The sequence below is a fragment of the Trichococcus shcherbakoviae genome, assembly GCF_963666195.1.
GTDB lineage: Bacteria > Bacillota > Bacilli > Lactobacillales > Aerococcaceae > Trichococcus > Trichococcus shcherbakoviae.
This window is the reverse complement of sequence record NZ_OY762653.1, coordinates 344,746-806,118: the sequence shown is the minus strand read 5'-3', so window position 1 is coordinate 806,118 and position 461,373 is coordinate 344,746. Positions and strand designations below refer to the sequence as shown.

The 461,373-nt window shown below is 47.0% G+C and carries 410 protein-coding genes, 22 tRNA genes, 3 rRNA genes, 1 other RNA gene, 3 pseudogenes, 4 riboswitches and 3 other annotated features (2 of these 446 cut by a window edge); of the genes and pseudogenes, 324 read left to right on the top strand and 115 right to left on the bottom strand.

The window, feature by feature from the left end; all coding sequences use genetic code 11:
* The 5 genes from ACKPBX_RS03745 to ACKPBX_RS03725 form a co-directional block, all read left to right on the top strand.
* Positions 1–537 carry the 3' portion of a YczE/YyaS/YitT family protein gene (locus ACKPBX_RS03745; RefSeq protein WP_319996034.1) on the top strand. It extends 120 nt beyond the left edge of the window, so the window shows 537 of its 657 coding nt (coding positions 121–657); its start codon lies off the left edge, out of view; its stop codon occupies positions 535–537.
* Positions 538–894: 357 nt separating this feature from the next.
* A complete protein-coding gene (gene licT, locus ACKPBX_RS03740) occupies positions 895–1,734 on the top strand; it encodes a BglG family transcription antiterminator LicT (RefSeq protein WP_086627010.1) in 840 nt (279 codons plus the stop codon).
* Between the two features lie 133 nt (positions 1,735–1,867).
* On the top strand, positions 1,868–3,826 hold the full coding sequence (locus ACKPBX_RS03735) for a beta-glucoside-specific PTS transporter subunit IIABC (protein WP_086627011.1): 1,959 nt from the start codon (positions 1,868–1,870) through the stop codon (positions 3,824–3,826).
* Between the two features lie 243 nt (positions 3,827–4,069).
* Complete coding sequence (locus ACKPBX_RS03730) at positions 4,070–5,488, top strand: glycoside hydrolase family 1 protein (protein ID WP_319996033.1); 1,419 nt, start codon at positions 4,070–4,072, stop codon at positions 5,486–5,488.
* An 11-nt stretch (positions 5,489–5,499) separates the two neighbouring features.
* Positions 5,500–6,909, top strand: a complete 1,410-nt coding sequence (locus ACKPBX_RS03725; protein WP_319996032.1) for a 6-phospho-beta-glucosidase — start codon at positions 5,500–5,502, stop codon at positions 6,907–6,909.
* 258 nt (positions 6,910–7,167) lie between these two features.
* Here ACKPBX_RS03725 and pdxT read toward each other — a convergent pair whose 3' ends face one another.
* Both pdxT and pdxS read right to left on the bottom strand, forming a co-directional pair.
* Positions 7,168–7,740, bottom strand: coding sequence for a pyridoxal 5'-phosphate synthase glutaminase subunit PdxT (gene pdxT / locus ACKPBX_RS03720; RefSeq protein WP_086627015.1), 573 nt, complete (start codon positions 7,738–7,740; stop codon positions 7,168–7,170).
* A gap of 2 nt (positions 7,741–7,742) precedes the next feature.
* Positions 7,743–8,633, bottom strand: a complete 891-nt coding sequence (pdxS, locus tag ACKPBX_RS03715; RefSeq protein WP_107994997.1) for a pyridoxal 5'-phosphate synthase lyase subunit PdxS — start codon at positions 8,631–8,633, stop codon at positions 7,743–7,745.
* 147 nt (positions 8,634–8,780) lie between these two features.
* Between pdxS and ACKPBX_RS03710 the strand changes: the two genes are divergently transcribed.
* From ACKPBX_RS03710 to ACKPBX_RS03680, 7 genes are all read left to right on the top strand, one after another.
* The gene (locus ACKPBX_RS03710; RefSeq protein ID WP_319996031.1) at positions 8,781–10,196 is read left to right on the top strand and encodes an aminotransferase-like domain-containing protein; all 1,416 of its coding nucleotides are present in this window, start codon (positions 8,781–8,783) and stop codon (positions 10,194–10,196) included.
* Positions 10,197–10,309: 113 nt separating this feature from the next.
* A complete protein-coding gene (locus ACKPBX_RS03705) occupies positions 10,310–11,323 on the top strand; it encodes a LacI family DNA-binding transcriptional regulator (protein ID WP_319996030.1) in 1,014 nt (337 codons plus the stop codon).
* A gap of 244 nt (positions 11,324–11,567) precedes the next feature.
* Positions 11,568–12,674, top strand: a complete 1,107-nt coding sequence (locus tag ACKPBX_RS03700) for a Gfo/Idh/MocA family protein (RefSeq protein ID WP_319996029.1) — start codon at positions 11,568–11,570, stop codon at positions 12,672–12,674.
* A gap of 15 nt (positions 12,675–12,689) precedes the next feature.
* Entirely contained in the window at positions 12,690–13,421 is a 732-nt protein-coding gene (locus tag ACKPBX_RS03695; protein ID WP_319996028.1) for a ThuA domain-containing protein, read from the top strand.
* Between the two features lie 51 nt (positions 13,422–13,472).
* Entirely contained in the window at positions 13,473–14,441 is a 969-nt protein-coding gene (locus tag ACKPBX_RS03690) for a sugar phosphate isomerase/epimerase family protein (RefSeq protein ID WP_086942314.1), read from the top strand.
* A 15-nt stretch (positions 14,442–14,456) separates the two neighbouring features.
* Entirely contained in the window at positions 14,457–15,524 is a 1,068-nt protein-coding gene (locus tag ACKPBX_RS03685; RefSeq protein ID WP_319996027.1) for a Gfo/Idh/MocA family protein, read from the top strand.
* A gap of 91 nt (positions 15,525–15,615) precedes the next feature.
* On the top strand, positions 15,616–16,590 hold the full coding sequence (locus ACKPBX_RS03680; RefSeq protein WP_319996026.1) for an ROK family glucokinase: 975 nt from the start codon (positions 15,616–15,618) through the stop codon (positions 16,588–16,590).
* A 93-nt stretch (positions 16,591–16,683) separates the two neighbouring features.
* Here the strand turns inward: ACKPBX_RS03680 and ACKPBX_RS03675 are convergent, their stop codons facing one another.
* The 6 genes from ACKPBX_RS03675 to ACKPBX_RS03650 form a co-directional block, all read right to left on the bottom strand.
* Positions 16,684–17,307: an HD domain-containing protein gene (locus ACKPBX_RS03675; protein WP_319996025.1), complete on the bottom strand. Its 624-nt coding sequence runs from the start codon at positions 17,305–17,307 to the stop codon at positions 16,684–16,686.
* A gap of 156 nt (positions 17,308–17,463) precedes the next feature.
* Entirely contained in the window at positions 17,464–18,561 is a 1,098-nt protein-coding gene (locus tag ACKPBX_RS03670; RefSeq protein ID WP_319996024.1) for an RNA-guided endonuclease InsQ/TnpB family protein, read from the bottom strand.
* Complete coding sequence (locus ACKPBX_RS03665; protein ID WP_407702570.1) at positions 18,548–19,159, bottom strand: IS607 family transposase; 612 nt, start codon at positions 19,157–19,159, stop codon at positions 18,548–18,550. Before ACKPBX_RS03665 ends, ACKPBX_RS03670 begins: the two co-directional genes overlap by 14 nt.
* A 114-nt stretch (positions 19,160–19,273) precedes the next feature.
* On the bottom strand, positions 19,274–19,717 hold the full coding sequence (locus ACKPBX_RS03660) for a YaiI/YqxD family protein (protein WP_319996022.1): 444 nt from the start codon (positions 19,715–19,717) through the stop codon (positions 19,274–19,276).
* A 381-nt stretch (positions 19,718–20,098) separates the two neighbouring features.
* Positions 20,099–21,586: a threonine synthase gene (gene thrC, locus ACKPBX_RS03655; protein WP_319996021.1), complete on the bottom strand. Its 1,488-nt coding sequence runs from the start codon at positions 21,584–21,586 to the stop codon at positions 20,099–20,101.
* A 185-nt stretch (positions 21,587–21,771) separates the two neighbouring features.
* A complete protein-coding gene (locus tag ACKPBX_RS03650; protein ID WP_319996020.1) occupies positions 21,772–22,953 on the bottom strand; it encodes an acetyl-CoA C-acetyltransferase in 1,182 nt (393 codons plus the stop codon).
* A 259-nt stretch (positions 22,954–23,212) separates the two neighbouring features.
* Here ACKPBX_RS03650 and ACKPBX_RS03645 point away from each other — a divergent pair, with 259 nt between their 5' ends.
* On the top strand, positions 23,213–24,385 hold the full coding sequence (locus tag ACKPBX_RS03645) for a hydroxymethylglutaryl-CoA synthase (protein WP_319996019.1): 1,173 nt from the start codon (positions 23,213–23,215) through the stop codon (positions 24,383–24,385).
* Positions 24,386–24,663: 278 nt separating this feature from the next.
* Here ACKPBX_RS03645 and ACKPBX_RS03640 read toward each other — a convergent pair whose 3' ends face one another.
* The gene (locus tag ACKPBX_RS03640; protein ID WP_319996018.1) at positions 24,664–25,968 is read right to left on the bottom strand and encodes a hydroxymethylglutaryl-CoA reductase, degradative; all 1,305 of its coding nucleotides are present in this window, start codon (positions 25,966–25,968) and stop codon (positions 24,664–24,666) included.
* Between the two features lie 371 nt (positions 25,969–26,339).
* On the opposite strand from ACKPBX_RS03640, the gene ACKPBX_RS03635 reads away from it, so the two are divergent.
* From ACKPBX_RS03635 to ACKPBX_RS03620, 4 genes are all read left to right on the top strand, one after another.
* Positions 26,340–26,876 carry an AI-2E family transporter gene (locus ACKPBX_RS03635; RefSeq protein ID WP_319996017.1) on the top strand — a complete coding sequence of 179 codons (537 nt, stop codon included), beginning with the start codon at positions 26,340–26,342 and terminating at the stop codon, positions 26,874–26,876.
* A 230-nt stretch (positions 26,877–27,106) separates the two neighbouring features.
* On the top strand, positions 27,107–27,343 hold the full coding sequence (locus ACKPBX_RS03630; RefSeq protein WP_319996016.1) for a FeoA family protein: 237 nt from the start codon (positions 27,107–27,109) through the stop codon (positions 27,341–27,343).
* Positions 27,343–29,472: a ferrous iron transport protein B gene (feoB, locus tag ACKPBX_RS03625; RefSeq protein WP_319996015.1), complete on the top strand. Its 2,130-nt coding sequence runs from the start codon at positions 27,343–27,345 to the stop codon at positions 29,470–29,472. Before ACKPBX_RS03630 ends, feoB begins: the two co-directional genes overlap by 1 nt.
* A gap of 18 nt (positions 29,473–29,490) precedes the next feature.
* On the top strand, positions 29,491–29,751 hold the full coding sequence (locus ACKPBX_RS03620; RefSeq protein ID WP_319996014.1) for a hypothetical protein: 261 nt from the start codon (positions 29,491–29,493) through the stop codon (positions 29,749–29,751).
* Positions 29,752–29,859: 108 nt separating this feature from the next.
* On the opposite strand, the gene ACKPBX_RS03615 is transcribed toward ACKPBX_RS03620, so the two are convergent.
* Entirely contained in the window at positions 29,860–31,092 is a 1,233-nt protein-coding gene (locus tag ACKPBX_RS03615; protein WP_319996013.1) for a DUF438 domain-containing protein, read from the bottom strand.
* A 308-nt stretch (positions 31,093–31,400) separates the two neighbouring features.
* On the opposite strand from ACKPBX_RS03615, the gene ACKPBX_RS03610 reads away from it, so the two are divergent.
* Positions 31,401–31,922, top strand: a complete 522-nt coding sequence (locus tag ACKPBX_RS03610; RefSeq protein WP_319996012.1) for an NAD(+) diphosphatase — start codon at positions 31,401–31,403, stop codon at positions 31,920–31,922.
* 151 nt (positions 31,923–32,073) lie between these two features.
* Here the strand turns inward: ACKPBX_RS03610 and ACKPBX_RS03605 are convergent, their stop codons facing one another.
* The 7 genes from ACKPBX_RS03605 to ACKPBX_RS03575 form a co-directional block, all read right to left on the bottom strand.
* Positions 32,074–32,670, bottom strand: coding sequence for a 50S ribosomal protein L25 (locus ACKPBX_RS03605; RefSeq protein WP_086627042.1), 597 nt, complete (start codon positions 32,668–32,670; stop codon positions 32,074–32,076).
* Positions 32,671–32,925: 255 nt separating this feature from the next.
* A complete protein-coding gene (locus ACKPBX_RS03600; RefSeq protein WP_319996011.1) occupies positions 32,926–33,894 on the bottom strand; it encodes a serine hydrolase in 969 nt (322 codons plus the stop codon).
* 107 nt (positions 33,895–34,001) lie between these two features.
* On the bottom strand, positions 34,002–35,876 hold the full coding sequence (locus ACKPBX_RS03595) for a carbohydrate-binding domain-containing protein (RefSeq protein ID WP_319996010.1): 1,875 nt from the start codon (positions 35,874–35,876) through the stop codon (positions 34,002–34,004).
* Between the two features lie 53 nt (positions 35,877–35,929).
* Positions 35,930–36,604 (bottom strand): DUF4956 domain-containing protein, encoded by a 675-nt coding sequence (locus tag ACKPBX_RS03590; protein WP_106448842.1) that lies wholly within the window; start codon positions 36,602–36,604, stop codon positions 35,930–35,932.
* Positions 36,605–36,629: 25 nt separating this feature from the next.
* On the bottom strand, positions 36,630–37,316 hold the full coding sequence (locus ACKPBX_RS03585; RefSeq protein ID WP_319996009.1) for a polyphosphate polymerase domain-containing protein: 687 nt from the start codon (positions 37,314–37,316) through the stop codon (positions 36,630–36,632).
* A gap of 216 nt (positions 37,317–37,532) precedes the next feature.
* A complete protein-coding gene (locus ACKPBX_RS03580) occupies positions 37,533–38,966 on the bottom strand; it encodes a sensor histidine kinase (RefSeq protein ID WP_319996008.1) in 1,434 nt (477 codons plus the stop codon).
* Positions 38,963–39,664 carry a response regulator transcription factor gene (locus ACKPBX_RS03575; protein ID WP_319996007.1) on the bottom strand — a complete coding sequence of 234 codons (702 nt, stop codon included), beginning with the start codon at positions 39,662–39,664 and terminating at the stop codon, positions 38,963–38,965. The genes ACKPBX_RS03580 and ACKPBX_RS03575 overlap by 4 nt, the downstream gene beginning before the upstream one ends.
* A 216-nt stretch (positions 39,665–39,880) precedes the next feature.
* On the opposite strand from ACKPBX_RS03575, the gene ACKPBX_RS03570 reads away from it, so the two are divergent.
* From ACKPBX_RS03570 to ACKPBX_RS03560, 3 genes are all read left to right on the top strand, one after another.
* Positions 39,881–40,381, top strand: coding sequence for a GNAT family N-acetyltransferase (locus tag ACKPBX_RS03570; protein ID WP_086942337.1), 501 nt, complete (start codon positions 39,881–39,883; stop codon positions 40,379–40,381).
* Positions 40,382–40,605: 224 nt separating this feature from the next.
* A complete protein-coding gene (locus ACKPBX_RS03565; protein ID WP_319996006.1) occupies positions 40,606–41,499 on the top strand; it encodes an EamA family transporter in 894 nt (297 codons plus the stop codon).
* Positions 41,500–41,637: 138 nt separating this feature from the next.
* Complete coding sequence (locus ACKPBX_RS03560; protein ID WP_319996005.1) at positions 41,638–42,546, top strand: patatin-like phospholipase family protein; 909 nt, start codon at positions 41,638–41,640, stop codon at positions 42,544–42,546.
* 67 nt (positions 42,547–42,613) lie between these two features.
* Here the strand turns inward: ACKPBX_RS03560 and ACKPBX_RS03555 are convergent, their stop codons facing one another.
* Positions 42,614–43,714, bottom strand: coding sequence for a 5-methyltetrahydropteroyltriglutamate--homocysteine S-methyltransferase (locus ACKPBX_RS03555; protein ID WP_319996004.1), 1,101 nt, complete (start codon positions 43,712–43,714; stop codon positions 42,614–42,616).
* A gap of 410 nt (positions 43,715–44,124) precedes the next feature.
* Positions 44,125–45,096, bottom strand: a complete 972-nt coding sequence (locus ACKPBX_RS03550) for an aromatic acid exporter family protein (protein WP_319996003.1) — start codon at positions 45,094–45,096, stop codon at positions 44,125–44,127.
* Between the two features lie 236 nt (positions 45,097–45,332).
* On the opposite strand from ACKPBX_RS03550, the gene ACKPBX_RS03545 reads away from it, so the two are divergent.
* The 8 genes from ACKPBX_RS03545 to ACKPBX_RS03510 all read left to right on the top strand — a co-directional run bounded on the left by ACKPBX_RS03545 (position 45,333) and on the right by ACKPBX_RS03510 (position 53,080).
* Entirely contained in the window at positions 45,333–46,007 is a 675-nt protein-coding gene (locus ACKPBX_RS03545) for a deoxynucleoside kinase (protein ID WP_319996401.1), read from the top strand.
* A 172-nt stretch (positions 46,008–46,179) separates the two neighbouring features.
* Positions 46,180–46,770 (top strand): Ada metal-binding domain-containing protein, encoded by a 591-nt coding sequence (locus tag ACKPBX_RS03540; protein WP_319996002.1) that lies wholly within the window; start codon positions 46,180–46,182, stop codon positions 46,768–46,770.
* Positions 46,771–46,935: 165 nt separating this feature from the next.
* Positions 46,936–47,412 carry a CopY/TcrY family copper transport repressor gene (locus ACKPBX_RS03535; RefSeq protein WP_319996001.1) on the top strand — a complete coding sequence of 159 codons (477 nt, stop codon included), beginning with the start codon at positions 46,936–46,938 and terminating at the stop codon, positions 47,410–47,412.
* Positions 47,402–49,867, top strand: a complete 2,466-nt coding sequence (locus ACKPBX_RS03530; protein ID WP_319996000.1) for a heavy metal translocating P-type ATPase — start codon at positions 47,402–47,404, stop codon at positions 49,865–49,867. The genes ACKPBX_RS03535 and ACKPBX_RS03530 overlap by 11 nt, the downstream gene beginning before the upstream one ends.
* Before the next feature lie 35 nt (positions 49,868–49,902).
* Entirely contained in the window at positions 49,903–50,112 is a 210-nt protein-coding gene (locus tag ACKPBX_RS03525; RefSeq protein ID WP_319995999.1) for a heavy-metal-associated domain-containing protein, read from the top strand.
* Between the two features lie 145 nt (positions 50,113–50,257).
* Positions 50,258–50,328: transfer RNA gene (locus tag ACKPBX_RS03520), tRNA-Gly, on the top strand.
* Positions 50,329–50,571: 243 nt separating this feature from the next.
* A complete protein-coding gene (tnpB, locus tag ACKPBX_RS03515; RefSeq protein WP_319995998.1) occupies positions 50,572–51,753 on the top strand; it encodes an IS200/IS605 family element RNA-guided endonuclease TnpB in 1,182 nt (393 codons plus the stop codon).
* A 502-nt stretch (positions 51,754–52,255) separates the two neighbouring features.
* Positions 52,256–53,080: a cell wall hydrolase gene (locus ACKPBX_RS03510; RefSeq protein ID WP_319995997.1), complete on the top strand. Its 825-nt coding sequence runs from the start codon at positions 52,256–52,258 to the stop codon at positions 53,078–53,080.
* A gap of 342 nt (positions 53,081–53,422) precedes the next feature.
* On the opposite strand, the gene ACKPBX_RS03505 is transcribed toward ACKPBX_RS03510, so the two are convergent.
* Positions 53,423–53,953 (bottom strand): HD domain-containing protein, encoded by a 531-nt coding sequence (locus ACKPBX_RS03505; RefSeq protein WP_407702585.1) that lies wholly within the window; start codon positions 53,951–53,953, stop codon positions 53,423–53,425.
* Between the two features lie 238 nt (positions 53,954–54,191).
* Between ACKPBX_RS03505 and ACKPBX_RS03500 the strand changes: the two genes are divergently transcribed.
* From ACKPBX_RS03500 to ACKPBX_RS03430, 15 genes are all read left to right on the top strand, one after another.
* Entirely contained in the window at positions 54,192–55,022 is an 831-nt protein-coding gene (locus ACKPBX_RS03500; RefSeq protein WP_086627060.1) for an aminotransferase class IV, read from the top strand.
* Positions 55,023–55,152: 130 nt separating this feature from the next.
* Entirely contained in the window at positions 55,153–56,145 is a 993-nt protein-coding gene (locus ACKPBX_RS03495; RefSeq protein WP_319995996.1) for a biotin--[acetyl-CoA-carboxylase] ligase, read from the top strand.
* Position 56,146: 1 nt separating this feature from the next.
* Positions 56,147–56,674, top strand: a complete 528-nt coding sequence (locus tag ACKPBX_RS03490; protein WP_160117108.1) for a biotin transporter BioY — start codon at positions 56,147–56,149, stop codon at positions 56,672–56,674.
* A gap of 305 nt (positions 56,675–56,979) precedes the next feature.
* Positions 56,980–57,537: an NADPH-dependent FMN reductase gene (locus tag ACKPBX_RS03485; protein WP_168173121.1), complete on the top strand. Its 558-nt coding sequence runs from the start codon at positions 56,980–56,982 to the stop codon at positions 57,535–57,537.
* Positions 57,538–57,743: 206 nt separating this feature from the next.
* A complete protein-coding gene (locus tag ACKPBX_RS03480; RefSeq protein WP_086627066.1) occupies positions 57,744–58,430 on the top strand; it encodes a DUF554 domain-containing protein in 687 nt (228 codons plus the stop codon).
* A 103-nt stretch (positions 58,431–58,533) separates the two neighbouring features.
* Positions 58,534–59,109, top strand: a complete 576-nt coding sequence (locus tag ACKPBX_RS03475; RefSeq protein WP_086627068.1) for an SOS response-associated peptidase — start codon at positions 58,534–58,536, stop codon at positions 59,107–59,109.
* Between the two features lie 270 nt (positions 59,110–59,379).
* Positions 59,380–60,378, top strand: a complete 999-nt coding sequence (locus ACKPBX_RS03470) for an ABC transporter substrate-binding protein (RefSeq protein ID WP_086627553.1) — start codon at positions 59,380–59,382, stop codon at positions 60,376–60,378.
* A gap of 651 nt (positions 60,379–61,029) precedes the next feature.
* Positions 61,030–62,586 carry a 2-isopropylmalate synthase gene (locus tag ACKPBX_RS03465; RefSeq protein ID WP_086627070.1) on the top strand — a complete coding sequence of 519 codons (1,557 nt, stop codon included), beginning with the start codon at positions 61,030–61,032 and terminating at the stop codon, positions 62,584–62,586.
* Between the two features lie 18 nt (positions 62,587–62,604).
* Positions 62,605–63,651, top strand: coding sequence for a 3-isopropylmalate dehydrogenase (gene leuB, locus ACKPBX_RS03460; protein WP_319995995.1), 1,047 nt, complete (start codon positions 62,605–62,607; stop codon positions 63,649–63,651).
* Between the two features lie 15 nt (positions 63,652–63,666).
* Positions 63,667–65,055 (top strand): 3-isopropylmalate dehydratase large subunit, encoded by a 1,389-nt coding sequence (gene leuC / locus ACKPBX_RS03455; protein ID WP_319995994.1) that lies wholly within the window; start codon positions 63,667–63,669, stop codon positions 65,053–65,055.
* Positions 65,042–65,629 carry a 3-isopropylmalate dehydratase small subunit gene (gene leuD, locus ACKPBX_RS03450; protein WP_086627076.1) on the top strand — a complete coding sequence of 196 codons (588 nt, stop codon included), beginning with the start codon at positions 65,042–65,044 and terminating at the stop codon, positions 65,627–65,629. The genes leuC and leuD overlap by 14 nt, the downstream gene beginning before the upstream one ends.
* Positions 65,630–66,083: 454 nt before the next feature.
* Positions 66,084–67,295, top strand: coding sequence for a saccharopine dehydrogenase family protein (locus ACKPBX_RS03445; RefSeq protein ID WP_086627078.1), 1,212 nt, complete (start codon positions 66,084–66,086; stop codon positions 67,293–67,295).
* Between the two features lie 21 nt (positions 67,296–67,316).
* On the top strand, positions 67,317–68,444 hold the full coding sequence (nspC, locus tag ACKPBX_RS03440; protein WP_319996400.1) for a carboxynorspermidine decarboxylase: 1,128 nt from the start codon (positions 67,317–67,319) through the stop codon (positions 68,442–68,444).
* A gap of 311 nt (positions 68,445–68,755) precedes the next feature.
* Positions 68,756–69,934: a CapA family protein gene (locus ACKPBX_RS03435; protein ID WP_319995993.1), complete on the top strand. Its 1,179-nt coding sequence runs from the start codon at positions 68,756–68,758 to the stop codon at positions 69,932–69,934.
* Positions 69,935–70,212: 278 nt separating this feature from the next.
* Complete coding sequence (locus tag ACKPBX_RS03430; RefSeq protein WP_119093375.1) at positions 70,213–70,872, top strand: hypothetical protein; 660 nt, start codon at positions 70,213–70,215, stop codon at positions 70,870–70,872.
* An 81-nt stretch (positions 70,873–70,953) separates the two neighbouring features.
* On the opposite strand, the gene ACKPBX_RS03425 is transcribed toward ACKPBX_RS03430, so the two are convergent.
* Positions 70,954–71,577 (bottom strand): HAD family hydrolase, encoded by a 624-nt coding sequence (locus ACKPBX_RS03425; protein WP_319995992.1) that lies wholly within the window; start codon positions 71,575–71,577, stop codon positions 70,954–70,956.
* 223 nt (positions 71,578–71,800) lie between these two features.
* Here ACKPBX_RS03425 and ACKPBX_RS03420 point away from each other — a divergent pair, with 223 nt between their 5' ends.
* Together ACKPBX_RS03420 and ACKPBX_RS03415 are read left to right on the top strand one after the other, a co-directional pair.
* The gene (locus ACKPBX_RS03420) at positions 71,801–72,925 is read left to right on the top strand and encodes a carbohydrate kinase (RefSeq protein ID WP_319995991.1); all 1,125 of its coding nucleotides are present in this window, start codon (positions 71,801–71,803) and stop codon (positions 72,923–72,925) included.
* Between the two features lie 220 nt (positions 72,926–73,145).
* Complete coding sequence (locus ACKPBX_RS03415) at positions 73,146–73,559, top strand: universal stress protein (RefSeq protein WP_086627100.1); 414 nt, start codon at positions 73,146–73,148, stop codon at positions 73,557–73,559.
* Positions 73,560–73,638: 79 nt separating this feature from the next.
* Here the strand turns inward: ACKPBX_RS03415 and ACKPBX_RS03410 are convergent, their stop codons facing one another.
* Together ACKPBX_RS03410 and ACKPBX_RS03405 are read right to left on the bottom strand one after the other, a co-directional pair.
* Entirely contained in the window at positions 73,639–76,698 is a 3,060-nt protein-coding gene (locus tag ACKPBX_RS03410) for an AAA family ATPase (protein ID WP_319995990.1), read from the bottom strand.
* The gene (locus ACKPBX_RS03405) at positions 76,699–77,829 is read right to left on the bottom strand and encodes an exonuclease SbcCD subunit D (protein WP_319995989.1); all 1,131 of its coding nucleotides are present in this window, start codon (positions 77,827–77,829) and stop codon (positions 76,699–76,701) included. It lies immediately after the preceding gene.
* A gap of 221 nt (positions 77,830–78,050) precedes the next feature.
* Here ACKPBX_RS03405 and ACKPBX_RS03400 point away from each other — a divergent pair, with 221 nt between their 5' ends.
* From ACKPBX_RS03400 to ACKPBX_RS03380, 5 genes are all read left to right on the top strand, one after another.
* Complete coding sequence (locus ACKPBX_RS03400; RefSeq protein WP_319995988.1) at positions 78,051–78,836, top strand: SDR family oxidoreductase; 786 nt, start codon at positions 78,051–78,053, stop codon at positions 78,834–78,836.
* A 38-nt stretch (positions 78,837–78,874) separates the two neighbouring features.
* Positions 78,875–79,642 (top strand): ChbG/HpnK family deacetylase, encoded by a 768-nt coding sequence (locus ACKPBX_RS03395; protein WP_086627110.1) that lies wholly within the window; start codon positions 78,875–78,877, stop codon positions 79,640–79,642.
* 197 nt (positions 79,643–79,839) lie between these two features.
* Positions 79,840–80,493 carry an ABC transporter ATP-binding protein gene (locus tag ACKPBX_RS03390; RefSeq protein ID WP_086627112.1) on the top strand — a complete coding sequence of 218 codons (654 nt, stop codon included), beginning with the start codon at positions 79,840–79,842 and terminating at the stop codon, positions 80,491–80,493.
* Position 80,494: 1 nt separating this feature from the next.
* A complete protein-coding gene (locus ACKPBX_RS03385) occupies positions 80,495–81,253 on the top strand; it encodes an ABC transporter permease (protein WP_140185259.1) in 759 nt (252 codons plus the stop codon).
* Positions 81,254–81,333: 80 nt separating this feature from the next.
* A complete protein-coding gene (locus ACKPBX_RS03380) occupies positions 81,334–82,083 on the top strand; it encodes an acyl-[acyl-carrier-protein] thioesterase (protein WP_160117071.1) in 750 nt (249 codons plus the stop codon).
* Between the two features lie 67 nt (positions 82,084–82,150).
* On the opposite strand, the gene ACKPBX_RS03375 is transcribed toward ACKPBX_RS03380, so the two are convergent.
* Positions 82,151–83,785, bottom strand: coding sequence for an ABC-F family ATP-binding cassette domain-containing protein (locus ACKPBX_RS03375; protein WP_086627118.1), 1,635 nt, complete (start codon positions 83,783–83,785; stop codon positions 82,151–82,153).
* Between the two features lie 300 nt (positions 83,786–84,085).
* On the opposite strand from ACKPBX_RS03375, the gene brnQ reads away from it, so the two are divergent.
* Entirely contained in the window at positions 84,086–85,432 is a 1,347-nt protein-coding gene (gene brnQ / locus ACKPBX_RS03370) for a branched-chain amino acid transport system II carrier protein (RefSeq protein WP_319995987.1), read from the top strand.
* Positions 85,433–85,654: 222 nt separating this feature from the next.
* Here brnQ and ACKPBX_RS03365 read toward each other — a convergent pair whose 3' ends face one another.
* Both ACKPBX_RS03365 and ACKPBX_RS03360 read right to left on the bottom strand, forming a co-directional pair.
* Positions 85,655–87,796 carry an RNA degradosome polyphosphate kinase gene (locus tag ACKPBX_RS03365; protein WP_319995986.1) on the bottom strand — a complete coding sequence of 714 codons (2,142 nt, stop codon included), beginning with the start codon at positions 87,794–87,796 and terminating at the stop codon, positions 85,655–85,657.
* Between the two features lie 51 nt (positions 87,797–87,847).
* Positions 87,848–89,386: a Ppx/GppA phosphatase family protein gene (locus tag ACKPBX_RS03360; protein WP_319995985.1), complete on the bottom strand. Its 1,539-nt coding sequence runs from the start codon at positions 89,384–89,386 to the stop codon at positions 87,848–87,850.
* 300 nt (positions 89,387–89,686) lie between these two features.
* On the opposite strand from ACKPBX_RS03360, the gene ACKPBX_RS03355 reads away from it, so the two are divergent.
* On the top strand, positions 89,687–90,871 hold the full coding sequence (locus tag ACKPBX_RS03355; protein ID WP_319995984.1) for a 3D domain-containing protein: 1,185 nt from the start codon (positions 89,687–89,689) through the stop codon (positions 90,869–90,871).
* Positions 90,872–91,211: 340 nt separating this feature from the next.
* On the opposite strand, the gene ACKPBX_RS03350 is transcribed toward ACKPBX_RS03355, so the two are convergent.
* The 4 genes from ACKPBX_RS03350 to ACKPBX_RS03335 all read right to left on the bottom strand — a co-directional run bounded on the left by ACKPBX_RS03350 (position 91,212) and on the right by ACKPBX_RS03335 (position 95,505).
* Positions 91,212–91,946, bottom strand: coding sequence for an amino acid ABC transporter ATP-binding protein (locus ACKPBX_RS03350; RefSeq protein WP_319995983.1), 735 nt, complete (start codon positions 91,944–91,946; stop codon positions 91,212–91,214).
* Positions 91,939–94,092, bottom strand: a complete 2,154-nt coding sequence (locus tag ACKPBX_RS03345) for an amino acid ABC transporter substrate-binding protein/permease (protein ID WP_319995982.1) — start codon at positions 94,090–94,092, stop codon at positions 91,939–91,941. The genes ACKPBX_RS03350 and ACKPBX_RS03345 overlap by 8 nt, the downstream gene beginning before the upstream one ends.
* Before the next feature lie 312 nt (positions 94,093–94,404).
* Positions 94,405–94,557, bottom strand: coding sequence for a YvrJ family protein (locus tag ACKPBX_RS03340; protein ID WP_072763691.1), 153 nt, complete (start codon positions 94,555–94,557; stop codon positions 94,405–94,407).
* A gap of 78 nt (positions 94,558–94,635) precedes the next feature.
* Entirely contained in the window at positions 94,636–95,505 is an 870-nt protein-coding gene (locus ACKPBX_RS03335) for a Cof-type HAD-IIB family hydrolase (RefSeq protein ID WP_319995981.1), read from the bottom strand.
* 197 nt (positions 95,506–95,702) lie between these two features.
* Between ACKPBX_RS03335 and ACKPBX_RS03330 the strand changes: the two genes are divergently transcribed.
* The 10 genes from ACKPBX_RS03330 (at position 95,703) to ACKPBX_RS03285 (ending at position 105,995) form a co-directional block, all read left to right on the top strand.
* A complete protein-coding gene (locus tag ACKPBX_RS03330) occupies positions 95,703–96,380 on the top strand; it encodes a uracil-DNA glycosylase (RefSeq protein ID WP_319995980.1) in 678 nt (225 codons plus the stop codon).
* Positions 96,381–96,403: 23 nt separating this feature from the next.
* Positions 96,404–97,114: an alpha/beta fold hydrolase gene (locus tag ACKPBX_RS03325; RefSeq protein ID WP_319995979.1), complete on the top strand. Its 711-nt coding sequence runs from the start codon at positions 96,404–96,406 to the stop codon at positions 97,112–97,114.
* Between the two features lie 241 nt (positions 97,115–97,355).
* A complete protein-coding gene (gene nrdI / locus ACKPBX_RS03320; protein ID WP_119093386.1) occupies positions 97,356–97,721 on the top strand; it encodes a class Ib ribonucleoside-diphosphate reductase assembly flavoprotein NrdI in 366 nt (121 codons plus the stop codon).
* Complete coding sequence (gene nrdE, locus ACKPBX_RS03315; protein ID WP_319995978.1) at positions 97,714–99,891, top strand: class 1b ribonucleoside-diphosphate reductase subunit alpha; 2,178 nt, start codon at positions 97,714–97,716, stop codon at positions 99,889–99,891. The genes nrdI and nrdE overlap by 8 nt, the downstream gene beginning before the upstream one ends.
* Positions 99,892–99,958: 67 nt before the next feature.
* Positions 99,959–100,924: a class 1b ribonucleoside-diphosphate reductase subunit beta gene (gene nrdF / locus ACKPBX_RS03310; protein ID WP_086627137.1), complete on the top strand. Its 966-nt coding sequence runs from the start codon at positions 99,959–99,961 to the stop codon at positions 100,922–100,924.
* A gap of 390 nt (positions 100,925–101,314) precedes the next feature.
* Positions 101,315–102,427: an ABC transporter substrate-binding protein gene (locus ACKPBX_RS03305; protein WP_119093388.1), complete on the top strand. Its 1,113-nt coding sequence runs from the start codon at positions 101,315–101,317 to the stop codon at positions 102,425–102,427.
* Between the two features lie 75 nt (positions 102,428–102,502).
* Complete coding sequence (locus ACKPBX_RS03300; protein ID WP_407702584.1) at positions 102,503–103,291, top strand: alkaline phosphatase family protein; 789 nt, start codon at positions 102,503–102,505, stop codon at positions 103,289–103,291.
* On the top strand, positions 103,278–104,123 hold the full coding sequence (locus tag ACKPBX_RS03295) for an ABC transporter permease (protein WP_319995977.1): 846 nt from the start codon (positions 103,278–103,280) through the stop codon (positions 104,121–104,123). Before ACKPBX_RS03300 ends, ACKPBX_RS03295 begins: the two co-directional genes overlap by 14 nt.
* A gap of 3 nt (positions 104,124–104,126) precedes the next feature.
* Entirely contained in the window at positions 104,127–104,924 is a 798-nt protein-coding gene (locus tag ACKPBX_RS03290) for an ABC transporter permease (RefSeq protein WP_086627145.1), read from the top strand.
* A gap of 54 nt (positions 104,925–104,978) precedes the next feature.
* Positions 104,979–105,995 carry an ABC transporter ATP-binding protein gene (locus tag ACKPBX_RS03285; RefSeq protein WP_119093392.1) on the top strand — a complete coding sequence of 339 codons (1,017 nt, stop codon included), beginning with the start codon at positions 104,979–104,981 and terminating at the stop codon, positions 105,993–105,995.
* A gap of 59 nt (positions 105,996–106,054) precedes the next feature.
* Here the strand turns inward: ACKPBX_RS03285 and ACKPBX_RS03280 are convergent, their stop codons facing one another.
* Positions 106,055–107,146, bottom strand: coding sequence for a chromate transporter (locus ACKPBX_RS03280; RefSeq protein ID WP_319995976.1), 1,092 nt, complete (start codon positions 107,144–107,146; stop codon positions 106,055–106,057).
* 42 nt (positions 107,147–107,188) lie between these two features.
* Positions 107,189–107,965, bottom strand: coding sequence for a PHP domain-containing protein (locus tag ACKPBX_RS03275; protein WP_086627148.1), 777 nt, complete (start codon positions 107,963–107,965; stop codon positions 107,189–107,191).
* Between the two features lie 203 nt (positions 107,966–108,168).
* On the opposite strand from ACKPBX_RS03275, the gene ACKPBX_RS03270 reads away from it, so the two are divergent.
* Positions 108,169–109,668 carry a gluconokinase gene (locus ACKPBX_RS03270; protein WP_319995975.1) on the top strand — a complete coding sequence of 500 codons (1,500 nt, stop codon included), beginning with the start codon at positions 108,169–108,171 and terminating at the stop codon, positions 109,666–109,668.
* A 62-nt stretch (positions 109,669–109,730) separates the two neighbouring features.
* Here ACKPBX_RS03270 and ACKPBX_RS03265 read toward each other — a convergent pair whose 3' ends face one another.
* Positions 109,731–110,216, bottom strand: a complete 486-nt coding sequence (locus ACKPBX_RS03265) for a glutathione peroxidase (RefSeq protein WP_086627152.1) — start codon at positions 110,214–110,216, stop codon at positions 109,731–109,733.
* Positions 110,217–110,440: 224 nt separating this feature from the next.
* Between ACKPBX_RS03265 and pta the strand changes: the two genes are divergently transcribed.
* The 6 genes from pta (at position 110,441) to ACKPBX_RS03235 (ending at position 115,650) form a co-directional block, all read left to right on the top strand.
* Positions 110,441–111,415 carry a phosphate acetyltransferase gene (pta, locus tag ACKPBX_RS03260; RefSeq protein ID WP_086627154.1) on the top strand — a complete coding sequence of 325 codons (975 nt, stop codon included), beginning with the start codon at positions 110,441–110,443 and terminating at the stop codon, positions 111,413–111,415.
* 153 nt (positions 111,416–111,568) lie between these two features.
* Positions 111,569–112,051, top strand: a complete 483-nt coding sequence (gene tsaE, locus ACKPBX_RS03255) for a tRNA (adenosine(37)-N6)-threonylcarbamoyltransferase complex ATPase subunit type 1 TsaE (protein WP_086627156.1) — start codon at positions 111,569–111,571, stop codon at positions 112,049–112,051.
* Position 112,052: 1 nt separating this feature from the next.
* Positions 112,053–112,583, top strand: coding sequence for a GNAT family N-acetyltransferase (locus ACKPBX_RS03250; protein ID WP_086627158.1), 531 nt, complete (start codon positions 112,053–112,055; stop codon positions 112,581–112,583).
* Between the two features lie 649 nt (positions 112,584–113,232).
* A complete protein-coding gene (locus tag ACKPBX_RS03245) occupies positions 113,233–114,201 on the top strand; it encodes a metal ABC transporter substrate-binding protein (RefSeq protein ID WP_119093396.1) in 969 nt (322 codons plus the stop codon).
* 158 nt (positions 114,202–114,359) lie between these two features.
* Positions 114,360–115,013, top strand: coding sequence for a phosphoribosyltransferase (locus ACKPBX_RS03240; RefSeq protein ID WP_119093397.1), 654 nt, complete (start codon positions 114,360–114,362; stop codon positions 115,011–115,013).
* Entirely contained in the window at positions 115,006–115,650 is a 645-nt protein-coding gene (locus ACKPBX_RS03235) for a dienelactone hydrolase family protein (RefSeq protein ID WP_086627164.1), read from the top strand. Before ACKPBX_RS03240 ends, ACKPBX_RS03235 begins: the two co-directional genes overlap by 8 nt.
* 135 nt (positions 115,651–115,785) lie before the next feature.
* On the opposite strand, the gene ACKPBX_RS03230 is transcribed toward ACKPBX_RS03235, so the two are convergent.
* Genes ACKPBX_RS03230 through ACKPBX_RS03220 form a run of 3 tightly spaced genes read right to left on the bottom strand, consistent with a single transcriptional unit; the run spans position 115,786 to position 117,631 of the window.
* Positions 115,786–116,562: an SDR family oxidoreductase gene (locus tag ACKPBX_RS03230; RefSeq protein WP_086627166.1), complete on the bottom strand. Its 777-nt coding sequence runs from the start codon at positions 116,560–116,562 to the stop codon at positions 115,786–115,788.
* A gap of 32 nt (positions 116,563–116,594) precedes the next feature.
* Complete coding sequence (locus tag ACKPBX_RS03225) at positions 116,595–117,362, bottom strand: exodeoxyribonuclease III (protein ID WP_319996399.1); 768 nt, start codon at positions 117,360–117,362, stop codon at positions 116,595–116,597.
* A gap of 20 nt (positions 117,363–117,382) precedes the next feature.
* Positions 117,383–117,631 carry a hypothetical protein gene (locus ACKPBX_RS03220; protein WP_086627168.1) on the bottom strand — a complete coding sequence of 83 codons (249 nt, stop codon included), beginning with the start codon at positions 117,629–117,631 and terminating at the stop codon, positions 117,383–117,385.
* Between the two features lie 336 nt (positions 117,632–117,967).
* Here ACKPBX_RS03220 and murB point away from each other — a divergent pair, with 336 nt between their 5' ends.
* The 8 genes from murB to ACKPBX_RS03180 all read left to right on the top strand — a co-directional run bounded on the left by murB (position 117,968) and on the right by ACKPBX_RS03180 (position 125,915).
* Positions 117,968–118,882, top strand: coding sequence for a UDP-N-acetylmuramate dehydrogenase (gene murB, locus ACKPBX_RS03215; protein ID WP_086627171.1), 915 nt, complete (start codon positions 117,968–117,970; stop codon positions 118,880–118,882).
* A gap of 99 nt (positions 118,883–118,981) precedes the next feature.
* Positions 118,982–120,685 carry an ABC transporter ATP-binding protein gene (locus ACKPBX_RS03210; RefSeq protein WP_319995974.1) on the top strand — a complete coding sequence of 568 codons (1,704 nt, stop codon included), beginning with the start codon at positions 118,982–118,984 and terminating at the stop codon, positions 120,683–120,685.
* 200 nt (positions 120,686–120,885) lie between these two features.
* On the top strand, positions 120,886–121,974 hold the full coding sequence (locus ACKPBX_RS03205; RefSeq protein ID WP_086627175.1) for an ABC transporter ATP-binding protein: 1,089 nt from the start codon (positions 120,886–120,888) through the stop codon (positions 121,972–121,974).
* Between the two features lie 12 nt (positions 121,975–121,986).
* A complete protein-coding gene (locus ACKPBX_RS03200) occupies positions 121,987–122,802 on the top strand; it encodes an ABC transporter permease (protein WP_319995973.1) in 816 nt (271 codons plus the stop codon).
* Positions 122,799–123,650: an ABC transporter permease gene (locus ACKPBX_RS03195; protein WP_086627179.1), complete on the top strand. Its 852-nt coding sequence runs from the start codon at positions 122,799–122,801 to the stop codon at positions 123,648–123,650. The genes ACKPBX_RS03200 and ACKPBX_RS03195 overlap by 4 nt, the downstream gene beginning before the upstream one ends.
* Positions 123,647–124,717: an ABC transporter substrate-binding protein gene (locus ACKPBX_RS03190; RefSeq protein ID WP_319995972.1), complete on the top strand. Its 1,071-nt coding sequence runs from the start codon at positions 123,647–123,649 to the stop codon at positions 124,715–124,717. Before ACKPBX_RS03195 ends, ACKPBX_RS03190 begins: the two co-directional genes overlap by 4 nt.
* Positions 124,718–124,898: 181 nt before the next feature.
* A complete protein-coding gene (locus tag ACKPBX_RS03185; RefSeq protein ID WP_233442712.1) occupies positions 124,899–125,402 on the top strand; it encodes a cyclophilin-like fold protein in 504 nt (167 codons plus the stop codon).
* A 135-nt stretch (positions 125,403–125,537) separates the two neighbouring features.
* Positions 125,538–125,915, top strand: coding sequence for a Rid family detoxifying hydrolase (locus ACKPBX_RS03180; RefSeq protein ID WP_140185236.1), 378 nt, complete (start codon positions 125,538–125,540; stop codon positions 125,913–125,915).
* Between the two features lie 478 nt (positions 125,916–126,393).
* Here ACKPBX_RS03180 and sdaAA read toward each other — a convergent pair whose 3' ends face one another.
* Both sdaAA and ACKPBX_RS03170 read right to left on the bottom strand, forming a co-directional pair.
* Entirely contained in the window at positions 126,394–127,332 is a 939-nt protein-coding gene (sdaAA, locus tag ACKPBX_RS03175; RefSeq protein ID WP_140185235.1) for an L-serine ammonia-lyase, iron-sulfur-dependent, subunit alpha, read from the bottom strand.
* Positions 127,333–127,350: 18 nt separating this feature from the next.
* Positions 127,351–128,031, bottom strand: a complete 681-nt coding sequence (locus tag ACKPBX_RS03170; RefSeq protein ID WP_119093406.1) for a serine dehydratase beta chain — start codon at positions 128,029–128,031, stop codon at positions 127,351–127,353.
* Positions 128,032–128,320: 289 nt separating this feature from the next.
* On the opposite strand from ACKPBX_RS03170, the gene rpiA reads away from it, so the two are divergent.
* Together rpiA and ACKPBX_RS03160 are read left to right on the top strand one after the other, a co-directional pair.
* Positions 128,321–128,998, top strand: coding sequence for a ribose-5-phosphate isomerase RpiA (rpiA, locus tag ACKPBX_RS03165; RefSeq protein ID WP_086627193.1), 678 nt, complete (start codon positions 128,321–128,323; stop codon positions 128,996–128,998).
* 78 nt (positions 128,999–129,076) lie between these two features.
* Positions 129,077–130,378, top strand: a complete 1,302-nt coding sequence (locus ACKPBX_RS03160) for a pyrimidine-nucleoside phosphorylase (RefSeq protein WP_319995971.1) — start codon at positions 129,077–129,079, stop codon at positions 130,376–130,378.
* A gap of 273 nt (positions 130,379–130,651) precedes the next feature.
* On the opposite strand, the gene ACKPBX_RS03155 is transcribed toward ACKPBX_RS03160, so the two are convergent.
* Positions 130,652–131,356 (bottom strand): MgtC/SapB family protein, encoded by a 705-nt coding sequence (locus ACKPBX_RS03155; protein WP_319995970.1) that lies wholly within the window; start codon positions 131,354–131,356, stop codon positions 130,652–130,654.
* Positions 131,357–131,524: 168 nt separating this feature from the next.
* Here ACKPBX_RS03155 and ACKPBX_RS03150 point away from each other — a divergent pair, with 168 nt between their 5' ends.
* The 3 genes from ACKPBX_RS03150 (at position 131,525) to ACKPBX_RS03140 (ending at position 133,949) form a co-directional block, all read left to right on the top strand.
* A complete protein-coding gene (locus ACKPBX_RS03150; RefSeq protein ID WP_319995969.1) occupies positions 131,525–132,229 on the top strand; it encodes an AzlC family ABC transporter permease in 705 nt (234 codons plus the stop codon).
* The gene (locus tag ACKPBX_RS03145) at positions 132,222–132,545 is read left to right on the top strand and encodes a branched-chain amino acid transport AzlD family protein (RefSeq protein WP_119093411.1); all 324 of its coding nucleotides are present in this window, start codon (positions 132,222–132,224) and stop codon (positions 132,543–132,545) included. The genes ACKPBX_RS03150 and ACKPBX_RS03145 overlap by 8 nt, the downstream gene beginning before the upstream one ends.
* A 378-nt stretch (positions 132,546–132,923) precedes the next feature.
* Positions 132,924–133,949: an ABC transporter substrate binding protein gene (locus tag ACKPBX_RS03140; RefSeq protein WP_319995968.1), complete on the top strand. Its 1,026-nt coding sequence runs from the start codon at positions 132,924–132,926 to the stop codon at positions 133,947–133,949.
* 186 nt (positions 133,950–134,135) lie between these two features.
* Here the strand turns inward: ACKPBX_RS03140 and fni are convergent, their stop codons facing one another.
* Genes fni through mvk form a run of 4 tightly spaced genes read right to left on the bottom strand, consistent with a single transcriptional unit; the run spans position 134,136 to position 138,293 of the window.
* Positions 134,136–135,203, bottom strand: coding sequence for a type 2 isopentenyl-diphosphate Delta-isomerase (gene fni / locus ACKPBX_RS03135; protein WP_319995967.1), 1,068 nt, complete (start codon positions 135,201–135,203; stop codon positions 134,136–134,138).
* A complete protein-coding gene (locus ACKPBX_RS03130; RefSeq protein WP_119093414.1) occupies positions 135,200–136,315 on the bottom strand; it encodes a phosphomevalonate kinase in 1,116 nt (371 codons plus the stop codon). The genes fni and ACKPBX_RS03130 overlap by 4 nt, the downstream gene beginning before the upstream one ends.
* A gap of 24 nt (positions 136,316–136,339) precedes the next feature.
* Entirely contained in the window at positions 136,340–137,347 is a 1,008-nt protein-coding gene (mvaD, locus tag ACKPBX_RS03125) for a diphosphomevalonate decarboxylase (RefSeq protein ID WP_319995966.1), read from the bottom strand.
* Entirely contained in the window at positions 137,340–138,293 is a 954-nt protein-coding gene (gene mvk / locus ACKPBX_RS03120) for a mevalonate kinase (RefSeq protein WP_319995965.1), read from the bottom strand. The genes mvaD and mvk overlap by 8 nt, the downstream gene beginning before the upstream one ends.
* A 392-nt stretch (positions 138,294–138,685) precedes the next feature.
* Here mvk and coaA point away from each other — a divergent pair, with 392 nt between their 5' ends.
* From coaA to ACKPBX_RS03035, 17 genes are all read left to right on the top strand, one after another.
* Positions 138,686–139,609, top strand: a complete 924-nt coding sequence (coaA, locus tag ACKPBX_RS03115) for a type I pantothenate kinase (protein WP_119093417.1) — start codon at positions 138,686–138,688, stop codon at positions 139,607–139,609.
* 21 nt (positions 139,610–139,630) lie between these two features.
* Positions 139,631–141,184, top strand: a complete 1,554-nt coding sequence (gene guaA / locus ACKPBX_RS03110) for a glutamine-hydrolyzing GMP synthase (protein ID WP_319995964.1) — start codon at positions 139,631–139,633, stop codon at positions 141,182–141,184.
* 325 nt (positions 141,185–141,509) lie between these two features.
* Positions 141,510–142,259 carry a metal ABC transporter ATP-binding protein gene (locus tag ACKPBX_RS03105; RefSeq protein ID WP_319995963.1) on the top strand — a complete coding sequence of 250 codons (750 nt, stop codon included), beginning with the start codon at positions 141,510–141,512 and terminating at the stop codon, positions 142,257–142,259.
* Positions 142,249–143,106, top strand: coding sequence for a metal ABC transporter permease (locus ACKPBX_RS03100; protein WP_319995962.1), 858 nt, complete (start codon positions 142,249–142,251; stop codon positions 143,104–143,106). Before ACKPBX_RS03105 ends, ACKPBX_RS03100 begins: the two co-directional genes overlap by 11 nt.
* Complete coding sequence (locus tag ACKPBX_RS03095) at positions 143,096–144,040, top strand: Mn/Fe ABC transporter substrate-binding lipoprotein EfaA (protein ID WP_319995961.1); 945 nt, start codon at positions 143,096–143,098, stop codon at positions 144,038–144,040. The genes ACKPBX_RS03100 and ACKPBX_RS03095 overlap by 11 nt, the downstream gene beginning before the upstream one ends.
* A gap of 130 nt (positions 144,041–144,170) precedes the next feature.
* On the top strand, positions 144,171–145,112 hold the full coding sequence (locus ACKPBX_RS03090; RefSeq protein ID WP_319995960.1) for an alpha/beta hydrolase: 942 nt from the start codon (positions 144,171–144,173) through the stop codon (positions 145,110–145,112).
* 162 nt (positions 145,113–145,274) lie between these two features.
* Positions 145,275–145,595, top strand: coding sequence for a PadR family transcriptional regulator (locus tag ACKPBX_RS03085; RefSeq protein WP_119093423.1), 321 nt, complete (start codon positions 145,275–145,277; stop codon positions 145,593–145,595).
* Positions 145,579–146,088: a DUF2812 domain-containing protein gene (locus ACKPBX_RS03080; protein WP_319995959.1), complete on the top strand. Its 510-nt coding sequence runs from the start codon at positions 145,579–145,581 to the stop codon at positions 146,086–146,088. The genes ACKPBX_RS03085 and ACKPBX_RS03080 overlap by 17 nt, the downstream gene beginning before the upstream one ends.
* Before the next feature lie 149 nt (positions 146,089–146,237).
* A complete protein-coding gene (gene putP / locus ACKPBX_RS03075; RefSeq protein ID WP_086627227.1) occupies positions 146,238–147,791 on the top strand; it encodes a sodium/proline symporter PutP in 1,554 nt (517 codons plus the stop codon).
* Between the two features lie 411 nt (positions 147,792–148,202).
* Positions 148,203–148,338: riboswitch (SAM riboswitch) on the top strand.
* Between the two features lie 86 nt (positions 148,339–148,424).
* On the top strand, positions 148,425–149,966 hold the full coding sequence (locus ACKPBX_RS03070) for an aminotransferase class I/II-fold pyridoxal phosphate-dependent enzyme (protein ID WP_200831762.1): 1,542 nt from the start codon (positions 148,425–148,427) through the stop codon (positions 149,964–149,966).
* A gap of 47 nt (positions 149,967–150,013) precedes the next feature.
* Complete coding sequence (gene speB, locus ACKPBX_RS03065; protein WP_319995958.1) at positions 150,014–150,871, top strand: agmatinase; 858 nt, start codon at positions 150,014–150,016, stop codon at positions 150,869–150,871.
* A gap of 341 nt (positions 150,872–151,212) precedes the next feature.
* A complete protein-coding gene (gene gltB, locus ACKPBX_RS03060; RefSeq protein WP_319995957.1) occupies positions 151,213–155,790 on the top strand; it encodes a glutamate synthase large subunit in 4,578 nt (1,525 codons plus the stop codon).
* A 14-nt stretch (positions 155,791–155,804) separates the two neighbouring features.
* A complete protein-coding gene (locus tag ACKPBX_RS03055; protein ID WP_319995956.1) occupies positions 155,805–157,286 on the top strand; it encodes a glutamate synthase subunit beta in 1,482 nt (493 codons plus the stop codon).
* Positions 157,287–157,701: 415 nt separating this feature from the next.
* Complete coding sequence (locus ACKPBX_RS03050) at positions 157,702–159,279, top strand: hypothetical protein (RefSeq protein WP_319995955.1); 1,578 nt, start codon at positions 157,702–157,704, stop codon at positions 159,277–159,279.
* Between the two features lie 71 nt (positions 159,280–159,350).
* The gene (locus tag ACKPBX_RS03045; RefSeq protein WP_319995954.1) at positions 159,351–160,625 is read left to right on the top strand and encodes a tocopherol cyclase family protein; all 1,275 of its coding nucleotides are present in this window, start codon (positions 159,351–159,353) and stop codon (positions 160,623–160,625) included.
* 31 nt (positions 160,626–160,656) lie between these two features.
* Positions 160,657–161,064: a secondary thiamine-phosphate synthase enzyme YjbQ gene (locus ACKPBX_RS03040; protein ID WP_319995953.1), complete on the top strand. Its 408-nt coding sequence runs from the start codon at positions 160,657–160,659 to the stop codon at positions 161,062–161,064.
* 88 nt (positions 161,065–161,152) lie between these two features.
* Positions 161,153–161,776, top strand: a complete 624-nt coding sequence (locus ACKPBX_RS03035) for an NUDIX hydrolase (RefSeq protein WP_319995952.1) — start codon at positions 161,153–161,155, stop codon at positions 161,774–161,776.
* Between the two features lie 193 nt (positions 161,777–161,969).
* On the opposite strand, the gene ACKPBX_RS03030 is transcribed toward ACKPBX_RS03035, so the two are convergent.
* Complete coding sequence (locus tag ACKPBX_RS03030; RefSeq protein ID WP_319995951.1) at positions 161,970–162,407, bottom strand: acyl-CoA thioesterase; 438 nt, start codon at positions 162,405–162,407, stop codon at positions 161,970–161,972.
* 482 nt (positions 162,408–162,889) lie between these two features.
* Positions 162,890–166,321, bottom strand: a complete 3,432-nt coding sequence (locus ACKPBX_RS03025) for a pyruvate carboxylase (RefSeq protein ID WP_319995950.1) — start codon at positions 166,319–166,321, stop codon at positions 162,890–162,892.
* Between the two features lie 454 nt (positions 166,322–166,775).
* Between ACKPBX_RS03025 and gcvT the strand changes: the two genes are divergently transcribed.
* The 4 genes from gcvT (at position 166,776) to gcvPB (ending at position 171,155) form a co-directional block, all read left to right on the top strand.
* The gene (gene gcvT / locus ACKPBX_RS03020; RefSeq protein ID WP_319995949.1) at positions 166,776–167,891 is read left to right on the top strand and encodes a glycine cleavage system aminomethyltransferase GcvT; all 1,116 of its coding nucleotides are present in this window, start codon (positions 166,776–166,778) and stop codon (positions 167,889–167,891) included.
* Positions 167,892–167,961: 70 nt separating this feature from the next.
* Positions 167,962–168,357: a glycine cleavage system protein GcvH gene (gcvH, locus tag ACKPBX_RS03015; RefSeq protein WP_086627245.1), complete on the top strand. Its 396-nt coding sequence runs from the start codon at positions 167,962–167,964 to the stop codon at positions 168,355–168,357.
* 1 nt (position 168,358) lies between these two features.
* Complete coding sequence (gene gcvPA, locus ACKPBX_RS03010; protein ID WP_319995948.1) at positions 168,359–169,714, top strand: aminomethyl-transferring glycine dehydrogenase subunit GcvPA; 1,356 nt, start codon at positions 168,359–168,361, stop codon at positions 169,712–169,714.
* Complete coding sequence (gene gcvPB / locus ACKPBX_RS03005; protein WP_119093436.1) at positions 169,707–171,155, top strand: aminomethyl-transferring glycine dehydrogenase subunit GcvPB; 1,449 nt, start codon at positions 169,707–169,709, stop codon at positions 171,153–171,155. Before gcvPA ends, gcvPB begins: the two co-directional genes overlap by 8 nt.
* 80 nt (positions 171,156–171,235) lie before the next feature.
* On the opposite strand, the gene ACKPBX_RS03000 is transcribed toward gcvPB, so the two are convergent.
* Positions 171,236–171,565, bottom strand: coding sequence for an iron-sulfur cluster biosynthesis family protein (locus tag ACKPBX_RS03000; RefSeq protein WP_160117076.1), 330 nt, complete (start codon positions 171,563–171,565; stop codon positions 171,236–171,238).
* Between the two features lie 147 nt (positions 171,566–171,712).
* Complete coding sequence (locus tag ACKPBX_RS02995) at positions 171,713–172,309, bottom strand: DedA family protein (protein WP_200831763.1); 597 nt, start codon at positions 172,307–172,309, stop codon at positions 171,713–171,715.
* A gap of 271 nt (positions 172,310–172,580) precedes the next feature.
* Here ACKPBX_RS02995 and ACKPBX_RS02990 point away from each other — a divergent pair, with 271 nt between their 5' ends.
* Genes ACKPBX_RS02990 through gorA form a run of 4 tightly spaced genes read left to right on the top strand, consistent with a single transcriptional unit; the run spans position 172,581 to position 175,729 of the window.
* Entirely contained in the window at positions 172,581–173,159 is a 579-nt protein-coding gene (locus ACKPBX_RS02990) for a chromate transporter (protein WP_119093437.1), read from the top strand.
* Positions 173,156–173,719, top strand: coding sequence for a chromate transporter (locus tag ACKPBX_RS02985; protein WP_319995947.1), 564 nt, complete (start codon positions 173,156–173,158; stop codon positions 173,717–173,719). The genes ACKPBX_RS02990 and ACKPBX_RS02985 overlap by 4 nt, the downstream gene beginning before the upstream one ends.
* A 54-nt stretch (positions 173,720–173,773) precedes the next feature.
* Positions 173,774–174,349, top strand: coding sequence for a dihydrolipoamide dehydrogenase (locus ACKPBX_RS02980; protein WP_319995946.1), 576 nt, complete (start codon positions 173,774–173,776; stop codon positions 174,347–174,349).
* Between the two features lie 30 nt (positions 174,350–174,379).
* Entirely contained in the window at positions 174,380–175,729 is a 1,350-nt protein-coding gene (gorA, locus tag ACKPBX_RS02975; protein WP_319995945.1) for a glutathione-disulfide reductase, read from the top strand.
* Positions 175,730–176,139: 410 nt separating this feature from the next.
* Here the strand turns inward: gorA and ACKPBX_RS02970 are convergent, their stop codons facing one another.
* A complete protein-coding gene (locus ACKPBX_RS02970) occupies positions 176,140–176,340 on the bottom strand; it encodes an SRPBCC domain-containing protein (RefSeq protein WP_319995944.1) in 201 nt (66 codons plus the stop codon).
* Between the two features lie 296 nt (positions 176,341–176,636).
* On the opposite strand from ACKPBX_RS02970, the gene ACKPBX_RS02965 reads away from it, so the two are divergent.
* Positions 176,637–176,822, top strand: coding sequence for a hypothetical protein (locus tag ACKPBX_RS02965; RefSeq protein WP_119093441.1), 186 nt, complete (start codon positions 176,637–176,639; stop codon positions 176,820–176,822).
* Positions 176,823–176,956: 134 nt separating this feature from the next.
* On the opposite strand, the gene ACKPBX_RS02960 is transcribed toward ACKPBX_RS02965, so the two are convergent.
* Positions 176,957–179,629, bottom strand: a complete 2,673-nt coding sequence (locus tag ACKPBX_RS02960; RefSeq protein ID WP_319995943.1) for a cation-translocating P-type ATPase — start codon at positions 179,627–179,629, stop codon at positions 176,957–176,959.
* 315 nt (positions 179,630–179,944) lie between these two features.
* Positions 179,945–181,408: an NCS2 family permease gene (locus ACKPBX_RS02955; RefSeq protein WP_119093443.1), complete on the bottom strand. Its 1,464-nt coding sequence runs from the start codon at positions 181,406–181,408 to the stop codon at positions 179,945–179,947.
* Between the two features lie 332 nt (positions 181,409–181,740).
* Here ACKPBX_RS02955 and ACKPBX_RS02950 point away from each other — a divergent pair, with 332 nt between their 5' ends.
* From ACKPBX_RS02950 to ACKPBX_RS02935, 4 genes are all read left to right on the top strand, one after another.
* On the top strand, positions 181,741–182,454 hold the full coding sequence (locus tag ACKPBX_RS02950) for a metallophosphoesterase family protein (protein ID WP_319996398.1): 714 nt from the start codon (positions 181,741–181,743) through the stop codon (positions 182,452–182,454).
* A gap of 52 nt (positions 182,455–182,506) precedes the next feature.
* A complete protein-coding gene (locus tag ACKPBX_RS02945) occupies positions 182,507–184,684 on the top strand; it encodes a Tex family protein (RefSeq protein WP_319995942.1) in 2,178 nt (725 codons plus the stop codon).
* Between the two features lie 14 nt (positions 184,685–184,698).
* Entirely contained in the window at positions 184,699–185,151 is a 453-nt protein-coding gene (locus tag ACKPBX_RS02940; RefSeq protein WP_119093446.1) for a SprT family protein, read from the top strand.
* A 338-nt stretch (positions 185,152–185,489) separates the two neighbouring features.
* Positions 185,490–186,668 (top strand): IS110 family RNA-guided transposase, encoded by a 1,179-nt coding sequence (locus ACKPBX_RS02935; protein WP_233436825.1) that lies wholly within the window; start codon positions 185,490–185,492, stop codon positions 186,666–186,668.
* Positions 186,669–186,918: 250 nt separating this feature from the next.
* Here the strand turns inward: ACKPBX_RS02935 and ACKPBX_RS02930 are convergent, their stop codons facing one another.
* The 4 genes from ACKPBX_RS02930 to ACKPBX_RS02915 form a co-directional block, all read right to left on the bottom strand.
* Positions 186,919–188,319: an ISLre2 family transposase gene (locus ACKPBX_RS02930; protein ID WP_319995042.1), complete on the bottom strand. Its 1,401-nt coding sequence runs from the start codon at positions 188,317–188,319 to the stop codon at positions 186,919–186,921.
* A gap of 824 nt (positions 188,320–189,143) precedes the next feature.
* Positions 189,144–190,658: a transposase gene (locus ACKPBX_RS02925; RefSeq protein WP_119093447.1), complete on the bottom strand. Its 1,515-nt coding sequence runs from the start codon at positions 190,656–190,658 to the stop codon at positions 189,144–189,146.
* A 34-nt stretch (positions 190,659–190,692) separates the two neighbouring features.
* Positions 190,693–191,103, bottom strand: coding sequence for an IS200/IS605 family transposase (tnpA, locus tag ACKPBX_RS02920; RefSeq protein WP_086990965.1), 411 nt, complete (start codon positions 191,101–191,103; stop codon positions 190,693–190,695).
* Positions 191,104–191,218: 115 nt separating this feature from the next.
* Entirely contained in the window at positions 191,219–191,392 is a 174-nt protein-coding gene (locus ACKPBX_RS02915; RefSeq protein WP_160117078.1) for a hypothetical protein, read from the bottom strand.
* Between the two features lie 108 nt (positions 191,393–191,500).
* Here ACKPBX_RS02915 and ACKPBX_RS02910 point away from each other — a divergent pair.
* Positions 191,501–191,584 (top strand) — tRNA-Leu (locus ACKPBX_RS02910).
* 65 nt (positions 191,585–191,649) lie between these two features.
* Here the strand turns inward: ACKPBX_RS02910 and ACKPBX_RS02905 are convergent.
* Complete coding sequence (locus ACKPBX_RS02905) at positions 191,650–191,856, bottom strand: Ltp family lipoprotein (RefSeq protein ID WP_319995941.1); 207 nt, start codon at positions 191,854–191,856, stop codon at positions 191,650–191,652.
* A gap of 276 nt (positions 191,857–192,132) precedes the next feature.
* Here ACKPBX_RS02905 and ACKPBX_RS02900 point away from each other — a divergent pair, with 276 nt between their 5' ends.
* Positions 192,133–192,999: a YitT family protein gene (locus ACKPBX_RS02900; RefSeq protein WP_147413857.1), complete on the top strand. Its 867-nt coding sequence runs from the start codon at positions 192,133–192,135 to the stop codon at positions 192,997–192,999.
* A 152-nt stretch (positions 193,000–193,151) separates the two neighbouring features.
* On the opposite strand, the gene thiT is transcribed toward ACKPBX_RS02900, so the two are convergent.
* The 7 genes from thiT to ACKPBX_RS02865 form a co-directional block, all read right to left on the bottom strand.
* A complete protein-coding gene (gene thiT / locus ACKPBX_RS02895) occupies positions 193,152–193,727 on the bottom strand; it encodes an energy-coupled thiamine transporter ThiT (RefSeq protein WP_119093451.1) in 576 nt (191 codons plus the stop codon).
* A 56-nt stretch (positions 193,728–193,783) separates the two neighbouring features.
* Positions 193,784–193,884: riboswitch (TPP riboswitch) on the bottom strand.
* Between the two features lie 114 nt (positions 193,885–193,998).
* Positions 193,999–194,316 carry a hypothetical protein gene (locus ACKPBX_RS02890; RefSeq protein WP_319995940.1) on the bottom strand — a complete coding sequence of 106 codons (318 nt, stop codon included), beginning with the start codon at positions 194,314–194,316 and terminating at the stop codon, positions 193,999–194,001.
* A gap of 144 nt (positions 194,317–194,460) precedes the next feature.
* Positions 194,461–195,246, bottom strand: coding sequence for an NAD-dependent epimerase/dehydratase family protein (locus tag ACKPBX_RS02885; protein ID WP_319995939.1), 786 nt, complete (start codon positions 195,244–195,246; stop codon positions 194,461–194,463).
* Between the two features lie 636 nt (positions 195,247–195,882).
* Entirely contained in the window at positions 195,883–196,221 is a 339-nt protein-coding gene (locus tag ACKPBX_RS02880) for a zinc ribbon domain-containing protein YjdM (protein ID WP_319996397.1), read from the bottom strand.
* A 350-nt stretch (positions 196,222–196,571) separates the two neighbouring features.
* On the bottom strand, positions 196,572–199,241 hold the full coding sequence (gene ppdK, locus ACKPBX_RS02875; RefSeq protein WP_319995938.1) for a pyruvate, phosphate dikinase: 2,670 nt from the start codon (positions 199,239–199,241) through the stop codon (positions 196,572–196,574).
* Positions 199,242–199,265: 24 nt separating this feature from the next.
* The gene (locus tag ACKPBX_RS02870) at positions 199,266–200,093 is read right to left on the bottom strand and encodes a pyruvate, water dikinase regulatory protein (RefSeq protein ID WP_319996396.1); all 828 of its coding nucleotides are present in this window, start codon (positions 200,091–200,093) and stop codon (positions 199,266–199,268) included.
* A gap of 15 nt (positions 200,094–200,108) precedes the next feature.
* Complete coding sequence (locus tag ACKPBX_RS02865; protein WP_068561740.1) at positions 200,109–200,744, bottom strand: CBS domain-containing protein; 636 nt, start codon at positions 200,742–200,744, stop codon at positions 200,109–200,111.
* Between the two features lie 204 nt (positions 200,745–200,948).
* Here ACKPBX_RS02865 and ACKPBX_RS02860 point away from each other — a divergent pair, with 204 nt between their 5' ends.
* The 6 genes from ACKPBX_RS02860 (at position 200,949) to ACKPBX_RS02835 (ending at position 208,689) form a co-directional block, all read left to right on the top strand.
* Positions 200,949–204,191: an SNF2-related protein gene (locus tag ACKPBX_RS02860; protein WP_319995937.1), complete on the top strand. Its 3,243-nt coding sequence runs from the start codon at positions 200,949–200,951 to the stop codon at positions 204,189–204,191.
* Between the two features lie 81 nt (positions 204,192–204,272).
* Positions 204,273–205,058: a threonine/serine exporter family protein gene (locus ACKPBX_RS02855; RefSeq protein WP_319995936.1), complete on the top strand. Its 786-nt coding sequence runs from the start codon at positions 204,273–204,275 to the stop codon at positions 205,056–205,058.
* Positions 205,055–205,519, top strand: coding sequence for a threonine/serine exporter family protein (locus tag ACKPBX_RS02850; protein WP_319995935.1), 465 nt, complete (start codon positions 205,055–205,057; stop codon positions 205,517–205,519). Before ACKPBX_RS02855 ends, ACKPBX_RS02850 begins: the two co-directional genes overlap by 4 nt.
* Positions 205,520–205,639: 120 nt before the next feature.
* Positions 205,640–206,293 carry a YrrS family protein gene (locus ACKPBX_RS02845; protein ID WP_319995934.1) on the top strand — a complete coding sequence of 218 codons (654 nt, stop codon included), beginning with the start codon at positions 205,640–205,642 and terminating at the stop codon, positions 206,291–206,293.
* Between the two features lie 134 nt (positions 206,294–206,427).
* Positions 206,428–207,204: an IclR family transcriptional regulator gene (locus tag ACKPBX_RS02840; protein WP_086627331.1), complete on the top strand. Its 777-nt coding sequence runs from the start codon at positions 206,428–206,430 to the stop codon at positions 207,202–207,204.
* Between the two features lie 480 nt (positions 207,205–207,684).
* Entirely contained in the window at positions 207,685–208,689 is a 1,005-nt protein-coding gene (locus ACKPBX_RS02835; protein ID WP_319995933.1) for a PfkB family carbohydrate kinase, read from the top strand.
* An 88-nt stretch (positions 208,690–208,777) separates the two neighbouring features.
* Here the strand turns inward: ACKPBX_RS02835 and ACKPBX_RS02830 are convergent, their stop codons facing one another.
* The 6 genes from ACKPBX_RS02830 to aroE form a co-directional block, all read right to left on the bottom strand.
* Positions 208,778–209,002 carry a hypothetical protein gene (locus ACKPBX_RS02830; RefSeq protein ID WP_086627335.1) on the bottom strand — a complete coding sequence of 75 codons (225 nt, stop codon included), beginning with the start codon at positions 209,000–209,002 and terminating at the stop codon, positions 208,778–208,780.
* 19 nt (positions 209,003–209,021) lie between these two features.
* Positions 209,022–209,465 (bottom strand): GNAT family N-acetyltransferase, encoded by a 444-nt coding sequence (locus ACKPBX_RS02825; RefSeq protein ID WP_086627338.1) that lies wholly within the window; start codon positions 209,463–209,465, stop codon positions 209,022–209,024.
* Positions 209,466–209,474: 9 nt separating this feature from the next.
* A complete protein-coding gene (locus ACKPBX_RS02820; RefSeq protein ID WP_086627340.1) occupies positions 209,475–210,185 on the bottom strand; it encodes a DUF2238 domain-containing protein in 711 nt (236 codons plus the stop codon).
* Between the two features lie 160 nt (positions 210,186–210,345).
* Entirely contained in the window at positions 210,346–211,206 is an 861-nt protein-coding gene (locus tag ACKPBX_RS02815; protein WP_233436826.1) for a prephenate dehydrogenase, read from the bottom strand.
* Positions 211,190–211,720 (bottom strand): shikimate kinase, encoded by a 531-nt coding sequence (locus tag ACKPBX_RS02810; protein WP_086627342.1) that lies wholly within the window; start codon positions 211,718–211,720, stop codon positions 211,190–211,192. The genes ACKPBX_RS02815 and ACKPBX_RS02810 overlap by 17 nt, the downstream gene beginning before the upstream one ends.
* Before the next feature lie 18 nt (positions 211,721–211,738).
* The gene (aroE, locus tag ACKPBX_RS02805; RefSeq protein ID WP_086627344.1) at positions 211,739–212,548 is read right to left on the bottom strand and encodes a shikimate dehydrogenase; all 810 of its coding nucleotides are present in this window, start codon (positions 212,546–212,548) and stop codon (positions 211,739–211,741) included.
* Between the two features lie 455 nt (positions 212,549–213,003).
* On the opposite strand from aroE, the gene aroF reads away from it, so the two are divergent.
* From aroF to ACKPBX_RS02770, 7 genes are all read left to right on the top strand, one after another.
* Positions 213,004–214,029: a 3-deoxy-7-phosphoheptulonate synthase gene (gene aroF, locus ACKPBX_RS02800; RefSeq protein WP_319995932.1), complete on the top strand. Its 1,026-nt coding sequence runs from the start codon at positions 213,004–213,006 to the stop codon at positions 214,027–214,029.
* Between the two features lie 61 nt (positions 214,030–214,090).
* The gene (aroB, locus tag ACKPBX_RS02795; protein WP_086627349.1) at positions 214,091–215,164 is read left to right on the top strand and encodes a 3-dehydroquinate synthase; all 1,074 of its coding nucleotides are present in this window, start codon (positions 214,091–214,093) and stop codon (positions 215,162–215,164) included.
* Between the two features lie 59 nt (positions 215,165–215,223).
* Entirely contained in the window at positions 215,224–216,519 is a 1,296-nt protein-coding gene (aroA, locus tag ACKPBX_RS02790) for a 3-phosphoshikimate 1-carboxyvinyltransferase (RefSeq protein WP_319995931.1), read from the top strand.
* Positions 216,516–217,613: a chorismate synthase gene (aroC, locus tag ACKPBX_RS02785; protein ID WP_319995930.1), complete on the top strand. Its 1,098-nt coding sequence runs from the start codon at positions 216,516–216,518 to the stop codon at positions 217,611–217,613. Before aroA ends, aroC begins: the two co-directional genes overlap by 4 nt.
* 20 nt (positions 217,614–217,633) lie before the next feature.
* Positions 217,634–218,779, top strand: a complete 1,146-nt coding sequence (gene pheA / locus ACKPBX_RS02780) for a prephenate dehydratase (RefSeq protein ID WP_319995929.1) — start codon at positions 217,634–217,636, stop codon at positions 218,777–218,779.
* A 122-nt stretch (positions 218,780–218,901) separates the two neighbouring features.
* On the top strand, positions 218,902–219,426 hold the full coding sequence (locus tag ACKPBX_RS02775; RefSeq protein WP_140185176.1) for a transcription repressor NadR: 525 nt from the start codon (positions 218,902–218,904) through the stop codon (positions 219,424–219,426).
* Positions 219,427–219,522: 96 nt separating this feature from the next.
* Complete coding sequence (locus tag ACKPBX_RS02770; RefSeq protein WP_160117082.1) at positions 219,523–220,080, top strand: hypothetical protein; 558 nt, start codon at positions 219,523–219,525, stop codon at positions 220,078–220,080.
* Between the two features lie 90 nt (positions 220,081–220,170).
* Here ACKPBX_RS02770 and ACKPBX_RS02765 read toward each other — a convergent pair whose 3' ends face one another.
* Entirely contained in the window at positions 220,171–220,797 is a 627-nt protein-coding gene (locus tag ACKPBX_RS02765; RefSeq protein WP_086627361.1) for a carbonic anhydrase, read from the bottom strand.
* Between the two features lie 24 nt (positions 220,798–220,821).
* A complete protein-coding gene (locus ACKPBX_RS02760) occupies positions 220,822–221,733 on the bottom strand; it encodes an AEC family transporter (protein ID WP_319995928.1) in 912 nt (303 codons plus the stop codon).
* Positions 221,734–221,911: 178 nt separating this feature from the next.
* Here ACKPBX_RS02760 and ACKPBX_RS02755 point away from each other — a divergent pair, with 178 nt between their 5' ends.
* The 4 genes from ACKPBX_RS02755 to ACKPBX_RS02740 all read left to right on the top strand — a co-directional run bounded on the left by ACKPBX_RS02755 (position 221,912) and on the right by ACKPBX_RS02740 (position 225,753).
* Positions 221,912–222,373, top strand: a complete 462-nt coding sequence (locus tag ACKPBX_RS02755; RefSeq protein WP_119093468.1) for an S-ribosylhomocysteine lyase — start codon at positions 221,912–221,914, stop codon at positions 222,371–222,373.
* A gap of 22 nt (positions 222,374–222,395) precedes the next feature.
* The gene (locus tag ACKPBX_RS02750) at positions 222,396–223,508 is read left to right on the top strand and encodes an iron-containing alcohol dehydrogenase family protein (protein ID WP_319995927.1); all 1,113 of its coding nucleotides are present in this window, start codon (positions 222,396–222,398) and stop codon (positions 223,506–223,508) included.
* 163 nt (positions 223,509–223,671) lie between these two features.
* Positions 223,672–225,072, top strand: coding sequence for an ISLre2 family transposase (locus ACKPBX_RS02745; RefSeq protein ID WP_319995042.1), 1,401 nt, complete (start codon positions 223,672–223,674; stop codon positions 225,070–225,072).
* A 282-nt stretch (positions 225,073–225,354) separates the two neighbouring features.
* The gene (locus ACKPBX_RS02740) at positions 225,355–225,753 is read left to right on the top strand and encodes a cytidine deaminase (protein WP_119093470.1); all 399 of its coding nucleotides are present in this window, start codon (positions 225,355–225,357) and stop codon (positions 225,751–225,753) included.
* Positions 225,754–225,833: 80 nt separating this feature from the next.
* Here the strand turns inward: ACKPBX_RS02740 and ACKPBX_RS02735 are convergent, their stop codons facing one another.
* Positions 225,834–226,682 (bottom strand): zinc ribbon domain-containing protein, encoded by an 849-nt coding sequence (locus ACKPBX_RS02735; protein ID WP_140185171.1) that lies wholly within the window; start codon positions 226,680–226,682, stop codon positions 225,834–225,836.
* 146 nt (positions 226,683–226,828) lie between these two features.
* Here ACKPBX_RS02735 and gloA point away from each other — a divergent pair, with 146 nt between their 5' ends.
* From gloA to ACKPBX_RS02715, 4 genes are all read left to right on the top strand, one after another.
* On the top strand, positions 226,829–227,203 hold the full coding sequence (gene gloA, locus ACKPBX_RS02730; protein ID WP_319995926.1) for a lactoylglutathione lyase: 375 nt from the start codon (positions 226,829–226,831) through the stop codon (positions 227,201–227,203).
* An 18-nt stretch (positions 227,204–227,221) separates the two neighbouring features.
* Positions 227,222–227,860 (top strand): SGNH/GDSL hydrolase family protein, encoded by a 639-nt coding sequence (locus ACKPBX_RS02725; RefSeq protein WP_319995925.1) that lies wholly within the window; start codon positions 227,222–227,224, stop codon positions 227,858–227,860.
* A gap of 468 nt (positions 227,861–228,328) precedes the next feature.
* A protein-coding gene (locus tag ACKPBX_RS02720; protein ID WP_319995477.1) for an IS3 family transposase occupies positions 228,329–229,455 on the top strand; the annotation gives its coding sequence in 2 pieces (ribosomal slippage) (positions 228,329–228,578 and positions 228,578–229,455; 1,128 coding nt in all).
* A 427-nt stretch (positions 229,456–229,882) separates the two neighbouring features.
* A complete protein-coding gene (locus ACKPBX_RS02715; RefSeq protein WP_319995924.1) occupies positions 229,883–231,013 on the top strand; it encodes a DUF4349 domain-containing protein in 1,131 nt (376 codons plus the stop codon).
* A gap of 107 nt (positions 231,014–231,120) precedes the next feature.
* Here ACKPBX_RS02715 and ACKPBX_RS02710 read toward each other — a convergent pair whose 3' ends face one another.
* Together ACKPBX_RS02710 and ACKPBX_RS02705 are read right to left on the bottom strand one after the other, a co-directional pair.
* Positions 231,121–231,753 carry a DUF47 domain-containing protein gene (locus ACKPBX_RS02710; protein WP_319995923.1) on the bottom strand — a complete coding sequence of 211 codons (633 nt, stop codon included), beginning with the start codon at positions 231,751–231,753 and terminating at the stop codon, positions 231,121–231,123.
* 13 nt (positions 231,754–231,766) lie between these two features.
* The gene (locus tag ACKPBX_RS02705) at positions 231,767–232,819 is read right to left on the bottom strand and encodes an inorganic phosphate transporter (RefSeq protein ID WP_086627586.1); all 1,053 of its coding nucleotides are present in this window, start codon (positions 232,817–232,819) and stop codon (positions 231,767–231,769) included.
* Between the two features lie 356 nt (positions 232,820–233,175).
* Between ACKPBX_RS02705 and ACKPBX_RS02700 the strand changes: the two genes are divergently transcribed.
* The 7 genes from ACKPBX_RS02700 to ACKPBX_RS02670 all read left to right on the top strand — a co-directional run bounded on the left by ACKPBX_RS02700 (position 233,176) and on the right by ACKPBX_RS02670 (position 243,502).
* Complete coding sequence (locus ACKPBX_RS02700) at positions 233,176–234,459, top strand: alkaline phosphatase family protein (RefSeq protein WP_319995922.1); 1,284 nt, start codon at positions 233,176–233,178, stop codon at positions 234,457–234,459.
* A gap of 21 nt (positions 234,460–234,480) precedes the next feature.
* The gene (locus ACKPBX_RS02695) at positions 234,481–234,864 is read left to right on the top strand and encodes a (deoxy)nucleoside triphosphate pyrophosphohydrolase (protein ID WP_319995921.1); all 384 of its coding nucleotides are present in this window, start codon (positions 234,481–234,483) and stop codon (positions 234,862–234,864) included.
* A gap of 516 nt (positions 234,865–235,380) precedes the next feature.
* Positions 235,381–237,291 carry a 1,4-alpha-glucan branching protein GlgB gene (gene glgB / locus ACKPBX_RS02690; RefSeq protein WP_233436828.1) on the top strand — a complete coding sequence of 637 codons (1,911 nt, stop codon included), beginning with the start codon at positions 235,381–235,383 and terminating at the stop codon, positions 237,289–237,291.
* Between the two features lie 58 nt (positions 237,292–237,349).
* Entirely contained in the window at positions 237,350–238,498 is a 1,149-nt protein-coding gene (locus ACKPBX_RS02685; protein ID WP_086627385.1) for a glucose-1-phosphate adenylyltransferase, read from the top strand.
* Positions 238,485–239,630 carry a glucose-1-phosphate adenylyltransferase subunit GlgD gene (glgD, locus tag ACKPBX_RS02680; RefSeq protein WP_319995920.1) on the top strand — a complete coding sequence of 382 codons (1,146 nt, stop codon included), beginning with the start codon at positions 238,485–238,487 and terminating at the stop codon, positions 239,628–239,630. Before ACKPBX_RS02685 ends, glgD begins: the two co-directional genes overlap by 14 nt.
* A gap of 17 nt (positions 239,631–239,647) precedes the next feature.
* Positions 239,648–241,087 carry a glycogen synthase GlgA gene (gene glgA, locus ACKPBX_RS02675; protein ID WP_319995919.1) on the top strand — a complete coding sequence of 480 codons (1,440 nt, stop codon included), beginning with the start codon at positions 239,648–239,650 and terminating at the stop codon, positions 241,085–241,087.
* A gap of 18 nt (positions 241,088–241,105) precedes the next feature.
* The gene (locus ACKPBX_RS02670; protein WP_319995918.1) at positions 241,106–243,502 is read left to right on the top strand and encodes a glycogen/starch/alpha-glucan phosphorylase; all 2,397 of its coding nucleotides are present in this window, start codon (positions 241,106–241,108) and stop codon (positions 243,500–243,502) included.
* Between the two features lie 169 nt (positions 243,503–243,671).
* Here ACKPBX_RS02670 and ACKPBX_RS02665 read toward each other — a convergent pair whose 3' ends face one another.
* A complete protein-coding gene (locus ACKPBX_RS02665; RefSeq protein WP_319995917.1) occupies positions 243,672–244,034 on the bottom strand; it encodes a DUF4828 domain-containing protein in 363 nt (120 codons plus the stop codon).
* 212 nt (positions 244,035–244,246) lie between these two features.
* Between ACKPBX_RS02665 and ACKPBX_RS02660 the strand changes: the two genes are divergently transcribed.
* On the top strand, positions 244,247–245,608 hold the full coding sequence (locus tag ACKPBX_RS02660; protein WP_319995916.1) for an aspartate kinase: 1,362 nt from the start codon (positions 244,247–244,249) through the stop codon (positions 245,606–245,608).
* A gap of 326 nt (positions 245,609–245,934) precedes the next feature.
* On the opposite strand, the gene ACKPBX_RS02655 is transcribed toward ACKPBX_RS02660, so the two are convergent.
* The gene (locus ACKPBX_RS02655; protein WP_319995915.1) at positions 245,935–247,878 is read right to left on the bottom strand and encodes a heavy metal translocating P-type ATPase; all 1,944 of its coding nucleotides are present in this window, start codon (positions 247,876–247,878) and stop codon (positions 245,935–245,937) included.
* A gap of 261 nt (positions 247,879–248,139) precedes the next feature.
* Positions 248,140–248,961: an undecaprenyl-diphosphate phosphatase gene (locus ACKPBX_RS02650; protein WP_319995914.1), complete on the bottom strand. Its 822-nt coding sequence runs from the start codon at positions 248,959–248,961 to the stop codon at positions 248,140–248,142.
* 218 nt (positions 248,962–249,179) lie between these two features.
* Here ACKPBX_RS02650 and ACKPBX_RS02645 point away from each other — a divergent pair, with 218 nt between their 5' ends.
* Complete coding sequence (locus ACKPBX_RS02645; protein WP_319995913.1) at positions 249,180–249,689, top strand: PTS sugar transporter subunit IIA; 510 nt, start codon at positions 249,180–249,182, stop codon at positions 249,687–249,689.
* Between the two features lie 103 nt (positions 249,690–249,792).
* Here ACKPBX_RS02645 and ACKPBX_RS02640 read toward each other — a convergent pair whose 3' ends face one another.
* From ACKPBX_RS02640 to ACKPBX_RS02630, 3 genes are all read right to left on the bottom strand, one after another.
* The gene (locus ACKPBX_RS02640; protein WP_319995912.1) at positions 249,793–250,410 is read right to left on the bottom strand and encodes a flavin reductase family protein; all 618 of its coding nucleotides are present in this window, start codon (positions 250,408–250,410) and stop codon (positions 249,793–249,795) included.
* A gap of 4 nt (positions 250,411–250,414) precedes the next feature.
* Entirely contained in the window at positions 250,415–251,317 is a 903-nt protein-coding gene (locus ACKPBX_RS02635; protein ID WP_319995911.1) for a VOC family protein, read from the bottom strand.
* Between the two features lie 183 nt (positions 251,318–251,500).
* Positions 251,501–252,532, bottom strand: coding sequence for a lactonase family protein (locus ACKPBX_RS02630; RefSeq protein ID WP_319995910.1), 1,032 nt, complete (start codon positions 252,530–252,532; stop codon positions 251,501–251,503).
* A 174-nt stretch (positions 252,533–252,706) separates the two neighbouring features.
* On the opposite strand from ACKPBX_RS02630, the gene ACKPBX_RS02625 reads away from it, so the two are divergent.
* From ACKPBX_RS02625 to ACKPBX_RS02600, 6 genes are all read left to right on the top strand, one after another.
* On the top strand, positions 252,707–253,066 hold the full coding sequence (locus tag ACKPBX_RS02625; RefSeq protein WP_160117086.1) for a PTS glucitol/sorbitol transporter subunit IIA: 360 nt from the start codon (positions 252,707–252,709) through the stop codon (positions 253,064–253,066).
* A gap of 11 nt (positions 253,067–253,077) precedes the next feature.
* Positions 253,078–254,277, top strand: a complete 1,200-nt coding sequence (locus ACKPBX_RS02620) for an AI-2E family transporter (protein ID WP_086627411.1) — start codon at positions 253,078–253,080, stop codon at positions 254,275–254,277.
* 25 nt (positions 254,278–254,302) lie between these two features.
* Complete coding sequence (gene sppA / locus ACKPBX_RS02615) at positions 254,303–255,343, top strand: signal peptide peptidase SppA (RefSeq protein ID WP_319995909.1); 1,041 nt, start codon at positions 254,303–254,305, stop codon at positions 255,341–255,343.
* On the top strand, positions 255,343–255,909 hold the full coding sequence (locus ACKPBX_RS02610) for an RDD family protein (RefSeq protein WP_319995908.1): 567 nt from the start codon (positions 255,343–255,345) through the stop codon (positions 255,907–255,909). The genes sppA and ACKPBX_RS02610 overlap by 1 nt, the downstream gene beginning before the upstream one ends.
* Before the next feature lie 363 nt (positions 255,910–256,272).
* Complete coding sequence (locus tag ACKPBX_RS02605) at positions 256,273–256,674, top strand: GntR family transcriptional regulator (protein ID WP_319995907.1); 402 nt, start codon at positions 256,273–256,275, stop codon at positions 256,672–256,674.
* Entirely contained in the window at positions 256,661–257,797 is a 1,137-nt protein-coding gene (locus ACKPBX_RS02600) for a DUF1648 domain-containing protein (RefSeq protein ID WP_319995906.1), read from the top strand. Before ACKPBX_RS02605 ends, ACKPBX_RS02600 begins: the two co-directional genes overlap by 14 nt.
* 442 nt (positions 257,798–258,239) lie before the next feature.
* Here the strand turns inward: ACKPBX_RS02600 and ACKPBX_RS02595 are convergent, their stop codons facing one another.
* Positions 258,240–258,902 carry a type 1 glutamine amidotransferase gene (locus ACKPBX_RS02595; RefSeq protein ID WP_174565805.1) on the bottom strand — a complete coding sequence of 221 codons (663 nt, stop codon included), beginning with the start codon at positions 258,900–258,902 and terminating at the stop codon, positions 258,240–258,242.
* Positions 258,903–260,255 carry a Mur ligase family protein gene (locus tag ACKPBX_RS02590; protein WP_200831766.1) on the bottom strand — a complete coding sequence of 451 codons (1,353 nt, stop codon included), beginning with the start codon at positions 260,253–260,255 and terminating at the stop codon, positions 258,903–258,905.
* Positions 260,256–260,630: 375 nt separating this feature from the next.
* Between ACKPBX_RS02590 and ACKPBX_RS02585 the strand changes: the two genes are divergently transcribed.
* The 18 genes and pseudogenes from ACKPBX_RS02585 (at position 260,631) to ACKPBX_RS02500 (ending at position 277,001) form a co-directional block, all read left to right on the top strand.
* The gene (locus ACKPBX_RS02585; protein ID WP_086627418.1) at positions 260,631–261,203 is read left to right on the top strand and encodes a thymidine kinase; all 573 of its coding nucleotides are present in this window, start codon (positions 260,631–260,633) and stop codon (positions 261,201–261,203) included.
* 42 nt (positions 261,204–261,245) lie between these two features.
* Positions 261,246–262,325 (top strand): peptide chain release factor 1, encoded by a 1,080-nt coding sequence (gene prfA / locus ACKPBX_RS02580; protein WP_119093488.1) that lies wholly within the window; start codon positions 261,246–261,248, stop codon positions 262,323–262,325.
* The gene (gene prmC / locus ACKPBX_RS02575) at positions 262,312–263,160 is read left to right on the top strand and encodes a peptide chain release factor N(5)-glutamine methyltransferase (protein ID WP_319995905.1); all 849 of its coding nucleotides are present in this window, start codon (positions 262,312–262,314) and stop codon (positions 263,158–263,160) included. The genes prfA and prmC overlap by 14 nt, the downstream gene beginning before the upstream one ends.
* 264 nt (positions 263,161–263,424) lie before the next feature.
* Positions 263,425–264,453: an L-threonylcarbamoyladenylate synthase gene (locus tag ACKPBX_RS02570; RefSeq protein ID WP_319995904.1), complete on the top strand. Its 1,029-nt coding sequence runs from the start codon at positions 263,425–263,427 to the stop codon at positions 264,451–264,453.
* 148 nt (positions 264,454–264,601) lie between these two features.
* Positions 264,602–265,840, top strand: a complete 1,239-nt coding sequence (gene glyA, locus ACKPBX_RS02565) for a serine hydroxymethyltransferase (RefSeq protein WP_086627425.1) — start codon at positions 264,602–264,604, stop codon at positions 265,838–265,840.
* Positions 265,841–266,090: 250 nt separating this feature from the next.
* Positions 266,091–266,726 carry a uracil phosphoribosyltransferase gene (gene upp, locus ACKPBX_RS02560; protein ID WP_086627427.1) on the top strand — a complete coding sequence of 212 codons (636 nt, stop codon included), beginning with the start codon at positions 266,091–266,093 and terminating at the stop codon, positions 266,724–266,726.
* A 599-nt stretch (positions 266,727–267,325) separates the two neighbouring features.
* A complete protein-coding gene (atpB, locus tag ACKPBX_RS02555) occupies positions 267,326–268,042 on the top strand; it encodes a F0F1 ATP synthase subunit A (RefSeq protein WP_086627431.1) in 717 nt (238 codons plus the stop codon).
* 61 nt (positions 268,043–268,103) lie between these two features.
* The gene (gene atpE, locus ACKPBX_RS02550) at positions 268,104–268,316 is read left to right on the top strand and encodes a F0F1 ATP synthase subunit C (protein WP_086627433.1); all 213 of its coding nucleotides are present in this window, start codon (positions 268,104–268,106) and stop codon (positions 268,314–268,316) included.
* Between the two features lie 39 nt (positions 268,317–268,355).
* A complete protein-coding gene (gene atpF, locus ACKPBX_RS02545) occupies positions 268,356–268,859 on the top strand; it encodes a F0F1 ATP synthase subunit B (protein ID WP_160117088.1) in 504 nt (167 codons plus the stop codon).
* Positions 268,852–269,379 (top strand): F0F1 ATP synthase subunit delta, encoded by a 528-nt coding sequence (locus tag ACKPBX_RS02540; protein ID WP_086627438.1) that lies wholly within the window; start codon positions 268,852–268,854, stop codon positions 269,377–269,379. The genes atpF and ACKPBX_RS02540 overlap by 8 nt, the downstream gene beginning before the upstream one ends.
* A gap of 22 nt (positions 269,380–269,401) precedes the next feature.
* The gene (gene atpA, locus ACKPBX_RS02535) at positions 269,402–270,913 is read left to right on the top strand and encodes a F0F1 ATP synthase subunit alpha (protein ID WP_086627440.1); all 1,512 of its coding nucleotides are present in this window, start codon (positions 269,402–269,404) and stop codon (positions 270,911–270,913) included.
* A 37-nt stretch (positions 270,914–270,950) separates the two neighbouring features.
* A complete protein-coding gene (locus ACKPBX_RS02530; RefSeq protein WP_086627442.1) occupies positions 270,951–271,871 on the top strand; it encodes a F0F1 ATP synthase subunit gamma in 921 nt (306 codons plus the stop codon).
* An 18-nt stretch (positions 271,872–271,889) separates the two neighbouring features.
* Positions 271,890–273,323 carry a F0F1 ATP synthase subunit beta gene (atpD, locus tag ACKPBX_RS02525; protein ID WP_086627592.1) on the top strand — a complete coding sequence of 478 codons (1,434 nt, stop codon included), beginning with the start codon at positions 271,890–271,892 and terminating at the stop codon, positions 273,321–273,323.
* Position 273,324: 1 nt separating this feature from the next.
* On the top strand, positions 273,325–273,750 hold the full coding sequence (locus ACKPBX_RS02520; protein ID WP_086627444.1) for a F0F1 ATP synthase subunit epsilon: 426 nt from the start codon (positions 273,325–273,327) through the stop codon (positions 273,748–273,750).
* 257 nt (positions 273,751–274,007) lie between these two features.
* Positions 274,008–274,262 (top strand): DUF1146 family protein, encoded by a 255-nt coding sequence (locus ACKPBX_RS02515; protein WP_319995903.1) that lies wholly within the window; start codon positions 274,008–274,010, stop codon positions 274,260–274,262.
* Between the two features lie 119 nt (positions 274,263–274,381).
* Positions 274,382–275,695 (top strand): UDP-N-acetylglucosamine 1-carboxyvinyltransferase, encoded by a 1,314-nt coding sequence (murA, locus tag ACKPBX_RS02510; RefSeq protein WP_119093492.1) that lies wholly within the window; start codon positions 274,382–274,384, stop codon positions 275,693–275,695.
* A 64-nt stretch (positions 275,696–275,759) separates the two neighbouring features.
* Positions 275,760–276,731, top strand: a pseudogene (gene mreB / locus ACKPBX_RS02505) (rod shape-determining protein MreB); the annotation flags it as partial.
* An 81-nt stretch (positions 276,732–276,812) separates the two neighbouring features.
* Positions 276,813–277,001, top strand: coding sequence for a DNA-directed RNA polymerase subunit beta (locus ACKPBX_RS02500; protein ID WP_233436832.1), 189 nt, complete (start codon positions 276,813–276,815; stop codon positions 276,999–277,001).
* Positions 277,002–277,270: 269 nt separating this feature from the next.
* On the opposite strand, the gene clpP is transcribed toward ACKPBX_RS02500, so the two are convergent.
* Positions 277,271–277,864, bottom strand: coding sequence for an ATP-dependent Clp endopeptidase proteolytic subunit ClpP (clpP, locus tag ACKPBX_RS02495; protein ID WP_086627450.1), 594 nt, complete (start codon positions 277,862–277,864; stop codon positions 277,271–277,273).
* Between the two features lie 307 nt (positions 277,865–278,171).
* Positions 278,172–278,243: transfer RNA gene (locus tag ACKPBX_RS02490), tRNA-Arg, on the bottom strand.
* Positions 278,244–278,468: 225 nt separating this feature from the next.
* On the opposite strand from ACKPBX_RS02490, the gene ACKPBX_RS02485 reads away from it, so the two are divergent.
* The 17 genes from ACKPBX_RS02485 to carB all read left to right on the top strand — a co-directional run bounded on the left by ACKPBX_RS02485 (position 278,469) and on the right by carB (position 301,821).
* A complete protein-coding gene (locus ACKPBX_RS02485; RefSeq protein ID WP_319995902.1) occupies positions 278,469–279,563 on the top strand; it encodes an RNA polymerase factor sigma-54 in 1,095 nt (364 codons plus the stop codon).
* Between the two features lie 367 nt (positions 279,564–279,930).
* On the top strand, positions 279,931–280,968 hold the full coding sequence (locus ACKPBX_RS02480; RefSeq protein ID WP_119093495.1) for a sugar-binding transcriptional regulator: 1,038 nt from the start codon (positions 279,931–279,933) through the stop codon (positions 280,966–280,968).
* 39 nt (positions 280,969–281,007) lie between these two features.
* A complete protein-coding gene (gap, locus tag ACKPBX_RS02475) occupies positions 281,008–282,009 on the top strand; it encodes a type I glyceraldehyde-3-phosphate dehydrogenase (RefSeq protein ID WP_106450746.1) in 1,002 nt (333 codons plus the stop codon).
* Positions 282,010–282,119: 110 nt separating this feature from the next.
* Positions 282,120–283,310 (top strand): phosphoglycerate kinase, encoded by a 1,191-nt coding sequence (locus ACKPBX_RS02470; protein WP_319995901.1) that lies wholly within the window; start codon positions 282,120–282,122, stop codon positions 283,308–283,310.
* Between the two features lie 26 nt (positions 283,311–283,336).
* Positions 283,337–284,092 carry a triose-phosphate isomerase gene (tpiA, locus tag ACKPBX_RS02465; RefSeq protein WP_140185149.1) on the top strand — a complete coding sequence of 252 codons (756 nt, stop codon included), beginning with the start codon at positions 283,337–283,339 and terminating at the stop codon, positions 284,090–284,092.
* On the top strand, positions 284,092–285,624 hold the full coding sequence (gene gpmI / locus ACKPBX_RS02460; RefSeq protein ID WP_319995900.1) for a 2,3-bisphosphoglycerate-independent phosphoglycerate mutase: 1,533 nt from the start codon (positions 284,092–284,094) through the stop codon (positions 285,622–285,624). The genes tpiA and gpmI overlap by 1 nt, the downstream gene beginning before the upstream one ends.
* Before the next feature lie 94 nt (positions 285,625–285,718).
* Entirely contained in the window at positions 285,719–287,020 is a 1,302-nt protein-coding gene (eno, locus tag ACKPBX_RS02455) for a phosphopyruvate hydratase (RefSeq protein ID WP_319995899.1), read from the top strand.
* A 324-nt stretch (positions 287,021–287,344) separates the two neighbouring features.
* Positions 287,345–288,430: a 3-phosphoserine/phosphohydroxythreonine transaminase gene (gene serC / locus ACKPBX_RS02450; protein ID WP_272162153.1), complete on the top strand. Its 1,086-nt coding sequence runs from the start codon at positions 287,345–287,347 to the stop codon at positions 288,428–288,430.
* The gene (locus ACKPBX_RS02445) at positions 288,430–289,599 is read left to right on the top strand and encodes a phosphoglycerate dehydrogenase (protein ID WP_319995898.1); all 1,170 of its coding nucleotides are present in this window, start codon (positions 288,430–288,432) and stop codon (positions 289,597–289,599) included. Before serC ends, ACKPBX_RS02445 begins: the two co-directional genes overlap by 1 nt.
* A gap of 262 nt (positions 289,600–289,861) precedes the next feature.
* Complete coding sequence (secG, locus tag ACKPBX_RS02440) at positions 289,862–290,101, top strand: preprotein translocase subunit SecG (protein WP_068561081.1); 240 nt, start codon at positions 289,862–289,864, stop codon at positions 290,099–290,101.
* A gap of 181 nt (positions 290,102–290,282) precedes the next feature.
* A complete protein-coding gene (locus ACKPBX_RS02435; protein ID WP_319995897.1) occupies positions 290,283–291,041 on the top strand; it encodes an alpha/beta hydrolase in 759 nt (252 codons plus the stop codon).
* Positions 291,042–291,043: 2 nt separating this feature from the next.
* Complete coding sequence (gene rnr, locus ACKPBX_RS02430; protein WP_319995896.1) at positions 291,044–293,410, top strand: ribonuclease R; 2,367 nt, start codon at positions 291,044–291,046, stop codon at positions 293,408–293,410.
* 25 nt (positions 293,411–293,435) lie between these two features.
* A complete protein-coding gene (gene smpB / locus ACKPBX_RS02425; RefSeq protein WP_086627473.1) occupies positions 293,436–293,894 on the top strand; it encodes an SsrA-binding protein SmpB in 459 nt (152 codons plus the stop codon).
* Between the two features lie 460 nt (positions 293,895–294,354).
* Entirely contained in the window at positions 294,355–296,340 is a 1,986-nt protein-coding gene (locus ACKPBX_RS02420; RefSeq protein ID WP_319995895.1) for a fructose-1,6-bisphosphatase, read from the top strand.
* 127 nt (positions 296,341–296,467) lie between these two features.
* Entirely contained in the window at positions 296,468–297,193 is a 726-nt protein-coding gene (locus ACKPBX_RS02415) for a histidine phosphatase family protein (RefSeq protein WP_319995894.1), read from the top strand.
* 343 nt (positions 297,194–297,536) lie between these two features.
* Positions 297,537–298,637, top strand: coding sequence for a glutamine-hydrolyzing carbamoyl-phosphate synthase small subunit (gene carA / locus ACKPBX_RS02410; protein ID WP_319995893.1), 1,101 nt, complete (start codon positions 297,537–297,539; stop codon positions 298,635–298,637).
* A complete protein-coding gene (gene carB / locus ACKPBX_RS02405) occupies positions 298,630–301,821 on the top strand; it encodes a carbamoyl-phosphate synthase large subunit (RefSeq protein ID WP_119093502.1) in 3,192 nt (1,063 codons plus the stop codon). The genes carA and carB overlap by 8 nt, the downstream gene beginning before the upstream one ends.
* Positions 301,822–302,055: 234 nt before the next feature.
* Here the strand turns inward: carB and ssrA are convergent.
* Positions 302,056–302,419: a transfer-messenger RNA gene (gene ssrA, locus ACKPBX_RS02400) on the bottom strand.
* Between the two features lie 265 nt (positions 302,420–302,684).
* Here ssrA and ACKPBX_RS02395 point away from each other — a divergent pair.
* Together ACKPBX_RS02395 and ACKPBX_RS02390 are read left to right on the top strand one after the other, a co-directional pair.
* On the top strand, positions 302,685–303,299 hold the full coding sequence (locus ACKPBX_RS02395; protein ID WP_319995892.1) for a YdhK family protein: 615 nt from the start codon (positions 302,685–302,687) through the stop codon (positions 303,297–303,299).
* Between the two features lie 53 nt (positions 303,300–303,352).
* Positions 303,353–303,562, top strand: a complete 210-nt coding sequence (locus tag ACKPBX_RS02390; RefSeq protein WP_086627485.1) for a hypothetical protein — start codon at positions 303,353–303,355, stop codon at positions 303,560–303,562.
* Between the two features lie 69 nt (positions 303,563–303,631).
* On the opposite strand, the gene ACKPBX_RS02385 is transcribed toward ACKPBX_RS02390, so the two are convergent.
* Positions 303,632–303,766, bottom strand: a complete 135-nt coding sequence (locus ACKPBX_RS02385; protein ID WP_407702583.1) for an AraC family transcriptional regulator — start codon at positions 303,764–303,766, stop codon at positions 303,632–303,634.
* A gap of 318 nt (positions 303,767–304,084) precedes the next feature.
* Here ACKPBX_RS02385 and ACKPBX_RS02380 point away from each other — a divergent pair, with 318 nt between their 5' ends.
* The 3 genes from ACKPBX_RS02380 to ACKPBX_RS02370 all read left to right on the top strand — a co-directional run bounded on the left by ACKPBX_RS02380 (position 304,085) and on the right by ACKPBX_RS02370 (position 305,179).
* Positions 304,085–304,285, top strand: coding sequence for a hypothetical protein (locus ACKPBX_RS02380; RefSeq protein ID WP_086627496.1), 201 nt, complete (start codon positions 304,085–304,087; stop codon positions 304,283–304,285).
* 217 nt (positions 304,286–304,502) lie between these two features.
* The gene (locus ACKPBX_RS02375; protein ID WP_086629031.1) at positions 304,503–304,703 is read left to right on the top strand and encodes a cold-shock protein; all 201 of its coding nucleotides are present in this window, start codon (positions 304,503–304,505) and stop codon (positions 304,701–304,703) included.
* 275 nt (positions 304,704–304,978) lie between these two features.
* A complete protein-coding gene (locus ACKPBX_RS02370; protein ID WP_086629034.1) occupies positions 304,979–305,179 on the top strand; it encodes a cold-shock protein in 201 nt (66 codons plus the stop codon).
* A gap of 260 nt (positions 305,180–305,439) precedes the next feature.
* Here the strand turns inward: ACKPBX_RS02370 and ACKPBX_RS02365 are convergent, their stop codons facing one another.
* Both ACKPBX_RS02365 and ACKPBX_RS02360 read right to left on the bottom strand, forming a co-directional pair.
* Positions 305,440–306,042 carry a hypothetical protein gene (locus ACKPBX_RS02365; protein WP_319995891.1) on the bottom strand — a complete coding sequence of 201 codons (603 nt, stop codon included), beginning with the start codon at positions 306,040–306,042 and terminating at the stop codon, positions 305,440–305,442.
* A gap of 27 nt (positions 306,043–306,069) precedes the next feature.
* Positions 306,070–307,074 (bottom strand): ornithine cyclodeaminase family protein, encoded by a 1,005-nt coding sequence (locus ACKPBX_RS02360; protein WP_319995890.1) that lies wholly within the window; start codon positions 307,072–307,074, stop codon positions 306,070–306,072.
* Between the two features lie 204 nt (positions 307,075–307,278).
* Here ACKPBX_RS02360 and ACKPBX_RS02355 point away from each other — a divergent pair, with 204 nt between their 5' ends.
* From ACKPBX_RS02355 to scfB, 4 genes are all read left to right on the top strand, one after another.
* Complete coding sequence (locus tag ACKPBX_RS02355; RefSeq protein WP_319995889.1) at positions 307,279–308,130, top strand: SMP-30/gluconolactonase/LRE family protein; 852 nt, start codon at positions 307,279–307,281, stop codon at positions 308,128–308,130.
* Between the two features lie 127 nt (positions 308,131–308,257).
* Positions 308,258–309,730 carry an aminotransferase class I/II-fold pyridoxal phosphate-dependent enzyme gene (locus ACKPBX_RS02350; protein WP_319995888.1) on the top strand — a complete coding sequence of 491 codons (1,473 nt, stop codon included), beginning with the start codon at positions 308,258–308,260 and terminating at the stop codon, positions 309,728–309,730.
* A gap of 170 nt (positions 309,731–309,900) precedes the next feature.
* Positions 309,901–310,056 (top strand): six-cysteine ranthipeptide SCIFF, encoded by a 156-nt coding sequence (scfA, locus tag ACKPBX_RS02345; RefSeq protein ID WP_086988169.1) that lies wholly within the window; start codon positions 309,901–309,903, stop codon positions 310,054–310,056.
* Positions 310,057–310,125: 69 nt separating this feature from the next.
* On the top strand, positions 310,126–311,529 hold the full coding sequence (gene scfB / locus ACKPBX_RS02340) for a thioether cross-link-forming SCIFF peptide maturase (RefSeq protein ID WP_319995887.1): 1,404 nt from the start codon (positions 310,126–310,128) through the stop codon (positions 311,527–311,529).
* Positions 311,530–311,864: 335 nt separating this feature from the next.
* Here the strand turns inward: scfB and ACKPBX_RS02335 are convergent, their stop codons facing one another.
* Positions 311,865–313,031: an aminotransferase class I/II-fold pyridoxal phosphate-dependent enzyme gene (locus ACKPBX_RS02335; protein WP_319995886.1), complete on the bottom strand. Its 1,167-nt coding sequence runs from the start codon at positions 313,029–313,031 to the stop codon at positions 311,865–311,867.
* 270 nt (positions 313,032–313,301) lie between these two features.
* Positions 313,302–313,447: riboswitch (Lysine riboswitch) on the top strand.
* Between the two features lie 160 nt (positions 313,448–313,607).
* On the opposite strand from ACKPBX_RS02335, the gene dapD reads away from it, so the two are divergent.
* From dapD to ACKPBX_RS02285, 10 genes are all read left to right on the top strand, one after another.
* The gene (gene dapD / locus ACKPBX_RS02330) at positions 313,608–314,321 is read left to right on the top strand and encodes a 2,3,4,5-tetrahydropyridine-2,6-dicarboxylate N-acetyltransferase (protein WP_319995885.1); all 714 of its coding nucleotides are present in this window, start codon (positions 313,608–313,610) and stop codon (positions 314,319–314,321) included.
* A 31-nt stretch (positions 314,322–314,352) separates the two neighbouring features.
* Complete coding sequence (locus ACKPBX_RS02325) at positions 314,353–315,495, top strand: M20 metallopeptidase family protein (protein ID WP_319996395.1); 1,143 nt, start codon at positions 314,353–314,355, stop codon at positions 315,493–315,495.
* A 425-nt stretch (positions 315,496–315,920) separates the two neighbouring features.
* A complete protein-coding gene (locus ACKPBX_RS02320) occupies positions 315,921–316,436 on the top strand; it encodes a hypothetical protein (protein ID WP_319995884.1) in 516 nt (171 codons plus the stop codon).
* Positions 316,437–316,472: 36 nt separating this feature from the next.
* Positions 316,473–317,003, top strand: coding sequence for a DUF2179 domain-containing protein (locus tag ACKPBX_RS02315; RefSeq protein WP_319996394.1), 531 nt, complete (start codon positions 316,473–316,475; stop codon positions 317,001–317,003).
* Between the two features lie 43 nt (positions 317,004–317,046).
* Positions 317,047–317,994: an aldo/keto reductase gene (locus ACKPBX_RS02310; RefSeq protein ID WP_319995883.1), complete on the top strand. Its 948-nt coding sequence runs from the start codon at positions 317,047–317,049 to the stop codon at positions 317,992–317,994.
* Between the two features lie 356 nt (positions 317,995–318,350).
* A complete protein-coding gene (locus tag ACKPBX_RS02305) occupies positions 318,351–319,391 on the top strand; it encodes a branched-chain amino acid aminotransferase (protein WP_119093605.1) in 1,041 nt (346 codons plus the stop codon).
* A gap of 380 nt (positions 319,392–319,771) precedes the next feature.
* Positions 319,772–320,761 carry a YihY/virulence factor BrkB family protein gene (locus ACKPBX_RS02300; RefSeq protein ID WP_086988164.1) on the top strand — a complete coding sequence of 330 codons (990 nt, stop codon included), beginning with the start codon at positions 319,772–319,774 and terminating at the stop codon, positions 320,759–320,761.
* A gap of 127 nt (positions 320,762–320,888) precedes the next feature.
* Positions 320,889–322,085 (top strand): FtsW/RodA/SpoVE family cell cycle protein, encoded by a 1,197-nt coding sequence (locus ACKPBX_RS02295; RefSeq protein ID WP_319995882.1) that lies wholly within the window; start codon positions 320,889–320,891, stop codon positions 322,083–322,085.
* Between the two features lie 24 nt (positions 322,086–322,109).
* A complete protein-coding gene (locus ACKPBX_RS02290) occupies positions 322,110–322,463 on the top strand; it encodes a Spx/MgsR family RNA polymerase-binding regulatory protein (RefSeq protein WP_319995881.1) in 354 nt (117 codons plus the stop codon).
* A gap of 17 nt (positions 322,464–322,480) precedes the next feature.
* Entirely contained in the window at positions 322,481–322,837 is a 357-nt protein-coding gene (locus ACKPBX_RS02285) for a glycine cleavage system H family protein (RefSeq protein WP_319995880.1), read from the top strand.
* A 298-nt stretch (positions 322,838–323,135) separates the two neighbouring features.
* Here the strand turns inward: ACKPBX_RS02285 and ACKPBX_RS02280 are convergent, their stop codons facing one another.
* Complete coding sequence (locus tag ACKPBX_RS02280; RefSeq protein WP_319995879.1) at positions 323,136–323,861, bottom strand: gamma-glutamyl-gamma-aminobutyrate hydrolase family protein; 726 nt, start codon at positions 323,859–323,861, stop codon at positions 323,136–323,138.
* A gap of 255 nt (positions 323,862–324,116) precedes the next feature.
* Here ACKPBX_RS02280 and sufC point away from each other — a divergent pair, with 255 nt between their 5' ends.
* The 31 genes from sufC (at position 324,117) to ACKPBX_RS02125 (ending at position 357,002) form a co-directional block, all read left to right on the top strand.
* Entirely contained in the window at positions 324,117–324,890 is a 774-nt protein-coding gene (sufC, locus tag ACKPBX_RS02275) for a Fe-S cluster assembly ATPase SufC (RefSeq protein WP_119093515.1), read from the top strand.
* 11 nt (positions 324,891–324,901) lie between these two features.
* Complete coding sequence (gene sufD, locus ACKPBX_RS02270) at positions 324,902–326,194, top strand: Fe-S cluster assembly protein SufD (RefSeq protein WP_319995878.1); 1,293 nt, start codon at positions 324,902–324,904, stop codon at positions 326,192–326,194.
* Positions 326,191–327,426 carry a cysteine desulfurase gene (locus ACKPBX_RS02265; protein WP_319995877.1) on the top strand — a complete coding sequence of 412 codons (1,236 nt, stop codon included), beginning with the start codon at positions 326,191–326,193 and terminating at the stop codon, positions 327,424–327,426. Before sufD ends, ACKPBX_RS02265 begins: the two co-directional genes overlap by 4 nt.
* Entirely contained in the window at positions 327,413–327,898 is a 486-nt protein-coding gene (gene sufU, locus ACKPBX_RS02260) for a Fe-S cluster assembly sulfur transfer protein SufU (RefSeq protein ID WP_319995876.1), read from the top strand. The genes ACKPBX_RS02265 and sufU overlap by 14 nt, the downstream gene beginning before the upstream one ends.
* Positions 327,895–329,289, top strand: a complete 1,395-nt coding sequence (sufB, locus tag ACKPBX_RS02255) for a Fe-S cluster assembly protein SufB (RefSeq protein WP_319995875.1) — start codon at positions 327,895–327,897, stop codon at positions 329,287–329,289. Before sufU ends, sufB begins: the two co-directional genes overlap by 4 nt.
* A gap of 456 nt (positions 329,290–329,745) precedes the next feature.
* Positions 329,746–331,770 carry an ATP-dependent nuclease gene (locus tag ACKPBX_RS02250; RefSeq protein WP_319995874.1) on the top strand — a complete coding sequence of 675 codons (2,025 nt, stop codon included), beginning with the start codon at positions 329,746–329,748 and terminating at the stop codon, positions 331,768–331,770.
* Positions 331,752–333,671 (top strand): UvrD-helicase domain-containing protein, encoded by a 1,920-nt coding sequence (locus ACKPBX_RS02245; protein ID WP_319995873.1) that lies wholly within the window; start codon positions 331,752–331,754, stop codon positions 333,669–333,671. The genes ACKPBX_RS02250 and ACKPBX_RS02245 overlap by 19 nt, the downstream gene beginning before the upstream one ends.
* Positions 333,672–334,523: 852 nt before the next feature.
* Positions 334,524–335,315 (top strand): amino acid ABC transporter permease, encoded by a 792-nt coding sequence (locus ACKPBX_RS02240; protein WP_319995872.1) that lies wholly within the window; start codon positions 334,524–334,526, stop codon positions 335,313–335,315.
* The gene (locus ACKPBX_RS02235; protein ID WP_319995871.1) at positions 335,312–336,130 is read left to right on the top strand and encodes a transporter substrate-binding domain-containing protein; all 819 of its coding nucleotides are present in this window, start codon (positions 335,312–335,314) and stop codon (positions 336,128–336,130) included. Before ACKPBX_RS02240 ends, ACKPBX_RS02235 begins: the two co-directional genes overlap by 4 nt.
* Positions 336,131–336,145: 15 nt before the next feature.
* On the top strand, positions 336,146–336,856 hold the full coding sequence (locus ACKPBX_RS02230; protein ID WP_319995870.1) for an amino acid ABC transporter permease: 711 nt from the start codon (positions 336,146–336,148) through the stop codon (positions 336,854–336,856).
* Complete coding sequence (locus ACKPBX_RS02225) at positions 336,853–337,599, top strand: amino acid ABC transporter ATP-binding protein (RefSeq protein ID WP_319995869.1); 747 nt, start codon at positions 336,853–336,855, stop codon at positions 337,597–337,599. Before ACKPBX_RS02230 ends, ACKPBX_RS02225 begins: the two co-directional genes overlap by 4 nt.
* 13 nt (positions 337,600–337,612) lie before the next feature.
* On the top strand, positions 337,613–338,833 hold the full coding sequence (locus ACKPBX_RS02220) for an aminotransferase-like domain-containing protein (protein WP_319995868.1): 1,221 nt from the start codon (positions 337,613–337,615) through the stop codon (positions 338,831–338,833).
* 10 nt (positions 338,834–338,843) lie between these two features.
* On the top strand, positions 338,844–339,815 hold the full coding sequence (locus ACKPBX_RS02215) for an NAD(P)-dependent oxidoreductase (RefSeq protein WP_319995867.1): 972 nt from the start codon (positions 338,844–338,846) through the stop codon (positions 339,813–339,815).
* 27 nt (positions 339,816–339,842) lie between these two features.
* Positions 339,843–340,595 carry an amino acid ABC transporter ATP-binding protein gene (locus ACKPBX_RS02210; protein ID WP_319995866.1) on the top strand — a complete coding sequence of 251 codons (753 nt, stop codon included), beginning with the start codon at positions 339,843–339,845 and terminating at the stop codon, positions 340,593–340,595.
* Positions 340,596–340,607: 12 nt separating this feature from the next.
* Positions 340,608–341,801: an MFS transporter gene (locus tag ACKPBX_RS02205; protein WP_319995865.1), complete on the top strand. Its 1,194-nt coding sequence runs from the start codon at positions 340,608–340,610 to the stop codon at positions 341,799–341,801.
* Between the two features lie 95 nt (positions 341,802–341,896).
* Positions 341,897–342,340 (top strand): Lrp/AsnC family transcriptional regulator, encoded by a 444-nt coding sequence (locus ACKPBX_RS02200; RefSeq protein WP_319995864.1) that lies wholly within the window; start codon positions 341,897–341,899, stop codon positions 342,338–342,340.
* A gap of 479 nt (positions 342,341–342,819) precedes the next feature.
* A complete protein-coding gene (gene fic / locus ACKPBX_RS02195; RefSeq protein ID WP_319995863.1) occupies positions 342,820–343,422 on the top strand; it encodes a protein adenylyltransferase Fic in 603 nt (200 codons plus the stop codon).
* A gap of 129 nt (positions 343,423–343,551) precedes the next feature.
* Positions 343,552–344,133 (top strand): sugar O-acetyltransferase, encoded by a 582-nt coding sequence (locus ACKPBX_RS02190; protein WP_319995862.1) that lies wholly within the window; start codon positions 343,552–343,554, stop codon positions 344,131–344,133.
* Positions 344,134–344,444: 311 nt separating this feature from the next.
* A complete protein-coding gene (locus tag ACKPBX_RS02185) occupies positions 344,445–344,810 on the top strand; it encodes a nuclear transport factor 2 family protein (protein WP_319995861.1) in 366 nt (121 codons plus the stop codon).
* Positions 344,811–344,867: 57 nt separating this feature from the next.
* Positions 344,868–345,581, top strand: a complete 714-nt coding sequence (locus tag ACKPBX_RS02180; protein WP_319995860.1) for a TMEM175 family protein — start codon at positions 344,868–344,870, stop codon at positions 345,579–345,581.
* 32 nt (positions 345,582–345,613) lie between these two features.
* Complete coding sequence (locus ACKPBX_RS02175; protein ID WP_319995859.1) at positions 345,614–346,252, top strand: NAD(P)H-binding protein; 639 nt, start codon at positions 345,614–345,616, stop codon at positions 346,250–346,252.
* Between the two features lie 283 nt (positions 346,253–346,535).
* Positions 346,536–348,041 carry a glucose-6-phosphate dehydrogenase gene (gene zwf, locus ACKPBX_RS02170; RefSeq protein ID WP_319995858.1) on the top strand — a complete coding sequence of 502 codons (1,506 nt, stop codon included), beginning with the start codon at positions 346,536–346,538 and terminating at the stop codon, positions 348,039–348,041.
* Between the two features lie 349 nt (positions 348,042–348,390).
* Complete coding sequence (locus ACKPBX_RS02165; RefSeq protein WP_319995857.1) at positions 348,391–348,975, top strand: TetR/AcrR family transcriptional regulator; 585 nt, start codon at positions 348,391–348,393, stop codon at positions 348,973–348,975.
* A gap of 151 nt (positions 348,976–349,126) precedes the next feature.
* Positions 349,127–350,134 (top strand): NADP-dependent oxidoreductase, encoded by a 1,008-nt coding sequence (locus ACKPBX_RS02160; RefSeq protein WP_319995856.1) that lies wholly within the window; start codon positions 349,127–349,129, stop codon positions 350,132–350,134.
* A 27-nt stretch (positions 350,135–350,161) separates the two neighbouring features.
* The gene (locus ACKPBX_RS02155) at positions 350,162–351,007 is read left to right on the top strand and encodes an alpha/beta fold hydrolase (protein ID WP_319995855.1); all 846 of its coding nucleotides are present in this window, start codon (positions 350,162–350,164) and stop codon (positions 351,005–351,007) included.
* Positions 351,008–351,354: 347 nt separating this feature from the next.
* On the top strand, positions 351,355–352,101 hold the full coding sequence (locus ACKPBX_RS02150; protein WP_319995854.1) for an SDR family oxidoreductase: 747 nt from the start codon (positions 351,355–351,357) through the stop codon (positions 352,099–352,101).
* Positions 352,102–352,461: 360 nt separating this feature from the next.
* Positions 352,462–352,689 (top strand) — a binding site (T-box leader).
* A gap of 54 nt (positions 352,690–352,743) precedes the next feature.
* Positions 352,744–354,153, top strand: coding sequence for an amino acid permease (locus ACKPBX_RS02145; RefSeq protein WP_086629120.1), 1,410 nt, complete (start codon positions 352,744–352,746; stop codon positions 354,151–354,153).
* Complete coding sequence (mmuM, locus tag ACKPBX_RS02140) at positions 354,143–355,063, top strand: homocysteine S-methyltransferase (RefSeq protein ID WP_086629122.1); 921 nt, start codon at positions 354,143–354,145, stop codon at positions 355,061–355,063. The genes ACKPBX_RS02145 and mmuM overlap by 11 nt, the downstream gene beginning before the upstream one ends.
* 182 nt (positions 355,064–355,245) lie before the next feature.
* Positions 355,246–355,854, top strand: a complete 609-nt coding sequence (locus tag ACKPBX_RS02135; protein ID WP_086629124.1) for a type IV toxin-antitoxin system AbiEi family antitoxin domain-containing protein — start codon at positions 355,246–355,248, stop codon at positions 355,852–355,854.
* Positions 355,851–356,699, top strand: coding sequence for a nucleotidyl transferase AbiEii/AbiGii toxin family protein (locus tag ACKPBX_RS02130; protein WP_086629125.1), 849 nt, complete (start codon positions 355,851–355,853; stop codon positions 356,697–356,699). The genes ACKPBX_RS02135 and ACKPBX_RS02130 overlap by 4 nt, the downstream gene beginning before the upstream one ends.
* Before the next feature lie 75 nt (positions 356,700–356,774).
* The gene (locus tag ACKPBX_RS02125) at positions 356,775–357,002 is read left to right on the top strand and encodes a homocysteine S-methyltransferase family protein (RefSeq protein WP_086629127.1); all 228 of its coding nucleotides are present in this window, start codon (positions 356,775–356,777) and stop codon (positions 357,000–357,002) included.
* Between the two features lie 260 nt (positions 357,003–357,262).
* Here ACKPBX_RS02125 and ACKPBX_RS02120 read toward each other — a convergent pair whose 3' ends face one another.
* The 4 genes from ACKPBX_RS02120 to ACKPBX_RS02105 all read right to left on the bottom strand — a co-directional run bounded on the left by ACKPBX_RS02120 (position 357,263) and on the right by ACKPBX_RS02105 (position 359,519).
* Positions 357,263–357,502 (bottom strand): type II toxin-antitoxin system HicB family antitoxin, encoded by a 240-nt coding sequence (locus tag ACKPBX_RS02120; protein WP_086629129.1) that lies wholly within the window; start codon positions 357,500–357,502, stop codon positions 357,263–357,265.
* A gap of 227 nt (positions 357,503–357,729) precedes the next feature.
* Positions 357,730–358,119 carry a type II toxin-antitoxin system HicB family antitoxin gene (locus ACKPBX_RS02115; protein WP_086629132.1) on the bottom strand — a complete coding sequence of 130 codons (390 nt, stop codon included), beginning with the start codon at positions 358,117–358,119 and terminating at the stop codon, positions 357,730–357,732.
* 46 nt (positions 358,120–358,165) lie between these two features.
* Positions 358,166–358,318, bottom strand: a complete 153-nt coding sequence (locus tag ACKPBX_RS02110) for a type II toxin-antitoxin system HicA family toxin (RefSeq protein ID WP_245734386.1) — start codon at positions 358,316–358,318, stop codon at positions 358,166–358,168.
* A 346-nt stretch (positions 358,319–358,664) separates the two neighbouring features.
* Positions 358,665–359,519, bottom strand: coding sequence for an aldo/keto reductase (locus tag ACKPBX_RS02105; RefSeq protein WP_319995853.1), 855 nt, complete (start codon positions 359,517–359,519; stop codon positions 358,665–358,667).
* 223 nt (positions 359,520–359,742) lie between these two features.
* Here ACKPBX_RS02105 and ACKPBX_RS02100 point away from each other — a divergent pair, with 223 nt between their 5' ends.
* The 5 genes from ACKPBX_RS02100 to ACKPBX_RS02080 all read left to right on the top strand — a co-directional run bounded on the left by ACKPBX_RS02100 (position 359,743) and on the right by ACKPBX_RS02080 (position 362,948).
* Positions 359,743–360,414: a zeta toxin family protein gene (locus ACKPBX_RS02100; RefSeq protein ID WP_245830671.1), complete on the top strand. Its 672-nt coding sequence runs from the start codon at positions 359,743–359,745 to the stop codon at positions 360,412–360,414.
* On the top strand, positions 360,407–360,568 hold the full coding sequence (locus tag ACKPBX_RS02095; RefSeq protein WP_086942648.1) for a hypothetical protein: 162 nt from the start codon (positions 360,407–360,409) through the stop codon (positions 360,566–360,568). Before ACKPBX_RS02100 ends, ACKPBX_RS02095 begins: the two co-directional genes overlap by 8 nt.
* 191 nt (positions 360,569–360,759) lie before the next feature.
* A complete protein-coding gene (locus ACKPBX_RS02090; RefSeq protein WP_319995852.1) occupies positions 360,760–361,251 on the top strand; it encodes a hypothetical protein in 492 nt (163 codons plus the stop codon).
* 126 nt (positions 361,252–361,377) lie between these two features.
* Entirely contained in the window at positions 361,378–362,139 is a 762-nt protein-coding gene (locus tag ACKPBX_RS02085; RefSeq protein ID WP_319995851.1) for a DeoR/GlpR family DNA-binding transcription regulator, read from the top strand.
* Positions 362,136–362,948: a Cof-type HAD-IIB family hydrolase gene (locus ACKPBX_RS02080; protein ID WP_319995850.1), complete on the top strand. Its 813-nt coding sequence runs from the start codon at positions 362,136–362,138 to the stop codon at positions 362,946–362,948. Before ACKPBX_RS02085 ends, ACKPBX_RS02080 begins: the two co-directional genes overlap by 4 nt.
* A 108-nt stretch (positions 362,949–363,056) precedes the next feature.
* Here ACKPBX_RS02080 and ACKPBX_RS02075 read toward each other — a convergent pair whose 3' ends face one another.
* Entirely contained in the window at positions 363,057–363,188 is a 132-nt protein-coding gene (locus ACKPBX_RS02075; RefSeq protein ID WP_319995849.1) for a hypothetical protein, read from the bottom strand.
* A gap of 325 nt (positions 363,189–363,513) precedes the next feature.
* On the opposite strand from ACKPBX_RS02075, the gene ACKPBX_RS02070 reads away from it, so the two are divergent.
* From ACKPBX_RS02070 to ACKPBX_RS02060, 3 genes are read left to right on the top strand one after another with little or no spacing between them, the layout of a single operon-like run.
* On the top strand, positions 363,514–365,325 hold the full coding sequence (locus ACKPBX_RS02070) for an AAA family ATPase (RefSeq protein WP_319995848.1): 1,812 nt from the start codon (positions 363,514–363,516) through the stop codon (positions 365,323–365,325).
* Between the two features lie 55 nt (positions 365,326–365,380).
* Complete coding sequence (locus ACKPBX_RS02065) at positions 365,381–366,967, top strand: type I restriction-modification system subunit M (protein WP_319995847.1); 1,587 nt, start codon at positions 365,381–365,383, stop codon at positions 366,965–366,967.
* Entirely contained in the window at positions 366,967–368,151 is a 1,185-nt protein-coding gene (locus ACKPBX_RS02060; protein WP_319995846.1) for a restriction endonuclease subunit S, read from the top strand. The genes ACKPBX_RS02065 and ACKPBX_RS02060 overlap by 1 nt, the downstream gene beginning before the upstream one ends.
* A gap of 28 nt (positions 368,152–368,179) precedes the next feature.
* On the opposite strand, the gene ACKPBX_RS02055 is transcribed toward ACKPBX_RS02060, so the two are convergent.
* On the bottom strand, positions 368,180–369,109 hold the full coding sequence (locus tag ACKPBX_RS02055) for a site-specific integrase (protein WP_319995845.1): 930 nt from the start codon (positions 369,107–369,109) through the stop codon (positions 368,180–368,182).
* A gap of 82 nt (positions 369,110–369,191) precedes the next feature.
* Positions 369,192–370,319: pseudogene (locus ACKPBX_RS02050) on the bottom strand (restriction endonuclease subunit S); the annotation flags it as partial.
* Between the two features lie 174 nt (positions 370,320–370,493).
* Between ACKPBX_RS02050 and ACKPBX_RS02045 the strand changes: the two are divergent.
* From ACKPBX_RS02045 to ACKPBX_RS01980, 14 genes are all read left to right on the top strand, one after another.
* Positions 370,494–373,655, top strand: a complete 3,162-nt coding sequence (locus tag ACKPBX_RS02045; protein WP_319995844.1) for a type I restriction endonuclease subunit R — start codon at positions 370,494–370,496, stop codon at positions 373,653–373,655.
* A 35-nt stretch (positions 373,656–373,690) separates the two neighbouring features.
* Positions 373,691–374,443, top strand: a complete 753-nt coding sequence (locus tag ACKPBX_RS02040) for a hypothetical protein (RefSeq protein WP_319995843.1) — start codon at positions 373,691–373,693, stop codon at positions 374,441–374,443.
* 102 nt (positions 374,444–374,545) lie between these two features.
* Entirely contained in the window at positions 374,546–376,699 is a 2,154-nt protein-coding gene (locus ACKPBX_RS02035) for a DEAD/DEAH box helicase (RefSeq protein ID WP_319995842.1), read from the top strand.
* A gap of 34 nt (positions 376,700–376,733) precedes the next feature.
* Positions 376,734–378,563 (top strand): McrB family protein, encoded by a 1,830-nt coding sequence (locus tag ACKPBX_RS02030; protein WP_319995841.1) that lies wholly within the window; start codon positions 376,734–376,736, stop codon positions 378,561–378,563.
* Positions 378,560–379,864, top strand: a complete 1,305-nt coding sequence (locus ACKPBX_RS02025; protein WP_319995840.1) for an McrC family protein — start codon at positions 378,560–378,562, stop codon at positions 379,862–379,864. Before ACKPBX_RS02030 ends, ACKPBX_RS02025 begins: the two co-directional genes overlap by 4 nt.
* A 784-nt stretch (positions 379,865–380,648) precedes the next feature.
* Positions 380,649–380,975, top strand: coding sequence for a nucleoside triphosphate pyrophosphohydrolase family protein (locus ACKPBX_RS02020; RefSeq protein ID WP_119092564.1), 327 nt, complete (start codon positions 380,649–380,651; stop codon positions 380,973–380,975).
* Positions 380,976–381,303: 328 nt separating this feature from the next.
* Entirely contained in the window at positions 381,304–381,441 is a 138-nt protein-coding gene (locus ACKPBX_RS02015; RefSeq protein ID WP_107995870.1) for a hypothetical protein, read from the top strand.
* A 268-nt stretch (positions 381,442–381,709) separates the two neighbouring features.
* The gene (locus ACKPBX_RS02010; protein WP_319995839.1) at positions 381,710–382,609 is read left to right on the top strand and encodes a LysR family transcriptional regulator; all 900 of its coding nucleotides are present in this window, start codon (positions 381,710–381,712) and stop codon (positions 382,607–382,609) included.
* Positions 382,610–382,703: 94 nt separating this feature from the next.
* Positions 382,704–383,669: an aldo/keto reductase gene (locus ACKPBX_RS02005; protein ID WP_319995838.1), complete on the top strand. Its 966-nt coding sequence runs from the start codon at positions 382,704–382,706 to the stop codon at positions 383,667–383,669.
* Positions 383,670–383,904: 235 nt separating this feature from the next.
* Positions 383,905–384,636: a YcjF family protein gene (locus ACKPBX_RS02000; RefSeq protein WP_319995837.1), complete on the top strand. Its 732-nt coding sequence runs from the start codon at positions 383,905–383,907 to the stop codon at positions 384,634–384,636.
* Between the two features lie 144 nt (positions 384,637–384,780).
* The gene (locus ACKPBX_RS01995) at positions 384,781–385,614 is read left to right on the top strand and encodes a dihydrodipicolinate synthase family protein (protein WP_319995836.1); all 834 of its coding nucleotides are present in this window, start codon (positions 384,781–384,783) and stop codon (positions 385,612–385,614) included.
* A gap of 296 nt (positions 385,615–385,910) precedes the next feature.
* A complete protein-coding gene (locus tag ACKPBX_RS01990; RefSeq protein WP_319995835.1) occupies positions 385,911–386,576 on the top strand; it encodes an NAD(P)H-dependent oxidoreductase in 666 nt (221 codons plus the stop codon).
* A gap of 285 nt (positions 386,577–386,861) precedes the next feature.
* The gene (locus ACKPBX_RS01985) at positions 386,862–387,029 is read left to right on the top strand and encodes a hypothetical protein (RefSeq protein ID WP_160116939.1); all 168 of its coding nucleotides are present in this window, start codon (positions 386,862–386,864) and stop codon (positions 387,027–387,029) included.
* A 93-nt stretch (positions 387,030–387,122) separates the two neighbouring features.
* Positions 387,123–387,275 carry a type I toxin-antitoxin system Fst family toxin gene (locus tag ACKPBX_RS01980; protein WP_370738845.1) on the top strand — a complete coding sequence of 51 codons (153 nt, stop codon included), beginning with the start codon at positions 387,123–387,125 and terminating at the stop codon, positions 387,273–387,275.
* Between the two features lie 180 nt (positions 387,276–387,455).
* Here ACKPBX_RS01980 and ACKPBX_RS01975 read toward each other — a convergent pair whose 3' ends face one another.
* A complete protein-coding gene (locus ACKPBX_RS01975; RefSeq protein ID WP_319995834.1) occupies positions 387,456–388,349 on the bottom strand; it encodes a MurR/RpiR family transcriptional regulator in 894 nt (297 codons plus the stop codon).
* Positions 388,350–388,785: 436 nt separating this feature from the next.
* Here ACKPBX_RS01975 and ACKPBX_RS01970 point away from each other — a divergent pair, with 436 nt between their 5' ends.
* The 8 genes from ACKPBX_RS01970 (at position 388,786) to ACKPBX_RS01935 (ending at position 396,788) form a co-directional block, all read left to right on the top strand.
* Positions 388,786–390,162 (top strand): 6-phospho-beta-glucosidase, encoded by a 1,377-nt coding sequence (locus ACKPBX_RS01970; protein ID WP_319995833.1) that lies wholly within the window; start codon positions 388,786–388,788, stop codon positions 390,160–390,162.
* Between the two features lie 87 nt (positions 390,163–390,249).
* Positions 390,250–390,492: a binding site (T-box leader), on the top strand.
* 59 nt (positions 390,493–390,551) lie between these two features.
* Positions 390,552–391,580: a 3-deoxy-7-phosphoheptulonate synthase gene (locus tag ACKPBX_RS01965; protein ID WP_119092556.1), complete on the top strand. Its 1,029-nt coding sequence runs from the start codon at positions 390,552–390,554 to the stop codon at positions 391,578–391,580.
* 464 nt (positions 391,581–392,044) lie between these two features.
* Positions 392,045–392,455, top strand: a complete 411-nt coding sequence (tnpA, locus tag ACKPBX_RS01960) for an IS200/IS605 family transposase (protein ID WP_119092554.1) — start codon at positions 392,045–392,047, stop codon at positions 392,453–392,455.
* Between the two features lie 34 nt (positions 392,456–392,489).
* Entirely contained in the window at positions 392,490–392,861 is a 372-nt protein-coding gene (locus ACKPBX_RS01955) for a hypothetical protein (RefSeq protein WP_319995832.1), read from the top strand.
* 6 nt (positions 392,862–392,867) lie between these two features.
* Positions 392,868–394,004, top strand: a complete 1,137-nt coding sequence (locus tag ACKPBX_RS01950; RefSeq protein WP_319995831.1) for a hypothetical protein — start codon at positions 392,868–392,870, stop codon at positions 394,002–394,004.
* A 277-nt stretch (positions 394,005–394,281) separates the two neighbouring features.
* Positions 394,282–395,202, top strand: coding sequence for an ROK family protein (locus ACKPBX_RS01945; RefSeq protein ID WP_319995830.1), 921 nt, complete (start codon positions 394,282–394,284; stop codon positions 395,200–395,202).
* A gap of 233 nt (positions 395,203–395,435) precedes the next feature.
* A complete protein-coding gene (locus ACKPBX_RS01940; protein ID WP_319995829.1) occupies positions 395,436–395,882 on the top strand; it encodes a MerR family transcriptional regulator in 447 nt (148 codons plus the stop codon).
* 54 nt (positions 395,883–395,936) lie between these two features.
* A complete protein-coding gene (locus ACKPBX_RS01935) occupies positions 395,937–396,788 on the top strand; it encodes an aldo/keto reductase (RefSeq protein WP_119092551.1) in 852 nt (283 codons plus the stop codon).
* A gap of 89 nt (positions 396,789–396,877) precedes the next feature.
* Here the strand turns inward: ACKPBX_RS01935 and ACKPBX_RS01930 are convergent, their stop codons facing one another.
* Positions 396,878–397,396: a CarD family transcriptional regulator gene (locus ACKPBX_RS01930; protein ID WP_160116938.1), complete on the bottom strand. Its 519-nt coding sequence runs from the start codon at positions 397,394–397,396 to the stop codon at positions 396,878–396,880.
* Positions 397,397–397,655: 259 nt separating this feature from the next.
* On the opposite strand from ACKPBX_RS01930, the gene ACKPBX_RS01925 reads away from it, so the two are divergent.
* Positions 397,656–399,080, top strand: coding sequence for a 6-phospho-beta-glucosidase (locus tag ACKPBX_RS01925; RefSeq protein WP_319995828.1), 1,425 nt, complete (start codon positions 397,656–397,658; stop codon positions 399,078–399,080).
* 35 nt (positions 399,081–399,115) lie between these two features.
* Here ACKPBX_RS01925 and ACKPBX_RS01920 read toward each other — a convergent pair whose 3' ends face one another.
* Positions 399,116–399,862 (bottom strand): MurR/RpiR family transcriptional regulator, encoded by a 747-nt coding sequence (locus tag ACKPBX_RS01920; protein WP_160116937.1) that lies wholly within the window; start codon positions 399,860–399,862, stop codon positions 399,116–399,118.
* 167 nt (positions 399,863–400,029) lie between these two features.
* Here ACKPBX_RS01920 and ACKPBX_RS01915 point away from each other — a divergent pair, with 167 nt between their 5' ends.
* Positions 400,030–400,932, top strand: a complete 903-nt coding sequence (locus ACKPBX_RS01915; RefSeq protein ID WP_319995827.1) for an EamA family transporter — start codon at positions 400,030–400,032, stop codon at positions 400,930–400,932.
* Between the two features lie 280 nt (positions 400,933–401,212).
* On the opposite strand, the gene ACKPBX_RS01910 is transcribed toward ACKPBX_RS01915, so the two are convergent.
* Positions 401,213–402,676: a glycoside hydrolase family 1 protein gene (locus ACKPBX_RS01910; protein WP_407702563.1), complete on the bottom strand. Its 1,464-nt coding sequence runs from the start codon at positions 402,674–402,676 to the stop codon at positions 401,213–401,215.
* A 214-nt stretch (positions 402,677–402,890) separates the two neighbouring features.
* Between ACKPBX_RS01910 and ACKPBX_RS01905 the strand changes: the two genes are divergently transcribed.
* Entirely contained in the window at positions 402,891–405,113 is a 2,223-nt protein-coding gene (locus ACKPBX_RS01905; protein WP_319995826.1) for an alpha-galactosidase, read from the top strand.
* A 16-nt stretch (positions 405,114–405,129) separates the two neighbouring features.
* Here ACKPBX_RS01905 and ACKPBX_RS01900 read toward each other — a convergent pair whose 3' ends face one another.
* On the bottom strand, positions 405,130–405,993 hold the full coding sequence (locus ACKPBX_RS01900) for an AraC family ligand binding domain-containing protein (RefSeq protein ID WP_180688015.1): 864 nt from the start codon (positions 405,991–405,993) through the stop codon (positions 405,130–405,132).
* A 116-nt stretch (positions 405,994–406,109) separates the two neighbouring features.
* On the opposite strand from ACKPBX_RS01900, the gene ACKPBX_RS01895 reads away from it, so the two are divergent.
* Entirely contained in the window at positions 406,110–406,760 is a 651-nt protein-coding gene (locus ACKPBX_RS01895; protein WP_319995825.1) for a YczE/YyaS/YitT family protein, read from the top strand.
* Between the two features lie 71 nt (positions 406,761–406,831).
* Here ACKPBX_RS01895 and ACKPBX_RS01890 read toward each other — a convergent pair whose 3' ends face one another.
* A complete protein-coding gene (locus ACKPBX_RS01890) occupies positions 406,832–407,695 on the bottom strand; it encodes a MurR/RpiR family transcriptional regulator (protein ID WP_319995824.1) in 864 nt (287 codons plus the stop codon).
* 223 nt (positions 407,696–407,918) lie between these two features.
* On the opposite strand from ACKPBX_RS01890, the gene ACKPBX_RS01885 reads away from it, so the two are divergent.
* The 5 genes and pseudogenes from ACKPBX_RS01885 (at position 407,919) to folE (ending at position 412,104) form a co-directional block, all read left to right on the top strand.
* Positions 407,919–409,439 (top strand): glycoside hydrolase family 1 protein, encoded by a 1,521-nt coding sequence (locus ACKPBX_RS01885; protein ID WP_319995823.1) that lies wholly within the window; start codon positions 407,919–407,921, stop codon positions 409,437–409,439.
* Between the two features lie 290 nt (positions 409,440–409,729).
* Positions 409,730–410,065: a DUF2500 domain-containing protein gene (locus tag ACKPBX_RS01880; RefSeq protein WP_319995822.1), complete on the top strand. Its 336-nt coding sequence runs from the start codon at positions 409,730–409,732 to the stop codon at positions 410,063–410,065.
* Between the two features lie 327 nt (positions 410,066–410,392).
* The gene (gene queD, locus ACKPBX_RS01875) at positions 410,393–410,824 is read left to right on the top strand and encodes a 6-carboxytetrahydropterin synthase QueD (RefSeq protein ID WP_319995821.1); all 432 of its coding nucleotides are present in this window, start codon (positions 410,393–410,395) and stop codon (positions 410,822–410,824) included.
* Positions 410,825–411,490 carry a putative 7-carboxy-7-deazaguanine synthase QueE gene (gene queE / locus ACKPBX_RS01870; RefSeq protein ID WP_319995820.1) on the top strand — a complete coding sequence of 222 codons (666 nt, stop codon included), beginning with the start codon at positions 410,825–410,827 and terminating at the stop codon, positions 411,488–411,490.
* A gap of 2 nt (positions 411,491–411,492) precedes the next feature.
* A pseudogene (gene folE / locus ACKPBX_RS01865) lies at positions 411,493–412,104 on the top strand (GTP cyclohydrolase I FolE).
* A gap of 275 nt (positions 412,105–412,379) precedes the next feature.
* Here folE and ACKPBX_RS01860 read toward each other — a convergent pair.
* On the bottom strand, positions 412,380–413,000 hold the full coding sequence (locus ACKPBX_RS01860; protein ID WP_119092538.1) for a metal-dependent hydrolase: 621 nt from the start codon (positions 412,998–413,000) through the stop codon (positions 412,380–412,382).
* A 228-nt stretch (positions 413,001–413,228) separates the two neighbouring features.
* Here ACKPBX_RS01860 and ACKPBX_RS01855 point away from each other — a divergent pair, with 228 nt between their 5' ends.
* Positions 413,229–413,669 (top strand): OsmC family protein, encoded by a 441-nt coding sequence (locus tag ACKPBX_RS01855; RefSeq protein ID WP_119092537.1) that lies wholly within the window; start codon positions 413,229–413,231, stop codon positions 413,667–413,669.
* Between the two features lie 93 nt (positions 413,670–413,762).
* Here ACKPBX_RS01855 and ACKPBX_RS01850 read toward each other — a convergent pair whose 3' ends face one another.
* Together ACKPBX_RS01850 and ACKPBX_RS01845 are read right to left on the bottom strand one after the other, a co-directional pair.
* On the bottom strand, positions 413,763–415,406 hold the full coding sequence (locus ACKPBX_RS01850) for an FMN-binding protein (RefSeq protein ID WP_319995819.1): 1,644 nt from the start codon (positions 415,404–415,406) through the stop codon (positions 413,763–413,765).
* 4 nt (positions 415,407–415,410) lie between these two features.
* On the bottom strand, positions 415,411–416,370 hold the full coding sequence (locus tag ACKPBX_RS01845; protein WP_319995818.1) for an FAD:protein FMN transferase: 960 nt from the start codon (positions 416,368–416,370) through the stop codon (positions 415,411–415,413).
* Positions 416,371–416,613: 243 nt separating this feature from the next.
* On the opposite strand from ACKPBX_RS01845, the gene mgtA reads away from it, so the two are divergent.
* Complete coding sequence (gene mgtA / locus ACKPBX_RS01840) at positions 416,614–419,163, top strand: magnesium-translocating P-type ATPase (RefSeq protein ID WP_319995817.1); 2,550 nt, start codon at positions 416,614–416,616, stop codon at positions 419,161–419,163.
* 93 nt (positions 419,164–419,256) lie between these two features.
* Here the strand turns inward: mgtA and ACKPBX_RS01835 are convergent, their stop codons facing one another.
* Positions 419,257–420,150 carry a LysR family transcriptional regulator gene (locus ACKPBX_RS01835; protein ID WP_119092533.1) on the bottom strand — a complete coding sequence of 298 codons (894 nt, stop codon included), beginning with the start codon at positions 420,148–420,150 and terminating at the stop codon, positions 419,257–419,259.
* 129 nt (positions 420,151–420,279) lie between these two features.
* Here ACKPBX_RS01835 and ACKPBX_RS01830 point away from each other — a divergent pair, with 129 nt between their 5' ends.
* From ACKPBX_RS01830 to ACKPBX_RS01820, 3 genes are all read left to right on the top strand, one after another.
* Positions 420,280–420,492 carry a MerR family transcriptional regulator gene (locus ACKPBX_RS01830; protein ID WP_200831698.1) on the top strand — a complete coding sequence of 71 codons (213 nt, stop codon included), beginning with the start codon at positions 420,280–420,282 and terminating at the stop codon, positions 420,490–420,492.
* 25 nt (positions 420,493–420,517) lie between these two features.
* Complete coding sequence (locus ACKPBX_RS01825; RefSeq protein WP_119092531.1) at positions 420,518–420,757, top strand: SWEET family sugar transporter; 240 nt, start codon at positions 420,518–420,520, stop codon at positions 420,755–420,757.
* 81 nt (positions 420,758–420,838) lie between these two features.
* Complete coding sequence (locus ACKPBX_RS01820; RefSeq protein ID WP_119092530.1) at positions 420,839–421,255, top strand: HD domain-containing protein; 417 nt, start codon at positions 420,839–420,841, stop codon at positions 421,253–421,255.
* Positions 421,256–421,335: 80 nt separating this feature from the next.
* Here the strand turns inward: ACKPBX_RS01820 and ACKPBX_RS01815 are convergent, their stop codons facing one another.
* Entirely contained in the window at positions 421,336–422,214 is an 879-nt protein-coding gene (locus ACKPBX_RS01815; RefSeq protein WP_119092529.1) for a LysR family transcriptional regulator, read from the bottom strand.
* Between the two features lie 318 nt (positions 422,215–422,532).
* On the opposite strand from ACKPBX_RS01815, the gene ACKPBX_RS01810 reads away from it, so the two are divergent.
* The gene (locus tag ACKPBX_RS01810; protein WP_119092528.1) at positions 422,533–423,378 is read left to right on the top strand and encodes a dimethylarginine dimethylaminohydrolase family protein; all 846 of its coding nucleotides are present in this window, start codon (positions 422,533–422,535) and stop codon (positions 423,376–423,378) included.
* Between the two features lie 11 nt (positions 423,379–423,389).
* Positions 423,390–425,081, top strand: a complete 1,692-nt coding sequence (locus tag ACKPBX_RS01805) for a peptidase M20 (protein ID WP_119092527.1) — start codon at positions 423,390–423,392, stop codon at positions 425,079–425,081.
* A gap of 29 nt (positions 425,082–425,110) precedes the next feature.
* Here the strand turns inward: ACKPBX_RS01805 and ACKPBX_RS01800 are convergent, their stop codons facing one another.
* Positions 425,111–425,473, bottom strand: coding sequence for a YbaN family protein (locus ACKPBX_RS01800; RefSeq protein ID WP_119092526.1), 363 nt, complete (start codon positions 425,471–425,473; stop codon positions 425,111–425,113).
* 169 nt (positions 425,474–425,642) lie between these two features.
* On the opposite strand from ACKPBX_RS01800, the gene ACKPBX_RS01795 reads away from it, so the two are divergent.
* The 7 genes from ACKPBX_RS01795 to ACKPBX_RS01765 all read left to right on the top strand — a co-directional run bounded on the left by ACKPBX_RS01795 (position 425,643) and on the right by ACKPBX_RS01765 (position 430,888).
* Complete coding sequence (locus ACKPBX_RS01795; protein ID WP_119092525.1) at positions 425,643–426,032, top strand: hypothetical protein; 390 nt, start codon at positions 425,643–425,645, stop codon at positions 426,030–426,032.
* A gap of 176 nt (positions 426,033–426,208) precedes the next feature.
* Positions 426,209–426,652 (top strand): MarR family winged helix-turn-helix transcriptional regulator, encoded by a 444-nt coding sequence (locus ACKPBX_RS01790; protein WP_068561182.1) that lies wholly within the window; start codon positions 426,209–426,211, stop codon positions 426,650–426,652.
* Between the two features lie 150 nt (positions 426,653–426,802).
* On the top strand, positions 426,803–427,306 hold the full coding sequence (gene ybaK / locus ACKPBX_RS01785; protein ID WP_119092591.1) for a Cys-tRNA(Pro) deacylase: 504 nt from the start codon (positions 426,803–426,805) through the stop codon (positions 427,304–427,306).
* A gap of 39 nt (positions 427,307–427,345) precedes the next feature.
* Entirely contained in the window at positions 427,346–428,734 is a 1,389-nt protein-coding gene (locus tag ACKPBX_RS01780) for a bifunctional metallophosphatase/5'-nucleotidase (RefSeq protein ID WP_319995816.1), read from the top strand.
* Positions 428,735–428,743: 9 nt separating this feature from the next.
* The gene (locus tag ACKPBX_RS01775; RefSeq protein ID WP_319995815.1) at positions 428,744–429,469 is read left to right on the top strand and encodes a YutD family protein; all 726 of its coding nucleotides are present in this window, start codon (positions 428,744–428,746) and stop codon (positions 429,467–429,469) included.
* A gap of 58 nt (positions 429,470–429,527) precedes the next feature.
* Complete coding sequence (locus ACKPBX_RS01770; RefSeq protein WP_233436746.1) at positions 429,528–430,253, top strand: TIGR01457 family HAD-type hydrolase; 726 nt, start codon at positions 429,528–429,530, stop codon at positions 430,251–430,253.
* A 2-nt stretch (positions 430,254–430,255) separates the two neighbouring features.
* Positions 430,256–430,888 carry a TIGR01906 family membrane protein gene (locus ACKPBX_RS01765; protein WP_319995814.1) on the top strand — a complete coding sequence of 211 codons (633 nt, stop codon included), beginning with the start codon at positions 430,256–430,258 and terminating at the stop codon, positions 430,886–430,888.
* 96 nt (positions 430,889–430,984) lie between these two features.
* Here the strand turns inward: ACKPBX_RS01765 and ACKPBX_RS01760 are convergent, their stop codons facing one another.
* The 3 genes from ACKPBX_RS01760 to ACKPBX_RS01750 all read right to left on the bottom strand — a co-directional run bounded on the left by ACKPBX_RS01760 (position 430,985) and on the right by ACKPBX_RS01750 (position 433,226).
* Positions 430,985–431,491, bottom strand: a complete 507-nt coding sequence (locus tag ACKPBX_RS01760) for a phosphatidylglycerophosphatase A family protein (protein ID WP_086629244.1) — start codon at positions 431,489–431,491, stop codon at positions 430,985–430,987.
* 183 nt (positions 431,492–431,674) lie between these two features.
* Positions 431,675–432,610, bottom strand: a complete 936-nt coding sequence (locus ACKPBX_RS01755; protein WP_233436755.1) for an NAD(P)/FAD-dependent oxidoreductase — start codon at positions 432,608–432,610, stop codon at positions 431,675–431,677.
* 106 nt (positions 432,611–432,716) lie between these two features.
* Positions 432,717–433,226, bottom strand: coding sequence for a divergent PAP2 family protein (locus ACKPBX_RS01750; RefSeq protein ID WP_086629248.1), 510 nt, complete (start codon positions 433,224–433,226; stop codon positions 432,717–432,719).
* A 166-nt stretch (positions 433,227–433,392) separates the two neighbouring features.
* On the opposite strand from ACKPBX_RS01750, the gene ACKPBX_RS01745 reads away from it, so the two are divergent.
* The 26 genes from ACKPBX_RS01745 (at position 433,393) to ACKPBX_RS01620 (ending at position 443,881) form a co-directional block, all read left to right on the top strand.
* On the top strand, positions 433,393–433,977 hold the full coding sequence (locus ACKPBX_RS01745; RefSeq protein WP_086629250.1) for a peptidylprolyl isomerase: 585 nt from the start codon (positions 433,393–433,395) through the stop codon (positions 433,975–433,977).
* Between the two features lie 207 nt (positions 433,978–434,184).
* Positions 434,185–434,616, top strand: a complete 432-nt coding sequence (locus ACKPBX_RS01740) for a CvfD/Ygs/GSP13 family RNA-binding post-transcriptional regulator (RefSeq protein ID WP_245830793.1) — start codon at positions 434,185–434,187, stop codon at positions 434,614–434,616.
* Positions 434,617–434,648: 32 nt separating this feature from the next.
* Positions 434,649–434,999, top strand: a complete 351-nt coding sequence (locus tag ACKPBX_RS01735; protein ID WP_143091159.1) for a hypothetical protein — start codon at positions 434,649–434,651, stop codon at positions 434,997–434,999.
* Between the two features lie 56 nt (positions 435,000–435,055).
* Positions 435,056–436,402 (top strand): glucose-6-phosphate isomerase, encoded by a 1,347-nt coding sequence (locus ACKPBX_RS01730; protein ID WP_086629254.1) that lies wholly within the window; start codon positions 435,056–435,058, stop codon positions 436,400–436,402.
* 679 nt (positions 436,403–437,081) lie between these two features.
* A 16S ribosomal RNA gene (locus tag ACKPBX_RS01725) occupies positions 437,082–438,640 on the top strand.
* 210 nt (positions 438,641–438,850) lie between these two features.
* Positions 438,851–441,764: ribosomal RNA gene (locus tag ACKPBX_RS01720) — 23S ribosomal RNA — on the top strand.
* Positions 441,765–441,856: 92 nt separating this feature from the next.
* A 5S ribosomal RNA gene (rrf, locus tag ACKPBX_RS01715) occupies positions 441,857–441,972 on the top strand.
* Together the 16S, 23S and 5S rRNA genes with 19 tRNA genes alongside form the textbook arrangement of a ribosomal RNA operon.
* Positions 441,973–441,983: 11 nt before the next feature.
* Positions 441,984–442,056 (top strand) — tRNA-Val (locus ACKPBX_RS01710).
* A 5-nt stretch (positions 442,057–442,061) separates the two neighbouring features.
* Positions 442,062–442,134, top strand: a tRNA-Lys gene (locus ACKPBX_RS01705).
* Between the two features lie 3 nt (positions 442,135–442,137).
* A tRNA-Leu gene (locus ACKPBX_RS01700) sits at positions 442,138–442,219 on the top strand.
* Between the two features lie 11 nt (positions 442,220–442,230).
* A tRNA-Thr gene (locus ACKPBX_RS01695) sits at positions 442,231–442,306 on the top strand.
* A 3-nt stretch (positions 442,307–442,309) separates the two neighbouring features.
* Positions 442,310–442,381, top strand: a tRNA-Gly gene (locus ACKPBX_RS01690).
* A 47-nt stretch (positions 442,382–442,428) separates the two neighbouring features.
* Positions 442,429–442,514 (top strand) — tRNA-Leu (locus ACKPBX_RS01685).
* A 5-nt stretch (positions 442,515–442,519) separates the two neighbouring features.
* Positions 442,520–442,593 (top strand) — tRNA-Arg (locus ACKPBX_RS01680).
* 14 nt (positions 442,594–442,607) lie between these two features.
* Positions 442,608–442,681 (top strand) — tRNA-Pro (locus tag ACKPBX_RS01675).
* Between the two features lie 13 nt (positions 442,682–442,694).
* Positions 442,695–442,767, top strand: a tRNA-Ala gene (locus tag ACKPBX_RS01670).
* 11 nt (positions 442,768–442,778) lie between these two features.
* A tRNA-Met gene (locus tag ACKPBX_RS01665) sits at positions 442,779–442,852 on the top strand.
* 14 nt (positions 442,853–442,866) lie between these two features.
* A tRNA-Ile gene (locus ACKPBX_RS01660) sits at positions 442,867–442,940 on the top strand.
* Positions 442,941–442,961: 21 nt separating this feature from the next.
* Positions 442,962–443,051 (top strand) — tRNA-Ser (locus ACKPBX_RS01655).
* Positions 443,052–443,132: 81 nt separating this feature from the next.
* Positions 443,133–443,205 (top strand) — tRNA-Met (locus ACKPBX_RS01650).
* A gap of 20 nt (positions 443,206–443,225) precedes the next feature.
* A tRNA-Asp gene (locus ACKPBX_RS01645) sits at positions 443,226–443,301 on the top strand.
* A 1-nt stretch (position 443,302) separates the two neighbouring features.
* A tRNA-Gly gene (locus ACKPBX_RS01640) sits at positions 443,303–443,373 on the top strand.
* A 110-nt stretch (positions 443,374–443,483) separates the two neighbouring features.
* Positions 443,484–443,544 (top strand) — tRNA-Glu (locus tag ACKPBX_RS01635).
* A 35-nt stretch (positions 443,545–443,579) separates the two neighbouring features.
* Positions 443,580–443,652: transfer RNA gene (locus ACKPBX_RS01630), tRNA-Met, on the top strand.
* 67 nt (positions 443,653–443,719) lie between these two features.
* Positions 443,720–443,793, top strand: a tRNA-Ile gene (locus ACKPBX_RS01625).
* A 16-nt stretch (positions 443,794–443,809) separates the two neighbouring features.
* Positions 443,810–443,881, top strand: a tRNA-Glu gene (locus ACKPBX_RS01620).
* A 91-nt stretch (positions 443,882–443,972) separates the two neighbouring features.
* Here the strand turns inward: ACKPBX_RS01620 and ACKPBX_RS01615 are convergent.
* Positions 443,973–444,779 (bottom strand): hypothetical protein, encoded by an 807-nt coding sequence (locus ACKPBX_RS01615; RefSeq protein WP_319995813.1) that lies wholly within the window; start codon positions 444,777–444,779, stop codon positions 443,973–443,975.
* A 236-nt stretch (positions 444,780–445,015) separates the two neighbouring features.
* Positions 445,016–445,091, top strand: a riboswitch (SMK box riboswitch).
* On the opposite strand from ACKPBX_RS01615, the gene metK reads away from it, so the two are divergent.
* Complete coding sequence (metK, locus tag ACKPBX_RS01610) at positions 445,089–446,285, top strand: methionine adenosyltransferase (protein ID WP_119093720.1); 1,197 nt, start codon at positions 445,089–445,091, stop codon at positions 446,283–446,285. Its footprint overlaps the riboswitch before it by 3 nt.
* Positions 446,286–446,376: 91 nt before the next feature.
* Here the strand turns inward: metK and mnmL are convergent, their stop codons facing one another.
* Positions 446,377–447,369, bottom strand: coding sequence for a tRNA modification radical SAM protein MnmL/YtqA (gene mnmL, locus ACKPBX_RS01605; protein WP_233436852.1), 993 nt, complete (start codon positions 447,367–447,369; stop codon positions 446,377–446,379).
* Between the two features lie 326 nt (positions 447,370–447,695).
* Here mnmL and ACKPBX_RS01600 point away from each other — a divergent pair, with 326 nt between their 5' ends.
* Together ACKPBX_RS01600 and leuS are read left to right on the top strand one after the other, a co-directional pair.
* Complete coding sequence (locus tag ACKPBX_RS01600) at positions 447,696–449,933, top strand: LysM peptidoglycan-binding domain-containing protein (protein WP_319996391.1); 2,238 nt, start codon at positions 447,696–447,698, stop codon at positions 449,931–449,933.
* Between the two features lie 88 nt (positions 449,934–450,021).
* Positions 450,022–450,228, top strand: a binding site (T-box leader).
* Positions 450,229–450,317: 89 nt separating this feature from the next.
* On the top strand, positions 450,318–452,732 hold the full coding sequence (gene leuS, locus ACKPBX_RS01595) for a leucine--tRNA ligase (protein WP_319995812.1): 2,415 nt from the start codon (positions 450,318–450,320) through the stop codon (positions 452,730–452,732).
* Positions 452,733–452,827: 95 nt separating this feature from the next.
* Here the strand turns inward: leuS and ACKPBX_RS01590 are convergent, their stop codons facing one another.
* Positions 452,828–454,249 carry a LysM peptidoglycan-binding domain-containing protein gene (locus ACKPBX_RS01590; protein WP_319995811.1) on the bottom strand — a complete coding sequence of 474 codons (1,422 nt, stop codon included), beginning with the start codon at positions 454,247–454,249 and terminating at the stop codon, positions 452,828–452,830.
* A 329-nt stretch (positions 454,250–454,578) separates the two neighbouring features.
* Between ACKPBX_RS01590 and ACKPBX_RS01585 the strand changes: the two genes are divergently transcribed.
* The 4 genes from ACKPBX_RS01585 to ACKPBX_RS01570 all read left to right on the top strand — a co-directional run bounded on the left by ACKPBX_RS01585 (position 454,579) and on the right by ACKPBX_RS01570 (position 459,315).
* Positions 454,579–456,237 (top strand): putative polysaccharide biosynthesis protein, encoded by a 1,659-nt coding sequence (locus ACKPBX_RS01585; RefSeq protein WP_319995810.1) that lies wholly within the window; start codon positions 454,579–454,581, stop codon positions 456,235–456,237.
* A 61-nt stretch (positions 456,238–456,298) separates the two neighbouring features.
* A complete protein-coding gene (locus tag ACKPBX_RS01580) occupies positions 456,299–457,042 on the top strand; it encodes a pseudouridine synthase (protein WP_319995809.1) in 744 nt (247 codons plus the stop codon).
* Between the two features lie 101 nt (positions 457,043–457,143).
* A complete protein-coding gene (pepV, locus tag ACKPBX_RS01575) occupies positions 457,144–458,547 on the top strand; it encodes a dipeptidase PepV (RefSeq protein WP_319995808.1) in 1,404 nt (467 codons plus the stop codon).
* A gap of 336 nt (positions 458,548–458,883) precedes the next feature.
* On the top strand, positions 458,884–459,315 hold the full coding sequence (locus ACKPBX_RS01570; RefSeq protein ID WP_086627714.1) for a GatB/YqeY domain-containing protein: 432 nt from the start codon (positions 458,884–458,886) through the stop codon (positions 459,313–459,315).
* 112 nt (positions 459,316–459,427) lie between these two features.
* Here the strand turns inward: ACKPBX_RS01570 and ACKPBX_RS01565 are convergent, their stop codons facing one another.
* Entirely contained in the window at positions 459,428–459,607 is a 180-nt protein-coding gene (locus ACKPBX_RS01565) for a YjzC family protein (protein ID WP_086941280.1), read from the bottom strand.
* A gap of 249 nt (positions 459,608–459,856) precedes the next feature.
* Between ACKPBX_RS01565 and ACKPBX_RS01560 the strand changes: the two genes are divergently transcribed.
* Both ACKPBX_RS01560 and ACKPBX_RS01555 read left to right on the top strand, forming a co-directional pair.
* Entirely contained in the window at positions 459,857–461,164 is a 1,308-nt protein-coding gene (locus ACKPBX_RS01560) for a murein hydrolase activator EnvC family protein (RefSeq protein ID WP_319995807.1), read from the top strand.
* A gap of 127 nt (positions 461,165–461,291) precedes the next feature.
* Positions 461,292–461,373, top strand: partial view of a TrmH family RNA methyltransferase gene (locus ACKPBX_RS01555; protein WP_086990232.1) — the 5' end (the start) only. Its footprint extends 677 nt past the window's final position; the window shows 82 of its 759 coding nt (coding positions 1–82); the start codon lies at positions 461,292–461,294; the stop codon falls past the right edge of the window.

Sequence of the window (461,373 nt, the reverse complement as noted above, 5' to 3'; positions counted from 1 at the left end):
GTGGTGTTGAACGAAATGTTTGCGCACGTGACAATCGGCAGCTGGAACTTTCTCTTCCAAGTGGTCCTTGTGCTGGTGATGGCTCTGATTACGCGGAAGTTTTTGGGATATGTCTTTTCGATTGCATTGGCATTGTTGTTCGGCTACCTGCTGGATTTCTTTGAATTGCTATTTTCGGGCATCGTCGCAAACATCCCGCTGCGGATTGTGTTCTTTTTCACCGGATTTTTCATGTTGTCGCTCGGGATCAGTCTGATGCTGAATTGCCGCTTGCCGGCTCTTCCATTCGACTTGTTTGTGCGCGAGATGTCCGAGCATTTCGGACTAACCGTCAAGCAGATGAAGACGGGATTTGACGCTACTTGTGTCGGGTTGAGCGTCGTCTTCTCGTTGTTGTTCCTGGAAGGAATCGCTGGAGTTGGACTCGGGACTGTGTTCGCTATGCTCTTCACCGGTACGGTGACGCAGAATTTCGTGAATCGATTGAACAACCGTTTCGTTTTCCAGAAGATGATGGTCACCAAAGAACGCGCGTAACGTAGAGGCAGCCTCCTAGCGAGGCTGCCTCTTTTGTCATCAGAAGTCAGAATGTCGATCGAAAAGATGAATAAAACCAAAAAATCCATCTTTTTACCGCAGAATGCTGCTCCGCAGCACACTAGTCATAAAGCGAATAACATCTGTTTTCAAAAAAATACTGACATAACAACGTGCTAAATGAAAATGATATTTTTTATGGAAAGGGCTTGCATCTTTTTCTTGGAAGTGCTAACATGTTGTTCATAGGATTGTTACTGGTTGTGCAGGCAAAACCTAAATTGATACGAGATGATGTGCACATCATTTGGTGTTAGTTTAGGTTTTTTTTAATGGAAGGGGGAATGGGGATAATCGATGAAGATTGAAAAAGTCTACAATAACAACGTGGTCCTGGCGAAAGCCGGCGATTCATCTGAAGTCATTGTGATGGGAAAAGGGATCGGTTTCCAGAAAAGATCAGGGGACGTTTTCGACAAGTCTTTGATCGAGAAAACCTTCGTCATCCAGGAAAATGATTCAGCAGATCAATTAAAGGCCATTTATCAGGATTTACCGCAAGAAGAATCAGATGCCATTTTTAAGATCATCCAAGAGGCCGAGACAAGGCTGAATCATATCTTCCAAGCAAACGTCTACCTGACGCTTGCCGACCACATCCATTACGCCATCCAGCGGACAAAGGAAGGGATCGTTTTGACCAACCCTTTGGCCTTCGAAGTGAAGAAGTTCTATCGACGGGAATACGAGCTCGGCAAAATCGGGCTGGAACTCATCGCGGAACACACCGGTGTCATGATGGCACCCGATGAAGCGACATCCATCGCTCTTCATTTCGTGAATGCGCAGAAGGAAGGGCAATTGATCGAAGAGACAATGAAAGTGACACGGATTGTTCAGGACATCCTGAACATCGTCCGCTTGCATTTCGGAGTCGCCTTCGATGAAGAATCGATTTCCTATAATCGTTTCTACACCCATCTGCAGTACTTTGCGCAGCGGGTCGTCATGGGGGAAGTTTTCCAGACGGCTCCAGACACCTTCTTGGTGGAGCAAGTGAAGGCAAACTATCCGGCTGCCTATACCTGTGCCAACAAAATATCGACCTATGTCGGAGCTGCCCATCAATTCCAAGTCGGGACCGACGAACTTGTTTACCTCACAATCCATATCCATCGGGTCGTGCAGCAAAAGTGAATACCTAAAATGCTCTCAAGAGGATTGTTACTGGTAAAGCAGGCAAAACCTAAGTAGACAGCAGCGGAAGAAATTCCCATGCTCTCTATTTAGGTTTTTTTTATAAAAAATAATAGAAAAAGAGGGATATAACATGAAATATGAAGAATTAGCAAAAGACATTTTGGCTCATGTGGGCGGCAAAGAAAACGTCCGCAGCCTGGCTCACTGCATCACGCGTCTGCGTTTCAAATTGGTTGACGAAAGCAAAGCGGACACGGAATACCTGAAAAAACTTGAAGGCATCGTTACAGTCATCCAAAGCGGTGGCCAGTATCAAGTCGTTATCGGCAACCACGTTCCTGACGTCTACGCAGCAGTCAACGCTGTCGGCGGATTGAACGGCGGCGGTGAGGTAGCTGCTGAAGACGAAGGTCCAAAAGGCAGTATCTTCAATCAATTCATCGATATGATTTCTAAAATTTTCCAACCAATCCTGGGACCTTTGGCAGCTACAGGGATGCTGAAAGGTGTGGCAGCGCTTTTGATTGCCGCGGGTATGTCGACTACTGATGGGGCGTATGTCCTGATTCAAGCAGCAGGTGACGGATTCTTCAACTTCTTGCCGATCTTCCTTGCATTCACTGCCAGCAAACATTTCAAAATGAACAGCTTTACTGCGATGGCAGTCGCAACCGCAATGGTCTATCCAGGCTTGGTCAATCCTGCAGGAATCGATCCATTGTACACTTTGTTTGCTGGTTCCATTTTTGAATCGCCAATCTACATGACATTCTTCGGCTTGCCGGTCATTATGATGAGCTACGCTTCATCGGTTGTGCCGATTCTTTTGGCAGTTTTCCTGGGTTCCAAAGTTGAAAATGTCTTGAAGAAAGTCATTCCGGATGTTGTGAAATTGTTCATGGTGCCTTTCACAACTTTGTTGATCGTCGTTCCCTTGACCATCTTGTTTGTCGGACCGCTCTCCACATGGGCTGCGACGTTGCTTGGGGCTGGTGTATCCTGGATCTATAACTTGAGCCCAATCGTCGCAGGCGCTGTATTGGGTGGAGGCTGGCAAGTATTCGTCATGTTCGGTTTGCATTGGGGCTTGGTGCCGATCGCAATCAATAACTTGGCGACACAAGGCTATGATCAATTGCTGGCTACTGTATTAGGCGTTTCATTTGCACAGACCGGTGCAGTATTGGCGATTATGTTGAAAACGAAAGAAGCAAAAGTAAAACAATTGAGTATTCCGGCTTTCATTTCCGGGTTGTTCGGGGTAACTGAGCCTGCTATCTACGGAATCACTTTACCGATGAAACGTCCGTTCCAATTGAGCTGTATTGCTGGTGCCATCTCCGGTATCGTGGCAGGTATCTTCAAATTGACGAGCTACCGTATGGGCGGCTTAGGCGTCTTCTCATTCCCTAGCTACTTGGATGCAAACGGAACAATGAGCTTCAATTTCTGGGCTTCCCTCATCGTTGCTGTGGTAGGACTTGCTGCTGGATTCCTGCTTGTCTTCTTATCAAAAATCCCAGTTCTTTACGGAGAAACTGAAGTTGCAGCAACTGCAACAAATACAGCAACAACTTTAAACACAAACTCTGTAGTCGTTGAAGCAATGAAAAAAGACTTGAGCGCAGCAGCTGAAAAAGACTTGGTCGCTAGCCCAATGATCGGCGAAATGGTTCTCTTGTCAGATGTTCCGGATGAAGCTTTTGCGACTGGTGCACTTGGTAAAGGGATCGCGATCCGTCCGACTGTCGGTGAAGTCTATGCTCCGGCAAACGCAACTGTAACACTCTTGTTCCCGACGCAACATGCAATCGGTTTGACGACTGAAAACGGAACGGAAATCCTGATCCACGTCGGAATGGATACGGTCCAATTGGATGGTAAAGGCTTCACGAGCCATGTGCAACAAGGCGATAAAGTAGTAGCCGGACAATTGCTGTTGGAATTCGACATCGACTTTATCCAAAAAGCAGGCTATGAAATCATCACACCGATCATCGTCACAAACAGCAATGACTACTTGGATGTCATCACGACGAAAGAAGCAACATTGGCTGACGGCGACTATTTGCTGACGGTCATCGCATAAACAAAAGATATTCGGGAAATCAATTCAACCGCAAGAAATATTTCCGGATAAAAACCAGATATCCGGGGAAAAAACCTAGACCGCAAGCCAGCTTCCCGAATAATAACCAGATATTCGGGAATTTGGTTTGTGGTCTCAGGCGCCCGAACCCATTTGGGATGATTTTTCATAATTCGGGACTGTCACGCAATGAGTCAGACCCGTGCATAAAATAGAACCAGAATAAAGAATAGGAGCGATCACATGCAAACTGTATTTCCAAAAGGATTTTTATGGGGTGGCGCAACAGCCGCCAACCAATACGAAGGTGCTTATAATGTTGACGGAAAGGGGCTTTCCGTTCAGGACGTAACCCCTCAAGGCGGATTTGGGCCGATCACGGATGGTCCTACACCGGACAACATGAAATTGGAAGGGATCGACTTCTACCACCGTTATAAAGAAGATATCGCCTTGTTCGCGGAAATGGGCTTCAAAACATACCGTACTTCCATCGCATGGACACGCATCTTCCCGAACGGCGACGAAACGGAGCCGAACGAAGCTGGCTTGCAGTTCTACGATGACCTGTTCGATGAATTGGCAAAATACGGCATCGAGCCGCTGATCACTTTGTCCCACTACGAAACACCGCTGCACCTTGCCCGCGAATACGATGGCTGGGTTAACCGCAAAATGATCGGTTTCTACGAAAATTATGTGCGCACGGTCTTCACGCGCTACAAAGACAAAGTCAAATACTGGTTGACGTTCAATGAAATCAACTCGATCATCCACGCGCCATTCATGAGCGGCGGAATCGCGACAGTTCCTGAAAAATTGTCGAAATCCGATCTGTACCAAGCTTGCCACCACGAATTGGTAGCCAGCGCTTTGGCGACAAAAATCGGCCACGAAATCAACCCGGACTTCAAAATCGGCTGCATGGTCATCGCAATGCCGACGTATCCGTTGACTTCCCATCCTGATGATATCATCGCGGTTATGGAAGCGGATCGCCAAAACTTCTTCTTCTCGGATGTGCATGTTCGCGGCACGTATCCTGGTTACATGAAGCGCTATTTCCGTGAGCACGGCATCGAGCTGAACATCACTCCTGAAGATGAAGAAATCCTGAAGAACACTGTCGATTTCGTTTCCTTCAGCTACTACATGAGTTCGACACAAACAGCAGACGAGTCCAAGAAAGTGAAAGGGGCAGGGAATATCCTCGGCGGGGTGATGAATCCTTATCTGGAGGCTTCCGAGTGGGGCTGGCAGATTGATCCCAAGGGCCTGCGCATCGTCTTGAACGACTTCTGGGATCGTTACCAAAAACCATTGTTCATCGTCGAAAACGGTTTGGGTGCAGTCGATCAGCTGGTGACCGGTGAGGATGGCCAACCGACCGTCAACGATGATTATCGCATCAACTATTTGAACGATCACTTGGTGCAAGTTGCCGAAGCCATTGCGGACGGTGTCGAAGTGATGGGCTACACGACGTGGGGATGCATCGACTTGGTCAGCGCATCGACTGCAGAATTGAAAAAACGCTATGGCTTCATTTATGTCGACCGCCACGATGACGGATCCGGTACTTTGAACCGTTACAAGAAAAAATCATTCAACTGGTACAAAGAAGTCATCGCAACAAACGGCGCATCTTTGGTACAGAAATAGGAGGAATTGTCATGTCAGCAGGTAAAGGATTTCCGGAAGGTTTCTTCTGGGGCGGCGCTACAGCCGCCAATCAATTTGAAGGAGGTTGGGACGCTGATGGGAAAGGTCCGTCGGTCATCGACCAACTGACCTGCTCGCGCGACTTCGCTGAGCGCTTCGCCGGAGTCGGCGACTACTACCCTTCGCACATCGGTATCGATTTCTACAACCGCTACAAGGAAGATATCGCCTTGTTCGCAGAAATGGGCTTCCGGATGTTCCGGATGTCGATCGCCTGGACGCGGATTTTTCCGAATGGTGATGAATTGGAACCGAACGAAGCCGGCTTGGCCTTTTACGATGACGTCTTCGATGAATTGGCGAAATATGGCATCGAACCATTGGTGACGATCTCGCATTTCGAAATGCCGCAATATCTGGTCGACCACTACGGCGGCTGGAAAAACCGCAAGCTGATCGGCTTCTTTGAAAGATATGCGACAACATTGTTTGAACGCTATCAAGGGAAAGTCAACTATTGGCTGACCTTCAACGAAATCAACATGGCGACGTTCCTGCCGCAGATTTCGATCGGTTCGAAAGCCGAAGCGGGCGAAAGCCAGGAAGAAATCATGTATCAAGCCTTGCATCACCAATTTGTCGCCAGCGCTTTGGCGACGAAGGCTGCGCGGGCAATCGATCCCGACAACCGCATCGGCTGCATGATCGCCTATGCGCCGGTCTATCCGTTGTCGGCAAAACCGGAAGACGTTTGGTCAGCGCAACGAAAAGAAGAAGAAAAACTGTTCTTCTCAGATGTCCATGCCCGCGGGTATTATCCGCCGAGCAAACTGGCTTACTTCGCCACTAAAGGCATCAACGTTACGTTCGAACAAGGCGACGAGGAAATCTTGGCTGCACATACGGTCGATTTCATTTCCTTCAGCTACTATGCTTCCAGCGCAGCCAGCTTTGCACAATCCGGCGTGCCGGGTGAAGGCAATGCTTTGATGGGCGAGAAGAACCCGTACTTGGCGGAATCGGAATGGGGCTGGCAAGTCGATCCGTTGGGTCTGCGCGTCGCTTTGAACACGTTCCACTCCCGTTACCAACTGCCGCTGATGGTTGTCGAAAACGGATTGGGTGCTGTGGATGAAATCGTCGATGGCCAAATCCATGATGATTACCGCATCTCCTACCTTCGTGACCACGTCAAAGCGATGCGTGATGCGATCGTGCTGGACGGCGTCGATCTTGTCGCCTACACCTCTTGGGGCTGTATCGACTTGGTTTCAGCCGGTACGGGCGAGATGGCGAAACGCTACGGCTACATCTACGTGGACCGCAACAACGACGGTTCAGGCAGCTTGGACCGTCTGAAGAAGGATTCCTTCTACTGGTACCAAAAAGCCATCGCCAGCAATGGCGAAGATTTGGAATAGTCAAATACAAAATCCCCTGTCTCACGCTCTTGCGTGTTTGGCAGGGGATTTTTATTTGCTAATATGCGTTTGGGCTTCAGCCGGAATGTCCGATATCGGAGAGAAATCGGACAAGTTGGAGCCTGCAAGAGTCGCGGATGTCCGATACCGGAAAGAAATCGGACAAGCAGCATGCGTTAGTGTCGCGGATGTCCGATACCGGAGAGAAATCGGACAAGCTGGAGCCAGCAAGGATGGTGGTTGTCCGATAACACTACTTTATCCGACTTTCTTCAAAAAATACTCGAACACCGACAGATCGTCCGTCAATTCCGGATGGAAAGCAGTAACCAAAATCTGGTCGTTTTCGGCCGCTACAATCTTTCCGTCGATGCTTGCAAGCACGCGGACTCCCTTTCCGACTGAGCGGATGTAAGGGGCGCGGATGAAGACGGATTCCACCGGTTCTGCGATGCCTTCAAATGGCAGCAGGGCTTCGAAACTGTCGACTTGGCGCCCGAAGCCGTTCCGTTCGACTGCGATGTCGATGAAGCCGAGCCGCAATTCATCGGGTGCATGGCTGCTGTCCGTGCTGCAAAGAATCAGTCCGGCGCAGGTGCCGAAAATCGCTTTGCCGGCTGCGAAGAATTTCCGCAAAGGTTCCTCCAGATGCTGTTCGCGGATCAAACGGCCGATGGCGGTCGATTCGCCGCCTGGGATGATCAGCCCGTCCAAGCCGTCCAGATCGGCGGGCAGTTTGACGGCAGAGGCGGTGACACCCAACTTAGTCAGAGCCTGCAGGTGCTCCGTGACCGCACCTTGCAAGGCCAATACGCCGATTTTATTTGTCATGCTTACCAGCCTCTTTCCTGCATGCGTTCGGAGGCGTGGAGCGTACTAATGTCGATCCCTTTCATCGGTTCACCCAAGCCTTTGGACAGTTCGGCCAACAAGGCATAGTCCTCGTAATTGGTTGTCGCGCGGACGATGGCGCGGGCGAATTTTTCGGGATTTTCGGCTTTGAAGATGCCGGATCCGACGAAGACGCCATCTGCGCCCAAGCTCATCATCAAGGCCGCGTCAGCAGGTGTTGCGACACCGCCGGCAGCGAAGTTCACGACCGGCAATTTCCCGAGCAATTTGATTTCCTTGACCAGTTCGTAAGGGGCTCCGATTTCCTTGGCGAATGTCATCAGCTCATCGTCCGATTTCGTGATCAACTGGCGGATTTGGCCGTTGACTTTGCGCATATGGCGGACGGCTTCCACGATATTGCCGGTCCCCGGCTCACCCTTTGTGCGCAGCATCGAAGCACCTTCACCGATGCGGCGCAAGGCTTCTCCCAGATCACGGCAGCCGCAGACGAAAGGAACGGTATAGTCCGATTTCAAAAGGTGGAATTCCTCATCGGCAGGGGTCAGCACTTCGCTTTCGTCGATATAGTCGACGCCCATAGCTTCCAGGATGCGCGCTTCGGTGATGTGGCCGATGCGGGCTTTCGCCATGACGGGAATGCTCACCGCGTTCATCACTGCCTCGACGATGGTAGGGTCCGCCATGCGGGCAACTCCGCCGGCTGCACGGATGTCCGATGGAACGCGCTCCAATGCCATGACCGCTACGGCACCAGCCGCCTCGGCGATCCTTGCCTGCTCCGCGTTCACGACATCCATGATGACGCCGCCTTTTTGCATTTGGGCCATCCCGCGTTTTACTTTTTCTGAACCGATGATTTTTGTTGTCATAAATAATCCTCCTGGTTTTAAATGATAAAATGATTAACGAATGGTTAAATCATAATCCCTTTTTACAGGAACGCCTACATCCAATTGGACTGTTTCCGAACCAACCAATTTGGTGTATAATGATTAAAAACCAAGGAGAGTGAAGGAATGGCGGAGTGGAGACTGGATCAGGATAGGGGCATGCCGCTCTATCAACAGCTTATGCAGCTGATCGAAGAGAAGATAAAAGCCGGCGATTTGGTCCCCGGCCGAGCCTTGCCGGCGGAACGCAAGCTGGCGGAGGAACTGAAGGTCAACCGGTCTACCGTCATTCGGGCACTGGAAGAGCTGACGACGCAGGGGATCCTCATCCGCAAAAGGGGCAGCGGGACATTCGTGAATCCGAATAAATGGGGGATGCAGACAAGGCCCACCATCAATTGGCGGACCTCCTTGACGCCGGATAATCTTTCAGTGGACACCCCTTATCAAAGGGACGTCAAACAGCTATTGGCGCAGCACCGATCGCGCGAAATACTGGATTTGGGGAATGGGGATTTGCCGAAGGACCTCTTGCCGGAACTGAAGATCCCGGATATTTCGCTTGGGGAAATGTTGCATGGGGAAGCCACTTTCATCAGGGAAAACCGCGGCATCAAAGCTACAAGGGAAAGCGTCCAAAAACACTTGAAGACTGCGTACGGGATGACTGTCCCGCTGGAGGAAATCTTCATCACTTCGGGAACCCAACAATCATTGTTTTTGATTACGCAAGGGCTGTTGAAGCCAGGTGATGCAATCGGCATCGAGGCTCCTTCCTATTTCTATTCTTTGCGGCTTTTTCAGGCTGCCGGTCTGCGGATTATTCCGATTCCGATGGATGGTGAGGGAATGACCGTCAATGGTCTTCAGGAAGCTTCCTTGCAGTATCCTCTGAAGATGATTTTTCTGAATCCGATTTTCCAGAATCCGACAGGAACGATCATGAGTCCGGAGCGGAAACAGGCCATACTTGATTATTGTTTACTGAAGCGCATCCCGATCGTGGAGGATGATGCATACGGCAGCTTTGTTTTTGATGAAACGGTTGATAACCGTCCGTTGAAAAGCCTGGATAAACGACAACAAGTGCTGTATCTCGGTTCCTTATCCAAATTTGCCGGTCAGCATATCCGGATCGGATGGATGGTTGGACCAGCCGCCATTGTCCGGGAATTGGCCGACATCCGCGATCAGATCGACTCCGGATTGAGTTTCTTGCCGCAGCTGTTGGCCGAACATTATTTGGCGAGCGAGATCACTGAACATCTTCCGATCATCGTTACGGCTTTGAAAGAGCGCGCCGACAAATTGCAGACGTGGCTCAGAACCAAATATGGGCAAGAGATAAGTTTTGAACCGGCAAAAGGCGGCTACCATCTTTATTGTCATTTCGCCAATAAAACCGATGCCGAGATGGATGAGCTGCTGCAGGAATTGTTGGAAGAAAAAGTGATCGTGAAGGAAGGTATCCAGTTCGGCGACAAAAAAAATGCGGTCCGTTTCAGTTTCGGTCATTTTTTAGAGCGGATTGCAAAGATATGAGTCAGGAAGCAAATCTGCTGACTAGTCTATTTGATAATAAAAAATACGTTTACAAAATAAATAACACATGATATATTATTCCACGTAAACGTTTACGAAATAGGGGATGCTTTGTGAGTACAATACTAGATGTTGCAAAAAAAGCAAAAGTTTCTATCGCCACAGTCTCCAGAGCCTTAAATAATCAGCCTGGATGTTCGGAAGAAACAAGAAAAAAAGTTATGAGAATAGCTCAAGAATTGGGTTATGAACCAAACGAAGTCGCCAGAAGCCTAATAAATAAAAAAACGAATACGATAGGTGTTATCATACCTGAGATTTCAAGTCTGTTAAGTTCAGAATTTATTAATGGAATTGATGCTATAGCCAAGCAAGAAAGTTCAAACTTAATTGTCACCTATACGAAATCGAATATTGTAAGCACAGAAGAGAATCTAAAGATGCTGCACGAGAAGCGAGTGGATGGCATTATATTCGTCAGTGAAATCCTGCGAAAGGAATATTATGACTATATAAAAAGAAATAATATCCCTTGTGTATTGCTGTCTACGAAATCAGCTGAATATGCGAGTATCCCATATGTAAAAGTTGATGATTACGATGCATCTTATGCAGCTACCAACTATTTGATCAAGATGGGGCATAAAAAAATTGGCTTAATCAGTGGAAGTTCTGCAGATCCAATTGCGGGGAATCCACGAATTGACGGTTACAAAAAAGCAATATTAGAAAATCTTAACAAGGTTGTTGAAGAGAGACAAATTGTATCAGGAAACGGGTTCGGATTCGATGATGGAAGAGATAACTTCATTCAATTAATGAAGCAATTTCCTGAATTGACAGCGATATTTTGTGCGAGCGATGAAATGGCTATCGGAGCGATTTCTGCTGCGTATAAATTAGGTATAAGCATACCGGAAGATGTCTCTATTATGGGCTATGATAATTTGAAAATATCTGAGATGTCAGTACCGCCGTTGACAACAACTGCTCAGCCATTAGTAAAAATGGCAGAGAAGGCAACTGAAATATTATTCAAAATTATAAATAAGAAGGCTGACGATGTGCATTCGATTATCATGCCATATCAAATCATTGAAAGAGACAGTGTGAAAAAAATAAAGTAACAAATTTCCCGATTGACGTAAAAGTTTACCTGGAACGACACGGGAAATTTAGTTTTTGACCGTAACGTAAACGTTTACGTAGCGAAGCGTGTTGTTTTTGTTTAGTATCAACGTAAACGTTTACGTTTCGAAGAAATGATGATGCGTGTGTGTATTGGATGACACGAATGTATTATCACCAATCCTATCAAAAAGGACGGGTCTATCCCGTTAAAATGAAAATAATAGAAGGAGAGTCAATAATATGATCAAAATTGGAATTATCGGTTGTGGAGGAATTGCAAACAACAAACATATGCCAGCTTTGGCTAAAGTGGAGGCTGCAGAAATGGTGGCGTTCTGTGACATTATCGAAGAACGTGCAAGCAAGGCGAGAGAGGCGTTTGGGACGGATGCTGCAAATGTCTATACGGACTATATGGAGCTTTTAAAAAATGATGAAATTGATGTCATTCATGTCTGCACACCAAATATTTCTCATGCTGAAATCTCAATTGCGGCAATGGAGTCCGGTAAACATGTGATGTGTGAAAAACCGATGGCTAAAACTTCGGAAGAAGCAGAAGCTATGATAGCCGCGATGAATCGGACCGGGAAAAAGCTGACGATCGGTTATCAAAATCGATTCAGAAAAGATTCTTCTTATTTGCATAAAATCTGTCAAAAGGGAGAATTGGGAGATATTTATAACGCTAAAGCGCATGCGATCAGGAGACGGGCGGTTCCTACTTGGGGCGTATTTCTTGATGAAGAAGCGCAAGGTGGTGGCCCTTTGATTGATATCGGAACGCACGCGCTTGATTTAACGTTGTGGATGATGAATAACTATAAACCAAAGTATGTTGTGGGGAATACGTATCATAAATTGGCACAGACGGAGAATGCCGCAAATGCTTTCGGACCTTGGAATCCAGCTGAATTTACCGTAGAGGATTCCGCTTTCGGATTTATCGTAATGGAGAATGGAGCAACCATTTATCTGGAATCCAGTTGGGCCTTGAATTCCTTGGATGTAGGGGAGGCTCAAACGACTCTGCACGGTACCAACGGAGGAGCAGACATGAAAGATGGTTTGCGTATCAATGGTGAAGCTGATGGCATGATGTACGACAAAACGATGGTGTTGGAGCCTGGTGGAGTAGACTTCTACGACGGATCGGGAGATGATCCGGCCTATCTGGAAGCGAAGCAATGGATTGAGAGCATCCAAAACGATACAGAACCGGTTGTGTCACCTGAACAGGCATTGGTCGTGACCCAAATACTGGAAGCTATTTATCAATCTGCCAAGACCGGAGCGCCGGTATACATCAATCAACATAAAGAAGAGTTGGGAAAAATACTGGTCTGAAGAGGGGATAATCGAATGAAAGTAACGGTATGGAACGAGTATCGGCATGAAAAAACGGATGAGGCTGTAGCAAAAGTCTATCCCAAGGGAATACACGGGCAAATCGAAAGTTTCTTGAAGGAAGCAGGTTTGGATGTAAAGACAGCTACACTGGACGAACCGGAGCACGGCTTGACGGAAGCGGTCTTAGCAGAAACCGATGTGCTTGTCTGGTGGGGACACATTGCCCATAACGAAGTAACGGATGAAATAGTCAACCGCGTCCATGATCATGTCCTGAAAGGGATGGGGCTGGTTGTTTTGCACTCGGCACATATGTCCAAAATTTTTATGAAATTGATGGGAACGAGTTGCGACCTGAAGTGGCGTGAAGCCGAAGAAAAGGAACGGATTTGGGTAGTGAATCCAAGCCATCCCATAGCTGACGGAATCGGCGAATATATTGAGCTGGAGAAAGAAGAGATGTACGGCGAGCACTTTGATGTGCCGACGCCGGATGAATTGATTTTTGTCGGATGGTATGAAGGCGGAAATGTTTTCCGCAGCGGGATGACTTATAGACGCGGCAACGGGAAGATTTTTTATTTTCAGCCTGGTCATGAGACATACCCGACTTACTACAATAAAGATATCCAAAAAGTCATCATAAACGGAATCGATTGGTGTAGACCGTCAAAGCGGGCGTATCCTGCTTACGGAAACAGCCAAGCGTTGGAAGAAATAAAAAATGGGCAGCAACCCGTATAAAAAGAGGGTCAATGCTGACAAATCATGAAATGAAGAGAGCGAGGAATCGGTATGAAACTAGGTGTATTTACCCCCTTATTTGCAAATTTAAGTTTTGAAGACATGCTGGATAAAGTTCAGCGCGCAGGTTTGAACGCAGTGGAGATCGGAACCGGTGGGAATCCCGGGAACCATCACTGTCCGACAGATGAACTATTGGAAAGCGAAGAGAAGCGAGCAGCGTACTTGGATGAACTGAAAAAAAGGAACTTAACAATCAGTGCATTCAGCTGCCACAGCAACCCGATTTCACCAGATCCTGTAGAGGCAAAGGCGAGCGATGAAATACTAAGAAAAACCATCAGATTGGCTGCGTTGATGGGGGTACCAGTCGTCAATACTTTTTCCGGAACGGCAGGCGACAGTGAAGAGGCAACAGCACCGAATTGGCCGGTCATTCCGTGGCCGGAAGTCTACACCGATATTTATAAATGGCAATGGGAAAATAAGCTTATTCCTTACTGGAAAGAAATCGGAGAAATGGCCAGCGAATATGGCGTCAAGATTGGCATCGAATTGCACGGCGGTTTCCTATGCCACACACCGTATACGCTTTTGAAATTGCGCGAAAATACCTGTGATGCAATCGGCGTGAACCTCGATCCCAGCCATTTATGGTGGCAAGGGATTGATCCGGTAGGCGCCATTAAGATTCTGGGCGAAGCCGGAGCGATCCATCATTTCCATGCGAAAGACACCTATCTCGATCAGGACAACATCAATATGTATGGTTTGTTGGATATGCAACCGTATGGAGAGGTCAAAACGAGAGCATGGACATTCCGATCGGTTGGCTGTGGTCACGATGTAAAAGTATGGTCAGATATGATGAGTGCGTTGCGGATGTATGGTTATGACTACGTGGTCAGCATTGAACATGAAGACCCTTTGATGTCCATCGATGAAGGATTGAACAGAGCTGTTACGAATCTGCAATCTGTATTGATTAAAGAGACCCCACACGCTATGTGGTGGGCGTAGAAAAGAGGATTAACGATGAAGAAATTAAAAGTCACGATCATTGGTTACGGAGGCATGGGCAGCTTTCACGCTAAGCTGATTCAGGCAAATCCGGAAGTAGAAGTGCATGGGATATTCGATATTTTGGAAAGTCGGCAACAGGCTGGTGAAGCGGATGGCTATAGTGCCTATGTCAGTCTTGAAGAGGCTTTGGATGATGAAACGGTGGATGCCATATTGATCGCAACTCCGAATGATGTACACAAAGAGATCGCTGTCCAGGCTTTGGAGGCAGGAAAACATGTCATTTGTGAAAAGCCCGTGACACTGAACAGCGAAGAGCTGTCGGAAATAATGCATACCGCAAAGGAACACGAGCGCGTGTTTATGGTCCATCAAAATCGCCGTTGGGACAGTGATTTTCAGATGGTCAAAGATTTGTACGAGAACCGAAAAATCGGAGAGGTCTTCCACATCGAATCCCGTGTTCAGGGAGCCAATGGTATACCGGGTGACTGGCGCCATCTGAAAGCGCACGGTGGCGGCATGCTCTTGGATTGGGGGGTTCATTTGTTGGATCAGCTTTTGTATATGATCGACAGCCCGTTGGCGAAAGTTGTTGCAGATTTGAGTTACATATTGGGCGATGAAGTGGACGACGGCTTCATCAGCTATCTGACTTTCGAAAATGGCGTAACCGCCCTTGTAGAAGTCGGGACGACCAATTATATCAAACTCCCGCGTTGGTACATAAAAGGGACAAAAGGATCAGCGGTGATAGAAGATTGGGATCTAAAAGGAAAAATCGTGAAGCAGAGTGGAATTGAACTTGTGGCAGCACCCAAACCGATAAAAGCTGGCCAAGGGCTGACCAAAACGATGGCTCCGCCTTCCGAAGAGGCGATCATAAAAGAAAAATTTGAAAAAGTGGCAACTCAAATGGATCCGTTCTATACGAATTTCGCTAAAGTCGTCAGAGGCGAGTCGGAACCTATCGTCAAAAATGAAGAAGTTCTTCAATTGATGAAAATCATTGAATCCATTTTTGAGGCAGCGGAGACAGGACAAGTTATTGACGTACGGGAACACAGCTACAGCCGTTAAAAACAGCTGGACCGTTGCATTCATATTTTGAAAATGTGAGCAATTAAGCATCGTAAACGGTGAAAAAGTTTTGATTTGGAGGCAATACGAGATGCAGAAAAAAGTATTGGGAATAGATTTGGGTGGAACTTCAGTGAAGTTGGCCATATTATCCAAAGAAGGGGACGTGCTCCAGAAATGGAGTATCCCGACAGACAACAGTGACGGCGGGGTTAAAATCGTGCCGGGAATTATCGAATCCATCAAACATCATTTGGACTTATACCGACTCACTTCTGAAGACTTTTTGGGCATAGGCATGGGTTCTCCTGGTGCAGTCAACAGAAGCGAAGGGACCGTTACGGGAGCATTTAACCTGAATTGGAGAGATGTGCAACCGGTAAGGGAGACAATGGAACAAGAAACGGGCATACCATTTATCATCGACAATGATGCCAATGTAGCTGCGCTGGGAGAAAAATGGCGTGGTGCGGGCGAGGACAATCAGGATGTCGTTTTTATCACCTTAGGGACAGGCGTCGGCGGAGGGATCATTGCTGAGGGCCAACTGATCCACGGAACAGCCGGCTCGGGCGGAGAAATCGGGCATATGACGGTTGATCCTGATGGTTTTGACTGCACTTGCGGGAAAAGGGGCTGTTTGGAGACCGTTGCCAGCGCTACCGGGGTCGTCAAGCTAGCGCGCAAACATGCAGAGGAATATGCCGGAGATTCAACCTTAAAAAATCTGATCGACGATGGCCAGGAAATCACTTCAAAAATGATTTTCGATTTCGCTAAAGATGACGATGGATTAGCGGCTATCGTTGTGGATCGCTTTGCTTATTTCTTAGGTCTGGCATGCAGCCATATCGGTAATCTGTTGAATCCGGCTTCCATCATCATCGGTGGCGGCGTTTCTGCTGCAGGGGAATTTTTGCTTGAAAAAGTCAATAAATACTATTTGGGATTTGCTTTCCCGAATGTACAGCAATCGACTAAATTGAAGCTTGCAGAATTGGGGAACGATGCTGGCGTTATCGGGGCCTGTTATTTAGCAGTGGCTCATGCGAGTAAGTATCAATAACTTGCTTTATTTTCAGATTACTAATGCCATTTTAATGGAAAAGAGTGGCTCCAAATCATTCGAACTGATTTGGAGCCACTCTTATTTGTGTTGTTACTGGAGGCCATCCCATTCGGAATGGAAGTCCTTGAGGAACTGTTCCATCCGAGTGTGGCGGGCGACCGCCTTTTGTTTGCCGGCTTCTGTGTGCATGCCGTCCTTCAGCAGGAGCAGTTTTTCGTGGAAGTGGCCAATCGTATCGCTGTCCGGATCCTCACTGTGCTCGGGATCATAGAGAGGCCGGTCTTTATGCCCGCCATATGCAAAAGCGCGTGCGATGCCGATTGCGCCGATCGCATCCAGGCGATCAGCATCCTGCACGATCCGGCCTTCGATCGTTTCCAGCACGTGCTTGTTTTTCCCTTGCTTGAAGGAAAGGTTGTTCACGATGTAGATGACCTGCTCGATGACGGAGTCGCTCAGCTCGAAAGGTGTGAGGATGTCGGTGATGATGGCTTCGCGGTCGGCGTCAGTATAGCCGAATTTATGGTCGGCGACGTCATGGAGAAGTGCCGCCAAGCCGATGATGAGCCGATCGCCTTTTCCCTCCGCTGCAGCGATGTCCATGGACGTGTTGTAAACCCGCAACGTATGCCACCAGTCATGCCCCGTTGCTTCGTTCCTCAGCTTGTCAGCGACGATGTGTTTCACATCTTCAATAATGATTTCATTGCGCATCTTGAAGCACCGTTGCCATAAATCTAACTAAATCTAGTTTATGTTTGCTTCCCTGTTCTTCGTGCCCGATTTGGTCCTGACGGACTACTTTCGTTTGTTGCAGCACTCCGAGGGCGTAAATTCCGACGCAACGAATCGTACATATCCGAGTTACCCTTAGACTGCTTGGTAATCCCTCAGATTGTAGCTTGCGTTCAGATCCCTATCGCAATGGTGACCGCACGCGCAGTGGTAAACCCTGTCACTGCGTTTCAGGTCCTTTTTGAGCGTTCCACAATTGTTGCACAACTTGGAGCTCGGGAACCATTGGTCCGCTTCCACAAATTCAATGCCATTCAGTTCGCATTTGTATTGCAGGCATTGCTTGAAGAAATAGAGTTTCTGATTTGCGACCGCCTTTGCCATATGCTTATCCTTCATCATACTGCTGATGTTCAACGTTTCCATCACAATGCGGGAGGGTTTGGTTTTCACGATCTCCGCCGTTGCTTGATGGACATGATTGGTTCGGATGTTGGCTAAGCGTCTGTGTTGCTTTCGGATTTCACCTTCTAGTTTTAGGAGATGTTTAGATTTAGGCGTTCCTTTCTTGTATTTTCTGCTTGCACGCCGCTGTAATCTCTTGAGGCGTTTCTCCGCTTTCCTCACGGAGGCTGTTTTGTTGATGTTGTTGTAGAAAATACCATCGGAGGTGACAGCCAACTCCTTGATGCCTACATCCACCCCTACAACCCGATCGTCCAATTCGACGATTTTCGGGGTCACCTCTACGCCGACCGTCAGATACCAATATTTGCCGTCGAACTTGATGCGCGGGTTGTAGTATTTGCAATCCACGGGCAACGGTTCGTTGGTTTTCACCCAACCGATTTTTTCCAACAGGATGCGGTTGCCTTTCACTTTCAGCTTGATGCAGTCATTGTAGAAACTCGGTGTGGAGCGGCGTTTGGTCTTGAATCGGGGATGCTGGGCTTGCCCTTTGAAGAAGACTTTATAGGCTTTGCAGGCATCCTTGACCGCCTGTTTGACGACATTATTGGAAACCTCGTTCAACCAAGCGTATTTTTTTCGCTTCTTCATCTTAGTGATATGCTTGCGCAACTCATTGTCGCTGATGAACGTCCCGCCGAAGCGATGGTTCATCTCTTGCATCCGGATCGTGTAGTTGTACGCCCAGCGGGCAACGCCAGCTGCTTGGTAGAGTTTGGAAGTTTCGTCTGTCACAATCAAACGGACCTTCTTAGTCAGCATCATCTTGGATCAGCTCCTGAATCATCTTTCTGGCTTTGTTTGCGGGTTTGCCTTGCAGACTGCCACTGAATACGGTGACAATCTGAACGAGGTCTTCGACAAGTTCCAGTTCTTCGGTTTTTTCAGTATGGTCGATGATTTCTATCATGGTGCCATACTTTCTGCAGAGGTTCTCGATCAGTTTAAAACCAAAACGAACCAGACGGTCCTTGTGTAGGATGACAATTTTGTCTACCTGATTGTCGGTGATCCTGTCGAGGAGTTCGTTCAACCCTTTGTTGTTGTAGTTGATGCCGCTGCCGATGTCGGTTACGATTTCGAATTGGTAGCCGTTAGCCAGCATATAGGTTCTTACGTCTTCCTCCTGTCGCCGCAGGTCGTCCTTTTGCTTGGGTGAACTCACCCGGCAATAGCCGATGGTCACCTTACTTTGACCTGTGGTCATAGTCTTGCCCAAAATTTTGTTCAGCTGTTCGTCCGAGTAATACCGGGTTCCGCCGTCGGACACGAACGCAGGCTTGAATTTGTCCTCTCTATCCCAGCGCCTCAACGTCGATGTGGATATCCCAGTTGCTTTGGAGAATTTTCCGATTGCATACATTAGCCACATTCCTTTCTATACGGCAAGTATAGCAACAAATGTGGCTAAAATCAAAAATTTAACGAGATTTAGATAAATTTATTTTGGCTGTTAAAACCCCCTTTCCTGATTCTGTTAATCTTCCTGCAGCTTGGAAATAAGCAGTTTCCGGAATTTGTGCCGATCCGCATCCGTGAATGGTTTCGGGCCTTTTGTGCGTTTGCCGCTTTTGCGGACCATGGCGCTCATGTAGCGGTCTTCAAGCAGCCGTTCCATATTGCTGTTATCGTAGGCGAAACCCTTGTGATGAAGAACGGTAAGTCCCTTCGGCAAAGTGAGTGAGGCCAAACCGTAGTCCTGCGTGACCAGCAGATCGCCTCTTTTTGCTAGCTGGATGATCTTGAAATCGGCCGCATCGGCACCGGAATCGACGTAGACCGTCTTCACTCCGGAGGGGTGGGGGGCGTTGGAGTAGTGGGCAAAGCTGGTGACGATCGTGACCGGTATGTCGCGTTTGATGGCTTCTTCGATGATGATGTCTTTTACGGGGCAAGCATCCCCGTCGATCAGTATATTCATATGGCGCCTCGATTCTGTTTCTTTCTGTCTTTATTCTACCAAAAATTGGCAAAAAAATCCTTGTTGGTTCAGGTGTCTCAAGCGAATCTCTGTGATTTGTTTTTGGTGTCGGCTGTTCGCAGCCAGCCGAACGCGGAACAGTCGAGAGAAATACAATCTGTCGGCTGTTTGCAGCCAGCCGAACACGGAATAGTCGAGAGAAATGCAATCTGTCGGCTGTTCGCAGACAGACGAATGCGGAACAGCCGAGAGGAATCTAATCTGTCGGCTGTTTGCAGACAGACGAATACGGAACAGCCGACAAGGCAGCCAGTACGCGCAAAAAAGCCGGCAGTCCGGAAACATTCCGGACCGCCGGCTAGGCTTTTAAACATTCTGGAATCAGTTCAAGCCCAGGATGGACTCGACGCTCTTCTGCATGTCGTCGGAAGCGACAACGGTGTTGTGGCGAACTTCCGCATGCAATAATTCTTCGATGGCTGCTGGGAAAGCAACGCCGCTCAATTCTCTCAGACGGTCCAACATTTCTTCCATGGAATCATCCGAAAACTCAGGGTCGATGGCAGTCAGGACGGCTTGCGGGAATTTATACGGGCTGGCAGTCGATGCGATGATGATCGGTGTGTGATCATCGGTTTCGGCTACATAAGTGTTTGCGACATGCGCCGCCACAGCTGTATGCGGGTCGATGACATAGCCATCAGCATGATAAAGTGCAGCAATCTGTGCCGCCACTTCTTCTTCAGTCGCGTAGTCCGCATAGAAATCTTTCGCTTTTTCTTTCATTGCTTCCGTCACTTCGTAGCGACCGATTTCCTTCAATTGATCCATGAAAGTTTGGACTGATTCCGTACTTTCGTCGGCCATCAGGTACAACAGACGCTCCAAGTTGCTGGAGACCAGGATATCCATGGATGGGGAAGTCGTCAAAATGAAGTCGCGGTTGCGATCATATGCGCCGGTATCGAAGAAATCGACCAAGACTTTGTTCTCGTTTGAAGCGATGATCAGTTTTTGGATCGGCAAGCCCATTTGCTTAGCGAAGTAGGCAGCCAAGATGTTCCCGAAGTTGCCGGTAGGAACTACGACGTTCATCGGCTCTCCGGCAGCGATGGCACCTTGTTTCACCATTTGGCCGTAAGCGTAGACGTAATAGACCACTTGCGGAATCAGACGGCCGATGTTGATGGAGTTCGCAGAAGAGAATTGGAATCCTGCTGCGTCCAAACGTGCCGCCAAGTCTGCGTTTCCGAACATGTTTTTGACGTTCGTCTGTGCGTCATCGAAGTTTCCTTCGATGGCCACAACAGAGGTGTTGTCGCCTTTTTGTGTCACCATCTGTTTTTCCTGGATGGCGCTGACGCCGTTCTTAGGATAGAACACGATGATGCGTGTGTTCGGCACATCAGCGAATCCGTCAAGTGCCGCTTTTCCGGTGTCACCAGAAGTCGCTGTCAGGATTACGATTTCTTTCGTGCTGCCGTTCTTTTTGGCGGAAGTCGTCATCAAGTAAGGCAGGATCGAAAGGGCCATGTCTTTGAAGGCGATGGTCGGTCCGTGGAACAATTCCAGATAGTGGTTTCCGCCGGCTTTCACTAACGGAACGATGCTGGAGTCATCAAATTTGTCGTCGTAGGCTGCATTGACGCAATGTTTCAATTCTTCCTCAGTGAAGTCGTCGAAGAATTTCTTCATCACATCGTAAGCTAATTCTTGATAAGTCATGTCGGGCAGGCGATCCAATGCGATGTCCAAAGCCGGAATGTGATCGGGCACGTACAATCCGCCGTCTGGCGCTATCCCTTGTAATATTGCTTGTGAAGCCGTCAGTGTTTTTTCTGAATTTCTTGTGCTATGATAGGTCGTCACGGATTCAGTCTCCTCTACATTATTCTCATTTTTAAATTAAAAATTTCTCATAAAGAGTATGCCACATTTTTGTTGAAAACTCAATAACATATCGAAATGCGCGTTTTTCTGACGCTCTTTTTTATGAAAAAACTCCCCTGTCAAAATCAAATGACGGGGAGTGATTGTGTGCGGTCAAAAACAGTTCAAGGGCGCTCAACGATCATGGCGATGCCCATTCCGCCACCGATGCAAAGGGAGGCGAGTCCGAGCTTCGTATCAGTCCGTTCCAACGCATGCAGCAGAGTCACCAGAATGCGAGATCCGGATGCGCCGATAGGATGTCCCAAGGCGATGGCGCCTCCGCTAATATTGATTTTTTCCTCAGGCAAGCCCAAATCCCTGATTACGGCGATGCTCTGGGATGCGAACGCTTCGTTCAATTCGAAAAGGTCGATGTCATCTGCAAGCAATCCGGTTTTGGACAATACTTGCTTGATGGCATAGTAAGGCGCGTATCCCATGATGGCAGGATCGATCCCTGTTTCGGCATAACCTTTGATTGTGGCCAGATAAGGGACGCCTTTCGCTTCGGCCTCCGACTTCGACATCAGCACCAAGGCTGCCGCTCCGTCATTGATTCCGGATGCGTTTCCGGCAGTCACCGTGCCGTTCTTTTGGAAGGCCGGCCTTAATTTGCCCAAGCTTTCGATAGTAGCGTCTTTGCGGATGTATTCATCCTCGGCTACGACCTTCTGCTGGTTCTTGCGGTCTATGAGGATGATAGGCGCAATCTCTTGATTGAAGTAGCCGGCTGCTTGAGCAGCGGCCGCTTTTTGTTGCGAATGCAGCGCGAAAGCGTCCTGCTCTTCACGGCTCACTTGGAATCTTTCTGCCACCGTTTCGGCCGTGATGCCCATATGCTGCTGATCAAAGGCATCCGTCAGGCCGTCGTGCACGAGGCTGTCGATGGTGTTGATGTCGCCGAGTTTGCTGCCCCAACGTTGGTTCGGTAAGAGATAAGGGGCCTGCGACATGCTTTCGGTTCCTCCGACGACCACTGTTCTGGCATCGCCGAGACGGATAGCTTGGCTCGCCAGGATGATTGCTTTCAATCCGGAGCCGCAGACTTCGTTTATCGTCATGGCTGTTTTTTCATAGGAGATCCCGGCAGCAACAGCGATTTGCCGTGCCGTGTTCTGGCCGATGCCTGCCTGCAGGACGTTCCCGAAAATGACGGAATCCACTTCATCGGGGGATAAGCCGGCGCGATTCAACGCAGCTTCTGTGGCCGTTTTCCCCAGCTCCACTGCGTTACAATTTTTGAGGCTGCCTCCGAATGAACCGATGGGGGTTCTGGCAGCACTGACAATTACGACTTCTTCCATTGAATGTCTCCTTTTTACGTTCATTGATGTGGAAAGCTGTTCCTCCACACGGTGTATCTCTTATTTTACGATAATCAGTGCACTTTAGCATATAAGAATTAGTAAAGAATTACAAACAGAACGCAATTTTTAAATATCAGATTTCTAAGATATCCTTAATTTGGATGGCCCGAGGTTGTTTTTTTGTGCGGTCTGGTCTATCATTTGGGATGAGAGGCATCAAAAATGTTATATATATGAACAATAAGGGGTAATTGATGTGAAGATTGGGATAGATAAGATTGGCTTTTATGCGCCGCACTTCTTTGTGGATATGGAAAAATTGGCGGAGGCTAGAGGAGTGGATCCGGCCAAATATACGATCGGCATCGGGCAAGAAAAGATGGCTGTCGCGCCCATCACGCAGGATGCCGTTACGTTAGCCGCTAATGCCGCATTGCGCATCATTGATAAAGAGGATCTGGAGAAAATCGACTTGGTCATTTTCGGAACGGAATCCGGCATCGACAATTCGAAATCAGGGGCTGTCTACGTGCATGATCTGCTTGGAATCCAGGAACATGCCCGTTGCATCGAATTGAAGCAGGCGTGCTATGGAGCGACTGCCGGCATCCAACTGGCGAAAGGGCATATCGCCTTGAATCCGGAAAGCCGTGTATTGGTGCTCGGTTCGGACATTTCCCGCTATGGAATCGGTACGGCTGGCGAAGTGACGCAGGGTGCTGGTGCAGTCGCCATGATCATCAGCAAGGAACCGCGCATCCTCGCGCTGGAGAACGAAAGCAGCTATCTGACCGCCGATGTGATGGATTTTTGGAGACCCATCTACTCGGAAACGGCTTTTGTCGACGGTAAATATTCAAATGAGCAGTACATTTCGTTCTTCGTGAACGTTTGGGAAGACTTCAAAGCGAAATACGGCGCCACATTGGCTGACTTCGGAGCCATCTGTTTCCATCTGCCTTACACGAAAATGGGCATGAAAGCTCTGCGCGAAGTGCTGAATGAAGGTTCCGAAGCAGACCGCGAACGTCTTGCAGCGCATTACCAAACCAGCACTGTCTACAACAAAATCGTCGGCAATATTTATACGGGATCCTTGTATCTGAGTCTGCTGTCCCTGCTGGAACTTTCCGATGACCTGAAGGCGGGCGATAAAATCGGACTCTTCAGTTACGGCTCCGGAGCGGTCGGTGAGTTCTTCTCGGTCACGCTTCAAGAAGGGTTCAAAGCGGTTTTGACCGCGGCTGAGCACGGGAAAATGTTCGCGGGACGGACAGAAGTGAGCGTCAAAGAATATGAAGAGATCTTTTCTCGTGTTTTGCCGATTGATGGTTCAAGCATCGAATTAGATGTGGATGCAGATCCTGCGACTATCTGTATTGAAGGAATGGAAAACAACAAACGCATCTATCTGAACAAAGCCAGATGATCGCATGAATGAAGACAGCACACCGTCAGGCAGACAACTGGTGGACGGTGTGCTGTTTTTGATTTTTAATGGTTCTGGCGGCCGGCACCTCCGGACAAGCCGGCCTTGGCCGGAGGTGAAACGAATTTCGGCCTTGTACTCCGGTGAGGCCGCCGTGACCGGAGAATAAAACAAAATCCGGTACCTCTACTCCGGCGAGGAGAGCCTCACCGGAGGAAAAACGGGAATCCAGCCCGGCAGCTCGCTCTGGAACCCTCCGCCATCGATCTTGTTGTGACTCAATCGACTGCATCCGCACCGCGGATTTGCGCCAAAAGTGTCTGTGCTGTCGCCAAATTCATATTTTTTTCGCCTTTAAGCCGCTCTGAAAGCTGTTCGATTTCTTTACCGACCGCGCCAGCGCTGATTGCCAAGGAACGCGAATGCAGACCCATATGTCCTTTTTGGATGCCTTCCGTCACCAGCGCTTTGATGGCGGAGAAATTTTGCGCCAGTCCGACCGATGCGATGATGGACTCTAGTTCGGATGCCGAACGGTAGCCGAGAATTTCTTTCGTCATTTTCGCGGCAGGGTGGAAGTTGATGGATCCGCCCACAGCTCCGATCGGCAACGGCAACGTCAGACTTCCGAGCAGATCTCCATTTTCCGCTTTTTTCCAGGTTGTCAGCGAACGGTACTGTCCGCTGCGGGAGGCGTAGGCATGCGCTCCAGCAGAAATGGCGCGCCAGTCGTTTCCGGATGCCAGCACGATGGCGTCGATGCCGTTCATGATGCCTTTGTTATTGGTGACGGCGCGATAAGGATCGACGTAGGCAAACTGATAGGCTTCAATCAATCGGTCGCGCACTTCATCACCGGAAAGACTTCCTCTGCCCAAGAGACTTGATGGTATCCGACATTCGGCGGTCGCCAAGCAGTCGGTCGCGTAATTGGTCAGGATTCCCATCAAAGCTTCGCCGCCGGTCAAACGCTCCAAGTAAGGGATGACGCCTTCCATCATTGTATTGATGATGTTAGCCCCCATCGCCTCCAACGTCTCGACATGGAGATGGACAACAAGAAACGCCGGAATTCCTTCATCGGGAACGGCGGCCAAGTACCTTACGCTGATGCGGCGAGCTCCACCGCCACGTTTCACGATGGAAGGGTGGGCAGCATTGGCCGCCTCCAGGATTTCATCCCGATGCGAAAGGATCAGTTGTTCAGCAGCATCGCTGTCAAGGATATTTTTTAAGGCAACCTGGCCGATCATGACCCGTTTCTGGATCGTCGTCCGGAATCCGCCCGCCTTGGCGATGATTTTCGCTCCCGCGCTGGCCGCAGCAATGACGGAAGGCTCTTCGATGGCCATCGGGACGATATAGTCTTTTCCGTCAATCAAAAAGTTTAAGGCGACACCGTAGGGCAAGTCGTACGTGCTCAATTGGTTTTCAATCATGTTGTCGGCGATTTCCTGCGGCAAGCTTAATCCTGAATGAAGCTTGGCTGTCGCTTCTTCATTCAGGAGGCCGGCCGCGTGCAAGGCAGAGATTCTTTCGGGTGGTGTTTTGTCGTAAAATTTCTGAAGATAGTTGGATTCCATTTTATGCTCCTTAATTATGGCTGAAATATATAACAATTGTTAATGTTAGAAGTGCATCACAATAGGCATCTCACATATTTACAGTATGCTCTGCGCCCCAAAAGATGTCTAGCGGTCCAAGCCTGCCTCTCGGAAATTAGATAAATCTGACCCATTGCGCTCTACGATGCTCATTCAGGGGCAGATTTCCTAAATTTCTTTCGAGGCAGAGCGGGCTTGGACCGCTTTTCCCAAGTGTTTTCGCGTGTAATCAGTGTCTGTTTCCTATATCATTTTATCATAGTACTATCCTGATGGCATCCGCCATCAGTTGCTTTGCGCAGAGGACGAAAGAATCCGACCAATGCCCGATGACGGGCAGGCGCACAGGCGTGTATACTGAATTCATAAAGAGAAAGCGAGGGGTCGCATTGGATACGATCAGCTATTATATCAAAGAAATCATCAACGCAACCGGAAAGGGCTTGAAGGGATACATCATATCGGCGATCAAGCTTGCTACAATCAGTTTTGTCCTGTTGTGTCTGGGATTCGTGTACTTCGGCATCGATTTTTGGTTCCTGAAGGCTTTGGGAATCGCGGTTTTCGATCTCATCCCGATTCTGGGGAGCGGGATGGTAATGATCCCTTGGGCGGTGATCCATCTGCTGCTCGGGAACACAACGTTGGCTTGGCAAATCGGACTGCTGTACATCATTCTTGTGGTTGTTCGTCAGATTGCGGAGCCGTTCATTACCGGCAAGGAACTCGGCATCCGGCCGCTGTACACGTTTCTAGCGACAGTTGTTTGTATCCTCTTGTTCGGACCAATCGGAGCCGTTCTGGGAGCAGTGGTCGCGGTCGTGATCAAGGCCGTTTTGGAAGTCTCGAGTGTCAGCCGAAACAATTATGACAAACATCGTCGCTGAAAAAAGACAACATTTCACAAGCACGGGAGAAGTTGACTTCTTCCGTGCTTTTTTTTTTTCAAACCCTTATGAGCCTGATGCATCCACGCATTACTGATGAAAAAAAATAAGTAAAAATGCACGAATTATCTTGACCCGAAGGCGTCTATGCCTTAAGCTATGACTTAATGAGAATGGTTCTCAATTAGTGTCGGGAAATTACTATTGCTGAAAGAATGGAGGGGACGATTTTGACGAATGTAAGGGACTTGCCGATCGGCGTAAGCGCGATTGTGAACAAGATAACAGGACAAGGCGCTACCCGCAGAAGATTGATGGATATGGGCATCACGAAAGGCACTGCCATTTATGTCAGAAAAGTCGCTCCATTGGGCGATCCGATCCAAGTGATGGTGCGCGGATATGAATTATCGATACGCAAAAAAGATGCTGAGATGATCGAAGTTACGTTCGAGGAGGGAAAATGATGGGGAAAACCATAGCGCTGGTCGGAAATCCCAACAGCGGGAAAACGACTCTATTCAACCATTTGACAGGTTCCACCCAACGCGTCGGCAACTGGCCAGGGGTTACCGTCGAACAGAAGGCCGGCACGCTACTGCATGACGGCAAAACGCAGGTCATCGATCTGCCGGGCATCTATTCGCTTTCCCCTTACACAATCGAGGAAATCGTCACGCGCGATTATCTTACGCTGGATGCACCGGATCTGATCATCAATATCGTCGATGCCTCCAATCTGGAGCGAAATCTCTACCTGACTACCCAATTGATGGAATTGCATCTGCCGATTGTCGTTGTTCTCAATATGATGGACATCGTCGAGAAAAGGGGCGATCAACTGGACGTCGCCGGTTTGTCGCGCGCATTCGGATTGCCGTTCGTAACGATTTCGGCACTGAAGGAAAGCGGATTGGAAGAGTTGTTCAAGGCCATCGCTGAACCTATATCAGTAGCAGAACCGATTACATACAGTATCGTTGTGGAAAGCATCCTTGATACGATCGAAGAAATTCTTGCGCCATTGGTTCCGAAAAAATTACGTTGCTACTACAGCATCAAGCTTTTCGAAAGGGACAGACAAACTGCCGGAAAACTTGCGATTCCCGAAGAAGGCCAAGCTGTCATGGAAGGTCTGCTCAGCCGTTATGAAAAGGAATTGGACGACGACTCCGAAGCAATCCTGATTAACGAACGCTATAAATTTGTGACGAAAATTACGCGCCAAGTGCTCGTGAAAAATAGCGAAAAAGCCTCCTTCTCAGTCGTGATTGATCATATCGTAACGAACCGCTGGCTTGGGTTGCCGGTTTTCGTCCTGATCATGTATGCGGTCTACTACTTCGCCATCACAACTGTGGGGACGTGGGGGACTGACTGGGTAAACGATGTGTTGTTCGGAAGCATCGTTCCTGAGGCTGTGCAAACGTTCTTCGACAGCATCGACATCCATCCAGCAGTCAGCAGTCTCGTAGTCGATGGTGCCATCGGAGGAGTAGGCGCAGTTCTTGGCTTCCTGCCGCAGATGGCCGCCTTGTTCCTCTGCTTGACATTGCTGGAGGACAGTGGCTATATGGCCCGCGTCGCTTTCGTGATGGATAGGGTATTCCGCGGCTTCGGTCTGTCGGGTAAATCGTTCATTCCCTTGCTGATCGGTTCCGGTTGCTCGGTTCCGGGCATCCAGGCTTCCCGCACGATCGAAAATCTACAGGACCGCCGTATGACGATTCTGACCACTTCCTTCATCCCATGCGGTGCGAAACTGCCGGTCATCGCCCTGATTGCGAATGCCATTTTCGGCGGCGCATCCTGGGTGGCCTTGTCGATGTACCTGTTGGGGATTGCGACTGTCATCTTTTCCGGTGTGCTGTTGCGTAAGACAGCCATCTTTTCCGGGGAAGCATCGCCATTCGTCATGGAGTTGCCGATGTATCACTGGCCGCAATGGAAAAGCATTTTCCGCGCGGTTGGAGCCCGCTGCATGGCATTCGTAAAAAATGCCGGGACCGTCATTTTTTTGAGTTCGAGTTTGATCTGGTTCCTTTCTTCCTTCAACTGGCAAATGCAGATGACGGTTGAAGGCGACCAAAGCATCCTGGCTCAGATCGGCGGTGCGGTTGCTGTTTTCTTCGCGCCATTGGGCTTCGGATCTTGGCAAGCGACAGTGGCGACCATCCAAGGTTTGATAGCGAAGGAAAATGTTGTCGGCACATTTGGTGTGCTGATGAACACAACAGGTTCGGAAGCGGAGGTAGCTGCCGCATTCAGCACACTGTTCAACCCGGTCAGCGCCGTATCGTTCCTTGTGTTCAATATGATTTGCATGCCGTGTTTCGCGGCTGTCGGAGCGATGCGCACCGAATTCGGCAGCGCTAAATGGACGCTTTTCGGCGTCTTGTATCAAACTACTTTGGCTTATGTCTTGGCCTTCATCATCAATCAGCTCGGAGCTGTCCTCGTGTTGGGCACGCCTTTCGGGGCGGGAGCCAGCATAGCGGCCGCAGCAGCGGCGATATTGGTGTTCTTGGTCGTCAGACCCGCGCCTAAAAAAGCTTCGCCGATCTGGGGAAGCTTGGCGAAACCGATGGTCAAATAGGAAGAGGAGGAATAACCTATGAATGTTCAATCTTGGATCGTTTTGTTGTTGTTTATGACCTTGATGGGGTACATCTTATTCCGTCAAATCCGTTTGATTGCGAGCGGCAGAAAAAAATGCAATGCTTGCACCGTAACAGTTTGCCCGATGAATGATCCTACTCCGGTAGAAGCTGAGGCCGACTGTATCGCTGGGACCGCACTGATGGTCCATCTCGGTGTTGTGCAAGAAAGCGCGTCGGCAGAAAAGCACTGCCCGACCTCCCAAATCATCAAATAATAAAAATGAACACCAAAAAAAGTCGGTGACTCAATCAAAAACGATTGAGTCACCGACTTTTTATCTGGAGAAAAGAGTGGAATCTCCGGTGAAAAGAACAAACAGACTTCACTCGGAAAGGTTGCGTTTTTCCCCTGTCAAATCGCGGATTGACTGAGCCTCCTGCACATATTCCAGAACACCCAGATAGGCGCCGTCTTCATCCCGGAGCGCGCAATAATTCACGACTATGAACTTTCCGCTTTCCTCATACCACATGGTTTCCTGGTCTTTCTTTCCGGATTTCAGATCCGAGACCAATTGCTTCATGAGCGCAACGCTTTTTGGCGGATGGCAGTTTTCGACTTGCCTTCCCAACGCGGATTTCGTGCGCATGAAAATCTTTTCTCCCGGCCCGTCATTGTAATATTTCACGATCCCATCCGCATCGATGAAGGTGAGCTCCAAGGGTAATCGGTTCAACATCTTTTCCAGCTCTTTCACCGTTAGGAAGCCGGTCCCGAAGGCGATGTTGCCTTCCGGAATGGAACCCATTGCTTCTCCAGTTTCAAAAGCGGCGCGTTCAGGCAGCCATTGCGATTCCGGGTGGACGATGCAATAGCCGATTTCATTTGATTCAGCCGCAATCTTCAGCCAATCATCTTCAGTGAAAGAATCGGATACCATCGGCAAGAGGATATCTTCCTCTTTAATGAACATTTCCTTCATTTCCTGCTGCAGTGTTTCGAAAGTCACTTTGAGGTTGTCAAGCTGCCCGCCTTCCACCATCTGTTTCAATTTCTTGTACAGTCCCCGGATTTCGTCGTCCACCCCCCACATAACTTTCGGTGGGGCAGTCATGCCGTAGCGCTCCATGATCGGGAAAATGGCGTACTCTTTGCGCGCATAATGCTTGTCGAAGCCCCAGAGGATATCCAGTTGCTTGAGCAGTCCGGTTTTCAGAGCTGAATCATGCTCAACCAGATAACTTTCCAAAAGGCGCGCAATCCGGTCGAGCGTCGCTTCGATGGCCACGTTTTCTTCCTTCAGCACCCGGATCGGATGCCCCGGTTTCTCGCTATCCGGAGAGGGGGCTTGTCCATAAGTCACTGCATCGGCAAATAAATCGGCGTGGATCGAGCAAAGACGCTGGATTTCCTCGACTGCGATGCCTTGTTCGATCAGTCTCCGTTCCATCATCGAAATTTCCAGAGCGCTGACCGTCGCGAAATGTTCCTTGAATTCCTTCTTGATCTGTTCGTAGTCATCACCTGCATGAAGGCGAAGAATCAGATCCTTCAAAATTGCTTGGCGGTGCTCCAATACTTCTTCGCGGGTGCTTTTTTTGACGTCTTCTTCCATTGTGATCCCCTCGCTTGATAATAATCTTCCCGAAGCAGAAGGCATTTGAACTGGGCGGCTAAAAACAGTGTGAATATACATAAGGAATTATTCCACTTGATAATCCTATTTTAGTGCGATTACTGACGGAGGACAAACGTTACGACCAATAAGTTAGGGATTTTTTTGAGAAATATATTTAAGGATAAAGGAAAGAAAGTCAAGGCCGGCGTGCTATAATATCCCATATTGTCCTATGAGTTTTGCAGTGGGGTAACGGTTTTAGAAGGAGCAAACGGAATCATAATCGGAAAGGGAGTACCAATTAGATGAATTATTGCATGGAATGCGGAACAGAACTGGAAGCGAAACATCTGGAAAATGAAGGGAATATCCCTTATTGCAACAGTTGCGAGGGATATCGATTCCCTGTGTTCAACACGGCTGTCAGCATGGTCATCTTGAACAAGGAACAGGATAAAATTTTGTTGATCAAGCAGTACGGTGGGGCAGATTATATTCTCTGTGCGGGATACGTCAATAAGGGCGAAGATGCGGAGCAAGCTGCAACCCGTGAAATCGCCGAGGAGCTTGGACTTAAAACGGTCGGCTTGCGCTACAACAAAAGCGAGTATTTTGAAAAAAATAACACCTTGATGCTGAATTTTTCCTGTATCGTCGCGAGCGAGGGCCTTAATGGCATGACGGATGAAGTGGATCAGGCGGAATGGTTTTCCATCGAAGCTGCGCGGGCCAACATCAAAAAAGGCAGTTTGGCTCAGCGCTTCCTGGAAAACTATTTGGGGAAAAGCCATGGGTTGGAGCCACTTATTGCTTTGAAGAATTCCTAAGCAGTATAGTTCAGGTATTAATTGGGTATGCACAAAAAAAGTTTCGGTTTTGAACTTCAAAACCGAAACTTTTTTGTTGTGCAGGTAAGCCTAAACTTGATGAGACCTGTAAGTGTGCCAATCAAGGTTTTAAGCTTATCTGATTTGAAAATTATTCAGTTACTTTTTCAGCTTCTTCGGTTGGAGCTTCTTCCTCTGCAACCTCTTCGGCTACTGGAGCAGAAAGGACAACAACTGCCTCTTCTGGATCCGTAAGGACTGTAATGTCGGCATCGACTTTGATATCAGCAACTGTTAAAGTATCACCGATGGTCATTTCATTCACAGCGATTTGGAATTCAGTAGGGACATTGGTAGCTTCCGTTTCGATTTCCAATTCGTTCAATGTTTGAGTCAAGACACCTTCTTTGACGTCCTCACTACCGACCAAGTGAATCGGAACAGTCATCGTCAATTTTTGACCTTTTGTGATTACTTGCAATTCGACGTTTTGGATCTCGTTCTTAAGGGCAGCCTGTTGGATGTCCTTAAGGATGACTTGCATCGTTTTTCCATCGGATATGCTGACTTCAAAGATTGCATTTTTACCTAATTGCTTAAGCACTTCGTCAAAATCTTTTGCATCAAGTAATACTGGAGTTGCTTCAACATCTTTACCATAGATGACTGCAGTGAGTTTCTTGTCCAATCGTGCACGCTTCGCTGCAGATGAGCCAACTTTTTCGCGTTTCTCTACTTGTAATTTCATATGTTCTCCTCCTGGAAGTATACCTGTACTGGCTTGGATTTGAGCTGGCTATAAAAAATATTAACGTCAGCAAATAGATAGTACCTCCATACCTTACCGCAACTCAGGGCAGATAGCTAATGATAAGCCTTTTGTTGGCTATGGTTTCGAGATTATAATGAGAGGTTTATCCGCTAAAATTCGTTGCTGTATAGCGAAAGCTTGGGGTCCGAAAAAATATTCCGAATGACCAAGCTTTCGGCATGTGGTTTTGTTTTATTGTGCATATAAGTAAGTCATCACTGCCGAGCCGATTCCCTCGAACACTGGGGTCGCGTCATCGGTCGCGTTCAGCCAACCATCCGTCAAGACGGCTACGATGTAATTCTGACCGTCCATCGACAGGATCCCAGCATCGTGGGATACGTCAGTCAACAAGCCGGTTTTATGCGCAAAGGTTACTTCATCGGTAAGGCCAATGTTCAATGCATAGACGAGCTGCTGATCGCCCAAGAGTCCTAGAAAGTATTCGGTGCTGGATTCTGAAAGCAATTCGCCATCCAACAAACGTTCCAACAAGAAAGCGACTTCTGCTGGCGTTGTTTCCAAGTCTCCGTTGTAATAGACACCGTCGGATTCCAGATAAGGGTTAAAACTCGTTGAAACGAAGCCCTGATCATGGATGAAGCTTTCGATGTTGTCCCATCCGATCAGATAGGCGAGTTCCTTAGCCGTTTCATTGTCTGAAACGGTGATGGTGCTGGTCAGGTAATCGTCAATGGTCGCGCCGTCAGCCATCTGGTCTTCCAACGAGAGTGTGCCGGCATCGACTTGGGTGAGGATGGCATACGTCAAAAACAGTTTGTAGAGGCTCGCGCTAGTGAAGACGCGGGATTCATTGGTCGTAATTGCTTCTCCGGTCTGCTCATTGATGAGGACAAAGCCAAGCTGGTCAGGGTAGGCAGCATTCAGTTCATCCAAATCCGCCGCCAAATCCTCTCCGGCTGTCGTCATGATCGTGCTGCTCTGGAGAAGCGCATTTGCTTCAGCCACACTGTTTTCATCCGCTTCCTGCATTTCATCAACCGCGTACGCGACATCCGTCGTCAAGGTCTGGGCTGATGCGGAACTTTCCCCTTCTTGGGATTTCGCTAAGTCCCACAATAGGAACTTGACGCAGCCCACAAGGAACAAAGTAGACAGGAAAAGTGCATATTTTTTCTTTAGTTTTTTTCTTTTTTTCATAGCAGTTACCTCTTCTGGGGCTAATTTTTGCCAATGGCCGGAAAGAGGGTATGGTTAGACTCTTTTCCGGGTTGCTCGGCTAGGAAAGATATTTTATTGATGTGCGTTTATTTCACGGACGCACCGGATACGGGCATTGAGTTGCCACCCATGCCGCCCATTTGGCCGCTGGTTGCTTCAGTTGTGGCGCTGACATCAACGGTGGATGAACCGCCGCTGAAGGACGTATCTTCGTAGATACCAGTTGCGGATTCGCCGGAAACTGTTCCGCCGGTTGTGATTGTGTAAGCAGATCCGTTGACCAGGCCAGGACTGGAGAATACAAGCGACTGAGCCGTTGTGGAAGCCTCGAAGGTCATGATCACTTCTCCGTCCGGTCCAGTGATTTGGATGGCTTCATCCGCAACCAATGGGATAGAGGATGTGAACAGGAAGCTTTGTGCTGAGGTCGAAGAAGGGCTCATCGCCATTCCGGAGCTGCCGACACCAATAAGCGTACCGCCGTTCATGTTGAACGTGCTGTCGTAATCCAACGTACCGTTCATGCTGTCGGTCGGGCCGTTGACGATTACGGTGCCATCGTTCATCTCGATGCTTCCGTTACTGTCGAGTCCATCGCCGCTCGCGTTTACCACAAGCGTTCCGCCGTTGATGGTCAAGAGTCCTGCTCCTTCTGCAGTAGAGGTGAACGTGTTTTCACCAGGGCGTCCGCTGACGGCTGACGCATCATTTCCGCCGGCTGTGTTTACACCGTCATCCGTTGATGTCAAAGTGATGTCTCCGCCATTCAGCGTGATTTCGGTTGCTTCGATACCTTCATAACTTTGATTGATGTTAATGGTTCCGTCATCGATTGTCAAGGTGTTATCGGCATGGATACCATCATCACCAGAAGCAATCGTGAAGTCTCCGCCCGTTATTTGGATCGCATCATTGGTATGGATGGAGTCATCGGATGTGTCCAATACGAAGGTGCCGCCGGAGATCGCTAATGAGCCTGTCGCTTTCAAACCTTTGGCGCTAGTTGTTTCCTCGGTGGTAGTTGTGGCTGCTGCTTCAGAAGGTGCTGCCCATGTTCCCCAAGCCTCGCTCGCTGTACTGCTGTTCGCGCTACCGCCGCCGGTTGTGATCGTAAAGTCGCCACCAAGTATCTGCAGATCGGTTGCGGCTTGGATGCCGTCAGAGGCTGCCGTGATCGCGAAAGTGCCTGATTCAATAGTCAAGGTTCCTTTGCTTTCTTCTTCCTCGTTTGTGGACTGCAGTCCGTCGCCGCCCGCATCGATCGTGAAGGTACCCGAGCTGATGAAGAGCGAATCGCTGCCTTTGATGGCGTCGCCGACAGAAGTGATCTCATAGGTTCCTTCTGCGATGGTCACGTCATCTTTACCTTTGATGGCATGAGCATAATTGGCATCGATGCCCAAAGTTCCCGTTCCGTTCAGGATAAGATCGGATTTGCTGAATAGGGTAGCATCCGGCTCATCCTCACTGTCTTCGAAGGTGTACGTTTCTCCGTCGCTTAAAGTATTGGTCGTTCCTTCAGCCAAAGTGATGGTCGCGGAGTTGGCGCTTTTCACGTAGATGGCGGCTCCGGTGGAATTCGTGATAGTAGCCCCGTCGAGAACGATCTGGACATCGGCTTCATCGACTGTTTCGACACGGACCTGGCCTTCGCTCAGGGTTCCGCTGAGGATATACGTGCCGGGTTGCGTGATGGTCAGGATCGAACCGTCAGCAGCAGCTCCGGATCCGTCGACTGTGATGGTTTGGTCGGAAAAAGTGATGGCTGTTGCGTTGCTTGCTGAATAACTGGAGTCTGATGCAAGAGTGGATTCAACGGTAGCCTCAGTGGTCGAACCGTCGCTTGATGCTGTTGTGGTGCTCGCTTCAGTGGAGCAAGCGGTCAATAAGGCAAGGGTGCCTGTCAGTGCGAGCATTTGAGTTAGAGGTTTATTCTTTAGATTCATTATAGTACTTTTCATGGGGTAGTTCTCCTGTCTGTTATGGTTTTTTAGTTAATGTTAGGTCGTGTTTCTTAGCCTGCTTGGTTGCCGTTATAGCTGACCAAAGTGGCGTTCTGGACGCCTTCGATAGCGCTCAATTCATTCATGAAGCTTGTTTCGTTGTTCTTGACTTTTACTTCATAGATCAATTCCGGTTGACCGTCCGTGATGCTCTTGGATTTTACGATGATTTTTCCAAAACGGTTTTTGATGATTTCGGTCGCCTGCAATTCAGCATTCTCATTCTCCAGCTGCAGCATCAAAATGTAAGGGGCCGAAGAATCGACCTTTCCTGTCAGAACGAGCAGGATGACCGTGATGAATGCAGATCCGAGGAAAGCCAGAGAATACAATCCAGCTCCCAGGATGATGCCGACGCTGATCGACCAGAAAAGGAAGACCAGGTCAAGCGGCTCCTTGATGGCGGTACGGAAGCGGACGATGGAAAGGGCACCGACCATCCCTAGGGAAAGGACAACGTTGGAGGTTACTGCCAGAATGACGAAAGTGGTCAGGACCGACAATAGGACCAACGACGTATTGAAGGGTTTCGAATACATGACGCCGGCGTAGGTTTTTTTATAGATGAAGAAGATGAACAGGCCGATGAAGAGCGCCGATAGCAGGGAAACTGAAGCCGCCGCGATGGAAAAATCGGCTGTTTCCTCCAAAAAACTGTTTTTAATGATATCTGTGAATGTTGTCATTTCAATATTCCTCCTGGATATTTTCTTATATTTGGTTTAGGTGTCTTCCAATTACGTATTTTGAATGCGAGGTGCTGTTTGTTTCTTCTGTCTGCACCAGACTTTGGATCCATCCAGGCAGATAATTGTCGAATTTGACTTCCAGTACGCAGTCGATCCCGGGCTCCCTTATTCCGATACGGCCTTCGTGGAAGAAAGAGGATACTTGTGTGCTGGCGTGCATATCAAAATCCAATGTGATGCGCGTGTTCCCGGGGCCATAGGCGAAAGCTTCCCGTTCATAAGTGATGATCACTTTTGGTTCCATGCATTGGCTTTTGCACTTTGCATAAAACTCTCGGAGCAATGGGTGACTGGCATCAGCAAGGCAGTCATATTTTTTTTGGATAAGTTGGTCGGCCATTTCTTTCGTGATGCAGGCGCTCTGTTTATAACCGACTGCTCCGTCCTTGACTTTTTTCTCCAGGCGGATAAAGGAAGCGTCATTGTTGTAATAACGGATCCGGAACTTCTCGCGGTAACTGCGGCCATCCTCTTTGTCCCAATAAGCATCATCATAAATCGTATCAAAATAGAGACTCCTGATGCTGTAACTGTTGCCTACTGAATTCTCATCATGTTTCAGGACCTTTCTCAGCCGACTTGTGAGGATGACTTTGTTCTTTTGGGAAATTTCGTGTTTGAATTCGTTTCGGTAGCATATTTCGCTCATAACGCTCGACCTCGTTTCTTGTTTCTCTTGATGTCCTTATTCTATGCCGATCTGGGAAACAATTCTCCGTAAACAGGGCAGAGAGTTGTTGCAAAAATGGAGCAAATTGAGCGGAAAGATGCGTAAAGTTGATAGAGCACCGCATCCCAATGCAAAAAAAGGACCGAAACGCTGGCCTATGGGGGCGGTCAGTGTTTCGGTCCTTATTCTCAGATTCTATTTATTAGATTTGTTTTGTTGCGGCAGGATGATTGTGAAAGTTGTTCCTTTTGCGGAAGACATGACTTCTATGCGTCCGCCGTAAGTCTGCACGATCGATTGCACGATGGAGAGCCCGATGCCGTGCACGCCTTTATTACCTTTGTAGAAGCGATCGAAAATATGCGGCAGGTCTGTCTTGGAAATCGGTTCGCCATCATTGTAGATGGTGATCATGATCCGGTTATCTATCTCCTTGCAGCCCAAACGGATGATGCCTTTTGCGTAACGCAGGGCGTTGGAGATGAGATTCTGGAAGGCCCGTTCAAAGTCTCGCTCATCGTAATGGAACAGGACAGGATCCTTCTGGAAGTCGAACAGCACTTGCAGATTTTTTTGATTGCTGACGCTGGCGTAGCGTTCAGCGGTATAGCCCAATGTTTCACGGATATCGTTGGTGGCGGTCAACCGATCCGATGAACGGGTCTCCAGTCGCGACAGATAGAGGATATCCTCAACAAGAGTGCCGAGTTTGTCGGTCTCGTTTTTGATCGCGATGGCGCCTTTTTTGTCATCGATGATGCCGATTTCGATGCCTTCCGCGTTTGTCTTGATGATCTGCAACGGTGTCCGCAATTCATGCGAAGCGTTCTGGAAGAACGTGCGCTGATCGGCGTCGTACAGCTTGAGTTTTTTGGTGGTCTCGTTCATGGTCGTCTTCAGCTCATGGAGCTCCAGATCGATGAATTCCTCATCGATCGTCTGATAGTTTCCTTCACCGATCTCTTTCGCGAACAAGGCCAGCGTCTGCAAAGGTTTCGTGATCCTTGAAACGAGCAGGTAGGTGATGGTTGCGATGGTCACCAGCCCAATCAGCATGATGATCAAAAGGATCTGATTCAGGTTCTGCTCGAAGACGAACAGATCGGACATGTTCAGGAAGAATACCGCATAGGTCCCGTCCTCCTCGGCGTTGGGAGCGATGGAATAGTAGTAGAGATTATCCTCCAATTCCAAATTCCCATCGGCTGTCAATGCCAGCGTGATGTCGGAACTTTCCAATCCGGAAACGAAATTCGTCAACGAATCATCTTCACTGAATCCGGTGTCCTGGATCTGTGGGAACAGTATTTCGAAATCTTCGGAAATGATCGTTTTTTGGACGCTGGATGAGAAGGCCGTATGCGGTTCAGGATTTTTTTCCCGGGGTTCATCCACAATGCTCCCATCTGATGAAGCGGGTTCCGGTTCCAACTTTTTGTCCTCATCGAAGGGACGCTCGATGTAATTTTGTCTCGCTTCGGCAAGCAATGAGTCAGCTGTCGTTTCGATGTACTGGGTAAAGAAAAAATTGAACACCAGATAAATGAAGGCAAAGACGGCCGCCAATAATAAAGTGATGGTCGTCAGAAGCCGGATCTTCAAACTTTTTTTTGATGTCTTCATCTTCATCCTGCAGACGACTCCTTCACGGTGAAGCCGAATCCCCAAACGGTCTCGATCTCGACTGTGGAACCGGCCAGTTTTTTGCGCAGCCTTCTGACTGTATCATCGCAGGCCCGCGTCTCGATGTCCTTGCCGTAGCCCCAGATCGAGTCCAAAAGTTCGTCCCTTGAAACGGCACGGTTTTTGTTTTCTATAAGATAAACGAACACATTGTATTCATTCGGTGTCAGGTTGAGGGAGACACCATTTTGTTTGACGGACATGGCGGCCAGATCGATTTCGATATCGCCGATCCGCAGCGTCGCTTCTTCCTGACGGGAAGGCATGCGTTCCTGATCCATCTTGATGCGGCGCAGCATCGCTTTCACGCGCATATTCAAGGCGATGGCACTGAAAGGCTTCGTGAAGTAATCATCACTGCCAAGGTTGATGCCCGTCGCATAATCCATATCGCTGTCTTTTGCAGTCAGAATGATGATCGGAACCGAACTGACGTCGCGGATTTTTTTTGTGATCTCGAAGCCGCTCGATCCCGGCATCATCACATCCAGGATGACCAGGTCCGGTTGTTTGTTCAGGAAAGCATCGTAGAGCAGATCGCCGTTCGGAAAGTCGGAGACCACATAGCCCTCGCTCTCCAAAAATGTCTTCACCGTCAAACGGATGCCATCTTCATCTTCTGCGATATATATTTCTTCATTCATAATTTAATCCACCCCATTCTTGTATCCAGTATAACCGATTTTCATTGGGAAGATTACGAAAAACTGTGGCAATCCTGCAGAAATTGGGGGCAGGCAAACACTATTTTTCCACCCCTCTGAAAATAGATAGCACATCACTGCGACAAACTGGTAAAATAGCGTATAGTCCTTCGAGAAGTCGGGCTGTGAATTTTTGATTTTTGGAGGAATAAACAAATGACCCTTACACATAGAAACGCAACTTTGGACGATGTAGAAGATATCGTCGCCATCTACAACCAGACGATTCCTAGCCGGATGGTGACGGCCGATTTGGAACCGGTGACCGTCAAACAAAAAATGGGCTGGTTCCTGGACCATTCGCCGAGCTACAGACCGATCTGGGTTTTTGAAGAGGATGGGAAAATCTGCGCTTGGGTGAGCTTTCAGGCTTTCCACGAGCGCGCCGCTTACGACAAGACAGCAGAATTGAGCATCTATATCCATGAAGACTACCGCGGTAAAAAAATGGGCACGCAGATCATGGAAACAGTGTTGGCTGCCTGCGACGAGTTGGACATCACCAATCTGGTCTGCCTCATCTTCGGCCACAATGCACCAAGCATCGGGCTGATGAAAAAATTTGGCTTCGAACAATGGGGATATTTACCGAGAGTAGCCGAGCTTGACGGCATCGAACGCGACCTCGTCTACATGGGCAAAAGAGTGCGCGACTGACCCTTGAAGCGGCATCGTAGGGGATGAATATCCGGTGCCGATTCCGTTTTGCAGGGTACAGAAACACGCATTAATTATCTATCGTAAGCGACAATGTTGACTGCCGCTTATGATAAGTCTGTTAATATATTGTTAACATTGCGTTATTTTTATTGCATTCTCCATCCTTCCAGTATAATTAGTAAGTAAGTTTTAGAAATTATTTTATAAGGGATGGATGGAGTATGTGGTTTTTATTTGCGATAGTTTCCGTTTTGGCCTGGGGCACCGCGGATTTGTTTTATAAAAAGGGGAGCGATCCGAAAGATAAATACAGTTATCTGAAGATCGTCATCATGGTCGGTGCGGTCATGGGGATCCATGCGGTCTACGTCATGCTGACTTCGGGAGTGGTCTACGATCCGAGCAACATGATCACGTACCTGCCGGTTTCGGCGTTGTACATCTTATCGATGGCGGTCGGCTACGCCGGTCTGCGGTTTCTGGAATTATCGATCTCTTCACCTGTACAGAACTCGTCCGGCGCGATATCGGGCTTGCTGACTTTTATTTTCTTGGGCCAATCCATGACGGGCCTCCAGTTTTTTGCGGTAGGCTTGATCACATTCGGCGTCATCTTGCTGTCGGTATTCGAGCAACGTTTTGCTGAGGCAGAAAAGAAAGAGAACAAGGAAATGGTGGATCGTAAATACAAATACGGCGCGATCGCTTTGTTGTTCCCTCTAGGATATGCATTGATCGATTCCCTAGGGACTTTCGCGGATGCGTGGGTCTTCGACAGAGGGATGGACGAAATGCAGGCGAACATTTCTTATGAAATGACTTGGCTGATTGTAGCGGTTGTGGCTTGGATTTATCTAGTCTTGATCAAGAAGGAAACCTTTGCTTTGCGCGATCAAAAAGACCGCGGCTTGGCAGCCATCTTTGAAACATTGGGGCAGTTCTTCTATGTTTTTGCGATCAGCGCAAATGCAGTTATCGTTGCGCCGCTGATTTCTTCCTATAGTATGGTGTCCGTCATCCTTTCGTGGATCTTCTTGAAGGAAAAACTGACTGCAAAACAATACGCAGTCATTGCGATGATCATGGTAGGGATCTTTATCTTAGGCTTCGAATAGTTTTATGCGGAAAAGCGGCTGAATGCCGCTTTTTTGCGTTGTGCCGGAGTTGGCGAGCCTTCAACATTGTTTCTTTTTGTGGATTCCGCTGAAATAGAGGATAATGACAGTGAAAGAACGCGAAGGAAGGGAATGCATATGGAAACGCCTGAACAAGCAGAAAAAGGCAAGGGACTGTTTGGACTCAGTCTGGCTGGAGGCGGCCTGAAGTCCTTTGCACAGCTTGCCGTCCTTCATGATCTGGAAAAGCATCACGTCAAAATCGATGCCGTCGCAGGCACTTCGATGGGGGCGGTCATAGCGGCTTTGGTGGCCAGCGGGCTTACGGCATCCGAGATCGAGGAAACCTTATTGGAAGAGGAACGGGAATTTGCGGATCGCGGCGTTTTCAGCCGGCCCGCCTATCTGCTCTTTCAGCATGTACGGGAACACAATAATGGCTTCGTTGAATTGCAGAATCTACAACAGATGGCCTGTCAATTATTTGAAAAAATCGGCTGCCGAATGCTTTCCGACTGCCGGTTGCCTATCGCGATCACAACTGTTGATATCCATACAAGCGAATTGATTGTTTTCACCAACAAACCCGAGTTTTTCACGAGCCCGACTGGAGATTGGCTCATCTACCCGCAGGATATCGAATTGGGAGTGGCCGTAGCTGCGTCCTGTGCGTTTCCGATGGTCTTTTCTACTGCGGAAATCGACGGGAGACAGTTGGTTGATGGCGGGGTGATGATGAATTTGCCCATCCCTCTTTTTGACCGTTCGCTCTTCAGTGTGCTGATGTCCGTGTCGATGATCTATGACGCGGTCGACCGGCAACTGGAATCCCCGTTCAATGTCGCGATCCAAAGTTTGGATATCCTGATCCGGCAGATGGATCGCCAATTGACGAAACAGGCGGATATACAAGTGAACTTCGCGATTGAACCGCAGTTGGTATTCAAAGTGGGTGCCGGTCCGGATGTCATCGCCATCGCCAATGAGATGCTGCAGAATAATCCAATCGACTACAGCATGTTGGAAAACACAACAGGGCAGGGATAAGCAAGGGTACCCAAACCACACCAAAAAAACGCACAATCAGCAGATTGTGCGTTTTCGAATATAACGATTAGTCTTCGGGCCAAACTTCTTTGGCGATTTCCACAACGTGGTGTACTTTAGCCCATTGTTCTTCTTCCGTCAGCAAGTTGCCTTCTTCGGTGGAGGCGAATCCGCATTGCGGGCTCAACGCTAATTGATCCAAAGGAACATATTTGCTGGCCTCTTTGATGCGGGCTTTGATTTCTTCTTTGTCTTCCAGCTCAGCTGTCTTCGAAGTAACCAGGCCTAATACGATGCGGCCTTTGCCTTTGAAGAAGGCAAGTGGTTCGAAACCGCCGGAACGATCGGTATCATACTCCAGGAAGTAACCGTCAAAACTTGTTTGTCCGAACAGTTCTTCTGCAATCGGATCATAAGCGCCTTCCAAAGAGTGATGGGATTTGTAGTTACCGCGACAGACATGCGTCGTCAAGACAAGATCAGCCGGTTTTGCTTCGATGATGGCTTGAACATTCTCAGCAGCAACGCGTTTGGAAGCTTTGTACTCTTCCGAATCATTCGCGAAGTTGCAAAGGAAGCCCCAGTGCACATCGTCCAATTGCAGGTAACGGCAGCCCAGGTCGTAGAAAGCTTGGACAGCGTCGATGTAGGCTTGTTGCACGTCGGCTTGGTACGCTTCAACTGAAGGATAGATTTCTTCGTTGCGGTAGCCTGGATAGAAAACTTCGTTCGGGCTAGGGATCGTGAATTTCGTCACGCCTTGATCACCGACGATTTCGTTCAATGATTTGAATGCAGCCAGAAAAGGGTGGTTCGGATTGAAGGAGATTTTGCCGACGTTGCGGAAAGCATACTTGCGGACTTCAACATCCCCGAAATCATAGCCGTGTTCCGGCACATAGCCTTCAAACCCGTTCAGGTTTTCGATGAAATCGATATGCCACCAAGAGCGACGGAATTCGCCATCAGTGAAACCTTTCAAACCATTTTCCTTTTGATCTTTGACCAATTTCGTGATTTCTTCTGTTTCCACTTGGTCCAAAGCGGCTGCGTCGATTTCGCCGGCTGCAAATTTCAAACGTGCTTCCTTCAATGGTTCCGTGCGTAAAAAGCTCCCTACGTGGTCGGCTCTGAATGGTAAAGTTGTTGTTTTTTGTGCTGTTGTCATGTTATTTTCCTTCTTTCAATTTTTATTTTTTGTCAAACGATATCGTACAGTAAAAAAAATACGCCCCTGCACATTGCTGTGCAAGGACGTATGATTGCTCATCGTGATACCACCTTGGTTCAGGGTATGCTCGCGCATGCCCCCTCAGTCAGTACGCAAGACGACCGTTCTGTCTTGTTATACTGCGGCATTGTAACGTATGCGGACGTGGTTTGCTGAGGCCATAAGGCGTTCGCAAACCAATCACTCTAAGACCATTTTCTGGATGACTTTCCTGTCCTCTTCTCAGCTGCCGAGGTTCTCTGTGCATTTCCGTTATCCGTACTCTTCTTTTCACCGTGAGGTTGTTTGAATTTATATACATAATAACAACACGATTAGTAAGTGTCAAATGTTTTCTCATGGAAAATTCATTTTTTAGTAATTATTTCCGCTGCGTACTCTTCGTAGAATATTTTTTTCGTCTGGATGAAGCGTCTGAAGTCGTTCAGCAACTGGAACAGGATGGCACGATTTTCGAACTCCGCACGGGTGGCCGGCAACTCGCTTTCGCGGAATGATTGCAGCAATGAATCGATGTCCTCCATCAGATAAATCCCGGTGTTCTGCTCATGCAGCTGGGCGGCAGTCAGGAAGAACAGGCCAGCCAAAATCTTGTTTTCGCTTGTCGGCAGCGCGCATAATCCAAGGTTGGTAGCCATATATTTCAGGATGGTGACCTGCTCGCTGCGCATATCGAAGTAGCGGATATTATAGGTCGATTGGTCCAGCAACTGATTGTCGAATTCGGCATAGACGACCTGCCTGTATTTTTCCAATTGATCATCCAATTCGTCCAATAACTTGCTTTGGTTGCGGTCATCCCCCTCGCGAAGGGCGACGCTGAAACTATGCAACACTTCCTTCATCTGCGTCTCCACTTGTTCCCGAAGCAAAATGATCTGGCTCGCTTTGGAGGGCATGTACAGATTGAACAAAATAGCCACGCCGGCGCCGATCATCATCAGGGCTAGTTCGTTCAGAAGCCAAGGAAAGCTTGTCTGCTTTTCCAGCAACAGATGCGTCACTAGCACCGAACACGGCGCTATGCCGGATTGCAGATTGAAGCGGTAGGCCAACGGTACGTAAAACAGCAGGTAGACGCCGAACACGACGATGTGGAAGCCGAAGAGGCGGAACAGGATCGTCGCGATCGTCAATGCCAGCACTGTGGAGGCAATCCGCTGCAGTGCCGTCAGGACGGAAGATTTTTTGGTGTCCAGCACACTGAGGATCGCGATGACCCCGGCTGCAACGGAATAATTCAACTGGAAAAATTGCGCAATCAGAATGGCGATGACTGTCGCAAAAGCGATTTTGATGGTGCGATGGTTCAAACTCATGGGCATCCTCCTTTTTTTCTAGCATAGTTTATTTCGGCTCGTTTGACCAGTGTTTTCGGGAGCAAGAAACACGGGTCATTTTTGGGCTGGAAGTGGATTTTCTAATCAAAAAAACACTATATCTCGATTTGAAGGCATGGTATGATACTAAATGTTGTTCCGCGAACTAGTGGATCGGAAGTAATATAAAATACGGAAATAATCAGATAACACCAAAGGAAGGGATATGATTGAGCGTGCTGGTAATGGCTGGAATGATAGGTGCTGGAAAGTCTACTTATACTGAAATGATTTCAAGAAGATTGGGGACGGAGGCCTTTTTCGAAAGCGTCGATTACAACCCGATCTTGGATAAATTTTATGATAATCCACAAAAATGGGCTTTCAGCCTTCAAATATATTTCTTGAATACGCGTTTCCGCAGCATCAAGGCTGCATTGACTGATGACAATAATGTCTTGGACCGTTCCATATATGAAGACGCGCTGTTCACGCGGGTCAACCACCTGCAAGGCAACATCTCCCAAGAAGAGATGGATATCTACAATGATCTGTTGGCGAACATGATGGAAGAACTGGAAGGCATGCCCAAAAAAGCGCCGGATTTGCTGATCTATCTGGATGGTTCATTCGAGACGATTTTGGATCATATCCGCAAGCGCGGCCGTGAATTTGAGCAGATCGAGGATGATTCCGAGTTGTTGGCCTACTATGAATTGCTATTCAAAAATTATGAGCAATGGTATCAGGAGTACGATCAAAGTCCAAAAATCAAGATCAACATCGATACGTTCGACATCGTCAATAACAGCGGTGATGAAGAGCAGGTCATGGCCATCATCGAAAAAGCGCTCTTGGAAGTCCGCAGCGAAGAGGCCGGATTGACTTATGCCGGAAGCAATATCGTATAAGTGACAGATCGTTCAGGTCGTCATCAAACAGCAGCAGTGCCATTCGGTGCGGCTGCTGTTTTTTTTGCGAGAAGGTATAAATTTTTCGCGAGGGACTGAAGCATATGATGGGTTTATGTAATATAATTAGGAAACAGACATAAATGACAGTTGAAGAGGACGGAACCAGACGATGGCGGCGGATAGGGCAGAACAAGCAGTGAATGTGGAGCAATGGCAAGCAATCAATGAACGGGATCAGCGTTTTGATGGACAATTCTTTTATGCGGACAGGAATACGCAATTGTACTGCAAGCCGTCCTGTCCTTCCCGGCTTCCGAAATTCAACTATGTCTGCGTCTTTACTTCAGCTGAGGCTGCCGAGGCGAGCGGCTACAGCCCTTGCCGCAGATGCAGTCCGAACGGGAAGACAGTTACGGATCTGGAATGGGCCGGCCAAGCCGAACGCTTTATCCATAACCATTATCAACACCCATTGAGCGTGAATAGCATTGCCGAAGCCTGTCATGGCCCCTCGTCGGAACTGCAGCAGATCTTCATCCGCATCTACGGGGTTTCGTTGATGGACTACTTGGATCGTGTCCGGATGGATCAAGCACGCTACTTGCTGATTCACTCGGGACGCTTCATAAAGCAAATAGCCGAACTGGTCGGGATGCCCTCCGCGGCGGAATTTTCCCGCAAATTCAAGGAAAAGGAAGGCATGGCGCCGACCTTATACCGCCGGCGCGTGCGCAAGCGCAAAAGAGAGCAACGGTACTGATGACCTACTATTAGTACAAACAAATTAATTGAGAGCAAAACAGCAGGCCAACCGATCGGCGGTAACTTGCTGTTTTTTGTTTTGGGTTAAAATCATTTGACATAAAACGTCTACAGATGTAAACTTACTTCAGAAGCAAGGAACAACAACGAAAGGATGAAAAAAATGACCGATTCGACACAGAAAAAGATAACCGATGCTGAATGGGAAGTGATGCGCGTTGTCTGGACAAACGGTGAGGCGACCAGCCGGGAAATCATTTCGGTTCTGCAGGAAAAAATGGATTGGAAACAAGCCACCGTCAAAACGTTGATCGGAAGACTCGTCGACAAAGGCTTATTGGCAACAGAACCGATCGGCAATAAATTCATCTACAGCGCAAACGTATCCGAACAGGAAAGCGTCGGCGGCGCTACCGAAGACCTTTTGGCGCACGTCTGTACGAAAAAAGTCGGCAGCACGATAGCGGAACTGATTGAAAGAGCGACGCTTAGCCACGCTGATGTTGCATTGTTGGAAAAAGTGATTGCCGCCAAAAAACGCACGGCAGTCGATGAAGTGAAGTGCATGTGCACGCCAGGACAATGCAACTGTAAACAAACCGGTTGCATACACAAGGAGGAATCGCCCGATGGAAAATAAAAGTTATGAAATAGAAGGCATGAGTTGTGCATCGTGCTCACAAGCCGTGGAAAAAGCGGCAGCTAAAGTCGCAGGCGTCAAGGAAGCCACAGTCAACTTGGCGACCGAGAAACTGACGGTTGCTGTCGATGAAAGCCATTTTTCCGAAGAAATTCTGAAGAATGCAGTCGATGCGGCTGGCTACGTTTTGGTGGCAAACAAGAAAGAAAAGACATTTCTGATCGAAGGCATGAGTTGCGCCTCGTGCTCCCAAACCGTGGAAAAAGTGACCCGGGCAGTTGCCGGCGTGTCTGATGCATCCGTGAACCTGACTACCGAAAAAATGGTCATCTCCTACGATCCGACCGTGCTTCATCCAGGGGATATCGAAAAAGTTGTGGCCGAAGCGGGCTACAAGGCTATCGAAGAGAACGCTACTATAGAAGAAAGCGACCAAAACCAAGCGAAGAAAGAGCAGCACATCAAAAATATGTGGAGACGCTTTTGGCTCTCGGCGGTATTCACGCTTCCGCTTCTGTATCTCGCGATGGGCCACATGTTGGGCTTACCGTTGCCGATGAGCCTCCATCCGAATATGTACCCGGTAACGTTCGCGCTCACGCAGCTAGTGTTGACGATTCCAGTGATGGTACTCGGGACGAAATTTTTTACGGTAGGATTCAAGTCCTTGTTCAAAGGCCACCCGAATATGGACTCGCTGGTGGCTTTAGGGACCAGTACTGCCTTTCTGTATAGCCTTTATGGCACCTTTGCAGCAATCGGAGGGAACAACGAACTTGTCATGAACTTGTACTATGAATCGGCGGCTGTCATATTGACGCTGATTACGCTCGGGAAGTACTTCGAGGCCGTTTCAAAAGGCAAGACGTCAGAAGCCATCAAAAAACTGATGGGCTTGGCTCCTAAGACAGCCCGCGTTATTCGTGACGGCAATGAGCAGGAAATCAAGCTGGATGCTGTCATGGTAGGGGACATTTTGGTTGTCCGTCCCGGCGAAAAAATGGCTGTCGATGGAAAAGTAACGGAAGGACTGACATCTGTTGATGAATCGATGCTGACAGGCGAAAGCATGCCCGTGGAGAAAAAAGCGGGCGATGCGATCATCGGCGGCAGCATCAACAAAAATGGTTCCATCCATTACCGGGCAGAAAAAGTCGGAAAAGATACAGCCCTTGCGCAGATCATCAAGTTGGTGGAAGATGCCCAAGGTTCAAAAGCACCGATCGCAAAACTAGCTGATACGATTTCGGGCTACTTCGTTCCGATCGTCATCGTGCTCGCTGTTCTGGCCGGTTTGTCTTGGTACTTCTTGGGACAAGAATCATGGATTTTCGCACTGACCATCACGATTTCGGTCTTGGTAATCGCTTGTCCTTGCGCTTTGGGTTTGGCGACACCTACCGCCATCATGGTGGGTACCGGCAAGGGTGCCGAGAACGGTGTGCTGATCAAAAGCGGGACGGCTCTGGAAGTGACGCATAAAATCCAGACAATCGTTTTCGACAAGACGGGGACAATCACGGAAGGCAAGCCGAAAGTTACTGATGTCTTGGTCCGTGAAGGACTCGATCCGGATGAACTGTTGCTGTTGGCGGCATCGGCCGAAAAAGGATCGGAGCATCCGCTTGGAGAAGCCATCGTTCGCGATGCTGAAGAGAAAGAGCTGTCTTTGTTGAAACCATCCGCTTTCAATGCGCTGCCTGGTTTCGGTATTGCCGTCACAATCGATGGGAAAGAGCTTCTGTTGGGAAATGAAAAGTTGATGCTGAACCATGCGATCGGACTAGGTTCATTTGCCGATACCTCCCACACGCTGGCTGAACAAGGAAAAACACCGATGTACATCGCAATGGATGGGGAATTGGCCGGCATCATCGCCGTTGCCGATACCGTGAAAGCAAGCAGTGCGGCGGCAATCAAAAAACTGCGTGGGATGGGCATCGAAATCGCGATGATCACCGGCGACAATAAACGTACGGCGCAAGCCATCGCCAATCAGGTGGGCATCGACCGTGTCCTGAGTGAGGTGTTGCCTGAAGACAAAGCGGAAGAAGTCAAGAAGCTGCAACAGGGAGGCCGAAAAGTCGCCATGGTTGGAGACGGCGTTAATGATGCACCGGCATTGGCCCAAGCAGATATCGGTATCGCCATCGGATCAGGGACGGACGTCGCCATCGAATCAGCGGATATCGTTCTGATGAAGAGCGACCTGATGGCAGTAGCCACAGCCGTCGAACTCAGCAAAGCAACAATCAAAAACATCAAGGAAAATCTGTTCTGGGCATTCGCCTATAATGTCCTGGGCATTCCTGTCGCGATGGGAATCCTGCACGTCTTCGGAGGGCCCTTGTTGAATCCGATGATCGCCGGAGCAGCGATGAGTTTCAGCTCGGTGTCGGTTGTGTTGAATGCGTTACGTCTGAAAGGATTCAAACCCTCCGTCTCAAAACGGTAAGGGAATATCATATATAGAGAAAAGAGGAAACGATTATGCAAAAAGAATTGATGCTTGAAGGAATGAAATGCGATGGCTGCGTAGCGACAGTCAAAGAGAAATTCTCTGCGATTGCAGGTGTGGAAGAGGTAACGGTTGATCTGGAAGGAAAGAAAGCAACAGTCAAGACGAACCAAGACATTTCCGAAGTGACTTTCAATGAAGCGTTGTCCGGTACGAAATTCAAAGTAACCGGCAGCAAATAAGCAAAAAATAATAGCACGGGCTTCCTCGGTAATTGCTGAGGGAGTTTTTTTCGCATAAATTTGCACATTTTTTCTATTTAGCTATTGTCGTGAGCACAATTTAGGGGTAGAATGAAACATGCAGTCCGGTCGAACAGACCAGCATGCGGGCGTAGTTTAGTGGTAAAATGCGACCTTCCCAAGGTCATGTCGCGGGTCCGATTCCCGTCGCCCGCTTATTGAAATTGAATGCATCTTAACCTTACCGATGAAGTCGGTAAGGTTTTTTTATCCTTTTCCGCCAGAAGACTCCCACCTCTAGGAATGAAAAGGGTACAGCCCAATGAGTAGGTGGGAGATGAATGGCGGTAGGCGTCAGCCTATTTTTTTCGAAAAATTCTTACCGTTAACGATGGACCTCCCGTTCGACAAAGAACGTACGTTCGCATATAATTATATGGTATAGGGAGGCGAATGATTGTGATGATCTACAAAAACTATAAGTTCCGAATCTACCCCAATCAGGAGCAACAAATCCTGATTGGGAAGACTATCGGCTGTTCTCGTTTCGTGTTCAATCGCTTCCTGTCCGAATGGAACAAAACCTATGAGGAGACGGGAGCGGGTTTGAATTACTCTGCCTGCTCGGCCAAGTTGACGGTGCTGAAAAAAGAATCGGAGACGCTTTGGCTGCAAGAAGTCGATAGCATCGCCCTGCAGTCAGCTCTGCGGAACCTCAGCGACTCTTTCAATCGTTTTTTCAAAAAGCAGAACAAGGCGCCGCGTTTCAAGAGCAAACGGAACCCGATCCAGTCCTACACGACCAAGCAGACAAATGGAAATATCGCTGTAGTGGGGAACAAACTGAAACTACCCAAGTTGGGACTGGTCAAATTCGCCAAGTCCAAAGAAGTGGACGGAAGAATTATGAGCGCGACCATCCGACGAAATCCTTCGGGCAACTATTATATTTCCATTTTAGTCGAAACCGATAGTGAACTATTGCCGAAAACGGGTTCCGCTTGCGGTGTCGATGTCGGATTGAAGGATTTTGCCGTCGTTTCAGACGAGTCAGTCTATGAGAACCCGCGGTTTTTCCAGAAACTGGAGCGAAAGCTCGCTAAGGAACAAAAAATTCTTTCCCGGCGGGCAAGGCAGGCCAAAAAGGATGGACGAAAACTGTCCGAATCGAAAAACTACCAGAAACAGCGCGTCAAAGTCGCCCGGATTCATGAACGAATCCGCAATACTCGAACGGATTACCTGCAAAAGATTTCGACTGAAATCGTCAAAAACCACGACGTCATCGGCATCGAAGATTTGCATGCATCCGGCATGATGAAAAACAAGAAGTTTTCCAAAGGAATATCGGAAGCATCATGGGCGCAGTTTCGGACGATGCTGGAATATAAGTCAAAGTGGTACGGCAAGCAAGTCGTTGTCGTTGCCCGGAACTTCCCTTCTAGCCAACTCTGTTCGTGCTGTGGCTACCAAAACAAAGACGTGAAGAATACTTCTGTCCGGGACTGGGATTGCCCGCAATGTAATACTCACCATGACAGAGATCTGAACGCAAGCATAAATCTAAAACATGAAGCCTTGAGGCTTTTAACCGTAGGAAGCTACGGGGATAGCTTAGTCAATAATCGCTCGATAGAGTGATGTTCCTAAGAATCCCCCACCTCTAAGCGATAGCGTAGGTGGGGGTAGTTCAATTATGTTTACAATAAGCAAATGTTTTGTAATAATTTTTAGTCATTAAAAGCGAATTGGGTCCTTCCCGCTTGAGAAATAACACGGATTGAAACATATGTTACAGATGTAACAACTGATAAATCAATATTTTGTCTATATTTTGACATGGAGTTTGTGAAAAAAGACAGCTATTATGCCAATTGTTACAAATTGATTTTCTATATTACGACAGCGTAATATTTGACTTATGTTTGTAAGATAAACAGATATTTGAGACAGTCACGTTAAGATGGAATAACAAAGAAGGGATATTTAACTTTAGCGATTTGATTCATGATAGGATTGTCTCTGTTGAAAGAACTCCGATCGAGACCTGGATAAATACTTCATTTATCAAATAAAAAAGGTCATGAAGAGTATAAATTGCAATACGAAAACATTGCGAAGAGAAGAAAGGGACAAAATAGACATGAAAAACTTCAAATCTAGATTATTCGTAACAAGCGCAACTTTAGCAGCCATCGGTTTTATGGCAACAGCGAATCCTACACAAGCAAATGCAACAGAATATACTTCATCCACTTGGACAGCACGTACAGCAGATCAAATCAAAGCGGATATCCAAAGCTTGGAGAGCGGCAGCAAATACACTTTCCAATGGGGCGATACTTTATCAGCAATCGCATTGGCAACTGATGTATCAGTGAATGCCTTAGTTGATGTGAACAGCATCGGAAATGCAGACATGATCATTGCCGGCAACGCAATCGTATTATCAGCCGACCACAACATCGTGACTGTTGAACAAGACTCAGAAGTGAAGAGCTACGATGTCAGCTCTGAAGAAGCAGTGGAAGTCGAAACACCAGTTGAAGCAGTTGAAGAAGTGCAGGCAGCTGCACCAGTAGCAGAACCAGTAGCAGCACCAGCACCAGCTGTAGAAACATATGTTGAGCCAGCTCCAGTAGCACAAACGGCAGCACCGACTTACCAAGCGAGCTACTTCTTGTATCAAGTAGTCCAAGCTGAAGCAGGCCCAAGCTACCAAGAAAAATTGAATGTTGCTTCTGTTATCATGAACCGCGTTGAATCAGGAATCTGGGGCGGAACGACAATTGATGCTGTATTGTATGCATCAGGTCAGTTCTCAGTAGTTTCCAACGGAGCTGCTGCAGCAGAAGTACCTTCTGCTGACACAATCCAAGCAGTTAACGAAGTATTGAACGGGTACCGTTCAACTTCAGCACAAAGCTTCCGTGCTTCAGGCGATGGCGTAACAAACGTATTCTTCTAATAAATATAAACAATACTGATAGTACAAATCTAAAAGCTGAATCCATTGCGGGTTCAGCTTTTTTTTGTTTGGATCGTCGGATAAAGCCGAAGGTTGTCCGATACCGGGAAAGAATTGGACAAGCAGCATGCGGAAGGGTTGCAGGTTGTCCGATATCGGGGGAGAATCGGACAAGCAGCATGCGGAAGGGTTGGAGGTTGTCCGATATCGTGGGAGAATCGGACAAGCAACATGTGGGAGAGTCGGAGGTTGTCCGATAACACCGAAGAATCGGACAAGCAGGCGAATATATAAAAAAAGACCGTCTCTTCTGAGACAGTCAATTCTTCATAAAATTTAGACTTAAATGTTGATGTTCAGATTTACCGGGCTCAATTTGGAAACCAGATTGCGGATGCGGGATCCTGCGATTTCTTTGATCGGTTCGACGACCTCTCTGATCGCGACATATTTGTCCACGTAGGTTACGACAAAACTTTCTTTGTAACGCGGCAGGCCGCAACGGCTCACCAGGAACATATGCTTGAGGATGATATCGCGCTCTAGAGAGCTGATTTCAGTGATGCGGCAAGCATTTTCGCAAGCTATTTTCGGATGGGCATCTGCATGGGCACCGATATTCAACTGGGCGACAGCATCACGATCTTCGTGGAAGAAGTCGTGCAACAAACCGGCACGTGCAGTGGATCGAGCATCCAGATTCCATTTTTTTGCAAGCTGGTAACTCTTATAGGATACGCGGATCGAATGCTCCAAACGATTGGTGAAGTGGTGATGGGTAATGGTCTCCATGTGCAATAATTCTTCGTGATAGATGAGATCTTCGACCAAAGCGACGTATTCAACATCATTTTTCCAATTGGATTGTGGCATCTGCATGCTTATTCTATCATCCTTTGTGTAAGTAGTTGTGTTCGTATTTTTCATGATGCCCATACTATACACCCGCAGCATAAAAAAAGGAAGGGACTCGTTGTGTTTTTCTTCACTTTTACTAATTTTTAAATAGTTTGTCATTTGGCTGTCATATCTGCTGTTTTACGAATTGGCATGTACTTTTCGGGATTCCGGAGTAGAATAGGGAATATAAGAACGGGAAGGGGCGTCGAATATGGAAAAAGTGGAAGGATCTTATTACTTATTGAACGATGAACTAGTAAAAAATGCTGACGGCGAAAGCTATCCGGAATTTGAAGGCCGGACGGTATACGAAGTCATCCGTGTCGAGGATGGGATTGCAATATTTCTGGAGGATCATCTGGATCGTTTTTTTCGGTCTGCTGCTTATCTGGATCTGCCGCTGCCAGCCACTGCGGAATCCATCGAGGACCGCGTCTATCGCCTGATAGCCGCCAATCAGGTGGGGAATCAGAACCTTAAGTTCATCCTTGGAAAAACGTCAAAAAGCGAAAGTGTTTTGTGGATCTTTTTCACCCAAAGCATCTACCCGCCAAAATGCTATTATGAAGAGGGCATCGCGACGAGCCTGTTCCGTATCGAAAGGCTGGATCCGAACATCAAGCTTGTCCGGTCGGATTACCAGAAAGCCGTGCTGCAGGAAAGGGCTGATAAAGGGGTCTACGAATTGTTGCTGGTGGATGGGAATGAGGAAATCACGGAAGGCAGCCGCACGAATGTCTTTTTTGTGAAAGGGAAAGAATTGTACACGCCCCCTGCAAACGCGGTACTTCTGGGAATCGTCCGCAAGAAAGTGTTCGAAATCTGTGGAAAAAGACAGATTCCGATCAACGAGACGGCCATCCCTGTCGAGTGGGTCAAGGATGCTGAAGGAGCCTTCGTTTCCGGAACCGGCAATAATGTACTGCCGATATCGAAAATCGGAGCTGTTGCGATTCCGACGATGAATAATCCGATTGTGCAGACGATCATGGCGGATTATGCCGAAATGGTCAGCGTATATAAGGAATCAAAGAAACACTAAAAAAACATTGTTACCCATTTTTCTCGGCGGGTTGACAAAGGGCCGGCGAGAGGTTAAACTGAATACAGCATTGAGACCATCACTTCGGTTCAAGTGGTGGTTTTTTTATAGAAGAGAATGGAGGGAAAGGATGTCAACAAAGGAGAAAGTTCTGCAGTTTCTGGAGCAGCACAAAGGCGAAAGTATTTCCGGCCAAGATTTGGCTGATCAGTTGGAAGTATCCAGAACATCCGTGTGGAAAGCAATCAATGGGCTGAAAAAAGAGGGTTATCAAATAGAAGCAACGACGAATAAAGGGTATCAGTTATCCATAGAAACCGATTTGTTGTCGGAGGCCGCAATCGTGCCGCTATTATCGGAAGCGCTGAAAAATCACCGGATCATTGCGCACAAAACAATCGATTCGACCAACTTGGAGGCCAAACGGATCGTCAATGAAGAAGCGACCTTCGAAGGCGTGATCCTATCGGAAGAACAGACAAAGGGCAGAGGGCGCTTGGGTAGAGTTTTCCACTCGCCGAGCGAATCGGGCCTGTACATGAGTTTGGTTTTGAAGCCGGTTGCTGATCTGGATAACGCCACTTTGATCACAACTGCCGCCGCTGTGGCCGTCTGTCAGGCGATCGAAACATTGACAGGAAAAGAACCCCAAATCAAATGGGTGAATGATATCTTCCTGGATGGCAGGAAAGTCTGCGGCATCCTGACGGAAGGGATAATGGATATGGAATCGCGGACGATCGGAACAATCATTTTAGGGATTGGCCTTAACTTCCGGGCGCCTGAAACGGATTTTCCTGATGAAATCCAATCGATTGCCGGTACGTTGTTCGATTCAAAAAATGCCATGGTGACACGGAACCAAATGGCTGCCGAAATACTCAACCGTTTTTATGTCCTTTACCCTGATTTGGCATCCCGTTCCTACTTGGACGAGTACCGCAAACGTTGCTTCGTCTTGGGTGAACAAGTCACTTTCCCGCAAGGAAGCGAAACGATCGAAGCCAAAGCGATCGCAATCGACGACGATGGCGGACTAGTTGTAGCATTGCCAAATGGGGAAACGAAAACCCTGACCTATGGCGAAATCAGCATCAAAATCAAAAAGAGAGAAGGAAAATAACATGAAATTATCAACAAGAGATTTGACCCAAATAAGCATATTCGCGGCTTTGACATTCGTCAGCGGCTTCCTGAGCATCCCCGTCGGCCCCGTTCCGATCACTTTGCAGACACTTATGGTGCTGCTGACCGGCTTCTTCTTGCGTCCAAAAGCGGCCTTTTTTGCGCAACTGCTGCCTTTATTACTGAAATTATTGCTTGGAGGATTCCAAGCCTTTTTGACTCCTAGCTTCGGGTTTGTGTTTGGATTTATTGCAGCGGCTACTTTGATTTCCTATCTCGTGCATAATAAAGAAGGAAGCTTCTTGAATTATGGGATCTCAGCTGTTGCCGGCACGATCGTCATGTACGCAATCGGTTTGCCTTACATGGCGATGATCCTGAATGTTGTCATGGGCAATCAATTCGACTTGGCTGCAATTTTCCAGATGGGCATGTTGTTATTCATTCCAGGGGACATCGCCAAAGCCGTGTTGGCCATCATCCTGGCTGATCGTTTAAAAGGTCGTGTGCGCGTATTCCAGCATTGATTTAGGTTTTTGCAAAAAAAATGAATGATTTAAAAGCATCCAAAACCGCTGTATGACGGGATGGATGTTTTTTTTTTAAAAAATATCTCGAATTCGTGAATATATAACTTGAAATACATTCCGGGATGTGGCATAATAATATCAAGCTTACGAAATGTAAGAGAGGTGAAGGTGAGTCCTTCATTGAAAAACAAGTGCATGGAGGAAAAAAATTGGGAAACACATCTATAATATCTCGAATTAGTAATGCTTTGTTTGGAAATAAAAATACAACAATAACAACAGACGAAAAGGGGAAAACAACTATGAAAATCGGAATTATCTCAGGAAGCGTACGTGAAGGAAGAAACTCAGCAGCAGTATCAGAATGGATCCATGAATTTGCCGAAAAACGCAATGACGGCGGCATCGAATACGAAATCGTAGCTTTAGCAGACTATGACTTGCCTTTGTTGGGCGCTAAATTGCCGGAAGACCGTCAAGCAGCAGCTGGCGCAGCGATCCAAGCTTGGTCAGAAAAAATGGCTTCATTCGACGGATACGTGTTTGTGACACCTGAATACAACCATGCAGTCGGTGGCGCTTTGAAGAATGCGTTGGATTTCCTGAAACCTGAAGTTGCCGATAAAGCAGCCGGATTTGTAGGATACGGAAGCTTGGGAGGGGCCCGCGCACACGAAAACATGCGCGTCATCCTAGGCGAATTGAGCGTAGCGACAGTGCACACAACCGTGAACTTCTCATTGATGACTGATTTCGAGAACATGAGCAATTTTGTGCCGAACGATTATCATGCGGGCAATGCGACAGCAATGTTCAATGAATTGATCAAATGGTCCGGAGCATTGAAAACAATCCGGTAACAGTATAGAAGAACATGAATGATGAGAGGAGGCCGCCATTGGTAACATGGTGGTCTTTTCGCATTCCCAGACAAATGCTTCCGTCACCTTTCGTCCATTGATTTTCTGAAAGCAAGCGGCTATACTGATACGTACTGAGCTTGCAGAAAAGCAAGTATTCGAATCACGTAATCAGGATACACGTAACAACAGTTGGAGGGGATTAAATGGTTTTGTTGGGAAGTTTGGTCAACAGTGCTGCCATTATTTTGGGAGGCAGTATCGGTCTGGCTTTGAAGAAAGGTTTATCGGATAGGATAGCCAGTGCAGTGATGAACGCTTTGGCTCTGTGTGTCCTTTACATAGGCGTGAGTGGCATGTTGAAGGGCGAAAATATTTTGATCACCATCCTATCGATGGTATTTGGGACTTTGGTTGGCGAATGGATCGATCTGGATAAAAAAATCAATCAGCTGGGCGATGAAATAGAAAGCCGGGTATCTTCTGATAATAAGGAACATTCTGTTTCTAATGGGTTCGTTACAGCAAGTCTATTGTTCTGTGTCGGCGCGATGGCGATTGTCGGGGCTCTGCAGAGCGGTTTGACAGGAAATCATGACACGTTATTTGCGAAGTCGCTGATCGACGGTATCGCAGCCATCGTGATGGCATCCAGTTTGGGCATCGGTGTGCTCCTTTCAGCCGGGCTGATCCTCGTTTATGAAGGAGGCATTTCGCTTTTTGCGAATGTCCTGGCGCCGCTTCTGACTGATTCTGTGATCAATGAAATGACCTGCGTGGGCTCTCTTTTGATTGTCGGCCTGGCACTCAACATGTTGAAGCTGACAGATCTGAAAATCATGAATTATGCGCCTGCAGTCTTTTTCCCGATCCTTTTCGGATTTTTTATGTGAATAATGAAAAAGACGTTCCCTGGCGGACGTCTTTTTTTGTATAACGCTTCTGTCTCCCTTATAATCGGTATCAAGGAAAGCCAAACGGAGAGGGGACGGGAGTATGTGCGGACGTTATGCGCTTGAAGCGACAAAGAGGGAATTGTGGGAAAGGTACTTGTTGGGGGAAATGGAAGAGGATGTCGAAGAGCGTGCGGAAATATTTCCGACCAACAGCACACCGCTGATAGTGTCGGGCAACAAGCTTTTTCACCACAAATGGGGATTTGTGGAGCCTTTCGCTAAGCGCCCTTTAATCAACGCCAGGGCGGAAACCATCCTTGAAAAGCCGACGTTCAGCCAGCCTTTCCGGACAGCACGCTGTCTGGTGCCGGCGACTGCATTCTTTGAATGGGAGAAAGTCGGCGAAGAGAAGTTGAAGCGAAAAATTGCCGTAGCGGATATCCCGATTTTTTCGATGGCCGGTATATTGAAGACGTATCAGGATGAAACTGGGAAACCTTTTACGGCTTTTTCCATCATCACCACTGCCGCCAATGAACAGATGCATGCCATCCATGATCGCATGCCGGTGATACTGGATCCTGAAGATGAAGCATTATATCTGGATCAGAAGGCCGATCCGAAATTGGTTTGGAAGTTACTGAAGCCTACAGAGCATCGCCTGCTGATCCAATAATCAATCGATATTCCGGAAAATGAGAATACGCTCATCTGAATTTAATTTTATCGTTGACATCCTTATTTAATTCTTATAAACTGAAAGCAAATAACTAATGTGCTAGGAGGATTTATGCAACCGCAAACAAAAGTGCCGCAGTCCCATCATCAGTAAAAGCCCATTTGGATAATTTTATCTGAATGGGCTTTTTCGTACTAGGGACTAGCGATTGATTGCCTAAGCAGTTCTCGCACAAATCAAAAAATAGGGGGAAATGAAATGATTGGAATGGATTGGAAAAAGAAAGTAGCGACAACATTGGCACTGACTTCTGCTTTGCTGCTCGGTGCATGCGCCGGCGGTACAGAAGAAGCGACGGATTCTTCCGCAGCAAGCTCAACAGTATCAGCGGATGCTGTGCGTATCGGAATCCTGCAGATCCTTGAACACGAATCCTTATCAGCAGCACGCGCAGGTTTCTTGGAAGTTTTGGAGGAAGCCGGTTATGTTGAAGGCGACAATCTGATTGTGGATTACCAAAATGCTCAGGGTGACCAAGCCAATCTGCAGAGTATGGCAGAGCGTTTAGCCGGCAGCAACGACCTCATTTTAGGGATCTCGACACCAGCTTCACAAGCAATAGCGAACGCTGAAAAAGAAAATGCAGTCCTGTTCACCGCCGTAACCGATCCGATCGATGCTGGGCTTGTAGCAAGTGCAGAAGAACCAGGCGCGAACATCACCGGAACAAGCGACCAAGCACCGATGGACAAACAGATCGAATTGTTGTTGTCGATCGTACCTAGTGCGGAAACAGTCGGTATCATCTTCAACTCCAGCGAGATGAATTCCATTGTACAGAGCGATCAAGCGAAAGCCTTGTTGGAAGCAGCAGGCGTGAATGTCGAAATCATGACTGTTACCTCTACCAATGACGTCCAACAAGTGATGGAGTCATTGGTCCAAAAAGTCGATGCGATCTACATCCCAACGGACAACACCTTATCCAGCACGATGGCCACTGTCGGCCAAATCGCTATGGAAGCAAAAATCCCGGTCATTCCTGGCGCAACAGAAATGGTTGAAGCTGGCGGTCTCGCGACTTACGGCATCGACTTCAAGGAATTAGGCCGCCAGACAGGCGAAATGGCTTTGCAGATTCTGGAAGAAGGCAAGCTTCCTTCCGAATTGCCTGTCCAATTCCCTGAGACACTGCAATTGGTCATAAATGAAGAGATGGCTGAAGCACTGGGAATCGATCCAGACAGCATCAAATTACCGGAATAAGTTATCCATCAAAAACGAGGCTGCCCCCACTAAAAGTGCGGCAACCTCGTTTTTAGTGTACTGCCTGAGATTATATCGCTCTGCTCCGGGGACGGAGGCCTCGCCGGAGTTGGACTAACATTTAGAGTTGCCTCCTCCGATGAGCGAGGCTTCGCCGGAGGAGAAGCCGAAAGTTACCGGTGAACTCCGATGAAAGGGGCCTAATCGGAGTTGGGGACCATAATCATCGACCACAGTCCACCGCGCTCCTCCGGTTCCACACACCGTCACATGATTTTGTAAGGAAACAGCAAAAGGGGTTGACAAAAGAAGCCACTTTGCATAAAATGAGAATACGATAATAAAACTTAACGAAAAATTAGAAGGCTACAAAAAAAGAGGAGGGGATCGTCATGGAAGATGCAAACGTATCAGCTAACGTAATCATGGGGACAACCCCTTCTTATAACGGCTTATTATTATAGCAGGGCTTGGACACTGGAATATCAGTCGTTTGAGCCCTGCTTGGCATTGACAAATAATGGGGCTGAAGCGATTATTTATTGACCTTCGAAATGCATCCATTATTTGTGGATGCATTTTTTTTCGAAATTTACTCTTATGATTCTTTAATGAAACCAATAAACGAAAAATGAACCGGAGGAAAAGACCATGACCGAAAAACAGTACATTCAATTCTTTGATACGACCCTGCGCGATGGGGAACAGACACCTGGTGTGAACTTCAATACGAAGGAAAAGGTGCAGATTGCCTTGCAGATGGAAAAATGGGGGATCGATGTTATTGAAGCAGGTTTCCCGATCTCTTCAGAAGGCGACTTCGAGGCCGTAAAAGCGATCGCCGGCGCTGTCAAAAACATGACAGTAGCAGGACTTGCCCGCTGTAACGAAAAGGACATCGATGCTGCCTACGATGCTTTGAGGGATGCAGTCGATCCGCAGATCCATATTTTCATCGCGACCAGCCCCATCCACATGGAATTCAAACTGAAAATGAGCAAAGAAGAAGTATTGGCGTCAGTGGCCCATCATATCGCTTATGCCAAATCAAAATTCGAGAAAGTCCAGTTCTCTCCGGAGGATGCTACCCGAAGCGATTGGGACTTCCTGGTTGAAGTCATCAACCTGGCCATCGAAAAGGGCGCAACAGTCATCAATATCCCTGACACGGTTGGCTACACCAATCCGACCGAGTTCGGTAACCTGTTCAAATACCTGAAGCAAAACGTAACCCGCTTTGATGACGTCATCTTCTCCTCCCATTGCCATGACGATCTGGGCATGGCAACGGCTAACGCTTTGGCCGCAGTCGAAAATGGCGCACTGCGGGTGGAAGGAACCATCAACGGCATCGGCGAACGTGCAGGGAATACGGCGTTGGAAGAAGTTGCGGTCGCTCTTCACATCCGCAAAAGCTATTATGAAAAAGAAACCGGTATGGTCCTGAAGGAAACGAAGCGCACAAGCGATTTGGTCAGCCGCCTTTCCGGCATGCCGATTCCGCGCAACAAAGCTGTCATCGGTGGCAACGCCTACGCTCACGAATCCGGTATCCATCAGGATGGCGTGCTGAAGAATCCGGAAACCTACGAAATCATCACGCCGCAATTGGTCGGTGTGGAGCACAATTCGTTGCCGTTGGGTAAACTTTCCGGCCGCCACGCCTTTGTGGATCGGATTGCGCAAATGGGCTATGAAATCAGCGACCCGGCAGAAATCAAAATATTGTTCGCCCGTTTCAAAGAACTGGCTGACAAGAAGAAGAACGTGACCGAAGAGGACATCCATGCATTGATGGTCGGAAAATCGATCGAGGACGAGTCGGTTTATGAGTTGAAACGCCTGCAAGTGCAGTTTGTCAAGGATGGCATCCAAGGAGCTATCGTCGGCATCCAGGACAAGCGCAATAAAGACGCGAAGATGCAGGATTCCGCAACTGGATCAGGAAGCATCGAAGCCATCTACAACACCATCAACCGCATCCTGGATCAAGAAATCATTTTGAAGGAATACAACATCGAAGCCATCACGGGCGGAAAAGATGCACAAGCAGAAGTGCACGTGGTCGTGGAGGATGAGGACGGCAAGAGCTATAACGGAACGGGCATCGACTTCGACGTCCTGACGGCATCAGCGAAAGCTTATATCCAAGCCAGCGGTAAAGCAAAAAATAAACAGACAATTGAAAAAGTATCAGCACATTTCTGATGAGGGGGAAAAAGTAAGATGAATTATACGATTGCAGCATTGCCCGGAGATGGCATTGGACCAGAGATAATGGAAAGTGGATTGACTTTGCTGGAAACAATCGGCAAAAAATTTCAACATGAATTCAACGTGACGGTATACCCATTCGGAGGAGCCGGCATCGATGAAACCGGCGATCCGATCCCGCCACAAACAATCAAAGGCTGTTCCGAAGCTGATGCGATCCTTTTGGCCGCAATCGGCGGACCGAAATGGGAAAAGGCCGAAACAACGCCGGAAGATGGCCTGTTGCAATTGCGTAAGACTTTGGGACTTTTCTCGAACATCCGCCCGATTTCAGTGAGCGACAGCATCGCCCACTTGTCCCCGTTGAAGACGGAACGCGTTAAAGGCACTGATTTCATCGTTGTCCGCGAATTGACGGGCGGTCTGTACTTCGGCCAGCCGAAGCATTGGAATGATGAGGAAGCGACAGATACGCTCTTCTATAAGAAGAGCGAAATCGATCGGATCGTCCGCCAAGCTTTTGACATCGCGATGACGCGCAGCAAAAAATTGACTTCCGTCGATAAAGCGAACGTATTGGCCAGCAGCAAACTGTGGCGCAAAACCGTGAATGAAATTGCAATGGAATACCCGGAAGTTACCGTCGATCATTTGTATGTCGATGCAGCTTCTATGAAAATCATCCAAGATCCGACTGCATTCGATGTCATTGTTACGGAAAACATGTTCGGCGACATCTTGAGCGACGAAGCTTCCGTCATCACGGGTTCATTGGGCATGTTGCCTTCCGGAAGCCACGCGGTATCCGGTCCTTCGTTATATGAACCGATCCATGGATCCGCACCGGACATTGCCGGAAAAAACATTGCCAACCCGATGTCGATGATCCTGTCCGTTGCCATGATGCTGCGCCAAAGCTTCCAGCTGCATGTAGAGGCGGATGCGCTTGAAAAAGCGGCAGCTGAAGTGATGGATGCTGGTTTCCTGACGGCTGACCTGGGCGGCACAACGACAACGACAGCATTTACTGAACAAGTGAAAGCCATTTTGGAAAAGTAAAGGGGAGTAGACAGTATGAGCAGAACGCTTTTTGATAAACTATGGGACAGACACGTTATTACAGGACCAGAAGGTGAACCACAATTGTTGTATGTGGATCTGCACCTGATCCATGAAGTCACTTCACCACAAGGCTTCGATGGCTTGCGCGAAACCAACCGCCCAGTCCGACGTCCTGACAAAACGATCGCAACTGTCGACCACAATGTGCCGACGGAAGATATCTTCAACATCAAGGATTTGATTTCGAAGAAACAGATTGAAGCGCTGCAGAAGAATTGCGAAGAATTCAACATCCCCTTGATGGACATCGGAACTGCCAACCAAGGGATCGTGCACATGGTCGGACCGGAATTGGGTGCAACCCAACCCGGCAAGATTGTTGTCTGCGGAGATTCGCATACGGCTACACATGGCGCTTTCGGAGCGATGGCATTCGGTATCGGCAGCTCGGAGGTGGAGCATGTTTTTGCAACGCAGTCCATCTGGCAGAAGAAACCGAAGTCGATGGGCGTCAAAATCACCGGCAAATTACCTGCAGGCGTCTATGCGAAAGATATCATCCTGCACCTGATTGCGACCTACGGGACAGCCTTCGGGAGTGGCTACGCGATTGAATTCTACGGGGATACTGTGGAAGCTTTGACGATGGAGGAACGGATGACGATCTGCAATATGTCCATCGAATTCGGGGCTAAAATCGGCATGATGGCACCGGATCAGACTACCTACGATTATCTGCGCGGCCGTCGCTATGCACCAGAAAACATGGAAAAAGCCATTGCCGATTGGGAGACGTTGAAGAGCGACCTTGATGCTGTCTATGATACTGACATCGCTATCGATGTTTCCGACTTGGCGCCTTATGTAACATGGGGAACGAACCCCGGTATGGGCGTGCAATTCGGCGAGAAATTCCCTGAAATTCAGGACAAGAATGACGAGCGCGCTTATAACTACATGGATCTGCAACCCGGTCAAACCGCGGAAGAGATTCCATTGGGCTTTGTCTTCATCGGCTCCTGTACAAATGCGCGTCTGTCCGATCTGATCGAAGCAGCGAAGTACGTCAAGGGCGGGAAAGTTCCTGCTCACATCCAGGCTATGGTCGTTCCGGGCAGCCGGACAGTCCGTGATGCTGCAGCGGAGTTGGGATTGGACAAAATCTTCATCGATGCAGGATTTGAATGGCGCGAACCAGGCTGCTCGGCTTGTTTGGGGATGAACCCGGATAAAGTGCCTGCCGGCGTACACTGTGCCTCGACTTCCAATCGTAACTTCGAAGGCCGTCAAGGTAAGGGTTCGCGGACGCACTTGGTCAGCCCGGCCATGGTAGGCGCTGCAGCAGTGAACGGTAAATTTGTGGACATCAGAAAGGAAGCAGTGACTTATGGAGCCAATTAAAGTACATAACGGTAAAACCGTTGCCTTGATGAACAACAACATCGACACCGACCAAATCATCCCGAAAGTATTTCTGAAACGGATCGAAAAAACGGGCTTCGGCGCTTTCGTTTTTGATGAATGGCGTTTCCTGAAAAACGGCGACCCGAATCCGGAGTTCCCTTTGAACGATGCCGACCGCCAAGAAGCAACGATCCTCGTAACAGGGGATAACTTCGGCTGCGGCTCTTCCCGTGAACATGCCGCTTGGGCATTGAAGGATTACCGTTTCCGCGTCATCATCGCCGGCAGTTACAGCGATATCTTCTACATGAATTCCTTGAAGAATGGCTTGTTGTTGATTGAGTTGCCGCAAGAGCAGCGTGACGCTTTGGCGCAGTTGTCTGCGGATGAAACCATCCAAATCGATTTGCCGAATCAAGTAGTAAGAACCAGCACTGCAGAGTATCCTTTCGCCATCGATCCGACTTGGAAGCACAAATTGGAAAACGGCATCGACGACATCACCGAAACGATGGCCTATAAAGATGAGATTGATGCGTATGAAGCAAAATGGGACAATATTTACGCATAGATAGAAAAGTGGAACGGATTCGTTCAGCCCTGAAAGAAATTTAGGAAATCGGACCGACTGAGCATCGTAGAGCGCAATAGGCCCGATTTATCTAATTTTCGAAGGGCTAATCCGTGGAACTAGCCATCATTATTGGTGCGGGGAACACTTTGGGAGTACTTCAAACACCGAGGGTGATGCATTTTAAATTTTTAAAAATTTTAATAGGATAGGCGAGAAATTTCCTTCAATTGGAGGGAAATTCTCGCTTGTTTTTTTGAATTAAGGTAAGATGGAGCTGTGTCAAGGTCTATGAAATATGACGATATGTTGTCGTTGTCGCTAAAAAAACATTATCCTATACTGCTTTATGTTATAATATCTTGTCTGTCGTTAAGCCCCGATTTGAGGATATCTGCAGAAAAAGGCCCGCAGGATGGATGAATGAATTTTCCCTACAGGAGGAATGAATAAGATGAGTAGAGCTTTAATTATTGGTGCCGGTGGCGTTTCCAACGTCGTATGCCATAAATGTGCCCAAAATTCAGAAGTGTTCGAAGAATTTATGATTGCTAGTCGTACAAAGTCAAAATGCGATGAAATCAAAGATCGGATCGAAAGCGGTATTTATGCTGGGCGTTCCAAAATCACGACTGCCCAAGTGGATGCGAACAATGTTCCTGAATTAGTGGCGCTAATCAATGAATACAAACCGGATATCGTGATTAATGTGGCTTTGCCATACCAAGACTTGACCATCATGGATGCCTGTCTTGAAACAAAAACAGATTATGTCGACACAGCGAACTATGAACCGGAAGATACAGCTAAATTTGAATACAAATGGCAATGGGATTACCGCGAACGCTTCGAAAAAGCCGGCATCACCGCTTTGTTGGGATCAGGCTTTGACCCGGGCGTAACGAGCGTATTCTCCGCCTATGCCCAAAAACACCATTTCGACGAAATCCACACAATCGATATCTTGGACTGCAATGGCGGCGACCATGGTTATCCTTTCGCAACCAACTTCAATCCGGAAATCAACATCCGCGAAGTTACCGCAAACGGCAGCTATTGGGAAAACGGTAAATGGATCGAAACGGAACCGATGGAAATCAAACGCGAGTATAACTTCGATCAGGTCGGCAAAAAAGACATGTACTTGCTGCACCACGAAGAAATCGAATCTTTGGCTTTGAACATCAAAGGCATCAAACGCATCCGTTTCTTCATGACTTTCGGCGAAAGCTATCTGACGCATTTGAAGGTGTTGGAGAATGTCGGTATGACTTCCATCGAGCCAATCGAATTCGATGGCAAACAGATCGTGCCGCTGCAATTCCTGAAAGCCGTATTGCCTGACCCAGCTTCATTGGGACCGCGCACTAAAGGCAAAACGAACATCGGAAACATCTTCACCGGCATCAAAGACGGTAAAGAGAAGACATACTACATCTACAACGTCTGCGATCATGAAGCATGTTACAAAGAAGTCGGTTCGCAAGCTGTTTCCTACACAACTGGTGTTCCAGCGATGATCGGGGCAGCTATGGTCTTGACCGGACAATGGAAAAAACCAGGTGTGTACAACATCGAAGAATTCAATCCGGATCCATTCATGGAAGCATTGAACGTCTATGGCTTGCCTTGGCAAGAGGACTTCAATCCTACCTTGGTCGATTAGGAGGTACGGATGGACACTACAATCGATTTTCAAGCCTTGCCGACACCCAGCTATGTGGTGGATGAAACCTTATTGCGCCGCAATCTGGAAATCCTGAAATCGGTCAAGGATCAGACGGGCTGCAAGATTTTATTGGCCCAGAAAGCTTTTTCGATGTATCACTTCTACCCTTTGGTCGCCGAGTACTTGGACGGCACGACCGCCAGCTCTGTCCACGAAGCACAATTGGGTCATGAGGAATTCGGTAAAGAGACGCACGTCTTTGCGCCGGCTTTCAAGAAGGAAGAAATGGAGGCGTTGCTCCCGATAGTGGATCACATCGTCTTCAATTCCCCTAACCAAGTGAAGTTGTATGCCGAAATGGTGAAAAATAGCGATCGCCCGATCGAAATCGGTCTGCGCGTCAATCCGGAGCTGTCCACTCAGGACCATGCACTCTATGACCCAGCCAGTCCATTTTCGCGTTTGGGTACGACTGCTGTCAACTTTGATGAAAGCCAAGTCGAACTGTTGGACGGTCTGCATTTCCACACCCTTTGCGAACAGGGTTCCGATGCTTTGGAAGCGACACTGGTCGCATTCGAGGAGAAATTCGGGAAATACTTGCATGGCATGAAATGGGTGAACTTCGGAGGCGGACATCATATCACCAAAGAAGGCTACGACATCGCTAAATTGGTGAAGATCGTCAACTACATCAAAGAGAAATATGCTGTGCAAGTCTATCTTGAGCCTGGCGAAGCGATTGCTTTGAATGCGGGCTTCCTTGTTGCGAGTGTGCTGGAAACGACCTACAACCAGATGAATCTGGCGATTCTGGATACATCAGCGACTTGCCACATGCCTGACGTATTGGAAATGCCTTACCGTCCGTTCATCATCGGTTCCGGTGAAGCGGATGAGAAGGCACATACATACCGTTTGGGCGGACAGACTTGCTTGGCAGGTGACGTTATCGGGGATTATTCTTTCGATGAACCTTTGAAGGCGGGCGACCGCCTGATTTTCACGGACATGGCTATCTATTCCATGGTGAAGAATACGACCTTCAACGGCATCCAACTGCCGGCCATCGCTGCCCATACGGTCAAAGACGGCACGAAAGTCATCAAGACCTTCGGATACGAAGATTTCAAATCAAGACTATAGTTTTTAAATTAGGGCTGTCTCTGAGGAGGCAGCTTTTTTGCTGTTCTCCGGCGAGGGGTGATTGTCCGGAGTTGAGGACCACATTCTGATGGTCTCCTCCTGTGGGCAGAAGCCCCCTCGGAGAAGAGACATAATATTACCGGTCTACTCCGGCGAAAGAAGCCTCGCCGGAGTTGCGAGGCAAAAAATACACAGCCATTGAAAATACAATATGGCTGCAAACGATTTGGTTCAAGTGACAAAACCGGACGTGTCCGGTATAATCAAATTGTCGAATATTGCGTAAAAGTCCTTTGGAGAAGGGGAATGACATGAGGAGAAAAATGGTAGTGACATCGATGGCGGTACTTTCTTTATTTGGGTGCGCGGATGAACCGGATACAGTTTCTGAAGTTGCATCCGCAAATGACTCTTCCGAACAAAAGGATGTTGCAGCAGTAGCTGAGGAGGAGAAAGTCATTTCCTTCATCGGAGTCGGGGACAACCTGATCCACGATTCTATTTTCCGGGATGCGGAACTGGCGGACGGCACTTATGATTTCAAATTTATCTACGAGAATGTGGCGAAGGATATCGAAGAAGCCGACATCGCTTTTCTGAACCAAGAAACAATCAGCGCTGGGGACGATTATGCCTATTCCGGCTATCCGGCATTCAATACACCACCCGAAATCGCCCAGGACATGAACGATCTGGGATTTGATTTGGTCAACGGCGCAACGAACCATGCACTGGATTTTGATTATCCCGGCGCCCTCAATTCCCTCGCAGTCTGGAATGAACAAGAGAATGTTATCTACACGGGCATCTATGAGAGCCAGTCGGATCGCGATGCAATCCGGACGATTGAAAGGGATGGCGTCACGTTCTCTTTCTTGACCTATACTTACGGGACGAACGGTATTCAGCCCGACACCTCCTATCGCGTTTCGTACTTTGATGAAGCGCTGATTCGTCAGGATGTGGCCAATGCCAAAAACGTCAGCGATGTTGTCATTGTTTCGGCGCATTGGGGTGACGAAAACACGCAGGAAGTCAATGAAATGCAACGCACGTATGCCCAACTGTTCGCCGACTTGGAGGTCGATGTCGTCATCGGGACCCATCCGCATATTCTACAGCCGATCGGGTGGGTCACCGGAGTAAATCAAAACAAAACACTCGTGGTCTATTCGTTGGGGAATTTCATCGCGCATTCAATGACTGATTACAATACGCTCGGCGGCATGGTGACTTTCGATTTTGTCGTTGCCGATGATGATACGGTGACCGTCGAAAATGTCCAATTCGAGCCTACCGTTTCGCATTATGTGGCGGATCCGGGGAATGTCGAGAACACAAGGCGTGATTTCAAAATCTACAAGTTGGAAGATTACTCTGAAGAGTTGGCCTCAGAGCATGGGTTGAACGGTTATGAAGGATTTCAAGTAACGCCGGATAACTATCTTTCCATGGTGAAGAACGTCATCCCGATAGAGATGTTGGATTGAGCAAAGGATTATAGTAAAAGGTACTTATTGATGTATGATATCTATGTTTTTTAAACAAAATTTTCGTCAAGAAGGTTTTTGCCGGGAATCATGCGGATGTTACAGTAACTCTCGTAGTACATTCATTGTGGGGTTAGGAAATTCATTTTTACTAGAAGGCGATTTAGCTTAAGGCGCCGGTTTTGCCGCTGACGTTATCCTTTGTGAAACCACCCAAATGGTGTTAAGATGAATTTGAAAGCGATAACAATTTCTTTGTGATGCAAGGGGGATGCGTTATGGATAAGGAAGTTCATCAACTGATCGAAATCGCTGAAATTGCGATGCAGGCGAACGACTATACTCATGCTGAGAAAAAATACATCGATGCTTTATATTTGCTGGATGACCCGAAATCGGAAGAATACCAAAAAGTCGTAAACTTGCTGGCGAAGTGCTATGCCGCGCAGAAAAATTTTGCTGGAGCCAAAGAATGTCTCGAGGAACTGTTGTTTTACGCAAAAAAAAATAAAGACTGGGAGAAGCAAGCTGAGTGTCTGCATGCCTTGGCGGTGAATACCCGCAACATGGAAGAATACGATTTGGCATCTCTGATGTGTGAGGAAGAAATCACTTTCCGGCTGACACATTTCCCTGATGATTATTGCGGATTAGCGCGAAGCTATCATGAAGCGGCCACGCTGTCATTGCTGCAACGGAATCCAATGAAGGGCAAAATTAATCTGGACAAGGCAAAACAATATGCCGATAAGTCGGGAGATGAAGAATGCCAAGCCGGCATCATGCGCGGCCTCGGCGATTATCACTTCACCCTCAATGAATTGCAAAGCGCCCGGGATTCCTATCTGGAAAGCCATGCCTTATACATGAGAAATAGAAATGAAGAAGCGGCAGATGAACTGCTGACAAGGCTGAAGCGCGTTGAGGACGTACGGTGAGAACCATAATATGATAATTTGGACCGTATCGATCCATTCTTAAACGAAAAAAGCAACCTGTTCCCAGGTTGCCTGCATTTTTTATAAAATCGATAAGATATCCGAAGGTGTCTTGAAGATGTGATCGGCATCGAATCCTTCTGACGTATGCGATCCCCATTCAGCCAAGCCGAAAGCGATTTCGGCATTGCGTGCGCATTGGTTGTCGTAAATGGAATCCCCGATGTAGATGGCTTCATTTTCGGAAACGCCTAATCTGCGCAAACATTCCGTCAAAGGTTGTCCGGAAGGCTTGTGTTCTTCTGTATCGCTGGATGTGATGATGACGTCAAAATAGTCATCCAAACCGTATGGTGTGATGTTCAGCTCGTAACTCTCTTTTGTCTTGGAGGTGACAATACCCAGCAGATGATTGTTTTCCTTCAAATAACGCAGTGTATCTTCCATTCCGGCAAAGATACTCACGCTGTCCGCATAAGTTTTCGATTGTGCACTCCACTTCGGATGCAGCTCGGCAGCCTCTGCAGGTGTGAAGCCCAAAGACTGCAAGCCTTCCATACCCGGTATGCCGAAAATCGTACGCATGTCTTCTTGTGTGGCAGGTCTGCCGGCATGTTCCCGAAGGATGTCATCCAGACCTCTGAAGATGGAATCCTCGGTATCAACGATTGTGCCATCGACGTCAAAAATAAATGTATGAATCATATGTGCAACTCCCTTGAAATATTTCTTGTTATTATAGCACAGTAATGATTAGTAATAAAACCGCCCTGAATGATGCAAAGGCATTAAAAAAAGGTTACAATGTGCCGTGTTCGTTTGGCAACGGCGGTCATTGGTTATATACTATACCTTTAGGAGCATAAAATGTTGCTAAAAGAATAAGTTCGGCATTGCCGAGTTTTCATAAAGTAAGGGGAATTGAAACATGGCTTTAAACGAAAAAGAATCAAAAATACTGAGCTACATAAAGGAAAATCCTTTCATTTCGCAGCAAGATTTAGCTACAAAGATTGGTCTGTCACGTCCCGCAGTGGCGAATATCATTTCCGGCTTAGTGAGACGGGGATACCTTTTGGGGAAAGCCTATGTCATCAATGACACGCGACCGATTGTCTGCATCGGCGCTGCCTGTATCGATCGCCGCTATTTCGTGGAAGGCGGTCTTGTTCATGGACAATCGAACAATGTCACCTCACAGACATCAATCGGCGGGGTTGCCCTCAGTATCGCTGAGAATCTGGGCAGGCTGCAGGAAGACGTCGTTATGCTGTCACTAGTCGGGGACGATGCGGAATGGCATACGATCGAAGAATCCATGCGACCATTGATGAAGACCTCCGAAGTGGAAATGGTCCCAGGCTTTTCGACAGGCACCTTTATGGAAGTCATCGATGAAAGCGGAAAAATGATTATTGGTTTAGCCGAAATGGATATCTATGAATACATGCAGCCGAAATGGTTGTTGAAACACCTGGCGACACTAAAGAGGGCGAAGATGATCATAATCGACTCGAACTGTCCGAAAGAAAGCGTGGAGCACTTGCTTGAAATCGGCGCGAAGTACAATATTCCGGTCACCCTAGTCAGCGCATCCTTGCTGAAACTGTATAATATCCCGGAAAATCTGAAGGGTTTGAAACTGCTGATTACGAAGCATGACGAAACCGAGAAACACTTCGGGATTGAAATCAAGGATGATGCCTCTTTGCGGGAAGCTTTGCAGCTTTGGTTGGATAAAGGGGTGCAGCATGTCATCATCACCAAAAACAGTCAGAGCGTCGGCTATGCCAGCGAAAAATACGGCATGCACGTCTATGACCTGAAGAACAGCAACAGCGACACCTACATATGGGGAACGAACGAAGCGCTCTGTGCCGGAATCGTGTATTCCTACTTGAGGACTGATGATATTTCGGAAATGATCCAGACTGGCTTAGTGAATGCCGTCATGTCATCGAAATCAGCCTACAAAGTCCGTCCGAACCTATCTCAAGCAGTATTGCGCAAGGATGTCAAAGAAATCGGTCAATTGGAAAGCAGAGAAATTTAGATGGACAAGAGCTTTCAGCTCAAGTGAAATGAAGCTATACCCCGATGGAATATTCATCGGAGTAACAAAATAACCAAAAAGAGCCTGCCACCCGGGCTCTTTTTTGGTTTGTAAATTTATCAACCGAAGCACCGCTAATCTTTTGTTTCTTCCGTAAGTATAGTAAAATAAGAGTAAGGAAAGCGTTTTCTGGTTGATTATTCCAAAGGAGTGAGTTTGAATGGTTCAGTATAAAAACATATTGATCCCAGTGGACGGATCGGAGGCTTCGATCAAGGCGTTCAAACAGGCGGTCCATATCGCTGAAAGGAACGATGCCGCGCTTTATCTTGTTGCGATACTTGATAAAAAAGATAATGCCGATGAAGCTGCACAGCTGCAGAAAGATAAGGACTCTTTATTCGATGAATTTGACAGATACGCGCGGGCAAACGGGGTCGCGGTGCACAAGGAAATGCGCACTGGCAGCCCTAAGGAAATGATTGCGAAGACGCTTGTGGAAGAATGGAATTGTGATTTGATTGTAATGGGTGCGACCGGTAAAGGCACCATCGCAAAATTGGTGGTCGGTTCAGTGACGAATCATGTCATCAAGCATGCACCGTGCGATGTATTAATTGTAAGGGAAGATTGATCAGACGCTTTTGAACCAAAGGATCAGGAGACGCAAAAAAAAGTCCAGTTACGTAAATGTAGCTGGACTTTCCTTTTTTCTACACAATAATTTTAGCGGTGCTGCCTTCCGCGGTGCGGTCGATTTCGATGTGGACTGGTATCCGCGTCTTTAGTTCCTCGACGTGTGAGATGATGCCGACCAGACGTCCGCTGCTGTTCAGGGAGAACAACGCTTCGATTGCGGAATCCAATGATTCGGGGTCCAGCGAACCGAAGCCTTCATCGATGAACAGCGTATCGATCTGGATGCCCCCACTGCGGCTCTGCATCACATCGCTGAGTCCAAGGGCGAGCGCAAGGGATGCCTTGAAGCTTTCGCCTCCCGATAACGTTTTGACGCTGCGGGTTTGGCCGGTGTAATGGTCGAATACATCCAGGTCCAGACCTTTGGCTCCGGCACCTTTTCCCTTGTCTTCCTTCCGCAATAACAGGTAACGGTTGTTGGTCATCTGTTGGAAGCGAAGGTTGGCGGCTTCGATGATTTCCTCGTAGTAGATCGCCAGCACATAGCGCTCGAAGGAAATATAGTCGGTTTCTTTGGTGCCGTTGGCGATGTCAGACAAGGTCCTGTATTTCTGGTAATCGGCAATGATCTGCTGCTGCTTTTTGTAGATTGCGGCGATTTCTTGGGCCGCTTTTCTGAGCATTTGGATGTCGCCTGCGAGCTGGTCTTTTTGCTCTTCCGACTCGCGGATGGCATTGTCGAGAAGCACTTTTTGCTCGGCGCAGGAGGCGATTGTCTGATCAGGATCCAATGCGGCTGCGGCTTTCCTTTGATCGCGCAAACGGGTCACTGTGACATTCAGGTCGTCTTCATGACTGCGGATCCGTTTCTGGATGTCCAGACACAGAGCCTTATCCAAAATCAGATGGTTGAAAGGTTCTTCCAGACCGGCAGCATCCAGTGCCGTTGTGTATATCGTCTCAGCATCCAGCAAAGCAGTTGTGGCTTCCTCTACCTGAGCTGAGTAGGTGGTCCGGTTGGCAAGGCAGACAGCTAGCTGTTTCTCGAGTTCCGTCAGCTCGCTTTTCAGTTTGTTGTAGCTGCCTGTGCAAGTATCAATCTTTTCGCTGAGCTGCAGTATCTCTTTTTGCACGGTTGCGATGTTCTTGTCGCCCAAAACTTTTTTATCCTGGTCGATTTCGGCCAACAGGTCCCGGGAAAGGGTTTCGTTCAAGAGCAGCGTTTGCTGAAGGGCAATACGGTTTTGGTCGATCGCCTGCAGTTTCGCTTCGATGTCGCTTTGCTCTCTGAAGAGGGCATCTTCTTCATCAAGCACCTTCTGTATATTTTTCATTTCCAAGAGGAATGCTTTTTCCGACGCAATCTCCGCATCGCGTTTTTCTTGCTGCTCCTGTTTGTAGCTTTCGAAAGTTTCAGCTTGGACGGCGAAATCATCGAAGAGATCAGCCAGCTGTTTTCGGATGCCGGAAAGTTCGGCAGTTGCTTGTTGGTACTCCGCATAGGCCTGATTCCGTTTTTTCTCCAGCAACTCCCGTTCCTGATCCGAAAGGGTGTCCGCCGTTTTTTTCGCGGGGGCGGGATGGTGTGTTGAACCGCAGACAAGGCAAGCCTCTCCGCCAACCAACTGTTCGGCTAAGATGCCGGCGATGTTGCGGTTGTAGAGGAGGGTTTCATCCTTGAACTGTTGATCGACAGTCACGTATGCTTTTTCGAGAATCAGGAATCGCTCGCCTTTTTCAAGTTGTTCAGCCAACAATTTTTCGGCCTGGACGATCCTTTTGTGGAGCTGATCGGATTGCTGCACGTTCATTCTGCAGGCACTCAATTGCTCTTGCATGATGGCAGCATCCTTTTGGGCTCGTTTCACCGTTACTAGCTTCTGCTGGCATTGTTCCTGTTTTATTTTTTGCGCTTGCAGGAGTTCCGCATGTTTCTGCAGTTCTTTCGTGGCATCTTCGCACGCTTTTTGGCAACTAGCCAGTTCTTTCTCTTTCTTAGCCAATGCGACAAGCTGTTTTTCCTGTTCCTTTGCGGCATCGACCTGTTCACGCAAGTCCGGAATCAGGGAAATCGCAACTTCAGCAGCTTCGAACGCCGGCTTTTTATCGCGAGAATCCTGATTCAATTGGTCGAAAAGATCGTCATTTTGTTTGGCTTGTTCCTGTTTTGCATCCTTGTTAGTGACTGCAGCGACGCACAGCAATCTTTTTTCCTCGGCTTTGACGGCTTGTTCATGGCGTTCCAACTGCCGTTTCCATCCGAGGACAGATGATTCCTCTTCCTCAAGAACTTTGAGCCGTGCCTCCAGCTGTGCGATGTCTTCCAGCAATTTGATGGTATCGCTAGTGGATTGGCTTTGTAGACGCAAAGCCGCGAGCTGCAGTTCTTTGGCGTTGCGTTCTTCTTCGAGGGCCGCCAACAGTTCCGCGATCCGAACGAAAATGCGTTCGGTGTCCTGTAAGATGAGCACTTCCTGCAAGGCGTCGTCATATATTCCGGAGGCAAACGAGTAGGCTGTCTGAAGCGAGTCCTGTGCGGAAGTCGCTTGGCTTTGCAGGGATTTGGCTTTCTCCTTCAGCTCCTCCTGGAAACTTTTCAGGATTTCGGTCCCAAAAATGTTCCGGAAGATCATCTCTTTTTCGTTGCTGTTCGATTCGAGCAGTTTCTTGAACTCTCCCTGGGGCAACATTACGATCTGTTTGAATTGCTCGTAGTTCAAGGAAAGCAGCTGTTCTATTTCCGCATTGGCATCGCGCGCTTTCGTCGTCACGGTGTCGTCATGGTAAAAGGCCACATCAGCCAGAAGGTTGATGATTTTACCGCTCTTTCCAGGACCCGTCTGGGCAGGGGAGCGTCTGACGCGATAGGTCTTCCCGTTGTATTCGAACGTCAGATCGACGTAGCAGATGGTTTCTTCCGCTGCAAACTGGGACTTGAACGTGTCTTTTTCCCGGCTGCTTCCGCTGGCGACATCATAAAGTGCATAGGCAATGGCGTCGAAAATCGTGGTCTTGCCGGCACCTGTTGGCCCGCTCACCAGGAACAGCGTTTGGTTCTGGAATTGTGTGAAGTCCAATACGATTTTTTCTTTGTATGGCCCGAAGGCACTCACTTCTAATCTTAAGGGTCTCATCTAATCTTTCCTTTCCAAAGCGGCAAAGACATCCGCAACGATTTTTTGACCGGATTCATCCAATTCGATGGCGCGGTATTGCTCATAAAAATCCTTGAAGAGATCCGGGTATGACAACTGTTGGAGATCTTCGCGGTTATGCTGCAGGGCCACCGATTCGGTTTCTCTCCGGCTGACGTATTCGAGGCCCATCGCGTGTGGATAGCGACGGCGCAATTGATTCATCGCATCCAGTACATATTCCGTATCCTCCAGTTCAAAAAACAGGTAATCGTCGGATTGGCCGTTCATCAACTCGGAAAACGTGCTTCTGATTGTTCGCATATCACGCAAAGGATTGATGCGGAGCGGTTCGATTTCCAATTTGCCTTTTTCTATCGTTACGATGCTCGTCTGCTTTTGATGCGGGGTTTCCGACTTGGAATACTTCAGGATCGAGCCGCTGTAGCGGACCTTGTCGTTTTTGACTTTCTGGGCCTTGTGCAGATGGCCCAATGCGACATAATCGAAATCTTCGAACAGCGACACATCCACGTATTCGGAAGTGCCGATGCTGAGCGGACGTTCGGAATCGGAAGGCTCGCTCGTGTCGTTTCCGGACTGGATCACATAGCCATGCGCAATCAGGATGTTCACTTCATCCGGGTTCATCGTTGCTTTGACGGTCGCCAACTGCGCACGCACGGCATCCTCCATATTTTTGATGCTGTCATCCTTAAGCGTTTCCCGGACAAAGACATGATCCGCAAATGGCAACAGATAGAAATTGGTTCCCTGAAAGGGAACTTTGCGGATGACCTCTTTCATCGTTCCTTCTATGTAAAGGCGACTCTCGGCCAGCAGATCGGCGGCATATTCGATCCGTTCGTTACTGTCGTGGTTGCCGGCGATGACGAACACAGGGACGCCCAATTCCTTCACCATCCGGGTCAGCGTCCGGTTGGCCAAGGCAACCGCTTCTTTCGGAGGCAACGCGCGGTCGTAAAGGTCCCCGGCCATGATGATTGCATCGATATTTTTTTCTTTGAGTGTCTCTATCAGGTCCATCAAGTAGTGGCGCTGGTCATCCAGCATGGAAAAATCATTGACGATTTTGCCGAGATGCCAATCAGCTGTATGCAGTATTCTCATGGGAAAGTCTCCTGTCCATCGGTTAGTATTTTGTAATAAAAAAGTTGCGCGTATCTTATCGGTAAGCCAAATAAGTTCGTCTTCCATTATAACAGATTATCCAGTCGGCAAGCAGGGACAAATGCAGTGGCGTGAGTGAAATGCTAGTGATGTTGGCGTTTTTGGGCTATAGTATGGGTATGAGGTCAGGATAATAAAGAGCAGTTGAAGGAGGAACGGAAATGGATCTGGGGCTTAAGAACAAAGTGGCGTTGGTCATCGCTTCGAGCCAAGGATTGGGCAAGGCGGTGGCGAAGGAACTCGTCAAAGAAGGCGCGCACGTCATGCTCACGAGCAGAAGCGAAGACAAATTGGCTGAGGTGAAAGAAGAACTGGAAGCCTTGCATGGCGGAAAGGTCGCTTATTTCCCTTGCGACATCACCAAAAATGAGGATATTCAGAAACTTGTGGTAAGGACGCATGAAGTGTTCGGGAAAATCGATATCTTGCTGAACAATGCAGGCGGCCCTCCAAGCGGAAAATTCGATTCCTTTTCCGATGAGGCGTGGCAACAGGCGTTCGAATTGAACCTGTTGAGCTATATCCGGATCATCCGCGAAGTGCTGCCTGATCTTCGCAAAGAAGGCGGACGCATCGTCAATATCGCTTCGATTTCGGTGAAGACGCCGTTGCCGAATCTGGTCCTTTCCAATACATTCCGGAATGGTATCGTCGGTTTGAGCAAGACGCTTGCCGATGAATTGGCGTCCGACAACATTCTTGTGAATGTCGTTGCGCCGGGAAAAATCGAAACCGATCGTCTGAAATATCTGAATGAAGCGAACGCCAAAGCGAGAAAATTGTCATTGGCGGAAGTCGACAAAGCTGCAATTGCAGGCATTCCTTTGGGACGCTACGGTACACCGGAAGAATTCGCGAAAGCCGTCGTTTTCCTTCTTTCCGATGCAAACACCTACATTACCGGTAGCACACTTTATGTGGATGGTGGGGCAGTCAAAGCGATTTGAAGGCGAACCGCCATCCGAAACAGACAGGAGAATGAAATATGGGACAAGTAATCATCAACGCAGACGATTTTGGTCTCACAAATGGCGTGAACTACGGCATCATCGATAGTTTTTTGTACGGCATCACCACCTCGACGACTCTTATTGCAAACGGATCGGCTTTCGACCATGCAGTGGAGTTGGCATCCGATCATCCGGATCTGGAAATCGGGGTCCATCTGAATTTGACGCTAGGCAAGCCTTTACTGCCTGATTCAGTCAGCATCAGTGCCAATGGGCGTTTCCACACCAGGGAATACGTGCAGCAGCATGCGGCTTCGCTGGATTTGGATGAAGTCTATGCGGAGTGGCATGCGCAGATCGAAAAGGTGCGCAAGGCTGGCATCAAACCAACGCATTTGGATTCGCACCACCATGTGCATATGCTGGAGCCGCTCAACAAGGTCATCCTGTCGTTGGCGATCCAGCACGATCTGCCGATTCGGGATCACTTTGAAGGCAGCCATGGGGTGTTGCACACGGACCGCCAATTTGACCTCGGCTTCGCTGCTGAAAAACCGCAGGCCGAATTGGGAATGAGTGTGATGGAAAAATTGGATGACATCATGGCTGTCCTGGAAAAAGCGGATACTTCGGTTGAATTGATCGTCCATCCCGGTTATGTCGATGCAAGTTTGGAACGCGTGAGCAGTCTTCAGAAGGATCGGGCCTACATGGCGGAATTTTTGATGCACTCCGATTTTGCGGATCGGATTCGCGAAGATGAGGCAATCCAGTTGATTTCGTATGCTGAATTGAAGGAATAATGATGTTTGTGATTAAAGGCAGTCCTGTTCAGGAATGCCTTTTTTGTATTTATTACTAATTTATAATAATTATCATTAACAAAAATGAAGGGAGTAGTGATAGAATAGAGAAATGAAGCATAGCCGACCTGTACGGCGATTTTTGGGTTCGCAACAGTTTCGGCTGCAATTTGAATGACAAAGGAGTAATTTGAAAAATGGCATTATTGGAAATGGAACATCTGAGTTTTGTGTCGGATGGCAAAGTCATTCTGGACGACATCACCTATTCACTTGAGGAGGGTGAGTTTCTCTCGATAACCGGCCCGTCCGGAAGCGGCAAGAGCACCCTGTTGAAGATCATCGCGACCATCCTTTCTCGTACCGAAGGGGAAATACGCTACCAAGGCAAATCGTTGGATGCGTATGAACCTACCGAATACCGCAAGGAGGTTTCCTATACGTTCCAGACACCTGTTTTGTTCGGAAAAACCGTCCGCGATAATTTGGCTTTTCCTTACGAAATCCGCAAAAAGGAATTTGATGAAAAAAAAGCTATTTCGTATCTGGAGTCGCTGGGGCTGCCGAAGGAATACTTGGATAAAGAAATCAATACCTTGTCAGGCGGGGAAAAACAGCGTGTCGCTTTGATCCGCAACGTCCTGTTTCAACCGAAAATCCTCCTGCTCGATGAAGTGACGAGCGCCTTGGATGAAGCGAATCGCCAAATCATCTGGAAATGGCTCCAGGAAATGCGGGAGCATGCCGATATGACGATCATCATGGTCAGCCATAATGAGGAAGAATCCAGCTTGGCTGATAAGAACATCCATATCGTTGCAGGGAAAATCGTAAAAGGGGAGGGGAACTAAGATGGATCTACAAGTCAGTCCAATCACGCTCATGTTGAGCTTTTCGTTGGTGATGGTGGGAGTCTACATCTCCTACAAAGAAAAATTAGGCACTGCCAAAGACATTTTGTACAGCATTGCCAGAGCCGTTGTTCAGCTGATTGCGGTCGGGTACGTGTTGACGTATCTGTTCAATGTGAACAACACGATCGTCACTTTGGTGATGGTTGCAGTCATCGTCTTCAATGCGTCATGGAATGCCCACAAACGAAGCAGCAGTATCCCGAATTCCTTGAAGATTTCGCTCATCGCCATCTCTTCTTCAGCGATTTTGACGTTATCAATCTTGGTCCTGTCGGGGTCCGTCAAATTTATTCCTTCACAGATCGTTCCGATCACAGGCATGATAGCCGGGAATGCGATGACGACCATCGGCTTGTGCTACCGCAACCTGAATTCCTTGTTCCGCGATCAGCGCCAGCAGATTCTGGAAAAACTTTCACTGGGAGCGACTCCGAATCAAGCTTCGCGCACCATCTTGAGGGAAACAATCAAATCAGGCATGCAGCCATCCTTGGATTCCGCCAAAACGGTGGGTATCGTCTCCTTGCCGGGCATGATGTCGGGTCTGATGTTTGCCGGTACGGTACCGATGACGGCCATCATGTATCAGATCATGGTGACTTTCATGCTGGTGGCGGCGACAAGCATCTCCTCCTATATCGCATCTTTCTTGGCATACCGTGAATTCTACAATGACAGACAGCAATTGCGCGTCTGAAATTGTGCATCCTTTTGGTTGGTTCACCCTGAAAAGTATGGTATCCTTTCTATTATAATATTGATTTTGGAGGGAAAACGTTGAGCGGATTAATCTATCGCAGCACCCATCGCATCAAAGGCTATGAATGTGACATAACCGGTGAGATCACTTTGCCATCGCTCGTCAACCTGATGATGGACTTGTCGGGCCAACAAAGCGATTCACTCGGGAACACGAATGATCAGATGTCCGAAAGAGGACTCAGTTGGATCATCGTGCAGTACGATATGCAAATTGAACGCATGCCGCACCGAGGCGAAGAAATCATCCTGGAAACGGAAGCGATGAGCTATAACCGTTTCTTCACCTATCGCCGCTTCCGGGCTTATGATGAAAGTGAACGACTGTGTGCGGAAGTGATGACGAACTTCGTCATGATGGACATCGAGACCCGTAAAATGGTCCAGATCCAAAAAGACCTGCTGACCGTCTATCAGGCTGATGAAATCCGGACGATGGTGCGCATGCAGAAGCCGATTCAACTGGAGCCGGAAAACCGCAAGGAACAGGATTTTCGCGTCAGATACTTGGATATCGACTACAATCGCCATGTCAACAACGCCAAATATTTCGACTGGATCATCAACACGATCGACCCGAAATTCATCATGGATCACCAGATGACTGCCGTTACCATCAAGTACGAGAAAGAAGTCGAATACGGCAACAGCATCACCAGCGTCATGTCGACGAAAGAAGTGGAGAACGGCGAAATCATCACCGCGCATCGCATCATGAACGGCGAAGACTTGGCCTGCGAAGCCCATATGATCTGGAAAAAAGTATAAAAAGAAAGAAGGACAAACCGAATGCTCGGCTTGTCCTTCTTTTTTTGCAGGCTTTACAAGTGTTTTTTTATGCTTGTTCTTTATAAAGTGCGTTGATTCTTGCTTGAACGTCTTTATCTGCCAAGAAGTCTTCGTAAGTTGTTTCCATTCTGTCCACAACGCCGTTTGGAGTCACTTCGATGATACGGTTCGCAGTAGTGTTGATGAACTCGTAATCGTGTGAAGTGAATAATAACGCGCCTTTGAAGGCGATCATGCCGTCATTTAATGCAGTGATGGATTCAAGATCCAAGTGGTTCGTCGGATCATCCAATACCAAGACGTTTGCTTTGGAAAGCATCATTTTCGAAAGGATGATACGTACTTTCTCTCCCCCGGATAGGACAGAAACTTTCTTCATGACGTCTTCACCTGAGAACAGCATGCGGCCCAAAAAGCTGCGCAAGAAGGTATTGTCGTCCTCTTCTTTGCCTGCGAATTGGCGCAACCATTCCAAAATGGTGATGTCGGCAACCGGGAATTCATTCGTGTGGTCCTTCGGCAAGTAGCTTTGTGAAGTTGTAACGCCCCATTTGAAGGTACCACCGTCAGCTTCCATTTCACCCATCAAAATTTTGAAGAGGGTGGAAGTAGCGATATCTTTGCGGCTGGCGAAAGCGACTTTATCGTTTTTGTTCAACGCAAAGCTGATGTTGTCCAAAATTTTGACGCCATCGATTGTTTTGGAAAGGTTCGAAACAATCAATAAGTCATTACCGATTTCGCGTTCCGGAGTGAAGCCGACGAAAGGATATTTACGGGAGGATGGTTGAATATCATCCAATGTGATTTTGTCCAAGGTCTTTTTACGTGAAGTCGCTTGTTTGGATTTCGATGCATTTGCACTGAATCGCGCGATGAAGTCCTGCAATTCCTTGATCTGCTCTTCTTTTTTCGAATTGGAATCAGCAGCCAATTTAGCGGCCAATTGACTGGATTGCATCCAGAAGTCATAGTTTCCGACATAAAGTTTGATCTTTCCGAAGTCGACGTCACACATGTGCGTACAAACCGTGTTCAGGAAGTGACGGTCATGGGAAACAACGATAACGGTGTTCGGGAAGTTGATCAGGAACTCGGATAACCATTCGATGGATTCTTTGTCCAAACCGTTTGTAGGCTCGTCCAATAGCAATACGTCAGGTTTGCCGAATAATGCTTGCGCCAGCAAAACTTTTACTTTTTGCGGCTCCAGCAAGTCACTCATCTGCTTGTAGTGCAAGTCTTCACCGATTCCTAAACCTTGCAAGAGACTTGCAGCATCGGATTCGGCTTCCCATCCATCCAATTCAGCAAATTCGCCTTCAAGTTCGCCGGCTCTGATGCCGTCTTCTTCTGTGAAATCAGTTTTTGCATAAATGGCATTTTTTTCATCCATGATGGCATAAAGACGTTTGTGACCCATGATGACAGTGTCCAATACTTGATGGTCTTCGAAACCATAGTGATTCTGGTTCAGTACAGCTAAACGTTCATTTGGATCTAAAATGATGTCGCCGGTTGTGGGCTGGATGACGCCTGATAAAATCTTCAAGAAAGTAGATTTTCCAGCTCCGTTGGCACCGATGACGCCATAGCAGTTACCAGGGGTGAACTTTAGGTTGACATTGTCAAACAACTTGCGATCGGAAAATTGTAGGCTGACATTTGATACGGTAATCATTTTTTTACATTCCTCAATTCTTGTTTATAGTCAATTAATTCTAGCATATTCCTGAAAAAATAAAAGGATTTTAACAGAGTGTTTACAAAAAACGAGTGAGATTGTTTCTTTTGTGGCAATCGTTCGTACTGGTTTGTTGCAATATTGCTGTTATTTTACGGATGGCAACCAATACTCATGGACATTTTTTTTAAATGAGAAAATGGTAAGTTTTTTTGGGTTAGCGCTCCCAATTATAGTAACAGGAGGAATGCCGTGATAGAATGGACAAAATCGAAACAGAAAGTTGGCTGAGACTTAATGGATAAGAAATTATCGAATAAAGAATATATATACATAGGCTCCATGCTCTTCGGCTTATTTTTCGGTGCCGGCAACCTGATTTTCCCGGTCCATATGGGACAATTGGCTGGCCAAAACTTGATTCCGGCGATATTGGGATTTATCGTGACGGCAGTGGGGCTGCCGTTTTTGGGTATCGTGGCGATGGGGCTGTCCGGTAAAGAAAGCCTGCTGGAAATGGCGAGCAAAATCCATCCGAAGTACGGCGTGTTCTTCACCGCGGCACTCTATCTGACAATCGGACCCTTCTTTGCGACACCGCGTACCGCGACGGTCTCGTTCGAGGCAGCTTTTGCTCCTTATTTGGATCCTTCAATGACAAAAATGGCGCTGTTCCTGTTCTCGTTGCTTTTCTTTGCAGCTGTGCTGTGGTTTTCCCTGAAGCCATCCGAAATATTGAAATGGGTCGGCAAGGTACTGAACCCGATTTTTCTGGTTTTTCTTTCGATTCTGATCCTCTTCGGCTTTTTTGCGCCGATGGGTACAGCGAATGAAATACCGGTGGATGCGAGCTATCAGACAGGCGCATTCTTCAAAGGCTTTTTGGAAGGGTACAACACGATGGATGCGTTGGCTTCCTTGGCTTTCGGCATCATCGTCGTAACGACGATCCAAGGCCTGGGCGTCACAAAGCCAGCAACGATTGCGAAGGACACGATAAAATCCGGAACGATCAGCATGTTGTTGATGGCTGTCATTTACGGTTCGCTGGTTTACTTGGGCGCAACCAGCCGTGGTGTTTTTGAAATCAGCGACAACGGCGGTATCGCTTTGGCGCAGATCTCAAACGAGTACTTCGGCATCTTCGGCGCTGTTCTGTTTGCTGTCATCATCACCGTTGCCTGTCTAAAAACGGCAATCGGGCTGGTCACAGCCATCAGTGAAACGTTCGTGCTTATGTTTCCAAACTCATTGGACTACAAAAAATACGTCTATCTTTTTACAGCCATTTCCTTCGGTTTGGCGAATCTGGGCTTGAGCCAGATCATCGCCTTCTCGATTCCGGTGTTGATGTTCCTTTATCCACTCGCAATCACTTTAATTTTGCTGTCGATCACGAGCAGCCTGTTCAATGACCGGACGATCGTCTACCAGATGACGACCCTGTTCACCTTGCCTTTCGCAACCATTGATTTCCTGAAGGCTTTGCCGCAGGGAATCAAGGACGCTGTCGGCATGAATGGTGTCATCGCCTGGACCGATTCAGCGATTCCTTTATCAGATATCGGAATGGGGTGGCTGATCCCATCCGTGATCGGTTTTGCGATCGGTTTGGCAGTTTCGAAAAACAATAAATTAGCCTAATAGCGGCAAAAAAAGAAGGTCAGGAGCGCGCAGCTCTTGACCTTCTTCTTTCTGCCGTTATATAGGAATTTATGAAATGTTTCATGCGTTCCAAATCGTTGGCTAGCTTCACGGGTTAGCCCTTCGGAAATTAGATAAATTGGGCCTATTGCGCTCTACGATGCTCAGTTGGTCCAATTTCCTAAATTTCATTCAGGGCTGAACGAACCCGTTCCGCTTTTCTTATTTTTTGAATCTTCGTTGGATTTTTTTTAACCAGGAATCTTTTTCAGAGAGTATTGGGATTTCTTTTTCTTTATTCGCCAGTTCCATGAAATATTTTTGCGCATCCACCGCTGGTTTATCGTTACGGACGTGTCGATAGGTCCCGTCAGGGTGCAGTTCGCGCGCTTTCGTGTTGTCGGCGAGGTAGACATCCATCAAAGACAGGATTTCCTTCTTGATGGCTTTGTCCAGGATCGGAAACTCTATTTCGACGCGTTTGATCATATTGCGGGTCATCATGTCAGCGGAAGAAAGAAAAAGATTTTCATCCCCATTATGATGGAAATAGTAGATCCGGCTATGCTCCAGGAAGCGGCCGACGATGCTGCGGACATGGATGTTCTCGCTGACGCCCGGCACTTGGGGTTTCAGGCAGCAGATGCCGCGGATGATCAAATCGACCCGGACGCCGGCTTGGCTGGCTTCGTACAGTTTCATGATGACGCGTTTATCGGTCAAGGAATTCATTTTCGCAATGATATGCCCATTCCCGAATTGTTCATGCGAGGAGATTTCGTCATCGATGTACTCGATAAAGGAATCACGGATTTCGAATGGGGACACGTGCAGGTGATTGTACTCCGGTTGATCGGAATAGCCGCTCAAGTAGTTGAAGAAGTTAGTGGCATCCTCGCCGATTTCCTTATTGGCGGTGAAGATGGCCATATCGGTATAAAGTCTGGCTGTCTTATCGTTATAATTGCCGGTAGCCAGATGGACATAGCGGACGATCCGGTCATGATGTTTCTTTACGACCATCGTGATCTTGCTGTGAGTCTTCAAGTGGGTCATCCCGTAAAGGACATGTGCACCGGCTTCTTCCAATTCCTTGGCCCATTGCACATTGTTCTCTTCGTCGAAACGGGCTTTCAGTTCGACAAGCACGGTGACCTGTTTGCCGGATTCGGCTGCCGTCTTCAACCCTTCGATGATCGGTGAATCTTTGCTGACACGGTAAAGGGTCTGCTTGATGGCGATCGTATCCTCATCTTCAGCGGCGCTCTTGATGAAATCGACGACCGGATCAAACGAATCATAGGGATGGTGCAAGAAGACGTCCTGCTTTTCGACCACATCAAAGATGTCTTTTCCTGATAAATCACTCGGTGTGACCGGTGAGAAGTCAGGGTAAACGTCATCCGGCGAAGCAATCGCCAGATGACGCGTCAATTTGCTGAGGAAAGTAAGATCCAATGGGCCATCAATCAGGTAGACATCGCGATCGTCAAGATCCAGTTCTGTCTGCAGAAAGCGCACATCTCCCTGTAGTGAATCGATTGTATCGCGTGTGTCGACTTCAAGGCGGACTGCCATTCCGTTTTTGCGCTTCTTCAGGTAATCCTGGATGACCAAAAGCAGATCATCCGCACCATCCTCATGCAATTCCAAATCGGCATTACGTGTGATCCGGCAGCTGAAACTGTTCGTGACAGTGAAACCTTTGAATAAGGTATGGATGAAATGGCGCACAACATCTTCCAACAGGACGATGCCGATATCGTTTTTGTCCTCATCCAACAAGATGAACCGTTGCAGCAGTGCGGGAACAGGCACAATCGCAACCCGGGTCGTGTCCTCCTTCTCCAAGTTGATGAAAATATGGATCAGTTTGTTGTTCAAGTTAGGGAAGGGGCGGTATGCATCGATCCCTAGCGGCGTCAAAGCGGGAAAAATTTGCTCGTGGAAAGTTTCTTCTACGATAGCAAATTCACTTTTGGAAAGATCGCTGATTTTTTTGATGCGGACATTCTTCTCAGCCAATTTATTCAAAAGTTCATAATAGTACTCGTATTGTAAGGCGATGTTATCGTTATTCTTATCGGAGATAGCAGACAACTGTTCAAGAGGTCTCATATCGGTTTTGGTGTCGGTCAAATGATAGCCAAGTTTGAACTGATCCTGTAATCCGGCAACTCGAACCATGTAGAATTCATCAAGATTGGAACTTGCTATGGATAAAAAGTTCAGCTGTTCAAGCAAAGGGTTCTGAGGATCTTTTGCTTCCTCAATGACACGTTTGTTGAATTCCAGCCAACTCAGCTCCCGATTGAAATAATAATCCGCATTAGCAAGATTGGGTTTGCTATCTGATTCCATCATTGGGCACATCCGTTCATATATTTTCTAAGTTTTATTTATAGCATATTCTTGTTAATTTTCTGTAAATATAATGTTAAGTTTGCCGCTTAAGAGACGTTCGATATGTTTGCGTTGGCGCTCGGCGCGATATTCCTCCGCAAGAATGTCGCCCTTATAATAAAGCACCAGATCGTGTCCGTTTTTTGTTTTGTTGATCTTGATGTCCCGGATGACTGCCATATGGGAATCGTTGATGGCATCAGCGAACTTGATGATGCCGCCGAATGATTGCAGCTGATCGATCTGGGTCACTGTGAACCAATCCGTAAAGCCCAGCAGGTATTGGTTGACGAGCGACCGGTTTTTGAAGCTGGCCAATAAAGCGATACTTACCCGTTCCTTGTGGCTGATACCATCCAAGTCGCTGTTGGAAATGATGTAGAAAGTGTGCTGCGAACTGGCGCCCGTCTCGACGAATTGCCCGAGGTAATAAAGATAGCTTCCGAAATGCAATAGTTTTTCCATCTCCGGATTCTTGTCAAAAATACCCAGTCGGCACAATTCCTCATACAGCATATCGACCAATTTCACTCTTTGTTGTGCGACATGCGCTAAGGTGTGGTAGCTGGCGGCCAGTCTGCTCACCGTTTGAGCCGCTATGTTGAAAACGCTGAAGGCTTTATTTTCGTACTTGTTGTTGAGGAATTCCATCACGATGCCTTCGCGTAAGCCTTTATTGCTGAACAGGAATACTGGGGCCTTCACTTCATCGAAGAGGGTATTGAATACCACGTTCGCGGGTATGATCAGATCGGTGCGGTCCCGGCTCAGCCCATCCAGATTCTGCAGCTGCGCAATGCTCAATGACTGGAACAAATCCACTGTCTTTTGGAGGTCATTTCGGTACATGCGGTAACCGTGCACGCCTGCTAATCGATAATTGACTTGGCGTTGGTGGACATTCGCGATGCTGCGGGCAGAGCCGCCCATAGCTACGATCGGCACTTGTTTCTTGCTGAGCCATTTGATTGATTTGAACTGTTCCTTCACAAATTCCTGCATCTTCTTAATCGCTTTCGGGTCATTGTGAGCCTTGCCGTCGAAGAACATCTGCTTCAGGGTTACGACCCCAAAAGGGAAACTATGATACTGCTGCAGCTCCTTATTCTCATAGTAAGTGACTTCTGTGCTGCCGCCGCCGATGTCGATCGTGATACCGCTAGGGAATTGGGTCGTATGCAGAACGGCATAATTCCCATAATAGGCTTCTTTTTCTTCCGGCAACAACAGCATTTCGATTCCGGTCTTCTTGCGTACTTGCGCGATGATGTCGTCGCGGTTGGTGGATTGGCGGATAGCGGCTGTTGCTACCGGCATCAGGGTGCTGACTTGATACTGATCAGCGACCGATTTGAAACTTTTCAGGACTTTGATGAGGACATCGATCCCTGCTTGGGACATCTTTTTCTTTTTGTCCAAATACTGAAACAGGCGTGCGGGGGTCTTGATATTTTGGACTTGGAACATCGTAAAGTGTTCATCGATTTCAAAGATGACCAACCGGATGGTATTGGATCCGATATCGATTAAACCTATTCTCTCTAATAACATGAACGTCTCCTTCTGAATCCCGGATCTTCCAAGATTCCTCACTTTCCATTCTACTGGAATTCGGCAGGTTTGTCATAAAATTATCTTTTTCATATGCCGATTTAGGCAAGTACAGTGGACTTTTTGTTACAGCGGGGAATCTTATGTTACGGTCAGGTTACAAAACTGCTCATTAAAAGGCAAAACAAGCATTGAGTGAATCATTTGATATGAAACGGTAAAAGGAATGCAACCCTCCGTAAAGAGAAATTCGATATAATAAAGGAGCATTTTCCAACGAGAAAAGAGAGGCGTGAGATTTTGAATCATAAAAAGCGTATAGGGAAACTGATGTTGGCCGGCTTGGCAGCAAGTCTGACCCTTTCCATTACACAAGTTCAAGGTTCCACCTTAGATACCTTAACCCAAGAAGAACAAAAGACGGAAGCTCAAATCGCTTCTGTGGAAGTGACGATCGGTGAAACACTAGAGTCAATCAACCTGAAGCAGATGGGGATCGATGATCTAAAAGCACAGATTGATGCGACTGAAGAAAGCCAAATCGAAACACAAGCAGCCATCGAAGCGCAAAAAGCATTGATTGCTTCACGGAAAGAACAGCTTAAAACACGGCTCGTTGCTTTGCAGATTTCTGATGCAACGAAGAACCAAGTATTGATGTTACTGGATTCCGAAAATTTTGCCGATTTCATCAACAAAGCGTATGTAATCAGCGAATTGCAGTCTGCTGATAATGAACAGATCAAAACTGCCATTTCCGAAGAAGAGAAACTGGTGGCATTGGAAGAACAGTTAGCTGATGAAATCCAAACAGTCAAGGCTGCAGAGAGCCGCCTAAAATCCGAATCGACTGCGTTGGCGGAAGAATTGACTTCTTTGAAAGGCATCCTATCCGACAACCAAACTGTTTTGTCCCAAGTGAAAACGGAGTATGCGGATGAAGCTGCCCGTTTGGCTGCCGAAGAAGCGCAAGCAAAAGCTGATGCAGAGGCGGTTGCAGTTGCAGCCAAAGCGGCGGAAGAGCAGCAACTTGCGGAATCGAGCAGCGCAGTTGCGGTTGCCGAATCTGCATCGTCTGCAGCTTCATCGTCCGTTCAAGCACCGGTCAGCCAAATCACAGACAGTTCCGTTGCCGCTGTTGTAACGGCGCCTGTCGTGACTGTTACGGCTCCGACTGTGACAGAAACACCAGCTGCGCAGGGCAAAACATTGGTCGTATCGGCAACAGCCTATTCGCGCCACGAAGCGGGGTTATCCAACTTTACCGCTACTGGCATCGACTTGTCGGTCAATCCGATGGTCATTGCGGTAGATCCTTCCGTGATTCCGTTGGGAAGTCTGGTCAACGTACCGGGCTACGGCATCGCGATTGCAGGAGATACCGGTGGAGCAATCGTAGGGAACAAAATAGATTTGCACATGGAAAACCTGAATGCCGCACTTGCTTTCGGCAGACAGACTTTGACGATCACGATATTACAATAAAAAATAAAGAATCGGGCTAACTCAATTTTTTTTGAGAAAGCCCGATTCTTTTTGATCGGTTAGCGAGTTTCCTACTCCCAACTCCCCACCTCCGATGAAGGGAAGATTGGCCGGAGGTGAGGAGTTTGGAATCAGTTGCTCCTCCGGGGAGCCCCCCTTCATCGGAGGTAGCATCATGGTCGTCTTTTCAGCTCCGTCCAAGCCAAGTCTCCCCGGAGCTGCGGTCTGTTTACAAGTTTCACGCACACTCCTCTGGTTAAGTAATTTTTACTCTCCACATTCCATAAAAAAACAAAGGTTGCCCCCAAAAAATAGGGGCAACCTTTGTTGCGTGATGCTATTACAAAACTTTGTTCAGGAAATCTTGTGTACGTGGGTTTTGGGGATTGCCGAATACTTCAGCAGGCGTGCCTTCCTCGACGATGTATCCGCCATCCATGAAGATGACGCGATGGCCGACTTCTCTGGCGAAGCCCATTTCATGCGTAACCACAACCATGGTCATCCCTTGTTTAGCCAATTTCTTCATGACTTCAAGAACGTCGCCGACCATTTCAGGGTCAAGCGCGGATGTCGGTTCATCGAAAAGCATGATCTCAGGGTTCATTGCCAACGCGCGCGCGATAGCGACACGTTGCTTTTGGCCACCGGAAAGAGAACTTGGAAAAGCATCGGCTTTTTCGGACAGGCCGACTGTTTCCAACAATTCAACTGCTTTAACTTTTGCGGCTTCTTTGTTTTCCCGTTTCAGTTCAACAGGAGCCAATGTGATATTGTCCATTACCGAAAGGTGCGGGAAAAGATTGAAGTGTTGGAAAACCATGCCGATTTCTTCGCGGACTTTATTGATGTCCGTGGTTTTTTCGGTGATGTCTTTACCGTCGATCAGCACATGGCCGTCGGTAACTTCTTCCAACTTGTTCAGACAGCGCAGCAGGGTACTTTTTCCTGAACCGGAAGGGCCGATGATGCAGACCACTTCGCCTTCAGCTACTTCGAGGTCGATCCCTTTCAAAACCTCATTGCTTCCGAAGCTTTTCTTCAGGTTCATGACATTTATTTTTGCGTTAGCCATTCTTTAATCTCCCTTCAAGTTTTTTTGAAATCTTCGTAAGGATAGTGATGACGATGATGTACATCAATCCGATGATTAACCACATGTTGCCGGAAGCATAGGTTCTGGCGATGATGATTTTACCGGTTTGTGTCAATTCGACAAGGCCGATGATTGACAGAATGGAAGTGTCTTTCAAAGTAATGACGAATTGGTTGATGAATGAAGGAATCATGATGCGGATTGCTTGCGGCAAAATGATTTTGTTCATCGTTGTTTGATAAGTCAGACCTAAGCTGCGTCCTGCTTCCATCTGTCCGACATCAACAGCTTTGATACCGCCGCGGAAGATTTCAGCCAGATAAGCTGCTGCATTCAAACTCAAAGTGATGATTCCTGCAACTGTCGAGCTCATCCGGATGCCCATCAATTGCGGAATCGAGAAGTATACGAAGAATGCCAAGACGATCAACGGCACACCACGCATGATGTCGACATAGATGGTTGCGATCCAGTTCAATGCTTTGTTAGGGGAAACGCTGAACAATCCGATGAAGATACCCAATGCCAAAGCGATCACAATGGATGCAAAAGTGATCAGGATGGTTCTTCCCAAACCTTGCAACAAAGTTTTCCAGTTTTCCTGGATCAGTCCGAAGAAGGAAGTGTTGCTTTCTTCTGTGTCGGAACCTAGATAGTCGTTGACGATTTCTTCATAAGTACCATTGGACTGCAAGTTTGCCAATCCTGTGTTGATCATGTTCAACAATTCCGGGTTCGTGTCTTTTGCGACTGCGATTCCGTAAGATCCACCGGCTTCTTTCTCAGTAGCCAGTTTCAATGCGATGCCTTGACCTTCGATGGCATAAGCCATAACCGGGTAATCTTCAAATGCCGCAACGGAATTGCCGGCGATGACGTCTTGATACATGTTGGCTGAATCATCGAAAGTCGATAAAGTGAAGCCATATTCGTCCTTGATGGATTCTGCAAAAGTTGCGCCTTCCGTACCGGTTTTGACTGCAACGGTCAGACCTTCCAGGTCCTCATAGCTGTCGATGTCGCTATCGGCGGCAACAGCCATAACCACACCGCTTTCGAAATACGGTTCAGAAAAATCAAAAGTCTGTTTGCGTTCGTCGGTGATGCTCATGCCGGCGATGACAGCATCCACTTGTTTAGCTTCCAACGCTTGAAGGGCCGCATTGAATCCTAGCGGACGGATTTCGATTCCGAAACCTTGGTCTTTAGCGATTTCGCGGATCAAATCCATGTCGATACCCACATAGTTGCCGTTAGCGTCCTGGAATTCGAATGGAGCGAAAGTTGTGTCGGTTGCGATGATATACGTTTTTCCGTTCTGTGCTGGGACATCCAGACTTGTATCAACGGAAGCACCGAGGTATTTCTCTTGGATGGCTTGGTAAGTGCCGTCCGCTTTCAGGTTGGCCAAACCTGCATTGAACATTGCCAACAATTCAGGATTTGTGTCTTTAGCGACTGCAAAACCGTATGAACTGCCGGATTCTTTGTCTGTAGCCAATTTCAGAGCCAAACCTTGGTCTTCGATGGCGTAGGCCATTACTGGGTAATCTTCGAATGCCGCTACAGAATTGCCGGACAGGACATCCTGATACATATTGGCGGAATCTTCAAAAACGGTGGTAGTGAAGCCATATTCATCCTTGATGGATTCGGCAAATGTTGCGCCTTCCGTACCTGTTTTGACTGCAACATTCTGGCCTTCCAAATCTTCGTAGCTTGAGATGTCGCTGTCATCGGCTACTGCCATGACCACGCCACTTTCAAAATACGGTTCTGAAAAATCGAAGGTCTGTTTGCGTTCGTCGGTGATGCTCATGCCGGCGATGACGCCGTCAACTTGCTTAGTCTCCAAGGCCTGCAGCGCGGCATTGAATCCCAAAGGACGAATCTCCACCTCAAATCCTTGATCATCCGCAATCGCTTGGATGAGTTCCATATCGATGCCGACGAATTCGCCGTTCGCATCCTGGAATTCAAATGGTGCAAATGTGGTGTCTGTCGCGATGATAAACTTTTGTGTTTCTGTTGCCTCAACTACTTCGTGCTGGGCTGATCCAAAAATAAAAAAGCCCAAAGCCATGAAGAGCATCGGCAACTTTAGTCGCAGTTTCTTGCTTAACATATTTTTTCCTCCTTATAAACAGCATTCCTTCTGAATAACCATGAGATTACGATGAAGCCTCTGCTTGAATATTCATATAATACCACATCGAGATTATATTTTAAATTCTGAGAAAGCACAATCATATAACGACACAAATATGTTAGAAAATGTGACATAAACCTCGGATTTCATAAAAACGCTAACAAATAAACGGCAACCAATCCGGGTTATTTAGGAACGTTCGGAAAAATGCAGCAAAAAACCCTGACACGATGGCACAAAAGCTGTCATGTCAGGGCTTTTTCTAGGTTTTGTGAGGCAAGGGTGTGATCATTTAAAGGCCCGACTCAGTTCTTCAATCGCGCCTACCAGTGCATCGAGTTTTTTTTCCATCCGGTGCAGCAGGTACATCGCAATCACGATCGGAAATCCGGTATTGCTGATCAATTCCATATACGCCAGCACATCCACGTTCGCATCCATTCATATTCCCTCCTTTCCTACATCTATAAAGACGAAGGAAGGGAGGAAAGTGTAACTGTCAGCGTACTGTTTTCGGGATTACAAATTTTCGTTGATGCAGCGCATGATGGCTTCGGCTACGCCGTTTTCTGAATTTTTGGAAGTGAGGTACTTCGCGAATTCCTTGACCCCATCTTCCGCATTGGCGACTGCAAAACTGGCACCAGCGACTTTCAGCATGGAGACATCATTGAAGTTATCCCCGATGGCCATGACATTCTCCAAAGGAATCCCTCTTTTTTTGGCGAACTTAGCCAAAGCGATCCCTTTTTGTGCGTCCACATGGTTGATCTCGATATTATTTTTGAAGGAGGAAGTCACGACCACACGGCTGTCCTCAGCCAATTTTACTCGGATCGGCTCCAGCTCGCTTTGACCGACATCGCTGAAGACCAGAATCTTCAGGACTTGCTGGGCGTTGTCTTCCAGAACTTCTTTGAAATTTTCAACGTAGTTTACATGCATCACTTCCAAACGGGCGACCGCCAGAACGAGCGCCATTTTGAAGGTTGTATCAGGGTTTGTCTCATGCAGCAAGGAAGTCATTGACTCGATCCGGCGCACTTTGTCATCCGAAAATATGCCTTTGGATGTCATGAGTTCGCAGTAGAGTCCGTATTTTTTCACATCCTCCAAAATATGGCGGGTGGTTGTTTTATCGATTCCTAGGTTTTCGACTAGTTTTCCGTCTTCGTCAAATACTTGCCCGCCGTTCAGCGTGATCATGGGACAGTCGATGCCGACTTCCTGCAAGGCAGGCACAGCTTCGGTATAGCCTCTGCCGGTAGCGACCATAAATTTGATGCCTAATCTATTTGCTTCATTGATGGCGCTCACGTTCGATGCGGAGACTTCCATCTTATCGTTCAATAATGTGCCGTCCATATCAGAGACGATCAGTTCTATCATACATTCATCCTCCTGTTCGGTAATTGCAGTATATTCACACTTATATTCTACCATGCTTTTTCAGTTTCACTGAAAATTTGTTCAGGGCTGTATAAAATAAGCGACAGGAAGGCGCATGGACTGAAAAAGCTACGCACATTATGTTAAGATAGTCGCAACTGGAAATGAAAAATTTGATAGATAGTGATGTGAAAAAGATGGCTAAAGCGATTATCCATAATGAATGGCAAGAAAAGTTGGAACAGGAGTTTGAAGCGCCGTATTACCAGCAATTGCGGGCGTTTCTGAAGGAAGAATATCTGAATGAGACGGTTTATCCCGGAATGAATCATATCTGGGAAGCTTTCGAATTGACACCGTACAACAAGGTGAAAGTGGTCATCCTGGGGCAGGACCCTTATCATGGCCCGAATCAAGCGCACGGGTTGAGTTTTTCAGTCCAGAAAGGGGTCAAGTTGCCGCCTTCCTTGGTCAACATCTACAAGGAACTGCAGGATGATCTCGGTATTCCGATTGCGAAACACGGGGACTTGACATCTTGGGCGAAGCAAGGCGTTTTCTTGCTGAACACGGTACTGACTGTCCGAAGCGGAGAAGCGAATTCGCATCGCGGAAAAGGCTGGGAATTATTGACCGATGCCGTCATCAGAGCGCTGAATGAGCGGGAAGAACCGGTCGTGTTCATCCTCTGGGGAAATGCATCGATAGCCAAAAAAGTGTTCATCGACACAACAAAACATGTCGTGATCACCTCACCCCATCCTAGTCCATTATCTTCCTATAGAGGCTTCTTCGGATCGAAGCCTTTTTCCAAAACAAATGAAGCACTCAAATCGTTCGGTATGGAACCGATCGACTGGCGTTTGCCAGAATAAATAGAAGGAAGGGGCATTGCCGTATGAAAGGGAAGTCATTGAAGACCAGAAAAGGAAAACTCTACTACCAGGTAGGCGGTACCGGCGATGCATTGCTCATGTTGCACGGAAACGGTGAAAGTTCGGACATTTTCGCGAAGCAGTTTCCCTTTTTTAAGAAACACTTCACGGTCTATGCGCTTGATACGCGAGGACATGGCAGATCAGATCTGGGAGTGGAGCGGTTGACCTTCAAGCAGATCGCAGAGGACATCCTCGCATTGCTCGAAAAGGAGCGGATTCAAAGGGTCCACGTGCTCGGATTCAGCGATGGAGGCAATCTTGGTTTGTATTTAGCTGCGCACTATCCGGAGCGAATTGCTTCTTTGATTGCGATGGGGGCGAATTACGAAGCGGACGGCCTGACAGATGCCTGCAATGAAGAAACACTGGAACGATACGAAGAGCTGCTGGCTTTGCCGGATACCGATCCGGACAAGATCCAGCGCCTCTGCATCCACAATCTTATGCTGGAGGAATTGGATCTTTCTGCTGAAGCTTTGCGCAGCATCCAAGCGCCAACCATGCTGCTGGCGGGGGAGTTTGATCTGATCCGCGACGACCAAACCGAGGCGATGCATCGATTGATTTCCGGATCGCAAAAATATATCGTGCCCGGGGGAAGCCATGGCTTTTTCGTGGATGATCCAAAAGTGCTGGAACGTCTTGCAAAAAAATTCTATAAAAGCTTGTGATTTCCGGAGCGTATCAGGAGGTGCTCCTGGGAAATTATGTTAGAATGAAATTCTGAAATGTCGCCGGTGGCAGTCATTCGCTGCCGCGCGACTTCTGAACGGATAAAGTGAAAATATAAACAAAGGCACGATATGTTGTGTGGATTCTAGGCGCGCACACTACATGTTGTGTCTTTTTGTTGTAATTCCATCTTATCAACCGTATAATGGGTGAATAACAGCTGGGAAAAGGTGATGCAAAATGAAGGTAGTGTTTATGTCGTTGACAGGCCAAACGAGGAAATTCGTAAACAAACTGGGCCTGGAAACGATGGAATTGACGGCCGATAACGCATTCCGGAAGATTGAGGAACCGTTCATCATCGTGGCCCCGACCTACGATAAAGAGGTGACGGATATTCTGGTCGATTTCATCGAGACCGATCGGAACCGATCTTACTTCAAAGGCGTAGCAGGTGGCGGGAACCTGAATTTTGGCAAGCTTTTCGGTTTTACCGCAAAAGACTTGTCCCGCGATTATGGTGTCCCGCTGCTGCACTTGTTTGAGTTTCAAGGAAACGAGAAAGACATTCAGATTTTGAAAGAGAAGGTGACGGAACTTGGATAGTCCAAAATTAGTAACCAAAACAGATGATGTAACCTATTATAAATTGAACAACGAAATCAATCGTCCGATTGATAATGCCATCCCTTTGCATAAGGATAAGGAAGCCGTACGGGCTTATTTCCTGGAGCATGTGAATCCGAACACGGTTTTCTTCTATACGTTGGATGAAAAATTGAATTATTTGATCGAACAGGATTACATCGAAAAAGAATTCCTGGAGAAATATCCACTTGAGTTCATCAAGAAATTGATGCAGGATACGTACAACAAGAAATTCCGTTTCAAATCGTTCATGGCGGCCTACAAGTTCTATACCCAGTACGCACTGAAGACGAACGACGGCAAGCGTTATTTGGAGCGTTACGAAGACCGGATCGTCTTCAATGCACTCTTTTTGGCTGACGGGGACCAGCAATTGGCTGTAGACTTGGCGGAAGAGATGATCCATCAGCGCTACCAACCGGCGACGCCTACCTTTTTGAATGCAGGCAGAAAACGCCGCGGGGAATTGGTGTCGTGCTTCCTGATCCAAACGACGGATGACATGAACAGCATCGGCCGCACGATCAACAGTGCTCTGCAGTTGTCCCGCATCGGCGGAGGCGTCGGCGTGAACCTGTCGAACGTCCGGGCAGCCGGGGATCCGATCAAGAAAATCGAGAACGCGTCGAGCGGCGTCGTGCCGATCATGAAGCTTCTCGAAGATAGCTTCAGTTATTCCAATCAGCTGGGCCAACGCAATGGAGCCGGTGCGGTGTATTTGAACGTATTCCATCCGGACATCGTCGCTTTCCTATCCACGAAAAAAGAGAATGCCGATGAAAAGATCCGCGTGAAAACCTTGTCTCTGGGTCTGGTCATTCCGGACAAATTTTATGAGTTGGCGGCGAAGGACGATCAGATGTATCTGTTCAGCCCTTATGATGTGGAACGCATCTACGGCAAACCGTTCTCCTATGTCGATATCACCGCGGAATACGAAAATTTGGTTAATAATCCGGAAATCTCCAAATCCAAGATCCGTGCCCGTGACCTTGAGAACGAAATCAGCAAACTGCAGCAGGAATCCGGCTATCCGTACATCATCAACATCGATACGGCCAACCGCACCAATCCGGTGGACGGAACGATCGTCATGAGCAATCTGTGCTCGGAAATTCTGCAGGTGCAACAACCTTCCTTGCTGAATGATAAGCAGGAATATGAAGTGCTCGGGACGGACATCAGCTGCAACTTGGGTTCCACGAACATCCCGAACCTGATGAAATCGCCTGATTTCGGGAAATCGGTCGAAACGATGGTCCGTGCCTTGACTTACGTAACCGACCATTCCAGCATCGATGCGGTCCCTACAATCAAAAACGGGAACGATCAAGCGCATACAATCGGTTTGGGCGGCATGGGTCTGCACACGATGTTCGCGACCAATCAGATGCATTACGGTTCGCCGGAATCCATCGAATTCACGGACATCTACTTTATGCTTTTGAATTATTACACGTTGGCAGCCAGCAACAAAATCGCCAAGGAACGCGGAGAAGCATTCGTCAATTTCAATAAATCCAGCTATTATACGGGCGAATATTTTGATGCCTATACCGATTCCGATGTCGTCTTCCAATCCGAAAAAGTGAAACATATTTTTGAGGGCATCAAAGTCCCTACGAAGGAAGACTGGTTGCAGTTGAAGCAGGCAGTCCGTGAATCCGGCTTGTACCACCAAAACCGTTTGGCGATTGCGCCGACCGGTTCGATCAGTTACGTAAATGAAACAAGTGCGAGCCTGCACCCGATCACGCGTCTGATCGAAGAGCGGCAAGAGAAGAAAACCGGCAAGACTTATTATCCGGCTCCGCAGCTTTCCAACGAAACGATGCCTTATTATCGTTCAGCCTATGATATCGATATGCGCCGTGTCATCGACATCTATGTCGCTGCCCAAAAACATATCGACCAGGGCATGAGCCTGACATTGTTCATGCGCTCTGAATTGCCGGAAGGCATGTACGAATGGAAAGAAGGGCGCACAAACAAAATGACGACACGCGATCTGAACATCCTGCGCAACTACGCATGGAGAAAAGGCGCAAAATCGATTTATTATGTGCGTACATTTACGGAAAACAACGACGAAATCGGAGCGAACGCTTGCGAATCATGCACAATCTGATGATGCAGCGCAACTGTATTTGATTACTCTTATGCAATAATCGGAAAGTCTAACGGAGGAATGAAGGATGGCAAACAAGCCTTATATAGCAATCAACTGGAACAGTATCGAAGACATGCTGGACAAGTTGACATGGGAAAAACTGACGGAACAATTTTGGTTGGATACGCGGATCCCGTTGTCCAATGACTTGGACGACTGGCGCACCCTCAGCAAACCCGAGCAGGATATGTTGGGGAAAGTGTTCGGCGGATTGACGCTTCTGGACACCTTGCAATCGCAGGACGGCATCGCCGCCATGAAGGAAGATATGCGCACACAACACGAGGAAGCGGTATTGAACAATATCCAGTTCATGGAATCGGTGCACGCGAAAAGCTACTCATCGATCTTCAGTACCTTGAACACGAAGGCTGAAATCGAGGACATCTTCAACTGGACCAACAGCAACGAATTCATCCAGCGCAAAGCCAGTCTGATCAACGACATCTACAAGACCGGCAATCAGCTGGAAAAGAAAGCCGCCAGCGTGCTGCTGGAGTCCTTTCTTTTCTATTCGGGGTTCTATGCACCGCTTTGGTATCTCGGCAACAACAAATTGCCGAACGTGGCGGAGATCATCAAACTGATCCTGCGCGACGAATCGGTCCACGGAACCTACATCGGCTACAAATTTCAGATCGCATTTAACCAACTGTCCGAAGCGGAACAGGAAGAAATGAAGAATTGGGTCTATATGCTGACGTATGAACTGTACAACAATGAAGTGAAATACACACAATACATCTACGATGAGCTGGGCTGGACGGAGCGCGTCAAAGTGTTCATCCGCTACAACGCAAACAAAGCGCTACAGAATCTGGGCTTCGATCCCTTGTTCCCGGATACTGCAGACGATGTGAATCCAATCGTCATGAACGGTATCTCGACCGGAACCAGCAACCACGACTTCTTCTCGCAAGTCGGCAACGGCTACCTTTTGGGAGCCGTCGAGGCGATGGAAGACGAAGATTACGTCAAATGGATTAACTAATACAAAAAGCAAGGAGAGCAGCGGATCGATTCGCTGCTCTCCTTGCTTTTTTGGATTTGTGCCTCGACAATTTTAGTGTTGTTTACTGAGGCAGGTTCCGGAACCATGGATAACTTTGTGTTATTCATGTTTTGACCTGTGATTGGATCTGAAACCATGAATTAATTTGCGTTATTCATGTTTTGACTCGTGATTGCGTCTGAATGAATAAAAGCTAGTGCTATCCAATTTTTTCGAAAGGAATGCAGCAGCCCCATGGTTTCATTGCTGTTTACAAAAGGTTAACAGCGAATTCAAAGGATATTTACAACCATCTGTTAGTATTTATTTGTAGTCAAATACGTAATGAAAAACAATGAAACCATTGTTCACAAATAAGGAGAGAATAAAATGAGATTGTCCAACAAAAGATTGTTTGCAGGTTTGGCATTGAGCAGTATGCTAGTTTTGAGTGCGTGCGGAACAGAGGCGGCGACGACTGCTGAGGCGGAAGTCGATCTGAACGCATTGTCTTTGAGTGAAATTGAAACGCAAGCCAAAGAAGAGGGCCATGTGGAATCGGTAGGGATGCCGGATACATGGGCGAACTGGGGAGAGACTTGGGAAGAACTCGAAACGACTTATAGCTTGACGCATGCAGATACGGACATGAGTTCAGCTGAAGAATTGGCTTTATTCAAAGCAGAACAGAACAACCCAACGAAAGATATCGGCGATGTCGGCCAATCATTCGGACCCGTTGCTGAAGCGGATGGTTTGACATTGTCTTATAAAACATCCTATTGGGATGATATCCCGGAGTGGGCCAAGGATGATGATGGCGATTGGATCGTCGGATATTACGGAACATTGGCTTTCATCACCAATTCTGAAAAAGTAACGGATGCCCCAACCAGCTTTGCCGATATTCTGGAAGGCGATTATAAAGTCACGATTGGTGACGTAAATGCCGCTACCCAAGCACAAAATGCGGTATTGGCTGCAGCCATCGCAAATGGTGGGGATGAAACTAACTTGGATCCGGGTATTGCTTTCTTCGCACAGCTGGCTGAACAAGGCAGATTGGACTTGGGCGACACTTCGTTGGCCCGTTTGGAATCAGGCGAAATCGAAGTTGGCTTGTTCTGGGACTTTAACGCACTGAATTATGCGAATCAAGTTGCAGAAACGAACCCGAATGCCAGTTTTGAAGTGACTATTCCGCTGGATGGAACGATCCAAAGCGGATATGCAACAGTCATCAACGCGACGGCGCCTAATCCGCATGCGGCAGCGTTAGCCCGTGAATATATCCTTTCTGATGAAGGCCAGATCAACTTGGCTAAAGGCTATGCGCGTCCTATCCGCGATAATGTTGAATTGCCGCAAGAGGTGCAGGATATCTTGCTTCCGGAAGAGCAATACGTGAAGGCGCAACCGGTCTCTGATTTTGATGCATGGGAAGAGGCGGCAGCCGGTCTGGGTCAAAGATGGCAAGAAGAAGTACTGACGAAAGTAAAATAATTGAGGTTGAATACAGTGGATAAAGTAATTTTTATAGTGTTGGACGGATTGAATGCCAAGACAGCCCATAACCATATGGGCTTCTTGGAGCATCTGGTGGAAAAAGGAATAATGGCGGCTTATACAGTCAAATCAGAGATGCCTGCCCAATCAAGGCCTTTGTATGAGGTTTTGCAGACGGGAGTGCCAACTGCAGAAAATGGCATCACCTCGAATCGCACAGTCCGTCGTTCCAAAGAACGTAGTGTTTTTGAGATTGCAAAGGAAAATGGGTTCAAGACCGGTGCGGCCAGTTACTACTGGGTGAGCGAGCTCTACAATAATGCGCCATTTCAAGTGATGGAGGATCGAATCCAGTTGGACACGAATTCCCTCATCGAACAGGGCATTTTTTATCATGAAGATCATTACCCGGACAGTCACCTGATTGCGGATGGCGATTACTTGATCAGGAAGAAGGCTACGGATTATACGCTGATCCATTCGATGAACATCGATGATGCCGGCCATAAATTCGGTGCCGACAGCAAAGAGTATGTGCAGGCGGCCGTCCGAGTTGATGCTGAACTTTCCCAGTACATCTGGAGATGGATGAGCGAAGGCTATCAAATCGTGGTCACTTCCGATCATGGGATGAATGACTATCATACCCATAATGGCATCTCGAATGAAGATCGCCTTGTTCCGCTTTATTTGTTTTCGGACAAAGTGATCATCAAGGACTTCCGCAAAGAAGGAGCCATTGTGCCGCAGCTTGAAATAGCGCCATTTTTGTGCAAGTTGCTGGGCATTCCGGCAGGGGATCGCATGCAGGCGGTTCAGGGAATCATTATGAAACGAGGTTCAGGCGATGTTTCAGAATGAAAAACGTAAGTACCTCATATTACTGTTGCCGTTCGCGCTGTTGATCCTTTTGTTCGAATTGATGCCTTTAGCCAATATCCTCATCAACAGTTTTCTGGAACCCGGAACAGGCGGCATTACGCTTAGTAATTTTACGACCATTTTTACGAGTGATTACTACTTGATGTCTATCAAGAACAGCTTATTCGTTTCCGTGCTTTCCGCACTCATCGGGATTGCGATTGCACTCTTGGGCGCCTATGCCATCCATGCTGCGGGCGACAGAATAAAAAAGTTCTACATCACGACATTGAATATGACATCAAACTTCCAAGGCATCGTGTTGGCTTTTGCCTTCATTCTGTTGCTGGGGAATTCAGGGATCCTGACAACATTGGGGGAAAGATGGAGCCTGGCTGGTTTGAATGACTACGATTTGTATACTACATCGGGGATCCTGATCACCTTCATCTACTTCCAGATTCCATTGGCTACGTTATTGCTCTATCCTTCATTTGACGGCATCAAGACAGAGTACAAGGAAGCGGCAAGTCTGATGAATGCGACGACTTGGCAATTCTGGTCAAAAATCGGTCTCCCATTGGTGTTGCCCAGCATTTTCGGAACCTTTTCCGTTCTCTTTTCAAATGCGCTTGCAGCCTATGCGACACCGTATGCCCTGCTCGGGAATAATTTTGCCTTATTGCCGATCCGGATTTCATCCATGTTCACGGGTGATATTGTCCAACAGGTGGAATTGGGAAGTGCCTTGTCGATCGTGATGCTTGTATTGATGAGCACGATGACAGTCTTAAGCAACAGCCTATTAAAGAAATTCAGAAAGGGTGTGTAAAAAATGAAGAAACGAAGCAATGCCTTTTCTTCATTCATCATCGTTATCCTTTCCGTGATTTTGCTGCTGCCGCTGTTTGTGACGCTGCTGAATTCTTTGTTCAGGGATTTGAGCAATATTATCCCGGAAGGGTTCACTTTTGAATTCTATAGCGGTATTTTTGCGGGTTCAGGTGGGATGGCAGGCGCGATAGGCAGGTCTTTACTGATTGCGATCATACCGACGCTTGTGCTGTTGCTGCTCCTTTTGTTGGCGATGTATGTCGTGCAGATCCATTATCCGAAAGGCGATAAATATTTGGACCTGTTGTCAAAAATCCCCTACGGCATTCAAGGCGTCATACTTGCGGTCTCAATCATTTCGCTGTACGCCTCTTCCAGCACTTTTTTGTCGAACCGCATTTTTTTGTTGAGTTGTGCCTATGGAATCGTCATTTTGCCATACATGTACCAAGGCATCAAAAACGCTTTGACCACACTGGAGGTCATGCCGATTTTGGAGGCTGCGGAAACGTTGGGTGCCAGTAAGCTCTATGCCTTTTTCCGGATCATCGTACCCAGCGTATTGAAAGGTTTGGTTGCGACGATTCTGCTCTCGATAGGCATTCTGTTCAGCGATTTCGTCTTGGTGAATATCATTGCGGGCAGTTATTATGAAACGACCAGTATTTTCCTTGATAAAACCAGAAGTGTGTCGGGGCATGCGGCTAGCGCAATTTCCGTGGTCATCTTCTGCATCATGCTGATTTTGACGAACTTGTCGGGTTATCTGGGATCGAAAGAGCTCAAAAAAGCAAAATGAATGTAAATAGCGAGTAAGTGATTCATATTTTTCGTAAAGTATAGAGGAGACACAATGGCATACATAGAATTCAGAAACATCAGAAAATCATACGACGGTGAAAATTTAGTGTTGAAAGATCTTAATCTGCAGGTGAATGAAGGCGATTTGGTCACGTTGTTGGGCCCATCCGGTTGCGGAAAATCAACTTTGTTGCGTTCGCTTGCCGGTTTTGAAAGCATTGACGGGGGAAGCATTCACATAAACGGCCAGGATGTGACGGATTTGCCGCCGGGAAAACGGAACATAGGGATGGTTTTTCAACAATACTCGTTGTTCCCCAACATGAATGTAGCGGAGAACATCGCATTCGGCTTGAAGATGCAGAAAATGAATCCGAATCTGATCAAAGAAAAAGTTGCCAGCATCATCGAGCTCGTTGACCTATCGGGGAAAGAGAACCATTATCCTGCGCAATTGTCCGGCGGGCAAAAACAACGGGTTGCCCTGGCACGCGCCATCGTGACCGAGCCAAAAGTGTTGTTGTTGGATGAGCCTCTGTCTGCTATTGATGCCTTGTTGCGGAAGAATCTCCAAAAGCAGATCCGCCGTATCCAGAAGGCTTTGCATATCACGACAATCTTTGTCACGCATGATCAGGATGAAGCGATGCTGATGTCGGATGTGATTCATGTCATGGCTTCCGGAAAAATCGAGCAGTCGGGTACACCAACCGAAATATATACGCATCCTAAAACGCATTTCGTGGCTTCGTTCATCGGCAATTACAATCTGTTGGACAACACGGATTTTAAGAAATTGACCCAGCGAAAAACGCAGGCAAGTCAAATCGCTATCCGTCCGGAGGCCATCGAGTACTTCAAAGAGCCTCAGCCAGAGACGGAAGAACACCTGTATTTCAAAGGGAAAGTGGTCGATGAAACGATCAGCGGGAATATCCTGTCCTATGTGATCGAAACGGATCAAGGTGTCGCTTTGCGCGCGGATCATCTGTACCGTACCTTCAATCTGCTTGATAAAGGCGATCAGGTCTTTCTGAAAGTAGAAAAGCGAAATATTCTGGAATTTTGAAAAGACCCTCCCCACAGCCGAAAGGCAGTGGAGAGGGTCTTTTTGTGTGGGTTCTGCATTCATAACATTGTAACTAACCACCCGATGAATCCGCCCATGATGATCAGATAGGAGGAGTTCACTTTGAATCTGATAAGGCCGATGAAACTGAATGTGAAGATGAGGACGCTGAACCACGAAACGAAGGTCGCTGTCCCCAATTGCCAGGATACAGCTGCCATCAACGCCAGCGAAGCGACCGTGATTCCGTCCAAAATACCGGCGAAGATTTTGGATGAACGCAGTTTGTTGAACAACGGGTGCAACAAAAGAATCAGCAGGAAGGAAGGCAAGAAGATGCCGACAGTCGCCAATAAGGCACCCGGGACTCCTTGGATCAGATAGCCCACGAAAGTTGCCGTCGTGAAGACCGGGCCAGGCGTGAACTGGCCGATTGCGACAGCATCCAGCAACTGGGTGCTGGTCAGCGCCGCATAGCGGTCGATGAATTCAGCCTGCAGAAAAGCCAACAGAACATAACCGCTCCCGTAAAGGACCGAGCCGATCTTCAAGAAAGTCAGGAATAACAGCGTCAGCGACATAGGTTCGATCGCCAGATGACGCGACCGCCATTTGGCTGACTGCTGAATCAGCAGCATCGTTAATCCGGTCAGAATCAGGATCGTGATTTCGCCGACGCCCATCAGCGACAGCAGATAGGCCGCCAAGAACAAAAACAGCGATTTGGTGTCCTTGATGGTCGTCTGGCCCAAACGGAAAAGGGCCTGGATGATGACTGCAAGGATGACCGGTTTGATGCCGGTGAAAATCGCTTCGATGAGCGGCACTTCGCCGTACGCTTTATAGAACATGGACAGCAGTAACACAATCGCCATGGCAGGGAAGATGAAGCAGACGCCCGCCAAGAAAAGCCCAAGCTTTCCACCACGTTTATAGCCCAAAGCAATAGCCAACTCCGTTGAATTTGGACCGGGGATCAGATTCGTGAATCCGAGCAGATCCATGAAATCCGATTTGGTGAGCCATTTGCGCTTCGTCACCAATTCATCCTCCATCATGGCGATGTGCGCGGCCGGGCCTCCGAAGGCAAACAGCCCCAGCTTGGCAAAAACAAGGCAGATTTCCTTGTAGATTTCTTTAGAATAAGTCACGGAATCCCTCCATTGAATAAAAAAATTCTGCTCGAAAGCGGATCAGATTTTTTCGGTATATGCCATCTTATTTTTGAAAAGGGTCAATTCGGTCACACCCAACTCGTGCAACAAGGCGATGGCATCGTCGAAATGGTAACGGTACTTTTGGATGCTGTGCGCATCTGAACCGAGACTGAAGCTGGATCCGCCCATTTCCAGATAAAGACCGATCATATAGCGGTACAAGTCTGCATTGTTGTATTCATACATGCTGCGCGTGTTCAATTCAAGCGCCATTTTTTTCGCCATGATTGCATTGAGCAGCCCCTTCAGCAAAGGCTCGAATTCCCGAAGGTCTTCTACCGTGACTGGCAGTCGACGGATCCCGTAATCAAAGTGCGCGAAGATGTTTGCGCCATCGACTTGCCGTACAGCTTCCGTACAGAGCTGGAAATATTCCTGCATGACCGCTTTGGGATCCATCTCATCGATGATCGGCTGCAGGTAATCATAGCGCCCGTTTTGGTGAACGCTCAGCAGGATGACATCGAACGTTTTGCCTTCCAGATAGGACATAATCCGCGCGTGGGATTCCGGCGTGTAGCCGACTTCGATGCCCCGACGGATGCGTCCATCATGGATCGCGTTCAATGCGTCTATTTTTTCGCTGTAGGCGGCATAATCCAAGACGGTGTCCACACCGCCGTTGTAGGCATCATGAAAATCCAGGTGCTCGGTAGTGACGAGCAGCCCGTCAGTTTGCTCGAGATAATTTTCAAATGATTCAGCAGAATCGGGCGAAAAATGCGTGTGCATATGTTGATCATAGTATCCCAAAATCGTTCCCCCTTGTGTATAGATGTCATCAGTATAGCAGACAGCTATGGATATCCAGAAAAGATTGCGTTAAAAAAATGTAAACGATCGAAGGCAGAATATCAAACATTATCAAAAAATTTGCACCCATGCTTGTGGAATTTTGCTATAATGGTTAGGGTCGTGAAAATAAGTTAAATTTTTTTGGATTGGTGGTTATTAATTTGGCAGCACGATATGTCATGGGAGTGGATGTCGGTACCACAAGCACAAAAGCCGTACTGTACGAAACGGATGGCTCTGCTTACGAATCAGCGTATGCGCATTATCCATTGATTAAAGAGAATCCCGAAATGGCGGAACAAGACTTGGACGAAATCTTTTCTGCCGTATTGAAAACGATAAAAGCAGTCATAGAGAAAGCGGAACTGGGTCCGACGGATATTGCCGGTATAGGCTTTTCGAGCGCGATGCACAGCCTGATCCTCATGGATGCGGAAGGAATTCCTTTGACGAGGAGCATTACCTGGGCCGATAATCGTTCTAAAAAATATGCAAGCATGCTGAAACATTCCGAGGTGGGTCAGCGTTTTTATGAAAAGACGGGCACACCTTTGCATCCTATGTCCCCATTGAACAAAATTCTCTGGTTGAGGGCGGAGAATCCCGAGCTTTTCCAAGCAGCGCGCTGGTTCATCGGCATCAAGGGATATATTCTTTGGCGTCTGTTCGGTGAATTCGTTGTGGACTTTTCCGTTGCATCAGCTACCGGCTTGTTCAACATCAGGGAATTCCGCTGGGATGAGGAAATTCTGGAATTCTGTGGCATCACGAGTCAAATGCTGCCGTTGCCGGTAAGTCCTGGCCATCAGCTGAGCGGACTCTCGGAAGAAGTTGCGGAGTTGCTGGGTCTGGCTGCGGACACACCTTTTATTGTTGGTGGGAATGACGGCTGCTTAGCCAACCTCGGTATGGGAGCGATTCGCGCTGGTACGGCGACAATCACAATCGGTACGAGTGGTGCGGTCCGGATGACGAGCGACAAACCTTATCTAAGCCCGGAAGGACGTACGTTCAGTTATATCCTGGATGAAAACCATTATGTGAATGGTGGCGCCGTCAACAATGGCGGAAACATCTTTGATTGGGCCATCAAACAATTTTTGCCGGCGAACATTGCTGATGAAGATCTCTACGATAAAGCGATGGAGATGATCACAAACGTCGCACCGGGAGCCGATGGATTGGTTTTTCATCCCTATCTGAATGGAGAGCGGGCGCCTTTATGGAATGCGGACGCCAGAGGCAATTTCAGCGGTATCAACATGCTGCATACGAAAGAGCACTTTTTGCGCTCCGTATTGGAAGGAATCTGTCTGAATCTGAAGGATGTGCTCGCGGCAGTCATCCCGATGAACGGGGAGCCAACAAAAATCATGGCCAGCGGAGGCTTTTCGCGCTCGCAGGTCTGGCGCCAAATTTTGACCGATATCATCGGCATGCCGATTGAATTCCCGGAAACTTTTGAAAGTTCCTGTACGGGTGCCGCTTTGATCACACTGAAGAGCTTGGGCTTGGTGGAATCCGTGGATGACGCAGAGAAAATGATGGGTGCCTCGATCGAACATCAACCGGATGAAGACAGCAAATCTGTCTATGCAGCGATGTTCCCGCGTTACCAGGAAATGAGTCAGCTATTGCAGGCGTTCTATACAGACAAATGAAATTGAACGAATAAAAAGGACATAGCCACTGAATTTTTACTCAGTGGCTATGTCTTTTTTGTTCAATCATTCGTGACTGGTTGCTCTAAGGCGCTTTCAATCAGTTTTGTCATTTTCTTTGGCGTGGTGATCGGGGCAAAACGTTTGATGATTTCGCCGTCGCGGCCGATCAGGAATTTTGTGAAATTCCACTTGATGGCGCCGCCGCCTGTCTGTTCGACCAAATATTTGTAGAGCGGATCCGCATTGTCTCCATTCACTTCAATCTTATCGAAAATCGGGAAAGTGACACCGTAACTGAGTCGGCAGAATTCAGCAGCCTCGGCACCGTTCAATGGTTCTTGGTTATTGAACTGGTTAGACGGAAATCCAAGAACGATGAAATCCTTGTCTTTGTATTTTTCGTAAAGTTCCTCCAGTTCATCCAATTGGCCCACCAAACCGCACTTCGAAGCTGTATTGACGATGCAGATGACTTTTCCTTTGTACTGTTCCAATGGTACAGATGACTGATCTGTTTTAGTAGCTGAATATTCATAAATGGACATATCGAAGGTCTCCTTTGGTTATGCTACTTGCAAGTGTTAAAACATAGTATAAACAACAATGTAAAGGATTGCAAAAGAAAAGCCCCGGCAAAAATTGAAGCAGATATGACAGTTTGATGAGAAATGATGGAATTGTAACAGTAATTTCCAAAAATGACTGTTTTTTTATTCTCGTTTGCTGTATGATAGTTGAGTATTATAAATCGAATCTGGAGGGATTTTTTTTGGACATGTTTGAAGGCTTAAGCCAAAAAATCGTAGGAAAAAAAATAAAAATCGTTTTCCCGGAAGGCTTAGAACCAAGAATTTTAGGGGCAGTCGTTCGTCTTAAAGCGGAAGATTTAGTTGAACCAATCGTTATCGGAAATGTGGATGCAGTCAAAGAAGCTGCAAAAGGCCGCGGTTTCAGACTAAGCGGCATCCAAATCATCGACCCAGCTGATTATGCTGAACTCGATGAAATGGTTGCATCTTTCGTCGCTCGCCGTAACGGTAAAGTCACTGAAGAACAAGCTAGAAAATTGTTGTTGGATGAGAATTATTTCGGAACAATGATGGTACACATGGGCTTAGCCGATGGTCTAGTGAGCGGTGCTGTTCACTCTACAGGTGATACTGTCCGTCCGGCGCTTCAAATCATCAAAACAAAACCAGGCGTAAGCCGCACAAGTGGTGCTTTCATCATGCTCCGTGGTACTGAAAGATTCCTGTTCGCTGACTGCGCAATCAACATCAATCCAAATGCACAAGAACTTGCTGAAATCGCAGTGGAAAGTGCTAAAACGGCTGAAATGTTCGAAATCCAACCAAACGTTGCTTTGATGAGCTTCTCAACAAAAGGCTCAGCAGCATCACCGGAAGTCGACAAAGTCGTGGAAGCTACAAGAATCGCTAAAGAATTGGCGCCCCAATACAACATCGACGGCGAATTGCAATTCGATGCTGCCTTTTCTGAAATTGTCGCTAAACAAAAAGCTCCTGGCTCAACTGTAGCTGGTCAAGCTAAAGTATTCATTTTCCCTGAAATCCAATCAGGAAACATCGGCTACAAGATCGCACAACGTTTCGGCGGGTTCGAAGCGGTAGGCCCAATCTTGCAAGGCTTGAACAAACCGATTTCCGATTTGTCGCGCGGATGTAACGAAGAAGATGTCTACAAAACAGCCATCATCACAGCAAACCAAACATTACTTGATTAATGAAATAATGGAAAGCCTGGATCAACCCGGTTTTCCATTTTTTGTTGTGCTTGAAAATGATGCATCCGCAGAAAAAAGGTGCATTCCGGAGTGAATATTCCTATAATAAGGAATGGAATCAAATAAATCGGTGAAGATGGGAGCAGATTCAGAATGTTCACCTTACTAGCAAAGAATGAAGAAGAAACGATGGAGATAGCCGCGCAATTGGCGCAACTATTGGAACCGAAAGATGTCATCCTCCTTGAAGGAAATTTAGGTGCAGGTAAAACCACCTTTACAAAAGGATTGGCAAAGGGTCTGGGCATTGACACGGTCATAAAAAGCCCCACGTATACTTTGATCAGAGAGTACACAAAGGGCAGGTTGCCGCTGTACCATATGGACGTCTATCGTTTGGAGGATGTCGGCGGGGATGAACTGGGCTTCGAAGAATATCTCTACGGGAATGGCGTTTCCGTAATCGAATGGGCAAAGTTCATCGAAGAAGAATTGCCGGATGCATATTTGACAATCCGCTTGGTTCCTACTGGGGAATTTTATGAAAACCGGGAAATCACTTTTCTGCCGACCGGCGAACGTTATGCCACTTTAGTCGAAACACTACAGGGAATACTCATGAAAGAAGGACAATAGCATGCGCAAAAGAGAGAAAGTCGAAATCATGATCCGGGAAGCCATCCCGGCCGATGCGAAGGACATCATTGCTTTCAGCAGAAAAACCGGCGCCGAAACGCCTTATTTGGCATATGGGGCTGAAGGTTTGGAATTGTCCGAAGCCTTCGAAGAATTATATCTGGAAGATTTGATGGAGAAAGACAACAATGTGATGCTGATTGCGACGATAAACAACAAACAATTGATAGGGTTGGCGTCCGTCGGGGCCACAGATAAACCGAAGCTTAGGCATGTAGGAGAAGTCGGTATCACCGTCGAGAAGGATTATTGGGGATTCGGAATCGGCTCGGTTCTGATGGAAGAAATCGAAACATGGGCAATCGAGAGCGGCGTGATCCGCCGCTTGGAGTTGACAGTACATGGAGAAAACGAACGGGCCATCCATCTCTATGAGAAAATGGGTTATCAGCAAGAAGCGGTGATGCCGCGTGCCATGCTGATCGATGGGGAATTTATCGATGGCGTATTGATGAGTCTGATGATCGATTAGCGTACAGGGACGGAATGACGTTTTAGGCAAAAAAAGTTTAAATTTTTTTTGTTGAAATCGGCATTTCCTACTTGACGTGTTAGCGCTTACATGTTATTATAACTATACAAAGAGAAACATACTAAGTTAAACAAAGAAACACAGAAGAGTATGCTGCTCTTTCAGGAAAATCCTTCAAAAAGATTTTCCGGTTAACAGCTTTTCAGTTAAGCTGTTAATGCAAAGTCTTAGATGGTTCGGAATTTGTGTTCTAGATGCATTTCTAAGACATGAAAACTTGAACCATTCTAAGATTAATAAACAGTAGATTTCATTCAAGCAGCTAGAAGCGAAAGCTTACATGACTTGCCTGAAAGACAAGCATAACTAGTATTGAAAAGTTCGTAGATCATTAAGATTGAACAATCAATGAAGCGAGGATGAGCCTACTGATTTAGGAGGAAGTGTTCCGATTTTTGGAGCACTTCCTTTTTTGCGTTGTAAAGGGAATAAAAATTTGCATATATGAAGAAATAAATTATTGCACACAAATGACTTGCATCAGTTCAATCTTTACGTTATTCTTTAAAACGTAATCGTTACGATTTGTAATGAGAAATCATTATCCGATTTCGGATAGTCCATAAAGAGAAGGCGGAGGGAAAAACAAATGAATAAAAAAAAGTGTACGAAGTGGGCATTGTCGCTATTGGGGACAGCAGCACTGTTAGCTGGTTGCGGAGCAGTAGGGAGCACAACAGAAAATACGGAGTCGGACAAGCTGCAGGTTGTCACGACCTTTTATCCGATGTACGATTTTACGAAACAGGTCGCGCAGGACGATGCCGACGTGAGCATGCTTTTGGAAGCCGGAATGGAGGTCCATTCCTTTGAGCCATCGAGCCAGATGATCGCTGAAATACAGGACGCGGATGTTTTCATCTACAATAGTCCTGAGATGGAGACGTGGGTACCGGATGTGCTGGCATCCATCGACACATCAGATATGGTGGTCATCTGTGCAAGCGAAGCAATCACCTTATTGGAGTACGAAGGTGAGGCGCATGCGCATGAGCACGAATCCGACGTAGAAGAGTCGGAGACCGGACATACCCATACTGTCGATCCGCACGTTTGGTTGGACCCTGTGCTGGCGCAGACGGAGGTTACGACGATCGCGGAAGGGTTGGCAGAAGCAGATGCAGATCATGCTGAAAATTATCTGAAGAATGCCGAAACGTATATCGGACAACTGAACGAATTGGACGAAGCCTACCGTGCTGCTTTTGAGGGAGCGGAAAACCGTACTTTCGTAACACAGCATGCTGCTTTCGCTTATTTGGCGGCCCGTTATGATCTTAATCAGATTTCCGTGACGGGTCTGAATGCCGAGGTTGAACCGAGCGCGGCAGCTTTGGCCACACTTTCCGATTACGTGAAAGCCAACAATATTTCGCACATTTATTTTGAGAACAATGCTTCTTCACAGACTGCGGAGACGCTTTCGGAAGAGGTTGGAGTGGAATTAGCGGTGTTGAGTCCTCTCGAAGGGATCACCGAAGAGGACCAGGAAAGTGGTTCGGATTATATTTCGGTCATGCTTGATAATCTTGAGGCATTGAAGCAAAGCATCAAATGATTCGGAAGTGTTATTGCTCCTCCTTGTGACATTTGCGTGCTATGATTTGGTTGAGAAAAGAATGCAGAAAAAACTTGCAGTGAAAGTCGGAAAACAGTCGAACAACATGCACTTGTTTCAGTCAATGAGAAGGTATTGTCGGACAAGGAGGAAAAGATATGTTATTTAACGATCGGAAAGAGGCCGGCATCCTGCTGGCTGAAGCCTTGGAAAAGTACCGCGGAGAAGATATCGTCGTATTTGCTTTGCCGCGAGGCGGGGTTCCTTTGGGGGTTGAAATCGCCAAAAAATTGGCGGCACCGCTGGATTTGCTTATCACGAAAAAAATCGGACACCCGTTCAATCCTGAATATGCCATTGGGGCCATCACAGAGGATGCGGACCCAATCTTCAATCCGGGAGAGCATGGGGTGTTGGACCAAAATTGGCTGGAATGGGAGCTGAAGCGGCTTCGCCAGGAAATCAAAAGGCGCAGGGAAACGTATGTCGGCGCTGCGAACATCCAGTCCTTGGAAGGCAAAACGGCCATCATCGTGGACGACGGCATCGCGACCGGCTTCACGATGTTCGCCTCGATTGCGGCCCTCAAAAAGCGGAATCCGAAACGCATCATCGTGGCAATCCCGGTCACGCCGGAGGATACCGCGAAAAAGATGGACCAAATGGTGGATGCAGTCGTTGCCTTGGAGCGGACGGATGACTACCTCGGCGCTGTAGGTGCCTATTATGTCCGTTTTGATCAGCTCGACGACGCAGAGGTCGTCTCACTGCTCCGAAGCATGAACGTGAGGGAGGAGAAGGCAGATGAGTGATCCAGAAAAGGCAGTTAAGATAACCGGTGCTGGCGTCACATTGAATGGTGATTTGGCCCTGCACAGAGATCCGAAAGGGCTTGTCATTTTTGCCCATGGCAGCGGCAGCAGCCGACATAGTGTGCGCAACAAATACGTGGCTAGTGTACTGAGGGCGCATGGACTGTCCACTTTGTTGCTGGATCTGTTGACGGAAGATGAAAGCGAGTGGACCGACAAGCGTTTTGACATCGATTTGTTGACCCAACGGTTGACACTTGCGGAAAACTGGCTGAAGCAACAGGATGAAACAAAACGGTTACCGATCGGGTATTTCGGATCGAGCACCGGAGCGGCAGCTGCTTTGCAATCGGCAGCTGCGTTAGGCGATGAAATAAAGGCCATCGTATCAAGGGGAGGGCGTCCGGACTTGGCGAAAGCATATTTGGCTAAGGTCACAGCCCCGACGCTGTTGTTGGTGGGCGGCTATGATGATGGCGTGATCGAACTGAATGAGCAGGCCTACGCGTTGCTGAACTGCGAGAAGGAAATGAGCATCATCCCGGGAGCCACCCATCTGTTCGAAGAAGCCGGCACACTGGAACAAGTCGCCGAGTTGGCTGCGCAATGGTTCGTGAAGCAGCTTCCGGGGAAATAAGACCAGCCAGACTAATTTCAAACCGGATAACAAAAATAAGCAGGATGCCTTTCAATGTGAAGGTATCCTGCTTATTTTTTTAGGTGAAACGTCGGGAGTGTTGTGCCTTGCTCCCGAAGGTATCGATCACTTGGATTAAGGATTGTAGGTCCAGCCGTGGTCATTGTGGTAAATCATCAGTTTGGACATCCCGCCGTCGACGGTGAAATTCTGCCCGGTGATGAAGCCGGCTGCGTCGCTACAGAGGAAACGGATCGTCTGTACGATGTCATCAGGCACACCAACACGTCCGACAGGATGCTGCAAGAGGTCAGCGGGTTCGTAGTCAGGCTGGTAATTCTCATCTTTATGGAAAGAACCCGTGTCGATCCAACCAGGGCTGATGGAATTGACGCGGGCTTTCCCGGCCAATGAAATGCTGAGGGCGTGCGTCAGTGAAAGGATGCCGCCTTTAGCTGCTGAGTAGCTTTCGGTATCCTTTTGCGACATGAAACCGCGGCTTGATGCGATGTTCACGACTGAAGCGTCAGCTGTGAACACCGGCAAAAATAAACTTGTCAACTGGTACGGAGCCGTGACGCCCAAAGCCAGGACATAATTGAAGTCCTGATACGAACACTCCGACAGGATGCCTTTTTTGCTGATGCAGGCGTTGTTCACCAGATAATCAACTTTGCCGAAGCGTTGCTTGACAGCTTCCGCAAAAGCATGCAGGGTAGTTTCCTCCGCGATGTCCCCGTGATGAAAATACACGTCGTTCGCTTCAAAGCGTGAAACGATTTTATCCCCTGCTTCCTTATCCGTATCCACGAATGCGACAGCGGCACCCGATGACAAAAAAGATTCCACAGTGGCCCGGCCGATGCCGTTCGCTCCGCCAGTCACCACAACCAAACGATTTTGATAATCCATCTTCTATTCCTCCTGAATGATTTATGTTTCGACTATCCCGCGTTCTGCAACGAAAGTTTAAGCGAGACCGGACAATGATCGCTGCCGAAGATATTTTCATGGATATCCGCGTCAACCAAGGAATCCTTCAAAGCATCCGATACAAGGAAATAGTCGATCCGCCAACCTGCATTGTTTTTGCGGGCGTTGAAGCGGTAGCTCCACCAGGAATATCTGCCTTCCGCATCCGGATGGAAGTAGCGGAAAGTATCGATGAACCCGTTGGCGACCACTTCGCTGAACTTGGCGCGTTCCTCGTCCGAAAAGCCCGCGTTCTTGCGGTTTGTTTTCCAATTCTTCAAGTCGATGTTCTCGTGGGCAACGTTGAGGTCGCCGCAGACGACAACCGGTTTTTCTGATTCCAGAGCTTTCAGATAAGCCAAAAAGTCCGTCTCCCAATCCATCCGGTAGTCCAACCGTTTCAGTTGTTCCTGTGAATTAGGGGTGTAGACGTTGACCAGAAAGAATTCAGCGTATTCCAAGGTGATGACGCGTCCTTCCAAATCATGTTCGGCAGCGCCGATGCCCAGCCGAACCGAAAGCGGGGTGTGCTTCGTGAAAATAGCCGTGCCGGAATAACCTTTGCGTTCCGCGTAATTCCAGTAGGATTCATACCCAGGGAAAGCAAGCTCGATCTGGCCTTCCTGCAATTTCGTCTCCTGCAGACAGAAAAAATCGGCATCGAAGTCCGCAAAAATATCCGCAAAATTCTTGTTTACGATGGCCCGCAAGCCGTTGACGTTCCATGAGACAAATTTCAAATCCATTTTGCCCACCTTCCTTAACGCAACGCGATTGTATAGTAAAGGAACAGTATGAAGAGGATCAGATTGATGGCGGCCAATGTCCACTTCATTTTCGGCTCTGGGATGTTCAGGGCAAAGATCGTTCCAACAATCGGTAAAAACAGCGCCAATATCAACGAGGTAGTGGATACGGAACCAGGATCTTTGGTAGTGAAGAGGTAAAGCGGATATAGGATGGATAAGAGTGTGAATGTGATGCCGTTTCTGGTTTGTTTCGGTTGCATAGAGCAGCCTCCTTTTTCTGTTATCTGTAATATTTTACCATACTGGAGCGAGCGAATCACAAGGAAGAGGGCCGGAATGCGTGTCCAAAAAATGAAGAAGGATTCTTTCCGGCAGACAGATATGTAACAAAGCTCTTGCAAATTGATTAAATTGTAAATTTTTTCATAAACTTGTGTTAAAATAGCATGAACAGGTGCGGAAACGCTTTTGGTTAAATTTTGATTAGTTAATGATTAAAAAAATATAATTAATTGCTGCCGCTTACTTATTTGATACAAATCGGCATCAAGTGATGTTAGAATGGACTACATAAATAAAATTAGTGGGTGAAATGCATGTTGGGGACGGAAATAAAACAACAGTTTCCTGAAACGATCGTTAAAGAGAACGAAAAATTATCACATTATACATATACAAAAACAGGTGGCCCGGCGGATGCGCTGGTCTTTCCGAAAACAAAAGATGAAGTTGCGGCAATCGTCGCCTGGGTGAATGAAAAGCAAATACCTTTGACGGTATTGGGAAATTCCAGCAATGTCATCATTAAGGATGGCGGCATCCGCGGTATCGTCATGATCTTGACGGAAATGAACCACATGGAAGTGAAGCGCCATAGGTTGATCGTCCAGAGCGGCGCACGCTTGATCGATGCTTCGCGGATGGCCTTGGCTGAGCGGTTGAGCGGCTTGGAATTCGCATGCGGTATTCCCGGCAGCGTCGGCGGAGCGGTCTACATGAATGCCGGAGCTTATGACGGTGAAGTCGAAGAAGTCATCGAATCCGTAGTGGTGATCACACGCGAAGGCAAAATCAAAAATTACGAGAAGAATGAACTTGAGTTTTCCTATCGCCACAGCAAGCTGCAGGAAACGAATGAAATTGTTCTGGAAGTCGTCTTCCATCTGGAAAAAGGCAAGCAGGAAACAATCAAAGCCCGAATGGATGACTTGACGGCTTTGCGTGAATCAAAACAACCATTGGAATATCCTTCATGCGGCAGCGTCTTCAAACGGCCGACCGGGTATTTCACAGGCAAATTGATCCAAGAAGCGGGTCTGCAAGGTTTGATTTGGGGCGGGGCACAGGTGTCGATGAAGCATGCAGGCTTTATCGTGAACATCAATAGTGCCACAGCGACCGATTACATTGAACTGATTGCACATATCAAAGAAGTCATAATGGAACATTATGGTGTTCCATTGGAAACGGAAGTCCGGATCATCGGAGAAGATACAGTGGGAAGCGTATAGGTGAAAAGAAGGCTGGGTGTGAACATTCAGCTCTTTTTTGAATAGCACTTAATTATTTTTTTATTATTTTTTTGAATATATAATGAAGGAGGACTGCCCATGCGAAGACCACTGATATCTTTTCAGAACTTTAGTTTCACCTATTCAGATCAAAAGGAACCGACGTTGGAAGAACTGAATGTCACCATCTACGAAGGAGAAAAAATACTTGTGCTCGGCCCTAGCGGCTCCGGGAAAACGACCTTTGCCCGCTGCCTCACTGGCGTATTGCCGAGTGAAGAGAACGGCGATGCAAGCGGAAACATCCTCTTTCACCATCAGATCAATCAAACGGTTGCCCCCTTTGAAGATTTTCTTCCGAATGAAATGAAACTGGTCAAGAACAGTCTGATTCCCCACGCGGATCAGATGGGAAAATTTGGAGTGAAGCAACACGTCCCGTTCCGTACAGCGGATGATGTGAAAAAAATGGACAATTGGCATGATTTTTTGAAGAAACGCCCTTATCTGAAGCGCAGTTTCATGAAATTGTCGGAACAGCAGTTGGGTGACATCACGATGGCCGGCATCTCCTTGGATGGCAAGCCAGTGATTCTATTCGATGAGCCATTGGCGAATCTGGACCCGAGTTCCGGGGATTTGGCCATGAAATTCATCGATGATCTGCATCGCGTCAGCGACACGACCGTCCTCATCATCGAACATAGGTTGGAAGATGTATTGGCGCAACCGATTGATCGTATCCTGCTGTTTTCCGGCGGGCGGATCATCGCCGATGCGACGCCGGAGGAGATACTCCGCACCGAAATTTTGAGCGATATCGGCATCCGGGAACCGCTTTACATCACGGCCATGCGCTATGCCGGAGTCGATCTGGACAATGTCCGGGAACTGGCGAACGCCAAGAAAGTGAACGGGCCGCAATTAAAGGAACAGATGGAGAGTTGGCTGAATTATCTGCCGCAATTCAGGTATCCCGATTATGATGAAGTGCTTCTGGAACTGGATGGCTTATCGTTCAAATACCCTTGGAACGACAAGGACATCGTCGACGGTGCCTTTCTCCGCATCTACAAAGGAGAAATGATCAGCTTGGTCGGTGCGAACGGCGCCGGCAAATCGACGCTTTCCCGTTTGATGACCGGAGAGGAAAAACCGCAGAGTGGCCATATCTACTGGAAAGGCCATGAAGTCAGCGACATCGATGCGGATGAAGCGGAAAACTTTGTCGGCTACGTCCCGCAGAACCCGAAAGACAGCCTGTCACAGGAAACCGTGTATGAAGAGATTGCCTTAAAACTGAAACAGCGCAACTTGCCGGATGATGAGATCCAAAGGAAAGTCGATGAAGTTGCGAAAGTTTGTGGACTGCAGTACATCAAAGACTTGCCGTTATCAATGCTGAGCTTCGGCCAATTGAAACGGGTGTCGATTGCAGCCGTATTGGCACTTGATCCAGAGTTGATCATCTTGGATGAGCCGGCAGCCGGGCAGGATTTCAGCCATTATAAGGACATCATGCATTTCCTCCAGCGGATCCACCAGAACGGTGTGACCGTCGTGATCGTAACGCATGACATGCACCTGATGCTGGAATACACCCGCAGAGCGGTCGTCATGGCCAAAGGGAAGATCGTGGCCGATACGAGTTCCGCTTTTGTCCTCATCAATCCTAGGCTGATCCAGATCGCCTCATTGAAAGAGACCACCTTGTTCACCTTCGCTAATCAGATCGGAATGACGGATCCGTATTCCTTTACGGAAAAATTCGTCTATTACGATCGGGCAGCGCGGCTATTCTGATGATAATCCCTTTAAGCTCCAAACGCCGGAATGATCATTTCTGGCGTTTTTTGTTCGTATTTTTGCTGAAAATGATGCTACTTCTTATATAATAATAGTGTTTTGTGCTAACATAATAGTGATGAGTGAATATCCGATTGCCTATCCGCAATCGGAGTGATTGTTCAGCGCCCACAAATAAACGATAAAGGCGGGAGAAAATGACTGACAAACCGATCATTACTTTGGAGAATGTAAAAAAAGTATACGATGATGAAACTGTATTGCACGATATTAGCTTTGAACTTGAAAAAGGTAAATTTTACACACTTTTGGGACCATCCGGCTGCGGGAAGACGACTATTCTGCGTTTGATTGCCGGCTTCGCGGACGCTACGGAAGGCATCATCAAAATCAATGGCGAAACGGTGAATGACATACCGGCGAACCGTCGCAAAGTCAATACCGTTTTCCAGGACTACGCATTGTTCCCCCATATGAATGTTTTCGATAACATCGCATTTGGGCTGACGATCAAAAAAATGCCCAAGGACCAGGTCAAGCTGAAAGTTGAGGAAGCCCTGAAAATGGTTCAACTTGAGGGCTATGAGAATCGCGAAATCAGCGAAATGTCGGGCGGCCAGCAACAGCGCGTTGCAATCGCCAGGGCCATCGTCAACGAACCGGATGTGCTGCTGTTGGATGAACCGTTGTCGGCTTTGGACTTGAAGCTGCGCACGGATATGCAGTACGAACTGAGGGAACTGCAGCAGCGTCTTGGCATCACCTTCATTTTTGTTACGCACGATCAGGAAGAGGCATTGGCCATGAGCGATTGGATTTTCGTCATGAACAAAGGCGAGATTGTCCAGAGTGGCACACCTGTGGATATTTATGATGAACCGATCGACCGTTTCGTCGCAGATTTCATCGGCGAAAGCAATATCGTTCCAGGGAAGATGGTTGAAGATTACAAAGTCAGCTTCGTCGGCAAGGAGTTCGAATGTTCCGATGCGGGAATCACGCCGGGCGAAAAAATCGAAATCGTCATCCGTCCGGAAGATCTGGAGTTGACGACTGTCGAAAACGGCAAACTGGTCGTGAACATCGATACGCAGCTGTTCCGCGGTGTCCACTATGAGATCATCGGCTACGACAAGGACGGAAACGAGTGGATGATCCATTCCACCAAGCGTGCGGAAATCGGCAAGGATGTCGGGCTCCATTTCGGTCCGCAGGATATCCATGTCATGCGTCTGGGCGAATCCGAAGAAGAATTCGATGCCCGTCTCGAAAGTTATGAAGAGTAGGGGGGAAGAGACATGACGAAAAATTCTAGAGCGTTTTATTCTGTTCCTTACGTGCTGTGGTTGGGGTTGTTTGTCCTCGCGCCGATGCTGTTGATCCTGTATCAGTCCTTTTTCGACATCACCGGGTCCTTAACGTTTGCCAACTACGCGACCTATTTCAGCTCGGGAAATTATCTGCGGATGACCATGAATTCGTTCCTTTATGCGTTCATCATCACCCTCGTGACTTTCCTGATCAGTTACCCGACGGCGCTGTTCCTGAGCCGGACGCAGCACAAGCAACTTTGGCTGTCCTTAATCATTCTGCCGACATGGATCAATCTCTTGCTGAAGGCCTATGCCTTCATCGGTTTGTTCAGTCAGAGTGGTACGGTCAATCAATTCCTTGGCTTCATGGGCATAAGTCCCCAACAGATCCTGTTCACGGACTTCAGTTTCATTTTCGTGGCGGCCTACATCGAGCTGCCTTTTATGATACTGCCAATCTTCAATTCGATCGAAGAGCTGAACCCGTCCTTGATCGTAGCAAGCGAGGACTTGGGTGCGACAAGGATGCAGACGTTGACTCGGGTCATCTTTCCTTTGACGATGAGCGGCGTGCGCAGTGGCTTTCAGGCCGTCTTCATTCCGTCGTTGTCGCTGTTCATGCTGACGCGTCTGATCGGCGGAAACCGGGTAATCACGCTGGGAACCGCAGTTGAGCAGCATTTTCTCGTCACCCAGAACTGGGGGATGGGATCGACGATCGGCGTCATTCTGATCATCAGCATGATTGCCATCATGTCCCTGACGAGTGACAAAAGGAAGAAAGGCAGGGGAGCTAAATGAAGACAACAGCCAACACGAAGTGGAACAATGCGTTCCTTGCGCTTGTTTTCGCCTTGCTGTACCTGCCGATTTTTTATCTGATTTTTTATTCGTTCAATGCCGGCGGTACCATGAATTCCTTCACTGGGTTTACATGGGAGCATTACCAAGCTGTCTTTGAGGACACGCGCTTGATCGGTATCGTTTTGAACACATTTTTAGTTGCCTTGCTTTCGGCCCTCAGCGCAACTGCAATCGGTACGATGGGTGCAATCTTCATTTATTACACAAAAAAACGCAGCACCAAAAATGCGCTTCTGAGTCTGAACAACGTGTTGATGGTTTCCCCTGACGTCATCATCGGGGCGAGCCTGTTGATCCTTTTCACGTTGCTCGGCTTTTCGCTGGGATTCTCTTCAGTGCTGCTGTCGCACATCGCTTTTTCGATTCCGATCGTCGTGCTGATGGTACTGCCGAAGCTTTATGAGATGAACGATTCGATGATCAGTGCGGCCCAGGATCTGGGCGCCAGCTCTGGCCAAGTGTTCAGCAGAATCCTGATCCCGAGTATCACTCCAGGGATCCTGAGCGGTTTCTTCATGGCCTTCACCTATTCCTTGGATGATTTTGCGGTTACCTTTTTCGTGACGGGGAACGGCTTCACCACTTTGGCGGTGGAAATCTATTCGCGGGCCCGCCGTGGTGTCAGCCTGGAAATCAATGCGCTCAGTGCGCTGATGTTCCTGTTCACGCTGCTGTTGGTCTTGGGCTACTATTTCATTCAACAATACGGGCACAATAAACGTGCGCAACAATTAAAGGCGATTGGAAAACGCGCCGGTTCGGATAAGGCGGTGAAGCGCGGATGAAAAAATTAATGGGAATGGCGGTTGCTGTGCTGCTTGCTTGTGCGGTCATCGCTTTCGGAATTAACTCCTTGAACAGAGCGCAAGGTTTTTCGGATGGGAATACGCTGACGATTTACAACTGGGGCGATTATATCGAACCGGAGCTGATCACAAAATTCGAAGAGGAGTCCGGGTATAAAGTTTCATACGAAACGTTCGATTCGAACGAGGCGATGTACACCAAAGTCAAACAGGGCGGAACGGCCTACGATCTGAGTATCCCTTCGGAGTACATGATCGACAAAATGGCTGAAGAGGGCTTGCTGATCGAACTGGACCATTCGAAGATCGATGGTCTGGAGAATATCGATCCGCGCTTCCTGGATTTGCCGTTCGACGAAGGCAACAAATACTCTATCCCTTATTTCTGGGGAACCTTGGGCATCATCTACAACGACAAAATGGTCACGGAAGAGATCACTTCCTGGTCCGATCTGTGGGATCCGAGCTATGCGAACAGTCTGCTTCTGATCGACGGGGCGCGTGAAGTAATGGGGCTGGCCCTCCAAAGTGAAGGCTACTCGCTGAACGAAACCGACCCGATGATCTTGACTGAGATTGCGGAGAAATTGAAGGACATTACGCCGAACGTCAAAGCGATCGTTGCCGATGAAATCAAGATGTACATGATCCAGGAGGAGGCGGCCATCGCCGTGACTTTCTCCGGAGAAGCCAGCGAGATGCTCTGGGAAAATGAAAATCTTCATTACGTAATCCCTGAGGAAGGCTCCAATCTCTGGTTCGACAATATCGTCATACCGAAGACCGCAAGAAATATCGATGGCGCTTATGCCTTCATCAATTTCATGCTGGAACCTGAAAATGCTGCAATCAATGCGGAATACGTCGGCTACGCGACACCGAACAAAACTGCCATCGAGCTGATGGATCCCGAGATCACCAGCGACGAACAGTTTTATCCTTCCGACGAAATCATGGACAAACTCGAGGTCTACGAAAACCTAGGCGCCAAAACCCTGGGAACGTATAATGACTTGTTCCTCGAAATCAAAATGTTCCGGAAATAGAGGATACGATGAATTGCGGGTAGGGGATAAGCTAACATTTTTAGTGTCAGTATTCTAATTTTCTTCAAAAAGCGGCTGAGAAGTCGCTTTTTGTGTGGAGAAAAATATTGACTTAATCTTAAGGTTAAGAGGTAAGCTTGCATAGAAACATACTAGAATTTCATTTAAGCGAGGCGGGATAATGAGAAAGAGAATCTTGCTAACTTTCATGCTCTTCGCAGTTTGTCTATTAGCCGCTTGCTTTAGACAAACTTTTGAAAGAGGTGAGATAGATTTGAACTCAGGACTACAGATTAACCAATCGTCAGAAAATGGTATTGAGAGTGGAGGAGATAAAATGCAGATACAAATTCAAGATAACACGCATACTGTTGTATTTATGCTAAATAATAGTGTTGCGGCAGGATCACTCTATAAGCAGCTTCCGTTGAAAATAATGGTGGAGAATTATGGGAACAACGAAAAAATATTTTATCCGCCAACAAAACTGAATACCAGTAACACTCCAAGTGCAGAAGGTCCTGCTGGCACACTTGCATATTTCGAACCATGGGGAAATGTCGTCATGTATTATGGCAGCTTTGGACGTTATCGGGGGTTGTATGATTTGGGAATAGCTGTTTCAGGGGGAGAACATATCAAAGAATTGACAGGGGAAATATCTGTTACCAAGGTTTCTGATTGAAATCAGTTGGATTGTATTGGTTTGGCAGACGCACTCACAATATACTCAATAAGTCTGTCGCAGAAATTCCGCTTCACAATCCGCGCAAGGTTGTGCTATCATTAAAATAAGATTAAAAAGAAAGAAGGTAATCTCTTGACTAAATTCATAAGTACAGACAAAGCGCCCGCAGCTATCGGACCTTATTCGCAAGGAACAAGAAAGAACGGCTTCATCTTTTCATCCGGACAATTACCGATCGATATGGAAACGAAAGAGCTTGTGACTGACCCTGCAGCAGCGACAACAGCCAGCTTGAACAATGTTTTGACAATCGTCAAAGCGGGCGGCGGATCGTTGGAATCGATCGTGAAAGTCAACGTGTTCGTGAAGGACATCAACGATTTTGACGCCATCAACGGCGCATACACTGCATTCTTCGGCGAACATAAACCAGCCCGTTCATTGGTGCAGGTTGCCGCTTTACCGAAAGATGCCGTCATCGAAATCGAAGCCATCGCAGGAAAAGACTGATACTAATAAAGAAGAACGGCTATCTCACTTGGAGAAGCCGTTCTTCTTTTATTTGATAGGACTGTGTTCGGGATGTCCGATTCATGCGGGTTATCGGACAAGTTTAGATCTGGACGTGTTCGGGATGTCCGATTCATGCGGGTTATCGGACAAGTTTGGATCTGGACGTGTTCGGGATGTCCGATTCATGCGGGTTATCGGACAAGTTTGGATCTGGACGTGTTCGGGATGTCCGATTCATGCGGGTTATCGGACAAGTTTGGATCTGGACGTGTTCGGGATGTCCGATTCATGCGGGTTATCGGACAAGTTTGGATCTGGACGTGTTCGGGATGTCCGATTCATATGAGATATCGGACAACAATCGATCTGAATGTGTTCTGTATGTCCGATTCTTCCGCTTTATTAGACATTCCTAGCATTGATGTGGATGCAGCACGATGAATCTCAGGTCAATCAATTAGGAGAGAGACGCCCACTATTCGAATGGATTCGCTTTGACCGGTGGCTGATCATCCACCCATTCCGGCTTGACTTCCAGCTGCTGGCCGAAGATCATCATTTTCAGGCGTACGCCTTCACGGGTGGCTGCAAGGCCGCCCAAGCCGGTTTCGCGCAGGGAAGCGGGAAGGTTTTTTCCGACTTTGCGCATCGCTTCGATCACATCGTCGGCGGGTATCTTGTTCGTCAGTCCGGCCAAGGCCATATCGGCGCTGATCAAGGCGTTGACTGCACCGATCGCATTGCGCTTGACGCAGGGGATTTCCACCAGTCCGGCAACCGGATCGCAGACGAGTCCGAGCAGATTGCTGATGGCCATCGCCATCGCTTCCGATGCCTGCTCTGGCGTGCCACCCGCGATTTCGACGGCAGCAGCGGCTGCCATCCCGGACGCACTCCCGACTTCGGCCTGGCAGCCTCCAGCGGCTCCCGCGATCATGGCATTGTTGGCGATCACCATGCCGAACCCGCTGGCGCAGAAGAGCATTTGGACCATCTGCTCCTCCGTCAGCCCAAGCTTGTCCTTGATCGCGAACATAACACCGGGCAAAGTCCCCGATGAACCGGCAGTCGGAGTGGCGCAGATGATGCCCAACGAAGCATTGACTTCGTTCGTGGCGATGGCGCTCTCCACTGCAATCAGCAGGTCGTCGCCTGAAAGGGTATTGCCGCGTTGGCGGTAGTTCCGCAGTTTCACGGCTTCGCCGCCTGTCAAACCAGTGGGGGAAAATACGCCATCGCCAGTTAAGCCTTTTTCGACAGCGGCTTTCATGACGTGGTAATTGTTGCGCATCTGTTCCCAAATATCCTCGCGCGTTCGGTGGCTCTTGGCCATTTCCTGCAGCAGCATCAATTCGGAAATCGGTTTGCCGCTTTCCTCCGCGGCCGTAACCAGTTCTGCAATCTTATTGTACAAAGCCGTATTCCTTCTTTCCTAACTTATCAATATCGCCTTTTCGATGAAAGGCAGCTCGTTGATTTCGTAGATTATTTCTTTGGTGGGGACCGTATCCAGATAGAGGATGACCCATTCGGTATCGCTCTCCCTGAAAATGCGGATATCATTCAGGGGATAGCCTTTGAATGCGAAATAATTCTGCCATTCTGCCTCGCTGTAAAGATGGTATTGGAGCGTATTCTGATGGATGAAATAGATAGGCAGATGCGCATCCAAACGCATCGAAAAGTTGTCGATGGCAACATGGTTCAGGACGATCGAGCCGCCCCCGATGGAACTGCCCGTGACGGATATTTTTTTCTTGTCCCGTTCCAACACCATCTTGGCTGTGTTCGGGTGGCCGACGGGGGAGTCGCCGATCTCTTCGATGAATGTCACGGCTATCTTTTGGGATTCGGCCATCTTCAGGGATTGCGGAATCATCGGATCATCCGCCGCAAAACCAAGTATGCCGCCGAGGATCGCAAAATCGGTGCCGTGCCCGAGATGGGTATCCGCGAACGATTCGTAGTAGTGGATCGTGACCTTTTTCGGCTTGACCTCGAACAGCTGCGCCGCCGCTTTCCCCAATGCCAGGGCGCCGGCAGTATGCGAACTGGAAGGGCCGACCATCACCGGTCCGATGATGTCGAATATGCTTCTGAATGTATGGCTCATGAAGATCCCCTTTCCTTATCGATTCGTGAAAGCTTGCATTTCATTATAGCGAAAAGGCTGTAGGAATGACAGGACGCCAACACGCTTTTTAGCAGATTCTAATGACACATGAATAATAATCGAGAAATTAAATTACCTGGACAATGTGTGTGTCTTTCTGATTCATCCATAAAATGAAATTTTCATGTGGTATTGCAAAAGCTCTCTCATTATCGGCATTCCGGCATAGTAACGCTTCCTTTTCATATGATATAATGACCTCATCATCCTGAAAGGAACGCGTGAGAAAATGGAACTAAAAGAACTGGTTGGATTAAAAGCTGCAGAATACATCAAAGACGGTATGACAGTAGGTCTGGGGACGGGCTCGACTGCTTATTATTTTGTGAAGGAAATCGGTAGACGTGTGAACGAGGAAGGATTGAAGATCACTGGGGTGACGACTTCTATCCAAACGAAGGAATTGGCTGAGTCGTTAGGGATTCCGTTGAAGAGTGTGGATGAAGTTACTTGCATCGACATCACAGTGGACGGAGCCGATGAAATCAGCGAAGATTTCCAAGGGATCAAAGGCGGCGGCGGAGCCTTGCTGTTCGAAAAGATCGTTGCCGATAATTCCAAGAAAGTCATCTGGATCGTCGATGAAAGCAAAATGGTGAAACATCTGGGCGCATTCCCGCTGCCAGTGGAAGTTGTCTGCTACGGATCGATCCAACTGTTCAATAAATTCAACGAAAAAGGCTACAATCCGGAATTCCGTAAGACGGCAACCGGGGACTATTATTTGACTGATGAGAAGAATAACATCATCGATCTGCATCTGGGTGAAATTTTGGATCCGAAGGCACTTGCCGAGGACCTGATCCATCTGACCGGTGTCGTGGAGCATGGTTTGTTCCTGGATTGTGTGGATACCGTTTTGGTCGGTACAAAAGACGGCGTGAAAGTGATCGAAGCGAAAAGATAAGCTTCAACTCAGATGCACAAAAACGTTTTGCGCTGTGCTTGATATTCGAAAAGTCAGATTCAGATGGAGGAAAAGCCTATGAGAATGGTAGATTTAATTATCAAGAAACAAGAAGGCAAAGCATTGACGAAAGAAGAGATCCGTTTCATCATCGATGGCTACACGGATGGGTCGATCCCTGATTATCAGATGAGCGCATGGGCGATGGCCGTATTTTTCCAGGACATGACCGATGAGGAGCGGATGGAATTGACGATGGCCATGGCTGAGTCCGGCGATCAGATCGATCTTTCCGCCATTGAAGGAATAAAAGTCGACAAACATTCAACCGGTGGCGTCGGCGACACGACGACGTTGGTTTTGGCTCCATTGGTCGCCAGCTGCGGCGTGCCGGTAGCGAAAATGAGCGGACGCGGACTGGGGCATACAGGCGGAACGCTGGATAAACTGGAATCGATCCCCGGCTTCCACGTGGAGATCGACGAAGCGACCTTTGCGTCCATCGTGAATGAAAACAAGGTCGCCGTAATCGGGCAATCCGGCAACCTCTGCCCTGCAGACAAAAAATTATATGCGCTGCGGGATGTGACCGGAACCGTGAACTCATTGCCGCTGATCGCAAGTTCGATCATGTGCAAAAAAATCGCAGCCGGTGCGGATGCGATCGTGCTCGATGTGAAAATCGGAGCCGGAGCGTTCATGAAGACGGAAGAGGATGCGCGGGCACTTGCCCATGCGATGGTCAAAATCGGCAATCTGGCCGGCCGCAAAACGATGGCGATCATTTCCGACATGAGCCAGCCTTTGGGTGTGGCTGTAGGGAACGCCTTGGAAGTTGAAGTAGCGATCGAAACGTTGAAGGGCAACGGGCCGAAAGACCTGGAGGCGCTCTGTATCGAATTGGGAAGCCAGATGGTCTATCTGGGCGGGAAATCGGCTGATTTGGCTGAAGCCCGTGCACTTGTGACAGAAAACCTCCGCAACGGCAAAGCCTTGGAGAAATTCAAAGTTTTTGTAGCCTCCCAAGGCGGGAACCCGGCAGTCGTGGATGATTATTCATTGATGCCGCAAGCCTCGCTCCAACAGGATGTTTTGGCAGTAGCATCCGGGTATGTGACGGAAATCGTTGCGGATGATATCGGAGTGGCCGCTATGCTTTTAGGGGCTGGACGCGCCACGAAAGAAAGCACGATCGATCTGTCGGCTGGACTGAAGATTCTGAAAAAAGTCGGTGATCCAGTTCAAAAAGGCGAAGCAATCGTCAGAATGTTCGCCAACAAAGCAGATTTCGGTCAGGCCGAAAAGCTGATCCAGGAAGCCTATTCCATCGGTGAAGAACAAAAAGAAATCACGCTGATCCACAGTGTCATCTTAGATTGAACACAAAAGCATCCGAGCCGCACACGATAAAATGTGTGCAGTTCGGATGCTTTTTAAATATTAGACAAGTATAAAACATTTTCAATCCAAAGGTGCATCACTGTAGATGTTTTACGGGTTTGTAAAATATTTCATGCATCAAAAATGATGTCTAGCGGTACAAGCCTGCCTCTCGGAAATTAGATAAATCTGACCCATTGCGCTCTGCGATGCTCATTCAGGACCAGATTTCCTAAATTTCTTTCGAGGCAGAGCGGGCTTGTACCGCTTTTCCTATTGGTCGAAGGTTACGTTCGTGATGTCCTTGCTCATGTTCATCAGATCGTTCACCAGATCCTTTTTCTTGTAGTAATGCGGCAAATCGATTCCGTAGATGACGATATATTTCGGGTAATCGCTCTCCGGATTCTCGATCAGAAACTTCATGTCCGAAGTCTCGATGTTGTTCTCGGAAAGGAACAATTCGATCGCTTTCTTCAAATCCTGGTGGCGATAATGGATTTCCACATGCAGCCCGCCGATGGAAGTCCTGAGTTTTTTGATGATATGCAGAACGACATAAAGAATCAGGCAGCCGATGAAAGATAGGAAATAATAACCCATCCCGACGGCAATCCCGAGACCGGCGACCGTCCAAATCGTTGCTGCCGATGTCAGGCCGGTGACCGTATCCCGTTTGGTGATGAGGATCGTGCCGGCGCCGAGGAACCCGATACCGCTGACGATCTGGGCGATGATGCGCGTGAAGTCGACCGTGATGCTGGATGCGATATCCGGATTCGCAATCGCCAAGTTCAGACTGTAAAAAGCGATCTCGAGCTGAATCAAGGTGATGAGGCAAGCTGAAACGGAAACGATGATGTTCGTACGCAGACCCGCTGCTTGACGATTCTCTTCGCGTTCATAGCCGATGATGCCACCGACAAATACCGCCGCAAGCAAGCGCATCGTTATTTCCAATGTGCTGATGGAATACACAGCAGTCCCCCCTTTCAAAATAGAGCATTTCTTCTATTTTAAAGCATCTGCAGTATTCTGTAAAAGGAAATGACGATTTTCTGAAAATATGCAGAATCACGCCGATTCTTCCTTCCTCATGTGATAAAATGGGAATTAACATGAATTTTTGATTAGAGGAGGGACAATATGTCGAAAAAAGAGTGGCTGGCTGGGATGAAAGCCATCTATCCGGTTTGTTTCGGTTACATTCCGATGGGTTTGGCCTGCGGGGTGCTGCTGCAGCAAGCCGGCTATCATTGGTTGGCTGTCATGCTGATGAGCCTGATCATCTACGGGGGCGCTTCGCAGTTCATGATCGCTTCGATGACTGCGGCAGGGGCAGGTCTACTGGAAATGGTGATCATGATCTTTTTCATCAATCTGAGGCATCTCTTGATGAGTTCAAGCCTGGCCCACAGAATCCGCGAGAAGAGCACGGTTTTCAGCATATTCTTTGCGCAGACGATCACCGATGAATCGTTCGCTGTCAACACGCTGTATTTCAAAACCGAAGGCATGTGGAATCCAACGAAAGCAATTGCCGCAAATCTCACGGCCTACGCTACCTGGATTTTGAGCACCGGGATCGGGGCGATGGCCGGTAAGAGCATCGCTTTGTCGCCGGTTGTGATGAATTACATCCTCATTGCGATGTTCATCTTCCTGCTCATTTCCCAGATTGAGAACCGTATCGTGTTCTGGACGGCTGTATTTTCCAGCATCATAGCAGTCCTGTTGATGAGTCTGCTGCACCATAACATCGCCATCGTCCTGACGTCGATTCTGGCCTCCGGATTTGGGCTGTACCTTCAGAATAAGAAAGACGAAAAGGAGGGGATTTTGCGTGGATGATAAAGCATTATGGCTCATTTTGGGTGGCGGTTTGGTGACTTTTCTGCCCAGATGGCTCCCGATTGTTGCCTTGAAGAACGCGCGGATTCCAATCTGGTTCCAGAAATGGATGAGCTTCCTGCCGGTTTCCATCTTTTCGGCATTGATCGCTTCGGATATCTTTTTCTGGGAAGGCAATGTTTCCTTGAATATATTGGGAAACGCCAAACTATTGCCGTCGCTTGTGACTGCAGTGGTGGCTTATTATTCGAAAAATATGATTCTCTCCGTCATCGTCGGCATCGTGGGCATCAGTCTGATGGTGTGGGTACTTTGATTTTACTTTCCTTTTTTTAATTGCTTTGCCATCTTATTTTCATAATTCTGTTGACATACTTTTGTTTCTTGATTATGATGAATGCATAAAAGAAGAGGAGGCAGTCGAATGCAAACGATCACGCGTGTTACAGCAATGAACGGAAAAAGCTGGCAAAGCCGCATAGTGTAGGTTGATCGTGTGACAGGACTGTCCATAGATGCAACCTCAGATTTAATCTGGATTAGCGTCTATGCGGATTTTTCCTTCTTTTACTTATTCAGGAAACCATCACCGCAAAGACTATCAGGGTCTCTGCGGTTTTTTTGTATCCAAAAACGCTTTTTTATCCGGATTATGATGTGCAGAAAAAGAAAATATAAAAATGGAGGAATATGGATGATGAAAAATGGGATGAAAAATATGTTGCGATTGAGCTCGGTAGTGGCGATCGGGTTGTTGGCTGCTTGCGGAAACACAGCGTCGGAAAATGATTCTTCTGCGGCTACAAATGAAAGCGAACAGGAACAGGTTTATATCGGCATCCTGCAGTTGACGACGCATCCAGCCTTGGATCAGATCACGGAAGGCATCCTGGATGAGTTGGCGGCGGCCGGCTATGTCGACGGCGAGAATGCCACCATCGATTTCCAGAATGCGCAAGGGGACCAGGCGAACATGAAATCGATCGCCGAAAGCTTCGTCAGCCATGACGCAGACATCATGATCGGCGTCGCGACGCCAGCCGCGCAAGCGCTGAAGAATGCCTCAGATGAGATTCCGGTGATCCTTGGCGCGGTCCAGGATCCAGTCGGCGCTGGACTGGTTGAATCCTTGGAAATTCCCGGCAGCAATGCAACGGGGCTGTCGAACCGGACACCTTCGAACGAGCAGATGGCTTTGATCAAGCAATTCCTGCCGGATGCCACAACAATCGGTGTCATGTACACGACTGCCGAAGACAATGCGATCATCTCCGGCCAACGCGCTGAGCAAGCGGCAGCAGATTTAGGCTTCGATGTCGTCACGAGAACGATCACTACTTCGAACGACATCGCCCAAGCGGCGGAAAGTCTGGCTAAAGAAGTGGACGCAATCTACGTACCGAATGACAATGTCATCGCGAGCGGGATGGCAACCTTGGTGGATGCGGCCGATGCGTTCGGCATCCCGGTTTTCCCGGCAGCTGATACGATGGTGAAAGACGGCGGTGTTGCGACTTTCGCGCCAAGCCAATACGGCATGGGCACCCAGATCGGCCAAATCGCGGTCGACATCCTGAAAGGCGCTGACCCGGCGACTTATCCGGTCCAACTGGTCAAAGAGAATTCCGTTTACATCAACCAAGCCAAAGTGGACGAACTGGGCTTGACGATTCCGGAAGACGTCAAAGCCGATGCGGTGTTTGTGGAATTGGCTGAATAATAGTCATATATGGGGGGCTCATCCAATTGCGGATGAGCTTCTTTTTTTGGAGTGGCACTGGGTAGGCGTGAGCTGAGGTTACCGGATGCGGAGAAAAACTGATCTGTCGGTCGAACGGATCAAAAAAACAAAAACGCGCCAACGATCAGTATCTTCCTACCGTTCGCTGGCGCGTTTATATTATATTCAACTTTTTACTGAACGATTGGCGTACTGACGGTAGTCGATCCCGCGCATCTCGCACCAGTCGATGATGTCCCTTTGGAAGATGAGATCCGTCCGAGCCAGATTGGCAACCGATGTTTTGCCAAGCATCGCCATCACCGTCGTGATCTGTTCCTTCCAAGCTTCGACCGTTTCGGCAGTCTTCTCCGGTCCATTGCTCAGTACCATATGCAGGAACTGGCCGGAAAGTCCGACAGCCTTCGCGCCCAAGCTCAAAGCCTTGACGATGTCCAGCGGTGTTTTGATGCCGCCTGATGCAAGGAACTCCGCTTTTCCGCGGTGAGCATCGGCTTCCAACAGCGAAATCAAAGTCGATTGGCCCCAGTTTTCCAACTCATCATAGGCTAGTGCTGTCCGCCTTGCGTTTTCGATCGCCGCAAAGTTCGTGCCACCTTTGCCGGAGACATCGATCGTCCGGACACCTACAGCAATCAGCTGCGCGATTGTTTCCCGACTCATGCCGAAACCGACTTCCTTCACGATGACGGGGACGCCGACATGCGCTGTGATCTCCTCGATCTGGCGCAGCCACATCGTGAAATCACGGTCGCCTTCCGGCATGATCATTTCCTGCGGTGCATTGATGTGAATCTGCAAAGCATCGGCCTCGAGAATATCCACAGCGCGCTTGGCATTCTCAAGCGAATGGTGGGCGCCGATATTCGCGAACACCTGACCATTAGGGTTCACCTTGCGGATGATTGCAAAGCTGTCGCTTACGCTGGGGTCCTTCAACGCCGCACTGACGGAGCCGGAAGCCATCGCCAAGCCGGTCATTTTCGCGACAGTCGCCAGATCGGCATTGATCTGTTTGGTCCGTTCGCTGCCGCCGGTCATGCCGTTGATGTAGAAAGGCGCAGCCAAGCTCATCCCGGCAAACTCCGTATGCAAGGAAATGTCCGCCACTTTCAAATTGGGCAAAGAGTGATGAACAAAGCGCATCTTCCCGAAATCGGAAAGGTCGGCTGGCTGATACTGTTTTTCGGCCAGATCGACATGCTGGTCTTTTCTGTTTGAATCAAGCGTCATTCGGAAGCTCCTTTCCATTCGATGGCTGCTGCACTTCTAACGTAGCTGAAGACATGCAGCGGCAAGTTCATGATCCCGACTTTTTCCCATTCGGAAATCAAGGGGATGATGCCCGATTGCCTATCGATGATGACGATGCCGCAGTCTCCACCGCCAGCACCGGATGATTTTGCCGCACCCAGATTCTTTTCGGCCAAGTCGCATAACTGCGTCAATGGGGGTGTCTCGATGACGACGCCGGTATGCGCAGTCAATTGCTGCAACAACAAACGGTTCTCGCGGATGCCTGCCTGAATCGCCTGCAGATCGGCTTTTTCGAAAGCGGTGATCATGGCATTAACGCACTTTTTGCTGGCCTCCAGGAAAGTTTTGTAATAATCGTCGATGCCTCCACGGACATCGTTGACGCGGTCGACAAGATGGGTGGTCGAAGCCGGCGAGCCGGTCCAGCCGATCACCAACCGCAGATTGGCTGGTGGTGTCAAGGGCCGGATCATCAATTGCGGCCAGGGTGATTCCAACAACTCGGTGAGCGTCAACTCGGCTGCTTGTTTCATTACCCATTCCCTGTCGAAGCAGGCATAAGCGATCCAGCCGCCGTAGGTGCTTGCGGCAATATCACCGAAAGAGCCGTTGCTTTTGACGGATAGATGCGCCAAAGCAGCCAATTTGTAGACCAACTCAAAATCCGGATCGATCGCATAAAATTTCAGCAACGCTTTGATCGTCGCGACCGTCACCGCACCGCTCGATCCCAGCCCGTATTTTTTCCCGCTGGCGTTGTCCAACTCGCTCTTCACGGAAAGATGGAAATAGGATAACGGTACCCCGGTTTCTTTGATATAGCGTTCCGTCACCTTGACAGCTTCGGTGATGTAGAGGAACGGATTTTCGCGCTGGTCGATGACCAACTGATCTTCTTCGCGGGTCCAAGGAATAGGCAAACCGCCATACTGCGCCGACCGGATCGTTCCGGTCGTATCGGCTTCTTCCAAAGACACTGTAATGAACTGATCCAAGGCGACCAAAATCGACGGATGGCCCGGCGTCACTACCGCATATTCTCCGGCGATGAACAATTTACCCGGAGCACTTGCTTCTGTTACAGTCATACGTTCAACCCTCTCTATTCCTGATTAATCGTTCCAATTGTAGACAGCGCGTTCGGCTGCAGTCAATTCCCGTATTCCTTTTCCGGGCTTGGTGATGATCAATTTATCCTCTGTGAAATGCTCCAACAACGCTTCTTTTATCGTTTCGGCTTGCGAAAGGCGGCACAGCACCTTCACATTCGGACCGGCATCCATTGTGACATAACAGGCAATGCCTTGCTTGCGCAAAGCCTGAGCGGTCTTGATGGCGACGATGCTGTCCGGTTCCCAATAGGAAAAAGGCGGTTCCGCACCCAACATGGTTCCGTGCATCTTCATGCCATTCGCTTCGGTGATTTCACCCAAGCGGATGAAATCCTTCGCGGCGATGGCTGCTTTGATGTCCAGGATATCTCTTTTCGCCGATTCCACCCAAGCGGGATAGAAGGGCGAAGTCTCGACAGTCCGCTTCATTCCGATGCGGCTGGAGACTTCCTTCGCTTTCTGGTTGACCGCAACGATGACCATGCCGATATCCCAGCCGGCATCGTCGACCGGTACCGCGAAGGAATCATCGGAACAAGTACCCATATCCCATTCCACAAAACCGCCGTAGATGCTGCGCGTCGCACTGCCGCTTCCGCGTCTTGCGAAGGTTGACAATCGCTGCGGATCCAAATCAAGACCCAAGGCCAAGTTGGCAGCTCCTGCCAAAGCAGCGAAGGCGGAGGCGGAGGATGCCAATCCGGCTGCGGTAGGGACATGGTTGATGCTTTCAACGCGTGCACGCATGGCTGTGTTTTTTTCTTCACGGAACAGATCAAGGAAGTTGGATATTTTTTGCGTCTCTTTTTCGCCTTGCTTCTCGCCGTTCAGATAGAAGGAATCCTTCGGGAGGGCTTCATCGAAGACGACCATCGTATCCGTGTAGAGTTTGTCCAAGGTCAGGGAAAGGCTGCTGTTCATAGGAAGAAAGTCGGTTTCATCCCGCTTCCCCCAATATTTGATCAGCGCGATGTTGGTATGCGCTCGGACATAAGCTTTCTTAGGCATCTTCATTTCCTCCCATTTGATAGATCCAAGTCCGGATTGCCCCGGCTTGGCGTATAGCTTCTTCCACTTTTTCCGCTTCGGAGCGGGTACTCGCCAATGCGATCATGCAACCGCCGCGTCCGCCGCCTGTCAGTTTGGCGCCCAGTGCTCCTGCCGAAAGGGCGGCTGATACGAGTCTGTCCAGATCAGGACTGGATACTTCCAGAAAAGACAACACCTCATGGGCTTGGTTCATCAATTGCCCCAATTGTTGCGGATCATTCGCTTCGATCGCGGACTTCGCCGTTTGAGCAAGACCGCCCAAACGGGTGATGGCGTCTCGGTAAGGTTGCGGATTTGCTCCGTTCAGTTTCATGGCGATGCTGGCTACCGCTTCCTTTGTTTGGCCGGTCACGCCGGTATCGCCGACAATCATGTAAGCCTTCAGGTTCAAAGGGAAAGCTTCGAAAGGCTGGCCTTTGATGTAAAATAGCGGTGCCTCGCCGCTTGCCGTGGCGGCATCCAGGCCGCTTGGGTTTCCGTGTGCGACCTTTTCGGATATGTTGACGAGCCGGAGCAAGGTCGCTTGGTCCAACGGTTTATCGAAGTAGGCGAAAAGGGCGCGGGTCAAGGCCACTGACACGGCAGCGCTGGAACCCATGCCTCTTTCAGCCGGTATGGTGCTCGCGAGCGAAATCGCTAGGTTTTCGTCCGATACCTGCAGTTCGGCCAATGCCGATTGGATGGCTGTCCGCATGCTTTCCAAGATTTCAGGCATTTCTGCAGCGATGCCGTTATAATAGGAACAATCAATGGTCAAGGGACCTTCCGCTTCGCATACGGTCGCGGTCATTTCGACTGCCGGAAAGGGCAGTGCAATGGATGGCTCCCCGTGGACGACAGCATGTTCACCCATCAGGATGATTTTGCCGTGAGATTTGCCGGTTGAGCAACGAGTTTTTATCATATAGGATCGTCCTTTACTGGTTATGAATCAAGCGGAAAAGTCGTACTGTCGCTGATTCTTACGCGTCTTCTATTATGCTTGCTGTACATGGATTTTGCAAATCGGCATGATTTCGCCGGATCATTCGCTTTTAAATTCTTTTTTAAATAAATTTTGACAAATTCAGCACATATTTTTCGCTATTTTCTTTCATCATTTTCATTGTATCGGAGCAAAAATGCAAAGTAAATCAAATCTTTGGGATTTTACGGAAACTTAAAAAGCTATCCTGCCGCAGAATGCAAAGATTAGGTTTCAATTAAAATTAAATGTTCGTATTTGATGGGGGTTAAATTTTCAGAAAAGTGTGATACAATTACCAAAAGTTTGATTATTTCCAGAAGGGAAAAGCTATGATAGAAGATAGAAACTACTACGAAATCCATCGTGAAGAATGGCAAACTTTTCATCAAGATTCCATTCCGACAATCACGGAAGAGGAACTGAAGGAATTGACATCATTGAATGATAGGCTTTCATTGGAAGATGTTAAGGATGTCTATGTGCCTTTGGTGCATATGTTCGATATTTACTTGCAACAGTACCGGAATCTTCAGAGGGATAAAAGCAGATTTCTTGGCAGATCCTATGAACCGTCTCCGCTCATCATCGGTGTTACGGGTAGCGTCGCAGTCGGGAAAAGTACGACAGCACGTGTCCTGCAGAATCTTTTGAAACGGGCCTATCCTACAAAAGCAGTCGAATTGGTGACGACGGATGGTTTCCTGTATCCGAACCGGGTATTAAGGGAACGCAACATCATGGATCGCAAAGGATTCCCGGAAAGCTATGATATGGAAAATTTGGTGCAATTCCTTTTGGATGTGAAGACAGGCAAGCCGAATGTCCGGTTTCCGGTTTATTCCCACCGGATCTATGATATCGTCCCTGGCGATTATGAGGAAGTGAATCATCCGGATATCCTGATCGTGGAAGGGATCAATGTGCTGCAGTTGCCGAGCAATCAACAGATTTACGTCAGCGACTTCTTTGACTTTTCCATCTATGTGGATGCCGAGGAAGAGATGATCGAAAAATGGTACATCGAACGTTTCGAAATGCTGATGGACCTGGCAATCGATCAACCGGACAATTATTACTACAACTATGCAATCGGCAAACGTGAGGATGCCATCGAGATGGCCAGAGGCGTCTGGAAAAGGGTCAACCTCAAAAACCTTCGGGAGTATATCTATCCCACGATCACACGGGCAAATTTAGTGATTCACAAAACAACAAATCACTTTATTGATGAATTGTACATAAAAAAATATTAAAGAAATTGGAGAGATTATTAGATGATAGAGCAATTTACCGAGTTGGAAAAAATCGTCGTACTGGATTTCGGTAGTCAATACAACCAATTGATTACACGACGCATCCGTGAATTCGGCGTATTCTCAGAGTTGGTTTCACACCGCACAACTGCTGAAGATATCAAAGCGATGGGGAACGTCAAAGGGGTTATATTCTCTGGCGGCCCGAACAGCGTCTATGAAGACGACGCTTTCAAAGTCGATCCGGCTATTTTCGCTTTGGGCATCCCTGTATTGGGAATTTGCTACGGCATGCAATTGATGACCGACCATTTCGGCGGAAAAGTCATTCCTGCTGATGAAAGAGAATACGGACGTTCCGACATCCAAATCCCTGATTTGGATACGCCAATGTTCAAAGGCCTTTCCGACATCGAGACTGTCTGGATGAGCCATGGTGACAAAATCACTGAAATCCCTGCTGGCTTCAAAGTGACTGCTACAAACGACAACTGTCCTGTTGCAGCCTTCGCCAATACAGCAGAAAACTTCTACGGCGTCCAATTCCATCCGGAAGTACAGCACTCTGTACACGGCAATGAGATGCTGAAAAACTTCGCCTTCGAAGTCTGCGGCTGCTCAGGCAACTGGTCAATCGCCAACTTCATCGAAATCGAAACCAAAAAAATCAGAGAAACTGTCGGCGACAAAAAAGTCTTGTTGGGACTGTCCGGCGGGGTTGATTCAAGCGTAGTCGGCGTGTTGCTGCACAAAGCGATCGGCTCGCAATTGACTTGTATCTTTGTTGACCACGGCCTGTTGCGCAAAGGCGAAGGCGATCAAGTTATGGAAAGCCTTGTAGGCAAATTCGGCTTGAACATCATCCGCGTTGATGCGAAAAAACGTTTCATGGACAAACTGGCAGGCGTCAGCGATCCGGAACAAAAACGTAAAATCATCGGTAACGAATTCGTTTACGTATTCGACGATGAAGCTACGAAATTACAAGGCATCGACTTCTTGGCGCAAGGAACGCTTTACACCGACGTGATCGAAAGTGGAACGGAGACTGCCCAAACAATCAAGTCCCACCACAACGTAGGCGGACTGCCTGAAGATATGCAATTCAAATTGATCGAACCATTGAACACATTGTTCAAAGACGAAGTCCGCGAATTGGGAACACAACTTGGCATGCCTGACAGCATCGTTTGGCGTCAACCATTCCCGGGCCCTGGTTTGGGTATCCGCGTCATCGGCGAAATCACCGAAGAAAAATTGGAGATCGTCCGCGAATCAGACTACATCCTGCGCGAAGAAATCGCGAATGCTGGTTTGGACCGCGATGTATGGCAATATTTCACTGTCCTGCCAGGCTTCCGCAGCGTAGGCGTAATGGGCGACGGCCGCACGTATGATTACACAATCGGTATCCGCGCCGTGACATCGATCGATGGCATGACGTCCGACTGGGCTCGCATCCCTTACGAAGTGTTGGACAAAATTTCCCGACGCATCGTAAATGAAGTGAAGCACGTCAACCGCATAGTGTACGACATTACGAGCAAGCCACCATCGACCATCGAGTGGGAGTAAACTTTTCACATATAGAACCTTGCAAATATTAATTTGACGGGCTGTATAGTGCAATAAAACAGAAATCATCTTTTTAAGTTGTTGTATGAATGACCTTCATTCATGTATATGACCTAAAAAGGTGATTTTTTTGCGTTCATAGAAAGCAGCTACTGAGAAAGTCTGTTAGAAATGCGAAACACTTGCTTACTTGGATTAAATAAGCTAAACTTAAACAAAAAGTTAGGCGTGCCTAATAATATGTTTAATTGAACCTTATGGCCTGTGGAATGCTCAACACAAATTCAGAGACAGGAAAATAAAAACGAGAAGGGATCGACGCATCATGGAAAATTTAATAATCCAGAATATGAACATAGCCTATCAAGGGCAGTCTGCAATCAAAAATGCAACGCTTGCGTTTGAGCCGAACAAATTAACAGGGATCGTAGGACCAAATGGAGCCGGGAAATCAACCTTATTGAAAGGGATCATGGGCTTGACGCCGTTAAATACTGGAGCAGTAAGTCTTTACGGCAAACCACTGAAGGAAATGATAAACAAGATAGCCTATGTCGAACAGAGACAAGAAATCGATCTCTCATTTCCGATAGATGTTTTCGGAACCGTACTTTTTGGCACCTATGCAAATTTAGGCTTTTTCCAAAGACCGAAGCAAAAAGAGAAGGATTTGGCTTTAAAATCTTTAGAGAAAGTCGGAATGGCAGCTTTTAAAGATCGGCACATCAGTGAATTATCCGGTGGACAGCTGCAGCGCGTGTTCATTGCACGGGCGTTGGCACAGGAAGCTGAATGGTTGCTGCTTGACGAACCTTTTGCCGGGATCGATGCTACCAGCGAGAAAATCATCATTGAGCTCTTGAAACAACTCCGAGATGAAGGCAAATCAATCGTGATCGTGCATCATGATCTGCATAAAGTACAGTCATATTTTGATAATATTGTCCTGATCAATAAAGAAGTGGTTGCCAATGGTCCTGTATCTGAGGTGTTTACTGCCAATAATATGGGGAGGGCTTATGGGGAAGCAATTTCCGAAATGATCAGTCTAGGGGGTGGAACAAATGTTAAATGATTTTATTCAAGGACTCTTGGATTTCCAATTCCTGCAGAACGCTTTGATCACTTCCGTTATGGTTGGGATATCTGCCGGAATCATCGGTTGCTTCATCATTCTGCGAGGGATGTCTTTAATGGGGGATGCCATCTCGCACGCAGTATTACCGGGAGTGGCTCTATCTTACATGCTGGGGAGCAGTTATATCATCGGTGCCACGGTTTTTGGGATGGCGTCGGCCGCTCTCATTGGTTTTGTCACGAAACACAGTCGTTTAAAAAACGATACGGCAATCGGCATCGTCTTCAGCGCATTTTTTGCTCTAGGGATCATCTTGATTTCCTTCGCCAGAAGTTCCACGGATTTGTATCATATCCTCTTCGGGAATGTTCTTGCTGTCCGGGATTCTGACATGTTGTTGACAGCCGCTGTGCTTATTATCGTCTTGATCTCAGTGCCGCTATTCTATAAACAATTAAAACTGACTTCTTTTGCGCCGACGATTGCAAAATCATATGGTTGGAATATCAGTGCAATCAATTATGGGTTAATGTTTTTGCTGACGCTTGTGGCGGTGACTTCGCTGCAAACAGTCGGGACGATTTTGGTGATCGCAATGCTGATCACCCCGGCTGCGACTGCCTACCAACTGACCGATAAATTGCTTGTCATGATTGTCCTGTCGACAGTATTTGGAACCCTCAGCTCTATCGTAGGGCTTTACTTCAGCTACAGTTATAACTTGCCGTCCGGGGCGACGATCGTCATGGCAGCGGCTATGTTTTTCATTGTGGCATTTATTTTTGCACCGAAGAAGGGCCTTATCGGTCAATTAAGAAAGGAGAATTTACGTTATGAAGAATAAATTATTGTTGCTTGCTGCAGTGCTGTTTGTAGGTGTTTTGGGAGGATGCGGAAATTCTCCGGATGATGGTAAAGGAAGTGCGGCTGCACCAGAAACAACTGAAACCAAGCTTAAAGTGGTCTCAACCAATTCCATTATCGGCGACATGGTAGAAAAAATTGGAGGGGATCTGATCGATGCGCACAGTATCGTGCCTGTCGGGACCGACCCGCACGAATACGAACCCCTGCCGGAAGACATCCGAAAAGCCAGCGAGGCAGATGTCGTGTTCTACAACGGCTTGAATTTGGAAACAGGCAATGGCTGGTTTGATAAATTGATGGAAACTGCGGGTAAAGCAGAAGATGAGGACTACTTCGTTGTCAGTAAAAATGTCGAACCAATCTATCTGACAGGAAACAGCTCGCAGCAAGATCCGCATGCCTGGTTGGACATTTCAAACGGCATTCAGTACATCACCGAAATCTCTCGTGTCATGAGCGAAAAAGATCCTGAAAATAAAGTAGCCTATGAAAAAAATGCGGAAGCTTACATTGCCGATTTGACGGAACTGGACAGCCAAGCAAAAAAAGAATTTGCTGATATCCCCGAGGAAAAGAAGCTTTTGGTGACAAGCGAAGGAGCTTTCAAATATTTCTCCCAAGCTTACGGATTACAAGCCGCCTATATTTGGGAAATCAATACCGAAAGTCAAGGCACGCCTGATCAGATGAAGCAAATCATTGAAAAAGTCCGAGATTCTGAAGTTCCGGTTCTCTTTGTGGAGACGAGTGTCGATCACAGAAGCATGGAACGATTATCAAATGAGGTGGATCTTCCCGTTTACAGCAATCTGTTCACGGATTCCATCGCGAAGCAAGGGGAAGACGGCGACAGTTATTATGACATGATGAAATGGAATGTAGAAAAGATTCATGAAGGATTGAGTCAGTAAAAGCGATTCGTTATCCTGCTGTTGTGGTGCTTGACAATTTGAACCGGTATCGCTAAATTGGAGAAAAGGATATCGTTATCCATGTTCAGTAAACAATTGTATAACCTGATACCAGAAGCGGGGTCCGCACATGACAGCAGCATCATTCACTTTTCCATCAACCGACGGAACGGAAATTTTCGCGATGAAATGGTCGCCGGAAGGTCTTCAGAAACCGAAAGCTGCCGTCCAACTTGCGCATGGTTACGCAGAACATATCGGACGCTATGATGCTTTTGCAAGCAAACTGGCGGAAGCAGGGATAGTCGTCTACGGAAATGATCATCGTGGCCATGGCAAAACGAACAGGAATTTAGGCGAAGCAATCTGTTTTGCGGATGAGGCTGGATTCGATAAGGTCGTCGCGGATATGCGCGCGCTGACTGAAATCATCCAAACAGAAAATCCCGACATTCCGCTGTTCTTGTTTGGTCACAGCATGGGCTCGATGTTGACCAGACGCTACATCCAACTGTACGGGGGAGATCTTGCTGGCGCAATTCTGTCAGGTTCAGGTGTGTTTTCGAATGCCTTGCTGAAACTTGGGACAGTCGTGGCAGTTTCGGAAATCAAAAGAAATGGTCGCGCCCATCCAAGTCGTTTGCTGGACAAACTGGTCTTCCAGAACTTCAACCGGGGTTTCAAGCCCGCTCGGACGGATTTGGATTGGATCAGCCGGGACCCAGTGGAAGTGGATAAATTTCTGGCGGATCCGTTGCGCGGAAAGATCGGTTCGGCCGGTTATTTCCATGATTTCTTCAGCGGATTGCTGGACATGAATGATGCTACGAATATCCAATCGACACCGAAAGACCTGCCGCTGCACTTCATTTCAGGCACCGCCGATCCGGTTGGAGGCAAGGCCGGAAAAGGCATTGTCCAGATATGCAGGGTTTATCAACAAGCTGGCCTTCTGAATGTAAGCTGCAAACTATATGAGGGTGCCCGCCATGAACTGCTGAACGAGACGAACAAAGATGAAGTAGCGCAAGACATAATCGAGTGGATTTTTGCTCGTTTGGAATCTCTTTGATCGGCATAAAAATTTTAAGCTTGCCTGATTTTTCCGGAATTGGAGAAACCAGGTAAGTTTTTTTTTATTTATATGTGTTAGGAGGTAATTCGTTGACAAATACATCGGGAGGCGATATATTATATATAACGATACATGATATATCGGAAGGGGAGATATGTGATGGGGGCACCACTGACGGAATCGATGTTTTACATCCTGCTTTCTTTGCTGCAGCCGAACCACGGTTACGGCATCATGCAACAGGTTGAGGAGCTGACGAAGGGCAGGGTCGCTCTGGGAGCAGGTACGCTGTATGGCGCATTGAATACGCTGTTGGAGAAAAAATGGATCATGTTGCACAGCCAGGACGACCAATCCCGCAAAAAGAAGGAATATCTGATCACGGCACTTGGAAAAGAAGTTCTGAATGAGGAAATCGCCAGACTGGGCGAACTTTTCGAAAACGGCAGAAAGGCGATGGAAAATGATGAAAAAATTTAGGCTCTACTACGACAAAGATAAGGAAGAAGCATTCCTGAATGAGATGTCCGCAAAAGGCTACGCCATGAAACGTTTTTTCTTGGGATTGTATACTTTCGAAAAATGCCAGCCGGGGGAATATACCTACCGGGTGGATCTGATCAGCGATAAGACGGTCGAGCAACGCAATGAACTTTACGATCTGATACGTGACTCCGGCGGGGAACTTGTGCAGACTTGGGGAATATGGGCAATCTTCCGGAAAAAAGGGAACTTTGAATTGTATACGGATCCGGAAAGCCAAATCAAACAATTCGAACGCATCCGTAAGATATTTATCCGATTGGCCATTGTGGAATTCCTGCTTTCCATCCCGCAGTGGTACAATTCAATCCAAACAAAGGAGCCGATGCTCCTATTCATGTCTTTGCTTTTGACAATGCTTGCATTGGTTTTCCTGAAGCAGGCTATGGCATGCAGCAAGAAAATCGACGAGCTCCATAATTTGACTTGATGATTGTTTGACAGAGACCGATTCCTGCTTATCCTGAAAATAAGGTTGCTTACAATTTTACTCTTGTGCTATGATGGCGTAGTGCATTCATTAAATTTTAATTAAATTAGAATGAAGAAACATGTCATTATTTATTTTGGAGGGTAATTATGGATAAAGCATTAATTTTTATGGCGATGGCAGGCTATATGTCGATCATCATCGGTATCGGTTTTTATTACTACAAGCGGTCGAACGAAAGTTCCGATAATTTCTTCTTGGGCGGACGCAGTCTGGGCCCTTGGGTCGCCGCAATCAGTGCGGGAGCTTCGGACATGAGCGGTTGGCTCTTGATGGGACTTCCGGGCGTAGCTTATTGGTCAGGATTGTCAGACGCATTCTGGACAGCAATCGGCTTGGCACTGGGAACAGCGCTGAACTGGATCATCGTCTCAAAACGGTTGCGTCATTATTCCGAATCAGCGGAAGCAATCACGTTGCCGGAATTCTTCAGCAATCGATTCCATGAGGACAAGCGCGTTATTTTGACGGTATCATCGACGTTCATTTTCGTCTTCTTTTCCGTCTATGCAGCCAGCTGTTTTGTGACGGTAGGCAAGCTCTTCGCAACCTTGTTCGAAGTGCCTTACATCCCTGTGATGATTGCCGGAGCGGTGTTCGTCGTGTTCTACACGTTCATCGGCGGATTTTTGGCGGAGAGTGTCTCCGACTTTATGCAGGGCATCATCATGATTGCGGCTTTGGCTGTAGTTTTGGTCGGAGGCGTATTGCATGCAGGGGGTCCGGGAGCGGTCATCGATAACCTGAAAGGCATCCCCGGATTTTTGGATTTCTTCGGTATCGCGACACCGACATTGGTCGATGGGGTGCAACAGGCTGACGGCGCGATGGCTGCCTTTGGACCTGCAGGCAAATACGGGCTGATCACAATTGCTTCCAGCATGGCTTGGGGTCTCGGCTATTTTGGTATGCCGCAAGTGTTGTTGCGTTTTATGGCTATCCGTTCTGCTGAAGATATCAAACAATCACGCCGCATCGGCATCATTTGGTCGACCCTTTCCTTGACCGCTGCCGTCCTGATCGGTCTGATCGGGCGCGCGATGTTCCCGATGGCGTTGACGACAGCAGCAACTTCGGAAACAATTTTCATCGAAATGGCGACACTGTTGTTCCCGCCGCTATTGGCCGGAATCGTCATGTCAGGCATTTTGGCAGCTACTATCAGTTCTGCGGATTCATATCTGCTGATTGCCGCAAGTGCTTTTTCAAAAAATATCTACAAAGGCGTATTGCGCAAGGATGCATCCGATCAGCAAATCATGGCAATGACGCGGATGATCTTGATTGTTTTGGCAATCGTAGGCATCATCATCGCATTGGATGAGAACTCCGTCATCTTCACGATCGTATCTTTCGCCTGGGCGGGCTTCGGTGCGACATTCGGACCGTTGATGCTGTTCTCCTTATTCTGGAAAAAAACAACGCGTCAAGGCGCTATCGCCGGTATGATGACAGGCGGAATCGCTGTTTTCATCTGGAAACTTCTGATTAAACCGATTGGCGGCGTGTTCGGCATCTACGAACTGTTGCCGGCATTCATCCTTTCCTGCGTGGCAATCGTGATCTTCTCCTTGATCGGGGAAAAACCGTCCGCTGCGATGGAAGAGGAGTTCGAAATGGTGAAAAGCCAGTCGAAAGCCTAAAAATAGTGCGCATAAAGAAACACAATCCATACGGGTTGTGTTTTTTTATGGCGTAGTGCCGGGTGTGCAAGTAAAATCCGATAACCAGACCTGATCTCCGGTGAATCGGGTTTTCACCGGAGGCCAACAGAAATCCGGACCGCAACTCCGACGAGGTGAGGTTCGCCGGAGGACAGGGGAGAAATCGACCTTCAACTCCGGTGAGGATCTTCTCGCCGGAGCAGGAATATAGGAAAGGCGAATACAACTTTTTCAGAATACGAGGGCGTTCACAGTGATTCATGAATGTTGCGAAACAACTGTTAAAGTATCGTTCGGAAAAACCGTTTGAAAAAAAATATAAATTTATGTCCAAAATCATTGACATATACAGTATATTTGTATAGAATTTAGCTTGCATAAATTGAATATCTCTTATTAATAGCCGTTGAGACGAGGGGTCGAAGATACGGTGGCAAACCAATCAATCTAATTTTTTTTCAGTACAGATTGATATTGGGTGCCCAACCTGAGCGTAGGATTATCCAAGTCCTATGAGCAATAAGAGGAAAAGCAGCTGATAGATATCGAAGCTTTCCTTTGGTTGGAGAGCTTTTTTTATGCCCATTTTTTATATCAAAGGGGGAAATCTATTTGGCTGAAAAGGTTTTATTCAATTCAGACACTTATTTGGAAGGTCATTCCGATAAAATTACTTACCAAATTTCTAACGTTAAAGCAAAAAATATTACACATATCAAAATGCCGCTTTTCGAAGCGCTTGTTAAATATGCGAAACAGGACGTTACGCCTTTCGATGTCCCTGGACATAAAATGGGTGCGCAGATGACGCCATTTAAAATGGCAGTCGGTGATATGACGATGCAGATGGATGTCAACTCCATGAAAGAATTGGACTTGTTGAGTCATCCGCAATCCGTCATAAAAGAAGCACAAGAATTGGCTGCAAAAGCATACAATGCCGATCAAGCCTTTTTCTTGGTGAACGGCACGACAGTTGGCATACAAGCGATGATCATGAGCGTTGTGGGACCGAACGATACAATCTTGGTTCCCCGCAACTGCCATAAATCAGTAATGAACGGGTTGATCCTGAGCGGCGCAAAGCCGATCTTCATCCAGCCCGAAATGGATTTGGCCTTCGGAATTTCCCATGGCATCTCCGTGGAACGCATCATCAAAGGCTTGGATGAAAATCCTAAAGCGAAAGCTCTTTTGGTCACTTATCCGACTTATTTCGGTTCTTTGAACGATTTGGAAACGATCTGTGATATCGCGCACGAACGCGGTGTTGTGGTCATCGTCGACAGTGCGCACGGAGCGCATTTGCCGTTCATGCCTGGAAAAATGAAGGATCCGATGAAAGCAGGAGCCGATGCGGTGACTTATTCCATGCACAAAACCGGCGGATCCTTGACGCAAAGTTCCTTGATGGTGATGCAAGGGGATCGCATTTCCGCTACAAAATTACAAAAAGTGCTGAACATGCTGCAATCGACCAGCGCGAATTACTTGTTGATGAGCTCCATCGATGCTGCACGCAGCGAATTGGCGATGTACGGCAAAGACCGCTACAAGAAATTGCGCCCGATCGTCAGCGAAGCGATTGAAGCGATCGAAGCATTCGGCGACTATGAAGTATTGAAATCCGACTACATCAAAGATAAATTCTACCAAACTTATGACTGGACTAAATTAGTGATCCGTGTAAATGATATCGGCCTGACCGGCTTCGAAGTCTACACGATCATGAAGGAAGAATATGGCATCCAATTGGAGCTGGCTGAAGGCTACGTCGTGATGGCAGTCATCAGCACAGCAGATACGCGCGAATCAATCGGAAGACTGGTTGATGCCTTGATGGATGTCCGCAGACGCTACAAAAAAGAAAGCCAACATTTCGATGCGCACGTGATGACTTGCAGCATCAACGAATTGGCTTGCAGCCCGCGCGACGCCTTTTATGCCGACAATGAAGTTGTCAGCATCGACGACGCGATCGGCCGCATCAGTGCCGACTCGATCATGATCTACCCGCCAGGAATTCCATTGATCATCCCTGGTGAAGTGATTTCTGAGGCAGTCGTGCAGCATTACCACTACTACAATGAAACCTTAGGCAATGTACTGACTGAGGAAAAAATGCCTCATCAGATCAAAGTCCTGAAAGACTAATTAATCGAATCAACAATAAATAGCATACAGTTGGAGGACGGCAGAAAGTGAAAAATAACATGAACATCCAGACCTTTATCGGCTGCGAATCTTCATTTGAAGAAGCATCTACCGTATTATTCGGGATCCCATTCGATGGAACAACCAGTTTCCGGCCAGGCACGCGTTTTGCCATGCAGGCGATCCGCCAAGATTCATTCGGCTTGGAAAGTTATTCCCCTTATTTGGATCGTGATCTGGAAGAAGAAGCCATCCATGATGGCGGAGATCTGGATCTGCCTTTCGGCAACACAGAGCGCGTATTGAGCGATATTGCAACCTATACAAAAGAAATATTGGACAATGGCAAGAAATTTCTGATGGTCGGCGGCGAGCACCTCGTGAGCCTGCCCACCATCGAGTCTGCCTATGAAAAATACCCAGATCTGCATGTCATCCATATCGATGCCCATACAGATTTGCGTGAAGACTACATGGGAGAATCCTTGTCTCATGCTTCGGTCATCCGCCGCTGCTTCGACTTCCTGGGAGACGGCCGCATTTTCCAATTCGGCATCCGTTCCGGTTTGAAGGAAGAATTTGAATGGGCGAAAGAGCACACTTATATGGAGAAATTCACCATCGATACGTTGCCGAAGATAGTGCAGCAATTGAAGGATGTTCCCGTTTATGTGACAATCGATCTGGATGTATTGGACCCAGGCACTTTCCCTGGAACAGGCACACCTGAGCCGGGTGGAATCACCTACAAGGAATTATTGGCGTGTATCGCTGCGTTGCAGGACTTGAACCAGATCGTTTCAGCCGACGTCGTGGAGCTTTCTCCGCAATACGATCCGTCAGGTGCTTCGACTGCTATGGCCTGCAAGACCGTCAGAGAAATGCTGTTGACACTTACTAAATAGAACAAAATCAATTACCCGACCTTAAAAATAATCAAGGTCGGGTATTTTTTAATAAAAATCAGCTATTTTCTATCAGAATGTCATGATGAAGGCATCTTGCATTAAAAAGTAATGAAAACGGTAATTATTTACATGGTGATGTTATGAAATCTATCACAAGTCAGTAACCGGTCGTCAGGTTGTATAATTGTGTTATATCAAATGTTTTTTCCAAAGTTAATATTGTTACTATCAAAAAAAAGATGCAACTAATTGTGAAAAAATGAATGAAAATGGATTGTATTTAAATTAGAGTTTGATTATAATATCAGAATAACATAATAGAAAGTAGGGACGCCGAAATGAATAGTTACACTCCTCCAAAAAAACAAGGAATGTATGATCCCGCCTACGAGCATGATGCATGCGGTATGGGATTTGTCGTTGATATCAATGGTAATGGCTCTTATAAATTAGTCTCTGATGCGTTGGATTTATTGGAAAACATGGAGCATAGGGGTGCTTCCGGCGCTGATGCCAAAACAGGTGACGGAGCAGGTATCATGGTGCAGATTCCTCATCATTTTTTCAGCAGGGAGTGCGACGTCCTGGGAATCCATTTGCCTAAAAAAGGTGATTATGGAGTAGGGATGCTCTTTGCCCATAAATACGAAGATCTACGTCACGAACAAATGAGAATGGTGGAAGAGATCATCACTTCCGAAGGTCAAAAAGTGTTGGGTTGGCGTGAGGTTCCGATCGACAGCTCCGAAATCGGTGTGACTGCAAAAGCAGCTATTCCGCGTTTCATCCAGGTCTTTGTCGGTAAAGGAAACCCTGATATGACTGAGATGGATTTCGAACGCAAATTGTTCGTCATCCGTAAATTATCCGAAAAACAAATCGTGCCGATGAGCGAAAAAAGAGGTGGCTCGTTCTATTTTGCCAGTTTCTCTTCGAAAACGATCGTCTACAAAGGGATGTTGACTGCAGAACAATTGCGCAGCTTCTATCTTGATTTGACTGATTTGGACTTCACATCCGCTTTGGCGATGGTCCATTCCCGTTTCAGTACGAATACCTTCCCGAGCTGGGAAAGAGCCCATCCAAACCGTTACTTGATCCACAATGGCGAAATCAACACAATCCGCGGAAACATCAATTGGATGCGCGCCCGTCAAGGCAGCATGTCCCAGGATCTGTTGGATGCCAGCGAAAAGATCTATCCGATCGTCGACGAAACAGGGAGTGACTCTTCCCAGTTCGACAACAATCTGGAATTCTTGTATCTGAACGGCCGCTCCTTGCCGGAAGCTGTCATGATGATGGTTCCTGAGCCTTGGGAAAAGAACAAAACAATGTCGAAATCCAAAAAAGATTTCTATAACTTCAACAACTTCCTGATGGAACCATGGGATGGCCCTGCAGCAATGGGCTTCACGGATGGCGAAATCGTCGGAGCCGTGTTGGATAGAAACGGTTTGCGTCCATCCCGTTACTATGTGACGAAAGATGATCGCGTAATCCTTTCATCCGAAGTAGGTGTCGTGAATGTGCGTCCGGAAGATGTAGCCTATAAAGGCCGTCTGGAGCCAGGCAAGATGCTGTTGATTGATACGAAGCAAAAACGTATCATCTCGGATGAAGAAATCAAAGAAACTGTAGCTGCTAAACAACCTTACGGAGAATGGGCTGAGAAGCACATTTCCAAGATGAAGGACTTTGCGCCAGCTCCGTTGACCGCAACGGTTGAACCTGAAGAATTGCTTCACCAACAGAAAGCTTTCGGTTATACGTTCGAGGACATCCAGTTACTGATCAAACCGATGGCCGTCACAGGTGGCGATTCAGTCGGAGCGATGGGGATCGATTCTCCATTGGCAGTCTTATCTGACAAACCACAGATGCTGTATCTGTACTTCAAACAATTATTTGCGCAAGTTACGAACCCTCCGATTGATGGGATCCGTGAGGAAATCGTTACTTCCGATACCATGCTTGTCGGAAATTGCGGTAACCTTTTAGATCCGGATAATGCGGACACGCATGCCATCTACTTGGATAGCCCGATTTTGACGGATGCTGAATTAGCGAAAATCAAAGCGTTGCAGGACGATAAATTCAAAACAGTCACGCTTTCCCTGCTTTACCGCGTCGAAGAAGATGCAAAAGGGATGGAAAAAGCTTTGGAACGTCTTTTCAGTGCTGCGGACAAGGCAATTGACTCAGGCGCCAACATTTTGGTCCTTTCCGACCGTGGTGTGAACGCTGAATGGGCAGCCATTCCGGCTTTATTGGCTGTTTCCGGTCTGCATCATCACTTGATCCGCGAAGAAACACGCACAAGCGTCGGCCTTGTGCTGGAATCCGGTGAACCAAGAGAAGTGCATCATTACTGTACATTAGTAGGATATGGCTGTAACGCGGTCAATCCTTACTTGACTTATGCGACCATCCGCGAACTTGCTGAAGAAGGTTTGTTGGACGGACTGGATGCTGAGGCAGCGGAAGCGAACTACATCCACGCAGCTGTCCACGGTATGTCCAAAGTATTGACAAAAATGGGTATTTCAACAATGCGCAGTTATCATGGGGCGCAAATTTTTGAAGCATTGGGAGTCAACAGCGAAGTTGTCGCTAAATACTTCACAGGCACGCCTACCCGCATCGAAGGTATCGGTCTGCAGGAAATTGCTACAGAAAACAGAATGCGTCATGACAGTGCCTATAAAGCTACAGCGCCTTACAGCGAAACGCTTGGAGTGGGCGGTCATTTCCAATACTCGGCAATGGGTGAAGAACACTTGTACAATCCGAGCACGATCTACCGACTGCAGCAAGCGACTCGCCAAGGGGACTATGAGCAATACAAAGAGTTCTCTCGCGAAATCAATGCTGATACGAAGGCTTATACACTGCGTCAACTGATGCAATTCAAGCCAAACGCACAAGACGCGATTCCGATCGAAGAAGTCGAATCGGCTGAAAGCATCGTGAAACGCTTCAAGACTGGAGCGATGTCTTACGGATCGATCAGTATCGAAGCACACCAAACCTTAGCGATCGCTATGAACCGTCTCGGCGGGATGAGCAACTCTGGTGAAGGTGGAGAAGATCCAAGCCGTTATGAATTGGATGAAAACGGAGATTCCCGCAACAGTGCCATCAAACAAGTCGCTTCCGGACGTTTCGGCGTTACGAGCCATTACTTGGTGAACGCGAAGGAAATTCAAATCAAGATGGCCCAAGGTGCAAAACCGGGTGAAGGCGGACAATTGCCAGGACCGAAAGTGTATCCTGAAATCGCTAAAACACGTGGCTCCATCGCGGGTGTAGGCCTGATTTCACCACCTCCGCATCACGATATCTACTCCATCGAAGATTTGAAAGAATTGATCTTCGACTTGAAGAATGCCAACCGTCATGCGCGCATCAACGTGAAATTGGTTTCCGAAGCCGGCGTTGGTACGATCGCAGCAGGTGTTGCGAAAGCAAATGCCGATACGATCCTGATCAGTGGTTATGACGGCGGTACAGGTGCAGCACCAAGAACCAGCATCCGTAATACCGGCTTGCCGTGGGAACTGGGCTTGGCTGAAGCGCACCAAACCTTGGTGTTGAACAAATTGCGTGACCGTGTCCGCGTCGAAACGGATGGTAAATTATTGACTGGCCGCGATGTTGCGATCGCCTGTATGTTGGGTGCCGAGGAATTCGGCTTTGCGACAACACCGCTAGTGGCTATCGGCTGCGTCATGATGCGTGTCTGCCACTTGAACACATGTCCAGTGGGTATCGCAACGCAAGATGAAACATTGCGCAAAAACTTCCAAGGAAAACCGGAATACGTCGTGAACTTCATGATGTTCGTTGCCGAGGAATTGCGTGAAATCATGGCGAAATTAGGCTTCCGCACGATCAATGAAATGGTCGGACGCAGCGACAAGCTGAAGATGAAAGAAAATGTGAAGCATTGGAAAGCGAAGACAGTCGATCTGTCCAGCGTATTGTACCAACCATATGCAGCACCGAATGTCGGCAGATACAACATGACGGAGCAAGACCATGAATTAGAGAAAACATTGGATATGCGTCGTCTGTTGAGAATCGTGAAACCGGCAATCGACTCCAAGAAACGCATCGTAGCTAAATCAGCCATCCAGAACATCGACCGCGTTGTCGGAACCATCATCGGCAGCGAAATATCGAAAAAATATGGTGCTGAAGGCTTGCCTGAAGATACGATCCAATTGACATTCGTGGGCTCGGCAGGACAAAGTTTCGGCGCATTCATTCCGAAAGGGATGACATTGACGCTGGAAGGCGATTCAAATGACTACATCGGTAAAGGCTTGTCCGGTGGTAAAATCATCGTGCGCGTACCGAATGAGGCTACATTCGCACCTGAAGAAAACATCATCACAGGTAACGTCGCTTTCTATGGCGCAACCAGTGGTAAAGCATACATCAACGGAATCGCCGGAGAACGTTTCTGCGTCCGTAACAGTGGCGTGGATACTGTTGTTGAAGGAATCGGCGACCACGGTTGTGAATACATGACTGGCGGAACGGTTCTGATCATCGGAAAAACCGGTCGTAACTTCGCTGCCGGGATGTCGGGCGGGGTAGCTTATATCCTTGATTTCGACGAAGACAACCTGAACATGGAAATGGTCAGCGCAACGACAGATTTGAATGACACAGAGCATGACACAATCAAGCGCATGCTGCAGGAGCATATGATCTTTACGGGAAGTCCAAAAGCGCAAAATATCTTGGCTAACTGGGATCAAATGAAATCCCGCTTCACTAAGGTCATCTCCAACGACTACAAGTTCATACTGGAAAACATCGAAATAGCGAACCAGATGGGCATCACTGGTCAAGACGCAATGCGTTATGCCTTTGATGAGCGCTACAAACCAGTTGTGACAAACTAAGGAGGAGGGATAAGATGGGAAAAATTACTGGATTTAAGGAATATAGCCGTTCCAATTATGAAAAGATTTCTCCGGAAGTCCGTATCAAAAATTGGGGCGAGATGCGTGAAGAAACATCAGAAGAAAAAATTCGGACTCAAGCGTCCCGTTGTATGAGCTGTGGCATTCCGTTCTGTTCAGCAGGCATCATGTTGCCGAACGGTGCGTCCGGTTGCCCTCTGCACAATCTCATCCCCGAGTGGAATGACATGGTGTATCGCGGTCAATGGAAAGAAGCGTACGAACGTTTATCCTTGACCAATCCGTTTCCGGAATTTACAGGACGTGTCTGTCCTGCTCCTTGTGAAGGGTCTTGTACAGTCGGACTTATCGGTGAACCCGTTACGATCAGCAGCATCGAATACGAAATCATCGAACACGCTTTCCAGAACGGTTGGGTAAAACCGGCTAAAGCTCCGGCTACCGGCAAACGCGTTGCGGTTGTCGGCTCCGGTCCTGCCGGCCTTGCGACTGCGCACTACTTGACTTCAGTCGGGCATGCGGTCACTGTCTTCGAAAGAAGCGACCGTCCGGGTGGTTTGTTGATGTACGGTATCCCGAACATGAAATTGGACAAGGATATCATCCAAAGAAGATTGGACATCCTGGAAGAAGCTGGCGTGGCATTTGTCTGCAACACCGAAATCGGCAAAGACATCACAGCCCAGGAATTGGTTGATACGTATGATGCGGTCGTTCTGTGCGGCGGCGCAACCCGCGCGCGCGGCATCAATGTCGAAGGCAATGACGCAAAAGGCGTGCACATGGCTATGGATTTCCTGACTGCAAACACACAAAATATCCTTGCGGGCGAACCGCAGGAAAGCAAAATCTCTGCCAAAGACAAACACGTCATCGTAATCGGTGGTGGGGATACCGGTACCGACTGTGTCGGCACATCCATCCGTCATGGCGCGAAGAGCGTGCATCAATTCGAAATCATGCCGCAAGCTCCGGACAAACGTGATGCAGATACGAACCCATGGCCAGAATGGCCTAAAAAGCTGAAAACGGACTACGGCCAAGAAGAAGCGATCTACTTGACCGGCTCCGACCCGCGCAACTATGAGATCAACACGACGAAAGTCGAAAAGAATGAGGCAGGCGAAGTTACGGCTGTCCATACTGTACAGATCGAATGGAAACGTGATGCGTTAGGCAGAATGAATCCAGTACCCGTCGAAGGAACCGAAAAAGTCTGGAAAGCGGACTTAGTCTTGCTGGCGATGGGCTTCACCGGTCCAGAAGATACGATTCCGGATGAATTAGCTTTGAAACGCGATCTGCGCAGCAATATCCAAGCGACAGAGACCGACTACAAAACAAACGTGGAAAAAGTCTTTACATGCGGCGACATGCGCCGTGGACAAAGCTTGGTCGTGTGGGCTTTGCAAGAAGGTAAACTAGCCGCAGGCGAAGTGGACCGTTTCTTGTCAGGCGACACTGACATCTACTAATTCAGTTTAAAAAACCGAAGCAGCGGGCAATCGCTGCTTCGGTTTTTTTGTGTCGCGGCAACATTAAGTGCCCACCTCCAGCCAAGAGCGCTTGGCCGGAGGTGGGGATCGGATAAAAGGGTGAACTCCGGTGAAGCCGCGGCGGCCGGAGGAGGAAGGCGGAAATGGATGCCAACTCCGGCGGGCATCCGCCTGGCCGGAGCAGCCGCTCATCCCGGAGTGCCGTCCTCCGGTGAACCCGCATTTCCTGCATTCGCCCGGAGCGCTGATTCAGAGTCCCAATCTTTTCCGACAGCCTAAATAATCCCATATATTGAAATTCGAAATATACCTCAAAAAAATGGTATAATACTAGCATCAAATCCTTAAGTGATTTATCAAGGAAGATTCACAGGAAAAGAAAGGGTGTAGAGTTGTGAAAAATTGGAAAAGTGTGGCGATTGCCTATAGCCTACCAGCAGTCGTTCTTTTAGGATATTGGTATTCGGCGTTGACCCCAGTGTCGATCCAGTCACCGGAGTTTTGGACGAATATGTTTTTGTATTTGGTCGCAAGTGCAGCATTGATGAATGTCTTGGATCGGTCGAAAGCTGATAAAGTCAACAAAGTTTCTGGAGCAATAATTGGAATCAGTATTGTCTTCTTGATTGGTGGGATGCTTTTTGGTTCCCAAATTTTCAGGGCCAAAGATTACGCCAGCTTGATTACGCATACAGAAGGCAATTTTGAAGAGGACCTGACCATCACGGACCCTTCGCAGATACCAACGATCGACCGCGATATGGCGGAGCGTCTGGGAAGCCGCAAGCTGGGCGAAGTCCTCAATTTGGTTTCGCAATTCGACGTTAGCACGGAATACACGCAGATCGCTTATAAAGGCGGTTCGGTCCGCGTTTCGCCATTGGAATACGTCAGCTTTTTCCGCTGGTTGAACAACCGCGCTGATGGCATTCCGCATTATGTGACCGTCGATATGGTGACGGGAGATTCTGAATTGGTGAATCTGGAGAAGAACATTCATTACTCCCATTCCGGCTTTTTCGGGGATGATATTACGCGGCATATCTTTTTCAACTATCCGACTGTAATGTTTGAAAATCCGGTCTTTGAATTGGACGAAGAGGGCAATCCCTATTACATCGCGCCTATCGTTGAAAAAAAATTCAGCTTCATGGGGCCTAAGGAAGTCGTCGGTATTTTCGTTGTGGATGCTTCCTCCGGTGACATCACGCGTTATAGCGTTGCCGATGTTCCTGATTGGGTCGATCGCGTGTTCCCGGCGAACATGGTGATGACGCAGATCAATTACAACGGGCAATACCAAGGCGGTTACCTGAACAGCGTCATCAGCAAGAAGGGTGTCATCCAAAATGCACAGGGCTACAATTACATCGTGCTGAATGATGATCTGTATCTGTATACCGGTTTGACTTCCGTCGCGGCAGATGAATCGAATATCGGCTTTGTGCTGGTCAATTCCAGGACCAAGGAATCGAAACGCTACAACATCAGCACAGCGACCGAATGGAGTGCCATGGAGAGCGCCCAGGGATCGGTGCAGGAAAAAGGCTACATCAGCACATTCCCGCTTTTGTTCAATATGGAAAACAAGCCAGTCTATCAGTTATCCTTGAAGGATGATGCCGGCTTGATCAAAATGTACGCCTTTGTGAATGCGACGAACTATCAGAAAGTCGGGACCGGCAATTCCTTGGCTGCTGCGTGGAACGCCTATACAGGTGGCGTTGTTTCCACAACAACGGATGAGGAAGAAGAGGTCGTCGAGACCGAAACCATCAGCGGTGCCATCACTGCTTTGGAATCAGTCGTCATCGACGGCGAAACGACTTACTACTTCACGTTGGAAGGCGATGCAGAAACCATCTATATCGCTAAAGTGTCCATCGACAAGCAGTTGCCGTTCATCAAAGCCGGCGACAGCGTGACGATAGAAGTGGACGGCGCACGCGTCGTATCCATCATCAAACAATAAGTACAATTGGAAGAAGGGTCTGCCTCATTTGAAGGTGGGCTCTTTTTTGTTGCGCACGAATGAGGGTGCTGTTGATTCGCCGGAGGAAAAGATCCAAAAAGATCATCACCTCCGACCACGGCGGCTTCGCCGGAGTGCAGCCGTCCGCTACGCAGGCAACTCCGGCGGACATTCGCTCGTCGGAATTGAGCTCCCTGGCGCAATACCGTTCTCCGATGAGGGCACTCTCAGCGGAGCTGACATTCAAAAAACAACCATTGGCTAAACAACCGGATAAAACGAAAAAACGACTCTCCTGCAAATGCAAAAAATTGACGGAACAAGGGGTGTTGTTGCATAGTAAAGATAAGAATGCATGCGAAAGGAAGCGCTGCGCCATGGCAAACAAAGTGACCCATCCGATCTTGTTTCAAGGCGACCTGAAAAAGCAAGGTCCCTATTTTGAAGGATGGTATTTCAAAAGTGTTTCAGCAGATGAAAAAACCGTCCTCAGCCTGATTCCCGGCATTTCGATCACCGAGGAAGACCCGCACTGTTTCATCCAATATTCCTATGTCCATGTCGGAGAAGCGCTCGATAAAGAGCTGCGGACCGGCTACATCCGTTATCCATTGTCTGCGTTTCAATACAACCAAACGCCATTTGTGCTGAAAGTCGGCAACAGCGTTTTTTCGGAAACGCTCGTCAGTGTGCATCTGGAAGAGGAGGATTTCCGGATAGAAGGCATCCTGAAACTAGGGCCATTCCAAGCGGTCAAACGCACACCGGTGTCGCCATCCATCATGGGTTTCTTCGCCTACATCCCGAACATGGAATGTTACCACGGCGTCATCAGCATGAATCACGCCATCGACGGAACTGTGGCGATTGGAACCAAGACCCGCGATTTTACAGGGGGCAAAGGCTACCTTGAAAAGGACTGGGGGACGTCTTTTCCGGAAGAGTATGTCTGGATCCAGTGCAATCATTTCCGGGACGAGGGCACCAGCCTTTTCTTCTCGGTGGCGAAAATCCCTTTTCGCGGATCCTCATTCGAGGGTTTCATCTGCAACTTTATCGTGGAAGGAGAGGAATACCGATTTGCGACCTATAACCGCAGCAAATTCACTTTGGGATTATTGACCGATGACCGCATCGAAATCGAAGTTTCCCATGCCTCCGCCTCCCTTACCATCTGTGCGGAAGTGCTCCACGGCGGGGCTTTACTGGCACCGACCGAACAGGGGATGAATAAGTTGATCAAAGAAGGACTTTCCGGCATCGTCACGGTTGACTTCAGCGACAAGAAAACCGGGAAAAATTATCACGATGTCGGGAATGTAGCCGGCATCGAAGTCGTGCGCTAAATTTTTGTAGAGCGGAAGGGAGGAAAGGGAAATGAGCCAAAATCTGTTCACGTACCGAATCCAAACAAGCGGCAAACAGTCGTTGACGAACATCGATGTCTATCTCGAGGATGCTTTGGCAAAAAGCGGCGTGAAGGACGGCATCATGGGCGTCTTCTGTCCGCACACGACAGCCGCCATCACGATCAATGAAAATGCCGATCCGGATGTGCAGAAGGACATGAATTGGGGTTATACGGATACGTTTCCGAACAAGGGGAGCTACAGGCACGTCGAAGGCAATTCCGATGCCCACATCAAGTCATCCTTGACCGGTGCCGGCGAAACGATCATCTTGACGGAAGGAAAGATGCTGCTGGGGACTTGGCAAAGCATCTACTTCTGGGATTACGATGGCCCGCGCAACCGCAAATTCCACGTGAAGATCATCGCCGGATAGGTTAAAAAAAATGGCTCAAGCATATTGTTTCGAATTCGAGATAATAGCGTGTATAATATAAGAAAAACAAGCGGTAGGTGAGGACACGATGCTGGAGGATATCAAAAAAATATTGGCGGAACACGAACCCGAGCCGATCGGGGAACAGCGCTATTTCTCCGTCCTGCTCCCTTTGATCAGGGTGGACGGAGCGCTGCATGTCCTTTATGAGGTGCGGGGCGAGCATATCTCCCAACCAGGGGATACCTCATTCCCGGGCGGCGCAGTAGAGTCTGGGGAGAGCTTTGAAGAAACGGCGATCCGCGAAACAATGGAAGAGTTGAACATAAAAAGGGACAATATCAATATTTTGGGGGAAATGGACTATATCATGAACGAGCGTGCAATCATTCATTGCTATGTCGGCGAAATCGTCGGCGTGGACAAGGATGATATCCGCTTCAATAAGGAAGTTCAGGAAATTTTCACGGTGCCGCTTCAGTATTTCATGGATAACCGGCCGACTTACTACTCTTCGACGGTTCGGCTGGAGCACCCGGATGATTTCCCGTTCGAACTGATTCCGAACGGCAGGGACTACAAATTCAGGATCGGCGTCCATAGCGTCCCGTTCTACCATCTGGAGACCCATCGACTCTGGGGATTCACCGCGAACCTGACCGACCGCTTCGTGAGCATATTGGAACAAAATGAAAATCAGAACGCAGAATAAAAAGCATGAGCCCATTCATTTGAGGGCTCATGCTTTTTGCGATAGATAAAGACACCTTGCTGGCATGTTCTGGTGATGAGTATATTGGCGCATCCGAAACAGGTTTAACTCTTAAAGGCCGCTTTTACGAAGCTGAGAGGCTATTTGGTGCTTGTGTCAGATATTTTTACTGGTGGCTGCCTAAAACACCTGATCAAACGCTGAAAACATGATCCCGATACTTTTCGAAGCTAGCATGTACATGTGGTTGGACTTTCTTCAACGAAACAGGTCGGCCAGTCTCGTTCAGGAAGCAATGCTTGCTTTTGCCGGTCGTGCGCAACTCGCCAGTTGCGACATCGATGACGCGGTAGGCCAGACACAATTTGATTCCGTTGTATGAATCGATTTCGGGCAGGACATAGACGGAGTCGCCATAGCGGACCATTGCCTTATATTGGGCTTCGACTGTCAGCACCGGGCTTACGATGCCGTTCGCTTCCAAGTTTGCGTAATTTGCACCGATTTGATCCAAGAAGTCGATGCGGGCTTCCTCGAACCAACGGATGTAATTGGAGTGGTGGATGATCTTCATCTGATCAGTTTCGTAGTATTGGGCGACGTGGACATAGGGCTTTAATTCATTTTTCAAAAAAGGTTCCTCCTTGGGGCAGTTCATTACGGATATGAAAGAGCGATCGCAGGATGAGCTGTCTCTCTTCTTGCTGATAGGTCGCTAGATGTCCGATTCCTTGCGGTTATCGGACAACGCTCGAAGCGGTTGGTAGCTGGATGTCCGATTCATTGCAGTTATCGGACAACCCTCGAGGCGAGTGGTAACTGAATGTCCGATTCTTTGCGGTTATCGGACAACGCCCGAAGCGTGTGGTAGCTGGATGTCCGATTCCTTATGGTTATCGGACATTTACTGATATGACGCTAGGGAAAGCGGCACGAAAGGGAGGTCTCCTTTGGAGCCTCCCCTTCTTGTGCTTATAATAAGTTGTCTAGCTACACGGGTAAGCCCTTCGGAATTTAGATAAATCGTACCTATTGCGCTCTACGATGCTCAGTCGGCACGATTTCCTAAAATTCTTTCAGGGCTGAACGAACCCGTTCCGCTTTTCTATTTTTTTATTTTGCTTCGATTTCGATCAATAGGTCTCCGGCTTCGATCTGATCGCCGTCGATGACATAGATCTGATCGACGACACCGTTGATTGTGGAACGGATCATCGTTTCCATCTTCATCGCTTCGGTGATCACGACTGGATCGCCTTGCGAAACGCGGTCGCCGCGTTTGACGAGAACTTCCAATACAGAACCCGGCATTGTTGCGCCGACGTGTTCTTTGTTTGTAGGTTCCGCTTTTTTGCGGATCGCTTTCGTGCTGGTGATGGACATGTCTTTGACTTCAATTTCACGGCCTTGGCCATTCAGGTCGAAGTAAAGGATGCGCATCCCGTCCGAATCAGGCTCCCCGATCGAGTTCAGTTTGATGATCAAGGTTTTTCCTTTTTCAATCTGGACTTCGATCTGCTCGCCCATACGCATGCCGTGGAAGAAAGTAGGAGTGTCAAGCTTAGTGACATCGCCGAACTTATCGTAGACTGCGATATAATCCAGGAAGATTTGCGGGTACATCAGGTAGCTGATGACGTCCTCATCGCTGGCTGTGCGTTGGATTTTCTCCTCCAACTCGGCCTTCAAAGCAACGAAGTCAATCGGTTCACGCAGGCTGCCAGGTCTTACTGTGATGGCTTGTTTGCCTTTCAGGATGATCTCTTGCAATCTTTCAGGGAATCCGCCTGTCGGTTGACCCAAATCGCCTTTGAAGAAGCTGATGACGGATTCAGGGAAGTCGATGGTTTCGCCTTTTGCGTAGACATCTTCTTCATTCAATTTATTTTGGACCATGAACAGGGCCATATCGCCGACAACTTTTGAAGATGGTGTCACTTTCACGATGTCGCCGAACATTTTGTTCACGTCAGCATACATTTCTTTGACTTTATCCCACTCGTCGTTCAAGCCGACAGCATTCGCCTGTTGTTGCAGGTTCGTGTATTGTCCGCCCGGCATTTGGTGGTCGTAGACTTCTGTTGAAGTCGTTTGGATGCCGCCTTCGAATTCTTCGTAGTAGTCACGGATATCTTCCCAATAACGGTTGATTTTGTGCACGTTATGGATGTTGATGTCCGGCTCGTGTTCAGAACCTTCCAAAGCATAGTACAAGCTGCTGATGCTCGGTTGGCTAGTCGTACCGCTCATGGCACTCATTGCCACGTCTACGATGTCGACGCCGGCTTTGATCGCTTCTGAGTATGTGTAGATGCCGTTTCCGCTTGTATCATGCGTATGCAGATGGATCGGCAGATCGACAGTATCCTTCAACTCGCTGATCAGACGGTAAGCCGCTTGCGGTTTCAAAAGACCTGCCATATCCTTGATTGCGATAATGTGTGCGCCCAATGATTCCAGCTCTTTGGCCATCTCTTTGTAGTATTGGATTGTATATTTCGTTTGTGTCGGATCATTGATATCGCCTGTGTAACAGATGGCTGCTTCAGCGATCTTATCGTTGTCGCGTACGTACTGGATGCTTCTTTCCATCTGCTTCGTCCAGTTCAAGCTATCGAAGATACGGAAAACGTCGATCCCGTTTTTAGCTGCAAGTCTGATGAACTCTTCCAAACCGTTGTCGGGATAGTTTTGGTATCCGACTGCATTCGATCCACGGAACAGCATCTGCAATAAAGTATCCGGCATCTGCGAGCGCAGTTTCTTCAATCGTTTCCAAGGATCTTCGCTCAGGAAGCGGTAGGCCACGTCGAAGGTAGCTCCTCCCCACATTTCCGAAGAGAACAATTGTGGAATTGCTGCTTGCGTTTCAGCTGCGATGGCTTGCATTTCGTTTGTGCGGATACGGGTAGCCAACAAACTTTGGTGCGCGTCACGGAAAGTCGTGTCCGTCAAGAGCACATGGTTTTGGTCCTTGATCCATTGGCTGACGGCTGCAGGGCCTTTTTCATCCAAAATATTTTTGGCGGTAATGATTTTTTGTTCCGGCACGACAATGTCAGTCGGGATTCTAGGCTTGTCATAGAATTTCTTGTGGCCTTTTTGGATGCCCGGGAAGCCATTAACGGTAATGTTTCCGATGTACTGCATCGTTTTGTTACCACGGTCGCGCGTTTTAGGGAATTCGAACAATTCCGGCGTCGTATCGATGAATGTCGTTTTCGCATCGCCTGATACAAAGATCGGGTGCGTGATGACGTTGAACATGAACGGGATGTTCGTTTTCACGCCACGGATACGAAATTCGATCAGCGAACGTTCCATTTTGCTGACGGCTTGATCAAATGTCGAAGCGTGTACGCATAATTTAACCAATAAGGAGTCGAAGAACGGTGTTACGACCGTACCTTGGAATCCGTTACCAGCATCCAATCGGATACCGAAGCCGCCTGGAGAACGGTAAGTGTTGATTTTTCCGGTGTCAGGGAAGAAATTGTTCAACGGATCTTCCGTCGTGATCCGGCATTGGATAGCAGCGCCGATCAACGGGATATTTGCCTGTTGCGGGATACCGATTTCTTTATGCAGATCTTGTCCTTGGGCGATCAGGATCTGTGATTGCACGATATCGACTCCTGTGATCAATTCTGTGATTGTGTGCTCCACTTGGACACGCGGATTCACTTCGATGAAGTAGAATTGGTCGCCTTCCAAAAGGAATTCAACAGTTCCAGCATTCACATAGCCGACGTGTTTCATCAATTGAAGTGCAGAGTTACAGATTTCATGGCGGACTTGATCCGACATGGAAACGCATGGTGCCACTTCGACAACTTTTTGATGGCGGCGTTGCACGGAGCAGTCGCGCTCGTAAAGGTGAACGATGTTGCCATGCTCATCACCTAAAATCTGAATTTCGATGTGCTTTGGATCTTGAATGTATTTTTCGACATAAATTTCATCGCTGCCGAATGCTGCCAAAGCTTCACTGCGGGCTCTTTCGAAACCTTCGCGGGCTTCTTGTTCGTTGAAGGCCATACGCATGCCGCGTCCGCCGCCACCTAAAGCCGCTTTGATCATGATCGGGTAGTTGTAGGTTTCCGCAAACTCGATGACTTCGTCGATGTTTGCGACTGGACCGTCCGAACCAGGGATTGACTGGATGCCGGCTTCCACAGCTGCAACTTTTGCTTTGATTTTATCGCCAAAAATGTCCAGATGTTCCAAAGAAGGGCCGATGAATTTGATGCCTTCTTCTTGGCAACGTCTAGCGAAGTCGATATTTTCAGATAAGAAACCATATCCAGGATGAATGCCGTCTGCACCGGATTCTTTAGCGATGCGGATCAGGTCTTCGATGTCCAGATAGGCGTCGATAGGCTTTTTGCCTTTTCCGACCAAATAGGCTTCATCTGCTTTAAAACGGTGCACAGAACCTTCATCCTCTTGCGCGTAAACGCCAACAGTAGGGATTTTCAGTTCAGTCAGTGCACGAAATACACGTATCGCGATTTCGCCGCGATTTGCAACCAAAACTTTTTTCAATATTTCCACCTCGCCAGTTTTATTAAATTCAGAAACATTTCTTATACAATGATTAAAAATGATTCGTGATTTCCGCCAAAGATGAAAATTTGGCGAGAGAAATCAATTATATCTTTTTAATTATTCATTTTACACATTATTCTGCTTGTTTACAACTACCTTTTTAAGAATCTGTTAATAATTGAGTAAAATGTCATTTTTGGACAAAATACGAACGATTTAAATAATAAATCTTAATAACGTAAGCATATATTTCGTAATTTGAAATGAACCATGCTATTGTGAGAATGGATTTGCGTTTAATGCGAACAATCTATTATGAGAGTATATTGCCTGTTTTCTGTGCTAAAATAGATAACAAAGGGACGTGAAGCGTTTACACGTTAATGTGACGGAAAGCCGAAAAACAGTCGTAAAAAATGCGGAATCCAGGAAAGAAAAGGGGGATTTGTACGTGAGTGAACCAATTATAGGTAAACGCACGCCATTATTTGATTATTATAAAGCGAACGGCGTGAAGCTGATTGATTTCGGGGGATGGGAGATGCCGATCCAATTTTCCGGAATTCTTGCCGAACATGAAGCAGTCCGTGAACGGGCCGGACTGTTCGATTGTTCGCATATGGGGGAAATTGAAATATCCGGTGGGGAAGCGGAAAGCTACCTGAACGGGCTGCTGACGAATGATGTCAGCGTGATGAGCATCGGACAAGCCCAATACAATATCATGTGTTATCCGGATGGCGGGGCAGTGGATGATGTCATCCTTTTCAAAATGGAAAAAGAAAGTTACCTGTTGGTCTGCAATGCTTCCAACACGGATAAAGTCTATGCGTGGATGCAGCAAAACAACGGATTGGAAGCGATCCTCAACAATATTTCCGACAGCATCGGCCTGCTCGCCCTGCAGGGACCGGCAGCCATCAAGATCCTGAAGGAACTGACGGAAGCCGATCTGGATGCCATCGGAAATTACCATTTCATCGCGGACCAGGAAGTTGCGGGCATTCCGCATGTCCTGATTTCGAGGACGGGCTATACCGGCGAAGATGGCTTTGAATTGTATCTGGGGAGCGAGCAGACCGCTTCCTTATGGGAAAAACTGTTGGCCGCCGGAGAAGCCTACGGGGTATTGCCTTGCGGACTCGGTTCGCGGGACACGCTGCGCCTGGAAGCTGGGATGCCGCTCTATGGGCATGAATTGTCCGAGGAAATCAATCCGTTGGCGGCCGGGCTGGGATTTGCGGTCAAGACGAAAAAAACGAGCGATTTTATCGGCAAAGCTGCCTTGACGGCAATCCGCGAAAACGGACCAACCGAAAAGATCATCGGTTTCGAAGCAACTGAAAGAGGGATCCCGCGCGAAGGCTACAAAATCTTTTCAGCGGCCGGGGAAGAAATCGGGATCGTCACTTCCGGAACGCAATCGCCGACTTTGAAGAAAAGTATCGGGATGGCCTTGGTCAAGTCGGAAGCGGCCGCCATCGGCACAGAAATCCAGATTGAAATACGCAACAAACGCATCCAAGCGACAATCATTCCAAAACCTTTCTACAAAAGAGCGAAATAAAAAAACTAATAAGCACTCATACTAATGAAAAAAATAATAAACCAGCGCACCGCGCGGAAGGATGATCAAAATGGCAGACCACAAAAATTTTTATTACACAAAAGAGCATGAATGGGTAGAAAAAATCACGGAAGATACGGTACGCATCGGCATCACGGAACATGCGGCTGAACAATTGGGCGACATCGTGTTCGTGGATTTCGTGGCCGATCTGGATGCGGAATTGGCCAAAGGGGACGAAGCGGTCACTGTCGAATCCGTAAAATCAGTCTCGGAAGTCTACGCGCCTGTGTCCGGAACGGTGATCAAGCAAAATGAAGCTTTGGCTGATGCGCCGGAAACCGTCAATGCGGAAGCTTTTGCAGGCGGCTGGATGTACGAAATGACCTTGAGCGATGCCAGCGAATTGGATGAATTATTGAGCTACGACGAGTATGAAGCATTCGTGGCCGAGGAGGAAGCGTAAAATGACTGAGGAGCAATTCCGTTATCTACCGGATACAGCCGAAGATGAAAAGGAAATGCTGGCCGTAATCGGGGTCGAGAGCATGGAGGATCTGTTCACGGATATCCCTGAACAGATCCTCCTGAAGGAAGAACTGGCGATTCCGGCTGCCGTTTCCGAATCGGAACTATTGAAACAAATGAAAGATTTGGCCGAAAAAAACGTCAGCGCCGGGCAGATGCCGATCTTCATGGGCGCCGGTACTTATGATCATTACATTCCGAGCGTGGTCGATGCCGTGATTTCGCGCTCCGAATTCTATACGGCCTATACCCCTTATCAGGCGGAAGCCAGCCAAGGGGAACTGCAGGCGATTTTCGAATTCCAATCGATGATCAGCGAATTGACCGGAATGGAAGCGACAAACTCTTCCTTATATGATGGTTTCGCTTCCTTGAGCGAAGCAGTCGGTTTGGCAGCGGCAGTCACGAAAAGGAACGAAATCGTCCTCTCGCAGTCAGTCCACCCGAACGCTCGTGCTGTCGTCCACGCTTCTGCAAAAGGCCGCGGACTGGATGTCATCGAAGTGTTGATGGAGAAGGACGTCACCAATTTCAATGTGACGCGATGCCTGACGACACCTGATACAGCGGCAATCGTTGTCCAGTATCCGAATTTCTTCGGATCGGTCGAAGATTTGGCTGTCGTCAAAAAAATCGCCGAAGACAAAGGCGCGCTGTTGATCGTGATGGCCAATCCATTGGCGCTGGGAATCCTCGAAGCACCTGGAAACTTAGGTGCGGATATCGTCGTCGGCGACACGCAGCCGTTCGGTTTGCCGATGTCATTCGGCGGCCCTCACTGCGGTTACTTCTCCGTGAACCAGAAGCATATCCGCAAAGTTCCCGGCAGAATCGTAGGGGAAACGCTTGATGCCGATGGAGAGCGCGCGTTTGTCCTGACGCTCCAGAGCAGGGAGCAGCATATCCGCCGCGAAAAAGCGACTTCCTACATGAGTTCGAACCAAGCCTTGAATGCCTTGGCCTCCGCCGTCTGCATGGCAGCCCTCGGGAAACAGGGTGTCCAGGAAATGGCGCAACTGAACGTCGACAAAGCGGCTTATCTTGCCCAAGCTTTGCAGGATAAAGGCTTCGCTATCCTGAACCAGTCGCCGTTCTTCAATGAGTTCGTCATCGATCTGCCTTTCCCGGCCGAAGAAGCCAACCGCGCTCTGCTGGAGGCGGGCATCATCGGCGGCTACAGCTTGGCGGAAACCTATAAAAAACCAAATCAATTGTTGGTTTGTGCCACCGAAAAACGCACGAAGGAAGAAATCGACCGATTCATTGCGGTATTGGAGGGTATGAACCATGCGTAAAACGAAAAATATGATCTTTGAATTAAGCCGTCCGGGTCGCATCGGCTACAGCTTGCCGAAGAGTGATGTCCCGAAAACGGACTTCAAAGCCAAATTACCGGAGCATCTCGTCCGCAAACAACCTGCAGAACTGCCTGAAATCAGTGAACTGCAGCTGATGCGCCATTACACCAACCTTTCCCAGGACAACTTCGGTGTGGAAAACGGCTTTTATCCGCTGGGTTCCTGCACAATGAAATACAATCCGAAAATCAATGAGGTGACCGCCCGCTTGGACGGCTTCGCCAATATCCATCCTTATCAACCTGTGGAGACCGTCCAAGGCGCGTTACAGTTGATGCATGAGCTGCAGGAAGATCTGGCCGTCATCACCGGCATGGACGGTGTTTCCCTGCAACCGGCAGCCGGTGCGCACGGCGAATGGACCGGATTGATGATGGTGCGGGCTTACCATGAAAAGAATGGCGATCTCCAGCGCACGAAGGTTTTCGTGCCGGATAGTGCCCATGGAACCAACCCATCCAGTGCCCATATCGCGGGGTTCGATGTGGTAAGCATCCCATCGACCGCTGAAGGTTTGGTCGATCTCGAAGCCTTGCGCAATGCAGTTGATGACCAGACTGCCGCCTTGATGCTGACGAATCCGAATACGCTTGGCCTGTTCGAACGCGACATCATTCAGATCGCGGAAATCATCCATGGAGCCGGCGGATTGCTTTATTACGACGGAGCGAACCTGAACGCCATCCTCAGCAAAACGACGCCGGGCACGATGGGCTTCGATATCGTCCATCTGAATCTGCACAAGACCTTCAGCACGCCGCATGGCGGCGGCGGACCGGGAGCCGGTCCGGTAGGCGTAAAAGCACATATCAAGGAGTTCCTGCCGATCCCGAGAGTGGAAAAGACGGAAGATGGCTATGTGCTTAACAGCAATCATCCCGCTTCAATCGGCCCGGTCAAAGGCTATTACGGCAACTTCGGCGTCCTGGTGCGGGCCTACACCTACATCCGCACGATGGGTCCGGTCGGCTTGCGCAAAGTTTCCGAGAGCGCTGTGCTGCATGCCAATTATCTGCGCAAGCTTCTCGAAAATGATTTTGACACGCCGTACCCGGTCATCTGCAAACATGAATTCGTCCTCTCCGGCAACCGCCAGAAGAAAGGCGGCGTAAGGACTTTGGATATAGCCAAACGCTTGCTGGATTACGGTTATTACGCTCCGACCGTCTATTTCCCGCTGATCGTCGAAGAAGCCTTGATGATCGAACCGACGGAAACCGAGAGCAAGGAAACGCTCGATGACTTCGCGGGCGCGCTGATCGCAATCGCCCGCGAAGCTGCCGAAACGCCTGAAACCGTCACCCAAGCGCCGCATCATACATCGGTCAGACGACTGGATGAAGTGCGCGCCGCTAGGGTGATCAAGGTGAAATACTGATTTATTTTCATAAAGAGAACAGCCCCCGATTATCCATTGATTAATGGATAATCGGGGGCTGTTTGCTGTATTTGTGCTGCTTATTGTGCGACAGTCTGTTCCAGCAACAGGTTCATGTTCAGGAAGCCGCGCTCGCTTTTCAGTTGGAAAGCGTGCTTAGTGGCGTTGAAGTCAACGACATTGTCGCTGTCGAGGAAAACCAGTGCCCATTTTTGAGCAGGAACAGGTCCGATGTTCGTTTCGATTACGGCATCGTATTCCGCCATTCCGGCATCATTGACCTTCAGCATGAAAATACCGGTGCTCGGGCAGCCGCAATCTTCACCGACTGCATAGAACAGGCTGATGTCCTTAAGGTCGTAACGTTTTTGGATTTCCGCGATGGCGGAATCGGTAAAAGTGAATTTCATAATATAATCCCTTTCTTTCTGTATGTTAACCGCAAGTGACCGTTCGGGGAAACTGCCTATCCGGTTGTGTATTCTTACTATAAGTATACGACATATGGCCCAAAAAACAAGAAAAGCCATCTTCCGGATGGAGGATGGCCAGGCTTGTCAGTCTGTTTTAACAGGCTGTTTTCGTTTGCGGATATACCAAATGATGACGGCAATCCCGATAATAGCGATGATCACGTAGGCGATGTTGGAATAAATATCCATATAATGGACAATCGTTTCCCACTGCGAGCCGACAGCCGCGCCCAGATAGATCAGGACTGTGTTCCAGATGACGGTTCCGATAGTCGTGAACAGAAGGAAAAGACCGAAGTTCATGTTCGCCATTCCGGCTGGTAAAGAGATCAAGCTCCTGATCAAAGGCACGAAGCGGCAGAAGAAAACCGTCCAGAAGCCATAGCGATCGAACCAAGAATCTGCTTTGTGGATATCAGCATGCGTGATGCGCAGGATGTTGCCGTACTTGTCGACGATTTTGTCCAGTCTTTCGACATCCAATAAGGTACCGAGACCATAAAGAATCGCGGCCCCGACGACTGCACCGATTGTGGCAGCGACGATCATCAAGGGGATATTGAGCTCCGTAGTGGTTGTCATAAAACCGCCAAAAGTCAAAATGACTTCAGAAGGGATCGGCGGAAAAAGATTTTCGATCATAATCAAAAATGCTACACCGAAGTAGCCAAATTGCTCCATAATGCTTTGAATCCAAGCTTCGATAGTGATTCACTCCTCTAAAAATAGTTCTATATTATTCCAATGTTCTAATCTAACTATACACGAAGCACCGGCATTTTCAATTTATTTTGAACATTCTTAAGAAAATCCTATCAGAAATTGAAGTCAGAATCATGCCCACAACCTGTTCCAACGTGTGTCCTTCGAATCGTTCTTTTTACATCGATAGGCAACTTTGGTAGAATCAAAAGTATATGAGTTGAAATTGAAGAAGAGGTGGGGAGAAACTTTGGCAAATAAAGAAAAATCAGGCCGATTGTTTTGGACGCTGTTCAAATCAACGTTTGTGCTGAGCGCATTCACATTCGGCGGCGGCTACGTGATCGTGCCGTTGATGCAAAAGAAATTCGTGGAAGAACTCAAGTGGATCGAGGCGGACGAGATGCTGGATCTGGTCGCTTTGGGGCAGTCCGCTCCGGGTGCGATCGCCGTCAATACGTCCATTCTGATCGGCTACCGGATGGCGGGATTTTTTGGGGCATTGGTGACGGTTTTCGGGACAGTTACGCCGCCGCTTATCATCATCACGCTCATTTCCTATTTTTACATGAATTTCCGTGAAAATCCGATTGTGGATGCTTTGATGATCGGGATGCAGGCCGGTGTGGCTGCGGTCATCGTCAATGTCGTCATCGGCATGGTCAGTGGCGTCGTCAAACAACGGGACATCATCAACACCTTGTTGTTGATTTCAGCATTCATAGCTTCTTACTTTTTTGATGTCCACGTAGTCCTGATCATTTTCCTGGCCGGGCTGATCGGTTTCATCAACTTGAGCTACCGCGCGAAGATGGGGGTGGGCAAATGATCTATCTTCAATTATTCTGGTCTTTTTTCCAGATCGGCTTATTCACGATCGGCGGGGGCTATGCTTCCTTGCCGCTGATTCGGGATGAAATCGTCACGAATCAGGGCTGGCTCACGATGCAGGAATACACGGACATCATCACGATATCGCAGATCACCCCGGGTCCGATCGCCATCAATTCGGCGACTTTCGTCGGGACAAAAGTGGGTGGTTTCGCCGGCGCAATTGTCGCGACACTCGGTACGGTCACGCCTTCGATCATCCTTTCGCTGATTCTGGCATGGGCCTACTACAAGTACCGCGACATCAAAATCATGCAGGGAATCCTCGGCGGGCTCCGTCCGGCAGTCGTGGCTTTGATTGCTGCGGCTGGACTGGTGCTCTTTGTGGCAGCCTTATTCCAATCCGGCGGGACAGCCATCGGTGGGATCACCATCAATTTCCTGGCGGTGGCAATCTTCCTTGCGGCACTGTACGCGCTCCGGACCACTAAAATCGATTCGATCTGGCTGATACTCGTATCGGGAGCCGTGAGCATCCTCTTCCATTTATTCAGCTGACAGGGTGTATAATGAAAAAATAGCACATTCACTTCGTCAAGAAAGGAACTTGTCATGACGTCAAACCATACAGGTAAAGAGCTTCAGTCTAAAAAGAATCTGCCTAAGAAGTGGCACGGCCTGAAGCCATCACGTTTCGCAAAGTACCGCAGTTGGATCAACAGCGGCAGCCCAGGGATCTGCGGAACGTATTGCAGCGCCGTGCTGGTACATGATGCGGTTCTGCAGAAATACAAGCATTCCCTTGATAAAGATACGTTGCTGGCAGGTTTGCTGACGGTCGTTGACGAATTTCTGCCCTACAAAGGCACCTTCTTCTGGGATGTGCAGCACGGCCTGAAAGTCTTGCTGGCGGACATTCCGGATTGGACCGTGAAATCGGGCCTCATCACGGAAAAAATCGTTCCGGCGTTGTTGGATCGCCCGGTTCCGGTTCCCGTCATAGTGGGAACGACGCGTCTATTCAACAGCAAGTACAAGAACCATTGGGTGGTCGTCTATGCTTACGGCTACAACGAAGACGGCAAGCTTTTCTATAAAGCTTACGATAACCATGGCCGCTACCAGGCCATTTTGCCGGCATCGCAGACGATCGGGTGTGTTTGGTTGGAAGAAAGAAAAAATAATTGAGAATACTATAGATAGTAACGGAGGAACAAAATGAGGGAATATGATTTTATCGCCATCGGAGGCGGCAGCGGCGGCATCGCAACGATGAACCGTGCATCAGAATATGGTGCCAAAACCGCTGTTATTGAAGGGAAATTATTGGGGGGAACCTGCGTAAACATCGGTTGCGTACCGAAAAAAATCATGTGGTATGCGTCCCAAATATCCGAGGCGATCCACAAATACGGACCGGATTATGGGTTCGATATAGGCGCGCACAAAATCGACTTCCCGACCTTATTGAAGAACCGGGATGCCTACGTCGAACGCTCCCGCAACTCCTATCAAGCCGGATTCGAACGCCGCAATGTCGATGTGATCGAAGGCTTCGCCAAATTCGTCGACAACCATACCGTTGAAGTGAACGGGGAGCTGATCCGCTCCAAGCACATCCTGATTGCGACCGGCGCAAAACCGATCCGTCCACGGATTCCTGGAGCAAAGCTCGGCGACGTATCAGATACGTTCTTCGAATGGACAGAATTACCGGAAAAAGTCGCTGTCGTCGGTGCGGGTTACATTGCCATCGAATTGGCCGGCGTGCTGCATAATTTGGGCGTGGATACACATCTGTATGTCCGTTACGACACGCCATTGCGCAAATACGATGACAGCATCATCGAAGGCTTGATGCAGGAAATTGAAAAAGACGGTCCGACGCTGCACACACATGCTGTCTCAAAAGCAGTCGAAAAGAATGCAGACGGTACTTTGACGCTGCATCTTGAGGACGGCAGATCGGAAATTTTCGATAAAATCATCTGGGCGATCGGCCGGACCGCCAACATAGACGGTTTAAACATCGAAGCGACGGATGTGAAAGTCAGCGACAAAAAATTCATCATCGTCGACGAGTACGAGAATAGCTCAGTTGACGGCATCTACGCGGTAGGGGACGTAACCGGCAAAAACATGCTGACGCCTGTTGCGATTGCAGCCGGACGCAGACTGTCGGAACGCCTATTCAACAACAAGCCGAATGAAAAGTTGGACTACGACAACATCCCAACCGTGATCTTCAGCCACCCTCCAATCGGCAGCATCGGATTGAGCGAAAAAGACGCCATAGAGAAGTTTGGCGCCGATCAGGTGAAAGTATACAAGTCCACTTTTGCATCGATGTACACGGCCGTTACAGCCCATCGTCAGCTTGTGAAGATGAAACTGGTCTGTGTAGGAGAAAACGAGAAAGTAGTCGGACTCCACGGAATCGGCTATGGCGTCGATGAAATGATCCAAGGCTTTGCGGTTGCCATCAAAATGGGCGCCACCAAAGCCGACTTCGACAACACCGTAGCCATCCATCCGACTGGCGCGGAAGAATTCGTGACTATGAGATAGAGAGCGAGATGAATCCCGGGTAGAAATCGAGCATTAAGAGGACTAGCACAAAGCGGCCACTTTTTGGTCGCTTGACCTAGTCAGCTTAGAAGGAGATTTCTGGGATTCAGAACGCGTTTGATAGAGCATGATTATTCGCATGTGAGATAGACAAAGAAAAGAAACTATTTGAGCGCCTCTTCAACGGTGCCGCTCAAATGGTTTCTTTTTCTACTCTTCAGCCAATGTCTCGAATTCATTTTTGTAGTACTGATAAAATTCGTCCCAATTTTCCGAAGGACCGGGATTAACGGCATATCCATCCAGAATAGCAATGATGTTTTCCAGGCAAGCGTGCCAGCCGGCGATATCCTGGGGTGTATGCGGGGTAACCTCGACGATGTCTTCGCTGAGCTTCTGAGCAGTTTGCCCTAAGCAGTCCCGGACAATTCAAAACGCATAATGTTTGTGTCCCATGTAAAGGCGAGGCTTGATGGTTCGGAAACTTTAAGTAACGTCATCTCTTCGTAGGACCCGTTTCCGAAGTCGAATCTGATTTTTCCGTCGGGCTTCAACTGTTCGATTTCCAGTTGTGGGAACCATTTTTGCAGCTGCTCATTGACCGTAAGCATCCGCCAGACGGATTCGATCGGGTGGGGGATTATTCTGTTGAATTCGGCGATTATTGACTCATTTTGTTTTTTTTGATTGTTGCGTACATTCTTTCAATCCTTTCCGGAGGTGTGACGTGTGTATCCATTTAACTGATACCAGACTGAGGCGTCTACTCTCAGTTCTTGGTTTTGCCGGCAATTTGGATATTCAGGCAAAAAAATAAATCCGGATTGCTCAAAGTTCAAGAATGCGAAAAGCAATCACGGATCCTGCGCGTATATTATCTTTGAACACAAATATGGAGGTGATCATTATGGCGTACAAAGAGCGGACGAAACCGAAGCTTTTGAAAACTTATGAAGTATTGTCTTCACGGATGGATTTGACAAGCGAAGATTACGATTATTTTCTCGAGCTAAAAAACGAATACGAAGGGAAAAAGCGATTTGATGAATTGATTGAAAAGTTCAATACTGCGGGCACTACGGAACAAGAGTAATGTAAAACTGCAATTAAAACCAGCATTTCGGATTTCCGTTTGTTGTTTCCGAATGAACCAATAACCTCGTCCCTCGTCAAAAAGAAAACCCCGCCACGACCATAAGTCGCGACGGGGTTTTCCACTTATATTTATTATTCTTTGATTTGGTTCACTTTTTTGTCATATCCGACAGCACGTAAGATTGCTTTCATAATCTCTACGAATGGGATAACTGACAATGCAGCTGCTACAACGATCATCCATTGTTGGCCAGTCATGTCGTAGATGCCGAAGATTCTGTTCAATCCAGGTGTGAATGCCACCATCAGCATCAATGCTAACGACAGCAAGATTGCATAGTTGAACATTTTATTGCCGAACGGGTTGACCGAGAACAATGATTTGAATACTGATTTACAGTTGAAGGCATGCGACAATTGGATGAATCCTAATGTCAAGAAGGCCATAGCTTCACCGATGTGCAGTTCAAAGCCATAGTAACCAGTTGCCAACCAGAATACGAACAAGGTGATCCCACCTTCATAGATACCTTGGTAGATCATGCTGGCGAATACGCCGTTCGAGAAGAAGTTGGAAGAACGGCCACGAGGCGCTTGTTCCATAACATCTTTCTCAGCTTCTTCCAAACCTAAAGCGATAGCAGGGAATACGTCAGTAACCAAGTTGATCCACAATAAGTGGATTGGCTCAAGGATCTGCCATCCCAAAACAGTTGCGATGAACAATGTTAATACTTCACCCAAGTTAGCGGAAAGCAAGTATTGAACCGCTTTTTGGATGTTTGCGAAAACTTTACGTCCTTCTTCAACCGCGTGAACGATTGTTGCGAAGTTATCATCAGCCAATACCATATCGGAAGCGCCTTTAGATACTTCCGTACCTGTGATACCCATACCGATACCGATGTCAGCTTGTTTCAATGAAGGAGCATCGTTTACACCGTCACCAGTCATGGCAACAACTTTACCTTGATCTTGCCAAGCTTTAACGATACGTACTTTGTGCTCAGGAGAAACACGAGCGTATACAGAGTAGTTTTGAACCGTGCGCAAGAAATCATCATCAGAGATATCATTCAATTCAGCACCCGTGATGACTGCTTTAGCAGAAGAGTTCTCATTCAAAATACCTAAACGCGTTGCGATAGCAGATGCAGTGTCTCTGTGGTCACCAGTGATCATGACTGTACGGATACCCGCTTTTTGGGCTTGAGCGATTGCTTCTTTTGCTTCCGGACGCTCTGGGTCGATCATACCGATCAGACCGGCAAAGACTAAGTCCGTTTCGACTGCTTCAGTCGTCATTTTTGCAGGTACAGCAGCGACGTTTTTGAATGCCATCGCCAATACGCGCAATGCTTGGATAGCCAAGCTGTGGTTTGTGTCCAGGATTGCGTTTCTGTCAGCTTCTGTGATTGGTGAAATGACGCCAGCTTTGATGATGTGCGTGCAACGTTTCAACAATTCATCAGGAGCACCTTTTGTAGCGATCATGAATTGGTTGCCTTCAGGGTGGATCGTTGACATCAATTTACGATCGGATTCAAAAGGAACCTCAGCAACACGCGGCATGTCAACCAATTTAGCGGAAAGGTCAAAACCTTTTTCCAAACCATATTGAACCATTGCTGTTTCAGTAGGGTCACCGATCAATGATTTGTCATGAGCAATTTTTGTGTCATTCGCCAAGTTCATGATCTTCATGACAGGCAATTCCAAGTCGATGTTTTCATCGGCATCGTGGACTTGGCCATCGTAGTAAACTTTTTCGATCGTCATTTTGTTTTGAGTCAATGTACCGGTTTTGTCGGAACAGATGACTTCAGTACCACCCAATGTTTCAACAGCAGGTAATTTGCGGACAAGCGCATTTCTGCTTGCCATTTTTTGCGTACCCAATGCCAAGATGATTGTCGTGATGGCGGGCAAACCTTCAGGAATAGCGGCAACGGCTACGGAGATGGAAACCATCAACATATCCAACCAAGGACGGCCATTGAAACCGAAGCCGATGATGAACATCAATACAGCGATGACCAAAATCAGAATAGTCAAAGATTTACCCATTTGATCTTGGTTGATCTGTAATGGGGTTTTCTTCTCTTCAGCGTTTTGCAGCATGTTCGCGATATGTCCGACTTCTGTGTTCATCCCTGTAAGGACGACGACACCTTCAGCGCGGCCATAAGTTACGTTTGTACTTGAGAACGCCATGTTCTTGCGGTCACCCAAAGCAGCATCGGTTTCAACGTCGCGCAAGTCTTTTTCGACCGGTACAGACTCACCAGTCAAGGCAGCTTCTTCAACTTTAAGCGAATTTACATCGTAAAGGCGGATATCTGCAGGAACAACATCTCCGGCTTCCAAAACGATGATGTCACCAGGCACAAGTAATTCGGACTTGACTTGGATGACTTCTCCGCCACGTTTTACGTTAGCGAGTGGTGAAGCCATTTTCTTCAAAGCTTCGATCGCTTCTTCTGCCTTGTTTTCTTGGAAGACACCTAGGAATGCGTTGATGATAACAACAGCTAAGATGATGATAGCATCAGCGATTTCATGACCGATAGTACCAGATATGATAGCTGCAGCCAATAGAACGAGAATCATGAAGTCCTTGAATTGATCCAAGAATTTTTGTAAAGTGGTGCGTTTTTCACCTGCTTCTAGTACGTTCTCGCCATACTCAGCCAATCTCTTCGCGGCTTCCTCGTTAGTAAGTCCACCTCTGGTCGAATTAAGTTCTGCTAAGACTTCCTCTTCCGTTTGCGCGAAGAACGCTTTATTCAGTTGTTCTTTTGACACAGTATTTCCCCTCTCTTGACCTGAATGTAGTAGTGTTAAAATGAAAAGAGACCTATGCATAAAATTGTCTTTCAGACAACACTGTATGCATAAGTCTCACTATTTAAGGTAACACCAGCAGATAGGATTACTCTACTTATTGTTGACATTACCACAGCCTTGTACTGCTAGTTACTCCCCTATGGAGATATTCAGTTTAACACTCGAATTTATTATATCGACAAAATCATGTAATCGCAACAATTTATTACCGAAAACGAAAACAATTAAAAAAATGGACACATTTCCGATCAATCGGAAATGCGCCCAGTCATATTAAAGCAATGCCAAAATGATGAAGTTGGCCAAGAATAAAGCCGAAGAGAACCACACGATCGGGTGGATTTCGTACGACTTTCCTTTTACGACTTTCACGATGCAGTAGAAGAAGAAGCCGGCTGCGATACCGTAGGAAATGCTGTAAGAAAGACCCATGAAGATGGATGCGAAGAAAGCAGGGATCGCATCTTCCAGATCATGCCAGTTGATTTCTGTGAATGATCCCATCATCAAAATACCGACGAGGATCAAAGCAGGAGCTGTTGCAGCAGCGGGAACAACACCGATCAGCGGTGCGAAGAATGCGCTGATGATGAACATGCCGGCAACAACAACCGCAGTCAAACCAGTACGTCCGCCAGCACCGATACCGGCAGCACTCTCAACGTAAGTAGTAGTATTGGATGTACCGAAGATCGAACCGATTACCGTACCGACTGAATCGGCGAACAAAGCTTTATCCATTTTCGAACTGAATCCGGATCCTTCTTCAAGCGCTTTTTCATCTTCTGCAGAGAAGATACCAGTACGACGGCCAGTTCCGATGAATGTACCGATTGTGTCGAAAGTATCGGAAAGGCTGAATGCGAAGATGGTCATCAATACTAATGGCAGTTGGGAAACATCGGAGAACAAGGACAAAAGACCTTCTGAACCGAATGCAGCACCGAATGTTACCCCTAATTCGGAAATAGCTGTTGCAAGCGAGTTTGCTTGCAGGCTTGCTGTTGAAATATCAACAACACCCATCGGGATACCCAAAAGAGTAGTGGCAACGATACCGATAAGGATGGCGCCGCGGACATTTTTGACCATCAGTACAGCTGTAATGACCAAACCAATCAAAGCCAATAATGCAGGCATTTGCGTGAAATTAACCAAGGCAGGGACGATGCCGCCGCCAGTTATGACTGATCCTACTCCGCCAGTGAAAGTCTCAGCTGTTGCGTCATAAGGAGCGCCGTTGATTGCAGTGATGGAGCCAGCGTCGGAAGTGAATTCCAAGAAGCCGGCGTTTTTGATCCCGATATAAGCGATGAAGATGCCGATACCGCCGCTGATTGCGTGCTGCAGGCTTTCAGGGATCGATTTGATGATCATTTTTCTGATTTTTGTTACTGTGATCAGAACGTTGACCATCCCACAGATGAATACCATGGCCAAAGCTTGTTGCCAAGTGAAACCAAGTGAGAAGACGACAGTGAAAGTGAAGAAGGCGTTCAAGCCCATACCCGGTGCCAAAGCATAAGGTACGTTTGCGAAAAGGCCCATCACCAAAGTGCTGACTGCAGCGGAAATGATTGTTGCCAAGAAGACTGCTTGGCTAGGCATCCCAGATAAAGAAAGGATTGCCGGATTGACGAAAATGATATACGACATTGCGAAGAAAGTTGTGATCCCCGCAACAACTTCTGTGGAAACTGTTGTTCCGTGTTCTTTGAGTTTAAAGAAATTTTCCATTTTGAAAAGATCTCCCATCTGAATTTTTTTCGGCAGCGACAGGAAACAGTAACAATAAATGATTTCATATGCTTTCCTTGCTTACCACTCGACTATTATAACCAATCACACAAAAGCTTGCAATAAATAAGTGAATGATTTAATCAATTTATCACTTTAATGTTCGTGATTTGCTTGAATCGATAATGAAAGCGCATCAAAAATGCCGTCCCTACAACTTAACGTTAGCATTTCAGGAAATTAGGTGCTTTTTTTGGTGAATCTGCCTGAGCAGGAAAGTGGGTGATATGCTAAAATGATAAGGAGCGAAACAGTCTGAAAGTTAGAAGGTGATGATTGTGAAAGACGAAGTGTTTGTGGTGGGCGATGTCCATGGGGAGATCACCTTACTGAAGAAATTATTGGAAAAGTGGGACCGGGAGAAGCAACAGTTGATTTTTATCGGTGATTTGGGGGACCGCGGCGAAAATTCGAAAGCTTGTTTTCTGCTGGCGAAGGAGCTTGTGGAAAAACAAGGTGCGATCTATCTGAAGGGCAATCATGAGGGCATCCTGCTGAATTTCATCGCAAAGCCGGAGGAATTCGCAGGCAATTATTTCCTGAACGGCGGGTTGGGTTCCTTGGAAAGTTTCCTGCATGAGCACATCAACGAGGAGTATTCGCCTACCGAAATCGCGCTGATGATGAAACACTATTACAAGGATCTGCTCGCTTTTTTGACCGAGCTTCCTTTGTACTACGAATGGGAACAGTACGTTTTTGTCCATGCCGGTGTTGATCTGAGCAAAAAAGATTGGCACGACAGCACCGAGGAGGACTTTCTCTGGATCCGCGAACCATTCCACAAAAAGAAGAACCGCACCGGGAAAACAATCGTATTCGGGCATACCCCGACCTTTTACCTGCATGGTGACAATGACCGTTCGGATCTTTGGATTTCGGACGACAAAATCGGCATCGATGGCGGAGCCGTCTACGGCGGTTCGCTGCATGGCGTTGTGTTTGACAAAAACGGTCTGAAAGAGGACCATATTATAAAGAAATGATGAAGTTGCCGAAAGGGCAGTTTTATTTTGAAAGGCAGGAGTATTGAATAACATGACAGAAACAGCACAACAAATCGTTTTGGACTTGGTGAAAGCCGAACTTAACCAATTCAGACCCGCACAGATCGAAAAAGTACTGCAACTATTGGAAGAGGGCAATACCGTCCCGTTCATCGCACGCTACCGGAAGGAAGTTACGGGCTCGCTTGATGAGGTAGAAATCCGCCAAATCGAAGAGCGCCACCAGTACGCTACGAACCTGCACAAGCGCAAGGAAGAAGTCATCCGCATCATCGAGGAACAAGGCAAGCTGACGCCGAAGCTCAAAGCGGATATCGAACGCGCCGAAAAGATGCAACGCGTCGAAGACCTGTACCGTCCCTATAAACAGAAGCGCCGCACGAAAGCCGCAATCGCCCGCGAAAAAGGACTGGCTCCGTTTGCCGAGTGGCTATTAAGCGGTCCAATGAACGGATCCGTAGAGACGAAAGCCAAGGAATTCCTTAATGAAGAAATGGAACTTTCTACTATAGAAGACGTTTTGGCAGGAGCCCATGAAATCATCGCCGAAATCGTCAGCGACGAGCCAGCGTACCGCGAACACATCCGCGAGTTCACGCGCAAAAACGGCCAGGTCGTCAGCACGGTGAAGGATGCCGAAAGCGATGAGAAGGGTGTCTTCGAGATGTACTATGATTTTTCCCAGGGTGTGGCCACGGCCGTACCGCACCGCATCCTGGCCATGAACCGCGGCGAAAAAACCGGCATCCTGAAGGTTTCAATCGCGGTCGATGAGGAGAAAATCTTCGCTTACTTGGCGAAAAAGGTAGTGAAGAACCCGAACAGCATTGCCGCATCATACGTGAAAGCCGCCTATGAAGACAGCTACCGCCGTTTCATCGGACCGGCTATCGAACGCGAACTGCGCAATGAATTGACTGAAGCCGCCGACGCGCAAGCGATCGATGTATTCGGCGACAACCTGCGCAACCTGTTGCTGCAGCCGCCTTTGAAAGGCAAAGTGGTGCTTGGTTTGGATCCGGCTTACCGTACCGGCTGCAAGTTGGCGATCGTCGATGCGACCGGTAAAGTATTGGCGAAGAGCGTTATTTATCCGCACAAACCAGCCAACCAGGAAAAACGCGCTGCTGCCGGTCCGGCTTTCCGCAAAATGCTTCAGGACTACAAAGTCGAAATGGTCGCCATCGGGAACGGAACCGCTAGCCGCGAATCCGAACTGTTCGTATCCGAGCAGATCAAGCAAGTGCCGAATACGGTCTACTACGCTATCGTCAATGAAGCGGGCGCTTCGGTTTATTCCGCCAGCGATATCGCCCGCGAAGAATTTCCTGATTTCCAGGTCGAAGAACGAAGTGCCGTCAGCATCGCGCGCCGCCTGCAGGATCCGTTGGCCGAATTGGTGAAGATCGATCCGAAATCGGTCGGCGTCGGCCAATACCAGCATGACGTTTCCCAAAAACAGTTGGGCGAACGCTTGGACTTCGTCGTCGAAACCGCCGTGAACCAAGTCGGCGTCAACCTGAACACGGCCAGTGCGCCATTGCTGCAGCACGTTGCCGGCCTGAACAAAACCATCGCCAACAACATTGTCACTTTACGTGAAGAGAATGGCGCCTTCGACAGCCGCCAACAATTGAAGAAAGTGCCGCGTCTCGGCCCGAAAGCTTTCGAACAATCGGTCGGCTTCATGCGCATCGCCGGGGGCAAGAACATCCTTGACAACACCGATATTCATCCCGAATCCTATCCGGCCGCCAAAGAAGTGCTGGCACTGGCTGGGCTTAGCCTGAAGGACATCGGAACCGAACAAGCCCGCGAAGCGCTGGGAGCGTTGGATCGCACCAAAGCCCGCGAAGCAACCGGACTCGGTAAGGAAACGCTGCAGGACATCATCGCCGGTTTGACGAAACCGGGCCGCGATCCGCGCGATGACATCGCCCAACCATTGCTGCGCCAGGATGTTCTCTCGATGGAAGACCTGAAGCCGGGCATGGAACTGCAAGGGACCGTCCGCAACGTCGTCGACTTCGGCGCCTTCGTCGATATCGGCGTCAAACAGGACGGCATGGTCCACATCTCCAAACTCAGCAACCGCTTCGTCAAGCACCCTTCCGATGTGGTCGCGGTCGGCGATATCGTGACCGTTTGGGTCGATCATGTCGACACGAACAAAGGCCGCGTTGCCCTGACGATGCTGCCACAAAAATAATGAGGAACAAATAGATGAACGAACAAGAACTGCAACGGTTGGTGGAACACATTTCGATTACCATTTTCCGGAAACCGTTCCGCCACCGCGCCAGTTTTAACCGCCGCCTCAAGACGACAGGCGGGCGCTACCACCTGGGAAGCCACGATTTGGATTTCAATCCGTTGGTGCTGGAGTTGCACGGAATGGAAGAACTGGAGAAGGTTGTCAAACACGAACTCTGCCACTACCACTTGCATCTGGAAGGCCGGGGCTACCAGCATCGGGATGCCGATTTCCTGAACTTGCTGAAGGCGAGCGGGGGGAGCCGGTTCGTAAAGGACCTGCGCCAGGCTGGAATTGTTGCGCCGCCGAAATGGCTTTACAGTTGCAGTGCCTGCGGACAGATGTATCCGAGGAAAAGAAGGATCGATCTGAAGAAGTATGTCTGCGGTAAGTGCAAGGGGAAGCTGAAGATAACGGGTTAACTTTGCGGCAAGCAGGATTCAATGGCACATAAAAAGATGGGACCGCGATCAATAATTGATTGGGGTCCCATCTTTTTTGTTCCATAACTAGGAAACAATAAGATTGCGTTCCGCAATCCAAACCACTTCTGAAAACAATATTTCTTCTAGTATAATGAAAATGGAAAGCGGTACAAATTCGATATACTAAGTGGTGTTCCCGAACCCGTCTAGGAAACTGAATGATTTATCCTTTCGAGATAAACCGACTATGCCTTGAGCATGAATATAAAATTACTTTGTAATTCCAAAAGGATAAATCCGCTGCTTTCTAATATTTCAATTAGGAGAGGATTCTAATGGAAGTAATGGTGATTCATTGCTGTGGATTGGATGTTCATCAAAAATCTATCACAGCCTGTGTGCTCGTTGGAAAACTTACTTCAAGTCGTCCCAAAAAGACCCAAAAAACATTTGGCACAACCACTTTTGACCTACGGTCTCTTTCCGAATGGCTGAAAGAGCTGGAAGTGTCGCATGTGCTGATGGAAAGTACAGGACAGTATTGGAAACCAGTCTGGAACATATTGGAACCCGAAGATTTTCACCTGATTTTAGCCAACCCACAACACATAAAAAATGTACCTGGAAGAAAAACAGATATGAAAGATGCGGAGTGGATAGCGCTATTAGGTCGCTGTGGCTTGGTTAATGCCAGCTACGTTCCTGATAAAGAAACACAGGAATTGCGTTATTTAACAAGGCAGCGGTCTTCAGTAAAGCAAGAAAAAACGAAGCGCGTTAATGAAATCCATAATATTTTGCAGAGAGCCAATATAAAGTTGACCAGCTATTTGTCCAATATCTTTGGAAAAACAGGTAAGGCTCTTTTGACTTTGTTTATCAATGGTGAAAAAATTACTGAAGAAGTAGTTGCAAGAGAAATCCACGGAAAAGTCAAAGCGAGTATAGCAGAGCTCGTTAGAGCGATGGATGGTTGTTTAAGCAAATGTGATCGGGCTTTTTTAAACTTGCATCTTCAGACAATCCTTCGCTTAGAGGAAGAGATTTCAGAGCTAAACCAACTAATTGATGAATACACTGAAAAATTTTCAGATGTATATCTCCGGCTCATAGAAATCCCTGGAATTAGTAAACTAACAGCAGAAGTTATACTCGCTGAAATAGGTTGTACAGTGAATGCTTTTCAAACAGCAGAGAATCTAGCTTCTTGGGCAGGCTTATGTCCAGGTAATTACGAAAGCGCAGGCATAAAGAAGCGATCGAATGCCACGAAAGGAAATAAATATTTGAAAGTAGCGCTGTGTCGAGCGGGAATCAGCGCCGGACGTTCAAAATCCGGAACCTTTCATTCGTTCTTCGTGAAGCTATCTCAACGTATGCCGAAGGCAAAGGCCGCTGTTGCAACAGCGCATAAATTATTAAGGATTGTCTATGTTCTTCTAAAGACGGGACAAAGATATGACGAGTTAATTATAAACAAAGAAAAAGGATCTATAACCACGGGAATGGCATAGATCCAAGCTTTCATACTATTTTCAAAAAATTATACCATGAGAGTGTTTTTTTGTCTTTTTTTAGGGACTGTTTGTATGTGTCAATCTTTTCTATGCAAAGTTCAGAAACCTTACTTGTAGTGCCAATTTGAAATTGTTTTAATATTGTCCCTGAAGCTTTGGCGCGCGTCGCTTGCCCTTCCCTCCGGGAATACAGTGAATCAAAAAGCGTAATTCACTGTATTCCCGGAGGATTTGAAGAAAATTCTGATTAACTCGCAAATATTTTCTTCATCATTCCCATGCTGCAGGTCGCGTTCATCGCTGGTATACCAGCCTGTCTAGCGGGTGTCCTCTCTCTGCCAGAATGTTTCTTTAACGCATTTCTGACTGCGAATTTCAGTTTTACCGCTAAACTTTCCGGAACGGTACGTACTGGCTCCGTTAACGCTTTTTCTAGGGTTCCCATCTTCTTACCTTCAATGATGGAGACCATCGCCCGAGCGCCATCATGGCTCCAGTATTTCCCATTACCTTTCATTCGGTAGCTGTAAGGTCGATGATTACTTTCACAGCTTCCAATTCCCCGGATTCCTTTGCAGGATTCGATTTCTCTTAACGGACGAAGATACGCCCAGTTTCTTTCTAGGTAGGCTGCCAAAAGTCGTAACTCCTCTTTTTGATCTTTCTCCTGTTCTAGCGAGATTTTACTTTCAATCGTATCCAACACAATCGCAATCGAATCCCAATCATAGGACCATAGGGCCTTTTTCAGCGGCAGTTCCATCTCTGGACACCAAGAAAGACGGCTCTTAATCTTTTTGTGAACGTGATAGCGATCCACCTGATGGATATGTTCCTTACACACACCAATTGCCATGGCACAGTCCTCTGCCCGATAACCTGAGCCACCATCGGTGTTCGAAATGACTACCGTATTTTTGAGATCGTAATGACTCCCTAAATAAATCGCTGCTTTCTCCCATGCATCTTTCGCTGATTTCAACGATGACACAAATATCGGATTTTTCAGTTTCTTTCTTTTCCCGCTTGTTGTGACGCCTTCTGCTATTTGGACTCGGTGGATCTCTTCTTTTCTTTTCCCCTTGCCTTTAATGACGATCCCATCGCCTTCTACCAAGAGAAAAGGTACTTCTTTCTGTTCTTCGGGTAAGGCCACTTCGTATTCTTCTAAGTTTTGTTTCTCCCACTGCGCTTGCTTTTCTCCTACCGATTTCACAATATTGCCCACTGTTCCATGGCTCATGCTGAACGAAGTCAGTTTAGTGACGGCTTCGGCCACACCGCGGTAGACGCTGCCAGTCACAAGTTCGGCCACTTGCTTTTGTAAAAGGGTAGAGTAGCGCTCGCTTTTATTGAAGCCACAGATGTTATCCAGTGGGAAAAAGCTCTTTTCACCTTTCTTCTTTAAACGTCTACGCATAAACTCGACTGTACCGAATGTGAAAGTAATCGTGCGTGAATCCCTGTTGGCGATACGCCATCCTTCCGCTTTAAACGGAACGTACAACTCGCTATCCAAGGCCTCTAAGGCCTCCTTCATGAGTTGACTTACAAGATCTGAGAAATAAGCCTGAAGCGTAGTTTCTGCATCAAGCACATGATTTGAATCCTTTATTATGTGGTGAATTTCTGCTATAATTTTTTCCATGAAGACCTTCCTCTACACTAAATTGGCTACCAACCTTTAGTTGTATTGTAAGGTCTTCTTTTTGACTATTTCAACAAAAGAATAGTTTTGCATAGAAAAATTATACACTTAGGGACTGTTTTCATATAAAAGTATAAATTTTTTCGAATTGAAAAGTGCGTCACCATAGGTGTTTCACAGATTTGCAACATGTTTCATGCAATCAAATTTGATGGCCAGCTTCACGGGTAAGCCCTTCGGAAAAAAGAATAAGGAACCTCTTGTCTCTGCGAGCCAAGACATACTGTTCGACTAATCTGCTGACGCAGAAAGTCTCTCAGCAATTGCGCTTTACGATGCTCATTTGCATGGGAGTCTTAGGGATTCATCCCTTAGACTCCCAGTATAAGGTGACCGCAGGGAACGTTGTGAGGCCAGATTTCCTAAATTTCTTTCAGGGCTGAACGAACCCGTTCAGCTTTTCTCAACATAAAGCTGAATAATTAGATAATGATTACTTTTTCATGGTTTCGATTTTCAGATTGTAGAAATCGACGAAATCCTGTGTCACTGTTTCGGGAGAAGCAGAAAAATCCTCGGACATCCATCCGGAAATTGTACCCACCAATCCATAACTGACTGCTCCCCATGGATAAATCCAGGGGGTTCCAAGGGCTGTTGGGACGTCACGGACCGTACTGGCGATATTTCCAAAAAAGTGGAGATGTCGTTTTTCTATTTCCGTTCTATTCCCAAAAGCCCTTAGACTTTCTCAACAAGGCGCCCGATGGCACCATTCGCGTTGAAGACTCACAGCTGAACCTTTTGGTTGCTATATCCATTTGTTAAGCTAATTGAAAATCTCGCAGTCCGAAATTGCAGGACCGGCGTCCGGTTGATTGGCAGAGCGTCTGGATGCAGGTGTCGTGGTGCGCCAGGAAGGTAGCAAACGTCGCGCTACATTTTGTGCGGTCAGTCTCGTTGCGTGTCGTTTGGCTGTTTTTCAGGAGGAATGCACTGTACAGATCCCGTTGGACAAGCTGCCCGGCAACAAAGGTCGTACGTTCATCACGTGTCTTTTTGATATACGTATCGTTTACGTGGTTATACTGGCTGGCACGGAATTTAAAGGTATCCACCTCGTATAGCGCGCCCCCTTCTTGGGGTGCTTTTTGCTTCATGATGCCGACCAACATAGCCGGCGCATGATAACCGATGGACTTGCCATAGCGCCCCTTGCGATTGAATCGCCCGTCCTTATTGACAGTGGTCTCTTTGGCCCGCTTCATCAATGCGCGGAAATCCATGGCCTCCACATAAACCTGATTACCCAGTGCCAGGATGGCATTGGCGGTTTTGTTGTGGGCTTCTTTTAATGCCACCGCCCGACGACGGTAGAGGTCCTTCAAGCGAAACATTATTTTCATGTAGTTCTTGCTCCGTACCCAGATCAACTTGACACCCTGCTTGACGGTACCGTCGACATTAAAGTTGGCGGGGTTGGTTGCGCGGCGACTCCGGTCCAGTTTTCGTTGCAACAGATGAATCGCGCGGTCATAGGACGCTCCTTCTGGAAATAATTCCTTCAAGATGACGCCGTCATCACCTACCACCGCCACCGTAGAGGTGCCGATGTCGATGCCCACTTCCGCATTCGGAGCGGGTTTTCGGCGGGACATGCCTGTATTATGGTTGCGTTTCACCGGCGGGATGCCTTCCAGCACCAGTTGCAGGAAGTATTGATTGCCGCCCTTGAACGCCTTGCGTACGATGCGGCAGTATTTCACCCGGTGCAAGGAGAGGGATTCCTGAACGAATAAATCGTTGGCACGCATAGTGACGGGCAGAATCAGCCCGTTCCACTCCAAACGGTCGCCTTTGAAGCGCATGCCCGTAGCGTTCGACTTGCCCTCCAACGATTCCAGCTGCCCGAACTTTTTGAAGTGTACCTTTTTCCCTTTTCCATACAGAAGGGAGGACACGCTTGTCCAGACCGCAGAAGCGATTTTCTGCGCTGTGAAGCTGTCGATGTGCTTCTTGTACGCCTCGCGCATCCGTCCGATGTAGGCATGCAAAGCGTATTCCGTCATACCGAAGGTCTTTTGGATAGCTTGCAATTCCTTGTTGCACGCCATCACACGATTCTTGTCGTTTGCTTTGATGGACAAGCGGCGTTCTGCCAGCACGTCTCGGTATCTACGGTTCTTATACAACTCTGTTAGCTGCGTCCGCGCATGGTACAAGACCTTGTTATACAGTTTTTCAGCAATTTTGAAACGCTTATCCAGCACTGCTTGTTCATTTTGATGTGTAACAAGTCCCAGCTCTACGACGAATGAAGCTGTTTTGCTTTTAGCCATACGTGTTCCTCCTTTCCTGAGGATCCCTTTGCATTTACTGGCGTTGTGAGGTCTTTTGGCTTTGGATGTATTGCTTGATCATTTCAAGCGGTGCCCCACCCACTGTGGAAACGAAATAGCTATTCGACCAAAGAGTGGGTAGCTTCGTCGTCAGTTCCTTAAACTCCTGTCTCAGCACGCGGGAAGAAACTCCCTTGATGCGTTTGACTGCTTTGTGAACCCCGAATTGTGGATCTATATCCAATAGGAGGTGAACGTGGTCTGGCATGATCTCCATTTCCTGAATTTCGACGGATAGACCGGTGCACGTTTCTACAATGAGCTCCTTTAAGCGTGCCGCTACTGGTCCGACAAGGACCTTTCGCCGATATTTTGGACACCAGACAACATGGTAGGTACAAGAATAAGTGATGTTATGATTTGATTTATATTTTTTATTTTCCATACATTGATTATACAGCGAATTCCCACATAACACAACTGAGTGCACGTCTTATATCCCCATAGCTAAAGCAAGGGGCTTTACGACGCTTTTTTGGTAAATATTTTTGTATATGTCCTCAGTCTGTGTTCGGCCATGTCACTTTTGAGGACCAGACGTCCATCAGCTTATCCTGCATAGCCTGTGAATATTTTTGCGAAATCGTCGGCAGAAAATCACTTTGCTTAAAGATTGAACGGCTGTATCTGTTCCGATAGACGAAGTCAAAAATGATGATGTCCTTTTTATCCATCAATATTTTGCTATTCGGAGGGTATTTTTGAAAAATGATCAAACAAAATATTTTGCAACTTTCGTTGACAGAAAACCACTTCAAAAGTATAATGAAATAGTTGGTTTTGCGGTCATGGCGGAATGGCAGACGCGCCAGCTTGAGGGGCTGGTGGGAGTATCTCCCGTGGAAGTTCGAGTCTTCTTGGCCGCATAATAATACAAAAAAAGGGTTTCCTTCATCACATCGATGTCGGAAATCCTTTTTTGTTGGTTTTATTAGTTCACATTTGAAATTGCATAATCAGCTTCTTCGGGAGTAAATTGTTCCCCAAATTCTGAAATTAATTGATCATATGTTTCGGCCTTGGACATATGCATCGTATGGGCATAAGAATCTGCTTTATTTGAAGCGGATTTATATTCGCTCGGGATTGTAGTGTCTTCTCCCCGCAGTGATCCAATTCCTAGAATCAGCACTACCACTAACCAGACCCACTATTTTTTGTAAAATGGTTTCTTTTCAATATACACTTTACCGTCTTCACCTTTGAACCTCTTAGCCATAATCATATTCCTCCAATATTAGTATTAATCGGCAGACCACTTCCTGCTGAGCGGTTTATATCCTTTCATTACAGACCGGGCACTTCATTTTTGGTTTATAAAATGTGCTACTACGCTTTCCATCCAGCATATATCTGTTATAATGTCGTGGATATCTTTTTACTGAAGGTTATCCTAAATAAAGGAGGGGCTTGTTTGAAGCTTTTACATACATTAAAACCGATAGTTGCAGTCATTGCTGGAAACGTTATTGTCGCATTTGCGATTGCGGCGTTCATTTTGCCGAAAAATCTGATTGCTGGGGGATCGACGGGGCTTGCCATTATTTTGAATCATTTCTTCGGATTGAACATTTCCTCGGTCGTGCTGATATTCAACGGCTTCATGTTTTTCGTTGGGGCCGCCTTGTTGGGCAAGAAGTTCGCCTTGACGACGATTCTGAGTACAATCATTTTTCCGACTTTTTTGACTTTTTTCCGGACAATACCCACTTTGCAGGACATGACCGATGATATTTTGCTTTCGGCAATCTATGCAGGGATCCTCTGCGGGTTGGGTGTCGGGCTTGTTTTTAAGGTCGGTGCTTCAACAGGTGGGATGGATATTCCGCCGTTGCTTCTGAACAAGCATTTCCGCATTCCGGTTGCGGTCGGGATGTACACGTTCGACGTCATTTTTTTACTGATCCAGGCGTTCTTTTCCAGCATGGAACAGATCCTTTACGGGCTCATCATGGTGTTCCTGACGTCCATCGTCATCAATAAAGTTATGGTAACCGGGACAAATAAGATGCAGCTTTTCATCATTTCCAAAAAGTTTGAGGAAATCAAAGAAGCGTTGCTGTATGTGCAGGACGTCGGTCTGACGCTGGTGAATATCGAAACGGCTTTCGAGGGGGCGCAGCAGCAAGCGGTGCTGTGCGTCATCGAGCAGCGTAAACTGTCCGCCATCAACGCCTTGGTCAACGATATTGATCCTTTTGCTTTCGTGATCATCGGTCAGGTGCATGAGGTTGCCGGGAAGGGTTTCACACTGGAACGCCAATCCGGGCTTGTAGAATAATAAAATAAAGCAGGGGCAGCCTCGAAAATGGAGGCTGCCTCTGCTTTGTTGATTTTTATTACACGACTAAAATTGGTTCGTCGACAGTTCCTTTAGTGATTTAAGCTAAACAGCCGACGCACCCCGTTAATAACTAATTGGTCGGCAGCCGCTCAGTACCCGCGCGCCGATTTTTTCGGTACGAACAATTGCGGGTTGGTCCTCGCGATGACGGCCAGTACCATAATCGTGAATGCGCCGGTCGCCAATGCGCTGGCGCCGTTCAGCGTAATCGAGTAGAACCATGCGCTCCAGCCTTCAGGGGCGTAGGATCCCCAGAAATAGTAGCCGGCGATTGTGTGCCAGAAGTAGCGGCCGACCGTGCCGACGATGGTGCCCAAAATGACTTGCCACACCAATGACTTTTGGTTTTGATCAGCGATTGCTTGTTGGACTTTAGGCGTGAACAGGCCGGCCAAACCGGTGAAACCGAAGGCGATGAAGTATTCGATGAATCCTTGCAGCGGTGTCAGGATGTATGCAGTCCCGATCAGGATGTGCAGCACACCCCACAGGAAACTGGCGAAGAAACCGGGAACCAGACCGCGGCGCAGGCAATAAAGAATCATGACCGGCGCTCCTACCGTTACGGAAAAACTAGGGCCGATATTGAAAGGGATCAAAGACAACACTGTCGCTAAAGCCGCGATGATGGTCCCTTCAATCCAGATGTTCAGATTTTTTGACATAAAAAACTCCTCCTTTTTGGGCATAATACACCATCAACAAAGGAGGAGAATGAATTTCAATTCTCAATCACAATCCCTACGCTCGTGCTAACGAACAGGTTCGAAGGGTCAGAATCTAAGTTCAATCTCAGCCATGAAGGCACCCCTTTGTGAAACGGTTTATTTAGTTACAGCTAACTTTACTACAGTTTATTTCGTTATGCAAGATTCACGCTGCACAAAGGCACGTCCGAAAAAACGGCGGCCTGAACAATCTTTTGTGCAAAACTACCTATTTCAGTTCTTTTTCTGCCTGTGCCTTCAGGATGGCTTCGCGTTTCTTTTTCTTCTGGGTATTCAGGTAGGAATCGATTAGGCCACCGATTATTGTGCCGATACCGAAGCCGATCGTCAGGTTGCCCGCGAAGTAGCCGATTGAAGCGCCTATAAGCATACCGTACATCGTGTAAGTAAAGGAATTTTGCAATGTTGGATCTTCATCCACCGGCAGATTTTTCTTTGCCGCTGCTTGTTTATTTTTATGCAGTTCCGGTATTGTTGGGGTCACATTTTTGCGCTGGATCTGATTGCCTTTGTTCTTTTTCGCCATTTGTTGTACATCCTTCCGTCTATCTGAAACATCTTTTGTCTCCAAAGAACATCATATCAGTTCGTTTATGGCTCTTCAATAGCTATTGGAGGCGGATGCAGGCGAAACCGTGCAAAAACGGAAAATTGTTCATAAATCGACGGCTCAATGCTCTTCGGATAGTTCAACGGGATCGCCGTTATCATCCTTAAAGAAACCCTTCAGCACAAAGGCATCATCTGTCGGCCGATAACCGATGGCGGTGCGCGCCTGTGAGATGTCCAGGCGCGGGAAACGATTGTCGGAAAGTCCGTTCACCAACAAGAATGGCTCAACAAGCTTCGCTTTCAGGGCGCAGTCGACCAAGTGGCAAAAATCCCTTGGAGACAGGTATTCGGACAAACCTGCTTCATCGGTGATCGGGTCGTCGATATTTTCATTGAAGTTGCCGATGCGGATGCCGATCGATTCCTGGCCTTTGGTAAAGGCGAAATGGCTGGCCAAACCCTCCAGATAGACTTTCGAAACGCCGTAAAGGTCGCCGGGGCGGACCGGTGCATCGACCGGAACCTGCACATTTTTCGGGTAGGCGCTGACAGCATGGATAGAGCTGGCGAAGATGATGCGCTTGACAAAGTTCTCGTACTTGGATGATTCCTTGAACAGGTAGTAGGGCATCTTGTAGTTCAACCCGATCAGCGCATCGTCGAAAACGGCATCGGGTGAAGGGTTTCCGGCCAGATGGATGACGTAATCGATCCCTTCGAGCAGGCCATCCCAGTTGCCGACGACAGTGAGGTCCAATTCTTTGACGATGGTACCCTCCAAAAGGGCCGGCTCGACGTCATGGAAATGGACATCCACCAAGGTCAGTTCGTAGCTCTTCTTCAGGTGATCCACCAAAACTCTTCCTATATTACCGCTTGCGCCGGTGATCATTATCGTCGTCATTATCGGTACCCCCTTGTTTCTGTGCAGTTACAATAGTGAGTGACTTTGCTTTAACTGTATGCAAGCCGCCGTAAAATGTCAAAGGATAGCCCTTACAAAAACGGTGATTACTCAGTCAAAAGGGGAATGTTATATTTCTGTAAGGAATGGGTAAATTAATTAAGCCCGGGGAACTAACTTAGTATAATAGGGGTAAGATGATAGGCAAGGGCAAGATACTTTTCAATCGAAAACGAAGGGGTGAGTCGGATGGACTTGTTGAATATGCAAATGCGCGCTTCTCAAGGTCAGTGCGGATCTGTTGTGCAACAATTTTCCCATTCATTCTTTTGCCCGACAGAGCACGTGCTTCCGCATGTGTTTTTTTGTTGGTCCTGACTGGGATCAGCGGGGCTTATCATCCTGAACATGAGCATTAAAACGGGGGTGATCATTATCAAACTTTCTCAAAACAAGACACAACGGAAAGGAACGGTGATCCGACGCATATCTCCTAGCTGTCAGGGGTGACAGCCATCGTACAGATGAAAGGCGTGAGGCCGGATAGAATGGTAACGTATCACCCGATCAAATGTGAAAATAGAAAAACTGGCGAGGTTCCCTTTCGGGTGCCTCGCCAGTTTTTTCGAATCGGGATTATGCTTTTTTGACGAACTCGGATTTCAGCTTCATAGCGCCAAAGCCGTCGATTTTGCAGTCGATGTTGTGGTCGCCTTCAACCAAGCGGATGCCTTTGACTTTTGTTCCGACTTTCAAGGCACTTGAGCTGCCTTTGACTTTCAGGTCCTTGATGACCGTAACAGTGTCGCCGTCCTGCAACAGGTTGCCGTTCGCGTCCTTGACGATCAATTGATCTTCATTTGCTGCCTCAGCAGCATCCGCGCTCCATTCGTGCGCGCATTCGGGGCAGACCAGCATCGCACCGTCTTCGTAAGTGTAAGTGGAGCCGCATTTCGGGCAATTAGGTAATTCCATCATGATTTTTATTCCTCCGTTGTTTTGATTAGTTGTCTTCTGACTTTTCATTTCCGGCCTTTTTCACAGGCGGAAGATGCTTATATACTGCCACATTTTCGCCTTGTTGACAATAGAATCTGGACAATATAAGAATAATAACCAATAAGAAGAAAGATAACGGCTCCGGAAGGCTCCGTATGTGTTGTAGGCTGAGGTTGTCCGATAACCGAAAAGAATCGGACAACCAGGACATGGTCGCAAAGTAGATTGTCCGATAACCGGGAAGAATCGGACAACCAGAGCGCGGTCGCAGCATGACATTCAAAAATGGCCCAGATCGTCGATGACTTCGATCCGGGCCTTTTCGATTAGATGCTGCTCAACACAGCATTTTTCTCTACTGACATTTTGGCTCTGTTTTCTTTGATCGCTACTTGCGCGGAAGCCAAGCGGGCGATCGGCACACGGTAAGGCGAGCAGGAAACGTAATCCAAGCCGATGCTTGAGAAGAAGGCGATGGATTCCGGATCGCCGCCGTGTTCGCCGCAGACGCCTAACACCAAGCCGGGGTTGGTTTCGCGGCCTAATTTAGCGGACAATTTGACGAGTTTGCCGATGCCTTTGACATCCAATGAGTGGAACGGATTCGGCTTCAGCAAGCCTTTGTCTTCGTACTCCTGCAGGAACTTGCCGGCGTCATCGCGCGAGAAGCCGAAGCCCATCTGCGTCATGTCGTTCGTGCCGAAGCTGAAGAAGTCGGCCTCCATTGCGATTTCGTCGGAAGTGACGGCCGCGCGCGGGATCTCGATCATGGTCCCGATCAGATAAGGGATGGTCGCAGCTTTTTCGGAGAGGACTTCCTCAATCTCCGCAACGATTTCCGCTTTGACGTAGCGCAGTTCGTCGACATCGCAGACCAACGGAATCATAATTTCCGGTGTGATCGTGCTGCCGGTTTCTTCGGAAGCGGCGATGGCGCCTTCGATGATGGCGCGCGCCTGCATCCTGTAGATTTCCGGGTAAGTGACGGCCAAACGGCAGCCGCGATGGCCAAGCATCGGATTGACTTCATGCAAGGAATCGATGTGCGCCTCCAAACCAGCCAAAGTGCCTCCCATGGCTTCAGCCAGCGCTACTTTGTCAGCCAGCGCTGTCGGCAGGAATTCATGCAACGGCGGGTCCAACAAGCGGACGGTCATCGGGCGATCCTGCAGCAAGGCGAACATTTCCTGGAAATCCTGGCGCTGCATTCCCAACAGCTCAGCCAAGTATTTTTTTCGTTCGTCCAACGTTTGGGAAAGGATCATTTGGCGGACAACCGGTATCCGGTCCTTATGGAAGAACATGTGCTCAGTCCGGCACAGGCCGACGCCTTCCGCACCCAAGGACAATGCCTGTTTGACGTCGGTCGGGGAGTCCGCATTGGCTTTGACCTGCAGCACTTTCATTTCATTTACCCATTCCATGAAGATGCTGAATTTGCCTCCCAAAGTCGGGTTCTGCTTGGCGATGTTGCCGGCGTAGACTCTTCCGGTTGCGCCGTCGATCGACAGTAAGTCGCCTTGGTGCAGGGTGACAGCATCGATGACGACGGTTTTGTTTTCTTCGTCGATTACCGCTGCCGTGCAGCCTGCGACACAGCATTTGCCCAAACCGCGGGCAACGACTGCCGCGTGAGAAGTCATGCCGCCGCGCGCCGTCAGGATGCCTTCCGAACTCATCATGCCGGCCAAATCTTCAGGGGACGTTTCGCGGCGGACGAGGATGACTGGCAGGCCGTCCTTTTGGGCCGCTTCGGCATCAGCAGTGGAGAAGTAGATATGTCCGGAAGCCGCTCCTGGCGAAGCGCCGAGTCCGGTCGCCAATATTGCAGCTTCCTCAAGTGCTTTCGTGTCGAAAGTAGGGTGGAGCAATTTGTCCAACTGGCCGGTTTCGATGCGCATCACGGCTTCTTCTTTCGTGATCAGGCCTTCATCGGCCAAATCGACGGCCACTGCGACGGCTGCAGCTGCTGTCCGTTTCCCGTTGCGTGTCTGCAACAGGTACAGTTTGCCTTTTTCGATCGTGAACTCGATGTCCTGCATATCGGCGTAGTGGTCCTCCAGTTTTTCGGCGATGGCCTTGAATTCGTTATAGACGGCTGGCATCACTTCCTCCAGTGTGTCGATGTTCAAAGGGGTGCGGATACCGGCCACGACATCTTCGCCTTGCGCATTCATCAGGAATTCGCCGAACAGTTTTTTCTCGCCGGTCGCCGGGTTGCGCGTGAAGGCCACGCCGGTGCCGGAATCGTTGCCGCGGTTTCCGAATACCATGCTTTGGATAGTGACGGCTGTGCCGAGGTTATGCGAAATGTTGTGGATTTCGCGGTAAAGGATAGCCCTCTCATTGTTCCATGAAGAGAAGACGGCTTGGACGGCTTGGTGCAATTGATCCAACGGTTCCTGCGGGAAAGTTTCGCCGGTTTCGCGTTGGTAGACGACCTTGTATTGCGCGATCAACTGGGTTAGGTCTTCCAGAGTCAATTGGTTGTCGAACTGGTAACCGTTCTCATTTTTGATTGTATCCAGGATTGATTCGAAATGGATGCGCGGAACGGATTTCACGACATCGGCGAACATCTGGATGAAACGACGGTAGCTGTCGAAAGCGAAAGTCGGGTTCTGCGTCTGTTCAGCCAGACCTGCGACTGAAGCATCGTTCAACCCCAAATTCAGGATTGTGTCCATCATGCCGGGCATCGAGAAGGCGGCACCGGAACGGACCGACACAAGCAACGGGTTGGCAGGGTCATGGAAAGATTTCCCGACCGCGTTTTCCAGATCGATGAGGGCGGAGTCGATCTGCTGTTGGATCGCAGTCCAAAGTGTCCGTCCTTCGTCGAAATAATGGATGCAGGATTCCGTCGTGATCGTGAATCCTGGAGGGATGGGCAGGCCGAGATTAGTCATCTCGGCGAGGTTGGCGCCTTTGCCTCCCAACAACATCTTCTGTTCTTTCTTTCCTTCTGAAAAACGGTAAACCCATTGCTTCGTCATATACTTTTCCTCCTTGTGAGTGGTCTATAGTTGCTTGCGGCTGATATTCATGACATCCATGTAGTGCAGGATGTGGTCGGCAGTTTCTTCGATCGCTTTGCTCGAAACATCGATGACTTCGCAGCCGATCTGTTTCATGATCTGGTCTGCGTATTCGAGTTCCTCCAGGATGCGTTCCATGCCGGCGTAGCTGGCGGAGGGCGGCAGTCCCAACGTTTTCAGGCGCTCTTTGCGGACTTCATTGAGCTTTTTCGGTGAATTCACGAGACCGATGATCCGCTCCGGCGCAATCGTGAAGATTTCTTTTGGTGGTTTCGATTCCGGGAAGAGCGGGATGTTCGCGACTTTCACGTTCTTGTTAGCCAGATAGATCGATAGCGGCGTCTTGGAGGTGCGGGATACACCAATCAGCACGATATCCGCTTTTTCGATGCCGCGCGGATCGCGTCCATCGTCATATTTGACGGAAAATTCGATGGCTTCGACGCGGTTGAAATAGTCCTCGTTAAGCTGGCGGTTCATGCCCGGTTTTTCTTTGGCCGGAAGCTGGAACAGTTGCCCCAAACCGGTAAGGATCGGACTGTAGATGTCGACACCGATCAGGCTGGCTTGTTCGATCCGCTCTTTCATGTAATCAGCCATTTCCTTTTTAACGAAGGTGTAGAAGATCATCGCCTTCTCATCTTCGGCCGCTTTTGCGCAGATTTCGTCGATCTCCTCGGTCGTCTGCACATAGGAATATTTCTTCAGTTGGTAATTTTCCGTCTCGAATTGGTAGAGGGCGGAACGGATCACCACATCGGCTGTCTCACCGATGGAATCGGATACTAAGTAAATCGCATTAAGCTCCATTTGCACACTTTCCTCCTAAAGGTCTTTGTTGAATATATCAAGCAACAATCTGCTGGCGGTCGATTTCGAAAATTTTCCGATGACCTCTTTTTTTCCGGTTTCTTCATACACGGAACGGGAAAGCACTGGTAAACTGTCGACGCGATGGGTGACGAGCAGTTTCGTGGCATCGACAACGAGCGTGTCGCTGAAGACGGTATAAAGATTCGGCATCTTCGTCATCACCATTCCGACCGGGATGGCATTCAGATTGGAGTCGCCCAGAGCGCTTTTGAGCAGATCCTTGCGGGAAACGATCCCCAGTATTTCACGGTTGTCGGTGACATAAAGGGAACCGCAATCCTCAAGGAAAAGCTGGATGATGGCGTCCTGGATGCTCGTTTCTTTGGTGAGGTTGACCGAAATTGCCATCACTTTTTCGACTTTTTGTTTAGCGATCTGTTCGACCAGCACGGAGTTGGTGTGCTCCTCGTTGATCAGATAACCGACTTTCGGTTTGGCCTGTAGGATGCCGCTCATTGTCAGCAGCGAAAAGTCGGGCCGTAGCGTCGCCCGTGCAAATCCTAGTATGGAGGCAATCTTTTCACCGGAAATCGGCTGTTGTTTCTTGACGATTTCGATGATCTGTTTTTGCCTGTCAGTGAGTTCCATTTTTACACCTCAATTCTTAATGTGATGTGCTAATGGATATATAGTATGTCACATTTAACACATTGTCAACACAGAGTGACATCTTTTTTCGCAGAAAAGTATCAGGAGCTATTTTTGTAGCTTGATCAACACCGGTCTATGGTAAACTTATAAAGACTAAGCGAGCGAGGATGTGGACCGAGAATGGTTTCAGTGGGATACAATATGCAAGAAATAAAGGATATGACATACAGCAACACGACCTTCCAGAAAGGGATGCAATTGTTTGAAAGCGGGGCACTGCGGCAATACACAGCCAACAGTGCTGAAAATGCCTTTTACGCAGATATCAAAGGGACAAAAAAATACGAAGTAGAGGTTTATCTGGATGAATATGCAGAAATCGATGATTACTATTGTTCCTGCCCGGCCTTCGAAAGCTATCCGGGGCCTTGCAAACATGTTGTGGCCTTCCTTTTGGCGATCCTCAATTCTTCTTCGGACTACAGGAAGGAACGAAAAACCGCGAGTAAACCAACAGCTATAGCCAATAAGTCCAGCAGCTACGATGTCGAACAGACGAAACGTTTGCTGGACGTGCTTCAATTCGAATTGCTTGAGGAGAACAACCTGTTCGACAGGGTGCCGATCCAAGTGGAATATACGATGGTCATGTCCGACCTGCGCTATGGCCAACACTACAGCCTGAAGATGCGGGTAGGCGCCGGGCAGTTTTATCTGGTGAAGGATTGCGACTATGTGATCAAATGTATGTTGGTTGGGAAAGAGCTTCCGTTCGGGAAAAAATTCACTTTTTCGCCGGACAAACATGAATTATCAGCGGAAGACCGTGCAATTTTTCTTCTTTTGAAGCAAATCATCGATGCTTCGGCCACATCCGCTCGCGACTATCGATCGAGCGAGGATCGCAAAGAAATCACAATTCCGGCGAGCATGGTGAAGAAATTATTGGAAAAGCTGGCGAATTGTCCGCTTGTTTTCATCAAAACAAATCCCTACCAGACCCAAGGGAGAGCGTTGTTGCCGGAACAACTGGTGCAGGATTTTGATCAGCTTCCGATCAGTTTCGCGCTGAGTGAATTGCCGAAGGGAGGGCTTCTCTTTGAAGAAACAACGGAAGTTTCATCCGAGAATATTTTTTTCAACCAGGCGGACATCTTCCTGATTGACGGAAATTTCTACTTTTTGACCGAAAGCATGAAGGACCGTTTAAACAGTATCTATACAGCCATTTCACAATCCGGGCATGAAGGCTTGCATATCGCACCGGACTCCGCGGGTGATTTCTTGGCGATAGCTGTGCCGGCTTTGCAGAAGCTTGTGACCATCTCGCTAGCGGAATCCGTGCAATCGACCTACCAACGCTTCCCATTGAAGGCGGAACTTTATCTGGACTGGAAACAGGAAAAGCTGATCATGGAATTGTTTCTCAATTACGGGGAAATAAAGATTGATGCCGCAAAAGAAGGCTTGGCCCATAAAGATTTGACTCCGGATACGGTCATCAGGGATCGGATTGCCGAAAGCATCATGATCCAAACGTTCAGCGATTGTGCAAATAATGCGTTAAAGTTTGATGGATTGCTCTATCTGGATGCCCTGGACGACATCATGTCGTTCCTTTACGAAGGCCTGGAAAAACTAGCTCCGCACTGCGGAATATTCACGACAGCAGCCGTTGAGAACCTGCTTTACCAACCCAGCAGGCCGCCGAAAGTCGCCATCGAAGTCAACAGCCAGTCACGTCTTTTGGATGTGACGTTCAGCACCGATGAAATCAATGTGGAGGACCTGAAACAGATGGTCAGGCAGATCGCCCAGAACAAAAACTATCACCGCCTATCAAACGGGAAAATCGTTAATTTGCGCCAAAAGGAAATCAAGGAGCTGACCGATGCGGTCGTGCAGCTGGACGTACCTTTGAAGGATCTGAAAAAAGAGATGTCACTGCCGCTCTATAAGGCGTTCGGTGTGGATACCAATGCGGGGGTCGTCCACCAGGATGAGGATTTCATGACGCTCATCAATCGGATGGAGAGGCCCGAAAAAATCGACTTCGAACTGTCTGAGGATTTGACAGCGACTTTGCGCCCGTATCAGGAAACAGGATACAAATGGCTAAAGGGGCTCGATCACTACGGCTTCGGCGGCATCCTTGCGGACGACATGGGGCTCGGCAAAACGCTGCAAGTCATCAGCTTCATCGCCGGCTCGCTCGGGAAAGGCGACACCAAACCTTATTTGGTCATCTGCCCTTCCAGTGTGCTCTACAATTGGCAAAAGGAATTCCAACAGTTCGCGCCAGGCATCAAAACCCGGCTCATCACCGGCATGAAGAGCGAAAGAAGGGACACGATCGCAACTGCAATCGCAGAAAATATTCCGGTATGGATCACCTCCTATCCCTTGCTTCAGCGCGATGAGGATCTTTATGAGGGGCTGGCTTTCCGTACCGTCATCCTCGATGAAGCCCAGAGCGTCAAAAACGCCACAGCGAAGACGACAAAAGCGGCTTCCGCGCTGAACGCCAACAACAAAATCGCTTTGAGTGGGACGCCTGTCGAAAACGCGTTGTCCGAACTCTACACCATTTTCAGCATCGCGCAGCCCGGACTGTTCGGGACGAAAAAGGACTTCAAACAGATGGATCCGGCGCAGATTGCCAAGAAAGTCAAACCGTTCATCCTGCGCAGACTGAAAGCTGATGTGCTGAAGGATCTGCCGCCGAAAATCGAATCGATTTCCTACATCGAAATGACCGAAAAACAAAAGACCGTCTACTTGTCGCAGCTGCAGTTGATGCGCCAGGAAACGAAAGAGATGCTGGATGCGGATACGCTGAACGAGAACCGGATCAAAATCTTGGCGGGCCTGACACGCCTGCGCCAAATCTGTTGCGATCCGGCTTTGGTCATGGCCGACTACACAGGCGGTTCCGGGAAATTGGACAGGCTGATGGAATATTTGGCGGAAGCCAAAGAGAACGGCAGACGCGTCGTGTTGTTCTCCCAGTTCACGCAAATGCTGGCAATCATCCGCGAGAAACTGGATGAAACGAGCGAAGCCTATTTCTATCTCGATGGCCAGACGCCGAATCAGGACCGGCTGACTTTGACGACCCGCTTCAACGAAGGCGAAAAGGATCTTTTCCTGATTTCCCTGAAGGCTGGCGGGACCGGCCTTAACTTGACTGGAGGGGATACCGTCATCCTTTATGATTCCTGGTGGAACCCTGCGGTCGAGAGCCAGGCGACCGACCGCGTGCACCGTTTCGGCCAGAAAAAGGTCGTGCAGGTCGTTCGCCTGATCGCGACCGGTACAATTGAGGAACGGATCAATGAATTGCAGGCGAAAAAACGCGAAATGATCGATTCCGTCATCCAGGCTGGCGGCCAATCGGTCACCTCCTTGTCGAAGGAAGAATTGATGCAGCTGCTGGAAATATAGATCTTGCTATAATGAATCGGCGTGGGCTGCTCGCAGGCTGCGCACAAGCCAATAATGTTTTGAGAAGGAAGGGGGATTTGGATGACGGATACACCTAATCCGGAAATGGATTTTGAATTATACATGGATACAGCGGTCCTGGCCGGACAAATCATGCTTGAAAGCAACGCGGAAACGTACCGTGTCGAGGATACGGTGACACGCATCTTGAAGAAGACAGGGCTGCAGATGACCGAAGCGTTGGCTTTGACCACCGGGCTGGTGGCTACGCTCGACAGTCCGAATATGCATGCGATTACGGTCGTCAAACGGATTACCGAACGCACGACGAACCTGAACAGGGTGTCCCGTGTCAATGCCGTTTCGCGGAATTTCGTCGAAGACAGATTGACGATCCAAGAGGCTTACGATGCGCTGCAGAACATCGACGAAATCCAATACAGCAGGCGTCAGAAAAGCTTTGCTCTGATCGGCTTTATCCAATTGTTCATCTTTTTGATGGGCGGTACATTTTATGACTTCTTCGCGATGCTCCCGGTAAGCGCCGCAGTTTCATTTGTTCTGCACATCGCTGCCAAATGGAAAATCCGCCCGTTTATCCAAAATATGGTGTCCAGTTTTGTGATTGCAGTATTGACAGCGATTTTGTTCGAGTCATTATCCTTTGCAATCCAACCGGATACCATCATCATCAGTGCCATCATGCCGCTGTTGCCGGGGACGGTATTGACGAACGGCATCCGTGACACTTTCCGCGGGGATTACATGTCGGGAGCTGCAAAAATATTGGAGGCCTTTGTGATCGCGATATTCATTGCGATCGGCATCGGTGCCGGCTTGGTCGTCGGAGGGGAGGTGATCCGATGAATTTGCTTAGCATCGTTGTGGAAATGGTCGTCGCTTTTGTTGCTGTCTACTTCATTGCCATCACTTTGGAAGCGCCGAAACGGACATTGCGGTATGGCGCGTTGGGAGGGGCTTTGGGCTGGGGTGTTTACCTTGGCGGGTTGTCTTTTTTGGACATCGTTGGGGCCACTTTTCTGGCCAGCCTGTTCATCGCTTGGATCGCGCACCTGTTCGCGCGTCATCTGAAGACGCCGGTGACGATCTATTTCATCCCGGCCTTCATCGCCCTGGTTCCTGGAGCCGGCGTTTATCAATCGGTCTATTCCTTCATCAACAAAGAATATGCAGTCGCGCAGCAGCATCTGGTCCTGACGCTGCAGATATCGGGCGCTATCGCACTTGCGATCTTCATTGTGGACAGTCTCTTCGGGCTCATGGCCAGAATCAAGGCTTCAAAGGAAAAGAATAGCCCCGCCAATTAGTGTTTGCGAGGCGCGGGCAATCGAGTGCATGGTTTTCCGTGACACAAAGTTGTAAACTGGATTTAACGCAGCCGTCTCGGAAATATGCTAAACTTGTATCATTCAGAAGGGGGCTCCTGCATGTCCGAGAACAATCAAAAACCGACCAGACAAGATTTACACCGAAATCATAAACGCAATAACCTGCTCGTTATATTGGGCATCATCGCAGCCGCATTTTTGGGGCTCGTGCTCCTTTATAATATTTTTTACGGGAATGATGAAGAACCATCCATCGCGGCAGGTAATCAAACAAACTCACAAAGCATGATCATCACCGAATCGGATGACTCCAGCGAAAAGTCTTCTTCAACTAAAAAATCTTCGGACGTAGAGAAAGACAGCGCCGAGGAAGATTCGGAAGAAGAGAACGATAAAGATAAAGACAAAGACACCGAGACGGAGAAAGTTCCATCAACCGATGACAATGTGAGCACGGCCTATACCGGTGACTGGGAACCGATCGGCACGACCCAAACCGGGGAACATGTCACGGATTACAGCGACGGCTCCGCCGACCGCAATGAAATCAAGCAAGCCATCTCTGCCGTGACCGGCATCAGCGCCGATAACATGATCGAATGGTGGATCGGAAACGCCGGCGATCAACAAGTGACCGCCACAGTCTCCGATACACAGAAAGAGAAGATTGCACGCGTCCAGCTCAACTGGATCGACGGCGAAGGCTGGCAAGTCACGCTTGTGGAAGAACTGAACGAGATACCGAATAACTGATCAACTGATCAACACCACAAGGCGCTCTTTGATAGGGCGCTTTTTTGCGTTGCTTATTTGGAAATGGTTCTGTACGGAATACTGGTTTTGGGGTAAACTATTTCTAAATAGGAAACAGTTGAGGGGTGTCAAAAATGGAAGAAGAGAAAAAACCTTACGGAACGGTCCTGCTGAAAGCCGCAAAAATCATCGATCATTTGTCCAATTGCAAGGAAGCCCAGAGTCTGGCCGCAATCGCAGCCAGCACCGGTCTGTCCAGCCCAACGGCACTGAAGATCCTGGATACGCTGCTTTTGATCGGATATGTCGAGAAGGATGAGCAGACGAAGCGGTTTACCTTGGGCAGTGCGCTGATCCGCTATGCGAACAACCGGCTGGCGAATCTCGACATCATCAAAATCACCGATCCGTACCTGCGGAATCTGCAGGCGGGCCTGGACGAAACGGTCCATTTGGGCATCCTGGACAAGGATGAGGTCCTCTACGTCAATAAATTGGAGACCCAGAAAGCGATCGCCAACATCAATTCCCGCATAGGCAACACCAACCATCTCTACAGTTCCGCGATGGGCAAGGCGATGCTGGCCGCCTTCAGCGACGAAGAGTTGGCAGCGTATCTGGAGCGGGTCGAACTGGTCGCGGATACACCGAACACCATAACGGATCGTGATGTTCTGAAGGAAGAAGTGAAAAGAGTCAAAGAGTCGGGTTTTGCTACCGATGACGAAGAGAACGACCTGGATGTCATCTGCATTGGGGCAGCGCTCGTGATCGACAACAAAATCTATGGCGCATTCAGCGTCAGCACGCCGAAGTACCGTTTCGAACGCGAGAAGACGATTGAAAAGGTGCTGGAAACGAAAAAAAATTTATTGGCCGAATTGAGTAGGACGAACACGTTTATTAGTTGATTTGGTATTCTGGTTCGAGTTTGCGCGTTCTGATTTGACCGGATCTCCCCGCCAAAATGGGTTTGGCGGGGAATCTCGTGTTGTCCATGGACGTTTTTCCCCGCCAAGGTGGTTTCGGCGGGTTTTTTCTGTGATTTGAACTTTTTCTCCCCGCCAAAAGCATTTTGGCGGGTTATTTTTGTGCGGTAATTCATATCCCTATGTTCCGAAGCCCTAAATCTCTGGGAATTGAGAATGTTAAGTGACAGACGATTGTCCAAACGTCAATAAAAGAGAATTTCGATCACTTAGGTGTTGAAATAAGCAAAAGGAAACCGTATAATGAAACCAAAGCATTTCCTAAAAGAAAACCATATTTCCTATTTGGAAATCAATCGAGTTTCACATCATGCATTTCAGGGCGGTTATGACATACCAGCAAGAGGAATATAACCGCGTTCAGAAAAAAATCCATTAATATAATCGGGAGCGTGCGAGAAGATGAGTAAAATTTTGACATTGGGCGAAATCATGTTGCGCCTATCTACAGATCCAGGAACATTGATGACCTATTCCACAAATTTCACCGGGCATTACGGCGGCGGGGAAGCGAATGTCGGCATCAGTCTGGCGAATTTTGGCCATGCAGTGGCTTACGCAAGCAAAGTGCCGGCCAATCCGCTTGGTGTTGCGGTCCGCAAACATCTGAAGAGCTACGGAATTTGTACAGCCTTGCTTAGAAAAGGCGGAGAACGCCTGGGCACCTACTATTTGGAAAGCGGTGTTGGGGAACGTGCGGCTTCCGTTGTCTATGACCGTGCCCATTCAAGTTTCTCAAGCATGGAAGCCTTGGAGTGGGATTTCGATGAATTGTTCGAGGACGTGAACCTGTTCCATATTTCCGGCGTCACTGCTGCACTAACCAAAGAGTGGGCTTCATGGTCGGTCGAGTTGGTGCGGGAAGCGAAAAGACGCGGGATCAAAGTCAGTTTCGATATCAACTACCGCGCCAAACTTTGGACGCAGGCCGAATGCGGGGCTTTCCTGCAGCAAGTCTTGCCGTTGACCGACTATCTTTCTGCTGGTAAATTGGATGCTTTGTATTTGATGGGGATTCCGGAAAATACAAGCGAGCAGGAAGACGTGACCTATTATTACGAGAAGATGGCGGAAAAATATCCGAACATCGAAGTCTTCTATTCAACAATCCGTCAGGTGCATTCCGCCAGCCACAATGTGCTCCAAGGGACGATGTGGCGCAACGGGGAGACGACCTTCTCGAACGTGCACACAATCACACCGATCGTTGACCGGGTCGGCGGCGGGGATGCTTATGCCGCCGGGATCCTGCATGGCATCCTGTCCGGGTATACGGCAGAGCATACGGTCGATTTCGCGATTGCCGCATCCAGCATGAAACACACAATCCATGGCGACTGTAACCAGTTTTCCGCCGAAGAAGTGGAAGATTTCATGAATTCCGAGTCCGGAGCGATCAAACGATAAAAAATATGCATATCAAAAAGGCAAACGTTCGGTAAAAAACCGAATGCTTGCCTTTTTTGGCGGCTGCGCCGTGATATAGATTTAATAATCAGATGAATTCGCTGTCGTATTGCTTCTCCAACTGTTTCATTTCATTTTGACTCACTTGGTCGAGCGTCATGAAAGCCAACAACAGGTTGAAATCGTCGCGGGCTTCCGGATCGGTGGCATCCCAGATTAGCGTGTGCGCCGCTTCGTCCTCATCGAGATCCTCCGAAAGATCGACCATGTTGTCGCGCCATTTGATGTATGCTTCGTATTGTCCAGGTTTCATATTGTTTCCTCACTTTTCATTATTTTGTGATGTAGATCATTTCGATTTCGCGCTTTTCGAGATCGGTGCTGCGCTTCATGAAGCCGGCGTTTTCGAGCGTTTCCCGTCCCCATTGGTTGCCGATCTGGATGGATGCCTGCAGCAGCGTGCAGTCGAATTGGGTCTCGATCCATTTCGCAATTTCCCTTACGCTTTCGGAACCGAAACTTTTGGATTGGAAGGGTTGGCCGATCATGATCTGTTCCAGCGTCATGATCGCTGTCTTCTGCTCTTTTTTGACGAACGCCAAGCCGACCAGTGCTTCTTCAGCATAAAGGGCGACAGGGAACAATTCTTGCGGTTGGACATAAGCCAACGCGATCATTTCCGCATTCGTTCGAACATATTTGCGTTGCCAATCATCGACGCTCAACGCAAGCGCGGCCTCGATATTGTCTTGTGAAAGGTTACGTATAGTGATCATTTTTTGCTCCTAGTCCGTTTCGTTATTTTTGGTCTCCGTATCGAAGGTGATGAGATAGGCTTCAAGCCAATTACCGCTGCTCTTCAAGGCGAAGTAGCCCAGGATAGCAACGATCGCTGCTGCGGTGCAGTTCACAATCAGGTCACCCATCGTATCCAATAAAGCCGCCTGGCCGATCAGTGGGACGCCCTCGATCGTCATGGTCCGTTGCGTGTTCTGTCCCATGATGCTGTCGGCGAAAAACTCATAAAATTCCCAGAGCACACCGATTGTAGTTGCCAGACAGAAAGAAAAAAGCGAAGACAAAACCGGTGTCAGGTTCAATCTTTGGACGCCTCCCTCCTGCAGATTGGCGATGACGGAAAATCCGAGCACTCCGAACAGAGCAGAACTCAAGGCATGTTGGATAGTATCCCATTCGGCAACCGTGTCATAGAAACCGCCAAGACTGCCCAACAAGAGAGCCAAATAGAGAAACACAGCATAGATAAAGGTGATTCTTTGAGGCAAGAGGATGCGCGTATGTTGCTTCAGGAGCGAAGGGAAGAGCAAGGCAACCAGTCCGAAGCCAACTTGAACAAGCCTCAGGAAATGCTCAGCTTGCTTCTCAGTGCCTCTCGTTTGGACGAACCGCACAAATTCATAGCCGGTGATCAGGATGAAGCTCGCAAAGATGAACAGGATAACAGCGTAACTGAATTTTTTCAGCGTTTCACGCATGGTTCTTCAGCCTTCTTTCATTTGTTCAGCGCATATATCATCTACTCTCATTTTAGTCGACTTCAGCGGGATTCGCAACTTGTCAGGCCTCTTTATGCCGCGAAAAAAGGATACCGTTATGGCATCCTTTTTTGCGGCGATCCAAAATAAATACGGGCGCTTATCTGTCGAACTTTTCCCGTCGCTTGGTGGACTTGATGAAAAGCTGTTTTAACGCAATACTGTCGTCGTTCTTGATGGCTGCCTTGATCAGGTCGAGCTGATCCTCGAACGTCTGGATGCTCTTCAGCAAATACTCTTTGTTCTCCAGGAAAAGTTCGCTCCACAGGTCCTCGTTGATCTTGGCGATCCGGGTCAACTCACGGTAACTGTCACCGGTGAATTTCTCCGTTTCGCGGCCTTCGACATCACTGTTGACCAAAGCGACGGCGATCGCGTGCGGCAACTGGCTGGTGAAAGCGATCATTTCGTCATGGTAATCGGCAGAAATGCGCGTGATCCTCCCGAAGCCCATCTCCATGATCAAATCTTCCATGAAAGCAAGATTCTCCTCTTTGTTGGAAGGGAGCGGCGTGAGGATGTAATTCGCATTTTTGTAGACGGAACTGCTGGCGAAATCGATGCCTTTTTTCTCGCGTCCGGCCATCGGATGACCGAAGACAAAATCAATCGAGGCAGGCAAAACCGACAGGATATCCTCGATGAAGAACTTTTTGACACCCGTCGCATCCGTCAGAATCGAGCCCGGCTTGAAATGCTGCTTATGGGTGACGATGAAATCATGCACCAGACGGGGATAGAGCGAAAAGATCACCAAATCGGATTGCGGAAGGATGTCCTTTCCATCCTGATAGCCCTCCTTGATGAGCTGTTGCGCTTTGGCTTTGTCCAGAGTCGCCTGGTCGATGTCGATGCCGTAAAGATTGCGGTACCCGGCATCGTGAAGGGCCATCGCGAAAGACCCGCCGATCACGCCCAGTCCGACGATCGTGATGTTCAGCTCCTTATTGAGGATTGTCATGTGCGTCGCCTTCCTTTCCTGCTCCAATGTGGTGCGCGATGATTTCAGCGGCAAGCTCTTCCAAGGGTTTATCGTTCTTGACGACGAAATCCGCAGCGTCCTGATAGAGGGTCTCGCGCTCGGACTTCAGCGCATAGATCCTTTCCAAACCATCCTTCAGCAGCGGACGATGGGAAACTTCGATATCATGCGTGATATCTTCGACTGCCCGGTCGATGTAGTAGATTGTGCCGCTCTGTTTCAAGACCACGATATTTTCGTTGCGCTTGACGACACCGCCGCCCGTGCTGACAATAGTATCTTCGAACTCGGCAATTTCCTTATAGGCATCCGACTCGATGTTGCGGAAATAGTCCTCTCCGATTTGGAAGAGGTCGGTGATGCTTTTGCCGGTCTTCTCCTCAATGAAGGCATCCGAATCGATGAAACGGTAACCGATTATATTGCTCAATAATTTCCCTAAAGTCGTCTTGCCTGCGCCAGGCAGTCCAATTAGGATGATATTTTTTCCCAAATCCTTCACCTATTCCCGTTATGATGTTATTTTATCATAGATTTCTTGGTTCAATGTAAGCTCGAAAGGCCGTTCCAGCCAGATTTCCTGGGATTTGATGCCTTGATGCACCAACATTTCCAATCCGTTGCAGATCTTCAGACCGGCTGTTTTTGCCAAACGGAGGAATTCCGTTTCCTGCGGGTTGTAGATCAGATCCACTGCCGCACTGAAATGACGGATCACTTCGACCGGTACCGCGCTGATGCCGATGTTGTCAGGGAACATGCCAAGCGGCGTCGTGTTGATGATCAGATCGCCTGAGATGTCCGCTATGTCATCATAACTCATCAAGGAGATGCGCGGATCGTCCGGAATATCAGTAAGAGCGCCTTTTTTTCGTGAAACGATGATAATGTTATTGATGCCATTATCCAGTAAATATAGAAGGACCGCCTTGGCGGATCCGCCGAAACCCAAGACCATTGCCGTCTGGTTTTCGACTGCGATGCCGTGCGAAGCCAACATGGTGCCGAATCCGTAATAGTCGGTGTTGGCACCGTAGAGCTTGCCGTCTTTCACCTTGATTGTGTTGACTGCACCGATGCGCGTGGCTTCCGGTGTGATTTCGTCCAAGTAAGGCATCACCGTCTGTTTATAGGGAATCGTCACGTTGACGCCGACAAACCGAAGCACGCGGATCCCTTCGATCGCCGCTGCCAGCTCGTCTGGGGGTATCTCAATATGTTTATAACCGGCATTCATTCCGATCAGATCGAAAAAAGTCGAATGGATTCTTTCTGAATAACTGTGGCTCAGATGTTCGCCGAATAAGCCGAAAAATTGCATCAAGTTTCACTCCTTTTAGGAAATTGTAGATTATTGCCATGTAAATTTCAATACCCAGATTAAATTAAAAAAAAATTAAAAAAACTATTGCAATGATTAGAGTGTTTGTTATAATAATTGAAATCAGACGTTTTCATTATGAGTTCAGCTGATTAAATGATACACAAGAGAAGAGGTCATCCGATGGGTTCCACGCATGCTATCAATCTTTTACAAACAAACTTTTACTTTACATACTTTACATTCTGGGGCTTCTATTTTAGCGCTGGATATTTTGTTTGGAAAAAATTGCATAGAGCGAATATGAGAAACATCAGGGGATGCGAGAAATAGGTTGCAGGACGGATCGTCAGGCAACAGCATTTTTGGATAACGAAGCTTAAGGCGGTGCTCATATAACATGGGCACCGCTTTTTATTTTTTTAAAAGCAAAAAAACACTAGGAGGAACAAGACATGATCATCATTTTGAAGAAAACGGCTAAAGTAGAGGAAATCAACGAACTGACAAAACGCTTAACGGATAAAGGGGTCATCGTGAGCCCGGTAATCGGCGAAACAATGACTATTTTGGGCTTGGTAGGGGATACTTCGAAAGTATCGATGGACACTATTCAGCAACATCACATCGTAGAGCGCGTATTGAAAGTTCAGGAGCCCTACAAAAAAGCCAACCGCAAATTCCATCCGGACGATACGGTTGTCGAAATCGACGGCCAACGCATCGGTAACGGCTACTTCGGCGTGATCGCAGGTCCTTGTTCCGTTGAAGGCGAAGAACAGATCGTCAGCATCGCACAACGCGCAAAAGCAGCAGGGGCTAACTTCCTCCGCGGTGGAGCTTTCAAACCGCGCACATCCCCATACAGCTTCCAAGGTTTGGAATTGGAAGGCTTGCGTTTGTTGAAATTGGCGAAGGAAGCGACTGGCTTGCCGATCGTAACCGAATTGATGTCCACGAAATTCGTTGATGAGTTCGAGGCGGATGTGGATATGATCCAAATCGGCGCCCGCAACATGCAGAATTTCGATCTGTTGAAGGAAGTCGGCAAAACCAAGACACCAGTCCTGTTGAAGCGCGGTCTGTCCGCAACTTACGAAGAATGGTTGATGTCTGCTGAATACATCATGTCCGAAGGGAACGAAAACGTCATCCTTTGCGAACGTGGAATCCGCACATTCGAAACGGAAACACGCAATACTTTGGATATCCAAGCGGTTCCGGTCATCCAAAAATTATCCCACTTGCCGATCATCATCGATCCAAGTCATGCCGGCGGTTCTGCTTACCTGGTGCCATCCATGTCCAAATCCGCAGTCATGTCAGGCGCGAACGGTCTGATGGTCGAAATCCACCACGATCCTGAGAACGCATGGAGCGATGGCCAACAGTGCCTGAACCCGAATGAGTTCGACGAGTTGATGGCTGTCGTAAAACAATTGATTGCCATTGAAGGAAAGCATTTGGATGCGGTAAAATAAAGGAAGAACTTTCCTTGATAAAAAACGAAATCTGAATGAGATCTGAATAAGGAGTGAAATAATGGCTGAATTACATGTAGGACTCGGCAAAGACAGCTACACGATCCTGATTGAAAATGGTTTGCGCCACCGTCTTCCGGAAGAAATCAAAAAAATCTACAGCGGCAAGAAGATTGCCATTATCACGGACCATAACGTCAACGCGCACTACGGTTCCCAGTTGGATGTTGGCCTGCAGGCAGCGGGATATGAGACGCTTGTCGTAGCCTTGCCGCCAGGCGAGCAGACGAAAGATTTCCAGATGCTGCCGCTGATCTATGAACAATTGTTGGATTTCCAACTGAACCGCAGTGAATTGATCATTGCCTTGGGTGGAGGCGTCATCGGGGATCTCGCAGGCTTTGCGGCTGCCAGTTTCCTGCGCGGAGTGCCATTCATCCAAATCCCGACTTCCTTGTTGGCTCAAGTGGACAGCAGCATCGGCGGCAAGGTCGGCGTGGATCTGGCAAGGGGGAAGAATCTGGTCGGGGCTTTCAATCAACCGAAGAAAGTGTTCATCGATCCGGAAATGCTGAACACGTTGTCGGACCACTTTTTCCGCGACGGTCTCGGGGAAGTCATCAAATACGGCTGCATCAAGGACGCCGAATTCTTCAGTTTCCTGCAGACGCTGCATACCCGCGAAGAGATGATGGCGCACATCGAAAAAATCCTCTACACGTGCTGCGACATCAAGCGCAGAGTCGTGGAAGAGGACGAAAAGGACACCGGCGAAAGAATGCTGCTGAACTTTGGCCACACGATCGCGCACGCTTTGGAGACCTATACCAATTATGCGAAATATTCGCACGGTGAAGCGGTGGCCATCGGGATGGTCGCCATCACGCGCCTTTCCGAGAAAAAAGGTTTCACGCAACCCGGGACGGCCGCGGCGATCGAAGCATTGGCGAAACAAGTCGGCTTGCCTACGGAACTGCATATGGAAGAAATTGATTTGGACAGCTTGTTGGCGATCATGACGTTGGACAAAAAGAATTTGGACGACCATCTGAAAGTCATCCTGTTGAAGGAAATAGGCAACAGCTACGTTCAGGATGAAACCATCGCCTTCTTTGACGATCTGGAGAACATGTAGAGCTATACTATAGAAGAAACAGAAGAAACAAAATCGAAGCAACAAACAGGAGGATAAAAATGGATTTGACGATACAGCCACATAAGCTATCGGGAACAGTGACTGTCCCGCCTTCAAAGAGTTTGGCGCACCGTGCAGTCATCTGTGCGGCGCTTTCCGACGGCATCTGCAAAATCGACAATATCGCGCTTTCGGATGACATCATCGCAACTACGGAGGCCATGAAGGCATTCGGAGCAGTCATCGAGCAGGATGGCAGCACTTTGACGATCACTGGCGCGGGCCAATACGTTACAGCAGCAAAGGCTGATGAAAACGCAACGACCGCTGAGCACCTGATCGACTGCAATGAATCCGGTTCAACTTTGCGTTTTGTCGTTCCGATTTCGACGCTTTTCCAAGGCGCGAGCCGCTTCATCGGCAGAGGGAATCTGGGCAAACGTCCTTTGACCATCTTCTACGATATTTTCGAGGAACAAGGCATCTCCTACAAACCGACTGAAGGCGAACTTGATTTGGTAGTGGATGGGAACCTGAAACCGGGTCATTTCTCATTTCCTGGAAATGTCAGCTCGCAATTCATCACGGGCCTTTTGTTCACTTTGCCGTTGTTGGACGGAGATTCGGTCATCACGATCATAACGCCGCTTGAATCGATCGGCTATATCGATTTGACGCTGGATGTCATGAGCGCTTTCTGTGTCACCATCGAAAATGAAGGCCATCAACTCTTCCGGATCAAGGGCGGACAGTCCTACAAAGCGACGGATTACCGCGTCGAAGGGGATTATTCCCAATCGGCTTTCTTCCTTTGCGCAGACGCATTGGGGAATGACTTGTTGGTGGACGACCTCTCGATGGATTCGCTGCAGGGTGACCGCGCTGTCGTCTCCATTCTGGAAGCCATGGGCGTCACTTTTGAACAGCAGGGCAACGGCTTGATCGGCACGGCAACAGCCGGGCTGCACGGCACACTGATCGACGCGGCGCAATGCCCGGACATCATTCCGGTTGTCGCTTTGACGGCTTGCCTGAGCGAAGGCAGAACAGAAATCATCAACGCCGGCAGACTGCGCATCAAAGAATGCGATCGTCTGCAAGCGACGGCCAGCGAATTGAAGAAACTGGGCGCTGACATCGAAGAATTGCCTGAAGGCCTGCTGATCCACGGCGTCAAATCGCTAAAGGGCGGAGAGACGGTCTGGAGCTACAAGGACCACCGCATCGCCATGATGCTGGCGATCGCTGCGACAGTCTGCGAACAGCCGATCACGGTCACGGATGCTGAGTGCGTTTCGAAATCGTATCCGAATTTTTGGGAAGACTATAAAGCAATAGGGGGCAAGATACAATGAGCGGTGTATTTGGGAATAAATTAAAGGTATCCATCTTCGGAGAATCACATGGTTCCGCAATCGGCGTCACCATCGACGGTCTGCCGCCAGGCCATAAGATCGATATGGATCAAGTTCTTGAGGAAATGAAGCGGAGAGCGCCAGGTCAAGGGGCTTTGACGACGCCGAGGAAAGAAAAAGATCAACCTGAGATCTTGAGCGGTTACTTCAACGACATGACGACAGGCAGCCCGCTTGCGGCGATCATCCGCAACAGCGATACGCGTTCCAAAGACTACGGTCAGATGAAGAAATTGATGCGCCCAGGCCAGGCTGATTACCCAGGCTATGTCCGTTACGACGGCTTCAATGATTACCGCGGCAGCGGCCATTTCTCCGGCCGGATCACGGCACCTTTAGTGTTTGCGGGCGCAATCGCGAAGCAATTGCTTGAAAAGCAGGGCATCACCATCGGCGGCCACGTCAAGAGCGTAGCCAAAATCCAGGATGACAGCTTCCTGAACACGGAAGTCACACCGGAAATGCTGAAAAGCTTTGCCAGTAAAGAACTGCCGTTGTTGAACGAGTCGCTTGAAGAGGAAATGCGCAATCTGATCCGCGAAGCGAAAGCCAGCGGCGATTCCGTCGGTGGAACTGCGGAAATATGTGTATTGGGCATCCCGGCAGGAGTCGGCAATCCGTTCTTTGATTCCGTTGAGTCCGTTCTGGCGCATATTCTTTTCTCCGTGCCTGCCATCAAAGGTTTGGAGTTCGGGAGCGGCTTCGGCATCGCAGAAATGCTTGGATCGGAAGCGAATGATTCCTATTATTATGACGGCGACCAGATCAAGACCCGCACGAACCATAACGGCGGTATTTTGGGCGGCATCACGGACGGCATGCCGATCATCTACAAAGTGGCGATCAAGCCGCCAGCTTCCATCACGAAGCTGCAGCAGACCATCAACATCGAAGACAAGACGGATGCGGAATTATCGGTTGAGGGCAGACACGATCCGATCATCGTACCGCGCGCCATTCCTGTATTGGAAGCCGTGACGGCAATCGCGATCCTGGATCTGCTGTTGGATTCGAAATTCTATAAATACGACTGAGAACGGAGTGGAAGGCGAGTATGACGGATTTAGAAGACTATCGCAAAGAGTTGGATGTCATTGATCAGGAGCTTGTGGCTCTGTTCGAAAAACGGATGCACATTTCCCAAGCCATCGGCAATTATAAGCTGGTGCATGATTTGCCCATCTTTGACGAAGGCCGTGAGCAGCGTGTAGTGGAAAAGAATCTTACCAATCTGAAGAGTGAAGAGTTTGCGGTGCAGACCCATCACTTCTTGGATACGATTATGGATCTTTCGAAGGAAGTCCAAAAGGATGTCCGGGCAGCCTCGAACGATTATGAGCAGATTTTTGCGATCCACGAACCGAAGCCGCCCGCTCAGATTGGTTATTTTGGGGAAACGGGTTCGTTCTGCGAAGAAGCGATGTTGGCCTATTTCAAGGAAGCGCCCCGCGATCCGAAAAACTACCATACCTTCGAATCGTTGTTCGTTGGTATCCAGAATGGGGAAATCGATTACGGCGTTCTGCCAGTGGAAAACTCTTCCACTGGTGCGATTTCTCAAGTGCTTGATCTGTTGTACAAATACGGCCTTTCCATCGTGGGCGAGCAATACATCAAAATCGAGCAGCATCTGATCGGCCTGAAGGGGACCGGTCTGGATCAGATCGAGGAAGTCTATTCGCACCCGCAAGGTTTCCAGCAATCCACCGATTATTTCAAAAATCATGAGCAGTGGCGTCAGATTCCGTTCCACAGCACATCCGACAGCGCAAAAATGGTGAAGGACTCTGGTGATGCCCACAAAGGCGCCATCGCCAGCAGAAGGGCCGCCCAGATCCATGGCCTCTCGATTTTGGCGGAAAGCATCCAGAATCAGAGCGAAAATACGACCCGCTTCATCATCGTCGGCAAAGACCTCGAGTCGAATCCGCGCTGCAACAAAGTCAGCGTGGTATTCTCTTTGGACAATCAAGCCGGCACGCTGTTCAAGCTGCTGCGTCATTTCGCGAGGTACCATATCAACCTGATCAAAATCGAATCCCGCCCTGTCGAAGGGGAGAAATGGGAATATCTGCTGTACCTGGATTTCGAAGGCAACATCGCCGACGAAAACGTCCATGAAGCCCTGCGCTTCATCCACCGGAGCAGCGTCTACTTCAGACTTCTGGGCTGCTATAAGGCCGCTACCGAAAACAAATAAGAAAAGCCAGCAATGACCGCTTCCTGCGGTACTTTGCTGGCTTTTTGTTCTTTCGATTCTTGCAGTCCGGGGCAAAAATGGGTACTATTAGGAAGAGAACGCGTAACGGAAGGGTGAGTTTTATGAAAGCAGCAGAGAGACGAAATGAAATCATCAAATTATTGGAGGCCACGGATCAGCCGGTGAACGCCACCCAACTGGCCGAATTGTTGTCGGTCAGCCGTCAGGTCATCGTGGGCGATATCGCCTTGATCCGCGCTAAAGGGATTGAAATTCTGGCAACGCCAAGGGGCTATCTTTCCGCGAGTGCATTCAAGGGCGAAGGGAGTCTGTTCACAGGCAAAATTGCCTGCCAACATACGCGAGCCGAGACAGTGACGGAACTGAACATCATCGTGGACAATGGCGGCGAGGTCGTGGATGTCCAAGTCGAGCATCCCGTCTATGGCACCTTGACCGGGGAGCTGCATATCCGTTCGCGCCATGATGTCATCGACTTCATGTCAAAAATCGCTTCAAATGAAGCAGCGATGCTGTCTTCGCTGACAGGTGGCGTGCATCTGCATACACTTGCCTGCAAGGATGAAGATACATTCCTGCGCATCAAAAAAGAACTGCAGGAAGCAGGCATCCTCTATTCCGGTTGAAAACGCATGAAAATATGCTTGACAACTCCTGAAAAGATTATATAATATATTACAACTGTCAAGACAGTTGTAAACATCTTTGGAGGGGTTGGCGAAATGAACACACGTACACAAACGAAACATATAACGATAGCTGCTCTACTGATTGCGATAGGGATCCTGATACCGATGATCTCCCCTTTGAAAATAATTCTTGAACCGGCGTCCTTTACATTGGCTAGCCATGTGGCGACGATGATTGCCATGTTCCTTTCACCAGGCATCGCGGTTGCGGTTGCCTTTGGGACGGCTGTCGGCTTCATGCTGGGCGGCTTTCCGTTGGTCGTAGTCTTGCGTGCGGCTACGCACATGATCTTTTCTTATGTCGGCGCGAAATACATCCAAAAGCATCCGGATATGGCGCATGATTTCAAAAAATCATTGCTTTTCAGCCTGGTCCTCGGTGTATTGCATGCTGGCTGCGAAGTCATCGTCGTGAGCCTGTTCTACTTTGCAGGCAACCTCACGGAAGCCTATTACGATAAAGGCTTGATCTCTTCCGTCATGCTGCTTGTCGGCATCGGAACCGTCATCCACAGTATGGTCGACTATTGGTTGGCCCAAATCGTCTGGAAAGCGGTAGGCAAAAAAGCCGCACCAGTACGCTCTGTGTAGATTGGAAAACTGAACAAATGAAAAGGACGCATCCCGCGATTTGGGATGCGTCCTTTTGTTGTATGCCGAACATTCATGCTTCGTTTTTTATCAACCGTTGCCCAACAAAAATTCGCCTTTTTTCCGGTCATAGATGAAGACTTCACCGGTCTCGATGATGTAGTGCCACCCGCTGATTTTCAGTTTGCCTTCCCTCATTTTTTCGGCAATGTACGGGAAAGTTATCAAATGCTTCAGCTGCTCCACGACATTACCTTGCTCCATCATCCAAGCCCGTGCTTCGGGTTCGGATTCCGGGATTTCCTTAAGGACGCGGTCGCGGACCGGATGGATCAGTTCCAGCCATTTGCGGGTGTGCGGCAACTCCTCCAGTTTGCCTTCGGGATGCAGGCAAGCAGCACAGCCGCCGCAGTTGGAATGGCCACAGATGATGATGTTCTCTACGCCGAGCGCGAGCACGGCATACTCTATGGCGGATGTCGTTGCCACGTATTCAGTAGTCATCCGATAAGGCGGCACGATATTGGCGATGTTACGGACGATGAACAATTCGCCTGGTAACGTTCCGGTGATCATATTTGGATCGATACGTGAATCAGAACAGGAAATAAAGAGCGTATGAGGCTTCTGGGAAGCTTTCAAACCTTTGAAAAGCTCACGATGAGATTCAAAATCCCCTCTTCTGAAATTGACGATACCTTCTAATAACTTTTCCATGCTCATACCTTCTTTCTGAAATGGTTATCCGAACAACAGTTGTGCAAATTGCACGATGATCGGGATTGTAAATAAAGACAGTAAAGTCGTCAGGACCACAAGACGTGCGCCGTATTCGTAGTCGCCGCCGAACAAACGGCCAAGGATGGCGGTGTTCGTTGCAGCCGGAGCACAGGAAGCGATGGTCAGGACGATTTCCACCATATAGTCATCGATCGGCAGCAAATAGATGATGCCGATCGAAATAAGGGCGGTGACGATCAAACGCAGGAAAGTGGTCCAATACGCTTTCGGGAAAGCCAACAATTCCGAAAAATTACTGTTGGCGATGTAGCTGCCGAGGATGATCATGGCCAGCGGTGTATTCAACGCGGCCAAGCTGTCGACGGACTTCCAGAGAAAAGTAGGGACCGGCAAGCGGCTGATGTAGATGGACAAACCGATGGCAGCCCCGATCATGCCGGGATTGAGAAGGGTTTGCCGCAAGGTCATCGCTTTTTTGTCGCCCGAAATCAGATATTGGCCGTAAGTCCACTGGGTGACGTTGTTTGCCATGATGTAACCGGACATGAAAAAGACGCCATCATAGCCCACGGTCGCAAGCACCAAGGGGATGCCGACAAAACCGGCATTCGGGAAAATTGTGGCATATTTATCGATGCGGTCCTCTTTTTTCAGCAGCACATGGGCGATGAATGCGCGGATGGAAATCGTCAGAAAAGCCGCTAGCGTTGCCCATAGCAACAGCTTCAAGCGGTGTGCGTCAAAATCGGCATTGAAAGATGTGATCATGGTCGCGGGCATCACGAACAAGGAGAGGATAGTCGATATCTGACGCGTACCCTCGCTGGTGATGACTTTCGACCGGATCAGAATAAAACCAAAGAACATGATAGTGAACATGGTCAACAGCTGTTGGAAAACGATGCTTATCAAAGTGGCGCGGCACTCCTTTCATGTGTGGAAACTTGATTTCAGTTTTTTCTGTTCCTAACATGATAACACACCACGTGATATAATTTTAAGGATTTTCTCATAAATGTCTAGTATAATGAATTGGTATGCATCATAAAACAAGCAACAGCGTCTTAGGCTGAAGAATGGAGAAATATAGATGGCTAAAGTAGAAAGTTTTGAATTGGACCACAATTTGGTGAAGGCTCCTTATGTCCGCCAAGCGGGCTACGAAGTGCACGATACAGGAGCTGTCGTCACAAAATTCGATCTGCGTTTTGTGCAGCCCAACCAGGATGCATTGCCGACAGGGGCTATGCACACGCTGGAACACCTTTTGGCGATCAATATCCGCGATTACGTGGACGGCGTCATCGACCTTTCGCCGATGGGTTGCCGCACCGGTTTTTACATGATCTGTTGGGGTGAACATACTCCGGAAGAAATCGCTACTGCTTTGGAAAAAGTGCTGCAGATTGTATTGGAAACGACAGTAGTTCCCGCAACGACGGCAAAGGAATGCGGAAATTACCGCGATCATTCCTTGTTCGGCGCACAAGAATACGCGAAGCAAGTGTTGGCGGCCGGCATCAGCCGCGATCCATTCACGCGTACAGTCTAGAAATTTAGGGAGGGTTGACGTTATGACGAAAGAATTGATCGTAAGGACAGGACCGCAAGAATATGAATGCAGAGCAGGCGTCCTGTCGACTTTGCCGAAACGCTTGGAAGAGCGTTTCGTAAAAAATATTTTGATTGTGCACGGAACCGTATCCTGGGAAAAAGCCCGTCCCTACCTCGAAGACCTGTATCAGGCCGGTTTTTCGATCACCGAAATGGCTTTTTCGGGCGAATGCAGCTATGAAGAGGTCGACCGCATCGTCGGGCTGGCCGCACAGCACAAAAGCGATGCAATCATCGGTATCGGCGGCGGGAAAATCATGGATGCGGTGAAGTATGCTGCCGCGAAAGCGGGCTGCATACTGAATGTGATGATCCCGACGTTGGCGAGCAATTGCGCGCCTTGGACGTCCTTGAGCGTCATGTACACCGAGGATGGCGTCTTCATCCGCTATGATTTCCTGCAGCAGCAAGCTTCGCTTTTGTTGCTGGAACCAAAATTGATTATCGATTCGCCGAAGGATTTCTTTGTGGCCGGATTGGCGGATACGCTGGCAAAATGGTACGAATCGGATGAAATCCTTTCGCTGCCTGAGAATGCCCAACAACCGATGCTGATGATGGCGCGCCAAGCGGCATACATCTGCAGACAGAGCATCCTCGATCACGCCGAGTTGGCGATCGCCAGCTTGGAAGCGGGGGAAGTGACGGAAGCTTTTGTGAAGCTGACAGAGGTCATCATTTCCATCAGCGGCATGGTCGGCGGGATGGGCGACGCCTTTGCGCGGACGACCATCGCCCATGAAATCCATGATGCCATAACCATTTTCCCGGAGTCGCATCATTTCCTGCATGGGCATAAGGTAGCCTATGGCATCATGGTCCAATTGGCTTACGAAAAGAAATGGGCGGAGATCGATAATCTGATTCCGTTTTATGAACATTTGGACATTCCGAAGAGCCTCTACGATCTGCACTTGGATAAACTGGACGCTGAAGGAATTATGGAAATCGCCCGTCTGTCCACCAAACCTGAAGCACCGGCGCACGGCCTGCCATATGATGTCACTGCCGAGCTGATGGCGGAAGCGATCCTGGCGCTCGAGGATTATATGGCGAATTTGCCTGAACTCTGATCCAAGAGCCTGGCAGTTGAGCAGGAACTGGGCAATGCGGATTGATGACCTCTAAGTGTATAATTTTTCTATGCAAAACTATTCTTTTGTTGAAATAGTCAAAAAGAAGACCTTACAATACAACTAAAGGTTGGTAGCCAATTTAGTGTAGAGGAAGGTCTTCATGGAAAAAATTATAGCAGAAATTCACCACATAATAAAGGATTCAAATCATGTGCTTGATGCAGAAACTACGCTTCAGGCTTATTTCTCAGATCTTGTAAGTCAACTCATGAAGGAGGCCTTAGAGGCCTTGGATAGCGAGTTGTACGTTCCGTTTAAAGCGGAAGGATGGCGTATCGCCAACAGGGATTCACGCACGATTACTTTCACATTCGGTACAGTCGAGTTTATGCGTAGACGTTTAAAGAAGAAAGGTGAAAAGAGCTTTTTCCCACTGGATAACATCTGTGGCTTCAATAAAAGCGAGCGCTACTCTACCCTTTTACAAAAGCAAGTGGCCGAACTTGTGACTGGCAGCGTCTACCGCGGTGTGGCCGAAGCCGTCACTAAACTGACTTCGTTCAGCATGAGCCATGGAACAGTGGGCAATATTGTGAAATCGGTAGGAGAAAAGCAAGCGCAGTGGGAGAAACAAAACTTAGAAGAATACGAAGTGGCCTTACCCGAAGAACAGAAAGAAGTACCTTTTCTCTTGGTAGAAGGCGATGGGATCGTCATTAAAGGCAAGGGGAAAAGAAAAGAAGAGATCCACCGAGTCCAAATAGCAGAAGGCGTCACAACAAGCGGGAAAAGAAAGAAACTGAAAAATCCGATATTTGTGTCATCGTTGAAATCAGCGAAAGATGCATGGGAGAAAGCAGCGATTTATTTAGGGAGTCATTACGATCTCAAAAATACGGTAGTCATTTCGAACACCGATGGTGGCTCAGGTTATCGGGCAGAGGACTGTGCCATGGCAATTGGTGTGTGTAAGGAACATATCCATCAGGTGGATCGCTATCACGTTCACAAAAAGATTAAGAGCCGTCTTTCTTGGTGTCCAGAGATGGAACTGCCGCTGAAAAAGGCCCTATGGTCCTATGATTGGGATTCGATTGCGATTGTGTTGGATACGATTGAAAGTAAAATCTCGCTAGAACAGGAGAAAGATCAAAAAGAGGAGTTACGACTTTTGGCAGCCTACCTAGAAAGAAACTGGGCGTATCTTCGTCCGTTAAGAGAAATCGAATCCTGCAAAGGAATCCGGGGAATTGGAAGCTGTGAAAGTAATCATCGACCTTACAGCTACCGAATGAAAGGTAATGGGAAATACTGGAGCCATGATGGCGCTCGGGCGATGGTCTCCATCATTGAAGGTAAGAAGATGGGAACCCTAGAAAAAGCGTTAACGGAGCCAGTACGTACCGTTCCGGAAAGTTTAGCGGTAAAACTGAAATTCGCAGTCAGAAATGCGTTAAAGAAACATTCTGGCAGAGAGAGGACACCCGCTAGACAGGCTGGTATACCAGCGATGAACGCGACCTGCAGCATGGGAATGATGAAGAAAATATTTGCGAGTTAATCAGAATTTTCTTCAAATCCTCCGGGAATACAGTGAATTACGCTTTTTGATTCACTGTATTCCCGGAGGGAAGGGCAAGCGACGCGCGCCAAAGCTTCAGGGACAATATTAAAACAATTTCAAATTGGCACTACAAGTAAGGTTTCTGAACTTTGCATAGAAAAGATTGACACATACTGATGACCTTTCCGGTTTGGCAAAATCTGGAATAATCGGTATACTGTAAACACGAACATTTACCGGTCAGAAAAATAACCATTCTTGATAAGCGAGGGATCATCGATGAACAGTGAAGAATTAGTTTCAAGAGCAAGAACGGTCATGCAGCATGCATACAGTCCCTATTCGCATTTTCCGGTAGGAGCGGCAGTCCTCTATAAGGACGGCGAAGTGATCGAAGGCGTGAACGTGGAAAATGTTTCCTTCGGCGCGACAAACTGCGCTGAGCGGACCGCCTTGTTCACCGGAGTGACGAGAGGCTACCGCAAAGACGACGTCGCAGCCATCGCCATCGCCGGCGACACGGATACGTTCCTTCCGCCGTGCAGCATCTGCCGCCAGGTGATGGTGGAATTGTGCGGGTACGAAACACCAGTCTACCTTTCAGACAAGCACGGGAAAATCAAGGAGCTGACAATCAAAGAGTTGGTTCCTTACGCCTTTACCGATTTGGATATGTAAAAAAACAACTGCGGCCCACCTATTACTGGTGAACCGCAGTTGTTTTTATTGGTTTTGGAGCGATTGCGTTCCTCTGGAATTTACATTTTCAGGAATAATACATAGGCGATCGTCATCATCAGCAGCAAATGTGCGCTGATTCCGCCGAGGCAAAGGTAAAGGGTATCCCGTTTCGTTTCGTTGATCGTCTGGTACAGGCTGGCGATGAACGTCACCAGATAGCTGGACAGATGGACCAAGAACAACAACAGCACCGGAACCGCCATCAGGATTGGGGCGATGAGGCTGATCACAAACGCAGTGCCCAACAGCAACAAAGCAAAAGCGTTCATTCCTGCATATTGCGTCATCCAGTTGTGGAAGGCGTGGCGTCTATGCAAAAAGAATGTCTTGATGAGGTACGCCAAGAATGGGTAAAGATAATAGAACGCCAAGAACAGCAGGAAATTCTTCATGAACCAAACAACCGGTTCGACCTGGAATGTGACTGTCGGAAGCAGTGAAATCTGCGAAAGCAGATCATATTGATTAGCCAATGCGACCGCAATCCGGGTCACTAATCCAGCTGAGAGCAACGCCGATAGGACAAAGGTGAAGTAGCCGTATAGATTGTGGCTTTCTCTGCGCGATTTTCGGGTCTCCGCTGGGTCTTTCATTTTTTTCCACAAAAAACGCACATAGCGGATGAATTTATTCAATGCTTCATTGAAAGAGAAAGCCTGCTTTTCAGCGCGCGAAGCCGCTTCAGCCGTTTCATCATCCTCATCAGCCGTCAGGTCGACAAAATTTTCCGTGTTATCTTCGAATAAAGTGGATTGATAAAAATCATCTTGATGGATTGCGTCCGAACCGGAAACATCCGACCCGCACATCGGACAGATCAAAGCCTCTTTCGGTATGCGATTATGGCAATAGGTACATATCTTCATCGGTTTTCTCCTTCTCACTGGTAACTAACTTCTAGAATAATTCAGTTTGTAGGATATAGCAAGGTTATTTTTGCGACAAATATTTTGTAATGGAACGGATAATTCGGTATGATAATGATAGTATTAATGAGAGGAATGATGACTTAATGAAAATGTTACACACATGCATCCGCGTGCAGCACCTCGATAAATCGATCGCATTCTACAAAGAGGCTTTTGATTTCCGCGAGAAAAAGAAACTGGATTACCCTGAGCACAAGTTTTCGATCGTCTACTTAGGTTTGGAAGACGATGACTACGAGTTGGAGTTGACTTACAATTACGATCACGAACCGTACAATATCGGTGACGGTTACGGCCACATCGCCATCGGGGTGGATGAATTTGAAGCCCTCCATGACAAACAGGTGGCTGCCGGATTCAACGTGACCGACTACAAAGGCTTGCCTGATTCATCCGTAAGATACTACTTCATCACCGATCCGGATGGCTATAAGGTTGAAGTCATCCAGAACAAATAGGGCTGACCTATGGAGAAAATGACCAAGTATAAATTGCTTTTTATCGGCGACAGCATCACCGATGTCGGCCGCAACCGCAACAATTCGGATTCGTTGGGGAAAGGCTATGTGGCAATGATCGCGAAGGCTCTTGCGGACAGAGGCGATTCCGAACACTATCAGCTCATCAACCGCGGCATCAGCGGCAACCGAATCCATGATATAGCGGAAAGATGGCACAGCGATTGCGTTTCGCTCGAACCCGACGTCGTCACTATGTTGATCGGCATCAATGATACGTGGCACAATGTCGGCGACGAGAGTGTGTTCGCGACCAAAGAGGGCACTGAACAGTTCGAAATGCATTACCGTCATCTGTTGGCCTCCTTGAGGAAAAAATCGGATGCAAGGCTCATTCTGATGGAGCCGTTCGTCTTTCCGTATCCGGAAGACCGCAAAACTTGGCGGATCGATTTGGATCCGAAACAGGAAATCGTCAAACGCCTGGCCGAAGAATTCGATGCCGACTGGATCGGGCTGGATGCCTATCTGAATGAAATCGGTGCTGTCGAGGGATATGAAACATTATCGAATGATGGAGTCCATCCGACCAAAAAAGGGCACCGTCTCATCGCCGATGCTTGGCTGAAGCAATTTTACGAGGGCGGGAAAGAATAAGTATTATTGAGCAGGCTGTCTGTAACCCTAAAAAAAGTCTTGCTTTTTCGGTTTCTGCATGATAAAATGTTTTACATGCGATGAGGCGACGAGCAATCAGGTGGGTTCGCCCATTCCGCTCAAGCGGCGAAGTGATTGCAAATCAAACGGGACATACGTGCTTGCACAACCACAGGATGTGGATGTTTGATGGTGACTGCTGTGAACAGTCCCATCCATGGGTTTACCCATGCCGTATCAGAAGAAAGGGTCGGAAAGTTGAACACTTAGGTGTTTACCTTTCCGGCCCTTTCTTTTTGTGTTGGCGTGGAAAAGGCCGTCAGCTCCGGTGAGGGCCGGTTCGCAGGAGTTGACGGCCGCCAAAGACACCTCTCCTCATGCTAGGTGGATAGGTTACACTTAACTGGACAAATTCATTGAGGTCTATATAATAGAACTTAATATAATCAAAAGGAGAATATAATCCCCATGACACCACGTCCAAGAAGAACCTATACCGATGACTTCAAAAACCAGATGGTACTCCTCTACCAAAACGGCAAGCCGCGAAAAGACATATTGGCCGAGTATGAGTTGACCGCATCAGCTTTCGACAAATGGGTACGCCAATCCCAATCGTCGGGCTCATTTAAGGAAAAAGACAACCGTACTCCCGAACAGGAAGAAATGATACGCCTACGTAAAGAAAATGAGCGCCTAAGGATGGAAAATGATATTTTAAAGCAAGCGGCGCTGATACTCGGACAAAAATAAAAGTTATCCAGGCAAATGCCGGTAAATACCCAGTATCAGCGATGTGCGAATGCCTAGATATCGCCAGAAGTACCTATTACTACGAAGCCAAGAGTAGCCCATCCGATGATGAATCGCTAACAGAAGAAATCCAGGAAATCTTCCGAGCCAATCGGCGTACCTATGGCACGCGGCGGATCAAGAAAGAGCTGTCCAAAAAAGGTAAAGTCGTTTCTCGCAGGAAAATCAGCCGCATCATGAAGAAGTTGGGACTACAATCCTGTTACACGGTAGCCCACTATAGGGTCCATCAACCGAAGAGCAATGAATCGGATCTGGGGAATACGCTGAACCGTGAATTCAAAACAGCCAATCCACATGGCGCAATCGTTAGTGACCTGACTTACGTCAGAGTTGGGAAGAAGTGGAACTACTTGTGTGTCCTGCTCGATCTGTACAACCGAGAAATCATCGGTTATTCGTGTGGTGAGTACAAAACGGCAGAGTTGGTCCTGCAAGCTTTCCATACAGTCAAGGCCCCTTTGTCGTCCATTCAGCTCTTTCATACGGACAGGGGCAGCGAGTTCGATAATCAACTGATTTCTAAACTATTGGATACTTTCGACATCGTCCGCTCCCTCAGCGCCAAAGGTTGCCCTTACGACAACGCTGTTGCCGAAGCGACCTTCAAATCAATCAAGACAGAATTCGTATACCAAGAAACATTCGAAACAATAGCAGAACTTCAGATTAAGTGGTTTGACTATGTGCATTGGTACAATCATATCCGTCTGCACAGCACATTGGACTACATGGCCCCTGTGGAGTACCGCCGCCAATTGGCGGAAGCAAACTGCGAATAAAACAAGACGAGGCTGGCTTGCGTACCATTGACATGGAGGGGCGGCAGGATAGGCTTTGGGGCTGGCCCATATTTCGATTCTTGAAAATTTGGAGACAGGCCAGTTTATCCTACCGCCAGAGGCTCCGTGTCAATGGCAGCCGTGTATACCCTCAAATCATTTTTGACACCTTATTATTTTTGTCCGAAAAAGTGTTGACAGTCCAAGGATCGCTTCGCCGGAGGAGAGTGCGCTAAAGCCATGCCACCTCCGATGAGGGACGCTTCACCGGAGAAGCGCCCGGTTTCTCCGTCTTCTCCAGCTGATCTCCGGCCAAGCCACCTCCGCCACAGCAGGACCATAAATATGTAAGGGCTTTATTAGGAGCAGCGGCCGCCATGCGGTATAATCTAAGTAGGAAACTTAGGAAAGATTGGAGGCGCCTCAATTGAAAAAACTGAAATTATTGATACTATCGCTGCTGTCATTCTCGCTGGTGGGTTGTTCATTCTTAACGACGGAAGAAACGAGTGTTTCGCAACAGGACGCTGCCGGAGTAGACAACGTGACGACCGAAATATCCAAAATGGATGGGGAAGTCGGATCGGGTTTGCTCATCGGCGAAAAGGTAGTGACCACCGTCCACCTTTCCTATGAAACGTTGAAATATGATGATTCCATCGCCTATCTGAAGGAAATCGTCGGTAAATACGGAGCCTATGTGGAGTACTCCTATGAATCCAGCGGCGGCGACATGTTCTACACGACCTCTTCATTGACCCAAAACTATCGTCAGGGCAGCTACACGATCCGGATTCCGAAAGATTCCGTGACAGCCTTCCTGGACGATCTGGAGGGCGGACTGGGAACGAAAACCAGCGAGCAGCAAGGCAACGAAGATGTCACGCAATATTATGAAGACACAGCCACGCGCATCAGCGTGCTGCAAAGGAAAGAAGAGCGCCTGCTGACACTGCTTGAGCAGGCAGAAACGGTAGAAGAGATCCTTACTATCGAAGACAGTCTCAGTGCGGCCATAGCCGAAAGGGAAATGCTGCAGTCCGAATTGGACAACATCGACGATCTGATCGACTATACGGCTTTGTATCTGACTGTTTCCGAGCGTTCGCGCATTTCGAACAACCAAGGCGGATCGGCGCCTTTCTGGGGTCGCGTCAAGGATGCTTTCACCGATTCGCTTTATTCCTTCTACTATTGGCTGCAGGATGCCGCTATCTGGTTCATCTATGCGCTGCCGTTCTTCGTAGCTGTCCTGATGCTATTACTGCTGTTGTGGGCGATCAAAAAACTGTTCGGCAAAACGATTTGGGGCAAGCAAAGAGCTGAAAAGCAACTCTTGGAAAGAAAACAGATTGAAGAGCGCCGGAAAGAACGGTTTGAAAGGACCCACCCAAGAAAACCGGGAGGAACAACCGTTGCATCCAAACCTACCGTAACACCACCGATATCACCAACAGATACTGCGCCATCTGTTCCGGAAACGCCGACAGCTAAAAATGATGCGTCAAAGGAAACAACCTCTGAAGCTGGAAACAGCGAAGATCCTTTGGAACCATAAGCTTAACAAATACTATTGAAACAAATAAGAAGCAGCCACCGAATCTTAGCGGATTCGGCGGCTGCTTCTTTAATATTCTGGATACTGAACACATGACATGAAAAATCCTACGAATTTTTCAGGACGATTCTTTCGATGACGTTGGCCGCAGCCTCAAAGGAATCGGTGGCTCGCTCAAACCGATCGTAGATGTTCGTCGTAGCCATTGTCGTCAGTGCGTCTTTCTGTTCGACAAACAATTTTTTGACCGAACGGGTATACAGGGAATCTCCCCGTTTTTCAAGACGGTTAATAGCGATGATGGCATCTTTGATGACTTTTGATTTCTTGAAATTCTTCAGATCGTTGATGGCTTCGTCAAGACTCAACGCGCTTTTTTCGATGATCTCCATGAACTTCAACATTTCTGGCGTGATTTCATGGATCTGATAAATATCGATGTGGATGAGCGTGTCTTCGATGGTGTCGATGGTCGTATCCAATTCACCAGCCAAGTCGATGATGTCCTCGCGTTCGAGCGGAGGCAGAAAATCGCTGTATAGGTAACTCATCATCTTATGCTTCTTTTGATCCGCTGCATGTTCGATTTCATGCAGTTCCTTGAGCCGGGCTTCCAGAGTCTCCAGATTGTAATCATTTAAAATGCTGGTCATCAACTTGGCTGCGGAAACGGCCATTGCGGAAACTTCGATGAATTCTTGATAGTAACTGTATTCTTTTGTTTTTTTTCTCTTAAGCATAGTTGCAATCTCCTCAGAATATATTCATGAATATAAGCGCCATCAGGTAACCGACCAGACCGCAGCCCGGAAACGTAAGCACCCAAGCCCACACCATTTCTTTGACGGTGACCCAGTTTACGGATGATAGCCGTTTAGCAGCACCAACACCCATGATGGCAGTCGTTTTTGTATGGGTGGTGCTGACCGGCAATCCCCAGATGGATGAGAGCAAAAGACAGGCAGCCGCGCCGACGTCCGCGCTGAAGCCTTGGTAACCTTCCAGCTTGACCATGTTCATGCCCACCGTTTTGATGATCTTGTAGCCACCAATGGACGTGCCTAAGGCCATCACTAATGAACAGAGGATCATGAGCCAAAGAGGGATGATGAATTGCGTCGTATCGCTGTTCCCTTGGCCAAGAAAAATTCCGAGCATGAAGATTCCCATGAATTTTTGACCATCTTGGGCCCCATGCATAAATGCCATCGCCGCTCCGCCAAGGACTTGGCCTTTTTGGAAAAACGGTCCTGTTTTTTGCCGCTCCTTATCTTTGCAGATGGCGGTAGTGATCTTAGATACCCCAAAACCGAAGCCGAAGCCCAGTATGGTTGAGAGGACCAGACCATAGATTACTTTGATCCACTCCGATCCGTTGATGGCGCCGAATCCACCCTGCAGCGCAATCGCAGCACCTGAAATTCCCGCAATCAGAGCGTGACTCTCGCTGGTCGGAATTCCAAAGTACCAAGCTGCGGTCGCCCAAAGCACGATTGCGAAAAGAGCGGCGCAGAGGGCGATAATCGAAAGCTTCGGGTCGTTTCCGAAATCGACCATGTTCGCGATTGTTTGAGCTACCGTCGCGTTGATTGACGTCATCACGAAGACGCCGAGAAAGTTGAAAACGGCTGCCATAAGAATGGCTTTTTTTGGAGCGATGGATCTGGTGGACACACAAGTTGCGATTGCGTTCGGAGCATCGGTCCAACCGTTCACCAAAATCACACCCAAAGTCAATACCACTATGATCAAAAGAATAGGGTTCGTCTGGATGCTGTCGATAAAATCCGAAAATGTAATTGTCATAGTTTGCATTTCCACTCTTTCTTGAATAGCGTGCTCAAGTTGATGAAACCGTTCTCTTAAATTTCGGACCCGGTGCAAAATACAGCCGGATTCCAGGTTAGGCAGAGGGCAGCACGTTTGATGATTCCGCTATTATATTGTTAGATATTGCACATCATTCATTTTACTCCTACCTGACCAAAAATAGAATAGCTTTTTTGAAAGAAACATAGCGGGCGGAAGGCTATTGTTTCCGTTTTTGGAAGTCGGTGTCGAAACGAGCACTGTAACAGTCACAAGAATGTTGAAATATAATGCTTTACCGTATCCATGCAGCTTCTAATATATGGTAAAATAACAGAATAGGAGGGTATATTATGGTAAAGAGAAAACTGTATATCATTTCATTAGATGCATTTGGTGCCAGTGACTTAGAATTTGCCAAGACGCTGCCCCATTTCCAGGAAATATTGAACAGAAGTGCACTCGTCAAAGAAGTGGAGTCGGTTTATCCTTCTTTGACATACGTAGCCCACACTTCGATTGCAACAGGGATGAATCCGAATCGTCATGGAATCATCCACAATACACATCGGCAACCGGAAAGGCAGTCTCCAGACTGGTATTGGTATGCCAAAGAAATAAAGAAGGCGACCATATTTGATGTCGCAAAGAAGGCTGGGTACACAACCTGCACGTTGCTTTGGCCGGTGACGGGAAGAAGTCCTTCCATCGACTATAACCTCGCGGAAATTTTTCCGAACAGGCCATGGCAAACTCTGGTGATGGTTTCCGCTTTTGCCTCCAGCACAAAATATGCGCTGGAGATGAACAAAAAATACAGCTCATTGCGAAACGGCATTGCCCAACCGGAACTGGATGATTTTGTGACGGCGATTGCGGTCGACACGATCAAGACGAAACAACCGGATCTGATGGCCGTACATCTGGTCGATCTGGACAGCATGCGTCACCATTATGGCGTCTTGAGCGACCAAGCGAAAGAAGCCATCGTCCGGATGGATCGCCATCTCGGTCAAATCATCGATGCGATGAAAGAAATCGGCATCTATGAGGATACTGTGTTGGCAGTGCTGGGCGATCATTATCAAATCGATACGCATACGGTCATCCGCCCAAACCACCTGTTTTTGGATAAAGGCTGGCAGACGATTGATCGCAAAAGGAACATCAAGGACTGGAAAGTATTGGCAAAAGCCGCGGATGGGGCTTGCTATATTTATCGGAAAGACGTCAGCATCACCAATAAAATGATCTTGGATGCATTGAAAGGGATCGAAGGCAGGGTTGAAACCATCCACTCGGCCGCAGAAGCCAGGAAAATGGGAGCGGATGAGAACTGCCTCTTCATTCTGGAAGCAAAACCGGGTTATTATTTCGAAAGCGACGTGCTCTATCCTTTCATGGAAAGCACCGCCAAAAACCTTCCCGACCGAAGACTGCACAGCGCAACGCACGGCTTCAGTCCGAAAAAGAAAAAATATGCTACGACGCTGATGGTTTCAGGACCCGGAATCGACAAGAATGCCGTTGTGGAAAAGGGCAATCTGATAGATGAAGGGCCGACTATCCTGCACGCAATCGGGCTGAAATTTCCGGAAGCCACGGATGGAAGGATCATCAATAAAATATTTCTATAATCAGGAGGATTTAATCGTCGCATGATCAAAGTAGTGGGAGCAGTAATAGAAAAAGAGGGCAGAATTTTCTGTGCCAAAAGAGGCCCGGGGAAAGCATTGGCCGGCTTGTGGGAATTTCCAGGAGGAAAGCTGGAAAACGATGAAACGGCTGAAGAGGCCCTTTTCCGTGAGATGGAGGAGGAGTTTTCCTGCCGAATCCTGGTTAAGGAAAAGCTTCTCACAATCAAGCATCCGTATGATTTTGGGACCGTGGAGTTGACGACGCTTCTCTGTGAATTGAACGAGGGCGAACCGCAATTGTCGGAGCACACGGAAATGCGTTGGGTGAACATTTCAGAATTGCCCGAGTTGGGGTGGGCGCCGGCAGATGTGCCTACGGTGGAGCTGTTGCTCCGGCGATTGTAAATACATAGTAAATATAATCCTGAATTGTAAAAATTATGCCACAATCTTTGCAAATCAGGATTTTCTTACTATATAAATGTAAGCGCAAACATCCATGTAGTAAGGGAGAATTGAACATGTGAAAATATTAACTAAATCTATTTGTGTATTTCCATGTTCTTATTTGTAAGTGAATCCCAACAAAATGTTGTAACAGTAAGCTTTGCAGAATGTGTTTTCATTGATTTCTAATAAAAAATTCATTTTTACAAGTTACTGGGATGCTGTATAGTGATATTCGTGTCTTTGTTTCGGACAGCGTTTACAATGTTGTTTTTATGTAAAAAAACTATTAAGGCTGATAGATTATTACTATCAGTAAGGGAAACGGGTTTCAATATATTTATCATGGATTATGGCAAAATCATTTATAAAATGGTATCATGAATATATATTAATGAGAGGATCGGGTATGATTAAGTAAATCATAATTAGGTCGTTTTGTTACTGCAATATAATTGTAAGGGAAGTGTCTGGATGAGTGCAAAAATGAACATACTTAAAGAGTTGGAAAAAGAGATGTATTTGTTCAACATCGGGGAACATCTTGAAAGCTACCGCTTTTTAGGAAGTAAACAACGGACAGAAAATGGGATTGAAGGATGGCGGTTCACAGTTTGGGCGCCCGATGCAAAAACCGTTTCTTTGGTCGGGGATTTTACTGAGTGGAAACCCGTAGAAATGCAAAAAATCGGCAAAACCGGAGGCTGGTCGCTCTTTACAGTGGATGCGGCACAAGGGGACTGTTACAAGTATTATATCGAGGACAAAAACGGCAAAAAGAAATATAAAATCGATCCCTATTCTTTCGCTTATGAAGTCCCGCCAAAAGACGCCTCAGTCGTGTTCGACATGCCAGAAAAAAAATGGAAAGACGGCAGATGGGCCGCAAACAAAAAAAGAAAGTCCATCTACCAAAAGCCGCTTAACATTTATGAAGTGCATTTCAGTTCCTGGAAAAAGCATGATGATGGCAGTTGGTATTCCTTTAAGGACCTTGCTGAAACGTTGATTCCATATGTGAAGGAAATGGGCTACACGCACATCGAATTCATGCCTTTGATGGAACATCCGCTGGAAGCTTCTTGGGGCTATCAAATCACCGGTTACTTCGCGGTGGCTGCACGTTACGGCAATTTGCTCGAATTACGCGATTTCGTGGAAGAAGCGCATAAAGAAGGGGTCGGGGTCATCATGGACTGGGTTCCCGGACACTTCTGCAAAAATGATTATGCTTTATCCAATTTCGATGGCACACCGACTTTCGAGTATGCTGATCCGAACCGCGCCATCAACAATCGTTGGGGGACGTTGAATTTTGACTTGGGTAAAGCGCAAGTGCACAGCTTCCTGATTTCGAACGCGATCTTCTGGCTCCAGGAGTTCCATTTTGACGGAATCCGCGTCGATGCCGTTTCGAATATGCTTTATCTTGACTATGATGAAGGTCCATGGACACCGAATGAAGACGGCAGCAATCATAACCGTCAAGGGATCGAATTCCTGAAGAAGATGAACACAAAAGTTTTCGAACGCCAGCCTGATACCTACATGATTGCAGAGGAAAGCACTGCCTGGGCCAACGTCACGAAACCTATCGAGATGGGCGGATTGGGCTTCAACTATAAATGGAATATGGGGTGGATGAACGATACGTTGCGTTTCTTCGAAATGGATCCATTGTTCCGAAAAGACAATTTCAACCTGATCACCTTCTCATTTATGTATGCTTTCAATGAGAACTTTATATTGCCGATTTCCCATGATGAAGTGGTCCACGGGAAACAGTCCCTTTTGGCCAAAATGCCGGGTGACCGCTATAAACAATTTGCGGGCTTACGGACGCTGCAAGCCTACATGATGGCTCACCCAGGGAAAAAATTGAATTTCATGGGTAATGAAATCGGTCAATTCCTGGAATGGCGCTTCTACGACCAAATCGAATGGGGTGTCTTGAACAACGAGTTCAATCCGGAGTTCCAGCATTACATCAAAACATTGAATCATCTATACAAAGAAACGAAAGCCTTGCATGAAGTTGATGATGCAAATACTGGTTTAGAGATTCTGGACGCGGACAATAGCTCGGAGTCAGTCCTTTCCTTCATAAGAACAGGTGATAAACCGCGCGACTTCCTGATTGTCGTCTGCAACTTCACACCTGTAGAGCGTCGCAATTTCCGAGTGGGTGTGCCGTATGAGGGCCACTACGAAGTATTGCTGAATACGGAAATGCAGGAATTCGGCGGTACTTGGACGGAAAATCTGCCTGAAATGGTCACCAGCCTCGATGGCATGGATCGCCAACCGTTCTCGATCGAATTTACGTTACCCGCATTAGGAGTTTTGTTCATCAAACCAAAACGCGTTTTTGGTGTTAATAAATAGATCTACAGATAGTTATGATGAGAAGGAGGGGAAAGGAAGAGGCATTCTTCCTGATACTATGAAAAATCAAATGGTGGCAATGATATTAGCCGGAGGGCAAGGCACCCGGCTTGGGAAATTGACGCGCGAAACAGCCAAACCGGCCGTTCCGTTCGGCGGAAAATATCGAATAATCGATTTTGCTTTAAGTAACTGCGCTAACTCAGGCATCAATAAAGTCGGGGTAGTGACACAGTATCAACCTTTGGAATTGAATGAACACATCGGAAATGGTGAGTCGTGGGGATTGACCGGCAGAGACGGTGGAGTGACTATCCTTCAGCCATATTCGAGTGCGGACGGCGAAAAGTGGTTCAAGGGGACTGCCCATGCCATTTACCAGAATATCGCGTATATAGACAGATACAATCCAGAATACGTGCTGGTATTGTCTGGTGACCATATCTACAAGATGGACTACTCCCATATGTTGGAGTTCCATATTGCGCACAATGCCAGTTTGACAGTGGGTGTTATCCCTGTTCCGATGGAAGAAGCACCGCGTTTTGGGATCATGAACACAGATCAGACAAACCGCATCATCGAATTCGAAGAGAAACCGAAAGAACCGAAAAGCAATCTTGCATCCATGGGGATCTATATCTTCAATTGGCAGGTGCTCCGTAAATATTTGGTGGAAGATCAGGCGAAACAACGCGAAATGGAAGATTTCGGCAAAAACGTTATCCCGACCTATCTTGAAAACGGAGAAAACTGTTTCGCTTACGCGTTTGATGGTTATTGGAAAGATGTCGGTACAATCGAAAGCCTTTGGGAAGCGAATATGGAATTCCTGGATCCAAATCACACACTGAATATCCGTGATGAAGACTGGCGCATCTATTCGAAAAATCCGGTGTCCCCTCCGCAGTTCTTGACAGAGTCATCCAACGTAACAGACTCCATGATCGTTGATGGCTGCTACGTTGCAGGTGAAATCACGCATTCGATCCTATCCCAGAACGTTCGCGTCGGCAATGGATCAATCGTACGCGATAGCTTGATCATGGCAAATGTTACGATCGGTGAAAATGTCACAATCGAGCATGCCATCATTGGGGAAAATGCAAAAATCGCCGACAATGCAAATGTCATCGGCAAGAACGGTGAAATCGAAGTTGTTGGATATGCTGAAGTTATAGGAGGACTGAAAGATGAAGATGAATAGTATTTGTGCCATTTTAAATTTAACCGAGGACGAGACTGCGTTGAAACCTTTGACGCATGCCCGCCCGATTGCCTCTTTACCGTTCGCTAGCCGTTATCGCCTGATCGATTTTAATCTTTCGAGCATCAGCCATGCTGAAATCAAATCAGTGGGCATGTTCATCGCAGGAAGCGGACGCTCGATCTATGACCATATCCGCAGCGGCTCCATCTGGGACCTTGAGTCCGGCTTGGCCGGCGGGATTTTCACCTATTCTCAACAAATGCTGAAAGCAGTCCAAGAAAAAAATGGCGATGCTCCGGATTTTTATCAGAACCATAAGGAATTCATCGAGCGATCCAAAGCCGAATACGTTGTCGTCATGGGCAGCAAAATCCTGGCGAATGTCGATATCAAAGCAGTCATGCAGCACCATTTGACAAAGGAAGGCGATATCACCGTACTCTACAAGACTGTACCTAAAGCTTTCTTTGAGATGAGACCGCAGGAAAAATTTCTTCAGATTGATCGCGATGAATACTTGCTTCATCTTATAGATGCAGAAGATGCTCCTGCCGACCTTGAACGTCTCGCACTGGACATGAATATGTATTTCATGAGAGTCGATAAGATGCTGGAACTGATTCAACGTGCCGAATTGGAAGACGTGCAACTCGATGCGGACAAGCTGATTGAACATTATTTGCCGGAATACCAAATCAGCACCTACGAATATACAGGGTATTTGGCCGACATCGACTCCATCCCAGCTTATTTCAACGCAAATATGGAAATGTTGGAAAAGAATAAATTTTCCTCATTGTTCCATGGTAGCCAAAACGTCATCACGAAGGTGAAAAATGGGGCACCAACCTATTATGCTAAAGGGGCACATGTGAAAAATGCCCAATTCGCGACAGGTTGCGTCATTGAGGGGACAGTCGAGGATTCTTTGATCTTCCGTAAAGTCAACATCGCTAAGGATGCCGAAGTGCGTAATTGTATGATTATGCAAGGCTCTAAAATCGGCGAGGGCGCAATCCTTGAATATTGCATTCTGGACAAAAATGTGACAGTCGGACCCGGCGTGACTTTGAAAGGCACAAAAGATAATCTTGTCGTGATCGAAAAAAATAAAACAATTACTGTTTAGAAAGAAGGATGCGCACGATGAAAATTTTATTTGCCGCAAGTGAGGCTGCTCCTTTTTTTAAAACAGGTGGTCTCGGCGATGTTGCGTACGCATTGCCGAAAGAGTTAGTAAAACAAGGAGTGGATATCAGGGTAGTGCTTCCGTACTACTCGACCATGCCTGCAAAATACAAAGCAGAGATCAAGGAATTGATTCATTTCCGTGTGCAAGTCGGTTGGAAAAGCATGTATTGCGGTGTCAAAACTTTGGAATTGGAAGGGGTAACTTATTATTTCATCGATAATCAGGCCTATTTCGATCGTCCGTCCTTGTATGGCCAAATGGATGACGCCGAAAGATTCGGTTTCTTCTCCTTGGCGATCTGCGAAATGATGGAAAAAATTGACTTCATCCCGGATGTCGTCCATGTGAATGATTGGCATACGGCTATGGTTCCGGTATTGCTTGTGGATAAATACCACTGGATCGAAGCATACCAAGGCATCCGTAAAGTCATCACGATCCACAATATCCGTTTCCAAGGTGTCTATGATCCTTCCATCCTGACGAGTATCTTCGGGACAGGCATGAACATCTACCATGAAGCTGGCGTGAAGTATTATGAGAACGTCAACTTCATGAAAGGCGGTATCAATTTCTCTGATGTCGTCACGACGGTCAGCCCATCTTATGCGAATGAAATCCAGACGCAGGAATTCGGTGAAGGGCTGGAAGGAACGCTGCAGTACAACAGCTGGAAAATCAAAGGCATCATCAACGGAATCGATTACGATGTCAATGATCCGGAAACCGATCCGAAATTGGAATTCCATTTTTCAGCCGACAATTTGACCGGTAAAGCGGCAAATAAAGCGGCTCTGCAGGAGCGTTTGGGATTGGAAGTGAATCCTGACATCCCGTTGATCACGAGCGTCGGGCGCTTGACGGATCAGAAAGGTTACCAACTTGTGCAGGAAAAAACCGAGGAATTATTGAATGCCCGCGATGTGCAGATTGCCATCCTGGGTACCGGCGAAGCGCAATACGAGAACTCATTCCGTTATTTTGCCGCCAAATATCCTGATCGCTTTGCAGCGGTCATCGATTTTGACATCTCGTTGGCACAGCAGATGTACGCTGGCGCGGATCTGTTCCTGATGCCTTCCGCATTCGAACCATGCGGATTGTCGCAAATGATTTCTTTGCGCTACGGCACTTTGCCGATCGTGCACGAGACGGGCGGCTTGAAAGATACGGTGGTCCCTTATAATTCCTACACAGGTGAAGGCACCGGGTTCACATTCATTGATTTCAGTGGGTATGCCCTGCTCGGAACCATCTATCGTGCGCTGGATGTATATGAAAACCAACCGAAAGCCTGGGCAGAAATGGTGCGCGAAGCGATGAGCAGCGATTTCAGCTGGAAAGAACCGGCCAAGGATTATCTGGACGTCTATCAGTCATTAGTCAACGAATAAGAGGAGTTGAAAGTATATATGGCATTTGACATTCAAGAGTTCAAAAAAGAATACCAAAAGAAATTTGAGGAATTGTTCGCTTACGGTTATGAGGCGGGTTCAAAAACGGAACAGTACATTGCTTTGGGGGACTTGGTCCGCGGACTCTACTCCGAGGATTGGATTAAAACAGTCACGGAGTACAACAACAAAAAGGAAAAGCAAATCTATTACTTTTCGATGGAGTTCCTGCCCGGAAGGATGCTGAAAAGCAATCTCCTGAATATGGGGATACTGGACTGCGTCAGACAAGGCATGGAGGATATGGGCTTGGATTTGGATGAAGTGGCGCGTGCTGAAGTCGATCCGGCTTTAGGAAACGGCGGACTCGGCAGATTAGCTTCCTGCTTCATGGATTCGATCGCGTCGACCGGCCTTGCCGGAAACGGCAACGGAATCCGCTACCGTTATGGTCTTTTCAAACAAAAATTCATCAACGGCTATCAGATTGAATTGCCTGAGAATTGGCTCCGCAACAAGAACGTATGGGAAGTCAGAAAAGAGAATAAAGCCGTCATCGTACGTTTCGGCGGAGAGGTCAGCTTTACGCAGGATGGGGACGGCAAATTGCGTGTGCGTCACGAAAATACCCGTGATATCTTAGCGGTTCCTTACGATACAGCGCAAGTCGGCTACAATAACGGCGTCGTCAATAATCTGCGACTTTGGTCTGCAGAAATACCGTATGGTGATGAAGCACGTTTTTCGACGGAAGAGCAACGTGAAGAAGTCAAACGTATCACCGAAGTATTGTATCCGGATGATTCCAACTATGAAGGGCGTCTATTGCGCGTTCAGCAGGAATACTTTTTCTCCTCTGCCGGCATCCAAAGCATCGTCCGCTATTTCAAGCAATTAAATCTGGACTGGAGCCTTTTCCCGGATAAAATCGCCATCCACATCAACGATACGCACCCAACTTTGGCAATACCTGAATTGATGCGGATCCTGTTGGATGAAGAAGGGTTGACTTGGGACCAGGCGTGGGAAATCACGAAGAAAACAGTCAGCTATACCAACCATACGATTCTTCAGGAAGCAATGGAGCGTTGGCCGGAAACGATGATTTCAGATTTATTGCCGCGTATCTACCAGATTATTCAGGAAATCAACCGCCGCCATATCGACAAGAAAACGCCTTTATACGGAGACGAATTATCGCAGCGCACTGCCATCATCGCAAATGGACAAATCAAAATGGCCAACCTTGCCATCATCGGCAGCCATAGCGTCAATGGCGTCGCTAGATTACATACTGACATCCTGATGGCTGATACGCTGCATGACTTCTATGTGATGTATCCGCAAAAATTCAACAACAAAACCAATGGAATCACGCAAAGGCGCTGGGTCCAGATTGCGAATGAAAATCTGACTGCGATGCTTGACGACACAATCGGGACGGAGTGGAAGAGCGATCCGGAAGACATCAAAATTCTGAAGGCGCACCGCGACAATAAAAATGTCTTGGATAAGCTAGAACAAGTCAAGTTGGCAAACAAAGTACGTTTTGCAGCTTATGTACAGCAAGAGATGGGCATCGAAATCGATCCGACTGCATTGTTCGACGTGCAGATCAAACGATTGCATGCTTATAAACGCCAATTGTTGAACGTTCTGCACATCTTGGACAGATATCTGCAACTGAAGGATAATCCCAATGCTAACCTACAGAAGCGCGTCTTCATTTTCGGTGCGAAGGCTGCGCCTAGCTATTATTACGCAAAACAAATCATCAAATTGATCAATTCGATTGCTTATCTGATCAACAATGACCCTTCCATCAATGACAAAATCAAGATTGTTTTCGTTGAGAACTATGGGGTCTCGTTGGCAGAGCTGATTATCCCGGCAGCCGATATCAGCGAACAGATCTCTCTTGCCGGCAAGGAAGCCTCCGGCACCAGCAACATGAAGCTGATGTCGAATGGTGCCATCACGATGGCAACATTGGACGGTGCCAATGTTGAAATTAGGGATCATGTCGGTGAAGACAATATCTTCATCTTTGGCCTGAAGAGTGATGAAGTGCAAGAATACTATCGCAATGGCGTGTACAATTCAAGAGATATCTACGACAAGAATCCGCGTTTGAAACGTATCCTGAATCTGCTTATTGATGGCACGATTCCAGGTGTCGAGACGGAAGGCCGGGATATCTTCGATTCGTTGGTCATGTACAACGACGAGTATTTCTTGCTGAAGGACTTTGACGGATACCTGCAAGCGCAATATGAGGCAGATGTGGCCTTTTCTGACAGAGATAGATGGAACCGCATGGCACTGATGAATATCGCAAGCTCAGGGCCGTTTTCATCGGATTACACGATTCTGCGTTACGCGGATGAAATCTGGAAGATCAAACCACATTCCTAATCGAATGTTAATTGCAAACAAGGGCTGCCCCGGAAATGGGCAGCCCTTGTTTGCGGTTTAGCGATGTAGTTCCCCGCCAAAGTGGCTTTTGGAGGGGAATCTCTGAGCATAAATTCAATTCCAAAAAAAAAGCCCTGTTTAAGGGCGTCGGTGTTGCATTAACGATTCGCTATTTATCGGTTTCGCGTTTGAAGTAGAATTCTTGTTCTTCCGCTTCATCGTAGATGGTCAGCGTAGGGGATGTATCCTTTTTCAGAATCAGATAATAGCCGAAGTGGTCGCGGAAGACCAGTTCGTTGGGTTTGGCTTCTTCAAGGGTTGCTTTTAATTTTTTGTTGTTCAGGAGAATCTCCAGATTATCAGTAATTTCAACCTTCAAGGACTGTGCGTCGTTTTTCCATGTGCCGATGTAAGGGGTATACGATGTTGATAGGCTCTTACCGGCATTGCGATTTGACTTGAACAAAGCAGAGCTGATGCTTGCGATTACGGATAATCCGACTACGATCCTCCAAGGATTATTTTTTTTCACTGATTTGAAACCTCCCACACTAAGTTAACTCATAGTATATTCCTTTTTTTGCAAATGGCCATAGCATTAACAATACAAATATGTTACAAATGATGTAAAGTTTGAAAAGGTAATTGCCATAGCTGTGATATGATGATATTCTAAAGCATAAATGAAAAAACAATTACAAAATTAAAAAGGCATTAAAGAAATTAAGCGAGGAAGTGTTCGGGTTGAAGGTTATTAAATTTGGCGGGAGTTCCCTTGCGAATGGAACTCAATTGAAAAAAGTATTGCAGATTGTGAAAGATGACGCAGACAGAAGAATTGTGGTCGTTTCAGCACCCGGAAAGCGTACTGACTCAGACGAGAAGGTTACGGATTTGCTGATCAAGTTGGCCGATGAGGTACAAAATAAAGAAGATCACCAAAAAACCCTGAAGACGATCCTGAAAAGATATCAAGATATCGTCGATGAATTGGAGATCGATCCTAGTGTTATGGACATCATTTCCAAAAATTATGAGAAATTGATTCAGACAAAATTCTACAATGAATTGTATGCACTGGATGCTTACAAAGCAAGCGGTGAAGACAACAGTGCCATCCTTGTAGCTGCTTTTTTCAATAAAGAGGGCATCCCTGCCAAATACGTCAACCCGAAAGATGCCGGCCTTTTGGTCAGCGACAACCCTGGGAACGCGCGCGTATTGCCGGAATCTTTCAAGAATCTCTATGCATTGCGGGATTCGAAAGAAATCATCGTTTTCCCGGGGTTCTTCGGTTATACGAAGGATGGTCAATTACTTACCTTCTCAAGAGGTGGATCGGACATCTCCGGCGCAATCGTCGCCAATGGTGTCAAAGCCAGCCTGTATGAAAACTTTACGGACGTGGATGCCATTTATGTGGCAAACCCTAAAATGGTTAAACACCCTAAAAAAATCAAGCAATTGACCTATCGTGAAATGCGTGAATTATCCTACAGCGGATTTTCAGTCTTCCATGATGAAGCTTTGCAGCCGGCTTTCAGCGCGGGAATCCCGGTAGTCGTCAAAAACACAAACAACCCGGCTGCACCCGGTACCAGCATCACGAGAACGAAGCCTGAAAACAAGCAGATCGTTTCAGGCATCGCGAGCTCGACCGGCTTCATGAGCATCTACATCGGCAAATACCTGATGAACCGAGAAGTTGGCTTCGGCCGCAGAGTGCTGCAGATTTTCGAAGATTTCAACCTGAACTTCGAACACATGCCATCCGGTATCGACGATTTGTCGATCATCCTGCGCGCCAACCAGATGACGATGCAGCAGGAGCAAGAGTTGTTGTATCGCTTGAAGAACGAATTGGAAGCGGACGATGTAAATGTCAAGGGCGGCATCTGCTTATTGATGATTGTCGGCGAAGGCATGGTCAATTCCGTCGGGACAGTAGCGAAAGCCTGTACAGCACTGGCTGAAGCGGACATCAACCTGGAAATGATCAACCAAGGTTCATCAGAAGTCAGCATCATGTTCGGAATCGACGAAAAGGACGAAGCCAGAGCAGTCAAAGTGCTTTACGATGCCTTCTTCCCGGCCAAAAAAGATTAGATTAAACCAAAAACGGGGCTGTCTCATAATGAGATAGCCTCGTTTTTCTGGTTTGATGGCAGGGATACCGGGTTGCTCAACTCCGGTGAACGAATGCTGGTCGGAGCTGGGGTCGGAATCGGTGGCTGTTCTCCTGCGAAGCCACGGTGGTCGGAGGTGATGCTTTTTTTGTTGTTTAGCTCCGGCGGAAGGTCTTCTGCCCGGAGCTAATCGTCAGCATAAATTCATTTTTCCATAGAAAAGGGCTGTATCAAACCAGAAAATTCTCTTCTGGTTTGATACAGCCCTGTTTTTATGTTTTCAGCTATCACTAGCATGAGTAAAAATTATTTTTCGTGCGCGAGTCCGCTGCTAGAAGTCTTTGCGGTAGGTTTGGCAGTGCCCTGAAAGTGGTGGGTAGGTATTTTCGCCAACAGCCTCAAGCTGTTCATGATGACCAGTATCGTGCTGCCTTCGTGTCCGACCACCCCGAGCGGAAGGTTGATGAGTTGGAACAGGTTTGATAGGATCAGAATGAGAATGACGGTGATCGAAAAGATGATGTTCTGCATGGTGATTTTTTTCAGCTTCTTCGACAAGCCATAACAATATTCCAACTTATCGAGTTCACTCTTCATCAGTACCACATCCGCTGTTTCCATGGCGATGTCCGTGCCTTCGCCCATAGCGATGCCGATGTCGGCGTTTGCCAGTGCTGGTGCGTCATTCACGCCGTCTCCGACCATGCCGACCAATTTGTATTTCGCCTGCAGATCTTTCAGGATGGTGGTTTTATCTTCGGGAAGACAATTCGCACGGATTTCATCCACACCCAATTGCTTGCCGATCGTCTGCCCGGTTGCTTCATTATCACCTGTAATCATGATCGTATGGACACCATTGGCTTTGAAAAAGGCGATCATGTCTTTTGCCTCTGACTTAGGCGTATCCAATAAAGCGTAATAGGCTACGACCTTATCATCCTGCGAAACGTAAATGACGGTCTTTCCTTCATTCTGGAGCGCGAAAGCCTCCTTTACGAATGGAGGCTCATTCAGTTCATCGGTTACGACGAAGGTCTTTTTGCCGATTTTCCAATAGCTTCCGAATGCTTCGCCAGCCAAACCGAATCCGGTAAGATCTTGGATTGAATCCATCTGGGACTTCTCATATTCCTTCGTATCGAGATGTTGGACCAACGCGGAAGCGATCGGATGGGTTGATGAGTGCTCCAAAGCATAGACGACGGACATGATATGTTTTTCATCTGTGCCTGTCAGATAGCTTGCTTCCGTCACTACAGGTTTGCCTTCCGTCAGCGTGCCTGTTTTGTCGAATGCGATGCAATCCATGGCCGAGAAGTTCTCGATCGCGATGCCACCTTTGAAGAGGATACCGCGTTTGGCTGCATTGGAAATGGCGGAAAGGACAGCAGGAGTGGCCGATGCCACCAATGCGCAAGGGGAGGCGACCGTCAACAGCACCATGCCTCGGTAGAATGATTCATTCCAACCCCAATCCAGGAGGAAATAAAAAACGGCAATCATGACCGGCACAAAAATGAGGACGATTTTTACATAGGTGTTTTCAATGCGGTTGATGAAGCTTGCCGTCTTCGAAGGGGTCTTTTGCGCTTCTTCGACCATACGGATGATTTTGGCGAATAGGGTATCCTTGGATTCTTTCGAGACGGTCATCGTCAGCGCTTCGCTCAAGTTGATTGTGCTGCCGAAGATATCATCGCCGACAGTCTTTTCGACAGGGACGGATTCGCCGGAAATGGCGGCTTCATCGATCAGGCCTTGGCCCGATGCGATCGTGCCGTCGATGGGGATGCTGGCGCCTTTAGGGACCAGTAAGGTATCGCCGACTTTCAGATCCTTGACCGCAACGTCCTCGATTGAACCGTCCGGGTTGATGCGTTTTGCTATTTCAGGGACAATATTCATCAACGCGGTTATCGCTTGGGTACTTTTCTCTGTCGCGTATTCCTCAAGCGAACCGGAGAGCGAGAAGATGAAGATGAGCAGCGCGCCTTCCATCCAGTAACCGATAAGCGAGGCACCGACTGCGGCAAGCACCATCAATATATCGACGTTCAAGTGTTTATTTTCAAATGTATCGATGAATCCTTCTTTTGCTTGCTTATAGCCGCCTATGATGAACGATAGCACGAAAATGATGGCTGCAGCAGTATCAAAGCTTTGCCATTGCAGCACAATGCCAAGAATGATGAGGATGCCGCTGATCATGGTTGCGATCATCGCTTTATTCTTGAATAAGTCTTTCATGATTTGACACTCCTTCCTTATATGCCTTCATGATAGCACTAAAAAAATCTAGATTATAATCATTATAATCAAACGGAAATGAATCTCATTCTCAATATCCATATTTCAGACATAATTTGAAAGGGTCGAAAATTGCACACAGCAATAAAACTAGAAGGGTAACTAAAAATGACAGTTTATAATAATTATCAATAAGAGTTCAAAAAGTTCTGGATGACAAAATAAAAAGCCATCCCCCAAGAGGATGGCGAAACTGATTTTTCAGATAAACAGGAAATAGACCAGGACGATTGCTCCAAGTACAATCCGGTACCAACCGAACGCTTTGAAGTCGTTGCGTTTCAGGTAACCGATCAGGAACTTGATGGCGACTATCGAAACGAGGAAAGCAGTAAGCATGCCCGAAAAGAGAACAGCGAATTCAAGTCCGGTAAAATCAAAACCGAATTTGATGATCTTCAAAAAGCTGATCCCGAACATAATCGGAATGCTCATGAAGAAGGAAAATTCCGTCGCGATGAAGCGGGAAGTGCCCAACACGATGCTCCCCAGAATGGAAGAACCGGAGCGCGATGTGCCTGGAATAATCGAGAGTGCTTGGAACAAGCCGATCTGGAAAGCTTTCATATAGGTTAATTGGCTGAAATCGGTGATGCTTGGTTCGCGATCCTTATGCTTGTTTTCGATCACGATGAACAGGATCCCGTAGATGATCAGCGCCAATGCCACAACTGTCGCGTTCAGAAGGTTTTCGTCCGCCCAATCGTTCAAAGGCAAGCCGATGACTCCAGCCGGAATGCAGCCGATGACCACTTTTTTCCAGATATCCCAAGTCTGTGTCTTCTCTTCCTTCGTTTTGCTAGGGGAGAAGGGATTCAGTTTGTGAAAATAGATGACGACTACCGCGAGGATGGCACCAAGCTGAATCACGTAGAAGAACATCTCTTTGAATGCCTGCGAAAGATTCAATTGGATGAACTCTTCAACCAAAATCATGTGTCCTGTGCTGCTGATGGGCAGCCATTCGGTGATACCCTCAACGATGCCGAGGATGATTGCTTTCAGTATTTCCATAAATTCCATATAATATCCTTTCTGTTGTGCATTTTTTTGATACTCCACCATCTAGTATAGCGAAATGAAAAAGATTAGCCAATCCTTTTCAAGGATTCTTAAGGAATGGAGGAGCATTTTTGAATGTAAGCGGTGCTAAAAAAATTTCACAATGCTTACCTGTTTATGTTAAAATGAAGTATACCAATTTTCACAAAAGCTCATTTAAATAAGGAAGAGGCGATAGCATGTTTGGCTTTTTTAAGAAGGATGATAAAAAGGGGAAACTGCCAGTTGAGAAGGAAATCTTATATTCACCTGCCAATGGTGTAGTGGTACCTGTTTCAGATGTTGCAGATCCAGTATTTTCTCAAAAAATGATGGGTGACGGTTTCGCGGTCATTCCTACAGACGGAAACATCTATTCACCAGCAAAAGGTAAAGTATTGAGCGTATTTCCGACAAAGCATGCAGTAGGCATTTTGTTGGACAGCGGATTGGAACTTTTGTTGCACATGGGGTTGGATACGGTTGAGTTAAACGGGAAACCATTCGAAATCTTCGTGAAGGAAGGCCAAGCTGTGACTGCGGACACACTGATCGCCAAAGTGGATTTAGCGCAGCTGCAGGAAGCCGGCAAAGATTCCGCGATGGTCGTCGTCATCACGAATATGGACAAAGTTAAAAATTTCAGCCTGGATGTGACCGGCGAGTCTGCCGTTAAAGCAGAAATAGGAAGCGTCCAGCCGAAGGAATAATTTCATATATCCCAAAAAGCTTCATCCGGAGATTTGCCGGATGAAGCTTTTTCGTTAGGCGGAAAAGCTGCCTGAGAGTCGCCATTTGCAAACTGAAAATCCGTTAAGGACGTTCCAGCGAAAAAATCTCCCCGAGCTTTGTATAATCGTTGCCGGCCAGCCTAGCGACCGGCTCCAATTTGTTGGCCAAAACATACTGTTTTTCCTGATTGAACACCGATTCATCGAAAAAGAAATCTACGACGCGCAGGATGAACAGATCCGTAAGCACGTTGCCTTCCGCATCCGTCAGAGGAACATATTGATGGACAGTTGTCTCCATCCGTATTTTAGCCTCTTTGATCGCGGGTACAGTGACAGTGTTGCTGGCAGTCAATGTCAAATCCGTCAGATTGATTTCGCTCTCGGTGTCAGGCAATTGAGCAGCCGTCCTATTCATCTCATCAACCAGTTCTTCGCTGACGATATGGACGACGCCTTGTCCGGAAGCCAGCAGGTTTTTGGCAGAATCCTTGATTTTTCCGTCATTCCTTAGAATGGCCACGCTAATCAGCGGCAGCACGTTCGAAGCGACACTGAAGAAGCTGAATGGCGCCGCATTGACGACCTGAGTTTCCGGATTCTGGGTGGTGATCCAGGCAATCGGGCGGGGGATGATGCTCCCTGTCAAAAATTTGTACATCTGTTTCGTGTTGAGATCTTCGGTATTATAATGTTGCATGGGCTCACTCCTTTCTGTTCAGGATGGTGTCTTCGATCGCTTTTCGTTTTGTTTCCAGGAAATCAGGGAGGGCAAAAGATTCCCCGAGTTTTTCCAGCGGTTCGTCGAGCGTGAAGCCTGGGTGCTCAGTCGCTATTTCGATGCGCAATCCGCTCGGTTCGCGCAGATAAAGGCTTTGGAAATAACCGCGGTCGATGATTTTTTCAACGGTGATCTGACTGTCTTTTGCCTTATCCAGAATCAAATCTAGGACTTTGCGTTCAGGTACGCTGTAGGCGATGTGGTCGATGGCTCCTTTGCCGAGACGGGTAGGCTTCAGGCTAGTGGACTGGATCAAACGACTTTCCTCATCCGGGAAAGGGGTCGGATGGGCTATATGATTTGTCACCTTCATGCCCAGCACATCGCGGAAAAAGGCTTCCGTTTTTTCCAGGTCGGACACAGTGTAGTGGATGCCTTGGATTCCGATGATTTGGTATTCGGCGGGCACGTCGCTATGGCGCGTAGCCTGATCAGGCGCAATCATTTCGGGCATTTCGACTAAGCTGATTTTCATGTCATCCGGATCCAGAAAAGTGCAGCTAGCTTCATCGTTTCCAATCAAACGAACGGCTCCCGCGGTAAGGCGGTTTCTCCAGAACGACAGACTGCCTTGAGGTATCTTCAGCAGCACTTCATGGATGTAGCTGTCTTCTTCGTGACGTTGGCCGACTCTCGGCAACTCGAAAAAGGTCAATATCGTACCAGGGGTCCCCTTGTAGTCCCCATAAAAAAGGTGGGGATCTGTCAAATTATCTTGATTGACCGTCTGTTTGACGAGACGCAACCCTAGGGTATCGGTGTAAAAAATCTTGTTCTTCTCCGCATCTTTGGTGATGGCGGTGAGATGGTGAAAACCGGAAATCATGTAAGCTCCAACCTCCATTCAAATAATCCATAAGTCGAGTATACAGGAGAGTACCTAAACTAGGTAACTATTCTGCTCAGTGGGGAGGAAGGGCTGGACCCGTGGGTGGAAATAAATGAAACCGACTGAATGATATCAAAAAACCTCCGCGTTCATCAGAACGGGAGGCATATTGTTATTATTTTAGTAGAAGACGCAAACGCACTCTGGCGCGTAGACGTCTTTTTGCAGCAACGTCAATTTGCCGGTTTCTGCATCGCGTTCGAACAAAGTCAGGTTATCGGAATCCTGATGGGCCACGATCACGAATTGACCGCTCGGATCCAAGTTGAAGTCACGCGGGATGTTTCCTTCGGTAGGGACATATTCCACTAATGACAATGTTTCGCCGTCTTCGGATACAGCATAGACAACCAATGAATCATGTCCACGGTTGGAAGCGTACAAGAATTTGCCGTCTGCGGAAATGCGGATGGCCGCGCCGCCGTTGAACCCTGTATGCTCTTCAGGGATAGTCGTGATGACTTGCAATAATGAGAAAGTACCCGCTGCTGCATCATAAGCCAACACTTCGACATCGCTGCTCAATTCACCGAACATGTAAGCCACTTTACCGTTCGGATGGAAAACCAAATGACGCGGGCCAGTGCCAGGAGTCGCTTTATAGCGGGCAACTTCCGCCAGTTTGCCTTCAGCGGAAACTGTGTAGGTGTATACCTCATCGGTTCCCAAATCACATGAAAGCAAGAATTTTTTGTCAGGGGAAAGTGCGCTGTAGTGCACATGCGGGATGGTTTGGTTTTCATGGATGCTTGAACCTTCATGTTGCGCACGGTCGGTCATCGTGAATGAGCCGTCAGCGTTCTCTTTGTACACAGTCAAATAACCGCCGTGATAATTGGCAGTGAAGATCAATTTTTTTTCTTCATCGAAGTAGATATAGCAAGGCGCAGATCCTTCAGCAGAAATTTCGGACACCTTGTCATAGGTTCCGTTTTCATTTTTCTTGAAAGAAGTGACACCGCCGCCTTCGTCCGTTTTGGAAATTGCGTACAGCGTTTCTTTGTCCGCAGATAAGTCCAGGTAAGTAGGGCTGTCGACTTCCGCAATCAAGCGATAATCACGCAATTCTTTTTTATCGGTGTCCAAAATGATTTGATGAACCCCTTTGCTTTCTCTTTTCGTGTAAGAGCCAAGATATAAAACTTGTTCCATCCAAAGACCTCCTAAATATTATGATAATTCCATTATAACAAACGCCCTTCACAATTACAGAAAAAAAAGCTTGGAAAGCAAATAAAGTTGGATTCAACGGCATAATCAATGGTTTGCCAAATAAACTGTGATAGAATAGAAGTTGTAAAAAGTGTCTGAAAAGGAGATATGTCAATGCAAAGCAAAGTAATTCAAATTGGAGAAAAAGCGATAGATATAAAGGAACCGATGATCATCCTGTTCGATGACAGCGCAACGCCAACATTGCAGGAGGTTTCCGTCATCCATCGTTTTGTGGAGCCCCAGGAATGGTTCGAACTGGAAGACGGTGACCGGATTTTGTTTGACGATCAGGAATACCGCATATCCTATGTCGGTACGCATGTCCTGAAAAATCTGCAGTCGATCGGCCATACAACTATGATCTTCAAAAACTGGGATGATGAACGCTTGGAAACGAGCATCTATTTGACCCCTTACATTTTGCCGACAATAACGGACGGCACTACAATTACTTATAAGAAGAAAGATTGAAGGTGAGTCCAATGGAAAGAGCTCCGCGTAGAGGAACGAAATCCGGGAATCGGCTGTCGTGGTTCGAAAGATGGTTTCTGAACAACAAGTTCGTGACTGTCCTGTTGATCACTTTACTGATTCTCCTGATCGTTTTCGTATTTTCAAAAATTTCCTATCTTTTGGGTCCGATAGGCAGCTTCTTCAGTGTCATCGGTTTTCCGCTGATAATGGCGGGCATTTTTTATTACATGCTGAATCCGTTGGTTACGCTGATGGAGAAGCGGGGCATCAAGCGTTTTGTCGGGACGTGGATCGCTTTCGTGCTGGTGTTGCTGATGATGATCTGGGGATTTGCGATCCTGATTCCGATCATCCGCGACCAGACGATAGGCATTGTCCGTGAATTTCCGGCTTATTGGCAGGCGCTCGAGAGCATGACGATTGAATTGGTCAATTATGATTGGTTCACCTCCCTGCAGGATCAGATCAACGAAATCAATTCGGACATCTTCAACACCGTTTCCGCGAAATTGAATGAAGTCCTGTCGAACACGGTCAGCGGCCTGGGCAGTGTCGTTGGATTGTTGACGAATGCGTTTGTGGGAATCATCACGATGCCGATCATTTTGTATTATCTTCTGAAAGAAGGAGATAAGTTGCCGCTCACTTTTCTGCAATTCTTTCCCACAAATCTGCGGGAATCGATCGGAGAACTGCTGAAAAAAATCAACACGCAGATTAGTCAATATGTGCGCGGTCAGATAACGGTCGCCTTCTTTGTCGGGCTGATGTTCGTCATCGGCTATGCCATCATCGGAATGAAATTCGGCATCGTCCTGGGGATACTCGCAGGCTTCCTGAACATCATCCCGTACATGGGTTCCTTTATTGCGATGGTGCCCGCGGTGATTGTTGCGATAGTGGATTCTCCGCTGATGTTGGCAAAAGTGCTGCTTGTTTTCTCGATCGAGCAATTCATCGAGGGGCGCGTCATTTCTCCGCAGGTACTCGGCAGCAATCTCGAAGTCCATCCGGTCACAATCATTTTCGTATTGCTTACGGCAGGAAAACTGTTCGGTCTGACCGGATTCATCTTGGGTATTCCCGGTTATGCTGTCCTTAAAGTGCTGTTCATGCATATTTTCGATTGGTACAAAGAGATTTCCGGGTTGTATTTGGATGAACCGGAAATCGAGGAAGAACCGGAAGAGGATTATGCTCAAGAATAAACGAAACGAAAAGGGGTAATGCTTGATGAACAAAAAGAGATGGATTGCGGTGGCAATCGCGCTTGTGCTTTTCGTGGCATCACTCGGCTCGCAAGTTCTGTCGACCCGGTTGGCTGACCAAACAGAAGATTCACTAAGCCAGCTTACCGGCAATCTGATACCAGGAACGAGTCTGCAGGAAAGCGTTCTGGAAAGCGGCGATGCCAGCAATCGGATCGCAGTTCTGCATATCGAAGGAACCATCCAATCAGGGGCAGGGAGTATGCTGACGGACGGTTCCAGCTATGATCACGACCTTTTTCTGGAGCAATTGAAAGCCATCGAAGAAGATGACACGATCAAAGGGATTTTCCTGATAGTGGATAGCCCGGGCGGCGGGGTATATGAAAGTGCGGAAGCGCACGATAAGTTGTACCGTATAGCTGCTGAGAAGGAACTTCCTGTCTATGCTTCGATGCAAGGAACTGCCGCAAGCGGAGGCTACTACATTTCCGCTGGTGCGGACAAAATTTATGCTACAGCTGAAACGACTACCGGTTCGATCGGTGTCATCATGCAGGCAATCGAATACTCCGGCCTTCTTGAAAAATTGGGTATCGAATACAATACGATCAAGTCAGGCAGCCTCAAGGACATCGGGTCGCCGGACCGGGATATGACGGAAGAAGAGCGTGCGTTGCTTCAGGCTTATGTCGATGAGGCCTATCAGCGTTTCGTCACTGTTGTTTCTACGGGAAGGGATATGCCTGAAGAAGAAGTCCGCGCAGTAGCGAATGGCATGATTTATTCTGGAACCCAAGCTCAAGCGCTTGGGTTGGTGGATGAGATAGCCTACACAGATGATGCGTTAAAAGCGATGAAAGTAGCTTATGACCTCGAGGATGCTGAAGTTTTCGACTATACTTCGACACCTGGATTGTTTTCCGATTTTTCTTGGTTGTTTGCTCAGGCGGCTGCCAAACTGACGAGCCAGAACAACCAGACGCTTTCTGAACTGCAACTGCTCCGTGACACTTTTGGGACAACCGCCGCTCCGAGATTGCTTTATCTCTACGGAGGTGAGTGATGATGGAAGAGCAAACCACTACGCATGAAGCACGCTTGGAAGAAATCCGGAAAAAGAAAGTAGCCTGGGAGGATGCCGAGCGCTTGTCCGACCAGCAGGAACGTCCGTTTAACCGCTACCCGGACTACGTATTCGCCGGTTTTTGGATTCGGTTCTTTGCATATCTCGTCGATTTGCTTGTCATACAGGCTTTGGTGGGGATCCTGATCAAACCGATCTTCGCTTTGGGTGGCGTCAGTATGCAAGGGAACGATCCCTTAACCTTGTACGGATTTATTCAGTTGCTGCTATTTGTCGGGTATTTCATACTGATGACGAAATATACGAACGGCCAAACACTAGGGAAGATGATCTTCGGCATCCGCGTTGTCTGCTTCAAGGAAGAAAAACTCAGTTGGCAGACTATCCTGATCCGCGAGGGCGTTGGCCGCTATATCGGCAAAATCGTGGCTGTGATTTATCTTGTCGCTGCCTTCCAAAACAAGAAACAACATCCGATCGATATGCTTTGCGATACTTCGGTCGTGACGGAAAACAGCATCAGGGCTTTACAGGAAAGTTACTAGTAGCGAAAACAAATATTGGAAAACGGTATGCGACCGGTGGTTATCGGTCGCATACCGTTTTTATGTTGTGCTGATCTAGTTGGTTTGGGTATGGGTGGGGGAGGAGAGAACGCATAATAGTGATGAACTCCGGCGAGGTCGTCGTTCATCGAAGAAGCGCTTTGAAATGCAGCCTGTCCTCTGACGAGGCCGTGCTCATCGGAGGACACATAGGAATGTGGATCTGTCCTCCGACGAATCCGTCGTTCACCGGAGGACAGAGTGAATATTAGTCATCCTGCAGCCTCGGCAGGCCATTTTTTCCTACTTGCAAATTTTTCCGCAAGTGTTATACTTGTTATATAACGAACAGGAGGGGTAAAAATGTTCATCGAAATTCTTCCGAACAGCGATACGCCGATCTATACGCAATTGATGTACCAAATCAAAATTGGGATCCTCAAACGGGAATGGTCATTTGGTGATGGATTGCCGAGCGTCCGTAGCCTGGCAAGCGAACTGGGCATCAACATGCATACCGTGAACAAAGCTTACAATCTGTTGGCGGACGAAGGCGTCCTGGAAAAAAACCAGAAGGGCTATTTCGTCAGCGAGCGCGTAGCGATGGCGTCAAACGAACGTACGAAAGCGGCGATTCAGGATAAGCTCAAGGAAATCCTGATCGACAAACAGATTTTTGAGGTCAATGAAGAAACGTTCAACGGCTGGTTGAACGAAATCAAGAAAGAGCTGGAAGGCGAGGAAAAAGCAGATGCTGATATTTAGTTGGTTCATGGTGATACTATTTTTGATTATTGGGGTCGTCAACGGCATTACGCCATATTACAGCCGGTTAAGTACACCGTTTGGAGTGACGGTTCCGACATCGCATCAAAAGGACCCTTATGTTTTGAAGCTTAAAAAGACCTATCTTTATCAAAATATATTCGGGAGTATACTGCTCGCTGCTCCAATCTTTTTCTTTCTTCGCTGGGATGATCAGGAGAAAGTGGAGATGTTCTCCAGCATCTATGTGACGGTTGCGATGTTCGTTTTCATCTTCCTGTCCTTCCTTCTCTATCTGCAGAAACGGAAGCAGCTCCGCAGTTGGAAAACAGCAAACAACATCAAAATCGAAACGAAAAAAGCCAAAATCGTCATCGACACCGGCTATCAGAAAGATCTGAAGGTGGTCCCCCATTCGGTCTTTGTTTCGGCGCAACTGTTCATCCTGTTGGTGACTGTAGCGGTAACGCTCTATTTCTACGACCTGATTCCCGAGCGGTTCCCAGTTCACTGGAACAGCTCGAATGAACCGGATCGGATCGTCGATAAAACCTACGTGAACGTATTCATGCTGCCGGAGATACAATTGTTGATGGTTCCGATGATGTTTTTCAGCCACTATTCCTTCATCAAATCGAAACAGAAGATTTCGCCCTATCTGTCAGACCTCTCCAGCAAGCAGAGCAAATTGTTCCGTCAGGCTTGGTCCTATTACTTCCTCGTCGTGACGGTGCTGACGCAGCTCTTGTTGAGCGGCATCCATTTCTTTTCCTTGTTCTTCGCAGAAAGAGGGGCCGATTGGATCCTCGGCATGACGATTCCGTTCGTGGTCATCATAGTTGGGTACAGCGTCTATCTGACCTGGAAATACGGCCAAGGCGGCGAAAAGCTGTTCCTGAACGAAGCTGGTGAACTGCCTGATGAAGTGACGGAAGCGGATGAAGAGCGCTACTGGAAATGGGGAGTATGGTATTACAATCCGGAAGATCCTTCGATATTTGTCGAAAAACGCTTTGGCATCGGCAGTACGCTGAATATGGCCAGATGGCAATCATGGGCTTTCGTCGCCGGTCTGTTGGCCTTTGTAGTGCTGACGATCGTACTTTCATTCGCGATGGAATAGTAATCTGTCAAAGCAAAGAACAGAAGGTTGCATCATTCTGATGCAGCCTTTTTTGTGATGCCACACTCAAAGGAATACAGGATGATGTCCGATAACGCGGAAGAATCGGACAAGCGGCATGCGTCATCTTATGGGGATGTCCGATAATGCGGAAGAATCGGACAAGCGGCATGCGTCATCTCCTGAGGATGTCCGATAACGCGGAATAATCGGACAAGCGGCATGCGTCATCTTATGGGGATGTCCGATAATGCGGAAGAATCGGACAAGCGGCATGCGTCATCTCCTGGGGATGTCCGATAATGCGGAAGAATCGGACAAGCGTCATGCGTCATGCGTCATCTCCTGAGGATGTCCGATAACGCGGAAGAATCGGACAACTAGGGCGCTATAACAAAAGAAGAGGAGCTTCCCCATTCCAGGGCAGCTCCTCTTCTTCGATTTATTTTTCGATCTTTTTGTTGTGTTGGGCAATGGCCATATCGACGATGCGGTTTGCCAAGTGGATGTTGCGGACCAACAGCGGCCCGTGGAAATAGGAACAGAAGACATTTTTGTAGCGTGCGCCTTCGGTCTTATCTTCGCCGTTGTTGCCCATGCCTTTTTCGACTTTTCCGAGCGGACGCATGTTTTCGCCAAGGAAGGTCCGTCCGTTATGGTTTTCGAAACCCTCATAGGTCTCATTGAATTCCTCACTGCGGATCGTGATGTCACCGATGAACCGGTTGTTGTCCTGGCTCAATGTATAGTGATCCAAGGCGCTGATGCCTGGGATCTTATTGCCGGATGCATCCATATAATAATGCCCCAACAATTGGTAGCCGCCACAGATGGCCAATACAACGCCGTCATTTTCGATGTATTCCTTGATTCCTTCTGCTTTAGCCTGAATGTCTTTTGAGACGATGAACTGTTCGTAATCCTGGCCCCCTCCGAAAAAGACGAGGTCATATTTTTCGGGATCAAACGGTTGGTCCAAACTGATGATCTCCGTTTCGAAATCGATGCCTTTTTCACGGGCACAGTATTGGAGCATCAACAGATTCCCGTTGTCGCCGTAAGTGTTCAGCAGGTTGCCGTACAAGTGGCAAATACGTAGTCGCATTTATTTCATCCTTTCCGCTATATAGCCTTGGTTCGCCAGCTCTTTACGGAGTTGCAGCACAGCGGTGTAAGTTGCCATCACATAGATTTTTTTCGTCGGAGCCGTTTTGAAAGCTTTGATGACATCGGTGATTTCGGGTAAAACTTCCAGTTTTTCTTCAGGTATACCGGCAACTTTCATCCGTAAGGTCAACTCTTTTTGGCGGATGCCGCTGACGGTTACTTTAGGGATGTCAAAATCCAAAAACTTCTCGTAATTTCCGTCCCAAATCCAACTGACATCGGTTCCGTCTGCCGGGCGGTCATTAAGGATCGACACGACGCTGAATGGCTCGTCTTCGTAATGGAGGAGGTCGATGACCTGATTCAGGCCGACCGGATTTTTGATCAGGTTCAGGATTATTTCCTTGTCGTCGACTGTGATCGTTTCCTGACGGCCAAATTTTTGCTGGGCAGCCGAGAAACCTGCCTGGATCTCTTCCGGAGTCAAATCAAAGTGTTTACCGACTGAATAGGCAGCCAAGGCGTTGTAGACGTTATAGAGACCGGCGACATTCGTGTGGAACGGATGGCCATCGATTTCAAATGAAGAACTCTTGTGCGTCAATTTGTCCACTTTGGTGACAGCATAAGCCAGCTCTGGACGTTTGAAATCGCAATGTGGGCAGTAGTATTTCCCGAGGTTGCTGTAGGTATTAAATTTATAGCGCAAAATGTGCTGGCATTTCGGACAAAGCACGCCGTCCGTGTTGTAATGCGCAAGGGTATCGCCATCCGGTTCATGGTTGAAGCCGAAGTAGATCTGCTTGTTGACCAACTCTTTGGAGTTGAAAATCGGGCTGTCCCCATTCGCCAAGATGACGGCATCCGGTGCGAGCGCAGCGCCATCGACCATTTTTTGGTAGATCGTGTAGATTTCACCGAACCGGTCCATCTGATCACGGAAAACATTCGTGTTGACGATGACTTTCGGTTTGATGAACTTTGTAACCTTAACCAGGCTGGCTTCATCGACCTCCAGAACAGCAAAGGCTCTTTCCTTTTTTACTTTTCGCGAATAGCCTTCCAGGAACGAGGAGATGATGCCTTGCTCCATGTTGGCGCCTGTCGGATTCGTCAGGATATGTGGGTATTTTTGCTGCAGGACGTGATAAGTCAAAGATGTCGTCAGCGTCTTACCGTTCGTGCCGGTGATGATGACGACATCAAAATTTTCAGAAAGGTGTTGCAAAACGTCGGGATCCAATTTGACGGCCAGTTTACCTGGCAGGCTGGTTCCGCCTTTTGTGAATGTCTGAAGACCCCACTGGGCGATTTTCCCGATATTGATTGCTAGTGAACCGCGGATAGTCAAATAAATTCGCTCCTTACTTATGTATCTCTTGCCATCATAGCATATAACAAGGCTTTTTTCGATAGCGTTAGTATAGCAGAAATTGCCCGGATTGAATATTTTTAGATGCCGCTTCGTGTCAGGAATTGGTGTTCCGATTGCATCTGGAGGGCTGCTGAGCGTGAATTTTATTGACTTTGGAGCCATTTCCTACTATCATTATACGGGATGTTATTCAGTTTTTTTATCATTCGGTAATCTTACCGGAATGGAATGATGAAGGTGAGATAATAGCGGGTCGGAAGCAGGATGACATAAGAGCATCCTTTCTTTTTGCAGGAAATTCCGGCCGATTTATGAAAAAATAGGCAAGTCGCTGTTGGAAAGGTGGACATAATGGCACAGTTATTTTTTAAATATGGGGCGATGAACAGCGGGAAATCGATTGAGATCCTGAAGGTTGCCTACAATTATGAAGAGCAGAACAAATCAGTGATGATCTTTACGAGCGCGATCGATGACCGCGATGGCGTAGGCTATGTTTCTAGCCGGATCGGTTTGAAGCGCGAGGCCACTCCGATTGCGGATGATACGGATGTGTTTTTGGAAGTCAGCAAAAATCCAAAAAAGCCAGCCTGCATTTTGATTGATGAATCCCAATTCCTATCCAAAGCGCATGTCATCCAATTAGCGCGCATCGTGGATGAATTGGGAATCCCGGTGATGGCGTTCGGATTGAAAAATGATTTCCAGAACGAATTGTTCGAAGGCTCCAAATATCTGTTGCTCTACGCGGATAAGATAGAAGAAATCAAAACTATCTGCTGGTACTGTCATAAAAAAGCGATCATGAACATGCGTGTCGTGGATGGAAAACCAGTATATGCCGGCGAACAGATCCAGATCGGCGGAAACGAATCCTATCTTCCCGTCTGCCGTAACCACTATCACCATCCGCCCTTGGCCTAGAACAGATACTCAGAAACATAAAAAGAGGAGTTTGAAAAAGTTATGTATGATCAATTAGATGCATTCATTATCCGTTATGAAGAGCTTTCCGAATTGTTGAGCGATCCGGAAGTCCAGGCTGACACAAAACGGTTCTTGGGATTGACCAAAGAAGAAGCAGGGCTGCGCGAGAAAGTCGCGACCTTCAATCGCTATAAAGAGGTGGAAGGAGAAATATCCGACACAGAAGAAATGTTGTCAGAAAAGTTGGATGACGAAATGGCTGCTATGGCCAAAGAGGAATTGAACGACTTAAAGAAAGAGAAGACCGAGCTTGAAGAGCGCATCAAAGTTTTGTTGCTCCCTACAGATCCGAATGATGACAAAAATATCATCATGGAAATCCGTGGGGCTGCCGGCGGAGATGAGGCTGCTTTGTTCGCTGGGAAGCTGTTCACAATGTACAGCAAATTCGCTGAAAGCCATGGCTGGCGCGTTGAGGTCATGGATGCGAACATTACCGGCATCGGCGGTTACAAAGAGATCATCCTGATGATCAGCGGAAACGGTGCCTATTCCAAACTGAAATACGAGAGCGGGGCACACCGTGTTCAACGTGTCCCGGAAACAGAATCTCAAGGACGTGTGCATACCTCCACTGCCACCGTTGTCGTCTTGCCGGAAGCGGAAGATGTCGAATTGAACATCGAAGACAAAGACATCCGCACCGATATCTACCATGCCAGCGGAGCCGGCGGACAACACGTCAACAAGACTGCATCCGCGGTCCGTTTGACTCACTTGCCGACCGGAATCGCCGTTGCCATGCAGGATGAGCGATCCCAAATCAAAAACCGCGAGAAAGCGATGAAAATTTTGCGCACGCGTGTCTACGACAAAATTTCTTCAGATGCACAATCAGAATACGATGCGACGCGTAAATCCGCAATCGGTACAGGCGATCGTTCCGAACGGATCCGCACCTACAATTTCCCGCAAAACCGTGTCACGGATCACCGTATCGGCTTGACCTTGCAAAAGTTGGATACGATTTTGAGCGGAAAATTGGATGAAGTCATCGATGCGTTGATCATGGCAGATCAAACGCAAAAATTGGAGTCCTTAAACAATGGGTCAATCTAAGGAGCTCACTTACCAGCAAGCATTGCAGAATGGCGCGCTTTTTTTGGAACAAAACGAGAAAAGTCCGTTGGCTGCTGAAAGGCTGCTTTTGGATCGCTTGGGTTGGACGAAAACGGATCTTTTGATGCGTTTTGCCGAGAGGATAACGGAGCAGCAATACAAGCAGTATTTCAGCGACATAAATGAGTATGTCGCTGGCAAACCGATCCAGTACATCGTAGGCGTCGAGTGGTTCTATGGGTATCCCTTGAAAGTCACTGAAGCTACGTTGATTCCACGCCCGGAAACGGAAGAGCTCGTGCAACGGGCGCTAAAATGCCTGGAAGGGAAAGGGCCGCAGAAGGTCCTCGATATCGGGACAGGGTCCGGCGCCATTGCCATTGCGATGAAGAAGGAACGCCCGCAGGATGAAGTGACAGCCACCGACATTTCTGAAGAAGCGTTGGCCGTTGCGAAAGAGAACGCGGAGCAACTGGATGCCGACATCCGTTTCCTACAAGGGGATCTGCTGGAACCCGTTCAGCTGGAGACCTTCGACTGCATCCTCAGCAATCCGCCTTACATCAGCGAAGATGAGATCGGTTTGATGGACCGCTCTGTTTTGGAGTACGAACCGCATTCGGCTTTGTTCGCTGACCACGACGGATTGGACTTATACCAAAAGATGGCCTTCACGCTGCCGTTCCATTTGAAAACGGACGGATGTCTGTTCCTGGAAATTGGGTTCAGCCAAGGCGAAAAGCTGTTGGAACTCTACAAAAAAGCTTTCCCTGATAAAACGGTCACGATCGAAAAAGATCTTTCCGGCCTCGATCGCATGCTCATAGTCAAATAAGAAAAGCTGAACGGGTTCGTTCAGCCCTGAATGAAATTTAGGAAATTGGGCCGACTGAGCATCGTAGAGCGCAATAGGCCCAATTTATCTAATTTCCGAAGGGCTAACCCGTGAAGCTAGCCAACTGACTTATTAAGCATATCTATGAAGAAAAGAGTCGCCTGTTATCCATGGGCAAAAAATGGCTGCGGGCAATTGCCCCAGCTATTTTTTTACCTGAACGGCGACCTTGCAAGTCAAAATATCCAGAAAGGAGCATTTACTATGGAAACGAAATTATACGACACATCAACGATTGATGAGGCAGCCGAGTTGCTGAAAGCCGGACAATTGATCGCCTTCCCGACAGAGACTGTCTACGGCTTGGGCGCTATCGCATCAAATGATGAAGCCGTCAAAAATGTATATAAAGTGAAAGGAAGGCCCAGTGACAATCCCTTGATTGTTCATGTATCTGATCGGGATATTGCTCAGTATGTAGCTTTTGTCCCGCAACAGGCAGAAGCCTTGATGGAGGCTTTTTGGCCGGGTCCATTGACGTTGATTTTTCCGATGAAAGAAGGGGTTTTTGCGCCTACCGTTACCGCAGGCCACAAAACCGTCGCGCTGCGGATGCCCGATCAAGAGCAGACGCTGGAATTGATCAGAAAAACCGGCTTTCCTTTGGTAGGGCCGAGCGCGAATACATCAGGCAAACCGAGCCCGACGACAGCCCAACACGTGATGCACGACCTATCGGGAAAAATTGCGGGAATCCTTGATGGCGGAGAAACGCAGATCGGTTTGGAATCCACCGTACTGGACTTGACCAATGCCGAAGGACCTGTCATTTTGCGCCCGGGTGCCATCACTGAAGTGCAGCTGGAGCCGATCATCGGCAAACTGTCAAGCAGTGCGCAAACAACAAATGAAGCGGAGGCTCCGAAAGCGCCAGGGATGAAGTACCAACATTATGCTCCCGCGCAACCGGTCGTGCTCGTCGATGGAACGGCTGCTGAGTGGGAAGCCGCCATTGAGGAATATCGCGGTGAAGGCAAGGAAATCGGCATTTTGGCATCCGATGAACAACTGGCTGCCCATAAGCATGCAGCGCTAGCTACCTATTCATTGGGATCGAAGAATGATGTGGCGGCAGCATCGCAGCGTCTCTATGCCGGATTGCGTTATCTGGATGAACAGCCGATCGATGTGATTTTGGCGGAAGCTTATGACCTTGCCGGCCTCGGGAAGGCATTCATGAATCGTCTGGAAAAAGCGGCTTCTTCAAAATATCCGAAAAAACAGGCGGAATAATCGCCTAATATCCGTCTTTAGCTTACTTTTTATACAAAATATCCAAATTCAGGAGCTTATATGTTTTATTTCTGAAAAATTATGCTATACTCAACTTACATTTTTTTATGTTTAAAATTTTGGAATAATGTGATGGAAGGGTGCAAACATGGATAAAGAATTATTTGCAGCAATTGATAAAGAACGCGAAAGACAAGAGAACGGAATCGAGCTGATTGCTTCCGAAAACTTTGTATCTGAAGATGTTATGAGAGCACAAGGCAGCATCTTGACCAACAAATATGCTGAAGGCTACCCTGGTCGTCGTTACTATGGTGGTTGCGAGTTTATCGATATCATCGAAAATTTGGCGATCGATCGCATTAAAGCAATTTTTGGTGCAGAATATGCCAACGTACAACCGCATTCCGGTTCGCAAGCAAATATGGCAGCTTACCGTGCATTAGTTCAACCCGGCGACAAAATCTTGGGTATGGACCTGAGCCATGGCGGCCACTTAACGCATGGCGCATCCGTGAACTTCAGCGGCCAGACATATGACTTCGTTGCTTATGGTGTGGAAAAAGAATCAGAAACAATCAATTATGACACTGTCAGAGAGATTGCCCTGAAAGAACAACCAAAATTGATCGTTGCCGGCGCCAGTGCTTACCCACGCGCAATCGATTTCAAACGTTTAAGAGAAATCGCTGATGAAGTCGGCGCTTACTTCATGGTCGATATGGCTCATATCGCAGGACTTTGCGCAACAGGACATCACCAAAATCCTGTTGAATATGCCGACATCGTAACCACCACAACACATAAAACACTTCGCGGCCCGCGCGGCGGCGTAATCTTAGCCAAAGAAGAATTCGGCAAAAAGTTGAACAGTGCTGTCTTCCCAGGCATCCAAGGTGGTCCTTTAGAGCACGTCATTGCTGCTAAAGCTGTTTCGTTCTTTGAAGCTGCAACACCAGAGTATACTGAATATATCGGACAAGTCATCAAAAATGCCCAAGCAATGGCTGATGTCTTCAATGCATCCGACCTGCGCGTCATCAGTGGCGGAACAGATAATCATTTATTATTGTTGGATGTTACAAGCAGCGGCTTGAACGGAAAACAAGTAGAAAAATTGTTGGATACAGTTGAAATCACTGTCAACAAAAATACGATTCCTTTCGAAACGCTAGGCGCCAACAAAGCCAGCGGAATCCGTATCGGCACACCTGCCATCACAACTAGAGGCTTGAAGGAAGCAGAAGCACGCAAGGTTGCTGAATTGATCGTGGAAACTATCCAAAACCACACAGATGAAGCGAAATTGGATGAAGTCCGTGCGGCTGTCAAAGCCATCACGCAAGCTTTCCCATTGCACAAAAAATTAGCTGCAACTGAAGCGTAATAGATTACTGAAGAGCTGCCTCTATGAGGCGGCTCTTTTCTTCGGTCTGCGTACTTTGTCGGCTGAACGCAGATTGAAGCATACCGAAGAGCCGACGACCTCATCATTTATCCCAAAAAACAAGCACAACCAGGCCTGTTTCATCCCTAAACATATCGTTCAGTGTTTTCTCATTGTTTTATTTCTGGTATTTACAGCGGTTTTCCATTACAATAGGTTGAGCAAAAATAGGAAAGTGGGGCAAAAGTATATGGGAGAATTCCATGTAATGAATCACCCGTTGATTCAACACAAATTAACAATCATCCGCGAGAAAGAATGCGGAACAAAGGTTTTCCGTGAGGTAGTAAGCGAAATCGCGATGTTGATGGCTTATGAAGTAACAAGGGATATGCCTTTGGAAGACATCGAGATCGAAACGCCATTGGTGAAAACGACTCAAAAAACGTTATCAGGTAAAAAGGTTGCCATCATTCCGATTCTGCGTGCAGGTTTAGGCATGGTCGATGGTTTCTTGGCGATGCTGCCTGCTGCAAAAGTTGGCCATATCGGCATGTACCGTGACCATGAGACATTGGAGCCAGTAGAATATTTCGTGAAATTACCGACTGACATCCAAGAACGTCAATTGTTCATCGTTGACCCAATGTTGGCGACAGGCGGATCAGCCATCGCGGCTATCGAAGCGTTGGAAAAGAGAGGCGCATCACCATCATCCATGAAGTTCATCTGCCTTGTGGCAGCTCCTGAAGGAGTGGAAGCATTGCACGCGGCTTATCCGGATGTGGATATCTATGCAGCTTCTTTGGATGAAAGATTGGACGAAAACAGCTACATCCTTCCTGGTTTGGGTGACGCTGGCGACCGATTGTTCGGCACAAAATAAGCGTTCAAAATGGCATTGAGACAATTGTGTCCATAATTGTCGAACAGTCAATATTATCATGAGAACGATCTTCCCAGTTACATAATCTTGAAAAATAAAAATAAAGAGCTGAGCCAGATATCCGATGGGTATTTCTGGCTCAGTTTTTTTGTGCAAGTTAAGTTTGTTATACTTCAATCGCGTAAGGTTATCGTGCCGACGGGTTTGAAGGGTAGCATCAAAGGCAATAAATTTGCTTTTATTTCCCCAGTTGAATCACTTTTTGTTCAGCGTTCGGATTTTCAGAATCCTATAAGTATATTTATATATCGAGTATGTATGATTATGAATGCGGTATCTTTTCATCATTTTCATGAAAAGGCTGATAATATCCTTATATTCCGTAGATTTGCTTTGAATTTCGATAAAGTTGGTGTTATGATTAGCGATGTTGAACAGATATGCAAAGAAACTTATGAAATAGCCACTTATTGTGACTAGAGTATGGCAGGTCCAGCTAAATTAGTTGTCTACTTTTACGAATGTCTTTTAAAATAATGTAGCGTGGACTGGGTTTGGCATAGCTGTTTTTTTATTTGTATTGAAAAGAGGTGAAAATATTGGAAGCTGAATCTAAAGTCATCCATTTTATGGGATTGGGTTTCAGTTTGAATATCATCATAAGTGTATTGGCGACTTGCATCATTGTTTTTTTATTTTGTTTTATTGCTACCCGGAAACTGGCAGTGAGGCCAACATCCAAAAGCCAATTGGCTATTGAATATTTGGTTGATTTTATCCGGAACATGATTTCCAGCTCGCTTCACTGGAAAGTCGGGCAACAATTCCACTTGTTGGGATTCACTTTGTTCCTATTTGTATGGGTTGCCAATATGTTGGGGCTTGTGTTCATCTTGAACATCGATGGCTACTCCTATTGGAAGAGTCCGACAGCCAGTCCAATCGTCACATTAGGCTTGGCCTTGATGGTGATTTTACTGACGCATTACTTTGGTATCAAGGAGAATGGGTTCAAGGAATATTTCATGAACAGCTATGTTCGCCCGGTTGCACCTCTCATGCCTATCAAAATTTTGGAGGAATTCACGAACACTTTGACATTGGCGTTGCGTCTTTACGGAAATATTTATGCCGGTGAAATTTTATTGGGATTGATTGCTTCATTAGCGAATTCATACGGCTTGTTGACTTGGGTGGTCGGGATTCCTCTCCAAATGGTTTGGCAAGGATTCTCCATCTTTATCGGATCCATCCAAGCCTTCGTCTTCACTACGTTGACTATGGTTTACCTCGCTCATAAGATCGAAGCGGAATAAATTGCTGATCCATGAGCTTAATAAGTGCGCATTATTATATGAGAAAAAGGAGATTATTATTATGAACTTTATAGGAGCTGCTATTGCGGTTGCCGGTGCGGCAATCGGAGCATCATTAGGAAACGGAAAGGTTATTTCTACTACAATCGAAGCGATCGCAAGACAACCGGAATTGCAAAGCAAACTACAAACTTTGATGTTCATCGGTGTCGGTTTAATCGAAGCTGTTCCCATCATGGCGGTAGTTATAGCTTTCTTACTGATTTTCCAATAATAGGGACCAGCAAGACAGATAACTACAGGAGGGATGAGAATGACAGCCAATCTCGTATTGGGAGAGATTACCGCATTAGGTGATACGATTGTCACGCTGTTGTCATTTCTGATATTGATGGCTCTTATCAAAAAATTCGCATGGAAGCCTTTGATGAAGATCTTAACGGATCGGGAAGAAATGATACACACAAATATTGATAAAGCGGCAACGGCGCGCGAGAATGCCGAGAAGAAACACGCGGAAGTCGATGCGCAGCTGATAGAAGTCAGAACAACAGCGAGCGATATTTTAAACAGAGCTCAAGCAGAAGGCAATGAAATACAAAAGAGCATCATCAAAGAAGCAAAAGAAGATGCACTCCGGATCAAACTAGTGACCCAAAAAGAGCTCGAACTCGAAAGAAAACAAGCTCTTGAAGGATTACGCGCCGAAATCGGAGTCATCTCACTGGAAATCGCTGAAAAGATCCTCGGCAAGGAGATCAACCATGCAGATCAACAGACTTTGATCGAAGCGTTCATTGAAGGGCTGGATGATTGATATGGAAAAGGACGGTAAAGCAATCGCTACTGTAGAAGCCTATGTGCAAGCCTACTATAACCGCCTGACAAACTCGAAGATTGCGGATAGGCTCTATCTCGATCTATCGCAGTTAAAGGATGCCTTCAATCACGCAGACGCCGCAGCGGGAGAGAAGCCAAATCTTGATTTGGCAGTGAAGTATCTCGCTCCCGAGACGCTTCAGTTTCTCGAAGGACTCCAAGATAACCTTGATAACGAAGGTATCTTGGCTTCCGTCAAGGCGTTCAATGCACTGTACGAAAATAAAAAAGAGTTCGTGAATATGAAGTTGACTTCTGCTGTTCCTTTAACGGCAGAACAAAAGTCGCGCATCATGGATAAAATGGAAAAAAGAATCGGGGAAGCGACCTTCTTTGTGACTGAAGTGGTCGATCCCTCGGTGATGGGCGGCGTCCGGTTGGAGTCGGAGAATCATTATTTCGACAATACCATCGCTACAAAGTTGAAAGAAATGAAGAGACATATCCTAAAAGATTAATAGGGTTGAAGAGGTGAATAATGTGGCTACTGAAAACGAAGATTTGAGTTCATTGATCAAAAATAGGATCAACACTTTTCAATCTGTATCAGAGTTTGAAGAAATTGGGAAAGTTACCTACATCGGTGATGGAATCGCACGCGCGAAAGGTTTGGAGAACGTTATGTCTGGTGAATTGTTGGAATTTTCCAACGGTTCCATCGGTATGGCCCAAAACTTGGAAATGACGGATGTCGGTATCATCATTTTTGGAGCTTATGAAAATATCCATGAGGGCGATATCGTCAAACGCACAGGCAAAATCATGGAAGTACCGGTCGGAGATGCTTTGATCGGGCGTGTTGTGGATGCGTTAGGCAGCCCAGTGGATGGCTTAGGCAGTATCGAAACGACCGGCACAAGACCGGTTGAAAATGCAGCGCCGGGCGTTATGGATCGTCAGTCCGTCAGAGAACCTCTTCAGACAGGCCTAAAAGCATTGGATGCTTTGGTGCCTATCGGTCGAGGACAACGCGAGCTGATCATCGGTGACCGCAAAACCGGGAAAACAAGCATCGCAATCGATGCAATCATCAACCAACGAGGAAAAGATGTTATCTGCATCTACGTCGCAATCGGACAAAAGGAATCGACAGTCCGTAATATGACGGAAACATTGAAAAAATATCATGCAATGGATTATACGATTGTCGTGACCGCCAGTGCTTCTCAATCCGCGCCGATGCTCTATATCGCGCCTTACGCTGCTACAGCTATGGCTGAGGAGTTCATGCACAAAGGCAAACACGTACTCATCGTATACGATGATCTTTCTAAGCAGGCAGCTGCTTACCGCGAAATGTCCTTGCTGTTGCGCCGTCCGCCAGGTCGCGAGGCGTATCCAGGGGATGTCTTCTACTTGCACTCCCGTCTGTTGGAACGCTCGGCAAAATTGAACGATGAGTTGGGCGGCGGTTCAATCACCTCCCTTCCGATCGTAGAGACGCAAGCTGGGGATATCTCCGCTTATATTCCGACGAACGTCATCTCCATCACGGATGGTCAGATTTTCCTGGAAAGCGATTTGTTCTTCTCGGGAATCCGTCCGGCTCTATCTGCCGGTTTGTCCGTTTCCCGTGTAGGTGGGTCTGCTCAAATCAAAGCCATGAAAAAAGTATCAGGAACATTGCGTATTGATTTGGCCAGCTATCGCGAACTGGAAGCATTCACCCAGTTCGGTTCGGATTTGGATGTTTCCACACAGAAACGCCTTAGCCGCGGCCGCAGAACCGTCGAAATACTGAAGCAGGACTTGCACAAGACCTTGGATGTCGAAAAACAAGTTCTCATTCTCTATGCATTGACGCATGGATATATCGATTCCATTCCGGTACAGGACATCGAACGATATGAGTCTGAGCTGTTCAAATTCGTCAAAATGTCCTATCCGAATCTGTTCTCCATCATTTCGGAGACAAAAGACTTGCCGCCTACCGAAGACCTGGATGAAGCATTGAGTGCATTTGCGAGCATCTTTATTCCGCATGTCGAGTAGATTGGTCAGCATGAACAGATAATATTGAGGTGATAATATGGCAGAGTCTTTAATAGACATCCGGAAACGCATTTCTTCCACAAAGAAGACAAGTCAAATAACAAGCGCCATGCAAATGGTGTCTGCCTCCAAACTGATACGTGCCGAACAAAAGGTGCGGGGATATCAGCTTTATGCAGCAAAAATACGCGAAATCGTAACACATATAGCCAGCACACAATTATCTTTGATTGAGGAACATGGCCACGTGTCAGCGAGTGACCAGGTTCTGGTCGATTTTCACGATATGTTGATCGAACGTCCGGTCCGTAAAACGGGCTATCTGATCATTTCTTCCGATAAAGGCTTGGCAGGAGGATACAACAGTTCGATCCTTAAAGCGACAAAAGATATGCTTGCGATCGACCATGCTTCAAACGATGAGTTTGTTGTGCTGTCGGTCGGCGGGGCGGTCGCTGATGATCTCAGAAAGAGCGGCATCGAAGTTGCGTTCGAAATCAGGGATCTGAACGACCAACCCAGCTTTACGGAAGTCAGTGATATCGTAGTGAAGGCTATCCAGCTTTATCGTGATGGTGCGTTTGATGAGTTGTATGTTTGCTACAAACATCATGTCAACGCTTTGATCTCCGAGTATAGGGCTGAAAAAATGCTGCCATTAACGGACTTGGATTCCCATGAAGCGGTCGGTTACGAAGTCGATTATCTTTTTGAACCAAACAAAGAAGAAATTTTGGAAATTTTACTTCCGCAATATGCGGAAAGTTTGATCTACGGCGCCATTATCGACGCTAAATCATCCGAGCATGCTTCACGCATGACGGCCATGAAGAGTGCCACAGATAATGCGACCAATATGATCAACGATATGACGATTCAATACAACCGAGTGAGACAGACTGCAATCACTCAAGAAATCACCGAGATCGTCGGTGGAGCTTCTGCTCTGGAAGAATAGAAAATGGGAGGAAAAGGCATGAAAAAAGGTCATATTGTACAAGTAATCGGGCCGGTAGTCGACGTTGGCTTCCCATTGGAAGAAGGTGTCCCGGACATCCGCAATGCGCTGATCGTACACAAAGCGCCCAAAGCTGGGAGTAATGAAGAAGGAGAAACCATCGTGTTGGAGGTTTCGCTTGAACTGGGGAATGGTGTGGTTCGCGCAATCGCAATGGAGTCGACTGATGGTCTGCAAAGAGGGTTGACTGTTGTCGATACCGGCGCACCCATCAAAGTGCCGGTTGGTTTAGGCACATTAGGCCGTGTGTTCAACGTGTTGGGTGAGGCGATCGATTTGAAGGGCGATATCCCTGATGATTTCCGTCGTGAATCCATCCACAGAAAAGCACCGACTTTTGATCAATTGAGCAGTAACTTTGAAATCCTGGAAACAGGCATCAAGGTCATCGACTTACTGGCGCCTTATCTGAAAGGCGGAAAAATCGGCCTCTTTGGTGGAGCCGGTGTCGGTAAGACGGTACTGATCCAAGAATTGATCCATAACGTAGCCGAACAGCATGGCGGCATCTCCGTGTTCACTGGTGTCGGTGAGCGTACGCGTGAGGGAAATGACCTTTACCACGAAATGCAGGAGTCGGGCGTCGGTGAAAAGACGGCCATGGTATTCGGTCAAATGAATGAGCCACCTGGTGCACGTATGCGTGTCGCCTTGTCCGGTTTGACGATGGCGGAACATTTCCGTGATGAAGAAAAACAGGATGTGCTGTTGTTCATCGATAATATTTACCGGTTCACCCAAGCTGGTTCCGAAGTTTCCGCGCTATTGGGCCGGATGCCTTCAGCAGTAGGGTATCAACCGACGTTGGCAACAGAGATGGGCCAACTTCAGGAACGGATCAGTTCCACAAAAGATGGTTCAATCACTTCCATCCAAGCAATCTATGTACCGGCGGATGACTATACCGATCCGGCACCTGCAACAACCTTTGCCCATCTGGATGCAACAACCAACTTGGAGCGTAAGCTGACTGAGCAAGGGATTTATCCCGCTGTGGATCCGTTGGCTTCCTCTTCAAGTGCTTTATCTCCGGAAATTGTCGGGGATGAACATTATGACGTTGCCACGAAAGTGCAACGCATTCTGCAACGTTATCGTGAACTGCAGGATATCATCGCTATCCTAGGTATGGACGAATTGTCCGATTCCGAAAAAATCACTGTTAACCGCGCTAGAAGAATCCAATTCTTCCTTTCCCAAAACTTCCATGTGGCCGAAGCCTTTACCGGCGTTCCAGGATCGTATGTCCCTGTATCCGAAACCGTGCGCGGCTTCAAAGGGATCGTGGAAGGTAAATACGACGGTGTGCCGGAAGAAGCTTTCCGCAACGTCGGTACGATCGAGGAAGTTCTGAACAAAGCAAAAGAGTTAGGCTACAAAGGAGGGGAATAAGATGGCATACCTGCAAGTCAACGTGGTGACGCCGGATGGCATCGCCTTTCAGCATCGCGCTAAAGCGGTGACCGCCAAAACAACGGACGGCGGCATTACCATCATGCCAAACCATACCCCTATCATTGTGCCTTTGGCGATCGCCGACCTGATCGTAACACGCGTGACCGATGAGTTGGCTCAGAACCATATTGCCGTCAACGGCGGCATCATGGAAGTGCGCGACAATATCGTCAACATCATTGCGAACAGTGCGGAACGCGAGAAGGATATCGATATCGACCGTGCTGAAGTCGCCAAAGAACGCGCCGAAAAACGGATGGCAGAAGCTCGCGACATCAAAAATGAAAAAGAATTCCAACGTGCTAAGATTTCGCTATCGAAAGCCATCAACCGTATCGGTGTTTCGAAAAACAGATCTAGGTAAAAAAAGAGGCCATCGTTGGCCTCTTTTTTTTTACAGACAATTATTTCCTAACAATTAATTAGTTGACGAGATAATATGCACAAATTATCTACAGAAATAGCCTACAATTTCATTTCTATGTGTTGTAACATATTATTATACCTGATTGGTAATATAAATGTAAACGATTTTCTTAGTAAATTCTTAGGAGACGGCCCGACAAAAACGATCTTCCTGGTTTTTTTTTCACAATATTTATGTTAGTATAGTTTGAGAATATGGGAGGAGTGCGTCGCTTGGACATAACGATGTTTAACGGTATAATAGTATTGCTATCCCATATGATATTTATTTTCATTTCTTTCTGGTCGATGAAAGCCATCAGATTGGAGAAATGGATAAGGAAGGGGCACATACGCGAAGCACGGGTGCTCTATTTCTTTCTGTCGATTGCTTTAGGCTATACAGTAAGTACGTTTCTGCTTGAGTTGGTGACGACTTCGCGGAACATCAGTTACTTACTGTTCTCGTGATCCGCTCACGGTTGCACAAGAGATTGTCACTGTACGGGCAGTTCAGAGTTCCAGGTTTACTAAATAGTTGCATACAAACATACAAATGAAATCACAATTGACTTTCGGAGGGATTTTTAATGGAAAAAATAATTGTTCGCGGCGGTAACCGTCTTGAAGGAACAGTTAAAGTTGAAGGCGCAAAAAACGCAGTTTTGCCGATTTTGGCTGCTACACTTTTGGCAAGCGAAGGGCAATCTGTATTGACGAACGTTCCGATACTGTCTGATGTTTTCACAATGAATAATGTTCTGAAACATCTGAATGTCGGCGTTGAATTTCAAGAAAACAACAACACCATCTTAGCGGATGCATCAAACGACATTAATTTTGAAGCGCCATTTGCTTATGTCAGCAAAATGCGTGCATCAATCGTCGTAATGGGTCCGCTATTAGCACGTCTGGGCCATGCACGCATCGCTTTGCCTGGCGGCTGTGCCATCGGAACACGGCCTATCGACCTTCACCTGAAAGGGTTTGAAGCGATGGGTGCCGACATCAAGATCGAAAATGGCTTTGTTGAAGCGAAAGTCGACAGATTAGTCGGCGCACGCATCTACTTGGACTTCCCAAGTGTCGGTGCAACCCAGAACATCATGATGGGCGCTACTTTGGCTGAAGGAACCACTATCATCGAAAACGTCGCCCGCGAACCTGAAATTGTTGACTTGGCGAATTTTTTGAACCGCATGGGCGCGAAAGTGGTCGGAGCCGGAACAGAAACAATCCGTATCGAAGGCGTTTCATCCATGAAAGCAACGGAGCATTCAATCATTCCGGATCGTATCGAAGCAGGAACGTTCATGATTGCAGCTGCAGTCACGAACGGGAATGTGTTCATTGAAGATGCAATTGCCGAACATAATAAACCGCTGATTTCAAAACTGAAGGAAATGCACGTTGCCTTCCAGGAAGAAGAAAATGGCCTGCGTGTCATCGGTCCGCGTACTTTGAAAGCGACTGACGTCAAAACAATGCCGCATCCGGGGTTCCCTACCGACATGCAAGCGCAAATGACGATTGCACAATTAGTATCCCAAGGTACCAGCACGATGACTGAGACAGTATTCGAAAACCGCTTCATGCATTTGGAAGAGATGCGACGTATGAACGCTGATTTCAAAGTCGAAGGGCAGACGGTACTGATTCATGGCAATACTGATCTGCAAGGTGCAGAAGTAGCCGCATCGGATTTACGTGCGGCAGCTGCTTTGATCATCGCTGGCCTTGTTTCCAAAGGCTATACGCGCGTCACGAACCTATCGCATTTGGATCGCGGTTATTATGAATTCGATAAAAAGCTGCAGGCATTGGGAGCTGACGTCGAACGTGTAACGGAAGACGAGCAGAATGCTTTCAGTGATTCAGATGTTGAAGCACTTTTTGTAAAATAAGTCGGACAACTGTCGTCCGCAAGATAGCTATCGCTAAATGATGAATGTTTGAGAGGGGAACAACGTGGCCAGAGATATAGGGATCGATTTAGGTACAGCGAACGTACTGATTCACGTTAAAGGGAAAGGTATCGTCTTGAATGAGCCTTCCGTCGTAGCAGTAGACACAAAAACCGGAAAAGTTTTAGCAGTTGGGGAAGAAGCCTATATGATGGTCGGGCGTACGCCGGCAAACATCAGAGTGATCCGTCCGTTGAAAGGCGGCGTCATCGCAGACTTTGACATCACAGAAGCAATGCTGACCCACTTTATTGATCGTTTGAATGTAAAGGGCTTTTTGACCAAGCCGAATATTTTGATCTGTTGTCCGACAAACATCACAACAATCGAACAAAAAGCGATCATCCAAGCCGCAGAAAAGAGCGGCGGCAAAAATGTGTATCTGGAGGAAGAACCGAAAGTTGCGGCTGTCGGAGCCGGACTTGACATTTTTCAGCCGAACGGAAATATGGTCATCGATATGGGTGGCGGAACGAGTGATATCGCAGTCTTGTCGTTGGGCGGCATCGTAACGAGCAGTTCAATCAAAACGGCCGGTGATAAACTGGATGCCGACATCATGAACTTCGTAAAAAGAGAACATAAATTATTGATCGGTGAGCGGACAGCCGAAAAGATCAAAATCACCATCGGAACTGCTTTGGAGCCTGAAAAAGAAGAGAAAATGGAAATCCGCGGCCGTGACATGGTGACGGGCCTTCCGCGCACCATCTACATCACTTCCAAAGAAGTCTACGAAGCGATGCACGAAACTTTGGTTCTTGTCGTGGAGCAAGCGAAGGAAGTGTTGGAAATGACGCCTCCTGAGTTGGCTGCGGACATCATCAATACAGGGATCGTATTGACAGGCGGGGGCGCCTTGATCAGCGGAATCGAGAAGCTTTTCTCGAGCGAGTTGAAGGTTCCGGTTTTCGCTGCGGAAAAACCTTTGGATGCTGTTGCTTTGGGAACGGGTATCCTCTTGAATAACATCGACCAAAAGAATCGTCCGTCCAGCGGGCTTTTCGGAATGTTGGCACGATTGATCCAAAAAACCAAAATAAAAAAAGGAAGATAGGTGATCGCTGTGAAATTTGATTTCAAACCTGTACTGTCAACAGTGATGTGGGTTTTGATTTTCATGTTGATGGCTTTCATTCTCTTCGGAGCCGGTCTGATGGTCGGGTATGGCGTCCTCGGTGACGGCAATCCGATGCTTGTATTCAGCAAGCAGACTTGGGAACATATCTTCAATTATATCCGTTAAGGAAACAAGAAAGGCAGACAGGAACGCTTGCGTTCCGTCTGCCTTTCTTGTCGAATTGGAGATGCGCAGGCGCGCTGACGGATTGTTTGTTTTTAATTCTTCGTCTTTCCTCCGACGGACGCCTCGCCGGAGCTGCGACCTCTTATCCGCTGCTGTCCTCAGGGAAAGTGGCGGAAACCTAGCTGCCAAGCACCACGAAATACCCCCCAACAAAAAGCGAAGACAATCAGCATCTTTCTGCTGATTGTCTTCGCTTTAAACGTACTTTTTTATTTCAATGATTTTGAGTTGACCATAACTTCATCGATCAAGCCGTATTCTTTGGCTTGTTGGGCGGTCATGTAGTTATCGCGGTCTGTATCGCGTTCGATGACTTCCATCGGTTGTCCTGTGCGTTCCGCCAAAATTTTGTTAAGGCGTTCACGCGTTTGTAGGATGTGACGAGCTGCGATTTCGATTTCGGTTGCTTGACCTTGCGCGCCTCCAAGCGGTTGGTGAATCATGATTTCAGCATTCGGCAACGCGAAACGTTTGCCTTTTTCGCCGGCAGTCAGCAAGAAGCTGCCCATCGAAGCTGCCATACCCATTGCGATCGTCTGAACGTCGGCCTTGATGAAGTTCATCGTATCGAAGATTGCCAAGCCGGCAGAAACGCTGCCGCCTGGAGAGTTGATGTAGATGTAGATGTCTTTTTCTGAATCTTGTGCATCCAGGAACAGCAATTGCGCGATGACAGAATTTGCTGTGTTGTCGTCGATCGGGCCGCTCAACATGATGATGCGATCCTTCAGAAGACGGGAATAAATATCATACGCACGTTCACCACGGGATGATTGTTCGATTACTGTAGGGATTAAATTCATATATGTTTCCTCCTTGTTCGTTTTGAATGAACAGTTTTTCTTTACAAGGTTTATTTTAACTCATTGGTCAGAAAAGGTCAATTGTAATGTTTGGCCTGAAGCTTCGCGTTTTCTGATGAAATATACCTTACTCAATCATATCGTTTCAGTCAGCAAATGTCCAAAAATAGATTTTGAAAATGCCGATCGGATTCAATGTGAAACGAGAAGGTAATAAAAAAATCTCCTATTCCGCTTGGGAAAGGAGATTTATTGCATTTTTTTTGCATTCAAAGTGCAAAACCGTTGAAGTGTCAATAAAATAGTACGTCTCCTGAGGGAATCGAACCCCCATCTCAAGAACCGGAATCTTACGTGATATCCATTACACCAAGGAGACAAGCAACATTAAAATTATAACCTATAGCGTGAAAGATAGCAAGGGGAAAATTGAATCTCAAACCGCAAGATGGTTTTGGCACTTTTTCTACTTTGCGGAACCTCATATTGACTTGTCAGAACAACAGTTACACTCCTGCTGAAATTACCCGCCCTTGATTGAAAACGATTTCAATGGAGGCTTGTGTGTGATAAAATGATTCTGAAAAGGTGAGGAGGGATTAGTGTGTCGGTTATATCAAGTATGCATATGGATAAAGAAAGTTTGGAGGAATCGCTGAGGTTGGTGGGGTACGATAATGAAGAATTGTTCGCTTATCTTCAACAAAAAGCGTTGGGCAATCCCTTAATCGAAGTGAAAATCAATAAAGAATTCGATGAACGCGCTGTAAAAGAAAGAACGATAGTCTATAAACCGGATAAAGACGATCCGATGGATACTGTTTCCGCTATGGATCAAGTATTTGAAGAAGTGCCGGCGTTGGATACATTCTTATTGGAACAAATCTATGCAAATATGCGGGACACGCCCTTGCGCGAGTTGGTTTTATTTTTGGTGGCATTCATCAATCCGGAAGGGTACGTCACAATTGATCTGAATGAAGCCGCGGAACAGAAGGGTGTCGAACCGATCGTGATGCTGGATGCGTTGACGCTCCTGCATCAATTGGATCCCCCGGGTGTGGGGGCCCGAAATCTGCAGGAATGCCTGATGCTGCAGACGGAGCGTGATGAATATGCGCCGGAAATCGCCTATTATATTCTGGAGAATTACTTTACGGCCTTCAGTGGCAAAAACTGGCAAGCAATAGCTGAAGAGATGGATGTCGAGCTGTCCGATGTGAAGGCGGTATTCGAGTATGCCCAAACGTTGGACCCGACTCCGGGATCAGCATATGGCGAGGACAGCCTTTCTTTGCCCAGACCGGATCTTTATCTTCAAATGGTGGATGGGCACCTGAGAGTAAAGTACAATGAGTGGGCTTCTCCTTTCATCATTTTCCAAAAAGAATATTATGAAGAGATGATGCAACACGAAGATGTGGATGTGCAACAATTTCTGGCAGCGAAGAAAACGGAGTGGGAGCAGTTGCGGTCTGCAGTTGCATTCAGAAAAGAGTTGCTGCTTGCGGCGGGAGAATTGATCTGCGGCTTGCAGAAAGGCTTTTTCCTGGAAGGTCGGGAGTTGGAACCGCTCGATGTGACTCGTTTGGCTGGAGATTTGGCGGTCCCGGCGACTGTCATGCGCGAAGAAATATTGGAGAAAACGATCGAAACGGACCGTGGGACATTTTTGTTGCACCAGTTATGCGGTGAATAGGCTGTCAATCGACAATAATAAATGAAAAAGATGCGAAACGTTAAACAATAACGGGACGATTATCGGCCCTTATCAAAAAGTTGATGTACCAAGGTTTTCTGAAAGCGTATGTCTAAAAGGCAATCGGATTATAGGCTACTCGTGATATATTGAACGAATCTATTTTAAAGGAATTTGAATTTATTTGCCAAAACGCTTGAAACGTCTAGTGTTTACTGTTAAAATGATGAAGTAAAGACGAGGGAGAATAGACGGAATAAAAAAATATTTGCAGTCCTATTCCATCTCTCCTGATATGAAATAAACGAGGACCGCCTAAGATTGCAGCGGGGCGAAAAGCGTCCACGTGCAAATGAAGAGGGTTTTTATGGAAGAGTCTATTTCAGTCTTGCAGCAAATAGTCCCGGACATTATGTCAGTCCTTCAAAATCGTTACCATATCATGCGTAATATCCAAATGTATGCTCCAGTCGGGAGACGCGTCCTGGCCGATAAAGTATCCTTGTCAGAAAGGACTTTACGGACTGAGACAGATTTTTTGCGGAAACAAGGTCTTCTTTCCAGTTCGAAGAACGGGATGGAATTGACTGAGGAAGGCGAAGACATTTTTCGTCAGCTGGAAAGGTTCATGCGGTTATTGCTGAATATGAATGCGAAAGAAAAGGCGTTAGCGGATTATCTGAATATTCAGTTTTGTAGGATTGTTCCTGGCGATAGTGATGAAGATGCATCCGTTCTGGATGAAATCGGAAAAACTGCAGCCAAAGAACTGCATGCGTTATTGCCGGCAGGCGAATTTATCGTTGCTGTTGCTGGCGGGAGTACTATGGCACAGGCTGCTGAACATTTTTCACCTGAATTGTCACAGAACAGGGAGTTCATGTTTGTCCCGACACGAGGCGGTTTAGGCGAATCCATGTCGATACAAGCCAACAGTGTCAGCGATCGTATGGCGCAGTTGGTAGGCGGTGAGAACATGGCACTTTTCGTTCCCGATAATTTGAGCGAAAAAGCTTATGCATCCATGAAATCCGAGCCATCAATCAAACATACTTTATCCGTCATGAAAAAGGCAAACTGCTTGTTATATAGTATCGGTAATGCTAAAGTAATGATGGAAAGACGTAGGATGTCGCATGGGTTGATTTCGTCCCTAGAAGCGCATAATGCGGTAGGTGAAGCCTTTGGTTGTTACTTCAATGAGAACGGAGAAATCGTCTATCGATTGTCCCGGTTCGGACTTCAGATTGAAGACATCGAAAAGATCCCGTACGCAATGGCCATTGCAGGGGGAAGCACGAAAGCCAAGGCTATTAAAGCGTTCATGAAATATGCCCCGCATCAAACATGGCTGATTACGGATGAGGGCGCAGCTAATCTGATTTTAAAAGGGGTAACCCTTTAAAATAAAAATTTTGACTTATCCTAAGGAGGAAATCTCAGTATGACAGTAAAAGTTGGTATTAACGGTTTTGGACGTATTGGACGTTTAGCATTCCGCCGTATTCAAGAAGTAGAAGGAATCGAAGTTGTAGCAATCAATGACTTGACTGACGCTAAAATGTTAGCTCACTTATTGAAATATGATACAACTCAAGGCAGATTCAATGGTGATGTAGAAGTTAATGACGGATTCTTCACTGTAAACGGAAAAGACATCAAAGTGTTATCACAACGTAACCCAGCAGATCTTCCATGGGCAGAACTTGGCGTAGAGTTCGTATTAGAGTGTACTGGATTCTTCATGAGCAAAGCAGGAGCTCAAGCTCACGTTGATGCAGGCGCTAAACGTGTTCTATTGTCTGCTCCAGCAGGCAGCGACGTTAAAACAATCGTTTATAACGTTAACCATAACGAATTAAATGCTGAAGACGTTATCGTTTCAGGCGCATCTTGCACAACTAACTGCTTGGCTCCAATGGCTAAAGTATTGAACGACGAATACGGAATCATTGAAGGCTTAATGACTACAATCCACGCTTACACTGGCGACCAAAACACTTTGGATGCTCCACATCCTAAAGGTGACTTCCGTCGTGCGCGTGCTGCAGCTGCAAACATCGTTCCTAACACAACTGGTGCTGCTAAAGCTATCGGTGATGTATTGCCTGAATTGAAAGGCAAATTAGATGGAGCTGCTCAACGTGTTCCAGTTCCTACCGGTTCATTGACTGAATTAGTGACTGTATTGGAAAAAACTGTAACTGTTGAAGAAATCAATGCTGCTATGAAAGCTGCTTCTAACGAATCTTACGGATACACTGAAGACGAAATCGTTTCAAGCGATATCGTAGGAATCAACTTCGGTTCTTTATTCGATGCTACACAAACTAAAGTAATGACAGTTGGAGACAAACAATTAGTTAAAACTGTTGCTTGGTACGACAATGAAATGTCTTACGCTTCACAATTAGTACGTACTTTAGTAGAATTTGCTAGCTTATAAGATTAAGTCTTTCATTTATTGAAAGCTGAATCGTAGAAGATAACAAAAGCGGGGAGGCAACGCGCTTCCTCGCTTTTCTTATGTAGATACACATATCAGGAGGCGACGTAATGACAAAGAAAGTTGTAACAGATTTAGATGTAGCTGGAAAAAAAGTATTGGTTCGTGCTGATTTCAATGTTCCTATGAAAGATGGAGCAATCACTAACGACAACCGTATCGTTCAAGCTCTTCCTACAATCAACTACTTGATCGAAAATAACGCAAAAGTCATCCTTTTCTCTCACTTAGGAAAAGTAAAAACTGAAGAAGACAAAGCGAAGTTGAGCTTGAAGCCTGTAGCTGATCGTTTGGCTGAATTGTTGGGCAAAGAAGTCACTTTCGTTCCTGAAACACGCGGCGAAGCTTTGGAAGCAGCAGTTGCAGCTTTGAAAGATGGAGATGTTTTGGTATTCGAAAACACTCGTTTCGAAGATGTTGACGGCAAAAAAGAAAGCAAAAACGATCCTGAATTGGGTAAATACTGGGCTAGCCTGGGCGACCTATTCGTAAACGATGCATTCGGTACGGCTCACCGTGCACATGCTTCCAACGTCGGAATCGCTTCTAACCTTGAAAGTGCAGCTGGATTCTTGATGGAGAAAGAAATCAAGTTCATCGGCGGAGCTGTTGACGAGCCTGTCCGTCCATTCGTAGCTATCCTTGGCGGAGCAAAAGTAAGCGACAAAATCGGTGTTATCAAACACTTATTGAACAAAGCCGACAAAGTACTTATCGGCGGCGGCATGGCTTACACATTCATGAAAGCACAAGGCTTGGAAATCGGTAAATCCTTATTGGAAGCTGATAAAGTTGAATTGGCTAAAGAATTGTTGGAGAGCGCTGGCGACAAATTGATCTTGCCTATCGATGCTAAAATGGCTCATGAATTCGGCAACGATGGAGAAATCACAATCGCTAAAAACGAAGCATTCCCTGCTGATCAAATGGCATTGGATATCGGACCTGCTTCCATCGAATTGTTCACTAAAGAGCTTGAAGGCGCGAAAACTGTCGTATGGAACGGACCTATGGGCGTGTTCGAATTATCTAACTTTGCTCAAGGAACAATCGGTGTCTGCGAAGCGATCGCTAAATTAAGCGATGCTGTAACAATCATCGGCGGCGGAGACTCAGCTGCAGCTGCTATGCAATTAGGCTTTGCTGATGACTTCACGCACATCTCAACAGGTGGCGGAGCATCATTGGAATACCTAGAAGGCAAAGAATTACCAGGTGTAGCATCAATTTCTGACAAATAAGCAACCTATCTTAAGGAGTGATTATATTGCGTAAACCGATTATTGCCGGTAACTGGAAAATGAACAAAACAGCTAAGGAAGCACAAGCATTCATCGAGGCTGTAAAAACTAAGGTTCCTGCTTTTGATAAAGTAGAAGCTGTTATTGGATCACCGGCTTTATTTTTAGAAAAAATGGTAGAAGCTACAGAGGGAACTGATTTGAAAGTTGCCGCGCAAAACTGTTACTTTGAAGAAGAGGGTGCCTTCACTGGTGAAATCAGCCCGAAAGCTTTAGGGGACTTAGGCGTCGACTACGTCATTATCGGACACTCTGAAAGACGTGAGTACTTCCACGAAACAGATGAAGATATCAATAAAAAAGCACATGCTATTCTGCGTAATGGCATGACACCTATCGTTTGCTGTGGCGAAACGTTGGAACAACGTGAATCAGGCGTAACAAACGAGTGGGTATCAGGACAAATTACTGCAGCTTTGAAAGATCTGACTGCAGACCAAGTGGCTAACCTAGTTCTCGCTTATGAGCCAATCTGGGCAATCGGTACTGGCAAATCTTCTACTGCAAAAGATGCGAACGACACTTGCGGCGTAGTGCGCGCAACTGTTGCTACAATCTTTGGCCAAGAAGTGGCTGACAAAGTTCGCGTTCAATACGGCGGTAGTGTTAAACCTGAAAACATTGCAGAATACATGGCTGAAGAACATATTGATGGCGCGTTAGTCGGCGGTGCTAGTTTAGTTCCTGAGTCATTCTTAGCATTATTGGAGGCTATTAAATAATGAGTAAAACACCGGTAGCAATAATTATTTTAGACGGTTTCGGCTGGAGAAACGAAATGATGGGCAACGCGGTTAAGCTAGCGAAGAAACCGAACTTTGACCGTTATTGGAACAATTTTCCGCATGCAACGATGCTGGCTTCCGGATTTGCTGTTGGACTGCCTGAAGGTCAAATGGGTAATTCCGAAGTAGGGCATACAAACATTGGTGCCGGACGAGTTGTCTACCAAAGTTTGACCAGAATCGACAAAGCCATCATCGATGGTGAATTCTTGACGAACGAAGCGCTTGTAGGTGCTTACGATCACACCACCGAAAATGATTCTGCTTTGCACCTTTTCGGTCTGCTTTCTGATGGTGGTGTGCACAGTCACATCAACCATATCATTGCATTGATCAAGAGTGCAAAAGAAAAAGGCGTCAAAAAACTTTATCTGCATGCTTTCCTTGATGGCCGCGACGTGGATCCGCACGCTGCACCAGGCTACATCGAAACAGTGGAAAAAGCGATGGAAGAAATCGGGCTGGGCGAAATCGCGACTGTTTCAGGTCGTTACTACGCTATGGACCGTGACAACCGTTGGGAACGTGTGGAATTGGCATACAACGCCATCGCACACGGCGAAGGCGAAAAATTTGAATCTGCACAAGCTGTTGTAGAAGCAAGCTATGCAGATGGTAAAACGGATGAATTCGTCTTGCCGACTGTCATCGTTAAAGATGGCAAACCAGTTGGGCCATTGCAAGACAATGACGCGATCATTTTCTTCAACTTCCGTCCTGACCGTGCAATCCAACTTTCAAATGCCTTCACTAACGAAGAATGGACGAACTTCGAACGCGGGGAACGCGCTAAAAACGTGAAATTTGTGACGATGACTTCTTACCAAGATACTGTAATCGCGGATATCGCCTTCAAGCCTATCCCGATGACAAACGTTCTGGGTGAAGTTCTGGCGCAACATAAACTTACACAATTGCGTATCGCTGAAACCGAAAAATATCCGCATGTAACTTTCTTCATGAACGGCGGACGTCACGAGCCTTTCGAAGGCGAAGGACGCATCCTGATCCCTTCACCGAAAGTTGCAACCTATGATTTGAAACCTGAAATGAGCGCTTATGAAGTGGGCGAAGCATTAGTGAAAGAGATTAATGACGACAAATACGACGCCATCATCCTTAACTTTGCGAACCCTGACATGGTCGGCCATTCAGGCATGTTGAAACCTACAATCAAAGCGATCGAAGCGGTAGATGAGAACCTGGGCGCAGTCGTTGATGCTATCCATGCAAAAGGTGGCTATGCCATCATTTTCGCTGACCACGGTAACGCGGACACTATGTCCACTGAAGACGGACAGCCGCATACTGCGCACACAACCGTGCCGGTTCCGGTAATCGTAACGAAAAAAGGCGTCACGTTGCGCACAGACGGCAAATTGGCCGATGTTGCTCCAACTATGCTTGATTTATTGAACGTAGAAAAACCAGCAGAAATGACAGGCGAATCGCTGATCGTTAAAGCGTAAGCAAAACGCTTCAGCTATTGCATAAAGTAAGAAAATTGTCTAAAATGATACTTGGTAACACAAGTAATTCAGCCAACTAAAAGGAGAGAAAACCATGCCATACATTACAGATATTTTAGCTAGAGAAGTATTAGATTCACGCGGAAACCCAACTATCGAAGTTGAAGTTTACACAGAGAGCGGCGCTTTCGGACGCGGAATGGTTCCATCAGGAGCTTCTACTGGCGAACACGAAGCAATCGAATTACGTGATGAAGACAAAGGTCGTTACCTTGGAAAAGGTGTTTTGAAAGCTGTAGAAAACGTAAACGACATCATTGCTGATGCTATCTTAGGTTTCGATGTACGTGACCAATTAGCTATCGACAAAACAATGATCGACTTAGATGGCACTCCTAACAAAGAAAAATTGGGCGCTAACGCAATCTTGGCAGTATCTATCGCAGTAGCTCACGCTGCAGCAGATTACTTGGATATCCCTTTATACCAATACCTAGGCGGATTCAACGCTAAAACTTTGCCAACACCAATGATGAACATCATCAACGGCGGATCTCACTCGGATGCTCCTATCGCTTTCCAAGAGTTCATGATCTTGCCAGTCGGCGCTCCTTCTTTCAAAGAAGCATTGCGTTGGGGTGCTGAAATCTTCCACGAATTGAAATCAATCCTGAAAAAACGCGGATTGGAAACTTCTGTTGGGGATGAAGGCGGATTTGCTCCTCGCTTCAACGGAACAGAAGATGGCGTAGAAACTATTTTGGCTGCAATCAAAGCAGTTGGTTTAGAACCAGGCAAAGATGTATACTTAGGCTTTGACTGTGCATCATCTGAATTCTACGAAGACGGCGTTTACAACTATGCTAAATTCGAAGGCGAAGGCGGCGCAAAACGCACTGCTGCAGAACAAGTAGATTACTTGGAAGAATTGGTCAACAAATACCCAATCATCTCAATTGAAGACGGTATGGATGAAAATGACTGGGATGGCTGGAAGCTTTTGACAGAACGTCTGGGCGAACGCGTTCAATTAGTTGGGGATGACTTGTTCGTAACCAACACTGAAATCTTGTCCCGCGGTATCGAAAACGGAATCGGTAACTCGATCCTGATCAAAGTTAACCAAATCGGTTCATTGACTGAAACTTTCGAAGCTATCGAAATGGCTAAAAAAGCTGGTTACACTGCAGTTATTTCTCACCGTTCAGGCGAAACAGAAGATGCTACAATCGCTGACATCTCTGTTGCAACAAACGCTGGACAAATCAAAACTGGTTCATTGAGCCGTACTGACCGTATCGCTAAATACAACCAATTGTTACGCATCGAAGATCAATTAGGCGAATTGGCTGTATACGATGGTTTGAAATCTTTCTACAACCTAAAAAACAAATAATTTTAATTAATTAACAGGAAGACAGCTGCTTGGAACACTGTCTTCACATAAAGACCATCTGGGACAACCAGATGCGAGAAAAAGTCCGGCGCTTGGAACGCCGGACTTTTTTTGTTGTCTAATCCTTTAATGTTCGGTTTTAGGTCGAAAAACTTGTTTTGAGTTCCGATATAATCATAATTATGAGGTTTGTTCCTAACATCCGCATGTAATTATTTTCGGGAAATAGGCATTTTCGCTTCCTTTCGCCGTGTAATCTGCTATAATAAGATTAAATTATTATTAATAAATAATGAGGACAATTGATAAGGGGGAGACAAAAGGATGAAAAGAGCAAGAAATTTTTCCGCTGGTCCAGCAATACTACCAGAATCAGTCTTAGAGAAAGTACAGAGTGAAATGCTATCCTACAGAGATAGTGGCATGTCAGTTATGGAGATGAGTCACCGCTCCTCCTTGTTCGAAGAGATCATTTCAGACGCAGAGCAATTATTACGGGAATTGATGAATATCCCTGAAGGCTATAAAGTCTTGTTCTTGCAAGGTGGCGCAAGCCTGCAGTTCTCCATGATTCCGATGAATCTTGGGAAAGGCGGCAAAGTCGGTTACATCAACTCCGGATCATGGGCTAAGAAAGCCATCTCTGAAGCTAAAATCTTAAAAGTACCGAATATGGAAGTATTGGCTAGTTCCGAAGAGGATAATTTCACTTACATTCCTGAAATTCCGGAAACAGACGAAGCCTACGATTACATCCACATCACAACAAACAACACAATCGAAGGTACAGCTTTCCAAACGATCCCTCGTTTCGTGAATGCACCGATCGTTGCCGATATGTCTTCCAACATTCTGTCCAACCGTTACGATGTCAATGACTTCGGTTTGATCTATGCTGGCGCACAAAAAAATATCGGGCCTGCAGGATTGACGATCGTGATCGTGAAAGAAGATCTGATCCAGACTGAGAATAAATTACCAAGCATGCTTGATTACCGTACACACATCAAAAATGATTCGTTATACAATACACCACCAAGCTTCTCCATCTATGTAGCTAAATTAGTCTTCGAATGGTTGAAGGACTTGGGCGGCGTTGAAGCTATGGTGAAAATGAACGAAGAAAAAGCGGGCTTACTGTACCGCACAATCGAAGAATCAGACTTGTTCTCTTCTCCAGTTGCAGTCAATTCCCGTTCATTGACGAATATCCCATTCGTTACCGGAAACAAAGACTTGGATGCGAAGTTCGTCAAAGAAGCTACAGCTTTGGGCTTCCTGAACTTGAAAGGCCACCGTTCCGTTGGCGGTATGCGCGCAAGTATCTACAATGCATTCCCTTATGAAGGCGTTAAAGAATTAACAGAATTTATGAAAGCTTTTGAAGCTAAAGAAGGGAAATTCAAATAATGTTCGAGATTAAAACTTACAATGCGATTGCCCCAGAAGGCTTAAATTTACTGAATGCAGATCAATTCGTCCTTAACTCAGGCGCAAGCCCTGACGGTATCATCCTGCGCAGCGAAAAACTGCATGGCATGGAATTTCCTGAAAGTTTGAAAGCTATTGCCCGTGCCGGCGCCGGCGTCAACAACGTACCCGTTGAAGAATGCTCCGAAGCAGGCGTTGTTGTCTTCAACACGCCTGGCGCGAATGCCAATGCGGTCAAAGAACTTGTTTTGGCTGCTATGATCATGGCTGCCCGTCCGATCAAAGAAGGAATGGAATGGGTCCAAACATTAAGCGGTGACGATGTCGAGAAACAAGTCGAAAAAGGCAAAAGCCAATTCGCGGGGACAGAAATATCCGGAAAAACATTGGGTGTCATCGGCTTGGGAGCTATCGGCGCTATGTTGGCCAATGACGGCTTCCGTTTAGGCATGGAAGTCATCGGTTATGACCCATATGTTTCCGTGGAAACTGCATGGAACATCAATCGTCGTGTCCAAAAAGCTGCTTCAATCGCTGAAGTATTAGCTAAAGCGGACTACATTTCCATTCACGTACCAGTCAATGCCGAAACAAAAGGCATGGTTGACGCTGCATTCCTGGCTCAAATGAAAGATAATGCTGTTCTTTTGAACTTTGCCCGCGGCGAATTGGTCAACACGGCTGATATGCTGGCAGCGTTGAAAGAAAAGAGCATCCGCAAATACGTAACGGATTTCGCTGACGAAGCTTTGCTTCACAACGATGCTATCATTGTAATGCCTCACTTGGGAGCTTCCACTGAAGAAGCTGAAGTGAACTGCGCAATCATGGCAGCCCAAACATTGAAATACTTCCTGGAAACAGGGAATATTGTGAATTCCGTGAACTTCCCGGGAGTCGATATCGCGATGCAATCACCGATCCGTTTGACGATCATCAACAAGAACATCCCGAACATGGTCGGCCAGATTTCTTCCGGGTTGGCTAAGTACTTCATCAACATCGAAGATATCCTGAACCGCAGCCGTGGCAATTATGCCTACACTGTCATCGATATCGCCGAAACAGAAGAAGCAGTACTTGCTGAAGTCGTTGAAAATTTCAAAAAAATCGACGGCATCGTAAACGTCCGCGTCATCAGAAGATAAGAGAGTGTGATGGATCCCGGGTCAGAAATCGAGCACTAAGAGGACTAACACAAAGCGGACGCTTTTTGTCCGTGTGTGGTAGTCAGCTTAGGCACAGATTTCTGGGATCCAGAACACGTTTAAAGAGTGCGAAAGCGTTCGGACTGTCACCTCCAGTGGAGGTGAGCGGATCCGGGCGCTTTTCTTTTCGGAAATTGCTAGCAAAACCCTATAGTTTGTGCTAAAGTTAGTAGTAGAAAATTATTATAGGGAGGTCCATCATTTGTCATTATACGATGTACTATTAACGGCCCTGTTGGTTGTTTCTGTGCTGTTGATCATTGTTGTGCTGATGCAGCCATCAAAAACCAATGCAGCCAGCACACTTACAGGTGGAGCGGAGCAATTATTCGGCAAACAAAAGGCAAGAGGCTTTGAAGCGGTATTGCGTCAGATCACAGTCGTTCTGGGAGCATTGTTCATCCTGATCGCCTTGGCTTTAACCTATCTATCCTCAAATTAACTATTGCAGGCAGAAACCACATTACCGGGTTCTGCTTTTTTTTCGCCTGAAAAGGATGCTCGCCTAAACTAGGCGACACAGCTTATGAATTGCTGAAAAATTTCGTCCGCAAATATCTGATATATTAGGAAAAAAGCTGTAAATACAGTAAAATGAAGATGAACGAGTTGGGAGGAATTTTATGAAAGCAATCAATTTACCAGAACCCTTTTTCTTCGAAGCTGGCCCGCGCGCCGTCCTTTTGCTGCATGCCTACACCGGAAGCGCAAATGATGTGCGTTTGTTGGGACGCTTTTTGGAACGGAACGGGTATACTGTATATGCACCGAATTTTACGGGGCATGCGACCGGCCGGTTTGAGGACATTCTTGATTTGGGAGGCCCGGCTGTCTGGTTCGCTGATGCCATGCGTGCAAAAGATGAACTGATGGAAAAGGGCTACAATCAGCTTGCCGTATTCGGGTTGTCAATGGGCGGCATTATGGCGACAAGGGCCATCGAAACGGGAGGATTCATCGGTGGAGGCTCCTTCAACTCACCAATCATCAGCTTTGGGGAATCGCGGGTGCCGATCAGTTTTATGCATTTCGCCAAGCTTTCGAAGAAGAAACTCGGCATGGCAAATCTGGAAATCGAACACGAACTGGCGTTGATGAAGCCAAAATTGAGTGCCCAGCTTGCCCAAATTGATGCCTTTACGGAACTGATTAAGGCGAATCTGGCTGACATCACCGTCCCCTATTACATCGCGCAGTCCGGCAAGGATGAAATGATCAGCGCCGACTGCGGGAAGTTGTTGGCGGATAGCCTCGTGGATGCTGAAGTGGATTATCATTTTTTCCCGGAAGCAACGCATGTCATCACCGTTGGGAAAGACAGAAACATATTTGAAGAAACAGTATTGGCATTTTTGAACCGACTAAATTGGAATGAGGGATAAGTATGAGAAAGATAGATCAGATCCAAATTGACGTTCTAGCCTATTTTCAGGAGCATGCCGGAAAGAGCATGACATTGAAGGAAGTAAGTGAAGCGTTGGGCTACACCGATTCCGAAGAATTCAAAGCATTGGTCAAAGTTTTTGCGCAATTGGAGGAAAGAGGTATCCTGTTGCTGAACAAGACCGGGCAATTCCGTCTGAAGGTGCAAGGCGCCACTTTGACGGGGACTTTCCGCAGCAACGACCGCGGATTCGGCTTTGTGACGGTCGATCCGAACGAAAGTGACCTCTTTGTCCCGCGCGGCAAAACAGGCAGCGCGATGGACGGCGATACGGTCGAGTTGAAGATCACCCGAGAAGCGGAGCCTTGGAATGACAAAGGAGTCGAAGCTGAAGTAACGGCTGTTTTGACGCGCAAATCGAATCAAGTCGTCGGTGAATTTGTGCCTTACGATTCCGATCGCCGTGAAGAAACCGGCTTTTTGGGATTCGTTGTTCCGCGGGACACGAAAATCAACAGTATCGTTGTCTACATCAAACCGGAAGGCATACATCCGGTTGAAGGCAGTGTCTGCCTGGTGGAAATCACTAGCTACCCTACACCGCAGAATCCAGTCAAGATGGAAGGGCTGGTCACGAAAGAAATTGGCCACAAGGATGCACCGGGCGTTGATATTCTTGCCATTCTCTATAAGTTCGGCATTCCTTCCGAATTCCCGGAAGATGTGTTGGCTCAAGCTGAAAGCATTCCATTGGAGATTCCTGCCGAGGCGTTGGAAGGCAGACGGGATTTGCGTTCGGAACAGATCGTCACGATCGATGGTGCTGACGCCAAAGACTTGGATGATGCGATTTCCTTGAAGAAACTAGATAATGGCAATTATCTGCTGGGCGTGCACATCGCGGATGTTTCCTTTTATGTGACTGAGAATTCCCCAATCGATCGCGAAGCCTATGAACGCGGCACCAGTGTCTATTTGACGGACCGTGTCGTGCCGATGTTGCCTCAGAAATTATCCAACGGCATCTGTTCCTTGTTGCCGCATGAAGACCGTTTGACGATGTCTTGTGAAATGGAATTGGATGCGGATGGGGAAGTGGTCGCCTATGATATTTTCCCGAGCATCATCGAGTCCAAACAACGGATGACCTATTCCGATGTCAATGCGATTTTGACTGACCACGACAAGAAACTGCGCGAAAAATACAGCGATTTTGTGCCAATGTTCGAAGAAATGGCCATCCTTCATGAGATCCTCCTGAAGAAACGCCAAAAACGCGGCGCCATCGATTTCGAATCCGATGAAGCGAAAATCATCGTGGACGAAAATGGCCACCCGTTGGACATCTATGTGACGGATCGCGGTGTCGGCGAGCGCCTCATCGAGTCCTTCATGTTGAGCGCGAACGAGACTATCGCCCATCATTTCACGAAGGCGAATTTGCCGTTCATCTACCGGATCCATGATCAACCGGATCCGACTAAAATGATGCGCTTCCTGGAATTCGTGACGACTTTCGGAATTCTGGTGAGCGGAACGCATGAAAATGTCAAACCTAAGCAACTGCAGGCCGTTTTGGCGAAAGTCAAGGATGAACCATACGAAGCTGTTGTTTCGACCACGCTGTTGCGCAGCATGCAGCAAGCAAAATATGATGCAGTACCGGTCGGCCACTATGGCTTGGCTGCGAAAGATTATACCCATTTCACTTCACCGATCAGAAGGTACCCCGACTTGATCGTCCACCGCCTGATCCGCACGTATGGAAAAGGCATCGTTGAACCAAAGGTGGTTGAAAAATGGAAAGGGCAATTGCCTGATATCGCCGTTCAGAGTTCGCAGATGGAACGCCGCTCGGTTGATGCGGAACGCGAAACCGAATCGCTCAAGAAGGCAGAGTTCATGATGGACAAAGTCGGCCAAGAGTTCGAAGGCGTCATCAGTTCCGTCACGAAATTCGGCATCTTTGTACAGTTGCCTAACACGGTGGAAGGCCTCGTGCATATCTCGAAAATGACTGAAGATTATTTCAACTACATCGAAAGCCATCTGCTTTTGATGGGCGAACGAACCGGCGTCATTTACCGTATCGGCCAAAAAGTCAAAATCAAAGTAGAAAAATCCGATCCTGTCACGCGTGAAATCGACTTCTCACTTGTCATCGACAAGGAAAAGGCCCAGAGCCAGAGCGACCTGGATCTGGTCAAACAGATCCGTTCGAAGATTCCGAAGGGCAAAAAACGGAATCCTCGGCAATCCGAGCGCGACAGCGGACAGCGCAAAAAGACCGAAAAAGGAAAAGAGCCGTTCTATTCCCGTCCAGGCAAAAAAGCCAAAGGGAAAAAAGAACGAGGCAAAAAGAAGTAAGCTAACGAAATGAAGGTGCCGGACTATGCCAAAAGGCGAAGGAAAAGTTTTAGCGCAGAACAGAAAAGCCAGCCATGATTACATCATCCTCGACACGATAGAAGCCGGGATGGTGCTGACCGGAACGGAAATCAAATCCGTCCGCAAAGCGAAAATCAACCTGAAGGACGGCTACGCAAGCATCCGGAACGGGGAAGTATTTCTTCAGAATGTGCATATCAGCCCGTTCGAACAGGGCAATATCTTCAACCATGATCCGCTGCGCACCAGGAAATTATTGCTGCACAAGAAGCAGATCAAGTACCTGATCGAGGAGACTAAGACGACCGGTGTTACGCTGGTGCCGTTGAGGGTCTACCTCAAGAATGGCGTCGCAAAAGTGCTCATCGGACTCGCAAAAGGGAAGAAGAGCTATGACAAGCGTGACGCATTGAAGCAAAAGGATATGAAACGCGAAATCGACAGAGCGATGAAAGAAAGATAAGCATAAATGTGAATAACGAACGCGCCCGCATTCCTGATGGAGTGCAGGCGCGTTTTTTACGGTTTGAGCGTCTGTATGGCGGTAGCGGTAGGTTAACGCCAGCTCCGGCGAAGCCAGGATTCGCCGGAGGAGAGCTGTGGAATCCGTGCTCAACTCCGACGAGGCAGCCTTCGCCGGAGGAGAGCAGCGGAATCCGTACTCAACTCCGACGAGACAATCCTCACCGGAGTTGGGAGCCTGAACGGAGCTGGCTTGATCCATGCAAGACCCCCCGGACAGGTACACTATCTAAATTGTGACCAATTGTGTAATTTTTGTATCTTGTCTATCATTTTTTTTTAATTCAAGCTATGATAGAAGTAATCATCTTGTCAGGAAAAATAAAGATAATCCTGTGAGCAACGTTTGCCTTGCGGGGTTCCGTTCTGAGTGAATTGAAAAAAGTAGGGGTGTAATTGTAATGATAACGAAAGACAAGTATCTTCGATTGCTGGCAAAAGAATATCCGACAGCAGCAAAAACTGTAACCGAAATCATCAACTTGGAAGCCATCATGAACTTGCCGAAAGCAACCGAGCACTTCATCAGCGACCTGCACGGGGAATACGATGCCGTGCAGCATGTACTCAGGAATGGATCCGGGAACGTCAAAGAAAAAATCCGGGAAATTTTCCAAGGGAGACTGAGCACCCGCGAGATGAATCAGCTTGCGACGATCGTCTATTACCCGGAAGACAAAATCGATATGATCGTGGACAGCCTGGATTCCGAAGAGGAAATCAATGAATTTTATTCGTTGACCTTACTGCGCATCACGGAATTGTGCGCCTTCACCGTTTCGAAATACACACGCTCGAAAGTCAGAAAGGCAATCCCGGCCGATTATGCCTATATCATCGAAGAGCTGCTTTTCAAAGACACGATTATGACGAACAAAGAGGATTATTACGAAAAAATCATCAAAACAGTCATTTCCCTGGACCGCGCGACAGAGCTGATCGCTGCCATTTCGCATGTCATCCAACGCCTTGTGGTCGACCACCTGCATGTAGTCGGGGACATCTACGACCGAGGCCCATTCCCTGACAAAATCATCGATACCTTCATGGATGGCCACGAGTTGGATATCCAATGGGGCAACCATGATGTCCTCTGGATGGGTGCCGCGAGCGGGTCAGTAGCCTGTATGGCCAATGTCATCCGCATCTCGGCCCGTTACAACAACCTTGAAATTATCGAGGATGCTTATGGCATCTCCTTGCGTCCGTTGATCACGTTCGCGGAAATGGTCTACAAAGAGGATCGCTATGAACCGTTCATGCCGAAAATCAACACCGAGGACGAAAACAAAATCTTCCCGGAAGAACTTCGTCAAATCGCTAAAATGAATCAAGCCATTTCGATCATCCAATTCAAGCTCGAAGGGGAAATCATCAAACGCCACCCTGAATTCGACATGGCCGATCGGATGGTGCTAGACTTCATCGATTACGAAAAGGGAACCGTGAAGTTGGATGGGAAAGAATATCCGCTGCTGTGCGATTATTTCCCGACAGTCGATCCAGCTGATCCGTACCGCTTGACCGAAGAGGAAATTCTGGTTGTCGAGAGACTCATGACCGGTTTCCAGAATTCCGAAAGACTGCAGAAGCATGTTCAGTTCCTTCTCAGTAAAGGCAGCATGTATTTGAGCTACAACGACAATCTGTTGTTCCACGGCTGCGTGCCGCTGAATCCGGATGGCAGCTTCATGGAGATGGCGATCGCAAACGTCAAGTACAGCGGCAAAGCCCTCCTGGACAAATACGAGGAAGTGTTGCGCAGAGGTTACCTGAACCGCGAAGCAACGAAACACAACATCCGTAGCCTGGATCTGATCTGGTATTTGTGGGAAGGAAAAGCTTCTTCCTTGTTCGGCAAGGACAAGATGACGACTTTCGAGCGTCTCTATTGTGCCGACAAAGAAACTCATGTTGAGAAGAAAAACCTGTATTACGAGCAGCGCGACAATGTGGAACTGTCCTACAAAATACTGAAGGAATTCGGACTGGATCCGAAAAAAGGCCATATCATCAATGGTCACACGCCAGTTAAAGAAAAGATCGGCGAGAATCCGTTGAAGGCGGACGGCAAACTGATCGTCATCGACGGCGGCTTCTCGAAAGCCTACCAGAATACGACAGGGCTGGCCGGCTATACGCTGCTGTACAACTCCTTCGGAATGCAGTTGGTTTCGCACCAGCCGTTCACTTCCCGACAGGATGCCATCGAAAACGAAAAGGACATCGTTTCGACCCGACGCATCGTCGACAAGGAATTGGAGCGCAAGACGGTAAGGCAGACGGATGTCGGCAAGAGGCTGACCCAACAAGTCATTGATCTGCAGCAGCTGCTGCGCGCCTACAAATCCGGTGAAATCGTCGAAGATCTGCTCAGCGACAAATAGTTGCATGAAAATAGATGCAATCAGCCGCCGGAATTGTTAAGATAAGAGAAGGAAAGCAAGTATCCTAATGCGAAAGTAGCTTGAGAGAGGCGGGTTAACCTTGAAAAAGGGAGTAACGTTTTATTTTATGCGACACGGAGAAACTTATCTGAATAAATACAATCGGATGCAAGGCTGGTCCGACACACCACTGACGCCCAGAGGCAGACGCGACGTCATGAGAAGCGGAGCAGGCTTGGGCGATGTCAAGTTCGATGCGGTCTACTGCAGCGACTTGAGAAGGACATTTGAAACAGCACAGATCATTTTGAAGGAAAACCAGCATGCCGACCATTTGAAAGTGGTGGCCATGCCCGAATTCAGGGAGATTTTCTTTGGCTCTTTTGAAGGGCTGGATGCGAGCGAAACCTGGGGGAACCTGAATAAATTCCTCGGAAGCGCGGATGGTGAGCCGAATTATGATGCCCACCGCTCCGTCATCGAAGAATTGAACGGATTGAAAGAAATGGATCCTTACCACGAAGCGGAAGATTACATGACTTTCTGGCTGCGCGTCGAACGAGGCTTGATCAAGCTGATCAGCGAGCACCGCGATTCCGAAAGAAACATTCTGATCGTTTCCCACGGGATGACGATCCGCAACATGATCCATGCCGTCATTCCTGATTTCTCGATCGACCGCCATCTGGATAATGCCAGCATTTCGGTCGTCCGCTATGAGGATGGCTTCTATCACTTGGATCTCTACAACGGCACCGATCATTTTGTCGATGACTTCACGCCTGGCGATGAGCAGGAGCCGGAAGTCCATAAAGTGACGCCTGCCGATAAAGTCGAAGAGGACGTCAAATAAATTAAAGCAGTGCCCTTGGAACAAAACCCTTTGTTTCCAAGGGTTTTTCTGTATTTTAGAGTCAAGAACAATTAAAAATCACATCTTTTTTTCATTTTTTGGAAATATCAATTGAAAATTCCGTCCGGATAGTCTAAAATTAACGTAATCCACAATACTGTACGGGATACAGCGTGGCTAGAACGTCTTTAAATTAGCACAGAGAGGCTAACAAGGCATGTGAAACGATTAATGTAAACAACCGTTGAAACACGCCCAATAATAGGTGTGTTTTTTTTACATTTTCCTATTTTTCATGCAAGTGAGGTACGTACCTTGTCAATCAGAAATCAGGAGGAACAACATGAAACAACGTAGATTTTTAGTTTTAGAAGATGGCAGCTGCTATCCAGGATATGCTTTCGGATCAGAAAAAGATGCAATCGGGGAGATCGTATTCAACACAGGGATGACAGGTTACCAAGAAACTTTGTCAGATCCTTCCTACACAGGCCAAATCATCACTTTCACGTATCCGTTGATCGGCAACTACGGCATCAACGTAGACGACTATGAAGGTGTGCTTCCGGGCTTGAAAGGGATGGTCGTGCATGAAGTGGCGGAACATCCAAGCAACTTCCGCTCCACCAAAACATTGGATGAAGCTTTGAAGGACTTTGATGTACCAGGAATCTACGGCGTGGACACACGCAGCATCACCAAAAAAATCCGTAACGCCGGCGTTATGCGCGGCACAATGGTAAGCAATGCGGACAACTTGGATGCGATTGTTGCATCATTGAAAGCCTACGTATTACCGGTTGACGAAATCCAATTGAATTCAACAAAAGAAATCAAAATATTTGCGGGTGAAGGCCCACGCGTCGTCTTGCTTGACTTCGGATTCAAAGACAACATCCTTGCAGAATTATTGAAAAGAGGCTGCGAAGTCATTCTGGCTCCTTGGAACACAAGCGCAGACGAAATTCTAGCTTTCAATCCTGCCGGCATCATGTTGAGCAATGGACCTGGAGATCCGACATCCGTTCCGGAAGCAATCGAAACGATCAAGCAATTGATCGCGCAGGAAAACTTGCCGATGTTCGGTATTTGCTTAGGCCACCAGCTGATCTCATTAGCCGGCGGTGCGACAACCTACAAAATGAAATTCGGTCACCGCGGCGCAAATCATCCGGTGAAGGATCTTACAACCGGAAAAATCAGCCTGACGAGCCAAAATCATGGCTACGCCGTGGATGAAGATAGCCTGAGCCAAACAGACTTGGTCGCAACTCACCGCGCCTTGAACGACGGCACGAACGAAGGCGTCAAACACAAAACCAAACCGGTCTTCTCGGTTCAATACCATCCGGAAGCAGCGCCCGGACCGCACGATGCCAATTACTTGTTTGATCATTTTGTAAATATGATGAAAGCAGTCCAAGGAGGAAAACAACATGCCTAAACGTACCGACATTCAATCCATCTTAGTGATCGGCTCGGGCCCCATCATCATCGGCCAAGCCGCTGAATTTGACTATGCCGGAACGCAAGCATGCTTGGCTTTAAGAGAAGAAGGATACAAAGTCATATTGGTCAACTCCAACCCTGCTACAATCATGACGGACGTTGAAATCGCTGATAAAGTCTATATGGAGCCACTCACTGTAGAATTCATCACGAACATCATCCGCAAAGAGCGCCCGGATGCCTTATTGCCGACATTGGGCGGCCAGACCGGTCTGAACATGGCCGTGGAATTGGATAAAGCAGGCGTATTGGAAGAATTCAATGTCGAGCTATTGGGAACAAAATTGAGTTCCATCCAACAAGCCGAAGACCGTGATCTGTTCCGTCAATTGATGGCGGAATTGAATCAGCCGGTTCCGGAAAGCGACATCATCCATACTGTGGACGAAGCGCTTCGCTTCGCAGCGGAAATCGGATATCCTCTGATCGTCCGTCCGGCCTTCACAATGGGCGGCACTGGCGGCGGTATCTGTCACAATGAAGCTGACCTGCGCGAAATCGTAGCGAACGGCTTGCGTTACTCACCAGTAACGCAATGTCTGTTGGAAAAATCGATCGCCGGCTTCAAGGAAATCGAATACGAAGTGATGCGCGACAGCAACGACAATGCGATCGTTGTCTGCAATATGGAAAACATCGATCCGGTTGGCGTCCACACAGGCGATTCCATCGTCGTGGCGCCTTCCCAAACCTTATCCGATAAAGAATACCAAATGTTGCGCGATGTCTCCCTGCAGATCATCCGAGCCTTGAAAATCGAAGGCGGCTGCAATGTGCAGTTGGCATTGGATCCGTACTCGTTCGACTACTACATCATCGAAGTGAACCCGCGCGTCAGCCGTTCTTCGGCTTTGGCGAGTAAAGCGACCGGTTACCCGATCGCGAAGATGGCGGCGAAGATCGCTGTCGGTCTGACTTTGGATGAAATGAAGAACCCGGTAACCGGCACTTCCTATGCGGCTTTCGAGCCGGCTTTGGATTACATCGTCTCCAAAATCCCGCGTTTCCCGTTCGATAAATTCGAAAAGGGCGACCGCACCCTCGGCACACAGATGAAAGCGACTGGCGAAGTCATGGCCATGGGCCATACGTTCGAGGAATCGATGCTGAAAGCCGTCCGTTCTTTGGAATACGGCGTCAACCATCTGGCCTTGCCGAAAGACCAAGGCCAGACCGTGACGATGGCAGAAATCGAACAGAACATCCGAGTCGCTTGCGACGAACGTCTTTTCTATCTGGGAGAAGCGTTGCGCCGCGGCGTGACACCGGAAACGATCCATGAATGGAGCGAAATCGACTACTTCTTCCTGTACAAATTCAAGCACATCATCGACTTGGAGAAGGAAGTGGCGGCAGCTGAACCGAAAGACTTGGAAATCCTGCGCGAAGCGAAGAAATACGGCTTCAGCGATGAAATCATCGCTGAATTGTGGGGCATGGCTTCGGAAGACATCTACGCGTTGCGTAAAGCCAACGGCATCGTCCCTGTCTTCAAGATGGTGGATACGTGTGCGGGCGAATTCGAATCCTTCACACCGTACTTCTACAGCACGTATGAGATGGAACAGGAATCTTTCCCGAGCGATCGCGAAAAAGTCATCGTCTTGGGTTCCGGTCCGATCCGTATCGGCCAAGGGGTCGAGTTCGACTACGCAACCGTGCATGCGGTCTGGGCAATCCAGGAAGCCGGCTATGAAGCGATCGTCGTCAACAACAACCCGGAAACCGTTTCGACGGACTTCTCGATCTCTGACAAGCTGTATTTCGAACCCTTGACCGAAGAAGACGTGATGGCCATCATCGACCTGGAACAACCGCTGGGCGTCGTTGTGCAGTTCGGTGGCCAAACGGCCATCAACCTGGCTGACAAATTGGTGAAACACGGCGTGAAGATCCTGGGCACGAGCCTGGAAGATCTGGACCGCGCTGAAGACCGCAAGCTGTTCGAACAGTTGTTGCGCGACTTGGATATCCCGCAAGCACCCGGCAAGACAGCTGTGACCGTTGAAGAAGCGGTCGCAGTTGCCGACGAAATCGGTTATCCGGTCTTGGTGCGTCCGTCCTACGTATTGGGCGGCCGGGCGATGCAGATCGTCTACAACCAAGCGGATCTGGAGAAATACATGCGCGAAGCGGTCGTGGCCAGTCCGGAACGTCCGGTCCTGGTCGATCATTACCTGATCGGACAAGAGTTGGAAGTCGATGCGATCTGCGACGGCGAAACCGTCCTGATCCCGGGCATCATGGAACACATCGAACGCGCCGGCGTCCACTCGGGCGACTCGATCGCTGTTTACCCGCCGCAAAACTTGTCACCTGAATTGATCCAAACGATCGAAGACTATACGATCCGTGTGGCGCAAGGCCTGAACACCATCGGCTTGGTGAACATCCAGTTCGTCATCAGCGAAGGCGTCGTCTACATCATCGAAGTGAATCCGCGCGCGAGCCGGACGATCCCGTTCCTGAGCAAAGTGACCGGTATTCCGATGGCGAAATTGGCCACAAAAGGAATCCTAGGACTGAAGCTGAAGGATATGGGTTACAAGACAGGTTTGGTTCCTTCAAAATCAGGCGTATACGTGAAGATGCCAGTCTTCAGTTTCAGTAAACTGAAGAAAGTCGACACGGTTCTGGGACCTGAAATGAAGTCCACAGGAGAGATCATCGGTAAAGATGTCAACTTGCCGAAAGCTTTGTATAAAGGTTTTATCGCATCCGGCGTGAATGTGCCTGACTATGGCACGGCATTGATGACTGTATCGGATAAAGACAAAGAAGAAATCATCCCATTGGCGAAACGCTTGATTTCATTAGGCTACCACATCGTTGCTACGACAGGTACCGGTAAAGCTTTGGAAGCAGAAGGAATCAAAGTCGACGTCATTGAGAAAATCAATGAGAACAGCAACGACATCCTCGACGCCATCCGCGACGGCCGCATCAACTTGGTTGTCAATACGATGACGGAAGGTAAGACGAGCGAGACCGACGGATTCTTGATCCGCCGTGAAGCAGTCGAAAACAACATCCCATGTTTGACTTCATTGGATACAGCAGAAGCTTTGCTGCAAGCGATGGAAACCATCCATTTCCAATTGGAAGACATGAGTAAATAAGCTGTAAAGCAGAAAAGAGAAGCGGGTACCTCATTGGAGGCGGCCGCTTCTCTTTTCTTTTGTTTGTGTCGGTAGTTGATGCAGGCCACAAACCCAAACAGTCGAGACCTTAGTCCAAGGGGCCGTCCGCTGCGTTCTCTCATCCAATCAACTTGATGAACGACAAAAAACACCCCACGAAATGTCGAATGAATCGCTTCATATCGGCATTTCTGTGGGGTGTTGCCTTCATCTAGATGGAGACGACGGGAGTCGAACCCGTGTCCAAGCATATCGGCACTTCCAAGTCTACGCTCATAGTTAAACTATTGGAATTCGCCTTGAACTAGCCGTTTAACAGGCATTATTGTTGGCTAATCTGATTGTTCTCTTCTGATTCCTCCAGATGGAAGGTCACAGCGTATCCCACATCATTGAGACCCTGATCTGAGTACATGGGCGATACCAGGAGGATCTTAGCTAGCTACAATTAAGCAGCGAAAGCTAAAGTGTTGTTTTGTGTTTTGTCAGTTGTTTTAACTGTAACGTTTTAGCGTAGACGTAACCTACGGAGCGCATCAAAAGCTCGACCTATACCTGTCGAATCCGTAACGTCCCCGTAATGGGAATGCACAGAGTTATCTTGCATTTCATATTATACGGCATCCATTCCAAAAAGCAAGGATTATGCACAAAATATTTTTGCAGCCTGTCGCAAGTAAAAAGAGAATCGTGAAGCTTCCCAGAACCGGAGCGAAGGGATTCTGAAGCTTTCTGGTTATCGCCGAGGCCATTCTGAAAGGGCTATCCTTTGAAATGTACTGTCATTTTCTATAAACTATAAATAAGTGACAAGCACCACCATTAAGAAAGGATGGATGAAAATGAAACAAAGAAAATTGTTGATGAGTTTCTTCAGTCTATCGGCTACCGTATTATTGGCCGCTTGTTCAACGCAGACTTCGACTGAGGAAGCTTCTGTCGAAGTAGAGAGTGTTTCGATGGAAAGCATGGCTGAGGAGTCTTCCGTCAGCAGTTCTGAAGGAATGGGGGATATGGTCCATGACGATTCCGGTGTAATTCCTGAAGGGTTGATGGAAGCGGAGAATCCTACTTATAAAGTTGGCGATTCCGTCATCATGCAGGCAGGACATATGGAAGGCATGGAAGGTGCGGAAGCGACAATCATTGGAGCTTTCGACACGGTTGCCTATGAAGTTTCCTATGATCCAACCAATGGAGACCCAAGAGTGGAGAACCATCAATGGGTGATCCAGGAAGAAATCATGGATGCCGGAACAGACCCATTAGGCGTCGGCAGTGAAGTGATGCTGGAAGCCGAGCACACGGAAGGGATGAGCGGCGCTACTGCCACTATCGATGCGGCTGAAACGACTACAGTCTATATGGTGGATTACATAGATACGGTCACCGGGGAAACGATCAAAAACCATAAGTGGGTTACCGAATCGGAACTTTCTCCAATTGAAGAACCGTAACCTCTGATCGAACATCCAGAAATATTCCTGTACGCAAGAAAGGACTGGTCACTATGAAATTCGGGATGCGCAAACCTAGCCTGAAACGTTCATTGAAGGCTAGGACAACCGGAAAGATGAAGCGGGCGATCAAGCGCAAAACCAATCCGTTCTATGGAAAAAAGGGGATGGGACTCATCCGGGATGCCAAAAGGACCGCCTATAACCGGATTTACAAAAAAGCCACTTTCTCGATTTGGGATCTGTTCAAAAAAAGAAAATAAGTCAATAATAATGAAGACCGCCTCCTTAGTTGGAGCGCGGTCATTTTTTTTATGCCCGGAAATGCAAGGTCAATTCAGACTCATCCGGTATTCATGCGGCGTCATATCATAGGCTTGCTTGAATTTCTGGTAAAAGAATGTGACGTTCCTGTAACCGATCTGTTCGCTGATAATTTCGATCGGGGTTCCGGTATTCTTAAGCAGGATACAGGCATTGTTGCGGCGCAGTTCCTTAACCAGCGTTTCGGTCTGGATCTTGATGAATCGGCTTAGGTAACTCGGAAAAGAGGATAATCATGTAGGTATCTGTCACATCTTTTGAATGAAGAGTTGGAAAAGCCACTCACTTCAAGGGTTTTTCTATATTCGAATAACAGTTATCGATTATATTGCTGCTTCTTGCATAAAATTCTGTATATATTTTGAAAAGAAGGGTATAATGAAAGCGTTACCTGAACAATGCGGAAGAATCTTTATCTTATCCGATCGTTCAGGCTAACAACGACATAGGAGGCGGTTGCGATGACAATGAAGAAATTCCAAGTGGAGCTACCTGAAGACATGCTTGAAAAAATGAGAAAAGGGTATGCCGCTAAAAGAAAACAGGGCGGATACGATGTAAAAGATATCAGCGATGAAGACTTGGCTGAATATTTCATGGGTATGGGCTTAAATTATGTCGACAGAAAAATATCCGAAATTCTTGATAAAGAAAAAAAATAAAGTAAAAGAGAGAAGCGATCCCACAAAGGATTGCTTCTTTTTATTTCATTTGAAACTACAAGAAAAGAGGATAGGGCTTGCACAATCAAAAAATCCATGGTACAATGAATTTAACATTTTGTGAAGCGCAGAAAAGAATTGTTTCAAAACATTCCGATTCGTAACGTTAGCAACAATGTATCATAAAGTGCAAAACGCACGAGGAGGATTTTCAATTATGGAACAAGGTACAGTTAAATGGTTTAACGCAGAAAAAGGTTTTGGTTTTATCGAACGCGAAAACGGAGACGATGTATTCGTACATTTCTCAGCTATCCAATCTGAAGGTTTCAAATCTTTAGAAGAAGGACAAGCAGTAACTTTCAGCGTCGAAGAAGGTAACCGTGGACCTCAAGCAACAAACGTTACTAAAGCTTAATTCAAATTAAACTTATAGGAACCTGATCTTCGGATCAGGTTCTTTTTTTGACGAAAAATTCCAGAAGAGCGCGTTGGAAAAAAGAATTTTTGTGGTATTGTAGCGGTATTGCGAATTTATTTGCCATTTCGATTTGCATTATTGAGTTAAGCATGATACAATGAATTTAACATTTTGTTGGGTTAGAGAAAAGAATTGCATTACGAAAATTCCGATCCGTAGCGTTAGCAACAATGTATGATATATGTGCAATAGCACGAGGAGGATTTTCAATTATGGAACAAGGTACAGTAAAATGGTTTAACGCAGACAAAGGTTTTGGCTTCATCGAACGCGAAAACGGAGACGATGTATTCGTACATTTCTCAGCTATCCAATCTGAAGGTTTCAAATCTTTAGAAGAAGGACAAGCAGTAACTTTCAGCGTCGAAGAAGGTAACCGTGGACCTCAAGCAACAAACGTAAACAAAGCTTAATTCAAAATTAAACTTATAGGAACCTGATCTTCGGATCAGGTTCTTTTTTTCGGTAATTTTTGGGTCATCCCAGCTCCGGTTGGGACAGCATTCACCGGAGGAACGACCGCAATCAGCCAAACGATCTCCGGTCTGGCTGCGTTGGCCGGAGATCCGAACCCATTTAGCCAACTGACCTCCGATGAAGCAACTCCTCAGCGGAGAAACGCGCACAAAACAAGCATCCAGAATTCGATTTCTGGATGCTTGTTTGTGGTCCATCAATATTTCTTCTTCGGATGGCGGTCGACGACTTCCGGATATTTTGCCAGGATCGCTTCTCCTGCAGGAGTGATGCGGTAACCCCTCAGCGGGAACTGGGAGGCGAGCTGATCCTCGCTCAATTTCTGTTTTGCGATTTCCATCAATTCCGGCTTCTTCATTTTGGAATAGCCGGCCACTTCGTAGTGTTTCAGGATGGCTTTTAGGCTGGCTGCGTTCAGGTGATCCAGCGAATCGGATGCCGACAGTTCCACCGCATAGCCTTTTTCGATCACCTCATCCAACGCTTGAGGGCCGTTGATGCCGTAGTTGTATTCGAAATATTTCGGATAGCCGCTCTCGTTCGTGAACGTGCCGAACTGGATGCGCCACAACAGAATCAGATGACCCGGCAAGATATCTTCCTCAAAACGGACCATGTTGCGTTTGGGTACGAGCTGTTCCGACCCGATCCGGACGGCGTTCAGCCAACCCTCCTTATCGCGTTTTTTGGAAACGTAAGGCACTTCCGGATAATCCTGATAAAGCGCGAAAATATCCTGCACCGCTTGATCCTGCAAGTCCAAGTGGCTGTTTTGTTTTTCGATGTTGTTGGTATTCATAAAAATCCCTCCTGTTCGTTCCTATTTTTATGCTTCAAAATCAAAAGCGTAGCCCATTCCTTTTTCCAGTGCTCTTCGGTAAACTTCCCCGGCGATTGCGACATCCATCGCTCCGGTACCAATCGGGATGCAGATGGTGATGTCCTGCGAAAGGTCGCCGGTATCTTTCTTTCCGACCGCCAATTCGCCTAGAGTTGCAAAAATATTTTTTTCGGACAGTTTTCCTTCACCCGTCAGTTTCTTCAAAGCACCGCGATGGAGAGCCTGATCCACATGATCAACGATGACCTTGTCCGCCTTCAGAATGAGTGCATCCTCGATTTCCTGGAAAGAACCCATCGAAAAAATGATGGTGCCTTTTTTGATCCATTCCGCTTTGATGAGGGGAGTCTGCGCTGACGTGACGGTGATGAGGACCTCAGCCTGACTGGCTTCCTGGGGATCATCGACGACCCGGATGGCGCCTTTGACGTGTTCCTGCATTTTTTTTGCAAATGTTTCCGCCGTGCTGCGTCTGTGGTTCCAGACGATTAATTCGGTGATGTCGAACAGATCCGCTATTGCACGGATATTAGTGCCGGCTTGCATCCCTGCTCCGTAAAGGCCGATCGTTACGGTCGGTTTCTTGAGTAAATACCGCAATGCGTTTGCGGTCTGGGCCCCGGTGCGCATATTGGTGATATAAGCGCCTTCGAGTGCAGCGGTGAAAGTACCGAGATGCGGATTGATCAACAAAATCATCCCTGTGATATAAGGCAGTCCGGCAGCTTTGCGTTCGCCCAAAAATCCCCCGACCCATTTCAAGCCGGCGATATCCTGCGAGGCGATGTAGGCCGGCATTGCGTTCATGAACCCTTCGTTAGGAGGATAACCGCCAGCTTCACCCAGATCCAGCGTCAATTTTGTCGGGTTGATGATTGTGCCGTCACCGAGTCCCTGAAATGTCTGATGCACGAGATTGTTGAAATCCGCAATGTCCAATAATTCCTTGATGGTGCTCTGATTGATCAGAAGCGTACTGCGATCTTCCATAGCCATTCTCCTTTAGACAAGATGTGTTCAGAAGAATTGTTCCCCTCGAACAGTCACATAAAGTATAGCATTTTTCAGGAGAGAACAAAAAATCGCGGGCATCCAAATATCAAAAATTATCCACAAAATCGAATCAATTGGAATGCATTTTTTGTTGTTATATACTGAAACCATAAACGACACAAGAATATGAGGTGGATGAAGATGGAAAACAAATCCGAACAGGCTAATGTAAGGAAACCGGAACTGGTTTTCTATGCAGGTTCGACTCTGTTGGAAGGACCGCATTGGGATGCGGAGAACAGCTTGCTTTATTGCGTTTCGATCGAAGACTGCATGATCTATGCCATCGATTCGGAAACAGGTGAGGTGCGGACCTATTTGACCGATGGACCGGTCGGATGCGCCGTGCTCGATCAGGATGGGATGATTCTGGAAGCCGAAATGGACGGTATTTTCCGGATCGACCCTCGGACGAAGGAGAAGCAACTGGTGGCAAAGGCTCGCGATGACGAACGGATGCGCTACAACGACGGGAAGTTGGATCCGCAAGGCCGCTTGCTTGTCGGGACGATGGGTTATGAGGGCACCTATGAAGGGGAGGCCGCTTTGTATGCCATCGAAAAGGACGGAACGGTCCGCACAGTTTTGGATGGCCTCACGTTGGCCAACGGTATGGGATGGTCACCGGATGGAAAGACGCTCTATTTCATCGACACGCCGACCAAGAAAGTGGGCAGCTATGCTTATGACACAAAAACAGGTGAAGCGAATTTCGAGAAATATGTGGTCGAGATCACCGACGGCAGCAATCCGGATGGCATGTGCGTGGACCCGGAAGGCATGATCTGGGTGGCGCAATACGGCGGCGGAAAAGTCTGCAGATGGGATCCGGAGACCGGCAAAAAGCTTGAAGAAATCCTGATGCCGGTGAAGAATGCGACTTCCTGCTCTCTGGGCGGCAAGGATCTGGAGTATCTCTACATCACGACTGCGAAAGTCGGCGAGACGGAAGAGGAATTGGCGGGTGGGCTGTTCCGCGTGAAGCTGGATTAAATCAATATATGCTGAAAAATGCCTGTTCTCACGATAATGAGTGAGAACGGGCATTTTTTACGTCTGGATGTTTTTTTCCTCTGTTATAATGAAGGCAGAACTATATTATCAAGAAAAGGACACACTTATGGACAAACATACAACGAAACCTTCTTTGCTGGACAGACTGAAAGCACATGCGGCGTCCGACAGCATCCCCATGCACATGCCGGGGCATAAGCGGAACACTGCACTGCTCGGTAAAGATCTGCCTTACAACATCGACATCACAGAGATAGACGGCTTCGACAATCTGCACGGCGCGAGCGGCATCATCAATGAATATATGGAAGAAATCGCAGACTTCTACGGCACAAAACGCTCATTCTACCTCGTGAACGGCAGCACCTGCGGCATGCTGGCGGGAATCCGCGCTGCTACCAAACGCGGCAGCAAGATTGCGATCGGTCGCAATTGCCACAAATCCGTCTATCATGCCATCGAGCTTTTCGGATTGGAGGTTGTTTATCTGATGCCGGAAGTGGATGAAACATTCGGCATCCACGGAGGCATTTCGACAGCAAGCATCGCCGATACGCTAAAAAAGCATCCGGACACGCAGCTGGTCGTTTTGACTTCACCGACGTACGAAGGGGTGGTCAGTGACATCGCGGCGATTGCCGATATCTGTCATGCGCAAGGGATTCCGTTGATGATCGATGAGGCACACGGCTCACATTTCAACTACTCGGAACATTTCCCAACCAGCGCGACTGCACTCGGCGCAGATATCGTGATCCAGAGCCTGCATAAGACTTTGCCTTCTTTGACGATGACCTCCTTTGCCCATCTGAACGGCGACTTGGTCAGACCAGAAGAGATGGCCCGGCAACTCGCCATCTTCGAAAGCAGTTCGCCGTCCTATGTGCTGATGGCTTCAATCGACAGCTGTTTCCGATTGCTGCGGGACGAAGGGGAGCAGTTATTCGAAAACTACAATAAGAGATTAACGGACTTCTCGGAAAAAATGGAGCAGCTCCAGCATCTGAAGGTGCTTTGCCACGGCAAAGACAGACTTGGCGCTCACAAAACCTTTTTCGCCTTCGACAAAGGCAAAATCCTGATTTCGGCGCAAGGAACTGGATTGACCGGACAGAAACTTTCCGAAATGTTGCGGAGCGAATACCATATCGAAATGGAGATGGCATACGGCGATCATGCGTTGGCGATGACCAGTGTCTGCGATACAGATGCAGCAATGGCTACGTTGGCGGATGCGCTGTTGGCCGTCGACGGCACGCTCGACTCGTTGAATGGGGAGCACTTGCAGAGCGACGGGACATTATTTTTCGCATCACCCGAAAAGCAATGTGAAATCTGGCAGGCCTTGGAATCAGAAAAAATAGATTGCCCGATTGAAAACGCGATAGGGCAAACGGTAGCCGAATACGTCTGGGCCTACCCGCCCGGAATTCCTTTGCTTGTGCCTGGGGAACGGATCAGTAATGGATTTATCCGCCAAATCCATACGCTATTGGAAAAGGGGACAAAGGTCTACAGCGATGCTGATGAGCTTCCGAAAAATATCCAAATTATGCGACAGGAAACCCTTGCTCACTAACTTACAATTTGATAGTTATTGGGTGAATCACGATTTTTACAAAAACGGTCACTATGCTGATAGGTCGGTAGATTGACGGGCTAACAATTTGTTGGTAAAATTAATCACAAAGGGAGCATTTTTCTGTCAAGCAATATGCTTCCTTAACCTATTTCAGAGGAGATGTCGTTATGAAAAGAATCGTAACATTAAGCACCCGCAACCTGAAGGATACTGCCAAACATGGCGGCTGCGGAGCATGCCAAACATCTTGCCAATCCGCATGCAAAACTTCTTGCGGAATCGCCAACCAAAGCTGTGTGAACCCTAAACAAGCAGCGAAATAAAAAAGAGTCCGTCCGACTGATTCCAGTCGGGCGGCAATTTTATGGACAAAAAAGGAGTTTGAAACCGAAATGATTCATCAATATAAACTGAACGGATACAATATCGTAATGGATACCTACAGCGGTGCCGTGCATGTCGTCGACGACCTTGCCTTCGACATCATCGCGCTTTATGAAGCAACACCTGTTGAAGAGATCGTCACGATGATGCTGGAACAATATGCTAACGACCCGGAAATCAACGAAACGGAAATCCGCGATACGCTGTCGGATGTCGAAGAACTGAAAGCCAATGGGGAATTGTTCACGGAAGACTTGTACCAAGACCTTTCCATCGACTTGAAGAACCGCCAAACATTCGTGAAGGCTCTTTGCCTGAACGTTGCGCATACTTGTAACCTGACTTGCGATTATTGTTTCGCCAGCCAAGGCAAGTACAACGGCGACAGAGCAATCATGAAATTCGAAGTCGGCAAGCAAGCGATCGATTTCCTGCTTGAGAATTCCGGTTTCCACCGCAACCTGGACGTCGACTTCTTCGGCGGCGAGCCGTTGATGGCTTGGCGCGTCGTGAAGCAGATCGTCGAGTACGCGCGCAGCAAAGAAGAGGAGTCCAACAAGACTTTCCGTTTCACATTCACAACGAACGGGATGCTTTTGAACGATGAGATCAATGAGTTCCTGAACAAAGAAATGTACAACGTCGTTTTGAGCTTGGACGGACGCAAGGAAGTCCATGACCGTCTGCGCCGAACTGTAAACGGAAAAGGCAGCTATGACTACATTTTGCCGAAATTCCAGAAATTCGTGGAAGGGCGCGGCGACAAGGAATACTACGTCCGCGGCACTTACACAGGCAATAACGTCGATTTCACAAACGATATTTTCCACGTCGCTAATCTCGGCTTCGACAAACTTTCGATGGAACCGGTCATCTGCGATCCATCCGAACCTTACGCTTTGACGGAGGAACATCTTCCGGCACTGTACAGACAGTATGAAATCCTGGCTGAGGAAATGCTGAAGCGCGGCGAAGAGGGCAACGACTTCACTTTCTACCACTACATGCTGGACCTTTCCGAAGGCCCATGCATCCAGAAACGCATCTCCGGCTGTGGATCGGGAACAGAATACATGGCTGTCACTCCTTGGGGCGAAATATTCCCTTGCCACCAGTTCGTGGGTGATGAAGAATTCAGCCTGGGCAACATCTGGGATGGCGTAACCAAACCGGAACTGCAATGCCAGTTCAAGGAAGTCAACTGCTATTCCAAACCGGAATGCCAGGATTGCTGGGCTAAATTGTACTGCAGCGGCGGCTGCCCTGCGAACTCCCTGCATGCGACAGGTTCTTTGAAAGGTAATTATGAATTCAGCTGCGACCTGTTCCGTAAACGCGTGGAATGCTCGATGATGGTGAAGGTCGCGGAATCGATCCGCGAGATGGAAGCCGAAGCGATGGCTGCTGAGTAAAGTCAGATAAAAATGAGATAAAATATGCGAAGTGCGCGCCGGATTGCCGGCGGGTGCTTCTTTTTTTTGTTGTGGTGGGCGGAGCGGCTGCTCCTCCGGTGAAGGAGGCCTTGGCCGGAGGACGACCCAAAATTTTGACCCCCACCTCCGACGAGCCCGCCCTCCCCGGAGGAGAAAGCCAAACATCGTCCGGAACTCCGGCGAGGCCGGCTCTCGCCGGAGCAAACCAAAAAAATGCGGGCCGGATCTCCGGTCAACAATCAAAACCCCAAAACCCCAAACCCGACAGAAAAAACCGCACAATCGCCCGATTGTGCGGTTAAACATTCATTCACTTATTTCGCATTCAGTTCATCCAGAAACGCAACGATCCGTCGGCAGCCTTCGATGACGTTCTCGTCGCTGGCGGCGTAGCTCATGCGGAAGTAGCCGACTCCGGATTCGCCGAAAGCCGAACCAGGGATGACGCCGACGCCGGCTTTGCGCGCGAGGTCGATGCAGAAATTCCAATCATCGTTGCCGTACTGCTCCGGAATGCGCGGGAAGAGGTAGAAGGCGCCGTCCGGATTGTTCATCTTCAGCCCAGCAGCAGTCAGACCTTCCAACAGGATGTCCCGGCGCTTGAGGTAGGCTGCTTTCATCGTTGCCGTCGCTTCATCACCGTCGCGGAACGCAACACCAGCCGCGGTCTGCGCAGGCGTGGAGCCGCAAGTGACCAGGCTTTGGTGATATTTCAAAATTTCCCGGATCAGGTCCGCTTGGGCAGCGACAAAGCCGACGCGCCAGCCGGTCATCGCATAGCTTTTCGAAGTGCCGTTGATGACGATGGACTGCTCAGGGATGTATTTGGCGATGGATGTATGACTGCCATCGTAGGTCAGTTCGCTGTAGATCTCATCGCTGAGGACAAAAACATCATATTTCCTGATGACTTCGGCCAACGCCTCGACTTCCGCCTTCGTATAAGTGGCGCCGGTCGGGTTGTTTGGATAGGTAAGCACGACCATCTTCGTTTCCGGATTCGCATCCAACGCCGCCATCAGGTCCTCCGGCGTGATCAGGAAACCGGTCTCGGATGTGTCGATCTTGACGCTCTGGCCGCCAGCCAAATGCGTAACGTATTCATACTGCGGGAATGCCGGCGATTGGATGATCACCTTGTCGCCCGGATTCATCAGCGCGAACATCGACGCAGTGATCGCTTCCGTGGCGCCGACAGTCAGGATGATGTCTGTCTCCGCGTTGTAATGCAGGCCGTATTTCCGCTCCATGAACTTCGCAATCTCCTTGCGGGTTTCGAGGACGCCGGCGGAAGGGGCGTAATGCGTCTGATTCTGGTTCAAAGCGTCTGCGGCCGCCGCTTTAATGAAATCCGGCGTATCGAAATCTGGCTCACCCATCGTGAAGCGGATCAGGTCCTTCACATCGCTGATGGCAGCGTCGAAGTTGCGGATGGGCGATCCTTTCAGTTGCTTCACAAAACGGTTCGTTTCTCTGCTCATAATTTATCTCCTCCGGATGAAATATCCTTAATCAATGTATAGTCGAACATGCGCCAGCCGATTGCTGACGCCCAATATCATGAAAATAACATAACACGATTGCAGACGTATTTCTATGCTAAGTTACACACTCTTGAATGAAAATTAGAAAACCGCTAATTTGATGAGTTTTTTCACATATAGAAGGCCACTCATCCCGGCACTTTCCGACCCGGAGCGGTTGACAGTTCTGCCGGATAAGTGTACGATTAGAAAAATTAAATGAATCGCCAAGCAATAAGAGGTCGCGGCTGGTCAAGAGTACCGCAAGGGAAAGGGACGGTCGCCGAAGCATGCAGATGCTGGACCCAGGTTGAACAAATGTGGGGCTGTTCCATTGTCGTTGCCCGATGACAATGGATTGCGCTTTAGCTTGGTTGGGCGAATGCAGGTCTCCGTAGCCGTAAGCACTCGCTTACCGCTATTTTTTTTGCATTTCAGGAACAAACGGCCGTCCGCCGCATAGGGCAAACACAGGCTGGCATGCTATAATGGGCATGTTGGAACAGAAAAAAATGATCGGGAGGAAACATCAAAATGAGCGAACTATTATTGACAGATGCTTACGAAATCGCGGCTTACATCAAGGCTGCCGAAAAGCAAACACCTATAAAACTTTACATCAAAGGGGATTTCGAGAATCCTGCCTACGAAGGCTTGAAATTCTTCGGAAACGGGGACAGCTACACAGTCTTCGGCGACGCTGCAGCGATCTATCATTTCTTGGAAGAAAACAAAGATAAGATCAAAGATCACGTCATGGAATACGACAGACGCAATTCCGCAATTCCATTGTTGGACACTACCAAAATCGATGCACGCATCGAGCCGGGTTCATTCATCCGTGATCACGTGACGATCGGCAAGAGTGCTGTCATCATGATGGGTGCGGTCATCAACATCGGCGCAATCATCGGAGAAGGCACAATGATCGACATGGGCGCGGTTGTCGGCGCACGCGGCACGATCGGCAAAAACTGTCACATCGGAGCAGGCGCAGTGGTTGCAGGCGTTCTTGAGCCACCATCGAAATCACCAGTCATCATCGAAGACGGTGTTTTGGTCGGCGCGAACGCTGTCATCATCGAAGGCGTACACATCGGCGAAGGCGCTGTTGTCGCAGCTGGCGCAATCGTATTGGAAGACGTACCGGCTAACGCGGTTGTTGCGGGATCCCCTGCTAAAATCGTGAAAATGAAGGACGCTCAGACTAGCGAAAAAACCCAATTATTGGCTGACTTAAGAGACTAATAAATACACGCAGAGGGATCAGGTGAACAGCATGCAGATTGCAGAATTATACGATACGGTGAAGACGATCCGAAGGGAGCTCCACCAGATTCCGGAGATCGGTTTCGATCTGCCGTTGACTTCGGAATATGTCCGCCAAAAGTTGGTATCGTTCGGTTATGAACCGATCAGTACAGCCGAGACGGGCTGGGTAGCCGTCCTGAAGGGCAAGTCCCCGGGATCAGTAGCCTTCCGTGCCGACATGGATGCCCTTGAGGTAACCGAGGATACAGGAGCGGATTTCGCTTCCCTTCACCCGGGCAAAATGCATGCGTGCGGACACGATGGGCACATGGCCTTGTTGTTGGGTTTCGCGAAATACCTGAAGTCCCTGCCTATTTTGGAAAAGTCCGTCGTTTTGGTCTTCCAGCCAGCGGAAGAAGGCCCGGGCGGTGCGAAATGGATCATGGATTCCGGCATCCTGCAGGAGCTGCAGGTCGAAAAGATTTACGGCTACCACCTGTATCCGAGTCTGCCTGAAGGCATCCTGGGCTTGGCCAAAGGCCCCTTGATGGCGCGCAACGGCGAATTCGACATTACGCTTGAGGGCGTCAGCTCGCATGCCGGGCAACCGCACTTCGGCAAGGATGCCTTGATCGCCGCCGCGCAGATTCTTCTCTCGGTCCAAAACATTCTGGCCCGCGACCTTGATCCATTGCAGCCGGCTGTCGTGAACATCGGCACGTTGCATGCCGGGGAAGCCCGCAATATTGTGGCCGGAAAAGCCGAGATGACCGGGACGATCCGGAGCTACGATAAGGCGGTCTATGCTTCCATCAAGGAACGCCTTGCCGACATCTGTGCCGGCATCGAGCGCATGAGTGGTGTCATCTGCACGTTGGATATCCGCGATTTCTATCCGGAAGTCACCAACGATGCGGAAATGATCGGCACGTTGATGGACGCGTTGCCGGTCGATGCCTACGAAGTCGTCAAACCATTGATGCTGGCCGAGGACTTCGCTTTCTACCAAGAAAGCATCCGCGGCGCCTTCATCCTGCTTGGGACCGGCCGTCCCGACATGGGTTGGACGCACCCGCTCCACAGCAGCCGCTTCAACTTCGACGAGAAGGTTCTGCTGCAGGGAATCGCCTGCTACGACCTGATCCTCGAAAAGGAAGGGCTGAAGGGCTAAAAGCCAACAGCAAGTTACCGAACACACAACATACAACCAAAAAGCACCCTCGCTGGGGTGCTTTTTTGCTTTTCGGGGCGCATAATGATTGTCGTCCTCCGGTGAGGGGTGTTTCGCCGGAGGACAGGATCGCATTTGGATGGTCTCCTCCGATGGCAGGAGCCTCATCGGAGGAGCGCCCATCTATTACCGGTCAACTCCGGCGAACGGACCCTCGCCGGAGCTGAGAGCCAGTTTGCATTGCTCTTCTTCGGCAGCCGCTTTTTGCCAAATTTGATCGAAGCGGGCAAACCGAATGAGTTGCCGCAATATTGCACCGCATCCAATAAAATTGTAAAGGTTCGATTAAGTTGATGGATGGGAAAAGCATTTTTTCCGCAAAAAAGGTACAATGGAATCATATATTGGATGAAAGAGGGGAAATTATGCATAAGAAAAGATTATCCGCATTGCTTTTAGGGTCAACAGCATGGCTGCTTGTCGCGTGCCAAAACCCGGCAACAGACACGAAAGCTACCGAGGCAGCGACAAGCACGTCGCAAGTGCAATCAGATACAGAAACGACGACCGAAGCGAGCGACCAAGCTGCTTCAAGAGCCAGCAGTCTCGAAGCGGCTGAGAGCGTACAGGCACAAACGCCGTCCGCAAGCAGCACCACTGCAGATCCCGCAACAACCGATACTGCCAAGACTACTGAAGAGTCAACGCTGATCACCGAGGCGAAACAAACAATCACGCAATTGACAGGCTATGTCGAAAGCGATGTGTACCTGTTCATCGTGGAATCGGTCGAAGCCAATGAAGTCACCATCAACGTCCGCGAAAACGGCACAGATGTAGCCAGCTCCGTCGGTTTTTACCGTTACAACGGAACTACCGGAGAATTGCTGGAAATGGATATCTTAACAGGGGAATACACCCGCCATCCTGCACAATACTAAGAGGATAGCTTTGAATTAAAAAGGGAGAGGGTGATGATGATTTTCGATTTGGTATTATTGGCGAAAATATTCGCGATCAGTCTGAGCTATGTGACAATGAACACGATCCGGTTCATGTTGACTATAAAAGGCTACCGCATTTTGGCGTCACTATTGAGTATGGTGGAAATCGTCATCTATGTTTTGGGTCTGTCGATGGTCATGAACAGTCTCGACAACCCGCTCAATCTGGCAGCCTATGCGCTCGGGTACGGCGCCGGCATCGCTATCGGCATCAAAATCGAGGATTTGCTCGCGCTGGGTTACACCATGATCACAGTTATGACGCAGGACGTGGACAGCCCGATGCCGAACTTGCTGCGCGATTTTGGTTACGGGGTCTCTTGCTACAGAGCCCACGGAAGGGATGGGGAGCGTCTCGTACTTGAAATCCTGCTGACGCGGAAAGCTGAACGCCACCTGCAGAACAAAGTGTTGGAAATCGATCCGAAAGCCTTCATGGTTTCATACGATCCCAAGTACATTCACGGCGGCTTCTGGTCCAAACGGGTCCATCTTGGCAAATAATAAACGAATGAATAAATGAACGGGTAAGGAAAGGGGAAACGATATGACAGAACTTGTGAAATTGGGAAGAACCGACCTACTGATCCATCCGATCGGGCTGGGGGCGAATAAAATCGCTGCAGCCAATACGGAAACGAACACCGAATACGGCGGCGATGTGCTGCTGAGCGCGATCGATAAGGGCTTGAACTTCATCGATACGGCGTTTATGTATGGAATGGGCACTTCCGAAACGATCATCGGCAAGACGCTGAAGGAACACAACCTGCGCAACAACGTGGTCATCGCCACAAAAGGCGCACACGAGGTGACCGAAGCCGGCATCGTCCTGAACAACAATCCGGCTTTTCTGACGGAGCAGGTCGAGAACAGCCTGAGACGTCTGCAGACCGATCATATCGAACTTTACTACATCCATTTTCCGGATGAAGCGACACCCAAAGCCGAAGCGGTCGGCGCGCTGCATCGACTGAAGGAACAAGGGAAGATCCGTGCCATCGGCGTCTCCAATTTCAATCTGGAGCAGCTTAAGGAAGGCAACGCCAACGGCTATATCGACGTTGTCCAGGATGAATACAACCTCTTGAACCAGTCGGCCGAAGAAAAACTGTTCCCTTACTGCCGCGAACAGGGCATCTCCTTCATCCCGTACTTCCCGTTCGCATCCGGTCTGCTGGCCGGCAAGTACACGGAGGCTTCGGTCCTGTCGGAGAAACAACAGCAGCGTCCGCAGTTCCAGGGCGAAACCTACAAAGATATCCTGAAGCGTGTGGATCAGATCCGGCCGCTCGCCGTGAAGCACCGGACCGGGTTGCAGAATGTCGTTTTGGCCTATTATCTGTCGAAAGATGTCGTCGACGCCGTCATTCCGGGCGCACGCAACCGACAGCAAGTGCTCGAAAACCTCGAAGCCGCAGAAGTCCGTTTGGATGCAGAGGACATCGCTTTAATCCAGCAAGCTTTCCCAGCGTCGTACCGCTTGCCGAAATGATTTTCTGTTCGTTTCAAAGTCTCTTTATTACAAATCGATGAAAAAAGCATTTGACATTCATTAGATACAGGCATAGAATTACATCATAATCTAACAAACAGAAGGGGGAGAATGAGAATGGATGCGACTTGCGGAATGTGTACGTTACAAAACAAAAAGAGAGCGTCGTTCTCATTCGATTCCCTAGTCATTCTAAAAGTGATTTAGCCCAGGATTCTTACTTATTACAAGTAGAGTCCTCTTTCCGTTTCATTGGGCTCTCATTAAAGAATGAGCCTAATCACATAGGCTTGTTCTTTTTTTCGTTCAGTATGACAGGTAAATAATATAGATATGGAGTGGTTTGGATGACAGAAATGACACAGACAGCAGAACAAAAAGCGTTGAACATCGATTGGGAAAATCTAGGCTTCACTTATATCAAGACGGATTACCGCTTCATTTCTTATTGGAAAGACGGAAAATGGGACGATGGCGAAATGACGACCGACAACAAAGTCCACATCAGCGAAGGGTCTCCAGTACTGCACTACGGCCAATCCTGCTTCGAGGGGATGAAGGCGTATCGTACAAAAGACGGCAGCATCAACCTGTTCCGTCCGGACGAAAATGCCAAGCGGATGATCAACAGCTGCCAACGCCTGTTGATGCCTGAGTATCCGGTGGAAAAATTTGTCGAAGCCGCTAAAGCGGTAGTCAAAGCCAATGAAAAATGGGTACCGCCATACAACACCGGCAGCACACTCTATCTGCGCCCTTACTTGATGGGTGTCGGCGACAACATCGGCGTCAGCCCAGCGACCGAATACATCTTCTCCATCTTCGCGATGCCGGTTGGCCCATATTTCAAAGGCGGCTTGACGCCAACGAACTTCATCGTGTCCGACTACGACCGCGCCGCTCCGCACGGCACGGGTGCAGCCAAGGTCGGCGGTAACTACGCAAGCAGCTTGTTGCCTGGTAAAGAAGCGCATGATCGCAACTTCAGCGACTGCATCTATCTTGATCCAGCAACGCACACGAAGATCGAAGAAGTGGGCTCCGCGAACTTCTTCGGCATCACGAAGGACAACCGTTTCGTGACGCCAAAATCACCATCGATCTTGCCGAGCATCACCAAATATTCCTTGTTGTATTTGGCTGAGCATCACTTGGGAATGGAAGTCGAAGAAGGCGATGTCTTCATCGACAAGCTGGATGAGTTCAGCGAAGCCGGCGCCTGCGGTACAGCCGCAGTCATCTCTCCGATCGGCGGCATCCAGTACGGCGACAATTTCCACGTCTTCAATTCCGAAACAGAAGTCGGACCTGTGACGCGCAAATTGTATGAAGAGCTGACCGGCATCCAATTCGGCGACTTAGAAGCGCCGGAAGGTTGGATCGTGAAAGTAGACTAAACTAGATAGATGGAAAGGCAGCTCTCCCGCAGCTTAGTTGCTGGCGGAGGGCTGTTTTTTTTTCGCGGTTATATAGTTTTGGAACAAACAGAATGTCGAATTCCCGGTGAGGGCTAGTTCATCGAGAATTCGCATCAAAATGAGAACAGATTTCCCGACGAGGTCCCGTTCACCGGGAATCAGCATCGAAACAAGACCTTATTTCCCGGCGAAGCCGTGTTCACCGGTAATTTTTCTGTATCCAAACCAATTTTTCCCGGGGAGGACCCAAGAAGGGGATCGTTTCCAAGCCATCTTCATCTTTCCACAGCTTTTCTGTGGCATTTCCAGCTGCTTTTGTCTATGATTAAGCTATAGATCTTGGCGGGAGGAAAAAGCAAATGAACGCATTAAGAAAATACATCAAGAATCCAAAAATTCGCCAAATCATGGTCCTTTTCCAGCAACATTGGGGCCGGATGGAAATCGGGCGACAGTCGGCTGAGATGGCGTACTATGTTTTGTTGGCGCTGCTTCCTACACTGTTGTTGCTGGGGAACATCATCCCGTTATTACCTTTGCCGCGGGAGCAGGTACTCTCCTACGTGGAGATGGCCCTACCGCTTGAAGTCAGCAATACACTCACCCCGATACTGGAACAATACTTGAACAGTGGCAGCAGTGGGGTCGTTTCATTCGGACTAGTGCTGTCGATCTGGACGGCGTCGAAAGCATTCAATGTCTTCCAGAACGTTTTGAATCAAGTGTACAACACGAAGATGCGGAAAAATTTCATCGTCCACAGAATCTTTTCGTTCGTGATCGCCTTTCTGCTTGTCGCCATGATTGCGTTTGTCGCTTTCCTGTTCATGTTCGGCAGGTATATCCGGGATTTCTTCGAAGAGTTTTTGTCCATCCAGTTGGACTTCATCACAGCCTTCGAAAATTTCCGCTGGATCGTTGCCTTTTTGATCATCGCCATTATCATGACAGTCATTTATTACGTGGTGCCGAATGTGCGCTGGTCATTTAAATATTCGCTACCGGGTGCAGCGTTCGCAACGATCGGCTTCCTCTTGATTTCGCAGCTGTTCTCCTTGTATGTCGGTGTCGCCGGCAATCAGGCCATCGGTAACAGTGCGATCGGGGTCGTGATCACGTTGCTGTTGTGGTTGTATCTGATGGGAACGGTGCTGATTCTTGGTGGCTTCTTGAATGTGATGCTGTACCATTACTTCCAGCCGTTGCCGGTCGCGCTGAAGGAAGAGAGCCGCTACTTAATCCGTTATTCGAAGAACGCATTGGCGCTGAGTGTCAACGAGCAATCTCTGAAACGGCGTCTGATCCGTAAAAAACTGCGTATCCAAACGAACAAACAGGCAGATATATGATCGAATCCAGAAAGACAGGGCAAAGAGGTTTAGGTTTTTTTAAACCTCGGCGCCTTTTTTTTTGTGCGAAGTTTCTATATAATGAAAGGATAGCACGCCTATTGTTTTTGAAAGAAAGGATTTAATCATGCGAAATCAACAAACTACGCAGAATGCGGATGTTTCGAAGATCGATTACGGCATTATCCTGTCCGTATTCCTTCTGGCCATCATCAGCGTCCTGACGATTTATTCAACGACCGTCCTGCAGACGGATGGTGACATCAGTACGACCATCATGCAGATCGTCTGGTATGGTATCGGCATCATCGCCGCCGCCATCGTGATGCATTTCGATTCTGAACAACTTTGGAAAGTTGCCCCGATCGCATATGGGGCCGGCATCCTGCTTCTGTTCCTGGTCCTGATCTTCTATGACCGCAATACTTACTATCTCCAAGGGGCAAAAAGTTGGTTCCGCTTCGGTGGGGTCACTTTTCAGCCGTCCGAAGTCGTGAAAGTTGCGCTCATCATCATGTTGGCGCGGGTCATCACCGAACACAATATGCAGATTGATGACCGGACCGAAAAGACCGACATGAACCTGCTGCTGAAGATCGCCATGTGGTCGGCGCCGCCGCTCCTTTTGGTCATCCTGCAGAACGACCTCGGTACGACACTCGTTTTTCTGGCGATCATCATCGGCATGACGTTCCTTTCCGGTGTATCCTGGAAAATCCTGCTTCCCGTATTCGGGACGATCGGGGCCCTCGGAACGCTGCTCATCTACTTGGTCGTCTACAACCGCGAAGTGCTCCTGAATTTCGGTTTCCAGAATTACCAATTCGCCCGGATCGATTCCTGGCTCGACCCGTTTGGGGACAGTACCGGGGATGCCTATCAATTGGCGCAAAGCATGAAAGCGATCGGATCAGGCAAACTGTTCGGCAAAGGCCTTGGCGTTTCCGAAGTCTACGTGCCGGTGCGCGTCTCCGATATGATCTTTTCCACTATCGGCGAGAATTTCGGTTTCATCGGCGGTTGTTTTCTCATTTTTATCTATTTTCTGCTGATTTACCAAATGATCCGCATCTGTTTTGACACGAAAAATGAATTTTATGCCTACATGGCGACAGGCGTCATCATGATGATCCTGTTCCACGTATTGGAAAATATTGGCATGACGATCGGGTTGTTGCCGATCACCGGTATCCCGTTGCCGTTCATCTCGCAAGGTGGCTCGGCGCTACTCGGCAATATGCTGGGGATCGGACTGGTCATGTCGATGCGCTACCATTACCGCAGCTACATGTTCTCGGAAGAGGACGAACATTTCGGAATCTGAATCTAAACCCAAGGAGGCACTTATATGATCACAATTTACCAACATCCCCAATGCTCGACCTGCAAAAAAACGCGCGCTTGGTTCGACGAAGAAGGCATCGCCTACGAATTGAAGGACATCCGTGAAGAGCGTCCCGATCGTGAAAGCATCCGCCAAGCGATTGCATCCGGCAATTTGACGCTTCGCCGTATGTTCAACACGAGCGGGAATCTGTACAAGGAAATGCAACTGAAGGACAAACTCGACAGCATGGAACTTGAAGAAGCGCTTGACCTGCTGGAATCGGACGGCATGCTGATCCGACGGCCATTCGTAACGGACGGCACACAGATCACGGTCGGCCACGATGAAGAGAAATTTAGCACGACCTGGAAATAAACGAAGGAGGGAAAAACATGACTGAAAATACAGTGAAATACAGTGAGAACGGCTTCTGGATCAAAAAGGAAGCGGACAAATACATCGTCGGCCTATCCGAAAAAGGCCAGGACGATCTGGGCGAAGTCAGCTTCATCGATCTTCCTGAAACGGGCGCAATCAAAACGACCGACACGCTGATCGGCGTCGAAGCCGCTAAAGCGATGACCGACCTGGCTTCTCCATTGGCCGGTACGGTTACGGCAGTCAACGAAGCATTGGAAAACAATCCGGAGAACCTGAACAGCACAGATGCAGCAATGAACTGGATCGTCGAGCTGACGGACGTATCTACTGAAGATTTCGAAGCTTTGCAGAATGAATCCGGACTTTAGAAGAATGTGAAAAGATGAAAAGGCAAGCATGCGGACATCGTGTCCGAGTGCTTGCCTTTTTGATTTTTAATTGTGTTCCGGCGAAGGCCGGGTCGGCCGGAGGAGCCGGCCAGGAACTGTTCTTTTCTCCTGTGAGAGGGATTTAGCCGGAGGAAAACGGATTATCCTGTGCGATCCTCCGGCGAACGTTTCCTCACCGGAGGACGCGAAACTATTCCGCCACCAACTCCGGCCAAGGTTCCCTCGCCGGAGCTGGTGACCCGAAACCCGAGATCCGAATCCGAAAACCGAAATCCTCCTAGCGCGCAGCCCGCGCGACCAGATCCTCAAAGAACAGACGCATGTTTTTAGCTTCCGGTATCATCGTCTCCGGGTGCCATTGGATGGCGAGGATGCTTTGTTCCGGATCAGTCGCTTCAACGGCTTCAACAAGACCATCAGGGCTGTATCCGACCGGCTGCAAACCTTTGGCAACAACTTTCAACGCTTGATGGTGGAAGGAATTCACCGACAGTTTTTCACCGACCAGTTCGTGGAGGTGGCTGCCTTCCATCACGATGACGGAGTGGGTCGCATATTTGAAATCTGTCTTTTGTTGATGCTGGATACGCATTTCCGGATATTCATGCGCAAGGTCCTGATACAGGCTGCCGCCCATCTGGACGTTCAATATCTGCAAGCCGCGGCAAACGGCCAGGATCGGTTTCTTCTGTTTCAAGGCTTCCTCTATTAACGCCATTTCGAAATCGTCGCGCAAAGGGAAGGTAGCGCCGATATGCAAGCTGGGTTCTTCGCCGTAAAAGTTCGGGGAAACATCCTGTCCGCCCGTCAATAATAACCCGTCGATTTTGGCGATGTAGTCCGCTGCCGTTTCGGGCGCGCCGATCGGAATGATCAGCGGATTGCCTCCTGCAGCCTGGACCCCTTTCACGAATCCGATGGGGGTGTAGGCGACGGATATCCCTGAGAAAGCCGGGACAGCTTCTAGTAATTGGTTGCCGGTTATGCCGATTAATGGTCTCATATATGTTGTCTTCCTTTCGCTGATGGCTGATTTTTATCATTTTACCGCACAATTGAGAATATGGGAAAGAATCGTCCTTATGAGTGGACAAAACGGGTCGATAGTTTATAATGATTATAAATTGAAAAAAATTATCGTTGATTAAATGGGTTTTCATAATGATTCCATTGCGAAAGGTTTTCAATTGGGTTAAAATAGTCGTAGTGTTAATAATGAAGGTTCGATTAAAATATATAGATTGTGAGGAGTTAATTTATGTCTACTTTAGAAATAATAGATCTGCATGTCTCCATTGAGGATAAACAAATTTTGAAGGGTGTCAACCTGGTGATGAACACCGGTGAAATCCATGCCATCATGGGGCCGAACGGTACAGGTAAATCGACTTTGTCACAAGCAATCATGGGTCATCCGAGCTACACGATCACGCAAGGCCAAGTTCTGTTGGACGGCCAAGACGTGACGGAAATGGAAGTTGACGAACGCGCACGCGCAGGCCTGTTCCTGGCGATGCAATATCCGAGCGAAATCGCCGGCATCACGAATGCTGAATTCATGCGCGCGGCCATCAATGCCCGCCGCCCGGAAGACGACAAAATTTCGGTCATGAACTTCATCAAAAAATTGGACGAAAAAATGGAAATCCTGAACATGCCGGAAGAAATGGCTGAACGCTATTTGAACGAAGGCTTCTCAGGTGGAGAAAAGAAACGCAACGAAATCCTGCAGTTGATGATGATCGAACCGAAATTCGCGATCCTTGACGAAATCGACTCCGGTTTGGATATCGATGCTTTGAAAGTCGTTTCCAAAGGCGTGAACCTGATGTCCGGTCCCGACTTCGGCGTCCTGATCATCACCCACTACCAACGTCTCTTGAATTATGTACACCCTACATTCGTCCATGTCATGATGGACGGCCGCATCGTGAAATCCGGCGACGCCAGCTTGGCAAAACGTCTGGAAGCGGAAGGCTACCGCGGCATCCGCGACGAATTAGGTCTAGATATCCATTTGGATGAAGAATAGGAGGACGTCACATGCTGAACGAAGAAAAAACGTCCTTGTTGGATGCGGTTCGCCTGTTTTCCATTGAAAAGGAAGAACCGGAATGGATGCGCAGCAAACGATTGGAATGGCTGGAAAAATACGAAGAGCAGGCTTTCCCATTGATGGAACGCATCAGCTACCACCGCTGGCCGCTCCTTGACACAACCATCTCTGCTGGTGCATACGGCGAGGAATTGGTGAACAGCCAAGGTCTCCAATACGACTTGGGCGATACACCGAAAATCGTGCAATACGGAAATGTGACGCTTATGGAGCAATTGCCGCAGCATTTGATCGATCAAGGCGTCATTTTCACCGACTTATATACAGCTGCTCAGGATTATCCTGAACTGGTCCAAGAATACTATATGACAATAGCCGTGAAACCGGAAGAAGACCGTTTCACCGCTTTCCACACAGCCTTCATGAACAGCGGCGTCTTCCTTTATGTGCCGAAGAACGTCGTCATCGAAGAGCCGTTGGAAGCTCTGTTCATCCAGAATTCCCACGTGAAGGAAAGCTTCGTCAAACACGTGCTTCTGGTCGCCGACGTGAACAGCTCCGTCAAATACGTGGAGCGCTACGAAACCGAAGGCAACGAAAAGAACAGCGCCAACATCATCGTCGAAGTCATCACGAAAACCGGCGCGCAAGTCAAATTCTCTGCAGTCGACACCATTGGCGAAAACACTTCAGTCTACATCAATCGCCGCGGCCACCTGTTGAAGGACTCCTCCATCGATTGGGCGATTGGCGTCATGAATGACGGCAATGTCATCTCCGATTTCGATTCCGATCTGATCGGCGACGGCTCCCACAGCGAAATCAAAGTCGTTGCAGTTTCTACCGGCAGACAAGTGCAGGGCATCGATACCCGCGTCACGAACTACGGCAAGCACTCGATCGGCCATATCCTGCAGCACGGGGTCATCATGGACCGTTCGACTTTGACCTTCAACGGCATCGGCCACATCATCAAAGGCGCGAAGGGCGCCGATGCGCAGCAAGAAAGCCGCATCCTGATGCTGTCCGATAACGCCAGAGGGGATGCGAACCCGATCCTGTTGATCGACGAGAACGACGTCACAGCCGGCCATGCCGCCAGCGTCGGACGCGTCGATCCGGAAGAGATGTTCTATCTCCTTTCCCGCGGTATCCCTAAGGCAGAAGCAGAGCGTCTGGTCATCCGCGGATTCCTGGGTACGGTCATCGCGGCCATCCCGGTCAAAGAAATCCGTGAAGGCCTGGTAGAGATGATCGAAAGGAAGTTGATGAAACTTTGATCGATGCTAAAAAAATCAAACAAGACTTCCCGATCCTTTTCCAGACCGTGAACGACGAGCCGCTGATCTATCTGGACAACGCGGCCACTTCACAGAAGCCGAAACAGGTGCTGGAAGCCATCCAACACTATTATGAGTTCGACAACGCCAATATCCACCGCGGCGTCCATACTTTGGCGGAACGCGCGACTTCAGCCTATGAAGCCGCCCGCGAAAAGCTGCGCCGCTTCATCAATGCCGCTTCGACGAAGGAAGTCCTTTTCACCCGTGGCACGACGACCGGCCTGAACTGGGTTGCTGTCGGCTTTGGCGATCTGATCGTCGAAGAGGGCGACGAAATCTACATCACGCCGATGGAGCACCACTCCAACGTGGTTCCTTGGCAACAGTTGGCGAAACGCAAGAAGGCCAAATTGGTCTACTTGCCGTTGACTGCAGACGGCTTCGTCGATGTCGAAAAATCGGCTGAAGTCGTCACTGCAAAAGGCAAAATCATGTCGGTCTGCCACTCCTCGAACGTGTTGGGAATCACCAACCCGATCAAGGAACTGGCCGCATTGATCCACCAGCACAACGGCTACATGGTCGTGGACGGCGCCCAATCGACGCCGCACATGAAAGTCGATGTGCAGGCATTGGATGCCGATTTCTATGCTTTCAGCGGACACAAAATGCTCGGTCCTACCGGATCCGGCGTGCTTTACGGCAAAGAAGCCTTGCTTGAAAAAATGGAGCCAGTTGAATTCGGCGGCGAAATGATCGATTTCGTCTATGATCAGGAAAGCACCTGGAGTGTTCTGCCTTGGAAATTCGAAGCGGGCACACCGAACATCGCCGGTGGAATCGGCCTTGGCGCTGCCGTCGACTATCTGGAAGCGATCGGCATGGATGCCATCGAAGCCTACGAGAAGGAAATGGTGCGCTATGTGCTGCCGAAACTGCAGGCAATCGAAGGCATCACTGTCTACGGCCCTGCCGATCCGGAAAAGCATACGGGCGTCATCACCTTCAATTTGGAAGGGATCCATCCGCATGACTTGGCTACCGCTTTCGACATGGAAGGCATCGCTGTACGCGCCGGCCACCACTGCGCGCAGCCGCTGATGCGTTATTTGGACGTATCTTCGACAGCCAGAGCGAGTTTCTATTTCTACAACACATTCGAAGAGGCCGATCAATTCATCGCCTCCTTGCATAAAATAAAGGAGTTTTTCAAAGATGGCTTTATCTAAACTAGAAAACCTATACCGCCATGTCATTCTTGACCACTCCAGTCATCCGCACAATTACGGCACCTTGGAAAATGCCGACGAACAGATCGAACTGAACAACCCGACCTGCGGCGACGTCATCACACTGCAATTGGCGATGGATGGCGACATCATCAAGCAAGCCAAATTCTCAGGCCACGGCTGCAGCATCAGCACAGCCAGCGCCAGCATGATGACGGACGTGGTCATCGGCAAGACGAAAGCAGAAGCTTTATGCTTGGCGGAAGAATTTTTTCTGCTAGTGCAGGACAAAATAGAGCCGAACGAGAAGCACCTCGGTGAAGCGATCGTCCTGAACGGCGTCGCGAAATTCCCGGCCCGCATCAAATGTGCCACTTTGGCTTGGAAGGCTTTGGAAAGAGCAATTCTCCAAGACAAAAAAGAAAAAGGGGAAGAACAAGCGGAATCCCCGCATGAAGGAGAGATCTTATGAGCGAAGTACCAGTAGTTGACGATTATAAATTTGGCTTTCATGACGACGCAAAAATCATCTATTCCACCGGAAAAGGACTGACTGAAGAAATCGTCAGGGAAATATCCGAATCAAAAGAAGAGCCGGAATGGATGTTGGATTTCCGTCTGAAATCATTGGAAGCCTACCATAAATCAACGTTGCCGAAGTGGGGACCGGATTTATCCCATCTGAAATTCGACGAAATCACCTATTTCCAGAAGGCAACCGATAAAGTAGCCAGAACCTGGGAAGATGTGCCTGACGAAATCAAGGAAACCTTCGAAAAAATCGGGATTCCTGAAGCTGAGCGCGCATATCTGGCCGGCGTAACGGTCCAGTATGAGTCGGAAGCTGTCTACCACAACATGAAGGATGAGTTCGAGAAATTGGGCATCATCTTCACCGATACGGACACTGCCCTGAAGGAATATCCGGAAATCTTCAAGGAATACTTCGCCAGCATAGTACCGCCGACGGACAACTTCGAAGCGGCCTTGAATTCGGCTGTTTGGTCGGGTGGCACGTTCATCTATGTGCCGAAAGGCGTCATCTGCGATGTGCCGTTGCAGACTTACTTCCGTATCAACAACGAAGGCTCCGGCCAATTCGAGCGCACACTGATCGTCGTCGACGAAGGCGCCAGCGTCCACTATGTCGAAGGCTGTACCGCACCGACCTATTCAGCCGACAGCCTGCATTGCGCAGTCGTTGAGATCCTCGTGAAGAAGGACGCCTACTGCCGCTACACGACCATCCAAAACTGGTCAGGCAACGTCTACAACCTTGTAACGAAACGTGCTGTAGCCTTGGAAAACGCGACGATGGAATGGATCGACGGCAACTTGGGGTCAAAAGTTACTATGAAATACCCGAGCGTCATCCTGAACGGACGCGGCGCCAAAGGAACCATGCTTTCCGTAGCCTTCGCCGGCAAAGGCCAGCAGCAGGATACCGGCGCAAAAATGATCCACAACGCACCGTACACGTCCAGCTCGATCGTCTCCAAGTCGATCGCCAAAGACGGTGGGGCAGTGAACTACCGCGGACAAGTGAAATTCGGTAAGAAATCGGAAGGATCGATTTCGCATATCGAATGCGACACGATCATCATGGACGACATCTCCACTTCCGACACGATTCCGTTCAACGAAATCCACAACGGCAATGTCTCTTTGGAGCACGAAGCGAAAGTTTCCAAAATCTCCGAAGAGCAGCTGTACTACCTGATGAGCCGTGGCCTCAGCGAATCCCAAGCGACCGAAATGATCGTCATGGGCTTCGTGGAGCCATTCACCAAAGAACTTCCGATGGAGTATGCAGTCGAGTTGAACAGACTTATTGCATATGAGATGGAAGGGTCAGTAGGATAAGACATAAAAGAGGTTCAAAAACGTTGATATACGTTTTTGAACCTCTTTTTAAGTGCGTTTAACTCGGATTTTGCGAATAGTTCTGCTGTTATTTTTTCTCTTTTTACATTTGCTGTACACACAGGATATTCCCAAATTTCCTAAGGACCTCTAGCAACATAAATTGGTGAATTCATTATTTATAAGGAATTCGTCTTTTCCGAAGTATTCCCATTATTATTTTTTCCAACGAGCGACATTTCTCACTGAAAAGGGCAAATTGGATTTTTTTCAAGGTCCCATCCACTTAAGGTTACCCAGAAATGGATGCTGTCAAACTGTTCGTCAAAAGTAATCTGTTCATCATCGATGGAGACGCGGGGCAGGAGCTTCTTGATTTCCCATTATCGACTATTTTGCACTTCAGGTGTATGATACTCTGTAAAGTAACAAGCATTAGAGAGGAGTACAGATAAATTGATTATAGAGAAAGTACAAATACAAAATTTCAGATTATTAAAAGATTTTGAATTGGATTTAAAGGAAGGACTTTCGTTGATTGTGGGTAAAAATAATTGTGGAAAGACCTCCATCTTAACGGTTATGGAGAAACTTTTTAATTCTAATAATAGCGATTTCAGGTGGGAAGATTTCAATCTTGAATTCCAAGAATATTTTCGCCAAGAAGTATTAAACTACACTCGACGAGAAGGCGAAACCCAAAATTTTGGTGGAATTAAGATGACGGTTTTCATCAAATATAACCAAAATGATTCCTACGCGAATATACAAAATTTTATGATGGATCTGAATCCTGATAACAATGTTATCGTATTAGAGTTCTATTACTCTTGTAAAGAGGACAAGATTCAAAAATTACAAAATGATTTATTAGTCTCAAAAATAACTAACGCCGACACTGATTTCGATAAATTTACTAAGTTTATGAAAAAAAATTCTTCAAAATATTTTTCTTTAAGCAGATATTCTAGAGGATATGATATTGAGAGTAAAAGCCTTACTATGGATTTTTCAGAAGAACTAAAAATGAGTGAAATAAAAAAACTAATTCGTTTCAAATACATAAAGGCAAATCGAGATGCTTCGAATAAGGCGAACGACCATTCATTATCTAATTTATCTGCAAATTACTATAAACTAAAAAAAGATTCAGAAACAGTAGTACTAGATGATCTTCAAAAAATTATTGAAGAAACAGATAAGGAATTAAACAAAGTGTATAACGGTCATAACGGTAGTCAAGGAATATTTTCAGAGATTATTAGTAGTGTTAATACTTTTGGCGGACATTCAGATGAAACCCGTATAACTATCCAATCCTCCATTGAAGATAAGGATTTATTAAAAGACAACACTACACTTTATTATGAGCATTCCGGCAAACATCTACCAGAGAGTTATAATGGTCTTGGATATCTCAATCTTATTGGGATGATTTTTGAGATTGAGACTATTATCGCTGACTTTTTCGGTGAAAATGATCCTTCTGACATAAACATACTCTTTATTGAAGAGCCTGAAGCTCATACCCATCCTCAGCTACAGTACATATTTATAAAAAACATAAAAAAATTAATCGAATCCAGAAGAATTAAAAACGGAATAACGTTAGGATTACAAACAATTATAAGCACGCACTCTTCTCATATTGTATCTGAATGTAATTTTGACGATATTCGATATCTAAAAGTTGAGTCAAATGGGATAAAATCAAAAAACTTTGAAAGTCTTAAAAGTGATTATGCTTCGGATCCTCAGGCATTTAAATTCGTCAAGCAATATCTAAATTTAAACCGATCCGAACTATTCTTTGCTGATAAAGCTGTCTTTATTGAGGGGGATACTGAAAGAATCTTATTGCCCGCTATGATGCAAAAAATTGACGAAGTGGACTCTGAATCGCTTCCCCTGTTATCGCAAAATATTTCTATAATTGAATCAGGCGCGTATTCTCATAAGTTTCTACCATTGATGAAGTTTATCGGGTTGAAAGTCTTGATTATTACTGACATTGACGGAGCAAAGAAAAATGGGAATGATAGATTAGAAAGCTGCTCTCCTGAAGTTGCGACACATACTACAAACGCTTCACTGAAATTTTTCTACGATCTTTTAGACGATGAGGAACATCTGGACACGCTTAAAAATCGTACTTTTGAAAATAAGATTTTTGACAATCAATACTGTGTCTTATATCAAACGCTTGATCACTCATATCAAGCTAACAGCTTCGAAGATGCATTCATTTGTACTAATCTTGATTTTATTCATGCCAATAAAGGTAAGTTTAAACAAGGACTTAAAAATAGAGGGAGAATCGACACTGATTCAAAAAACTATTATGAAATTGCTCAAAATTGTATAAATAAAAAATCAGCATTCGCAACTGAGATTCTCTACTTCGATCGAGCAACAGATGACAAAACATGGCAAGTTCCTACTTATATTAAGGAGGGATTAACATGGCTGAAAGAACAATAGAGCCAGAAGTACATTCAGCTCTACAATGCATTGAAAACAATCAAAATTTTATCTTGACAGGTGGTGCTGGGAGTGGGAAAACCTACTCACTAATATCACTAATTGAAGAAATTAGTGTGCGCTATCCAACGAAATCAATATCTTGTATTACATATACTAACAATGCTGTGGCAGAAATACGCTCGAGAATTTCTAACGAGTACTTGTGGGTTTCCACAATCCACGAATTTATTTGGCATATGATTTCTAAATTCCAAGCGGAAATTAGAGAAACGATAACTGAACTAGTAAATGACACTACTGACAAAACGGATTTATTTAAAAAACCTAAAGGTTTTGATGAAGGTATAACATTTGAGGTTGAATTTTTTAATAATAAAAATATTATTTATGAAGAATATTATAGTCTAAGTTCTGACAAAGAAAGCAAAATTAGTCATGATCACATTTTGGTACTTGCAGAAGCAATGTTTAGAAAATATCCGAAATTATCAGATATTCTAAAAGATAGTTCAAATTTTATTTTTGTTGATGAATACCAAGATACTAGCCCTTTAATAAAAGAGATTTTACTCACTCATTCTGGCAATAATAGTGACAAAGATTGTATTATTGGTTTTTTTGGTGATGCTATGCAAGCAATTTATGACACTGGGATTGGCCACATTGAAGATGAATCTATAGTGCGAATCGATAAAATACAAAATCGTAGAAACCCACAGTCTGTTATTGACATAGCTAATAAGCTACGTGATGATAAAATTATACAAGAGCCGTCTGAAGATTTAAATGCACCTAATATGCAGCTTGGAAGTATAATTCAAGGTAATGTAAAATTCGTCTATGCAGACAATATTGATATTCTTGAGAATTTAAAAGCCAAAGATATTTTTACTGATTGGAATTTTAATGAGGGTGAACACACTAAAGAGCTTTGGCTTACCCACAAATTCAATTCAACTAAAGCAGGGTTTAGTCAACTTTTTGAACTGTATAATTCTGATTTGATTTTTGAAATGATTCAAAAAATTAAAAAAAAAATATCAAATGGAGATATAAGCCCAGACAATAAAAATTTTGAAGAAATCTCAGAAGAAGCAGCGATTACTAAAGGGAAAGGGATTTTGATTCTTGATATAATCAAGGGAAATTCTAAATATAATAATTTTTATGAAACTTTTAAATCATCCCCTTGGCAGGTGATTGAGAATAACTATATTGATAGTGATTCTTTATTGTCATATAAGTTTAATGGTCTAAAAGGCTTTTATGAAGCTGGTACCAAAAGAGATAAAATTTTACGTAAGCTTGATGATGTTTTTGAACTGTTCGAATTATACAAGTATAAAAAGTATAATGCTTTCTTAAGAAAAACGAAATTCAAAATTTCTAACTATGCTGATAAGAAAAGATTAAGCGATGAGATGAACATATTGTCGAATAATATTGACAAAACGATTGAGGAAGTAATCAGCTCTGCTAATAAAGCCTTACGGATAGAAAATGATGTTTTTTTTGATGAGTTCATAAACACTCAAGGAAATTACTTATGGGAACGTATCAAAAAGATACCATTCAAAGAATATATGAAGTCAATTGAATACCAACGAGAATATTTGCCTTTTGCAACGCAGCACAGTGTAAAAGGTAGTGAATATGACAATGTTCTAGTTATTTTAGATAATGGTAAATGGAATCAATATGATTTCAGGACTCTTTTTGGTTCTGGTAGCGTAAATGAAGGAGTAATAAATAGAAGCAAGAAATTATTCTATGTATGCTGCACAAGATCAATGAAAAATTTAGTCGTGTTTATGCCTACAGATGACCCAGGAATAATTGAATCTGCTATAAAAATGTTTGGAAATGAGAATATAGTTAATGGAAATGATATTAGTTGAACAAATTAAGAAGTTCTCTTTCACCGAATTTAAAGTAACCCCTAGTTATAAAAAAACAGCACACTCCAAAGTGCCCAATACTAATAGCCGTATACGATGCGAATTTTTCGCGAATATACGGCTATTTATTATTTTACATAGCATGTAGCTTTGATAATTTTTGACCATGGCAAGCAGGGCTTCAAAAAAGTTGAATTTTGGTGGATATCCAGGTTCAAAAAAATTAGAAATAGGTTCTTGCAATATTTTGTAGAAATCGATACCGTTGCTTTTGGATGTTTCTGCAAGACACCAGAACGTAACAGGAAAACAACTATGTAGAATGGAAGAATCAGTAGAATAATACTTAAAATAAAAAGCGGCAAACGTTGAAATGATTTCCTGTGCCGGATATCATTTCAACGTTTGCCGGTTTTTTGCGTGTTTCGGACGATCGGGATGATCATCGGGAGAATTTGAACAGGGCCGGACCTCCGGCCAAGGCCCCTTCGCCGGAGGTCAACACCGAAAATGGATTTTCACCTCCGATTAGGACCACTCCACCGGAGGAGGGCGGGTAATCTCCGGCGAGGAACCGGCAACCGGAGCAGAGCAAAAAAAACGGACCTCGCTACTCCGGTTGCCTTGCGATCCAAGCAATCCCACCCAAGATTCCACACAAAATAAAATAACCATGGTTACGCTTCATTTTTTATTTTCATAATCAAAAGCACGATATTTACGAATTAAAGTATCAAGAAGGCACAACATATTGTGGAAGGACGGGACAGTGAGGTATTCTATTGGAAATTCAAGAAGTTCAGAAAGTTCTGACAGTAATGAATTTAACGAAATGTGAGAGGAGGGAATAAAATGTCAAGTTTCTTTAGTTGGGATCTAGTGTGGGAGTTTTTTCCAAAAATTCTCAGTGCGTTGCCCGTGACATTGTTGATTGTAGGCATTGCGACTTTTGTAGGCTTGGTGTTAGGAAGTTTTATTGCGTTCATACGGGTGGAAAAAATACCGATATTGAATCAAATCGCCGCAGTATTTGTTTCCTTTATTCGCGGGACGCCGATTCTTGTCCAGTTATACATCGTTTATTACGGTGTGCCCAGCCTCTTACAGGCGATCCAGATTGATGTGTCATCATGGGACAAAATTATTTTCATCTACATTACCTACGGATTGAATACCGCAGCGTTTCAATCAGAAACCATCCGGGCCGCAATCTTGAGTGTACCCATCACACAGAAAGAAGCAAGCATTGCTTGTGGACTGACGAAGTCGCAAATGTACCTGCGTGTCATTCTTCCGCAAGTTGTGCTTGTGGCATTACCATCATTCGGTACAACCACTGTCGCTTTGCTGCAGGATACCTCGTTGGCATTTACGATCGGGATCGTGGATGTGGTAGGGAAAGCGCGGGCCATTGGTGCCGTGACCTACCATACATTGGAAGGCTACGTAGGCGCAGCGATCTTATTCATTACATTGAGCATTATTCTTGAACGAGTCTTTGACGTGTTGGAGAAACGGATGAATTTCGCAGAAGCGAAAAAATCGTCGTTTCAACTACCAAAGTTATTACTATTTAAAAATAAAAAGGTTCAAATCAAACAGGTTCAAAAAATCGAGACAAATTTGAAGGAGGAATTATTATGAAAAAATCAACAGTGGGTTTTGGAGCAAGTTTATTGATGGCAGGGGTTATCTTGGCTGGGTGCGGCAGCGGCTCTGCTGAAACCGAGAGTGCAGCAGACAGCGGCGCGACAGAGATCAAAGTAGGTACTGGGAATGAGGCTCTGCCATATGCTTATTTGGACGAAAATGGCGAATATGATGGCTATGATGTCGCTGTAGTAAGGGCCATTGATGAAAAGTTGACGGATTACACGTTTGTTTTTGAAGGAGCGGACTTCCCGACAACCTTGTCAAATTTAGAGAGCGATAAAGTTCAGATGGCGGCCTTCGAACTTGAAGTAAACGCAGAGCGCCAAGAAAAATTTGTATACGGGGATGTCGGTTACGTGGTATGGGATACGTACATTGTTTCGGACCCAGATGCAGGAACGGTTTATGAGTCCTTTGACGATCTTGCCGGGAAAAAAGTCTACGCCACAACTGCAACGAACCAGGCAGCAATGGCTGAAACCTATTTAGAAGAAAACCCCGATGCTTTCGAATTAATTTATGGCGAATACAATAACGAACAGATCGTTCAAGCGATTACTTCAGGAGCAGTCGATGCATCATTAGCGCCAAAATATCAAGTTGATAACTGGAACCGTTCCTTCGATGAAAACTTAGCGATCGGCAGCGAACCAGTCCACAACTCAGACGCTTACCTGCTGTTCAATAAAGAAACCGATCAAGCCTTCATCGATGCCGTGAATACAGCATTAGAGGAATTAAAAGCGGATGGAACCATTAAAGAACTTTCCGAAGAATACTTAGATGGTGATTACGTTCCAGAATAAGAAAGGATGAGGGCCATGAGTTTCAAATTTGAGGTGATGATCCAATCATTGAAAGTATCAAGCCAATACATTGGCACAACATTATTCATGGCCATCACAGCGATAGTCATCGGCGTTATTTTAGGGTTAGGGATAGCGCTGATCCGGCTGTATCGCATCAAAGGATTGAGCCAGTTTTTCCAAGTAGTTGTAACTCTGTTGAAAGGCATTCCGATGGTATTGATCATTCTCGCTCTGTACTTGGTCGCTTCCAAACAGTTTGATGTTTGGTCGGAATCCATGAATTGGTCACTGCGGTTCAGAGATTTCAACATGGTATGGATCGCCATTTCCGCACTGAGTCTGTTGGCAACGATCAACAGCAGCGAAATTTTCCGAGGTGCATTTGCGGCTATCAAAAAAGGGCAGTTCGATGCCGCCAAATCGATGGGCATGACAAACCTGCAAACGATTCGCCGGGTTCTGTTGCCGCAAGCAATCCCTATCTCTTTACCGATGTTCAGTAATTTATTGATTGGCCTTGTTAAGGCCTCTTCCTTGGCCTCGATGGTCAGTGTCGTCGATGTGTTTGCAGCTGCGAAGATCACAGCCCAGCAAAACTACCGCTTCCTGGAAGCCTATGTGGCGGTAGCGGTCATCTATTGGGGAATCAGCCTGGTGATCGAAAAAGGTGCGCAAGTTTTGGAAGCGCGCATGACACGTAAATTGAGGAGGGCGATTGTATGATGGAAGTACGCAATATCCACAAGCGCTTTGGCAAGCAAGAAGTCCTCAAAGGCATCGATATGGATGTTGCCAAAGGTGAAGTCGTCACCCTTCTGGGGCCAAGCGGTTCCGGCAAAACAACCTTCCTCCGCTGTCTGAATTTTTTGGAACGGGCAGATGAAGGCAGCATTCTCCTGGGAGAAACCGAAACGATCGTTAATAAAGCCAATCCGAAAGAGATTTTGGCGCACCAACGCCAAACCGCGATGGTCTTTCAAAATTATGCGCTGTTCCATAACAAGACAGCGCGCGAAAATATTGTGATGCCGCTCTTGCTGACGAAAAAAAGGACCAAGCAGGAAGCGTATGAAGTAGCGGATGCTTTGCTGGAACAAGTGGGCTTAACCGAACGCAAAGATTTTTATCCCAGCCAATTATCCGGCGGCCAGCAGCAACGGATCGGAATTGCGCGGGCCTTGGCGTTGAATCCCAAAGTGATACTGTTCGATGAACCGACTTCAGCGCTTGATCCGGAATTGGTCGGACAGACACTGACGCTCCTGCGGGATATCGCTGAAACTGGCGCAACGATGGTGCTGGTGACGCATGAGATGAAATTCGCTTATGAAGTGTCTGACAAGATCGTCTTTATGGAAAACGGCCTGGTGGTCGAACAAGGAAGTCCTAAGGAAGTGTTTGAACAAACGAAAGAAGAGCGGACCAAAGCCTTTTTGGCCCGTTTCACAACCCAAATGGCTAGATAGAGGAGGAAATCAGATGGCATATCGTTTCGCAAATCGTATCAAGGAATTGAAAACATCTCCCTTAAGGGAAAATGCAAGTAAAAACATGGAACTCAAAGATGTGATCTCATTTGCTTACGGCTTTCCGCCGGTTGAAGCTTTTCCAATGGAGACCCTCCAAAAAATTTCGCAAAAATTATATACAGAAGTCGATCCGGAAACGTTTTTGCAATATGGTGCCTCAGAAGGCTATCCTTTGCTGCGCAAGCTGGTCAAAGAAAGGTTGGCGGCAACCGCCAATCTGCAGAATGAGGAACAGGTGCTGATTACATCGGGTTCCACCCAAGCGATGGATATCGCAGTGAAAGTCCTTTGTGATGAGGGAGACGTCGTGCTCTGTGAAGAACAAACCTTTTCAGGGGCGGTGAATGCGATCAAAGGCTATGGAGCCATTCCCGTACCGATCCCGATGAACGTCGCAGAAGAATCCGTCGATTTGGAAGCACTGGAAGAGCTGTTGCGTTTTGAGCAACGCATCAAGTTCATTTACCTCATTCCCACGTTCCAAAATCCATTGGGGACGTCGATTCCTCTGGAAAAACGCCAAGCCATTTACAGCTTGGCCCAAAAATATGATGTGCTGATTTTCGAAGATGACCCTTATGGCGATCTCCTGTACTACGGCGAACCGATCATAAAACTGAAGGAAATGGATACGGACGGGCGTGTCATGTATGCGGGTTCGTTTTCCAAAATTTTGGCACCCAGCGCAAGGCTGGGCTTCATCATGGCGCCGGATGAAATCATGGAAAAACTGGCTTTAGCCAAGCAAGTATCGGATTCCCATACCAATTTTTATTGGCAAGTGATGCTGGCGGAATTCATGCAGAATCATCAGTTTGAAGAACATGTCTCGGCGTTGAAGCAGTACTACAAGGGAAAATTTGAGGCGATGATTGCGGGTCTTGAAGCGTTGCCTGAAGACAAAATTCAGTTCATCAAGCCGACCGGTGGCTATTTTATCTGCTGCAAGATGGCGGATGAATTGGACCCGGAGACGTTCTATACCGCATTGGACGAAGCCAAGGTTGCCGTGATCCCTGGTAATATAATGAGCGTAGTGCAAGAAGGGTACGAACGTTATTTCCGTTTGAACTTCACCAAACCCACACTTTCGGAAATCGTGGACGGAGTAAAAGTAATCGGTGAAGCTTTGAAACAAGCGACACCTGCATCATCCAAACAAGTGATTTGAGGAGGATATTATGAGATTGATTTATTATGGGGTCAGTGCTGACGAGGAAAAATTCATCAAACGTTGGAGTTTCAGCAACAAGATACCCGTGACCATCATCAACGAAGGCATATCCAGTGAAAATGTCCATTTCGCCGGCCCCCATGATGGGGTCTGCCTGTATCCGAGTCCGGAAATGCGTCAGAGTGAGTTGCTCTACCGCAAACTGCGGGAGCAAGGCATCCACCAATTGTCGGTCAAATCGACCGGGGTGGATGGCATCAACTTTGAGTGGGCCCAAAAATATGGCTTGACCGTGACGAATGTTCCTGCCTACAGTCCCACTTCAGTCGGTCATTTTGCGATCATGTCGATATTGATGGTATTGCGGAATATCCCGACCGTGCTGCAGCCAAACTCATCCCGCAAAGCGGAAATCGGCCGGGAATTGCAGGATGTGACGGTCGGCATCCTGGGAACAGGACGGATCGGTGCTGTCGTCGCAGAAGGGATCCATGCTTTGGGCGGGCGCGTGATCGCCTCCAGTTCAGCAGAAAATCCGCGTTTGAAAGGGAAAATCAGCTACGTTTCTTTTGAGGAACTGTTGAAACAGTCGGATGTTCTGTCCATACACATCCCCTTAACTGAGGAATCCACTTATCTATTTTCAGAGGATACTTTTGCAAAAATGAAACCAGGTAGTTGTCTTGTGAACACGGCGCGCGGAAAAATTGTCGATACCGAAGCGCTGATCCAAGCTTTGGCAACCGGAAAGCTGGCTGGTGCAGCCTTGGATGCGCTGGAGGACGAGGAAAAGTATTTTTCCGTCGGTTGGGAAAAGAACCCTTATTATTCCCGCTTGATGGCCATCCCGAATGTCATGATCACGCCGCATATCGCTTACCATACCGAATTGGCTGTACAAGAAATTGTTGAGACCTCGTTGACCAATGCGCGGGATATCATAATCGCAGGAAGTTGCCGGAATACGATCTCGATCTGAGTACCAGAAAAGAAGGAGGAGATGAAGATGATCCAGGCGCAAATAAGCGGACTGAAAAAAAGCTTTGGTAAGAACGAAATATTGAAAAACGTAGGTTTGACCATTAATAAAGGCGAAGTTGTCTGCATTATCGGCCCGAGCGGCTCCGGCAAAACCACCTTCTTGCGTTGTTTGAATCTCTTGGAACGGCCGGATGCAGGCATGTATGAACTCGGTGACCTTCGCTATGACCTCAGCCGTATCGGTTCGCATCAGAGCCGGGAAATTGCCAGAAAAACGGCGATGGTTTTTCAATCCTATGAATTGTTCAGCCATATGACGGTGCTGCAGAATGTGATGGAAGGATTGGTTACACCCCGGAAAGTCCCGAAAAAACTGGCAGAAACGATTGCCACTTCTGTCTTGGAAAAAGTCGGGATGGCGGAAAAAGCGGGGATGTATCCGATCCAACTTTCCGGTGGACAACAGCAACGGGTCGGCATTGCCCGGGCGATGGCGTTGTCTCCAGAGCTTCTGTTGTTCGATGAACCCACATCCGCACTCGATCCGGAACTTGTCGGGGATGTGTTGAATGTGATGAGGCAATTGGCTGACACGGGTCAAACGATGATCATCGTTACCCATGAGATGCAGTTTGCACAAGAGGTGGCTGATAAAGTTGTGTTTATGGCTGATGGGGTAGTCGTTGAAGCAGGAACACCCTCAGAAGTCTTTGATGATCCTAAACAAGAGCGGACAAAACAATTCTTGATGCAAGTTCGTTTCAAAACAGCAGTCTGAGAGGGATGACACGTGGAATATACGGAAGTGAAAAGCAAGCTTTGGACCAAGGATTTCCTCTTGGTGAACTGCATTACGTTTTTGGCGATGACGGCAATCACGACCCAAATGGGAACGTTGCCCCTCTATGTGACTGCATTAGGCGGGTCAAAAGCGGTCGCCGGAAGCATCGTAGGGATTTTGGGTATATCGGCTTTGTTTTTCCGCTTGCCGATCGGAATATTATTGGATCGATACGGTCGCAGGCTGTTGCTAACAATCGGGTTAGCGATTCTTTTCCTTGATTTCGCTTTGCTGAATGTGCTGCAAACGCTGTTGATGCTGTTTTGTTTACGGTTGATCCAAGGAATCGGCAACAGCATCCAAGCAACAAGTGCTGCGACCATGGCGGCGGATTTGATCCCAAAGGAACAGTTATCCGCCGGCTTAGGGTACTTCAGCATCGCCCAGGCGGTCCCTGGCGCAATCGGCCCCTTGCTCGGGTTGGCGGTGGTGGAAGCATACGGATTTGAAGCCTTGTTTCGGGTGGCGCTTTTGTTGACAAGTTTGGCTTTTCTTTTAAGCTTTTTTATTAGTGCTGAATCGCCAAGAACACTATTTTTCGGAGAAAAGCCAAAGACGAAGGGCGGAGCGGCTGAAGCGTTGGCCATCATGGAGAATCGGGGCGTGATGTTTCCGAGCCTGATCATGTTTTTGATTTGCTTTGCGAATTCCGGTGTGATCGCCTTTATCGCGCAGTGTGCGATCGAAAAGAAAATAAGCGGAGCCGGCTACTACTTTACCGTGATGACGGTCGTCACGGTTCTGATCCGATTTCTCTTCCCCCAAATCTTGAAGCGCGTCAATCAAACGTTCTTGATTTGCGGCAGCATATTGAGCATCACTGCAGCGTTTGGCTTACTTGCTTTTGCCGATGATCTTGTTCATTTACTATTAGCAGCTGTGCTTTATGGAATTGGTTTTGCCAGTTTGCTTCCGGTCATGAATACGATTGTTTTGCAAAGTATTTCCGACCAAGAACGCGGACGTGCGATAGCGATTTTCTCGGCTGCTCTGGATGTAGCGTACGGAGGCGGGGCAATGCTTTGGGGCATCATCGCCAGTATGTATGGGTTTCAAATCATGTACCTCTTTTGTGGAGGGTTCGGTATAACCGCTCTGTTTGTTTACCTTTTGTTTGATGGCAGGAAGAGGAAAATGTCATAAAGCATGACACATCTTGTGAGCCCAACCTTGCAACTCTTTTCATTTCTTACTAAAATTAAGAAAATGATGAGAATTGTTAGGATGGAGGGGCCATTATGGATGTATTAGATCGGAAAATTTTGAATATTATGCAAAAAAACAGCAGGATTACTGTAAAACAAATTGCTGAAGAGTGTTTCATTTCGTCTCCTTCCGTGTCCGTGCGTTTGCAGAATTTGGAGGGTCTTGGGTATATCCGCACGTATCAAGCTGTTCTTGACCATCAGAAATTGGGCTTTTTGATCAAGGCCTATGTGAACTGTGCAGTCCCGGCAAAAGACAAAAAAGATTTTTACCGCTACATCGAAGAAATCCCCAACGTCGTGGAATGCGACTGCATCACGGGTGATTACTCGATGTTATTGAAGGTCTACTATTCCAACACGATCGAGCTTGATGAATTCATCACTGACCTGCAACGCTTTGGCGACACAAAAACGCATATTGTCTTTTCAACAAATGTCGGTCCCCGCGGACTGCAGATCCAAATAAACGAATAAGCAAAAACGCCGAGAGTTATTTTCGGCGTTTTTGCTTATTTTTTGTGTGCGGGGGGGGAGCCGCATCTCCGGGGAGCGATCGGCTGGCCGGAGAACAATACCGAAAACAACATTCATCTTCGATGAAGCCCGCTCCACCGGAGATGGGCGGGGAAAATGTGGTCCGTCCTCCTGCGAAGGCTGCTTCGCCGGAGAAGAGCAAGAAAAATAGATCGGTCTTCTGCGTGCCGTTCAAGCAAATGAATCCGAATTTTCCAAAGAGGCTGCCTCACAAAGAAAAAACAATGTTTCCGGATTTGATTCACCGGCGGATGCCGGTTCAACGGTAACTTTTGGTGTGTTTAAGATTGAATTGCCGGTGATGGGTGACACTTTGTTGAAAAACAGTATTTCCTTCTTGCCTCAGACGACAACCTAACGATAGGCTATAATAAATAGTGTTAGATGAATAGCTTATTTTTAAGTAAAGGAGCTTAGCCGTGTTAGATAACAAATTGGGAATAACGAATCAAGTTGAATTAGCGAAAGCGGAAGAACGAATTAGTAAAGCCAACGCAAAACGTTTATATGATTCCGGTGATATCAATAATCTGGAAATCGGTACATACAAAGGTTTAACAGATATTCATAAATATTTGTTTGATGATATTTATGACTTTGCGGGAAAGATCCGTACCGTGAATATTTCGAAGGGAAACTTCAGATTTGCACCCGTTAGGTACTTGGAAGTTGCTTTGAATCACATTGACAGTATGCCACAATCCACTATTGAGGAAATTGTAGCGAAATATGTTGAAATGAACATTGCGCACCCTTTTCGTGAAGCAAATGGACGCAGTACACGCATCTGGTTGGACTTGATTCTAAAGAAAGAACTGGGAAAAGTTGTAGACTGGAACTTAATCGACAAAGATAATTATCTGTCTGCCATGGAACGCAGCCCCGTCAATGACTTGGAAATCAGATACTTGATCAATAATGCCTTGACTACGTCAATTGATGATAGGGAAGTCTATATGAAAGGTATTGATGTCAGTTACTATTATGAAGGATACACAGAATATACAACTGATGATTTGTAGAGATGAACCCCGCCCTTCCTATACCTATCAGGTATAGGAAGATATTAATTTTAAGCATTAGACATACTTGACCAGTACGTTTATAGTACAGTTAGAAATTAAAGCACAAATATTGAAGGAGGGCAATTGTTGGTAACAGATCAGAAGCAACCAAGAATTTTACAACAAGCGTTGAATGGAGAACGGATAGTGGCTAACGATCCGCAGCTTGCACTAATTAGTGAAATTGTTTCCTTAAACGATAAATTACTGGCAGAATTTAATTCTGCCAACGACCGAACGACAGCTAAATCACTGTTAAATCAGATTACAGGAAAAATTGTGCCTGTTTCATCAACTATCAAGGCACCATTTCAAACTGATTTTGGTCGTCATATTTTTGTTGGTGAAAATGTATTTATAAATCGGGATTGCATGTTTGTTGATTTAGGCGGTATTTACATTGAGGATGATGTGTTGATTGGACCTCGAGTCACATTAGTTTCCGTTAATCATTTTGAAGACCCAAAACAAAGAAGGGACTTGCTTCCAAAGGCAGTGCGTATTAAAAGTAATGCTTGGATTGGAGCTGGCGCCACTATTTTGCCGGGGGTTACTGTTGGCAAGAATGCGATAGTTGGTGCTGGTTCAGTCGTCACAAAGAATGTTCCTGACAACGCGGTAGTTGCGGGAGTACCTGCAAAATATATTAGAGATATCCATATTGATTGAGCCCAGTTTATGACGAAGCAAATTAATATATTTCAAAAAGCAATCTTCTTGATTGCTTTTTTTTGGTAAAGAAAAACACTGTCCAGAATGCGATGTTCGATAAAACGCGATATAATTCTTATTGAGGAGTGATAAGAAAGCTACCCGACAATGATCAGATTTGCCAAGGAGCATACGCCAACACTATCTGACCCGTTAAATCCAAAATGGCCACTGATTGTTTACTCTTGACTTGGAGTCAACTCAAAGTCCTATACTTGTATTAATCAAAATGATTCGACGACTATAGAATCAAGAGAAGAGGAAAAAACATGGATGAACAACAAATTATTGCCTTGTACCGCGCGGTGAATCAAGCGATGGTTGCCAAAGACATAGACAAGCTGGATCGGATTCTTGCAGACGGCATGCATCTGGTCCATATGACGGGATATGACCAGACTAAAGACGAATGGTTTGCACAAATCAGAAGCGAACAGATGCGCTATTATTCGACCAAAGAAGAGAACATCAAGGACATCAAAATCGAGGGCAATAAAGCGAGCTTCATCGGGCAAAGCAGAGTGGATGCGCGCATCTATGGTTCACGCCACACTTGGAGACTACAGGTCAAAAATTTTTTTGAAAAGCGGAACGGGGAATGGATTATTGTCCGGCAAGAGGCCAGCACGTATTAAAGCTTGCTGCGTTTCCGCAGAATTGATCCATCAAGATGATCAAAAGGGGAAATGAATATGGACAAGGACAGGTTGATTGCTTTTACGGATGCGATTCTGGCTATCATCATGACTATTCTGGTTTTGGAGTTGCAGGAACCGGAGACCCTCAGTTTACAAGGATTGTGGGCGCTGAAAGGCAGTTATTCCGCCTATACTCTTTCCTTCTTTTGGCTCGGAACAATGTGGATTGGCTTGCACAATGAATGGCAGGACGTTAAAAAGATATCCATACCGGTCATTTGGTACAGCCTGTCCATCCTATTCTTCTCATCGCTCTTTCCTTATGTGACGAAAATTGTCAGCAACCATTTCGATGATTCCTTTGCCCAAGGGCTGTATGGCGTCATCGTAGTGCTGACCACTTTAAGCAATATCTTATTGAGCGATTCGCTGGTGAAGGCGAATGCTGAAAATGAGATGCTCCGGAGAAAAATTTCCTTCCAAAAAAGGTGGCTGACAATCGATTTGCTGATAAAAGGCATCGGCTTCATCATCGCCATTACCGTCTATCCGCCTGCAATGATGATCAGTGTTTTGTTGGTTGCAGTATTTCTTGCCCTGCCTGCCCATATGAAAGAAGTGGAACATCTATACGAAAAGCACTTCCTGATATTATCAAGAGGTGTTTTTCTCGTTTTACAACTTGAATTCAGTGACGTCCACTTGAAAAGAACAGCCCTATTGAAAAGTTTGCGATTGACTTGGAGTGAACTTCAGGGTCTACACTGAGGATATCGAATAGAAGAAAAGGGGTTTTTGACATGAAAATATTGATTTTAGGGGCCGCAGGACAAATCTCGAAAATGTTAACTAACAGATTATTGCAGGAAACTGATGCAAAATTGGTTCTGTATGCCCGAAATGCGAACAGACGAATCGCCACCAGTGACCCAAGCCGAATCACGATCATCGATGGGGATTTCAATGATTCCGCTAAGTTGCTGGAAGCTATGAAAGATGTGGAAATTGTTTATCTGAATGATATGAATTCGCCTGAAGCTACCCAAACCATTATCGATGCCGCTAAAAAATCAGGCGTTACGAAAATAATCGGCGCCACCATTCTTGGGATTTACGATGAAGTGATTGGCGAGTTCGGCAAATGGAATGCCAGAATGGTCGGCCGCACAGGCACAAACCGCCACAAAGAGTCGGCGAAAATCATCGAAGATTCCGGGATTGATTTTACATTGTTGCGCTTGACTTGGCTTTACAATCAGGAGGGCAATGAAAAGTATATGGTCAGCCAAAAAGGCGAACCTTTCATAGGTGCGCAAGTGGCTCGCCAAGCGATCGCGCGGTTGATCATGGACATCATTGAAAATCCGACTGATCATTCAAACAAAAGCCTGGGCGTCAGCGAACCCAACACAGATTTTCCGAAACCATCGTTTTACTGAAAGTAGATACGAAGCAGTAACTCCGACGGGAGCCGCTTCGCCGGAGTTAGAAGGGAAAGCGGAAGCTGATCTCCGGCGAGGGTCGCTATACCGGAGAATGCAAAGAAAAAATGGGCTGTTCTTCGGCAAGAACCGTCTCACCGGAGAAAAATGATCAAACCCAAAAATCCGAAAGAAATATTAATGTTTTTGATTTTTCAGGTGCTCAAATTCTCCAAGAGTGAAGGAACTTTGCGCTAATCATGGTATTATGGAGTTATTAAGTAAAGCAGGAGGCGATAAAGTGGTAAAAACAAATCCAGTATTGATTGTATTATTCGGCGCGACAGGTGATTTAGCCCAAAGAAAGTTATATCCTTCATTTTTCCGATTGTTCCGAAGCGGTGCGTTGGCAGAACGTTTCGCAGTGATCGGGACGGCAAGAAGAGAGTGGAGCGACGAGCATTTTCGGGATGTGGTTTCAGAATCGATTCAATCATTCCAGCCGACAGAAACGGAAAAAGCTGCTTTTTTAAGCCACTTTTATTATCGTGCGCATGATGTTTCCGATGTGGAACATTACGTTCATCTCAAAGAGTTGGCTGACAGATTGGATGCGAAATATGATTTGGATCAGAACCGGATGTACTATCTGGCGATGGCTCCGCAGTTTTTCGGACCGATCGTGACGCATCTGAAAGGTCAGCAGATTGTGACGGACAAAGGGTTCAACCGCGTCGTCATCGAAAAGCCATTCGGGATGGATTATGCATCAGCTGAGAAGTTGAATAATCAAATCACCCAAGTGTTCCCGGAAGAGGATATTTTCAGGATCGACCACTATTTGGGCAAAGAAATGATCCAGAATATTCTGGCCGTGCGTTTGACGAATCCGTTCCTGGAATCCTCGTGGAATCGTGATTACATCGAAAATGTTCAGATCACTTTTGCTGAGGAATTGGGCGTGGAGGAGCGCGGCGGCTACTATGATCACAGCGGGGCTTTGAAGGATATGGTCCAAAACCATATTCTGCAAGTGTTATCCTTGCTGGCGATGGAGCCGTTAGCTTCCATATCCGAAGCGAATATCCAGACAGCCAAGATCAAAGCGCTGAATGATGTGCGTGTCTATTCGCCGGAAGAAGTCCGCGAAAACTTCGTGAGAGGGCAGTATGCGGCAGGAAAATTGGATGGTAAGGAATTTGTTGCGTATCAAGAAGAGCCGAATGTCGCAAGCGGTTCGAAGACAGAAACGTTTGTAGCCGGCAAATTCATGGTGGACAATCCGCGTTGGAACGGAGTGCCATTTTATGTGCGTACCGGAAAACGCCTGACGGAAAAAGGAACGCGCGTCAATATCGTTTTCAAAAAAGTTCCCGTCAATCCATTTGATGCCGAGAAAGATGTCCCGGCAAATGATCTGACCATTTATATCCAGCCAACAGAAGGCTTTGCTTTGACCATGAACCGAAAAGAAATCGGGCAAGGATTCAACACGCAACCGATCAAATTAGAGTACCGCCATGACAGCGAAATGATGGAGAACACACCAGAAGCTTATGAACGTCTGACCTATGATGTGATTTTGGGCGATGCAACCAACTTTGCGCGTTGGGAAGAAGTCGCGCAATCCTGGAGAATCGTCGATGCGATCCGAGAAACGTGGGATCGCGACAATGAAGAAATTCCGAAGTATGCGGCAAGAACAATGGGACCAAAAGCTTCTTTTGATCTGTTGAGTAAAGAGAACCACGAATGGGCTTGGAGACCGGATGAATGGTACCGCGGGCGCGGATTGTTGGAGGGGTAGATTCGGTGTTGCGTTCTTGCGTATTGTGATAGGGGCGGGCTCACCTCCGGGGAGGGGTTGCTGGCCGGAGGTGGGCTGAAAATACCGGGGCTGTTCTCCGGTGTGAACCGCCCAACTGGAGAATAGCATAACGAACAGAATCCCAACTCCGACCAAAGCCGCTTCATCGGAGAACAGCGAACTAAAAGAGTTTCACCAAATATCAGAGGAGTGCTCACCAACCAGTTGAGCACTCCTTTTTGTGGTTTTCGGTAAGCTGATTTTCTTTACTGATCAAACAATGAATGGTATTCTGTATTGAGAACGTTCATTCTAGAAATGAAATCGGATTTTGAAAGGGGGAAATAATTTGGCCAGAAGTAAAGAATTTAATGAAGAAGAGGCCCTGGATAAAGCGATGGAAGTATTTTGGAAACAAGGCTATGAAAAAACTTCGATCCAGGATTTGGTAGATAACATGGGGATCCACCGCAGGAGTTTATATGATACGTTTGGAGATAAACATTCTCTTTTTGTACAAACTTTGGAACGCTATGAATCGCTTATCGCTGCTCAAACCAGGAAGCAGATAACAGAAGAGATGACCACTGTTGAGTCCATCAGAATAATATTTGAACTCGCCATCTACTCTGATAATGCCTATCCGAAGGGATGTTTAATGGTCAACACGGCAGTAGAGTTATCATTGCTTGACAATGAAGTTTCTCAAAGAATACAGTCCGCTTTCAAGCAGACTGAAAATTTAATAGCGGATCTATTGAGTAAAGGACAAGCAAGAGGGGAAGTTGCAAGTTCATTTGACATCAATGAACTCGCACGCTATATCCATAATGCGCTTATCGGTGTCAGGGTATTAGTGAAAATGACAGCAGATCCAAAAGAGTTCGATTCAACGATTGATATAACGCTATCGATATTGAAAAATGATCAATGATGATGGTGATTATGAATTTGGATTAAAAGATCAGATGCATGCAATTGTAGAAAATTTTTAATCAGGAATCATCCATTTTTTTTGGTCTTTTTGAGAATGCTCGTTCCCGAATAGAACCAACACCAGTAAGTAAAGCAAAGGAGATGTTGATATGAAAGCAGTCCAAATCAAAAAATACTCGAAAAAAATCGAAACAGAAGTTGTAGAAATTCCTATCCCAGAGATTAGTGATCACGAAGTTTTAGTGAAAGTAAAGGTAGCAGCTGTCAATCATTTGGAAATACTGAACATCACAGGAAGCGTCAAGCTGATCCAAGATTACGAGATGCCTCTAACGATCGGCAATGAGTTGACAGGGGTCATTGCTGAGGTCGGAAAACTTGTTTCGGGATTCAAGAAAGGCGATGCGATTTATACGAGACTTCCGTTGGACAAAATCGGCGCTTTTGCTGAATATGTCGCTGTGGATGCCAAAGCGATTTGGCATTTGCCCAAGAATCTCGACTTTGTTACAGGGGCAGCTGCTCCTTTAACTGGCCTGACAGCGTATCAAGGGTTGCATGAAGAACTAAATGCTAAAGCCGGGCAAACAGTCTTCATTCCAGGTGGATCAGGGAGTTTCGGGCAAATGGCTGTTCCCATAGCTAAAGCCATGGGACTGAAGGTCATTGTCTCGGGGAATCCCGCTTCACGTGAACAGATCCTCGCTGCCGGAGCCACCCAATACATTGATTATACGAAAGAGAATTACTGGGAAATTTTAAAGGGAGTGGATTTTGTCATTGACACACTCGGCGCTGATGAATTCGATCGGGAATTGTCGATCATCAAACCTGGAGGAAGACTGTTAAGCCTGCGAACCGGGCCAAATAAACAGTTTGCAAAAGATCATGGATTTCCAAAGTGGAAACAACTGCTATTCGCTCTAGCGGGGGCTAAATTTGATAAAAAAGCTAAAAAGCATGGTGTGGCGTATCGTTTTATATTTGTCCGCTCAGATGGTTCACAGTTGGAAGAAATCTCAAAAATTATCGAAGAAAATAATATTATCCCGGCTGTCGATCCGACTGAATTTACGCTAAATCAAGTAAATGAAGCTTTGCGTCTGGTGGCGAGTGGACATCCAAAAGGGAAAGTTGTCATCAAGGTTTCCGATTGATATAAGCAGAAATGAGGACATCCAGGTATGGAAAAAAGTGAGACATATATTCATGCTCCAAATAAAAGCATCCGAGCAGCTAATGGAATAACCTATGCGTATCGGGAATTAGGGAAAAAGACAGGGATTCCAATTATTTTTTTCACGCATTTATCAGCGAATCTCGATAACTGGGATCCAAGAATAATCGACGGCATCGCAAAGCAGCATTGGGTGATTACTTTCGATAACAAAGGTGTAGGCCTATCCAGTGGACAGGTGCCGGGTACGATAAAAGAAATGGCCGAAGATGCGATAGCTTTTATTAAGGCACTTGGATTTAGACAGATTGATATTCTGTCCCTTTCGATGGGTGGGATGATCGCTCAAGTACTTTTGGAACTGGAACCATCTCTAGTAAGAAAAGTGATTTTAACCGGAACAGGTCCTCGTGGTGGAAAGGGGATTGAAAATGTAACAAAAATTTCCAATCAGGATTTAGTGCGGGCTATTTTCACATTAACAGATGTAAAAACATATTTATTCTTTACGCGCACACCAAATGGAAAGAGAAAAGCAAAAGAATTCCTGGCAAGAATTAAGGAACGAAAACAAAATCGCGATAAGATGATAAGCTTAAAAGGCTATCGTGCACAACTGAGAGCAATCAATAACTGGGGAAAATCGAATCCAGCGGATCTGTCAAAAATAACCCAACCGACTCTTGTCGTTAATGGTGATGCGGATCGGATGGTACCGACTGAGAATTCCTATGATCTGGTTAAACGCCTCCCAAACAGTAAACTTGTGATCTATGAAGATGCCGGTCATGGCTCAATCTTTCAATACCACGAAGAATTCACAAAAGAAGTGATAGAATTTTTGGGAAAGTAGTGAGAGTTTGGGTTCACCTCCAGCGAAGGGCTGCTGACCGGAGGAGAGCTGAGACACCGGAGCTGTTCTCCGGTGTGGACCGGTTAACAGGAGAACAGCCAGCGAACAAGTTGCCAGCTCCGACCAAAGCTACTTCACCGGAGATCACCGTTCTGAAGTTAGCCAAACTTTCTGAATTTCCAACTTCTGTTCCTTGACTTCACCTAAAGGTCAAGTAGTAAGGTTCAAGTAAGCCTATAACGGGTACCCGGTGGTATAATAAAAATGGACAAGCAGTTGTCAGATGCTATAAACCGTTTTTCGATTCTTTATTGATACTCCGGGTCAGAATGGAAAGGATGAAGATAATGGCAATCAAAGACAAAGTAGTAATCATCACGGGAGCTTCTTCAGGGATCGGCGAGGCGACAGCCCGACTTTTAGCGAGTAAGGGAGCTAAATTAGTATTAGGCGCGCGCAGAGAAGAGCATTTGAGGAAATTGGTTGATGAAATCGTTCAGGATGGCGGGGAAGCTATTTATCACGTTACGGACGTCACCAAAATCGAAGACAACAAAAAACTGGTTGACCTGGCAAAAGAAAAATTCGGCAAAGTGGATGTCATTTTCCTGAATGCCGGCGTGATGCCGAATTCGCCTTTATCGAAGTTGAAAACGAAGGATTGGCATCAGATGGTGGACGTCAACATCAAAGGCGTACTGAACGGGATCGAAGCGGTCCTTCCGGAATTCGTGAAACAGAAATCCGGTCATGTGATCACCACATCATCCGTTGCGGGCCTTAAAGCCTATCCGGGCGGAGCCGTTTACGGCGCCACTAAATGGGCAGTCCGCGACCTGATGGAAGTGTTGCGCATGGAATCAGCGATGGAAGGCACCAACATCAGAACAGCCACGATTTATCCGGCTGCCATCAACACGGAATTGCTGGAAACCATCAGCGACGACAAAATCGCCAAAGATATGGGAATCATCTATAAACAATACGGCATCAGCCCAGATCGTGTGGCCAGTGTGGTCGCCTTCGCGATCGATCAGCCCGAGGATACCAACGTCAACGAGTTTACGATCGGACCAACTATCCAACCTTGGTAATAAACAACAGTAAACGAAAGTCCGCTGTACCGTGCAATTTCGGTGCAGCGGATTTTCTTTTTGTTTCTTTTTAGTCATTAGCGGGGGGCTCTCCTCCGGTGAAGGAATGTTTGGACGGAGGAGAACATCGAAAACCGAATCTGTTCTCCGTCCAGAGTCTTTCTACCGGAGCAGAGCGACGTGACCGGTACCGTAGCTCCGGCTACAACCGTCCGGCAGGAGGACAGCGCAAGAACGGACCGCCACCTCCGGCCACCCCCAAAAAATCACAGCAAAAAAACACAAGAATGAAAGTAAGCGGAAAATATATCACAAATTAATTGACAACCATCCATCATTCTTGTATATTTATTAAAAATATATGAAACTTTGATGAGATAAGTAGTTAAGAAAGAAACCACAGAGAGTCTGCGAATGGTGAGAGCAGATGTTTCGGAATCAGCGAAAATGGTCTTTGAGTTATCACATGTGAGGGAAACTTAGCAGGTGACGGGTACGCCCGATAGCGCGTGAAGGGATGACAGTCCCTTGCTGAGATAATCTTTTTGATTATGAACAAAGGTGGTAACGCGAGCATTCGCCCTTTCAATAGGGGGAGTGCTTTTTTTTATATATTTTTAAAACATTTTTGGAGGCGAAAATATGGAGCAATCATTTGTAAGGGAAATGACATCAAAGCATTTAGTTATGCTTTCATTGGGTGGAGTTATAGGAACCGGAATCTTCTTGAGTTCGGGGTATCTCATTCAAACGACGGGTTCAATCGGAACAATCATTGCGTATCTGATCGGAGCATTTTTGGTGACGCTGGTCATGATGTGCTTGGGCGAACTGTCGGTCCACGAGCCCAGTACGAGTTCATTCCACAACTACGCTTCAAAATATATCCATCCCGGAGCAGGTTTCGTGGTGGCGTGGCTTTATTGGCTGACGTGGACAGTGGCATTGGGTTCGCAGTTCATCACCTTGGCGATTTTGTCACAACGCTGGTTCCCCGGCATTCCCGCATGGCTTTGGTGCATCTTTTTTATCGGCATTATTGTACTTTCAAACATTATTGATGTGCGTTGGTTTTCCGTCAGCGAATTTTGGATGTCGTTGATCAAAGTGCTCGCACTGGCAATTTTCCTTATCCTGGGTCTGGGTGGCATTTTCGGATTTATACCGATTCAGGGAAATGAATCAGCACCACTTTTCAGCCATTTGACGGAAAACGGTTGGTTTCCGAAAGGGGCAGGCTCCGTTTTCTTGGCGATCCTGTCGGCTAACTTCGCTTTTTCCGGTGCAGAACTGATCGGCGTAGCCGCTGGCGAAACGTCGGATCCCAAGAAAAATATCCCGAAAGCAATCCTGCAGACAATCATCATTCTCGTGGTTCTGTTCATCGGGACGATTGTTGTGATCGGTGCGCTGCTTCCGGATTCTGCGGCTAATTTGGATGAAAGTCCTGTGACCGTCATCCTTAATTTGATGGGTATCCCATACGCCGCAGACATCATGAACCTCGTCCTGATCACTGTAGTTCTTTCCGGCGCAAACTCCGGGGTCTATGCTGCATCGAGAATGCTTTGGTCACTGGCGAATGCAGGAACTTTGCCGAAACGCTTCGCGAAATTATCCAAACGTGGGTTGCCGATTTACGGGTTGTTGCTGACCATTTTGGGTGGGCTTCTCTCCCTGTTTTCCAGCATCTATTCCGCGGACACCGTTTATCTAGCTCTGGTATCCATCTCGGCATTCGCGGTCGTGGCGGTTTGGTTGAGCATCGCTTGGGCACAACTGAATTTCCGCAAATACTATCTGAAATCGGGGCATAAACTGGATGAACTGGCTTACCAAACACCATTCTATCCAATCGTTCCGTGGCTCGTCATTATCCTTTGCTCCGTTTCGATCATCGGCATCGCGTTTGATCCGAACCAGCGGATTGCCTTGATCATCGGCATCCCATTCACGATCTTGTGCTTCTTTTATTACCAGTTATTCTTCAGCAAAAAGGCTTCTGTAGCAATCGAAAATCAAGAAGTGGGTGAGCTTTCCGATGAATTTTAAAGAGTGGCAAAAGAATCAAAAAGTGATCCTCATCGATGGTTCGATGTCCTTAGGTCTGGAGGAGCAAGGCTTGGACCTGAATGATGAGTTATGGACCGCGAAAGCATTAGTGAACGAACCGGATAAAATTGAAAAAGTCCATCAGAACTATTATGATGCAGGAGCAAATATCGCCATCACAGCGAGCTATCAAGCGACGGTTGCCGGGTTCGAGCGTTTGGGCCATACAACCGAAGAAAGCCGGGCTCTGATCAAAAGAACGGTAGAACTAGCGAAACAGGCCCAAACGAAAAGCCAAGGCCTGCAAGAAAAATGGGTGGCGGCTTCGGTCGGACCATACGGAGCCTATTTGGCGGACGGCTCTGAATATCGGGGCAATTACGGTCTGTCGCAAACCGAATTGGTCGATTTCCATCGCGAAAGGTTAGAGTTGCTGCTGGAATCCGGGGCTGATCTGCTGGCCATCGAAACCATTCCGGATATAACGGAAATCCAGGCACTGATTGAATTGCTGGCCCAACATCCGAAGGCGACAGCCTGGCTGACAGTGACATTGAAAGACGCCCATCATTTATGCGATGGAACCGATCTGCGTGTATTCCAGCTATTGGCAGAGTCGTCCGAGCAAATCATTGCCTACGGCGTCAATTGCGTGCAGCCTGATTTAGTCTTACCTGCCTTGGAATATCTGAAGGAGATTGCGACAAAGCCATTGGTCGCTTATCCAAACTCGGGAGCGACCTACGATGCCACTACCAAAGTATGGACGCATAGTCATGCGGTTGATGAAGTATTCTCAAACGAAGCATTGAAATGGCATGAGTCAGGATGCAAATGGATCGGCGGCTGTTGCTGCACATCAGCCAAAGAAATCAGTCTATTGAAGGAAACCTTTTCCGCAATTCTTTAGTTGGAATAAACATAATAAAATAAACCCATCATCCTTTATGAAAAATAAGAGGATGATGGGTTTTGTGTTTGTTGAGGAGTGGAGTGGTCAAGCCCGTGTATTGTTTTGGTCCTATTTTTTGACTTTCGTACTACGTTTGGTTATAATTTGCTGTATATAAATCAAAAAAAGTGGTGAGAACTGTGTTGGAAAATCAAAATAAATTAACGGAACTGGTTGCGAACCAGGTAGAAAAAAACCATGGTTTTGTTTTCTTGGCTACTTTAAAAGAGAGTGGCTATGCGAATCAATCCTCTTTGAATTATTTAAAAAAAGAGGGATTTGAAAAGGTCAGTGGGGGAATCTATTTATCGCCGTTATACTATGAAGACGACACGTACGTTTTTCAAAAGCGATTTGCGAAAGGCATATACTCCCATGAAACAGCACTTTACTTGCATGGTTTGTCCGACGTTACACCCTTTATCTACACGATGACCTTCCCACGCGGTTACCATTCGAAAAAAATTAAAGAGGAACCCATTTCTGTGGTATGGAAGGAGCGATCGCTTTGGCAAGAGGATCAAACGACAGTTAAAAGCAGTAACGGGAATGATATAGTTGTCTATTCGATGGAACGAACTTTGTGCGACATGTTCAACACGCGGTATGAAGCGGACGAAGATGTGCGGTTGCAAGCAATCGTAAAATACATGAAGAGAGCAGACAAGAATATCCCTAAATTGCTGAACCTTGCAAAAAAATATAAGGTTCTGGACAAATTAAAAACTTACGTGGAGGTATTATTGTGATAACCCCAATCCAAGTGAAACAAAAAATCAGAAACATACAAACCAAGACGGGTATCCCTGCACAACTACTGCAGCGTAACTTCATTATGGAACGATTTCTTTTTCGGTTAAGTCAATCTGCTTATAAAGAAAATTTTATTCTGAAAGGTGGATATTTGGTAGGGCTGTTTATTGGAAGCGATAAGCGCACGACTATGGATCTGGATACAACGGTGACAGGGTTCACCCTGACCACGGAAAAAATTAAGCAAGTTCTCAGTGAAATCGGACAAATTGCAACCGATGACGGCATCACTTATGATGTTTTGCAAGTACAAGATATCCGTGAAGAAGATGATTATCCGGGTATTCGTATTGCTTTGCAAGGGTGGGTTGGCGGTACCATGCGTGTCCCTTTTTATTTAGACCTCACTACTGGCGATGCGATTACACCGGAAGCGACAACTATAAAACAAGACTCTCTTTTGAACCTTGAATCATTTTCTATATTATCCTATCCTCTTGAAACGGTCCTGGCAGAAAAGCTGCAAACAATATTGAATCGTTCTATTGCTAACACACGAGCCAGAGATTATTATGACGTCTATGCACTGCATCTTTTTGAAAGAAACAGGATAAATATGGAGTTGCTTCACGAGGCTTTGCTGAATACGATGAAAAAACGGAATACGCCAAATTTATTAGAGGACGCTCTGGCTATTTTAAAAGATATTCATGATAGCCCTGAGTTAGAACGAGTATGGAAAAGCTACGAAAAGAAGAATAGCCATTATGTAGATAACCTAACATTTCAAGATACCTTAAATGCAGTTGATGAGTTAGTTATTGCTTTAACACAATTATAATAAGTTACCTTATGCATAAAAAAAGTAGCTCTTGCTAAATTAAATTGCATCAGTGGCTTTTTCGTTCTGCATTAGGTGGTTCTGTTTCTCGAAGTCGCTATTCCAGTGGTCGCTTATCCGAATTCGGGAGCAATCTACGATCCTACCACAAAAGTATGGACGCACAGTCATGCAGTGGACAAAGTGTTCTCAAATCAAGCATTGAAATGGCACGGATTGGGATGCAAATGGTTCGGTGGCTGTTGCTACACATCATCCAAAGAAATCAGATTGTTGAAAGAAACCTTTGCTGCAATTCTTTAGTTGGAATAAACATAATAAAATAAACCCATCATTCTTTATGCAAAATAGAGTATGATGGGTTTTGTGTCTTTTAGTAGTGGGGTGGTCATACCCCGAGTATTTCTTTCAAGCCTTGTTTATGACTTTCGTACTGCTTTCATTTATGGTTTGTTGTATACAAATCAAGTAAAGTGGTGAGTACTGTGAGGAAAATCAAAACAAAGCTTTGAAATGGAACGGCAGCTGTTGCTACACGTCCTCAAAAGAACTCAAGCCGACTGTCAGAAATCGATCTCAATCAGAGTGACTGTTTTATCCGGATACTTTCTCTCCAAGACATCCACCGCAGTTGCTTCAGGAAAATCTTGCTTACCATCTAATGCCAAGCCCAATACTTCTTTCGCCTTGGCGTGTGCTTCTTGGGCAGTTGCACCTTGTGTCATTGCTTCAGGTATATCGGGGAACTGGACGAGTATATAGCCACCGTCTTTTTCGAATGTTGCTGGATATAAAATTTTCATATTTTGCTCCTTCCAGGACATCGGACTAACTGAAATTTTATAACAAAAAAATCCTCGATAATCCACAGAATAAATTCGGTTCGCCAACCAATATTCAGGACTTAGGAGGATTTTTGTCTTGCGACATGAATAGTGTATCAGATTTTTATTTGGGTTGTAAATATCAAATGGCATTAAAGAGAGACCTCATCTCCAACGAGGATTGCTATATACGAACATCCAACTGCTTAATGTATCTGTAATTTCTCCTTCAACACTTCCGTCAATGTTTGCGAAAAATTGATGCCTTCTTTTTCCGCGAGTGCATTGACGTAATTCGGAATCGTCAAAGTTTTCTTGATCATTTTCGTGTTTTCCTTGAGTCTAGCCACTTCGAGATTTGCTTCGATCGGAATCAACAAATCTCCCTTAGAAGGAGAAATTTCATCATATTCGGATGCCGGAGGAAAAGCCTCTTTTTCATCCTCAAGCCAAAGCAGATAGCCTTCCAAAGCATCTTTTGCCATGTGCAGGGCATCGGACATGTCATCTCCGCTGGTGAACAACTCCGGTAAATCCGGAAACGATATATTGAATTGCGTGCCTTCGGGATTAAAAATAGCATAATACAGTACCATAAGGATACTTCCTTTCTATTGTTGAATAAATTTAGAAGGCGAGGGGTTACTTCAACCCCGCTTGTTTGAGGATGCTATGCACTGTACCTTTAGGTAAATCCTTTTTTGGATGTGGTACTGTAACGCGCCCAGGTTTTAGTAGGTGTCTGAATTGGTGGTGACTGCCTCTTATGTTAACTAATACCCAACCATCATTCATTATTATCGAAATCAATTCCCTTGAGTCCATGGTAAGCCTCTTTCTTCATACGTAATATAGTACGTATTTTTGTTGTTGTCAAATAGAACCTACCATAATCATACGAAGTTCACTTCGAATAGATACAGGGAGTGAAGAAGTATCGCTAAATCACGGTTTCCGATTTTTCATCAATTAGCACGCTGGCTCTTATGATGGTTCCAATCGAGAGGAATGGTAGTGACTTGTTATGTATTAGCGCCTGCTCATACGGTCCGAAGCTGCCAAAAAGAGAACCTCTATAAGAAATGCATGCATAATAGCATTTCTTGTGAGGTTCTCCTTAATATTATCTGGTACTTTTCTCTTAATCAGCCGGCACAAATTGGCTGAGCGCTTCTTCTTGTTCAGCAAGTGTCCGTGTGTAATAGCGGAAACCTTTGTCCAGTTGACGGATTTCGTTCATTTCTTCCTCACTCAATTCAAAATCGAAAATGTCGATGTTCTCTTTGATGTGCACTGGATTTGATGATTTAGGGAAAACAATGATGCCTTCCTGGATGTGCCACCGCAGGATGATCTGGGCGTTCGTTTTCCCGTATTTTTCTGCTAATTTAGTGAAAACGGGCTCTTCGATCAAGGCCGCATCGCCATGTCCCAGCGGATACCAGCTTTCGATGACTGTGTTATAAGGCGCGATCCGTTTCTTCAGATCGTTTTGTTGATAGTAAGGGTGGCATTCGACTTGCAAAACAGATGGATTGATCGTTGCGGCAGCGAGTACTTCTTCCAAACGTTCGGATTCGAAGTTGCTCAAGCCGATGCTCTTCACTTTGCCTTCAGCGACAGCTTTTTCCATATCTTTCCAAGCACCCAGGTAATCGCCGAATTGTTGATGCAACAGAAGAAGGTCGATGTAATCCGTCTGAAGACGACCCAGCATTTTGTCGATGGCTTTTGCTGTCTTGCCTTCGCCGTATTCGCTTGGCCACAGTTTCGTCGTGATCCAGATTTCTTCTCTCGGAAGGCCGCTTTCTTTTACAGCCTGACCGACTCCGCGCTCGTTTTGATAGGCATGCGCAGTATCGACATGACGATAGCCTAATTTGAAGGCTTCCAAACAAGCTTCCTTGGTCTTTTCGTCCCCTGAAATCTGGAAGACACCCAGTCCAAATTGCGGGATTTTGTTTCCGTCATTCAATGTGATATACGTTTGTTCCATAGTATTTTCCTCCATCATTTTATTTGATAAGTCTACTTTAAACCTTGGAGTTCACTCCAAGTCAAATGTAAAGTTCTATTTCTTTTATTTTTTTCTTTTAACAACAAAGAAGGTTAGCGCTTCTAGATTTACTTTATTGTTTTTGGTGAATTATATGATATCCTTTAGGGAGAAATAGAAATCCTAAGTTTATGAATAATTATCGATGATGGGAGTTGATTAAGTGGATGATGCATCTTTGCTGTATGCAAAAGCTCATAAGCAAAATTTTGTTAAAAGAGTTGTTGCAGATAAGATAATGGTTCCTGATAAAGTTGCTATTTTTATGGCTGGTAGCCCAGGTGCTGGTAAAACTGAAGTAGCAACCGCCTTAGCAGAACTATCGGACAATCTTTGTATTATAGATGCTGATGAATTTCGCAGTCAATTTCCTGATTACAACGGATTGAATTCCAGTGACTTTCAAAAAGGTGCATCTTGGCTTGTAGATCACGCATTTACCCATCTTTTGAAAGAAGGATATTCTTTTATTCTCGATGGAACTTTTGCAATAGGCAAATCTACTCAGAATATTCAACGCGCGATAAAACGGAATTACGAAGTGTCACTCTACTATGTTTATCAAGATCCATTTATTGCTTGGCAATTTACAAAGGAACGTGAAAAAGCAGAAGGCAGATTTGTACCGAAAGAGCGGTTCATTAATGCCTACTTTAAATCTCGTGAAAATATAGCAAAAGTAAAAGAAATTTTTGGAGATGCGGTTGAACTAATTGTTATCTTCAAAGACTATGAAAATAAAATTTCAGAAGTGCTGGAAGATGTTGAAAACATCGATCTGATTTTACCAAAACAATATACTGTTGAAGAATTGGAGGAGAATTTGGATGGTTGAAAAAGAAAAAGCAGAAGAAATCATGGCAAAATACAATCGTAATTTTGGAACTTTCACTAAGAATGCAACGAGGAAAGAATTCAAGACAGTCTTAAAATATGTCGCAGAGGAAGCAAACAGGAAACAACGTAAGCTTGTTGGATTGGATAAGTAAAAAATGTAAAAATTCTCATCAAGAGTTTGAAATTTGGTTCTCCCACCAAACTTCAAATACTTGGGAGGATTTTTTTAATGAGACTGTTGATGAGGGGAGGCTTCAAGTTCTTTCAAGTATCTTCCCTTGCAAAAATTCCGGATTAGTCATACAATGATAGCGATTACAACATTATCGAAAGGGCGGATTGTATGAGTCAAACAGTGTATACCAACTATTGGCAGAATCGTATCGGCAACATTCGTAAGGAACACGGCAGCTATAAAACTGAGGAAGAAGCGATTGCGGGGATCAAAGCCTGGTGGGAACTGCATAAGGAAAATCACAAGCATGTGCAGTACAACCGCACCAACAGCGGTGCTCTCGAAATCGTCTACGACGACAAAAACTATGTCTATCGGATCGAAAAACGCACAATCGAAGGCGCCTTGCCCAAACGAACGTACCGACTGAAGAAAGCCGGAGAAGTGGAATCGCTGCGAGGGAAATACAATCTTAACAAAGAATCGTTCCTTTTCGATGAATTGCCTGAACCAATACGCGACAGGCTTATCCTTGCGATGGCTGACATCCAAAAAGCTCGAAGCCATGTCTATGACAAAGAAGGCCGCCTGATCCGCGGACTTGAAGAAAAAGTCATTTTGAAGAATAGCTCTTCGTTCAAAAATAAAATCTTAATTTGAATGTCTAAAAATAACCCGGCACAAACGACTAAACGTTTGTGCTGGGTTTTTAATTATTTTTAACACTTAGATAAACTTGCAAATGCTTATAATTGCTTATATAATTCAATTAAAGGTGGTGGGAAGATGTACCAAGAAGAGCGCATCCAGCAGATCCAACAGCTGCTGGAGAAGAAAAAAAGACTTTCCAAAAAAGAGATAATGGAAGCATTCCAGATTTCATCTGACACTGCGCGTCGTGATATCCTGGAATTCCTAAAAACAGGAACGGCTGTCCGTACGCATGGAGGCATTATGCTAGCTGAAGACAGAACGAAGATACTCAGTTTTGGGGAGCGGACAGGCATACATAAACCTGAAAAAGAAAAAATGGCTGAGAAAGTTTTGGAAGAAATACCAGAAAACAGCACGCTGTTTTTGGATGTATCGACTACGTTATTGTTGGCAGCGCAGAAACTAAACAAAATGTGTACAGTTTATACGCATTCTCTGGACAATGCTTTTGCATTGGGAATGAATCCTAAAGTAAAGGTTCACCTATTGGGCGGAGAGTTCAACCATGAAGACAGGTTTTTCTTTTCAGTCCGAAGTTTGGAAGAAATGGATGCGATAAAATTTGACATTTGCTTCATCGGAGCGGCAAGTTTGGAGAAAGGGGGCGTCTTTTTCAAAGAAGCGAACAACGCCTTGATCAAACAGAAAGTGGTGAAACAAAGCCGCCAAGTGGTGCTGGTTGCTGAAAATCAGAAATTCAGCAAAGAAGCGCAGTATAAAGGCGCAAATTACCAGGACATCGATTGCTTCATTACAGATAAAGTTTTGGCACCAAAACAGCAGGCTTATTTCGAAAATCAAACAGAGATCATCTTTGAGGAGGAAACGGTATGACAAAAATTGAGTTGGTATTCAGCGATATAGATGGCACGTTATTAGATTCAAAGCATGAAGTTCCAGCCGAAGCCATCCAAATCATTCAGGACTTGGTTAAGCAAGGCACGAAAATTATTCTGGCATCCGCCAGACCGCCAGGAGCAATGACTTCAATCGCCGATGAAGTCCAGCTGTCTTCACCACTGGTTTGCTTCAACGGAGCGCTGATCACACAATATACAGAAGGATCATTTGTTGATCTGTACAGCCTGACTTTGGAGCGACTGGACGCATTACAACTCTATCGGGCAGTATCCACAAAGTTTCCGGAAATAAGCTTCAATATCTATTCCCGCGAGCGGTGGTACGTTGAACGTAAAGATGAGTGGGTCAAGCAGGAAGCGGCAATCACAAAAATGGATCCAGAATCGATCTCAATGGAAGATTTCCTGAAGGAGCATTTACCTGTCCACAAGATACTGTGCATGGGAAATCCGGATGACATCCAAAAACTGGAGGATGAGTTAGCGGAGGCGAACTTATCAAACATATCTTACTACCGATCAAAAGATACCTATATGGAAATCGTCAATAATCAAGTATCAAAGCTGGGCGCACTTCACTTTTTGTGTGAAAAATATGGTGTTGAATTAGCAAATACTTTAGCAATCGGCGATAATTTTAATGATATGCCGATGATCATACACTCTGGTAAAGGAATTGCGATGGGCAATGCCCCTGATGAAGTAAAACAAGCAGCTGATTATGTAACTGGGACGAATGATGAGAGTGGTTTTTATAATGCATTGGCAAAGTGTATTGGATAAACGAAACGGATTCAGGAAGCGCATAAAAAAATTAAATGATATTTGGATCGTTCCTCAAAAATAAGCGCAAACGACTTAAACGTTTGTGCTTATTTTTAGTTTGTTCATTTAACCTCCGTATTGAACCCCTTCAAAATCTGCAATGCTTCCTCTGCCTTTTTTTCCGACCGTCAAAGTGCATTGGATCAGGATGTCGGCTTCCGGGAACACGCACTTCAGGTTCAGTTTATTGGCTAGCACGCAAAGCTTTGGTTTCCTGCGACGACTTGAATTTTCTTGGGCTCGTCTTCCTTATCGTCTAAATCGTGCTAGATGTACAAAAGTGCTTTTGAGGGAATGCTGAATTAATATTTATCTAAATTTAATTAGCGATTTTACGAAAAATCAAACGTTAGTGAAGAGAAATAATTTTTCAAGTCAGGTTTTAAGGAAGTGCGAATAATTAAGGTTTTTAGTCTAATATAATCTGTAATAGTCATGTTATACTATCAAGTAGGCCTGTTTATAGTTTTCATATCAGTTTATTTTTTGCCAAACTGAACCATCTATTGATTGGAGTGAAAATATGAGAATTGAAAAAATAGAAATATCTAATTATAAATCAATATCTAACCAACAATCTCTCTCGTTACACAATGACGTAACGGCAATAATTGGAAAAAATGAATCAGGAAAAAGCAATGTGCTAGATTGTATTGGAAATATTAACGTGAATTCAAGCAATGATACTACTCGAGGTTTAATAAGATTTCCAAGTAGAAATAAACTTGATTTGCCTACAGAAGTTAGCATAACATTTGTGATAGATGAAAAAATGAAAGAGTATTTCAATGTCAAAAGCCAAAGAACAAAAATTGAATTTAATACTAAAGATACACCATTTACTGGAAGGATTTCTTCAGGATTCGGAAAGGAATTTTTCGATAGTTCGGAATATGTACTTAGAGTAGAGAAACTCAGAGATATTTTGACTGCTCACTTCAATGCTCAACATAAGTTTCATAACCAAATTTTTTATACAGCTCTTCCAATATTGGAAAAATTATCTGAGAATCATAATTTAAATTGGAAAGCTCAGATTCAATATATGTTCTCCCTTAAAAAACATATATTGAATAATGATGACTCTAATGAATTTTATCAAAATCTCGAATTTGTTCAAAATTATATTAACCGCTATTATGATAAGTTTCCAGAAATATTTTACTATAAAGAAGAAAATCTAAATTCCACATATGCATTTAAGAAAGAAGATTTTAATAACTTAAGATCTACTCATGGTAACATGCTAGTAAATTTTATAAGAGCAGTTGGAATCGATGAACAAACATTTCAGGAGATGATGTTAACTGGGGATAGTGGAAGGAAACAAGATTTGATTGATGAATTGGTCGAACTGATTAACGAAAATGTAAATAAACAATTTAATGCGTTCTACCCGCAAGAAAGAGTATCTTTAGTTGTAAGAATTGAAAATAATACATTGAGATTTTTCGTCAAGGGTACTTCAGGGAATATCAATATCTCCGAACGCAGTAATGGTTTAAAATGGTATTTAAATTTATATATCACTATTTTGTCCAACAATATACGGAATGAAAATTTATTATTTGTTATCGACGAACCTGGTGTTTATTTGCATGTGGATGCTCAGAAAGAGTTAAGGAGATTATTTTATAATTTACCATACAATTATCAGATATTATATTCCACTCACTCTCCCTTCATGATTAGCGAAGATCATATTTCTGATATTAAGGTAATTCAGAAAAATAAAAAAGGAGAAACAGAAATTGTTAATTCAGTATTTAGCGAAAAAATATTAGACTCATCTAAAAAAGAATCTTTATCACCCATATTGAAATCTATAGGAATGTCGCAAGAGCACATACTTGGTATTCATCGTGACAAAATAAATGTGATTACTGAAGGTGTTACTGATGCAGTTTATTTGCGAGCTATAGCTAAGTATTTAGATGAACATAAATTTGTTTTTATCCCTGCGGTGGGGGCTTCAAATATTTACAATCTAGGTCTTATATTATGGAGTTGGGGTATGAGATATGTTTGCTTATATGATTATGACAAAGCGGGAATTCGTGAACAAACCAAAGCACGTGAGAAATATGGTTTGGCTAATACAATTAATTTATCCTCAGTATGTAATGGAGAGAACATAACAATAGAAGATTTAATAGATAAAAACGACTTTGAATTATGTGGTTTGAAAAAAGAATTAGTGAAAAAATCAGAGTCAAAAATGATTGATGCAGTTAGGTTATCTCGTTTCATGGACAACGAAAATATTGTGATTTCAAATGAAACAAAACTAAATTTTGCAACACTTTTTGATGAAATGGCAAAACTTCATGGTTAATTTTGAATAAGTAATACATTAAAAAATTATATTTATAGAGGAGCATTTTTATTATATGGGAGCCGAGTTAAATTCAAAATTATTTAGTGCAGCAGACAATCTGCGCAGCAAAATGGATGCGTCAGAATATAAGAACTACCTGTTAGGATTGATATTCTATAAATACCTTTCTGACAAACTGTTGGAAAAAGTAGTTGAGTTAGCTGACGAGACTTTAGCGGAATACAACACGCCAGAAAAGCAAACGCAATTATATCGTGAGCTATTGGCAGATGAAGATTCAAAGAGTGATTTGATTGAAACCTTAGTGGACACTCTTGGCTATGATATCGAACCTGATTTCTTGTTCAATGTTTTGACGAGCGAAGCGAAACAGAACATTTTCCAATTGAATGACCTGAATAAAGCCTTCATAGATCTTTCAACAAAATATAGCCAGTTCAACGGTTTGTTTGATGACGTAGATTTAAAATCAAAAAAACTTGGAGCAGACGATCAGCAACGGAATATCACAATTTCTGAGGTTCTAAAAAAACTGAATAACGTCGATGTGCTCGGTCATAATGGAGATGTTATCGGGGATGCCTATGAATTCCTGATCAGCCAATTTGCCTCTGAAGCAGGGAAAAAGGCGGGCGAATTCTATACGCCGCACGAAGTATCTGACATGATGGCGCGAATTGCAGCTATCGGGCAGGAAGAAAAGCAACTCTTCAGCGTATTTGATCCAACGATGGGATCGGGATCTTTAATGCTGAATATCCGCAATTACTTAAACTTTCCTGAAAGTGTGAAATATCATGGCCAGGAGTTGAACACGACTACCTTCAATCTTGCAAAAATGAATCTTATTTTGCATGGAGTCGATAATGAAGATATCCGATTGCGCAATGGCGATACGCTGAACAAAGACTGGCCTACAGATGAACCGTATACTTTTGATTCGGTTGTAATGAACCCGCCTTATTCAGCAAAATGGACTGCTGATGATACTTTTTTGGATGATTCACGCTTCAATAAATACGGAAAACTAGCGCCAAAATCGAAAGCTGACTTTGCTTTCTTGTTACACGGCTTTTACCACTTGAAAGATTCCGGGAAAATGGCCATTGTACTGCCTCATGGAGTTCTGTTCCGTGGTGCAGCAGAGGGTGTCATTCGTAAGAAACTATTAGAAGACGGCAGCATTGATACAGTAATTGGGTTGCCAGCTAATCTGTTCTTTGGAACTTCAATTCCTACTACAGTCATTATTTTGAAGAAAAACCGTACGACACGCGATGTTCTGTTTATTGACGCTAGCAAAGAATTTATCAAAGGCAAGAACCAGAATAAGCTGTCGCTAGAGAACATCGATAAAGTTGTCGAAACCTATCAAAATAGAGTAAACGTTGAGAAGTACGCGTACGTTGCCAGCTTCGATGAAATCAAAGAAAATGACTTCAACTTAAATATTCCACGTTATGTTGATACATTCGAGGAACAGGAAGAGATCGATATTGTTGAGCTAGGAAAAGAGCTAGTGTCTCTCAATCAGCAAATCAAAGAAGCCGAAAATGATTTCCTTTCAATGCTCGACGAACTAGCGGTGACCGATGAAACCCGTGATATTATCGAGGCCACAAAGGCGGTGTTTCGGTAATGACTGAAACGGAAAAAAGAGTCCCGGAACTGCGATTCGAAGGCTTTGTTGAAGATTGGGAACAGCGTAAGTTAATCGGTGAGATTGATAAAGTGTTGGATTACAGAGGGAAAAGCCCTACAAAATTTGGAATGAAGTGGGAAAGTACTGGATATTTAGTTTTGTCTGCATTAAATGTGAAAGATGGGTACATTGATAAAGCAGTTGATGCTAAATGTGGGAATCAAGCATTATTTGAAAGATGGATGGGATTTGAAAGATTAGAAAAAGGAGATGTGATTTTTACAACAGAGGCTCCTTTAGGTAATGTTGCCCAAATACCTGATGATGATGGATATATTTTAAACCAAAGAGCGGTTGGATTTAAAACTAATCCTGATAACTTAAATAATAATTTTTTAGCTCAATTGTTAAGAACTCCCTTATTTCAGAATAAATTGCAAGCTAATGCTTCCGGAGGAACAGCAAAAGGAATTGGAATGAAAGAATTTGCAAAACTAGATGTAACTATTCCGTTAGAAATTGACGAACAAAAACGAGTTGGTAATTTCTTCAATTTGATTGACGATACTATCGCTCTTCATCTTTGTAAGCAACACCAATTAGAGGCATTGAAACAAAGCTTGATAAAAGATATACTCCCCCAAAATGATTCTGTTATCCCACGCCTTAGGTTTGCAAACTTCATTAAGCCTTGGGAACATCATCAGTTAAAAGAGGTTCTTAAGATTAATTCGGGAAGAGATTACAAGCATTTGAATGAAGGTGACATTCCTGTATATGGAACTGGAGGATATATGTTATCTGTCGATGGTAAACTATCAAACGTTGATGGTATTGGACTTGGTCGTAAAGGAACAATTGATAAGCCACAATATTTAAAAGCTCCATTTTGGACTGTAGATACATTATTTTATCTGACACCGCTCCCAAACCATGATATATATTTTTTATTTACATTAACCCAAAGTATTAATTGGAAAACTATGGATGAATCAACTGGGGTTCCCAGTTTATCTAAAGCAGTTATTGAAAAAGTTACTAGAACGTTTCCATCTTTAGAAGAGCAGCAAAAGATTGGATCGTTTTTCAAACAATTAGATGAGACAATTTTTCATCATCAACAAAAAATTGACAATATACACTCCTTAAAAAGAACTTTACTCAACAAAATGTTCATTTAAAAAAGGCACACAAGGTGCCTTTTTTAGTTCATATCAACAAAGCCAAATGCTTCATGATCTTCTCGTTGTCTTGATTTTCTAGTTCTTGAATGATGTGGAGATAGGTTTCTTGGGTAGTGGTCATGCTTGAGTGTCCTAATCTAGTGGCAACGCTCGCAATCGACACACCAGCAAACAATAATAATGAAGCATGAGTATGTCTCAAACTGTGGATTGTGATGATTGGGATGTTCGCATTTGTGCAGAGTACTTTCAGGCGATAATTTATAGTGGAATTAAAGACTCTGCTCTTCACGAAAATTGGCTTATCAGCATCCAGGTGTTTAATAAGCTGAGAGAATTGCATAGCTGTCTGCCAATCAATTTGAAGTGTTCTTTTAGAAGACTCATTCTTCGTTGGCTGGAACTCACCTTTGGTTCCTTTATAATTCCAAGTTTTAGTGATACTTAGCTTCTGTTTCGAAAAATCGAAGTCATTCGGAGTAAGCGCCAATGCCTCGGAAAAGCGAAGGCCTGTTTTTGCAACTAATAAGATAAACCAATCCCAACTTATTTCTTGTGTCAAATCTAATTTCCTTAACAGTGCCTGAATTTCAAACTGATTTAAAAATTTCGTCCGCTTCTCTTTGGGCTTTTTACCCTTGATGATGATTTTTCGCGTTGGATTAGTATCAATCAATCCCTCATCAACCGCATCAAGTATAGCTCCTTTTAATTGATGATGAAAATCCATTGTGGTTTGTTTCTCATGCGTAATTGCGTAATCATTCAATAGTTGCTGGTATTTTCTTCTGTCCATCTCTCCAACTTTTAAACTTGGCGCCAGTTCATTAACCCTTTGCAATGACATATTGTATTTGTTCAAAGTAACATCCCGAACTGCGCCTACTTTGTATAACTCAATCCATTCCTCAAAGTACTTGTAAAACAACTGATCTGATTTGTTCTTTCTAACCAAAATAAAAACCTCCTGATAATAAATTTGATGAACATGTCATCACTTTATTATCAGGAGGTTTTCTGGTTACTGCAAAAATTAACTAGAGGAACATCTTTCCTAATAGCACGTGCTTCAATTCTATTAACTTCTCGAGCTTACATTGCTGAAGCTTGATAGTTTTATCGAGCTGTTCGAAGTAACTTCCAAGCTGGTCTTGCTCTTTTTTCGAAGGAATAACTAAATCAAATGTAGCGTATTCTTGCGCATTTACTCCAGGTTGTCCAGATCTTTGAGAGGTAATTTTTATAAAATTCTGATAATTTGAAGTGAATGTATTTTGAAAAATAAAGTTAGAGTTAACCTCTGGCCTGATTCTAGCGCGGATAAGAAAACCAGCAAAATACACCTTTCCATCGCTAATATTGTATTGATAGGATTTACCAACACTTGCACCAGTTCTCGCAAATAATAAGTCCCCTGTTTCAAGCAGATAATTGTTAGCGTTGGATAAATCCGTATCTGGAGAAGTTAAGTTCTTCTGTAAAAATAGATGGCTTGATTCATCGATATCTGTAATGCGTATATATTTATTTTCTCCATCATAAATAGTGGCACTTGCATTTAAACCATATTCAAAGCTCTCAGCCAAATCTCCTAACTTGCGCTGTTCCCATGAATCAGAAAAACCAGCAAACCTAAGGCGTGGGATAACAGAATCATTTTGGGGGAGTATATCTTTTATCAAGCTTTGTTTCAATGCCTCTAATTGGTGTTGCTTACAAAGATGAAGAGCGATAGTATCGTCAAGGTGCTTGAAGAAATTCCCGATTTTAGATTGTTCTTCCTTCTGAGGGTATACCAGATTTACTTCTTTTAAATCCGAATTATGTAAATGAACAACCGATTTCCCTTGCGCTTTTTTACTTAATTCCTTTTGTTGTCTACCATTTGAAATTGTCAGAGCTAGAAATGACGGGTTAATTTCTGTATTAGGTTTGACAATATTTAAATCTCCACCAAGGATGATTCCCGGTTTTGCCACTACTGATGCTCTTGAAATATCTTCTGACGTCTCTCCTGAAGCGGGAACGATTACTTCGTTTCCAGCACTTATTACAGACTTTTCTTTTTCATCTACAAATGTGTCGACATTTTCTATAACCGTTTCATACTTGGTGTATAACCGTCCATAGAGTATTATCGGTTTCCCTATAGCCTTTAAATCTCCTTTAGTGTATCCAGTTCCCTTTGAAAAGGATGCTAATTCACCTAACTTACGCTGTTCCCACGCTCAACACTCAATACTCAATACTCAGAAATACCACATTAAATGAAACAATCGTGATATAATTTAATAGATAATTTGTGGGGGAATTAAGTATATAGTTTAGGTGGGAAGCTTATGTGCAAAATTCCGAGAAATGATGAGGCAACAATTGAAGAAAATCTGATTCAGGTTCTGGGTGAGGGACATAATCAGTGGAACTATCGCAGTGACCTAAAATCAGAAGAGGATTTATGGCAGAATCTACGCCGGAAAATTACCCAAAATAACTTATCCGAAATCGGCGAGAATCCGATTACGGATAAGGAATTTGATTCGATAAAAATAGAACTGTTGTTGCACACTAAGACGCCATTCCATGCGGCAAAGTGGTTGAAGGGCGAAAATGGTATTGCGCGCATTACCATTGATCGTGAAGAGGTATCTTTGGGCTCGATGTCATTGATTTTATATTCAAACCAGGACATTGGCGGGGGGATTTCCACTTATGAGGTGGTTAATCAAATTGCTAAACGCAAGTCAGACATCGATGATAGGGAACGTAGATTTGACGTGACCTTATTGATCAATGGGCTGCCTATTGTTCAAATCGAATTGAAACAAGCAGGCGCGAAAGATGGCTACTATCAGGCATTCAATCAAATTAAAAAGTATGCTGAAGAAGGCATGTTTCGGAATAACATCTTTTCGACGCTGCAGCTGTTTGTGATTTCAAATGAACACACGACTCGCTATTTTGCGAATGCGCTACCAAAGAATATGGACCGAAAATTCCTGTTCAGCTGGAGAACCACCGATAACCGCAAAGTTGAAAATATATATGAATTTGTGAAGCAAGTACTCAATATTCCGGATGCGCATCGATTGATTGCGCACTATACAATCGTCAGCGAAGACAATGATAACAAGGTATTGATGGTATTGCATCCGTATCAAATCCATGCGATTGAGGCATTGTTTACATCTGCAATGAAGCATAAATCCGGATTTATTTGGCATGCGACGGGCTCTGGTAAAACACTGACCAGCTTCGTGTCTACAAAATTGCTGGCACGCAAGCCGGGTGTCGATCGGACGATCATGCTGATAGACCGCAAGGACTTGGACAATCAAACGACCAGCGAGTTTACAAAATTTGCTTCTGAATTCAACACGGGGATATCTTCTGGGAATGTACGAGCAAATAGCCTGATTGTTGGAACAGGCAGTTCCAAGGAACTAAGTAAGACACTGTTGTCTGACACCAATAACAACACGGTGATCATCACGACACGTCAAAAACTGGAGTCAGCTTTGCGTCACGCTCAGAAACAAAAAGAAAACAAGAACGTAGAGCGATTCAAGAAGTTATTGGGACAGCACATTGTTTTTGTCGTAGATGAATGTCATCGCGCGTTGAGTGCTGAGGGGATGGATGAAATCAAAAAGTTTTTCCCTAATTCCACTTGGTTTGGTTTCACGGGAACCCCAATTTTTGAAGAGAACAAAAAGCAAGCCAAGGGTCAACTTGCCCGTACGACTCATGATCAATACGGAGAGCAGTTGCATACCTACACGATAAAAAATGCGTTGGATGACAACGCTGTTCTTGGATTTCAGGTTGAGCATGAGGATACAATCCAGCAGACAACATTGAATAACCATATTTTCAATCAGCTTAAGGTGAATGAGAAGTATGCTAGTTATAGTGTTGACGGGATCAATGATTTGATTGATCAGATGCCAGCGGTAGAGAAAGAAGACTATCTGGATGCATCTGTTTATGAACGGGATGAGCACATCCAAAAAGTGCTGCACAAGATATTCCGTCCCGATAATGCTTATGTTAAATTCGATTTCCAAAATGGCCGTCCGCAAAAGTCAGCTATTTTGACGACCAGTTCGATTGATATGGCGAAAAAATATTACCATGCTATTAAGGCAATGACAAAAGAGCCCAATTGGATTCAGCGGGAATTTGCCGAACATCCAATCCGGACCGGTCGTACGATTGAGGACTCTGATTTCCCAAGAATCGCGATTACGTATTCACTGCAAGAAAACGAAGTAGACTCAGCCGATAACCAAAAAGAAATGAAGAAAATTATCAAGGACTATAACCAGTACTACAAATCAGCTTGGGCAATCGACGATATCGACCGATACAACGGAGACATCAACAATCGACTTGCTCGTAAAAGAGCGGAATTCAAAGAGTTCGGCAAACAGGTCGACCTGGTCATTGTAGTGGATAGGTTATTGACTGGCTTTGATGCGCCAACAATCCAGACTTTATTTGTCGATCGAAATCTGAGTTATGCCAATTTGATCCAGGCTTTTTCCCGTACTAATCGGACATATCCAAACAAAACAAAAGGATTGATCGTTTCGTTCCGAAAACCGCACACGATGGAAAAGAATGTCGCTGAAGCAACCAGGCTCTACTCGGAAGCGAAGGAAGAAACGGATCTTATTTATCCGACTTACGAAAAATCCAGAAAAAAATTCAACAAGGGGCACAAACGACTCACTGGCTTCATTTCAGAACATCCGGATATTAATGTTGAGTCTTCGTTGGAACAAAGAATTGAGTTTGTCAAAGCCTTCCAGGAACTGAATAATTCATTCGAAGCCCTTGTGACCTATGATGATTACAATGACGATATGGAAAAGTCTAAAATATTGAAGGAACAAGTGATGGTCTTAGAAGAAAACTTGGGGCTTTACCACACGATAAAAGGTTCCCTTGTTGACCCAGGACCTATTGACCCAATTCATCCAACTGGTTTATCAGAAATCGAATTCTATTCAGATAACCCAATCAAACTCTATGATATCGATTCAACCTATATCGATCAGCTTTTAAACACCTATTCCGCGCACAATAAAAACGTACGTGATGATATAGAGAAGGCCATGCAGAAGTTGAATAAATCCGAGATTGTGCGAGAAGTATACCGTGCGATTTTGAATGATATTGACTCGAAAAAGGTTGACCCTGAAGAAGATATCTTTGCGCTGAAAAGACATTACTTTACAATTGCCAAAAATACCAGGGTTGCAGATTTTGCGAATAGTTGGTTTGTATCCGTTACGCAATTGCACTCTTCTGCCGTCCAGTATGTGGTGGGTATGGATCCTATTCCAAATATTGGCAGCATCATCGACAGTCTAAATTTCGAAGAGTACAAGAAACTTAACCCTAATACTAAGAAATTTCAATACGGTCCAGAAATGAAACGTGAATGGCGGAAAGTGCTGGATGAAGTTGTGATGCCGTTAGAGAATGAGTTGAGATAACAAAAAGTTTGCGACATTAAAGAGGGGGAAACAGCATGGTTTCAGTCACAAAAAGAATTGAGCAAATTAAACAACCAAGGGGTGGTTATATACCAACCAAATCATTTTCGTCAAAGGAATTAACATCATCCAATGAACTTAAACCTTCAGAAAATATTCCGCCAAATCTAATTGGAATAACCGTAGATTACTTGACTAGGCTTATGCTGAATCCCAGCGCGGGCGCAAAAGAAGCATTTAAAATATCTTTGATGGGTGCAAATAGAGCGAATAAATTAATGCTTGCAAAAATATTAGCAGACCAAATTTATGATTTGGATGATGAATCAATCACCGCAGCAATCAATCTCGTGAAATATGATTCGGTATTACGAAGCGGCTTCATCCCCGAGGATACCATGCTAGTTCCAAATGAGGATACTCTCTTTAACGTCAAAGAAATGGTGACAAGAAGCCTTAACTTTTTTGACGAGTATGGACCAATGACACTTGATTCTTTTACTTTTCCTGGGGGTTATACAGACAAAATTACATCAGGAGATGGCGACTTTCTGACGGCAGATACCTTATGGGATTTTAAAGTTTTAAAAGCTAATATCAAACCTCAACACACGCTTCAACTGCTTGTTTATTATCTGATGGGAATAAACTCGATTCATGATGAATTTCAATCTCTAAATAAACTAGGTATCTTTAATCCAAGACTGAATACTGTTTATTTGCTTGAAATCGAAACCATCCCCAAAGAAGTCATTACGGCAGTGAACAAGGAAGTCATAGGCTATTAGTGAAGGCTTTACTTCTTTAAAACAAAGATTCAGCAGAAGATTAATCCAAGAGATACACTGTTGAATCATACGTTTTTTATTTTTTTACGAGGAGGATAATAGATGACCCTCATTAAACCCAAAAAGACAGATGTTTTGAGAGCGATTGCTAAAGCGAAAGGAATTTATGCTGAAGCTAACGATTTGCAAATACAATTTAGTCGGAAACAAAATGATTTGAAGAAATGCATTTCATACGTAAAAGAGGAAACAATCAGAGAAGCATTCGGTAATACAGCAATTGAAAACTTCGCAAATGCGTATCCAGGAATTAAACTGTCTACATTGCAAAGGAACGGGATAACAAATGTCCATCAATTGCAGCAGCGAATTACAGACGCTAGAGGAATCGATGGCATCGGCGATCGGACGGAGGATGTAATTCAGCATTCTCTGAGCAACTATAAAAATGAATTAGCGAAAAACTTATCCATCCGTTTTGATGTAGAGCGCAAAGATCCATCACATACTAAATTATTACAATCTGTTTATCCGATAGACAAGGAAAAAGGCATAAGTGAAGAAGCTTTTGCGATTTCGCAATACTTTAATGGATATATAGATGATAAGATCCGAATCGTCAATCCCAAATGGAGTTGGACGCTTGAATGGTTTTTTAAGTCTGCAGATAAAAAAGCTGTTTTTGCAGTTGATCTAGAATTAATCCAATCATTCAACCAAAAATACGGGGAACAAACGAAGCAGCTACGTAAAGAACTGTCGGAAATTCAAACTTTTTCAGAAGAAGAAATTTGGGATGATTTTAAGAATAATGCAGCACGTTATTATGCAGTTTTAGAACCATACTTCAGTATTGGTCTTGAAAAAAATCATCCAGCTCATTCCTTATCTGCAGAAATTATCGAGAAAATAGAAAATACTGAATTAATGGTAGAAAAATTAAAGGTTAAACTGCGCGGGTGGCAGGATTTTGGAGCAAAATACGCAATAGTACAAAAAAAAGTCCTTATTGGCGATGAGATGGGGCTTGGGAAAACGATTGAAGCTATAGCTGTTATGGCTCATCTTGCGTATGGAGGTCAAAATGCCTTTATAGTTGTATGTCCAGCTAGTATTGTAATCAATTGGATGCGTGAAATTGAAAAGCATAGCGAATTGAAGCCATTTTTGGTTCATGGTCCTAGTCGAGAACATGCTTTCAATCAATGGCAAGTTGAAGGCGGCGTAGCCATTACAACTTATGAGACAATACAGCGTTTGAAACATGAAAATTTAGATAAAATAGACTTGTTAGTTGTAGATGAAGCCCATTACGTGAAAAACCCGGATGCAAAACGATCGCAGACTATCTATAGTTTGACTGAAAGAAGTGACAATGTACTTTATTTAACGGGGACACCGTTAGAAAACCGGCTCGCTGAAATGGTTAATTTGGTTGGTAAACTCCAGCCAGACATTACAAGGGAGATGGAGAATAGTGTGCAGTATATAGGCTCCAATATTTTTAAGGAAAGAATTGCACCCGTTTATCTGCGACGAAATAAGGAAGATGTATTGACTGAACTCCCTGAATTGACACAAGTTGAAGAATGGCTGTCGTTTGGTCAAGAAGAGGGCCAAATTTATCGAGAGGCAGTCAGAAACGGAGAATTCATGTTGATGCGACGAGCTGGTTGGCAAGGAATAACAAAAAAGAAAAGCCCCAAACTGAATCGGCTCATCGAAATTTGCGAAGAAGCAGCTTCCAATGGGAAAAAAGTCATTGTCTTCAGCTTTTTTAAGAGTGTCATTAATACAATATGCACGGAACTGGGTGAGAAAACGCTCACTCCTATAACGGGAGCTGTATCCTCCGCACAGAGGCAGGAAATTTTAGACACCTTTAAATCCTCAGAACAAAAACATGTGTTGGTTTCACAAATACAAGCAGGCGGAGTAGGCTTGAACATCCAGTCAGCCAGTATAGTTATTTTTTGTGAACCTCAAATTAAACCTACATTGGAGACACAAGCCATTGCAAGAGCTTACCGGATGGGTCAGACCCAAAAAGTCTTTGTCTATCGACTATTGACCGAAAACAGCATCGATGAGCGAATGATGGAGATGTTAGATACTAAACAACAAGTATTTGATGATTATGCAAAGGATTCATACATTACCGATCATACCGCTGCCGCAAAGGATATTTCTGAAAAATCCATGGTCAAAAAGATCGTTGATATGGAAAGAGAGAGACTTCAGGTCGAGGCTGTTTAGATTCACTAATTCCCAACGGAAGAAGGTTTTGAATTTGGAACTAATTTTAAAAAAGAACAAACCATTAATTGAGAATTATGAAGACCTAAAAAATAGAAAATTATCAAAGTTTACAATAAATGGGAACGAATTTTCAGCCGAAAATACGAAAAGATTCTCATGGAAACGTCTTTCAGAGGAGGCGGCGCTCCAATATTGGACTGAAGAAGTGACACCTTCGCTAATTACGATCAAAGACGTATATCCGAATGCTTCAGAAAAAAAGCCAGAAAGTGAAATCAAAAATGCAATTGGTTTTTATGAAAGCCGAGAAGATATCAAAAATGAGACAAAAAGAAGACATTCAACTCCTAGGATTAACATCAGAGAAATAGAAAAATTTGGCGAGGTAATCTGCTATGGAAGTTTTGCGGGTATTGATGACGTTATGTTGGCACAAGGATTGTTAAATTTATATGGTAGTCCAAGTGACGAAATAAGGATCCAATATTCAGAACAACAAAAAAATAGACACAAGAGAACACATCCAAAAGACAACTCGCAAAAAGTAGAACCTACCCAGGAAGATTTTCAGATAATTGGATTAAATACGATTCTATACGGTCCTCCTGGAACTGGTAAGACATACGCTGTGAAAACGTACAAAGATACTTTGCTTTTGAATCAATCAGCTTCGGAACAGCTCTACAATTTTGAAGGGTTATCCTGGAGAGAGGCCATTTACTTGGCTTATAAGGAAAGGAATTTTGAAGCGTTGTCAGTTAAGGAGATTGAGAATACTGAAGTGGTTCGTGCTTACGCCAAAACTAAAAAAAGCAAATCGATTTACGGCACACTCAGTACAACAGTAATCGAGCATGCCACAGAGGATTCAACAACATCAACTTATCGAAACGGGAGAGATCTTTTCGAGCGAATCAAAGACAGATGGGCTTTGACAGATGCCGGAAAGATTGAGGCAGAAGAAGTTTTTTCGAATGCTAAAGAAATAGGTCAGACAAAGGATTATTACTACCAGTTCGTAACCTTTCATCAATCATATGGGTATGAAGATTTCATTGAAGGAATTCGTGCTGAAACTGTAGATGGCAGTATCCAATATGAAGTGAAAAAAGGCGTGTTCCGGAATTTCTGTGAAAGAGCAGAAGAGGATCTGGAAAATGGGACTGACAATAATTTCTTGTTCGTGATTGATGAAATTAACCGCGGGAATATCAGCAAAATTTTCGGTGAGTTGATCACCTTGATCGAACCTGAGAAAAGAATTGGTGCAGCTGAGGCAATTACGGTAACGTTGCCTTATTCTGGAGATCAGTTTGGAATCCCTAAGAATGTGTACATTTTGGGAACAATGAATACCGCTGATCGATCACTTTCGATGATGGATACCGCTTTGCGCCGTCGATTTGATTTTGTTGAAATGATGCCGGACAGCGGCTTGATCCGTGAAAAAGTAGGGGAATCTGGAAGCATCGAAGGATTCAATTTGGCTGACATTTTGGATGCGATGAATGAACGAATTGCTTATCTTTACGACCGGGAGCATACATTGGGACATGCTTTCTTCATGAACAACAGTACACTTGCTGATGTGAAAAGAACTTTTGAGAATAAAATCATTCCGTTGCTGCAGGAGTATTTTTACGATGATTTCCGAAAAATAAGAGCAGTACTCAATGACAAAAATGGTATTTACATAACTGAAAAGGAAACATCGGTACACAAATTATTCGACACTAAGCTGTCAGATGGTTTCTTCAGCAACAGTGAAAATAAATATGCTCTGAAAGCTACTGCAAGTGATGAGGAGTTTAAAAAGTTCCTGTCAGGAGTCCTTATTCATAAAGAAGCGAATGAATCATGAAGAATCGAGTCGTTACAATCACTGAATATGGTCGCCTATATGCAGGGGCTGACTATGAAGGTGTAAAGGTAACTAAAAAAGATATCGAAGAGCTGAAGACTTTCATTGATGAGGGCAACACCGTTAATGACGATGGGGCGGATTCTTCACTCGATAATTTTCTCAGACCGATCCGTCTTGGCGTGCAAGCGAATAATTACGTTGGTGTCCTGCAAACGAAATCTGGCTTGACGATTGAAATTTTGCCCAAAATCCATGGAAAGAATGAGTCTAGCAAAAAGGATAACGATGTCCGGAAACTTTTTCTGAAGATGTTGGGTGCAGTCAAAAATATTGACGGCAGAACATTTTCCATGGCACATCTGGATACAGCTAATACCAACCTGTTTGAGGTTTTTATCCGGATGTTCTTGGGTGAAGTAGACAGCATCATCAAGCAAGGGCTTAAGTCTGCTTATATCGGTGTGGAAGAGAACGAGGCATTCTTAAAAGGGAAATTGCTGATGAAGCAGCAGATACAACACAACCTAGTAAACAAAGCGCGATTTTACAATCATCACGATGAATTCATGATTAATTGCCCAGAAAACCGATTAATCCGGACAGCGTTGGAATATCTTCTACATATTTCTTCAGATTTCAACAATCAGCGTCTGATCCGGGAACAACTGATTTACTTCAATCAAGTAACGATTTTGCATAACGTTGACCAAGGTTTTCAGCGAATCAAACTTGGCCGAAACTTTCAATACTACACTCAGGCGCTACAATGGTGTGAAATCATACTAGCAAAGCAATCCTTCACTTCGTTTAAAGGCAGCAGCATGGCTTTCGCCTTGCTTTTTCCTATGGACAAAATTTTTGAAGCTTACGTGTCTGATTTGGTAAGCAAAAAGTTGAGTGACTACAATGTTTCGCTGCAGGATAGGAAAAATTGGTTATTTGATGAGCATGGGAAACAGAGCAGCTCCTATCGTTTGCGACCCGACATTGTCATTCGATCCGATGAAACAACCGTGATTGCAGACACGAAATGGAAAGTACTAAAGGCGGATGGCCCAGCTCAAGCCGACTTGTATCAGATGTATGCGTACCATACACGGTATAGCCATAAAGGCGAGAATGTTCAAAAGGTAGTTTTGATTTACCCATACAGCAAAGAATTTCTGCCGACGGAATTTCACAGTTTAACTGACATACCTGATACTAATGGTGTGCAGGTTGATGTGCGGTATCTTGACTTGTATGGGGATGTTGATGGGCAAATTAAAAGGATGCTAATAGGGCAGTTTACAAGTTGATGCAAACGCAAGAAGAAATTTGTCTGTAAGGTAATGGATAATTGAAATGTGTAATGCATATCAGCCATAAACATTCTATTGCTGAATCTTTATCTATTCATTTTGGTCTGTGTATTCAAAGTAATTGCTGAATATTTCCAACTTTGTCACATAAATATACTCAGAATTTGTAGTATCTTTCGAATGTAATCTGAATATATATTTGTCCTCTCCTTCTTTCGTCACATAAACGAAGATTTTGCTTTGTTTGGAAAATGAGTCTCCAGAAAATGCGGGATCAGTAATATAAAGTTTTTTATGAAGCATACTTTTATGCCAATAATATTTTAAGAACAAGATGCTCAACGATACCGTAATAACAAAAAAGAAAATTATAAATAAATAGACGTTAGATATATTTGAGTAGACAAAGCTAGCAATGATCGCAGAAATAATGAGGATCAATAACGATGCAGTGATACCAAATTTGTATATTGTACTATCAGGTAATAATCCTGTCTCGATTCTTTCTAATAAACTGTTATCTTTTTTTATAAGGCATCTCTCAAATTCATTCCAATGTAGAATTAAGATATAAATGATACTAGCTGATGGACCATAGTTTTGGATATTCTCTATTAATGAATTCAATTATTCACCATCTTTCGATATATTGATACTGCTAATTTTAGCATAAATGTAACCTAATTCAAATTTTGATTTTAATGGGAAATTCGTGGTGAAAGAAGTAATACTATTCGGAGTAATTTTTAGTAAATCGAATAACCAAACTGGGAGGGACATAATGGAAAATTTGACAATCAAACAAGCTGCAGAAAGATCGAAAAAAATCCGGGGGCATTATCGCTCATTGGAAATGAAGCATCACGGCAGTGAATGGTCCGTGCAAGAGGATGCGTTGGCGTTTTTGACCGATGCGGGCTTGGTTGGGCGCCTGACCATGGCGCAGCAGGGTCGCTGGCCGGTCGGTGAATCAAATGAAGCCGGCTTGGAGCACAAAATCGGCGAAAACATCTGGTGGCTGATGGTGTTGGCGGACCGGATGGGCATCGACAGCGAAGAAGCGCTGGAAAATTTCTTGAGTACAACAGAGAAGCGGTTTGATATCTAGGAACAAGCATTTGCTGCACTCATGAATATTTGAATAGGGATTCGAGAATAGCGGATTGTTTTTCGATAGTACCTTATCTCTAAATAAAAACAGCAGCATGGAAACCACGACGATGGTTCCCATGCTGCTGTTTTTGGTTGGATACGTTCAAAGCAATTTTAGTTCGGGGCTCCGTTAGTGTTGACGGATATCCACTCCAGTTCCGTCGTCAGTAGATCGAATTAATAACAGTCGGAGAATAAAGTAATCCGGTTTGCTTTAGTAAAATAATGTATAATACATTTGCTGGAGAGATTCTCTTTAAGGACAAGAAAAGTAGGTGAATAAAATGGGGAAATATCAATTGGATTACAAAGGTCAGGCATCTGTGACGAAGTATCATGAAAAACAGACGCCTGCCAAATTTGATAAAAAGCAGCAACTTGAAAAAATACGTGCGGAGTATTTGAAAAAGAAGCAAAAATAAACAGATGAACTACATCGGCACTGAAATATTTTTTACGGCGTTTACGTCGGGGGCGTGATGCGTGTGGCAGTTTTGACAGTCCCATTCGCGGATCGTGCAGTCTGTGATGGGGATATCGACAAATAGAGCTGAAAGCCTCCCGTTAGAGGTTTTGGCTCTATTTTATTTGGAACAATTAAATTCCTGATTTGTATGATAGTTTGGTAAGATAGTAACCATAAGACTTCTCTCTGATTGTGCTGAGTGGAAATGTTTTGGAGGTGAAAAAATGTACAATCATCAATTGGACACATTCATAAAAGTTGCCGATTTAGGAAGTTTCAATAAAGCATCCGAAGAACTATTTGTATCGCCGAATGCTGTCATGAAGCAAATCAATCTTCTGGAAAACAGTCTGGGATTTGATTTGTTTGTCAGGACGCATCGGGGCGTCCACTTGACACCTGCCGGCGAATCATTGTACCGCGATGCAAAGTATCTCATCCAGTATGCAAAAGATTCAATCACCAGGGCTGAAAAAATGCTGGCTGAACCCAAGCACGTACTGAGGATCGGGACATCATTGACGACGCCGGTCCAGTTTTTGGTCAGTCTGTGGCCCCAGATTCGCCAACACAATCCGGCTCTGAAATTCGAGCTGGTCTCATTCGAGAACACTCCGGAGAACGCCCGGGAAATCATGAAACATTTCGGCAGGAACATCGATGTGGTTGCTGGCATATACAGCGATAACATATTGAGCGAGCGGCGTTGTTCGGCATTGAAATTGTATGATGCACCCCTTTGTGCGGCGGTCCCGCTCCATCATCGCTTGGCAGCAAACGATGAAATAGCGATAGAGGACCTGTTCGATGAAAAGGTCATGCTCATCAAACGCGGCTACATGAGCGCCTTTGATGAAGTCAGAGATGATCTGGCAGAAAACTATCCGAGGATCCAAATAGAAGATTTTTCATTCTTCGATGTGAATGTCTTCAACAAATGTGAAAACGACAACGCGGTTCTGATTGGTGTAGCGGAATGGGAAAATGTCCATCCTTTGCTGAAAATCATTCCGATCAGCTGGAAGCATACGATTCCGATAGGGATCCTGCATTCAAACACGCCATCCAATGATGTCAAAGAATTCCTGAAAATCATCAGTCAGATATACGAGGTCCAGTCATAACCTTTGGGTTGCAACTCGTGAGCCAAGAGAGACTTCTTAATAGTCTCTTTTTTACTATACTTAAAGTTGTAATAGAACGAAGGGGGAAACAGAGATGAAAACAAGAGTTTTGGGACAAGGATTGGAAGTATCGGCAATCGGGCTTGGCTGCATGGGGATGGATCATGCCTACGGTGCGCCGGCTGACAGGGAAGAAATGATCAAGCTGATCCGGCGCGCTGTCGAATTGGGCTGCAATTTCTTTGATACCGCGGTTGTCTACGGTGAAGCGAATGAAGTGTTGTTGGGCAAAGCCTTGGAAATCTACAACCGCGAAGACGTCATCATCGCCACGAAGTTCGGCATCTACGGGCAGAAAATGGTCGATGGCAAGCCTGAAAATGCGCTGAACAGCAAGCCGGATTCCATCAGGGAACAACTGGAAGGCTCATTGGAACGTTTGGGCGTTGATTACATCGATCTGTATTATCAACACCGTGTCGATCCCGAGGTTGAACCGGAAGTGGTTGCCGGAGTAATGAAGGAATTGATGGCTGAAGGGAAAATCAAACATTGGGGCTTATCCAATGCACCTTTGGATTATCTGAGAAGGGCCCATGCAGTCTGCCCGGTAACCTGCATCGAGAATCAATATTCCATGGTTTTCAGAGATCCGGAAAATGAAATCTTTAAGGTATGCGAAGAATTGGGCATCGGTTTCGTTGCGTATTCCCCACTCGGAAATGGTTTCCTGAGCGGGAAATATGATGCGAACACGAAGTATCCTGAAGGGGACTTCAGGAACAAGATGGGCAGATTCAGCCCCGAAGTCATGCAAAAAAATCAAGCGTTATTGGATTTGCTGAAAGAAATCGCTGACAGTAAGAACGCAACGAGTTCCCAAATCGTTTTGGCTTGGGAATTGGCGCAAAAACCATGGATCGTCCCGATTCCCGGGACGACGAAAATGCACCGGTTGGAAGAAAATTTAGGCGGGGCCGATATAGAATTGAGCCCAGAGGAATTGAAGGACATCAATGTAGCCTTGGATGCCCTGGACATCGATGAAACGCATTTCTGAGTAGAGTCTACCGTATTTCCGGATCATGATAAATTGTACTTCAAGAAATAAAGCCTACATTTAAACCCCCACCCAAAAACGAGCCGCTAAACAATGCGCGTGCCAGTTTCGGGTGGGTTTTTCCTTTCCTTGGGGATTCTTGCTCTCTGGTGTATGATTATAGTAGAGAGAAAGTAATCATCTATCCGCAAGATTAGCAAGCCCTATAATGATTAACTAAAAAGGTGGGATCATCATGAAAAAAGTGTTCAGGAAAAAGACGATTACCGGGGAAACAGGAAATCTGGAAAAAGAGAAGGTAGCGGAAGTACAAGTTGAAACAGAACTTCCAGATAGCGATCTGAAGCAAGAAGAAAAAGAATTTGAATCATTCTTTTCTGAAGTGTTAAAAAAATTACCGCAAAAGACATCAACCAGTGTCCTGAACGCTTATGATAAATCAAAAGAGAAGGCTGAAAAAATTCTCGACAAAAGCAAAAATCAATTTGATGGGATCTTCGATGAATTTCTGGAAGGTGTCGATGAAGAAAAACGCAAAAAATGTCATAAGACTGTTCATGCCGCGTCTTTAACAGCAGCCATAATCGGCTTTTCGCCAATCCCTTTTTCAGATGCTTTCTTGCTGGTTCCAGTCCAATTAACAATGATGGCTCGCCTGCACAAGATATTTGGTCAATCATGGTCGGAAAGTCTTGGCAAAAGCCTATCCAGGGAATTGATCGTTGTTGGTTTAGGCAGAGGTGCAGTCGGCAATATCCTGAAATTGGTTCCTGCGGTAGGAACCGTCGCAGGTGCTGCAATTAACGGTGCCGTTGCCAGCACCATCACAGAGTCTTTAGGCTGGGTAACCGTCAAAATGTTGAATGACGGTGAAGATATTTTCGATCAAGCCATGTCCTTCAAGGGGCAGTTCAATACGTTGTTCAAAACACTTCAGAACTCCAGTAAACCATCAAATAAGAAATGAATTTCATGACAGATAAATTCTTTAGGGACAAAGTTGTAGTTACTTTGTCTCTTTTTTAATTCACTTAGGTGGCAGTAATGGATGAAGTACTTGGAAAGAGAGTGATATAATAGCTTGCATATCACTGTTTAAGGGGAGAGGCACATGTACGATTTGATGAATGATTTCCATATCGCGGTTCCGACCGCGTTTTACGATAACGAGGATTTGAATACAGAGACGACGCTGCAGCATGTCATGCATCTGTACGATCAGGGTGTGAAATCCGTCCTGGTATGCGGCACGACAGGGGAGCAGCACAGCTTGTCGTTGGCAGAGAAATTGCAACTGCTGGAAAGCCTGGACGCGGCCAGTTTCCTGCCGGATGACCTGGAGATCCTTTTCGGAGTGGCCAGCATCAGGCAAAAGGAAGCCCTGCAGCTGGCTGAAAAAGTCAATGCGAACCCAAAAATCAGCGGCGTGCTGTTGGGATTTCCTCCTTACATCTTGCCCTCACAAAAAGAAGCGAGGCTCTACGTGGAAGCCATCGCAAAAGTCATCAATAAGCCCATCATCCTCTACAACAATCCGCGGCGCACAGGATTCAATCTGGATTTGGACACTTTTGCTGAACTGATCAAGCTGGCGAACATCATCGGTATCAAAGATGCGGGCGACAGCGCGCGCATCCCCAAATTGATTTCCGTTACGGACAAAAAGATCTACGTCTATGCCGGCGGGGAAATCGATTTGGACAACAAAATCGCATTGGGCGCAACCCGTTTGTCCTCGATGGCGGGTAATCTGTATCCGACCGAGGTAGAAGCATATTTCACGGATTTGTTGCGCGGGTGTGCGGACAAAACAAAAGACGCCGGAATCGAAGAGAAGATTCACAACGTTTTTGCGGATAACTCGATTATATACATTAAAAACGAAATCACGAAGCACACGCAGATCGATATGGGGATTGCGCGATCGCCGTTGGGTAATCTGTAACAGCTCAGTTCTATGTAAAAGGGCTGAACTCCGGTCAGAGGCGCTTCGCCGGATGAAATAGTCATTCAAACATCGGCATCTCTGGAGAGCGTGCCTTCACAGGAGAATAGAATTGAAATATGACCTCAATCTCCGTAGAAGGATCCTTCATCGGAGATGTATGAAGAGTGGACTGTGTTCCGATTGTTGGGTTCAGCGGAAGGCATCTCCCTTGCCGTATGTTCCATAAAAAAGTAGTATATTGATTATATAGAATTTATTGCGAATATCATCATGTAAAGTGAGGAGATCCATTTATGTCGACACCTGAATTAAGAGCACAAATCATCGAAGCACACCAAAGCCGCTATGCCACTAAATCCTTCGATCCGACGAAAAAGATTGCCGAAGAAGATTGGGAAACGATCATTGAATCGGCACGCTTATCGCCGAGTTCCTTCGGTTATGAACCTTGGAAATTCCTGTTGGTGAAAAACCAGGAAATCAAGGATGATTTGAAAGGGATTGCTGCGGGAGCAGTCAACAGTCTCAACGGCGCTAGCCATTTCGTCATCGCGCTGGCTCGAAAAAATGTGACCATCGAAAGTGATCATGTACGGCACATCGTTGAGGACGTGCTCGGCGTGGACTTTGCGATTGATTCACCGCGCAGTCAGTACTTCGACAATTTCCAAAAGAACAATCAGCAATTGACTGACGAACGAAAATTGTACGATTGGGCGTCCAAACAGACGTACATCGCGATGGCCAACATGATGACCACTGCAGCCCTTTTGGGAATCGACAGTTGCCCGATCGAAGGCTTCAACAAAGCCAATGTTGAGAAATACCTGTCGGAAAAAGGTCTGGTCGATCTGAATGAATTCGGCGTATCCTATATGTTGGGTCTGGGATACCGCAATGAACCGATCACGCCGAAGAAAAGACAGTCCTTGGATGAGATTTTGGAAGTTATCGATTAGCTTTGTAGTCAAACCGAAACCGGAAGCTGCCGACATTGCTCGTAAATACACAAAAAGAACAACAAATGCAACAGGAAGACAATCCCATCAGGTATAGGATTGTCTTCCTGTTTTTGGCATTATATCGACCAAAACGCGATTTTTGGAACAATATTGGCTGAGCAGTATTATTGACTTGAAGCTCAAATCATTGTATAAATTTATTACACCTCATCAGGAGTCTGCCAGTCGCTGTTGCTTTGACAATCAGCCTTTTACATAAGTTTCATACAAGGAGGAAATGCTATGAAAAATTACTTTAATACGAACGAAATGACTTTGCAGGAACGCGAGCACCTGAAAATTGAAATGGAAATGAAGAAAAACTATTATGGTGCTTTTGTCAGCAACGTGCTGACGGATGAAATGACCGAAAAAATGGAAAACATCTGCGGAGACGACTTGTGTCAGTAGATGCCACTAGCTGCATGACTCTGATGGGGTGCACGAATAAGTATATTGTAATGAAGGGCTGCCTCAGCTAAGGGGTGGCCCTTTGTTTGGTTTATGCTCAATTATAAATTATTCTGTGCTATAATCATGGATGGCAACTTGCCCCGAAAGGGGGTGCTGTTTGTGTTTGATTTAATTTCATTGGTTATCGCACCACTTTTTGTGGGACTAGTATTATTGCTAGTTGAGCATTGGTTAGATGATTAGCGGATAACCACGCAAGTTGTCGCTAACCTACACGCCTATTGTCGCAGTAGACGTAAAAAAAGCCACTCCCTTTCGTCGCAGTCAGGGAGTGGTTTTTGTGCTGTTTGCACTGATTTAATTTCATATCGCAAAGCCATTATAACATGGAATATTATAGTTATCAATTCTCCAACTAAATCGCTACATCTTTTCCCCGCCAGTATCTTCCTGCATGATATCCGAACTGGTTTTCCGTTTGTCGGCTATTCTGCCCAAGCGGATGATATGGGCCAGATTTTCCTCATAATTTTCGGCAAAGACTACTGAATACAGCACATCCAGCAAATAGATGATGGAAAGGTTGATCGTAAAGTTGCCGATCTTGGAATACAGTTTCTCGCGCGTCGTGATTGGTAGATAGCAGTCGACCACCCGCGAAAGGTAGTTGTCGCCGATGCCCGTAATCCCGATTGTCGGAACGCCTTCCGCTTTCAAAATATTTGCAATCTGTTTCATCGCAGTGCTTTCGCCGGTATAGGAAATCAAGATGGCGCAAGTGCCTTCAGGACTGGTGTAGGCTGTATAGACGTCTTCGCCTTTAATGGTGGAAACGGCAGTGTGGTGCTTGATCCGGTTCATTTTCAGGGCAAAGTCCTGCGGGATGAGCATGTTGGCGTTGTTGGCGAAGATTTGGATATGCTTAGCCCTCAGCAGCATCTGCTTAGCCTGCTGCAGCGTGTCGTGGTGGATGAGCGAGAGCGTATCCTCGATTGTTGATTGTCCGAGAGAGGCCATCTTATTGCTGATCGTCATGATCGAGTCGTTCGCCTCAAACGGCAGATTGGCATCGATGTCGACGAAGTTGCGGGTCAGATAGTCGTGTTCTTCCTGGTAAGCTTTTTTGCATTCCACCCATCCATCAAAACCCAATTTCTTGGCGATGCGGATCAGCGTGGAAGGCTGCGTATAGGTTTCTGCTGCGATTTCCTGCATCGTCTTTTCATCCAGCACTTCCGGAAAACGCAGCAGGTATTCCACGACTTCCTTTTCAGCTGGAGAAAACTTGATGGTTTCCATTTTTTCGCGTATTAACATAGGTGGCATGTCTCCCTTTCTGAATATTTGTACTAACAAGTTGTCCAGCTTCACGGGTTAGCCCTTCGGAAATTAGATAAATCGGTCCTATTGCGCTCTTCGATGCTCAGTTGCATGGGACTTTTAGGGATTCATCCCTTAGAGTCCCAGTACAAGGTGACCGTAGGGAACGTTGCGGACCGATTTCCTAAATTTCTTTCAGGGCTAAACGAACCCGTTCAGCCTTTCTTTCTATTTACAAAAATTATAGATTAATGTAAATGTTATGTAAACGATATTTCGCTCAAAAAAGGCCAAAAAGCGAAAAAAATTTGAATTATTAGACGGATTTTGCACGAATTTTGTAAAAAGGTTTTGAAGTGTACCCAGAACCCTTGTTATCGATATTTACATGATGGATAATAACCTTGTAAACGAAACGAGGAGGAATATACAAATGACAAAAGGCGTTAAAATTGTAACAATCGGCGGAGGAAGCAGCTACACACCTGAATTAATGGAAGGTTTCATCAAACGTTATGATGAACTGCCTATCCGCGAAATTTGGTTAGTGGATATCGAAGCAGGAAAAGAAAAACTGGAAATCGTGGGCACAATGGCGCAACGTATGTGGGATGCTTCCCCTTACGACGTGAAAATCCATATGACTCTTGACCGCAGAGAAGCTTTGAAAGATGCTGATTTCGTAACGACGCAATTCCGTGTCGGTTTACTGAATGCTCGCGTCAAAGATGAGCGCATTCCTTTCTCATATGGCATGCTGGGTCAAGAAACAAACGGTGCCGGCGGTATGTTCAAAGCCTTCCGTACAATCCCGATCATTTTGCAGATTGTTGAAGACATGAAAGAATTGTGCCCGAATGCTTGGTTGGTCAACTTCACAAATCCAAGCGGCATGGTAACAGAAGCAGTCGTACGCTACGGCAAATGGGACAGAGTAATGGGCTTGTGTAACGTTCCGGTTATGGCTACCATGACTGAGCCGAAAGCATTAGGCGTCGAAAAAGAGGACTTGATCTACAAATTTGCTGGTTTGAACCACTTCCACTGGCATAAAGTTGCTGACGACAAAGGCAACGACGTCACTTACAAAGTGATCGATGCCATGTTCGACAAAGATGCAGGCCTTCCGAAAAACATCCATGACATTCCGTTCTACAGAGAACAATTGGAACAAATGGGCATGATCCCTTGCGGCTACCACCGTTATTACTACCGTGAAGAAGAAATGCTGGAACACGGTCTGGAAGAATTCAATGGCGTAGGCACGCGTGCGCAACAAGTGAAAGAGACAGAAGCTGAATTGTTCGAATTATACAAAGATCCAAACCTGGATCACAAACCGGAGCAATTGCAAAAACGTGGGGGAGCGTACTACTCTGACGCTGCTTGTGAAACAATCGCTGCTATCTACGGAAACAAAGATACGCAAATCGTTGTATCAACTAAAAATAATGGTGCTGTTCCTGACCTGCCAGCTGACTGCGTAGTCGAAGTCACAGCTTACGTTGGCGCACAAGGCGCTCGTAACGTTGCTTTCGGTGAATTGCCGATTGCTGAAAAAGGCTGGTTACAAGTGATGAAAGCTATGGAATTGCTGACTATCGAAGCAGCTGTAACAGGCGACTATGGTACTGCATTACAAGCATTCACGATCAACCCATTAATCCGCTCAGGCGAAACTGCAATCAAAATCATGAACGAATTGTTCATCGCACACAAAAAACACTTACCTCAATTCGCTGAAACAATCGCACGTTTGGAAGCTGAAGGCGTGACTGTTAAAGATGAAATCGCTAGAGACTTGGACTAATTACGACAAGAAAACCCTATCATTCACTTTTTTTCAAAAAACCATTTGACATTTCCTTGAAAAATGAGTATATTCTGAGAAACAACATAAAAAGTGATGATAAGAAGTAGTAAGTTATTGAGCTGACCAGAAAGGTGCCGGTCGATGCGAGGCACACATGCGAGATAGCCGAATTCATCTTTGAACTTCGCACTGAAATCAAGTAGGCTGCGACGGGTGATAGCGTTCGTTATTTCGCTAGGGTATTATAATGTACCTATCGAGGTAGACTTGCGCGAGTGGTCTATGAACAAAGGTGGTAACACGAGTCTATACGGCTTCGTCCTTTCCAATGAAAATTTGGAATGGACGAAGCTTTTTTTTGTTGAAGAGAAAATGGAGGGATTACTATGAGTTTCAAAGCATTGAGTGAAAAAATCGATTTCGAATTAGTCAAAGAATTATCCAAACTGACACCTGAGCAAGCAGCGATGAAGGCAGCCCGCGACAAAGAGTTGCACGACATCGTCGAAGGCAAAGACGATCGCATCCTGTTGATCATCGGGCCTTGTTCCGCCCATGATGAAGAAGCGGTAATGGAATACGTGCGTCGCTTGGCGAAACTGCAGGAACAAGTCAAAGACAAAGTGTTCATGGTTCCCCGCATCTACACAAACAAACCGCGTACGACCGGCGATGGCTACAAAGGCTTGTTGCATAAACAAGATCCTACCGGCAAGAGCAACCTGATCCAAGGTATCGCTGCTGTTCGCAGCCTGCACAACCGCGTTATCACTGAAACAGGTTTGACGACGGCTGACGAAATGTTGTACCCGGAAAACCTGGATTTTGTTGATGATCTTGTCAGCTACCATGCAATCGGCGCGCGTTCCGTGGAAGACCAACAGCACCGTTTCGTTGCCAGCGGAATCGATCACCCAGCCGGGATGAAGAACCCGACAAGCGGCAACCTGAAAGTATTGTTCAATTCCGTTTACGCTGCACAACAAAAACAAAAATTCATCCATAACGGTGTCGAAGTGCAGTCCAGCTCCAACCCATTGGCGCACGTTGTCTTGCGTGGCGGCACGAACGATTACGGCGAAAACGTTCCGAACTACCACTACGAAGACCTGGTCAAAGTTGTGAAAGCATACGAAAGCGGCGATTACAAAAATCCGTTCATCGTTATTGATACCAACCATGACAACTCAGGCAAAAAACACATGGAACAGATCCGCATCGTCAAAGAAACGATGTTCAACCGTACATGGAATGCCGACATCAAGAAATTGGCGCGCGGCTTCATGATCGAAAGCTTCTTGGTGGGCGGCCGTCAAGATGACGATGGCACAGTCTTCGGACAATCCATCACCGACCCATGCCTAGGCTGGGAAGAAACAGAAGAATTGGTTAAATACATCGCAGAAAACGCATAAGAGCATGAATGTGGGGCCAGGAGAAATCCTGGCCTTTTTGTGTTTGTGGCGATTTTTGTGTGGGCTTTGCGGGGTGCGAGGTTGCCGAATAAAGGGTGGATATTCGGCAATTTGATTGGAGTGCGGAGGGGAATTGTCGAATGCTAGAAAACATTCGACAATTTGATCCAAATGCAACGCGAGATAGTCAAATACAGGCCAGCTATTCGACAATCCAGAAGTTACCGGCAGACACCAATTAAAGTCCCGGTTCACCGGGATAACAGATGTGATTTCGAACGACGAACAAGCGCAGATTATTTTCATCAGGCAACGCGCAATCTACAAGTAGCTGCGTATACTCTATACGACAACAACATCGAGGTGATTACCGAAAGAGCGTCGTAAAGCCCCTTGCTTTAGCTATGGGTATATAAGACGTGCACTTAGTTGTGTTATATTGGGATTAGCTGTATAATCAATATATGGAAAATAAAAAATATAAATCAAACAATAACATCATTTATTCTTGTACCTACCATGTTGTCTGGTGTCCAAAATATCGGCGAAAGGTCCTTGTCGGACCAGTAGCGGCACGCTTAAAGGAGCTCATTGTAGAAACGTGCACCGTTCTATCCGTCGAAATTCAGGAAATGGAGATCATGCCAGACCACGTTCACCTCCTATTGGATATAGACCCACAATTCGGGGTTCACAAAGCAGTCAAACGCATCAAGGGAGTTTCTTCCCGCGTGCTGAGACAGGAGTTTAAGGAACTGACGACGAAGCTACCCACGCTTTGGTCGAATAGCTATTTCGTTTCCACGGTGGGTGGGGCACCCCTTGAAATGATTCAGCAATACATCCAAAGCCAAAAGACCTCACAACGCCAGTAAATGCAAAGTAATCATCAAGAAGGGAGGGACACGTATGGCTAAAAGCAAAACAGCTTCATTTGTCGTAGAGCTGCGACTGGTCACGTATCAAAATGAACAAGCAGTGCTGGATAAGCGTTTCAAAATCGCTGAAAAACTGTATAATAAAGTCTTATACCATGCGCGGACGCAGCTGACAGAGTTGTACAAGAACCGTCGATACCAAGACGTGCTGGCAGAACGCCGCTTGGCCATCAAAGCAAAGGACAAGAAATGTGAAACCGCGTGCAACAAGGAATTGCAAGCTATCCAAAAGACCTTCGGTATGACGGAATACGCTTTGCATGCCTACATCGGACGGATGCGCGAGGCGTACAAGAAGCATATCGACAGCTTCACAGCACAGAAAATCGCTTCTACGGTTTGAACAAGTGTGTCCTCCCTTCTGTATGGCAAAGGCAAAAAGGTACGCTTCAAAAAGTTCGGACAGCTGGAATCGTTGGAAGGCAAGTCGAACGCTACAGGCATGCGCTTCAAAGGCGACCGTTTAGAGTGGAACGGGCTGGTTCTGCCCGTCACTATCCGTGCCAACGACCTATTCGTTCAGGAATCCCTTTCCTTGCACCGGGTGAAATACTGCCGCATCGTACGCAAGGCGTTCAAGGGCGGCAATCAGTACTTCCTGCAACTGGTGCTAGAAGGCATCGCGCCGGTGAAACGCAACAATAATACGGGTATGCCCCGCCGAAAACCTGCTCCGAATGCGGAAGTGGGTATCGATATCGGCACCTCTACGGTGGCTGTGGCAGGTGATGACGGCGTCATCTTGAAGGAATTATTTCCAGAAGGAGCGTCCTATGACCACGCGATTCATCTGTTGCAACGAAAACTGGACCGGAGTCGCCGCGCAACCAACCCCGCCAACTTTAATGTCGACGGCACCGTCAAGCGGGGTGTCAAGTTGACCTGGGTACGGAGCGGGAACTACATGAAAATAATGTTTCGCTTGAAGGACCTCTACCGCCGCCGGGCGGTGGGCTTAAAGGAAGCCCACAACAAAACCGCCAATGCCATCCTGGCACTGGGTAATCAGGTTTATGTAGAGGACATGGATTTGCGCGCATTGATGAAGCGGGCCAAAGAAACGACCGTCAACAAGAATGGGCGGTTCAACCGCAAGAAACGCTACGGCAAGTCCATCGGCTATCACGCGCCGGCTATGTTGGTCGGCATCGTGAAGCAAAAAGCACCCCAAGAAGGGGGAGCGCTGTACGAGGTGGATACCTTTAAATTCCGTGCCAGCCAGTATAACCACATAAATGATACCTACATTAAGAAGACACGTGATGAACGTACGACCCTTGTTGGCGGGCAGCTTGTCCAACGGGATCTGTACAGTGCGTTCCTCCTGAAAAACAGCCAACCGACACGCAACGAAACTGACCGCACAAAATGTAGCACGACGTTCGCTACCTTCATGGCGCACCACGACACCTTCATCCAGACGCTCTGCCAATCAACCGAACGCCAGTCCTGCAATTTCGGACTGCGAGATTTTCAATTAGCTTAACAAATGTAAAGAGCAACCAAAAGGTTCAGCTGTGAGCCTTCAACGCGAATGGTGCCATCGGGCGCCTTGTTGAGAAAGTCTGAGGGCTTTTGGGAATAGAACGGAAATAGAAAAACGACATCTCCACTTTTTTGGAAATATCGCCAGTACGGTCCGTGACGTCTCAACAGCCCTTGGAACCCCCTGGATTTATCCATGGGGAGCAGTCAGTCGCCGAGCCCTGATTTTTGTATTGAAGAGCGAAGGCATCCAATAAATGAGCGAAGGCGGGATTGACATGAAGAAAAATTATTTAAGCATCGACATCGGCGGCACGAACATCAAATTGGCTCTGATCGACCATTCCGGACAGATTCAGTCCAAGAAGCAGGTGCGGACGCCACATGAATACGGCGCATTCATCGCCGCATTGGAAAATGAAATCGAATTGGTGCAGGATGAGATTCGCGGGATCGCCTTCAGCTGCCCGGGGAAAGTGGACACGGAAACGGGCATGATTTCTTTCGGCGGAGCCTTGCCTTTCTTGGACGGTATTTCCTTCATCGACAAATTCCAACCGAAATTTGCTGTGCCTATCTCCGTCATCAATGACGGGAAAGCGGCTGCCTTGTCCGAACTGTGGCTCGGCAACCTGAAAGGCATTGAGAACGGTTTGGCGCTTGTGCTCGGAACCGGCATCGGTGGCGGGCTGATCCTTGACGGCAAACTCTACCAGGGCAAAAATTTTCAGGCGGGAGAATTGAGTTTCATGATGAAGCAATCCGGCAAGCCATCCTTTGAGGATATGTACGGCATGACCGGGTCGGCAGTTGGACTCGTCAAAAAAGTGAACATCGAGTTGGGGACCGAGGACACGAAGGACGGCGCTGCTGCCTTCGAAGCAATCAATCAAAAGGATCCGAGCATCTATCCGATTTTCGAAGTCTTCGCCAGAGAAATCGCCTATATGATCTGCAACGTCCAAGCCATCCTTGACCTCGAGAAGATCGTCATCGGCGGCGGGATCAGCGCCCAATCGATCGTTATCGAAGAAATCCGGAAACAATACCGCGCCATCCGCGCCGGGCTGCCTTTCGTGGCGAACACCTTGACGGAAGTGGAAATCGACAGCTGCCGCTTCCTGAATGATGCGAACCTGTTGGGGGCGTTGTACCAATTGTTGCTGAATGTGGATGAAGAGATGGCAGTTAACGTGTAGGGAGCAATCTAAATAAATAGATTGCGTATCTATTCACGCTAGCGTAGATAGTAACTAAAAATAAAAATTAACCACCCATGATCGACGCAACCCGCGTTGCAGGATTCACGGGTGGTTTTGCCGTTTCTACAACAGCCAATAACAGTATGCCGAAACGCACTTGATTTGCTATGAAGTCCACTTCATGGTTTATAATGGATGCATAGACTAAGCACAAGAGAGAAGTGAAGCATATGAACAGCAAAGAAGTAGCGCAGCTATTCGATTTGCCGATCGATACGATCAGATATTATGAACGGGTGGGTGTGATTCCGCCGATAACACGCGACAAGAATGGCTATCGCATCTACGCCAAACGGGACCTCAATTGGATTTTTCTGGCAAAGAGTTTGCGCAAAGCGGGCTTGTCGATCGAGTCGCTGATCGAGTTCGCAACATTGGCGCAATCGAAGGAGAACGTGCGGGCAGCCCAAAAACAGATTCTGCAGGATCAGTTGACTGAAATCAATGTCAAATTGGAGGAGATGATGCATGCAAGGGATCTGCTGGAGTACAAAATCGAGACGTTTGATGATCATGTCGCTAAAATCAATGCCGGCGAACTGAATGATGACGAGGTTGAAGAGCTTTGGAGGATGAAACATTTCAAAAAACACGAAATACCGCTTGCTGTGGAGTAAGCTCCATAGTTTAGACTGAGCATTGTAGTAAATATTCCAATTGGAGGTTATGATATGCAAACAGTAAAATTAAACAACGGTGTTGAGATTCCAGTTTTAGGCTTCGGTACTTTTCAGATTACCGATCCTGTTGAGGCAGAACAATCCGTCATTGCAGCAATCAAAGCGGGCTACCGCCATATCGATACAGCGCAGTCGTACATGAATGAGGAAGCGGTCGGACGCGGCATCGCAAATTCCGGTGTGCCGCGCGAAGAGCTTTTTGTGACGACCAAAGTTTGGGTGGAAAATGTTTCCTATGAAGGTGTGAAAGCTTCGATTGAGCGCTCGCTCAAACGTCTGGGCTTGGATTACCTCGATATGCTGTTGATCCACCAACCGTACAGCGATGTCCATGGAGCTTGGAGAGCCATGGAGGAATTGCAGGAACAAGGCATTGTGCGCGCAATCGGTGTTTCCAACTTCGCCGTTGACCGTGCGGTGGATTTGGCGACCTTCAATAAAGTCGTACCGCAGATGAACCAGATTGAAATCAATCCGTTCCACCAACGCATCGAGGTCATTGCAGCGTTGAAAGAGGAAGGCATCATGCCGGAAGCTTGGGCGCCTTTTGCGGAAGGCAAAAATGACATCTTCAACAACGAAGTACTGGTCGCTATCGGGAAAAAATACAACAAATCAGTGGCGCAAGTCATCACCCGCTGGTTGGTGGAGCAGGACATCGTTGTCTTGGCAAAATCGACCAAACCGGAACGAATGGCTGAAAACCTGGATGTGTTCGACTTCGCTTTGACGGATGAAGACAAAGCGCAGATCGCGACTCTTGATGAGGGCGAAAGCCAATTCTTCTCGCATGCCGATCCTAAGATCATCAAATGGTTGGCGGAAAGAAAAATGGGCGTTTAAAACTGTAAAATCTTCTGAACTGAATAACGAGCGAGATAGAAAAAAACAGAAATCCCTTATCCGGATTTCTGTTTTTCATTTAAAGTGTTTTATTTGATCAAACTTAATTCAATTGCTGAAACTTTTTCTTCGACGTAGGTCTTCACTTCATTTTTGGGCATCTCCAGCACGACAGCGAATTCGCCGTAAAGCATTTCTTCGGCTTTCTTCATATAGCGTCTGTCGGTTTCGGAAACCTTTTTATTTTTTGTGGCGGCAATCTGGTTCTTGAGGTAGACCGTTTTGATCACTTGGATCAGGTATTTGCAATCATGGCGTTCCATGGCTTTATCATAATGTTCGGAAAGCAGATTCGCGCTGCTGTATAGGATATCCGTTTCTATTGTCGGAATCTGTTCGATTATTTCTTGTGCGTCATCGGCCGAAATAACGGGACGCATAAATACTTTCGTATCAACGGGTGTGAATACTGTTCCGTTCCGATACAGGGGCTTCAGAACATAATAGAGACGATCATTTGCGACAGCAGTGACATTCATAACTTCGATCGCTTCAACTCGGCAGACCCCTTCGTTTCCATACACTATCAAATCATTAACTTTGTACATGTAATCCTCCATATCTCTTCCAAAAGCAACAAAAAAGCGTGCAGAATTTTGACAACAGGACTTACGTTCGTCAAAACAACACGTTGTATAAATATTATACCAAATTTTGACTGTTTTTGTAAGGGGTGATTTCAAGAAAAAATATATAGATAAGTCGATATGTGAAAAGTCAAGTTGTTTCGAAAATGGAAACTTCATTGTGTCTTGCAAGCAAATACTTTATTTTAGATTAAAGTCTTATTCAGAGAGGGAGAAGCGTATGAAGTTTCCAGAAAATTTTTTATGGGGTGGGGCCACATCGGCTGTACAATGTGAAGGAGGTTACGATAAAGGAGGAAGAGGATTGGCTAATGTGGATCTGGTACCCGTGGGTCAAGACAGATACGCTGTAGGCAGCGGGGATTTGCATGCAAATTATTTTGATCCACAGGCATTCTACCCAACAAAGTCGGCAATTGATCTGTATCATAACTACGAGGAGGATATCGCCCTTCTAGGAGAAATGGGCTTTAAGGTCTACAGATTTTCCATATCATGGACAAGGATTTTCCCGAATGGCGATGAAAAAGAACCCAATCAGGAAGGCCTTCAATTTTACAAGAATATCATCAAGAAATGCGGGAAATATGGCATCGAGCCTCTTGTCACAATCAGCCACTTTGAATGTCCGATGGGTTTGGTTGAAAAATTTGGAGGCTGGCGGGACCGGCGGATGGTTGAAGAATATGCCAAATACGCAAAAACGCTCTTTGAAGAATTCCAAGGATCAGTGAAATATTGGATTACGTTCAATGAAATAAATATGGTTCTTCATTTGCCTTTTGTGGCGGCAGGAATTCGCTTCGATGAAGGGGAGAATAGGAATCAGGTCATGATTACCGCTGTCCATCACCAATTGGTGGCGAGCGCTTTGGCCACCAAACTAGCGCATGAAATCGATCCGGATAATCAGATCGGATGCATGATGGCTGCGGGGCCGCACTATCCAGAAACCTGCAAACCCCGGGATTATTGGAAGGCTATGGAAGATGATAGAGAAAATTATATGTTTATTGACGTCCAAAGTTGGGGGTATTATCCGCAATACGCGCTGAATTGGGTAGCGAAAAGAAATGCTGAGATACCTTTTATCGATGGGGACCGAGAATTGTTGCGCAATCATCCGGTTGATTTTGTCAGCTTTTCCTACTATTCCTCACATGTCAGCACTTCAGAGGAGAACAGAACCGACGTTACACCCGGGAATGTATTCCAATCGATAGTGAACCCACATTTGAAATCGAGTGAGTGGGGATGGCAAATCGATCCGCTCGGGCTTAGGATCACTTTGAATTTACTGAGTGATCGGTATCGAAAACCGTTGTTCATCGTGGAAAACGGCCTGGGTGCTAAGGACAGGGTTGAGGACAATGGCAAAATCCAAGATGATTATCGTATCAATTATTTGCAGGAACATATCCTGGCTATGCGTGACGCAGTAAGTGAAGACGGCATCGATCTGATCGGCTATACGACCTGGGGATGCATTGACCTTGTGTCGAATACTTCCGGGGAAATGGAGAAGCGTTATGGTTTCGTTTACGTTGATCTCGACAATGAAGGGGCCGGGACTAGGAAAAGGCTCAAAAAAGATTCGTTTGAATGGTACAAAAAGGTGATCGCTTCGAATGGGGAATGTTTGTGATTTAACGGACTTCAGGATATTCGAAGGAGGATCTATCAACTTTTTTGCATGATGATGCCAGCAAGCAAAACATCCACGACATATTTTAAAGCAAAATCGTTCAGGGTAGTTTCGTTTGAAGGAACGACGCATTTGTTGGGAAATTCGAGTTGGTCATTGCAGGTGATGAGCCAAGTTGTGCTCTGCAGGCTCTTGATCCTTCGAGTGATCCGCTTGCTGTATCTGAAAGTGTTGCCGTTGACGCTGAGAACGAGCAGAAAATCATCTTGATTGAGCGGGAAATCGACGTCAAAATCAGCATCGCAAATGACAGTCGAAATGGAAAGACGGCTCAACTCAATCTGGATGGTGTGGCAAACGGAGCGGATATCACCTTGGGCAAATAAATAGACACGTTTTTGCCTGCCTATGACGTTCACTAGTTTTTCCAGAGTGGCATAATCGAGATGGTTTGTAACGTACTGGAATGTCTCGCTTAATTTCTGGTTGAAAAGGGCGACATTCTCAGGAAAACCGTACGCTTTATTGAACAGAAAGGATTTTCTCTCCAGGGAATCTACATAATTCCGGCAAGCATCCTTGAAGCTTGCGTAGTTTTCGTATCCTAGAGTTCGGATAGTTTTGGAGATTTGACCTTTCGAAACAAAGCATCCGGCAGCAACAGCATCTATCGTCAAGAAGGGGATTTCGTCAATATGGGATTTGATGTAGCCAGCGATGGCATAAATGGAATCATTCTGATTTCTTGTATTCAGTATGTCGTTGACCTTATCGAGAATCATGCTTCACCTCCTGAAGTTTCTACCTTCAGTATAGTTGAAATCCATTAATTTTCAACACAAGCATAGGAATGGAGGGAACGCTGGGAAATCCTACGCAAACATGGGTTAAAATCATTTTAGCATCCAAAGGGGGATTGACTCCGGTAAACGTGCCGGAGTGCATTAACATGAAAAATATGTACTATGCAGGACTTGTTTTTTTGGGGGGATGCTGTTACGGCATTCTTTCGACTTTTGTGAAAATAGCATATGCGAACGGATTTAGTTCTGGTGCCGTGACAGGTGCGCAGTACTTGTTCGGTACGATGATGTTGTGGCTTGTTTTACTGTTTACAAAAAAGGAAAAGCTTTCCGTAAAGGAGTCGGTGAAACTTTTGTTGTCAGGCATCCCTTTCGGTTTGACCGGAATTTTTTATTATCAAGCACTGCAATCATTGAGTGCCTCATTAGCGATTGTTTTCCTTTTTCAATTTGTTTGGATCGGATCAGTGATCGAGTGGCTGGTTTACAGACTTGTTCCGGATAAAACGAAGCTGATTTCGATAGCTGTCCTTTTGCTCGGTTCATTATTGGCGGCTGACGTTTTTTCGAAAAGTAGTTCAACATTCACGGTAATAGGCTTAATCTGGGGGATTTTGGCAGCAGTCAGTTTCGCAACCTTCCTATTTTTGAGTAGTGCTGTCGGGAGTCAACTCCCTCCTGTTCAAAAAAGTGCCTTGCTGGCTACTGGCGCGAGCATACTCGTGTCCATTTGTTATCCGCCGGTCTTCATCCTTGAGGGCACGACGTTCTTTAGCCTTGCTCCATACGGCCTGCTTCTTGGTCTTTTCGGTGTAGTGCTGCCTCCGTTGCTTTATTCGATCGGAATGCCGCATGTCGGACCCAGCCTAGGAACGATTTTGACATCGTCCGAACTTCCCGTAGCGATACTGATGTCCTCAGTAGTATTATCAGAGCCAGTCCCACCTGTAAAGTGGACGGGTGTTATATTAATTTTGATAGGCATCAGTCTGAATAGTTTGAAAGATTCGAAAAAGACGGGAATGCTAAAAAAGACAGAATACCAGTGATTCATATACCGAAAAAATCCCCGACCGAGCTGCATTATGAGCTTGGTCGGGGATTCTTTGTTAACTTATAGGAATTTATAAAATTTTCCAGAGTGAAAAGTGCATCACCGGAGGTGTTTCACAAGTTTGCAAAATGTTTCATGCACCTAAAATGATGTCCAGCTGCACGGGTTAGCCCTTCGGAAATTAGATAAATCTGACCCATTGCGCTCTACGATGCTCATTCAGGGCCAGATTTCCTAAATTTCTTTCAGGTCTGAACGAACCCGTTCAGCTTTTCTTATGCTTCGTCGAACAGCGTTTTTCCGTCGCTGGCTATGACGTCCTTGTACCAATAGAAACTGTCTTTCTTGTAGCGATTCAGGGAAGGATCGACGGCTTCTTCGTACTGATCGACATAGACGAAGCCGTAGCGTTTTTGGTAGCCGTTCAGCCAGCTGAGCAGATCGGTGAACGACCATGTGCAGTATGCGAGCACTTCCGAGCCTTCTTCGATTGCCAGTTTGATCTCCTTAAGGTGTTCCGACAGATAGGCGATCCGATAAGGGTCATGGATGCTGCCGTCCTCTTCAAGTGTGTCGAAAGCGCCGAGTCCGTTTTCGGAAATGATGATCGGCAGGTCATAGCGGCTAGTGATGTCGCGGCAACCGACGCGGATGCCGATCGGATCGATGGTCCAATCCCAATCTGTTGTCGGCAGATTGGGATTCAGCGGATTCTTGTACAAGCCCGGAACGCCAGGGACAGTCATGGAACCTTTTTCGCCGGTCGTATTGAACACGCCGCTGCTGGCGACGCCATCCAACGGGTTGTACTCTACCGTATCGCTCCGGTAATAGTTGACGCCCATGAAGTCGACGTGCTTGGCGGCTTCCGCAAGCAATTCCGCATCGCCCGGCTCGAATTCAGGCGCAACGCCTTTGGTCTGGAGATACTTCATGGCTGCCTTCGGATAACGCCCGTAAGCATAAACATCCATCCACCAATAGTTTTTCAAATCGTCGTAATCCATCTTGGCTACGACATTTTCCGGCTTGCAGTCGATGGCGTAGCTCGGATGCAGGGCGAAGCTCGCACCAATCATGCCGTCCGGAACCAGATCCTGAAAGGCGAGCACGGCCTCGGCATGCGCCAGGAACACGTTATGGTTGACCTGGTAATAGAGTTTTTCTTCGCCGCTCATTTTCGGCGGGTGCTGCGCCGTCATCCAGCCCATCCGCGTGAAGATGTTCTGTTCATTGATCGTGATCCAGTATTTCACTTTGCTGCCGTAAGCCTCGAACAAAGTCACTGTGTATTTCTTGAAGTCGGCGATGATTTCCCGACTTTCCCAACCACGGTATTTTTCTTGCAGGAACAGCGGTAGATCCCAGTGATAAATCGTTACCATCGGCTCGACGTTGTTTTCCAGGCACAGGTCGATCAGCTTATGGTAGAAATCCAAGCCCTTTTGGTTCACTTCATCCATGGAAGTCGGGAAAATCCGTGACCAGGCGATCGAGAAACGATAAATTTTCAGGCCCATTTCCGCCATCAAGCGGACATCCTCCTCCACGCGATGGTAATGGTCGACCGCAACATTACCGTTTGTGTTTTTGTAGGTGGTGCCGGGCACTTTCACGAATTCATCCCAGATCGATGGACCTTTGCCGTCATCGTCCCAAGCGCCTTCCACCTGATAAGCAGCCGAAGCACTGCCCCACAGGAAATCCTTCGGAAAAGCATTTTTGTTTGCCTGCATCATAGTTTTGAACACTCCTTTTTTCAATATGATCCATTCCAAGCGCTACTCCCTCTCTATTCTAACATGCTTGATGCAGAAAACGCATGGCATAAGGTAGCGTTTGCAACAATTTGGTCTGGTTACTAACATTTTGACTGATGAAACAGACGCTGACCCCTCCGAATTTTCCGAAAAAGGGGTTACAATCCAGTTATATTATAAAGGGGGCGATTCCATGCCAATTCAAATTCATCAACAAGGGAAATTATTTCATCTGACCAATCAGGAGATCAGTTACATCATGCAGGTACTGGAGGATGGCAGTCTTGGGAATCTATATTTCGGAAAAAAGGTAGCCGACAGGACGGATTTCAGCCATCTGATCGAATCGGCGTATAGACCGAATACAGCTTACGCCAGCCAGGAGGACTACTCTTTTTCGAGAGAGCATATGCGCCAGGAATTTCCGGTCTACGGGACGACTGATTTCCGCCACCCTGCCATCAGCGTACTGAATGAGAACGGCAGCCGCGTGTCCGCCTTCCAAGTGAAAGAACACGTTGTCCATTCGGGTAAGAAAACACTCGCAGGATTGCCGGCCACTTATGCCGAATCACCGGAAGAGGCGACTACTTTGGAAATCACTTTGGAGGATTCTTTGGCAGGGGTGGTCGTCGTGCTGAGCTACACGCTCTATGAGGAACGTCCTGTTGTGACGAGATCGGTGCGTGTGCGGAATGATGGACAGAAAAATGTGCAGCTGGAACGTTTGCTCAGCATGAACCTGGATCTGCCTGATGCAGAATACGAACTGCTGCAGTTGTCGGGTGCTTGGGGGCGGGAACGTCATCCGTACTTCCGCCGATTGGTGCCGGGCATCCAAAGTGTCGAAAGCGCGAGAGGATCATCCAGCCACTACCAAAATCCGTTCATTGCTTTGAAAAGACTGGATGCCACCGAACAATCCGGAGAGGTCCTGGGATTCAGTTTCGTTTATTCCGGTAATTTCTTGGCGCAGGTGGAAGTGGATACCTACAATGTTGCGCGCGTCAGTATGGGGATCAATCCGTTCGGCTTCGGCTGGTTGCTTGAACCAGGGGAAACTTTCCAGGCACCGGAAGTCGTGATGGTGCACAGCGGGAATGGTTTGAACGGCATGAGTCAAACTTTCCACAGCCTCTACCGCCAACGGTTGGCAAGAGGGACGTGGCGCGATAAGGAACGTCCGATTTTGATCAATAACTGGGAAGCGACCGGGATGGATTTCACGGAACAGCAATTGCTGGCTTTTGCCGAGACAGCTTATGAAGACGGGGTGGAACTGTTCGTTCTGGATGATGGCTGGTTCGGTGGCCGGCGTCATGAGCGAGCTGGGCTCGGAGATTGGTTCGTCAACGGGGAATTGTTGCCGGAGGGGATTGACGGCTTGGCTGAAAAGATTGAAGCAATCGGCTTGCGGTTCGGGCTATGGTTCGAGCCGGAAATGGTGAATGCGGACAGTGATCTTTTCCGGGCTCATCCGGATTGGATCATCCATACACCGGGAAGACCGGTTTCCCACGGGCGCCACCAATATGTCCTTGATTTCACCCGCTCTGAAGTAGTCGATCATATTTACACCATGATTTCTAAGATATTGCGCGAAGCCAAAATTTCTTATGTGAAATGGGATATGAACCGCTGCATCACTGAGGCTTATTCGCCAAGACTTCCTGCCGGGAGACAGGGTGAGGTGTTCCATCGCTACATGCTGGGCGTCTATGACCTGTATGAACGTCTGACATCCGAGTTTCCGGAAATTCTTTTTGAATTTTGCGCTTCCGGGGGAGGTCGCTTTGATCCTGGGATGATCTATTATTCTCCGCAAGGATGGACCAGCGATGATACGGATGCAGTTGAGCGATTGAAAATCCAGTACGGCACTTCTTTTGTTTACCCCTTGAGCTCGATGGGAGCGCATGTTTCCGCAGCTCCTAACGAACAGCTTCATCGTTATACACCGTTGGAGACACGCGGGAATGTTTCGGCATTCGGCTCATTCGGGTATGAATTGGATCTGAACAGATTGACGGAACAGGAAAGGGCAATCGTCAAGGAACAGATTACGTTCATCAAAAAGTACCGCAAAATCATCCACAGCGGCACTTTCTACCGTCTCATGAGCCCGTTCGACGGGAACTATTGTGCATGGATGGTCGTTTCCGAAGATAAACGGACGGTGCTGGTGGGCCAATATAAAATTCTGAATGAGGTCAATGCGCCTTTCAGAAGACTGCATTTGATTGGATTGGATCCTTCGATCGAGTACGTCGACATTTCCGATGGGAAGGGCTATTACGGAGATGAACTGATGCATATCGGCTTGGTGACAAGTGACGCTTCCTGCGGTCAGGTTCTCGACGGAAGAAAACCTTCTTGTGACTTCGATTCAAAAATTTATATATTAGAAGCAAAATGAAAAAAACGGTGCATCGTCAGAAGCGATGCGCCGTTTTTTCGTTGTATTGCTCCCGCTTTTCGTATTCCGCCTTTCTGTAGGTGGTCGGCGTGACTGAGTACTTTCTTTTGAAAGCTTTGGAAAAGACCAGGGTATCGCGATAGCCGCTGTATTCTGCGATTTCATCGATCGAAAAGTTCTTCAAACCTAAGAGTTCCGCCGCCCGCGTCAGGCGATGATCCGTCAAATATTGCTGCAGCGTCACACCCATCTCCTGCTTGAAAATGCTGGAAAGATAGCTACGGTTCAAACACAATGCTTCCGCAAGGCTCTGAATGGTCATCGGTGTGGCATAATAGCTCCTGATGTAGGCGATCGCTTCCCGGATGTGCGGGTTCCTTAGCTGACCTCTGGTGATGGAGTGTTCCGTTGTCTGTTTAAACAAGGCCAAAAATTCATACAGTCGGGCCGAAAGCATCAATTCGGAAAAAAGAGAAACTTGATCCTCGGAAAAGGATTCTTCTATGATTTGGATGATGCGTTCCGTATTTTCGGTTTGGAAAACCGGATGGTGGCCCGAACACCCCAGTGCATCCAGGTAGAACCCGGCGAGATCACCCTCGAATCCGATCCAATAGTAGCTCCATGGGTCTTCTTTGTCGGCTTGATAAAAAGTTCTGGTATCCGGCGGAATAATGAAACCTTGGCCTGCCGTCACTTCATAGGACTCATTATCCAGCTGATAGCGGCCTTTGCCTTTCGTCACGATATGGATGATGTAATTGGGCCGGACTGCCGGCCCGAAACTGTAAAGCGACTCGCAGACCGCTTTTCCGGAGAAAAGAATCTTGAGGTCTTTTTGATTGTTGAAAAAGTAAGATTTGAAATAAGAAGTTTCCATCATTACCTCCTAACATTTTGACTGCATTTTAGAACATTATAATCTATAGGATGCGTTTCCAGCAACCTATAATTAAATGGGTTAAGCGCGAACCAACAACGAGAGGGGTTATCACATTGAAAGTACCATCTACAGAAAAAAAGGGTAACATACTGTTCCGGGGTGTCACCACGTTTCTCGGAACAAGTCTCATCAGTTGTGGCATAGCTTGGATGCGTTTCAGCGGAATGGGAACCGATCCGTTTGTGACGATGAATATCGGGATCAGTGAATCTATAGGAATGGACTTCGGAACGATACAGATGCTGGCAAATATTGCGGTTCTATTGGTGATGCTTTGGTTCCGGCCGAAGCTGATCCATTTAGGGACGCTATTGGGAATTTTCTTCGTTGGCTATTTTTCGGACTTTCTTTTGGGAATGTTGCAGAATCTGCCTGACACGCTGACGATGCGCATGCTGGGATTGCTCCTCGGGCTTATCGCATGTTGCTTCGGAGTAGCCGTCTATATGACTGCCGATATGGGTCTTGCTCCGTATGACGCATTGGGAATCATTCTGCTGGAAAAGTTGCCTCTCCGATTAACTTACCGGGAAATCAGGATCATGACGGACCTCAGTTGTGTCGCGGTCGGCTTCATCTTGGGTGCCCAAATCGGTATCGGAACAATCATCACGGCTTTTTTCACCGGTCCCTTGATCAACTATTTCAAGAAAAAAGTGGAACCGTTTTTGACATTTGCGCAGTTCCAAAAAACAGCCAGGTAGATATTTACTCATAGAGAGGCCCTCCCATCAATTTGATGGGAGAGCCTCTCTTTTTGAAAGATTGTTGCGTCTCAAACATCCTCTATCAGAGGCTGGATTTTGGAGCGGAAACCGGTGGTGTTCGCCTTCACCTGAAGCAAGCGTTTCTTATTTTTATCATAGTTCCGCGCGAACAGGCCGGCATACAGAATATCCAACACCAACAGAGTGGACACGCTGGAAGAGAAGGTGCTGATTTTCGAGAACATTTTTTCCCATGTGACGATGTTCAAGGTGATGTCGCACAAATCGCTGATGCTGTTGTTTCCGACACTGGAGATGCAGATCATCGGCGTCTCCGTAGCCTTCAGCAGTTGGCAGATTTCGAGGATGTCTTTTGTTTCGCCGGTGTAGGAAATGATCAAAGCGACTCTGTCTTTGTTCGATGTGGCAGCCTTGATGAGTTGCTCCTGCTGGCTGGTGGATGTCGTGACTTCTTTGTTGATGCGCCGCATATCAAGCGTGAAATTATAGGCCAAGTGCTGGTTTGAGCCGACGCCATAAATGTCGATGAAGGTCGCTTGGTCAAGCAGATTGATGGCTTGATTGTATGTGTCTTCATCCACTAGGGAATTGGTTTCCTTGACTGCATCCACGAAAAGCTGAGATAGATTTGAGGATATTTCGGTGATGCCATCTGCTTTTTTGAACGGGAAATTGGCATCGATCGAAACCAGTGGACTGTCGATCTGTTGGACAGCGGCCAGGAATTCGATTTTGAAATCATTGTAGCCTTGGAAGCCCAGTTTTTGGGCAAGCCGCACGATGGTGGATGGGCTCGTGAAGGTTTTCGTGGCTAAATCTTTAGTTGTGGCATTTTTTAAATCATCCGGATTTTCAAGCAAAAAATGGATGATGCTGTTCTCCGCGTTCGAAAAAAAGTGGCTTTGGTTCATCCTGCTGATTATGTTCAGAAATATCACCCCTGTTTTGCGTTTGATTTACTCCAATTATACCATTTGTCGATTTGAATCATGAAATTATGTTTCAACAAATGCCCGTTAAAAAAGAAAAGATGCAACGGCATGCCAATAGCTGCCGAAAGCATTTACTTTTTTTGTCAGGAAATCAATAATGGAAGCAGATATAAGTGTTTAGACACAAATGACAAAGGTGGTAATGACAGTGAACAAAGCATTTCCGGAAACATTTTTATGGGGTGGCGCAACCGCCGCAAACCAATACGAAGGCGGTTTTGCTGAAGGTGGCAGAGGATTGGCCGCTTCGGACCTGATTACGGCCGGAAGCCATACATCTTCCAGAAAAATATACTTTACCAATGCCAATGGGAAAATGGATCACATTACTTTAGGCGAATCTTTACCGCTTGGAGCGGAGCCGATCCTGAAAGAGGTCGAGTATTACCCTAGCCATAACGCCACTGATTTCTACCACCATTACAAAGAGGATATCGGGCTGATGGCGGAAATGGGGTTCAACAGTTACCGATTGGCGATCTCTTGGACGCGAATATTTCCGAACGGGGACGAGGAGGAGCCGAACGAAGAAGGGCTGCAATTCTATGATGATGTGTTCGACGAATGCCTGAAGCATGGCATCGAGCCGATTGTCACCATTCTTCACTTCGATATGCCAGTGGGGTTAGCCAAGAAATACGGCGGCTGGGCAAACCGGAAAATGATCGATTTCTATCTTCGCTACAGTGAAGTGCTGTTCAACCGATACAAATCCAAGGTGAAATATTGGATCACAGTCAACGAAATCAATGTTCTGGGCGGTTTCTGGACCTTGGGAACCTATAAAAAAGATGACGCTAAAACGGAGAATAAGGGTCCGATCCTTCCGACCAAATATTTGCCGGAAGAAGCAGCGGGCAAATACCAGGCGTTGCACCATCTGATGGTAGCCTGCAGCTATGCGAACAAGATGGCCCATGAAATGATCCCAAATGTCAAAATCGGCACCATGTTGGCCCTGTCCGGCATTTACCCGAATACGTGCCACCCGGATGATGTTTTCGGAGCCTATCTGTTCAGACGGAGAGCATTGTTGTTCTCGGATGTGATGATGCGTGGCTATTATCCGGCCTATGCGAAAAGCATTTTTGATGAATATGATTTTGAACTGATAATGGAGGAAGGCGACGAAGAAATATTGAGAAATCACCCGTCCGACTACCTTGCCTTCAGTTACTACCGCACAACGGTATACGACAGAAACTCCGACATCACCACGACAACCGGCGGCCAGCAAGGGCAACCGAATCCGTACCTGGAAAAAACGCCGTGGGGCTGGCCGATCGATGCGAAAGGCTTCCGTTTTGTTTTGAACGAACTGTATGACCGCTACCAAAAACCATTGATGTGCGTCGAAAACGGGATGGGCAACATCGATACGATCGAAAATGGCGAAATCCACGACGACTACAGAATCGCGTATCTGCGCGACCACATAGCAGCGATGCGGGATGCAGTGACGATCGATGGCGTCGATCTGATCGGATACATGCCATGGGGCTGCATCGACCTCGTTTCGGCAGGAACAGGCGAAATGAAGAAGCGTTACGGATTTGTCTATGTCGATCTGGACGATGCCGGCAAAGGGACTTTCAACCGAATCAAAAAAGACTCATTCTACTGGTACAAATCAGTGATCGCCTCTAACGGCAGCGAGTTATAATTATTTAACATAAAGGAGCTCTTCCATCAATAGGTGGGAGAGCTTCTTTGTGGCGGTGATGGATTTTGTGGAGCGAATTGCCGAATGGGCGTGCTGTATTCGACAACTTCGGTCTGCAGAGGAGTCAAATTGTCGAATGAAAGACAGCATTCGACAATTCCGCCCAAAACTGGAATAAAATAATCGAATGATAGTCCGATATTCGGCAATTCGCCTCTTATATTAGACGGTGATTCATTATAATATTCCATCAAAAAGTGTTATTATTTTAACAAGGAGTGTGATGGGGCATGGGTATGAGTGAGGATTTTGAGTTGATTATGATTCTGGCGAGCATCGGAATCATCAGTGTATTTGGGTATTTGTTTTTTAATTGGGTTTTGAATCTGACTGCTGTGGAGGTTACCGAAAACGCCAAATTGATCGGGAAAGATACGGAGAGTGCGAGTCACATGAACGGGGACTCTTTGATGACGACAACTAGCTACGTGATGACCTTCGAAGTCGACGGTGGCGAACGCATCACGTTTCGTGTCGGCAGAGGGGTGTACCGCAAGTATGTGATCGGCGATTACGGCAGGCTGACGTACAAAAGAAAATGGTTCAGACAATTTGAACGAATTTGAGCTGCCTTCGCCTTATTTTGTTGCGGGGGTAACTTGACTATCCATTTTTCCTGTAGTAGTCTGTATTAGTGTCAAAAAACAGAATAAGACAGTTCGAAACCATCCTGTCTCAAATCAAAACTAGGACCTGACTGCTGCTTATTTGAAGCGGTCGATTGTTGATGGGCATAGTGTGCCCTTTTTTTGTGCAAAAAAATAGTAGTGATCTGCATATTTCGAAGCCATCAAAGACAAGGAAAGTTCTGGAACGACGGATCGGCAGAACGGCAGCAGCGCCTGTAAAAAGGGGCGGTGCTGCGGACAACTTTAGGGGGGAGAAATACAAAAATGTATATTTTGAAAACAGAGCACAGCTTCGACATCGCGCATTTTCTTGCTGGCTATGCAGGCAAATGTGCAAACATCCACGGCCACAGATGGCGGGTCGAAATCGAGGTTCAAGCGGAAGAATTGGTCGCATCCGGACAACTGGACGGAATGGTAGTGGATTTCGGAGATTTGAAAAAGGACCTCAAGGTCGCTGTGGATCACTTAGATCACGCGCTGATCATCGAGCAGGGAACCATGCGGGAACAAACGCTGCAATGCATCAAGGAAGACGGTTTTGCCGTCATCGAATTCCCGTTCCGTCCGACAGCCGAGAATTTCGCCGCACATTTCTACAGAACGATGGCTGGCTTGGGCTATGATGTGAAGCGTGCGATCGTTTATGAAACACCAACAAACAGCGCCGCTTATGAAGAAAGCGGGGTAAGCTAAATGGCACTTCAAGTAGTTGAAAAATTCGTCAGCATCAATGGTGAAGGCCGCAGATGCGGACAATTGGCGACCTTCATCCGGTTCGCGGGATGCAATCTGAACTGCGGCTATTGCGACACCGCCTGGGCCAACGACAGAAAAGTCGCTTTCGATCCGATGACGGCCGAGGAAGTTTATGCCTACATCAAGGACACTCAGGTCACCAATGTCACCCTGACCGGGGGAGAGCCATTGCTGCAGCAGGACGTGGGAGTACTTTTGGAGTTGCTTTCGCAGGATCCGGAGCTCTATGTCGAAATCGAGACGAACGGCAGCGTATTGTTGAGCAAATTTTCTGATTTGGAAAACCCGCCTAGCTTCACGATGGACTATAAGCTTCCTTCCAGTGGGATGGAGCGCATGATGGCGTTGGAAAATTTCGATTATCTGACAGATAAGGATACGGTCAAATTTGTATCGGGAAGCATGGCGGACCTGGAGAAAGCCCGAGAATTGATCAATAAATACAAGCTTACTGAAAAAACCTGCATCTTTATCAGCCCGGTTTTCGGAGAAATCGAGCTGGAAAGCATCGTTGATTTCATGAAGGATAACCAGATGAATGGGGTCAACATGCAGGTGCAGCTCCACAAAATCATCTGGGATCCGAACGAGAGAGGAGTTTAACTATGGCAATTGATGTACAAGCGATCGAAGGGCATATAAGGGGTATCCTGATTGCCTTGGGCGACGACCCCGAAAGAGAAGGCCTCAAGGACACTCCGAAACGGGTGGCCAAAATGTACGAGGACATCTACAAAGGGATGTGCTACACGAACGATGAAATCGCGGAAATGCTGAACACCACTTTCGAGGATGACCTGGCCTTTGGCAATGCCGAAAATGATCTTGTCTTCATGAAGGACATTGAGATATTCAGCCACTGCGAGCATCATCTGGCGTTGATGTACAACATGAAGGTTGCGGTTGCGTATATCCCCAAACAAAAGGTCATCGGTTTGAGCAAAATAGCCCGGATTGCCGATATGGCGGGTCGTAGGCTGTAGCTGCAGGAAAGGATCGGCAGCGACATTGCGGAGATTCTGGAGAAGATTACCGAATCGGAGGATGTGGCTGTCATCATCCAAGGCGAGCACGGCTGCATGACCACCCGCGGCATCCAGAAGCCCGGCGCGAAAACCATCACGACTACGCTGCGTGGACGCTTCAACACCGATCCGATGCTGAACAATAAGCTGATGATGCTGTATACGAAAGATAGCACGAATCAGTTTGGCTGATGTTAGTTCGTGATGGGTCGCTTGATCGTATGATAGTTGGGCGAACGGGGTCGGACCTCCGGTGAAGGGGCTGTCACCGGAGGACGGTTGAAATACGCGGGCGCAACTCCTGCGAAGAGTGCTTGGCCGGAGAAGAACGAGATAGGACAGGTCGCAACTACGGCTAAGGCTGCTCTCACCGGAGGACGGAGTAATTCAGCCAATCATGAACAAAAAACACAAGCATCCCGGCTCATATATGTAGCCGGAATACTTGTGTTTTCTCGTTTTACCGTCTATGAAAAGAATGCCAATCCCATCCTGCCGATCAGCAATACCATTTCGATGATGACTACCAGACTGCCGATTTTGAACAACCAGTCGTTCACGATGCCGCTCGCGCTGCACAAACCGAGGCGGATACCGCCGGGAAGCGGATAAAACAGCTTCACGCGCTTGTGGTTGAGCATGTCGATTGCAATATGCGACGCCATCGCAACTGCGAAATAAGGAACCAGAAGCGGCGACAGAATATAGACCGCCATGCTCAATAAGGCCAGTCCGAGTATGGAATGAAGAAACGACCGATGCGGTTGTTCCTTTCCGAAGATGCAGATACCCAAGAAAATGACGGTCCCGAAAAAGATCCGGGAGTAGGAGCTGTGGTTCAGGATGGCGGAGAAGATGCCGAGCGACCACCTGGACTCTGCGAATGCCAGCAGGACCGATACCGCCAGGATCAAACCGAGAATCCAGTCCAGAGTCTGATGGGATTCAGAGGTGGTGACATCGATGTCGCTGATGACAGACCCGACGATTGCTACGCCCAGACAGATGAATAATTCCTTCAGCGTGGAGGGTTGCGTAACCAGCAAGCTGGCGGCAGTCCCTATCGCTACGTGTGTTTTTCCAGTCATGTTGAATCCTTTCAAAAATAAAATAAGCGAGAACGTTTGTTCCTGCCGTTGTTATCATATCTGATTATGAGTCAAAAAGAAACAAAAACCTTGCGCGTTCAGATGATTCACCTTCCGACAAAGGCTGTTCTGTTATAGCTATCAAACGTGTTCGATTTCGTATGTTATCCAAACGGTTGATAAGATGGTATTCTTTGCTTACCAAATTTCAACTAAGGGGGAACAGATATGCCAAATCAACTATTCAAAGTGACATCGACCAGTCTGAATGAAAATTACCAGGTGATCAACAAAGCCAGAGGCAAATCCATCGTGCTGGATGAACCGGAAGCATTCGGAGGTACGGACATCGGTTTGAGTCCGGTGGAGGCATTGCTTGCCGGATTGGGCAGCTGTAAAGCCATCGCCGGGCGGATGTTTGCCGCGAAGCTCGGCATCAAACTCCATGAACTTGAGATTGAAGTGAGCGGAAACCTGAACACAGACGGATTTTTGGGCGATGAGAATGTCAAAATCGGTTTTACTGACATTCATGCGGTCTACCGCATCAAAGCTGATAATACCGAAGCGGAAATCAGCCATTTCGTGGAGTTTGTGGAATCGCATTGCCCAGTCGGCGATACCTTGATCAATCCTGCCAGCATCAGCTTTGATACCACTATCATTTAGACAAATTAAACGGAAAAGTGCCCCGACCGATGCGCAATTTGCATCGGTCGGGGCACTTGTTTTTTTTGATCTCTCAAGCGATAATGCAGAAACTTAATGTCCGCCGTGTCCGCTTGGGAGCGAGCTGTTCGGATTTTCGAAAGCTAAACCCAGTGCATCGGAGACGGCTTCCATGATGCTGTTGCTGCTGAAGGTCGCGCCCGATACGGCATCGACTTCGACTGCTTGGGCGGTGATGATTTCTTCGATGACGGTGGTCCAAGCGCGGTAGAAAAATTGGTCATCGTCTTGTTTTGAGGTTTCTGTGATGTCGGTTATCAGTCCGTTCTGGACGGTCACTTCCACAATCGTTTCACCGCGAAAGCCGGTTCCGCTGCCTGTATATACGCCATCTGCATATTGCCCTGCAGAAACACTGCTTGATGCGCTCTCCTCTGAACTGGATGAAGCTGCTTCCTCGTTGGTATCAGCTTCAATTTTAGTTGAGTCGCTTGCTGTGGATGCGGTGGCTGTTTGTCCGGAAAGGGCATCGGCGACCGCATCCATGATCCCTACGCTGCTGTAGGTTGCGCCCGTAACGGCATCCACATCGGTACTTTGCGCTTCGATGATGTCGCCCGTGACCACGCTCCAACATCTCTCGAAGAATGAAGGGGTATCGTTGTTGGAAACGTCCTCGATGTCGGTTATCAGGCCATTTTCGACAGTGACCGAAACCGTGATCAGACCTTTGAACCCGCGCGCGCTGCCTTCGTAAGTGCCATCCTGATACTGGCCGGTGCTTGTTCCAGTGGAGGGCTGTGTGGCAGCTTCGGCAATCGTCGTTATCGTTTGAGCGGATTCGAAGTCCATCGCGCTGACCGTAATCGTCCCAAGATAATTCAGCCCGACGATGCTTGTCGCTGTAACGGCTCCCAGAGTCTTGCTGTTCAAATCCCTCCCCAAGAATTGCATGTTGCAGTTTTTCTTTGGGCAGCCTATCACGCATTGACCGCACTCGATGCATTCGCCGGAGCGGGATTTATCCGTTTTGTAAAGTGGGATGGACATGGGGCAGTTTTGCGTGCAAAGGTTGCAGTTGCGGCAATTCTCTCTTGGTTTCTTGATTGTCAGCATGCGCGGCAGGGATACCAGGCTGAGGATGGCGCCGGTCGGGCACAAGTAGCGGCAGAAGAACCGCGGCACGAAGAAGGAAGCAATCAAAATGCCGATCAACAGGATTGTCGCAATCAGGAAAGTGGTGAACAACAGATCCAGGTTTTCAAGGGAAACCAACACCCCGAACGCGTCCAAGGGATTGAGCCCTTGCGGAATGGCGACGATCTGGAGAACCCAAACGAAAATGATGGAGAATAGCAGGAGAATGTATTTGATTAGCTTCAGTTTGCTGTCTGTGGACTCCCCAAGTTGATGTTCCTTGATTTTCAGTCCGTTGCGGATGGAGGTAAGCAAGTCTCCTAGGCTGCCCATCGCGCAGATCCATCCGCAAAAGAAGCGACCGAACAGGAGGGTGAGGGGATAGACGGACAGGACGACAACGAGGTCGACGCTGTTCGCCTGCAAGGAAAAGCTGCCGGCGAGGAGTGCCACCACAAGGGCTTTTGTGCTCGAATAGATTTGGATGAAGAATCCGGGCAACAAGAGGAAGCAGACGAGCTGAACAATCCTCCTGACGAAGTTGATTTTTTTGAACTGGCGCATTTTTCTTTTCAGTTTATTTTTTCTTTTCGGATCCATGGTATCATACCTTCCTTTTCAGCATTTTGGTGAAGCCTTCCGTGGCAAAAATCTCCCGGTTCGTCAAGATAAACAGGGCGTGGCAACCCGTTTGAATAGCCAATTTGGAGCCTTCATCGGGTCCGAGCACGAACAGAGCTGTCGACAGGGCGTCCATATCGATGGAACGGTTGCCGACGACCGTCACACTCAACAAAGAAGAATCGGCCGGGCGGCAAGTCCGCGGATCCAAAATATGATGGTATCTTTTCCCATCGCGGATGAAGAAGCGCTCGTTCACTCCTGACGTGACCATCGTCTGATCGGTCAGACTCACAGTACCGATGAATTCACCGCGCTTCGCCAACGGATTCTGGACGCCAACCTGCCAACTTTCCCCATTTTGTTTTTCCCCAATCGTAGCGATGTTGCCGCCGAAATTGATCAGGGCGGAGCTGCAACCTTTCTGAACGAGGTGGTCTCTAGCCTTATCAGCGGCATATCCTTTCGCGATGCCGCCCAGGTCGATCTGCTGGCCGGCTTTCTGCAACATGGCTGTGCCGTTTTTTTGGTCCAGGACGAGTCCTTTGTAATCGACAAGTTCATTGAGCTGCTCGAGATCCTGGCTGTCAGGTACGTAATCTTCCTTCTTGCCGATCCCCCAAAGCGCGGTAGCAGGACGTATGGTGATGTCAAACGCTCCTTTGGAAAGATTCGAAAAATCTTGTGCTCTTTTTAACATAAAAAACGTTTCTTCATCGATTGCGACGGGGCGGATGCCTGCTTGCGCTGAAATTTCGGCAATCGCGCTCGTGGGCTGGAAGGCTGAAAATTTGGCTTCGATAGCTTCGCACAATGACCGGCATTCTTCCAACAGCGGCAGGCAATCCACCTCCGCCATGATCTGGTTATAGGTACCGAAAGCTTGAAACGAAATCTGCATGGAATCACCTATTCTTTTGTATTTTCTTTCGCATGCATTCATTGTATGCCTCAAAGAATTACTATTCCCCGAAAAAAAGACGTAAAGTTGCGGGAAAAATGTTGGAGGAAAAGCAGCTGATGACATTTTCAAGATGGAATCCGCTATTCCGCGCGGTTAAATTTTCTGTATGCAGCCGCGATTGCGTTATAATAGGGTCAACGGAAGCTGCTTGATGAAGAGTGCAGTTGGGCAACATTTCAGACAGCGAATGCGGTGTGACGGTTTGTGAAAGAAGGTCGTTTTATGCAAGAAAAAGTGAGAATCAACTATTGGAGTGTGACTCCGGAAGAGATGTTGGAAGCTGTTCATTCCAACGTAAACGGTCTGGCTGCTGAGGAAGCGGCAGTAAGGTTGAAGCAGCACGGTCGAAACACGCTAAGAAAACAGAAAAAAGATACGCAACTCAGGGCCTTCCTCAGCCAGTTCAAAAATCCGATCATCCTCATATTGATTGTTGCAACCGGAATATCGGCTGCAACAGGGGAGTGGATTGATGCGATGATCATCCTGGCCATCGTCTTGGCGAGCGCGACTCTCAGCTTTTATCAGGAATATACCGCGGGCAATGTCATAGCGGAACTCCGGGCGAAAGTGCAAGCAAAGTCCGTCGTCCTTCGCGATGGTAAGCCGATCGAGATTGCATCAAAAGAGGTAGTTCCGGGCGATATCATCAAACTTTCTACCGGCAGCCTCATTGTTGCGGACGGGTTGATTCTGGATAGCTCGAATTTATTCGTCAACCAGTCCATCCTCACCGGAGAATCCCAGCCATCAGAAAAGAAGCCGGACAAGGTCAGGGAAGACGCCAGTCTGGAGGAACGCACCAATTGTGTCTACACGGGCACGAGTGTACAGAGCGGAAACGCCACGATGTTAGTGGTGGAAACGGGAGCAAGCACCGAATTCGGGCAAATATCCGATAAGCTTTCTTTGCGCCCGCCGGAAACGGAATTTGAGCGCGGAGTAAGACGGTTCGGTTATTTATTGACTGAAATCATGCTCGTCCTTACCCTTGTCGTTTTCGCGATCAACGTTATCATGAACAGGCCAGCCATCGAAGCCCTACTTTTCTCGGTTGCACTTGCAGTTGGGATTACGCCGCAGCTTCTGCCGGCAATCATCAGCATTACGCTTTCGAAAGGATCCCGCATCATGGCGAAGGAAGGGGTTATCGTCCGCCGCCTGACCGCAATCGAAAATTTTGGCAGCATGGATATCCTTTGTACCGATAAAACCGGAACCTTGACGGAGGGGAGCATCCGGCTCGATGGCGCGGCTGATGTTTCTGGGCAGCCCTCCGATGAAGTGTTCAGGCTTGCGTACTTGAATGCAAGTCTTCAGACAGGTATGGCAAATACGCTGGATGAGGCAATCAGTGCATCCAAAGATGTGGATATCAGTGCCGTCAAAAAACAAGGGGAAATCCCTTTTGATTTCAACCGGGAACGACTGAGTGTCATTGTTCAGGAGGATGGACAGTGCATAATGATCGTGAAAGGGGCCTTGAACAGCATCCTCGCCATCTGCACGCGGGTTGAAATCGCTGGCGCCGAAAGCGCAATGGATGAACAGATCCGGTCCGGTATCCAACAACACTACGAAGAGTGGAGCGGTCAAGGAATCCGCATCATCGCAGTCGCCCAAAAAATGGTGCCCATGCAGGAAAAATATACAGTTGAAGACGAAAAGGAAATGGTACTGATGGGCTTTCTGCTCCTATTTGACCATCCGAAAGCGGATGTTTCGCAGACCATTTTAGACTTGGCGCGTAAAGGGGTCAGTCTGCGGATAATTACCGGGGACAATAAGTTGATCGCTTTGCACACTGCTGAGGCGGTAGGCCTGAAAGTCACGGGCGTACTGACCGGATCGGAACTGATGAAGCTGAGTGATGAAGCCTTGTGGGCTAAAATCGAAGCCACTACGGTATTCGCTGAAGTGGATCCCAACCAGAAGGAGCGGATTATCCTCGCCCTGAAAAAGAAAAATCATGTGGTTGGCTATATGGGCGATGGCATTAACGATGTGCCGGCGCTGCATGCGGCAGACGTCAGCCTATCAGTGGACAATGCCGTCGATGTGGCTAAGGAATCGGCTGATTTCGTATTGATGGAAAAAAATCTGGAAGTACTGAGCCGCGGTATTGTGATGGGAAGGACAACCTTTGCCAACACGCTCAAATACATCCAAGTCACTACCAGCGCCAATTTCGGCAATATGTTCAGCATGGCGGGGGCATCCTTATTCCTGCCGTTCCTGCCGCTGCTCCCCAAACAAATTCTCTTGATCAATTTTTTGAGCGATTTCCCTGCGATAACCATCGCCAATGATAGTGTGGACAAGGAAACAGTGGAAAAGCCGCTCAGATGGGATATCCATTTCATCCGTGATTTTATGTTTGTTTTTGGGCTGGTCAGTTCGGTTTTTGACTATCTGACGTTTGCCCTCCTGTTCATCGGTTTTGATGCCAAGCACGGATTATTCCAGAGCAGCTGGTTCACTTTTTCAGTGCTCACGGAATTGCTTGTGTTGTTGGTTATGCGTACGCATAAGCGGTTCTATATGAGCAAACCTGCCCCACTCTTGCTGTATTCATCGATTGTTGTGGGGATCATCACTTTGCTGATCCCATACCTGCCGTTCCATCAATACCTAGGCATTGAACCGATCCAGCCATTGCTGTTGCTGTCTTTGTTCCTTATCCTAGGCCTGTACGTGATCGTCACGGAAGTCGCAAAATATTATTTTTATAAAGCAAAGGCGCAGCCGGAAACCAAGAAAGTACGCAGATAAGCAGTGCGGCTTCCATAACAGTATCAAAATACCCGATGAAGCACGCCATCTGCGCGCAGCAATTCATCGGGTATTTTGAAACTTATATTTTTTTCATTGATTACTTTGGGATCTTGCCTCTTCCTGCACCAGTCCCAAGAAATAGTCCGAGGCTTTCGAAAATACCTGATATTTCTTCCATACGAAATGAAGCCCGACCTCAAGGCGTGGCTCCAGCGGGCGGAAGCGCAAATCGCTGCTCTCGCCGGTATGGATGATACCGTCCAAACACAGTGCATAATGACTGTTTTCTTCGACGAGCAGGGAGGCATTGTAGAGAAGATTATAGGTTGTGACGATGTTCAGGCTGCGCTCATTTCCGCCTAGCCAGCCTGCGAGTTCATTTTTGACAAGCATCTGGTTCGAGCAGATGACCGGCTTGCCCCTCAGATCCTTCGGTGTGATGCTTTCAAACTCAGCCAGCGAACTGTCTTTCCTCATCAGGACGCCCCAGATATCCTTGGTCGGCAACTTGATGAAGTCATACTTGGTCATGTTCGTCGGCTCCACAAGTACGCCGAAATCGAGCAACCCTTTGTCCAATCGGTCTGTGACATCCTCGGCATTGCCACTGAACAGATGGAATTTGAGCAGCGGGTGCTCCGTTTGGGCTCTGCTGATTGCGCGTGCAATGATCCGCATGCCTTCGGATTCGCCACCGCCTATATAGATGTCCCCGCTGAATTCAGTATCATCCGCGCGCATTTCCGACTCGGTTTTATCAACGAGTTGGATGATTTCCTCCGCCCTTTTTCTGAGCAGCATGCCGTCATCCGTCAAAGTGATCTTGCGGTTTCCTCTGATGAAAAGCTGCTTGCCGAGCTCTTCCTCCAATTCTTTCATCTGTCTGGATAGCGTCGGTTGCGTGATATGTAAAAATTCCGCCGCTCCCGAAATGCTCTGTTCCCTTGCGATCGTCAAAAAATACTGCAACACTCTGAGCTCCATCATACTCATCTCCTTCAGAATTATTTTAGCGCTTCTTGCCATGCCTTTCAAGTATGTCAGATTATCTGATATAGGTATTTGATGTTCCTGCTGATTCGCTGTATTCTATTGTCAAGAGGAGTGAAACGAGTGGACATAACTGAAGAAATGCTGATCACAAATCTTAAGGATGCAGGCTGCACGAATGAAACCATCGCTGCTTTCCTGGATTACCGGCAAACGAACGAACAGGCAAAACAGATGGAGTTGCTGAAAAAACACAGGCATATTTTATTGGATAAGATCCATGAGGACCAGAAGGCAATCGACTGTTTGGACTACTTACTTTATAAACTAAAATAATAATACAAATCAGGGGGAAAAGAATATGATTGGAACGATCGCAGGAATATTGACGACGTTGTCATTTGTACCGCAGGTTATCAAGGTTTTGCAGACAAAGGACACAAAGGCCATTTCGCTGGGGATGTACCTCATGTCAGTTATCGGTATCTTCTTATGGATGGTACATGGATACGTAATGGGGGACATGGCACTGTTAATCGCCAACCTAATCACTTTCTGCTTGGCTTTGGTCATTCTGGTTGCCAAATTGAAATATAAATAAGGCATTTGGATCAGTTGACGCTGATCCTTTTTTTGTTTTTCAATAAAGTCGATTATAATGTAAGGGAGAGGCGGTGCAATTATGTTGGAAGAATTGGCGTTTGAAATTGCGAAAGAGGCGCATGCCGGACAGACGGATAAAGCCGGGCTTGATTATATTCTGCATCCGTTGCAAGTGGCTGCGGAGATGACGACGGATGAAGAGAAGGCTGTCGCGCTGCTGCATGATATCATCGAGGATACGGATGTGACGGCAAATGAGTTGCTGGCGAAGGGTTTGCCGGACAATGTTGTCGAAGCTGTTAAAGCATTGACCAAAAAGCATAACCAAAATTATGCCGCATATTTGGCTGGTGTTAAAAAGAACCGGTTGGCCACTGCCGTAAAGCTGGCGGATCTGAAGCACAATTCGGATTTGAGCCGTCTGGAGAAGATCACCCAAAAGGACAGGGAACGGGCAGAGAAATACCGCAAGGCAATCGAATATTTATCGGAGTGAAAGAAAAATAAAAAATGGACCAGTAATCCCCTGGAAGGCGGATTTGCTGGTCCATTTTGCTTTATCAGGGGGCTTAATCGCTAAGCTTTGCTCGTTTCAGCGACAATCAACTTCAAACACTCTTCGATGCTGCGCAGCATCGGATTGTCCGTCCGGTAGATCACCCTCGTTTTGATTTTCAACGATTCGACAGGCGTTGACAAGATGGTGACGCGCCCAGCCAGGATATCTTCTTTGATGACGTCTTCCGACAGGATGGCGACACCGGCATCCTTCAACAAGGCTTGGCGGATCATCTCGAGACTGTTGAAGGTCATCCGATTCTGGTCGGAAAGGCGGTTTCTGTGCATGAACTCCTGAAGGAAGCTGCTGTAGGAGGATTCCGATTTGTAGAACAGCAAGGGCGGCTTCAGCTCGGGTTCCCGTTTCATGCGGCTGGCCAAAGCGGTTGAAGCGACCAAGCAGATGTTGTCTTCGCGGAGCAGCCTGTCGCGCACGCCGATTGTTGTGTAATTTGCGCTGAGGATGCCGAGGTCGTATTGCTTATCGCGCACGCCTGAAAATATCAGTTTGGCGTTCTCAGCGGTATTGATTTCGATTTCGATGTCAGGAAACCGCTCGTAGGCTTTCGCGAAAAATTCCGACAGGTTCATCTTCATATAATTTAGATCCCCTACGATTCGCAACCGCCGCTTTTTCTCGGAAAGATTCCGCATCGTATCCATTGCTTCTTCATAAAGGCTGAATATTTGGGAAGAATACTCGAACAAGGCTTCCCCGGCAGCTGTCAGAAACAGTTTCTTGCCTGCCCGGATGAACAGTTCCTGCTCCAGATCCGATTCCAACTTTTTGATTTGTTTGGTGATCGCCGGTTGGCTCAGTTCGAAATGTTGGGCGGTTTTGGAGAAGCTTAAATAAGTAGCGCAATAATGAAACGTCCGTAGATGTGATAAGCCCATCGCAATCCCTCCATGTCAGATTATTTACCGCCTATTATAACCAGTAGTTATGGAAAAAGGTTATGTATGTAAGAAAGTCGTGAATCCTGTCAGGAAATGTCACACATTCGGGAAAAGCCGCAACTATTCAAAAGTCATTTCCAATGCTTACAGGAATGGAAAGACATCGTTTTCAGCACTTTACACCAAGTGGTCGACCCTGAAAATGTTCCTTATACTTTGAATCAGATAAGAAATAAGCAAGGATTCGCTCTGAACGGAAAAAATAGATTGCCGTTCACCGGATCCGCAAATGCATCAAGTGAACGGAGGGAGCTTATGTTCGTCGCAAACGGAACAGGCAGGCTTAAGAAGGTTTTGCTGTCAAAACCCAATCATGTCCATCAGGCCGAACAAATCAATGAAATTTCAAAAAATTGGAACCTGCAGCATATAGATGAAGGGCGCGTCCAAAAGGAATTCCAAGATCTCCATGCGTTATATGAAAGCTTGGGCATTTCCGTAGAACTGATGGAAAAGGATGAAATCCTTCCGCATGCCGTGTTCGCCCGGGACTTTGGGGGCTGCGTGAACGAAGGCTACATACTCGGAAAATTCAAAAATGGGATCCGCTTGCCGGAAACAGCAGCCTACGAAGAGAAGATGGCCGAGTTGGGCGTTCCGCTATTGGGGGAAGTGTCAGGGACGGGCGTATTTGAGGGCGGGGACTTTGCCTTCCTGGATGAACGCACCGTCGCCATCGGAATGCTGGATCGGACGAATGCGGAGGGATTCGGCCAGATTACGGATATCCTGAAACCTTTGGGTTATGAGGTGCATTCCGTTGAGATGGATCCGCGCTATCTCCATTTGGATATGTGCTTCAACCTGGTTGCTCCCAAGGTGGCGATCGGCTATGCAGATTTGCCTGACACTTTCGTCGCGTTGTTGAAGAAAATGGAAATCGAATTGATCACCGACGACGAACCCGCTATTTTTCGACACGGCTACAATGTTCAGGCAATCGGCCGTGACGAAGTGATTTCCCTGGTTCAGAATCGGGGCATCAATGAAAAGATGCGCAAGAAAGGGCTAACTGTCCATGAAGTCGAGTTGACGGAGTTGCTGAAATTAGGGGGAGGCATCCATTGCATGACCTTTCCACTGAAAAGAGTAAACGCATAGGGGGAAACATTATGTACGAGAAAATCAAAAATCTGCCGCAACCGCAACAAATAGAAGCATTGGCAAAAGAGCTCGTCCAAATCCCGAGCGTAAACAGTTCCGCGCATGGCGAAGCGGACATCAGCAAAAGGGTGTTTGAAATCCTGTCGAGTTTCCCTTATTTTCAGGAGCACCCCAATCTGGTCTGGGAGACACCAATGGAAAATGATCCATTGCAGCGGAGAAATGTGTTCGCTTTTCTCCCCAAAGCTGATTCGAAGAAGATCGTCCTGCTGCATGCCCATATCGATACGGTCGGCGTCGAGGATTTCGGGAAGCAGAAAGCAGATGCTTTTTCGCCGGATCGTCTGTTGCGCTTTTTTGAGAATTACGAAGCGGATGCCGAGGTTCAAAGGGATGCATTGTCCGGGGAGTGGGCATTCGGGCGCGGCATGCTGGACATGAAGAGCGGGATGGCTGTGCATCTGGCGAACCTGCTGCATTATTCATTACATCCGGAACAACTCCCATTCAACCTGCTGTTGATGGGGAATCCCGTGGAGGAGAACGACCATACCGGCGTCATTGCTTCTTTGCCGGAGCTGCTGGTGTTCAAGCGGAAGGGTTACGAATTCGTCATCGCGGTCAACACTGATTTTGTTTCGCCCTTGTTCGAGGGGGACAGCACGCGCTATCTGTATACGGGTGCTGCCGGGAAAATCCTCCCTTGTTTTTACATCAAAGGCCGCGAAACGCATGTGGGCAGCACGTTGCAGGGCATCGATCCGACGCTGCTGTCCAGTGCCATCAATTTGGCGATCAACACGAACCCCGATTTGTGCGAGCTGATCGACGACGAAGAGGTCCTGCCGTCATCCGCTCTCCAGCAGCGGGACTGCAAAGACTTCTACAATGTCCAAACAGCGAAAGTGGCGCATCTGTATTTCAACACTTTCCTGTACGAACGCTCCGTTACGGAGGTGCTGACGGTATTGCGCGGTGCAGCCGAGGAAGCCGTCCGGGAAGTGACGGATAAATTGGACGCCCGACTTGCCGAATACCGTGCCAGAGTCGGCGTTCCGATCGGTACGATCGGGCATGAGGTGAAAGTCCTGCTTTTCGAAGAGTATTTGCGGGAGTGTTCGCAAAAGGGCGTCGATACGGCTGCGATAATCGCGGACACGTTAAATAAATACGGCAGCGAGGACAAACGCGCATTCGGCTTCCGCGTGATCGACGCGTTGGAACATGCGACAGGGGATGATAGCGCCAAAGTGATTTTGTTCCTAGCACCGCCGTTTTGTCCGCATAATGGCATCGAAACGAATTCTTCGGTCGACCGTGCCATTTCAGACGCGATGGAAAAAATCGGTGAAGAGCAAGGTCAGACATTCAAAAAACGGCGCTTTTTCCCGTTCCTTTCAGACAGCAGCTACCTGTCCATGAGCGAAACCAAAGAGGAAATCCTGACATTGATCCAAAATTTTCCGGGCATGGAAAGCATATACCCCTTGCCGACCGATGATATCCAGGAGCTTTCAATCCCTGCGGTTAATCTGGGAGTGTTTGGAAAAGGGGCGCACACATGGAAGGAAAGGATTTACAAGCCCTATTCCTATGAAGTTCTGCCCCAACTGATCCGGAAAGTCATTTCGAATCTATCACGAGAGGAGGACCATGCGGAAAGTGATAAACGATTATCCAGAAGTATTGGGAATCCGTGATCTGACGGTGGACAGTGATGTGATTGTGGTTATTTCCTGAACCGCAAATGCCAGGTCAACCCGATCAGGTGGGCCAAGTATACGATTATCAGTACGATGCGCAACAGTGCGCTGTCGGTCAGCGCAAAAGGGATCGCAAAGACAAAGAGCATCATCACGAACATCCGGACCATTCCTGGGTTCGTGATGTTCTTTTTCAATAACGGGCCCTCGATGTATTGCTTGTATTTTTCCGATTCGACGAATTGCTTATGCAATTTTTCCGAACTGTGGACCCAGAAGAAGCCGGTCAGCAGATAGAAGACAGTTGTAGGCAGGAACGGCAGGAACATCCCGACAGTCCCGAGACCGAACGTCAAGAAACCCATGCCGATGTATAGGTATTTTTTCAAATGGATAGTCTCCTTCAAATCTGGCAAAAACCAGATGATTATTGTTGCTTATAGTTAACAATATCCTCGTAATGAAGATTGTTTGTGATATACTATTCAGATAGTATAGTACATTTGGCGGAGCGTGTGTATTAGGGAAGTCCTGATTCATCACCGAGAAGGAGCTATTATGAAAAATACATCTCTTGTAATTTTGGGTTTACTGTTTGCCGTTTTTGGAATCAGTCTGTTTACGCCTTGGATCCTGCTCCCGAACTATGAGACGCTCGCGTTGGACCCGACATCCGGCTATCGGTTTTATTCACAAAATTATTTCGTGGTATTATTATGTGTCCTGAGTTTGCTTACGTATTTTATGCTATTAAGGTTCAGGCAAACCAATGTGCTGCTCTTATTGGTAGCGGAACTGATTTTTTTGGCAGGGATCATCCTGTCGCCGCTGATATCCAACGGTATGATATTCCTCGACGTTGTGCTCTACGGGTATTATGTTGCCGTAGCCATGTTGTTGACGTTGATCCTTTACCTGATTGTTTTGTATTTCGGGTGGAGTGAGTAGCTTTCATAGCAATTTACAAAACCGTACGGAACGACTTTGGATGTCCATCCGTGTGGTTTTTTTATTTTGGACCGATTGCTATTATTTCCATCATGCAAGCGTTTGTATATTTTGACAAACTTTTTCATTCGTGCTATTATTACTTCGAAATCGAAATAAAAAAGGGAGGTGTTACGATGTCTGCAACAGATCGCGATACTTTGAAGGCCCTTACTGTGTTATTTAAATCATCTCAACATGTACAGGACAAACTTAAGAAAGATATGATGAAGCAAGGTTTGAATTTTTCCGAATTCGCCGTGATGGAATTGTTGTATCATAAAGGGGAGCAACCGATCCAAAACATCGGAAAGAAAGTCTTGCTTGCCAGCAGCAGTTTGACGTACGTTGTCGATAAATTAGAGAGCAAAGGGCTGGTGCAACGCATCCCATGTGCAACTGACCGCCGCGTTATTTTTACAGCCATTACCGAAGAAGGACGCAAATTGATGGACCGCATTTTCCCATTGCATGCTGCGTATATCGCAGATATATTTTCTGTCCTTTCAGATAAAGAAGTAGAAACGTTCATCGACTTGGCCAAACGAGTAGGGCTCCATGCCGAAAACTTGGAGCACTGATCAGAATCCAGCGTCAAAATATCAGGGACTGTCGCAGCATTGAGCTGGGAAGTCCCTTTTTTTGCGCTTTTTTATGCAGGAACCATCACTTTTTCCGGATGCAATCCCTATACATATGGTAAAATAGGCAGTATCAGACAAAAAGGAAAGATGACAGTGAAAAATAAGAAAATAACCAAAACAAATGCGATGCGCATGTTGGATAAACAGAAGTGCTCCTATACAGTCCACGAATACGCTTGGTCGGAGGACCATCTCGATGCGCTGTCCGTCCTTGAAAAAATGAGTCAGGATGCCGGTGCGGTCTATAAAACCATTGTAGCGGTCGGCGATAAGACCGGCGTTGTCGTTGGGGTCATCCCGGCGCAGAACGAACTGGACCTGAAGGCTTTTGCGAAAGTCAGCGGCAATAAGCGGATTGAAATGCTGCCTTTGAAGGATCTGGAAGCAACCACTGGGTATATCCGGGGCGGCTGTTCGCCAATCGGGATGAAAAAAGCGTTCCCTACCTATTTGTCCCATCATATCCTTGATGAAAAGAGCGTGCTGGTGTCCGGCGGCAAACGCGGCACGCAGATCGAGCTCAGTCCCGCCGATCTGATGTCTGCAGTGCACGCTAAAATTGAAGAGATTACACAAGAGAAAGATGAATGAAGCACGTTCCTCTTTGTCAACGGAAAAGGAGAACGTATCATGAAAAAATTGCACATCTACCATATCAATGATCTGCATTCACATTTTGACAATTGGCCGAAGATCCGGCGTTTTTTGTTGGAGAAGAAGGCCTTTCATGAAAAGAACGGAGAAGAGGTTCTGCTCTTCGACATCGGCGATGCCTGCGACAGGGTGCATCCTTTGACGGAAGCCACCAACGGCAAGGCTAACATCGAATTGTTGAATCAGGTTCCGTTCGACGCAGTGACGATCGGCAACAATGAAGGGATCGGTAACGACAAACGCCAATTGGACGAACTCTATGATGATGCCGAATTTCCCGTCGTGCTGGCGAATCTCTATGATCCGGAAACGGATGCTTTGCCGACCTGGGCGCAGCCGTATCTGCTCAAGACCTTGTCCAGCGGCCTAAAGGTCGGGATCATCGGCTTGACGGCACCGCTCTATCTCAGCTATGTCCCGAACGGCTGGGACCCGAAGGAATCGGATGAAGTCCTGCCGAAAATTTTGTTGAAAGTAGCGCCGTCCGTCGATCTAATCATCCTTTTGTCGCACGTCGGCATCATCGAGGATATCCATATCGGCGAAATGTACCGTTCCATTCCGATCATCATCGGAGCGCATACGCATCATGTGCTGCCGGAAGGCAAACATGTGGAGGAGTCCCTGTTGCTGGGGGCGGGCAAGTTCGGACAATACATCGGGCATGTGACGGTCAGCTATGATTCCGACCGGATTTTGGATCGCAAAGCCGAATTGATCGAAGCCGGGGATCTTCCGGAAAAACCTGGAGATTTAGCGGAAGTCGAGGAACTGCAGCAACGCGGTGAAGAACTGTTGTCTGCCATCCTAGTTGCGGACAACCCGGCTTGCCTCAAAGCGGATGAAGGCCACACCAATGATTTGTTGCTGTTGGGATTGGACGCTGTGACTGAATATGCCGATACGCCATTCGGCATTCTGAACTCCGGACTGTTCCTGGAGGATTTGCCGGAAGGAATCATCACCAAAAACCATCTGCATCAAATCCTGCCGCATCCGATGCGTTTGCTGGAATGCACGCTGACGGGGCGGGATTTCAAAGTCATGATCGACGAAATGGAATCGCAGCGCGAAGAACTGATGACGAAGGAAATAACCGGCATGGGTTTCCGGGGAAGAATTTTCGGAGAGCTCTGCTACCGGGGGTTCGAAGTCGATCCGGTAACGAACCGCGTGACCGTGGATGGCCGAGAGCTTTCCGATGAGGAGGACATCACCTTTGTAACGGTGGACCATTTCCGCTACATCACTTATTTCCCCACAATCGAAAACGAAGGCCGCAGCCGTCTGTTGTTCCCGTATTTCTTAAGGGAGGTGTTCGGTCTGCATTTAGAGAAAAAATTTCCCATAATGAGAGAAAAGTGAGGTGCTATCGTGGATAAAAAGGAATTACTGGATGAATCATTGAAAACGCAAGTGGACTCCTTGCTGGAAAATATTGCGGATGATAGTGAATCGGAAACAAGCGACCGTAACGAAGAGGAAGAAATTGTAAAGTTATTGGACGACAAGCGTCTTTTGGTAGGTACCCAAGAATACGAATTGAGCATCGATTACCGTGAAGGCTTTGATGCTGAAGCGCTGGCTGGAAGATATACGTCGATTCTGAGCAAGTACGATTACATCGTCGGGGATTGGGGATATGAACAATTGCGCCTGAAAGGTTTTTACAGGAACAACAACAGCAAAGTCTCCCAAGATAAAAAAATCAGTTTCCTGGAGGATTATCTCTACGAATACTGCAATTTTGGCTGTGCCTATTTCGTTATCGAAAAAACGCGCGCCGAAAAAGAAAAAATCACAAAAACAAAGCGCAACCGTAAACGCAAAAACCGTGAAGCGAACAGAGATGAATTGCCTGCTGATGCAACTGTCCAACCAGCTGCCCAGACGACTCCGATTCCCACACAGGCTAAACCAAACAAAAATAAAGTAACGAAAAATGTCGAAAGACCGAAAAGCCAAGGGAAGAAAAAAGGATTCGTGATCAAAGACGTGAATACGAAGGACTCCCAGCCAAAGGACCAACCTAAAACGACAACAACTAGATCTGCTAAGGGCGAGAAGAAAAGTTTCCAAATCAAAAAGATAGAGCAATGATCAGGAGGAGAACATCATCAAAAAGTATAAAGGTTATTTAATCGATCTGGACGGAACCGTGTACAAAGGTGCCGAGCGCATCCCGACTGCGGAAATATTCGTCAAAGAACTTCAGGATAAAAACATTCCGTTCCTGTTCGTCACGAACAATGCCACCAAGACCGCTACAGAAGTCAAAGAGAATCTGCTGCACAACTTCCAGATTGATGTAACGGAAGACCACATCTACACCAGCGCGATGGCGGCATTGGATCACCTGAAAGAATTGAACATCGGCAAAAAGGTGCTGGTCGTCGGTGAACCCTCCTTGAAGCAGGAAGTGCAAGCTGCCGGGTTCGAGATGGTCGATAAAGATCCTGATTTTGTCCTGCAGGCGTTGGACCGCGGGGTTACGTACCAGCAATTGGAGGCTGCTTGTTTGGCCATCCAAAAGGGGGCCAAGTTCGTTGCCACCAATCCCGATACTAACCTGCCGACCGAAAGGGGCTTTATTCCGGGAGCTGGTGCTTTGACCGCATTTCTGAAGGCTTGCACTCAGAAAGAACCGTTGATCATCGGCAAACCGTATCCCACAATCATGGCCGGGGCCATCAAAAGGATGCAACTGAAGAAGGCAGATGTCGTCATGGTCGGGGACAACTACAATACGGATATCCTAGCGGGCGTCCGTTATGGTGTGGACACGTTGATGGTCCTGACAGGATTCTCCCAACTGGTGGACATCGAAGGCAAAGATGAGCAACCTACCTACATCGTCAATGATCTGTCCGAGTGGGAAGTGTAGCGATGGCACAGAAACTGAAATATTTCTTCGGATACACAGCAATCTTTTTGCTTGTGTTGAGTGCAAGCATCGCCTTCACGATCAACTTCACACCGCTCTACAGCTTTGATATCGATTACCTGAACATTGAACAGATGGCCGGGTTTTCGAAAGACGTCATTCTGGATAATTACCGCGTCCTGATGCAGTATCTGAATTTGCCGTGGATCGCGGATTTGAAGATGTCTGATTTCCCGGCATCCGAAAGCGGACTGTTCCATTTTCATGAGGTGAAAAGACTGTTTTTGCTGGATTACGCCATATTGGGAGTGTCGGCCGTTGCAAGCATATTATTTTTGCGGATGGTGAAAAAAGAGCAGGGGTATTGGCGTATGCTGAATCCTTTGCGCCTGATGGTCGCTTCACCTTTAGTGGCTTTAACTGTGATATTCATGAACTTCGACCGTTTGTTTGTGGCATTCCACGGTGTCTTCTTCAATAATGATGCCTGGATTTTTGATGCCCGGACAGACCCGATCATTCTGGCGTTGCCGCAGGACTTTTTCATGCACTGTTTTGTTCTGGTCTTTGTGATGCTTGAATTGTTGCTTGTGCTGCTGTACTTCTGGGTACGCAGGAAAGTCAAAACAACATAAAATAAACCAGCTTGAGCTGCCATCTTGTTAGATGGCAAATCACGCTGGTTTTTGTTTTGACTGGGTGCTCGATTTCTCCCCGGGATTCATCACACTCTATTTCATTATGTCGCTTTTGTTTGGGTTGTCGTGGGCGATGCGGCTGGCGGCTGCGGCTGCGATGGCGCCAACGATGTCATCAAGGAAAGTGTGGCACTCTGAGTCGGATTTGTCGTTCAGTTTCTGAAGGATGCCGGGTTTTACTTTATCGATGTATCCGTAGTTCGTGAAGCCGATGGAGCCATATACGTTGACGATTGAAAGGGCAAGGATCTCATCGATGCCGTAGAGCCCTTCGTCGTTCAGGATAATATCCGCCAGCGGTTGAGAGAGCTGCCCCGATTCGGCGAGCTTATCTATTTCGATTCCGGTAATGATTGCATTTTGAACCTCCCGTTTCAGGAACACAGCAGTAACGTTCTCGATGCATTCCTCCATAGTCAGATTTTCTACATAGGATTTTTGGAGATGCAAAACGAGGTCGGCGATATCTTCGACGCTCACACCGCGTTCCTTCATCAAAGCTACCGCTCGTGCATGCAACTCGCTGTCTGATTTGACCATATAAATACCTCCTGGATTCGTATTTGATACTTTTATTATAGAGGAACAGGTTTGGAAAACAAAAGAAGAGGCATTCTTGATTCATTATTCGCATCAGTGATTGGATTTGATGGAGTTCCAACCCAGCAATTTAGGGATAAACGAAAAAAGGCCATCTCTGAAAGAGACAGCCCTCCATAAAATTTAAAATAAGCTCGTACTGTGCATCGGTTGTACGCGGGTGTCGGGATTGATGTACGCCATCGCATTGTTGACGGCTACTGGCGCTTCGCCGAATCCCGTGGCGATCAGTTTGACTTTGCCGGAATAGGTTCCGATATCTCCAATGGCGTAGACCCCAGGGATGGTGGTCTCCATTTTCGAGTTCACGACTATGGCATTTCCTTGGACTTCAAAGCCCCATTTCTTCATGCCTCCGATGGAAGATGAAAAGCCGTAATTGATCAAAAAGTCATCTATATCCAACTCCAACGTATTATCCTTGCGGGCTTCCTGAAGGGTTACGCTCGTCAAGAACTCATCGTTTCCATTGACACTGACAGGAACGAAAGGCGTCATGACCTCAACGGACGATTCATGCAACAAATGGACGCTGTGCTCTTGGGCACGGAATTGCGGGCGACGATGGATGAGATAGACCTTTTTGGCGATTGGTTCCAATGCCAGCGCCCAATCCACTGCTGAGTCACCGCCGCCGCAGATGGCGACCGTCTTATCGCGAAAACTCTCGATGTTGTTCACGAAATAGTGGAGATTAGTATTTTCGTACTTATCTGCGTGTTCTATTTCCAGTTTCCTTGGCCGAAAAGCTCCGTTTCCTGCAGAGATGATCACTGCTTTTGAGTAATGGCGATTTTTGGTCGTTTGGATTTCGAAGATGCCTTCAGCATTTTTTTCTAGTTCAAATGCTTCCTCTCCGAACACCAACTTCGTGTTGAAGCGGTCCATCTGTTCTTTCAGGTTGGTGACGAGGTCGCCTCCGGAAATGGCTGGGTAACCTGCGATGTCATATATATTTTTTTCAGCATAAAGCATGCCAGGTTGGCCGCCGAGCTGGGGTAGGGCTTCTATGATTTTGACTTTGGCTTGCCGCAGTCCGGCGTAGAACGCCGTGAACATGCCGACAGGGCCACCGCCGATGATGGTGATGTCGTATATTTCTATATCTTTCAATTGTCTTCCTCCGTTGTTTCTGTTCCGGGCGAATGCATCGCCCGGAGAGGTATCAGATTTGCTCATAGAACATTCTGACGATGAATGTCACAAAGATGCCCGTCAACAGTCCGACAAAAACTTCCGAAGGTTTGTGCCCAAGGTATTTTTTTACGGCCATTTCTTCAGGGTAAATCTTCTCTTCCTCTTCTTCGGCAATCAGTTCCTGAGCGTTCTTCGGGAACTTGAGTGACAAGCGGGTCAGTTCTTTGATAGCGTCGACGAGGACGATTCCTTGCTCACCGCTCTGACGACGTACGCCCATCGAATCGAACATGACGATGACGCCAAAAGTCGTAGCGATGGCTACATAACCGGATCCGATGCCGTATTGCAGAATGAGTGCCGTTATCAACGAACTGACGGCCGCCGAGTGGGAACTGGGCATTCCGCCTGTAGTTGTAACGATCGACAAGGAAGTTTTCTTGTCTTTTGAAAAAATTGCAATCGGATATTTTAAAGCTTGGGTGAACATGATAGCTGCCAGGGAACAAATTAAGGGGAAATTCTCGAAGATCATCATTATTTTTCATCCTTCACTTAAATATCTGCTTTTCATTTATGATAACATGAATCGATACTTACATCCTAATGAAAAAGAAAAAACGGGCTGAATTTTCATTTTTGAAAAATCGGGGGATTAATCTTTTGCATATTGTGGTAAAATGTAAAAAAAAGGAGGATGAATAATGAGTTTATTTCCACAATTACAAGCAACAGATAACGATAAGAAAGTCATTATGAAAACAAATAAAGGGGATATCACAATCCGTTTGTTCCCTGATTTGGCGCCAAAAACAGTCGAAAACTTCTTGGGTTTAGCTGAAAGCGGCTATTATGACGGCATCATTTTCCACCGTGTCATCAATGACTTCATGATCCAAGGCGGCGATCCTACAGGAACAGGTATGGGCGGTTCAAGTGTTTGGGGCGATTCTTTTGAAGATGAATTCTCAACGAGTCTTTTCAACCTGAATGGTGCGTTGTCGATGGCGAATGCTGGCCCGAACACAAACGGCAGCCAATTTTTCATCGTTACCGCTAAAGAAGTGCCAATGACAATGCTAGCTCAATTGGAAGCTGGCGGATGGCCGAAAGAAATCATCGATGCATACGCTGCAAACGGCGGAACACCTTGGTTGGATCAAAAACATACCGTATTCGGACAAGTGGAAGCCGGCATGGACACAGTCTACGCTATCGAAGGCGTGAAAAAAGGCGCTCAAGACAAACCTGTCGAAGACGTTGTCATCGAGAGCATCACGATTTTATAATAGTATGAGGGGCACGAAAAATGCCCCTTTTTCTTTATGGATAAGATTATCTTGTTTCTGTCACTCCTAACACTACTGGAGTGTTTTCAAGGTAGTAATCGCTATGACGCCGCCTAAGAGTTGCTTCTGATCAAAGTTGCATCAGAAATTCTATCCTTTCATCTAGGCACGTGGTATAATTATCTGGTACTGTGAGGGGAATTATGAATGAAAATGGAATATAAAATCGGAGACATAATTGAAGGCAATGTAACAGGTATCCAATCATATGGTGTTTTTATTTCATTAGACAAGAATACGCAAGGCCTGATCCATATATCCGAATGCAGGCATGGGTATGTGACCAACCTTGAGGAATTCATTCAAATCGACGATGAAGTAGAAGCGAAAATCATAGACATCGATGAGTACACAGGGAAAATAAGCCTGTCTCTCAGGGCTATGGAAAAGTTGGCAACTCCGAGTTACCCGGCAAAAAGAAAGAAAAGAAAAAGAAGATACTTACCGCAGATCGGTTTTGAGACCTTGAAAGAAATGATGCCGACCTGGATCGAAGAGGCCAAAGAAGACGAGAAAGTTAGGAAATCGACAGGGAATAATCCTGTCTATACGCCTTCCGGTGAAAGGGGACATTCATGATGATAAAAGAAAACATAGTAGCAGGGACTATTATGGTCACTAATGAGGCAGAGGAGACTTACTTTCTGGTCAATACAGAAAACGGAACCTACAGCCTGCCTAGTGTAAACTTATCCGAAAGCGGAAAATCCCCCTTAGGATCTATAATGGAAGTCTTGCTGGCGCATGTTGGCATTGAATCTGAGTCATTGCGGTTGCTTGACTTGACGAACATGAGAGGAAATGGCAAAAACATGCCTCTATTTGTTTTCGATTCATTAGAAAAACCTTCCGATTTGGACAGCTTACTGAACGAACCAGGCAAGTTCGCATGGAAAAAATCTTCGGAAATCTCGGAAATACTTACTGACTTGGAATTGGACAGCGTACCTATCTACCATTAAGGTGCCTTATTTCACATCAGTAATCATTTTATAAAAACAAATTAGGAGGATATTAAATGTCACACATTCAATTTGATTACTCTAAAGCTTTGGAATTTTTTGCACAACACGAATTGGACTACATCCAGTACCAAGTAACAGCCGCTGACAAAGCGCTTCGTGAAGGTACAGGCCCAGGGAGCGACTTCACTGGCTGGATTGATCTGCCTAAAGATTATGACAAAGAAGAATTTGCGCGCATCAAAGCGGCAGCGAAAAAAATCCAATCCGATTCAGAAGTTTTGGTTGTTATCGGCATCGGCGGTTCTTATTTGGGCGCCCGTGCTGCAATTGATTTCCTGAACAACACTTTCTATAACGTTCAGACAACTGCAGACCGCAAAACACCACAAATTTTCTTTGCAGGAAACAGCATCAGCTCAACTTATTTAGCTGACTTGATCGAAGTGATCGGGGATCGTGATTTCTCAGTGAACATGATTTCAAAATCAGGTACAACAACTGAACCGGCGATCGCTTTCCGCGTCTTCAAAGAATTGTTGATCAAAAAATATGGTAAAGAAGAAGCAGTAAAACGCATTTACTCTACCACAGACAAAGCAAGAGGCGCAGCGAAGCATGAAGCGGACATGGAAGGATACGAAACTTTCGTAATTCCTGATGATGTTGGTGGACGTTTCACTGTATTGACACCAGTTGGCCTTCTTCCAATCGCTGTCAGCGGAGCTGATATCGATGCGTTGATGCAAGGTGCTGCTGATGCCCGTGAAGCATACATGAATCCTGATTTGACAACTAACGTAGCCTACCAATACGCAGCTATCCGCAACATCCTTTACCGTAAAGGCAAAGTGACTGAGATTTTGGCTAACTATGAGCCAGGCATGCAATACCTGTCAGAATGGTGGAAACAACTGTTCGGCGAATCTGAAGGTAAAGACCAAAAAGGTATTTATCCAACCAGCGCGAACTTCTCGACTGATTTGCATTCAATCGGCCAGTCCATCCAAGATGGACAAAGAAATATCTTTGAAACAGTCGTTAAAGTTTCAAAACCACGCAAAACGATCGACATTCCTTTAAGTGCTGAAGACTTGGATGGTTTAGGCTATCTTGAAGGCAAAGATGTTGATTTCGTAAATACAAAAGCTTACCAAGGCACATTGTTGGCTCATACAGACGGCGGCGTTCCAAACTTGTTGGTAACTATGCCTGAAATGGATGCTTATTCTTTAGGTTATCTTGTATACTTCTTCGAAATCGCTGTAGGTATCTCTGGTTACTTGAATGGCGTGAATCCATTCGACCAACCAGGTGTAGAAGCTTACAAGAAAAATATGTTTGCGCTTCTTGGCAAACCTGGATTTGAAGAATTAGCTAAAGAATTAAACGACAGACTATAAGCTACAAATAGCTTGAAGCGGACGATTCGTTGTCCGCTTTTTTTGTGCCGAAAAAGTTGAAATTGCACTCCAGAGTGGCGGTTTTCCGAAGGAGGAATAGTGGATTGGACTTGGGTTCCCGACGAGGATATCTTTACTGGAGCTAAGTAGTCCGCTGGATTTAGTTTTTAAAATGGAACATCGAATAAAAATAGAAGATCCGTAATAATGCTCATGCAATGCTGTTGACAAGGCTTACATTTTTGTGGTAAAGTTTAGTTCCTCGGTAATCCGACGCGTTTTATTCTGAAATCTGTTTGACACAGGTTTGAAATGATGATAGTATTATGAAGTTGTCTTTTGTAAGGCGACGGCAAAATGGAAATCATTGTTGACAGCAAGATAAAACGATGTTATCATATGAAAGTTGCTGATTCATCCAGCCGACAGTTAAATAAATAATTTTAAAAACTGTTGACAAGATGCGGTGACCGTGATAATATAAATAAGCAATCACGTAACACGTGATGCGCGATTGACCTTTGAAAACTGAATAAAGAATGAACGAACCAAATGTGCAAGGAGCTTAGACTTCGGTCGAAGCAAACGAAGACGATACTTAGTATCGCAAACATAAAGTCAGCAAGAAATTAAGAGCTATCAGCTTTTACATGTAGGATTTCTGTACAAGAGTCCACATTTACATGAGAGTTTGATCCTGGCTCAGGACGAACGCTGGCGGCGTGCCTAATACATGCAAGTCGAACGGTCTTTTCTATGGAAGCTTGCTTCCACTGAGAAGATAGTGGCGGACGGGTGAGTAACACGTGGGTAACCTGCCCATAAGAGGGGGATAACATCCGGAAACGGGTGCTAATACCGCATAGTTTTCTTGATCGCATGATCGAGAAAGGAAAGACGGCCTTTGTGCTGTCGCTTATGGATGGACCCGCGGCGTATTAGTTAGTTGGTGAGGTAATGGCTCACCAAGACGATGATACGTAGCCGACCTGAGAGGGTGATCGGCCACATTGGGACTGAGACACGGCCCAAACTCCTACGGGAGGCAGCAGTAGGGAATCTTCCGCAATGGACGAAAGTCTGACGGAGCAACGCCGCGTGAGTGAAGAAGGTTTTCGGATCGTAAAACTCTGTTGTCAGAGAAGAACAAGTTGGAGAGTAACTGCTCCAGCCTTGACGGTATCTGACCAGAAAGCCACGGCTAACTACGTGCCAGCAGCCGCGGTAATACGTAGGTGGCAAGCGTTGTCCGGATTTATTGGGCGTAAAGCGAGCGCAGGCGGTTCCTTAAGTCTGATGTGAAAGCCCACGGCTCAACCGTGGAAGGTCATTGGAAACTGGGGAACTTGAGTGCAGAAGAGGAGAGTGGAATTCCATGTGTAGCGGTGAAATGCGTAGATATATGGAGGAACACCAGTGGCGAAGGCGACTCTCTGGTCTGTAACTGACGCTGAGGCTCGAAAGCGTGGGGAGCAAACAGGATTAGATACCCTGGTAGTCCACGCCGTAAACGATGAGTGCTAAGTGTTGGAGGGTTTCCACCCTTCAGTGCTGCAGCTAACGCATTAAGCACTCCGCCTGGGGAGTACGGCCGCAAGGCTGAAACTCAAAGGAATTGACGGGGACCCGCACAAGCGGTGGAGCATGTGGTTTAATTCGAAGCAACGCGAAGAACCTTACCAGGTCTTGACATCCTTTGACAATCCTAGAGATAGGACTTTCCCTTCGGGGACAAAGTGACAGGTGGTGCATGGTTGTCGTCAGCTCGTGTCGTGAGATGTTGGGTTAAGTCCCGCAACGAGCGCAACCCCTATTGTTAGTTGCCAGCATTCAGTTGGGCACTCTAATGAGACTGCCGGTGACAAACCGGAGGAAGGTGGGGATGACGTCAAATCATCATGCCCCTTATGACCTGGGCTACACACGTGCTACAATGGATGGTACAACGAGCAGCAAGACCGCGAGGTCAAGCGAATCTCTTAAAGCCATTCTCAGTTCGGATTGCAGGCTGCAACTCGCCTGCATGAAGCCGGAATCGCTAGTAATCGCGGATCAGCACGCCGCGGTGAATACGTTCCCGGGTCTTGTACACACCGCCCGTCACACCACGAGAGTTTGTAACACCCGAAGTCGGTGAGGTAACCTTTTTGGAGCCAGCCGCCTAAGGTGGGACAGATGATTGGGGTGAAGTCGTAACAAGGTAGCCGTATCGGAAGGTGCGGCTGGATCACCTCCTTTCTAAGGAATATAATGGAATCCTTGCTTGGTTCAATCATTCTTTGTTCAGTTTTGAGAGATCAATCTCTCAAGCAAGAAAATTTGTTCTTTGAAAACTGAATACTACAAAAATAAAGTAAGAAACCTAAACATTTTACCGCGTTTTAAGTTAACTTAAATGAGTTTTTAACGAAATAAGTTAGCAAGCCAGCAATGGCGAGCTTAACCATAGGTTAAGTGAATAAGGGCGCACGGTGGATGCCTAGGCACTAGGAGCCGATGAAGGACGGGACTAACACCGATATGCTCCGGGGAGCTGTAAGTAAGCTTTGATCCGGAGATTTCCGAATGGGGCAACCCAATATCTTTGATAGGATATTACGTTACACTGAATACATAGGTGTATCGAGGAACACGCAGGGAACTGAAACATCTCATTACCTGCAGGAAGAGAAAGAAAATTCGATTCCCTTAGTAGCGGCGAGCGAAACGGGAAAAGCCCAAACCAAAGAGCTTGCTCTTTGGGGTTGTAGGACTGGGACATGAGACTGCAATGGATAGCAGAAGCCAACTGGAAAGTTGCGCAACATAGGGTAATAGCCCCGTATGCGAAATCCAAATCAGCTCTACCAGTATCCTGAGTACGGCGGAACACGAGAAATTCCGTCGGAATCCGGGAGGACCATCTCCCAAGGCTAAATACTCCCTAGTGACCGATAGTGAACCAGTACCGTGAGGGAAAGGTGAAAAGCACCCCGGAAGGGGAGTGAAACAGTACCTGAAACCGTGTGCCTACAAGTAGTCAAAGCCCGTTAATGGGTGATGGCGTACCTTTTGTAGAATGGACCGGCGAGTTACGATTTCATGCGAGGTTAAGTTGAAAAGACGGAGCCGCAGCGAAAGCGAGTCTGAATAGGGCGAATAAGTATGAGGTCGTAGACCCGAAACCAAGTGACCTACCCATGTCCAGGTTGAAGGTGCGGTAATACGCACTGGAGGACCGAACCCACGCACGTTGAAAAGTGCGGGGATGAGGTGTGGGTAGCGGAGAAATTCCAATCGAACTTGGAGATAGCTGGTTCTCTCCGAAATAGCTTTAGGGCTAGCCTCGGATATGCGAATCATGGAGGTAGAGCACTGTTTGGACTAGGGGCCCTTCTCGGGTTACCGAATTCAGATAAACTCCGAATGCCATTGATTTAGATCCGGGAGTCAGACTGCGAGTGATAAGATCCGTAGTCAAAAGGGAAACAGCCCAGACCACCAGCTAAGGTCCCAAAGTATCTGTTAAGTGGAAAAGGATGTGGGGTTGCACAGACAACTAGGATGTTGGCTCAGAAGCAGCCATCATTTAAAGAGTGCGTAATAGCTCACTAGTCGAGTGACCCTGCGCCGAAAATTTACCGGGGCTAAACAGATCACCGAAGCTGTGGATGGAACCTTCGGGTTCCGTGGTAGGAGAGCGTTCTAAGGGCATCGAAGCCAGATCGTGAGGACTGGTGGAGCGCTTAGAAGTGAGAATGCCGGTATGAGTAGCGCAAGACGGGTGAGAATCCCGTCCACCGAATAACTAAGGTTTCCTGGGGAAGGCTCGTCCTCCCAGGGTTAGTCGGGACCTAAGCTGAGGCCGATAGGCGTAGGCGATGGACAACAGGTTGATATTCCTGTACCAGTTGCTTTTGTTTGAGCGATGGAGGGACGCAGGAGGCTAAGGAATGCACACGATCGGAAATGTGTGTCCAAGCAACAAGTCTGAGAACGAGTGAAATGCTTTTTCTCTCAAGGACAAGTTGTGATGGGGAGCGAAATTTAGTAGCGAAGTTCCTGATGTCACACTGCCAAGAAAAGCTTCTAGTGAGAAAGTAACTGCCCGTACCGCAAACCGACACAGGTAGTTGAGGAGAGAATCCTAAGGTGTGCGAGAGAACTCTCGTTAAGGAACTCGGCAAAATGACCCCGTAACTTCGGGAGAAGGGGTGCTGACCGCAAGGTCAGCCGCAGTGAATAGGCCCAAGCGACTGTTTATCAAAAACACAGGTCTCTGCAAAATCGAAAGATGACGTATAGGGGCTGACGCCTGCCCGGTGCTGGAAGGTTAAGAGGAGAGGTTAGCGCAAGCGAAGCTTTGAATTGAAGCCCCAGTAAACGGCGGCCGTAACTATAACGGTCCTAAGGTAGCGAAATTCCTTGTCGGGTAAGTTCCGACCCGCACGAAAGGCGTAACGATTTGGGCACTGTCTCAACGAGAGACTCGGTGAAATTATAGTACCAGTGAAGATGCTGGTTACCCGCGACAGGACGGAAAGACCCCATGGAGCTTTACTGCAGTTTGATATTGCGTGTTTGTATCACATGTACAGGATAGGTAGGAGCCAATGATACCGGGACGCCAGTCTCGGAGGAGGCAACGGTGGGATACTACCCTTGTGATATGACCACTCTAACCCGCTGCTCTTAGCGAGCAGGGAGACAGTGTCAGACGGGCAGTTTGACTGGGGCGGTCGCCTCCAAAAATGTAACGGAGGCGCCCAAAGGTTCCCTCAGAATGGTTGGAAATCATTCGTAGAGTGTAAAGGCAGAAGGGAGCTTGACTGCGAGACCTACAAGTCGAGCAGGGACGAAAGTCGGGCTTAGTGATCCGGTGGTTCCGCATGGAAGGGCCATCGCTCAACGGATAAAAGCTACCCTGGGGATAACAGGCTTATCTCCCCCAAGAGTTCACATCGACGGGGAGGTTTGGCACCTCGATGTCGGCTCATCGCATCCTGGGGCTGTAGTCGGTCCCAAGGGTTGGGCTGTTCGCCCATTAAAGCGGTACGCGAGCTGGGTTCAGAACGTCGTGAGACAGTTCGGTCCCTATCCGTCGCGGGCGTTGGAAATTTGAGAGGAGCTGTCCTTAGTACGAGAGGACCGGGATGGACACACCGCTGGTGTACCAGTTGTTCTGCCAAGAGCATCGCTGGGTAGCTATGTGTGGACGGGATAAACGCTGAAAGCATCTAAGCGTGAAGCCCCCCTCAAGATGAGATTTCCCATCACTTTAAGTGAGTAAGACCCCTGAGAGATGATCAGGTAGATAGGTTGGGAGTGGAAGTACAGCGATGTATGGAGCGGACCAATACTAATCGGTCGAGGACTTAACCAATTTTTAAAAAGAAGAAAACTCAAGCGGTGTTTTCGGGTTCCCTTTAATTTTGTAGATTCAGTTTTGAGAGAACAACGTTCTCTTGAAAAATGTGCGGTGACGATGGCAAGAAGGTCACACCTGTTCCCATCTCGAACACAGAAGTTAAGCTTCTTAGCGCCGATTGTAGTGAAGGGTTTCCCTTTGTGAGAGTAGGACGTTGCCGCGCATTTATATCATGGAGGTTTAGCTCAGCTGGGAGAGCGTCTGCCTTACAAGCAGAATGTCGGCGGTTCGATCCCGTCAACCTCCATTTACGAGTTATTAGCTCAGTTGGTAGAGCATCTGACTTTTAATCAGAGGGTCGCAGGTTCGAGCCCTGCATAACTCATTTGCGGGTGTGGCGGAATTGGCAGACGCACTAGATTTAGGATCTAGCGCCGCAAGGCGTGGGGGTTCAAGTCCCTTCACCCGCATAATTTAATACGCCGGCTTAGCTCAGTTGGTAGAGCATCTGATTTGTAATCAGAGGGTCGAGGGTTCGAATCCTTTAGCCGGCACCATTCGCGGAAGTAGTTCAGTGGTAGAACATCACCTTGCCAAGGTGGGGGTCGCGGGTTCGAACCCCGTCTTCCGCTTTCATAAGGACTATGCCAGACCTTATGATTGCAACAAACAGTAACATGCCGGGGTGGCGGAACTGGCAGACGCACAGGACTTAAAATCCTGCGGTGAGTGATCACCGTATCGGTTCGATTCCGATTCTCGGCATTTAGGCACCCATAGCTCAATTGGATAGAGTACTTGACTACGAATCAAGCGGTTACAGGTTCGACTCCTGTTGGGTGCATTAATAAAATACAACGGGAAGTAGCTCAGCTTGGTAGAGCACTTGGTTTGGGACCAAGGGGTCGCAGGTTCGAATCCTGTCTTCCCGATCACTGAAATTATGGGGCCTTAGCTCAGCTGGGAGAGCGCCTGCCTTGCACGCAGGAGGTCAGCGGTTCGATCCCGCTAGGCTCCATTTTTTTTTTTGGCGGTGTAGCTCAGATGGCTAGAGCATCCGGTTCATACCCGGAAGGTCATGGGTTCGACCCCCTTCGCCGCTATTATGCCTTGCTTCGGACCTTTAGCTCAGTTGGTTAGAGCAGACGGCTCATAACCGTCCGGTCGCAGGTTCGAGTCCTGCAAGGTCCATGAAAAAAATTATCAGCTTATGGAGGATTACCCAAGTCCGGCTGAAGGGAACGGTCTTGAAAACCGTCAGGCGTGTAAAAGCGCGCAAGGGTTCGAATCCCTTATCCTCCTTTGTCATGGGTGTTGGCGCTTTAGCGACAGTACAGACATGATACACTTGAGCGTAAGCTCACAGTCTTTCCTTATTATTATCGCGGGGTGGAGCAGTTGGCAGCTCGCCGGGCTCATAACCCGGAGGTCACAGGTTCAAGTCCTGTCCCCGCAATTTTTTTCTTTTTAACGCATGGTTCCGTGGTGTAGGGGTCAACATGCCTGCCTGTCACGCAGGAGATCGCGGGTTCAAATCCCGTCGGAGCCGCCATGCGGGTGTAGTTTAGTGGTAAAACCCCAGCCTTCCAAGCTGATGTCGGGAGTTCGATTCTCCTCACCCGCTTTTTTTAAGAAGGGCCTATAGCTCAGCTGGTTAGAGCCTATAGCTCAGCTGGTTAGAGCGCAGGGTTCAAATCCCTCCTTCTCCGTAGCTTTATCAAAAGAATAAAAGCATGGTCAGCGGTTAAGACACCGCCCTTTCACGGCGGTAACACGGGTTCGATTCCCGTACGGATCATTGTCATGACCCTTAGGTCATAATAAAATTATCGCGGGGTGGAGCAGTTGGCAGCTCGCCGGGCTCATAACCCGGAGGTCACAGGTTCAAGTCCTGTCCCCGCAATTGATTCTGATTTCAGTTGAATGAGGATCTGCTATTGCGAATCCAATTCGCATCATGCGCTTTTGAAGGGCCTATAGCTCAGCTGGTTAGAGCGCACGCCTGATAAGCGTGAGGTCGATGGTTCGAGTCCATTTAGGCCCATTTGTACTATTTCTATGGTCCGTTGGTCAAGCGGTTAAGACACCGCCCTTTCACGGCGGTAACACGGGTTCGATTCCCGTACGGATCATCACTGCAAAGCACTCTTTTGAGTGCTTTTTTCTTATACGTAAACAGGCAGTTGCACCGGTCAATTCGACGGGTGCAGCTGCCTGTTTCTGTTAGACCAAAAATAGTAAGGAATAGCCCAGCGTGAAAAGAAAACTGTAGTTGGCCAGATATTGTTCAATTCTGAGTGTGCCATGAAATCTTCTTTTGAATAAAGGAAAGACCAGTAGAGCGGACAATCCGAATACGCTGATGGCCCATAGCGAGCTGCTGAGATTCAATATTTGAAAGATTGCTGTCGCATAGGCAAGCAGGAAGGAAGTCATCTTCAAAGATTTTGAGTGTTTCATAAGCAGTTGTTGATAATAAGTCATTGGGCGATCGCTGCCCGCAGTATTCTTGACCTGAATTTGTATCAAACCAAAGATATGGAATAGGGCCAATGGAAGCAATTCGTATTGCAGCTGAAGTGGGATAAAGTTTGCCTGAGAAAAGAAGGATACAGATGAAAGAATCAGTGTCTTAAAGAAAGGTCTCAGCAGTATTTCGTAAAAAGTATTTGACATACTGTACGGATAAAATTGTAAGATCGAATAAACAAAGTACAGCAAAAGAATGGCAACCAAGATCAGGTTCGATAAAGAGAAAATGATGGTCAATGTTCCGATCGAGAGAATCCCGAAAAATAAAATCATTTTATAGGGAAGTTTGGAGCCGGATTGTTCACTCTTTGAAAGGAGCCTTTCGAGGGCATGGGTAAACATCAGAAATAGATAAAGCATGAAAAGCAGCAGAAAGTTGGGTCCGTTGAATGTCATTCCTCTCCATGCTCCGAAAAGAAGCAGCGTCAAAGGGGCTGTCAGCATCGCCAAAAAGGTGTGGGTCATCAGGTGCAGGAATTGTTTCTTGATTGTCAGCATAATCTCTTCCTTCTTCATTAATGGGTACAATTAGTGTGTCAACTCATACATATTGCGCAAATTCATCATAGGTTAACGTCATTGCGATGTCAAGCTGCTGACGGGGCAAAAGCGAACCGTAAAAGTCTCGATTCGTATTTTTGTGGGCATAATCCGTGACACAAAGATGAAATTCTTTTATTTTTTGTTGCTTTTTCGACGATGATAGCGTATATTAGGTATGTTGCTTTTCAGAGGCTAATTGCAATATCCCGATAGGATTCACAATATGTGAAGACGCCTTGTAACCAAAAAATGGGGGAATGAAAAATGGTAGAAAAAAGATTATTTACTTCAGAGTCAGTAACGGAAGGTCATCCGGATAAAATTGCTGATCAGATCAGCGATGCAATTTTGGATACACTGTTGGCTGCTGATCCAAATGCGCGTGTTGCTTGCGAAACGATTGTCACTACAGGACTGGTAGTTGTCTTTGGTGAGATCACGACAAGCGCATACGTAAACATCCAACAGATTGTCCGCGATACTGTAACTGAAATTGGTTATACACGTGGTAAATTTGGTTTTGATGCGGATAATTTAGCTGTGATGGTATCATTGGATGAACAATCCGACGATATCGCAATCGGCGTCAACGAATCATTGGAACGTAGAGAGCTGGTGACTACTGATTACAATGAAATCGGTGCAGGGGATCAAGGTTTGATGTTCGGTTTTGCGATCAACGAAACGGACGAACTGATGCCTTTGCCTATTTCACTTAGTCATAAGTTAGCGAAACGTCTATCTGAAGTCCGTAAAGACGGTACTTTGGAATACTTAAGACCGGACGGGAAAACGCAAGTTACCGTGGAATACGATGAGAACGGCAAACCGAAACGTGTGGACACAATCGTTTTGAGCACGCAACATGATGAGAATGTCACGTTGGAACAATTGAAAAAAGATATTTTGGAGCATGTCATCCATGCGGTCATCGACGACTCATTATTGGATGCTGACACAAAATACTTCATCAATCCTACAGGACGCTTCGTTATCGGCGGACCTAAAGGTGATTCCGGTCTGACAGGAAGAAAAATCATCGTTGACACTTATGGTGGGTATGCGCGTCATGGTGGCGGTGCTTTCTCAGGTAAGGATGCTACAAAAGTTGACCGTTCTGCAAGTTATGCGGCCCGTTACATCGCGAAGAACATTGTTGCCGCTGGGTTAGCGACAAAATGCGAAATCCAATTGGCATATGCGATCGGCGTGGCTGAACCTGTATCGATTGCGATCGACACGTTCGGTACAGGCGAATATCCAGAAGCCACTTTGATAGAAGCGGTACGCAAAAACTTCAACTTGACACCAGCAGGCATCATTAAAATGTTGGATCTGCGTCGCCCGATCTTTAAAAAGACAGCGGCTTACGGACATTTTGGGCGTGAAGATGCTGACTTCACTTGGGAGAAGACGGATAAAACAGAAGCTTTGCTAGCATATGTCCAAGCTGACAAATAATAGTAAGCACAAAAAAACTGCAACTTGTTTGCAGTTTTTTTGTGCTTATATCCATTATATTTGTATTTTCGGAACGCTTTCCTTCAGAAATTTATGACTGGAATCCACTGGGTGCAACAACATGTTCCTCAACCATATTCCTGATGCTGTGGATCCCTTGATAAGTATTGCGTCGTTCCAACTCATGATCGATTGCGTTCAGCACTTCCCACTTTTTGAGGCTCCACATCGGTCCGACAAGGGTGTCACGCGGAGCATCTCCCGTGATGCGGTGGATGACGATTTCTTGCGGAATGACTTCGAGCTGATCGCAGACAAGTTCAACATATTCGTCTTTCTCCAGCAACCGTAGCCTGCCTTGATGATAGTCCCGAAGCATTTTGGTGTTTTTCATCAAATGGAGCAAATGGATCTTGATGCCTTGAATATCCGAATCCAGGATGACGCGGTTGACGCTCTCCATCATCATTTCATGGGTTTCTCCCGGAAGCCCATTGATCAGGTGGGTACATACCGGTATATTATGCGCACGCAGTTCTTCGACTGCTTTAAGGTAGGTATCATAAGAATGAGCGCGGTTGATGATTTTGCTTGTTTCCTCATGGATGGTCTGAAGTCCCAATTCCACCCAAATATAATAGCGTTTGTTCAGTTCCGCCAAATACGCGATCGTTTCTGGTGGCAGGCAATCCGGACGCGTCGCGATCATGATGCCAACCACACCGTCTTCGTTGACGACCTGTTCATAGCGATGGCGCAGGATATCCACCGGGGCGTGCGTATTGGTGAAGTTCTGGAAGTAGGCGATATAGCTTTTCACATTCGGCCATTTTTTGTGCATCATGTCGATGCCTTTGCGTAATTGGACAGGCAGTGGATCGACTCGGTCTTGAGCGAAATCACCGGATCCTGATACGGTGCAGAAGGTGCAGCCGCCGTGTGCGACGGTGCCGTCGCGATTCGGGCAATCAAAACCGCCGTCGATGGCGACTTTGAATATCTTTTCACCAAAGTGTTGTTGCAGATGATAATTCCATGTATGGTAACGTTTATTTGTGTCACTGTATAAAAATTGATTTGTCAATACTTTCACCTCAACAACCATTTTATCATGATTTTTGTCCAGTCAGTAGACTATTTGACGGCTTGTGTTATATTTTTAAAGTTAATCCAAAGATGGAAAGGGCTTACTTTTAAGTGATGGAAAGGATTGTTACAGAATTATTTCAATTGTTAAATATTAAATATGGTTATGAAAGCCATTCAAAAATTTGGGAAAGAAACATATAATAGACATGTTGGATAATTTTCTTAAAAAAAATTTAAATTATCTTCCATTATTTTTATAAATTCAGACGTTTTTCACTGCCAGATAGGCAGTATTTTTGATACAGGGAGTGGTATATTTTGGTGTTATCCAGAAATGAACGCATCAACCAAAAGAAAAAAGAACAACTGATCAATTCTTTTATCACCACGAATAAAAGACTGAAACGCAGCGTAGCGGTCTTGAGTACATCATTCTTTATGACAACTGTCGTGAAGCCAGTCCAACTGGTTTTGGCAGCAGAGTCGACTACGCTTAGAACAACGGATACCCAAGTATATTCCACTAATCCCTTTTTGAATCAGATCATCCCGTCAGCGACAGTGATCGCTGCGCAAAATGATCTTTACGCCTCCGTAATGATGGCCCAAGCCATTCTGGAAAGTGGCTGGGGCACAAGCACTTTATCGAAGGCTCCCAACTACAACCTGTTCGGCATTAAAGGGGAATACAACGGGGAGTCCATCAATATGGAAACCTTGGAAGACAGCGGTGGACAGAATTACTATCCCATCAACGCCGAATTCAGAAAATATCCTTCCTACGCTGAATCTTTGCAGGATTATGCTGCTCTTCTGGCAAACGGGACCAGCTGGAATCCGACTTATTATGCTGGTGCTTGGAAGAGCAATGCAGCTACTTATCAGGACGCCACGGCTTACCTGACCGGCCGCTATGCGACGGACACGGCTTACAGCACCAAACTGAACAGGATCATTGCGCAGTATGGCTTGGATCAATATGATAACTATCAACCCGTCGTTGAAGAAGAGGTTGAAGAACCGGATGCAGGCGATATCGATTTCGAAACACCGGCTGAAACGCCTGAGCTGCCGACTGTGGACCTTCCAGAGAATACAGACGAAGATACTGCAGAACAAGAGACACCCGCTGAACCTACAGAGGATACCGAAGAAGCTGAAACACCGACAACGCCAGAAACGCCAGAAACTCCGGTTCAAGCGGGGGATGCTGTCCATGTTGTCCAATCCGGTGACACGCTATACGCTGTCGCAAAAAAATATGGTATTTCGTTAGTCGATTTGTTGACGTTGAATAAATTGAATTCCAATATGATCTATGTGGGTGACCGTCTGGTGCTGCCTGACAATGGCACCGCTAGTGTGACGCCTGGCGTGACAACACCAACAACTACTCCATCCACTGGCAGCAGTGTCGTCGTTGTGTCCGGAGATACTTTGTGGAAGATTGCGACCGCAAATGGTTTGACTGTATCAGAATTAAAAACGCTGAACAACCTGACTAGTGATGCAATTATGACGGGGCAAACACTGCTCTTGAAGAGTGCGGCTACGGTAACGCCAACCACACCGACAACCCCGACGGTGACGCCGGGAACAACAACCGGAAACGTAACGGTAGCATCGGGAGACACGCTTTGGAAAATCGCTAACGCCAATGGATTGAGTGTAGCTGAACTGAAGGCGCTGAACAAGCTGACGAGCGACGTCATCGTTCCAGGCCAAACGTTGTTGCTTAAACAAACTACGACAACGCCGAGTGTGACGCAACCGACTACTCCAGCAACACCAACTACGCCGTCGACAGCAAGTACGATCAAGGTAGCGTCAGGCGATACGCTTTGGAAAATCGCGAACGCCAACGGTTTGAGCGTAACGGCACTGAAAGCACTGAACAGTCTGACTTCTGATGTCATTGTGCCAGGGCAAGTATTAACGCTCAAGAGCACGACAGTCACTGCACCAACCGTAACCCAGCCGACGACAACAGCGCCGACAACGTCCACCACGACGAGCACGATCACCGTGGCGACCGGCGATACGCTCTGGAAAATCGCGAATGCAAACGGCCTGGCGGTAACTGAATTGAAGGCATTGAACAACCTGAGTTCCGATTATATTTATCCGGGTCAATCGTTGAAAGTGAAGGCCGCGGTAACGACCGGGAATACTTCTACAGTCGTAACGACGCCGGCTGTAACAACACCTTCTGTTCCGACTGCCACGAACAAAGTGTACACGGTCCAAAAAGGGGATACGCTCTATAAGATTGCCTCCGCAAATGGCGTTTCGGTTGCCGATTTGAAGACTTGGAACAGTCTGAGCACGGATATCATTTTTGTGAGCCAATCGCTGAAAGTGGCTGCAACGACAACTTCTGCACAGGCAACGGCACCAACAACTAGTGCGCCTGCAGCATCAGCCAATTCGTATACCGTCGTAAAAGGCGACACTTTGTACAGCATTGCCAAGAAGAATGGCGTTAGCTTAGCGGCTTTGATCGAAGCGAATGATATTACGTCCAACGTCATTTATGTCGGCCAAGTCATCACTTTCTAAGTCATCAGCCGAATGACTATTGAAGGCATCAAGTCTTGATGAAATGAGTTTTATTTGTTAAAATAGCAGATGAGTCAATTCATAACTGAAACAGACATAGAGAAGGAATAGTAGAGAGCAGCTTTTTTGAAGAGAGTGCATGGGTGGTGGAAATGCACAAAGAGCCTTTTGAACTCGCCTTTGAGTTGTTCCGCCGAAAGCATCAGTAAGCGGGACCGCATCGCTGCGTTACAGGCATGATAAGGAATGCAAAGACATTCAATATAGGTGGTACCACGAAAAACTCGTCCTATAGGCAGAACCAGTGATGGGCGCTGCCTATAGGACTTTTTTTATGGCCAATCGCCTGTTTGGATGAATGAAAAGAAAAGGATGTTGCTGGAAATGGGTTATACGCATAAAACGATCGAGAAAAAATGGCAAAAATATTGGGCAGACAACCGCACCTTCAAAACGACCGAAGAAGGCGGGAAGCCGAAATATTATGTATTGGATATGTTCCCTTACCCATCCGGCCAAGGCTTGCATGTAGGCCATCCGGAAGGCTACACGGCGACGGATATCGTTGCCCGCGCAAAACGCGCACAAGGTTTTAACGTATTGCATCCGATGGGTTGGGATGCTTTCGGATTGCCGGCTGAGCAATATGCATTGGATACCGGTAACGATCCGGCTGATTTTACCGAACTTAACATCAAAACTTTCAAGCGTCAGATCCAATCATTGGGATTCAGCTATGACTGGAGCCGCGAAATCAATACGACGGATCCAAGCTACTACAAATGGACGCAATGGATCTTCACGAAATTGTACGAACAAGGTTTGGCCTATGAGGCGGAAGTTTCCGTCAACTGGTGTCCGGCGCTTGGCACCGTACTTGCCAATGAAGAAGTCGTCGACGGCGTCAGTGAACGTGGCGGCCATCCGGTCTACCGTAAACCGATGAGACAATGGATGCTGAAAATCACTGCTTATGCAGAACGCCTGCTGGATGATCTTGAATTGGTGGACTGGCCTGAAAGCATCAAAGAGATGCAACGCAACTGGATCGGACGTTCGGAAGGTTCGAACGTCACTTTCAAGATCAAAGATACGGATAAAGACTTCACGGTCTTCACGACCAGACCGGACACGTTGTACGGTGCTACCTATGCGGTTATGGCGCCTGAATTGCCATTGGTGAAGGAAATCATGTCCGGGCAACAAGCTGAAGCTGTTGAAGCTTACATCGATTCCATTTCACTGAAGAGCGATCTTGACCGTACGGAGCTTGCAAAAGAGAAGTCCGGCGTATTCACTGGCGCTTATGCGATCAATCCGGTGAACGGCAAAGAAATCCCGATCTGGATCGCCGATTATGTTTTGGCGACATACGGAACCGGCGCCATCATGGCTGTTCCTGCCCATGATACCCGCGACTATGAATTTGCCAAAAAATTCGAATTGGAAATCATCCCAGTCCTTGAAGGCGGAAACGTCGAAGTGGAAGCCTATACGGAAGATGGCTTGCACATCAACTCCGATTTCCTGAACGGTTTGGATAAAGCGACAGGGATCGCGAAAATGAACGAATGGCTGTCCGAAAACGGACTGGGCGAAAAAGTTATTTCCTATCGTCTGCGCGATTGGTTGTTCTCGAGACAGAGATATTGGGGCGAACCGATTCCAGTCATCCACTGGGAAGATGGCACATCGACAACGGTTCCTGAGAATGAACTGCCGTTGCTGTTGCCGAAGACCGATCAGGTGAAACCGAGCGGCACTGGGGAATCCCCGCTTGCCGTCATCGCTGAGTGGGTCAATGTTGTCGATCCTGTTACCGGCATGAAAGGCAGACGCGAAACCAACACAATGCCACAATGGGCAGGCAGCTCATGGTACTTCCTGCGCTTCATGGATCCGCATAACCGCAACGACCTTGCTTCAAAAGAAAGACTGGACTATTGGCAGAACGTCGATCTTTATATCGGGGGTGCTGAACATGCGGTGCTTCATCTGCTGTATGCGCGCTTCTGGCATAAATTCCTTTACGATATTGGCATCGTTCCGACGAAAGAGCCGTTCCAAAAATTGTACAACCAAGGCATGATCTTGGGCGAAAACAATGAAAAAATGTCCAAATCCAAAGGGAATGTCGTCAACCCGGATGACATCGTGGAAAGATATGGCGCAGATACACTCCGCATGTACGAAATGTTCATGGGACCGTTGGATGCATCATCGACATGGAGTGAAGGCGGCATCGAAGGCAGCCGTAAGTTCTTGGATCGCATTTGGCGTCTGCTTTTGGATGAAAATGATAAGATGCGGGACCGCATCACAACCATCAACACGCATGAATTGGACAAGGTTTACCATCAGACAGTCAAGAAGGTAACCGAGGATTACGATAATCTGCATTTCAATACAGCAATCTCGCAAATGATGATCTTCATCAATGAAGCCTACAAAGTGGATGCATTGCCGTTCGAATACGTCACTGGATTTGTTCAATTGCTTGCGCCGGTCGCGCCTCACTTTGGTGAAGAGCTTTGGGTGAAACTGGGCAAACCGGAAGGCATTTCCTACGTTGCATGGCCAACTTATGATGAATCTTTCCTTGTCGAAGACGAAATCGAAGTCGTTTTCCAAATCAACGGTAAAGTAAAAACCAAAGAAATGGTTCCCTCTGATATTTCCAATGATGACATGATCGCATTGGCATTGGAAAACAGTGTCATCAAAGAAGGCATCGAAGGCAAAACCGTCAGAAAAACCATCGCCATCCCAGGTAGATTGGTCAATATTGTAGCGAATTAATCTGAAATAATAAAGAGAACGCACACCCCAACTCTGACGGGGTGTGCGTTCTCTTTATTATGTGTGTTCTTTTAAATAGGCTTCTGCGGATATACTTAAGGGATGATCAACACTTGCCCGACACGGATGAGGTTTGGATTGGCAATGCCGTTGGCGTTCACGAGTTGCGTGATGCTTACGCCATAGCGAAGCGCAATCGCATATAAAGTGTCCCCGGCTTTGACTGTATAGGACGTTCCGGTTGTAGGAGTCGTAGGAGTCGTCGGCGTTCCGGTGCCAGGTATCGTCAATACTTGGCCGATACTGATCAGATTCGCGTTTGCGATGTTATTGGCGGTAACGATCTGTTGGACCGTCACGCCATACCGCAAGGCGATGGCATACAGGGTATCCCCAGCTTTGACTGTGTAAGTTGTTCCGGTCGTCGGCGTTGTAGGAGTCGTAGGTGTTGTCGGCGTGCTTGTTCCCGGAATCGTCAACACTTGTCCGACGCGGATAAGGTTGGCGTTGGTGATGCCATTTGCATTAACGATTGCTTGGACCGTCACACCATACCGCAAGGCGATGGCATACAGGGTATCCCCAGCTTTGACTGTATAAGACGTGCCGGTTGTGGGCGTTGTAGGAGTCGTAGGAGTAGTCGGTGTGCCTGTCCCTGGAATCGTTAAAATTTGTCCGACCCGGATCAGGTTGGCGTTGGTGATGCCATTTGCATTAACGATCGCTTGGACCGTCACGCCATAACGCAAGGCGATCGCATAAAGCGTGTCACCAGCTTGGACTGTGTAGCTCGTTCCTGTTCCCGGCGTGCTTGTGGTGTTCATAAGCTGAGAAAGGGTCACGAACGAGTAGCCCATCGCACGCAGCTGATTGATGATGTTCGGCAATGCGGCAGTCGTCCCGTTGGCGCCGTAACCGGCATGAAGCAATACGATGGCTCCCGGCACGACGTTGTTGATGACGCGGTTGTAGATGTCAGTGGCGGAATTGCCTGTCCAGTCGAGCGAGTCGATAGTCCACTGGAATGTGTAAGTATAGCCGGCGTTTCCGACAGTTTGCAGGACGGTACTGTTATAGGATCCGAAAGGAGCGCGGAAGAATGGTTTTGTGCTCTTGCCGGTGAGGTTTGCGATGATTGTTTCGGTTCGGTTGAGTTGGTTTGACATCTCGGTCGTCGATACGGTTGTGAAATCCGGATGATTATAGGAGTGGTTTCCGATGTCATGGCCAGCTGCGACAATGTTCTTGATTGCCTGTGGATGATTTTCAGCACCTTGACCAGTGAGGAAGAAAGTGGCTTTTACATTATTGGCTGATAATGTGTTCAGAATTGATTGGATATAATATCCGTCCGATCCATCATCAAACGTTAAGGCAACAACCTTATTGGATGTAGAACCTTGGTAAATAATCTGCGAGGTAGCAGCCAAAGCGGGCGTTGCCGAAAAGGTGAAGAAAAGCAGGAGCGAAAGGATGACTCCGAATAAATGTCTGAACCCCTTTCTTGAGGTGTTCATTTTTATTCCTCTTTTCTATTGCAGCCTGTGCGACACGGTTGACGTGGCAGCGTTGAAATCCAAGTGCCTGTGAATTGTGATTTTGGCAAAAAAATGGATTGGCTCAGTTTTTTTCCACACTTACATTTTACCATAAACGTTTAGGTGATGGTATGAAAACGCATGCAAAGGAATAGGGCGTTTAGCCTGGAAATGTCAGGGAATATTCTGAAATTGTTAGGATTTTGCAAAATAAGACTGCTATAGATTGAAAAAGCCCGGATTTTTGGTAAAATACTTGAGTGATGGTATTATTATCTTTCATTCATCGGGAAGAAAGCAGGTTGCAAATGTCAACAGATAGAAAAATCAACGAAGAAAACGAAACAACCAACAATAAGATGGTGCAGGGGACTTTTTGGATGACTTTCGGGAGCATTTTTTCCCGTTTGATCGGCGCTCTTTACATCATCCCATGGAATGCCTTGATGGGATCGACGGATGCGGCCAATACGGCCAATGCCCTTTATTCGATAGGCTACACACCTTATCAGCTGTTCCTTTCGATCGGGATAGCAGGCTTCCCAGCAGCGATGTCCAAGCAGGTGGCCCAATACAATGCAAAAAATCAATACCGCACCGGGATCGACATCTTCAAGAAGAGTATGTTCTTTATGATTTTGACGGGCGCCGTCAGTGCCGCATTGATGTACGGGTTGGCACCAATGATCGCTGAGAACAGCCCGGCCGCTTCACCTGAAGACGGAGCATTGGTGATTCGGGCGCTGGCACCAGCATTATTACTGGTACCAGGCATGAGCTTGATGCGCGGTTTTTTCCAGGGGTATCAGGATATGGTGCCTTCAGCCATTTCGCAAGTGTTCGAACAAATCGGCAGGGTAGTGTACCTTTTGGGAGCCACCTACATTGTGATGCAACTTCTGGATGGCAGCATCGCCACAGCTGTTGCGCATTCCACTTTTGCGGCGTTTGTGGGCGCAATCGTTGCAACCATCATCCTGCTTTTTTATTACAAAAATAAAATGGCCGAATATCAGCCATTGATCGCCAACAGTGAACCTTCCAGCAACATCCAGACCACTGCGGCCATCAAGAGCATGCTGCAGGAATCGATCCCGTTCATCCTGATCGGCTCAGGCATCACTTTCGCCAAGCTGATTGACCAAGTGACGTTCAAACCAATGATGGAGAACCTGACGAGCTACTCCGGCAAAGAAATCGAGGATCTTTTCGGACTGTTCAGTTTCAACGCCGACAAGCTGATCATGATCATCGTTTCCTTGGCGGTCGGGATGGCCACAGCAGCTGTGCCTCTGATTGCCGCCGAGTTCACGAAAGGAAACTTCCGTGTGCTGCAGAGCCAGGTGAGGGAGATCATCCAACTTTTCGCTTTCATCATGCTTCCGGCATCATTGGGGATGATGATTGTTTCAGAACCGATCTACAACGTGTTCTATCCGCTTCATCCGGTAGGTCCTACGCTATTGGCGGTATCGGCTCTGATGAGCATCGTTTTGGGACTGTTCACGGTTCTCGGATCGATTTTGCAGTCTTTGAGCCGACATAAGACAATGATCTCCTATCTGTTGGTTGGACTAGCGGTTAAAGTGGTCATGCAGTATCCGATGTTGGCTTTGTTCGATACGGCAGGCGCATTGGTTGCGACGACGATCGGATTCATCGTGACGGTGCTGTTGAGCGGTTGGAAAATCTATCACCTGACCCATTTCGGGCTGGTTGACACGTTGCGGAAAACCGGGAAAATTTTGGCCGTCGCCTTGGTCATGACGGCCTGCGCGTTCATCGCCTTGAAAGCCAGCATGCTGGTCATTCCGATCGATCGCAAGTTGACGGCACTTGTGGTAGTCGCCATCGTAGCGGCAGTCGGAGGCTTCGTCTACTTGTTCCTGACCCTGAAATTGCGCATCACTGATGACATTTTGGGCGCAAAAGCGAACGGTCTGCGCAGAAAAATGCGCATCAAATAAAATATTCAAAATCGAAAAGCAGCCTTAGTGGGTGCTTTTTGGTTTATAAGGGAGAAAAAATATGCGTTTGGATAAACTGCTGTCGAATTCCGGATTCGGATCGAGAAAAGAAGTCAAAGTATTATTGAAAAAGAAACTGGTGACGGTCAATGGGAAAATTGAAACGAAAGCCGAAGCCAAAGTAGACAGCGAAAAGGACGCTATTCTTGTTTATGGCGAACCTGTCAGCTACCAGGAATACATTTACCTGATGATGAACAAACCGCAGGGCGTCCTCAGTGCGACGGAGGACAATCACCAAAAGACGGTCATCGATCTGCTGGCTTTCGAACTGCATCAGCAGGAACTCTTTCCAGTCGGCCGACTGGACAAAGATACGGAGGGGCTGCTGCTGTTGACGAACGATGGCCAATTGGCGCATTTCCTGTTATCGCCTAAACGGCATGTGGATAAGATCTACTTCGCGGAAGTGGCCGGCCGGATGACGGAAGAGGACCAAAAAGCCTTTACTGAAGGACTCATTCTGGAAGATGGCTATCGTTGCCTGCCGGCAAAACTGGAGATCCTACGCTATGATGAAGTAAAGGATTGCTCAGAGGTAGAGATCACGATCAAAGAAGGGAAGTTCCATCAAGTGAAACGGATGGTGCTTGCCTGCGGAAAAGAGGTCACCTTCCTGAAACGACTGACGATGGGATCCTTGCATTTGGACAAGCAATTGGAAAAAGGGGACTATCGTCCATTGCGCGATGAGGAACTTGCGGCATTGCGGGAACATTTACCGGAGTCGATTAAAAAAGGCTAAGAAATTGTGGGCTGTTGGGCCTAAATACCAAGCTTTTATTTGGTTATTTTGCCAAAAATGATATGATGATAGCATGATATTTTAAGTTAGGATGTGTGCGTATGGAAATCAATTGGAAAAAAGAAGTGGAAGTCAGAAAAACGGAACTGCTGGAGGATTTATTCACTTTATTGCGGATCGACAGTGTGCGGGACGATTCGAAAATAACCCCAGATGCCCCGGTCGGACCAGGCCCTAAAGAAGCTCTGGAAGCCTTCTTGGCTATCGGCGAACGCGACGGTTTCATCACGAAAAATGTCGGCAATCTGGCTGGACATATCGAATTCGGCGAAGGCGAAGAATTGATGGGCGTATTCGGCCACGTCGATGTTGTGCCTACCGGAACCGGCTGGGATACAGATCCTTTCGTGCCTGTCATCATCGATGACCGCATCTATGCCCGTGGATCCAGCGATGACAAGGGGCCTACGATGGCTGCCTATTATGCATTGAAGATCATCCGCGACCTGAAACTGCCGATCACCAAAAAGGTCCGTGTCATCATCGGCACGGATGAAGAGAGCGGCTGGAAATGCATGGATCACTATCTTGAGAACGAACGGATTCCGGATTTCGGTTTTTCTCCGGATGCTGAGTTCCCGATCATCAATGGTGAAAAAGGCATGCAGACATTCATGGTCCAATTCAGAGGCGATAACAAAGGCGGCAAGAACGAGCTATTGAGTTTTGATGCAGGCCTGCGGGAAAACATGGTCCCTCAGGATGCGACTGCCGTATTCATCAGCCCAGAGGCCGACAGAATCGAGCAGGCATTCGCTGCTTTCCTTGAAAACAATCCGGTCAAAGGAACGATTTCTGTGGAGGGCGAACAAGTAACGGTCGAATTGATCGGAAAAGCCGCTCACGGCATGAATCCGGCTGCCGGCGTGAACGCGGGCACTTATCTTGCCACATTCCTGAACAAATTCAACTTTGGCGGACAAGCGGCTACGTTCCTCGAATTGATCGCAGACCGCATCCACCTGCAGCATGATGCAAAGAAATTGAACTTGGCTTACACGGATTCGGTCATGGGCGAATTGACTATGAATGCCGGCATTTTCACCTTCACACCGACAACCGGCGGAGAAGTGGCTTTGAACTTCCGTTACCCGCAAGGCGTTTCCGAAGAAGGCATTGAAATTAAGTTGGAAGCGGCATTGGCTTCCTATGGCGTGACGATCGCAAAAGGCGGACACGGCAAATTGCCGCATTACGTCCCTGCTGACGATCCATTGGTCAAAACGTTGTTGGCTGTCTACGAAAAACATACAGGCCTGAAAGGGCATGAACAATCCATCGGCGGCGGAACCTACGGACGACTGTTGGAACGCGGCGTTGCCTATGGCGCGATGTTCCCGGACAGCATCGATACGATGCACCAGGCGAACGAATTCATGGCTCTGGATGATCTATTCCGCGCGACAGCCATCTACGCGGATGCCATGTACGAATTGCTGAAATAAACAAGCAGTTGTATAGCTGCCTAGCCTAAAAAACAGGAATGCTGTTCGATCAGCATTCCTGTTTTTGAATATATCCATCTAAGTCCGATTCGTTATCCCGAAATAGTTCGTCTTCTGGAAATTTCCCATGGTGCATAAAAGATGGTCCAGACGATGAAAATGGATCCAAGGACCGCAATCAAGTAGCCGGGTGTTCCCAGCCAATATCCGGAACGGGTAGCAGAGATTTGCCAATCCCGCTGCTTTTCCTTAGAATGAAGGGTGAACACTGGCCGTTTCTGCGAATCGCTGATTAGGCGGCAGTCATATCTAAGAATCGAAGGGAGAACTGTAATCATGACATTGAAAGAAAAAGTGAACAAGGATTTCATCCAAGCAAGAAAAGACAAAGACACATTGAAGGCAGATGTCCTGCGTCTCATCAAAACCGAGTACGATTCTTTCTTGATCGACAACAAACGCGAAATGACCGAAGCGGAGGAAATCCATGTTTTTCTGAAGGACATAAAGAAAAACAACGAAGCCATTGACTATGCGAAACAAGTCGACCGCACGGATCTGATTGAAGAGAACCAAAAGAAATTGGCCATTTTGGAGGCATATGTCCCCAAAATGATGGATGAAAGAGAAGTCCGCTTCTTTTTGGCCGAAAACGGTGTAGCCGAAATGTCGTTGAAGGATGCAATGAAATTTTCGATGCAAGTGCTGGACGGAAAAGCCGACAAAGCACTCGTCTCCAAAATCATCAAAGAACTGTTGGCAAAATAATGCGGCAGACAAGAAAAGGACTGCGCGGCTCGAGCTGCACGGTCCTTTTCTGAAGTGAAATCCAAGGTTCCTCCGCCCTGAATTGTTCAAGTGATCAGTGATAGGCGAATAATCAGTCTTTTTTGATCCATTTGTTTCCGGCTTTGTTTGTAGGCGGAAGTCTGTGCCCTTCGACAATGTGGACTTCTTTGCTGCCGGTGATTTTGCCCCCTCTAGGGCCAACTTCTTTGTAGACGCCAGGAGGAAGATTATCCGTACCCGGTTTGTGTAAATCTTTTTGATCGATTTTCATGCTTTTTGCTCCTTTCTTTCCTGAAGAGCGATGGCGGAGGCACTGCTTGGTACAGGTTAAGTATATCGCTGCAAGCGCAAACAATCAAATGATGGCTGCCTTCGGAAGGCATTGTGCAAGTTTGAACAACATTTCAGGATTTTCGGCTGCCGTAACAAATTGAAACACAATTGTCATATTTCTATCATGTAATAGTATTTTAATTTTGATATACTTCATCTCGTAGAAGAAACAGGAGGAGAAGTATAATTGGGAAAAAAACATATCGCGTTGTTCGCATCAATCTTATTGCTTAGTCCGATTGCAGGTGGATTTACTGCTCAAGCGGCTACATTGGAAGAATTACAACAACAAAAAGATGCTTTGCAATTAGAAACGAATACGATTCAATCGCAGATTGAAGAAAAATCAAATTCATTGAATACTTTGGAATCCGAAAAAGCAAACTTGGAAACAAAAGTGAATGAACTTCAATCGCAATTGGATGAATTGATGAATCGGTTAGCGACTCAAGAGCAAAAATTAGCTGATATCGAATCAAAAATTCTGGAATTGCAAGCTGAAATTGAAGCATTACAAGTGGTCATCGACCAGAGAACCGAAAAATTAAATACACAGGCTCGTTATATCCAAACGGATGCGGGTGTTACGGATATAGCTTCAATGCTGTTGTCTTCAGAGAATTTTTCTGACTTAGTCGGAAAAATCACGGTCGTTTCAAAGATTGTGACTGCCAACAAGGACATCGTGGAACAACAGGAAGCGGATCAGCAAAAAGTCGAAGACAGCAAAGTGGCTGTTGAAGAAGAAAAACTTGCTGCTGAAGCATTGAGACAAGACATTCTGATTTCAAAAAATAATGTCGTAGCCCAAAAAGCTGAAATCGACGTCCAAATCGCGCAAGTCATCGAGAACTACGAGTTGACTGAAGCCGAGAAAAATGGCTTGGAATCAACCAGAGCTGACTTAGCTGCACAAACAGAAACAATCAGCAATGATATGGCGGCTGAACAAGCCCGTATCACGGCTGAAGCCATCGCAGCTGCCGAGGCAGAAGCGGCAGCCATCGCAGCGGCGGAAGCAGCTGCAGCAGCTGCAGCAAATAACCTGACGGCATCTGTCTCAACAACGACGACAACACCAAGTTATTCAGTGAATTCCAGCGGGTTCTTGAGACCGGCAAGCGGCTACATCTCTTCTCCTTTCGGAAATCGCGTTTCTCCATTCGGCGGCTCGATCGAATTCCATCGCGGCGTTGATATCGCAGGCAGCGGAGCGATCTCTGCAGCGCAATCAGGAACAGTTGAGACAGCTACTTATCATGCAAGTTACGGCTATTATGTTGTCATCAACCACGGCACAATCAATGGCGTAAACGTTAAAACTTTATATGCCCACATGCAACCGGGCTTGTTGGTGGCTCCAGGTCAAACTGTCAGCCAAGGACAACAAGTTGGCGTGATGGGTACGACAGGAAGTTCGACCGGCGTCCACTTGCACTTTGAAGTACAAGAAAATGGCGCAGTGGTAAACCCTGTAAACTACATCGGCGGATAAGAATCCGAAAAGACATATAAAAATATAGAGAAGCGATCAGGATTTTCTGACCCCTTCTCTTTTTTTTGCAACGAAAAGGGTAATAATGCGTTATAATAGGGGATATGTTGAACTGAGGAGTTACAAAATGGAAAAGATAGCATCGATGAAAAATCAAAAAGTAAAACAATGGAAAAAACTGCAGACCACCAAAGGCCGGAAAGAGGCGG

What these genes read in the sequence shown, in the direction of transcription:
- licT (WP_086627010.1), top strand. Translation starts at nt 895, where the DNA reads ATGAAGATTGAAAAAGTCTACAATAACAACGTGGTCCTGGCGAAAGCC.
- ACKPBX_RS03735 (WP_086627011.1), top strand. Translation starts at nt 1,868, where the DNA reads ATGAAATATGAAGAATTAGCAAAAGACATTTTGGCTCATGTGGGCGGC.
- ACKPBX_RS03730 (WP_319996033.1), top strand. Translation starts at nt 4,070, where the DNA reads ATGCAAACTGTATTTCCAAAAGGATTTTTATGGGGTGGCGCAACAGCC.
- ACKPBX_RS03725 (WP_319996032.1), top strand. Translation starts at nt 5,500, where the DNA reads ATGTCAGCAGGTAAAGGATTTCCGGAAGGTTTCTTCTGGGGCGGCGCT.
- pdxT (WP_086627015.1), bottom strand. Translation starts at nt 7,740, where the DNA reads ATGACAAATAAAATCGGCGTATTGGCCTTGCAAGGTGCGGTCACGGAG.
- pdxS (WP_107994997.1), bottom strand. Translation starts at nt 8,633, where the DNA reads ATGACAACAAAAATCATCGGTTCAGAAAAAGTAAAACGCGGGATGGCC.
- ACKPBX_RS03710 (WP_319996031.1), top strand. Translation starts at nt 8,781, where the DNA reads ATGGCGGAGTGGAGACTGGATCAGGATAGGGGCATGCCGCTCTATCAA.
- ACKPBX_RS03700 (WP_319996029.1), top strand. Translation starts at nt 11,568, where the DNA reads ATGATCAAAATTGGAATTATCGGTTGTGGAGGAATTGCAAACAACAAA.
- ACKPBX_RS03695 (WP_319996028.1), top strand. Translation starts at nt 12,690, where the DNA reads ATGAAAGTAACGGTATGGAACGAGTATCGGCATGAAAAAACGGATGAG.
- ACKPBX_RS03690 (WP_086942314.1), top strand. Translation starts at nt 13,473, where the DNA reads ATGAAACTAGGTGTATTTACCCCCTTATTTGCAAATTTAAGTTTTGAA.
- ACKPBX_RS03685 (WP_319996027.1), top strand. Translation starts at nt 14,457, where the DNA reads ATGAAGAAATTAAAAGTCACGATCATTGGTTACGGAGGCATGGGCAGC.
- ACKPBX_RS03680 (WP_319996026.1), top strand. Translation starts at nt 15,616, where the DNA reads ATGCAGAAAAAAGTATTGGGAATAGATTTGGGTGGAACTTCAGTGAAG.
- ACKPBX_RS03675 (WP_319996025.1), bottom strand. Translation starts at nt 17,307, where the DNA reads ATGCGCAATGAAATCATTATTGAAGATGTGAAACACATCGTCGCTGAC.
- ACKPBX_RS03670 (WP_319996024.1), bottom strand. Translation starts at nt 18,561, where the DNA reads ATGATGCTGACTAAGAAGGTCCGTTTGATTGTGACAGACGAAACTTCC.
- ACKPBX_RS03665 (WP_407702570.1), bottom strand. Translation starts at nt 19,159, where the DNA reads ATGTATGCAATCGGAAAATTCTCCAAAGCAACTGGGATATCCACATCG.
- ACKPBX_RS03660 (WP_319996022.1), bottom strand. Translation starts at nt 19,717, where the DNA reads ATGAATATACTGATCGACGGGGATGCTTGCCCCGTAAAAGACATCATC.
- ACKPBX_RS03650 (WP_319996020.1), bottom strand. Translation starts at nt 22,953, where the DNA reads ATGGAAGAAGTCGTAATTGTCAGTGCTGCCAGAACCCCCATCGGTTCA.
- ACKPBX_RS03640 (WP_319996018.1), bottom strand. Translation starts at nt 25,968, where the DNA reads ATGGAATCCAACTATCTTCAGAAATTTTACGACAAAACACCACCCGAA.
- feoB (WP_319996015.1), top strand. Translation starts at nt 27,343, where the DNA reads ATGGGGAAAACCATAGCGCTGGTCGGAAATCCCAACAGCGGGAAAACG.
- ACKPBX_RS03620 (WP_319996014.1), top strand. Translation starts at nt 29,491, where the DNA reads ATGAATGTTCAATCTTGGATCGTTTTGTTGTTGTTTATGACCTTGATG.
- ACKPBX_RS03615 (WP_319996013.1), bottom strand. Translation starts at nt 31,092, where the DNA reads ATGGAAGAAGACGTCAAAAAAAGCACCCGCGAAGAAGTATTGGAGCAC.
- ACKPBX_RS03610 (WP_319996012.1), top strand. Translation starts at nt 31,401, where the DNA reads ATGAATTATTGCATGGAATGCGGAACAGAACTGGAAGCGAAACATCTG.
- ACKPBX_RS03605 (WP_086627042.1), bottom strand. Translation starts at nt 32,670, where the DNA reads ATGAAATTACAAGTAGAGAAACGCGAAAAAGTTGGCTCATCTGCAGCG.
- ACKPBX_RS03600 (WP_319996011.1), bottom strand. Translation starts at nt 33,894, where the DNA reads ATGAAAAAAAGAAAAAAACTAAAGAAAAAATATGCACTTTTCCTGTCT.
- ACKPBX_RS03595 (WP_319996010.1), bottom strand. Translation starts at nt 35,876, where the DNA reads ATGAAAAGTACTATAATGAATCTAAAGAATAAACCTCTAACTCAAATG.
- ACKPBX_RS03590 (WP_106448842.1), bottom strand. Translation starts at nt 36,604, where the DNA reads ATGACAACATTCACAGATATCATTAAAAACAGTTTTTTGGAGGAAACA.
- ACKPBX_RS03585 (WP_319996009.1), bottom strand. Translation starts at nt 37,316, where the DNA reads ATGAGCGAAATATGCTACCGAAACGAATTCAAACACGAAATTTCCCAA.
- ACKPBX_RS03580 (WP_319996008.1), bottom strand. Translation starts at nt 38,966, where the DNA reads ATGAAGATGAAGACATCAAAAAAAAGTTTGAAGATCCGGCTTCTGACG.
- ACKPBX_RS03575 (WP_319996007.1), bottom strand. Translation starts at nt 39,664, where the DNA reads ATGAATGAAGAAATATATATCGCAGAAGATGAAGATGGCATCCGTTTG.
- ACKPBX_RS03570 (WP_086942337.1), top strand. Translation starts at nt 39,881, where the DNA reads ATGACCCTTACACATAGAAACGCAACTTTGGACGATGTAGAAGATATC.
- ACKPBX_RS03565 (WP_319996006.1), top strand. Translation starts at nt 40,606, where the DNA reads ATGTGGTTTTTATTTGCGATAGTTTCCGTTTTGGCCTGGGGCACCGCG.
- ACKPBX_RS03560 (WP_319996005.1), top strand. Translation starts at nt 41,638, where the DNA reads ATGGAAACGCCTGAACAAGCAGAAAAAGGCAAGGGACTGTTTGGACTC.
- ACKPBX_RS03555 (WP_319996004.1), bottom strand. Translation starts at nt 43,714, where the DNA reads ATGACAACAGCACAAAAAACAACAACTTTACCATTCAGAGCCGACCAC.
- ACKPBX_RS03550 (WP_319996003.1), bottom strand. Translation starts at nt 45,096, where the DNA reads ATGAGTTTGAACCATCGCACCATCAAAATCGCTTTTGCGACAGTCATC.
- ACKPBX_RS03540 (WP_319996002.1), top strand. Translation starts at nt 46,180, where the DNA reads ATGGCGGCGGATAGGGCAGAACAAGCAGTGAATGTGGAGCAATGGCAA.
- ACKPBX_RS03535 (WP_319996001.1), top strand. Translation starts at nt 46,936, where the DNA reads ATGACCGATTCGACACAGAAAAAGATAACCGATGCTGAATGGGAAGTG.
- ACKPBX_RS03530 (WP_319996000.1), top strand. Translation starts at nt 47,402, where the DNA reads ATGGAAAATAAAAGTTATGAAATAGAAGGCATGAGTTGTGCATCGTGC.
- ACKPBX_RS03525 (WP_319995999.1), top strand. Translation starts at nt 49,903, where the DNA reads ATGCAAAAAGAATTGATGCTTGAAGGAATGAAATGCGATGGCTGCGTA.
- ACKPBX_RS03510 (WP_319995997.1), top strand. Translation starts at nt 52,256, where the DNA reads ATGAAAAACTTCAAATCTAGATTATTCGTAACAAGCGCAACTTTAGCA.
- ACKPBX_RS03505 (WP_407702585.1), bottom strand. Translation starts at nt 53,953, where the DNA reads ATGCCACAATCCAATTGGAAAAATGATGTTGAATACGTCGCTTTGGTC.
- ACKPBX_RS03500 (WP_086627060.1), top strand. Translation starts at nt 54,192, where the DNA reads ATGGAAAAAGTGGAAGGATCTTATTACTTATTGAACGATGAACTAGTA.
- ACKPBX_RS03495 (WP_319995996.1), top strand. Translation starts at nt 55,153, where the DNA reads ATGTCAACAAAGGAGAAAGTTCTGCAGTTTCTGGAGCAGCACAAAGGC.
- ACKPBX_RS03490 (WP_160117108.1), top strand. Translation starts at nt 56,147, where the DNA reads ATGAAATTATCAACAAGAGATTTGACCCAAATAAGCATATTCGCGGCT.
- ACKPBX_RS03485 (WP_168173121.1), top strand. Translation starts at nt 56,980, where the DNA reads ATGAAAATCGGAATTATCTCAGGAAGCGTACGTGAAGGAAGAAACTCA.
- ACKPBX_RS03480 (WP_086627066.1), top strand. Translation starts at nt 57,744, where the DNA reads ATGGTTTTGTTGGGAAGTTTGGTCAACAGTGCTGCCATTATTTTGGGA.
- ACKPBX_RS03475 (WP_086627068.1), top strand. Translation starts at nt 58,534, where the DNA reads ATGTGCGGACGTTATGCGCTTGAAGCGACAAAGAGGGAATTGTGGGAA.
- ACKPBX_RS03470 (WP_086627553.1), top strand. Translation starts at nt 59,380, where the DNA reads ATGGATTGGAAAAAGAAAGTAGCGACAACATTGGCACTGACTTCTGCT.
- ACKPBX_RS03465 (WP_086627070.1), top strand. Translation starts at nt 61,030, where the DNA reads ATGACCGAAAAACAGTACATTCAATTCTTTGATACGACCCTGCGCGAT.
- leuB (WP_319995995.1), top strand. Translation starts at nt 62,605, where the DNA reads ATGAATTATACGATTGCAGCATTGCCCGGAGATGGCATTGGACCAGAG.
- leuC (WP_319995994.1), top strand. Translation starts at nt 63,667, where the DNA reads ATGAGCAGAACGCTTTTTGATAAACTATGGGACAGACACGTTATTACA.
- leuD (WP_086627076.1), top strand. Translation starts at nt 65,042, where the DNA reads ATGGAGCCAATTAAAGTACATAACGGTAAAACCGTTGCCTTGATGAAC.
- ACKPBX_RS03445 (WP_086627078.1), top strand. Translation starts at nt 66,084, where the DNA reads ATGAGTAGAGCTTTAATTATTGGTGCCGGTGGCGTTTCCAACGTCGTA.
- ACKPBX_RS03435 (WP_319995993.1), top strand. Translation starts at nt 68,756, where the DNA reads ATGAGGAGAAAAATGGTAGTGACATCGATGGCGGTACTTTCTTTATTT.
- ACKPBX_RS03430 (WP_119093375.1), top strand. Translation starts at nt 70,213, where the DNA reads ATGGATAAGGAAGTTCATCAACTGATCGAAATCGCTGAAATTGCGATG.
- ACKPBX_RS03425 (WP_319995992.1), bottom strand. Translation starts at nt 71,577, where the DNA reads ATGATTCATACATTTATTTTTGACGTCGATGGCACAATCGTTGATACC.
- ACKPBX_RS03420 (WP_319995991.1), top strand. Translation starts at nt 71,801, where the DNA reads ATGGCTTTAAACGAAAAAGAATCAAAAATACTGAGCTACATAAAGGAA.
- ACKPBX_RS03415 (WP_086627100.1), top strand. Translation starts at nt 73,146, where the DNA reads ATGGTTCAGTATAAAAACATATTGATCCCAGTGGACGGATCGGAGGCT.
- ACKPBX_RS03410 (WP_319995990.1), bottom strand. Translation starts at nt 76,698, where the DNA reads ATGAGACCCTTAAGATTAGAAGTGAGTGCCTTCGGGCCATACAAAGAA.
- ACKPBX_RS03405 (WP_319995989.1), bottom strand. Translation starts at nt 77,829, where the DNA reads ATGAGAATACTGCATACAGCTGATTGGCATCTCGGCAAAATCGTCAAT.
- ACKPBX_RS03400 (WP_319995988.1), top strand. Translation starts at nt 78,051, where the DNA reads ATGGATCTGGGGCTTAAGAACAAAGTGGCGTTGGTCATCGCTTCGAGC.
- ACKPBX_RS03395 (WP_086627110.1), top strand. Translation starts at nt 78,875, where the DNA reads ATGGGACAAGTAATCATCAACGCAGACGATTTTGGTCTCACAAATGGC.
- ACKPBX_RS03390 (WP_086627112.1), top strand. Translation starts at nt 79,840, where the DNA reads ATGGCATTATTGGAAATGGAACATCTGAGTTTTGTGTCGGATGGCAAA.
- ACKPBX_RS03385 (WP_140185259.1), top strand. Translation starts at nt 80,495, where the DNA reads ATGGATCTACAAGTCAGTCCAATCACGCTCATGTTGAGCTTTTCGTTG.
- ACKPBX_RS03375 (WP_086627118.1), bottom strand. Translation starts at nt 83,785, where the DNA reads ATGATTACCGTATCAAATGTCAGCCTACAATTTTCCGATCGCAAGTTG.
- brnQ (WP_319995987.1), top strand. Translation starts at nt 84,086, where the DNA reads ATGGATAAGAAATTATCGAATAAAGAATATATATACATAGGCTCCATG.
- ACKPBX_RS03365 (WP_319995986.1), bottom strand. Translation starts at nt 87,796, where the DNA reads ATGATGGAATCAGATAGCAAACCCAATCTTGCTAATGCGGATTATTAT.
- ACKPBX_RS03360 (WP_319995985.1), bottom strand. Translation starts at nt 89,386, where the DNA reads ATGTTATTAGAGAGAATAGGTTTAATCGATATCGGATCCAATACCATC.
- ACKPBX_RS03350 (WP_319995983.1), bottom strand. Translation starts at nt 91,946, where the DNA reads ATGGCTAACGCAAAAATAAATGTCATGAACCTGAAGAAAAGCTTCGGA.
- ACKPBX_RS03345 (WP_319995982.1), bottom strand. Translation starts at nt 94,092, where the DNA reads ATGTTAAGCAAGAAACTGCGACTAAAGTTGCCGATGCTCTTCATGGCT.
- ACKPBX_RS03340 (WP_072763691.1), bottom strand. Translation starts at nt 94,557, where the DNA reads ATGGATGCGAACGTGGATGTGCTGGCGTATATGGAATTGATCAGCAAT.
- ACKPBX_RS03335 (WP_319995981.1), bottom strand. Translation starts at nt 95,505, where the DNA reads ATGATAGAACTGATCGTCTCTGATATGGACGGCACATTATTGAACGAT.
- ACKPBX_RS03330 (WP_319995980.1), top strand. Translation starts at nt 95,703, where the DNA reads ATGGCTAAAGCGATTATCCATAATGAATGGCAAGAAAAGTTGGAACAG.
- ACKPBX_RS03325 (WP_319995979.1), top strand. Translation starts at nt 96,404, where the DNA reads ATGAAAGGGAAGTCATTGAAGACCAGAAAAGGAAAACTCTACTACCAG.
- nrdI (WP_119093386.1), top strand. Translation starts at nt 97,356, where the DNA reads ATGAAGGTAGTGTTTATGTCGTTGACAGGCCAAACGAGGAAATTCGTA.
- nrdF (WP_086627137.1), top strand. Translation starts at nt 99,959, where the DNA reads ATGGCAAACAAGCCTTATATAGCAATCAACTGGAACAGTATCGAAGAC.
- ACKPBX_RS03305 (WP_119093388.1), top strand. Translation starts at nt 101,315, where the DNA reads ATGAGATTGTCCAACAAAAGATTGTTTGCAGGTTTGGCATTGAGCAGT.
- ACKPBX_RS03300 (WP_407702584.1), top strand. Translation starts at nt 102,503, where the DNA reads ATGGGCTTCTTGGAGCATCTGGTGGAAAAAGGAATAATGGCGGCTTAT.
- ACKPBX_RS03295 (WP_319995977.1), top strand. Translation starts at nt 103,278, where the DNA reads ATGTTTCAGAATGAAAAACGTAAGTACCTCATATTACTGTTGCCGTTC.
- ACKPBX_RS03290 (WP_086627145.1), top strand. Translation starts at nt 104,127, where the DNA reads ATGAAGAAACGAAGCAATGCCTTTTCTTCATTCATCATCGTTATCCTT.
- ACKPBX_RS03285 (WP_119093392.1), top strand. Translation starts at nt 104,979, where the DNA reads ATGGCATACATAGAATTCAGAAACATCAGAAAATCATACGACGGTGAA.
- ACKPBX_RS03265 (WP_086627152.1), bottom strand. Translation starts at nt 110,216, where the DNA reads ATGTCCATTTATGAATATTCAGCTACTAAAACAGATCAGTCATCTGTA.
- tsaE (WP_086627156.1), top strand. Translation starts at nt 111,569, where the DNA reads ATGTTCACCTTACTAGCAAAGAATGAAGAAGAAACGATGGAGATAGCC.
- ACKPBX_RS03250 (WP_086627158.1), top strand. Translation starts at nt 112,053, where the DNA reads ATGCGCAAAAGAGAGAAAGTCGAAATCATGATCCGGGAAGCCATCCCG.
- ACKPBX_RS03245 (WP_119093396.1), top strand. Translation starts at nt 113,233, where the DNA reads ATGAATAAAAAAAAGTGTACGAAGTGGGCATTGTCGCTATTGGGGACA.
- ACKPBX_RS03240 (WP_119093397.1), top strand. Translation starts at nt 114,360, where the DNA reads ATGTTATTTAACGATCGGAAAGAGGCCGGCATCCTGCTGGCTGAAGCC.
- ACKPBX_RS03235 (WP_086627164.1), top strand. Translation starts at nt 115,006, where the DNA reads ATGAGTGATCCAGAAAAGGCAGTTAAGATAACCGGTGCTGGCGTCACA.
- ACKPBX_RS03230 (WP_086627166.1), bottom strand. Translation starts at nt 116,562, where the DNA reads ATGGATTATCAAAATCGTTTGGTTGTGGTGACTGGCGGAGCGAACGGC.
- ACKPBX_RS03220 (WP_086627168.1), bottom strand. Translation starts at nt 117,631, where the DNA reads ATGCAACCGAAACAAACCAGAAACGGCATCACATTCACACTCTTATCC.
- murB (WP_086627171.1), top strand. Translation starts at nt 117,968, where the DNA reads ATGTTGGGGACGGAAATAAAACAACAGTTTCCTGAAACGATCGTTAAA.
- ACKPBX_RS03210 (WP_319995974.1), top strand. Translation starts at nt 118,982, where the DNA reads ATGCGAAGACCACTGATATCTTTTCAGAACTTTAGTTTCACCTATTCA.
- ACKPBX_RS03205 (WP_086627175.1), top strand. Translation starts at nt 120,886, where the DNA reads ATGACTGACAAACCGATCATTACTTTGGAGAATGTAAAAAAAGTATAC.
- ACKPBX_RS03200 (WP_319995973.1), top strand. Translation starts at nt 121,987, where the DNA reads ATGACGAAAAATTCTAGAGCGTTTTATTCTGTTCCTTACGTGCTGTGG.
- ACKPBX_RS03195 (WP_086627179.1), top strand. Translation starts at nt 122,799, where the DNA reads ATGAAGACAACAGCCAACACGAAGTGGAACAATGCGTTCCTTGCGCTT.
- ACKPBX_RS03190 (WP_319995972.1), top strand. Translation starts at nt 123,647, where the DNA reads ATGAAAAAATTAATGGGAATGGCGGTTGCTGTGCTGCTTGCTTGTGCG.
- ACKPBX_RS03185 (WP_233442712.1), top strand. Translation starts at nt 124,899, where the DNA reads ATGAGAAAGAGAATCTTGCTAACTTTCATGCTCTTCGCAGTTTGTCTA.
- ACKPBX_RS03170 (WP_119093406.1), bottom strand. Translation starts at nt 128,031, where the DNA reads ATGAGCCATACATTCAGAAGCATATTCGACATCATCGGACCGGTGATG.
- rpiA (WP_086627193.1), top strand. Translation starts at nt 128,321, where the DNA reads ATGGAACTAAAAGAACTGGTTGGATTAAAAGCTGCAGAATACATCAAA.
- ACKPBX_RS03160 (WP_319995971.1), top strand. Translation starts at nt 129,077, where the DNA reads ATGAGAATGGTAGATTTAATTATCAAGAAACAAGAAGGCAAAGCATTG.
- ACKPBX_RS03150 (WP_319995969.1), top strand. Translation starts at nt 131,525, where the DNA reads ATGTCGAAAAAAGAGTGGCTGGCTGGGATGAAAGCCATCTATCCGGTT.
- ACKPBX_RS03140 (WP_319995968.1), top strand. Translation starts at nt 132,924, where the DNA reads ATGATGAAAAATGGGATGAAAAATATGTTGCGATTGAGCTCGGTAGTG.
- fni (WP_319995967.1), bottom strand. Translation starts at nt 135,203, where the DNA reads ATGACGCTTGATTCAAACAGAAAAGACCAGCATGTCGATCTGGCCGAA.
- ACKPBX_RS03130 (WP_119093414.1), bottom strand. Translation starts at nt 136,315, where the DNA reads ATGACTGTAACAGAAGCAAGTGCTCCGGGTAAATTGTTCATCGCCGGA.
- mvaD (WP_319995966.1), bottom strand. Translation starts at nt 137,347, where the DNA reads ATGCCTAAGAAAGCTTATGTCCGAGCGCATACCAACATCGCGCTGATC.
- mvk (WP_319995965.1), bottom strand. Translation starts at nt 138,293, where the DNA reads ATGATAAAAACTCGTTGCTCAACCGGCAAATCTCACGGCAAAATCATC.
- coaA (WP_119093417.1), top strand. Translation starts at nt 138,686, where the DNA reads ATGATAGAAGATAGAAACTACTACGAAATCCATCGTGAAGAATGGCAA.
- guaA (WP_319995964.1), top strand. Translation starts at nt 139,631, where the DNA reads ATGATAGAGCAATTTACCGAGTTGGAAAAAATCGTCGTACTGGATTTC.
- ACKPBX_RS03105 (WP_319995963.1), top strand. Translation starts at nt 141,510, where the DNA reads ATGGAAAATTTAATAATCCAGAATATGAACATAGCCTATCAAGGGCAG.
- ACKPBX_RS03100 (WP_319995962.1), top strand. Translation starts at nt 142,249, where the DNA reads ATGTTAAATGATTTTATTCAAGGACTCTTGGATTTCCAATTCCTGCAG.
- ACKPBX_RS03095 (WP_319995961.1), top strand. Translation starts at nt 143,096, where the DNA reads ATGAAGAATAAATTATTGTTGCTTGCTGCAGTGCTGTTTGTAGGTGTT.
- ACKPBX_RS03090 (WP_319995960.1), top strand. Translation starts at nt 144,171, where the DNA reads ATGACAGCAGCATCATTCACTTTTCCATCAACCGACGGAACGGAAATT.
- ACKPBX_RS03085 (WP_119093423.1), top strand. Translation starts at nt 145,275, where the DNA reads ATGGGGGCACCACTGACGGAATCGATGTTTTACATCCTGCTTTCTTTG.
- ACKPBX_RS03080 (WP_319995959.1), top strand. Translation starts at nt 145,579, where the DNA reads ATGATGAAAAAATTTAGGCTCTACTACGACAAAGATAAGGAAGAAGCA.
- putP (WP_086627227.1), top strand. Translation starts at nt 146,238, where the DNA reads ATGGATAAAGCATTAATTTTTATGGCGATGGCAGGCTATATGTCGATC.
- gltB (WP_319995957.1), top strand. Translation starts at nt 151,213, where the DNA reads ATGAATAGTTACACTCCTCCAAAAAAACAAGGAATGTATGATCCCGCC.
- ACKPBX_RS03055 (WP_319995956.1), top strand. Translation starts at nt 155,805, where the DNA reads ATGGGAAAAATTACTGGATTTAAGGAATATAGCCGTTCCAATTATGAA.
- ACKPBX_RS03040 (WP_319995953.1), top strand. Translation starts at nt 160,657, where the DNA reads ATGAGCCAAAATCTGTTCACGTACCGAATCCAAACAAGCGGCAAACAG.
- ACKPBX_RS03035 (WP_319995952.1), top strand. Translation starts at nt 161,153, where the DNA reads ATGCTGGAGGATATCAAAAAAATATTGGCGGAACACGAACCCGAGCCG.
- gcvH (WP_086627245.1), top strand. Translation starts at nt 167,962, where the DNA reads ATGGCAGACCACAAAAATTTTTATTACACAAAAGAGCATGAATGGGTA.
- gcvPA (WP_319995948.1), top strand. Translation starts at nt 168,359, where the DNA reads ATGACTGAGGAGCAATTCCGTTATCTACCGGATACAGCCGAAGATGAA.
- gcvPB (WP_119093436.1), top strand. Translation starts at nt 169,707, where the DNA reads ATGCGTAAAACGAAAAATATGATCTTTGAATTAAGCCGTCCGGGTCGC.
- ACKPBX_RS03000 (WP_160117076.1), bottom strand. Translation starts at nt 171,565, where the DNA reads ATGAAATTCACTTTTACCGATTCCGCCATCGCGGAAATCCAAAAACGT.
- ACKPBX_RS02995 (WP_200831763.1), bottom strand. Translation starts at nt 172,309, where the DNA reads ATGGAGCAATTTGGCTACTTCGGTGTAGCATTTTTGATTATGATCGAA.
- ACKPBX_RS02985 (WP_319995947.1), top strand. Translation starts at nt 173,156, where the DNA reads ATGATCTATCTTCAATTATTCTGGTCTTTTTTCCAGATCGGCTTATTC.
- ACKPBX_RS02980 (WP_319995946.1), top strand. Translation starts at nt 173,774, where the DNA reads ATGACGTCAAACCATACAGGTAAAGAGCTTCAGTCTAAAAAGAATCTG.
- gorA (WP_319995945.1), top strand. Translation starts at nt 174,380, where the DNA reads ATGAGGGAATATGATTTTATCGCCATCGGAGGCGGCAGCGGCGGCATC.
- ACKPBX_RS02970 (WP_319995944.1), bottom strand. Translation starts at nt 176,340, where the DNA reads ATGCTTACGGTCAATGAGCAGCTGCAAAAATGGTTCCCACAACTGGAA.
- ACKPBX_RS02965 (WP_119093441.1), top strand. Translation starts at nt 176,637, where the DNA reads ATGGCGTACAAAGAGCGGACGAAACCGAAGCTTTTGAAAACTTATGAA.
- ACKPBX_RS02955 (WP_119093443.1), bottom strand. Translation starts at nt 181,408, where the DNA reads ATGGAAAATTTCTTTAAACTCAAAGAACACGGAACAACAGTTTCCACA.
- ACKPBX_RS02950 (WP_319996398.1), top strand. Translation starts at nt 181,741, where the DNA reads ATGATTGTGAAAGACGAAGTGTTTGTGGTGGGCGATGTCCATGGGGAG.
- ACKPBX_RS02945 (WP_319995942.1), top strand. Translation starts at nt 182,507, where the DNA reads ATGACAGAAACAGCACAACAAATCGTTTTGGACTTGGTGAAAGCCGAA.
- ACKPBX_RS02940 (WP_119093446.1), top strand. Translation starts at nt 184,699, where the DNA reads ATGAACGAACAAGAACTGCAACGGTTGGTGGAACACATTTCGATTACC.
- ACKPBX_RS02935 (WP_233436825.1), top strand. Translation starts at nt 185,490, where the DNA reads ATGGAAGTAATGGTGATTCATTGCTGTGGATTGGATGTTCATCAAAAA.
- ACKPBX_RS02930 (WP_319995042.1), bottom strand. Translation starts at nt 188,319, where the DNA reads ATGGAAAAAATTATAGCAGAAATTCACCACATAATAAAGGATTCAAAT.
- ACKPBX_RS02925 (WP_119093447.1), bottom strand. Translation starts at nt 190,658, where the DNA reads ATGGCTAAAAGCAAAACAGCTTCATTCGTCGTAGAGCTGGGACTTGTT.
- tnpA (WP_086990965.1), bottom strand. Translation starts at nt 191,103, where the DNA reads ATGGAAAATAAAAAATATAAATCAAATCATAACATCACTTATTCTTGT.
- ACKPBX_RS02915 (WP_160117078.1), bottom strand. Translation starts at nt 191,392, where the DNA reads ATGGATAAAAAGGACATCATCATTTTTGACTTCGTCTATCGGAACAGA.
- thiT (WP_119093451.1), bottom strand. Translation starts at nt 193,727, where the DNA reads ATGTCAAAAAATCTGAACATCTGGATTGAAGGGACCATCATCGCGGCT.
- ACKPBX_RS02890 (WP_319995940.1), bottom strand. Translation starts at nt 194,316, where the DNA reads ATGGCGAAAAAGAACAAAGGCAATCAGATCCAGCGCAAAAATGTGACC.
- ACKPBX_RS02885 (WP_319995939.1), bottom strand. Translation starts at nt 195,246, where the DNA reads ATGACGACGATAATGATCACCGGCGCAAGCGGTAATATAGGAAGAGTT.
- ACKPBX_RS02880 (WP_319996397.1), bottom strand. Translation starts at nt 196,221, where the DNA reads ATGGAATTACCTAATTGCCCGAAATGCGGCTCCACTTACACTTACGAA.
- ppdK (WP_319995938.1), bottom strand. Translation starts at nt 199,241, where the DNA reads ATGACGAAGCAATGGGTTTACCGTTTTTCAGAAGGAAAGAAAGAACAG.
- ACKPBX_RS02870 (WP_319996396.1), bottom strand. Translation starts at nt 200,093, where the DNA reads ATGGAGCTTAATGCGATTTACTTAGTATCCGATTCCATCGGTGAGACA.
- ACKPBX_RS02865 (WP_068561740.1), bottom strand. Translation starts at nt 200,744, where the DNA reads ATGGAACTCACTGACAGGCAAAAACAGATCATCGAAATCGTCAAGAAA.
- ACKPBX_RS02860 (WP_319995937.1), top strand. Translation starts at nt 200,949, where the DNA reads ATGCAAGAAATAAAGGATATGACATACAGCAACACGACCTTCCAGAAA.
- ACKPBX_RS02855 (WP_319995936.1), top strand. Translation starts at nt 204,273, where the DNA reads ATGACGGATACACCTAATCCGGAAATGGATTTTGAATTATACATGGAT.
- ACKPBX_RS02850 (WP_319995935.1), top strand. Translation starts at nt 205,055, where the DNA reads ATGAATTTGCTTAGCATCGTTGTGGAAATGGTCGTCGCTTTTGTTGCT.
- ACKPBX_RS02845 (WP_319995934.1), top strand. Translation starts at nt 205,640, where the DNA reads ATGTCCGAGAACAATCAAAAACCGACCAGACAAGATTTACACCGAAAT.
- ACKPBX_RS02840 (WP_086627331.1), top strand. Translation starts at nt 206,428, where the DNA reads ATGGAAGAAGAGAAAAAACCTTACGGAACGGTCCTGCTGAAAGCCGCA.
- ACKPBX_RS02835 (WP_319995933.1), top strand. Translation starts at nt 207,685, where the DNA reads ATGAGTAAAATTTTGACATTGGGCGAAATCATGTTGCGCCTATCTACA.
- ACKPBX_RS02830 (WP_086627335.1), bottom strand. Translation starts at nt 209,002, where the DNA reads ATGAAACCTGGACAATACGAAGCATACATCAAATGGCGCGACAACATG.
- ACKPBX_RS02825 (WP_086627338.1), bottom strand. Translation starts at nt 209,465, where the DNA reads ATGATCACTATACGTAACCTTTCACAAGACAATATCGAGGCCGCGCTT.
- ACKPBX_RS02820 (WP_086627340.1), bottom strand. Translation starts at nt 210,185, where the DNA reads ATGCGTGAAACGCTGAAAAAATTCAGTTACGCTGTTATCCTGTTCATC.
- ACKPBX_RS02815 (WP_233436826.1), bottom strand. Translation starts at nt 211,206, where the DNA reads ATGACAATCCTCAATAAGGAGCTGAACATCACGATCGTCGGACTGGGC.
- aroE (WP_086627344.1), bottom strand. Translation starts at nt 212,548, where the DNA reads ATGCAATTTTTCGGCTTATTCGGCGAACATCTGAGCCACAGTTATTCA.
- aroF (WP_319995932.1), top strand. Translation starts at nt 213,004, where the DNA reads ATGATCATCATTTTGAAGAAAACGGCTAAAGTAGAGGAAATCAACGAA.
- aroB (WP_086627349.1), top strand. Translation starts at nt 214,091, where the DNA reads ATGGCTGAATTACATGTAGGACTCGGCAAAGACAGCTACACGATCCTG.
- aroA (WP_319995931.1), top strand. Translation starts at nt 215,224, where the DNA reads ATGGATTTGACGATACAGCCACATAAGCTATCGGGAACAGTGACTGTC.
- aroC (WP_319995930.1), top strand. Translation starts at nt 216,516, where the DNA reads ATGAGCGGTGTATTTGGGAATAAATTAAAGGTATCCATCTTCGGAGAA.
- pheA (WP_319995929.1), top strand. Translation starts at nt 217,634, where the DNA reads ATGACGGATTTAGAAGACTATCGCAAAGAGTTGGATGTCATTGATCAG.
- ACKPBX_RS02775 (WP_140185176.1), top strand. Translation starts at nt 218,902, where the DNA reads ATGAAAGCAGCAGAGAGACGAAATGAAATCATCAAATTATTGGAGGCC.
- ACKPBX_RS02770 (WP_160117082.1), top strand. Translation starts at nt 219,523, where the DNA reads ATGAACACACGTACACAAACGAAACATATAACGATAGCTGCTCTACTG.
- ACKPBX_RS02765 (WP_086627361.1), bottom strand. Translation starts at nt 220,797, where the DNA reads ATGGAAAAGTTATTAGAAGGTATCGTCAATTTCAGAAGAGGGGATTTT.
- ACKPBX_RS02755 (WP_119093468.1), top strand. Translation starts at nt 221,912, where the DNA reads ATGGCTAAAGTAGAAAGTTTTGAATTGGACCACAATTTGGTGAAGGCT.
- ACKPBX_RS02750 (WP_319995927.1), top strand. Translation starts at nt 222,396, where the DNA reads ATGACGAAAGAATTGATCGTAAGGACAGGACCGCAAGAATATGAATGC.
- ACKPBX_RS02745 (WP_319995042.1), top strand. Translation starts at nt 223,672, where the DNA reads ATGGAAAAAATTATAGCAGAAATTCACCACATAATAAAGGATTCAAAT.
- ACKPBX_RS02740 (WP_119093470.1), top strand. Translation starts at nt 225,355, where the DNA reads ATGAACAGTGAAGAATTAGTTTCAAGAGCAAGAACGGTCATGCAGCAT.
- ACKPBX_RS02735 (WP_140185171.1), bottom strand. Translation starts at nt 226,682, where the DNA reads ATGAAGATATGTACCTATTGCCATAATCGCATACCGAAAGAGGCTTTG.
- gloA (WP_319995926.1), top strand. Translation starts at nt 226,829, where the DNA reads ATGAAAATGTTACACACATGCATCCGCGTGCAGCACCTCGATAAATCG.
- ACKPBX_RS02725 (WP_319995925.1), top strand. Translation starts at nt 227,222, where the DNA reads ATGACCAAGTATAAATTGCTTTTTATCGGCGACAGCATCACCGATGTC.
- ACKPBX_RS02710 (WP_319995923.1), bottom strand. Translation starts at nt 231,753, where the DNA reads ATGCTTAAGAGAAAAAAAACAAAAGAATACAGTTACTATCAAGAATTC.
- ACKPBX_RS02705 (WP_086627586.1), bottom strand. Translation starts at nt 232,819, where the DNA reads ATGACAATTACATTTTCGGATTTTATCGACAGCATCCAGACGAACCCT.
- ACKPBX_RS02700 (WP_319995922.1), top strand. Translation starts at nt 233,176, where the DNA reads ATGGTAAAGAGAAAACTGTATATCATTTCATTAGATGCATTTGGTGCC.
- ACKPBX_RS02695 (WP_319995921.1), top strand. Translation starts at nt 234,481, where the DNA reads ATGATCAAAGTAGTGGGAGCAGTAATAGAAAAAGAGGGCAGAATTTTC.
- glgB (WP_233436828.1), top strand. Translation starts at nt 235,381, where the DNA reads ATGAGTGCAAAAATGAACATACTTAAAGAGTTGGAAAAAGAGATGTAT.
- ACKPBX_RS02685 (WP_086627385.1), top strand. Translation starts at nt 237,350, where the DNA reads ATGAAAAATCAAATGGTGGCAATGATATTAGCCGGAGGGCAAGGCACC.
- glgD (WP_319995920.1), top strand. Translation starts at nt 238,485, where the DNA reads ATGAAGATGAATAGTATTTGTGCCATTTTAAATTTAACCGAGGACGAG.
- glgA (WP_319995919.1), top strand. Translation starts at nt 239,648, where the DNA reads ATGAAAATTTTATTTGCCGCAAGTGAGGCTGCTCCTTTTTTTAAAACA.
- ACKPBX_RS02670 (WP_319995918.1), top strand. Translation starts at nt 241,106, where the DNA reads ATGGCATTTGACATTCAAGAGTTCAAAAAAGAATACCAAAAGAAATTT.
- ACKPBX_RS02655 (WP_319995915.1), bottom strand. Translation starts at nt 247,878, where the DNA reads ATGAAAGACTTATTCAAGAATAAAGCGATGATCGCAACCATGATCAGC.
- ACKPBX_RS02650 (WP_319995914.1), bottom strand. Translation starts at nt 248,961, where the DNA reads ATGGAATTTATGGAAATACTGAAAGCAATCATCCTCGGCATCGTTGAG.
- ACKPBX_RS02645 (WP_319995913.1), top strand. Translation starts at nt 249,180, where the DNA reads ATGTTTGGCTTTTTTAAGAAGGATGATAAAAAGGGGAAACTGCCAGTT.
- ACKPBX_RS02640 (WP_319995912.1), bottom strand. Translation starts at nt 250,410, where the DNA reads ATGCAACATTATAATACCGAAGATCTCAACACGAAACAGATGTACAAA.
- ACKPBX_RS02635 (WP_319995911.1), bottom strand. Translation starts at nt 251,317, where the DNA reads ATGATTTCCGGTTTTCACCATCTCACCGCCATCACCAAAGATGCGGAG.
- ACKPBX_RS02630 (WP_319995910.1), bottom strand. Translation starts at nt 252,532, where the DNA reads ATGGAACAAGTTTTATATCTTGGCTCTTACACGAAAAGAGAAAGCAAA.
- ACKPBX_RS02625 (WP_160117086.1), top strand. Translation starts at nt 252,707, where the DNA reads ATGCAAAGCAAAGTAATTCAAATTGGAGAAAAAGCGATAGATATAAAG.
- ACKPBX_RS02620 (WP_086627411.1), top strand. Translation starts at nt 253,078, where the DNA reads ATGGAAAGAGCTCCGCGTAGAGGAACGAAATCCGGGAATCGGCTGTCG.
- sppA (WP_319995909.1), top strand. Translation starts at nt 254,303, where the DNA reads ATGAACAAAAAGAGATGGATTGCGGTGGCAATCGCGCTTGTGCTTTTC.
- ACKPBX_RS02610 (WP_319995908.1), top strand. Translation starts at nt 255,343, where the DNA reads ATGATGGAAGAGCAAACCACTACGCATGAAGCACGCTTGGAAGAAATC.
- ACKPBX_RS02605 (WP_319995907.1), top strand. Translation starts at nt 256,273, where the DNA reads ATGTTCATCGAAATTCTTCCGAACAGCGATACGCCGATCTATACGCAA.
- ACKPBX_RS02600 (WP_319995906.1), top strand. Translation starts at nt 256,661, where the DNA reads ATGCTGATATTTAGTTGGTTCATGGTGATACTATTTTTGATTATTGGG.
- ACKPBX_RS02595 (WP_174565805.1), bottom strand. Translation starts at nt 258,902, where the DNA reads ATGCGACTACGTATTTGCCACTTGTACGGCAACCTGCTGAACACTTAC.
- ACKPBX_RS02585 (WP_086627418.1), top strand. Translation starts at nt 260,631, where the DNA reads ATGGCACAGTTATTTTTTAAATATGGGGCGATGAACAGCGGGAAATCG.
- prfA (WP_119093488.1), top strand. Translation starts at nt 261,246, where the DNA reads ATGTATGATCAATTAGATGCATTCATTATCCGTTATGAAGAGCTTTCC.
- prmC (WP_319995905.1), top strand. Translation starts at nt 262,312, where the DNA reads ATGGGTCAATCTAAGGAGCTCACTTACCAGCAAGCATTGCAGAATGGC.
- ACKPBX_RS02570 (WP_319995904.1), top strand. Translation starts at nt 263,425, where the DNA reads ATGGAAACGAAATTATACGACACATCAACGATTGATGAGGCAGCCGAG.
- glyA (WP_086627425.1), top strand. Translation starts at nt 264,602, where the DNA reads ATGGATAAAGAATTATTTGCAGCAATTGATAAAGAACGCGAAAGACAA.
- upp (WP_086627427.1), top strand. Translation starts at nt 266,091, where the DNA reads ATGGGAGAATTCCATGTAATGAATCACCCGTTGATTCAACACAAATTA.
- atpE (WP_086627433.1), top strand. Translation starts at nt 268,104, where the DNA reads ATGAACTTTATAGGAGCTGCTATTGCGGTTGCCGGTGCGGCAATCGGA.
- atpF (WP_160117088.1), top strand. Translation starts at nt 268,356, where the DNA reads ATGACAGCCAATCTCGTATTGGGAGAGATTACCGCATTAGGTGATACG.
- ACKPBX_RS02540 (WP_086627438.1), top strand. Translation starts at nt 268,852, where the DNA reads ATGATTGATATGGAAAAGGACGGTAAAGCAATCGCTACTGTAGAAGCC.
- ACKPBX_RS02530 (WP_086627442.1), top strand. Translation starts at nt 270,951, where the DNA reads ATGGCAGAGTCTTTAATAGACATCCGGAAACGCATTTCTTCCACAAAG.
- atpD (WP_086627592.1), top strand. Translation starts at nt 271,890, where the DNA reads ATGAAAAAAGGTCATATTGTACAAGTAATCGGGCCGGTAGTCGACGTT.
- ACKPBX_RS02520 (WP_086627444.1), top strand. Translation starts at nt 273,325, where the DNA reads ATGGCATACCTGCAAGTCAACGTGGTGACGCCGGATGGCATCGCCTTT.
- ACKPBX_RS02515 (WP_319995903.1), top strand. Translation starts at nt 274,008, where the DNA reads ATGGGAGGAGTGCGTCGCTTGGACATAACGATGTTTAACGGTATAATA.
- murA (WP_119093492.1), top strand. Translation starts at nt 274,382, where the DNA reads ATGGAAAAAATAATTGTTCGCGGCGGTAACCGTCTTGAAGGAACAGTT.
- clpP (WP_086627450.1), bottom strand. Translation starts at nt 277,864, where the DNA reads ATGAATTTAATCCCTACAGTAATCGAACAATCATCCCGTGGTGAACGT.
- ACKPBX_RS02480 (WP_119093495.1), top strand. Translation starts at nt 279,931, where the DNA reads ATGGAAGAGTCTATTTCAGTCTTGCAGCAAATAGTCCCGGACATTATG.
- gap (WP_106450746.1), top strand. Translation starts at nt 281,008, where the DNA reads ATGACAGTAAAAGTTGGTATTAACGGTTTTGGACGTATTGGACGTTTA.
- ACKPBX_RS02470 (WP_319995901.1), top strand. Translation starts at nt 282,120, where the DNA reads ATGACAAAGAAAGTTGTAACAGATTTAGATGTAGCTGGAAAAAAAGTA.
- gpmI (WP_319995900.1), top strand. Translation starts at nt 284,092, where the DNA reads ATGAGTAAAACACCGGTAGCAATAATTATTTTAGACGGTTTCGGCTGG.
- eno (WP_319995899.1), top strand. Translation starts at nt 285,719, where the DNA reads ATGCCATACATTACAGATATTTTAGCTAGAGAAGTATTAGATTCACGC.
- serC (WP_272162153.1), top strand. Translation starts at nt 287,345, where the DNA reads ATGAAAAGAGCAAGAAATTTTTCCGCTGGTCCAGCAATACTACCAGAA.
- ACKPBX_RS02445 (WP_319995898.1), top strand. Translation starts at nt 288,430, where the DNA reads ATGTTCGAGATTAAAACTTACAATGCGATTGCCCCAGAAGGCTTAAAT.
- ACKPBX_RS02435 (WP_319995897.1), top strand. Translation starts at nt 290,283, where the DNA reads ATGAAAGCAATCAATTTACCAGAACCCTTTTTCTTCGAAGCTGGCCCG.
- rnr (WP_319995896.1), top strand. Translation starts at nt 291,044, where the DNA reads ATGAGAAAGATAGATCAGATCCAAATTGACGTTCTAGCCTATTTTCAG.
- smpB (WP_086627473.1), top strand. Translation starts at nt 293,436, where the DNA reads ATGCCAAAAGGCGAAGGAAAAGTTTTAGCGCAGAACAGAAAAGCCAGC.
- ACKPBX_RS02420 (WP_319995895.1), top strand. Translation starts at nt 294,355, where the DNA reads ATGATAACGAAAGACAAGTATCTTCGATTGCTGGCAAAAGAATATCCG.
- ACKPBX_RS02415 (WP_319995894.1), top strand. Translation starts at nt 296,468, where the DNA reads ATGCGACACGGAGAAACTTATCTGAATAAATACAATCGGATGCAAGGC.
- carA (WP_319995893.1), top strand. Translation starts at nt 297,537, where the DNA reads ATGAAACAACGTAGATTTTTAGTTTTAGAAGATGGCAGCTGCTATCCA.
- carB (WP_119093502.1), top strand. Translation starts at nt 298,630, where the DNA reads ATGCCTAAACGTACCGACATTCAATCCATCTTAGTGATCGGCTCGGGC.
- ACKPBX_RS02395 (WP_319995892.1), top strand. Translation starts at nt 302,685, where the DNA reads ATGAAACAAAGAAAATTGTTGATGAGTTTCTTCAGTCTATCGGCTACC.
- ACKPBX_RS02390 (WP_086627485.1), top strand. Translation starts at nt 303,353, where the DNA reads ATGAAATTCGGGATGCGCAAACCTAGCCTGAAACGTTCATTGAAGGCT.
- ACKPBX_RS02380 (WP_086627496.1), top strand. Translation starts at nt 304,085, where the DNA reads ATGACAATGAAGAAATTCCAAGTGGAGCTACCTGAAGACATGCTTGAA.
- ACKPBX_RS02375 (WP_086629031.1), top strand. Translation starts at nt 304,503, where the DNA reads ATGGAACAAGGTACAGTTAAATGGTTTAACGCAGAAAAAGGTTTTGGT.
- ACKPBX_RS02370 (WP_086629034.1), top strand. Translation starts at nt 304,979, where the DNA reads ATGGAACAAGGTACAGTAAAATGGTTTAACGCAGACAAAGGTTTTGGC.
- ACKPBX_RS02365 (WP_319995891.1), bottom strand. Translation starts at nt 306,042, where the DNA reads ATGAATACCAACAACATCGAAAAACAAAACAGCCACTTGGACTTGCAG.
- ACKPBX_RS02360 (WP_319995890.1), bottom strand. Translation starts at nt 307,074, where the DNA reads ATGGAAGATCGCAGTACGCTTCTGATCAATCAGAGCACCATCAAGGAA.
- ACKPBX_RS02355 (WP_319995889.1), top strand. Translation starts at nt 307,279, where the DNA reads ATGGAAAACAAATCCGAACAGGCTAATGTAAGGAAACCGGAACTGGTT.
- ACKPBX_RS02350 (WP_319995888.1), top strand. Translation starts at nt 308,258, where the DNA reads ATGGACAAACATACAACGAAACCTTCTTTGCTGGACAGACTGAAAGCA.
- scfA (WP_086988169.1), top strand. Translation starts at nt 309,901, where the DNA reads ATGAAAAGAATCGTAACATTAAGCACCCGCAACCTGAAGGATACTGCC.
- scfB (WP_319995887.1), top strand. Translation starts at nt 310,126, where the DNA reads ATGATTCATCAATATAAACTGAACGGATACAATATCGTAATGGATACC.
- ACKPBX_RS02335 (WP_319995886.1), bottom strand. Translation starts at nt 313,031, where the DNA reads ATGAGCAGAGAAACGAACCGTTTTGTGAAGCAACTGAAAGGATCGCCC.
- dapD (WP_319995885.1), top strand. Translation starts at nt 313,608, where the DNA reads ATGAGCGAACTATTATTGACAGATGCTTACGAAATCGCGGCTTACATC.
- ACKPBX_RS02325 (WP_319996395.1), top strand. Translation starts at nt 314,353, where the DNA reads ATGCAGATTGCAGAATTATACGATACGGTGAAGACGATCCGAAGGGAG.
- ACKPBX_RS02320 (WP_319995884.1), top strand. Translation starts at nt 315,921, where the DNA reads ATGCATAAGAAAAGATTATCCGCATTGCTTTTAGGGTCAACAGCATGG.
- ACKPBX_RS02315 (WP_319996394.1), top strand. Translation starts at nt 316,473, where the DNA reads ATGATTTTCGATTTGGTATTATTGGCGAAAATATTCGCGATCAGTCTG.
- ACKPBX_RS02310 (WP_319995883.1), top strand. Translation starts at nt 317,047, where the DNA reads ATGACAGAACTTGTGAAATTGGGAAGAACCGACCTACTGATCCATCCG.
- ACKPBX_RS02305 (WP_119093605.1), top strand. Translation starts at nt 318,351, where the DNA reads ATGACACAGACAGCAGAACAAAAAGCGTTGAACATCGATTGGGAAAAT.
- ACKPBX_RS02300 (WP_086988164.1), top strand. Translation starts at nt 319,772, where the DNA reads ATGAACGCATTAAGAAAATACATCAAGAATCCAAAAATTCGCCAAATC.
- ACKPBX_RS02295 (WP_319995882.1), top strand. Translation starts at nt 320,889, where the DNA reads ATGCGAAATCAACAAACTACGCAGAATGCGGATGTTTCGAAGATCGAT.
- ACKPBX_RS02290 (WP_319995881.1), top strand. Translation starts at nt 322,110, where the DNA reads ATGATCACAATTTACCAACATCCCCAATGCTCGACCTGCAAAAAAACG.
- ACKPBX_RS02285 (WP_319995880.1), top strand. Translation starts at nt 322,481, where the DNA reads ATGACTGAAAATACAGTGAAATACAGTGAGAACGGCTTCTGGATCAAA.
- ACKPBX_RS02280 (WP_319995879.1), bottom strand. Translation starts at nt 323,861, where the DNA reads ATGAGACCATTAATCGGCATAACCGGCAACCAATTACTAGAAGCTGTC.
- sufC (WP_119093515.1), top strand. Translation starts at nt 324,117, where the DNA reads ATGTCTACTTTAGAAATAATAGATCTGCATGTCTCCATTGAGGATAAA.
- sufD (WP_319995878.1), top strand. Translation starts at nt 324,902, where the DNA reads ATGCTGAACGAAGAAAAAACGTCCTTGTTGGATGCGGTTCGCCTGTTT.
- sufU (WP_319995876.1), top strand. Translation starts at nt 327,413, where the DNA reads ATGGCTTTATCTAAACTAGAAAACCTATACCGCCATGTCATTCTTGAC.
- sufB (WP_319995875.1), top strand. Translation starts at nt 327,895, where the DNA reads ATGAGCGAAGTACCAGTAGTTGACGATTATAAATTTGGCTTTCATGAC.
- ACKPBX_RS02245 (WP_319995873.1), top strand. Translation starts at nt 331,752, where the DNA reads ATGGCTGAAAGAACAATAGAGCCAGAAGTACATTCAGCTCTACAATGC.
- ACKPBX_RS02240 (WP_319995872.1), top strand. Translation starts at nt 334,524, where the DNA reads ATGTCAAGTTTCTTTAGTTGGGATCTAGTGTGGGAGTTTTTTCCAAAA.
- ACKPBX_RS02235 (WP_319995871.1), top strand. Translation starts at nt 335,312, where the DNA reads ATGAAAAAATCAACAGTGGGTTTTGGAGCAAGTTTATTGATGGCAGGG.
- ACKPBX_RS02230 (WP_319995870.1), top strand. Translation starts at nt 336,146, where the DNA reads ATGAGTTTCAAATTTGAGGTGATGATCCAATCATTGAAAGTATCAAGC.
- ACKPBX_RS02225 (WP_319995869.1), top strand. Translation starts at nt 336,853, where the DNA reads ATGATGGAAGTACGCAATATCCACAAGCGCTTTGGCAAGCAAGAAGTC.
- ACKPBX_RS02220 (WP_319995868.1), top strand. Translation starts at nt 337,613, where the DNA reads ATGGCATATCGTTTCGCAAATCGTATCAAGGAATTGAAAACATCTCCC.
- ACKPBX_RS02215 (WP_319995867.1), top strand. Translation starts at nt 338,844, where the DNA reads ATGAGATTGATTTATTATGGGGTCAGTGCTGACGAGGAAAAATTCATC.
- ACKPBX_RS02210 (WP_319995866.1), top strand. Translation starts at nt 339,843, where the DNA reads ATGATCCAGGCGCAAATAAGCGGACTGAAAAAAAGCTTTGGTAAGAAC.
- ACKPBX_RS02200 (WP_319995864.1), top strand. Translation starts at nt 341,897, where the DNA reads ATGGATGTATTAGATCGGAAAATTTTGAATATTATGCAAAAAAACAGC.
- ACKPBX_RS02185 (WP_319995861.1), top strand. Translation starts at nt 344,445, where the DNA reads ATGGATGAACAACAAATTATTGCCTTGTACCGCGCGGTGAATCAAGCG.
- ACKPBX_RS02180 (WP_319995860.1), top strand. Translation starts at nt 344,868, where the DNA reads ATGGACAAGGACAGGTTGATTGCTTTTACGGATGCGATTCTGGCTATC.
- ACKPBX_RS02175 (WP_319995859.1), top strand. Translation starts at nt 345,614, where the DNA reads ATGAAAATATTGATTTTAGGGGCCGCAGGACAAATCTCGAAAATGTTA.
- ACKPBX_RS02160 (WP_319995856.1), top strand. Translation starts at nt 349,127, where the DNA reads ATGAAAGCAGTCCAAATCAAAAAATACTCGAAAAAAATCGAAACAGAA.
- ACKPBX_RS02155 (WP_319995855.1), top strand. Translation starts at nt 350,162, where the DNA reads ATGGAAAAAAGTGAGACATATATTCATGCTCCAAATAAAAGCATCCGA.
- ACKPBX_RS02150 (WP_319995854.1), top strand. Translation starts at nt 351,355, where the DNA reads ATGGCAATCAAAGACAAAGTAGTAATCATCACGGGAGCTTCTTCAGGG.
- ACKPBX_RS02145 (WP_086629120.1), top strand. Translation starts at nt 352,744, where the DNA reads ATGGAGCAATCATTTGTAAGGGAAATGACATCAAAGCATTTAGTTATG.
- mmuM (WP_086629122.1), top strand. Translation starts at nt 354,143, where the DNA reads ATGAATTTTAAAGAGTGGCAAAAGAATCAAAAAGTGATCCTCATCGAT.
- ACKPBX_RS02120 (WP_086629129.1), bottom strand. Translation starts at nt 357,502, where the DNA reads ATGAAAATTTTATATCCAGCAACATTCGAAAAAGACGGTGGCTATATA.
- ACKPBX_RS02115 (WP_086629132.1), bottom strand. Translation starts at nt 358,119, where the DNA reads ATGGTACTGTATTATGCTATTTTTAATCCCGAAGGCACGCAATTCAAT.
- ACKPBX_RS02110 (WP_245734386.1), bottom strand. Translation starts at nt 358,318, where the DNA reads ATGAATGATGGTTGGGTATTAGTTAACATAAGAGGCAGTCACCACCAA.
- ACKPBX_RS02105 (WP_319995853.1), bottom strand. Translation starts at nt 359,519, where the DNA reads ATGGAACAAACGTATATCACATTGAATGACGGAAACAAAATCCCGCAA.
- ACKPBX_RS02095 (WP_086942648.1), top strand. Translation starts at nt 360,407, where the DNA reads ATGGTTGAAAAAGAAAAAGCAGAAGAAATCATGGCAAAATACAATCGT.
- ACKPBX_RS02090 (WP_319995852.1), top strand. Translation starts at nt 360,760, where the DNA reads ATGAGTCAAACAGTGTATACCAACTATTGGCAGAATCGTATCGGCAAC.
- ACKPBX_RS02085 (WP_319995851.1), top strand. Translation starts at nt 361,378, where the DNA reads ATGTACCAAGAAGAGCGCATCCAGCAGATCCAACAGCTGCTGGAGAAG.
- ACKPBX_RS02080 (WP_319995850.1), top strand. Translation starts at nt 362,136, where the DNA reads ATGACAAAAATTGAGTTGGTATTCAGCGATATAGATGGCACGTTATTA.
- ACKPBX_RS02070 (WP_319995848.1), top strand. Translation starts at nt 363,514, where the DNA reads ATGAGAATTGAAAAAATAGAAATATCTAATTATAAATCAATATCTAAC.
- ACKPBX_RS02065 (WP_319995847.1), top strand. Translation starts at nt 365,381, where the DNA reads ATGGGAGCCGAGTTAAATTCAAAATTATTTAGTGCAGCAGACAATCTG.
- ACKPBX_RS02060 (WP_319995846.1), top strand. Translation starts at nt 366,967, where the DNA reads ATGACTGAAACGGAAAAAAGAGTCCCGGAACTGCGATTCGAAGGCTTT.
- ACKPBX_RS02045 (WP_319995844.1), top strand. Translation starts at nt 370,494, where the DNA reads ATGTGCAAAATTCCGAGAAATGATGAGGCAACAATTGAAGAAAATCTG.
- ACKPBX_RS02040 (WP_319995843.1), top strand. Translation starts at nt 373,691, where the DNA reads ATGGTTTCAGTCACAAAAAGAATTGAGCAAATTAAACAACCAAGGGGT.
- ACKPBX_RS02035 (WP_319995842.1), top strand. Translation starts at nt 374,546, where the DNA reads ATGACCCTCATTAAACCCAAAAAGACAGATGTTTTGAGAGCGATTGCT.
- ACKPBX_RS02025 (WP_319995840.1), top strand. Translation starts at nt 378,560, where the DNA reads ATGAAGAATCGAGTCGTTACAATCACTGAATATGGTCGCCTATATGCA.
- ACKPBX_RS02020 (WP_119092564.1), top strand. Translation starts at nt 380,649, where the DNA reads ATGGAAAATTTGACAATCAAACAAGCTGCAGAAAGATCGAAAAAAATC.
- ACKPBX_RS02015 (WP_107995870.1), top strand. Translation starts at nt 381,304, where the DNA reads ATGGGGAAATATCAATTGGATTACAAAGGTCAGGCATCTGTGACGAAG.
- ACKPBX_RS02010 (WP_319995839.1), top strand. Translation starts at nt 381,710, where the DNA reads ATGTACAATCATCAATTGGACACATTCATAAAAGTTGCCGATTTAGGA.
- ACKPBX_RS02005 (WP_319995838.1), top strand. Translation starts at nt 382,704, where the DNA reads ATGAAAACAAGAGTTTTGGGACAAGGATTGGAAGTATCGGCAATCGGG.
- ACKPBX_RS02000 (WP_319995837.1), top strand. Translation starts at nt 383,905, where the DNA reads ATGAAAAAAGTGTTCAGGAAAAAGACGATTACCGGGGAAACAGGAAAT.
- ACKPBX_RS01995 (WP_319995836.1), top strand. Translation starts at nt 384,781, where the DNA reads ATGTACGATTTGATGAATGATTTCCATATCGCGGTTCCGACCGCGTTT.
- ACKPBX_RS01990 (WP_319995835.1), top strand. Translation starts at nt 385,911, where the DNA reads ATGTCGACACCTGAATTAAGAGCACAAATCATCGAAGCACACCAAAGC.
- ACKPBX_RS01985 (WP_160116939.1), top strand. Translation starts at nt 386,862, where the DNA reads ATGAAAAATTACTTTAATACGAACGAAATGACTTTGCAGGAACGCGAG.
- ACKPBX_RS01980 (WP_370738845.1), top strand. Translation starts at nt 387,123, where the DNA reads ATGCTCAATTATAAATTATTCTGTGCTATAATCATGGATGGCAACTTG.
- ACKPBX_RS01975 (WP_319995834.1), bottom strand. Translation starts at nt 388,349, where the DNA reads ATGTTAATACGCGAAAAAATGGAAACCATCAAGTTTTCTCCAGCTGAA.
- ACKPBX_RS01970 (WP_319995833.1), top strand. Translation starts at nt 388,786, where the DNA reads ATGACAAAAGGCGTTAAAATTGTAACAATCGGCGGAGGAAGCAGCTAC.
- ACKPBX_RS01965 (WP_119092556.1), top strand. Translation starts at nt 390,552, where the DNA reads ATGAGTTTCAAAGCATTGAGTGAAAAAATCGATTTCGAATTAGTCAAA.
- tnpA (WP_119092554.1), top strand. Translation starts at nt 392,045, where the DNA reads ATGGAAAATAAAAAATATAAATCAAACAATAACATCATTTATTCTTGT.
- ACKPBX_RS01955 (WP_319995832.1), top strand. Translation starts at nt 392,490, where the DNA reads ATGGCTAAAAGCAAAACAGCTTCATTTGTCGTAGAGCTGCGACTGGTC.
- ACKPBX_RS01945 (WP_319995830.1), top strand. Translation starts at nt 394,282, where the DNA reads ATGAAGAAAAATTATTTAAGCATCGACATCGGCGGCACGAACATCAAA.
- ACKPBX_RS01940 (WP_319995829.1), top strand. Translation starts at nt 395,436, where the DNA reads ATGAACAGCAAAGAAGTAGCGCAGCTATTCGATTTGCCGATCGATACG.
- ACKPBX_RS01935 (WP_119092551.1), top strand. Translation starts at nt 395,937, where the DNA reads ATGCAAACAGTAAAATTAAACAACGGTGTTGAGATTCCAGTTTTAGGC.
- ACKPBX_RS01930 (WP_160116938.1), bottom strand. Translation starts at nt 397,396, where the DNA reads ATGTACAAAGTTAATGATTTGATAGTGTATGGAAACGAAGGGGTCTGC.
- ACKPBX_RS01925 (WP_319995828.1), top strand. Translation starts at nt 397,656, where the DNA reads ATGAAGTTTCCAGAAAATTTTTTATGGGGTGGGGCCACATCGGCTGTA.
- ACKPBX_RS01920 (WP_160116937.1), bottom strand. Translation starts at nt 399,862, where the DNA reads ATGATTCTCGATAAGGTCAACGACATACTGAATACAAGAAATCAGAAT.
- ACKPBX_RS01915 (WP_319995827.1), top strand. Translation starts at nt 400,030, where the DNA reads ATGAAAAATATGTACTATGCAGGACTTGTTTTTTTGGGGGGATGCTGT.
- ACKPBX_RS01910 (WP_407702563.1), bottom strand. Translation starts at nt 402,676, where the DNA reads ATGATGCAGGCAAACAAAAATGCTTTTCCGAAGGATTTCCTGTGGGGC.
- ACKPBX_RS01905 (WP_319995826.1), top strand. Translation starts at nt 402,891, where the DNA reads ATGCCAATTCAAATTCATCAACAAGGGAAATTATTTCATCTGACCAAT.
- ACKPBX_RS01900 (WP_180688015.1), bottom strand. Translation starts at nt 405,993, where the DNA reads ATGGAAACTTCTTATTTCAAATCTTACTTTTTCAACAATCAAAAAGAC.
- ACKPBX_RS01890 (WP_319995824.1), bottom strand. Translation starts at nt 407,695, where the DNA reads ATGAACCAAAGCCACTTTTTTTCGAACGCGGAGAACAGCATCATCCAT.
- ACKPBX_RS01885 (WP_319995823.1), top strand. Translation starts at nt 407,919, where the DNA reads ATGACAGTGAACAAAGCATTTCCGGAAACATTTTTATGGGGTGGCGCA.
- ACKPBX_RS01880 (WP_319995822.1), top strand. Translation starts at nt 409,730, where the DNA reads ATGGGTATGAGTGAGGATTTTGAGTTGATTATGATTCTGGCGAGCATC.
- queD (WP_319995821.1), top strand. Translation starts at nt 410,393, where the DNA reads ATGTATATTTTGAAAACAGAGCACAGCTTCGACATCGCGCATTTTCTT.
- queE (WP_319995820.1), top strand. Translation starts at nt 410,825, where the DNA reads ATGGCACTTCAAGTAGTTGAAAAATTCGTCAGCATCAATGGTGAAGGC.
- ACKPBX_RS01860 (WP_119092538.1), bottom strand. Translation starts at nt 413,000, where the DNA reads ATGACTGGAAAAACACACGTAGCGATAGGGACTGCCGCCAGCTTGCTG.
- ACKPBX_RS01855 (WP_119092537.1), top strand. Translation starts at nt 413,229, where the DNA reads ATGCCAAATCAACTATTCAAAGTGACATCGACCAGTCTGAATGAAAAT.
- ACKPBX_RS01850 (WP_319995819.1), bottom strand. Translation starts at nt 415,406, where the DNA reads ATGGATCCGAAAAGAAAAAATAAACTGAAAAGAAAAATGCGCCAGTTC.
- ACKPBX_RS01845 (WP_319995818.1), bottom strand. Translation starts at nt 416,370, where the DNA reads ATGAATGCATGCGAAAGAAAATACAAAAGAATAGGTGATTCCATGCAG.
- mgtA (WP_319995817.1), top strand. Translation starts at nt 416,614, where the DNA reads ATGCAAGAAAAAGTGAGAATCAACTATTGGAGTGTGACTCCGGAAGAG.
- ACKPBX_RS01835 (WP_119092533.1), bottom strand. Translation starts at nt 420,150, where the DNA reads ATGGAGCTCAGAGTGTTGCAGTATTTTTTGACGATCGCAAGGGAACAG.
- ACKPBX_RS01825 (WP_119092531.1), top strand. Translation starts at nt 420,518, where the DNA reads ATGATTGGAACGATCGCAGGAATATTGACGACGTTGTCATTTGTACCG.
- ACKPBX_RS01820 (WP_119092530.1), top strand. Translation starts at nt 420,839, where the DNA reads ATGTTGGAAGAATTGGCGTTTGAAATTGCGAAAGAGGCGCATGCCGGA.
- ACKPBX_RS01815 (WP_119092529.1), bottom strand. Translation starts at nt 422,214, where the DNA reads ATGGGCTTATCACATCTACGGACGTTTCATTATTGCGCTACTTATTTA.
- ACKPBX_RS01810 (WP_119092528.1), top strand. Translation starts at nt 422,533, where the DNA reads ATGTTCGTCGCAAACGGAACAGGCAGGCTTAAGAAGGTTTTGCTGTCA.
- ACKPBX_RS01805 (WP_119092527.1), top strand. Translation starts at nt 423,390, where the DNA reads ATGTACGAGAAAATCAAAAATCTGCCGCAACCGCAACAAATAGAAGCA.
- ACKPBX_RS01795 (WP_119092525.1), top strand. Translation starts at nt 425,643, where the DNA reads ATGAAAAATACATCTCTTGTAATTTTGGGTTTACTGTTTGCCGTTTTT.
- ACKPBX_RS01790 (WP_068561182.1), top strand. Translation starts at nt 426,209, where the DNA reads ATGTCTGCAACAGATCGCGATACTTTGAAGGCCCTTACTGTGTTATTT.
- ybaK (WP_119092591.1), top strand. Translation starts at nt 426,803, where the DNA reads ATGACAGTGAAAAATAAGAAAATAACCAAAACAAATGCGATGCGCATG.
- ACKPBX_RS01780 (WP_319995816.1), top strand. Translation starts at nt 427,346, where the DNA reads ATGAAAAAATTGCACATCTACCATATCAATGATCTGCATTCACATTTT.
- ACKPBX_RS01765 (WP_319995814.1), top strand. Translation starts at nt 430,256, where the DNA reads ATGGCACAGAAACTGAAATATTTCTTCGGATACACAGCAATCTTTTTG.
- ACKPBX_RS01760 (WP_086629244.1), bottom strand. Translation starts at nt 431,491, where the DNA reads ATGGTCAAATCAGACAGCGAGTTGCATGCACGAGCGGTAGCTTTGATG.
- ACKPBX_RS01755 (WP_233436755.1), bottom strand. Translation starts at nt 432,610, where the DNA reads ATGTTCACGGCGTTCTACGCCGGACTGCGGCAAGCCAAAGTCAAAATC.
- ACKPBX_RS01750 (WP_086629248.1), bottom strand. Translation starts at nt 433,226, where the DNA reads ATGATGATCTTCGAGAATTTCCCCTTAATTTGTTCCCTGGCAGCTATC.
- ACKPBX_RS01745 (WP_086629250.1), top strand. Translation starts at nt 433,393, where the DNA reads ATGAGTTTATTTCCACAATTACAAGCAACAGATAACGATAAGAAAGTC.
- ACKPBX_RS01740 (WP_245830793.1), top strand. Translation starts at nt 434,185, where the DNA reads ATGAAAATGGAATATAAAATCGGAGACATAATTGAAGGCAATGTAACA.
- ACKPBX_RS01735 (WP_143091159.1), top strand. Translation starts at nt 434,649, where the DNA reads ATGGTCACTAATGAGGCAGAGGAGACTTACTTTCTGGTCAATACAGAA.
- ACKPBX_RS01730 (WP_086629254.1), top strand. Translation starts at nt 435,056, where the DNA reads ATGTCACACATTCAATTTGATTACTCTAAAGCTTTGGAATTTTTTGCA.
- ACKPBX_RS01615 (WP_319995813.1), bottom strand. Translation starts at nt 444,779, where the DNA reads ATGCTGACAATCAAGAAACAATTCCTGCACCTGATGACCCACACCTTT.
- metK (WP_119093720.1), top strand. Translation starts at nt 445,089, where the DNA reads ATGGTAGAAAAAAGATTATTTACTTCAGAGTCAGTAACGGAAGGTCAT.
- leuS (WP_319995812.1), top strand. Translation starts at nt 450,318, where the DNA reads ATGGGTTATACGCATAAAACGATCGAGAAAAAATGGCAAAAATATTGG.
- ACKPBX_RS01590 (WP_319995811.1), bottom strand. Translation starts at nt 454,249, where the DNA reads ATGAACACCTCAAGAAAGGGGTTCAGACATTTATTCGGAGTCATCCTT.
- ACKPBX_RS01585 (WP_319995810.1), top strand. Translation starts at nt 454,579, where the DNA reads ATGTCAACAGATAGAAAAATCAACGAAGAAAACGAAACAACCAACAAT.
- ACKPBX_RS01580 (WP_319995809.1), top strand. Translation starts at nt 456,299, where the DNA reads ATGCGTTTGGATAAACTGCTGTCGAATTCCGGATTCGGATCGAGAAAA.
- pepV (WP_319995808.1), top strand. Translation starts at nt 457,144, where the DNA reads ATGGAAATCAATTGGAAAAAAGAAGTGGAAGTCAGAAAAACGGAACTG.
- ACKPBX_RS01570 (WP_086627714.1), top strand. Translation starts at nt 458,884, where the DNA reads ATGACATTGAAAGAAAAAGTGAACAAGGATTTCATCCAAGCAAGAAAA.
- ACKPBX_RS01565 (WP_086941280.1), bottom strand. Translation starts at nt 459,607, where the DNA reads ATGAAAATCGATCAAAAAGATTTACACAAACCGGGTACGGATAATCTT.